396 protein-coding genes, 9 tRNA genes and 4 riboswitches (2 of these 409 only partly in view) are annotated in these 461,373 nt (G+C 54.7%); of the genes, 187 read left to right on the plus strand and 218 right to left on the minus strand.

From position 1 onward, the window contains the following. Positions 1-1,108 carry the 3' portion of a glycoside hydrolase family 88/105 protein gene (locus tag H7846_RS08675; RefSeq protein ID WP_186696050.1) on the plus strand. Its footprint begins 830 nt before the window's first position, so the window shows 1,108 of its 1,938 coding nt (coding positions 831-1,938); its start codon lies off the left edge, out of view; its stop codon occupies positions 1,106-1,108. A 1-nt stretch (position 1,109) separates the two neighbouring features. Here the strand turns inward: H7846_RS08675 and H7846_RS08680 are convergent, their stop codons facing one another. From H7846_RS08680 to H7846_RS08695, 4 genes are all read right to left on the minus strand, one after another. Continuing rightward, positions 1,110-1,439, minus strand: a complete 330-nt coding sequence (locus H7846_RS08680; protein WP_186696051.1) for an Hpt domain-containing protein — start codon at positions 1,437-1,439, stop codon at positions 1,110-1,112. 142 nt (positions 1,440-1,581) lie between these two features. Beyond that, positions 1,582-1,980, minus strand: a complete 399-nt coding sequence (locus H7846_RS08685) for a response regulator (protein ID WP_186696052.1) — start codon at positions 1,978-1,980, stop codon at positions 1,582-1,584. Positions 1,981-2,038: 58 nt separating this feature from the next. After that, a complete protein-coding gene (locus tag H7846_RS08690; protein WP_186696053.1) occupies positions 2,039-3,748 on the minus strand; it encodes a response regulator in 1,710 nt (569 codons plus the stop codon). Positions 3,749-3,988: 240 nt separating this feature from the next. Then, a complete protein-coding gene (locus H7846_RS08695) occupies positions 3,989-5,056 on the minus strand; it encodes a 1,9-bis(guanidino)-5-aza-nonane synthase (protein ID WP_186696054.1) in 1,068 nt (355 codons plus the stop codon). Positions 5,057-5,277: 221 nt separating this feature from the next. Between H7846_RS08695 and pncB the strand changes: the two genes are divergently transcribed. Genes pncB through H7846_RS08710 form a run of 3 tightly spaced genes read left to right on the plus strand, consistent with a single transcriptional unit; the run spans position 5,278 to position 8,353 of the window. Beyond that, positions 5,278-6,582, plus strand: coding sequence for a nicotinate phosphoribosyltransferase (gene pncB, locus H7846_RS08700; protein WP_186696055.1), 1,305 nt, complete (start codon positions 5,278-5,280; stop codon positions 6,580-6,582). 4 nt (positions 6,583-6,586) lie between these two features. Then, positions 6,587-7,396 carry a CPBP family intramembrane glutamic endopeptidase gene (locus H7846_RS08705; RefSeq protein WP_186696056.1) on the plus strand — a complete coding sequence of 270 codons (810 nt, stop codon included), beginning with the start codon at positions 6,587-6,589 and terminating at the stop codon, positions 7,394-7,396. Positions 7,397-7,414: 18 nt separating this feature from the next. Then, complete coding sequence (locus H7846_RS08710) at positions 7,415-8,353, plus strand: S1/P1 nuclease (protein ID WP_186696057.1); 939 nt, start codon at positions 7,415-7,417, stop codon at positions 8,351-8,353. Positions 8,354-8,365: 12 nt separating this feature from the next. On the opposite strand, the gene H7846_RS08715 is transcribed toward H7846_RS08710, so the two are convergent. After that, positions 8,366-8,932: a DUF2062 domain-containing protein gene (locus H7846_RS08715; protein WP_186696058.1), complete on the minus strand. Its 567-nt coding sequence runs from the start codon at positions 8,930-8,932 to the stop codon at positions 8,366-8,368. 51 nt (positions 8,933-8,983) lie between these two features. Here H7846_RS08715 and H7846_RS08720 point away from each other — a divergent pair, with 51 nt between their 5' ends. From H7846_RS08720 to H7846_RS08730, 3 genes are all read left to right on the plus strand, one after another. Then, a complete protein-coding gene (locus H7846_RS08720; RefSeq protein WP_186696059.1) occupies positions 8,984-9,763 on the plus strand; it encodes a lysophospholipid acyltransferase family protein in 780 nt (259 codons plus the stop codon). Between the two features lie 92 nt (positions 9,764-9,855). Continuing rightward, positions 9,856-10,674 (plus strand): GNAT family N-acetyltransferase, encoded by an 819-nt coding sequence (locus tag H7846_RS08725; protein ID WP_186696060.1) that lies wholly within the window; start codon positions 9,856-9,858, stop codon positions 10,672-10,674. Next, on the plus strand, positions 10,668-11,471 hold the full coding sequence (locus H7846_RS08730; RefSeq protein WP_186696061.1) for a lysophospholipid acyltransferase family protein: 804 nt from the start codon (positions 10,668-10,670) through the stop codon (positions 11,469-11,471). The genes H7846_RS08725 and H7846_RS08730 overlap by 7 nt, the downstream gene beginning before the upstream one ends. Here the strand turns inward: H7846_RS08730 and udk are convergent. Further along, positions 11,406-12,086, minus strand: coding sequence for a uridine kinase (udk, locus tag H7846_RS08735; RefSeq protein ID WP_186696062.1), 681 nt, complete (start codon positions 12,084-12,086; stop codon positions 11,406-11,408). The two genes, H7846_RS08730 and udk, sit on opposite strands and share 66 nt — an antisense overlap. Before the next feature lie 131 nt (positions 12,087-12,217). Further along, positions 12,218-13,078 (minus strand): purine-nucleoside phosphorylase, encoded by an 861-nt coding sequence (locus H7846_RS08740; RefSeq protein WP_186696063.1) that lies wholly within the window; start codon positions 13,076-13,078, stop codon positions 12,218-12,220. A gap of 250 nt (positions 13,079-13,328) precedes the next feature. Between H7846_RS08740 and H7846_RS08745 the strand changes: the two genes are divergently transcribed. Continuing rightward, complete coding sequence (locus tag H7846_RS08745; RefSeq protein WP_370561405.1) at positions 13,329-14,471, plus strand: hypothetical protein; 1,143 nt, start codon at positions 13,329-13,331, stop codon at positions 14,469-14,471. A 167-nt stretch (positions 14,472-14,638) separates the two neighbouring features. Here the strand turns inward: H7846_RS08745 and H7846_RS08750 are convergent, their stop codons facing one another. The 8 genes from H7846_RS08750 to cdd all read right to left on the minus strand — a co-directional run bounded on the left by H7846_RS08750 (position 14,639) and on the right by cdd (position 23,094). Next, positions 14,639-15,760, minus strand: a complete 1,122-nt coding sequence (locus H7846_RS08750) for a Gfo/Idh/MocA family protein (RefSeq protein ID WP_186696065.1) — start codon at positions 15,758-15,760, stop codon at positions 14,639-14,641. Between the two features lie 194 nt (positions 15,761-15,954). Further along, positions 15,955-17,310 carry a Gfo/Idh/MocA family protein gene (locus H7846_RS08755; RefSeq protein WP_186696066.1) on the minus strand — a complete coding sequence of 452 codons (1,356 nt, stop codon included), beginning with the start codon at positions 17,308-17,310 and terminating at the stop codon, positions 15,955-15,957. Positions 17,311-17,469: 159 nt separating this feature from the next. Further along, the gene (locus H7846_RS08760; protein WP_186696067.1) at positions 17,470-17,814 is read right to left on the minus strand and encodes a hypothetical protein; all 345 of its coding nucleotides are present in this window, start codon (positions 17,812-17,814) and stop codon (positions 17,470-17,472) included. A 104-nt stretch (positions 17,815-17,918) separates the two neighbouring features. Continuing rightward, the gene (locus H7846_RS08765; RefSeq protein WP_186696068.1) at positions 17,919-19,154 is read right to left on the minus strand and encodes a NupC/NupG family nucleoside CNT transporter; all 1,236 of its coding nucleotides are present in this window, start codon (positions 19,152-19,154) and stop codon (positions 17,919-17,921) included. A gap of 80 nt (positions 19,155-19,234) precedes the next feature. Further along, a complete protein-coding gene (locus H7846_RS08770; RefSeq protein WP_186696069.1) occupies positions 19,235-20,545 on the minus strand; it encodes a GGDEF domain-containing protein in 1,311 nt (436 codons plus the stop codon). 136 nt (positions 20,546-20,681) lie between these two features. Further along, a complete protein-coding gene (locus H7846_RS08775; RefSeq protein ID WP_186696070.1) occupies positions 20,682-21,248 on the minus strand; it encodes a sugar O-acetyltransferase in 567 nt (188 codons plus the stop codon). Further along, the gene (locus tag H7846_RS08780) at positions 21,245-22,633 is read right to left on the minus strand and encodes a thymidine phosphorylase (protein WP_186696071.1); all 1,389 of its coding nucleotides are present in this window, start codon (positions 22,631-22,633) and stop codon (positions 21,245-21,247) included. Before H7846_RS08780 ends, H7846_RS08775 begins: the two co-directional genes overlap by 4 nt. Continuing rightward, the gene (gene cdd, locus H7846_RS08785) at positions 22,630-23,094 is read right to left on the minus strand and encodes a cytidine deaminase (RefSeq protein ID WP_186696072.1); all 465 of its coding nucleotides are present in this window, start codon (positions 23,092-23,094) and stop codon (positions 22,630-22,632) included. The genes H7846_RS08780 and cdd overlap by 4 nt, the downstream gene beginning before the upstream one ends. An 81-nt stretch (positions 23,095-23,175) precedes the next feature. Here cdd and H7846_RS08790 point away from each other — a divergent pair, with 81 nt between their 5' ends. From H7846_RS08790 to H7846_RS08815, 6 genes are all read left to right on the plus strand, one after another. Continuing rightward, positions 23,176-25,314 (plus strand): chemotaxis protein CheA, encoded by a 2,139-nt coding sequence (locus tag H7846_RS08790; RefSeq protein ID WP_186696073.1) that lies wholly within the window; start codon positions 23,176-23,178, stop codon positions 25,312-25,314. Beyond that, positions 25,311-25,799: a chemotaxis protein CheW gene (locus H7846_RS08795; RefSeq protein WP_186696074.1), complete on the plus strand. Its 489-nt coding sequence runs from the start codon at positions 25,311-25,313 to the stop codon at positions 25,797-25,799. Before H7846_RS08790 ends, H7846_RS08795 begins: the two co-directional genes overlap by 4 nt. 17 nt (positions 25,800-25,816) lie before the next feature. Then, complete coding sequence (locus tag H7846_RS08800; protein WP_186696075.1) at positions 25,817-26,185, plus strand: response regulator; 369 nt, start codon at positions 25,817-25,819, stop codon at positions 26,183-26,185. A 48-nt stretch (positions 26,186-26,233) separates the two neighbouring features. Further along, positions 26,234-27,457, plus strand: coding sequence for a chemotaxis-specific protein-glutamate methyltransferase CheB (gene cheB, locus H7846_RS08805; protein WP_186696076.1), 1,224 nt, complete (start codon positions 26,234-26,236; stop codon positions 27,455-27,457). Beyond that, positions 27,444-28,271: a CheR family methyltransferase gene (locus tag H7846_RS08810; RefSeq protein WP_186696077.1), complete on the plus strand. Its 828-nt coding sequence runs from the start codon at positions 27,444-27,446 to the stop codon at positions 28,269-28,271. Before cheB ends, H7846_RS08810 begins: the two co-directional genes overlap by 14 nt. Positions 28,272-28,372: 101 nt before the next feature. Further along, positions 28,373-33,061, plus strand: coding sequence for an Lhr family helicase (locus H7846_RS08815; RefSeq protein ID WP_370561395.1), 4,689 nt, complete (start codon positions 28,373-28,375; stop codon positions 33,059-33,061). A gap of 12 nt (positions 33,062-33,073) precedes the next feature. Here the strand turns inward: H7846_RS08815 and H7846_RS08820 are convergent, their stop codons facing one another. The 3 genes from H7846_RS08820 to H7846_RS08830 all read right to left on the minus strand — a co-directional run bounded on the left by H7846_RS08820 (position 33,074) and on the right by H7846_RS08830 (position 38,634). Further along, positions 33,074-35,605 (minus strand): transglycosylase domain-containing protein, encoded by a 2,532-nt coding sequence (locus H7846_RS08820; RefSeq protein WP_255460957.1) that lies wholly within the window; start codon positions 35,603-35,605, stop codon positions 33,074-33,076. An 84-nt stretch (positions 35,606-35,689) separates the two neighbouring features. Further along, positions 35,690-37,495, minus strand: a complete 1,806-nt coding sequence (locus H7846_RS08825) for a proline--tRNA ligase (RefSeq protein WP_186696080.1) — start codon at positions 37,493-37,495, stop codon at positions 35,690-35,692. 131 nt (positions 37,496-37,626) lie between these two features. Next, entirely contained in the window at positions 37,627-38,634 is a 1,008-nt protein-coding gene (locus H7846_RS08830) for a KpsF/GutQ family sugar-phosphate isomerase (protein WP_255460958.1), read from the minus strand. Positions 38,635-38,750: 116 nt separating this feature from the next. Here H7846_RS08830 and H7846_RS08835 point away from each other — a divergent pair, with 116 nt between their 5' ends. From H7846_RS08835 to H7846_RS08880, 10 genes are all read left to right on the plus strand, one after another. Next, positions 38,751-39,377, plus strand: a complete 627-nt coding sequence (locus H7846_RS08835; protein ID WP_255460959.1) for a TlpA family protein disulfide reductase — start codon at positions 38,751-38,753, stop codon at positions 39,375-39,377. Continuing rightward, positions 39,374-39,859, plus strand: a complete 486-nt coding sequence (locus H7846_RS08840; protein WP_255460960.1) for a protein-disulfide reductase DsbD N-terminal domain-containing protein — start codon at positions 39,374-39,376, stop codon at positions 39,857-39,859. The genes H7846_RS08835 and H7846_RS08840 overlap by 4 nt, the downstream gene beginning before the upstream one ends. Before the next feature lie 83 nt (positions 39,860-39,942). After that, entirely contained in the window at positions 39,943-41,124 is a 1,182-nt protein-coding gene (gene alaC, locus H7846_RS08845) for an alanine transaminase (protein ID WP_186696081.1), read from the plus strand. A 138-nt stretch (positions 41,125-41,262) separates the two neighbouring features. Continuing rightward, positions 41,263-42,237: a glycosyltransferase family 2 protein gene (locus tag H7846_RS08850; protein WP_186696082.1), complete on the plus strand. Its 975-nt coding sequence runs from the start codon at positions 41,263-41,265 to the stop codon at positions 42,235-42,237. 161 nt (positions 42,238-42,398) lie between these two features. Further along, complete coding sequence (locus H7846_RS08855) at positions 42,399-42,731, plus strand: YegP family protein (RefSeq protein WP_186696083.1); 333 nt, start codon at positions 42,399-42,401, stop codon at positions 42,729-42,731. A gap of 122 nt (positions 42,732-42,853) precedes the next feature. Further along, complete coding sequence (locus H7846_RS08860; RefSeq protein ID WP_186696084.1) at positions 42,854-43,825, plus strand: quinone oxidoreductase family protein; 972 nt, start codon at positions 42,854-42,856, stop codon at positions 43,823-43,825. A 158-nt stretch (positions 43,826-43,983) separates the two neighbouring features. Beyond that, positions 43,984-44,343, plus strand: coding sequence for a hypothetical protein (locus H7846_RS08865; protein ID WP_186696085.1), 360 nt, complete (start codon positions 43,984-43,986; stop codon positions 44,341-44,343). Positions 44,344-44,434: 91 nt separating this feature from the next. Continuing rightward, a riboswitch (cobalamin riboswitch) is annotated at positions 44,435-44,631 on the plus strand. A gap of 37 nt (positions 44,632-44,668) precedes the next feature. Further along, positions 44,669-47,140, plus strand: a complete 2,472-nt coding sequence (locus H7846_RS08870) for a TonB-dependent receptor (RefSeq protein ID WP_186696086.1) — start codon at positions 44,669-44,671, stop codon at positions 47,138-47,140. 121 nt (positions 47,141-47,261) lie between these two features. Next, entirely contained in the window at positions 47,262-48,311 is a 1,050-nt protein-coding gene (locus tag H7846_RS08875) for a zinc-dependent alcohol dehydrogenase (protein WP_186696087.1), read from the plus strand. Positions 48,312-48,320: 9 nt separating this feature from the next. After that, positions 48,321-49,151 (plus strand): SDR family NAD(P)-dependent oxidoreductase, encoded by an 831-nt coding sequence (locus H7846_RS08880; RefSeq protein WP_186691529.1) that lies wholly within the window; start codon positions 48,321-48,323, stop codon positions 49,149-49,151. Here the strand turns inward: H7846_RS08880 and H7846_RS08885 are convergent. After that, entirely contained in the window at positions 49,140-50,399 is a 1,260-nt protein-coding gene (locus H7846_RS08885; RefSeq protein ID WP_186691531.1) for an MFS transporter, read from the minus strand. The two genes, H7846_RS08880 and H7846_RS08885, sit on opposite strands and share 12 nt — an antisense overlap. Positions 50,400-50,571: 172 nt before the next feature. On the opposite strand from H7846_RS08885, the gene H7846_RS08890 reads away from it, so the two are divergent. The 3 genes from H7846_RS08890 to H7846_RS08900 are packed head-to-tail and all read left to right on the plus strand — an operon-like array spanning position 50,572 to position 53,823. After that, positions 50,572-50,952, plus strand: a complete 381-nt coding sequence (locus H7846_RS08890) for a BlaI/MecI/CopY family transcriptional regulator (protein WP_186691533.1) — start codon at positions 50,572-50,574, stop codon at positions 50,950-50,952. A gap of 14 nt (positions 50,953-50,966) precedes the next feature. Beyond that, the gene (locus tag H7846_RS08895) at positions 50,967-53,018 is read left to right on the plus strand and encodes a M56 family metallopeptidase (RefSeq protein ID WP_186691534.1); all 2,052 of its coding nucleotides are present in this window, start codon (positions 50,967-50,969) and stop codon (positions 53,016-53,018) included. Between the two features lie 22 nt (positions 53,019-53,040). After that, a complete protein-coding gene (locus tag H7846_RS08900) occupies positions 53,041-53,823 on the plus strand; it encodes a hypothetical protein (RefSeq protein WP_186691535.1) in 783 nt (260 codons plus the stop codon). Positions 53,824-54,178: 355 nt separating this feature from the next. Here the strand turns inward: H7846_RS08900 and cobA are convergent, their stop codons facing one another. The 5 genes from cobA to H7846_RS08925 form a co-directional block, all read right to left on the minus strand. Further along, positions 54,179-54,919 (minus strand): uroporphyrinogen-III C-methyltransferase, encoded by a 741-nt coding sequence (cobA, locus tag H7846_RS08905; RefSeq protein ID WP_255460507.1) that lies wholly within the window; start codon positions 54,917-54,919, stop codon positions 54,179-54,181. Further along, entirely contained in the window at positions 54,916-55,557 is a 642-nt protein-coding gene (locus H7846_RS08910; RefSeq protein WP_186691536.1) for a precorrin-2 dehydrogenase/sirohydrochlorin ferrochelatase family protein, read from the minus strand. The genes cobA and H7846_RS08910 overlap by 4 nt, the downstream gene beginning before the upstream one ends. Before the next feature lie 308 nt (positions 55,558-55,865). Further along, positions 55,866-56,279, minus strand: coding sequence for a hypothetical protein (locus tag H7846_RS08915; RefSeq protein ID WP_186691537.1), 414 nt, complete (start codon positions 56,277-56,279; stop codon positions 55,866-55,868). 230 nt (positions 56,280-56,509) lie between these two features. Beyond that, complete coding sequence (locus H7846_RS08920) at positions 56,510-57,916, minus strand: ATP-binding protein (RefSeq protein ID WP_186691538.1); 1,407 nt, start codon at positions 57,914-57,916, stop codon at positions 56,510-56,512. Beyond that, the gene (locus tag H7846_RS08925) at positions 57,913-58,608 is read right to left on the minus strand and encodes a response regulator transcription factor (RefSeq protein WP_186691539.1); all 696 of its coding nucleotides are present in this window, start codon (positions 58,606-58,608) and stop codon (positions 57,913-57,915) included. The genes H7846_RS08920 and H7846_RS08925 overlap by 4 nt, the downstream gene beginning before the upstream one ends. Before the next feature lie 137 nt (positions 58,609-58,745). On the opposite strand from H7846_RS08925, the gene H7846_RS08930 reads away from it, so the two are divergent. Then, complete coding sequence (locus H7846_RS08930; RefSeq protein ID WP_186691540.1) at positions 58,746-59,210, plus strand: Spy/CpxP family protein refolding chaperone; 465 nt, start codon at positions 58,746-58,748, stop codon at positions 59,208-59,210. An 80-nt stretch (positions 59,211-59,290) separates the two neighbouring features. On the opposite strand, the gene H7846_RS08935 is transcribed toward H7846_RS08930, so the two are convergent. After that, positions 59,291-61,018 carry a nitrite/sulfite reductase gene (locus H7846_RS08935; RefSeq protein ID WP_186691542.1) on the minus strand — a complete coding sequence of 576 codons (1,728 nt, stop codon included), beginning with the start codon at positions 61,016-61,018 and terminating at the stop codon, positions 59,291-59,293. Between the two features lie 321 nt (positions 61,019-61,339). On the opposite strand from H7846_RS08935, the gene H7846_RS08940 reads away from it, so the two are divergent. Continuing rightward, positions 61,340-62,023 carry an SGNH/GDSL hydrolase family protein gene (locus tag H7846_RS08940; RefSeq protein WP_186691543.1) on the plus strand — a complete coding sequence of 228 codons (684 nt, stop codon included), beginning with the start codon at positions 61,340-61,342 and terminating at the stop codon, positions 62,021-62,023. Between the two features lie 2 nt (positions 62,024-62,025). Here H7846_RS08940 and phoU read toward each other — a convergent pair whose 3' ends face one another. From phoU to H7846_RS08960, 4 genes are all read right to left on the minus strand, one after another. Then, a complete protein-coding gene (phoU, locus tag H7846_RS08945) occupies positions 62,026-62,700 on the minus strand; it encodes a phosphate signaling complex protein PhoU (RefSeq protein ID WP_186691545.1) in 675 nt (224 codons plus the stop codon). A 224-nt stretch (positions 62,701-62,924) separates the two neighbouring features. Next, complete coding sequence (locus tag H7846_RS08950; protein ID WP_186691547.1) at positions 62,925-67,097, minus strand: sodium:solute symporter family transporter; 4,173 nt, start codon at positions 67,095-67,097, stop codon at positions 62,925-62,927. Positions 67,098-67,215: 118 nt separating this feature from the next. Then, positions 67,216-68,382, minus strand: coding sequence for an N-acetylglucosamine-6-phosphate deacetylase (nagA, locus tag H7846_RS08955; protein WP_186691549.1), 1,167 nt, complete (start codon positions 68,380-68,382; stop codon positions 67,216-67,218). 88 nt (positions 68,383-68,470) lie between these two features. Next, positions 68,471-70,594, minus strand: a complete 2,124-nt coding sequence (locus H7846_RS08960) for a glycoside hydrolase family 20 zincin-like fold domain-containing protein (protein WP_186691551.1) — start codon at positions 70,592-70,594, stop codon at positions 68,471-68,473. 225 nt (positions 70,595-70,819) lie between these two features. Here H7846_RS08960 and H7846_RS08965 point away from each other — a divergent pair, with 225 nt between their 5' ends. Then, on the plus strand, positions 70,820-72,622 hold the full coding sequence (locus tag H7846_RS08965) for a hypothetical protein (RefSeq protein ID WP_186691553.1): 1,803 nt from the start codon (positions 70,820-70,822) through the stop codon (positions 72,620-72,622). A 329-nt stretch (positions 72,623-72,951) separates the two neighbouring features. Here H7846_RS08965 and secG read toward each other — a convergent pair whose 3' ends face one another. Both secG and H7846_RS08975 read right to left on the minus strand, forming a co-directional pair. Further along, positions 72,952-73,239 (minus strand): preprotein translocase subunit SecG, encoded by a 288-nt coding sequence (gene secG / locus H7846_RS08970; RefSeq protein ID WP_186691555.1) that lies wholly within the window; start codon positions 73,237-73,239, stop codon positions 72,952-72,954. Positions 73,240-73,272: 33 nt separating this feature from the next. Further along, positions 73,273-73,357, minus strand: a tRNA-Leu gene (locus tag H7846_RS08975). Between the two features lie 144 nt (positions 73,358-73,501). Between H7846_RS08975 and H7846_RS08980 the strand changes: the two genes are divergently transcribed. Together H7846_RS08980 and H7846_RS08985 are read left to right on the plus strand one after the other, a co-directional pair. Next, positions 73,502-74,581, plus strand: a complete 1,080-nt coding sequence (locus H7846_RS08980) for an isoaspartyl peptidase/L-asparaginase family protein (protein ID WP_186691557.1) — start codon at positions 73,502-73,504, stop codon at positions 74,579-74,581. A gap of 133 nt (positions 74,582-74,714) precedes the next feature. Then, positions 74,715-76,415 carry a L,D-transpeptidase family protein gene (locus H7846_RS08985; protein ID WP_186691558.1) on the plus strand — a complete coding sequence of 567 codons (1,701 nt, stop codon included), beginning with the start codon at positions 74,715-74,717 and terminating at the stop codon, positions 76,413-76,415. Here the strand turns inward: H7846_RS08985 and H7846_RS08990 are convergent. Then, positions 76,403-76,939: an RNA polymerase sigma factor gene (locus H7846_RS08990; protein ID WP_186691560.1), complete on the minus strand. Its 537-nt coding sequence runs from the start codon at positions 76,937-76,939 to the stop codon at positions 76,403-76,405. The genes H7846_RS08985 and H7846_RS08990 overlap by 13 nt on opposite strands. A gap of 38 nt (positions 76,940-76,977) precedes the next feature. Continuing rightward, entirely contained in the window at positions 76,978-77,700 is a 723-nt protein-coding gene (locus tag H7846_RS08995) for an HAD family hydrolase (RefSeq protein ID WP_255460509.1), read from the minus strand. 86 nt (positions 77,701-77,786) lie between these two features. Here H7846_RS08995 and H7846_RS09000 point away from each other — a divergent pair, with 86 nt between their 5' ends. Together H7846_RS09000 and H7846_RS09005 are read left to right on the plus strand one after the other, a co-directional pair. Next, positions 77,787-80,456, plus strand: a complete 2,670-nt coding sequence (locus H7846_RS09000) for a hypothetical protein (RefSeq protein ID WP_186691562.1) — start codon at positions 77,787-77,789, stop codon at positions 80,454-80,456. A gap of 73 nt (positions 80,457-80,529) precedes the next feature. Continuing rightward, positions 80,530-80,940 carry a hypothetical protein gene (locus H7846_RS09005; RefSeq protein WP_186691564.1) on the plus strand — a complete coding sequence of 137 codons (411 nt, stop codon included), beginning with the start codon at positions 80,530-80,532 and terminating at the stop codon, positions 80,938-80,940. Here the strand turns inward: H7846_RS09005 and H7846_RS09010 are convergent. Next, positions 80,937-81,893 (minus strand): carbohydrate kinase family protein, encoded by a 957-nt coding sequence (locus H7846_RS09010; protein ID WP_186691565.1) that lies wholly within the window; start codon positions 81,891-81,893, stop codon positions 80,937-80,939. The two genes, H7846_RS09005 and H7846_RS09010, sit on opposite strands and share 4 nt — an antisense overlap. A 145-nt stretch (positions 81,894-82,038) precedes the next feature. Between H7846_RS09010 and H7846_RS09015 the strand changes: the two genes are divergently transcribed. Then, positions 82,039-83,109, plus strand: a complete 1,071-nt coding sequence (locus tag H7846_RS09015; protein WP_186691567.1) for an acyltransferase family protein — start codon at positions 82,039-82,041, stop codon at positions 83,107-83,109. Positions 83,110-83,116: 7 nt separating this feature from the next. Here H7846_RS09015 and H7846_RS09020 read toward each other — a convergent pair whose 3' ends face one another. The 3 genes from H7846_RS09020 to uvrB form a co-directional block, all read right to left on the minus strand. Continuing rightward, positions 83,117-83,755, minus strand: coding sequence for a YdcF family protein (locus tag H7846_RS09020; RefSeq protein ID WP_186691569.1), 639 nt, complete (start codon positions 83,753-83,755; stop codon positions 83,117-83,119). After that, on the minus strand, positions 83,752-84,186 hold the full coding sequence (locus H7846_RS09025) for a response regulator (protein ID WP_186691571.1): 435 nt from the start codon (positions 84,184-84,186) through the stop codon (positions 83,752-83,754). Before H7846_RS09025 ends, H7846_RS09020 begins: the two co-directional genes overlap by 4 nt. 147 nt (positions 84,187-84,333) lie before the next feature. Beyond that, positions 84,334-86,322: an excinuclease ABC subunit UvrB gene (uvrB, locus tag H7846_RS09030; protein ID WP_186691573.1), complete on the minus strand. Its 1,989-nt coding sequence runs from the start codon at positions 86,320-86,322 to the stop codon at positions 84,334-84,336. A 40-nt stretch (positions 86,323-86,362) separates the two neighbouring features. Here uvrB and H7846_RS09035 point away from each other — a divergent pair, with 40 nt between their 5' ends. Continuing rightward, complete coding sequence (locus H7846_RS09035) at positions 86,363-86,950, plus strand: histidine phosphatase family protein (RefSeq protein WP_186691575.1); 588 nt, start codon at positions 86,363-86,365, stop codon at positions 86,948-86,950. Here the strand turns inward: H7846_RS09035 and H7846_RS09040 are convergent. Together H7846_RS09040 and H7846_RS09045 are read right to left on the minus strand one after the other, a co-directional pair. Next, entirely contained in the window at positions 86,886-88,217 is a 1,332-nt protein-coding gene (locus tag H7846_RS09040) for a voltage-gated chloride channel family protein (protein WP_186691577.1), read from the minus strand. The genes H7846_RS09035 and H7846_RS09040 overlap by 65 nt on opposite strands. A 12-nt stretch (positions 88,218-88,229) precedes the next feature. Then, a riboswitch (Fluoride riboswitch) is annotated at positions 88,230-88,296 on the minus strand. Positions 88,297-88,326: 30 nt separating this feature from the next. Further along, on the minus strand, positions 88,327-89,559 hold the full coding sequence (locus tag H7846_RS09045; RefSeq protein WP_186691579.1) for an FAD-dependent oxidoreductase: 1,233 nt from the start codon (positions 89,557-89,559) through the stop codon (positions 88,327-88,329). Positions 89,560-89,627: 68 nt separating this feature from the next. On the opposite strand from H7846_RS09045, the gene H7846_RS09050 reads away from it, so the two are divergent. Continuing rightward, positions 89,628-90,338, plus strand: coding sequence for an HAD family hydrolase (locus tag H7846_RS09050; protein ID WP_186691580.1), 711 nt, complete (start codon positions 89,628-89,630; stop codon positions 90,336-90,338). A gap of 447 nt (positions 90,339-90,785) precedes the next feature. Here H7846_RS09050 and H7846_RS09055 read toward each other — a convergent pair whose 3' ends face one another. The 3 genes from H7846_RS09055 to lexA all read right to left on the minus strand — a co-directional run bounded on the left by H7846_RS09055 (position 90,786) and on the right by lexA (position 93,965). Then, positions 90,786-91,637: a DUF4097 family beta strand repeat-containing protein gene (locus H7846_RS09055; RefSeq protein ID WP_186691582.1), complete on the minus strand. Its 852-nt coding sequence runs from the start codon at positions 91,635-91,637 to the stop codon at positions 90,786-90,788. Positions 91,638-91,834: 197 nt separating this feature from the next. Then, positions 91,835-93,043, minus strand: coding sequence for an efflux RND transporter periplasmic adaptor subunit (locus H7846_RS09060; RefSeq protein WP_186691584.1), 1,209 nt, complete (start codon positions 93,041-93,043; stop codon positions 91,835-91,837). A gap of 316 nt (positions 93,044-93,359) precedes the next feature. Continuing rightward, a complete protein-coding gene (gene lexA / locus H7846_RS09065) occupies positions 93,360-93,965 on the minus strand; it encodes a transcriptional repressor LexA (RefSeq protein WP_186691586.1) in 606 nt (201 codons plus the stop codon). Between the two features lie 226 nt (positions 93,966-94,191). Between lexA and H7846_RS09070 the strand changes: the two genes are divergently transcribed. The 26 genes from H7846_RS09070 (at position 94,192) to H7846_RS09195 (ending at position 116,352) form a co-directional block, all read left to right on the plus strand. After that, positions 94,192-94,950 carry a response regulator transcription factor gene (locus H7846_RS09070; protein WP_186691588.1) on the plus strand — a complete coding sequence of 253 codons (759 nt, stop codon included), beginning with the start codon at positions 94,192-94,194 and terminating at the stop codon, positions 94,948-94,950. A gap of 7 nt (positions 94,951-94,957) precedes the next feature. Next, positions 94,958-95,185: a hypothetical protein gene (locus tag H7846_RS09075; protein ID WP_186691590.1), complete on the plus strand. Its 228-nt coding sequence runs from the start codon at positions 94,958-94,960 to the stop codon at positions 95,183-95,185. Continuing rightward, complete coding sequence (locus H7846_RS09080; RefSeq protein ID WP_255460510.1) at positions 95,182-96,423, plus strand: sigma-54 dependent transcriptional regulator; 1,242 nt, start codon at positions 95,182-95,184, stop codon at positions 96,421-96,423. The genes H7846_RS09075 and H7846_RS09080 overlap by 4 nt, the downstream gene beginning before the upstream one ends. Before the next feature lie 175 nt (positions 96,424-96,598). Beyond that, positions 96,599-96,958: a flagellar basal body rod protein FlgB gene (locus H7846_RS09085; protein ID WP_186691592.1), complete on the plus strand. Its 360-nt coding sequence runs from the start codon at positions 96,599-96,601 to the stop codon at positions 96,956-96,958. Positions 96,959-96,961: 3 nt separating this feature from the next. Then, positions 96,962-97,456, plus strand: a complete 495-nt coding sequence (gene flgC / locus H7846_RS09090) for a flagellar basal body rod protein FlgC (RefSeq protein WP_186691594.1) — start codon at positions 96,962-96,964, stop codon at positions 97,454-97,456. Between the two features lie 65 nt (positions 97,457-97,521). After that, positions 97,522-97,839 (plus strand): flagellar hook-basal body complex protein FliE, encoded by a 318-nt coding sequence (gene fliE / locus H7846_RS09095; protein WP_186691596.1) that lies wholly within the window; start codon positions 97,522-97,524, stop codon positions 97,837-97,839. Between the two features lie 82 nt (positions 97,840-97,921). Then, complete coding sequence (gene fliF, locus H7846_RS09100) at positions 97,922-99,700, plus strand: flagellar basal-body MS-ring/collar protein FliF (RefSeq protein ID WP_186691598.1); 1,779 nt, start codon at positions 97,922-97,924, stop codon at positions 99,698-99,700. Further along, a complete protein-coding gene (gene fliG, locus H7846_RS09105) occupies positions 99,700-100,785 on the plus strand; it encodes a flagellar motor switch protein FliG (RefSeq protein ID WP_255460511.1) in 1,086 nt (361 codons plus the stop codon). Before fliF ends, fliG begins: the two co-directional genes overlap by 1 nt. Continuing rightward, positions 100,766-101,461, plus strand: coding sequence for a FliH/SctL family protein (locus tag H7846_RS09110; protein WP_186691600.1), 696 nt, complete (start codon positions 100,766-100,768; stop codon positions 101,459-101,461). Before fliG ends, H7846_RS09110 begins: the two co-directional genes overlap by 20 nt. Beyond that, positions 101,458-102,789, plus strand: a complete 1,332-nt coding sequence (locus H7846_RS09115; RefSeq protein WP_255460512.1) for a FliI/YscN family ATPase — start codon at positions 101,458-101,460, stop codon at positions 102,787-102,789. The genes H7846_RS09110 and H7846_RS09115 overlap by 4 nt, the downstream gene beginning before the upstream one ends. 1 nt (position 102,790) lies before the next feature. Then, positions 102,791-103,246: a hypothetical protein gene (locus H7846_RS09120; protein WP_186691602.1), complete on the plus strand. Its 456-nt coding sequence runs from the start codon at positions 102,791-102,793 to the stop codon at positions 103,244-103,246. A gap of 1,136 nt (positions 103,247-104,382) precedes the next feature. After that, the gene (locus tag H7846_RS09125) at positions 104,383-104,979 is read left to right on the plus strand and encodes a hypothetical protein (protein WP_186691603.1); all 597 of its coding nucleotides are present in this window, start codon (positions 104,383-104,385) and stop codon (positions 104,977-104,979) included. Positions 104,980-105,005: 26 nt separating this feature from the next. Next, positions 105,006-105,329 carry a flagellar hook assembly protein FlgD gene (locus H7846_RS09130; protein ID WP_186691604.1) on the plus strand — a complete coding sequence of 108 codons (324 nt, stop codon included), beginning with the start codon at positions 105,006-105,008 and terminating at the stop codon, positions 105,327-105,329. Positions 105,330-105,413: 84 nt separating this feature from the next. After that, on the plus strand, positions 105,414-106,640 hold the full coding sequence (locus H7846_RS09135; protein ID WP_186691605.1) for a flagellar hook protein FlgE: 1,227 nt from the start codon (positions 105,414-105,416) through the stop codon (positions 106,638-106,640). Between the two features lie 118 nt (positions 106,641-106,758). Next, complete coding sequence (locus H7846_RS09140) at positions 106,759-107,292, plus strand: flagellar basal body-associated FliL family protein (RefSeq protein ID WP_186691606.1); 534 nt, start codon at positions 106,759-106,761, stop codon at positions 107,290-107,292. A gap of 17 nt (positions 107,293-107,309) precedes the next feature. Further along, complete coding sequence (locus H7846_RS09145) at positions 107,310-107,654, plus strand: FliM/FliN family flagellar motor C-terminal domain-containing protein (RefSeq protein WP_186691607.1); 345 nt, start codon at positions 107,310-107,312, stop codon at positions 107,652-107,654. A gap of 13 nt (positions 107,655-107,667) precedes the next feature. Further along, entirely contained in the window at positions 107,668-107,943 is a 276-nt protein-coding gene (locus H7846_RS09150; RefSeq protein WP_186691608.1) for a flagellar biosynthetic protein FliO, read from the plus strand. After that, the gene (fliP, locus tag H7846_RS09155; RefSeq protein WP_255460513.1) at positions 107,940-108,830 is read left to right on the plus strand and encodes a flagellar type III secretion system pore protein FliP; all 891 of its coding nucleotides are present in this window, start codon (positions 107,940-107,942) and stop codon (positions 108,828-108,830) included. Before H7846_RS09150 ends, fliP begins: the two co-directional genes overlap by 4 nt. Before the next feature lie 15 nt (positions 108,831-108,845). Beyond that, positions 108,846-109,115, plus strand: a complete 270-nt coding sequence (locus tag H7846_RS09160; protein WP_186691609.1) for a flagellar biosynthetic protein FliQ — start codon at positions 108,846-108,848, stop codon at positions 109,113-109,115. Between the two features lie 16 nt (positions 109,116-109,131). After that, positions 109,132-109,899: a flagellar biosynthetic protein FliR gene (locus tag H7846_RS09165; RefSeq protein WP_186691610.1), complete on the plus strand. Its 768-nt coding sequence runs from the start codon at positions 109,132-109,134 to the stop codon at positions 109,897-109,899. Then, positions 109,896-111,035, plus strand: coding sequence for an EscU/YscU/HrcU family type III secretion system export apparatus switch protein (locus tag H7846_RS09170; protein ID WP_186691612.1), 1,140 nt, complete (start codon positions 109,896-109,898; stop codon positions 111,033-111,035). The genes H7846_RS09165 and H7846_RS09170 overlap by 4 nt, the downstream gene beginning before the upstream one ends. After that, positions 111,032-113,134, plus strand: a complete 2,103-nt coding sequence (gene flhA, locus H7846_RS09175) for a flagellar biosynthesis protein FlhA (protein WP_186691614.1) — start codon at positions 111,032-111,034, stop codon at positions 113,132-113,134. The genes H7846_RS09170 and flhA overlap by 4 nt, the downstream gene beginning before the upstream one ends. 31 nt (positions 113,135-113,165) lie before the next feature. Next, complete coding sequence (locus H7846_RS09180) at positions 113,166-114,047, plus strand: sigma-70 family RNA polymerase sigma factor (protein ID WP_186691615.1); 882 nt, start codon at positions 113,166-113,168, stop codon at positions 114,045-114,047. A gap of 32 nt (positions 114,048-114,079) precedes the next feature. After that, entirely contained in the window at positions 114,080-115,072 is a 993-nt protein-coding gene (locus tag H7846_RS09185) for a flagellar motor switch protein FliM (protein WP_186691617.1), read from the plus strand. Positions 115,073-115,084: 12 nt separating this feature from the next. Continuing rightward, positions 115,085-115,393, plus strand: a complete 309-nt coding sequence (locus tag H7846_RS09190) for a FliM/FliN family flagellar motor switch protein (protein ID WP_186691619.1) — start codon at positions 115,085-115,087, stop codon at positions 115,391-115,393. Further along, on the plus strand, positions 115,381-116,352 hold the full coding sequence (locus H7846_RS09195; RefSeq protein ID WP_186691621.1) for a hypothetical protein: 972 nt from the start codon (positions 115,381-115,383) through the stop codon (positions 116,350-116,352). Before H7846_RS09190 ends, H7846_RS09195 begins: the two co-directional genes overlap by 13 nt. A gap of 59 nt (positions 116,353-116,411) precedes the next feature. On the opposite strand, the gene H7846_RS09200 is transcribed toward H7846_RS09195, so the two are convergent. From H7846_RS09200 to H7846_RS09220, 5 genes are all read right to left on the minus strand, one after another. Next, positions 116,412-116,843, minus strand: coding sequence for a putative peptidoglycan binding domain-containing protein (locus H7846_RS09200; RefSeq protein WP_370561234.1), 432 nt, complete (start codon positions 116,841-116,843; stop codon positions 116,412-116,414). Between the two features lie 217 nt (positions 116,844-117,060). Next, a complete protein-coding gene (locus H7846_RS09205; protein WP_186691623.1) occupies positions 117,061-118,704 on the minus strand; it encodes a trypsin-like peptidase domain-containing protein in 1,644 nt (547 codons plus the stop codon). Positions 118,705-118,893: 189 nt separating this feature from the next. Next, entirely contained in the window at positions 118,894-119,817 is a 924-nt protein-coding gene (locus H7846_RS09210) for a DMT family transporter (protein WP_186691625.1), read from the minus strand. A gap of 51 nt (positions 119,818-119,868) precedes the next feature. Then, a complete protein-coding gene (locus tag H7846_RS09215) occupies positions 119,869-121,128 on the minus strand; it encodes a M20/M25/M40 family metallo-hydrolase (RefSeq protein WP_186691627.1) in 1,260 nt (419 codons plus the stop codon). A 15-nt stretch (positions 121,129-121,143) separates the two neighbouring features. After that, positions 121,144-121,962: a tRNA pseudouridine synthase A gene (locus H7846_RS09220; protein ID WP_186691629.1), complete on the minus strand. Its 819-nt coding sequence runs from the start codon at positions 121,960-121,962 to the stop codon at positions 121,144-121,146. Positions 121,963-122,354: 392 nt separating this feature from the next. Between H7846_RS09220 and H7846_RS09225 the strand changes: the two genes are divergently transcribed. The 3 genes from H7846_RS09225 to H7846_RS09235 all read left to right on the plus strand — a co-directional run bounded on the left by H7846_RS09225 (position 122,355) and on the right by H7846_RS09235 (position 127,325). After that, positions 122,355-124,487, plus strand: coding sequence for a TolC family protein (locus tag H7846_RS09225; RefSeq protein WP_370561235.1), 2,133 nt, complete (start codon positions 122,355-122,357; stop codon positions 124,485-124,487). Positions 124,488-124,593: 106 nt separating this feature from the next. Continuing rightward, positions 124,594-126,750, plus strand: coding sequence for a thioredoxin domain-containing protein (locus H7846_RS09230; protein WP_186691630.1), 2,157 nt, complete (start codon positions 124,594-124,596; stop codon positions 126,748-126,750). A gap of 2 nt (positions 126,751-126,752) precedes the next feature. After that, positions 126,753-127,325: an AAA family ATPase gene (locus H7846_RS09235; RefSeq protein WP_186691631.1), complete on the plus strand. Its 573-nt coding sequence runs from the start codon at positions 126,753-126,755 to the stop codon at positions 127,323-127,325. Here the strand turns inward: H7846_RS09235 and H7846_RS09240 are convergent. After that, positions 127,305-128,246: a mechanosensitive ion channel family protein gene (locus H7846_RS09240; RefSeq protein ID WP_186691632.1), complete on the minus strand. Its 942-nt coding sequence runs from the start codon at positions 128,244-128,246 to the stop codon at positions 127,305-127,307. The genes H7846_RS09235 and H7846_RS09240 overlap by 21 nt on opposite strands. 98 nt (positions 128,247-128,344) lie before the next feature. On the opposite strand from H7846_RS09240, the gene H7846_RS09245 reads away from it, so the two are divergent. The 4 genes from H7846_RS09245 (at position 128,345) to H7846_RS09260 (ending at position 135,119) form a co-directional block, all read left to right on the plus strand. Further along, entirely contained in the window at positions 128,345-128,737 is a 393-nt protein-coding gene (locus H7846_RS09245) for a hypothetical protein (RefSeq protein ID WP_186691633.1), read from the plus strand. A gap of 257 nt (positions 128,738-128,994) precedes the next feature. Further along, a complete protein-coding gene (locus tag H7846_RS09250) occupies positions 128,995-131,304 on the plus strand; it encodes a sodium-translocating pyrophosphatase (protein ID WP_255460514.1) in 2,310 nt (769 codons plus the stop codon). 286 nt (positions 131,305-131,590) lie between these two features. Further along, on the plus strand, positions 131,591-133,750 hold the full coding sequence (locus H7846_RS09255; protein ID WP_370561406.1) for an alpha-ketoacid dehydrogenase subunit alpha/beta: 2,160 nt from the start codon (positions 131,591-131,593) through the stop codon (positions 133,748-133,750). A 112-nt stretch (positions 133,751-133,862) separates the two neighbouring features. Then, positions 133,863-135,119, plus strand: a complete 1,257-nt coding sequence (locus tag H7846_RS09260; RefSeq protein ID WP_255460515.1) for a DUF1501 domain-containing protein — start codon at positions 133,863-133,865, stop codon at positions 135,117-135,119. 250 nt (positions 135,120-135,369) lie between these two features. On the opposite strand, the gene H7846_RS09265 is transcribed toward H7846_RS09260, so the two are convergent. After that, complete coding sequence (locus H7846_RS09265; protein WP_186691635.1) at positions 135,370-135,786, minus strand: DoxX family protein; 417 nt, start codon at positions 135,784-135,786, stop codon at positions 135,370-135,372. A gap of 35 nt (positions 135,787-135,821) precedes the next feature. Beyond that, entirely contained in the window at positions 135,822-136,724 is a 903-nt protein-coding gene (locus tag H7846_RS09270) for an alpha/beta hydrolase (RefSeq protein WP_186691636.1), read from the minus strand. A 76-nt stretch (positions 136,725-136,800) separates the two neighbouring features. On the opposite strand from H7846_RS09270, the gene H7846_RS09275 reads away from it, so the two are divergent. Next, entirely contained in the window at positions 136,801-137,112 is a 312-nt protein-coding gene (locus H7846_RS09275) for a Rieske (2Fe-2S) protein (RefSeq protein WP_186691637.1), read from the plus strand. 49 nt (positions 137,113-137,161) lie between these two features. After that, positions 137,162-138,772 (plus strand): 2,3-bisphosphoglycerate-independent phosphoglycerate mutase, encoded by a 1,611-nt coding sequence (gene gpmI, locus H7846_RS09280; protein ID WP_186691639.1) that lies wholly within the window; start codon positions 137,162-137,164, stop codon positions 138,770-138,772. A 69-nt stretch (positions 138,773-138,841) separates the two neighbouring features. Here the strand turns inward: gpmI and H7846_RS09285 are convergent, their stop codons facing one another. The 5 genes from H7846_RS09285 to H7846_RS09305 are packed head-to-tail and all read right to left on the minus strand — an operon-like array spanning position 138,842 to position 143,339. Further along, on the minus strand, positions 138,842-139,843 hold the full coding sequence (locus H7846_RS09285) for a metallophosphoesterase (RefSeq protein ID WP_186691641.1): 1,002 nt from the start codon (positions 139,841-139,843) through the stop codon (positions 138,842-138,844). A 42-nt stretch (positions 139,844-139,885) separates the two neighbouring features. After that, on the minus strand, positions 139,886-140,485 hold the full coding sequence (gene recR / locus H7846_RS09290) for a recombination mediator RecR (RefSeq protein ID WP_449240076.1): 600 nt from the start codon (positions 140,483-140,485) through the stop codon (positions 139,886-139,888). Next, positions 140,485-140,808: a YbaB/EbfC family nucleoid-associated protein gene (locus tag H7846_RS09295; RefSeq protein ID WP_186691643.1), complete on the minus strand. Its 324-nt coding sequence runs from the start codon at positions 140,806-140,808 to the stop codon at positions 140,485-140,487. The genes recR and H7846_RS09295 overlap by 1 nt, the downstream gene beginning before the upstream one ends. Before the next feature lie 19 nt (positions 140,809-140,827). Beyond that, on the minus strand, positions 140,828-142,789 hold the full coding sequence (dnaX, locus tag H7846_RS09300) for a DNA polymerase III subunit gamma/tau (RefSeq protein ID WP_186691645.1): 1,962 nt from the start codon (positions 142,787-142,789) through the stop codon (positions 140,828-140,830). A 55-nt stretch (positions 142,790-142,844) separates the two neighbouring features. Further along, positions 142,845-143,339 (minus strand): SET domain-containing protein, encoded by a 495-nt coding sequence (locus H7846_RS09305; protein WP_370561236.1) that lies wholly within the window; start codon positions 143,337-143,339, stop codon positions 142,845-142,847. Between the two features lie 98 nt (positions 143,340-143,437). Between H7846_RS09305 and H7846_RS09310 the strand changes: the two genes are divergently transcribed. Then, entirely contained in the window at positions 143,438-144,220 is a 783-nt protein-coding gene (locus H7846_RS09310; RefSeq protein ID WP_186691646.1) for a tetratricopeptide repeat protein, read from the plus strand. 1 nt (position 144,221) lies between these two features. On the opposite strand, the gene flgL is transcribed toward H7846_RS09310, so the two are convergent. The 4 genes from flgL to flgM all read right to left on the minus strand — a co-directional run bounded on the left by flgL (position 144,222) and on the right by flgM (position 147,157). Next, on the minus strand, positions 144,222-145,121 hold the full coding sequence (gene flgL / locus H7846_RS09315) for a flagellar hook-associated protein FlgL (RefSeq protein WP_186691647.1): 900 nt from the start codon (positions 145,119-145,121) through the stop codon (positions 144,222-144,224). 82 nt (positions 145,122-145,203) lie between these two features. Next, the gene (gene flgK / locus H7846_RS09320) at positions 145,204-146,610 is read right to left on the minus strand and encodes a flagellar hook-associated protein FlgK (protein ID WP_186691648.1); all 1,407 of its coding nucleotides are present in this window, start codon (positions 146,608-146,610) and stop codon (positions 145,204-145,206) included. Beyond that, on the minus strand, positions 146,598-146,855 hold the full coding sequence (locus H7846_RS09325; RefSeq protein WP_186691649.1) for a hypothetical protein: 258 nt from the start codon (positions 146,853-146,855) through the stop codon (positions 146,598-146,600). Before H7846_RS09325 ends, flgK begins: the two co-directional genes overlap by 13 nt. Then, positions 146,855-147,157 (minus strand): flagellar biosynthesis anti-sigma factor FlgM, encoded by a 303-nt coding sequence (flgM, locus tag H7846_RS09330; protein WP_186691650.1) that lies wholly within the window; start codon positions 147,155-147,157, stop codon positions 146,855-146,857. Before flgM ends, H7846_RS09325 begins: the two co-directional genes overlap by 1 nt. A 184-nt stretch (positions 147,158-147,341) precedes the next feature. Between flgM and H7846_RS09335 the strand changes: the two genes are divergently transcribed. After that, positions 147,342-148,124, plus strand: coding sequence for a hypothetical protein (locus tag H7846_RS09335; RefSeq protein ID WP_186691651.1), 783 nt, complete (start codon positions 147,342-147,344; stop codon positions 148,122-148,124). Between the two features lie 396 nt (positions 148,125-148,520). Here the strand turns inward: H7846_RS09335 and yihA are convergent, their stop codons facing one another. From yihA to H7846_RS09350, 3 genes are all read right to left on the minus strand, one after another. Beyond that, the gene (gene yihA, locus H7846_RS09340) at positions 148,521-149,132 is read right to left on the minus strand and encodes a ribosome biogenesis GTP-binding protein YihA/YsxC (protein ID WP_186691652.1); all 612 of its coding nucleotides are present in this window, start codon (positions 149,130-149,132) and stop codon (positions 148,521-148,523) included. 67 nt (positions 149,133-149,199) lie between these two features. Continuing rightward, the gene (locus H7846_RS09345) at positions 149,200-149,982 is read right to left on the minus strand and encodes a hypothetical protein (protein ID WP_186691654.1); all 783 of its coding nucleotides are present in this window, start codon (positions 149,980-149,982) and stop codon (positions 149,200-149,202) included. Between the two features lie 116 nt (positions 149,983-150,098). After that, on the minus strand, positions 150,099-151,907 hold the full coding sequence (locus H7846_RS09350) for an MFS transporter (RefSeq protein WP_186691656.1): 1,809 nt from the start codon (positions 151,905-151,907) through the stop codon (positions 150,099-150,101). Between the two features lie 377 nt (positions 151,908-152,284). On the opposite strand from H7846_RS09350, the gene H7846_RS09355 reads away from it, so the two are divergent. The 4 genes from H7846_RS09355 to H7846_RS09370 all read left to right on the plus strand — a co-directional run bounded on the left by H7846_RS09355 (position 152,285) and on the right by H7846_RS09370 (position 157,808). Further along, on the plus strand, positions 152,285-153,034 hold the full coding sequence (locus tag H7846_RS09355; RefSeq protein ID WP_186691658.1) for an SDR family NAD(P)-dependent oxidoreductase: 750 nt from the start codon (positions 152,285-152,287) through the stop codon (positions 153,032-153,034). Between the two features lie 62 nt (positions 153,035-153,096). Further along, positions 153,097-154,401, plus strand: a complete 1,305-nt coding sequence (locus H7846_RS09360) for an enolase C-terminal domain-like protein (protein WP_186691660.1) — start codon at positions 153,097-153,099, stop codon at positions 154,399-154,401. Next, positions 154,398-155,276, plus strand: a complete 879-nt coding sequence (locus H7846_RS09365; RefSeq protein ID WP_186691661.1) for a fumarylacetoacetate hydrolase family protein — start codon at positions 154,398-154,400, stop codon at positions 155,274-155,276. Before H7846_RS09360 ends, H7846_RS09365 begins: the two co-directional genes overlap by 4 nt. A gap of 99 nt (positions 155,277-155,375) precedes the next feature. Further along, the gene (locus tag H7846_RS09370) at positions 155,376-157,808 is read left to right on the plus strand and encodes an Ig-like domain repeat protein (RefSeq protein WP_186691662.1); all 2,433 of its coding nucleotides are present in this window, start codon (positions 155,376-155,378) and stop codon (positions 157,806-157,808) included. On the opposite strand, the gene H7846_RS09375 is transcribed toward H7846_RS09370, so the two are convergent. The 8 genes from H7846_RS09375 to H7846_RS09410 form a co-directional block, all read right to left on the minus strand. Then, positions 157,805-158,533, minus strand: a complete 729-nt coding sequence (locus H7846_RS09375; protein ID WP_186691663.1) for a ZIP family metal transporter — start codon at positions 158,531-158,533, stop codon at positions 157,805-157,807. The genes H7846_RS09370 and H7846_RS09375 overlap by 4 nt on opposite strands. Positions 158,534-158,613: 80 nt before the next feature. Then, the gene (locus H7846_RS09380) at positions 158,614-159,138 is read right to left on the minus strand and encodes a DUF4149 domain-containing protein (RefSeq protein ID WP_186691664.1); all 525 of its coding nucleotides are present in this window, start codon (positions 159,136-159,138) and stop codon (positions 158,614-158,616) included. Then, the gene (locus H7846_RS09385) at positions 159,138-159,992 is read right to left on the minus strand and encodes a zinc metalloprotease HtpX (RefSeq protein WP_186691665.1); all 855 of its coding nucleotides are present in this window, start codon (positions 159,990-159,992) and stop codon (positions 159,138-159,140) included. The genes H7846_RS09380 and H7846_RS09385 overlap by 1 nt, the downstream gene beginning before the upstream one ends. A 29-nt stretch (positions 159,993-160,021) precedes the next feature. Beyond that, on the minus strand, positions 160,022-161,326 hold the full coding sequence (locus H7846_RS09390) for a carboxypeptidase-like regulatory domain-containing protein (protein ID WP_255460516.1): 1,305 nt from the start codon (positions 161,324-161,326) through the stop codon (positions 160,022-160,024). A gap of 38 nt (positions 161,327-161,364) precedes the next feature. Next, a complete protein-coding gene (locus H7846_RS09395) occupies positions 161,365-161,655 on the minus strand; it encodes a hypothetical protein (RefSeq protein WP_186691666.1) in 291 nt (96 codons plus the stop codon). After that, positions 161,655-162,128, minus strand: coding sequence for a cytochrome c-type biogenesis protein (locus tag H7846_RS09400; protein ID WP_186691667.1), 474 nt, complete (start codon positions 162,126-162,128; stop codon positions 161,655-161,657). Before H7846_RS09400 ends, H7846_RS09395 begins: the two co-directional genes overlap by 1 nt. Beyond that, complete coding sequence (locus H7846_RS09405; protein ID WP_255460517.1) at positions 162,121-164,199, minus strand: heme lyase CcmF/NrfE family subunit; 2,079 nt, start codon at positions 164,197-164,199, stop codon at positions 162,121-162,123. The genes H7846_RS09400 and H7846_RS09405 overlap by 8 nt, the downstream gene beginning before the upstream one ends. A gap of 81 nt (positions 164,200-164,280) precedes the next feature. After that, complete coding sequence (locus H7846_RS09410) at positions 164,281-164,697, minus strand: response regulator (RefSeq protein ID WP_186691668.1); 417 nt, start codon at positions 164,695-164,697, stop codon at positions 164,281-164,283. A 373-nt stretch (positions 164,698-165,070) separates the two neighbouring features. Here H7846_RS09410 and H7846_RS09415 point away from each other — a divergent pair, with 373 nt between their 5' ends. Both H7846_RS09415 and H7846_RS09420 read left to right on the plus strand, forming a co-directional pair. Further along, the gene (locus H7846_RS09415; RefSeq protein ID WP_186691670.1) at positions 165,071-166,897 is read left to right on the plus strand and encodes a sodium:solute symporter family protein; all 1,827 of its coding nucleotides are present in this window, start codon (positions 165,071-165,073) and stop codon (positions 166,895-166,897) included. Between the two features lie 18 nt (positions 166,898-166,915). Next, entirely contained in the window at positions 166,916-167,170 is a 255-nt protein-coding gene (locus tag H7846_RS09420) for a hypothetical protein (RefSeq protein ID WP_186691672.1), read from the plus strand. 86 nt (positions 167,171-167,256) lie between these two features. Here H7846_RS09420 and H7846_RS09425 read toward each other — a convergent pair whose 3' ends face one another. The 3 genes from H7846_RS09425 to H7846_RS09435 all read right to left on the minus strand — a co-directional run bounded on the left by H7846_RS09425 (position 167,257) and on the right by H7846_RS09435 (position 172,818). Then, entirely contained in the window at positions 167,257-169,947 is a 2,691-nt protein-coding gene (locus tag H7846_RS09425) for a hypothetical protein (protein ID WP_186691674.1), read from the minus strand. A gap of 604 nt (positions 169,948-170,551) precedes the next feature. Further along, complete coding sequence (locus H7846_RS09430; RefSeq protein WP_186691676.1) at positions 170,552-171,307, minus strand: ABC transporter ATP-binding protein; 756 nt, start codon at positions 171,305-171,307, stop codon at positions 170,552-170,554. A gap of 110 nt (positions 171,308-171,417) precedes the next feature. Next, positions 171,418-172,818 (minus strand): efflux RND transporter periplasmic adaptor subunit, encoded by a 1,401-nt coding sequence (locus tag H7846_RS09435; RefSeq protein WP_186691678.1) that lies wholly within the window; start codon positions 172,816-172,818, stop codon positions 171,418-171,420. Positions 172,819-173,101: 283 nt separating this feature from the next. Here H7846_RS09435 and H7846_RS09440 point away from each other — a divergent pair, with 283 nt between their 5' ends. Both H7846_RS09440 and H7846_RS09445 read left to right on the plus strand, forming a co-directional pair. Next, positions 173,102-174,829 carry a GWxTD domain-containing protein gene (locus H7846_RS09440; protein WP_186691680.1) on the plus strand — a complete coding sequence of 576 codons (1,728 nt, stop codon included), beginning with the start codon at positions 173,102-173,104 and terminating at the stop codon, positions 174,827-174,829. 183 nt (positions 174,830-175,012) lie between these two features. Next, positions 175,013-176,722 carry a carboxypeptidase-like regulatory domain-containing protein gene (locus H7846_RS09445; RefSeq protein WP_222597485.1) on the plus strand — a complete coding sequence of 570 codons (1,710 nt, stop codon included), beginning with the start codon at positions 175,013-175,015 and terminating at the stop codon, positions 176,720-176,722. Between the two features lie 158 nt (positions 176,723-176,880). On the opposite strand, the gene H7846_RS09450 is transcribed toward H7846_RS09445, so the two are convergent. Beyond that, on the minus strand, positions 176,881-177,612 hold the full coding sequence (locus tag H7846_RS09450) for a carbohydrate-binding family 9-like protein (protein WP_222597486.1): 732 nt from the start codon (positions 177,610-177,612) through the stop codon (positions 176,881-176,883). Positions 177,613-178,312: 700 nt separating this feature from the next. Between H7846_RS09450 and H7846_RS09455 the strand changes: the two genes are divergently transcribed. Together H7846_RS09455 and H7846_RS09460 are read left to right on the plus strand one after the other, a co-directional pair. After that, entirely contained in the window at positions 178,313-178,957 is a 645-nt protein-coding gene (locus H7846_RS09455) for a gluconate 2-dehydrogenase subunit 3 family protein (RefSeq protein ID WP_186691684.1), read from the plus strand. Continuing rightward, on the plus strand, positions 178,954-180,645 hold the full coding sequence (locus H7846_RS09460; protein WP_186691686.1) for a GMC oxidoreductase: 1,692 nt from the start codon (positions 178,954-178,956) through the stop codon (positions 180,643-180,645). The genes H7846_RS09455 and H7846_RS09460 overlap by 4 nt, the downstream gene beginning before the upstream one ends. A gap of 952 nt (positions 180,646-181,597) precedes the next feature. On the opposite strand, the gene H7846_RS09465 is transcribed toward H7846_RS09460, so the two are convergent. The 5 genes from H7846_RS09465 to H7846_RS09485 form a co-directional block, all read right to left on the minus strand. Continuing rightward, complete coding sequence (locus H7846_RS09465; protein ID WP_186691688.1) at positions 181,598-183,049, minus strand: sodium:solute symporter family protein; 1,452 nt, start codon at positions 183,047-183,049, stop codon at positions 181,598-181,600. 4 nt (positions 183,050-183,053) lie between these two features. Beyond that, complete coding sequence (locus H7846_RS09470) at positions 183,054-183,257, minus strand: DUF3311 domain-containing protein (RefSeq protein WP_186691690.1); 204 nt, start codon at positions 183,255-183,257, stop codon at positions 183,054-183,056. Between the two features lie 33 nt (positions 183,258-183,290). Then, positions 183,291-185,483 (minus strand): alpha-amylase family protein, encoded by a 2,193-nt coding sequence (locus tag H7846_RS09475; RefSeq protein WP_186691692.1) that lies wholly within the window; start codon positions 185,481-185,483, stop codon positions 183,291-183,293. Positions 185,484-185,517: 34 nt separating this feature from the next. Next, positions 185,518-188,778 (minus strand): TonB-dependent receptor, encoded by a 3,261-nt coding sequence (locus H7846_RS09480; protein WP_186691694.1) that lies wholly within the window; start codon positions 188,776-188,778, stop codon positions 185,518-185,520. A 102-nt stretch (positions 188,779-188,880) separates the two neighbouring features. Next, positions 188,881-189,789 (minus strand): NAD(P)-dependent oxidoreductase, encoded by a 909-nt coding sequence (locus H7846_RS09485; protein WP_186691696.1) that lies wholly within the window; start codon positions 189,787-189,789, stop codon positions 188,881-188,883. Between the two features lie 154 nt (positions 189,790-189,943). Here H7846_RS09485 and H7846_RS09490 point away from each other — a divergent pair, with 154 nt between their 5' ends. Continuing rightward, on the plus strand, positions 189,944-190,723 hold the full coding sequence (locus H7846_RS09490; RefSeq protein ID WP_186691697.1) for a FadR/GntR family transcriptional regulator: 780 nt from the start codon (positions 189,944-189,946) through the stop codon (positions 190,721-190,723). A gap of 220 nt (positions 190,724-190,943) precedes the next feature. On the opposite strand, the gene H7846_RS09495 is transcribed toward H7846_RS09490, so the two are convergent. From H7846_RS09495 to H7846_RS09505, 3 genes are all read right to left on the minus strand, one after another. After that, a tRNA-Lys gene (locus tag H7846_RS09495) sits at positions 190,944-191,019 on the minus strand. Between the two features lie 119 nt (positions 191,020-191,138). Continuing rightward, positions 191,139-191,993: a menaquinone biosynthesis family protein gene (locus tag H7846_RS09500; protein ID WP_186691699.1), complete on the minus strand. Its 855-nt coding sequence runs from the start codon at positions 191,991-191,993 to the stop codon at positions 191,139-191,141. 79 nt (positions 191,994-192,072) lie between these two features. After that, complete coding sequence (locus H7846_RS09505; protein ID WP_186691701.1) at positions 192,073-192,666, minus strand: biotin transporter BioY; 594 nt, start codon at positions 192,664-192,666, stop codon at positions 192,073-192,075. Between the two features lie 559 nt (positions 192,667-193,225). On the opposite strand from H7846_RS09505, the gene H7846_RS09510 reads away from it, so the two are divergent. After that, positions 193,226-193,621 carry an FtsB family cell division protein gene (locus H7846_RS09510; protein WP_186691703.1) on the plus strand — a complete coding sequence of 132 codons (396 nt, stop codon included), beginning with the start codon at positions 193,226-193,228 and terminating at the stop codon, positions 193,619-193,621. Positions 193,622-193,678: 57 nt separating this feature from the next. Continuing rightward, complete coding sequence (locus tag H7846_RS09515; RefSeq protein WP_186691704.1) at positions 193,679-194,320, plus strand: flavin reductase family protein; 642 nt, start codon at positions 193,679-193,681, stop codon at positions 194,318-194,320. On the opposite strand, the gene H7846_RS09520 is transcribed toward H7846_RS09515, so the two are convergent. Both H7846_RS09520 and H7846_RS09525 read right to left on the minus strand, forming a co-directional pair. Further along, positions 194,317-195,159, minus strand: coding sequence for an ABC transporter ATP-binding protein (locus H7846_RS09520; protein WP_186691705.1), 843 nt, complete (start codon positions 195,157-195,159; stop codon positions 194,317-194,319). The two genes, H7846_RS09515 and H7846_RS09520, sit on opposite strands and share 4 nt — an antisense overlap. Before the next feature lie 3 nt (positions 195,160-195,162). Further along, positions 195,163-195,942 carry an MlaE family ABC transporter permease gene (locus H7846_RS09525; RefSeq protein ID WP_186691706.1) on the minus strand — a complete coding sequence of 260 codons (780 nt, stop codon included), beginning with the start codon at positions 195,940-195,942 and terminating at the stop codon, positions 195,163-195,165. A 117-nt stretch (positions 195,943-196,059) separates the two neighbouring features. Between H7846_RS09525 and H7846_RS09530 the strand changes: the two genes are divergently transcribed. From H7846_RS09530 to hpnE, 4 genes are read left to right on the plus strand one after another with little or no spacing between them, the layout of a single operon-like run. Further along, positions 196,060-197,127: a zinc-dependent alcohol dehydrogenase gene (locus H7846_RS09530; protein ID WP_255460518.1), complete on the plus strand. Its 1,068-nt coding sequence runs from the start codon at positions 196,060-196,062 to the stop codon at positions 197,125-197,127. Then, positions 197,124-198,065, plus strand: coding sequence for a squalene synthase HpnC (hpnC, locus tag H7846_RS09535; RefSeq protein WP_186691707.1), 942 nt, complete (start codon positions 197,124-197,126; stop codon positions 198,063-198,065). The genes H7846_RS09530 and hpnC overlap by 4 nt, the downstream gene beginning before the upstream one ends. Further along, a complete protein-coding gene (locus tag H7846_RS09540) occupies positions 198,062-198,970 on the plus strand; it encodes a phytoene/squalene synthase family protein (protein ID WP_186691708.1) in 909 nt (302 codons plus the stop codon). The genes hpnC and H7846_RS09540 overlap by 4 nt, the downstream gene beginning before the upstream one ends. Beyond that, on the plus strand, positions 198,967-200,343 hold the full coding sequence (gene hpnE / locus H7846_RS09545) for a hydroxysqualene dehydroxylase HpnE (RefSeq protein ID WP_186691709.1): 1,377 nt from the start codon (positions 198,967-198,969) through the stop codon (positions 200,341-200,343). Before H7846_RS09540 ends, hpnE begins: the two co-directional genes overlap by 4 nt. Before the next feature lie 321 nt (positions 200,344-200,664). Here the strand turns inward: hpnE and H7846_RS09550 are convergent, their stop codons facing one another. From H7846_RS09550 to H7846_RS09620, 15 genes are all read right to left on the minus strand, one after another. Then, positions 200,665-201,069, minus strand: coding sequence for an EamA family transporter (locus H7846_RS09550; protein ID WP_370561237.1), 405 nt, complete (start codon positions 201,067-201,069; stop codon positions 200,665-200,667). Beyond that, a complete protein-coding gene (locus H7846_RS09555) occupies positions 201,066-201,506 on the minus strand; it encodes an EamA family transporter (protein WP_186691710.1) in 441 nt (146 codons plus the stop codon). The genes H7846_RS09550 and H7846_RS09555 overlap by 4 nt, the downstream gene beginning before the upstream one ends. A 331-nt stretch (positions 201,507-201,837) precedes the next feature. After that, the gene (locus H7846_RS09560; protein ID WP_186691712.1) at positions 201,838-202,398 is read right to left on the minus strand and encodes a DUF4256 domain-containing protein; all 561 of its coding nucleotides are present in this window, start codon (positions 202,396-202,398) and stop codon (positions 201,838-201,840) included. 25 nt (positions 202,399-202,423) lie between these two features. Next, positions 202,424-202,810, minus strand: a complete 387-nt coding sequence (locus H7846_RS09565; protein WP_186691714.1) for a DoxX family protein — start codon at positions 202,808-202,810, stop codon at positions 202,424-202,426. Continuing rightward, a complete protein-coding gene (locus H7846_RS09570) occupies positions 202,807-203,235 on the minus strand; it encodes an SRPBCC family protein (RefSeq protein ID WP_186691716.1) in 429 nt (142 codons plus the stop codon). Before H7846_RS09570 ends, H7846_RS09565 begins: the two co-directional genes overlap by 4 nt. Positions 203,236-203,237: 2 nt before the next feature. Then, on the minus strand, positions 203,238-203,558 hold the full coding sequence (locus H7846_RS09575) for an ArsR/SmtB family transcription factor (protein ID WP_186691718.1): 321 nt from the start codon (positions 203,556-203,558) through the stop codon (positions 203,238-203,240). Positions 203,559-203,636: 78 nt separating this feature from the next. Continuing rightward, complete coding sequence (locus H7846_RS09580) at positions 203,637-204,347, minus strand: hypothetical protein (RefSeq protein ID WP_186691720.1); 711 nt, start codon at positions 204,345-204,347, stop codon at positions 203,637-203,639. 92 nt (positions 204,348-204,439) lie between these two features. Beyond that, positions 204,440-205,879, minus strand: a complete 1,440-nt coding sequence (locus tag H7846_RS09585) for an outer membrane beta-barrel protein (RefSeq protein ID WP_186691722.1) — start codon at positions 205,877-205,879, stop codon at positions 204,440-204,442. Positions 205,880-206,003: 124 nt separating this feature from the next. Continuing rightward, positions 206,004-207,482, minus strand: a complete 1,479-nt coding sequence (gene hpnJ, locus H7846_RS09590; protein ID WP_186691725.1) for a hopanoid biosynthesis associated radical SAM protein HpnJ — start codon at positions 207,480-207,482, stop codon at positions 206,004-206,006. A 61-nt stretch (positions 207,483-207,543) separates the two neighbouring features. Beyond that, the gene (locus H7846_RS09595) at positions 207,544-207,864 is read right to left on the minus strand and encodes a hypothetical protein (protein ID WP_186691726.1); all 321 of its coding nucleotides are present in this window, start codon (positions 207,862-207,864) and stop codon (positions 207,544-207,546) included. Beyond that, positions 207,861-209,186 (minus strand): TolC family protein, encoded by a 1,326-nt coding sequence (locus tag H7846_RS09600; RefSeq protein ID WP_186691727.1) that lies wholly within the window; start codon positions 209,184-209,186, stop codon positions 207,861-207,863. The genes H7846_RS09595 and H7846_RS09600 overlap by 4 nt, the downstream gene beginning before the upstream one ends. Positions 209,187-209,241: 55 nt before the next feature. Further along, positions 209,242-210,213 carry a tetratricopeptide repeat protein gene (locus tag H7846_RS09605; RefSeq protein ID WP_186691728.1) on the minus strand — a complete coding sequence of 324 codons (972 nt, stop codon included), beginning with the start codon at positions 210,211-210,213 and terminating at the stop codon, positions 209,242-209,244. 2 nt (positions 210,214-210,215) lie between these two features. After that, entirely contained in the window at positions 210,216-211,460 is a 1,245-nt protein-coding gene (locus tag H7846_RS09610; RefSeq protein ID WP_186691729.1) for an efflux RND transporter periplasmic adaptor subunit, read from the minus strand. A 71-nt stretch (positions 211,461-211,531) separates the two neighbouring features. Then, positions 211,532-213,367: a single-stranded-DNA-specific exonuclease RecJ gene (gene recJ, locus H7846_RS09615; protein ID WP_255460520.1), complete on the minus strand. Its 1,836-nt coding sequence runs from the start codon at positions 213,365-213,367 to the stop codon at positions 211,532-211,534. A 20-nt stretch (positions 213,368-213,387) separates the two neighbouring features. Next, positions 213,388-213,852, minus strand: coding sequence for a hypothetical protein (locus H7846_RS09620; protein ID WP_186691730.1), 465 nt, complete (start codon positions 213,850-213,852; stop codon positions 213,388-213,390). A gap of 92 nt (positions 213,853-213,944) precedes the next feature. Here H7846_RS09620 and H7846_RS09625 point away from each other — a divergent pair, with 92 nt between their 5' ends. From H7846_RS09625 to H7846_RS09660, 8 genes are all read left to right on the plus strand, one after another. After that, complete coding sequence (locus H7846_RS09625; protein WP_186691731.1) at positions 213,945-214,307, plus strand: (2Fe-2S) ferredoxin domain-containing protein; 363 nt, start codon at positions 213,945-213,947, stop codon at positions 214,305-214,307. Between the two features lie 51 nt (positions 214,308-214,358). Continuing rightward, complete coding sequence (locus H7846_RS09630; RefSeq protein ID WP_186691732.1) at positions 214,359-214,637, plus strand: DUF507 family protein; 279 nt, start codon at positions 214,359-214,361, stop codon at positions 214,635-214,637. Further along, complete coding sequence (locus H7846_RS09635) at positions 214,634-214,909, plus strand: DUF507 family protein (protein ID WP_186691733.1); 276 nt, start codon at positions 214,634-214,636, stop codon at positions 214,907-214,909. Before H7846_RS09630 ends, H7846_RS09635 begins: the two co-directional genes overlap by 4 nt. A gap of 104 nt (positions 214,910-215,013) precedes the next feature. Continuing rightward, positions 215,014-215,090, plus strand: a tRNA-Glu gene (locus tag H7846_RS09640). 33 nt (positions 215,091-215,123) lie between these two features. Continuing rightward, positions 215,124-215,200 (plus strand) — tRNA-Glu (locus tag H7846_RS09645). A 26-nt stretch (positions 215,201-215,226) separates the two neighbouring features. Further along, entirely contained in the window at positions 215,227-216,600 is a 1,374-nt protein-coding gene (gene miaB / locus H7846_RS09650; protein ID WP_186691734.1) for a tRNA (N6-isopentenyl adenosine(37)-C2)-methylthiotransferase MiaB, read from the plus strand. Position 216,601: 1 nt separating this feature from the next. Further along, positions 216,602-217,129, plus strand: coding sequence for a bifunctional nuclease family protein (locus H7846_RS09655; protein ID WP_186691735.1), 528 nt, complete (start codon positions 216,602-216,604; stop codon positions 217,127-217,129). 36 nt (positions 217,130-217,165) lie between these two features. Continuing rightward, on the plus strand, positions 217,166-218,329 hold the full coding sequence (locus tag H7846_RS09660) for a glycosyltransferase family 9 protein (RefSeq protein WP_186691736.1): 1,164 nt from the start codon (positions 217,166-217,168) through the stop codon (positions 218,327-218,329). An 11-nt stretch (positions 218,330-218,340) separates the two neighbouring features. Here H7846_RS09660 and aroA read toward each other — a convergent pair whose 3' ends face one another. Continuing rightward, on the minus strand, positions 218,341-219,651 hold the full coding sequence (gene aroA / locus H7846_RS09665; protein ID WP_186691737.1) for a 3-phosphoshikimate 1-carboxyvinyltransferase: 1,311 nt from the start codon (positions 219,649-219,651) through the stop codon (positions 218,341-218,343). Positions 219,652-219,749: 98 nt separating this feature from the next. Here aroA and H7846_RS09670 point away from each other — a divergent pair, with 98 nt between their 5' ends. Next, complete coding sequence (locus H7846_RS09670; protein WP_186691738.1) at positions 219,750-220,820, plus strand: hypothetical protein; 1,071 nt, start codon at positions 219,750-219,752, stop codon at positions 220,818-220,820. A gap of 4 nt (positions 220,821-220,824) precedes the next feature. Here the strand turns inward: H7846_RS09670 and H7846_RS09675 are convergent, their stop codons facing one another. Then, positions 220,825-222,699 (minus strand): SpoIIE family protein phosphatase, encoded by a 1,875-nt coding sequence (locus H7846_RS09675; RefSeq protein WP_186691739.1) that lies wholly within the window; start codon positions 222,697-222,699, stop codon positions 220,825-220,827. A gap of 85 nt (positions 222,700-222,784) precedes the next feature. Next, on the minus strand, positions 222,785-223,558 hold the full coding sequence (deoC, locus tag H7846_RS09680) for a deoxyribose-phosphate aldolase (protein WP_186691740.1): 774 nt from the start codon (positions 223,556-223,558) through the stop codon (positions 222,785-222,787). 428 nt (positions 223,559-223,986) lie between these two features. Between deoC and H7846_RS09685 the strand changes: the two genes are divergently transcribed. Then, positions 223,987-225,012, plus strand: coding sequence for an LLM class flavin-dependent oxidoreductase (locus H7846_RS09685; protein ID WP_255460521.1), 1,026 nt, complete (start codon positions 223,987-223,989; stop codon positions 225,010-225,012). Positions 225,013-225,140: 128 nt separating this feature from the next. Here the strand turns inward: H7846_RS09685 and hpt are convergent, their stop codons facing one another. Continuing rightward, positions 225,141-225,716: a hypoxanthine phosphoribosyltransferase gene (hpt, locus tag H7846_RS09690; protein WP_186691741.1), complete on the minus strand. Its 576-nt coding sequence runs from the start codon at positions 225,714-225,716 to the stop codon at positions 225,141-225,143. 91 nt (positions 225,717-225,807) lie between these two features. Between hpt and H7846_RS09695 the strand changes: the two genes are divergently transcribed. After that, positions 225,808-226,656, plus strand: coding sequence for a prolipoprotein diacylglyceryl transferase (locus H7846_RS09695; RefSeq protein ID WP_186691742.1), 849 nt, complete (start codon positions 225,808-225,810; stop codon positions 226,654-226,656). A 131-nt stretch (positions 226,657-226,787) separates the two neighbouring features. Here the strand turns inward: H7846_RS09695 and aqpZ are convergent, their stop codons facing one another. From aqpZ to H7846_RS09725, 6 genes are all read right to left on the minus strand, one after another. Continuing rightward, positions 226,788-227,513 (minus strand): aquaporin Z, encoded by a 726-nt coding sequence (aqpZ, locus tag H7846_RS09700; protein ID WP_186691743.1) that lies wholly within the window; start codon positions 227,511-227,513, stop codon positions 226,788-226,790. Between the two features lie 146 nt (positions 227,514-227,659). Further along, positions 227,660-228,325 carry a M48 family metallopeptidase gene (locus tag H7846_RS09705; protein ID WP_186696293.1) on the minus strand — a complete coding sequence of 222 codons (666 nt, stop codon included), beginning with the start codon at positions 228,323-228,325 and terminating at the stop codon, positions 227,660-227,662. A gap of 241 nt (positions 228,326-228,566) precedes the next feature. Beyond that, entirely contained in the window at positions 228,567-229,658 is a 1,092-nt protein-coding gene (locus H7846_RS09710; protein WP_186691744.1) for an oxidoreductase, read from the minus strand. A gap of 71 nt (positions 229,659-229,729) precedes the next feature. Then, positions 229,730-230,302 carry a hypothetical protein gene (locus H7846_RS09715; protein WP_255460522.1) on the minus strand — a complete coding sequence of 191 codons (573 nt, stop codon included), beginning with the start codon at positions 230,300-230,302 and terminating at the stop codon, positions 229,730-229,732. After that, on the minus strand, positions 230,302-230,760 hold the full coding sequence (locus tag H7846_RS09720; protein WP_186691745.1) for a hypothetical protein: 459 nt from the start codon (positions 230,758-230,760) through the stop codon (positions 230,302-230,304). The genes H7846_RS09715 and H7846_RS09720 overlap by 1 nt, the downstream gene beginning before the upstream one ends. 157 nt (positions 230,761-230,917) lie before the next feature. After that, complete coding sequence (locus tag H7846_RS09725; protein WP_186691746.1) at positions 230,918-232,273, minus strand: tetratricopeptide repeat protein; 1,356 nt, start codon at positions 232,271-232,273, stop codon at positions 230,918-230,920. A 278-nt stretch (positions 232,274-232,551) separates the two neighbouring features. On the opposite strand from H7846_RS09725, the gene H7846_RS09730 reads away from it, so the two are divergent. Both H7846_RS09730 and H7846_RS09735 read left to right on the plus strand, forming a co-directional pair. Further along, positions 232,552-233,709 carry an MFS transporter gene (locus tag H7846_RS09730; RefSeq protein ID WP_186691747.1) on the plus strand — a complete coding sequence of 386 codons (1,158 nt, stop codon included), beginning with the start codon at positions 232,552-232,554 and terminating at the stop codon, positions 233,707-233,709. 48 nt (positions 233,710-233,757) lie between these two features. After that, complete coding sequence (locus H7846_RS09735; RefSeq protein ID WP_186696295.1) at positions 233,758-234,087, plus strand: DMT family transporter; 330 nt, start codon at positions 233,758-233,760, stop codon at positions 234,085-234,087. Between the two features lie 79 nt (positions 234,088-234,166). Here H7846_RS09735 and H7846_RS09740 read toward each other — a convergent pair whose 3' ends face one another. From H7846_RS09740 to ileS, 7 genes are all read right to left on the minus strand, one after another. After that, on the minus strand, positions 234,167-236,728 hold the full coding sequence (locus H7846_RS09740) for a bifunctional YncE family protein/alkaline phosphatase family protein (protein ID WP_186691749.1): 2,562 nt from the start codon (positions 236,726-236,728) through the stop codon (positions 234,167-234,169). Positions 236,729-236,894: 166 nt separating this feature from the next. Next, a complete protein-coding gene (gene uvrA, locus H7846_RS09745) occupies positions 236,895-239,924 on the minus strand; it encodes an excinuclease ABC subunit UvrA (protein ID WP_255460523.1) in 3,030 nt (1,009 codons plus the stop codon). Between the two features lie 63 nt (positions 239,925-239,987). Continuing rightward, positions 239,988-240,197: a hypothetical protein gene (locus tag H7846_RS09750; protein ID WP_186691751.1), complete on the minus strand. Its 210-nt coding sequence runs from the start codon at positions 240,195-240,197 to the stop codon at positions 239,988-239,990. Between the two features lie 111 nt (positions 240,198-240,308). Then, entirely contained in the window at positions 240,309-242,099 is a 1,791-nt protein-coding gene (locus H7846_RS09755) for a mechanosensitive ion channel domain-containing protein (RefSeq protein ID WP_255460524.1), read from the minus strand. A 94-nt stretch (positions 242,100-242,193) separates the two neighbouring features. Continuing rightward, a complete protein-coding gene (locus tag H7846_RS09760; protein ID WP_186691753.1) occupies positions 242,194-243,093 on the minus strand; it encodes a DUF5996 family protein in 900 nt (299 codons plus the stop codon). A 76-nt stretch (positions 243,094-243,169) separates the two neighbouring features. Further along, positions 243,170-243,721, minus strand: coding sequence for a signal peptidase II (gene lspA / locus H7846_RS09765; RefSeq protein ID WP_255460525.1), 552 nt, complete (start codon positions 243,719-243,721; stop codon positions 243,170-243,172). A gap of 93 nt (positions 243,722-243,814) precedes the next feature. Next, positions 243,815-246,757 carry an isoleucine--tRNA ligase gene (gene ileS, locus H7846_RS09770; RefSeq protein ID WP_186691755.1) on the minus strand — a complete coding sequence of 981 codons (2,943 nt, stop codon included), beginning with the start codon at positions 246,755-246,757 and terminating at the stop codon, positions 243,815-243,817. 336 nt (positions 246,758-247,093) lie between these two features. Between ileS and H7846_RS09775 the strand changes: the two genes are divergently transcribed. Beyond that, the gene (locus tag H7846_RS09775) at positions 247,094-248,176 is read left to right on the plus strand and encodes an energy transducer TonB (protein WP_186691756.1); all 1,083 of its coding nucleotides are present in this window, start codon (positions 247,094-247,096) and stop codon (positions 248,174-248,176) included. Between the two features lie 73 nt (positions 248,177-248,249). Here H7846_RS09775 and H7846_RS09780 read toward each other — a convergent pair whose 3' ends face one another. From H7846_RS09780 to H7846_RS09790, 3 genes are read right to left on the minus strand one after another with little or no spacing between them, the layout of a single operon-like run. After that, on the minus strand, positions 248,250-249,962 hold the full coding sequence (locus H7846_RS09780) for a methyl-accepting chemotaxis protein (RefSeq protein WP_186691758.1): 1,713 nt from the start codon (positions 249,960-249,962) through the stop codon (positions 248,250-248,252). Positions 249,963-250,016: 54 nt separating this feature from the next. After that, on the minus strand, positions 250,017-250,340 hold the full coding sequence (locus H7846_RS09785) for an energy transducer TonB (RefSeq protein ID WP_186691760.1): 324 nt from the start codon (positions 250,338-250,340) through the stop codon (positions 250,017-250,019). A gap of 55 nt (positions 250,341-250,395) precedes the next feature. Next, a complete protein-coding gene (locus H7846_RS09790) occupies positions 250,396-250,998 on the minus strand; it encodes a class IV adenylate cyclase (RefSeq protein ID WP_186691762.1) in 603 nt (200 codons plus the stop codon). 54 nt (positions 250,999-251,052) lie between these two features. On the opposite strand from H7846_RS09790, the gene H7846_RS09795 reads away from it, so the two are divergent. After that, a complete protein-coding gene (locus H7846_RS09795; protein ID WP_186691764.1) occupies positions 251,053-252,069 on the plus strand; it encodes an L-threonylcarbamoyladenylate synthase in 1,017 nt (338 codons plus the stop codon). A 264-nt stretch (positions 252,070-252,333) separates the two neighbouring features. On the opposite strand, the gene H7846_RS09800 is transcribed toward H7846_RS09795, so the two are convergent. Beyond that, on the minus strand, positions 252,334-253,488 hold the full coding sequence (locus H7846_RS09800) for a DNA polymerase III subunit (RefSeq protein WP_186691766.1): 1,155 nt from the start codon (positions 253,486-253,488) through the stop codon (positions 252,334-252,336). Between the two features lie 507 nt (positions 253,489-253,995). Here H7846_RS09800 and H7846_RS09805 point away from each other — a divergent pair. Beyond that, on the plus strand, positions 253,996-254,391 hold the full coding sequence (locus H7846_RS09805) for an RNA-binding S4 domain-containing protein (protein WP_186691767.1): 396 nt from the start codon (positions 253,996-253,998) through the stop codon (positions 254,389-254,391). A 210-nt stretch (positions 254,392-254,601) separates the two neighbouring features. On the opposite strand, the gene H7846_RS09810 is transcribed toward H7846_RS09805, so the two are convergent. Further along, positions 254,602-255,114: an SRPBCC family protein gene (locus H7846_RS09810; RefSeq protein ID WP_186691768.1), complete on the minus strand. Its 513-nt coding sequence runs from the start codon at positions 255,112-255,114 to the stop codon at positions 254,602-254,604. Continuing rightward, positions 255,095-255,442, minus strand: a complete 348-nt coding sequence (locus tag H7846_RS09815) for an ArsR/SmtB family transcription factor (RefSeq protein ID WP_255460526.1) — start codon at positions 255,440-255,442, stop codon at positions 255,095-255,097. Before H7846_RS09815 ends, H7846_RS09810 begins: the two co-directional genes overlap by 20 nt. Before the next feature lie 207 nt (positions 255,443-255,649). Here H7846_RS09815 and H7846_RS09820 point away from each other — a divergent pair, with 207 nt between their 5' ends. After that, positions 255,650-256,531, plus strand: a complete 882-nt coding sequence (locus H7846_RS09820; RefSeq protein WP_186691770.1) for a 3-keto-disaccharide hydrolase — start codon at positions 255,650-255,652, stop codon at positions 256,529-256,531. Positions 256,532-256,636: 105 nt separating this feature from the next. Further along, positions 256,637-257,566, plus strand: coding sequence for a catalase family peroxidase (locus H7846_RS09825; RefSeq protein WP_186691771.1), 930 nt, complete (start codon positions 256,637-256,639; stop codon positions 257,564-257,566). A gap of 13 nt (positions 257,567-257,579) precedes the next feature. Here H7846_RS09825 and H7846_RS09830 read toward each other — a convergent pair whose 3' ends face one another. Beyond that, positions 257,580-258,449, minus strand: coding sequence for an aldo/keto reductase (locus H7846_RS09830; protein ID WP_186691772.1), 870 nt, complete (start codon positions 258,447-258,449; stop codon positions 257,580-257,582). Between the two features lie 71 nt (positions 258,450-258,520). Continuing rightward, positions 258,521-260,623 carry a S9 family peptidase gene (locus H7846_RS09835; RefSeq protein WP_186691773.1) on the minus strand — a complete coding sequence of 701 codons (2,103 nt, stop codon included), beginning with the start codon at positions 260,621-260,623 and terminating at the stop codon, positions 258,521-258,523. A gap of 128 nt (positions 260,624-260,751) precedes the next feature. Here H7846_RS09835 and H7846_RS09840 point away from each other — a divergent pair, with 128 nt between their 5' ends. The 3 genes from H7846_RS09840 to H7846_RS09850 all read left to right on the plus strand — a co-directional run bounded on the left by H7846_RS09840 (position 260,752) and on the right by H7846_RS09850 (position 262,969). Continuing rightward, complete coding sequence (locus tag H7846_RS09840; protein ID WP_186691775.1) at positions 260,752-261,432, plus strand: DUF4142 domain-containing protein; 681 nt, start codon at positions 260,752-260,754, stop codon at positions 261,430-261,432. 46 nt (positions 261,433-261,478) lie between these two features. Next, positions 261,479-262,273: a TPM domain-containing protein gene (locus H7846_RS09845; RefSeq protein ID WP_186691777.1), complete on the plus strand. Its 795-nt coding sequence runs from the start codon at positions 261,479-261,481 to the stop codon at positions 262,271-262,273. A 111-nt stretch (positions 262,274-262,384) separates the two neighbouring features. Beyond that, complete coding sequence (locus tag H7846_RS09850) at positions 262,385-262,969, plus strand: LemA family protein (RefSeq protein ID WP_186691779.1); 585 nt, start codon at positions 262,385-262,387, stop codon at positions 262,967-262,969. Positions 262,970-263,043: 74 nt separating this feature from the next. On the opposite strand, the gene H7846_RS09855 is transcribed toward H7846_RS09850, so the two are convergent. Together H7846_RS09855 and H7846_RS09860 are read right to left on the minus strand one after the other, a co-directional pair. Further along, positions 263,044-263,391 (minus strand): STAS domain-containing protein, encoded by a 348-nt coding sequence (locus tag H7846_RS09855; RefSeq protein WP_186691781.1) that lies wholly within the window; start codon positions 263,389-263,391, stop codon positions 263,044-263,046. A 14-nt stretch (positions 263,392-263,405) separates the two neighbouring features. Next, a complete protein-coding gene (locus tag H7846_RS09860) occupies positions 263,406-263,846 on the minus strand; it encodes an ATP-binding protein (protein ID WP_255460527.1) in 441 nt (146 codons plus the stop codon). A gap of 250 nt (positions 263,847-264,096) precedes the next feature. On the opposite strand from H7846_RS09860, the gene H7846_RS09865 reads away from it, so the two are divergent. After that, entirely contained in the window at positions 264,097-265,137 is a 1,041-nt protein-coding gene (locus tag H7846_RS09865) for a CgeB family protein (protein ID WP_186691782.1), read from the plus strand. Here the strand turns inward: H7846_RS09865 and H7846_RS09870 are convergent, their stop codons facing one another. After that, complete coding sequence (locus tag H7846_RS09870; RefSeq protein WP_186691784.1) at positions 265,138-265,668, minus strand: molybdopterin-dependent oxidoreductase; 531 nt, start codon at positions 265,666-265,668, stop codon at positions 265,138-265,140. Between the two features lie 54 nt (positions 265,669-265,722). Here H7846_RS09870 and H7846_RS09875 point away from each other — a divergent pair, with 54 nt between their 5' ends. From H7846_RS09875 to H7846_RS09900, 6 genes are all read left to right on the plus strand, one after another. After that, positions 265,723-266,226, plus strand: coding sequence for a NuoI/complex I 23 kDa subunit family protein (locus tag H7846_RS09875; RefSeq protein WP_186691786.1), 504 nt, complete (start codon positions 265,723-265,725; stop codon positions 266,224-266,226). An 89-nt stretch (positions 266,227-266,315) separates the two neighbouring features. Beyond that, positions 266,316-267,431 (plus strand): homocysteine S-methyltransferase family protein, encoded by a 1,116-nt coding sequence (locus H7846_RS09880; protein ID WP_186691788.1) that lies wholly within the window; start codon positions 266,316-266,318, stop codon positions 267,429-267,431. Positions 267,432-267,433: 2 nt separating this feature from the next. Next, positions 267,434-270,160, plus strand: coding sequence for a methionine synthase (gene metH, locus H7846_RS09885; protein WP_186691789.1), 2,727 nt, complete (start codon positions 267,434-267,436; stop codon positions 270,158-270,160). Between the two features lie 102 nt (positions 270,161-270,262). Further along, a complete protein-coding gene (locus H7846_RS09890) occupies positions 270,263-270,637 on the plus strand; it encodes a response regulator (protein WP_186691791.1) in 375 nt (124 codons plus the stop codon). Between the two features lie 90 nt (positions 270,638-270,727). Continuing rightward, a riboswitch (SAM riboswitch) is annotated at positions 270,728-270,840 on the plus strand. Positions 270,841-270,970: 130 nt separating this feature from the next. Beyond that, entirely contained in the window at positions 270,971-272,257 is a 1,287-nt protein-coding gene (gene thrC, locus H7846_RS09895; protein ID WP_186691792.1) for a threonine synthase, read from the plus strand. 2 nt (positions 272,258-272,259) lie between these two features. Then, positions 272,260-272,538, plus strand: a complete 279-nt coding sequence (locus H7846_RS09900) for a MoaD/ThiS family protein (protein WP_186691793.1) — start codon at positions 272,260-272,262, stop codon at positions 272,536-272,538. Positions 272,539-272,604: 66 nt separating this feature from the next. Here the strand turns inward: H7846_RS09900 and H7846_RS09905 are convergent, their stop codons facing one another. After that, the gene (locus H7846_RS09905) at positions 272,605-272,757 is read right to left on the minus strand and encodes a DUF3309 domain-containing protein (protein WP_186691794.1); all 153 of its coding nucleotides are present in this window, start codon (positions 272,755-272,757) and stop codon (positions 272,605-272,607) included. 178 nt (positions 272,758-272,935) lie between these two features. Between H7846_RS09905 and H7846_RS17900 the strand changes: the two genes are divergently transcribed. Continuing rightward, positions 272,936-273,085 (plus strand): lmo0937 family membrane protein, encoded by a 150-nt coding sequence (locus tag H7846_RS17900; protein ID WP_222597488.1) that lies wholly within the window; start codon positions 272,936-272,938, stop codon positions 273,083-273,085. 60 nt (positions 273,086-273,145) lie between these two features. On the opposite strand, the gene lon is transcribed toward H7846_RS17900, so the two are convergent. The 6 genes from lon to H7846_RS09935 form a co-directional block, all read right to left on the minus strand. Beyond that, positions 273,146-275,569, minus strand: coding sequence for an endopeptidase La (gene lon / locus H7846_RS09910; protein WP_186691795.1), 2,424 nt, complete (start codon positions 275,567-275,569; stop codon positions 273,146-273,148). Between the two features lie 113 nt (positions 275,570-275,682). After that, complete coding sequence (locus tag H7846_RS09915) at positions 275,683-276,576, minus strand: FkbM family methyltransferase (protein WP_186691796.1); 894 nt, start codon at positions 276,574-276,576, stop codon at positions 275,683-275,685. 20 nt (positions 276,577-276,596) lie between these two features. Beyond that, positions 276,597-277,883, minus strand: a complete 1,287-nt coding sequence (clpX, locus tag H7846_RS09920) for an ATP-dependent Clp protease ATP-binding subunit ClpX (protein ID WP_186691798.1) — start codon at positions 277,881-277,883, stop codon at positions 276,597-276,599. Positions 277,884-278,046: 163 nt separating this feature from the next. Further along, positions 278,047-278,637 carry an ATP-dependent Clp endopeptidase proteolytic subunit ClpP gene (gene clpP, locus H7846_RS09925; RefSeq protein ID WP_186691799.1) on the minus strand — a complete coding sequence of 197 codons (591 nt, stop codon included), beginning with the start codon at positions 278,635-278,637 and terminating at the stop codon, positions 278,047-278,049. A 49-nt stretch (positions 278,638-278,686) separates the two neighbouring features. Then, positions 278,687-280,105: a trigger factor gene (gene tig, locus H7846_RS09930; RefSeq protein WP_186691800.1), complete on the minus strand. Its 1,419-nt coding sequence runs from the start codon at positions 280,103-280,105 to the stop codon at positions 278,687-278,689. Between the two features lie 121 nt (positions 280,106-280,226). Then, the gene (locus H7846_RS09935) at positions 280,227-281,486 is read right to left on the minus strand and encodes an aldose epimerase family protein (protein ID WP_186691801.1); all 1,260 of its coding nucleotides are present in this window, start codon (positions 281,484-281,486) and stop codon (positions 280,227-280,229) included. Positions 281,487-281,585: 99 nt separating this feature from the next. On the opposite strand from H7846_RS09935, the gene H7846_RS09940 reads away from it, so the two are divergent. Beyond that, the gene (locus tag H7846_RS09940; RefSeq protein ID WP_255460529.1) at positions 281,586-282,299 is read left to right on the plus strand and encodes a uracil-DNA glycosylase; all 714 of its coding nucleotides are present in this window, start codon (positions 281,586-281,588) and stop codon (positions 282,297-282,299) included. 102 nt (positions 282,300-282,401) lie between these two features. Beyond that, on the plus strand, positions 282,402-282,731 hold the full coding sequence (locus tag H7846_RS09945; RefSeq protein WP_186691803.1) for a YtxH domain-containing protein: 330 nt from the start codon (positions 282,402-282,404) through the stop codon (positions 282,729-282,731). A gap of 69 nt (positions 282,732-282,800) precedes the next feature. On the opposite strand, the gene H7846_RS09950 is transcribed toward H7846_RS09945, so the two are convergent. From H7846_RS09950 to H7846_RS09980, 7 genes are all read right to left on the minus strand, one after another. Then, positions 282,801-285,269 carry an ATP-dependent Clp protease ATP-binding subunit gene (locus H7846_RS09950; protein WP_186691804.1) on the minus strand — a complete coding sequence of 823 codons (2,469 nt, stop codon included), beginning with the start codon at positions 285,267-285,269 and terminating at the stop codon, positions 282,801-282,803. Positions 285,270-285,631: 362 nt separating this feature from the next. Next, a complete protein-coding gene (locus H7846_RS09955; protein ID WP_186691805.1) occupies positions 285,632-286,372 on the minus strand; it encodes an ABC transporter ATP-binding protein in 741 nt (246 codons plus the stop codon). After that, positions 286,365-287,627, minus strand: coding sequence for an FtsX-like permease family protein (locus H7846_RS09960; protein WP_186691806.1), 1,263 nt, complete (start codon positions 287,625-287,627; stop codon positions 286,365-286,367). Before H7846_RS09960 ends, H7846_RS09955 begins: the two co-directional genes overlap by 8 nt. Before the next feature lie 110 nt (positions 287,628-287,737). Next, positions 287,738-288,412: a trimeric intracellular cation channel family protein gene (locus H7846_RS09965; RefSeq protein ID WP_255460530.1), complete on the minus strand. Its 675-nt coding sequence runs from the start codon at positions 288,410-288,412 to the stop codon at positions 287,738-287,740. Then, positions 288,409-290,631, minus strand: a complete 2,223-nt coding sequence (locus H7846_RS09970; protein ID WP_255460531.1) for an NHL repeat-containing protein — start codon at positions 290,629-290,631, stop codon at positions 288,409-288,411. The genes H7846_RS09965 and H7846_RS09970 overlap by 4 nt, the downstream gene beginning before the upstream one ends. 99 nt (positions 290,632-290,730) lie before the next feature. Then, complete coding sequence (locus H7846_RS09975) at positions 290,731-291,738, minus strand: NAD(P)-dependent alcohol dehydrogenase (protein ID WP_186691808.1); 1,008 nt, start codon at positions 291,736-291,738, stop codon at positions 290,731-290,733. A 142-nt stretch (positions 291,739-291,880) separates the two neighbouring features. Beyond that, positions 291,881-293,770 carry a SpoIVB peptidase S55 domain-containing protein gene (locus H7846_RS09980; protein WP_186691810.1) on the minus strand — a complete coding sequence of 630 codons (1,890 nt, stop codon included), beginning with the start codon at positions 293,768-293,770 and terminating at the stop codon, positions 291,881-291,883. Positions 293,771-293,940: 170 nt separating this feature from the next. Between H7846_RS09980 and H7846_RS09985 the strand changes: the two genes are divergently transcribed. After that, on the plus strand, positions 293,941-295,119 hold the full coding sequence (locus tag H7846_RS09985; RefSeq protein ID WP_186691812.1) for a VWA domain-containing protein: 1,179 nt from the start codon (positions 293,941-293,943) through the stop codon (positions 295,117-295,119). A gap of 408 nt (positions 295,120-295,527) precedes the next feature. Here the strand turns inward: H7846_RS09985 and H7846_RS09990 are convergent, their stop codons facing one another. After that, positions 295,528-296,022, minus strand: coding sequence for a DinB family protein (locus H7846_RS09990; protein ID WP_186691814.1), 495 nt, complete (start codon positions 296,020-296,022; stop codon positions 295,528-295,530). Between the two features lie 125 nt (positions 296,023-296,147). Here H7846_RS09990 and H7846_RS09995 point away from each other — a divergent pair. Further along, positions 296,148-296,221 (plus strand) — tRNA-Gln (locus H7846_RS09995). Between the two features lie 171 nt (positions 296,222-296,392). Here the strand turns inward: H7846_RS09995 and H7846_RS10000 are convergent. Genes H7846_RS10000 through mutS form a run of 3 tightly spaced genes read right to left on the minus strand, consistent with a single transcriptional unit; the run spans position 296,393 to position 301,775 of the window. Continuing rightward, positions 296,393-297,931 (minus strand): ABC transporter substrate-binding protein, encoded by a 1,539-nt coding sequence (locus H7846_RS10000; protein WP_255460533.1) that lies wholly within the window; start codon positions 297,929-297,931, stop codon positions 296,393-296,395. After that, complete coding sequence (locus tag H7846_RS10005) at positions 297,928-299,106, minus strand: anhydro-N-acetylmuramic acid kinase (RefSeq protein ID WP_186691815.1); 1,179 nt, start codon at positions 299,104-299,106, stop codon at positions 297,928-297,930. Before H7846_RS10005 ends, H7846_RS10000 begins: the two co-directional genes overlap by 4 nt. Then, positions 299,103-301,775 (minus strand): DNA mismatch repair protein MutS, encoded by a 2,673-nt coding sequence (gene mutS / locus H7846_RS10010; protein WP_186691816.1) that lies wholly within the window; start codon positions 301,773-301,775, stop codon positions 299,103-299,105. The genes H7846_RS10005 and mutS overlap by 4 nt, the downstream gene beginning before the upstream one ends. Positions 301,776-301,855: 80 nt before the next feature. Here mutS and ccsA point away from each other — a divergent pair, with 80 nt between their 5' ends. The 9 genes from ccsA (at position 301,856) to H7846_RS10055 (ending at position 312,849) form a co-directional block, all read left to right on the plus strand. After that, on the plus strand, positions 301,856-302,668 hold the full coding sequence (gene ccsA, locus H7846_RS10015) for a cytochrome c biogenesis protein CcsA (protein WP_186691820.1): 813 nt from the start codon (positions 301,856-301,858) through the stop codon (positions 302,666-302,668). Next, positions 302,665-303,930, plus strand: a complete 1,266-nt coding sequence (gene hemA / locus H7846_RS10020; protein ID WP_186691822.1) for a glutamyl-tRNA reductase — start codon at positions 302,665-302,667, stop codon at positions 303,928-303,930. The genes ccsA and hemA overlap by 4 nt, the downstream gene beginning before the upstream one ends. Positions 303,931-304,048: 118 nt before the next feature. Further along, complete coding sequence (locus tag H7846_RS10025; protein WP_186691823.1) at positions 304,049-305,008, plus strand: FecR domain-containing protein; 960 nt, start codon at positions 304,049-304,051, stop codon at positions 305,006-305,008. A gap of 97 nt (positions 305,009-305,105) precedes the next feature. Beyond that, a complete protein-coding gene (hemC, locus tag H7846_RS10030; protein WP_186691824.1) occupies positions 305,106-306,059 on the plus strand; it encodes a hydroxymethylbilane synthase in 954 nt (317 codons plus the stop codon). Positions 306,060-306,163: 104 nt separating this feature from the next. Continuing rightward, positions 306,164-308,581, plus strand: a complete 2,418-nt coding sequence (locus H7846_RS10035; protein WP_186691825.1) for an Orn/Lys/Arg family decarboxylase — start codon at positions 306,164-306,166, stop codon at positions 308,579-308,581. A gap of 40 nt (positions 308,582-308,621) precedes the next feature. Beyond that, entirely contained in the window at positions 308,622-310,052 is a 1,431-nt protein-coding gene (locus H7846_RS10040) for a sensor histidine kinase (protein ID WP_186691826.1), read from the plus strand. A 5-nt stretch (positions 310,053-310,057) separates the two neighbouring features. Further along, entirely contained in the window at positions 310,058-310,486 is a 429-nt protein-coding gene (locus tag H7846_RS10045; protein WP_186691827.1) for a response regulator, read from the plus strand. Beyond that, positions 310,465-312,042: a hybrid sensor histidine kinase/response regulator gene (locus tag H7846_RS10050; RefSeq protein WP_186691828.1), complete on the plus strand. Its 1,578-nt coding sequence runs from the start codon at positions 310,465-310,467 to the stop codon at positions 312,040-312,042. The genes H7846_RS10045 and H7846_RS10050 overlap by 22 nt, the downstream gene beginning before the upstream one ends. A 75-nt stretch (positions 312,043-312,117) precedes the next feature. Then, on the plus strand, positions 312,118-312,849 hold the full coding sequence (locus tag H7846_RS10055) for a uroporphyrinogen-III synthase (RefSeq protein ID WP_255460534.1): 732 nt from the start codon (positions 312,118-312,120) through the stop codon (positions 312,847-312,849). 262 nt (positions 312,850-313,111) lie between these two features. On the opposite strand, the gene nth is transcribed toward H7846_RS10055, so the two are convergent. Together nth and H7846_RS10065 are read right to left on the minus strand one after the other, a co-directional pair. Further along, positions 313,112-313,807 carry an endonuclease III gene (gene nth, locus H7846_RS10060; protein ID WP_186691832.1) on the minus strand — a complete coding sequence of 232 codons (696 nt, stop codon included), beginning with the start codon at positions 313,805-313,807 and terminating at the stop codon, positions 313,112-313,114. Between the two features lie 3 nt (positions 313,808-313,810). Beyond that, complete coding sequence (locus H7846_RS10065) at positions 313,811-314,614, minus strand: chlorite dismutase family protein (RefSeq protein WP_186691833.1); 804 nt, start codon at positions 314,612-314,614, stop codon at positions 313,811-313,813. A 75-nt stretch (positions 314,615-314,689) separates the two neighbouring features. Between H7846_RS10065 and H7846_RS10070 the strand changes: the two genes are divergently transcribed. Both H7846_RS10070 and H7846_RS10075 read left to right on the plus strand, forming a co-directional pair. Beyond that, positions 314,690-315,328 (plus strand): DedA family protein, encoded by a 639-nt coding sequence (locus H7846_RS10070; RefSeq protein ID WP_186691834.1) that lies wholly within the window; start codon positions 314,690-314,692, stop codon positions 315,326-315,328. Positions 315,329-315,534: 206 nt separating this feature from the next. After that, complete coding sequence (locus H7846_RS10075; RefSeq protein ID WP_186691835.1) at positions 315,535-316,878, plus strand: inositol-3-phosphate synthase; 1,344 nt, start codon at positions 315,535-315,537, stop codon at positions 316,876-316,878. Between the two features lie 76 nt (positions 316,879-316,954). Here H7846_RS10075 and H7846_RS10080 read toward each other — a convergent pair whose 3' ends face one another. From H7846_RS10080 to H7846_RS10105, 6 genes are read right to left on the minus strand one after another with little or no spacing between them, the layout of a single operon-like run. Beyond that, on the minus strand, positions 316,955-317,260 hold the full coding sequence (locus tag H7846_RS10080) for a hypothetical protein (RefSeq protein ID WP_186691836.1): 306 nt from the start codon (positions 317,258-317,260) through the stop codon (positions 316,955-316,957). Continuing rightward, on the minus strand, positions 317,257-318,399 hold the full coding sequence (locus tag H7846_RS10085; protein ID WP_186691837.1) for a flagellar basal body P-ring protein FlgI: 1,143 nt from the start codon (positions 318,397-318,399) through the stop codon (positions 317,257-317,259). Before H7846_RS10085 ends, H7846_RS10080 begins: the two co-directional genes overlap by 4 nt. A gap of 18 nt (positions 318,400-318,417) precedes the next feature. Continuing rightward, the gene (locus tag H7846_RS10090; RefSeq protein WP_255460535.1) at positions 318,418-319,167 is read right to left on the minus strand and encodes a flagellar basal body L-ring protein FlgH; all 750 of its coding nucleotides are present in this window, start codon (positions 319,165-319,167) and stop codon (positions 318,418-318,420) included. Beyond that, the gene (locus H7846_RS10095; protein ID WP_186691838.1) at positions 319,164-319,697 is read right to left on the minus strand and encodes a flagella basal body P-ring formation protein FlgA; all 534 of its coding nucleotides are present in this window, start codon (positions 319,695-319,697) and stop codon (positions 319,164-319,166) included. The genes H7846_RS10090 and H7846_RS10095 overlap by 4 nt, the downstream gene beginning before the upstream one ends. Positions 319,698-319,703: 6 nt before the next feature. Next, positions 319,704-320,492: a flagellar basal-body rod protein FlgG gene (gene flgG, locus H7846_RS10100; RefSeq protein ID WP_186691840.1), complete on the minus strand. Its 789-nt coding sequence runs from the start codon at positions 320,490-320,492 to the stop codon at positions 319,704-319,706. 16 nt (positions 320,493-320,508) lie between these two features. Then, positions 320,509-321,402, minus strand: coding sequence for a flagellar hook-basal body protein (locus tag H7846_RS10105; RefSeq protein ID WP_370561238.1), 894 nt, complete (start codon positions 321,400-321,402; stop codon positions 320,509-320,511). Here H7846_RS10105 and H7846_RS10110 point away from each other — a divergent pair. Then, positions 321,393-321,782, plus strand: a complete 390-nt coding sequence (locus tag H7846_RS10110) for a response regulator (protein ID WP_186691842.1) — start codon at positions 321,393-321,395, stop codon at positions 321,780-321,782. The genes H7846_RS10105 and H7846_RS10110 overlap by 10 nt on opposite strands. Before the next feature lie 72 nt (positions 321,783-321,854). Here the strand turns inward: H7846_RS10110 and H7846_RS10115 are convergent, their stop codons facing one another. From H7846_RS10115 to H7846_RS10145, 7 genes are all read right to left on the minus strand, one after another. After that, positions 321,855-322,802 (minus strand): hypothetical protein, encoded by a 948-nt coding sequence (locus H7846_RS10115; protein WP_370561239.1) that lies wholly within the window; start codon positions 322,800-322,802, stop codon positions 321,855-321,857. A 184-nt stretch (positions 322,803-322,986) separates the two neighbouring features. After that, entirely contained in the window at positions 322,987-323,913 is a 927-nt protein-coding gene (gene ftcD / locus H7846_RS10120; RefSeq protein WP_186691844.1) for a glutamate formimidoyltransferase, read from the minus strand. Positions 323,914-323,949: 36 nt separating this feature from the next. Beyond that, positions 323,950-324,681: an acyloxyacyl hydrolase gene (locus H7846_RS10125; protein WP_255460536.1), complete on the minus strand. Its 732-nt coding sequence runs from the start codon at positions 324,679-324,681 to the stop codon at positions 323,950-323,952. 90 nt (positions 324,682-324,771) lie between these two features. Continuing rightward, positions 324,772-325,512, minus strand: coding sequence for a YebC/PmpR family DNA-binding transcriptional regulator (locus tag H7846_RS10130; RefSeq protein ID WP_186691846.1), 741 nt, complete (start codon positions 325,510-325,512; stop codon positions 324,772-324,774). A gap of 376 nt (positions 325,513-325,888) precedes the next feature. Continuing rightward, a complete protein-coding gene (lysA, locus tag H7846_RS10135; protein ID WP_255460537.1) occupies positions 325,889-327,181 on the minus strand; it encodes a diaminopimelate decarboxylase in 1,293 nt (430 codons plus the stop codon). A 138-nt stretch (positions 327,182-327,319) separates the two neighbouring features. Further along, positions 327,320-327,634 carry a PspC domain-containing protein gene (locus H7846_RS10140; protein WP_186691850.1) on the minus strand — a complete coding sequence of 105 codons (315 nt, stop codon included), beginning with the start codon at positions 327,632-327,634 and terminating at the stop codon, positions 327,320-327,322. Between the two features lie 119 nt (positions 327,635-327,753). After that, the gene (locus tag H7846_RS10145) at positions 327,754-328,992 is read right to left on the minus strand and encodes a tetratricopeptide repeat protein (protein ID WP_255460538.1); all 1,239 of its coding nucleotides are present in this window, start codon (positions 328,990-328,992) and stop codon (positions 327,754-327,756) included. Between the two features lie 198 nt (positions 328,993-329,190). Between H7846_RS10145 and H7846_RS10150 the strand changes: the two genes are divergently transcribed. Next, complete coding sequence (locus tag H7846_RS10150) at positions 329,191-329,532, plus strand: hypothetical protein (RefSeq protein ID WP_255460539.1); 342 nt, start codon at positions 329,191-329,193, stop codon at positions 329,530-329,532. Here H7846_RS10150 and H7846_RS10155 read toward each other — a convergent pair. Then, positions 329,529-330,062, minus strand: a complete 534-nt coding sequence (locus tag H7846_RS10155) for a DUF1569 domain-containing protein (protein WP_186691854.1) — start codon at positions 330,060-330,062, stop codon at positions 329,529-329,531. The genes H7846_RS10150 and H7846_RS10155 overlap by 4 nt on opposite strands. Positions 330,063-330,087: 25 nt before the next feature. Here H7846_RS10155 and H7846_RS10160 point away from each other — a divergent pair, with 25 nt between their 5' ends. The 3 genes from H7846_RS10160 to pnp all read left to right on the plus strand — a co-directional run bounded on the left by H7846_RS10160 (position 330,088) and on the right by pnp (position 333,480). After that, positions 330,088-330,324 (plus strand): hypothetical protein, encoded by a 237-nt coding sequence (locus H7846_RS10160; protein ID WP_186691856.1) that lies wholly within the window; start codon positions 330,088-330,090, stop codon positions 330,322-330,324. 154 nt (positions 330,325-330,478) lie between these two features. Next, positions 330,479-330,745: a 30S ribosomal protein S15 gene (gene rpsO, locus H7846_RS10165; RefSeq protein WP_026393045.1), complete on the plus strand. Its 267-nt coding sequence runs from the start codon at positions 330,479-330,481 to the stop codon at positions 330,743-330,745. Between the two features lie 335 nt (positions 330,746-331,080). After that, complete coding sequence (pnp, locus tag H7846_RS10170) at positions 331,081-333,480, plus strand: polyribonucleotide nucleotidyltransferase (protein WP_186691858.1); 2,400 nt, start codon at positions 331,081-331,083, stop codon at positions 333,478-333,480. Between the two features lie 104 nt (positions 333,481-333,584). Here pnp and H7846_RS10175 read toward each other — a convergent pair whose 3' ends face one another. The 5 genes from H7846_RS10175 to H7846_RS10195 form a co-directional block, all read right to left on the minus strand. Beyond that, a complete protein-coding gene (locus tag H7846_RS10175) occupies positions 333,585-335,027 on the minus strand; it encodes an efflux transporter outer membrane subunit (RefSeq protein ID WP_186691859.1) in 1,443 nt (480 codons plus the stop codon). Further along, on the minus strand, positions 335,024-336,304 hold the full coding sequence (locus H7846_RS10180) for an efflux RND transporter periplasmic adaptor subunit (protein ID WP_186691860.1): 1,281 nt from the start codon (positions 336,302-336,304) through the stop codon (positions 335,024-335,026). The genes H7846_RS10175 and H7846_RS10180 overlap by 4 nt, the downstream gene beginning before the upstream one ends. Before the next feature lie 33 nt (positions 336,305-336,337). Continuing rightward, entirely contained in the window at positions 336,338-339,523 is a 3,186-nt protein-coding gene (locus tag H7846_RS10185; protein WP_186691861.1) for an efflux RND transporter permease subunit, read from the minus strand. 132 nt (positions 339,524-339,655) lie between these two features. Next, positions 339,656-340,321, minus strand: coding sequence for a TetR/AcrR family transcriptional regulator (locus tag H7846_RS10190; RefSeq protein ID WP_186691862.1), 666 nt, complete (start codon positions 340,319-340,321; stop codon positions 339,656-339,658). A gap of 65 nt (positions 340,322-340,386) precedes the next feature. After that, a tRNA-Ser gene (locus tag H7846_RS10195) sits at positions 340,387-340,474 on the minus strand. Positions 340,475-340,534: 60 nt separating this feature from the next. On the opposite strand from H7846_RS10195, the gene H7846_RS10200 reads away from it, so the two are divergent. Further along, positions 340,535-341,392, plus strand: a complete 858-nt coding sequence (locus H7846_RS10200) for a tyrosine-type recombinase/integrase (protein WP_186691863.1) — start codon at positions 340,535-340,537, stop codon at positions 341,390-341,392. Between the two features lie 527 nt (positions 341,393-341,919). Here H7846_RS10200 and H7846_RS10205 read toward each other — a convergent pair. From H7846_RS10205 to H7846_RS10215, 3 genes are all read right to left on the minus strand, one after another. Next, positions 341,920-343,707, minus strand: coding sequence for a phage NrS-1 polymerase family protein (locus H7846_RS10205; protein ID WP_186691864.1), 1,788 nt, complete (start codon positions 343,705-343,707; stop codon positions 341,920-341,922). A 563-nt stretch (positions 343,708-344,270) separates the two neighbouring features. Then, on the minus strand, positions 344,271-346,706 hold the full coding sequence (locus H7846_RS10210) for a coiled-coil domain-containing protein (protein WP_186691865.1): 2,436 nt from the start codon (positions 346,704-346,706) through the stop codon (positions 344,271-344,273). Between the two features lie 103 nt (positions 346,707-346,809). Then, positions 346,810-347,106, minus strand: a complete 297-nt coding sequence (locus H7846_RS10215; RefSeq protein WP_186691866.1) for a hypothetical protein — start codon at positions 347,104-347,106, stop codon at positions 346,810-346,812. A gap of 767 nt (positions 347,107-347,873) precedes the next feature. Between H7846_RS10215 and H7846_RS10220 the strand changes: the two genes are divergently transcribed. Next, positions 347,874-348,737: a hypothetical protein gene (locus H7846_RS10220; RefSeq protein WP_186691868.1), complete on the plus strand. Its 864-nt coding sequence runs from the start codon at positions 347,874-347,876 to the stop codon at positions 348,735-348,737. 758 nt (positions 348,738-349,495) lie between these two features. Here H7846_RS10220 and H7846_RS10225 read toward each other — a convergent pair. From H7846_RS10225 to H7846_RS10270, 10 genes are all read right to left on the minus strand, one after another. Beyond that, entirely contained in the window at positions 349,496-350,032 is a 537-nt protein-coding gene (locus H7846_RS10225; protein WP_186691870.1) for a hypothetical protein, read from the minus strand. Beyond that, the gene (locus H7846_RS10230) at positions 350,026-350,442 is read right to left on the minus strand and encodes a hypothetical protein (protein WP_186691872.1); all 417 of its coding nucleotides are present in this window, start codon (positions 350,440-350,442) and stop codon (positions 350,026-350,028) included. Before H7846_RS10230 ends, H7846_RS10225 begins: the two co-directional genes overlap by 7 nt. Continuing rightward, positions 350,417-350,800, minus strand: a complete 384-nt coding sequence (locus H7846_RS10235; RefSeq protein WP_222597489.1) for a hypothetical protein — start codon at positions 350,798-350,800, stop codon at positions 350,417-350,419. The genes H7846_RS10230 and H7846_RS10235 overlap by 26 nt, the downstream gene beginning before the upstream one ends. Positions 350,801-351,215: 415 nt before the next feature. Continuing rightward, positions 351,216-351,749 carry a hypothetical protein gene (locus H7846_RS10240; RefSeq protein WP_186691876.1) on the minus strand — a complete coding sequence of 178 codons (534 nt, stop codon included), beginning with the start codon at positions 351,747-351,749 and terminating at the stop codon, positions 351,216-351,218. Between the two features lie 608 nt (positions 351,750-352,357). Next, positions 352,358-352,804 (minus strand): hypothetical protein, encoded by a 447-nt coding sequence (locus tag H7846_RS10245; RefSeq protein ID WP_186691877.1) that lies wholly within the window; start codon positions 352,802-352,804, stop codon positions 352,358-352,360. A 222-nt stretch (positions 352,805-353,026) separates the two neighbouring features. Then, positions 353,027-357,877: an RHS repeat-associated core domain-containing protein gene (locus tag H7846_RS10250; protein WP_186691879.1), complete on the minus strand. Its 4,851-nt coding sequence runs from the start codon at positions 357,875-357,877 to the stop codon at positions 353,027-353,029. Positions 357,878-357,901: 24 nt separating this feature from the next. Further along, on the minus strand, positions 357,902-358,690 hold the full coding sequence (locus tag H7846_RS10255; RefSeq protein ID WP_186691881.1) for a hypothetical protein: 789 nt from the start codon (positions 358,688-358,690) through the stop codon (positions 357,902-357,904). A gap of 436 nt (positions 358,691-359,126) precedes the next feature. Beyond that, a tRNA-Ser gene (locus tag H7846_RS10260) sits at positions 359,127-359,214 on the minus strand. A gap of 45 nt (positions 359,215-359,259) precedes the next feature. After that, positions 359,260-360,954, minus strand: a complete 1,695-nt coding sequence (locus tag H7846_RS10265; RefSeq protein ID WP_186691883.1) for a carboxypeptidase-like regulatory domain-containing protein — start codon at positions 360,952-360,954, stop codon at positions 359,260-359,262. Next, entirely contained in the window at positions 360,951-362,561 is a 1,611-nt protein-coding gene (locus tag H7846_RS10270) for a carboxypeptidase-like regulatory domain-containing protein (RefSeq protein ID WP_186691885.1), read from the minus strand. Before H7846_RS10270 ends, H7846_RS10265 begins: the two co-directional genes overlap by 4 nt. 273 nt (positions 362,562-362,834) lie before the next feature. Next, positions 362,835-362,898: riboswitch (guanidine-III (ykkC-III) riboswitch) on the plus strand. Positions 362,899-362,905: 7 nt separating this feature from the next. Between H7846_RS10270 and sugE the strand changes: the two genes are divergently transcribed. Both sugE and H7846_RS10280 read left to right on the plus strand, forming a co-directional pair. Beyond that, positions 362,906-363,229 (plus strand): quaternary ammonium compound efflux SMR transporter SugE, encoded by a 324-nt coding sequence (gene sugE, locus H7846_RS10275; protein WP_186691887.1) that lies wholly within the window; start codon positions 362,906-362,908, stop codon positions 363,227-363,229. A gap of 51 nt (positions 363,230-363,280) precedes the next feature. Beyond that, on the plus strand, positions 363,281-364,438 hold the full coding sequence (locus H7846_RS10280; RefSeq protein WP_186691889.1) for a glycosyltransferase family 4 protein: 1,158 nt from the start codon (positions 363,281-363,283) through the stop codon (positions 364,436-364,438). On the opposite strand, the gene thiS is transcribed toward H7846_RS10280, so the two are convergent. Next, a complete protein-coding gene (thiS, locus tag H7846_RS10285) occupies positions 364,435-364,656 on the minus strand; it encodes a sulfur carrier protein ThiS (RefSeq protein ID WP_186691890.1) in 222 nt (73 codons plus the stop codon). The two genes, H7846_RS10280 and thiS, sit on opposite strands and share 4 nt — an antisense overlap. Positions 364,657-364,687: 31 nt before the next feature. Next, positions 364,688-365,485 carry a bifunctional hydroxymethylpyrimidine kinase/phosphomethylpyrimidine kinase gene (thiD, locus tag H7846_RS10290; protein ID WP_186691891.1) on the minus strand — a complete coding sequence of 266 codons (798 nt, stop codon included), beginning with the start codon at positions 365,483-365,485 and terminating at the stop codon, positions 364,688-364,690. 268 nt (positions 365,486-365,753) lie between these two features. Between thiD and H7846_RS10295 the strand changes: the two genes are divergently transcribed. Together H7846_RS10295 and pyrF are read left to right on the plus strand one after the other, a co-directional pair. After that, complete coding sequence (locus H7846_RS10295) at positions 365,754-366,281, plus strand: septal ring lytic transglycosylase RlpA family protein (protein ID WP_222597490.1); 528 nt, start codon at positions 365,754-365,756, stop codon at positions 366,279-366,281. A 78-nt stretch (positions 366,282-366,359) separates the two neighbouring features. Further along, complete coding sequence (gene pyrF / locus H7846_RS10300) at positions 366,360-367,103, plus strand: orotidine-5'-phosphate decarboxylase (protein WP_186691893.1); 744 nt, start codon at positions 366,360-366,362, stop codon at positions 367,101-367,103. 574 nt (positions 367,104-367,677) lie between these two features. Here the strand turns inward: pyrF and H7846_RS10305 are convergent. The 7 genes from H7846_RS10305 to H7846_RS10335 all read right to left on the minus strand — a co-directional run bounded on the left by H7846_RS10305 (position 367,678) and on the right by H7846_RS10335 (position 377,362). Beyond that, complete coding sequence (locus tag H7846_RS10305; RefSeq protein WP_186691894.1) at positions 367,678-368,580, minus strand: dimethylarginine dimethylaminohydrolase family protein; 903 nt, start codon at positions 368,578-368,580, stop codon at positions 367,678-367,680. Between the two features lie 245 nt (positions 368,581-368,825). After that, the gene (locus tag H7846_RS10310) at positions 368,826-369,005 is read right to left on the minus strand and encodes an Rcat domain-containing protein (RefSeq protein ID WP_158787744.1); all 180 of its coding nucleotides are present in this window, start codon (positions 369,003-369,005) and stop codon (positions 368,826-368,828) included. 180 nt (positions 369,006-369,185) lie between these two features. After that, positions 369,186-370,385: a hypothetical protein gene (locus tag H7846_RS10315; RefSeq protein WP_186691895.1), complete on the minus strand. Its 1,200-nt coding sequence runs from the start codon at positions 370,383-370,385 to the stop codon at positions 369,186-369,188. Positions 370,386-370,460: 75 nt separating this feature from the next. Then, positions 370,461-371,498 (minus strand): type II CAAX endopeptidase family protein, encoded by a 1,038-nt coding sequence (locus H7846_RS10320; RefSeq protein WP_255460545.1) that lies wholly within the window; start codon positions 371,496-371,498, stop codon positions 370,461-370,463. A 16-nt stretch (positions 371,499-371,514) separates the two neighbouring features. Beyond that, positions 371,515-372,402, minus strand: a complete 888-nt coding sequence (locus H7846_RS10325; RefSeq protein ID WP_186691896.1) for an acetyl-CoA carboxylase carboxyltransferase subunit alpha — start codon at positions 372,400-372,402, stop codon at positions 371,515-371,517. Between the two features lie 285 nt (positions 372,403-372,687). Further along, positions 372,688-376,224, minus strand: coding sequence for a DNA polymerase III subunit alpha (gene dnaE, locus H7846_RS10330; RefSeq protein ID WP_186691898.1), 3,537 nt, complete (start codon positions 376,222-376,224; stop codon positions 372,688-372,690). Positions 376,225-376,327: 103 nt separating this feature from the next. Continuing rightward, positions 376,328-377,362: a M20/M25/M40 family metallo-hydrolase gene (locus tag H7846_RS10335; RefSeq protein WP_186691900.1), complete on the minus strand. Its 1,035-nt coding sequence runs from the start codon at positions 377,360-377,362 to the stop codon at positions 376,328-376,330. 58 nt (positions 377,363-377,420) lie between these two features. Between H7846_RS10335 and H7846_RS10340 the strand changes: the two genes are divergently transcribed. Further along, positions 377,421-378,107: an alpha/beta hydrolase gene (locus H7846_RS10340; protein WP_186691902.1), complete on the plus strand. Its 687-nt coding sequence runs from the start codon at positions 377,421-377,423 to the stop codon at positions 378,105-378,107. An 87-nt stretch (positions 378,108-378,194) separates the two neighbouring features. On the opposite strand, the gene H7846_RS10345 is transcribed toward H7846_RS10340, so the two are convergent. After that, a complete protein-coding gene (locus tag H7846_RS10345; protein ID WP_186691904.1) occupies positions 378,195-379,049 on the minus strand; it encodes an alpha/beta hydrolase in 855 nt (284 codons plus the stop codon). A 236-nt stretch (positions 379,050-379,285) separates the two neighbouring features. Here H7846_RS10345 and H7846_RS10350 point away from each other — a divergent pair, with 236 nt between their 5' ends. Further along, positions 379,286-382,249 carry a GAF domain-containing sensor histidine kinase gene (locus tag H7846_RS10350; protein ID WP_186691906.1) on the plus strand — a complete coding sequence of 988 codons (2,964 nt, stop codon included), beginning with the start codon at positions 379,286-379,288 and terminating at the stop codon, positions 382,247-382,249. Beyond that, positions 382,242-383,690 carry a sigma-54-dependent transcriptional regulator gene (locus H7846_RS10355; protein WP_186691908.1) on the plus strand — a complete coding sequence of 483 codons (1,449 nt, stop codon included), beginning with the start codon at positions 382,242-382,244 and terminating at the stop codon, positions 383,688-383,690. Before H7846_RS10350 ends, H7846_RS10355 begins: the two co-directional genes overlap by 8 nt. Positions 383,691-383,843: 153 nt before the next feature. On the opposite strand, the gene H7846_RS10360 is transcribed toward H7846_RS10355, so the two are convergent. From H7846_RS10360 to recN, 8 genes are all read right to left on the minus strand, one after another. Then, positions 383,844-384,890, minus strand: a complete 1,047-nt coding sequence (locus H7846_RS10360) for a zinc-dependent dehydrogenase (protein WP_186696308.1) — start codon at positions 384,888-384,890, stop codon at positions 383,844-383,846. A 50-nt stretch (positions 384,891-384,940) separates the two neighbouring features. Beyond that, positions 384,941-385,630, minus strand: coding sequence for a phosphorylase family protein (locus H7846_RS10365; RefSeq protein WP_186691910.1), 690 nt, complete (start codon positions 385,628-385,630; stop codon positions 384,941-384,943). Further along, positions 385,627-386,637: a hopanoid-associated sugar epimerase gene (hpnA, locus tag H7846_RS10370; RefSeq protein ID WP_186691911.1), complete on the minus strand. Its 1,011-nt coding sequence runs from the start codon at positions 386,635-386,637 to the stop codon at positions 385,627-385,629. The genes H7846_RS10365 and hpnA overlap by 4 nt, the downstream gene beginning before the upstream one ends. Positions 386,638-386,683: 46 nt before the next feature. Then, positions 386,684-387,130, minus strand: coding sequence for a hypothetical protein (locus H7846_RS10375; protein ID WP_186691912.1), 447 nt, complete (start codon positions 387,128-387,130; stop codon positions 386,684-386,686). 5 nt (positions 387,131-387,135) lie between these two features. After that, positions 387,136-388,269, minus strand: coding sequence for an adenosyl-hopene transferase HpnH (gene hpnH / locus H7846_RS10380; RefSeq protein ID WP_186691913.1), 1,134 nt, complete (start codon positions 388,267-388,269; stop codon positions 387,136-387,138). Between the two features lie 29 nt (positions 388,270-388,298). Further along, on the minus strand, positions 388,299-390,323 hold the full coding sequence (gene shc / locus H7846_RS10385; protein WP_186691914.1) for a squalene--hopene cyclase: 2,025 nt from the start codon (positions 390,321-390,323) through the stop codon (positions 388,299-388,301). 43 nt (positions 390,324-390,366) lie between these two features. Next, entirely contained in the window at positions 390,367-391,380 is a 1,014-nt protein-coding gene (locus H7846_RS10390) for a 4-hydroxy-3-methylbut-2-enyl diphosphate reductase (RefSeq protein WP_186691915.1), read from the minus strand. Positions 391,381-391,717: 337 nt separating this feature from the next. After that, positions 391,718-393,409 carry a DNA repair protein RecN gene (gene recN / locus H7846_RS10395; protein WP_186691916.1) on the minus strand — a complete coding sequence of 564 codons (1,692 nt, stop codon included), beginning with the start codon at positions 393,407-393,409 and terminating at the stop codon, positions 391,718-391,720. A gap of 160 nt (positions 393,410-393,569) precedes the next feature. On the opposite strand from recN, the gene H7846_RS10400 reads away from it, so the two are divergent. From H7846_RS10400 to H7846_RS10410, 3 genes are read left to right on the plus strand one after another with little or no spacing between them, the layout of a single operon-like run. Beyond that, complete coding sequence (locus H7846_RS10400; protein WP_186691917.1) at positions 393,570-394,376, plus strand: MotA/TolQ/ExbB proton channel family protein; 807 nt, start codon at positions 393,570-393,572, stop codon at positions 394,374-394,376. 2 nt (positions 394,377-394,378) lie between these two features. Continuing rightward, the gene (locus tag H7846_RS10405; protein ID WP_186691919.1) at positions 394,379-394,792 is read left to right on the plus strand and encodes an ExbD/TolR family protein; all 414 of its coding nucleotides are present in this window, start codon (positions 394,379-394,381) and stop codon (positions 394,790-394,792) included. A 12-nt stretch (positions 394,793-394,804) separates the two neighbouring features. After that, the gene (locus H7846_RS10410; protein ID WP_186691921.1) at positions 394,805-395,599 is read left to right on the plus strand and encodes a TonB family protein; all 795 of its coding nucleotides are present in this window, start codon (positions 394,805-394,807) and stop codon (positions 395,597-395,599) included. 6 nt (positions 395,600-395,605) lie between these two features. Here the strand turns inward: H7846_RS10410 and H7846_RS10415 are convergent, their stop codons facing one another. Continuing rightward, positions 395,606-396,952 (minus strand): enolase C-terminal domain-like protein, encoded by a 1,347-nt coding sequence (locus H7846_RS10415; protein ID WP_255460546.1) that lies wholly within the window; start codon positions 396,950-396,952, stop codon positions 395,606-395,608. 32 nt (positions 396,953-396,984) lie between these two features. Between H7846_RS10415 and H7846_RS10420 the strand changes: the two genes are divergently transcribed. From H7846_RS10420 to H7846_RS10435, 4 genes are all read left to right on the plus strand, one after another. Then, positions 396,985-397,770, plus strand: a complete 786-nt coding sequence (locus H7846_RS10420; protein WP_186691925.1) for a ThuA domain-containing protein — start codon at positions 396,985-396,987, stop codon at positions 397,768-397,770. Positions 397,771-397,854: 84 nt separating this feature from the next. Beyond that, positions 397,855-399,234 (plus strand): Tol-Pal system beta propeller repeat protein TolB, encoded by a 1,380-nt coding sequence (gene tolB, locus H7846_RS10425; RefSeq protein ID WP_186691927.1) that lies wholly within the window; start codon positions 397,855-397,857, stop codon positions 399,232-399,234. Between the two features lie 90 nt (positions 399,235-399,324). Continuing rightward, positions 399,325-400,086, plus strand: a complete 762-nt coding sequence (gene pal, locus H7846_RS10430; RefSeq protein ID WP_186691929.1) for a peptidoglycan-associated lipoprotein Pal — start codon at positions 399,325-399,327, stop codon at positions 400,084-400,086. Positions 400,087-400,196: 110 nt separating this feature from the next. Next, positions 400,197-401,174 (plus strand): tetratricopeptide repeat protein, encoded by a 978-nt coding sequence (locus H7846_RS10435; RefSeq protein ID WP_186691931.1) that lies wholly within the window; start codon positions 400,197-400,199, stop codon positions 401,172-401,174. A 523-nt stretch (positions 401,175-401,697) separates the two neighbouring features. Here H7846_RS10435 and H7846_RS10440 read toward each other — a convergent pair. The 3 genes from H7846_RS10440 to H7846_RS10450 form a co-directional block, all read right to left on the minus strand. Next, positions 401,698-401,774: transfer RNA gene (locus H7846_RS10440), tRNA-Met, on the minus strand. A gap of 53 nt (positions 401,775-401,827) precedes the next feature. Next, on the minus strand, positions 401,828-403,831 hold the full coding sequence (locus H7846_RS10445; protein WP_186691933.1) for an arginine--tRNA ligase: 2,004 nt from the start codon (positions 403,829-403,831) through the stop codon (positions 401,828-401,830). A 90-nt stretch (positions 403,832-403,921) separates the two neighbouring features. Continuing rightward, the gene (locus tag H7846_RS10450) at positions 403,922-404,926 is read right to left on the minus strand and encodes a lysylphosphatidylglycerol synthase transmembrane domain-containing protein (RefSeq protein WP_186691935.1); all 1,005 of its coding nucleotides are present in this window, start codon (positions 404,924-404,926) and stop codon (positions 403,922-403,924) included. A 224-nt stretch (positions 404,927-405,150) separates the two neighbouring features. Between H7846_RS10450 and H7846_RS10455 the strand changes: the two genes are divergently transcribed. Both H7846_RS10455 and H7846_RS10460 read left to right on the plus strand, forming a co-directional pair. Next, positions 405,151-406,815: a hypothetical protein gene (locus tag H7846_RS10455; protein ID WP_186691937.1), complete on the plus strand. Its 1,665-nt coding sequence runs from the start codon at positions 405,151-405,153 to the stop codon at positions 406,813-406,815. A gap of 61 nt (positions 406,816-406,876) precedes the next feature. Then, a tRNA-Lys gene (locus H7846_RS10460) sits at positions 406,877-406,952 on the plus strand. Positions 406,953-407,152: 200 nt separating this feature from the next. On the opposite strand, the gene gdhA is transcribed toward H7846_RS10460, so the two are convergent. From gdhA to H7846_RS10480, 4 genes are all read right to left on the minus strand, one after another. Then, on the minus strand, positions 407,153-408,508 hold the full coding sequence (gene gdhA / locus H7846_RS10465) for an NADP-specific glutamate dehydrogenase (RefSeq protein WP_186691938.1): 1,356 nt from the start codon (positions 408,506-408,508) through the stop codon (positions 407,153-407,155). Between the two features lie 187 nt (positions 408,509-408,695). After that, positions 408,696-409,667, minus strand: coding sequence for an ADP-glyceromanno-heptose 6-epimerase (gene rfaD / locus H7846_RS10470; RefSeq protein WP_186691940.1), 972 nt, complete (start codon positions 409,665-409,667; stop codon positions 408,696-408,698). Then, positions 409,664-411,145, minus strand: coding sequence for a bifunctional D-glycero-beta-D-manno-heptose-7-phosphate kinase/D-glycero-beta-D-manno-heptose 1-phosphate adenylyltransferase HldE (hldE, locus tag H7846_RS10475; RefSeq protein ID WP_186691942.1), 1,482 nt, complete (start codon positions 411,143-411,145; stop codon positions 409,664-409,666). Before hldE ends, rfaD begins: the two co-directional genes overlap by 4 nt. An 81-nt stretch (positions 411,146-411,226) precedes the next feature. Beyond that, positions 411,227-412,321 carry a glycosyltransferase family 9 protein gene (locus tag H7846_RS10480; protein WP_186691944.1) on the minus strand — a complete coding sequence of 365 codons (1,095 nt, stop codon included), beginning with the start codon at positions 412,319-412,321 and terminating at the stop codon, positions 411,227-411,229. A gap of 92 nt (positions 412,322-412,413) precedes the next feature. On the opposite strand from H7846_RS10480, the gene H7846_RS10485 reads away from it, so the two are divergent. The 4 genes from H7846_RS10485 to H7846_RS10500 all read left to right on the plus strand — a co-directional run bounded on the left by H7846_RS10485 (position 412,414) and on the right by H7846_RS10500 (position 415,476). Continuing rightward, complete coding sequence (locus tag H7846_RS10485) at positions 412,414-413,034, plus strand: DUF4254 domain-containing protein (RefSeq protein WP_186691946.1); 621 nt, start codon at positions 412,414-412,416, stop codon at positions 413,032-413,034. A gap of 134 nt (positions 413,035-413,168) precedes the next feature. Beyond that, positions 413,169-413,729 (plus strand): TPR end-of-group domain-containing protein, encoded by a 561-nt coding sequence (locus H7846_RS10490; RefSeq protein WP_186691947.1) that lies wholly within the window; start codon positions 413,169-413,171, stop codon positions 413,727-413,729. Positions 413,730-413,821: 92 nt separating this feature from the next. Continuing rightward, positions 413,822-414,895 (plus strand): gluconeogenesis factor YvcK family protein, encoded by a 1,074-nt coding sequence (locus tag H7846_RS10495; RefSeq protein WP_186691949.1) that lies wholly within the window; start codon positions 413,822-413,824, stop codon positions 414,893-414,895. Between the two features lie 2 nt (positions 414,896-414,897). Continuing rightward, positions 414,898-415,476, plus strand: a complete 579-nt coding sequence (locus H7846_RS10500) for a GNAT family N-acetyltransferase (protein WP_186691951.1) — start codon at positions 414,898-414,900, stop codon at positions 415,474-415,476. Here H7846_RS10500 and rlmN read toward each other — a convergent pair. Continuing rightward, positions 415,403-416,671 (minus strand): 23S rRNA (adenine(2503)-C(2))-methyltransferase RlmN, encoded by a 1,269-nt coding sequence (gene rlmN, locus H7846_RS10505; RefSeq protein WP_255460984.1) that lies wholly within the window; start codon positions 416,669-416,671, stop codon positions 415,403-415,405. The genes H7846_RS10500 and rlmN overlap by 74 nt on opposite strands. A gap of 77 nt (positions 416,672-416,748) precedes the next feature. On the opposite strand from rlmN, the gene H7846_RS10510 reads away from it, so the two are divergent. The 5 genes from H7846_RS10510 to H7846_RS10530 all read left to right on the plus strand — a co-directional run bounded on the left by H7846_RS10510 (position 416,749) and on the right by H7846_RS10530 (position 420,762). Beyond that, positions 416,749-418,071 carry a M16 family metallopeptidase gene (locus H7846_RS10510; protein WP_186691953.1) on the plus strand — a complete coding sequence of 441 codons (1,323 nt, stop codon included), beginning with the start codon at positions 416,749-416,751 and terminating at the stop codon, positions 418,069-418,071. Positions 418,072-418,118: 47 nt separating this feature from the next. Then, on the plus strand, positions 418,119-418,658 hold the full coding sequence (locus tag H7846_RS10515; RefSeq protein WP_255460547.1) for a type IV pilin protein: 540 nt from the start codon (positions 418,119-418,121) through the stop codon (positions 418,656-418,658). Continuing rightward, positions 418,658-419,293, plus strand: coding sequence for an outer membrane lipoprotein chaperone LolA (lolA, locus tag H7846_RS10520; RefSeq protein WP_186691955.1), 636 nt, complete (start codon positions 418,658-418,660; stop codon positions 419,291-419,293). Before H7846_RS10515 ends, lolA begins: the two co-directional genes overlap by 1 nt. Before the next feature lie 250 nt (positions 419,294-419,543). Then, the gene (locus tag H7846_RS10525) at positions 419,544-420,263 is read left to right on the plus strand and encodes an HAD family hydrolase (protein WP_186691957.1); all 720 of its coding nucleotides are present in this window, start codon (positions 419,544-419,546) and stop codon (positions 420,261-420,263) included. A gap of 40 nt (positions 420,264-420,303) precedes the next feature. After that, positions 420,304-420,762 (plus strand): (deoxy)nucleoside triphosphate pyrophosphohydrolase, encoded by a 459-nt coding sequence (locus H7846_RS10530; protein WP_186691959.1) that lies wholly within the window; start codon positions 420,304-420,306, stop codon positions 420,760-420,762. A 287-nt stretch (positions 420,763-421,049) separates the two neighbouring features. On the opposite strand, the gene H7846_RS10535 is transcribed toward H7846_RS10530, so the two are convergent. Together H7846_RS10535 and H7846_RS10540 are read right to left on the minus strand one after the other, a co-directional pair. After that, the gene (locus H7846_RS10535; RefSeq protein ID WP_186691961.1) at positions 421,050-422,642 is read right to left on the minus strand and encodes a UbiD family decarboxylase; all 1,593 of its coding nucleotides are present in this window, start codon (positions 422,640-422,642) and stop codon (positions 421,050-421,052) included. Positions 422,643-422,719: 77 nt separating this feature from the next. Then, positions 422,720-423,967 (minus strand): acyltransferase family protein, encoded by a 1,248-nt coding sequence (locus H7846_RS10540; RefSeq protein ID WP_186691963.1) that lies wholly within the window; start codon positions 423,965-423,967, stop codon positions 422,720-422,722. A 142-nt stretch (positions 423,968-424,109) separates the two neighbouring features. Between H7846_RS10540 and H7846_RS10545 the strand changes: the two genes are divergently transcribed. Further along, positions 424,110-424,835 carry an energy transducer TonB gene (locus tag H7846_RS10545; RefSeq protein WP_186691965.1) on the plus strand — a complete coding sequence of 242 codons (726 nt, stop codon included), beginning with the start codon at positions 424,110-424,112 and terminating at the stop codon, positions 424,833-424,835. On the opposite strand, the gene H7846_RS10550 is transcribed toward H7846_RS10545, so the two are convergent. The 4 genes from H7846_RS10550 to H7846_RS10565 all read right to left on the minus strand — a co-directional run bounded on the left by H7846_RS10550 (position 424,819) and on the right by H7846_RS10565 (position 429,466). Beyond that, complete coding sequence (locus tag H7846_RS10550) at positions 424,819-425,874, minus strand: VTT domain-containing protein (RefSeq protein ID WP_186691967.1); 1,056 nt, start codon at positions 425,872-425,874, stop codon at positions 424,819-424,821. The two genes, H7846_RS10545 and H7846_RS10550, sit on opposite strands and share 17 nt — an antisense overlap. A gap of 116 nt (positions 425,875-425,990) precedes the next feature. Then, complete coding sequence (locus H7846_RS10555) at positions 425,991-426,590, minus strand: Dps family protein (protein WP_255460549.1); 600 nt, start codon at positions 426,588-426,590, stop codon at positions 425,991-425,993. 63 nt (positions 426,591-426,653) lie between these two features. Further along, positions 426,654-427,901: an HlyD family secretion protein gene (locus H7846_RS10560; RefSeq protein ID WP_255460550.1), complete on the minus strand. Its 1,248-nt coding sequence runs from the start codon at positions 427,899-427,901 to the stop codon at positions 426,654-426,656. Between the two features lie 2 nt (positions 427,902-427,903). After that, complete coding sequence (locus H7846_RS10565) at positions 427,904-429,466, minus strand: TolC family protein (RefSeq protein ID WP_186691968.1); 1,563 nt, start codon at positions 429,464-429,466, stop codon at positions 427,904-427,906. Positions 429,467-429,685: 219 nt separating this feature from the next. On the opposite strand from H7846_RS10565, the gene H7846_RS10570 reads away from it, so the two are divergent. Both H7846_RS10570 and argJ read left to right on the plus strand, forming a co-directional pair. Next, entirely contained in the window at positions 429,686-430,759 is a 1,074-nt protein-coding gene (locus H7846_RS10570; RefSeq protein WP_186691969.1) for a Gfo/Idh/MocA family oxidoreductase, read from the plus strand. Between the two features lie 343 nt (positions 430,760-431,102). Beyond that, complete coding sequence (gene argJ / locus H7846_RS10575; RefSeq protein ID WP_186691970.1) at positions 431,103-432,335, plus strand: bifunctional glutamate N-acetyltransferase/amino-acid acetyltransferase ArgJ; 1,233 nt, start codon at positions 431,103-431,105, stop codon at positions 432,333-432,335. A 36-nt stretch (positions 432,336-432,371) separates the two neighbouring features. On the opposite strand, the gene H7846_RS10580 is transcribed toward argJ, so the two are convergent. Then, positions 432,372-433,241: an alpha/beta fold hydrolase gene (locus H7846_RS10580; RefSeq protein ID WP_186691971.1), complete on the minus strand. Its 870-nt coding sequence runs from the start codon at positions 433,239-433,241 to the stop codon at positions 432,372-432,374. Between the two features lie 500 nt (positions 433,242-433,741). Between H7846_RS10580 and H7846_RS10585 the strand changes: the two genes are divergently transcribed. The 4 genes from H7846_RS10585 to H7846_RS10600 all read left to right on the plus strand — a co-directional run bounded on the left by H7846_RS10585 (position 433,742) and on the right by H7846_RS10600 (position 441,242). Further along, the gene (locus H7846_RS10585; RefSeq protein WP_186691972.1) at positions 433,742-435,340 is read left to right on the plus strand and encodes a B12-binding domain-containing radical SAM protein; all 1,599 of its coding nucleotides are present in this window, start codon (positions 433,742-433,744) and stop codon (positions 435,338-435,340) included. Between the two features lie 255 nt (positions 435,341-435,595). Further along, positions 435,596-438,274 carry a pyruvate dehydrogenase (acetyl-transferring), homodimeric type gene (gene aceE / locus H7846_RS10590; protein WP_186691973.1) on the plus strand — a complete coding sequence of 893 codons (2,679 nt, stop codon included), beginning with the start codon at positions 435,596-435,598 and terminating at the stop codon, positions 438,272-438,274. An 80-nt stretch (positions 438,275-438,354) separates the two neighbouring features. Next, a complete protein-coding gene (locus H7846_RS10595) occupies positions 438,355-439,227 on the plus strand; it encodes a thiamine pyrophosphate-dependent enzyme (protein WP_186691974.1) in 873 nt (290 codons plus the stop codon). An 80-nt stretch (positions 439,228-439,307) separates the two neighbouring features. Further along, on the plus strand, positions 439,308-441,242 hold the full coding sequence (locus H7846_RS10600) for a capsule assembly Wzi family protein (protein ID WP_186691976.1): 1,935 nt from the start codon (positions 439,308-439,310) through the stop codon (positions 441,240-441,242). Here the strand turns inward: H7846_RS10600 and H7846_RS10605 are convergent, their stop codons facing one another. Further along, a complete protein-coding gene (locus tag H7846_RS10605) occupies positions 441,243-442,196 on the minus strand; it encodes a UDP-glucuronic acid decarboxylase family protein (protein ID WP_186691977.1) in 954 nt (317 codons plus the stop codon). 138 nt (positions 442,197-442,334) lie between these two features. After that, positions 442,335-443,747, minus strand: a complete 1,413-nt coding sequence (locus H7846_RS10610) for a UDP-glucose dehydrogenase family protein (RefSeq protein ID WP_186691978.1) — start codon at positions 443,745-443,747, stop codon at positions 442,335-442,337. A 150-nt stretch (positions 443,748-443,897) separates the two neighbouring features. Here H7846_RS10610 and H7846_RS10615 point away from each other — a divergent pair, with 150 nt between their 5' ends. The 5 genes from H7846_RS10615 to H7846_RS10635 are packed head-to-tail and all read left to right on the plus strand — an operon-like array spanning position 443,898 to position 450,189. Beyond that, positions 443,898-446,123: a GumC family protein gene (locus tag H7846_RS10615; protein WP_255460551.1), complete on the plus strand. Its 2,226-nt coding sequence runs from the start codon at positions 443,898-443,900 to the stop codon at positions 446,121-446,123. Beyond that, entirely contained in the window at positions 446,120-447,115 is a 996-nt protein-coding gene (locus H7846_RS10620) for a polysaccharide biosynthesis/export family protein (protein WP_186691980.1), read from the plus strand. The genes H7846_RS10615 and H7846_RS10620 overlap by 4 nt, the downstream gene beginning before the upstream one ends. Positions 447,116-447,159: 44 nt before the next feature. Then, a complete protein-coding gene (locus tag H7846_RS10625; RefSeq protein WP_186691981.1) occupies positions 447,160-448,386 on the plus strand; it encodes a glycosyltransferase family 4 protein in 1,227 nt (408 codons plus the stop codon). 17 nt (positions 448,387-448,403) lie between these two features. Continuing rightward, positions 448,404-449,594, plus strand: coding sequence for a glycosyltransferase (locus H7846_RS10630; protein WP_186691982.1), 1,191 nt, complete (start codon positions 448,404-448,406; stop codon positions 449,592-449,594). Between the two features lie 7 nt (positions 449,595-449,601). Then, positions 449,602-450,189 (plus strand): LbetaH domain-containing protein, encoded by a 588-nt coding sequence (locus H7846_RS10635; protein ID WP_186691984.1) that lies wholly within the window; start codon positions 449,602-449,604, stop codon positions 450,187-450,189. A 67-nt stretch (positions 450,190-450,256) separates the two neighbouring features. On the opposite strand, the gene H7846_RS10640 is transcribed toward H7846_RS10635, so the two are convergent. Continuing rightward, the gene (locus tag H7846_RS10640; protein WP_370561240.1) at positions 450,257-450,628 is read right to left on the minus strand and encodes a response regulator; all 372 of its coding nucleotides are present in this window, start codon (positions 450,626-450,628) and stop codon (positions 450,257-450,259) included. Positions 450,629-450,800: 172 nt separating this feature from the next. Here H7846_RS10640 and H7846_RS10645 point away from each other — a divergent pair, with 172 nt between their 5' ends. Both H7846_RS10645 and H7846_RS10650 read left to right on the plus strand, forming a co-directional pair. Continuing rightward, positions 450,801-452,147 carry an ABC transporter ATP-binding protein gene (locus tag H7846_RS10645; protein ID WP_186691987.1) on the plus strand — a complete coding sequence of 449 codons (1,347 nt, stop codon included), beginning with the start codon at positions 450,801-450,803 and terminating at the stop codon, positions 452,145-452,147. Beyond that, entirely contained in the window at positions 452,144-453,934 is a 1,791-nt protein-coding gene (locus H7846_RS10650; protein WP_186691989.1) for an ABC transporter permease, read from the plus strand. Before H7846_RS10645 ends, H7846_RS10650 begins: the two co-directional genes overlap by 4 nt. 1 nt (position 453,935) lies before the next feature. On the opposite strand, the gene H7846_RS10655 is transcribed toward H7846_RS10650, so the two are convergent. Beyond that, on the minus strand, positions 453,936-454,421 hold the full coding sequence (locus H7846_RS10655; protein WP_186691991.1) for an AI-2E family transporter: 486 nt from the start codon (positions 454,419-454,421) through the stop codon (positions 453,936-453,938). Between the two features lie 126 nt (positions 454,422-454,547). Here H7846_RS10655 and purQ point away from each other — a divergent pair, with 126 nt between their 5' ends. The 3 genes from purQ (at position 454,548) to H7846_RS10670 (ending at position 456,960) form a co-directional block, all read left to right on the plus strand. Then, entirely contained in the window at positions 454,548-455,246 is a 699-nt protein-coding gene (purQ, locus tag H7846_RS10660; RefSeq protein WP_186691993.1) for a phosphoribosylformylglycinamidine synthase subunit PurQ, read from the plus strand. Positions 455,247-455,273: 27 nt separating this feature from the next. Next, the gene (locus tag H7846_RS10665) at positions 455,274-456,065 is read left to right on the plus strand and encodes a tyrosine-protein phosphatase (RefSeq protein ID WP_186691995.1); all 792 of its coding nucleotides are present in this window, start codon (positions 455,274-455,276) and stop codon (positions 456,063-456,065) included. Positions 456,066-456,186: 121 nt separating this feature from the next. Beyond that, positions 456,187-456,960 carry a cytochrome c oxidase subunit 3 gene (locus H7846_RS10670; RefSeq protein ID WP_186691997.1) on the plus strand — a complete coding sequence of 258 codons (774 nt, stop codon included), beginning with the start codon at positions 456,187-456,189 and terminating at the stop codon, positions 456,958-456,960. Between the two features lie 84 nt (positions 456,961-457,044). Here H7846_RS10670 and H7846_RS10675 read toward each other — a convergent pair whose 3' ends face one another. Further along, positions 457,045-458,790 (minus strand): CCA tRNA nucleotidyltransferase, encoded by a 1,746-nt coding sequence (locus H7846_RS10675; RefSeq protein ID WP_186691999.1) that lies wholly within the window; start codon positions 458,788-458,790, stop codon positions 457,045-457,047. Positions 458,791-458,992: 202 nt separating this feature from the next. Here H7846_RS10675 and H7846_RS10680 point away from each other — a divergent pair, with 202 nt between their 5' ends. The 3 genes from H7846_RS10680 to H7846_RS10690 all read left to right on the plus strand — a co-directional run. Further along, a complete protein-coding gene (locus H7846_RS10680; protein ID WP_186692001.1) occupies positions 458,993-459,571 on the plus strand; it encodes a DUF6982 domain-containing protein in 579 nt (192 codons plus the stop codon). 73 nt (positions 459,572-459,644) lie between these two features. Continuing rightward, positions 459,645-460,643, plus strand: a complete 999-nt coding sequence (gene lpxD, locus H7846_RS10685; RefSeq protein WP_186692003.1) for a UDP-3-O-(3-hydroxymyristoyl)glucosamine N-acyltransferase — start codon at positions 459,645-459,647, stop codon at positions 460,641-460,643. A gap of 72 nt (positions 460,644-460,715) precedes the next feature. After that, positions 460,716-461,373: the 5' portion of a response regulator gene (locus H7846_RS10690; protein WP_186692005.1), read on the plus strand. 149 nt of this gene lie beyond the right edge of the window; only the first 658 of its 807 coding nucleotides appear in the window; its start codon is at positions 460,716-460,718; its stop codon lies off the right edge, out of view.

A 461,373-nucleotide genomic window follows, 5' to 3' on the forward strand; every position in this document is an offset into this window, starting at 1 on the left:
TCAGGATAAGAAGACGAGTCTCTGGTGGCAGGTACTGGATAAAAGCTCGCAGAAGGGGAACTTTACCGAAGCCTCAGCGAGCTGCATGTTTGTATATTCGCTTGCGAAAGGCGTCCGCATGGGATACCTTCCGCAAGCCGATCTATCTGCCGCTCGTCGTGGCTGGAGTGCGATTCAGGCTGCGTTCGTGACGGCAACTCCCGATGGACTAACAGCCCTGAAAGGAACGGTGAAGGTCGGCGGACTAGGAGGTACACCCTACCGTTCAGGAACTTTCGATTACTACATCGGAGAGAAAACGATCCTCAATGATGCAAAGGGCATCGGAGCATTTTTGCTCGCTGGATCGGAGATGGCGCAGGCTCCGACAGAAGCTTTGGGGCAAGGAAAAACTGTTCTCGTGGATGCGTGGTTCAACTCGCAGACGCGAAAGAATGCTGCAGGTCAGGCGGAGCTTTTCCACTACAAATGGGATGACGATGCCAACTCGGGCTTTGCCTTCTTTGGCCGCGCCTTTCAGCGTTATGGTGTAAGGCTCGATACGTTAAAAACGGCGCCGACCGTAGCCGATTTAAAGAAAGCCCAGATCTATATCATCTCTTCTCCAGACATCCCCGCTAAGAATCCTCACCCGAACTATATGGATAAAGCGAGTGGAGATGCGATTGAAGCCTGGGTCAAGGCGGGCGGGGTTTTGATTCTGATGGAAAATGATAAGAACAACTCAGAGTTTGAGCATTTCAATACTCTGAGCGAGCGTTTTGGCATCCACTTTAATGCGGTTCTGCGAAATACGGTCGACAATAACAACTGGCCACAGGGAACAGTGATGATTCCGAAGGGAACCGGAATCTTCGAATACGCCCACAAGGCATATCTCAAAGAGATTTCTACGATCACTCCGGAGGCTCCTGCCAAGTCGATCCTGACCGATCAAGGAGACGTTCTTATGGCCGTGGCCAAGGTGGGCAAGGGAATCGTGTTTGCTGTAGTTGATCCATGGATTTACAACGAGTACGTGGACCGCAGAAACAACCTGCCATTAGATTTCGATGGGTTTGATGCAGCGATTGATCTGGCGGGATGGGCAGTGCGACAGGCGAAATGATTTACAGGTGCGGCGCGAGGAGCGATCGGAGCTGCTGCATAAAAGAAACCAGATGAGGGAGTTTCTCTGGAGTCGGCTGCTTGAAGATGTGTTCAATCTCGCTGGCTGCCTCTCCGGCCTCGATATACCCGAACATGCCGAGATTGCCAGAGAGCTTATGCGCCGCGGATTGCGCTTCGGCACGCATCGCCTCCGCAAGGTTTCCATTGAGCATTGTGCGAATGGCATCTTCGAGAAGATCGAGGCGGGCACGTGTTGATGGGAGATGGCGTTGCCATATCTCCTGTAGAAAGCTATGAATCGCGGGATCAGGGGTGGAGGCTTGGTCCATGGGATATCCGGCTTCTGGACTCGGCTGCGTCGAGATGCTCTGTTTAGCGGTTCCGATTCCTCAAACGATCTTTGTCAATAGTGTATGGCTTAATCGGGGAAATGGTTCCTGGTGGCGTTACTTTGGTGCGATGTTGTGTGATCTATTTCAGCGCAGAATTTGAGAGTGCAGAACCCCAGTGCAGGGCTTCCGTAATCTGTGCAGCAAGGGTGAGCGGGTCGAATGGTTTGAAGAGAACAGCTGCAACTCCCAGGTCCGCGAAGCGCCGCCGGTCCATGCCCTGTACTTTTGCAGTCAGCAGCAAGACAGGGATGTGAGAGATGGCTGGAATCTCCTGCATTTGGAGGAAGGTATCAGGGCCATCCTGACCCGGCATCATCACGTCCATCAGGATCGCATCCGGCTGATGAATTCTTGCCATCTCAATCCCTTGCTCGCCAGAAGAAGCAGAAAAAACCTGCCATCCTGCTGTCGCCTCCAGAGAGAGAGAGGCCACTTCACGGATATCGTCTTCGTCATCAATAATCAGGATTCGGCGCATGACCCCTTCCATCTTCTCATGTCGCTATAAGAGCTGTGCTGAAGGGGATGCGAGGAGACTAGGCGGCGGGTTCTCGCGAAAGCAGATTCGTGAATCGGTTGCGAACCTGATGGAGCATCGAGAGTACCAGCCCCTCGACTTCCTGCGGTTGTATTTTGGCCTTTGTGAGAAACTCTGTAGGGCCAAGCCGCAGCTTCGTTCTCTCGATGTCCGAGAGTTCGCGGCCGGAGTAGACGACCAAGGGGATGCTCTGAAGCTGAGGTTGCTGCCGAAGCCATTCTACGAGGGAGAATCCATCCCCATCAGGTAGGGTCAGATCGAGAATGAGCAGGTCGGGTCGGCGATTGAGGCAATGGCGGATGGCCATCTGTCGGTTCTGCACGTGTTCCACTTGTACAGACGCATCGCGAAAATTAGCAATCAGTACGCTGGCGAGGTCTTCGTCATCTTCCACAAGAAGGATATGCGCGGATCCTTCTCCATGATGCAGAACCCTGCTCAGCTCTGCGAAGAGATGATTCTCATTAAATGGTTTTTGGACCCATCCCTGAGCCTCTCCTGCAAGCTGAGACCGGAGATCGGAAGAGAGTACGCTGAGTACGACCACCGGAATTGCAGCGGTTACAGGATTGTTACGAAGTCGCTGCAGAGTTTCCCACCCGCTGAGTCCAGGCATATAGAGGTCAAGCAGGATAGCTCCAAAGGATTGTTTCGACGCCAGCCGGAGTACCTCTTCTCCGCTGCTTGCCTCTATCACCGTATATCCCCGGCGCATGAGATTTTCTGCCACGACGGTGCGCACGCCAGGGTCGTCGTCGCAGAGAAGAATCTCTTGCTGTGAACTGGCGCCGAGAGGAGTCGTTTCTGGAAGAGGAAGGTCGCTGGCCCGTGCAGTCCGGGGTAGCATGACGAAAAGCGTTGTACCTTTGATCGGATTTCGTTGGGCCCATATAGAACCGCTGTGCTGCTGAACGATGCTCCGGCAGATGGAGAGCCCTAGCCCTGTTCCTCCACGCTGCTTTGCATCGGCATGTTCCACCTGTTCAAAACGATCGAAGATGGAATCGAGCTTATCGGTGGGTATTCCGCGACCTTCGTCCACAACCTTTACCAGGATGGAATCGGAGGTCGCATCGATATGGACGCGTACCGTCGATGCTGGTGGAGAAAATTTAATGGCGTTCGATAACAGGTTAGTCAGCACCTGAAGGATGCGGTCTGGATCACCATCGAAGAAGAGAGAGTTGGTGGAGCCCGTCTGCCCTGAAACATAGGGGACGAGTTCAAGATGTACTGTGTGATTTTCTGCCATGGGCGTCATGGTCTCAATGGCTTGCTGGCAGAGATCATGGAGTGAGCAGCGCCGAATCTGAAGAGGAGCTCTTCCAGATTCCATCCGCTCCAGGTCGAGGATGTCATTAATCAGCCGGATCAGCCGGTCAGTGTTTGTAGTCGCAATCCGAAGAAGATTAAGTGCTCGTGGATCCATCTCTCCCATCGTTCCGGAAACCAGTAGGCCAAGCGCTCCCCGGATGCTGGTAAGGGGGGTTCTCAACTCATGAGAGACAGTCGAGATGAATTCATCTTTCAGACGATCGAGCTGGGAGCGTTCCGAAAGCTGTTTCTTGTCTTGGTATTGCTGCTCGCGTGCCTCCATTAGTTGGACGGCCAATTCGCGCGTCGAACGGCGAGCGCGAAGAAAGGCAAGTAGTAAAACCACAGTGAAAGCTGTCAGAGAGATGAGCCCTAGAACCAGGAGCATATCCATGCTGAATAACCCTTAAGTAACCTTGGCAGTAAGATCGGGGAGAAATGAGCTAACCAAGCCTAAACCCCAAAAGTGAAGCAGATAGACACTGTTTCCTAACGGTAGGGTATACCCTATCACCTCAAAATGTATAACGAAAGTAACCTAAATGAGAAATAGGCTGAGTTTTCCTACGGCGAAAATATCAGAGACAGAAAAAGCCGCCCGAAGGCGACTTTTTCTCTTGGTCCGCAGGAGGGGCTAAATTCCAACGGTGACCTGATCCAGGATGGTTGCCCATTTCTTCCCCTGGCGGGAACCCTGAGCGTTTTTGTGGAAGGCGTATCCGGCGATCAAGGGGAGCGCCAGGGTGGCTTCCGAGTACACCATCTGCTCATAGGTCGTATCGACCTTGCCCCAGCTAGAAGCTTCCTTTAAAGTCGAGCCGGAGAGCGCACCGTCGCGGGCGTCGGCCACGGTGATCTGGATCGCATACTTGTGCATCGAGGCCTCTACGCCGAGGATGTCAGCGGCAACGACAATATCCTGGGCGAAGTTCTTCGGCACACCACCGCCGATCATCAATAGGCCGGTGGTTGGGTTGGCGATTTTGAGCTGCGTCAACTCATAGAAGTCTTTGCCCGAATCGATCGAGACAGAGGGCTTGCCCTGACGGTCGTGCAGGTGGGCGACTAGGCCGAACCCGGCGGAGCAGTCTGAGAAGGCCGGACAGAAGATCGGCACATTTTTCTCGTAGGCGGCGAGCACGATGGAATCCTTGCCACCGTTCTGCGGGGTCTTGCCGTTCTTGGCGAGGTAGGCTCCCATCTCGCGGATGAATTCACGTGAGCTGTGGGGGCGGGGTTCCAGCGAATTGGTGATCTGGTGGGTCGTCTCGTCGCAGATGCGTAGCTCTTCTTCGTCGATGAAGGTGTCGTAGATGCGATCGATCATCAACTCTCGCAGAACATTGTCGCGCTCGCCGTACTTGTACTCGTCACCGGCAATGTAGTGATAGAAGCCGAGAGCCTCGAAGAAGTCCTGGTCGACGATATTGGCGCCGGTTGAGACGATGGCATCCACCATATTGTTGCGGACGAGGTCGATGATGACCTTCTGCAAACCTGCCGAGATCAGCGATCCGGCGAGGCAAAGGATCACTCCGCATTCGGTGTCGCGGAGCATCATCTCGTAGATCGAAGCGGCGCGGGCGGTGTCGCGCGAGCTGAAGGCCATTGACTGCATGGCATCGACCAGAGCCACGACGTTGTGTTGCTTGATATCGATGTGCTGAATGGGCTGGGCGAGGAGTTCTTTTTTCGTGGACATAACCTATCTAGGATACCAACGTTTGAGACTGGATTGGCGCAGGGTTCACGTGAATTTAATGCGTTCGAACAGGGCCGATTTCAGAAGGGAAACCAGGGCTCCAACGAGCGGACCCATCGTTTTGTAGTCTTGATGTAGTGCTGGCACTTGCAACTCTTCCTGGGAAGTGGGTCCGCAACCAGAAGTTGCGCCGTTCTGTGACAAAGGTGAGACTGTAGGGCATGAACGTCAACCTGGCTGAGAGGGCCCACAACCACAATTGGAAGCTCGATCCGATCGTCCGTTCGCTACTTGATACGGACTTTTACAAGTTGCTGATGCTGCAGTTCATCTGGAAGAACTTCCCACGGGTGCACGTTACCTCGGAGACCACCAATCGAACGACTTCTGTACGCCTGGCTGAACAGATCTCTGCGGAGGTGTTGATCGAACAGATGGAGCATGTGCGCCAACTTCGCTTCCGCAAGAGCGAGCTTATTTGGCTGGCCGGGAACACATTCTATGGCACACGCACTATCTTCGAGCCTGCGTTCCTCGACTGGCTGGAGAAAGATTTTCGCCTCTCGGACTACGAGGTCCTAGAGCACGATGGTCAGCTGGTTCTTCGTTTCTCTGGCCTCTGGACTGAGGTGACCATGTGGGAGATCTACGGTCTTGCTCTTTTGAGCGAGATGAAGACGCGGGCTGCTCTAAGCAAGCTCAGTGAGCTGGAGTTGGACATCCTCTATGCTCGTGCCAAAACACGGCTCTGGGACAAGATCGAAAAGTTGCGAAAAGTGCCTGGGATTAGCATCTCCGAGTTTGGGACCCGGCGTCGCCACTCCTTCCTTTGGCAGGAATATGTTGTCCTGGCGATGCGGGCAGGGATTGGCGAAAGTCTTTCTGGAACCTCCAATACTTACCTTGCGTACAAACACGATATGGAAGCGATGGGAACCAACGCACATGAGCTCCCCATGGCCCTGGCGGCGATCTCGAATTCTGACGAAGAGCTGCATCAGTCGCAGTACCGTGTACTGGAACTCTGGCAACAAAGCTACGGTGGCGAGCTGCTCATTCTGCTCCCCGATACCTTTGGTACCACACAGTTTTTGCAGGGAGCACCCGATTGGGTTGCCGACTGGACGGGGCAGCGCTGCGACTCCAAAGATCCTTTTGTCGCCGGTGATGAGTACATTGCATGGTTGATGAGCCGTGGTCGTGACGCTCGCCGTAAGCGTTTGATTGCCTCCGACGGTCTGGACGTCGACGAGATCATTGCGCTCCAGACGTATTTCAAAGATCGCATCCGTTTCAGTGCAGGGTGGGGGACCCTGCTAACGAACGACTTCCGAGGCTGCCATCCGCGTGGCGAACATGACTTTGAACCAATCAGTTTGGTCTGCAAACTTATATCTGTTGAAGGGAGACCCGCCGTAAAGCTCAGCGACAACGCCCACAAGGCGACCGGCCCTGTCGATGAGGTCGAACGTTATCGCCGTATCTTTGGGACGATGGCTATCGAGGGTGCGGAAGTCGTCGTGTAAGCAAATGAGACAATCCTCTCTTTCGCGCTGGTATGGTTTTGCGCGTGTGCTCCTTTTCTTTGCCGCCTGTGCGGTTCTGCTCATTGTTGCTTCTTCATACATGCCGAAACGGCCGGCCTTTGCGCCACAGATCGCTCTGGGGATCGTTACAAGCATCGCAACGTGGTTCCTTACGTGGATCTTTTGCCGTTGGGATGGCATACGGCTCAAGGATGTTGGCGCGACCTTTCGGATTCAAAGCCTCTCCCGTCTTCTGTTCGGAGCAACACTGGGGATTGCCCTCGTAGCGGTTCAGGCATTCTTTATTGCACTGATAGCTCACGCTCGTTGGACGCGAGTTCCCCATACGAACGCGTGGACCGCAATTGTTCCGTTGTTCGCATATCTGTCGCTTGCCTGTCGAGAAGAGCTGGCCTTTCGTGGATATCCGTTACGACGCATGGAGAGCTTCTTTGGGTCTCTTGCAGCGCAGCTAATTGTAGCTATTGTCTTTGCCTTGGAACATGTGGGCGGTGGTTATACATGGGGGAACGCCTTCCTTGGTGTCTTTGTAGGATCGCTGCTCTTTGGCATGGCAGCGCTTGCAACCCGAGGACTTGCCGTTCCGATTGGGCTTCATGTGATGTGGAACTTCGGGCAATGGGTCCTCGGCGAGAAAGAGTCGTTGGGGTTATGGAAGGTATTGATCGATGACAGGTTTCAGGCCCGTGCCCAGGTGGTGGGAATGGTGACCTATCTCCTGGGAGCCGGTATTGTCATCCTCGCCTTCTGGTGGCAATACCAGAAAAGCCGCGCATCGAAGCCGCTACCATAGGCCAGATATACTCGGGTTATGCCTAAGTTTGCCCGTGTGATTCGTTTTGTGATGGCCTCTGCCCTGGTGCCGTGGATGTCGGTTCAACCTTCGTTCGCCTGGGGTGGCGATGGTCATCGTATGATCAACCGGCTGGCGGCAACCTATCTCCCCAAAGATGTTCCCGCATTTCTGCGGAACGGCAATGCTCTCGACACGATGGAGTATCTTGGGCCCGAGCCCGACCGGTGGCGCAATCGCGCCGAACAAGAGTTAGGAGATGCCCAGGCTCCAGAACATTTTATTGATTTTGAGCAAGCTGACCTGATTGGTACCTTGCCGAAAAAGCGCTATGACTACGTTCGCGCCCTGATGCAGGCACAGGCTGCGCATCCCGAGATTCAGATGACTCCCGAGAAGGTGGGTCTTCAGCCTTACGTGACCGAAGAGGTCTGGCAGCGACTCAAGGTTGGTATGCGTGAGTACCGCAAGCTGCTCGCGGCAGGAGAAGATACCAAGCCCGCGGAGACGTCGATTCTTTATTACGCGGCATGGCTCGGTCACTATGTCGCCGATGGAGCCCAGCCACTGCATGTCACGATCCAGTACAACGGTTGGACAGGACCCAATCCCAATGGCTATACGACGGCACACAAGATTCATTCGCTCTTCGAGTCCATCTATGTGACTGCCAACGTCAGGTCTACCGATGTTGCTCCTTTGGTTGCGGCCTCTCAGCCGAAGCTGCTGAACGACGAGTGGACAGACTACATGAGCTATCTACGCCACTCCGCGACCCTGGTCGAAAAGACCTATCAATTGGAGAAGGCCGGAGGTTTTGTTGGGACTGGAACCCCGGAGGCCAAGACTTTTACGGAAGAGCGGCTTGCGGCAGGTGCGATTGAACTTCGTGACATGATCTATACCGCTTGGGTTCGCAGCGCTGATCCGGTTGAAGAGTTCCATGGCGCGAATTAGGAATATATAGCTTTAGCTCTGTAAAAAGCGATCGTCTTCGATATTGTTTTTTGATCGTTGCAGACGGGTCGAAAGTTTCCTGAGCACTGGCGTAAGGATAAGCGCAATCAGCGGTACGAGAACGGCAGCGATGGTCGCCCAAACCAGGAAGGCGTGCCACTCCCAGCGCCAGATCCTGCGGCCAAATTCGATGGGATCCTTCCGAATGGCCTCCAATAGAGCCTTTGAGGAGAAGGGAAGGGGCTTCGTATGAAAGGCGTAGCTGCCAAGCTCCAGAAAAGGGACCAACAGGAGAAGTTGTAGCGGATAGACCATGTGATTCGCCAGTTGGGAGGCGGCAATATTGAGTCGCAATGCGATGGCTGCCGCAAAGCAAAGGATTGTGGTTGTGCCGAGGAGCGGATTGATCCCAATCAGTAGCCCGACGGCGATGCTCCAGGCTAGGCGCCTGGGCGAAGCTCCCCGGCGAAGCAATGCCAGAATCGGCAATATGATCCGCCGGTACAGCAAGCTGCGATTCTCGGAAGGATCGGCTGAGATGTTTGGGGCGTTACCTTCTTTGAGGCTTGGTGTATCCATAATCGGCTCTTCTCAGGATAGACTTCCTGCGGAGGGGAGGATAAGGACGGAGTGAGTTTCTTTCGGTCGGTCGCCCGGAGCTTTCAGCTTGCTGGCTATTTCGTTCGTTTCGGGACAGAGCTCGTCGTCCGGCGTCCTTCAACTCGCCAGGCCCGGGCGGAATGGCTGCACCGGTTTGCATCCACAGCCTTGTGTGGTCTCGGCATCGAGGTCGAGATCTCAGGAAAGTTTCCGGAGCAGGGGGCCGTAATCTCCAATCACCTTAGTTACCTCGATATCGTTGTCTTTGCCGCATTGCATCCCTGCGTCTTTGTCTCGAAGGCAGAGGTTGCCGATTATCCGGTGCTGGGATGGATGACGAATATGGCGGGCACGGTTTATGTCGCGCGAGGACATGGTGGTTCAGCGCTTAAAGCACGAACCGGACTGGAGTCCGCCTTCAACGCAGGATTGCCGGTTGTCTTCTTCCCGGAGGGAACAACTTCTAATGGCAGCGGTCTCCTAAAGTTCCACAGTGGGCTTTTATCACAGGCTCGGGCAGCAGGAGGAGAGATTACTCCGGCCCATATCTGCTATCACCTTGGTGAAGGGAACGGCAGTGCCACCGTTACAGAGGATGTTTGTTACTGGGGAGACGATGTGATCCTTGTGCCACACATCTTCCGCCTTTTGGGCTTGCGCGGTGTTCGAGCAGAAGTTCGCTTTGCAGAGGAACCGATTGCATTTTCGGTTGATGCAGACCATCGTAAGCGGGCTGCACAAGAGGCATGGGTAGCCGTGGGTGAGCTGGCACGTGCAGTAATGGGTACTGAAGCGGTGCACCATTTTTGATTCAACGAATCTTCACATGGTTTGAACATTCTGTAACACAAATCCAAGCAGACTGACCTCGAAGCACTCATCCTGGGCGTCAAGGAGAGTCGATGGTTAGCGTTAAAGGGTCTTCCGAAGTCATTCTTCTTCCTTTGGTCTCTACAGTTTTCGTTGCAGAGCCCTCTTCTCGAAGAGAGGTTCGGCTCGAAGCAGGGCCTTATGTTGCGCGCCTCGCGGTTACAGAGGAAGACCGGTTAGCTGCTTATCGACTGCGTTTTCTCGTCTTCAACCTCGAGATGAACGAGGGACTTGAGTCAGCCTATGTCGACGGCTACGATAAGGACCGTTACGACGAGGTCTGTGACCATCTTCTCGTGGAAGAGAGGGCGACAGGCACAATCGTTGGAACCTATCGGTTGCAGATGGGAGATGTAGCGGGTCGCAACTTTGGTTACTACAGCGAGCAGGAGTTCTGCTTTGCTCCTTATGAGAGGATGCGGAGCCAGATTGTTGAATTGGGGCGTGCCTGCATTCATCGTGATCATCGCTCGCCAGAGGTGCTCAATCTGCTCTGGCGCGGGATCGCGCGTTATGCTCTGGCCAACGGCGGCCGCTATATGATGGGCTGCTGCTCGCTCAATTCTCTCGAACCGCAAATGGGACATGCTGTCCATGCTTCGCTCCAAGACTTTATGGTTGAGCCTGAGTTGCTGACACGGCCGACGCCGGCCTTCGCTATGCCCGGCCCTGACGGACCGGTGGTGATAGAGCGGGCACCGAAGCTGTTGCGGGCCTATCTCGCGATTGGAGCGAAGATTTGCGGAGAACCCGCGATCGACTATGAGTTCCGGACCATCGACTTTCTTACGCTGCTCGACCTGCAGACTCTGCATCCGCGAGTAGCGGCGCGATTCCTCGAGAGGTGCTGAAGTTGCGCTGGGCTCGTTCTGCTTGGAGAATCCTGCATGTTACGGGACTCCTTCTGGTCTTGGGCATAGATTTCTTTCTGCGACCCGCTCGTTCTGCTGCCGAGGGTGCAGAAAAGATTCATCGTTACTGCCGCAGGCTCGTTCGTGCTCTCGGGGTGGAGTGGAGTGTGAAGGGCAGATTTCCTGAGTATGGAGCGTTGGTTTCGAACCATCTCAGCTATCTGGATATTCTTCTCTATGCTGCGATTCGGCCATTCATCATGGTGGCCAAGGCTGAGGTTCGCGGTTGGCCTGGAATCGGATGGCTGACGAAGCAGGCGGGAACGGTGTTTGTGGTGCGGGGTGGGGGGCCTCCTTCCTATCCTGCCGTGAATCATGCGATGGCTGAAGCGTATCGCAGTGGAGTTCCGGTGCTGTTCTTTCCTGAGGGGACGACGACGAATGGGTCAGAGACTCTACCGTTTCGGCGCGGACTTTTCCATTCAGTGTTGAACGAAGGAGTTGCGCTTCAGACTGCGGCGCTCGCTTACTCAGTTGAGGAAGAAGAATACTCAGTCGCGAATGATGTGTGCTGGTGGGGTGACGCTCTTCTATTTCCTCATATTGTGCGGCTCGCGAGCATGCGAAGAGTGCAGGCGCGGGTGCGTTTTGGCGCGGTGGTGCAGGAGCGTGAAGATCGTTTTGTTCTTTCGGCGCAGGCCAGGGAACAGATTGTAGATATGGTCGCTGAGCTATCGTTCGCTACGGCTGTTGTAGTGGATGGTACGCAGGAGACCAAGCTGGTGGAGGCGCTGTAAAACCTGCTCGATTGACCAGTCGAGGGCGTCCGTTCCTTCAACAGTGATGGAAGCATGTGGGGCCGAGGGGAGAACGTAGAGTTCGGCCATGGGACGTGCGGTGGCTTCAAACTGGGCCCGGACGCTCTCTTCGGTGCGGCCGCGTTCGAGCATGTCGCGATAGATGCGACGGTTCAAGCAGACTTCGTTGGGCGCGTTGACGTAGATGCTGAAGTCGTAAAGATTCCTGATATGTGGATAGTGGAGCGCGAGGATGCCTTCCACGATGAGCACCGGAGCGGGCACGACGGTTTCGGTGCGGTCAGGCACGCGAGTGTGCGTGGTGAAGTCATAGATGGGCCGTTCGATGCAGCGACCTTCGGCGAGTTCCTCGATATGCTGGGCGAGTAGTTTGTGTTCGAGTGAGTCTGGGTGATCGAAGTTCTGGAGTGCGCGTTCTTCGGGAGGCACATGGCCAAGACAGCGATAGTAGAAGTCCAGCGGCAACAGCGTTGCAGAGAGCTGCGTGGTCAGTTCACGAGCGAGAGTGGTCTTCCCGGAGCCGGAACAGCCACCCACTCCTAGAATGAGTGGGCGCTGCGGGAGGAGGAGTTGTTCGGGTTGTTCGTTTGACATGGGCACCTCCTTTCTTTACGAGAACAGAATTGAACCGCAGATCCTTCGACCCTGTTTGCCGCTATCGCGCCAAACTTCGCCCAGGATGACACGTTGTATTTATCGGTTCAATTCGATACTTCGGTATAGGGTTATGTCTTATTCGCTAATTTCGGAATCAGGGCGGTGAGCAGGCCGGTGAACTGACCTGCGATGCGACGTCCGATCTCCATGACCTCTTCGTGATTGATGGGCTGATCGAGGACTCCTGCGGCCATATTGGTGACGACCGAGAGGCCGAGGATCTCGATTCCCATGTGACGGGCGATGATGACCTCGTGCACGGTGGACATACCGACGAGGTCTGCGCCGAGAGTGCGGAAGGCACGAATCTCAGCGGGAGTCTCATAGCTGGGGCCGAGGACCGCGATGTAGATACCCTCGTCGAGTTTCCAGCCCTGTTTGGCAGCTTCTTCTTTTGCAAGGAGGCGCAGGGCAGGAGAGTAGGCCTGGGTCATATCGAAGAACCGCGGGCCGAAACGGGTTTCGTTGGGCCCTAGAGCGGCATTGGCACCGGTGAGATTAATGTGGTCCGAGATAGTCACAATCGCTCCCTGACCGTAGCGAGTGTTGATGCCTCCGGCGGCGTTGGTGACGATGAGACGTTTGATGCCGAGGAGTCCAAGGACGCGGGTAGGAAAACTAACCTGGGCCATTGAATATCCTTCATAGGCGTGGACGCGTCCCTGCATGACGGCGACCGGGATTCCGCCGATGGTTCCGATGATCAATCTTCCAGAGTGTCCGGCAACGGTTGAGACGGGGAAGTTGGGGATCTCGGAGTAGGGGATTGCAGTAGCGTTGTCGACACGATCGGCAAAGTCTCCCAGGCCGGAGCCGAGGATGAGTCCAAGCCGAGGCTGGAGCGGGGTAAGAGAACGGATGTATTTTGCAGCCTTTGTGGCCTGCGTGAAGTGATCTCCGGCCTCTGTCGTCTTGTTGTTTGGCGTCAATACCCCTCCCTGCCAAAAGTGTACAAAGTATTCAAAATGGATAATTTAGCCTTGGACTTCCCAGGGACGGAATTTCATCCCGGAGACTTCTTTTTATGTACTTGTTCCTTACTAACAGTTTAGCGAGTAGCGTGGATCAATTCTGCAGATTTTCCCGGTTTATTTCGTGATGCGGAAAGCGGGTTGCGGCGCCGTGTAGACGGAGGGAGCGAGGGGATTTCCACCGGGAGAGAGACTTGACACGGTGAGAATGGGCAGGGATTTGCTGTGGCTCCGGGATGATCATGGGATGTTCGCTGGCCGGGTAAGGAATTGGACACGTTGTAAAAAGGAAGGGGAGAATGAGCCCATGGATCGCATCGTCTTCGCCGGGATTTTGTGGTGTGCGGCTGGAGGGCTTGTGGTAGCGCAAGCGGCAAAGCCTGCTGCGGCGGCGGACAGTGACCATGACGGGTTAAGCAACGTGCTGGAAGGGGAACTGCTCGATCAGTTCCAGCCGAGGTGGATGATCAGTAGAGAGGATTGTTCGGTGAAGCCGGCGCGGTTTGCTCCAGGACTGGCTGTGCCGACCGTGGTTAGCGATGACGGTACGGTGTATGGGCAGGCGTTCCCGCTCCGCAAGGACGAGCTGGAGTTGCACTTCTATCATCTGTGGCGGAAGGACTGCGGACAGATGGGGCACGCGCTCGATGCCGAGCACGTTGCAGTACTGCTGCGGAGGGAATCCGGTAGCGAGGGAAGGTCGAAGTGGAGAGCGATGTATTGGTACGCCGCGGCGCATGAGGATACGGTGTGCGATGCCAGCCAGATCACGCGAGCCTCAACCTTAGAGGCAGAGGACCAAGGTGCGACGGTATGGATTTCCTCGGGAAAGCATGGCTCGTTTTTGAACGAGGAGTTATGCACGCACGGTTGTGGGGGTGACCACTGCGCGGATATGGACAAGATGAAGACGGAAGACGTGGTCAACTTAGGCGAATGGTTGTATCCGGCGGACGGCGCGGTATGGGTGGCGTCGCCGCAGTGGCCGCTGGCAGACAAGATGCGGCGCAGCGATTTTACCGAAGCTCGAGTGAAGCGACTGGAGCGTCTTCCGGAGACGGATGTGGCATGGGCCAATCCCTCCAAGCGGCCCGCGCAGGCGGCGATCTACGGAGGGAATTCCGCTGTTAACGGAGTTGCTATTGGAGGTCGTAGCACCGACACGGCACTGGTGCTTGCCAATGACAAGACCAACCGGGCGCTGGACAAGGCGCAGCGAAATACCGGCAATGCGCTGACCAAGAGTTATCGGAACGTCCGCAAGGCCCTGAAAGGCGCCGCGACGAGTACCACGAGAACTCTCGGGGTGGAAGACGGTAACGCGGATGCAAACCAAGACACGCCAAAGTGACTCGGTGTGGTTTGTGCCGAGATGATGCACAAGAAAAGTGGGTTGCGATAGCCATCCGGTCCCGGTCATGGCGTAGGCTTGGAGATTCGGCGGGGTGTTGGGGTTCCTGTCCAAATGCTACGGTCGCGAAGAAGATGAGACAGGAAGCACGAGCAGATTTAGGACGTCTATTGAGGAAGCGGTTTTAGCTCGACGGTGCGTCCGGTCTGAGCCGAGGTGCGTGCGGCATCGAGAATCTGCATAACGATCATGTTGGTATCGAGCGAAGAAAGATCGCCCTGTGGATTGATCTTTCCATGAAGAACAGCAGCGAGATAAGCAAGCGAGTTGGACTGCTCAGAAGCGAGTGGTGGCGCATTTTTCTGCGACTCTTCCTTTTCGCCGTGATAACGAGAGCGGAGGCCGTTAGGGCCGACAGTGATGAGGTAACCGGTGGCTCCGTAGACCTCCATATCTTTGCGAGCGAAAGGCCAATTCCAGGAGGGCATCAGGACAGCCTGAGCACCGGGATAGCGAATGATGATAGTGGCTTCATCGTCGACGTGCGGATAGATCTGGGGCTTATCGGTCTGGGTGACAGCGGTGACGGAGAGAGGAGCCTTGCCGTGCATCAACACAGTCATCAGGTCTGCGCCGTAGCAACCGAAATCGAAGAGGGCACCAGCGCCGTTCTGCACGGGATCTGTGAGCCAGGGGAGCCATTCGGGACCGACACCGATCTCCTTGGGGCCTTCGTGGCCGTCGTGCACGACGACTCTGCGGATCGTACCGAGGTGGTCGGCCTGCGCTTCGCGGATGGCTTCAGCATTGGAGGTGTACCAGGTGGTCTCGTAGTTGACCAGAACATGAACGTGATGCTCACGGGCAGCACGGCGAATGGCGAGAGCGTCTTCCATCGTAGTGGTAAGAGGTTTTTCGACCATTGAGCTGATGTTGTGACGGGCAGCAGCCTCGATGACGCGGCGATGATCCTGGATTGTGGTGTAGACGAGGACGGCGTCGGGGTGTTGTGTCGTGAGAGTCCGTTCGAGATCGGTGGAGAAGAGGGCAGCGGGGAGGTGATATTGGGTGGCGTACTGATGCGCGAGTGCTGTGTTGGGTTCAACGATACCGACAAGCTGAGCCGCAGGATTTTTCGGCAAGGCGTTGAGGAAGCCTTTTACATGTCCGTGGACCAGGCCGACGATGACGACGCGGATGGGACGGTCGGTGACAGGGGATTGGGCGAGTGCAGGAAGCGAAGTGAGCGTGCAGAGTGCGGCGGCAAAGATGGCGAGTCGTAGTTTCATTGTTCTCCCATATTTGAAGGAAGAGTGGTCGCTTCAAGCGAACCGCAGATCCTTCGACTTCGCCTCTCACGATAAAGCAACGAGAGGGCTTCGCTCAGGATGACACTTTATGTTTGTTCAGGAGGACAATTCCTCAGTTCGTATGGGTGATCCTGGATGAGAAGGGACGTTCGCACCCAGGATTCCTATTTTTTTCAGCCGAGCTTCATGGTGTCTGGGTTCCACTTGGCGACTTCGCCCTTTTCGACGCTAACGTTACTGAGCAGAGCCGCTCCAGCGGCGCGGAAGCCGAAGGTGGGGTCTTCTATCGGTTGCTGGCGCGTGCGGACGAAGCGGAAGAAATTGCGGAAGTGATCCACGCTGTCGGAGTAGCCCTTCGGAGCGGAGTATTTCTCGACAGCCGAGTAGACGGGGCCAGTTGGGGGCGTCGTCGGATATTTCTCGTGGTACTGATCCAGAAACTTCTTCTGTTCGGCGTTGGCGAAGGTCGAAACGGTGTAGCCCGGTTCTTTTTCGCGGGGTACACGAGTGAGGATGACGCTTTGGCCGGCGATCTCCATAGTTCCCTCAGAGCCAGTGAAGAGAAATCCTTCGCTTTCTTCACCTCCCGATACAAAGTTCACGCGAAGGCTGAGGTTGAAGCCCTGGGGATAATCGAGGAGAGCAAGGAGCACATCGTCGGCATTGCGTCCGTCTTTCCAGTAGCGAATACCACCGGTAGCCATGGCCCGGGTTGGACCTGTGGATCCGGTGATGAAGTGAGTTCCGCTGAAGAGATGGACAAAGAGGTCACCAGCGACTCCGGAGCCGTAGGCGCTCCACTTGCGCCACTGGAAGAAGTGTTCTGGGTTCCAGGGGATCTTTGGTGCAGAGCCGAGGAAGCGAGGCCAGTCGCAGGTCTGAGTACTGGCATCAGTGGGGACAGAGTAGTTCCAGGCACCGATTGAGGAGTTACGGTCCCAGCGAGCGGAGACCATATTGAGCTGACCGATCGCTCCGGAGGCGAGGAGCTCCTTGGCTTTGGCATAGGCGATGGAGCTGACACGCTGGCTGCCGACTTGAAGGATGCGATTCGTGGACTTTGCGGTGTTGATGATCTCGGGCCCATCGGAATAGAGATGGATCATCGGCTTTTCGAGATAGACATCTTTACCGGCCTTCATGGCGTCGACAGCGGCGGTCTTATGCCAGTGGTCGGGGGTAGCGATAAGAACGGCATCAACATCGGGGCGGGCGAGGATTTCGCGGTAGTCGCGGGTGGTGAAGAGGTCGACATTATTGGAGGTGCCTGTTCCCCATTGCTCTTTGCAATGTGTGAGGCGGCCATCGTAGCAATCGGCGGCCGCGACCAGTTTTACTCCTGGAACCTGAAGAGCAGCGCGCGTGTCACCTTGTCCTTGAATTCCAGCGCCGATCAGGGCGAGGTGGACGTTGTCATTGGGGGATTTGGAGGCTGACGCCTGACTGGGTTCTGCGGCGAGAACGTGAAGGCTGGTAGCGGCGGCGGCGAGGCTGCCCGTCTTGATGAATGTTCTGCGGTCCAGGGGCATGCGAATTGAACCTCTTTCAAAATGAAGTAAGAAAAGCGATTTAGCTTGCGAGTGAAGGTTATGAGATTCAGAGGCTCATGTAAAGATCGAGGGCTCCCAGCGTGAGACGCAGGAGCCCTCGATCAATGTACAGGCAACGTTTTGTATTAGGAGCTGTGATTATCGACGATAGAACCCTCGATCGTATCCTCGCAGGTATGCATTTCGAAATGCATCGCGATAAGGGCCGTATGGTCCGAGAGCGGGATCGTATCCGGGAGTGTCGTGGAAGGCCCTATCGCGGCGAGGCTGATAGCTGAAGCCGCGATAGGCATCGCGCGTGCCGGCATCGACTCCTATACGGAAGCCTTCATGATTCGCACGATCAATCAATGGAGGGACAGAGTTATAAGGCGGCGGAGGTGGTGGAGGCGGTGCATAGGCATATGGTCGAGGAGAGGAGCACCCCACAAGAAGGATCAGGGGAAGCGCAAGGATGACAACAGCGACTCGGGGAGATTTCATCGTAGCCCTCACTGACGCTTTTGCGTGTGTACTTCCGCGAAGCGTTCTGTGAGGTAAACGCGGGGCCATCGAAAATGTTGTTATTCCGAAAAGGTTGCCTGTGATCAGCGAAGAAGCATGGAAACAATAGAGGCGGACATCAGGTTCGCCATCGTTCCCGCGAGCATGGCACGAAGGCCTAATCGAGCGAGATCGTTGCGGCGATTCGGAACCAGCGCTCCGATGCCTCCGATCTGGATACCAATGGAGCTGAGATTGGCAAATCCACAGAGAGCAAAAGTGGCGATAGTAAAGGTTCGCGGTGAGAGGATGGCTTTCTGCGCACCAAGATCGGTGTAGGCTACCAGTTCATTGAGTACAGTGCGGGTCCCGAGAAGATTGCCCACGAGTTTTGCTTCGTGCCAGGGAACCCCAATCAACCATGCAATTGGCGCAAAGAAGAAACCAAGGATGGCATTGAGGCTTTCGGGAAAAGGAATGTGATGCGGGAGCAGATAATTGTGAATCCCACCGAGGACGGCATTCGCAAGGCTGACGAGCGCAAGAAAACTGATGAGCATGATGGCGACGTTGAAGGCGAGTGAGCCGCCATCGATGGTTCCGCGCGCGATCGCTCCGATGAGGTTTTCATTTGCATGCTCTTCAGTCGGTGGCATCTTGACGATGCCTGCGGTAGCCGGGACTTCGGTTTCGGGCACAAGCATCTTGGAGATGAGGATGGTGCCGGGAGCTGTCATGATGACGGCGGCAAGCAGGTCAGAGGCATGGATTCCATAGGCGATATAGGCTGCCATGATTCCGCCGGAGACGTGCGCCATACCGGAGGTCATGATGGTCATCAGTTCGGAGTAAGTGGCTCCATCGAGAAACGGTCGAATGGTGAGCGGGGCCTCGGTCTGCCCCATGAAGATGCTGGCGGCGACATTCGTGGATTCAGCTCCAGAGATTCCCATGGTCTTCTGCATGACCCAGGCGAAGACTCGAATGACCAACTGCATGAAGCCGATGTAATAGAGCACAGCAAAGAAGGCCGAGATAAAGATGATGGTCGGCAGGACGCGGAAGGCGAAGACGGAGGCGGTGGAGTTGTTACCGCCCAGATAGCCAAAGACCATGGAAGATCCGGCGATGGAATGGGCAAGCAGTTTGTTGATGCCATTGCCAGCCGTTGTGAAAATTTGCTGTCCGATGGTGGACTTGAGAACGATGACCGCAAAGACGATCTGGAGCCCGAGACCCCAGGCGACAGTGCGCCAGCGGATGGCGCGGCGGTTGGTGGAGAAGGCGTAGGCGAGCGCGAGGAAGACGAGAAGTCCGAGCAGTCCGGTGAATCGATACAAAGAGGTGGCTCTCCTACAAGAGTGCAGATGTGCTGGTGGGAAGAGTGTAAAGGCTTCGCGTGCGGAGAACCAGCAGTTTCTTAGAGATGTCCGGAGGCGGTGCGGCTGCGAAATCGCCCACTTGCAGTAAGAGACGGAACACTGTCGAGGCGGACATGACGCAACGGCGTGCGAGCCTGCTTGATGGAGTACATACGAAGGTCCGCGATTCTCAAGAGGCGGGTCGCGTCGTCGGCATCTTCGGGAAAAAGCGCGATTCCGATGGAGGCAGAGACGGTGAGGTTGTTTCCGTCGAAGGAGAATGGTCGTTCGGTGGCGTCGCGGATGGCGTCACGAAGCTGCTCGACGGTTTCACTGAGATGGGGATCGCAGGCCACCAAGGTGAATTCATCGCCTCCAAGGCGGGCGATGGCGCTGTATCCCTTGACGTGCTCCTGTAGGTTGGCGGCGACGTGACGAAGAAGCTGATCGCCAGCGTGATGTCCGTGTGTGTCATTGATCTGCTTAAAACCATCGAGGTCGAGCATGAAGAGAGCCAGAGTTGAATGAGCACGACGGCATCGCTCTAATGCGGTCGAGAGCTGATCTTCAAAGGAACGGCGGTTGGGAAGGCCGGTTAGCTCATCGTGATGAGCGAGCCAGCGGTTACAGGTGACCTGCTCTTCCAGCATGACAAGGATCATGCCGATGGAGATGAGGGACTTCTGTAGATTCCAGAGATGTGAGGCGATATCGGCGTAGGTGCGATAGTGGACGATGAAGGGATGAAGGAAGAAAAAGAAGGACCAGATGGAAAATCCAGTGACGATGGCAAGCCTGCCTGTGCTGCGGCGTGGGAGCTTGTGGTAGAAGTTGGCGGTAGCAAGAGCGTAGACGACGCCTAGGCTCCAGTAGACCGCATCCCGGTATTTGCCATGAGAGACAAGCAGGCCCATCGACAGCCATCCGGCAGCCAGCAGCAGGGCGTGGACCCGATTGCGATGGAGATAAAGAGCGCTGACAATTCCGGCAACCAGTCCGAGGGCTACCCAGGGCAAAAACGCTTTCGCCGAGAACAGGTGCAGGCCATAGGTCGCACAGGTTCCAAGGAGGGGGAAGATGTTAATCAAGAGGAAGAGGAAGCTCCTCCGATCAGAAGGAGGATGATCGCCGGATGCCCAGACGAAGACGGCTCCAGCGAGAAGATAACAGACGATGACGATCGTATGCAAAAACGTGCCGGGAAGTCCGTTTGGGGTATAGAAGATATGCGCGGAAGACTCAATGAGAGTGAAGAAGAGTCCGAGCAGCCAGAGGTTGGCTTGCCGCTGAGGATGGTGGCGGCGAAGCAGCAACAGAATGACGATAAGAATCGCCAAGGCTGAGAGATCGGGAAGAAAAGCGTAGTTCATCAGTTCGTGCTTTCTGGCGCAGGCTTCTTTTTAAAAGACGAAGAGGGCCCAGTGAGCCTGCTGATGGTGATGCTTTTCAGTTCAAGGCAGAAAGCGGACAACGAATCTACGGCAAAGTGAATCGGAAATCTGATTTTTATGGAACTTGTCGCTTGATTCTAGCAGGGTTACCGAAAACTGTCGCTCCAGAAGGTACATCGCGGGTAACAACAGAACCGGCTCCAATGATGGCGTCGTCGCCGATGGTAACTCCGGGAAGTATGATTGCCCCACCCCCGATCCAGACGTTGGCGCCGATACGGACGGGGCGTCCGTTTTCGAGATTGACGCGACGGATTGCTGGATCTCGAGGGTGATCAGCGGCATAGATCTGAACCGCAGGACCGATCTGGGTTCGCTCTCCGATCGTGATGCTGGTGACATCGAGGAGAACGCAGTTGAAGTTCAGGAACGCGCTACTGGCGATATGGATGTTGTAACCGTAGTCGACAAAGAATGGTGGTCTGACCACTGCGCCTTTCCCCACAGAGCCAAGAAGTTGTTGGAGCAGGGGAAAATGCGTATCAGTGTGATGCAAAGTGGAGTTGTACCGGTGCTGAAGCAGGGCTGTGTGGGCACGGTCCGCAACCAGCTCAGGATCTTCGGCGTTGTAAAGTTCGCCGGCGATCATCTTTTCTTTTTCGGAGCGAGACGCGAGAGTCATGGTTGTGCTCCTGAGGCGGAGATGGTTTCACGGATGAGTGGCTCGATGACGGGGGGCTCAGCTGTGAGGACGAGAGTGTTTTGTAACATCTGTTCGGGTTCATCGAGCAGGGAGGCATCTTCGCTGAAGAGGGTGAAGAGAGGCTGGCCTTCTTCGATATGATCGCCAAGTTTCACATGAGATTCGATACCGGCATGGGCACTGACCGGATCCCCGGGTTTGGCACGGCCGGCTCCGAGGCGCTGGACAGCCCAGCCCACTTGTTTGCAATCCATGGAAGCCAGATAGCCAGACTGAGATGCTTTGAGGATGCGTGAGGCGGTTGGCTTGTGGTGCGAGGCGGGATTTTCGAAGACGGACAGATCTCCTCCCTGGGCTGCGATGATCTTGAGCCACGCTTTGTAAGCATCGCCGGAGGTAAGGATTTGATCGGCGAGCCTGGCACCCTCTTCCGGGGTCGAGGCACGACCTGCCAGATGGAGCATCCATCCAGAGAGGATGTTTGAGAGTTCGATGAGATCGCGAGACACCGGGTGACGTCTGCCCTGCATGATGTCGACACACTCCCATACTTCGATCCAGTTGCCCGAGAAGCGGCCAAGCGGTTCGTTCATGCTGGTGAGCAGAGCGACAGTGCGAGTTCCAGAGGTCTCCCCGGTCTGGACCATCAATTCGGCGAGGAACTTTGATTTTTCGTAGCTGGGCATGAAAGCGCCAGAGCCGACTTTTACGTCGAGGACCAAAGCATTGAGAGATTCGGCGAGCTTCTTGCTCATGATGCTGGCCGTGATGAGGAAAGGGGATTCGACTGTGCCGGTGTGGTCACGCAGAGCATAAAGCGTACGGTCGGCGGGAACGATACGTGGCGTCTGCCCGATGAGTGCAGCACCGCATTGTTTGAGTGTTTCCGCCAGTTGCTGCAGATTCAGTTGTGTATTGAATCCGGGGATGGTTTCCAGCTTGTCGAGCGTTCCTCCGGTGTGACCAAGAGAGCGGCCGCTGATCATGGGGACACAGATGCCGGGAATTCCTTCGAGTGTAGGGGCAGCAAGACCAACAGCGGCGAGGATAGGGGCGATGAGCAGTGATGTCTTGTCGCCAACGCCGCCGGTGGAGTGCTTGTCGACGGTGAAGGTTTTGAGAGGTGTGGCGTCGAAGGTGTCTCCAGAGAAACGCATCACCGACGTGAGAGTGGCGAGCTCGCGGGCGTCGAGTCCACGAAGGAAGACGGCCATCAGGAAGGCTGCGATCTGGGCGTCAGTGACGAGCTGTCTTTCCGGAGTGCGTTCAACAATGGCGCGAATGAAGGCATGGATCTCCTCATCACGAAGAGAGTGACCATCGCGTTTACGCAGGACCACATCAATGGGGTGAATGGGGTTCATGGCGTAGATCTATTTCCGGGAGCAGGTGAAGGTTCTTTCAGGATGAAGGCGTAGGGTAAGAGGTCCGCGGGAGTTGCGCGGGTGAGGGAATCATCTGCGTCGGGGAAGAAGACCTCTGTTTGCGGCGAGCTGAACTCGTGAATTGTCTGACGGCAGGCTCCACAGGGCTGGCTGGCAGCATGATTGAGATTGGCGATGACGATCGCCCGGATGCGGATGGAGGGTCCATAAAGCGCGACGGCTGAGGCGATGGCGGACTGCTCAGCGCATGTAGTGAGGCGATAGGATGCATTTTCAACATTGCATCCAGTTACAGTCTTTCCATCTTCGAGCAATATGGCGGCTCCTACTCGGAACTGGCTGTACGGGGCGTAGGCGTTTTCCGCAACCTGACGTGCGAGATGGTGAAGCTGATCGCGTTGTTCTGGGGAGATACCGCGATGTGATTCGTTTTGAGACATGGGGTGAGGCTACCGGTTGCCTGAAAAGATGACAAGTCCACGATTACTAATGCTTCGTTGATCTTTCCCGATAAGAGGGATGTGGACGATCTGACAAAAGAGTTTATCGCGGAGAGTCAGGAGGGATTAGACCGCATGGAGCGGTGCCTGACTGAGCTTGAAGCCCGGCCTGAAGACTATGGGCAGCTGGTGGGAGAGATCTTCCGCTCAGTGCATACGATCAAGGGGACGACCGGATTTCTGGGATTTGACCGACTGGAAAAGCTGGCCCATGCGGGAGAGCATCTCCTGGGTTCGCTTCGGGAAGGCCGATTGTCTGTCACTGAAGAGCTGGTCAGCGGCCTGTTGCGGTTGCTCGACGGTCTGCGCGAAATTCTTATGTTAATTGAGGAGACTGGCGGAGAAGGGACTCGCACTGAGGATGAAGATAGCGATTTAATCGCAGAGCTTGCCCGGTTGAACGGCGAAGCCTACGAAGTCGACAAGGTGGCGCCGGTCGTCACGATGAAGTCTCCTGCGGAGATAAATCCCTCTGGTTCTGAAGGTGCGGGCTCCGGGCAGGGAATTTCGCAGGCTGCTGTTTCGAACAGCGATAAGACTCTACGGATTGACGTGGAAGTTCTCAACCGCATGATGAATCTCGTAGGAGAGCTGGTTCTGACTCGGAACCAGATGTTGCAGAGCGGAGTTGAGTCGACGAGCTTTCCCGAGCTGGCCCGCAGGCTGGACAGCGTGACCGCGGACCTGCGAGAGACGGTGATGCAAGCTCGCATGCAGCCGGTTGGAAACCTCTTCGGCAAATTCCCACGGATGGTTCGTGATCTGGCCAGGACCTGCAAGCGTGAGGTGCGGATCGAGTTTTACGGTCAGGAGACGGGGTTGGATAAAAGTCTCCTTGAGGCGATCAAAGATCCACTGACGCATGCAGTTCGCAATGCTGTGGACCACGGTATTGAGTCTCCTGCGGATCGTGTGTTGGCAGGCAAGCCAGCTGAAGGGTGTTTGCGTCTCAAAGCCTTCCATCAGAGTGGTTCGGTTGTGATCGAAGTTTCAGACGATGGCGGGGGAATCGCAATTGACCGCGTGCTGACCAAGGCGATCGAGCGAGGTCTGGTGACACCGGAACAGGCCGAGGAGATGAGCGAGCGAGAAGCCTTGCAGTTGATCTTCCTACCTGGATTTTCAACGGCATCGGCAGTGACGACTGTATCGGGTCGCGGCGTGGGCATGGACGTTGTACGCGCCAATGTAGAGAAGGTTGGGGGGAGCGTTGAACTGGAGTCCAAGGTCGGCATGGGTACGACGCTGCGTCTGCGAGTTCCCTTGACGCTTGCGATTGTTCCTGCGCTGGTTGTGCGAAGCGGTGGGCAGAGCTTTGCGCTTCCGCAGACTGCATTGGTGGAGCTCGTCTATATCCCGGAGCGAGATGCCTCCCAGGTGATTGAACGTGTGGGGAGCACCGAAGTTTATCGCCTGCGCGAGCGACTGTTGCCGATGGTATGGCTAGATCGCCTGCTGGGCTTAAAGAGAACTCCGGAGGACCATGGTGTTTACATGGCGGTGTTGGAGGCCGAGGGCTGTCGCTATGGACTGGTGGTGGATGATCTGCTGGCTCCGGAGGAGATTGTGGTTAAACCTCTTTCGGCGGTGTTGCGCGAGATTGGACTCTTTTCAGGAGCCACTGTTCTGGGCAATGGGGCCCTGGCCCTGATTTTGGATATTGCTGCCGCGGCGGCTCGCGCAGGCGTGAAACCGATGATGGAAGAGAAGGAAGAAGATCTGGTGACTGAAACGCAGCAGGACGGGTCGTCGTTCCTGGTTTTTGAAGATCGTGCGCGCGAAAGAACAGCGCTTCCACTGGGTGTTGTGGAGCGCATTGAGAGCGTTCCTCTGGATCGGATTGAGTATGCTAATGGTTTGCCCATGTTGCAGTATCGTAGCGAACTTCTGCGACTTCGCGACGATGGCCATGTGCTGGATGAAGCTGGACTTCAAAGAGACGATGTTTCGATTACGGTTCTGATCTGTGGAGATCCGCAGACGAGAAGCTCGCGGATAGGAATTGTGGTTCGCCAGGTGCTTGATGTATCGGATGGAACTCTTCTGGAGCAAGATGCCGCGAATGGAGAGATCGACCTGGCGCTGGTTAAGGAGAGGTTGACGACGATTTTCCGGGGCTTTGGAGCGGAGGCAACGAAGGGCTGGAAGGAGGTCGCATGAAGATCGTTGAACAGGAGATGCACATCCAGGAGGAAGCCGAGAGCGTATCTGTGTGTTCGATGTTTGCCGGTGAAGAGAGCTTTGGGATTGATACGGGCAAGATCCGTGAGGTGCTCGGCCGGCGAGGCCTGGAACGGGTTCCAATGGCTCCAGTATTTATCGCAGGAGTCGTTCCTTATCGCGGTGATGTGCTGACGACGATCAGCTTTCGCGCTTTGCTGGGATTACCTGAGAGTCCAGAGACTGGATGTGTGCTGGTTCTGGAAGATGATGAAGGTCAGGAGAGGTTTGGCCTGATGGTGGATGCAGTGGGTAGTGTGGTTACTGTTGGTCGAAATATGTTAGAGGCGAACCCCTGCACATTGGATGCGAAGTGCAAGTGGCTTTTCGATGGGGCTTACAAGATGGAGGGCAATCTCCTGGTGCAGCTTGATCCCCAGAAATTGCGGCCTTCGAGGTTGGCAGAGACCGGAATGTTCCGGTAACAGAAACAGGAGAGCCAATGAGAGCACTCATTGTGGATGATTCAAGCTTTATCCGGGAATATCTGCGACACCTGCTGGACCGTATGGGCGTGACCTGCGAAGAGGCGGTGGATGGAAGTCACGCTCTTACAGTGCTTGCAGCGGAGGAAAACTTCGACCTGATGTTGCTGGATCTGAATATGCCAGTGATGAATGGACTGGAGTGTATCCAGGCTGTTCGCAGAGCGCAGTTGCATCCGGAGATGAAGGTGATGATGGTAACCACGGAAGCCGACAACTGCTTCATTGCAAGGGCGCTCGACCATGGTGCTGATGAGTTTCTGATGAAACCGTTCACGCCAGAGAGCCTGCGAGAAAAGATGATGTTGCTCGGCTTTGCCGCGTGAGAAGAAAGCAGAGAAGTTCTCGGATTTAGGGAGACTGGATAGACGGTGATGAGTTCCTTTGAGACACAGCCTTTGCGCGTTCTTGCAGCGGATGATTCAGCGGTGATACGTGAGGTGATGCGGACCTTATTCAAGCGTTATTCCGGGAGCAGACGGAGCGATCTGCCACAAATGGAACTCGTGGATGCAGCTCGCGATGGCGTAGAGTGCGTAGAGCAGGTGGCAAGACTGGCGCCAGATGTTCTGATTCTCGATTTGGAGATGCCGAGGATGAATGGCCTGGAGGTGTTGGAACGCCTGCGTCAAAGCAATCCACATCTTCCAGTTATCATGTGCAGTTCTCATACGGAGAGAGGCGCTCGCGCAACTCTGGATGCGTTGGCGCGCGGTGCGGCGGACTATGTGATGAAACCGGCAGGGCAGCGCGATTTTGAGAGCGCCTTGTCCTCTCTGGCGCAGCAGCTATTACCGAGGATTGCGGCTTTTGCCGGGGGACAGGTTCGATCGACTGGACAGCAGAAAGAAGTTGCGAAGATCAGTCAGACTGCGATCTCGAGAACAAACCCTGTCGCGGGTGGCTCTCTGACAACGGCGGTTGAGGTTGTAGTGATTGGGGTTTCCACGGGCGGCCCGACGGCACTGGAACAGCTTCTGCCAGAGTTTGCGTCGGACCTTCCGGTGCCGATACTGATTGTGCAGCATATGCCGAAGGTTTTTACCCATGTGTTGGCGGAGCGTCTGGACCGATGCTGCTCTCTGCACGTTCAAGAGGCTTATCACGGAGCTCCACTGCGACGAGGAACCGTCTGGCTGGCTCCAGGAGATATTCACATGGAGATCGAGATGGCGCCGTCGTTTTCGGAGCGTTATGAGGGCGGTCAAAAGGCAACGCAGGTTAAGTTGCACGACCGAGAGCCGCTGCATTACTGCCGACCTGCTGTGGACTACCTGTTCTACTCAGCCGCGCGGGTGTACGGAGCGGGAACTCTGGCGCTGGTCCTGACCGGAATGGGCTCCGATGGTCTGGAAGGAGCCAGGGCAATTCATCAGCGAGGAGGCGTTGTTCTGGCGCAAGACGAGGCTACCTCGGCAGTCTGGGGGATGCCTGGGAGAATAGTCGAGTCCGGAATTGCCGATGCGACGCTTCCTCTGCGGGTGATGTCACGCGAGGTGAATCAGAGGGTCCGGGCAAATTCCCCCTTGAAGACAGAAGTGTCGTTGCGCAATACAACTACCGGTCCTATGCGCGAGGTGATTCATGGGCTGCACTGATGCAGATTATGCGTACCTGCGTGAGCTGGTGTTGGAGCAATCTGCCAACCTGATTGATCCTTCGCGGAATGCGCTGTTCGATACGAAGTTGACACCGATTGCAAAGTCTGCGGGAGTGGCGAGCCTAAGGGATTTCGTTAACCTGTTAAAGAACGATCAGCCGCCGCACCTGCATCGCGCGGTTGCCGAAGCAATGACCATCAATGAGACCAGTTTTTTCCGGGATGTGAAAACGTTCAACCTGTTGCGAGATATTCTTTTGCCGCAGCTGGTTGAACGCAGAAGAGAAGAACGCAGGCTACGAATATGGAGCGCAGCGAGTTCGACGGGGCAGGAGGCGTATAGTCTTGCGATCCTTCTAGCCGAGCATCTACCGGAGACGACCTCATGGGACGTAAGGATTTTTGGAAGCGATATCTCTCGAAAGGTGATCGAGTATGCTCGGGCTGGACGCTACGGAAGATTGGAGATCAACCGTGGACTGCCGGCGCGAATGTTGTTGAAGTACTTTCACCGCGATAAAGAAGAATGGGAGATCAATCCGCGTCTACGTGCGATGTGTGAGTTTTATCCTGTGAATCTCTGTACGCCGCCACCGAGTCTTCCCACTTTCGATCTTGTCCTGTTGAGAAATGTGCTTCTTTACTTCTCCCAGGAAGACAGAAGTCATGTTTTTCACACGGTCTACCAGCGCATGGCGGACGACGGTTATCTTTTGTTGGGAAATGCAGAGCAGGCCGAAGGATCGACTGACCTTTTTGAAACAGAGTTCTCTTCTGAATCCTTTTTTTACCGGCCTGTGGTGCGCACTTGACGCATACCTTGTAACAGGTTGCCCTCTCAGCGCATCGTATAGTGGTGCTTGCAAGCACCGAAACCATGCCACACGTAGAATCCAAATCAAAGAAAAACAAGGTGACAAGTTCACCTGCACGGAAACGAGAAGCAGAAGCTCTAGGACTTTTTCATCCGCTGACCGCCCGTTGGTTCAGTGAATCATTGGGAGAGCCTACGGCTCCTCAGACTGAGGGGTGGCCTGCCATTGCACGGGGAGAGTCCACTTTGATCCTTGCGCCGACCGGAACCGGTAAGACGCTTTCAGCGTTTCTCTGGTGTCTGGATCGTCTGATGTTTCATCGTACCTCTGACATTGGTTGCGGAACAAAGGCCATCTATGTTTCTCCATTAAAAGCGCTGGCCGTGGATGTTGAACGTAATCTGCAACGGCCGCTAGAAGGAATTGCATCGCTTGCAAAACGCGAAGGCGTTGCGGTGCACATTCCTGAGATCAGCGTTCGAACAGGCGATACACCACAACGAGAGAGAGTAAGATTCCGAAGGTATCCTGGCGAGATCGTTATTACAACCCCGGAGAGCCTGTATCTGATGCTGACTTCAGCCGCATCCGAGGCTTTGAGGGCTGTAGAGACAGTCATTATCGATGAGATCCATGCCCTGGTGCCGACCAAACGGGGTGCGCATCTTGCCGTGTCATTGGAGCGACTGGAAGAGCTGTGTGGAAGGAAGATCCAGCGGATCGGACTATCAGCGACCCAGCGGCCCTTGGAAGAGGTAGCACGATTCCTTGGCGGTACAACGGGGCCCATCGCGATCAAAGATGCATCTGCAACTGATGTGTTGCATGGAAATAACAACGACGATGACCTTGTCGATCAAGAGCAGGGAGAGGCTGTATTTCCGCGGTATCGTCCGGTCACCATCATAAATACAGGCGCCCACAAAATGCTGGAGCTTCGGGTAGAAGTTCCCGTGGAGGACATGGCGCAACTGGATACAGGGCGTGATGGTAGGCTCCCAAAAGAGAAGGACAAACGAGATGTTCTGAAACGAACATCGATCTGGCAGTCGATCTTTCCCCGTGTTCTTGAGATTGTGCGTCGACACCGGTCGACACTGATCTTCGTCAATGCGCGTCGTATTGCTGAACGGATGGCGAGCACATTGAACGATCTCGCAGGCGAGCCTCTGGCCCGGGCGCACCATGGCTCGTTAGCGGCTTCGCAGCGAAGCGAGATCGAAGCACTGCTCAAGGCTGGTGAGATCCGCGCTTTGGTGGCGACTTCGTCGCTGGAGCTTGGGATTGATATGGGAGCCATCGATCAGGTAATTCAGATTGAATCACCTCCATCGGTTGCCAGTGGAATGCAACGGATTGGTCGTGCTGGACACAAAGTCGGCATGCCTTCAAGCGGTGTGATTTTTCCAAAGTATCGATCTGATCTGATTGCTTGCGCTGCGGTAACTCGGGCGATGCATGAAGGGCATGTAGAGGCTATAAGGTTCTTGCGCAATCCGCTGGATGTGTTGGCTCAGCAGATCGTTGCGATCGTCTCTTACCCACCTTTGTCTCTTCAGGAACGCGAACGCATTGCCCGATGGAGCGACGAGGAGGAAGAACCTGGGGTCAGCTATGAAGCTTTGTTTCAGATGATCGGGCGTGCTGCTCCCTTCGCAAGGTTGAGCCGTTCTGCCTTCGATGGAGTGTTGGACATGCTGGCTGGTCGCTATCCTTCTGACGAATTTGCGGAGTTACGCCCTCGCATTACATGGAACCGTGTGAAGAATTGGATTACTCCTCGATCTGGAGTACGACGAATTGCCATCCTGAATGCGGGTACGATTCCTGATCGAGGACTCTACGGGGTTTTTCTTGCGGGTGATCGGGATAAGCCGATTCGTGTCGGAGAGTTGGACGAAGAGATGGTCTTCGAGAGCAGGCCCGGCGAAGTTTTTGTATTGGGAGCTTCGGCCTGGAGGATTGAGGAGATCAAGCAGGACCGTGTTCTTGTTACGCCGGCACCTGGCGAGGCAGGAAAGACTCCGTTCTGGCATGGAGATCGTCCAGGAAGACCGATTGAGTTTGGCAAAAGAATTGGCGCGTTTGTTCGGGAGATTCGCGAGATGCCTCGTCCTGCAGCGATTGCTCGACTTGTTGAAGAACATGACTTGCATCCGATTGCTGCTGAGAATGTATTGCACTACATCGCCGATCAAGAGCGGGCAACGAAAATCGTGCCTGATGATCGCACTGTTTTGATCGAACGTGTGCGTGATGAGCTGGGTTTCTGGCGTGTCTGTTTGCTTACTCCCTTCGGTAGCCGGGTTCATGCTCCGTGGGCGATGGCGGTGGTAGCAAAGGTGCATGCGCTCGGCGGGCCGGATGTAGAGATGATGTGGAGTGAAGACGGTTTTGTCCTGCGATTTCCTGAAGCAGATGAGCCCCCGTCAGTTGAGCCATTTCTGCTTTCTCCAGAAGAGGCATCTGTGTTGGTCACCCAAAATCTTGGCGCGACCGCGATGTTTGCGGCGAAGTTTCGTGAGAGTGCGTCGCGCGCGCTGTTGCTCCCCCGGCATCGAGCGATTGGTCGAACGCCCTTGTGGCAGCAGCGAAAGCGAGCGTATGACCTATTGGGCATAGCGAGCCGATATCCTGAATTTCCCATGATTCTGGAGGCATATCGCGAGTGCTTGCGGGATGTCTTCGATATGCCGGCGCTGAAGGAGGCGCTTCGCGATATCGCCGGTCGCACTCTTCAGATTCACGTGGTGGATTCGCGTACACCCAGCCCGTTTGCTTCGTCTCTGTTGTTCGGCTATGTGGCGAACTATATTTACGATGGCGATGCTCCACTGGCAGAACGAAGAGCCCAAACGCTTTCGATTGATCTCGAACAGCTGCGCGACCTCATGGGTGATGCCGACTTGCGGGAGCTTTTGGATGCAAATGCAATCGAAGAGACTGAGGTGCAGCTACAGTGCATATCCGCGAGTTTCAGAGCGCGAACGATGGACGGCGTGCACGATATGCTCCTGCGTATAGGAGACCTTTCTCGTGACGAATTAGCGCTCCGCTGTTTAGACGAACAGGTGGCCACGAGTGTTGAAAAACTACTGCAAGCAAGGCGCATTATCGAGATTGAGGTTGCGGATCAACGCAGATTGATTGCTGTTGAAGATGCAGCACGATACCGGGATGCATTGGGGAGCAAACTGCCGGTTGGACTGCCGGCGGTTTTTCTCGAACCGCGAAGGGATGCACTGGTTGATCTGGCGCGACGGTACAGCCGGACTCACGGACCCTTTACGGTAGCGGAGGTGGTTGCACGCTTTGAGCTGGAACCGCTGAAAGTAGAGCAAGTGCTTGAAGGGTTGGTGCAGACGGGTCGTCTCATCGAGGGAGGATTTCGTCCTGGAGGATCTCATCAAGAGTGGTGTGACGATGAAGTACTGCGCACCATCCGGCGCAAGAGTCTTGCGCGTTTACGCAAAGAGATCGAGCCGGTAGAGCAAGCGGCCCTAGTTCGTATGCAGAACCGGTGGCAAGGAGTTGCACAGCCGAGGAGGGGCTTGGATGCTCTCCTGGATGCAATCGAAAACCTACAGGGAGCGCCGGTGCCGGCATCGATTCTTGAAACGGAGATTCTTCCCGCACGAATTGCAGGATACAAACCGAGCGATCTGGACGCTCTGATGGCGGCAGGAGAAGTGGTATGGGTCGGTCTGGAGTCTCTCGGTGAGCGTGATGGGAGGATTGTTCTTTATCTTGCCGAGAAGCTCAATGAACTTTGGCCTGTTGGTCGAAATGCGGCGGTGACCGAACGCGAGCAAGCAATCGTCTCTAATCTTCAAATACGTGGCGCGTCTTTTTTCCAGGATCTTCATGAGGCGGTTGGAGGAGGGTATCCGGGAGAATCGATTGACGCATTATGGTCGCTGGTGTGGAAAGGGTTGGTGACGAACGATGGCATGGCAGCGCTTCGGGCCTATTGCGCATCTCAAGCAGAGCAGCGTAAACCTTCTCGTCGAGTGCATCTGCAAGGCCCGCAGGCATCGTCGTTTCGTTCGCGAAGAACGACTCCTCCGACAGCACAAGGGCGATGGGCTTTGCAGCCTGGCGCATGGATGGAGGGACGGTCTGTAACGCAGTGGAGCCATTCTGTTGCACAGCAATTGCTGGTGCGGTATGGTCTTGTCTTTCGTGAGACGGCTCAAGCGGAGAGCCTCCCCGGAGGATTCTCTGCTGTTTATGACGTACTCAAAGCGATGGAAGAAAGCGGAAGAGTGCGCCGTGGCTACTTCGTTGCTGATCTTGGAGCCACGCAGTTCGCAGCACCATCAGCAGTCGAGATGCTGCGCTCGTTTCGTTTTGAGCGAGAAGACAGAGGCCTGAATGTGATTGAATTAGCGGCTACCGATCCAGCGAATCCTTATGGCGCGTTGCTGCGGTGGCCTGCCTCTGAGGCAGGAGCAATGCTCTCTCGAAGTGTTGGAGCGAAGGTTATCCTTGCGGCGGGGGAGCTAACTGCATATCTCCGACGAGGAAACCCGAATATCCAGGTGTTTCTGCCGGAAGAGGAGCCGCGGCGGACGCAGAGGATGCAGGGCCTCGCTAAATTTCTAGTAGAGCGTGTAGAGAAGAAGGTTGAAGAAGGCGATGCTCGCGCGGGGATGCTGATCGAAACGATCAATGGTATTGCTGTCGCCCGGCATCCATTGTCGCAGTTTTTGTTGCAGGCTGGATTCTCCTCTGGGGCAATGGGTTTATATATCAAGAAGAAGCCCGTTGTTCAGAAGACATCATAGACGGTGCAGCTTTTATTGCGGTTCGGATGGCTGCTTCTTGTCTCCGCCGCCGCCGAAGATCTTCTGGAAGATGTTTCTCTTTTTCTTAGGCTGTTCAGGCTGTTGCTCCTGTTGGGGGGGAGCGATTGGAACGGTTACAGGGTTTGCAGGAACAGGATGCTGCGGAGTCGCTGGCGGGTGCGGATTCGTAGCAGCAGGCGCCTGTGGAGAGACCTGCGCGGGATGGCTGCCGAACCCAAAGAGTTTCTGGAAGAAGTTCTGCGGATTCTCATTCATCTGAGAGCAGCTTCCTGTGGGTGCGGTGCCATCGAGGAATGCGACATTCATCGTACGGTCGGGACAGGCAGGATCAGCGAGCAGGCCGGAGTCGCGATCGATCTTGACGATGGTGATGCCATCAGGGGGAGAGAAAGGTTTTACATCCGAGTACTGAGGAAGCTGGATGGCCCGTTTCATAAACTCAGCCCAGATGGGCGCGGCGGCGCGAGCGCCTTCAAGCTGGGTTGGAAGCGTAGTGTAGTCATCGTTGCCGACCCAGACAATGCAGATGAGGTTGGACGTGTATCCCGCAAACCAAGCGTCGTGGCTGGTTCCGGTTTTGCCTGCAGCAGGGGCGCTGAATCCGCGGGCCCGGACGCCAGCCGCGGTTCCATAGTTCATGACACCTTCCATCAGCGATTGCGTAAGGAAGGCCGCACGTGGGTCCATCACCTGCTTGGCTTCGGGGGAGTAGTCGGCGACGATATCGCCATTTGCATTGCGAACCGAGGCCAGCATCCAGGGAGTAAGGTGGACGCCTCCATTTGCGAAGACACTATAGGCTCCCGCCATGTCGATGGGGGTGGCGTTGTAGGTGCCGATCGCAACCGAAGGAGTACCGCGGGCGCTGGTGATGCCTGATGCGCGGGCAAGAGCAGCTACATTGTCGAAACCTACCATCTGCGCAAGCTGGATGGTGGCGGCATTCAGGGAGTGAGCGAGAGCGTAGGCCGCGATAACATCGCCCTTATAGCCGCTGATGAGGTTTCGTGGAGTGTAGGTGCGGCCAGAGGCGTCGGTATAGGTTGTGGCTTCATCGTTCAGATGCGTGGCGGCAGTGAAGACCCCGGACTGTCCCAGCGAAGTGCCGTTCAGACTAGTGTTATAAGCCGCTGCATACACGAAGGGTTTGAAGATCGATCCGGTCGGCCGCTTAGCCATCGCATGATTTAGCTGCGAGGTGCTATAGTTGCGTCCGCCAACGAGGGCCAGAATCTGCCCGGTATGCGGATTTAGCGCAACCAGGGCTACCTGTGGATATGTTATCGGCGTCGTGCTCTTAGCGTGCAGCTTGTGAAGAATCTCATCGACGTTCTTCATGCCGATATCGACGGCTTCGGATGCAGCACGCTGAAGGTCGGGATCGAGCGAGGTGTAGATGCGAAGATTCTGATGTGCGACATCCTGATCGCTGATGCGCTTGACCAGCTGTTCGTGCACCAGGTCAACGAAGTAAGGCGCCTGGCTGGCTTCAACGTTCGGTGGAACAAGATGAAGAGGTTCTGCTTTAGCTCGGGTTGCTTCAGAAGAGGAGATTGCTCCTGTCTCTACCATCGAATCAAGTACAACATTGCGACGCTCGATTGCGCGTTGAGGGTGTCGATAAGGATTTCGATAGCTAGGATTCTGGAGCAGGCCCGCGAGCAACGCGCACTCTGCGGTATCAAGCTGGCTGAGATTCTTACCGAAGAACGCATGAGCTGCTTCGCCAAAGCCGTTGATTTCGTAGCTGCCCAGATGACCCAGGTTCATCTGGTTGGCATACATCTCGAAGATCTGCTGCTTGGAGAAGCGTGACTCAAGCTGAAGCGTGATCATGATCTCGATCATTTTCCGCTTGAGGTGTTTTTCGGGGGAAAGGAAGAAGCCACGCGCGAGCTGCATCGTGAGCGTAGAACCACCACAGCGCTTACGCCCGCTTACGATATCTTCGATGCCACACCGAGCAATGCGTAAAAAATTGATGCCGTTATGTTCGAAGAAGTTGCGATCTTCGATCGAGGTTACGGCCTGGACCATACGAGGAGGGATGTCTTTATAGGTGATCAGAAGACGCTTTGTGCGGCTGTTGTCTTCTGAGAGGGCCGTGATGAGCTGCGGCTCCAGCTCATATGCACTTAGCGGAGCTCCGTTTTCGGCAGTGATCTTCTGGACGACTCCGTTCTGCGTCGTGATGGTTGCGCCGTCTGTGGTGTGATAGCTCTGCGGCCCGGGCTTGATAAAAATGCTGTCGCCGTTGAGCTGAAATGTTCCAAGTTGCGAGTTGCTGTTATATCCCGCTCTCCGAAGATCGGTGGCAATCGTCGATACTGAAAGCTTTTGGCCGTCACGTACTTCGCGGGGCGCAGCGTAAATCTGTGAGACGTTTGCAAACAGCGGTCCTTTGGCCAACCGTTCGTCTACCACGCGTTCATATTTAAAGTAATAGTAGCCAAGCGTCGCCAAGCCGATGGCGATACACCCCAGAACTGCAATTGCCAGGTATCGCACGAATCGGTTGTCCAAGTGGAGTCTTTCCACGAGGTTCTTCGGAGAGTTGGTTTTATTGCTGCCGTATTTGAGTTTGACTGGCAAAGGGCTCTTTCTTCTTTAAGACGCTTTGACGGTATCAGGAAGCAAAGGTTGTAAGGAGGCTGTTACCTGATCGGCTACTGCCGAGGCAACCTGTTCCAGTGCAATTTCTTGCGTATGACGGTTCAGCCGATCAACGAATTCCACTTTTCCTTCTGTAACCCCGCGTCCAACGTTGATCCGGTAGGGAATACCAATCAGATCGGCATCCTTGAACTTCACTCCGGCACGTTCGTCGCGGTCGTCGAGTAGAACATCCAAGCCTGCCTTGGTCAGGTCAGCGGCGATCTTTTCGCCAGCAGCTAGCAGGGAAGCATCGGAGGTGTTGGTGATGGTCACTACCACCTGAAAGGGGGCAATTGCCGGGTGCAAAGCAAATGCCGAACCATCATTGGCTGCTGCTGAACCTTCGATCGCTGCGGTCAGGATACGTTCAATGCCGATGCCGTAACATCCCATAATCGGCGTTGCTTCTTTGCCATCGCGGTTAAGCACCCTGGCTCCCATCGCGTCGGTGTAGCGGCGCCCGAGTTTGAAGATATGGCCGATCTCGACCGCCTTGCCGATCCGAAGAGGAGAGCCGTCGATAGGATCTCCCTCGCCTTCGACCACGCTGCGCACGTCGGCGATCAGGGTCGGTTTGAAGTCACGTGTCGGAGTGACGTTGCGGAGGTGGTATTCCTCTTTGTTTGCTCCGGCGATCAGGTTGGTGCGGCCTTCCAGCGCTTTGTCGAGAATAATGAGCGTTCCCGGCTTCTTCGGATGCGGCGCTGCTTCGACTCCGATCGGCCCCAGATAGCCAGCCGGAGCTTTGAATACCTCAACGATCTCTTCTGCGGTCATCGGACGAATCTCTCCGCCTGCAAGCGCAGCCAGCTTTGTCTCGTTGAGGGAATGATCGCCGCGAAGAAAGACCACTACCGGACGGAATTTGCCCAATTTGGCATGATCCGCCTCTGATAGGGCAGCCATGTAGGCCATGGTCTTTATCTGATGCTGCGGCTGTACCTTTAGGAATCCGCCGACCTCTTCAATAGTCCGTTGTCCCGGCGTGTGTACCAGCTCCGGTTGTCCGTCACCGGTGGGAGCAAGATCTTCGACCGCCTCAAGGCGGCTGGTGGCTTTTTCGATGTTTGCGGCATAGCCTGAAGCCGAGCTGGCGATCAGGTCCTCACCAGCATCGGTGTAGACCATGAACTCCTGCGAGGCCGAACCTCCCATGGCGCCGGAATCCGCCTCCACGGAGACAAATTCCAAGCCGCAACGCGTAAAGATGGCGCGATAGGCGGCATCGTGCTTCCGGTAGCTCTCATCCAGGCCCGCCTCGTCGATATCGAACGAGTAGGAATCCTTCATGATGAACTGTCGCACGCGCAGCAGGCCCGACTTCGGGCGCGGTTCGTCACGGAACTTGGTCTGGATCTGGTACCAGATCTGGGGAAGTTGTTTATAACTGCGTAACTCATTGCGGGCAATCGAGGTCATCACCTCTTCGTGGGTCATTCCCAGGCACAGGTCGGCGCCTTTACGGTCCTTCAGGCGAAACATGTTTTCACCCATGACCTGCCAGCGGCCTGATTCTTCCCATATCTCCCTTGGATTCAGCGCAGGGAGCAGAAATTCCTGTCCGATCTTGTCCATCTCTTCGCGCACAATGGCGACGATCTTGTTGATTGACCGATTGCCGAGTAAGAGATAACTGTAGATGCCGGCGCCGAGCTGGCGAATATATCCGGCGCGGAGCAGCAGCTTGTGGCTGGCCACCTCTGCGTCAGCAGGGGCTTCACGCAGGGTGGGGATGAAGAGTTGCGACCAGCGATGCATACGTTCTGTTGACCTTCCAGCTCTTTCGATGAGCGCATCGAAGTGATCTTTCTATTCTACCGGGAAGAGGGATGGGACCATAGACGTAGTGGTACTTTCGCGAATAGCCCCTGCATGTCTGCGAAATCAGATCAGATCAGTTCCAGCGTCCACAGGTCATGCAGGTGCAGCACGCCTTCCGCGTGGCCGTTCGACGAGATCACGATCAGCGAGGTGATCTTCTTCTCCTCCATCAAGGCCAATGCAGAGGAAGCAAATGCATCGACAGTGATAGTTACTGGCTTTGGATTCATGATTTCGCCAGCTGTATGCTCAAGCGCCTGTCCGCCATCTCTTTCCAGCAGACGGCGCAGGTCGCCGTCCGAGATCATCCCCAGTAGCTGTCTGTCTTCCATTAGAACGGTGGTCATGCCGAGCTTCTTGCGCGACATTTCGTAGATCACCTGAGGCATTGGCGTTGCAGGCCCAACATGTGGCATCGCATCACCCGTATGCATCAGTTCACCCACACGCGCCAGTCGCTTGCCCAGCCTTCCGCCAGGATGCAGTTCGGCGAAGTCCTCTCGTCGCCATCCACGACGGCGACTGACCTCGAGCGCCAGGGCATCGCCGAGAGCGAGCATGACGGTCGTTGAAGCTGTCGGCGCGAGGTTATGCGGACATGCTTCGGTAGAAACGCTTGTATCCAGAACAATGTCGCTAGCCTGCGCCAGAGTGGATGCCGGATTCCCGCAGAGCGTAATTAACTTGTCTGCCAATCGCTTGAGCAGGGGAAGCAGTCGTAGCAACTCTTCGGTTTCGCCGCTTGCCGAAAGAGTGATAACGGTATCGCCGCGCGACAACATCCCCAAATCGCCATGTACTGCGTCTGCGGGGTGCAGATAATGTGCCGGAGTCCCGGTGGAGCGCAGTGTAGCGGCGATCTTTCGGGCGATGATGCCGCTCTTTCCAATTCCCGTAACGATCACGCGATTTTGCCTCGTTACTGCTTCCAGCAACAGGCTAACTGCCTGGTGGAAGGCAGGAAGCATGGCTCCGTCCAGGCGCATTGCCAGTTCCAGCAGAGAGCGCGCCTCGATGCGAACAAACTCCGAAGGTAAAGTGTGATCTCGTGCGGTGAGGGCAGCGTCGGACATCATTCCTGAACCTTTCCGATGCTAGCAGAGTCCTATCGATAGCCCGCCGGAAAGCGAAAGGGCTCGCTTTCCGTCTACACTAAAGAGACAGGCTCTGCGAAAGGAAGTTAGAAACGGTGATGCGTCGAGCGTTGGTTCTTGGGGTAATGGTAGTAGGAGTCGCCCTGCTTCTCTGGGCAGGGTGGCATAACCTGCGCGAGCGCAAGTTGGCCATGCAAAAGGCGCGAGAGAACCAGGTCGTCCTGATTCCGGACAGACAACAGTCCGAAGGGGGCGACGAGATGGCTCCCAAGATGCGCGGGAAGCAGGCCCCACAATTCTCGCTGACCAGTCTCGATGGCAAGAAGGTTTCGCTGGCTGACTATAAAGGACGTCCTGTCCTGGTGAATTTCTGGGCCACATGGTGCGGACCCTGCAAGGTAGAGATGCCCTGGTTCGAGCAATTCCGCAAACAGTATGCAGCCCAGGGATTTGAGATTCTTGGCCTGGCGGATGATGTTGACGCGGGCAAAGATGCCATTGCCAAGGTTGTCCAGAAAGCCGGTGTCACCTATCCAATCCTGCTGACGGATGGGAAGGTTCAGAATGCCTACGGTGGTCTGGATGTTCTGCCGATGTCGTTCTATATCGATCGTAATGGCGTCATTGTGGAGCAAACGGCTGGCCTTGGTTCGAAGGATCAGATTGAGGCCAGTATCAAGAAGACGATCGCTTCTGGACAGACGGCACAGGCAGGTGGAATGTGATTCGTTCTGTCGTGTTGACTGCAATCCTGGTGTGCTCGGGATGGGCTGGCGCTCAGCAGGGAGCGATGTCCATATCTCCGGCTAAAACGAAGCAATACATCACCTATGTGGCAGAAGAGCAGCGGCTGACAGCAGGGAAGAAGGGCGCCCTCGTGCTGCGGTTCCAGGTGAATGAGGGTTTCCATGTGAACTCGCACACTCCGAAGTCTGAGTTGCTGATTCCAACGAACATAGCATTTCAGCCTGCCGCAGGTGTGACCGCATCCCCGGTTGAGTATCCTACGGGCACGGCCTACAGCTTCAGCTTTGAGCCAAACGAAAAGCTTGACGTCTACACAGGCTCGTTCACGGTAAAAGTTCCCGTTGTGGTGGAGGCAGGTTCGCATACCATCAATGGCGTGTTGCGCTACCAGGCCTGCGATAAAGCGGCCTGTTACCCGCCGAAGAGCCTGCCTGTGCAGGTACTCGTTACTGCGAAGTAGCGTGGTTGAATTTCATTGAGGCTGCATGACTTTGCGGCCTTGCTGTGGTGCATTATCAATCAAGAGGGCAAGCGAGAAAGGCAATGGAAGAGTTTAGAAGACTGACCAGGCTCCCGGCGTATGTGTTCAACATCACCAGCGAGCTGAAGGCAGCAGCTCGTAAGCGTGGCGAAGACATCATCGACTTTGGAATGGGTAACCCCGATGGTGCAACCCCGAAGAACATCGTCGATAAGTTGATCGAGGCAGCGCAGAAGACACAGACGCATCGCTATTCGTTATCACGGGGAATTCCACGTCTCCGTCGTGCCATCTCCAACTGGTATAAGACTCGCTATAACGTTGATCTTGATCCTGAGACCGAAGCCATTGTCACGATTGGCTCCAAGGAAGGAATCGCACATCTCTGCCTGGCCGTGCTCGATGACGCTGATACGGTTGCGGTGCCAAACCCCAGCTATCCAATCCACATCTTTGGCCCAGTGATTGCGGGTTCCCGCGTGCAGAGCATTCCTATCGATGGTGCTACGTCCGACGAGTTTCTCGCCCGGCTCGAGCATGAGCTCCCACGTATGGAGCCACGCCCAAAGGTGCTGATTCTCAACTTCCCGGCGAATCCGACGACGCAATGCGTAGAGCTCGGCTTTTTCGAGCGCGTGGTGGCCTTATGTCGCGAACTCGGTATCTATATCGTGCATGATCTTGCTTATGCCGATATCGTCTTCGACGGCTACCGTGCTCCCAGCGTTCTCGAAGTTCCAGGAGCGAAAGAGATCGCTGTCGAGTTCTTTACTCTCTCGAAGAGCTACAACATGCCCGGTTGGCGTGTCGGATTTATGGTCGGAAATAAGAAGCTGGTTGCTGCACTTGGCCGCATTAAGAGTTACTTTGATTACGGAACCTTCACCCCGATTCAGGTTGCTTCCATTGCCGCCCTTGAAGGCTCACAGGAATGCGTAAAGGATATCTGCGAGAACTACAAGTCGCGCCGCGATGTCCTGGTTCCGGGACTGAACAAGCTGGGCTGGCCAGTCGAGCTGCCAAAGGCCACCATGTTTGCATGGGCAAAGATTCCGGAACAGTATCGTTCCCTGGGGTCAATTGAGTTCTCTAAAAAACTCCTTAATGAAGCAAAGGTCGCTGTCAGCCCCGGGGTAGGTTTTGGTGAACATGGTGATGGTTATGTTCGTTTCTCACTGATCGAAAATGAAGAACGGACTCGCCAGGCTCTGCGGGGAATCAAACAGATGTTCCGCAACGCATAAAGTATTTGTAATCAATCTATTTTTCCTCTTTATTGAGAATATTCTTTAGGAAGCCTTCGCCACGAGAAGGTAAGGAATCTGGTTCGATCATCGTTACTATCTCGTCACTAGAGCTTTATTCGGGAGTATCATCAAAGAGTGCCGAAATACTCGATCGTCGTTCCTTTCCATAACGAAGAAGACAATGTGACGACCCTTTATGACCGTCTTAAAGCGGTTATGGAGCATGTCGGCGAGTCGTTTGAGCTCGTCTTTGTCGATGACGGATCCCGCGATCGCACCTACCGCCTGCTTGAGGAGATCGCTGCCGTCGATTCGCGCGTTCTGGTCATTAAGCTGCGTCGGAACTTCGGCCAGACTTCGGCCTTGGCCGCTGGTTTTGATCACGCACAGGGAGACTTCATCCTGGCCATGGATGGTGACCTACAACACTCCCCCGCCGAAATTCCGAACTTTCTTGCCAAACTCGAGGAAGGCTATGACGTTGTTAGCGGTTGGCGCGCTCAGCGTGGCGATAACTTCGTTATGCGCCGCATTCCTTCGCGAATTGCCAATTGGCTTATGGCTACTCTGAGTGGTGTCAATATCCACGATTTTGGGACCACTTTCAAGGCGTATCGCCGTGAGGTCATCCACAACATCCCACTTTACGGAGAGATGCACCGCTTTATTCCGGCCTTGGCTTCTTGGTATGGCGCCAGCATCTGCGAGATTCCCATCTCCAATCCGAGCCGTCAGTTTGGCAAAAGTCACTATGGCATCTCTCGTACTTTCCGTGTCTTTTTCGATCTGCTGACCATCCGATTCCTGTTGAAGTATATGACTAGGCCGCTGCACTTCTTTGGAACGATTGGTGCGTTCAGTGCCTTTGCGGGATCGGCACTTGCTGCCTGGCTTCTCATCCTCAAGCTCATCACCAGCCAGCACGTTATGGATATGCATGGTCCGCTCTTCGTTGTCGCCGGAGTCTTGATTTTGGCTGGTGTTCAGATGATTGGGATTGGTTTGCTCGGAGAACTCCAGGTGCGCCACTTCCACACCTCGTCGCATCGCGCACCTTATGCGGTAGACCGCATCCTGCGGCTTCGGTCGGAAGAGAGTCTGCTGCAGTAGACTTCGGGTTTCTATAGCTGTTTTTCTATCGATCTGCCTCTCCATCATCAGAAAACTCGTGAAGCGGTAGCTGCTTCGTGTAAAGTGTTTGGCATCTGGAAGGTAAGGCCTTGCTCGCTATAGGCTTACCCGACCAGCTATCACGCACGATAGGAGAATACATGTCTGCACATTATGAATTGAAGCCGGCTGCAAACAGCCAGTTTATGTTCAACCTGAAGGCAGCCAATGGCGAGATCATTCTGACCAGCGAGACCTATAAGTCAAAAGAAGCGGCCCTCAACGGCATCGAGTCCGTCAAGAAGAACTCTCCACATGACGAACAGTACGAAAGGAAGAAGTCTCATTCCTCGCAACCGTATTTCGTATTGAAGGCCAGGAATCATGAGGTCATCGGTCGTAGTGAGATGTATTCCTCCGAAGCTGCCATGGAGAAAGGGATCGAGTCTGTAAAGAAGAACGGTCCTGATGCCACTGTTAAAGACATCACCTAGCTAATACCAAGATCTCACACTCTCTAACTTCTCTATGTGGGGAGCAGAAGGAGTTTCTATACCCTCACTCGACTGATGCTATTTTTGCGAGACGAAACAGCTCACTGCGGCATCCAAAAACCATGCAGGCGATACGCATTCTTCATACCGACGGGCCCGAAGCCCTTATTCTCCAGGATCTCCCCACTCCAGCTCCTGGGCCTGGCGAGGCTCTCATCCGCATTGAGGCATCGGGCGTCAACTTTATTGATGTCTACTTCCGTGAAGGCCGTTATCCTGCACAGCTTCCCTACACGCTCGGGCAGGAGGCAGCCGGGATCATTGTTGCGCTTGGAGAAGGTACTCCAGCCGACTTCAAGGTGGGAGATCGGGTTGCGTGGTGTAGCGTGCCAGGCACGTATGCTCAACTCGCTGTCGCTCCTGTCGAGAAGCTCATCCCCATTCCTGAGGGGGTCTCCTCACAGCAGGCCGCCGCTGCCATGCTTCAGGGAATGACCGCGCATTACTTGGCATATTCGACATACTCCATCCGTCCCGGCGACGAGGTTCTGATTCATGCAGGCGCGGGTGGAGTCGGTTTGTTATTGACCCAGATAGCCAAATCTCTCGGCGCGCGTGTCTTCACCACAGTATCGAACGAGGAAAAGGCTGAGCTCTCTCGTGAAGCCGGAGCAGATGAGGTCATCCTCTATACCCAACAAGACTTTGCCAAGGCCGTAAAAAGTCTGATCTCCGGACCGGGGTTGCACGCGGTCTATGATTCTGTCGGCAAGACAACCTTTGAAAAGTCTCTCTCGGTTCTGCGGCCTCGCGGTACACTTGTGCTCTTCGGCGGGTCCAGCGGCCCTGTTCCCCCGTTTGATCTCATCAAACTCTCCCAGATGGGATCGCTCTACATTACTCGCCCTACTCTTAAGGACTACACTGCTACCCGCCAAGAGCTCGAACAGCGTGCCAGCGATGTTCTTAATGCAGTTGCCTTGGGAGAACTCAAGCTTCGCATTGAGCACATCTATCCATTGATCAACGCTGCACACGCACACCGGGACCTCGAGGGCCGCAAAACAACGGGCAAACTTCTTCTGATCCCCTGAGAAATCTGAAAAAAGGTTCTGACTGCTCAGGAAAGCGGTGGCTAACGGGGTGAGTTCACCACCAATTACCATGGGGTGTCATCCTGAGCGAAGGCCGACGGCCGGAGTAGACGGATCTGCGGTTTTGCGATTGTACGAAAGCCGCTCTAGGAGTCTTCATGAACTCTCTTCGCGCCACCAATCTTCTCCTTGCGGCTGTTGCACTTCTGCTTGTAGTTCTCGTTCTGCGTCCGTTTCGTGAGCCTGACCCAGTCTTTGCGCAATCTCCCGATACGGATTACTTTTTCGAGCCTGGAACCTTTCTCGTACGTGCGCCGGATAATAGCCAGCAGGTCTATGCCAAGGTGGTCGTCGATCTGAGAAACGGCCGTGTCTGGGCGTTTCCCACGCTTACACCGCAGCCTTACCCCTCTGATCCTATTTACAATAAGCCACAGACTTCCCATCCCTTCCAGCTTGGTCGGTTTGCCCTTGAAGATACGAAGAAGTTCGTTCCCGAAGCGGGGGCGTCACGTTGAACCAGCAGCTCTTTGACTTCCTCTCTCCAAATGCCGCAAACTTGAAATACGCTGTTAACCTGCGGCTGCAATAAGTATGAGCCGCCATCTTTATCTTGTACCGCAACGAAATGTTCGGGAAGCGCGGTGAAATTCCGCCACTGCCCCGCAACTGTGATTCGCGCGCTCACAACGCAAGAGTGAATGCCGCCTGCTGGTTTCCACTGACGATCGTCGGGAAGGGAACAGCCATGATAGGTAGGCATGGAACGCGAAAGTCAGGAGACCGGTTTCGTTGTTGCACAATAGCCACGTTCCCGAGGGGGGAACGAGGAGTCGATCTTCCATGCATGCATCCGCGCGTTCGTCAGCGGCCCTGTCTATCTCTCGTCTCTTCGCTGTTTTTGCGGTCGGTTTTTTTGCAATCGCGTCTGCACACGCAGTAATTGTTCGCGGTACCGTTACGGATCCGCTCGGTGCTTCCATTCCGGGCGCTCGCGTTCAGCTGATTCAGGGCAAAGGGATTGCTGGTTCTGCTGTCAGCGGTTCCGATGGGTCTTTTGAGATTCGTAGCACAGCCTCCGGTCGATTTATCCTCTTGAGCTCGGCGCCAACGTTTTCTCCGGGGATCGGGCAGGGCTTCTATGGTGGACGCACCGACGTTGTTACGCGGAACGTCACCCTTGAGATCGCATCGGTTACGGCGCAGGTCACGGTCACCGCCACTGGAATCCCCACGCCCATTCAGCAGGCAAGCTCTGCCATTAATCTCATTCCGTTCAGCGCGCTTCAGACCCGCGTTGGTCTTATCGATGACCTCCGTCAGTCACCGGGAGTCAACGTGGTTCAGTCTGGACAGTATGGTGGTGTCAGCTCACTCTTTGTGCGCGGTGGAAATTCTGATGCCAACAAAGTCATGATCGATGGTGTTACTACCGAGGATATCGGAGGTCGTTTTGACTTTGGCACGGTCTCTTCGACGGCGCTTGATGGTCTCGAACTCTATCGCGGACCGAACAGTGTTCTCTATGGTTCTGATGCCGGGGCCTCTGTGGTCAACTTCACCTCACCTCGCGGAGCGACCCTTCGGCCTATTCTGAATTACTCTGGCGATGCGGGCAACTTCCACACCTGGCGGAATGAGGCGACTCTTAGCGGAACCCACAACAGGCTCGACTATTATGGAGCCTTCTCACGCTTCGATACTTCGAATTCGATTCCCATGGATCGCTATCACTCCTCCACAAGTGCGGCCAATCTGGGATACAATATCACCGCGAATACTTCCTTGCGCTTCACAATCCGCAATGGAGTTTCAGCGGTAGGGCTTCCCGGAGCCTATAGTTTTTACGGGATCGCATCGGCTGGGAAACAGTCTGACCAGGACCTTTATTCTGGAGCCACTCTTGAGAACCGCTGGCGTGGCAAATGGCATAACCTCGTTCGCTATGGCATCGCGCGTAAACGTGAACAGGCCGTTACTTTCTATCCTGTCGGCGAGGCCGTCGATTATCCCGGTTACGGTGGGTTTCCTGGATACACGCTTTATTACGGCAATACCGTTACTATTCGGGGTGCGAATGGAACCTCGGGAACAGGTCGCGCGTCCTTTCTCTTTGGAGGTACAGCGCCCACTGATCAGTCTTCGCTCCGCGATGAACTGTACTATCAATCGGACTACACTTTTTCTCCGCACTTTATCGGTCTGTTTGGATTTCGTTACGAGAATGAACGCGGCTCCTACAACAATCCGAATTACTTCGAATCCCAGGTTGTTAAGCGGACCAATTTCCAGTACACGCTTCAGTTCCAGGGAGATATAAAGAACCGCCTCTTCTATTCCTTTGGCGGGGCGATTGAGCGGAATAATCTTTACGGCACTGCTGGAACTCCCCGCTTTGGCCTGGCATGGATTCCGGTTCGTCCCGGCAGTGGCTTTTTCCACGGTACGAAGCTTCGTGCGAATGCCGCTACAGGCGTTCAAGAACCTTCGCTTTCGGTGGAGTTTTCATCGCTTTACAAACAACTGCAAGAGGCGGGCTCAACCGACCTGATCGATGCGTATCACGTTCGTCCGATTCAAGCGCTTCGATCTCGTACCTTTGATGTCGGTGTCGATCAGAATATCCTCGGGCAGATCCTAATTCTCAAAGCAGGCTACTTCCACAATCAATTCAATCGTCAGCTCGATTACGTTGATGCGGGGACTTTGAAGACGGTCTTTGGGATCGATACAGGTACCGCTAAACTCTATGGAGCGCTTCTCAACACATTGGCTTATCGTGCTCAAGGGTTTGAAGGTGAGCTTCAGTTTGCCCCCAGCCACAGTATCCTCTTGCGTGGAGGCTATACCTATCTTGCATCTCTGGTAGAGCAATCCTTCTCGACAGATGCCATTGCCAATGGTACTGCCGCTGTCAATCCTAATTACCCCAATACTCCTATCGGTTCTTCCTATCCGCTCGTCGGTCAACGGCCCTTCCGTCGGCCGCCGCAGACCGGCTTTTTTGCTGCGCAGTACACCACTACAAAGTTCTCAGCTGCACTCAAAGGAGCTTTTGCAAGCCGAGCGGACGATTCCACTTTCCTCTCCTACTTAGATTTCAATGGTGGTAACACTCTGTTGTTGCCTAACCGGAATCTCGATTATGGCTTTGCCAAACTTGATGCCTATGGAACATACGCAGTAACTCATCACGTGACCGCCTTTGCCGAGCTGAACAACCTGTTCTCGCAACAACACATCGGGCCAATCGGCTATCCCTCGCAGCCATTCACATTCCGTACTGGTCTCAAGGTCCGCCTCGGAGGAGACTAGTTTCGTAACCCTGCGGGGATGTTCCATAGTCGATTGTTATCTACTTGGAGCATCCAGCAGGATCTATTGCTACAAAAATCTCGACAAGAGACGAGGTGACGGCTCGTGTAGAGTGGATACCATGCGAGCCCTTTTGCTTTCAGAGTATCGACACCTTGAGCTGGCCGATGTTCCTCTGCCGCAACCTGCGGCGGATGAAGTGTTGCTGCGTATTGAAGCCTGTGGGATCTGCGGCAGCGATGTGCATGGTTATGATGGATCGTCAGGCCGAAGGATTCCCCCAATCATCATGGGCCATGAGGCTGCGGGAGTGATTGCAAAGGTGGGGTCGGGTGTGAAGGGATGGAAAGAAGGCGACCGAGTTACGTTTGATTCGACCCTCTATTGTGGCAAATGCCAATATTGCCAGCGCGGCGAGGTTAATCTCTGTGACAATCGCCAGGTCTTCGGGGTTTCATGCAAGGACTATCGACGTCATGGAGCGTTTGCCGAATATCTTGTAGTTCCTGCGAGGGTCCTCTATTTCCTTCCAGCGGAGCTATCGTTTGTTGAGGCTGCAATGGTAGAGGCAGTATCGGTCGCTCTCCACGCTGTCCAAGTGTCGGGGTTTCAGCCTGGGGAGACGGCGCTTGTCCTTGGTGCAGGGATGATTGGATCGCTGATTGTGCAATCGTTACGTGTGGCAGATGCTGCCCATATTTTTGTTGTGGATCCGGATGAAAGTCGTGTGCAAGCGGCGGCACGTTCGGGAGCACATACCCCCATCCATCTTCTGCAAGAAGGCAACGGATCCGATGTGACGCAGGCTGTGCTCGAGCGTTATCCCGGTGGAGTCGATCACGTTTTTGAGGCAGTTGGATTTGGAATCACGGTAAAGACGGCAATCGATGTTGTTCGTAAAGGAGGAACCGTAACGTTAGTCGGAAACATCGAACCCGAGGTCAAACTACCTCTACAGGACGTGGTTACCCGACAGATCCGGTTGCAGGGTTCGGCTGCTTCTGCTGGAGAGTATCCACGAGCGATTGAACTGCTTGCCTCAAAGAAAATCGATGTATCTCCGTTTATCTCTGCGGTGGAACCGCTCTCCAGGGGAGCAAGTGCTTTCGATCGTTTGTATCGAAGAGAGCCGAATGTCATCAAGATTGTTCTTACGCCCGACGTGGCTTAAACAGGAGTTATGACTTTGGGACCCAGCCCTTCTTCGAGTACACCCCGCCTACCGTTCTTCGATCTAACAGGACGGATCGCGATGGTGACAGGAACGAGCCGAGGGCTCGGCCAGTATTTTGCTCGTGCGCTCGCACGAGCCGGAGCAGATCTGGTTCTGACGAGTCGCGACCGTTCCGCGCTGGCAGACTTCGAGAAGGAGATTACTGCGCTCGGTCGTAGGTACTGCTCTGTTGCACTCGATGTATGTAAAGAAGAGTCCATCCATTCAGCTGTCGCTGAAGCGGAATCGACCTTCGGCAGAATTGACATTCTGGTGAACAATGCTGGCATGAATATCCGCAAGCCGGCATTGGATGTGACATGGGATGATTGGAATCGCATTCTCGATACCAATTTGCGAGGAGCATTCTTTGTGGCGCAGGCTGCAGCTAAGGGGATGATTGATCGCGGATATGGTCGCATCATCAACATCGGTTCAGTGACTTCAGTTGCAGGATATGCGGGACTCGGTCCCTATGGAGCTAGCCGTGGCGGAATCCGCCAACTTACGATGAGCCTCGCGGATGATTGGGGGCCCTATGGCGTGACGGTGAACTGTCTTGCTCCGGGTTGGTTTCGCACGGAGCAGAACAAGATCATGTATGAGAGCAAGGAATGGGTGGAATATCTCTGTGATCGCATCCCTGTAAAACGTCCTGGTCGACCGGAGGACCTCGATGGTTCGGTCGTCTTTCTGGCTTCGGAGGAAAGCCGCTATGTGACGGGGCAGACGTTGCTGGTCGATGGCGGTATCTCGACGGGCGCAACGCGAGCTTTGCCGAAGCCGTCAGGCCGATAGATGCTCCTGAAGCGAAGTGAGAGGAATACGCTCGATTCTCCCAAGAAGAAGAATATAGCTTGAAATACCGAGAAAGAGGATAACCCCTGCTGCTCCGAATGCGGCGGCGAAGGAGTGGGTCCACGTGGCTAGATAACCGGTCGCAATGGGAGCGATGATCGCCGCGACCTGATTCGCCTGATTCATAATGGCCCCCACTCGTCCCGTGCTGCTGGAAGGGACGAGCAATGAAGGGAGCGTCCATAGAACAGGAGAAGCCGCGGAAAGGCCGCTTAGTGACAGCGTGAGGCAGAGCAACACGATTCGCGGTTCATGCAAAAAAGCTGGAGCGAGTACAAACAACCCCATACTGGTACCGATCAGAAGGATAGTCCGTCGTACCCGACCAGGATCGAAACCGTGTGACACCAGGAAATCGGTGAGAAAGCCTCCAAAGGTAAATCCAACGATCGCTGCCACAAGCCAGGGAACGCCGGACCATAGAACGGCATTCCTGCTGGTCATGTGAAGACCTTTCTGTAGGTAAAACGGCATCCAGGTGAGAAGAAGATAGAAGCAATAGTTGTAGGCTCCGGAGCCGAGCGCGGCGCCGAGGATTTTACGTTGTCTTATCAAGTCCCAGATCCGTATCGCGGAGGTTGCGTGAAGATCGGTGATAGTTTCCTGCGTAACACGTTCGTCTCTCCTGGGATCGCGATAGAGCACTGCAAAAAGGACAAGGTAGAGTGCACTGAGAGCGGCCGTAGCAGCAAAGTTTGCGCGCAGCCCAAAGTGCAACAGGACGAGCCCAAGGAGTGGGGTTCCAATGCCAATGGCAAGTTTAGCGGCGGCATCGAAAATGGCAGTGGGTACTCCGCGCTCGCGTGCCGGAAACCAAAGTCCGATTGCTTTAGCACAGGCAGGAAAGGTTGGTGCTTCGCCGATACCAAGCAAACCGCGTGCCGCAAAGAGGATCACAACAGAAGACGCAATGGCTGCGAGCCCCGAGGCGATGGTCCAAAGTACGATCGATGCGAGCATGATGCGACGGACGCCGAAACGATCCAACAGAGATCCACTGGGAAGCTGCATGGCTGCATAGGTCCAGCTGTAGGCGCCGAGCAGGTATCCAAAAACGATGTCGGAGATGCCAAACGTGTGCTGCAGAGCATCGTGTGCAATGGAGAGGTTGACCCGGTCAAAGTAATTGACGAGGATGCCGATGCCGAGAAGGATTGCAATTGCGAAACGTTTGCTGAGGGCAGCCATGAGTAAGCTGGATTTTACTGGTTTTCGGAGGCTAAAAAATTCTCCATTTCGAGGCCATCTCTAAAAGGATGATTCCCAAGTGCCTGGATCAGAAGGGGAAATATGAGAGTCGGATAATTACGAAACTTTTCGTTGACATATACGAATTGATTCGTATATGTTCGTTCCCATTATGAAGAACAGAGAAATACCGAAACCGACCGAAAGCGAACTTGAACTCTTGACCATTTTGTGGGAAAGAGGACAGGCGACAGTGCGTGAACTGTTTGAGGCAGTGAACCAGCAGCGGCCTGTGGTCTATACCGGGGTCTTGAAGTTGCTACAGATCATGACGGAAAAAGGGTTGGTTGAACGAGACGAAAGCGAGCGCGCACACGTGTATCGCGCGGCAATTGAAAAGTCTGATACCGAGCGGAGATTTGTGCGCGAACTGAGCGAGCGTTTCTTCTCCGGGAGCGCAGCTCAGCTTGCTTTGCGGGCGCTCGAGATGGAATCGGCCAGCGAAGAAGATCTGGACGAGATTCGTAAACTTTTGCGCCGTAAAAAGTCCTAAGAAAATGAGGCATTATGGAGCTTCAGATCTGGATACGGAACGGAGAAGTGGTCGCGCTGGGCTGGACGCTGTTGCACTTCTGTTGGCAAGCAGTAGCGATTGCAGTGGTCTATGTCTTGGCGGACCGAGTGGCTGGACGCGCTGCTTCAAAGATGCGTTATGCACTTGCGATGGGTGCTTTGACATTGATGCTCTGCGCAGCAGTGCTCACCTTTCTGGAGCAGGAACATCTTGTTGTGCGCGTACCGCAGGGAGATGGACAGGTGATTACGTCACAGGTTGGCTCATTGCACGACACACTGGTGCATCAGATGCCATCTGCGGCTCCTCTGGTAGAGACGGGCGAGCTTTGGATTGCAGGTAATGCAGACCGGCTGCTTCCGTGGATCGATGGAATCTGGCTTGTGGGAGTTCTTCTGTTAATGCTTCGTGCCTTAGGAGGCTGGATCGAACTCCAACGGTTGCGCCGGTATGCGCATAGCGCGGTTCCGGAAGAACTGGAAAGCAGTTTTCAGAGAGTTGCCTCCCGGGTGTGCGCGAAAAGAAAAGTCGGACTTCGCCTCTCTGAGGAAGTCCTGACGCCTTTTGTCATGGGCGTGTGGCGTGCCACGGTGATCCTTCCGGTTTCGGTGGTCATGCGGTTGGATCCAGCGCAGCTTGAGGCGGTGCTGGCTCATGAGCTGGCGCATGTCCGGCGATGGGATTATCTGTTGAATCTCGTGCAGACCGTTGTGGAGTGTCTCTTCTTCTTCCATCCTGCGGTGTGGTGGATGAGCCGGCGGGCGCGAGAGCTTCGTGAAACCTGTTGCGACGAGATTGCGGCTCGGAGTTGCGGCGACCCATTGGTCTATGCCGAAGCTCTGTTGCAAATGGAGGAGCAACGTGCCCAGCGGCTTCAATTGGCGGCGGCACTGCATGGAGGAGGCGGAAGTTTGCTGGGGCGGGTGAAACAGATACTTGGGGAGGGAAATGCCGTGGAGCGAGGAACAATCAGTGGAATGAGGATTGGAGCAGCGGGAGTGGCCGTGCTGGCCTTCCTACTGGGACCAAAGGTGGCAGATGCTTTAAAGCCGCAGGTGAAAGAGATCAAGGTTGCTTCGGTCGTCCGCGAGGAAGTCAAGATGAGCGCAGGAAACCAGATGGCACAGTCGCTTATCGTGCAAGCGAACGATAAACCGTTCGCGCCTGTGGCAGAAAAGCCAACTGGCGATAAAGTTTCTGTTGCGGCAAATTCGATGGCAAGGCCGCTTCCAGCTGCGGGACCTGCGCCCACGCCATCTCCGGCTCCGCTCGCTACTCCAATATCTGGTGTCGAGCCAATAAACCCTGTGGCAGGAGAAGCGGTAGCGCAAGGCGGTATCGAGTATATCCAGAAGATGCGGGATGCCGGATATCCGCTGGATCTCGATAAAGATCTGAATGCATTGATCTCTCTTCGCTCCGTAGGAGTGACGCCAGAGTATGCAAAGGCAATGGCGCAGGTGGGAATGGGAACTCCAACATTGCACGATCTCGTCAGCTTAAAGAGTATTGGTGTGACTCCAGAGTACGTTGCCGGGCTAAAGGACTCAGGTATTGCGCCAGCGAGCTTTCACGAAGTCATTTCGGAGAAGAGCCTGGGTGTTACACCGGAATATGCAAAGTCCATCGCGTCAGTCGGCCTTGGAAATCCGACGGTACATGATCTGATTGGATTGAAATCACAAGGTGTAACTCCTGAATATGTTGCTGGCCTGAAGTCTTCTGGAATTGTCGCAAAGGATCTCCGTGAACTGATCAGTGTGAAAGCTGTAGGAGTTACCCCGGAGTACGCCAAAGCGATGGGAACGGTAGGCCTCACAAATTTGTCGACGCGCGATCTAGTCTCGCTACGTGCGCAGGGTATTACTCCTGAATATGTTAGCTGGCTGAAGCAAGCCTTTCCATCGGCGGATATGAGCGGCATCCGCAAGGCGGCTGTCTTCCATATCGATGAAGGTTTCGTCGCTAAGGCGAAGTCACACGGTTTCAACAATACCGACCTGGACAAGCTAGTAAAGCTGAAGATGACGGGCCTTCTGGACTAACTCTGGCGTGAGGAGAACTGCGATGAAACGAATTGTTGCTGCCATGCTTTTTGCCGGTTTTGCGATGTCAGGGTATGGAGAGACTCTATCTGGTCTGTGCATGATCTCGGTTGCGCATAATAAGGTTCAGAACACAGATACGGCTGATGTGATTCTTCGCAGAAGCGATTGCGGTGAAGATGGTCACTGCGGCACCTCAGATAATTCCAACATTGCCTGGAGCCGATGGATTGGAGTTTCGTTGGAACAGTTGCAACAGGAAGGTGTGCAACTGCACGCCCGCATGAGTGGAGAGCCGGGAAACCTGAGCTGTTCTGGCATAGTTCACGAGGGAGTTCTTGCCGGGAAATATGAATTTGTCCCAAATCAAGCTTTCCTTCAGAAGATGTCAGCGATGGGTTTCGATGGAATTACTCCGCAGAAGCAGGAAGGGTTTCTGCTGTTGGACATCACAACTGCGTGGGTCAAAGAGATCAAGGATGCAGGTGTCACAGAGATAAGCACAAGCAAGCTGATGGGAATGCGGGCTCTGCATGTCGATCCAGACTATATTCATGCGATGTCCGTAGCGGGGTATCCGGAGTCGCGGGCCAACAAGCTGATTGAGATGAAAGCAGTGGGCGTGACTCCAGAGAAGGCTCGGGAGGCGAAGTCTCTTGGCTTTCATCCAACGGAGCAGGAACTGATTCAGATGTCGATCTTCAAGATCGATCGTCCTTTCGTTGAAAGGATGCGAGCGAAGGGGCTGAATGATCTGAGTCTGGCGAAGTTGATCCAGGTGAAGATATTCAAACTGGACGACTGATTCAGTCTTTCAGGTCGATAGGGAAACAAGAATGGAGGCGAAGCTTTGATTAACTTTGCATGTCTCGCTGCGCCTTTTTCTCGAATATGCACGCTGATGCTTGCCATCGGTGGATCTTTCTTCCCCAGTCAACCGATGGATCGAGAAAGTTCAATGTGTCTTCCACGGAAACAAGATCGTTGGAGCTTTCGCATCGCGTGGGTTGAGCCAAAGGTTACACCACTGCCTGGCTTGGTGATTCGAAAGCATGTGGCCGATCGTGATTTTCTGTTCGCGTGTTCTTCTTCGCAGTGTCTGATGTCGATCTCGAAAGATGATCAGGACGAAACGAAGAAGGGGACGATTTAGTTTTAGATCAACTGGCCCGTTGAGGTACAGGTGGGCCGACGAGCAGAAGGACTGGAGCCGGGCCGACGTTCACGCTTGAAAGTTCTGCGAGTGTGGTGATGTGAATATGCTCTTCTGAAGTTGAAGCGCGGGAGACGGCAGTGCATGGGGTCGTAGGCGCGATTCCAGATTCGATCAAGCTCTGGGCGAGTGCTTCGAAGTCACGCCCGGGCATGTAAATGACCAACGTAGCTTCATCGGGGAAGGCACCGGACCAGCTCGGAGCGAGGGAGATCTTTCCGGCGGCGTGATGGGCCGTGGCCAGGATCAGTTTGGAGGCTCGGGCGCGATCGGTGAGCGGGGTTTCGAGCTCGGCTGCGACTGCGAAGGCTGCGGTGATTCCTGGGATGATCTCGAAGGGAATAGAGTGCTCGCGGAGAAAGCTGATCTCTTCGGCGGCTCGTCCGAAGACGAGTGGATCGCCAGACTTGAGCCTAGTAACGGAGCTTCCCGCAGTTGCGTGCTCGAACATCAGGGCATGGATTCCAGCCTGAGTGATGCGTGGTTGGCCGCAACGTTTCCCGACAGGGATGACGAGAGCTGTCGGGCTGGCGAGGGCGAGAACTTCGTCGGAGACCAGGTCATCGGGAAGGATGACATCGGCGGTTTTGATGAGATGCGCGGCGCGCAGGGTGAGCAGCGCAGGGTCGCCGGGACCTGCCCCGACGAGGTAAACATGGCCGGACTCTGCATCAGGGATGGAGATCACGCCTTCTCCTTGGATTGGGGATTGATGCGAGCGTGTTCGCGAGCGAGCAGGCGCGAGGGGCACTGATCGTAGGAACAGACCTCTCGATGGGCGAGCTGGTGCAGAAAGAGTCTTCGCTCTTCGTTCAAAGGCTCGGCAGTGACGACTTCGCGGCGGAGATTTCCGAGTTCGGTAAGCCATTCCCCCAGATCGAGTGGGAGTTGCTCATTCAACTCCTTGCGGAGTTGCTGGGCGAGGGCCGGTGAGTTGCCAGCGGTCGAGATGGCGACCTGAAGGTCGCCGCGCCGAACGACGGAAGGGAAGTAGAAATCGCAGAAGGGTGGATCGTCGACGGCGTTGCAGAGGACTCCGGCGGCAGTAGCCTCGGCGAAGACAGCTCGATTGACGGCGGGATCGTTGGTTGCGGCGACGACCAGAAAGGCTCCAGAGAGGTCACCGTGCTGATAGGTTCGGCGGTTCAGAGTTAATTCTCCGGAAGCTGCTTGCTCGGAGATCGTGGTACTGACCTCCGGTGCGATTACAGTGATGGCTGCATCGGCAGCTCGGAGGGATGCGATCTTCGACTCTGCGAGATGACCTGCACCGATGACAACACATGAGCGGCCGGTGAGTTTGAGGAAGATCGGAAACAGGGACATCTGGAAAGCTCCATCGGAGGCAGGGGGTATCCCCGCCATTTTCGTGCAAAGTATTCAAATAAGGAAACTTAGCCTCGGACCTCTTTCGGAAGATACATAGAAAGAAATTCAGAGGTTTCTTATTTAAATACTAGCCGATGGAGCAGGCAAAAACTGCAAACGGATGTACTGTATTTTGTGTGAGTTAGAAGAAAGATCGCTTGACAGGCTCTGGCGTGGGAACGAATCAGGCCGATGGTTGAAATTTCAGTCTGTCCTCAAGCTTCTTTCAGAAATTGGTTTTTGCCGATGGTTCTGCCCCTTATCCTTCACTTACGCAGGACACCTCGCAGGATCGTATTCCGGTCGTGAATATCAGACTTTCGGGGCACATTCAGTCGGCTGCTATCGGTCGCTGAGAACTGAACCTCAGACAAATATTGATCTTCTCCTGAGCGACTGAAGATGAGCACCGCAGGTTCTGAGGAAAGGCTGTGACCTTGAGGGTGAACGGTAACAAATTGCTTCTTCCCAGTCTCCAGATTGACCACGGACATTCCAAATTTATCTGGTGACAGATCGAACTCGTAGGATCCTGCTTCGAAGTGCGAACGATTCACCGAAAACGCGAACGGAATATTTGCAGTGATCTCTTGCCCGTTCTGAGCGTGCGCTAAAGGAGTAAAGAGCGAGCCAACGATGACTGCGACGAGAGTGCTTTTGAAAATTATGCGAGATTTCATGAGAGTCTCCACAGAGGTGCACCGATTGGCAAGCTGCATTTTCATGGCTTGCGTGCATCTCTCCTCTCACTTCATCAGCATGGGACTCCTAGTGCGATAAAGATTGGTGAAGCATTGAAAAGATACGTAAAGTTGAGGTGGTGAACTCACTGTTGCTAGTGGTGTCCTCCGAAGGCCGTAACATTGATCAGCGTTCAACCGCAGATCCCTTCGACTCCGCTACGTTGTGCTCAGGATGACACTTCATATTTAGGGAAAGGACACTCGCTGGTTTGATCTGATGATGGCAGGAGGATGTACACCGCGAGACCATGCGGGGTTGCATTTTCAGCATAGACTTTGCCGCCATGCATTCGTATGGCGCGTTCCGTGATTGCCAGTCCGAGACCTGCGCCGCCTGTTTGTCTGTCGCGGTCCGATGCGACCCGGTAAAAAGGCTCAAAGATTTTTTGTAGAGATTCTGATGGTACGCCGGGACCATGGTCACGCACAGTGATTTGCACCAATGATTCCATGCGCTCCAGAACAACCTGTACGGGCTCATCCGAGTTGTTGTAGCGAATTGCGTTACGAATGACATTTTCAATTGCGCTCTGAAGCAGTTCTGCATTGCCACGTACCCAAAAAATTTCTCGAGAGTTCATGGTTATGTTGTCTGGACGCTCGTGCAATTCGAACCCGGCACTGTGAACAAGATTCGCGACAAGATCTGTAAGATTGAAGGTTTCAAATGGAACTGAGGCGGATGCGACATCGAGCCTTGCCAGAGTTAGTAGACGCTCTATCATCTGGTTCATGCGTTCGAGATCCTGCTGCATCTGATCGAATACCTGGTCGTTTCCTTTTCTCTCACGCCCAATATCCAATGCGACGTTTAGACGTGTAAGTGGAGATCTCAGTTCGTGCGAAATGTCGTAGATAAGCTGCCGCTGTCCACTAACCAGGCCTTCAAGACGCCCAGCCATGACATTAAAGTCTCTTACAAGGGAACCAAGTTCGTCGCGGCGCAGACTCATTCGCTCATCGGCGCGAGCATTCAAATTGCCTGTGGCCAGCTGTTGTGAAGCTTCGCGAAGCCGGAGGATCGGTGCGGTTAAATATCGGGTAAGCAGATAGCAAATGAGTCCGGGAACAAGGAGAGCAACAAGACAGCGGACGACAACTCCAGCAACATTCGTGGTTCCGGCAGATCGAGGGCTTGTGGGTGATTCCGTAACGTAGATATATCGTTCGCCGGTGGCTCCTTGCACAGGGACAGCGATTTCGGCTACACCATACTTGAAATTGAACTCAGGTTTTCCTTTCAGAACGGCAGCGTGAACGACATGGGCGAAACGCAAACACCCGTTTCCCAGAATGGTGGTTTCGTCGAAATGCAAGAGACATGCTCGCAGATGAGTCGTACGGGATCGTTCGAGGAGATATTCTGAAGCGCTCTGCGTACCATGCCGTTCATACTCCTGGACTATTGTTGCGCCAGCGTACTTTGTCGTATCAATCAGAGTGTCGTGCCATTGTGAAGACATTCCAGTTGGTTGCAGGATCAGAGTCACAATCATGGAGAATGCGGTCAGAGCAATCGTGCCCCAGAACCACAAAAGTATTTTCAGAAAGAGGCTTCTATTGGGCAGATTCACCTGGACCTCGATCTCGTAACGAAGAGATATCCCATTCCGCGAACAGCCTTGATGTATTCTTCTGCGCTGATGCGAGCCAGTTTTTTACGAAGATTGCTCACATGCACATCGATCACACGATCGAATGGGCCAAGCTTTCGTCCTAGCACTTGTTCGGTGAGGTCTTCACGTGTCATGACCTGACCCGCGCTGCGCATAAATGTTTCAAGCAGGTTGAACTCTAAACTGGTTACGCTTAATTCGGTTTCATTAACCCATACTTTGAGCGAGGAGGGTTCAAGGCGCACGTTGTCTACGATAACGATGGAAGAGTTGTCAGGGTCTCGTGAGACACGTCGGAGAATGGCGCGAATCCTCGCCACGAGTTCTCTTGGATTGAAGGGTTTGGGAAGATAATCATCTGCGCCGATTTCTAATCCGAGAATTCGATCGACGTCGTCTCCTCGCGCTGTCAAGATGAGAACGGGAACGGACGAATGAGATCGAAGGTTGCGGAGAACATCCAGACCACTCATACCAGGCAGCATTAGATCGAGAATAATCAGATCATGCTGCCCTAATGTGGCTCGCTTCAGTCCGGTCTGACCGTCCTGAATGGTCTCAATCGCAAACCCTTCTGGTTGAAGCCGGTCGTTGAGTAATCGGCATAGCTCGACATCGTCGTCGATGATGAGCACGCGATCTTGTTTCATCTCTATCGCTCCGCCCTCCTATGCTAGATCAACTTTCTGCACGGGGAACCGACTTTACAAAACTTTGCACGGCTTGACCTTTCTTTATCGCACTTGTGCTCTCCGATTGTTCGAATGAGAAGCGAGGGATAGATGTTATGAAACGTAAAGTATTTATCGGAGTAGCAGTCGTCCTGGTTCTGTTGACAGGTTTCTTTATCGCTCGTGCAGAGGGACGCGGTTGGCATAGAGGATTTGGGCATCGCGGCTGGCACCATGGCCCTGGAGGCTACGTAGCCAGAGAGCTCCATCTGACAGACACCCAGAGGCAACAGATTCGAACGATATGGGAGGGCGAACGGCCAGCGTTGTCGAAGCTTGCGAAGCAGTTCGCAGATGAGAACAGGGACCTGACCGCGGCGACTGCGAAGGGAACTGGCAATGAGGCCGAGGTGTCAAAGATTACAGGATTGCAGGGGGCGACGTTGGGGCAGTTGATTCTGGAGAAGGAACACCTTAAGGCAAAGATATATGCTGATGTTCTAAGCCAAGAGCAGCGAGATAAAGCAGATGCGCTGCTGTCGCGTTGGCAATCGCATCTGGATGAACTGGGGAAGATGTGAACTTTATTTCGTTTCCAAAAACACATCAGGCCATGACGGTTGTCATGGCCTGATGCTTGATGTAGATAAATATCGTTATGTTACTCAGCGGGCGAGAAGCGTCCAGCCCCTACAGGAGGGGCGTCGCGCTCGACGGGATTTACAACCGTGCCATTGAGGTGAGCTCGGAGGGTCTCGTCATCGGTGCGGCGGAAGTATCCACGGAGGTCTTCGCCAGTTTCGCGTTCTGCGAGGTATGCACGAAGAAGGCGCTCGATGGCCTCAGGGCAGTCTTCAGCAGCAGCACGGAAGCCAATCTGCCGGGCGATGCCCACATACTTGCCTACTGATCCGCCGACGCAGAAGTAGAAGGCATCAACCATCTTGCCGTCTTTCTTGATTTTCTTGCCCTCAAGGCCGATATCCGCGATCCAGCTCTGGCCGCAGGAGTTGGTGCAGCCTGTGACGTGGAGGCGAATCTGCTGATCGAAACCAGGGAGACGATCTTCAAGCTCGGAGACGAGCCACTTGTTGAAGTTCTTGGTCTCGGCGATGGCGAGCTTGCAGAACTCGGTTCCTGTGCAGGCAATGGCTCCACGCCAGAAGGGAGAGACATCGACGTTCAGTCCGATGGTGTTGAGCTCGATGACGAGAGCCGCGACCTTCTCATGGGGGACATTGACGATGAGGATGTTCTGACCGATGGTCGCTCGCAGATTGCCGTCGCCATACTGCTCCGCAAGCTCAGCGAGCTTCTGCAGCTGGTCGCCTGAGAGACGGCCATTGATGACGCTAGCGCCAACAACAGAGAGGCCAGGCTGCCGCTGCGGTGTAATACCGATATGGTCCCGGTAGATATCGCCGGGAACATCTTCCATGGAGACCGGGCTGGGATCGAGCTTGTAACCAAGTTTTTCTTCCAGGGCAGCGAGGAAGGATTCGGCAGTCCAATCAAAGCGCATGAAGAGGTACTTGATGCGGGCGCGGGTACGGTTCTCGCGAAGGATGTCTGCGTCGCGGAAGACCTCAGCGGTAGCGGCTGCAACATCGACGGCCTGATCCTGCCGGATAAAAGCCGGGATGCGGACGGCGATGTGCGGCTCGTTAGAGAGACCACCGCCAACCCGGAGGGTATAACCGATCTCTTCGGCACCATTGACGGTGCGCTTGATGGCGGTGAGGGCAGCATCATTGATCTCGGGGAAGCTGCACCATACAGGGCATCCGGAAACGGTGAATTTGAACTTGCGGGGAAGGTTATAAAAATCGGTGTTCGCATTCAGGCGGTGGGCGATTGCAACGGCCAGCGGGCTGGCATCGATGATTTCGTGGCTATCGAGACCTGCGAGCGGGCAGCCAGTCACATTACGAACAACGTCGCCGCAGGCCCCCTTGGTGCTCAGTCCCACTGAATTGAGAGCATCAACGACCTCGACCAGGGCGGAGATCGTAAGCCAATGCAGCTGGATGTTTTGACGGGTAGTAATGTCGGCCAGATTGTTCGCGTATTTCTTGGTGACTTCGGCGATGACGCGAAGCTGTGCGCTGGTGAGAAGTCCGTTCGGAAGCGCGATACGCATCATGAAGTATTCGGTAGCCTTGCCTTCGCCTCCAACGCCGCCGGTTACCCCTTTGCCGTCTCCTTGGCTGTAGACCCCCCACCAGCGAAAATAGAGCGCCCAATCGGCGGGAATGGAATCCCAGCCAAGGCGAGCATATTCTCGAACCTCATCCCAAGACTCCCAAGGGTTCTTGGCGAGCTTAAGTCGTTCTGTACGTTGGGCTTTGGTCTCTTTGACGGCAGCGGCTGGTGCCGGAGGGGTAGACATGATGGAGAATCCTTTTGAGCTTTAGAATGAAGGAGATAATAAAAATCCCACTCGAGTGGAGTGGGCGATGGCGGCTTTGCTTGAGATGGCCTCTATGAGGCGGGGCAAAGGCGACAGCGCACCCGGTCGCAACAACACATGCGACAGAGAGAGGCGAGATGGGCGCGGTCGGATGCCATTCCTGCCTTTAAGGGTATCTCCGAGACACCGAGGCGTCAAGAGATTTTGGCTATGGGGTGAAAACCGGCCAGATTGCTCAATTTCAGGAAAAGAAATAAACAATTGCACGCTAAAGTGAATGTGTTGAAGAAAGGGGCAGGCTTGAAGAGAGTTCTTTTGTTGGGATGGATGGCGTTAGCACTGGTAAGCGCAGGAGTGGCACAGGCGAGACGCAATGTGACAGAGAAGATTGAGTGGACTTATACCGACCGTCCAGAGATGCCAGATTCGAAGCTGCCGAATGTGCTTCTCGTCGGGGATTCGATTACTCGTGCTTACTACAAAGCCACGGCGGACTCGCTGTCTGGAAAGGCCAATGTGTATTACTTTGCAGCCTCAACCTCCGTGGGAGATGAGAGGTTGGCCCCGCAACTGGCTGAGTACTTCCGAATGATTAAGGTTCGGTTTGATGTGGTGCACTTCAACAATGGGATGCATGGTTGGGGATATACGGAAGACGAGTACCGCAGATACTTTCCAGAGCTGGTCGCGGCGGTGCGTACAGGCGCACCTGGAGCGCGGTTGGTATGGGCCTCGACGACTCCGGTACGGAAGGACCAGCAGGACGGTGCAACGAATGCACGAATCGATGCGCGAAATGCGATTGCGCTGGAACAGATAAAGAAGGATGGGATTCCGGTCGACGATCAACATGCGCTAATGATGCGGCACCAGGATCTGCATTCCGATGATGTGCACTTTACGACTGAGGGCAGCGCGATTCAGGGCACGCAAGTCGCGGAGAGTGTGTTGAAAGTGTTGCCTAAAAAGACTTCGGTTCAGTAAGGCTACTCCGCCTGGGCCAGGGAGTGTTGATGGCGCACATCGGAGCCGCGTACCCAGAAGATGACGTCTTCTGCAATGTTAGTGGCATGATCAGCAGATCGTTCGAGGTTGCGCGAGACGATGATTGCATTGAGGGCCTGCGCGCTAACCTCAGGGCGTCTCTGCATCAGATCAACGAGATCGGCCTGGACGAGACGGTTCATCTCATCCACCTGGTCGTCCATGGTGAGTACCTCTTCTGCGAGACGTGCATCTGCCTCAAGAAGAGATTGCAGGGCGGTGCGGATCATCACGCCTACTTTTTCGCCCATGTCAGGGATATCGATGGGTAGTTCGATATGGGGAACGCCGACGAGGGCCTGGGCGCGCTGCGCAATGTTCGTGGCCTGGTCGCCAATGCGCTCAAGATCGCCGTTAATTTTGATGACCGCAAGAATGAATCGCAGGTCGATGGCCATGGGTTGTTCTTTAGCGAGCAGATCATAGGCCATCTCATCGACATCACGTTCTGCGGCGTTGATGGCAGCTTCGATCTCGGTGACGTGCTCGCAGAGACCGAGATCGCCGGTAAGATAGGCCTCAAGCGCAAGAGATAGGGCCTGCTGGGAGAGCGCAGCCATGGCGAGGAGTTTGTCTTTCAGGGCTATCAGCTGCTGGTGAAAGTGAATTCGCGGCATGAGACACCTTTCCTCTTTTCGACGCAGGATTCTTCTATTGTGAAGCAGGAAGAGATGGAATGCAGTGAATTTGTGTCTGTGAGTAACGAGAAGGGCACCGGGCGAGAAGAATCGCAGGGAAAAGTTACGAGGCACGCTGCAATGCAGAGAAGCAGATTCCTCGACTCCGCTGCGTTTTGCTTGGAATGACACTTCCTAAAGCCAACTAAACCGGCATGTCATTGCTAGTAGAGCAGGTACTTTGTGCGCCTTTGACCGAAGGCATCGAGATCGCGTTGCCAGGAGCTGGCAATTGTGCGTGGGTCATCGTTGTTCTGGATAGAGAGAACCGTGTTGACGCTGACGAGCAGGCGGTTGATGCGGGCGACGTCGAACTGTTTGGGATAAAGGCGCCGGATGGCGGAGATGAGCTCGATACCAAGCTCGGGCGAGTCGAGCTGGTTGCGGTCGGTGAGCGTGAGGTGAACAGCCGGGAGTGTTTGCCCGTGATAGGGATAGCGGTTTGCATCTTCGGCGATGGTGACGGTCGAAGCGGAGAAGCTGACACCGGGGATATTACGGGCGTTGAGCGCTGTGGCCAATGCGTTGGCATCGAAGAATGGCGCGGCGATGTTCTCAAAAGGCACGGCGGTACCGCGCCCTACGGAGACGTTGGTGAACTGAAGGAGTTCGACTCCGGGATAGAGAGTGGCGGCCGTAATGTTGCGCAGATTGGGACTGGGATTGATCCAGGGTAGCCCCGTCTGGTCGTAGTACTGGGAGCGATGCCAGTTTTTAAGCGGAACAACGGTGAGTTGAGCGCTGAGCGGAACCTGAACGTTGGGCGAGGTGGTGCTGGGCAGGTGACGTTCACCGTTGATATACCGTGCGAGCTCACCGAGGGTCATGCCATGGCGTATGGGAAGCGGCATGTAGTTGGTGTAGGAGTCATGTCCCTCATCGGAGACCGGGCCCTGTACTTTTTCGCCACCGATGAGATTGGGACGATCGAGGACAATGATCTCGAGGGGGTGGCCTAGTTTTTTCTCGGCGGCTGCGGCCTCGAGGAAGTATCCGGTGACGGCTTCATAAGTGTAGAAGCGCACTCCGGCGTCCTGGAGATCAACGATAACGGCGTCGAGGTCTTTGAGCTGGTCGTGCGAAGGATGGCGTGAGGCCAGTGTACTTCCGTAGAGCGAAGTGACGGCGAGGTGTGTTGTGGGGTCGACCTCTCCCTTGATCCCGGATTCATCCTTGGTGCCGAAGAGACCGTGTTCGGGGGAGAAGATGGCTTTGAGCTCGAGGCCTGGCACAGACTTAGGGGCTTCGGTTGCGAGTAGATCTATAGTTCGGTGGCCATGAGCATCGAGGCCGTTCTGATTCGTGAGGATGCCGAGGCGGAGGTGATCGCCGTGGCGGTGAGCGGCTTCGGTAAGCGCGGTGTAGTGGGTCGATTCGAGGACGTCGATCCCCGTGAGAGTTTGGGCCACTGGAGATGCGTTATAGAGATGCAGGGCCTGAGCCGCAGCGGTGGCCACTTGTCCGCGCAGGGCGGAGATCGGCGGATTGCCGCGAGGGTGAACAGCATTTGACAGCAGAACGACGTAGGTATCGGAACCTGGATCCATCCAGAGGGTGGTTCCTGTGAAGCCTGTGTGTCCGAAAGACCCGATGGGGAAGATCGAACCACGTGGGCGCGAGAAGGCGGTGTTGATATCCCAACCGAAGCCACGAGTGGCGACACCCTTGGTGGGTTTGCCGTCAGGGGTGAAGACGACAGCTCCGTCCTGCGCGGTTGCAGGTTGCTCGGGTGTGGTCATCAACTTCAGCGTGGATTGCTTTAGTGGAAAAGGGCCTTTGTTGTAGAGGAGCTTTTCGAGTAGAGCGTTGGCGTAGAGAGAAATGTCGTGCGCAGTAGAGAAAACTCCAGCGTGTCCTGCTACTCCACCCATGCGGCGGGTGGTGGGATCGTGGACGGTGCCGCGAAGGAGATGGTCGTAGTCGGGGTTAAGAGAAGGGTTGTCCTTGGATTCGTCGTCGTGAGCGGTGGGAGCGGTCTCCGGGATGATCGTTGTGGGGTTCCAGGTATTGGGTGGACACACCATGTGCATCGCTGTGCGCGGGTTTGGGCCAGGATAGACGGCCGCTCCGGTATGAACGACAGGACCGCAGGTTTTGTCGAAAGGGTGGTAGATGGTAGAGAGCATTCCCAACGGCTTGAAGATATGCTGCTGCGCATAGACGTCGAGCGGTTGTCTGCTGAGCTTTTCGACCAGAGCGCCGAGGGTGATGAAGTTGATGTCGGAGTATACGAACTTTGTGCCTGGAGGGTTGTCGAGCTTTGACTCTATCGCCCGCTTGATGCCCTCGGCCTTGTCAGGAACGGAGAGCCCCCAGGGGTCCTTTAGTGAGACATCAGGTGGGAGGCCGGAGTAATGTGTCAGCAGTTCGCGGATTGTGACATTCTCCTTGCCATTTACGGCGAAGGCGGGCAGGTATTTGGCGACGGGATCGTCGAACTGGTACTTGCCCTGTTCGTAGAGCTGCATCATCGCGGTTGCGGTGGCCAGACACTTGGTAAGCGAAGCCATGTCGAAGATGGTGTCTTCGGTCATGGGCTCAGCGGCGGTTGAGCCGTTGGGACTGAGTTCACCTGCGACCTTACGGTTGCCATAAGCTTCGTGGAAGACGACCTTGCCATCATGGCCGATGACGACGACGGCTCCCGGGAGCTTGTGTGCGGCAACGGCGTCGTTCATGAGATTAGAGACGGCGGCGAAGTCAGGGGTTGGTGAGTTTTGTGTTTGGGCAGTGAGGTAGGGGGGAGCAGATTCTGCTACGCTGCGGAATGACAACAAAGAAAAGCCTGTAATCACCAGAGCGGCAGTGACGGCTGCTTTTGCTGCTACGCGGGGTTTTGGAAGCAGCCTGCTGGCGATGTATCCGATCACGAAGGTCGCACTTGATCCGATCAGCACATACCATGTCCAGGCGACGCGAGGCAGTGTCGTGTCGCCGAGCAGAGGAAGGCTGTTGAGATGGATGGGGCCAGGTTGGAGCCAGAGCATTATGTTGACTGCAAAGCCGACGATCATGCCAACGATGCTTCCCGCTTCAGTGGCTTTGCGGGTCAGCGTGCCAAGCAGGAAGACTCCGAGAAGAGCTCCATAGGCGACGGAGGCGATGGAGAGGCCGATTTCGACCACATGGCCTTTGCCGCCGGCATGGATGCTGTAGACAGCGATCGCGAAGAGGACAAGAGCCCACATGACGGTCGAAGAGCGGGAAATCATCATGCGTTCGCGGTCATCGGCTTCCGGGCGCAGGCGCATATAAAAGTCGACAACCGTGGTGGAGGAGAGTGAGTTGAGCGCCGCCGAGAGGTTGGACATGGCTGCTGCCAGAATAGCTGCGATCAACAGACCAGCGACGCCGATGGGCATCTCCTGCACGATAAAGGAAGGAAAGAGACGATCGGGAGCGATGCTGCTGGTGCCTCCATAGAAGACCCAGAGGCCGGCACCAATCAGAAGGAATAGGGTGAACTGTACGAAGATTACGACTCCCGATGAGAGTAGAGCAAGTCGAGATTCTGCAAGGTTCCTGGCGGCCAGCAGACGCTGCACCATCAGTTGTTCTGTGCCGTGCGATGCCATCGTGAGAAAGGTTCCGCCAAGGACGCCAGCCCAGAAGGTATAGGTTTTGCTGAGACTGAGGGCGAAATCAAAGAGGTGAAATTTACCTGCTGCGGAAGCGACCTCATGGATATGATGCCAGCCTCCAGGGACGTGGGTTCCAAGCGTGCCGATCGCAACAAGCGTTCCGGCAACATAGAGGATCATCTGGACGACATCGGTCCAGATGACCGCCGTCATGCCGCCTTCGAAGGTGTAGAGCAGGGTCAGGGCCGAGATGATGGCGATGGAGAGCACGTCTCCTGTGCCAATTGCGATGGCGACCACGATGGAGACGGCAAAGACCCGAACGCCTTCTGCTGCGGCGCGGGTGACGAGGAAGAGTCCCGCGGTCATCTTGTGGAGCGCTGGGCCGAAGCGACGGTCAATGAGTTGATACGCGGTAAGCATCTCGCCCTGGAAGTAGCGAGGCAGGAAGAGCACGGCAACGACGACGCGGCCGAGCAGATATCCGATGATGATCTGGAGGAAGCCGAAATCTCCGGTGAAGGCCACTCCGGGAACACTGATGATGGTGAGCGTACTGGTCTCTGCCGAGACGATAGAAAGGGCGATGGCCCACCAGGGAGCGCTGCGGTCAGCTAGGAAGTAGCTTTTTAGCGACTTCGCTTGGGCCCCTTTCCCATCCCGAAAACGCAGGCCAAAGAGAGTGATTCCCGCCAGGTAGAGCAGAATTAGGACAAGGTCGAACGCGTGCAGATGAGACGCAGCGGTTAAGGGCATGATTGGGAGTTTATAAGGAAAGAACGCGAAAAGGCAGATCGAATATCTATCCGGGGGGGACTTCCTGTGATTCTGAGCCCTGAGCGAAGTCGCGAGGCCCAGAATCACATAAGGAGTGCTAATTGATGAGTCGCCCGTGCAGCAGCGTCCGCATGCGCTCACCGGCCATGTTAAAGACGTTGAGATTTGCAGGACTACCAATAGTGAGATCACCGAAGCCGGGCTCCAGGTCGAGCATGGCGGCCGGATTTCTCGAGGCGAGGTGGGCCGCAACTTCAAGTGGAGCCCCAGTGAATCGCTGAAGATTCGATACCGCGCGATCAAGGGTAAGGACGCTTCCAGCTAAGGTCTGCTTGCCCTGAGCGAGATCGTCGGCCGAGAGGGCGCGTCCGTCGGCGACCTTCACCGCGAAGTTTCCGAGCATATAGTCGCCTTCGGGCATACCGGCGGCAGCCATACTGTCGGTAACGAGGATGGCGCGTTCCGGCCCCTTCGCTTTGAGCCAGAGGTGGACCAACTCGGGGGCGACATGGACACCATCACAGATCAGTTCTGCATAAAGATCGTCGTCATCTAATACCACACCCAGGACGCCGGGTTCACGGTGGTCGAGTGCACGCATGGCGTTGTAGGTGTGGGTAGCACTGCGTGCTCCCGCCTTGATGCCGGCGCGAGCTTCGGTGGCGAGAGCATTGGTGTGGCCGATACTGACTCGGACGTCCTGTGCGGAACAGTGGCGAATCAGATCAATGCCACCGGGTACCTCGGGAGCGATGGTAATCAATCGAATATATCCGGCGGCGGCCTGCTGGAAGCGGTCGAAGAGCGCAATGTCTGGTGGTTGGATCTTATCCGGCGGATGAACTCCGCGTTTAGCGTGCGAAATAAACGGACCTTCGAGGTGAATTCCAATCGGACGGGCCTGCGTAGGGTTCCAATCTGAGGTCTTCGCACGTTCGATGGTGCGGGCAATACCTTCGAGCGATGCGAGAGTCGCCTCCACAGAGGCAGTAACAGTCGTGGGCAGGAAGTGTCCGACACCATGGCTTCCCATGAAGCGGCTGATTTTGTCCAGAACCGCCGGAGTGGCCTCCATCACATCGTGGCCAGCTCCGCCATGCGTATGAATGTCGAAGAATGTCGAGGTCAGGACTGTATCGGCATTCGCTGGTGCAGAGTTTGGCTCAATGCTGACAATAAGGCCGTCGTTGTCGATTGTGACAGTGGGGCGGTCGATAACCTGGGAGGCGGTGATGAGGCGTTTTGCGGACAGGATTTCGGGCATCGGGGTTAGTTTAGACCGCAATGGGGGCTTGTGAAAATTTTTGTCGCTCCGCATTCCGCCGTGAGCAAGAGTATGAGGAGCGACAAGGCTATTTTGCCAATACCGGAGGTGCAGGAATTCCCAGCTCAGCAGCCGTGGGCAATGTTTGTGAGTTGGTCCATTGGCGCTGCGCTGTGCGCATCCGGTCTATACGTCCGAGCCACATCTGAATGGTGTAGTCGTAGCGCTCCAGATTATTGCGCAGGAAGTAAGGGCGGTAGCTCTTGAGCCATGCCTGCTCGTAGAGGTCGCGCAGCAGGGAATAGTTGTTGCGGAGGTCCTGCAGCTTGCCGTTGACGGCATTAATGGAATTCAGCTCTCGCGACAACTCCAACCGATCGTCCCGGTTCTTCGAGGTTTGCAGTGTAAAGGCATGAGCGTAGCTGTTCGCGATCTCATCGGAGATCTGGAACTTCAGTCCGATCAGGTCCATGCGACGTGCACCGAGATCCAGTACATCCAGAGCATCTGTTTCACGCAGGTTGGGATTGGCATTCCGTGCCTCGGCCACGAGGATGAGGGCGCGCTCGGCGTGTAGACGCAGCTCAGGAAGAATGGAGCGAATCTGTCCGGCGATGCGCTGTCCGTCAGCGTTCCAGGGATCCTGCCAGAAGAGTAGGTCCTGGGCGTCCACTTTATAAGAAGAGTCCTTGAGGAGTTGATGGGCAGCCATCATCTCGCGTTGGGCCTGGTCGATTTTGCCGGTAACATCGCCATGGAAGCTCGCTCCAAAACCAGACTGGAAGACAGGAATGGATGCCTCTCCCTGATGCCATGCAGCCTCGGCACCGAAGAGGATACCGTACCAATCGGCGTTGGCCAGAGCTTCGCCATCGTCGTTCCAAATGGTGTTGAGCTGTCCGGTTGCGCCAAGTCGTTGTCCGTCCGCCGTGAAGCGTTGGATATTTGCCAGGCCGTTATTCCAGTTGGGGTAGACGCGCGACCAGTTGTTAATTCCGGGAGCTACCCAGGTTTCAAAGCCTGCGTCTGTGAAAGGCTTGATGTAACGGTCGAAGCTCGGATGGGGACTATATTCCCAGGGAACGGCGATGGTGGCCTTTTTAAAGGATCCGGGGAGCTGTTTGAGGAGCTCTGGTTCTTTGTACGCAATATCGCCCCAAAACAACAGCTTGCGATTCAGTGGCTGCAGATCGGCGACGATGCGCTGAAGAAAGCCGAGATAAACGGTACCCAGTCCTTTGGAATCGACCTCGGCTTTGGTCTGTCCTTTGCCGAGTTCTACTGTCTCGTCGGCACCAAGATGTAGAAATGGGCCGGGAAAAATCTGCGCCAGTTCGTAGAACATGTCGTGGGTCAGTTTCTGCCCCTCCGGCTGTGCGGGAGCGAGCACCTGGCCGTGTGGTGTCTCGGCGATGGGGGCGTACTTTTCCCAATTGAGCAGGTAGTGAAGATGTCCGAAGGCTTCCTGCTCCGGGATGATGGTGACGTGATACTTTGCCGCGTAGACCACTAGCTCGCGAGCCTGCTCCTGAGTGAGGGTGCCTCCAGGAGGGGCCATCAATGGATGCCCAGTGTACTGCATGGTGTGTTCGAAATAAGGCGAATAGATATTGACCTTGTAAGCCGCGAATATGCGGATCTGCTTTTTCTGAAACTCGAAGGTGGGGAATGGGCCACGGGAGAGATCGTCACTGAGGCCGCGGTACTTCATCGCGGGCCAGTCGCGGATCGTCGCTGTGCGCAGAACGGCATTGGCTCCGTAGCCGGTTACCATCTGCTTGACGGTCTGAAGAGCATAGAAGATGCCGGAGTCGCTAGCCGCGGTGAGAGCAAGCCCTTTGCCATCAGGGATGATGGCATACCCTTCGGCCTTCATCTCGGCAGGGAAGTCTGTTGCCTTTCCACCAGGAGTGGCGTCGGAGAGGATTGAACGCGAGAGGGACGAGCCGTAGCGAGTGACGAGAACCGTGACAGGAGAGGTTGCATTAACCGTGATCCCCTGAGAGGCGAGATAGCTCTTCAGGTCATCTATGGCGAAGCTGTCCTCGGCCGCGCAGGGCGATGAACAGGTGATCTGAATTCCCTGAGCGAGTGACTGGGAAGAGGCTTCGCGGACCTCGCGCGGAATCGGGATCAACTTCAGCGATGACTGAGCAAAAGCAGAAACGGTAAGGCTGGCGAACAGCAAAGGAGCAACCGAAAGAAATCGCATGGGGTAACGGTAAATCAGTTACCGCAGAAACAGATAGTTGCAGCCTTCAGGAGAGGACTTCGAGTGTTAACAGATCGTGAATTATTCCTGTATTCACATAGGTTTGCCATGCTGAACGCAGCATTCAGAAAGAGCAGCGCGGCTATGGATCGCTTCTAATATAAGAATTCAAGCCCCCTATCTCTGCCTGTTTTCTGAGTGGCTTAAAAATATTTGCGAGGATCCATGACCAGAAGCTTAAGAGCTGCCCTTGCAGCAGTGCTTGTCATCGGTGTGACTACGATGCAGGCGCAAACGGGAACTTCAGCCAAAGCAACCAAAAAGGTTGTCCGGAAGAAGGCGGAGAGTTCGCTGGAACGCACCCTGCGCGAGTTGCAGGAGCAGATGCGAACTCAGCAGGAACAAATTAATGAGTTGAAGCATCAATTGGCCGATCGTGATGCCAAACTGACGTCAGCCTCTCAGGATGCTCAGACAGCCAGTGCTTCGGCAGCAACGGCAAACTCCCAGGCGCAGAGCGCGCTTGCGGCGATCCAGTCGAACCACGAGGAGATGCAGACGCTCTCGAGCTCTGTTTCAGATCTGAAGATCTCCAATGTGGGGCTTGCTCAGACCCTGAGCGATACCAGGCGGGAGTTCAACGAGAAGGTTGAATCTCCTCTTGCCATTCACTACAAGGGATTGACCATTACTCCCGTAGCTTTCTTCGCGTTTGAAACAGTATGGCGTTCCCGTTCACTAGCTTCAGACGTCAATACTCCATTCAACTCCACTCCATATATGGGTGCGGGCATGGCGCATGTCAGCGAGTTGAACTTCTCTGGCCGACAGAGCCGCGTGGGCGCTCTCTTTGAGAGTAATCCCGGTCCGTTCAAGCTTTCCGGATATGTTGAGGCAGACTTCCTCTCGGCTGGCGCAACCTCGAATGACAATCAGAGCAATAGCTACACGTTGCGTCAGCGTCAGATCTGGGGACAAGCAGCTACGCAGAGCGGGTTTGCTGTAACCGGCGGTCAGATGTGGTCGCTTGTTACTGAGACCAAGAAGTCGACGGACAACCGCACCGAGAACCTACCAATGGTTATCGATGCTCAGTATCATGTCGGTTTCAGCTGGGCTCGTCAGCCAGCCATCCGCTTCCAGCAGAGATTTGGTAAGTGGACAGCAGCAACCTCACTTGAGCAGGCAGAGTACATCTACTCGGCGTCGAATGCTCCATCGAACTTCTTTATTGGTTCGGCTGGAACGGGCGGCGGTTTGTACAACCTCACCGCCAACTACTCTAATAACGTTGCCCCAGACCTCATTGTCAAAGGCACCTATGATGCGAAGTATGGGCATTTTGAGGCGGGTGGAGTCGCTCGCTGGTTCCGTGATCGTTACTATCCCGCAGGAACTACGAATGCCGGTGCGACCAACGATACCAAAACGGGTGGCGGTTTCTTTGCAAACGTGCGGATGCCGGCATCGAAGTATCTGGACGTTGGCGTTCACTTGATGACGGGAACAGGTGTAGGCCGCTATGGTACGTCCACTCTTCCGGACATCACAGTTCACCCAGACGGCACGCTTGCGACCATCAAGTCACAGCAGGGCCTGATCTCGCTGGAAGGACATCCAACCAAAAAGCTTGACATCTGGGGTTATGCCGGTGGTGAGTATGCGCAGCGTACAACCTACCTCGCGACTTCTGGTCCGCAGGCAGGTAAGCTGGTCGGTTATGCTCCTGTCTCTGCTAACAATGCAGGCTGCAACATTGAGACTCTGCCTACCAGCACCGGTAACGGCCTGGCTGGCGCTTCACCTTATAACCCCGGTACTCCCGCAAACTGCACGGGCGCAACCCGCGCAGTCATCCAGGGGACCCTGGGCTTTACCTATCGTGTCTACTCCAACCCCAAGTTCGGACGCTTGCAGTATCAGGGGCAGTACAGCTACCTGACCCGTGAGGCCTGGACTGGTGTTGGTGGGGCTCCTAAGGCGACCAATAACATGGTCTTTACCGGAATGCGCTATTACATTCCCTGATTCAGGAAAGTCATCGAAGCAGAAAGGGGATAGATCCTCCGTCCGCCCTTCCGGCTTGCCCTCTGCCCTCTCTTTCCTCTTATTTGTAAGGAAAGAGAGGGCAGAGGTTTTTTGCCATTCTGCACCGCAACGAGCGAATCTGTTTTTGGCAAACGGTATGTCAAGTCTTTCGGAACGATGGTTGAGCGGAAGCAGTAAACCGAAAATGTGGGGCTGTAGAGAATCGAGGCTTCACGTAAGGAGAAGGAATGTGGAGGAGTGGTACTTCCGAAGGGACTTTAAAGTAAAAAGCGCAAGCGAAGGCCTGCGCTTTTTTGCAGAAAATACTGTTATTTCTTGGGGGAACTCTGAGTCGTGGGATGGCCGGAGAGGACCGACTTATCTGACGAGCGCGAGAGCAGTATCGTGAGGCCGACTGAGGTCAACATGAAGATGATCGCGCCATAGGTGGTGAGCCGGGTGAGCAGGTTAGCTGCACCACGGGGTCCGAAGGCGGTCTGTGAACCTTGGCCGCCGAAAGCTGCGGCGAGATCGGCCGATTTGCCCTGCTGGACAAGAATGACGCCGACCAGAAAGAGGGCGACCACGACATGAAGGATGACAAGAGCGACGATCATCTGGAGAAAGATGCCTTCCGGAAAGTGTTGGATTGGTGCGGAGGAGGGGACTTGAACCCCTATGCCTTGCGGCGCAAGCACCTCAAGCTTGTGCGTCTGCCAATTTCGCCACCTCCGCGTTTGACTCTGCACTTGCAGGTGCCAGAAAAGAGCGGTGAGCAATCCGAAAGTAGTATAGCATCTCATAACCGGTTTGTATGTATCTGCTGTGGTGTGGATTACGGCGAGTCATAGGGTGATCAGCTTCGCAGGAAGGAAGGGTATGTACCCAGGGCTTCGGACGAGTGTGATGGTGGCCATGTTGGGAGTCGGATGCGCGGCCGTGGCGCAGAATGTGCTGCCGACTTCAGGAGGCAGCCACCGGTGGGCCGTTGTGCTGCATGGCGGTGCAGGAGTGATCGAACGTAGGTCGATGAGCGCAGAGATGGATGCCGAGTACAGGGCGGCGCTGAAGCGATCATTGCAGGCTGCAGCGGACGTACTGGAGAAGGGCGGTTCGTCGATGGATGCGGTAGAGACCGCGATCAAGTTGATGGAAGACGATCCATTATTCAATGCAGGTAGGGGAGCGGTGTTTACAGCGAATGGGAAGAATGAGCTGGACGCCGCAATGATGGACGGAGCGACGATGAAGGCCGGGGCCGTGGCGGGTGTAACGAGGACGCGGCATCCGATCTCGCTGGCACGGGCGGTGATGGAGAAGTCTCCGCACGTGATGTTGATTGGCGAAGGTGCAGACCGGTTTGCCGCCAGCGTAGATCTGGAGCAGGTGCCCCCGAGCTACTTCTTTACGGAGCGTAGGTGGCAAGGGTTGATCCGGCAGTTGAAGAAAGAGGGAGCTCCACTGCCACAGAGGCCGCAGGGTGCGCCACCGGCTCCGAAGGGAGGGATGGCGGAGATCGAGCCTCCTGACACGCACAAGTATGGAACGGTAGGCGTGGTAGCGCTGGATCGTAGCGGCAATATCGCGGCAGGAACTTCGACGGGAGGAACGCAGGCGAAGCGCTGGGGACGTGTGGGGGATTCACCGATTATTGGAGCGGGCACCTATGCCTCGAATGAGTCGTGCGCTGTGTCGGCGACAGGGACGGGCGAGTATTTTATTCGCTTGACTGTGGCGCGGACGATCTGCGCTCTGGTGCAGTACAAAGGGATGAAACTGCAGGATGCTGCCGATGAGGTGGTGCAGACGGAGCTAAAGGCGATCCATGGTGACGGTGGCGTGATAGCGATTGCTGCTGATGGTCAGATGGCATGGAGCTTCAATACTCCGGGGATGTACCGCGGGCGAGTAGAGGAAGGGAAAGCGATCGACGTTCGGATTTACGCGGATGAGAGATGAGGCGCAGAGAATCTTTTCTCTCACGCTTTGATCGTATTTGCTGGATTAACTTGCTGCCGATGGTTTAATGGGTGCGATGCCGGATCATGACGAATCTTTGAGGCGCTTTAACCTTCGGTGTGTACGTACGCTCGTGCCGTTTCTCTTAATGCTTTCGGGGGCGGCAGGGTGTTCTTCACAGAGCCAGAACAATACACCAAGATCAGCACAGACGCAGACATCTACGCCTAGCGCGGCGACGGTTAAGGTTCAACCGCAGGTTGCGGCGGCTCCGGTACAGGTATCCGAGAAGTTTGCGGCAAGGGTGCGTGAGATCGGCGCCGCAGGACGACTGGATGAAATGGAGCGTTCGAACTTCTCCGATTACAAACAACACTTCATCGCGACCTATGAGGCGACAGGTTACGCTCCACTATGGTTGCAGGCTGATGGATTAAGTCCGCAAGGCGAAGGAGTAATTAGGGCGTTGGAGCAGTGCGACCGTAAGGGGTTGGATCCGAAGGACTATGACTCTGCAAAGTGGCCACAGAGAGTAGAAGCGCTGAAAACAAGCGCTGATGCGCAGAAGGCAGATTTCGATGCGGCGCTAACGGTGGCGACGATGCGTTACATTTCAGACCTGCACATCGGGCGTGTGAACCCGAAACATTTCAAGTTTGGAATCGATGCCGCAATCAAGAAGTATGATCTGCCACAGTTTTTAAACCAACAGGTGATTCATGCTGCGGATATTCAGGAAGTACTGGCGGAGGTAGAGCCTGCATACAACGGTTATCGTCGAACAGAGGATGTTCTAGTCCATTACTTGGAACTGGAGAAACTGGGCGACGGCGCCTCTGTTCCGGCCGTGACGAAGGGTGTTGGTGCGGGAGACGCATATGTTGGCGTACCTGCGTTAGTAGCTCGTTTGCGTCTGCTGGGAGATATGCCGGCTGGAGGCGCGGTACAGGATTACGATTCTTCGGTTGCCGATGCAGTAAAGCATTTCCAAGTGCGGCATGGCCTTACTCCGGATGGGAAACTAGGGGCAGCGACGGTGCGGGAGCTGAATGTCCCGATTGCCAGTCGAGTGCGGCAGCTTGGGTTTGCGTTGGAGCGTTGGCGATGGATGCCGCCTGATTTCCCGCATCCGCCAGTGGTTGTGAATATCCCAGAGTTTCGACTGCGCGCCTTTGAGGAGGGCCAGAAGATTGCACTGGCGATGAATGTTGTAGTGGGCAGAGCTGCGCCGACGCAGACGCCAGTGTTCACGGATAACATTCGTTTCATCGTTCTGCGGCCTTACTGGAATGTGCCGATGAGTATTGTGCGGTCGTCGGTGATTCCGGGGATTCAGCGCAGCGGGACAAGCTATCTCACTCGGCAACGTATGGAGGTATCAGGTGGTGGAGGTGATCTGATCGCGGGACTACGCAGCGGGCGCTATACGGTGAGGCAGAAACCGGGTCCGCAGAACTCGCTGGGATTGATCAAGTTTATGTTTCCGAACTCGTACAACGTGTATCTGCACAGCACTCCAGCGACAGAACTGTTCTCGCAGTCGCGGCGCGACTTCAGCCATGGATGTATCCGGCTGGAGAAGCCGGCGGAGTTGGCTGCGTTTCTATTGCGAAATCAGGATGGGGGAAAGTGGACGACTGAGGCGGTTCAAAAGGCGATGGATTCCGGCCCTGACAATCGGACGATCAATCTTCAGGCGCCGGTTCCGGTGCTGATCCTGTATGCGACCGCAGTGGTGGCGGAGGATGGATCGGTACACTTTTTCGACGACATCTACGGGCACGATCGCAGGCTGAATGATGTGCTGAAGAAGGGAACGCCTTATCCGTGGTGACAGGAGCAGTCCTGGCATCCGGCCTGGGCGCAGACGCCACAAGTATGGAGTAGCTGTTTGTGCAGAGCACGACGAGCCCGGTGAGCCCGCACAGCAGCATTGCCGGTGGTGATTCCGGAGCGTTGCGCGAAAGAGTCGAGCGAGGTTTCCGCTAGATCGACCTCGCGGAGGACTTCACTATATGTCGGCTGAATTTTATCGAGAGCACCATGAACACAACCACAGGGGGTTGCAGGAGCTAGGTCAACGGAGTTGGCAGGGGGATCAATTTCCGGGGTCCATGACTCGAAGGTACGCTCTTCGACGGCGTGATGGCGGTAGTGATCGATGACTGCGTTGCGCAGGATGCGGAAGAACCAGGCGTTCGCGGAGTCATTGGACTGAAGAGAAGCTGCCTGTGAGACAGCGCGGATATAAGCTCCTTGCAGAATGTCTTCAGCGGTAGCGTGATCGTGGACACGGCGTTCGACGAAGGCAAGAAAACGGCTTCGCTGCTGCGTCAGGTCGGAGATCACTTCCTGCATGGTTATTAGATGCTTGGGGGCGGCATTTGGTAGCGAATCTAGAAATGCCGGAGGAGTTCGGAAAATCCAGTCAATTCGAGTAGATGCTGCCCGACAGGAGGCTGATTGACGGTTTCGTGTTCCAGTACCCAGGTAAAGCTGTGGGGAATAAAGACAGCGTGAAGTCCTGCACTGAGTGCGGGGTTGATGTCGGAGCGAGGGCTGTTGCCGATCATCCATGTGCGAACGGCGTCACAACGGTGATTTGCAGCTAACGCGAGGTAGGCTTCGTTGTGTTTTTCTGGAAGGACTTCGACGGCGTTGAAGTGAGACGCAAGTCCTGACCGTTGCAGCTTGCCGGTCTGTTCTGTGTGATCGCCTTTGGTGACAAGGATGAGGCGATGACGTGTCGATAGCTCTGCGAGGGTTTCGGAGACATGAGGGAGCAATTCGATCTCGTGCTGATCGATGGCCTTGGTGAACTCGAGGATCCGATGATGCTGTTCATTTGTGACAGGAGAGCCAGAGATTTGCTCGAAGCAGGCGATTAGTGAATGTCGGAAACTGCGTAGGCCATATCCATGTGCAGCGATAGTGGCATGCTCGCAGTGATTGAGGTGTTCGCGGATCTCGACAGGTGTATGGCGCTTGTGATCGAGATAGGAGATGAACGAGGTGATTGCCCGTTCGAAATAAATGTTGTTCTCCCAGAGCGTATCGTCAGCATCAATCAGCAGAGTGTGTCCTGGAGAGCAGCGCGAAAGTTGCAGAGCGGATTTCACTTCTTGATTATAAGTGAGCAAATTCTTGCGATGTTAGAGCAACAAGAAGATGGATTCCGCTGTCTATTCTGAGTATGGGAAACCCTATGTCTTTGAAACTCGTCGTTTGTATCCTTGCATTGAATCTGGGAGTTACTTGTTTAGGGCAAATTACGCCCTCCTCCAAACGAGAGCCTGAGACGGAGAGAAATCCCGCTCCTCAGGCTGTAGCGGAGAGAGCACAGGTGCAGGCCGTGTCTGCTCTTGTCCAGGGACCCGAGGATGAAATTGTTCCATTGAGCTGCGTTGCAGCCATTACCTCTTTGAACATTGGAAAGAATGTCGTGACATTCAAGGGAATGAATCGTCTGGAGCCTTCACAACAGGTTCGCATCTCGAAATTGAATCATGCGACCTATCTGAATGACGTAACGTTGACGGTCACCTCCGCAACGCCATCGAGCTTCAGCGCAGCCTTTACTCATTCTGATGTCGATTGGATGACAGATTTAGGAACAGCACTTCGCACGGATTGCATTATTCCGACGAGTCTACGCAGCGAACAAAAGGTCGACATCGTCCATAACAATTTGAATTATTACCGTCGACATCTCTCCACTGACATGAGCCTGTTCAGTTATGACTCTTTCTTTCCTATGGAGCAGGATGCACGTTACAGCCTGATGACCTTCAATCAACCAAGCTATAGCTGGGGAAACCATGGCGGATGGGGAGTCCAAAAAGGCACCAACGAGGAGATGACCTTCAATAGCCGTGGTATTGCGCAAACCAAAAATCTGTGGTGCTACAAACATGCTACGGGCGACATAGCATGCGGGGATTATGTGTATGGCTATACAGATGGAGGGGCCACTGCACAGTCTGACGAAGGATTCACGATGGACACACGTGAAGGCGGCGAATCGGATCGGTACTTCCACGGGAAGGCTGGTGAAGGCGCAACGGCAGGAACGACAATGCTGCCGGTAGTCTTTACTTCTGGCCAAGAGGCGACGACCGATGGAGCGTTTCTCCTGGATATTTCAAAAGGTACCATCGCAGGAACCATCAGCGGAGCGGATTCCATCGTAGATGGAACCAGCGTTCATATTCTTCCGGTTACTTTGCGCGGAATAGAAAAGCTACCCGCATCCACTGGAATGGGAATTATTCAGACGCCTCTTCCTGTGGTTGCGGTTGCGAATACTCCAGAATCGATCACGCTGGAAGTGACCTTGAAGAGTGGATCGTTCCACACTGGAGTAGCGTGTCTTGCCGGAGGATGGTATCCGGAGCAGGTGACTGTGACGGCGGCGGAGAGTTCACGGGGAGGGGTGCAACGCATCACGGTTGTTCATAAGAATCCGAACCCCACGGCAGTGACCGATCCAAATAATCCTTCATCGTTATGGCAGGGTGGACTTTGTGGAAACTATCTTAGCCTCGACCGTAACCTGGCACGGGATGGATTCAGGACCAGCTATCCAGTCGTGGGGGCCACCGATTCCAGTCATGTTGCGTATGTGTGGAATGTCAATGGTTCAGTCCGCCAGAATGGAATCAGGATTTATGCTTCTGCGACGTCTCTGAAGAATTTGGTCAGGAAAAATGGTGTTGTTACAGCAGATTTTTCTTCACCTAATTCTCCCTACATCTACAACCGGGCCCCATCGGTCGTAATCGCAGGCGCACTAGACACGAGTTTTAATGGAACGATTCTCTCGCCGGTTTACAGCAATGGACAGAACCGATCGCTGAGCTGGAAGCAGCTGGGGCCGGATGCCAGTGTAGCTTCAGCGACGATCGATCTTCCTGCAAGCTCTTATGGATTTCATCTTTATCCAGGTGCAGAGATCCTGGCTCCAAAAACAGCCAACGGAGTTTTGCTGGAACCGAATACGGTGCAGTGGCAGCCGGGAGACGCAATTGAGAATCCTCACAATCCAAGTTTCAATATGCATTTTCGTATGAGTGCGGTTACCCAGCATACGCCTCCGAGCGGAGCAGATCCGCACGCCGAGCTTTGGGGATTTTATGGTGCGGGTATCTCTGAGAACTTCCGCCCTGCAACGTGGGTCAATAACAATCCATGCACCCTCTATGTCGGATGCGGAGGGACGTTGGAGCCGATTACATGGACCATCCATCGGGGGCCGTACTCGATTCTTCACCGAGTGGATAGTGCTCCGATGAATGGAGGCATCCTTTTCCGTATCGGTTGCGATTCGCAGGGATGCGACCATCCTGTGCCTTACGCATTATTTCAAATGCAAAATGGAAGTATTCTTTATGACCCTGCGACGAGTACAGTGAGCACTGCCCGGCTTGCCGTTCAGGAGGCGAAGTTCAACAAGGTTTCACTCCCTTCGATGCCGGATGGTTCGTATTGCTTAGGCGTGGCGAATCATGAACTCGTTCCTGTGAGAGGCCAAGGTTCTGGATGCGTGACTGGGCCAACCGCCAATTCATCTACAGATGATTTGGCTACGATTACAATCGGAGACGCGAATGCAAAAGGAAGTGCGAACTGCATGAGTGGGTACCGCTGCACTGCAAGCCGTGGTCGCGTAAGTGTGATGGTTCAACCAGGAGTATCGATAGGAAAAATTGCAAGGGTGAACGTAAAACTTGCAGTAGGGCAGATCTGCACCGCGACACAGAATGGCGGAAGGGCATTTCTCGGAATTGGTAGTGGTGCGGAAAGTTCGAGCGGCTTCGATATTACGGCAGATGGAATCGTGCCTGGAAAGGTTGTGGTGGATTACTCCTGCCGATAGTCCGAAGCGAGCGTCCTGAAGGTTCTCTGGCAGGTTCTTTTCGCAGTGCAGCGATGGCGATACACTGCAAATCATGGCTGCTTCGATGTACATCGTCGTTGAAGGTGAAGACCCTGGATTCGATATCTTTGTGAATGGGAGGGCGCTTGCGCGCAATGAGGATGCGGTCGAGAAGCTAGCTCTGAGACTGGGTGTCCGGCCTTTGATCGAATTCTTTTCCGCGGACGAGAACTCGATGTCTCTTCTTATTGAAGAGGGGGCTGGAAACAGAGATCTTCTGAATCGGCTGCCACCTCCGCAGTGGTATTCGGCCAGCGATGGTTTGGCGACTGTAGATGCCCTGATCAATGCATTGGAAGGCGAACCTCAACAGCTTGGCACTGAGGGCGAGCAGGTTTTTGGAGAGTTACTGGAGTACCGTCGCGTACTGCGAAAGGCCAAAGACAGGAATGCGCGCTGGCATCTGGCGGTGAGTTGGCGTTAGTCTGCGACGGAAACAACGGATGAGATCGGTTCGGCAGGATACCGCTCCCCAGCTTGGGCCAGAGACGCGATTGCATCCACGGTTTTGATTCCTCCACGGGCTCCCACGGCGGTGCAGTTCAGTGCAGCGGCTGCACAAGCAAAATCGAGCTGCTGTTCCAATGGCCATCCTTGCAACAGACCATAGATAAAGCCAGCGTGGAATACGTCTCCTGCTCCGGTGGTGTCGGCCACCTGAACACGATAGGCCGCCGCATGATAGAAGCGGTTTCCATCGAATGCCAGAACACCATCGTGACCGAGTGTCGCGGCAGCCAAACGACATCCATAACGTGAATGCATTTGCTGTAGAGCCGTTTCGAGTGAGCTTTCTCCAGTCAGACGCGTGGGAAAATCGCGGCTCACGATCGGATAATCAATGTTTTCGAGAAGTTGCTCGATTCCCGGATAAAGTTCATCAAGATCGGCGATGACGGGGATGCCGGCCTCGCGCGCCCATTGTGCCGCCTGGATGGCTGCGGCGGTGTCCCAGCCATCGACATGGAGAGCGCGAGCATTGACGATCCATTCGCGGTTGAGTTCGCTGGGATGGAGAGAAAGAGCGTCATCGTGACGATGAAGGACCGTGCGTTCTCCGTCGGCGTCGACAAGAATGAAAGATTGCTGGCTGGCGCACCCTGGAACAGAGAGAAGGTGAGCCTCTACTCCAAGACGGGAGAATTCGTCACGATGAAGAGCTGCGGCATTATCGTCGCCGATCTTACCGACGTAACGAGTGCTGAGTCCCCATTGCTGGCAGGCCACGACAGTCGAGGCGGTCTGTCCTCCGGGAAGGGTCTTCGTGCTGCCAAATTCGATCTTTGAGCCAGGAGAAGGGAAGCGGGGCAGAGGAATTACAGTATCCGTCGCGTTCAAGCCGACGCCGACCAGGTCAACCTTCGACGTTTTCGTCATCTTTTCACTGTAAATGAAATGACAGTACTCCGGGGGAATCTGAGTCACCGCAGATCTCCCGCTGAAGTGGCATTCGTGAAAACAGGGGTGCACCAGTAAACTTGCATTAGCCACGATTACGGCTGGGCATAATGGAGACTAAACATTGAAACATATTTCCAGCCTTGACGGGCTGCGAGGAGCTGCTGTCCTTCTTGTCGTCTTTTTTCATTATTTTCCCAGAAATCATGCAGGTGCTTTGAGTCAACTAGCCTCAATTGGCTGGGTCGGAGTGGACATATTTTTTGTTCTTTCGGGTTTTTTAATCACCAGCATCCTGTATGAGCAGCGCGGAGCCAAGCACTATTTCCGTAATTTCTATATGCGGCGAGTGCTACGGCTATCGCCTTTGTACTATTTCCTATTTGTCATAGTGCTGCTCAGTACGCCAATATTGCATATCCAATGGCGTCCGCTGCATTGGGCCATGTTGTTTTACGGTGCAAACCTTGTGCTTCCCATAGATAGCTCCCTGGGGCTTATTGGCCCATTCAATCTGTTTCATATCTGGAGCCTTGCAGTCGAAGAACAGTTCTATCTGATCTGGCCATGGCTTGTCGGTTTGCGGGTATCGGAACAAACGCTAAGAAGGGTTTGTATTGCTGGTATATTGCTGGCTCCTCTTTTAAGGTTCGCTTTATTGCACATGCACGTCGAGCCATGGTGGATCTACCAGAGTCTTCCCACACGCATGGACTCTCTATTGATGGGAGCATTACTCGCGCTGATACCGTTACCTTCTTTGCGGCAGGCGCGGACAGCTGGGGGAATTGCCATATTGGTCTTCGGAATATCAGTCTGGCTGGGGCATTCTGCCTTTTTTCTTTCGCGCTCCATTCAAGGCATTGGCTACAGTGCATTTGCGTTGCTATCTGCTTCAACACTGGTGATGGGGTTGCATCCTGCCACACTGGTGAGTCGTATATGTTCGTGGAAAGTGCTGCAATTCTATGGCCGATACAGCTATGGTCTGTATCTTTGGCACTACTTCCTTTCACAGCCGTACGGTCTACTTAAGGGATGGGTCGGAAGTAAAATCCCCTGGGTTGGGCTAGCGGGGATTGTCAGTTTTATTCTTATATTGTTGGTGTCGACAACGATTGCAGTCATTAGCTATCACGCTCTGGAGCTTCCATTCCTGCGCTTGAAGTCAAGATTCTCCTCGGCACAACATTGAAGACCCCTTACGCATGAGCGGGCAAAAAGCGTGATGAAGGAAAGCTCAGAAAGCGGAGCTGGAGGCAGCGCCATGCCTCAACCGTATTGAGAATGATCTTGTGGTAGATAGCGTACTCTGGGGGCCATTTGGACGGATGAGTGCGCCAGTCGATGGAGAGAGCGGGCTGACGTTTGTTGAAAGCTAGCAGGATCAGTTCGGTTCGACCGAGATGATAGGGGGAACTCACGACCTCCGCCGACGACCAACCTTGTTGATGCATGATCTGGGCAGAGTAAAAGATGTTCTGGATAGTGTTTTGCGAGCGATCTTCTTCAACAATCGCTGAAGGAGGAACTCCCTGGGACGCAGCGAACTGGGCCATACTATGGGCCTCGACGAAATGATTGTGCGCAGCTCCTCCGGTCATGATGATGCGGGGTGCGATGCCTGCCTTGTATTCACGGACGCCCTCCAAAACCCGTTCCCGCTGTTCGGGGGATGGCGTTCCGTCTAACTTCGACGGAGTGCCGAGAACGACGATGGCATCAAAGTGAGTTGCCGTGGTGTTGTGCTGCGGCAGGGTAAAAAAGTTACCGTAGAGGACGAGCAGAAAGACCCACACGGCGAGGAAGAGAGTAAAGAGCGCCTGGCGAAAAAGTTTCACGCCATTAAAGTAACAGAGCGGTTAAGGTCGGCGTCAGGTTCAAGAATGTTATGAACCTCTGAAAGAAGCTGGGGGAGTGAGAACGGTTTGGGTAGAAACCTCCATCCATGAACCTGCATCTGATCCATCTGCACGGAAGAGACGAGCACTCCCGAGATGATAAGGATCTGAAGGGATGGCCGCAGGGCCTTCAGTTCGCGGGCTAGGTCCAATCCAGAACGATGAGGCATCGAGAAATCGGTGATGACCAGATCGATGTCCGTGGATCGACGGAAGATCTGTGCCGCGCGGTCAGGATTTCCACACGCGTAGACGGTATAGCCCTCGTGTTCGAGAAAGGTACGCGTCAGGGAGCGGATATCCGGGTCGTCATCTACGATGAGGATTTTTCTGGGGGACCTGCTCGGGGCAAATGAAAGCTCAGGGTACATTGCAACATCTTTTCCTGTTCGTCTTCTCTTCGATTGGATGCGCGAGCAGGCTCTTCGTTGCCTCCATGCTCCTTCGATTCATCTGATCTTTAAGACGTCGGTCTGCTGTGGAAGTAAGCGTAAATTTCCGTTCAATGCGTGGCCAGATTAACTGAACAAGAACTCTTTTGTGCGAAGCTCCTTAACGGTGTCGCGCAATTTGGCGGCCTTCTCAAATTCGAACTTCTTAGCGGCCTCACGCATCTCGGTCTCAAGCCTGGCAATGTAGGTGTCCAGTTCTTCCTGGTTGGCGAACTCGGGCATCTCGTCGGTCTCTTCGGTGAGATCGGCGTAATCGGCCTTCAGGATTCCAGCAAGCGCCATATCGGTGGGCCGGATGATGGACTGCGGAGTAATGCCGTTCTCTTCGTTATAAGCCTCCTGGATTTCGCGTCGACGATTGGTTTCGTCGATGGCGCGCTGCATGGATTCTGTCATCGAATCGGCATAAAGAATGGCACGGCCTTCGAGGTGCCGTGCAGCGCGGCCGATGGTCTGGATGAGTGAGCCTTGAGAGCGCAAGAAACCCTCCTTGTCGGCATCGAGAATGGCGACAAGCGACACCTCGGGAAGGTCGAGTCCTTCACGTAGAAGATTGATGCCAATCAGAACGTCGTACTCGCCTTTGCGCAGATCACGAAGAAGCTTGATGCGCTCGAGAGTTTCGATCTCAGAGTGCATATAACGGCAGCGCACGCCAACCTCGGTGTAGTATCCGGCAAGATCCTCAGCCATACGTTTGGTGAGGGTGGTCACAAGCACGCGTTGGTTTTTGGCCGCCCGTTCGCGAATCTCAGCAAGAAGATCGTCGATCTGTCCTTTGACGGGACGGATCTCGACCTCGGGATCGGTGAGTCCGGTGGGCCGAATGATCTGTTCGATGACCACGCCTGCGGATTTGGTGAGTTCGTAGGGGCCGGGTGTCGCCGAGACGTAAATGATCTGTCCTGTACGGGCTTCGAACTCCTCGAAGCGCAAAGGGCGATTGTCGAGTGCGGAAGGTAGGCGGAAGCCGTAGTCGATGAGGTTCTGCTTGCGAGAGCGATCACCGTGCCACATGCCATGAAGCTGCGGGACCGTGACATGCGACTCGTCGATAAAGATGAGATAGTCGCGCGGGAAGTAGTCCAGCAGAGTCGGCGGTGGCTCGCCGGGCAGGCGGCCGGACATATGACGCGAGTAATTCTCGATGCCGTGGCAGTAGCCGACGGACTTGATCATTTCGAGATCAAAGCGGGTGCGCTGGTGGATGCGCTGCGACTCGACGAGGCGGCCTTCTTTTTCAAGCTGGGCCTCCCAATCGAAGAGCTCGGCGAGAATCGAATCGATGGCTGTGGCCTTACGCTCGGGCTGCACGACGTAGTGCGATTTGGGGTAGATGGGAAGCCTCGCATACTTCTGCTTGACGGTGCCGAAGAGCGGGTCGATCTGCGAGAGCGAGTCGATCTCGTCGCCAAAGAGCTCGATGCGATAAGCGTTCTCGTCGTAAGTTGGATAGACCTCGATGACGTCACCCCGAACGCGGAAGGTTCCACGACGGAAGTCGACATCATTGCGGTCGTAGAGGATCTCCACCAGACGCCGGGTGATGTCTTCGCGGCGGACGCGCTGGCCTTTTTCGAGCATAAGGAGCATGCCGTAGTAGGCTTCCGGCGAGCCGAGGCCATAGATGCAGGAAACGGAGGAGACGATGATGCAGTCGCGGCGCTCGAAGAGGGAGCGCGTGGCGGAGAGGCGGAGCTTGTCGAGCTCCTCGTTGATGGTGGCCTCTTTCTCGATATAGAGATCACCGGAAGGAATGTAGGCCTCGGGCTGGTAGTAGTCGTAATAAGAGACGAAGTACTCGACCGCGTTGTGTGGAAAGAACTGCTTGAACTCGTGATAGAGCTGCGCAGCGAGCGTCTTGTTGTGTGCCAGGATGAGTGCGGGCCGGTTGACCTCGGAGATGACCTTGGCCATGGTGAAGGTCTTGCCTGAGCCGGTGACGCCGAGCAGGACCTGGTCTTTTTCGCCGGCATGAAGTCCAGAGACGAGTTCACCGATGGCGCGGGGCTGGTCGCCCTGCGGCTTGTAATTGGTCGTTAATTGAAAATCCATCACCCCATAAGATAGTGGAAGAGAGGTGGAGGTTGCGAAAATGAGTGAAGGAACTGAGTTGTGGCTGATCCGCCACGGCGAGACGGAGTGGAGTCTGAGTGGGCAGCATACCAGCCGCACCGATATCCCATTGACAGATCATGGCAGGAGGAGAGCGGAGGAGCTCAGGGATTACCTGAAGGGGACGACCTTCAACGCAGTTTTTGTGAGTCCGATGCAGCGCGCCCGGGAGACCTGTGCGATCGCCGGCTTTGGCGATCAAGCTGTGATCGACGATGACCTGAAGGAATGGGACTACGGCCTCTATGAGGGGAAGACTACAGCGCAGATCCGTGCCGAGGTTCCGGGATGGAGTGTGTGGAAAGACCCGATCATCGATGGTGAGAGCGCGGAGCAGGTGGGTGCGCGGGCTGACCATGTTATCGCGCGGGCGTTAGCGACATCTCCCGCCGGGGGAAAGGTTGCGCTCTTTGCCCATGCACATATTCTGCGGATTCTTGCTGCACGCTGGGTTGGGCTTGGGGCGCGGCAGGGTAGTTTGTTTGTCCTGGGGACGGGCAGCGTCAGTGTGTTGGGTTGGGAGCGCGAGACTCGGGTGATTGCGTCCTGGAATCGCGGCTTCGAATAGGGTGTTTGCGTGCGCTGAGTCGCTGCGCACGGTAGATGCCATGATGTCCGCTGAAGAGATAGCTTGCCACGCAGGCGATTGCTGCAAAGGCTCCTGCCTCGGGACCGAAGAGTTCCAGCGCCATCAGGCTACCAGCAATAGGAGTGTTGGCGGCGCCTGCAAAAACGGCGACAAATCCCATTGCAGCTAGAAGAGAAGACGGCAAAGGAAGGATGCTTGAGAGGGCGTTTCCCAGCGTTGAACCGATAAAGAACAGCGGGGTTACCTCGCCGCCTTTGAATCCTGCTCCAAGGGTGAGCGAGGTGAAGGCGAACTTTGCTGCGAAATCGTAGCGCGGCAGGTGTTGCGAGAATGCCGCCACGATCGTCGGGATGCCAAGGCCGATGTACTTTGTTGTACCGATGGCGAAGACAGCGAGTGCGACGAGGATGCCGCCGGTGAACGGGCGTAGTGGTGGGTACGGAATCAGGCGTCGAAAAATACCTGCGATGGCATGTGTGCTCCTGGCGAAGAGCAGAGCGGTCAGGCCGAAGGCGATTCCTGCCGTGATTGCCGACAAAATGCTGGCGGGGTTCAGAGATGTTGTCTCGGTGACGGTGTAGATCGTGTGGTGCACACGCCAGAGATGAGTGGTGTAGTCTCCCGCAAAGGCCGCCAGGAAGCAGGGGAAGATGGCGTCGTAGCCGACGTTGCCTATCGTGAGGACTTCGAGTCCAAAGACAGCACCAGACAGAGGAGTTCCGAAGACTGAGCCGAAGCCGGCACTGATACCGGCCATCAGGAGAGTGCGACGGTCGTGCTCTCCGAAACGGAAGGGGAGACGGCGGAGCAGGCGGGTGAGTTGATCGGCAAGTGCGGCGCCCATTTGCACAGCTGTGCCTTCGCGCCCGGCGGAGCCTCCAAAGATGTGGGTCACGATGGTTCCGATCAGGATCATCGGAGTCATCCGGGCTGGGATGGTTCGACGCGGGGCATTGCGCGTACTGGAGATTTCTGTGTGGATCTCGTCGAGGATCAGGTTATGTCCGCCTTCAACGGAGCGTCCAAAGTAGTGGTAGAAGAGGCCGATCGCAAGACCAGCGACGGGAAGCAGGGCGATGATCCAGGGATGCGATTCCCGGGTTTGCGTCGCCCAATCGAGACTGAGGAGCAGTGCCGCTGAGGCTGAGCCTGCAAGGATACCTACTAGAACGGCAAGGATAAGCCAGCGAAAAATGTGGCGCAGAAGACGGAGTTGTTGAGAGAAGATTCGGGCGATTGCGGGCATAACTCTCCTACAAGATATGTAGGAGTCATCAGCGCTTTTTAGACGCGGTTAGAGGCGGTACCCCATCGCCTTCAGGATGTAATCAGGTTAACAAGGCTGCGGCAGATGGTCAAAGAGTTTGTGCGTGAGTTCGGATATGTTGGGGTTGAAGGCCCATTCCGATAAAACGCGCAGTGAGGTATTTGAAACCGGGGATACGGGTAAGAATTCGCAGCGACAATGGGAGCTTCATCGGACCGGAGTCTCGCAGGGCGTGGTCGAGGATGCCGTGGGCGAAGATCTGGAAGCGCTGAGTGTAATGCACTGCCTTCTGGCGATACAACTGGACCTGCTGAAGATCATGCTGCGTGAGGGAATTGGATTGCAGCGCCTCAGTGAGGATGTTTGCAGTGGCGACGGCATCCTGCAGGGCGATGTTGATGCCGATGCCTCCGACGGGAGACATGGCGTGTGCGGCGTCTCCAATGCAAAGCAGGCCTGGTGATGACCACTGTGCCAGATGATTTACCTGGACGGTCAGGAGTTTGACCTTGTCCCAGGAGTCGATCTCAGCGACGCGGTCGCTAAGGAAAGGAACGACTCGTGCGATGCGTTGCTGGAAGGCATCGAGTCCTTGTTGCTGGATCTCCGCAAAGCCGTTTTTCGGGATCAGGAAAGCCACCTGGAAATAATCCAACCGATTGATGAGCACCATGAATGTCCCGTAGTTCGCATAACCAAGTCCGTTTTCAGGGTCGGAGGAGTGACGGGAGAGGCGGAGCCAGAGGACATCAATAGGGACTCCTTCTTCGACGAGGGGGAGGTGTGCTGCCTGCCGTGAGATGGCATGCCGTCCATCGCAGCCGATGGTGAGGGTCGCGGGAATCTCGGCTGAGCCATTGGGCGTGTTTGCCAGAACACCGGTCGTAACGCCATCGTTCTTCATCAGGCCCGTTGCCTCCCAGCCCATGCGGAGGGTGAAGGTAGGAAACTTTGAGGCCTCGTCAGAGAGGAAGTTGAGGAAGTCCCATTGAGGCATCAGGGCGACGAATTTTGCATGGGTGGGCAGGTGGGCGAGGTCAGCAATGGTAACGATCTCATCTCCGATACTGGCCGAGGCCTGAGTGATCCTGGAGTGGCGGATCTTCAACAGATCTTCCAGAAGACCGAGTTCGTACATCAACTCGAGCGTCGAGGGATGGATGGTGTCACCGCGGAAGTCGCGAAAGAAGTCCTGGTGCTTTTCGAGCACGGTGACTTGAATGCCGGAGCGGGCGAACAGGTAACCGAGCATGATGCCGGCAGGGCCTCCACCGACGATGCAGCAGGTGGTCTTCAGCGGATTGTTAGAGGCAGTTTCCATGGCTCGATGAGGGTAACAACGGGCTTTTCCAGGGTCAAAGCATTTGGGCTCCACGGTAAGCTGGATATATGACAACTGCGGTGCCTCGTTTAATTGTGTTCGACCTGGACGGAACCCTGATCGACTCACGAAAGGATCTTTGTAACTCGGTGAATGCGATGCTGGTCCACCTGGGAAAACGAGCTCTTCCCGAGGAAGTGATTGCCAGCTATATCGGCGATGGCGCCTCGATGCTAGTGAGGCGGGCGCTGGGCGATCCCGAGGGCGATGCGCATGATGAGGAGTATGTCATCGAGGCTGTGAACTACTTCCTCGAGTATTACCGGATCCACAAGCTGGACTTTACTTACGTCTACCCAGGCGCGATGGAGGCCCTGGCGGCGATTCGGGCTGCTCGGCCTGAGGTACTGATGGCAGTGTTGACGAACAAACCGGTTAATCCCTCAAGAGCGATCTGTGATCACTTTGGAATTTCGTCGTATATGTTCCAGAACTACGGGGGCAACAGCTTTCATACCAAAAAGCCTGATCCGCATGGATTGAAGACACTGATCGCTGAAGCTTCAGCGATTGCCGGATCAGCGATCACTGCAACCGAGACCCTGATGATCGGGGACACGGATGTCGATGTTCTAACAGCGAGAGCCGTCGGCGCGGTTTCGGTAGGGTGCAGCTTTGGGCTGGCTCCAGAACGATTGGCAGCGGCTAAACCGGATTTTATGGCGAGCTCTGCGATGGCGTGGCTGGAGGCCGCCGGGGTCCCCCTCCCCCTATCTTAATCGTGCAAAGTATTCGAAATATGTGGTTTAACCTCGTACCTCCTTGTACCTCACCCAAAGTTCTAAAAAGAAAAAGTGCCTCGAAGATCGAGGCACTTTATTTTCAGACTAATTCAATTATAGAGGTTGGAAATGGTCGAATTTGCAGTGTGGATGTGGTTTGGTTTGAGTGAGTTGAGGGGTTTTGGGGCTTGACAGAGTTAACCCCAGCGGCTGAAGCCGCTGGGGTGATGTGCTTTTCGCGGCAGAGATGCCCTTAACAAGGCGGTTCGCGTTATCGGGCGTTGCCTGGTACTCCGTGGATGCGAACAAACGCAGATCCTTCGACTCGCTCTGCTCGCTCAGGATGACACTTTTCCTCTCTATCCAGGAATAAAACCTTACATGGCTGTTCTTAGAATCGACGCGATCCTGTTCCTTCGCGCCGAAGGCGCTATCCGCGAAGGACTAACGGATGGTGATGTCTCCAGAGCCGGTGTTGGCGCGGATGGTAGGCCCGCCGCCGTTGACCGAGCCGCTGATGTGGTGGCGATTGAGGCTACCCTGCATGGTGATAGGCTGTGCAACGCTGACGCTTCCGGAGCCAGTGTCGGCCGAGAGATTAAAATGAGCTCCATTGCCGAGGGCAAGCTGGACGTTTCCAGAGCCGGTTGAAATCTTCCAGTCGGAGGTAGGCTGGCCGTCGATCTCGATATTTCCGGATCCGGTAGAGGATTTGAGCGCACCCGAGAGGCCACGGAGAACGATGTTTCCAGAGCCAGTCTCGGCACGGACATCACCAGGGGAAGTCTGTTGAAAGTCGATATCACCCGAACCGGTGCCAAGTGTGGATTGGCCGGCGATTCCTCGGGCGCGAATGTTTCCGGAGCCTGTCTGAGCTTTGAGAGTAGCACCGACATTCTGGATCTCCATATCGCCAGAGCCAGTGGTGGCGGCGATGTTGGTGGAACGAGGAAGGGAGATGTCGTAATCGATGGAGATGTTGCGGAAGAGGTCGTTGGAGTGCCGCTCGCCAATGGTGATGTCATTTCCGTTCTGAACGATGGGCGGGTTATCGACAATCTGCCGGACACGTGATTCAGCATCCGAGCCAAACCATCCGGAGTTGGAGTGGACGTGGCCGATAATGTGGACCTGCGTGTCGGAGCCGGGCTTGATGTGGATGTTGCCGGAGCCCGTGGCAACCGAGACGTTCGGGGAATTACTGACGTTCAGTGTCCGTTCAAAATTGCCTTCGGCGGCGTAGGCGGCGGTAGCGGCGATGAGGATTGTTGTTGCAAAGAGATGGCGGACGTTCATGGATGGCCTCCGTTACGGGAGAGGTTACGCGGAAGGAGAAGGATTGGTTCCATGATTTTTAATTCCCTCACGCTTTTGTGCTGTACGCGATGTGTGTCCGTGTCGTGAGACACACGGCACCTGGCAAATGGGTATTCCTCGACTTCATGTTTCCGCGCTTCACGAGGAATGGCCCGCCAAATGAGACGTGCCGTTCGCTATTGCTGGAGGATAACGGTGTCGCCGGCGTTGAGTCCGGAGAGAATTTCGGTTCGGGTGCCATTGGAGATACCCGGCTTGATCGCGACTTTGCGACGACCGTTTTTCATCTTTGAGTCCGGCACTTCGACGGATGCGTTGCGGTCCTTGTCATAGACAACAGCCTGTTCGGGGACGGTCAGAACGCCCTTATGTTCGTCGAGGAGGATCTCGGCGTTGGCAGTCATATTGGCCTTGAGCTCGCCACCGGGATTATCGATGGAGACTCGGACCTCGAAGGTCGTGACGTTGTCTTTTTCGACGCCGAGGGGAGCGATCTTGGTGACCTTACCGAGGAAGGTTTTGTCTTTGAAGGACTCGACCTTGATGCGCGCGGGCTGGCCCATGTAGACCTTGCCGATGTCGGACTCGTCGACTTTGCCCTGGACATAGACCTGGTTGGTGTCCCCAACGGTCATGACAAGGGTTGCAGTGGAGCCCATGACAAGGATGGAGCTGACGGCATCGCCAAGTTCGACGTCGCGGGAGAGCACGACTCCATCCATGGGGGAGACGATAGTGGTGTAGCTGAGCTGTTCCTCGAGTTGCTTGAGAGAGGCTTGCGACTGTTTGACCTGAGCTTCGGCCTGGTGAAGTTTAGAAGTGTCGACTGCAATCTGGGCGACAGCTTTATCGCGCATATTGGCTGCAGCAAGATATTTTTGCTGAGCGTCATCGAGGGCCTGCTGAGAAACGACGCCATCTTTGGACATCTCCAGGGCTCGCTCGTAGGTGTGCTTGAAGTTGGGAAGGTCGGGGGCTTCGGCATTGACTTTGTCGTACTCAATGGCTGCCTGGGCGGCGCGAGCGTTGGATTCGGCAGCGATAAGCTGGGCCTTCTGTGCGTTGACCTGAGCCAGGATCTCGACCTCATCGAGTTGGGCGAGATCCTGGCCTTGTTTTACGTGCTGGTTGATGTCGACGTAGAGCTTGGTGACGATACCGGATGCCTTGGATTTGACCGAGACCTTGGTGATGGGTTGGACTTTTCCGGTTGCAACGACGGAGCGGGCGATATCCCCTTTTTCGACCTTGGCGAGCTGTGAGGGTTCGAGCTTAGCGCTATTTCCGCGAGCCGCGACCGCCACGCCGAGAATGACGGCGACTACCAGACCCGCCAAACCGGTCCAGAGCCAGATTTTGCGCTTTTGCTTTCGTTGTGTAGCCAAGGTCAATGCTCCCGGTGTTTCCAGTGATAGTCCTGCTCGGAGGTAAGTTACGCACGGAGTCACGATCCGGTTCCGTGAGTTGAGGAAAAGTTCTGGGTCAGCTTGCCCTTTTAGACGTATGGAGTTACCGGCCGGGAGAGAAAAGATACGGACAGATGGTAAATAAACGAATGCATGGAAGACAAAAAATGGGTCATGAAAATTGGAGGTTTTTACGAAAGTTCGGGGCAGGGGTGAGAAGCAAAAGCAAATGTGGGAATTTCTCCACTTAGCTGCTGCATAGCTCAGAATGACTGGGGGAGGAGATGCGATTTCGTCAGGCGTATTTGCGCAGGACGCCGAGGACCTTGCCCTGAATACTGACGCTGGCGGCGGGAGCAAAGATGGGGGCCATCTCGGTGTTGGAAGGTTGCAGACGGATCATGCTGCCTTCATGGTAGAAGCGCTTTAAGGTGGCGTCAGTGCCATCAACCAAAGCGACAACGATCTCGCCTTCGCGGGCGGTACGGGTTCGCTCGACCAGAACGTAGTCGCCGGAGACGATGTGCTCGTCACGCATGGAGTCGCCGCGGACTTCGAGAGCGAAGACCTCACGGTTGCCGATGATGTCGCCCAGGGAGATGCTCTCCGCAGTTTCAATGGCCTCAACGGGGCGGCCAGCGGCGATGCGTCCGAGGAGCGGAAGGCGATCGGCCGCTCGTCTGCTGCTGCGCGGTGGCAGGACATCGATGGAACGGCTGCGATTATGGGCGCGTTGCAGCAGTCCTTTATTTTGCAGGTTGGTCACGTGTTTATGAACTGTGGCCAAAGAACTAAGGCCGAGGCCGGAGGCGATCTCTTCGTAAGAGGGGGAGTATCCATTCCTTTGCGTGAAGGAGGAGAGAAAGTCGAGAACCTCTTTTTGTCGCCGTGTGATAGCCATGCCGGAATTGTAGCGAATAAAAAGCGAATTGCAAGCTACTTTCTTGATGCGGGCTGGCAGAGAGGTGTTTTAACAATTTTCCCGTTTTGAAAATCAAGATGCAAAAACATGCACATGAGACTTGAAAGCCTCGGGGAGATACACCAAGGTAATAAAACACCGCAGGTGATCAAAGGCGAACGGCGAAGGTTTTCAGCCGGGGACTGGTCTGCGAAGGAGAACAGAGATGCGGGTTTTGATTGTGGATGATGATGCTGCCTTGGGGTTATTTCTGCAGAAAGGACTGAAGCTGGAAGGGCACGAGGTGGAGTGGGTGGGAGATGGTCAGGCTGGACTGGAGCAGATGCGCGAGTGTCGTCCGGACCTGGTGGTGCTGGACCTGAGTCTTCCGAAGCGGGATGGGATGGAGGTGCTGGAGGAAATGCAGGGGAGGCTCGACGGCACAGCTGTGTTAGTGCTGACGGGGCGAAGCATGGTGGAGGAGCGAGTGAAGTGTTTGAACCTTGGAGCGGATGACTGCTTGCTGAAACCCTTCAGCTTTCATGAACTGACGGCTCGGTGTCGAGCGCTGTTGAGGAGAAAGGAACGGTTTGCCGATCCGGTGGTCCGCTGTGGAGAGGTCGAAGTAAACCGTATGGAACGCCGGGTGATACGAAATGGCGTTGCGGTGGAGCTTACCGGGAAGGAGTTCAGTCTTCTTGAGTATCTGGTTCAGCGCCAGGGTCGTTGTTGCAGCCGAGCTGAGCTGTTGGAACGGGTTTGGCAGATGTCTCCGGATGCGGGGACGAATGTGGTGGATGTGTATGTGAATTATCTGCGTAAGAAGCTGAACGCCGCCGCGGGTTTGCGAGAAGGCGGTATCGACTCTGTGATCGAGACGGTTCGCGGAGAGGGATATCGCATATGCGCCAATCCCATGACGGAGAAGAAGCAGATGGCAAGGGCAGAAGTTTTGATGATGGGTGCAGCCTGGGCGGGGGCGTAAGGAAGAGATGCTTGCAGAGAAGATGCTGGAAGAGATGGATGATTTGCTTCATGCGCTGTGTCAGCCGTTGACTGTGTTGCAATGCAGGCTGGCGCTGGGAGAGTTGAGTGGCGAGCCTTCCGCGATGCGGGCTGCGATTGGAGCGGCCCTAGGAGAGTGTGTCCGGTTGAATGAGAGGGTGGGAGCGATGCGAGAGGTGTTGCAGGCCGCAGAAAGGCATGGGGGCCAAGGATGATGGTTGAGGGAGCTGTGATCGTAGATGCTGGGCGTTCGGCATCAGCATGGTTGGGGACGAAAGCCATCCGCAGGATCGTGCTGGCAAGCGCAGATGCAGGGCTTCGAGAGAGATTGAAGAGATCTCTAAGCGGGATGCGATGGGAAGTCTATGAGGCCACGGGCGGAGCAGAAGCGATGGCGAAGATGGATGTCGTACAGCCCGAGGCTCTGTTGGTCGATAGCTGGTTGCCGGATCTGGAGGTGGGTGAATTTGCAGTGCAGGTTTCTGCGCTCTATCCGGAGGTCGACATGGTGCGGATCGATGGAAGCGCAGAGGGGCGGGCGAAGAGTCCTCGGCGGAATGAGCTGCTGCACGCATTGCGTGAGGCGCAGGATGTTTCGGGAGGAGATACGGCGGCGTGGAATGCGGCTCCTATGGTAGTGCCGAGTGGGTTTTGTCTGATGAGCGAACCTGTTCGCCGGGCCGAGCCGACTTTGGCATTGCCGGAGATGGTGGGCGAAAGTGCTGTGATGCGCGAACTGTCGAGATTGATACGGCTGGTGGCGCCGAGGTCGACGACAGTGTTGATTGAGGGAGAAACAGGTTCGGGTAAAGAAGTAGTCGCCAAAGCGATCCATCGTTTGAGTGATCGTGCGAGTAAAGCTTTTGTGGTGTTGAACTGTGCTGCGATTCCAGAAGCTCTGTTGGAGGCAGAACTGTTTGGACATACGCGTGGCGCGTTCACCGGAGCTGTTCAGTCACGCACGGGGCGGATTGAAGCAGCACATGGAGGGACGCTCTTTCTGGACGAGATTGGGGAGATGCCGCCGGCGTTGCAGGCGAAGATGCTGCGCTTTTTGGAGTGCGGGGAATTGCAGCGAGTAGGAGACAATGAGTCGATCCGGGTGGACGTGCGCGTGATTGCGGCGACGCATCAACCGCTGGAGAAGAGATCAGAAGAAGGAGCGTTTCGCCTGGATCTTTATCATCGCCTGGCAGTGTTTCCGATTGAGGTTCCTGCGCTGCGAGACCGCATGGAGGATCTTGAGTTGCTCGCAGAGCATATTCTTACGCAGATGGGACAGAAGATGCCGCGCAAGAAACTTTGCGGGGCGGCCATGTCGCGGCTGGGAGAGCATCGATGGCCAGGAAATGTTCGTGAGCTGATGCATGTTCTGGAGCGGGCGACGATCCTGGCAGGCGATCTGCCGGAGATCAGTGCGGAGGAGATTCGCTTTCACAAGGCAACGAGGTAGTTGTTCGTTGGAGGGCTCTGCTCGCAGAGCCTACATCGACTACCCGTGTCAGTAGATACCTGAAACCGACAAACTGTAACTCCCAACTTTAAAAGTTCATTCACTTAGAGCGCTCTCATTCGAGAGCGCATTTTTTGGCGAGTGAGGTGCATAAGAAAAGTCGGAGGTTTTGCAAATGCAGGTGACGACTCCTTTGAGTGATGCGCTGGCGCGCTATCTGGATCTGACCACGCAGCAGATGAAGTTTACGGCGGAGAATATCGCCAACGTCGATACGCCGGGATATAAGACGAAGGGCTTCGACTTTGAGCAGGAGTTTGCGCGGCAGTTGGATCTGTCCGAAGTATCGAAACAAGTTGGGGTGCAAGGTCAGGAGGTTGACGGACTGGTATCGCGACCGGACGGAAACAATGTGTCGATGGACCGCGAGGGTGTGCAGATGGCGAAGGCGCAATTGCAGTTCAAGTTGGGAGTGCAGCTCCTGAAGAACGAGTATTCGACGGTAATGAGCGCGATTCATGCGGAGGCGAAGTAAGCGATGAACCTGTTTGGCGTGATGGATGTGAGCTCTTCAGCGCTGAAGGCCGAAAGAGTACGAGCCGAAATCGTAGCTTCGAACATGGCGAATGCGGAGACGACGCGAACTTCGGAGGGCGGTCCATATCAACGGCATCATGTGGTCTTTGCAGCAGAGGAAGAAGGTGGATTTCAACATTCGCTGGTGAGCCGCTTAGTTGGAGATGGCTTGCCTTTGCATGGAGTTTCACTGTTTGGAGAAGGGCTTACGGAGGCAAAGAGTACGCCGGGAGGAGTTGCAGTCGCAAGCGTGATTGCTGACAACCGCGCGCCGTTGCGGAGGTATGACCCACAGCATCCGGATGCTGGACCGGATGGATATGTAGCGTACCCGGACATCAATCCGCTGACGGAGATGGTGGACCTGATGGGTGCGACGAGATCGTACGGGATGAACGCTTCGGCGGTGCAGGCAGAGAAGAACATGGTGTCATCCTCGCTGGAGATTTTGAAGTAAAGAAAATAAGCAAAACTTTGTCAGAGATGAAGTCAAACGAGGCTCTTGAAAGGTAGAAGATGAGCATGGTGATGGGGAGTACAGTTGCAGCGGCAACAGAGATGAATTCTAAAGCGCAGGGGTGGAAGTCCAGCGGCGATACCGGCCAGAATGCATCAATGACGACGCCCTTTGCAGGATTGTTGAAGTCGATGGTTGAGCAAACATCCAGGCTGGAACAGCAGGCTTCGGCTGCTGTTACAGGGCTCCTCAATGGTGAGGGAGGTGATATTCATCAGGCGATGATTGCAACCCAGAAGGCGGATATGGCATTCGAGCTTGCATTGCAGGTGAGAAATAAGGCTGTGGGCGCGTATCAGCAAATGATGAATATGCAGTTTTAGACGGTGAGCCTCGGCGCGTCCAGCAAGAACGCTCGTGTCGCGCAAGTGCATTGAGGATTGCCAAAGATTCGAGAGCAGATAGATGTCAGAAACGACACAGGAAGAAAGATCAGGGTTGCAGCGAGCAGCGGAACCAGCCATGAGCATTCCAGGGCACACTGCTGTTGATCGACTTACGTCGATAGCGGGAGAGTTGTGGAGTAAGGTGTCGGGTCTACCCACAGGAAAGCGTACATGGCTGATGGCCTCGATTACCTTCATTGCAGCCGTGGCGATTGCCATGGTGTGGTATGCGGGCCGCAAAGACTGGAGGATGTTGTTTACGGGATTGGATGGCAGGGATGCACAACAGGTCTCGCAGGAATTGGCTTCAGCAGGGATTCCGTATCAGATGACACCGGATGGAGGAGGAATTCAAGTTCCGGCGGAGATGTTGGATAAGGCCCGGATGGAGGTTGCGGCGAGGGGAATGCCCCAGACCGGGAGGATGGGTTTCGAACTCTTCGACAAACCAAACTGGGTGGGCAGTGAGTTTGATGAGAGGGTGAACTATCAGCGTGCGTTGGAAGGGGAGTTGGAGCACACGATCAGTACTTTGGGAGTTGTGCGATCTGCGAGGGTGCACTTGGTTTTGCCGAAGCAGTCGCTGTTCACGAATGAGGAGAGAGCGGCAAAGGCCTCGGTCGTTTTGAAGTTGAAGCGTCCTACGTTGGGGGAGGAACAGGCGGACGCAATTCGAAGTCTGGTGGCGGGCGCTGTGGAGAACCTGAGTCCAGATGATGTGAACCTGGTGGATGCCGATGGTCGAGCCAACCTGAAGCCTAGATCCAAAGGTGTAGTTGCGGCCGAGGTAGAACAGGGGATGGAGAGCAAGCTTGTGGCGATGCTGGAGCCGCTGGCAGGAAGAGACAACGTTCGCGCAACGGTGAATGTGAGCTATGAACAGGGAAGTGAAGAGCGAACGGATGAGATCTATGACCCGACACAGTCAGCTGCGTTGAGTCTGCAGAAGAGCGAACAGGTTTCGCAGCAGGCGCAGAGAGCGATGGGAGTGCCGGGAACGGCGAGCAACTCTCCCGCGGGCGCTCCAGAAGGTGCTGTGCAGGGATCGCAGGCGGCAGCGGCACCGGGAACTCCTCCATTGCTGCAGAAGCAAGCATTACCCGTTTACCCACAACAGGGCGCGGGAGCAGGACAGAGTCTTCGTGAAGAGAACGGGACATATGGGGTGACAAAGCACACGCTCCATAGCGAGGAAGGTCCAGGAAGAGTACGCCGAATCACAGCGGCGATTGTGGTCAACGATCGAAACATGGTGGAGGGCTCTGGCAAGACACAACATGCCGTGTGGAAGCCGCGCAACGCGGAAGAGATGCGACGCCTGCAGGAGCTGGCGCAGGCCGCGGTCGGATTCGACGCGCGAAGAGGGGACCAGGTGGTGGTGGAGAATGTGAGCTTCAGTTCGAATGCACCCGAAATAAAGTCTCCTGTGATCGAGCAGGTGATGGAGCAGGCAAGATCGTTTGCGCGATCTCAGCCGAGCCTGGGCAGGACAGCGATCTTTGGACTGTGCGCGATTCTGCTCGTGCTTTGCGTGTTACGGCCGATGGCGAGACAAGTGGTTGCTACGCTGCGTGAGCCTGCGTTGCTTCCTGCGGGCAGTGAGAGGGGGATGAATGAGATTCATCCAGGGCTTCCAGCGGTGGATGAAGTGAATCCGTTTGCCCTGCCGAGTAAGACAAAAGAGCAGCTTCAGCATCAGGGAGTTTTTGAGAGGGTGGCAGATCACATCCGCCGGGAACCGGTGCAGAGTACGCGACTGTTGGAGGCTTGGATTGGATCAACGGAGGAGATGGATTGATGGCAAATCGAGGAGCGGCAGTCCATACACAGATGGAGCAGCGCGCGCTGATGCTTCCAGAGTCTTCCGGGTTTGAACCACTGGATGCTCCTGGGTTGCGGAAGGCAGCCATCCTGATGGTGGCGTTGGGTGATGAACTGGCCAAGACGCTCTTTCAGAGCCTTTCAGAGAGCGATGTTCATCGTGTTACGGAAGAGATTACGCGGCTTGGAGAAATTCGTGCGCAACACCTTACGCAGGTACTGACGGAGTTCTACGGGTTGCTGGAGACGCAGCAGTACATGGTTCGAGGCGGACCGGAGTACGCGTTGCGAGTATTGACGGAAGCGTTTGGTCCTTCGAAGGCTGAGGCGCTGTTGGCGCAAGTGAAACGCATTCGCGATCGCGCGAATGGAGATATGGCTGCCTTGCAGAAGATGGACCCACAGCAGCTGAGCAAGTTTCTTGAGAATGAGCATCCGCAGACGATCGCTTTGGTGCTTGCCCATGTAGATGCGAAGCGTGGTTCGACGATCCTGATGCAACTGCAACCCATAATGCGTGTGGACGTTGTGAAACGACTGGCGGAGATGAGACAGTTTTCGGCGGAGATGGCGCAAAAGGTGGCTCTGGTATTGCATCAGCGGATGGAAGGGATGGGGAATGGGGGGAGGAAGTCTTACTCCGGCGTGAAGGCCGTTGCCGAACTACTGAATCGCGTAGACCAGACGGCGAGCAAGGTGATTTTGGAAGAGATCGAGCAGGAAGAACCAAAAATGGCGATCGGGATACGAAACCTGATGTTCACTTTTGAGGACCTGCTGACGGTTCCTGCTGAAAGCATTCGCGAGTTTGTTGCGTCAGCCGACAAACGAGTTCTGGCGATGGCTCTTAAAGGCGGCCGGGAAAACCTGAAGGCTCATCTGTTCAAGGCGATGAGTTCGCGCGCTGTTGAGATGCTAAAGGAAGACATGGAGGTGATGGGGCCAGTGCGGATGAAAGAAGTCGCGCTGGCGCAGCAGGAATTGTTGGCGCTGGCCCGTCAGTTGGAGAGCGAGGGAAGGATGATGCTGAAGATGGAGGCAGATGATGATCTTGCCGTCTGAGCTTCTATCGGAACGTTTTGAAGTAGTTTCGCGAGAGATCGCTCCTCTCGAATTTAAAGATCTGCAAGCCGCGGGATTAGAGAGCGATCAGACGACGAGCAAAGATCTGGAATTGGAGTATCCGGGGAAGAGCGCCTGTGAAGAACTTGAAGAAAAGTTGCACTTTGAGCAAGAGAGGAGAGAGCAGCTTGTTGAGCAGGTTAGACAAGAGACTCAGAACCATACTGCATTGATGCAGGAGATGGAAGCCAAGGTAACTTCCATTCACGAAAAGGTAGAAGAGGTGTGCGGCCAGTTCTTTAAAGAGCGTGGGAAGTACTTTGCAGACATAGAAGCCGAGGTTGTGCGACTGGCTTTGGCGGTTGCGTCCCGGATTCTTTATCGAGAGGTGCTGCTGGACCCTCTCTTACTGCGAGGCTCAGTTCGGGTGGCCCTGGAGAAATTAAAAGAGAACAGTGGCGTTTCACTGCGGGTTCCGAACACTCAAGAAGAGGATTGGCGGAGCTTGCTTGAGGGGACAGCGGGAAGAGAGATTACGGTGGTTGCGGATTCCACCATGCAGGCGGGGGAGTGTTTGCTGGAGACGAGCGTAGGCCGGGTGGATCTTGGGATACAGGCACAATTAGAAGAGATAGAGCGCGGTTTTTTTGATCTGTTGCAGCAGAGGCCGGCGTGAAGAGTGAACAGCAAAGAACAGAGAACGCGATTCTGTCGCCTTATTTTGCGAGATTAGAGGCGAAATCTTCGTGGCGGTGGATGGGGCGCATCGTAGAGGCCACTGGACAGACTGTGGAGTCGGAGGGACCTCCGTGTTCTGTGGGTGAGTGTTGCGAGATCTTTGATACAGAAGGCAAGCTTCATCGAGCTGAGGTGATTGGTTTTCGAGAGCAGCATGTGCTGGCGATGCCATTGGAAGCCCCTCAAGGTATTCGGTATGGAGATACGGTAGTTGCGTTGGAAACGACACCACGGATCGGCGTGAGTGAAGGTATGGAGGGAAGAATTCTGGACGCGCTCGGCGCTCCATTGGATTCTCTTCCGCCTGTACGTGCCAGTAGGTTGTGGCCGTTGGACGGCACCATTCCTCATCCGATGAAACGTGTACCGATTCATGAGCCGATGAGCACAGGGATTCGGGCGTTGGATGGGATGTTGACGATTGGGCGGGGTCAGAGGATCGGTATCTTTGGCGGCTCGGGAGTGGGAAAGAGCACGCTGATTGGGATGATGACGCGGAACACGACCGCAGATTTGACCGTTGTAGGACTGGTGGGAGAGCGCGGACGGGAGGTTCGTGAGTTTGTCGATGATTCCCTGGGGCCGGAAGGAATGCGCCGTGCCGTAGTGGTGGTATCAAGCTCGGACCAGAGCCCGTTGTTGCGAATGCGCGCGGCGCTCACAGCAACATCGATTGCAGAGTTTTATGCATCCCAGGGCAAACATGTGCTCTTGGTGCTGGACTCGCTGACGCGATATGCCATGGCTGCTCGCGAGATTGGGTTGGCGGCAGGAGAGCCGCCTGCCACCAAAGGTTATACCCCATCGGTATTTACGCGGGTCGCGAGACTTGTGGAGCGCACCGGGAATTTTGAGCAGGGAAGCATTACTGCTTTTTATACGGTGTTGATGGAAGGCGATGATCAGCAGGACCCAATCGTGGATGCTGTCCGATCCTTTGTGGATGGTCACGTCGTTTTGTCGAGATCCATGGCCTCAGCAGGATGGTATCCGCCCATCCATGTATTGGATTCACTGAGTCGTTTGATGCCTGAGGTCACGAGCCGTGAGCACAGGATGCGGGCAGGAGCGGTGCGGAGGCTATTGGCTGCGCATTCGCGGTCTGAAGACCTGATCCGGATTGGGGCATATAAGGCTGGAGCGGATGCAGAGTTAGACCAGGCCTTGCGGGCGATGCCATTGTTGCGTGAATTCCTGGAACAGGACATCGGGGAACGTTCCAACATGGAAGAAACGGTGCAGCGTCTGTTGGATATGGAGCTTTGAGATGAACCGCCTCGAGATCTTGCAGCGGCTTGGAACTGTCTACAAGTTAATGGAGGAGATTCACTCTGTCGAGGCACGAAGAGCGGCTGCTGAATTGGGACAGGTGGCCGTTACCCTTAGTGCAGAGGAGCGTCTTGTAGGGGCCGCACGAACTGGTGGGAGAGATGCAGTGCGCGATGAAGATCGGCTGAGGCGTATTGCGACGACGGCCCAGAGTCAGATGGCAAATCTCAGAAAGTACCAGCTCGAACCGATCTTCGATAGGCGACACGAAGCGAACGAGCAGGCTGGGCGGAGGTACCAGGAGAGCCGGTTGTGGAACGAGAGAATGAAGAACCTGATTGCGCGGGAGATGGAGAGGAGCGCTAAGAGTGAAGGCAGGAGAGAGCAAGCAGCTTCCGACGATCGGTCCTTAGCTTCGAGCAGAAGAGCGAAGAAAGGCAGCAGGAAGCGATGAGATTTTCCTAAGAATTGGAACCCCACGTTTGGCCAGTGGAGTGCTTGATCGTAGTGGAGAGAACTGTGCAGATGAAGATCGGAGCTATGAGCGCGAAGGATATTCAAGCTGTCTCCCTTGCACATGTTGCGGAGACGGACGTATCCCAGGCTACTTTTGCTGAGAATCTGAGCGAGAGTATTGGGGTTCCGGCATCAATGATTTTCAATTCGCCGGATGATCACAGCGAGGAGAAGCTTTCGAAGCGAAACGAAATAGCGAGTTCTCCGTTCAAGTGGAAAGAGAATCCCCCGACTCAGAAAGCTGTAGGAGAGCAGCTGCCGGTCGATGCATCTCGCGAGCCCGTTCTGACGTGGACGATTCCTTTGCAGGCAAAGCCAATCGTTCTAAAGATTCACAGTGAACTAAAAAACTCAGATGAAATTAAGGGTCCAGATCTTACGAAGGAACCTGTCGGAGACAGAGGGCTCGCCTCAGGTGAGGTGGATTCAAAGAGGGGACCATCCATCCCTGTATTCCATGCGATGGAGAGCGGCAACGGAAACGTCCAGACGCCCGCCCCTCCTGTGGGAGATGCGACGACCTTGGGGAGCAAAGAGAGAGCCCCGGTCAGGGAGCAGCCTACCAAAAAAGATGATCGAGTAAAGGCTCTTGTATTGACAGAGCCTGACCCTGCGTTGAAGGATACAAGGTCCGTTGTGTTAACTGATACGCGGAAGAGTGAGGCGAAAGAGGTTCGTCCTGGAAAAGATGCTAAAGCAAAAGAGCTGAAAGATTCTATAGACTCAGCGGCTCTTGTACCGGTTCCTGCTGAAGGTATTGTGCCGGCCCTGGTTTCAATACTTGTGGTTGCTCCGGGTTCGTTGGAGCACCGAGATACGAAAATTGATCGCCTTCTTCCTGTTCCAGATGGTACTGCTCTCGTTAGCAGAGCAGTGGATTCGCGAAACGCAGGTAGTGTGAAAAATTCGCAGGCAATACCTGCGAAGAAAGATGTTGTGGCAGAAGCCCCTATATCTGCACCTAAGGACATCCAGGTTCAAGGTTCAGATCTTGTTGGAAAAACTACGATCAGGAAGGACGCGGCAGGGAGTCCAACGGCTTCACATTCTCAGGAAAGAGATTCTTTCTCTGCGATGACGACGAGTCCGTATGAGGGAGCGGCGGTTTCGCTGTGGGCGCAGGAAGAGCAGGGAACGGTAACGGGAAAAACGAACATTCTGCCGACTCACCTGCTCACCTCAACAGATGTGCCCGGATCTGAGGTGCAGGCTTCGCCTATGCAGGAAAGGGAAAGGACTCTGGCTGTGACACCGACCTCGATCGAGGTCGGCATTCCTGGTGGGTCGCATGGATGGCTTAAGGTCCGTGCCGAGATGACAACGGACGGCGCAATTCAGGCCTCGATGTCGCCCAGTTCCTCGAACCACGCAGATGAATTACGACGTGAGCTACCTTCGTTGACGATGTATCTGCAACAGGAACAGGTTCCTGTAAGTTCGTTGGCCGTCCATGAGCCGGCCAGGGAGCACGGTTTTTCAGATGCGTCTGGAGGGATGAATCCTAACTCCGGGATGGGAGGCGAGACTTACGACTCACAAAGTGCCGAGAGGAGGGCACAGGAGTTTCCTCGAGATGAATCTGTCGGGTTCCTTACCGAGGTGGAAGAGGAAACAGGTTGGCCCATGTTGTCAGGGGAAAGAGGAACAGGCTGGCTTAGTATTCGGGCGTAATAGCCAGGAGAGAAAGGGAGACAGATATGGATTTATCACAACTTAATTCGTTTACGGACCATGAGGGGGCGGCAAATCGCGTTGCTTCCGCGCTGGTTCCAAGGGCGCAAACAACGACTACGAAGGATACAACCGGCAATGGAATCGGGAGTCCTTCGACGGATAACTCAACCATTACGGCGAATGATTTTCTGACGCTTCTTGTTACCGAGCTGAAGAACCAGGACCCGACACAGCCGACTGATCCGAATGCTTATATCCAGCAGCTTGTTGGAGTGAATAGTCTGCAACAGCTGATTGAGATCAATAAGGGAATTGGATCGCTGAATAGCACTGTAACCGGCGAATAATCTGCCATTTGTTTCGCTTCGCCCCAGATGAAGTGCCTATGCGCCTTGCAAATGGGATAAATTTTGCCTTCAAAAGGAGAGAATATGGGTTCGTTTTCTATTGCACTGAGTGGTTTGCAGGCCGATACAGTTTCGTTGAACACGATCGGAAACAATCTGGCTAACCTCAATACAACGGCATACAAAAATCAGGGCACCACATTTGAGGACTTGTTTTATCAGCAGATTGGAACTTCTGGTTCCAATAATCCTCTCCAGGTCGGTGTGGGGACGAGAGTCTCTGGAACTGCAACAGACTTTACGCAGGGGACCTTACTGCCGACAGGACAGCCCAACGACATGGCGTTGAGTGGGAATGGCTTTTTTGTAGTGCAGCAGAACGGAGTACCGCAACTGACGCGCGCTGGAAACTTTCAATTGAACCAGCAGGGTTCCCTGATCACGGTGAATGGAGCAAATGTAATGGGGTATCCCGCGCAAAATGGCGTGGTGAATGTGAATGCGGGACTTGTTCCGATCGTTCTTCCGGTAGGTGTAACGCAGGCTGCGCAGGCAACACAGAGTGTTTCGATTACGGCGAATCTGAATGCGGGGGCGACGGTAGGAACGGCATTTACAACACCGGTGACGATTTATGACTCTCTGGGAAAGAGTCACGCCCTCACTGTGACCTACACGAAAACTGGGCTGAACACATGGGACTACAGCGTGCAAATGCCTGCAGGCGAAGCGACGGGAGCTCCATTGAATAACATCGGTACGCTGACCTTCGATTCGAATGGGAACCTCACCTCACCAACAGGAACAATCAGCAATATTACGTTTCCTGGGCTCGCGGATGGTGCAAGTGACCTCAGCTTTAATTGGAACCTGGCCAGCGGCGGGAATCCGACAATCACGCAAACTACGGCTCCATCGACGACTGGCGCAGCCCTGCAGGATGGATATGCCAGCGGAAACTATTCTGGCTTTACGGTAGACCAGAATGGTGTGGTTACGGCGAAGTTTGATAACAACCATACCCAGGTTGTCGGCCAGGTGGCTGTGGCTACAGTAACCAACACGCAGGGCCTGGTGATGATGGGACATAACAACTTTGCGACTACGGCAGCATCAGGAGCAGCCGTGGTTGGAGTTGCAGGGACCGGAGGGCGCGGTACGATCGAGGATTCGACGTTGGAGCAATCCAATGTGGATATTTCTACGGAATTTGCAAACCTGATTGTCGCGCAACGGTCATTCGAGGCGAATTCAAAGACGATTACAACCTTTGATGCCGTGACACAGGCGACGCTGGGAATGATCCGATAAGAAGAGATCAAGAAAAGCGGCTGGAGGCACTGAGCCTCCAGCCGTTTCCATTTAAATCTAAAGCTGGGCTAATGGGGACTATCTACAGGATGGTCGTGCAATTGCATTTGGTGAAGGCATGGCGACAACACCTCCTGTTATTCAAGCAAAGATCACCTCCGATCCTGTAAAGATTCCATTTTTCCCATTGCTCATCACCGTTGTGATTGGTGTGGCGGTGGCAACTGCCTCGGTCGGAGGGGTGGTTTATTACTTGCTCCGTTCAGGGAAGCTATCGCTCCAGAGGGAAATTGCAGTTACGCAGGGAGCGGACAAGGCAAAAAGCCACTTGGTCGTTCTCGAACCTTTGCTGGTGAACTTGGCAGACAGCTCAGGAACCGCATATCTGAGGGCGGGAATCACGCTACAGGTGGCCGATAGCGAACCTGGAACGGGATCAAAGAAAGCCGGAATTGCGGGCACGGAGAAAGAAGCGGATGTTGCAATCCGAGATACGGCATTAACGGTTCTAGGAAAGCAGACATCGGACCAACTCCTAGCGGTCGGGGGAAAAGAGCGTTTGAAAAACGATCTCAAGACTGCTCTGGCGGAGCGCAATACGGGCCTCAAGGTTGTGGATCTCTTTTTTACGGAGTTCCTGGTGCAGCGTTAAAGAAAAGTGAGAAGGGCATGCAGACGGAGTTGGTCAAGACAGATGCTGTGGGACTGGAATCGCAACCACTACCCGAAAACGATACGCAGAAGGGGGATGTTTCTCGCATACCCCTCGAGCGGATGGAAGAGCACCCATTATGGGCGTTGTTATCGCGAATGACAGTTGTTGCGATGGCAGGGATTCCATTGAGCGAGTTCAAAATTGGCGATTTGTTGCGCTTGAAGCCAGGAGAGTTGATCGAGAGCGACTGGCAACACACCGAAGATGTCCCGGTTAGGGCTGGTCGTGTTCAGGTGGCCTGGAGCGAGTTTGAAGTTGCGGACCAGCGCTTGATGGTGCGGCTGACGAGATTGACGTAGAGGCGGAGGAACGATGCAGAACGCATTTTGGCGCACGGATTGGAATCGCCAACAGCGCAACGGACTGGCAGGAATGCTGATGGCATTTTGGGCCAATCGCCGGTCCCTCAAAGCCGGCGTGCTAAGCCAGATGGAGTTGATTGAGACGCTCCCGCTTGGAGGGAAGCGTGAACTGATGCTGGTGCAATGCGCAGGTAAACGATTTGTCGTAGGAAGTGGATCGGATTCGATCGATAGCATCGTTCTACTTGATTCTGAGAGTACATCTGCCACACAGGACAATTTATGAGGCCAGGTAAATGCTCCTGGATGCTCGGAGTCACGGTACTTTGCTTTAGCGTCAGCCTCTCTGCGCAGACACTAGAGGCAGCTAATCGACCTGAGTCCTTCCGGGTGAAGAGAGAGCCGGCGGCTTTGCTTACACTTCATCGCGAAGCGAAACGGTCTTCCGGAAGCTCTGCGGTTCGGAAAACAGTCAATGGAGTTGAAAGAAATAAGGTACTGCAGCCTACGGTGATAGCGAAGCAGTCGATCGAAAATGCGCTCGAAGCGAATCACAGTGTGCCCTGGTCGATTGTCTTAGGGCTCACGCTTCTGACATTGATCCCGGCCCTTCTGCTGTCGATTACACCGATGGTGCGGTTGCTTGTGGTGTTTCACTTCCTGCGTCAGGCTTTAGGAACCCAAACAGCACCCTCCAATCAAATCCTGATGGGACTTGCGCTTATGATGACATGGTTTCTGATGCAGCCTGTGCTTCTGGAGGTGGAGCAGCAGGCGATTGTTCCGTATCGTTCCGGTGTCGTTTCGGGCGAAGAAGCGTTGAGGCGGGGAGTAGAGCCAGTCAAAAAATACATGCTGCGATATGCACGGGAAAAAGATCTCGCCGTTTTCGCTTCTGCAGCAATGCCCACCCGACCTCAGAGCAAGGACGATCTTCCCGTTCAGGTTGTTATTCCCGCTTACATGTTGAGTGAGTTGAAAGCCGGCTTTCAGATCGGGGCTGTACTGTTTCTGCCCTTTTTGCTGGTTGATTTGGTCGTCGCAAGCGTCACGACGTCTATCGGCATGATGCAACTACCGCCGGTTGTCATTTCGACGCCATTGAAGATCCTTCTATTCGTCATGGTAGACGGCTGGAGTTTGTTGACGGACCACCTTATTAAAAGTTTCTGATTTAGGAGTGAATGGATGAGCCCAGATCAGACCGTAGAAATGATGAGGCGTCTGCTCATCGAAGCGATGCTTCTTAGCGCGCCCTTGCTGGTCAGTGCCTGCCTTGTGAGCCTGCTGGTTAGCTTGGCTCAGACGCTAACCGGCATACAGGAACAAACACTTACTGCTGTTCCAAGATTGGTGGTGGTCTCTCTGGTGGCGATGTTGACACTGCCATGGACGATTCATCGGCTGGTGAACTTTACCGCTCATTTGTTTCAAGATTTTCACCGGTATTTGGGATAGGGGAGATGTAACCGACATGGAATTGAGTTCATTTGGATGGCCACAACTTCTTGTTACCGGTTTGCTGGTGATGATTCGGGTCAGCGGTCTGCTGATCTTTGCTCCATTCTTTTCGTCAATTGCGATCACTCCAAGGATCAAGGCGGGATTCATATTTGCATTGACAGTTCTTTTGACTCCTGCGGTTGCAGTTATTCCAGACGCAAAGGCTGAGCTGGATGTGATGGCAGTGCTGGGCGAGCTTGGTGTGGGATTTGTCTTTGGGCTAACGCTGATGATGCTGAATGAGGCTCTGATGTTCGCCGGAACTCTTCTGGGGATGCAGTTCAGCTTTTCGCTGGTAAACCTAATGGATCCAAATTCAAAGATCGAAACTCCGGTGCTGGGCCAGATGCTGAGTTGGTTTGGATTGCTGGTCTTGATTGGCGTAGGGCTCGATCGGACGTTATTAGCGGCGATGGTACGCAGCTTCAGAGATGTTCCGGTTGGGCACGCACTGATGAAGATAAAAACGGGGACAGCGCTAGCGGCGATGGCTGGAGAGATCTTTCTTTCTGGATTGCAGCTCGCTGCACCAGTGATTGCAGCCGCCATGATTGTGGAAGTCACGGTTGCGTTGATCGGAAAGATTGCTCCGCAACTACCTGCCATGGTGCTAGGAATTCCATTGAAAACACTGATCTCATTTGGAGTGTTAGTGGGTAGCTTGGCGTTGTGGCCAGGTTGGATTGAGCATTACTTCTCGCGGCTTCTGGATGCAGCGGAACGGTTGATTGCGGTATGAGCGGGCAGGCAACCGAACAGGCAACCCCGCAGAAGAAGAAAAAGGCAAGAGACAAAGGCGACATTGTCCGAAGCCGTGAGCTGCTTTCTGCGATGGCGATGCTGGGCGGCGTCGTGATGCTCGGAACGATTGCCCATGGATTTTCAGGTACGTGGCAAACGATCTATTTTGAGAGCTTACGTTCGGCCGGTATAGGTAGCACGGAGGGAGATCAGGCGTGGAGCGAGACCGTTCGTCATATGATTCAGCCGATGTTGCTGCCTGTAGGGCTTGTGCTGATTGCGAGCTTCGGCTGTTCTCTGTTGGCAGGTGTAGTCCAAAGCGGTGGAGTGCAGGTTCACCCCAATGCGATGGCGTTGAAGCTGGAGCGGTTGAATCCGGTCACTAATCTGAAAAACCTTTTTAGCCTCCGCCAAACAACGCGGCTGATGAAATCGATGATTCCAGCAGGAATCATGGTGATCCTTGGGTGGGGAGCGTTGAAGGGAGTTGTTCTGTCATCTCCGGTGATGAGCATGACGCGTTTGCCTGCGACATTTACAAGTGCTTATCACCTTGCACTCGATGCATCGTGGCTGATGCTTCTGTGGTCAGCGCTCGACTATGCAGTCGAGTGGAAGAGCTGGAATCAGCGATTGAAGATGAGCAAGCAAGAGGTCCGTGAAGAGATGAAAGAGTCGATGGGAAATCCAGAAATCAAGGGGAAGATCCGTCGGATTCAAAATGCAATGAGAAGACGTAAGGTCAAGGCGGATCTCTCGCGCGCAAGCGTAGTGATTACAAATCCTACGCACTATGCAGTTGCGCTGGAGTTCAGTTTTGAGACGATGCAGGCACCGGTTGTTCTGGCGAAGGGGCGTGATCTGCTCGCGGCCGAGATCCGGGAGGAGGCGCAATGGACAGGAATCCCCCTGGTTGAAAATCCTCCTTTGGCCCGCAGTCTTTATCGAATGGTTGAGCCGGGGCAGTCCATTCCGTTTGAACTATATGCGGCTGTAGCCGGGATTCTGGCCTATCTCTATCGGCAAAGAATGGAAGAACGAATGCGAAGACAACAGCAGACCCAGCGAGCCCCGGCGTGGGGTGCGTATCCCGTTATGGGGGCTGGCATGCGCGGTGTTGGAGGTGGAATGTGAAGATCGAAAGGGCGCAGGGATGGTCCCCGGCCAAATTGCAGGCATTGCTTCTGCCAATTACGACGATTGGCGTCGTGTTTGTGATGCTGATCCCAATCCCTGGTTTCGTACTGGATCTATTGCTTGCGACTTCGATTACAGCTTCGGTGATCGTGTTTCTCACAGCGGTTCAAGTTCGACGCGCTGTCGACTTTTCAGTCTTTCCTACGCTGCTTTTATTACTCACCCTATTTCGGCTGTCTCTCAACCTTGCCTCCAGTCGACGGATTCTGCTGCATGGGCATGAGGGAACGGCTGCAGCCGGTTCAGTAATCGAGGCTTTTGGACAGTTTGTCGTCGGTGGAAATTATGTTGTTGGATTCGTGCTCTTCCTCACCCTTATCGCAATTCAATTTTTGGTTGTTAGCCATGGAGCAGTGCGAACGGCTGAGGTGACTGCGCGCTTTACGTTGGATGCTCTGCCTGGCAAGCAGATGGCGATCGATGCGGACATGAATGCTGGTTTGATTGACGAACAGCAAGCGCGGAGACGCCGTCAGGCAATTGCGCGAGAAGCCGAGTTCTATGGAGCCATGGATGGTGCGGCTCGCTTCAACCAGCGGGATTCAATGGCAACCATTCTGATCACCGTGATCAATATCGTTGCCGGCCTGTTGATTGGGGTGATTCAACAGGGTGCGGATCTTGCGACGGCTGTAAAGACCTACACCATTCTTACGGTGGGCGATGGCCTGGTAACAATGATTCCTAGTCTTCTGGTTTCCGTTGCAGGCGGCATTGTGCTGACGAGAGCTTCTTCTGCAGGAGCGCTCGATCAGGAACTGGGGTCACAGCTTCTGAAGGGAAGGACGACGTTATGGATCTCCTGTGGTGTCCTGATTGTGCTGGCGCTAATTCCAGGACTGCCCAAGATGGCTTTCATTTTGTTGGCGGCCGGAGTAGCGCTCATTGCGCGCACTCTTCCTGAGGGACAAGCAGTGATCGCAGTCGCAGAAGTAGAAGCCGCTCCTGCAAAGGCAAAGTCTAACGAGATCGCTGCGGGGGAGAATCTTGCTTCATTGCTGAAGATTGATGAACTGACTCTGGAGATCGGCTTCCAGCTGATCCCTCTTGTTGATGAGAAGCAAGGTGGCCAGATGCTCAACCGGGTACGGGCGCTTCGCAGGCACCTTGCAACAGAGTTGGGGTTCATCGTGCCCCCGATTCATATTACAGACAACCTCCGATTGAAGCCTCGTGAGTATGTCATGAACCTTCGGGGAATTGAGATCGCACGATGGCAGACAGAACAGAACTGTCTGCTGGCGGTGAATGCTGATCCTAAGGCAAGAAGCCTTCCGGGAGTCGAGACCACGGAGCCTGCATTTGGTGTTGCAGCTCGTTGGATTCAACCGGGGCTGGAAGAACAGGCTCTAGCTGCAGGATATTCGGTTGTCGATCAGACGGCTGTCATTGGCACTCACCTGGGAGAGTTAATCCGGCGTCATGCTCATGAGTTGTTGGGACGGCAGGAGGTCAAACGTCTGCTGGACAACATGAACGAGAGCCACCCGAAGTTGGTGGAAGAACTAGTTCCGAAGCTGATGTCGTTGGGCGAGGTGCAGCGCGTTTTGCAACAGCTGTTGCGGGAGCAGGTTTCCATCCGCGATCTAGGAGCCATTCTTGAGGTGCTAGTTGAGGCGGCGCAGCAATCCAAAGCTGTGGTTCACCTGGTAGAAAGCGTGCGGCAAACGCTGGGCCGCGGTCTCATCCATCCACTTTTGGATGAAGATGGAGGGCTCAAGGTGCTGATGCTTGATCAGGGCATCGAAAATGAGCTGATTCGTACATTCGATCCGCAGGGGGCGAGCGCGCTTCTCGCGGATGGATCGCGTTCTGGGAATATCCCCTCAGATTTCCTGCGACGCGTAGTGAATTCTGTTAAGCACCTAACGGAAACAGGGGTAACATCGGCCCTTCCCGTGCTTCTATGTTCGAGTCCGGGGCGCTATTACATGCGTCGCTGGTTGGAGCCGTTTCTTCCAAAGCTAACCGTGCTCTCTCCTGTTGAAATTCCACCGGAGATCAGGGTAAGGAGCATCGGCACGGTCGGTTCTTGATCAGTAGAAGGGTTGCTGAGGAGGCAAAGAAATGAATACGGGAAGATCGGTATCGCTGACAAATAGTGCGACACCTCAGTGGTTGGGAGAGATAAGCGAGGAGGCTGGAGGAATGCTCGCGGGAAGATCACTCAGGAAAGAAGGGAATGAAGCGGGTATCGGAGTTGCAGACACGGGCGAAAGGGACAAGCTGCTGTTGGAGCATCTGCCGATAGTTCGATACATTGCGCGTCGCATCCATGAGCGCCTGCCGCAACATGTCGATCTGGAAGACTTGGTTTCAGCAGGTATCGTGGGTTTGATCGATGCATTTTCGAAGTTTGATCACACGAAGAAAGTTCAATTCAAAAGCTACGCTCAGTTTCGGGTTCGAGGAGCCATCCTCGACTCACTGCGTACGTTGGACTGGAGCCCTCGTGAACTTCGACGGAAGGGGAGAGCTGTTGAAGAGGCCATTCGTGCAGTGACCCAACGGATAAGTCGTGCTCCTTCGGAGCAGGAGATTGCCACTGAGCTGAAGCTGTCACTTGCCGAATATCAACAGCTGCTTGGGGACCTGAAAGGACTCGAGATTGGAAGCCTGCACATGGAGCGCTCAGAGGATTCGGGTGATGAGGAGCTGGCTTACATTCCGGGGTCTCCGGAAGAAGACCCCTTATTTCGCTGCCTGAAAGGAGAGATGAAGCAGAGACTGGCTGATGCGATTGATACCTTACCCGAAAAGGAGCGGATGGTTCTTACTTTGTACTACTACGAGGAGCTGACGATGAAGGAGATCGGACTGACTCTTGGAGTGGTGGAGTCGCGTGTCTCCCAGATTCATTCTTCTGCGGTTCTGCGTCTGCGAAGTGCTCTCGCGACTCCGGGCGCTACAGGCGTCAGTAAAGAGGCGGAAGGGAGACGCAGAACATAATGCACGGTTTCAAAGAGATAGTGGAGTAAGAGATGGAAAAGAAACTTGGGCAGGAAGACATCGACGCACTGTTTGCCGCTGCAAATGCTTCAGCAAAGGCCAAAACGACAGAGGTGGATAAGGGGCCGGAAAAGTATGTTTTTAGCCGGGCCGGACAGATCAGTAATGACCAGATGAGAGCTATTACGACGGTGAACGATCTCTTCGCCAGAAACCTAATGCACTCTTTGGGCGGATGGTTGCGGACGCCGTTTCGCGTCAAGCTGGTTGCGGGTGAACAGCTTCCGTTCAGTGAGTTTCTGGAGAGATTGTCGCCCATGACTTATATCTGCTCGGTGAGGCTGGAGCCCCTGGGTGCAGTTGGTTTGCTGGAACTGGACCTGGGGCTGGTCGCTCCCATTGTGGATGTGCTGCTTGGCGGTATCGGTCGATCGAGTACGGTTCGTGAGCTTACAGATATTGAAGAGACGATCATGCGGTCGGTAGTCGAAATGGTTGGGCAGGAGCTTACGTTGGCCTGGCAGCCGGTTGGTCTCGAGTTCGTGCTGGAAAAGCGAGAGACGGAAGCCCAGGCAGCCCGAATGATGACTCTCGGAGAGAAGACGCTCTGCGTGAGCTTTGAAGTGAGGATGCCTGAGATTCAGGGCGGGCTAAATCTTTGTCTACCTGCGGTCGTTTTGAACGCAATCCTTCGACGGCTGATTTCGGAAGGAGACAGACCGCGACGAAGATCGAAGGAGTCAGCAACGCGCATGCGAGAGTCTGTGAAAGATGCAAGTGTGGAGGTCGTGCTACAACTTCCTGCGATCAAATTGCGCGCCTCAGAGATTGCGGAGTTGGAGCCGGGGTCTATCCTGCGTTTTGCCGTGCCGAAGCATCAAAGATCTGACCTGATCATTGGAGGATTATTCATGGGAAAGGCCCTCCCTGTGCGAAGCGGGGAACACAGGGCAGCAAGGTTGGAGGAGATGGTTCATGTGACCGAGCAGGTTATCCAAAATTCACCAGAGATGACGATCCATTGAAAAGGGGATGAGATGGAACAGGAGATTACAGCTAACGAACAAGCGTCGTTGGACATGAAGATGGACATTCTTTGCGATATCGAACTTGATGCCACTCTGCGGTTTGGGTCACGCGAGATGACGTTACAAGAAGTGCTTGAGCTCGGTCCTGGAAGTGTTCTGGAGTTGGATAGGCATGTGAGCGAGCCGATGGACCTGGTGGTTGGAGACAGGATTGTTGCTCGGGGAGAGGTTGTTGTCTCGAATGGAAATTTTGCGCTTCGGGTGATTGAGGTAGCGACACCGCAACTGCGACTGGAGAGTATTCGATGCTTTTTCTAGGGAAGAAGATGGAGGAGCATGGCATGGACGTTTCGATGGTGGATTCGCCTGAGGTTGCTTCTTCGATATGGAAGGACGATTTCTATTCTTCGTCGGTCATTCCACATGTCCCTGCACTTTCGAATTCGGGCCGAAGGGTTTGCGGAAATATTCAGTGTACAGGCTCATGGTCTGCGCCCTGGCGAAACCGTAAGCGGCCGGTTTTCGAAACACAGTGGGGATGCAGTGGCCGGTGTGTTCTAGAGCTTGTCCGCGCCGCACTCAGACGGGAGTCTGGAGAAAAAGCGGTCGATGAAGATGTTTCTCAACACCAACACCGTATGCCTTTGGGGCTGTTGCTTCTATCGCAGGGGTGGATTACACATTCGCAACTACAGAATGCGCTGAGAATCCAGAGAGGGCAGGGCGGCCGTATAGGGGAGATCCTGATTGCGGAGTGCGGCGTGAATGCTGATTATGTTGCTCGTGGGTTGAGCCTGCAATGGAATCGGCCGGTGCTTGGTGCCCACGGATTTTCCCCACGATCAATGGCTTTGGTCATGCCGAAGGTATTTGTGGAGCAGTTCGGAATGCTACCCCTTCGAGTGGCAGGGTCTCGCATCCTCTATGTTGGTTTTGAAGATCGTCCGGATGCCTCTGTACTTTTCGGCTTAGAGCGGATGTCGGAACTTCGCGTCGAAAGTGGTTTGGTCAAAACGGAAGAGTACCACGCAGCTCTTAGATCTCTTCTGGAAGATAAAGTCGTAGAGACGCGGGAGGAATTCTGTGGTGAAGTCGATGCACTAGCCGTGAGAATCACAGCAGTGCTGGAGCAGAAACAGCCCGTGGCCTCCAGGCTTGTACGAATGCGCCAGTTTTACTGGTTGCGGCTTTGGCTCGAAACCAGGTCTTTGAGAGGATTCGGCAACTTGCCGCAAAGTAGCGAAGACATGATGGACTATGTTTTCCGAATGAGCTGACCTCCAAAGATCAAGGGCAGAGAACTACGTTCTCTGCCCTTGTCGTAAAAGAATAAATTTTAGCGTTGCGAGATATTGAGATCAGATGAAGTCTGAGGGCTGGTTTGAACCGCAGCCATTGTGCTTGCTACCGATCCCGTGTCGTTGCGTGGCCCAAGACCTAGTTTGATAATGGCTCTCGAATCGGGCATGATCTTCGTTTGCCAGCCATTATCGGATTGGTATTTTTGCATAGCTGTTTCTGTTGCAGTATCCCAGTGCCCACTAGGCTCGGTCATATAACCTGAGCGTACTAAAGCTGCTTGAATCTGGCTCGCTCGATCATCATCGATGGAACGCTGTCCTGTGTGTTTTGCAACAGGTTTCGTCGAGGCGCGTTTAGTGGAACGTTTGGGGGAGGTCGGGCCGCGACGAGGGTGAGTCTTCGCGAAGCAGGGGGTGAACATCGTTGCAAGAACTAGAGCGGAACTGAGAAGTCGGCGTGACCGCATGAAGACAAAAAACCTCGAGAATACAGTATTGCGACAGAAGGCCGATCAATTCTGCCAAGTTAAGGGTATCCCGAGAAGTGCCAGGATGCAATCAAAGGATACTCAGGAGGGTAACCTTCTTAAATCAGGATGGTCCAGATTAAATGCAGATAGAGGGGGAGATCTGGAGGAGAGAGCTGCTAACCCTCTCCCCTCCCAGATTTAGAGGAATTGCCGACTATGGCAGAGTGCCTCCAACATAGTTATTGCCACCCCCCTTTTGATTCGGGGAATGGATGACAAAAACTACGTCGTCCTTCGATTTCAGGCTATTTACGATCGCTCTGTAGGAGGCTTCATCGGTCACAGGTTTGCGATTAATCTCTGTGATGATGGCACCCTTGCTCAGACCATTTTCATCTGCAAACGAGCCAGGACGGACAGCCGTAACGATTACGCCGCGGCTGATTCCGGTTTTTTGTGCGACGGGAGACGGAATGGCGGATACCGTAATCCCGAGTTTCGTTTGGCCAGCATCGGATTCCTGCGGAGTGTTGTCGTCGTTGTCATTGTCGCCAGCGATGTCAGCATAGGTCTTAGCGCGATCTCCGATTGTGACATCGGCGGTATTCTGCTTGCCGTCACGAAGATAGCCGAGCTTCACGGTGCTGCCAACTTTTCTTGCAGAGATATCGTTTACAAGATCGTCGCCGTCCTTGATCTGGCGGCCATCGATAGAGACGATCACATCACCAGGCTTGATCCCCGCCTTTGCCGCGCCGCCACTAGGTGTGACAGTAGAGACGATGATGCCATTCTTGAATCCATAGACACGACCGACTGCCGAACTGGTGGCGGATTGGAAGCTGATCCCGATCGAGCCACGAACCACTTTATGCTCGGGGCCGATCAGCATGTTGTATACATTGACAATCGTATTAGCAGGCATGGCGAAACCTACGCCCATCGATCCCATAGAACTGGTGTAGATTGCGGTGTTCATGCCAATGACTTGTCCTGCCATATCGACCAGTGGTCCACCGGAGTTGCCCGGGTTGATGGCGGCATCCGTTTGGATAAAACGCTGGAACTGAGACTGGGATACGCCCGACGGGGAAGGCTCATCAATAGACCGGTTTTTAGCGGAGACGATTCCGGCGGATACAGTCTGGGAGAGACCGAAGGGGCTTCCAATCGCGAGGACCCAGTCTCCTACCTGAGCGCTATCGGAGTTGCCAAGCTTGATGGTCGGCAACGGCTTGTCAGTCTCGATTTTGATAACAGCAATATCGGTCTCTTTGTCGGTCCCAATAACCTTCGCGGCACGACCAGGATCGGTTGGATTATCGGGGTCAGACGAGAGGCGGACATAGATCTTATCGGCCTTATCGACGACGTGATTATTGGTGATGATGTAGCCGCGGGGGTCGACGATGAAGCCTGAACCAAGGGCGCGGCGTTCTCCGCCCATCGGCCCTCCATCGCTATCGTCATCTCCACCGCCAGGATTACCAAAGAAACGGTTGAAGAAGTCCTGCATGTCGCCTTGGCCGTCATAACCCTGGGGTGGCTGGCCAGGGCGACGGTTGCGCTTGGTTTGCGATTGTTTAGGAAGGGATTCCGTGTTGATGTTTACAACGGCAGGCCCTACTTGCTTCACAATCTGTGAAAAGCCATTTGAAAGCGTCGTTGGAGAGGGGATGACCAGTTGTTTGGCATCGGAAGAATCTGGCGCCTGCTCTTTTCCGCTCACACCATGCGTGATGACAGAACCAACCAGAATGCCGGTCGATAACGTCGCCAGCAGGGCAAAGGTTGTGGTGAGCCGATGATTTTTTGCGCGCTCGAACCAACTGGTGAACTTGCTTGTCGATATATCCATTGAATCGATCAAACCTCTTTCATTTGCTTCCTGTTCGCACTGTGAAGACCACAGAAACGAAGGTTTAAGTATAGTCCTGCGACCGGAACCATTGCGTGTTAGAGATATTCCTCGCTCTTTCGGTTTGTTAGACGCGAAAAAAAAACAAAGGTGGCTCACCAGAGGGGCCCTTTGGTTGAATTTCTGAAGTTAAAGGGGATGGTCGGGAAGTGGCGATCGCGAAGGGAGCAGTTCGATCAACAGAATGGCACCAAGAATGAAGAGAGCTCCGATCAGCGAGCGTGGCCCAAGCCGCTCACCGAAAAAGAGAAATGAAGTGAGCCATGCGAAAACAGGTTCCAGGGTGAGCAGAAGAGCGGTATGGGTAGGCGGAAGGTGCTGTTGTGCCCAGCTTTGGATCGTGAACGCGGCGGCCGTGGCTAGCAAACTGGTAATGGCAAGCGCGACAACGAGGCGAGGTGTAAGGGTGAGATAAAGCTTACCTCCGAACGGAAGTGTTATCGCCATGGTCAGGGTGGCAAAGGCGATTTGGAGCGTGGCCAGTTGCGGAATCGGAATACGCAGGGAGGTATGGGCCAGTGCAAGTAGATGGCCTGCAAAAGCTATGGCACAGAACAAGGTCAGGATGTCTCCTGTACCCATGGAACGGAGGATTTCTGTCGGATTTGTTCCAACAGGTGTCGTAAGTAGAACAAGCCCTGTAAAGGCGAGCAAAGCTCCAAAAATGACTGAGAGGCCGGGGGCAGGCGTAGACGCAGGGCGTACTGAGGGGATTATGGTCAAGAGAGGAACAAAGACCACGACCAGGCCGGTAATAAATGCTGATTTTGTAGGAGTAGTGTGGGCAAGTCCCAGGGTTTGCAATTGGTAACCCGTGGCAAGGAAAAAGCCTACGACGGCTCCGGCAACGATGGTTGGGCGTGAGAGCTGACGAAGATGACGTCGATTGATGAGAAATAGCGCCACTGCCGCCAGGGCCATGCGGAACAGGTTGAATAGTAGAGGAGATGCATCCTGAAGAGCATCTTTTACTAGCGTGAAGGTAATTCCCCATAGGGCAACTACAGCGAGAAGAAGCAGGTGGGCAAGCGTCGATGGCGTAAATCTATGCAAAAACGCTCCATAGGAGGAACAAACGGGAAGGTGGCGTACGTTCGGTTTGAATCATGGTCTCGAAGTTGCCGGAGATGTGGGGTCAGGGGCAATCTGGGAGGCAATCTGCGTCATGGACAGCAGTAATAAAACGATACGGCGTAAAGCCATCTCGCGGCCCGCAGGATCGTACCACTCGTCGAGCGTATGGATGCCTCCTCCTGCACCTCCGGTTCCGATCGCAAGAGCCGGAATTCCGAGCGAAAGGGGAAGGTTGGCATCGGTCGATCCCAGCCGTAGCTCTGTCTTCAGACTCAGATGTCGATCTACGGAACGTAAAGAGCTGAGGAGAACAGAGTCAGCAGGAAGCGAAGCCGCAGGGCGATCGCCGATCGTTTCGAGACGCAGTGAAGGAGCCTGATGAGTGGTTTCGAGATCCTGAAACATCTCTCGAAGGAGATGGCGGAGATCCAGAGCGGCCTTTCGCAACGCATAAAACTCACTGGAACGGATCTCCACCAGTGCGGTTGCCGAAGAGGGGATGGAGTTGACGGAGGTTCCACCCGAAATATGTCCTACATTCAGGGTTGTCAATGGAGAGGAGGGCAGAGGGAGTTCGGAGATTGCGGTCAGGGCTCGGCTTAGTAAAAGAATCGGATTCGGCGTACCCGCATCGGACCAGGAATGTCCGCCTTGTCCGCTGATCGTGATGCGAAAGCGAAGACTGCCAAGGGCCCGCGTTACGACAGCTGTTCCGCTACCTTCGAGGGCTATGGCAGTTGCGATGCGATCTCGATACGGGCCACGTTCAAGCAGGTGGCGCATTCCGCGAAGATCTCCCTCCCCTTCTTCCCCTACATTGGCAGCAAAGAGAATGGTTGCGGGTGGATTGATATGAGAGTAGCGAAGCGCTGCAGCGATCGATAACAGCGCAGACAAACCGGCTGCGTTGTCGCAAATCCCAGGGGCATAGATGCGCGAGGTACCCGGCTCCTCTCGAGGTTCACAGGTAATATCAGCAGGAAATACCGTATCCAGGTGAGCGGAGAGAAGGATGACGGGAGAGGGATGTGCTTCCGCGCTCTCTGGGGCAAGTTCCGCCAGGGCATTGCCCTCTTCATCCAGATGGACATTGTGGAGACCTAGCGAGAGAAAGCGGTCGAGAAACCATTGCGCCCGGGCCTGTTCTCCAAAGGGCGGAGCGGGAATGCGTACCATCTCGAGCAACCAATTTCGAATCTGCGGCTGATGCAGATGGAGCCAATGGAAGGCACGATGAACTGCCGTCAGGCTGGCGAGTCGGGTGATGCGTTGATGGGAGGTTGCAGACATGCCGTTCCTGAGAGTTTAGTGCGATTCATCCCGTGACTCGTAATCCACATGCAGTAGAAAAAGGCCATGCGGAGGAGCGGTTGGGCCGGCGGCAGAACGAGCGCGAGCGGCAAGAATCTTGGAAATGGACCCAACTGGGGTGCGTCCGCGCCCTACATCGACAAGTGTGCCGACAAGGTTGCGGACCATGTGATGGAGGAATCCGGAGCCGGTGACACGGTAGACCAGGAGATCGGATTCGCGATACCAGTTGGAGGCAAAGATTGTGCGAATAGCAGTCTTCTCTCTCTGTTTTTCATGATCTGGTTCGCCAGAGCCGTCCTGACTGTTTTCATTGCGGACTGCAAGGTCTGGATCGGTTGCAGCGAAGGAGGTAAAGTCATGGGTTCCGACAACGTATTGAGCGGCTTGGTCCATCGCTTCCAGATTTAGCGGCCAGGTGCAGTTCCAGACGAAGGGGGCAAGCATAGGGAGGCAAACGGGCTGGGGTGCGATGCGGTATTCGTAGGTTTTGCGGCGAGCGCTGTGGCGGGCGTGGAAGTTGTGTGAAGTGGCATCTATAGAGCGGATCCGAATACTGGCAGGAAGAAGATGGTTCAAGGCACGTTGCAGGTTTGGACCCGGAATGGGAGACTGAAGTGATACGGAAGCGACCTGCCCCAGGGCATGAACTCCGGTATCGGTGCGCCCTGAACCCTGGGGTAGGACCTCTTCTCCCGTGATATGGCGCAACACTTCTGCCAGCGTCCCCTGGACCGTGGACAGGCTGGGTTGAATCTGCCAGCCGTGGTACGGTGTGCCATCATAGGCAATGGTTATCTTCCAATAATGCATAGGGATCAATCTGGACAGTAACACGTCAGTGGCGGGGATGAATGGAATGATGCCTACCGAAGAGAATAAGGGGCAGAGGTTGATATACTTAGCCGGTTACGAGTCGCCAGAAATTCTGAGGGGATCCGGAACGAATCGCCGGCTTTCTGCGTATTAGTGCCCAGTTGCAAGCCAGATCTACGGACAGGAATGGCAGTAATCCACTGGATCGTCATCATTTAAAGAGTCCTTAGGGCGGTCTTGTGCGTCATAAAAAAGCACTGGAGAAAATCAGTCCACGATCTGTGGGAATGCAGGACAGGTCCGGCAAAAGGTAGTACCCGGTGAATCTTCCCCGAGCACGGGGAAACTCCCGGCCAGAACGATTACAGAGAAGGTTTGGAGATCGCATCGTGAGATTAAGGGATATGCAGGCGGCAGCAACAGTTGGACTGCTGCTGATGAGCGTGAGTACAGAACCTGTAATGGCACAGCAGGCAAATCCGCAGCCACAGACGCAAACCCAGACCAATCCAACTGCTCCGGCGGCACAGCAGTCGGTGGTAACGGATACGACTGGTACCCCAGGACTTCCACAGGCACCGCAGCCTAAGCCGACGGAACCGCTCTTCCTGCGAGACACCGCGGTGGACTACACCAAACCGAAGAGCCATTTTCGGAATCCGATTGCACCATACACTTCCATCAATGTTCCGCAGGTGCGACTTGGAAATACACCGCAGCTTGATCAGCTACTGCGCGACGGCAAGATTTATCTGAGCCTTGCCGATGCCGTTACTCTCGCCCTAACGAATAACTACGATATCGAAATCGCTCGGATCAATCTGGATATTGCCGATACTGATCTTCTGCGAGCTAAGGCAGGCGGTTCCCTGCGAGGTGTTTCGACTGGTTTGGTGCAGAACACGTTGGGCGGAAGTACGTCCACCATTACGGGAGGTGGCGGTCCTGGCGCAACGTCGAGCGGAATTGGTGGGGTTGGAGCAGGTGCTTCAGGTATCGTCCTTAGCACAAACGGCGGCGGCCCCGCTCCGGCGAGTCTGGATCCGGTTTTTACTGGAAACCTGCAGTATGAGAATTTAAGTCAGCAGCAAACCACAACGTTTATTACCGGTACGGATACCCTGAAGCAGAATACAGGGACCTACAACTTCGGCTACCAGCAGGGATTTATGACTGGTACGCAGTTTAACTTCACCTTCAACAACAACCGCACGACGACCAATAGCATTCGTTCTAACTACAGCCCGCAGTTGAACTCGCAGTTCCAGGCGAAGGTAACGCAGCATTTACTCCAGGGGTTCGGTTTGGGGGTCAATCGGCGGTTTATTCTTCAGGCAAAGAATGATCGTCGCATTACTGACTCGGCTTTCCGGCAGCAACTGCTTTCCACCATTACTCAGATAGAGAACATTTACTGGGGACTGGTAAGCGCCTATGAAGATGAACAAGCCAAGGAGCGCGCTCTTGCGCAGTCTACTCAACTGGCCGCGGATAACCGTCGCCAGCTTGAGATTGGAACGTTGGCCCCACTGGATATCGTGAACTCAGATGCTGCTGTAGCTACTGATAAGCAAGCTCTGGTGGCTTCGCAGACGAACCTTGAGTATCAGCAGCTCCTGATGAAGCAAGCTATTGCTCGCAATCTGAACGATCCTCAGCTATCGAGTGCTCCGGTAATCCCTACGGATCGTGTTGCTTTAGATCGTTTGCCTGAAGAAGATACACCGACGGAAGATCTGGTTCGTCAGGCCTATGCCAATAATCCGCAGATTGAACAAGCTGCGTTGAACATGAAAAACAATGAAATAACCATCAAGGCATTCAAGAACGGGTTGTTGCCTACGGTTGATGCATATGCCTTCTACGGCGGATCGGCATTGGGCGGTGCTCAGAACCCGGTTCTGCAATGCGACTTTACAACGGGAGCCCCATGCCCTCCAGGGACTGTCGCTAATACTGGTTTGAATGATGTGTTTGGCAATACATTCAACGGTAAATATCCAGATAAGGGTGTTGGCGTCAACATTTCGATCCCGCTGCGCAATCGTATTGCACAGGCTGACCAGGCTCGTTCGCAGATGGAATATCGTCAGTCGCAGATGCGCTTGCAGCAGCTGTACACACAGGTTCGCATTCAGGTCATCAACCAGCAGTACGCTCTGACCAATGATCGTGCCCAGGTACAGGCGGCGCAGGCTTCGCACGATTATGCGGCGCAGAGCCTTGATGCAGAACAGAAGAAGTATCGGTTGGGTGCTTCGACCACGGCTCTGGTCCTGCAACAACAGAGAAACCTGGCTGCAGCAGACAACACTCTTATCTCGGCAACTGCAGCCTACGCAAAGGACCGTGTCCTACTGGGGCAGCTGCTCTCTAACCTGCTGGATAAGTACGATATCAATATCGTCGATGCAGCGACGGGTAGCGTCTCCCATCCGCCAACGATTCCCGGTCTTACGGCTCCAAAGGCCCCTGAGCCACCGAAGCCGATCTCGGCCGGCCCAACAACACCGCAACAGTAGTTGAGACTTTACCGAAAACAAAAGGCCCGGGAACTCCCGGGCCTTTTGTTCATTATCGCTAGATGTGCATAACGCCTAGCCAACATAGCTGCACTACACTGAGAGAATGACTGAAGGACAATCAACACAGCATGAAAACGCTCTTCGCAACGCGGCTTCGGCATATTTGCGATCCGCAAAGCATCAGCCAGTGAATTGGAATGAATGGGGTGAAGAGGCGTTTGCACGAGCCCGAGTCGAGGGCAAGCCCGTCCTCTTGGATATCGGCGCCGTGTGGTGCCACTGGTGTCATGTCATGGATCGGGAATCCTATGAAAACGCCGAGACGGCGAAGCTGATCAATGAGCATTTCATTGCCGTGAAGGTCGATCGTGACGAGAGGCCGGATGTAGATGCGCGTTATCAGGCTGCTGTATCGGCCATCAGTGGACAGGGAGGCTGGCCGCTGACCGCGTTTCTCACTCCCGACGGAAAGCCATATTTTGGTGGGACCTATTTCCCACCGGAAGACCGGCATGGACGCCCCGGGCTACCGCGCGTTCTGCTCACGATGGCCGAGGCATTCAACACTCGCCGTGATGAGGTCGATGACTCTGCGAGCAGTGTGATCGCAGCTATTGAACATAACGAATCTTTTCTGGGGCGAGGCGGAAACCCAGGACGAGAGCTCGTGGAAAAGATTATCGGTGCCATTCTGAAACAGTTCGATTCGCGATCTGGCGGCTTCGGGTCACAGCCCAAGTTTCCTCACTCCGGGGCAATCGATCTGCTTTTGGATGCCGCCTCCCGTAGTTCCTCTTTTGCCGATGCAGATCTGCCCGCACAGGCTCGGAATGCGGCGCTCGTCACTCTCGATAAGATGTCCCGCGGCGGAATCTACGATCATCTCGCGGGAGGGTTCCATCGTTACTCGGTCGACGAATACTGGATTGTGCCGCACTTTGAAAAAATGGCATATGACAACAGCGAACTGTTGAAGAACTATGTTCATGCCTTCCAGAGCTTTGTAGAGCCACAGTGCGCTCGTGTCGCAAGAGAGATTATCCAGTGGATGGATACATGGCTGAGTGATCGCGAGCGTGGCGGATTCTATTCCTCGCAGGATGCCGATTTGTCTCTCGACGATGACGGGGATTACTTCACCTGGACTGTAGACGAAGCGCATGCCGTTTTGACGACGCAAGAGTTCGCAGTTGCTAGTGCGTTTTACGACATCGGCGAGATGGGGGATATGCATCACAATCCCGCGAAGAATGTTCTGCATGTTCGCGTTGGTCTTGAGACCATCGCAAAGGCGAATGCTCTTACGCTCGATCAGACGAAGGAATTCCTGGCTTCGGCCAAGGCAAAGCTATACGCTGCACGTCTGAAGCGTCCCACACCTTACGTCGATAAGACGGCCTATACCGGTTGGAATGGCATGTGTATCTCGGCATATCTTGCAGCCGGGCGTGTGCTCGATTTGTCGGAGACCCGCGACTTTGCGCTTAAATCTCTCGACCGGGTTCTTGAGTCTGCCTGGGATGCTGAGCAGGGGCTGTCGCATGTGATTGCCTATGGAGAAGGGGGGTCTGCAAAGCGGATTGCGGGAACTCTAGAAGACTATGCGTTTACAGGGAACGCAGCGCTGGACGCATGGGAGGCCACTGGCGAGCTTCGTTATTTTCAAGCCGCAGATCGCATTGCCGAGCGGCTCGTTGAGCGGTTCTACGATTCTGTGGGAGGAGGTTTCTTCGATACCGAAGCTCCATCGGATGGTGAGCAGCGCCTAGGAGCGCTCGCGGTGCGCCGAAAGCCTTTACAAGACTCTCCCACGCCGGCAGGGAATTCGGTCGCGGCGACATTGCTGCTGCGGCTGGCGTCGCTCAACGACCGCGAGGACTATGCCGCGAAGGCTCTCGAAACCCTCGAAACCTTTGCGGGGATCGTGGAGCACTTCGGCTTGTACGCTTCCAGCTATGGTCTGGCCTTGCAACGTATGGTTCACGGAACGGTCCAGGTCTGCATCGTTGGCGAGGATGCTGCAGCTCACGAACTGGAAGCTGCGGCGCTAGCACGCTATGTCGTCAATAAGAGCGTTGTCCGTTTGAAGAGGGAACAACTTGACACGCTTCCACCAGTCTTGGCTGAGACGTTGCCGCACCTCCCCGGGCTCAAGGACACTCCTGCTGTCAGCGTCGCCGTTATCTGCACAGGCAGAGGATGTCTACCTCCTGTGAAGAACGCGGAAGAATTAGTTGAGACGTTGAATCAGGCTTTATAGGAATGAGCAGCCCAAAACGAATCGTGATCTCCGGTGGCCCCGGAGCAGGGAAGACCACGTTGCTGGAAGAACTTCGCAGACGCGGCTATGCCTGTTCGCCGGAGGTCGCCCGTCAGATCATCCAGGAGCAGGTCCATATAGGTGGAAATGCTCTACCCTGGGGTGATCGCGAAGCGTACAGCCGGCTGATGCTGGCTCGCTCCGTCGCTTCATGGGAGTCAAGTGTTGGGGATTCCCGCATCATCTTCTTTGATCGCGGAATCCCCGATACCCTCTGCTATGTGCGTCTGGTCGGACTCTCTTCTTCCGTGGAAGAAGAGGCACTTCAAATGTGTCAGCAGTATCGTTACTGGTCGCGCGTCTTTCTCGCCCCTCCGTGGCGGGAGATCTATGAGAATGATACCGAACGAAAACAGGACTTCGATGAAGCGATAAGAACGTACGAACTCATGGCACAGACTTATCGGGAGTGCGGTTATGAAGTTGTAATTCTCCCGCAGGTTTCCGCAGCGGAGCGCGCAGAAGTTGTCCTTCGTCAGATAGAAGACGCGAGCTTAGGCGCCGATGCTGGTTGAAGCCGGTGGAGTCGTAGGATCAGCCTTTTGCTGCATGATTAGCATATTTCCAGAGATGCCGAGGGGGATTCCTTCTTTTTCGAAGGTCAGGATAATGCGTCGACGCAGCTCGCGCAGAACACCATCCCGTTGGTTAGCTCGAACCCGGATGTGGACCGGATAGATGATCTCGCGGCCGCGGATTTCATTAACTCCCAAAATATCGGGCGCAGAGATGATGATGTCTTTAAAAGCTGAATCGTTCCGGACGTCATTGGCAAGTTTGCGAAGAACCTCCATCACACGATCAGGGTTGGCGCTGGCATCGACAGAGACCGGAAGCTGCGCGATCGAAAAGTCTCGGGATTGATTTGAAACTGTGGCGATCTGGCTGTTCGGGATGACGTATAGAGCGCCGTCGCCATCGCGAAGCCTTGTGCTGCGAAGAGAAAGGTCTTCGACCGTGCCCTTCAAGCCGGCGATGGTGACGACCTCTCCAACGTTGTACTGATCTTCCAGCAGGATGAAAATTCCGTTGATCATGTCCTTGAAGATCGATTGCGCTCCCAAACCGATTCCCACGCCGAGGATACCGGCTGATGCGAGAAGCGGCTGATAGGGGATATCAAAGATCGTTAGGACCTGAAGAAAAGCGAGAAATCCAATGACTCCATAGGATGTGGCGCGGAGAATGGAGGCCATGGTCCGGAGCTGGGCTGCACGGTGAAAGTTTCCAACCTGTTGTTCAGCCCTCTTCCGCAATCGCTTTACAAAAAACTGCACGATCCGCAGCAATATGAAGGTGATGATAAGAACTCCCAGTAATTTGGGGGCTTTATCTCGAACAAAGATCAGAATGTCCTGGTGCCACCCGTGGGAGAGAACATAGGAGAGGCGCTCTTCTTCTGGGATTCCTTGCAGGGCTATGGCCAAGTGGAGCATGATACTGGCATCTCGCTTTCGCGCTAAAGTTATTTCTCTTCAGGATGCAGGAACTCTGAACGGGGATGCAATCGCGGCGAAGAGGAAAGGAGAGCCTGATGATCGGACATCGTTTTACCGGCATGTGGGTTTTCCTTGTGATGAGCAGTATGGTTGGTTTTGCTCAGGGGCAAAGCGGATCGCTTCCGCCAATCCAGACATCGCCCACACGGTCAAACTATCCTCCTCCTGGAGGGATAAACCCTATGGGCAGCGATCCTTCGGCGGCACCCGATGCTCTAAGTGCCCGGATTGTAGAACAACAGGCACGAACTCGAAATGCGGAAAGACAAAAGCGGCTCGAAGCGGATACCGATAAGCTGGTCGGCCTGGTTACGGACTTTAAGCAGCAGGTACAGAGTGAAAGAAAACTGTCTCCCGACGATGTCGGGAAACGAGCCGAAGAGATCGAAAAGCTTGCCCGGAGCGTCAAGGATCGAATGAAGGGCTGACTGAACCTGTGGGAGGATCTCTGCGCCAGCAAACCGTTTTCACCGTCACTCCCTTGAATGCGCATAGAGGGCGAAGTCTCCAAGGAAAATCAGCCCTGTGCAATTCTCTGGTTTATCAGGCAGGCTCAGGGCAAAAAAAATGCATTGTCCCCCTCATTGACCCTGTTTATCGCTACATGCTCTAATTGGCCGCTCTGCGGAGCCAACCCTGGAAAGACCGCTGAAGTGGAAGTTGCTGATTCAAGGAGACCTTTTGCATGTATGGATTGAGCCTTTTGGCTATGTCGCTTCAAGAGCAGGTTCCTTTAACCCCTGCAACAGGAGACGGAAGTAACGGACAGATTTGGCTATGGATTGCGCTTGCAGTGGGAATACTCGCTCTGGTTGCAGCCGTTCTATTGGCACGCATGGTGATTGCTGCCGACACAGGAACCCCGGATATGCAGGTCATCTCGAATGCGATCCGTGAGGGAGCCGAAGCGTTTCTCCGTAGACAGTATCGTACGATCGGGATCATCGCGGTTGTTCTCGCCGTAATTCTTTTCATCGGATATCACATGTCGGAGCGCACGGCTCCGTATGCCTGGAAGATGGTTGTGAGCTTCCTGGTGGGAGCAATCTGTTCGGCAGTCGCTGGCTATACAGGGATGTACTGTTCGATTCGGGCCAATATCCGGACGGCATCCGCTGCCCGAACCAGCCTCAATCGGGCGCTGCAGATGGCACTTCGAGGAGGCGCTGTCACCGGCTTGGTGGTTGTAGCGCTCTCGTTAGTCGGGATTGGGCTGTTGTTCCTCCTCTTTGGAGGGTTGGAAAATCCCAGGGCTGTACCTTACCAATTGGTGGGTTTTGGGTTCGGAGCTTCTCTGGTCGCTCTCTTTGCCCAGCTTGGTGGCGGTATCTACACCAAGGCCGCCGATGTGGGAGCTGATCTTGTCGGAAAGGTTGAAGCCGGAATCCCTGAAGATGATCCACGCAATCCTGCGGTGATCGCTGATCTGGTTGGGGACAACGTGGGAGACTGTGCTGGTCGTGGCGCGGATATCTTCGAATCGACCGCTGCGGAAAATGTTGGCGCAATGGTCCTTGGAGCGGCGCTCTACCCGGTCTTCGGGATTAAGGGAATTTTGTTTCCCCTCGTCGTCCATGCCATCAACCTGATCGCAAGTATCGTGGGAGTTTTCGTCGTGAAGTCGAGCGAGCAGGAAGATCCCATGCACGCTCTCAACCGCGGCTTTTACCTTACATCGACCTTGGCGCTGCTCGGCTTCGCCGGAGCAGTGTATGGCATGCTCAATGGTCCGGCAGTCGAACCGATCTGGCTGCTCGGATGCGGTGTCATTGGTCTGGCGACTGCGTTTCTGTTTGTCTGGATCACCGAGTACTACACCGAGTCGGTCTACCGCCCGGTCAAGTCCATCGCGGAAGCCTCATTGACTGGACCGGCGACAAACATTATCAGCGGACTGGCCGTTGGCATGGAGACTCCTGCGTTGCCCGTCATCGTCATCTCGGCGGCTCTCCTGTTGAGCTATTACTTCGGCGTTCGTGGCCTGGCTGGCGTGGTGGGCATCAGTGAGTACGAGAAAGGCATTTATGGAACAGCCATTGCCACGATGGGAATGTTGAGCTGCGCAGCGTACATTCTGGCCATGGATACCTTCGGGCCGATCACCGATAACGCTGGCGGCATCATTGAAATGTCGCACCAGCCGCACGAGATCCGCGAACGGACAGACAAGCTGGATTCGGCTGGCAACACGACCAAGGCCCTGACCAAGGGATATGCCATCGGTTCGGCATCTCTCGCGGCATTCCTCCTCTTTTCTGCTTACCTGGAGGAGATTAAGACCATCGTGATCGACAAGGTAACAAACGCTGGCGGTTATATGCCCGCCGGTTGGAGCTTCACCAATATCAATCTTGCTCAGGTTCCCGTCTTTGTAGGAGCTTTGCTCGGAGCGATGTTGACTTACCTGTTCAGCTCGCTTGCAATCAAAGCGGTAGGCCGAACCGCACAGATGGTCGTTCAGGATGTGAGGGCGCAGTTCCGTGAGAACCCAGGCATTATGGAGGGTACATCCAAGCCCGACTATGGTCGCTGCGTCCACATCGTAACCGGGGCTGCTCTACGCGAGATGGTTGTGCCCGGGCTGCTCGCGGTCGGGCTTCCTGTTGTTGTGGGGCTCATCTTCCGTCATTTCAGCTCGAGCTACCACGCCAGCACCGCTGCTTATGCCCCAGGAACCGTTCTTCCGGTTCCTGCGATTGCAGGACACGCCGTAAACCTTGGCGGCGCAGAAGCGGTCGCAGGTTTGCTGATGGTTGGAACTATCTCAGGCATTCTGCTTGCCATGCTGATGAACAATGGTGGCGGTGCGTGGGACAACGCCAAGAAGTTTATTGAGACCGGACAATACGGTGGGAAGAAGAGTGAGGCCCACAAAGCCGCTGTGGTTGGTGATACTGTTGGTGACCCCTTCAAGGACACTGCTGGACCCAGCCTTCACGTCCTCATCAAACTTCTGGCTACCATTACGTTGGTTCTTGCGCCGCTCTTTGTGTAAGAGTTGTTGCGTACACTCAATCTTCTATTCCAGAGCGCGACATTTTGTCGCGCTCTGTCTTTAAAAACAACTTGACTGCATTCGTAGAACCGGATCGATGAATTCGTATACTGAATCCTTTTTCTTGAATGCAGAACGCGGTTGACAATTATGCCCTCGATTCGTTAGTCCCGATATTTGCCTGGCACGTCAAATCGGCTCCGTAACCGGTACAATCTTCTACGGTAGTGCAGAATTTTGCCTGCCAGGGATAAGATCTATGGCTCGTCAATCAGGTGTTGGAGTAATGGAGAAGAAGAAGGCTGCTGAGGCTGTAAGCGGAACCACGCTTACGCGCGAGCAGCTGGTCCGGTTCTATCGACTCATGTATCTGTCGCGACGGACGGATGATCGCGAAATCGTTCTCAAGCGGCAACAAAAAATCTTCTTCCAAATCTCCTGTGCAGGCCATGAAGCCTTGTTGGTTGCAGCCGGAATGGCGATGCGGCCGGGATACGATTGGTTCTTTCCGTACTATCGAGATCGCGCAATCTGCCTTACGCTGGGACAGACCGTAGAGGACCAATTACTTCAGGCAGTGGGCGCAGCGGACGATCCTTCCAGTGGTGGCCGTCAGATGCCGTCTCACTGGTCTAGTCCACAGCTGCATATTGTCAGCCCATCATCTTCCACGGCGACACAATGCTTGCACGCGGTGGGTTGCTCAGAAGCAGGACGATACTTCTCGAAACATCCTGAAGCTGCGGCAAAGCATGATGGGGATTATCGCGCATTTAAGGATGTTGCATTTCATGGCGACGAAGTGGTTTACACCTCTATCGGGGAAGGAGCGACCAGCCAGGGAGAGTTCTGGGAGGCGTTAAATACCGCCAGCAATGAAAAACTACCAGTGCTATTCGTTATCGAAGACAATGGCTATGCCATCTCAACTCCTGTAGAGACCAATACTCCTGGTGGAAACATCTCGCGATTGGTGGCGAATTTTCCCAACTTCCATTTCGCCGAGGTCGATGGCACCGACCCGATTGCCAGCTACAACGCAATGGTCGAAGCGGTGGCTTGGTGCCGCTCCGGGAAAGGACCGGCGTTCGTTCACGGACATGTCATCCGTCCTTACTCCCACTCGCTGAGCGACGATGAACGACTTTATCGTCCAGCGTCAGAGCTTGAAGCCGATGCTTTGCGCGACCCCATCTCGCGGATGCAGATGTGGCTCCTCCGTGAAGGAATCCTCGATGCGGACGCTATCAATCGGTTGGAACGTCAGGTGGACGAAGAGGTGCAGCGCGCTGCTGATAAGGCGGTCATCGCGCCTTTCCCAACCCCAGACACCATCCTGAAGCACGTCTACTCCGAACACCTCACTCCAATGGATTCCTCCTTTGATCGCAAGCCCGAGATCACGGCCGACCGGAGTGAACGGACGATGGCCGACCTGATTAATCTCTGCCTCAAAGACGAGATGCGGCGTGACGATAGGATCGTCGTGTTTGGAGAAGATGTTGCTGATGCCACTCGCGATCAGCCTCTGCGGGAAGGCAAGTTGAAGGGCAAAGGCGGAGTCTTCAAACTGACCTCTGGATTGCAGTTGGAATTTGGAAACGACCGCGTCTGGAACTCACCGCTTGCTGAAGCCAATATCGTTGGCCGAGCGATCGGAATGGCAGTTCGTGGTTTGAAACCTGTCGTCGAAATTCAGTTCTTCGATTACATCTGGCCTGCCATGCACCAAATGCGGAACGAGATGTCTGTACTGCGCTGGCGCTCGAATGATGGCTTTAGCTGCCCTATGGTGATGCGTGTTCCGATCGGTGGCTATCTGACGGGTGGTTCGATCTATCACTCTCAGTCCGGGGAGAGCATCTTTACCCACACCCCTGGTGTGAGAGTTGTCATGCCGTCGAATGCGCTCGATGCTCTGGGGCTTCTCCGTACCGCGATTCGTTGCGATGATCCTGTGCTCTTTCTAGAGCACAAGCGCTTGTATCGCGAGACCTTTGGCAGGGGAATCTATCCTGGTCCGGACTATACGATTCCGTTCGGCAAAGCGAGTATCGTCCGTCCGGGCAAAGATCTCACCTTGGTCACCTATGGTGCTGTGGTTCCCAGAGCGCTGCAGGCAGCGCAGAAGATCCATCGCGAAAAGGGAATCGACGTTGAGTTGATCGACCTTCGCAGTTTGTCTCCCTATGACTGGGAGACGATCGCCGAAAGTGTCCGGAAGACCAATCGCGTCATTGTCGCCCATGAAGACATGATGAGTTGGGGGTATGGAGCGGAGATCGCTGCGCGGATCGCAGACGAACTCTTCCACGATCTTGATGCGCCAGTCCGACGTGTGGCCGCTATGGATACCTTCGTCGCCTATCAACCTCTGCTGGAAGACGTTATCCTTCCTCAATCCCAGGATTTATATGAGGCGATTGAAAAACTCGCTGCCTTTTAGCACCTTAAATTGCAGTTAGAGAGATTTACGGCGAAACTTCTCACCTCGGATGACGTTGGTATTGATCAAAGGAGCCCTTGGAGGCTTCCAGACGGCATCTCAGGAGAGAGGCATGGCTCAGTTCTCCATTACACGGCGAGGCTTCATGAAGGGCGGCGCTTTGGCGCTGGTTGGAACCTCAACGATCCCCAGTTTCCTTACTCGTTCTGTCCTGGCCGAAGCGACCACCGCAGCCGCAAACCATAAAAAGCTGGTCGTACTGTTCCAACGCGGAGCCGCCGATGGCCTGAATATCGTCGTGCCCTATCGTGAAAAAAATTACTACGCCATGCGGCCGTCGATTGCCATTCGCGAGAATGAGGTTCTGGATCTGAATGGCTTCTTTGGCCTGCATCCATCGATGGCCTCTCTTAAGCCACTGTATGACCAGGGACACCTCGCTATTGTGCACGCAGCGGGTTCTCCCGATATGACCCGTTCACATTTCGATGCGCAGGATTACATGGAAAGCGGAACGCCGGGGGTAAAGATTACATCCGATGGTTGGCTCAATCGCGCTCTCCAGGCCGAGAGGTCGACCGAAGCCCTCTCACCCTTCCGTGCCGTCGCTCTTGGCGCTCAAGTGCCTCGGACCCTTGAAGGAAAGGTTCCAGCTATAGCCGTCAACAATCTAAGAGATTTCTCCGTCGCCGGACGCGGTCCACAGGCATCGCCCATCAGCAATGCGTTTCAGGCGATGTACGATTCCAGCTCAGATGTGATGTTGCACAGCACTGGGCAGGAGACCTTTGAAGCCGTAAAGATGCTTCGCGCAGCCAATCCTGCGAAGTACACGCCTGCCTCCGGCGTTATTTACCCCAATACCCAATTTGGTAATAGTCTCAAGCAGATAGCACAGCTTTTGAAAGCAAACCTTGGAGTTGAAGCGGCCTTTGCTGACATTGGTGGATGGGATACGCATCAAAACCAGGGAAATAGTCGCGGACAGCTTGCTAACCGTTTGCAGGAGTTCTCCGACAGTATCTCTGGCTTCTGGAAGGACATGGGTGACGAAGCAGAAAATATCACGTTGGTGACCATGTCCGAATTCGGGCGCACAGCCCGGCAGAACGGAACTGGGGGAACGGATCATGGGCACGCCAATGTGATGTTTGTTCTTGGTGGCCAGGTCAAAGGCGGAAAGATCTACGGTAGATGGCCCGGACTATCAAATGAACAGTTGAATGAAGGGCGAGATCTCACTGTTACCACAGATTTTAGGCGTGTTTTAGGAGAGGCCGCATATCGTTCTCTTGGAGCCGGAAATCTCGATGTTGTCTTCCCAGGGGGGGCCGTCTCTCCGTCAGGCTTTCTAGGAATCCTCGGTTAGAAAAGACTTTCTGAATATTCCTTCATAATTCTGTTTTTGGAAAATTGATGAGACGAACCTTCAGAAAAATGAATAATCCACACAACTTTCCGTCACAGCTGGCGTCTTATTGGATGTAACACATAAATTGCTGGAGTTCGCTGTTCCCACAACTTCGGCTTCCTATATCCGCAATACCAGATCCCTCCCAATAATAGGGCCTCCAAAGCATCGGAGGTCCTTCTCGCCTTTCAGGATCAATGCTTTGTGTTTACGAAAATCCCAGCTTACGATCCAGAGCGCAGGCTCCAGAGCCATAAAAGAAGAGCATCAGGGCAATCGCCAGCAGAGCCAGAGCATACTCCGAGCCTGCGTATCCATGATGGCGATCGACCATGATCAAAGCGACCAGCATGTTGATCGTGATCAGAAAAGCTGTAAAGCGGGTAAAAAGCCCTAAAAGGATCAGTATCCCGCCTATAAACTCCGTCAGAGCTGAAACGATTCCCAGCCATGCAGGGAGTCCCAGAGAGGCTACTAGCCTGCTGTGGTGCTCAAGAGCTGCAAAAGTATCGCCGCCATGAGAGGGAACAACCTTGGCGTAGCCATGGTGCACCATCGCGACACCCAGCACGAGCCGGAGAAAGAACGCACCCCAGGGTTGCAGAGAATTGAGTGAACTGATCATTGCGGTTAATCCAGCCTATCGCAGATCTCCGTTGGCTACGGAGCCTTGATGCCTGAGAGTGCCGGAGTAGATATCACCAGATACTGATCCAGAAAACGGCGAATGGCATCGTCGAAAAGCTCCCCCTTATTGGATGGAAGCGCAATCGTAATCTTTGGAGTTGCTGCCGTTTGAAATGCCTTTGGTTCTTCTCGTTCGCCACTGATCAACAACTTGGGCTTGCTGAGATTGGACAAAGGTTCAGCAAGAGGAAAATCCTCATGGAAGAGCATTCCCACAGGCAACAGCCTCCAGCGTGTATCGTGGCGCACGATCTCGCGAAGGTCTGCATGGGGGGAGTCCAGAATTACTCCCGGAATCTCCGGATGGATCTCCGCCAAACGAACCGCCAGAGAAGCCCCTACGCCTACGCCGTATGGAAGGATGGAACTGGCCGCGATTTTATGAATTCCTGTGAGATAGTCCCAGGCCGCTTCGCTGTCTTCTTCCATCAGTTGTTGGCTCGGATGGGCCTGTTTGCTTTGACCATAGCCGCGGTAATCGAAGATAAAAACATTCAGACCAAGATCATGTAGTGCTTTCTGAGTGCCGAAAAAACTGGCTCGGTTTCCATCTCCGCCAGGCAGAAAAAGGATCGTGATCTGTCCGTAGCGACTCCCCGCCGCCGCAGGCAGCCACTCTCCGACCAGCTGCGGTTGTGCAGAGGAGTCAGGGGCGAAACGAATGAGATGATCCTGATCGGTAGTAAGAGGCTTTTCCTGTACGGGATGAAGCACAATCTGCCATTGACCGTGGTAGAACAGCAGGCAAAGTGTTAGGTAAGTGCAGAAAGCCGCGGCAAGAACGACGACAAGAGTGGCCTTCAGCAGCCAGGCACCCTGGACATTCTCCGTACGGGGTTGCGTCTGTCGAGTAGTCTTTGGAGTGCGGCGGGACATCGAAAGGGTCTACTACGACTCTAGCATCTCTCTCAAGTGGAACTCCGAACGATAGCATAGAGAGGGAGGAGTTGAATTGTCGAAGTGGGTGAAGTTGTGCAGTCTCTCTGAGGCTCCCGCTCTCGGGGTCGTTGCAGAGTTGGAGGTTGAAGGGGTAGGAGTTTGTCTGGCAAATATCGACGGGGAGTTTTCGGCGCTCGATAACTGGTGCCCTCATCGTCGCGGCCCATTGGGGCAGGGATGGATCGAACGCGACTGCGTCGTTTGCCCATGGCACTCCTGGACGTTTCATACAAAGACCGGCGAAGCTGAGTTTCCTCCAAACGAACGGGTCGATGTATTTCCTCTCCGGATAGAAGGCGAAGACATCCTGATCGATATCGAATAGCTGCGTCTTTCGTTTTCTCCTACAAAGTCTTGTTATCCTTGCTTCAGCAATGGCTCATCAACCGATCGTCCTTACTATTCTTGACGGCTGGGGTTATCGGCCGGATACGCATGGAAACGCAATTGCGTTGGCTCGCAAACCCAACTACGACCGTCTTCTGGCCAGTTTCCCCAATACGCTCCTTCATGCCAGCGACCACTTTGTCGGCCTTCCCGACGGGCAGATGGGCAATTCCGAAGTAGGCCATCTGAACCTTGGTGCAGGTCGTGTCGTACGGATGGATATCACACGGATCGATGCTGCAATTGCCGATGGAAGTTTCTTCGTCGACCCCACGCTTGTAGCCGCAGTGACTTTGGCTGCGCAGGAGAATCGTGCGCTACATCTGCTTGGGCTCGTATCGGACGGTGGTGTCCATTCGCATCAGCAGCATCTCTATGCTCTTTTACGTCTCGCAGCTCGGCACAGGCTGACGCGTGTCTTCGTCCATGCCTTTATGGACGGGCGCGATACCATGCCGACCAGCGGTCTGGGGTATCTCGAAGCCCTTGAGCAGCAGATTCGTGAGATCGGTGTTGGCCAGATCGCTTCCGTTTCAGGCCGCTACTATGCTATGGATCGCGATCTGCGTTGGGAGAAGGAGCGCCAGGCCTTCGATGCCATGGTTACCGGGCATCCGCAAGGAGGGACATATACAGATCCTCTGGCTCGTGTTCGAGAACTCTACAACAACGAGATCACCGACGAATTTATTCCGCCTTTTACTGTCATCGATCAGCACGGCTCTCCTCTTGGGCTGATTCGTTCCAACGATGTCTGTATCTGTTTTAACTATCGCGCTGATCGCGTCCGTCAAATCACCCGTGTTTTGGCACGCAATATTTCTGGCGGACTCACCGCGAACAACGCACACGATCTGCCTAAGGCGGCAGAACTGGACCTCGAGATTCCGCGCGCAGAAGCCCCCTCCGATATCCATTATGTTGCGATGACGCGGTACGACAAGAACTTTATGGTTCCCGTCGTTGTTCCGCCAGAGTCGATGGATAATCTTCTTGCCAATGTGATGGCCGATGCCAACCTGCGCAATTTGCGTGTGGCTGAGACAGAGAAGTATGCTCACGTCACCTACTTCTTCAACGGAGGAATCGAAAAGCCATTTCCTGGCGAAGATCGCGTTCTGATTCCATCTCAAAAGGTGGCGACCTACGATCTTGCTCCGGAGATGTCTGCTGCCGGAATCGCGGACGCCGTGATCAAGGCGGTCAGCGATACAGCATTCGACGTGATCATTGTTAACTTTGCCAACGCGGATATGGTCGGCCACTCTGGAAAGCTGGAGCCCACAGTACGTGCGGTGGAGACGGTCGATGCTCAGTTGGGACGAATCTATCAGGCCATCAAACAGCATGGCGGGGCTCTTCTGGTAACAGCCGATCACGGAAACGCTGAGCTTCTCATTGACCCTATAACCGGAGGCCCGCATACGGCCCATACCACCAATCCGGTACCGTTCATTCTCGTGACGGATGAGCGTGATACGAGTCACCACTCGATCCTTCGTCCTGGAGGAAGTCTGCGCGATATCTCGCCGACAGTCCTTAAGCTGCTCGGTGTGCACAAGCCCCAGGAGATGACCGGCGAAGGATTGCAAGGATAAAAACGCCATTCTGAGGATGGAGTCTTCAGATGCAGGATGAAGACTCCTTTATTTCTATCTCTTTTGTGTTTAGCCCAAAATACTGACCGCGCCCTGTGGTGTTTTGGTAAATCCGTGGATCGTTCGTCCTGTCTCATCGAAGTGCAATAACGTCAGTTTGTCAGGCGCGATCTGAAGATGACTGAAGCCATACACCTTGGCGGCATAAGGGCCGCGCTGGGCTTCGTCGATCTTCAAGGTATAAAGGTCAGCTCCGCCGCCGCCAGACAGGACAAACGAGGTTGGATGACCGTCAAACTCCAGATGCTGCATGTCGTGGTCATGTCCTGCTAGATAAAGATGGACTTTGTGTTCGCGGAGCAACGGCTCCCAGTCGGCAATCAGGACAGGATGATCTCCATGCGGTCCATTGGAGTAGACAGGGTGATGCGCCATCACAATGAGGTAAGGAGCGGTGCGCGGCTTTTCCAGCTCTGCCTTAAGCCAGCGAAGCTGTTCGGCCTGTTCTTCGGGAGTCAGCGTAAAATTCTTGCCTTTGACGGAGTGCGGCATATTACTGTCGAGTGCGATCACTTTTACCAGTGGCTTCACGGCAGGGAACTCGAAGCTATACCAGCGAGAAGGCATCGTCCAACGGGTCCCGCCTTTCTTCGCATAGGCAAGCTCGGCATCTACCTTGCTCTCGGGCATGCGCTGATAGTCGTGGTTGCCAAGAACAGCATATGCCGTACAGTCGAACGCCGAGCGCGGATACATCTCCTCAAACTGTGTCTTCCAGCGTGGCGAATCTACTCCCCCGACAAGATCCCCATACCAGTTATCACCGAGCATCAACAAAGCATCGGGCTTCAACCGTTGTTGGTGAACGTAATTCTGCATCGCATCCGCCACCCGCTTCTGAGCAGTGAAGTTCTCGTATCCCCAGTCGCCCACCATGAGCCATTGCAGCCCTTTCGCATTCTTCTCCTGCAGTTTGGCAAGTGCAGGCAGGGAACCAAGGCCAAGACCAGCTACTGCGCTGAAGGCAAAGCTCTGACGAAGAAATCCACGACGGCTAAGATGTTCGCTCATAGAGCGCTTTATAACATGCTCGGATGAACTTTTGTTGAATCTCTAGAGCTCACGCCGGCCTTCAAGTGCGCGCGACATCGTGATCTCGTCGGCGTACTCGATATCGCTCCCTGCGGGAACCCCCGTTGCAATCCGCGTGGTCTTTACATGAGGGGCTACGTGGCGAATCTCATCGGCAAGATAGCGTGCCGTTGCCTCACCTTCGGTTGTCGGTGAAGTTGCAAGAATTACCTCCTCGACCTCCGGTAGTCGCGTCATTAGATTGGCAATCCGTAGCTGCTCCGGCCCGACTCCTCCAATGGGGGAGAGTGTTCCATGCAGCACGTGATAGACACCGGCAAAGCTACGGGTCTTTTCAATCGTGGCAATATTGGTTGGCTCTTCGACCACGCAAATCAGGCGATGGTCACGAACTGCATTACTGCAATAGCTGCACGGATCGATGTCGGTGATGTTGTTACATACCGAGCATAGTCGAAGGCTTGCCTTCACCTCGCGAATCGCGCCGACGAGCTTCTCCGCATCTTCCGCAGAAGAGCGCAGCACATGAAACGCCAACCGTTGTGCGCTTTTTGTCCCGATACCAGGCAGCTTGCGCAGCTCATCGATAAGACGCGTCATCGGCTCTGCGAATCGTGCCACTAGCTCAACCCCGGCAGGTTAAGGCCACCCATCATGCCGGCAACGCTGGTTTTGATTGTCTCGTCAGCGCGTCGGCCTGCCTCGTTGATTGCAGCCACAATCAGGTCTTCCAGCAGCTCCAAATCGCTTCCTTCACTGCCAACCGCAGTGGGTTCGATCTTCAGCCGCAAAACCTCTTTCTTTCCGTTCATCCGAACCGTAACCATGCCGCCTCCAGTAGAGGCTTCCACGATCGTTTCGGTTAGCTTGCGCTCCATCTGCTCCTGCATTTGGCGCGCCTGCCCCATCATCTCTTTCATTTTTGCGAGATCAGAAAAATCCATACTCAAATCCTTCGAAAAGCTAATCGTTGTCGCGCAGGTCGATCACATTACGAATTTCAGCATTGAACAAACGCTGCGCCTGTTGCACCACAGGATGCTCCATTGCCTTGGCCTGGACGCTTCCACTCTTTACAGGTTTTGGCTTTTTAGCGGCTGAGGTATTTGCTGTTCCGGGTAGCAGAACCAGCTTAAGATGGCCCGCGCCCGCGCCTCGCAAGGCTGCCCGGACGATGCGGTCGGCGTCGGTGTTGATCACCATCGGCAGCATCGTCTTCGAAAGCTCAGTCTGTACACGAAGCTCGTCGCCGGCAATCATCCATTCCGCGTCGCCAAGCGCATCCGCCGCGGAACCCTGGCTCTTGGCTCCAGAGAGCGCCTCAATCGAACATCTCTGCAAATCCTCCGCAGAACCGGAAGATTGAGTTTGCGAATTTACCTTTGCCGATGGTGCGCCCTCTGGTTCCAGCGCTGCTGCGGGAGAGGGCTTCTTGGAGAGAAGATCCGCTGCGACTTCAACTGCCGTAATTTCCGCGATGGGATCGGCCTCCATAATGGAAACCGCAGGCGCGGGAGCAGGTGGCAGATGAGGCTGTAGCAGAGTCTCCGTTGGAGCGATCGCCCGAGGAGGCGTGGAGATTGGCTCGCTGGTAGTCTTTTTGCTATTGTCCGCCGCAAATGGCGAAAACGCTGGCTTCGAAGGGGCCGTAGCTACCGGTGTGGAGACTGGCTGCGGCGTCGGTCTTGTAGCAGGTGGAGTTGGTTGACGAAGTCGCTCTGCGCCTCCTCCCGAGCCCGGGCCTCCCGATGTTGGAAATTTGCTTAGCAACTCCTCAACCGGCAGCAAGCGTTGTAGATGGACCAGCTTCATCAGTCCCAGCTCGAAGTGGAATCTTTGCTCCTGCCGGTATCCCAATTCGTCGAACGTGCGCAGCATCACCTGCAAAAAACGTGTCAGTTCCTCTTCTGAGAAGAGCGCTGCCGACCGCGCCGCGCGCCGCTGCTCATCGGAAGAGATCTGCAATAGCTCAGTCGAGCCATTGTCCGGTTCAAGCCCGGCAATTTTTGCAATCAGGCAATTCCGCAGGTAGCGCACAAATTGCCGAGCCAACTGCGCTGGGCTGTTGCCGGCGTCCAGCAGTTCATTGGCGACGGTAATGACCTCGGCGCTGCGATTACCGTTTACCCCCTCCAGAACGCGTTCAAACACCGCGTTCGGCACTGTCCCCATCAGATCGCGAATCTGCAGAACATCCAGCCTCGGCCGTCCATCTTCAAGCGGAGCGCTGGCAATCGCCTGGTCCATGATCGAAAGCGCATCGCGCATGGAACCATCGCCTGCTTCAGCCAGCAGAGCTAAAGCCGCTTCATCGGCTACTACACCTTCTTTTTCTGCAATGCCGCGAAGCTGTGCCAGAATATCGACCAGTTTTACCGCATGAAAGCTGAAGTGCTGACACCTCGAACGAACTGTCTGAGGAATGTCCTCCGGCTGCGTAGTAGCCATCATGAAGACGATGTGATCCGGTGGCTCCTCCAAAGTCTTCAATAGGGCATTGAAGGCGGCATCCGTAATCTGGTGCGCCTCGTCGAGGATGTAGATTTTGTAGCGGTCGCGTGCCGGGCGATACCTTGCCGCGTCCCGCAGTTCGCGAATCTCATCGATACCGCGGTTCGTGGCCGCGTCGATCTCAATTACATCTACCGCATTTCCTGCGCGGATCTCCACGCAGGACTCGCATACCTCACACGGTTCTGCCGTAGGACGTTCCGGGCTGCCGATCGCATTCCGGCAATTCAGGGCCATCGCCAGAATGCGGGCAATAGTGGTCTTTCCGATTCCTCGGTGTCCGCTGAAGATATACCCGTGCGCAATCCGGCCCTGGGTGAGGGCGTTCATCAGTGTCACGGTTACGTGGTCCTGCCCCGCGACATCGGCAAAACGCTGCGGACGGTACTTTCTCGCTAAAACCTGATAGGCCATAATTCAGAGGCGACACAAAGCCGCATCTCGTTATTGTAGCGTTCCATTCTCCGGCTTAGGAGCGAGCCGCTCCAGCCTTCCGCCGAGCCTTTCTGGTGCGCCGTTTCACCTCATCCTCGCTGAACATCGTTCCACGGCACTTTCCTGCCCCACAATAGCAGTCGGCATCATCATCGTCGCTGTCGTGCAGGTTGTACTCGTAGGTCAGCTCTTCGCCGGGTTCGATATTGCGGGTGGCGACAATCCAGATTTCATCGCCAATCTGCTCGGTCTCGCAGTTCGGATCGCACGAATGATTGACAAACATCGCCGTCCCGAAACCATCGATCACATCCCCATTGCCCGTGCTGAACAAATAGGTGATGAATCGGTCTTTATACCTCTCATCGGCTTCGTCTTTCGTAAAACGAGGGCCGTCATATTGAACAACACGGGTTCCTTTGCGGATTCGTCGCGCCGTATAGCAGCCGGCGGCATGGATGGACGAAGAGCGAATCATCAAACCGGGGATCATCGAAAACTCATTGAAAAATGGATAGGATCGGGCCAAAAAGTATTCTCTTTGCCCGCTTGTGCTGACTATAACAAACTCTCGCCCTTCAGCGTCAAAGTCACTAAGGATAAGTCGTATTGGGTAGCATAAAGAGGATGAGCCGTACTTCCAACTCTCTTTCGCTCATGGCCATCCTGATGATGGCTGGGCTGGCGTACGCGCAAACAAGCACCCCTCCACCCTGTCAGCCGGATGCGTCCACAGCAAAGCAGGGAAGCAGTAAGTCATCTGATAAGAGCGGCCATACGAAAGATCAGAGCTCCCCCTGTACTCCTGACTCTGACAAGGAGCCATCTGTTGGAGAGCGCTTCCCGTTCCCTGGCGAATCTACCCCGCAGAAACCTACGACGCAGCCCAACTCACCCGACGCTCCCGCACCAAGCGGCAAACAGCCCTCCGCCGCTGACAAATTCCCTTTTCCCAGTTCGGCTCCGCCTATGCCCGGCTCAGAGCCCAACAGCAGTTCCAGTTCATCGAGCAGTTCATCTTCCAGTGCCGACGATCCCAACGCTCCTTCACCCGATGCAGACAAGCCTCCTTTGGACGACAAAGGAGACAATCCGAAGGCTGCTGTGCGCCGACGTCTGCCGAAGGTGGAAAAACTCCAGAGCGACGAAGAACGCGCCGCAGAGGACCTGAAGGTTTCTAAATTTTACGAAAACGCAGGCAATCTGAACGCCGCTTATCTTCGCGCGCAAGATGCGGTGAAGTATCAACCTGACGATCCTTACACCCATTTTGCATTGGCGCATGTCGCGGAAAAGCTCAACAAACGTGATCAGGCTATCGCGGAGTACAACGAGTATCTAAAACTTGACCCCGACGGTTTGAAGATCAAACAGGCTCGCAAGGCGCTCGAGCAATTACAGCCCAAGTAATCTACTTCAGATAATCAAACAGATTGGTCTGTTGCAGGACGGTCACCACGCTCAGGAGTGCCTGATACTGTGTCTGATTCGCCTTTAGATCCGTCGCGATCTTCGCCGGATCGGATGCAACCAGCGCACTCTGCTGTACCTTGATCTGCGCCTCCTGAGTCTGTGCATAGGTACTCGTCGACTGGACTGTGTTCAGCGAGTTATTCAAAAAGCTCCGTTGGGTCGAAACATTGGCGAGTGCATCCGTCAAAGCAGAACTGTCCGCTGAAATGTTTGCTGTTGGAGCGCCGCTTGTCAGGTCTGCGATCAGCTGATTCATCACTGCCAGAATCCCTGTGCTCCCCGATCCGAAGACTGTTGTTCCCGGCAGGCTAATTTGAATCTGTTGCCCCCCGGGCGTAACGATCGTCTGTACCTTGCCATCGCCAGAGTAGTTCACTGCCGCGGGAGTCGTTGTCGCGTCCATACTAAAGGGCGTTGTCTTTCCCTGGCTTCCAGCGAAGAGGTAGGTTCCCTGATAGCTGCTGTTCGCCAACGAGAGAACATTATCGCGAATCGAGGTGACCTGCTGTGCGATCGCCTGAAGATTCGAACCGTTCAGTGTCCCATTCGCAGCTCCAATCGCCAGTGTGATCGCCGAAGTTACCTTTGAGACTACCTCGCCCAGTGCTGAATCCATCGCCTGCATTCGTGACGCGACACCCGATGCCGTCTGAACATAGGTATCGATCCGGCTGATGTGACTGCCGAGTTGCAAGCTCTGCGTGACCGCTGTCGGATCATCGGCCAGCGATCCGACGCGCAGTCCGCTGGAAAGTTGTGCCGCAAGATTGTTCGAGTTGCCCATGGCTGTATTCAGTGCCTGCACAACTGTGTTGTAGTACGTCGGATCTGCTCTCATAGCGGTTGCCCCAGTTCCTTCTTTGATCTTGATTCGGGTTTTTGTTTAAGAGCACGGCTGAAGCCGTGCCGCAAAACCCTGCCTATGAGAACGCCGTCGTCACCCCAAGATTCAGCGCGCTGGTCATCAACTGGTCTGTAATTGAAAAGACCTTGGCAGCCGCCTGGTAAGCCCGCTGATACTTCGTCAGGTTGGCCGCTTCCTCATCCAGCGATACTCCCGACAAGGCATTGCGCTGGCTGGTCAGCTGAGAGAGCATCGCCTGTTGCGCCGTGTTACTGGTGGCTGCTGCCGAAGCCGCATTTCCAATCTGTCCTAACAGATCAGCTAGAAATCCCGAAGGACTCTCTCCTGAAAAGCTCGCTCCCGTGGCCAGTCCGGCCAGCAGCAGAGCGTTTCCGCTCCCCGTGACTCCTTCGCTAACAGCGGCTGCGGCGATTGCCTTGGGATCGTTTGTTGCCATCGCCAGAAGGCCTGCGGCTCCGTTCGCTCCGGAGAGAACCTGGAAGATCGCTTGGCCGGGATTGCCATCGGCATCCAGCCCTTGCGTATTGATCTGATTCACCTGTGCGCCGATCTGATAGGCCAGCGTATCGAGAGCACTCTGGTACTGCGGAATCAGTTGGTCTCGGGCCTGTAATACTCCTCCCAGCGCTCCTCCTGTCAGGCTGGTCGTCACATCCGCTGAGGGAACGCCGGCCATCACATGCGTGGTTCCGGATACCAGCGTCGTGCTCATCTTATAGGCTTGGCCGCCACTGACCAGCACCGCGCCATTTGTAGTGGTCAGGGTGATCTGATTGTTCTCGTTCTTGATCTGATTCAGGCCAACGTACTGCGAGAGCTGGGCAATTGCCTGCTGCCGCTGATCTTCAAGAGCCCCGGCATCACCGTTCGGACTCATGGTTGTAATCTTCTGATTCAGAGAGGCGATAGTGGTCAGCAGGCCATTGATACTGTTCACATTCCCCGAGACCTGCTGGTCCAGGCTCGAAGAGACACCCGCCATCTGGCTTGCCGCTGAATTGAAGGCGCTCACCAGGTTCGTAGCCGCCGATAGTACTTTCTGGCGGGTCGGTATGTCCGCGGGGTTCGCCGTCAGCGACGAGACGGCGTTGAAAAACGAGTCCAGCGCCGAACCCAGCTGAGTTGAGCTGGCCGAGGTTGTGGTCGAGCTCAACCCAAAGATGTTCTGCACTTGGTTGAGTGCATTCTGTAAGGCCTGGCTTTGGGCCTGCACCTGGGTCTGTTGTTGTACGCGCTGCTCCAGTATCCGGTCGCGTTGCGAGACTGCCTGTCCTGCGCTGACTCCGCCGCCGACATTACGATTCCCAATCGTAACGCTATCATTTTGTTGCAGGTTGACGACTTGCCGCGTGTAGCCAGGCGTGTTCTGGTTGGCGACGTTGTTTGAGATGACGTTCAGCGCCGCCTGGTTTGCCATCAATGCTTGTTGCGCCAGTCCCATCAACGATGTCAGAGTTCCCATCTCTCTTGTTCCTTTCCTGAACGCAGTCGTTCCAGCGCATCAAGGTTTGTGCGCGTCTCTTCCAGGGTGTATTTCAGCACCGCCCGCTTCTCCAGAAGGGAGAAGGTAGGATGAATCTCAGCTCCTGAGGCCACAAGTTGAAGCGTCCGCTCTTCGAGCAAAATAAGTCGCTCAAGATCGAGGCTGGTAAGTGCTTCGATGGTTTCTTCTAGAACACCTGCGATTGCCTCTTCTGCGGTTGCCATTACGAACCCAGCAGCGATTGAATGATCTTGTCGGCGACATCCCCAGAGGAGACCTTATAGCTTCCATCGGCAATCGCCTTCTGCAGAGCTTCTACTTTTGAGCCCCGTACATCCGATCCCTCCACTCCATTTGCCAGCAGCTCGCTGGCAGGGCTCAGTTGAGCCTTATCCGTGTGGGGCGAAGCTATCTTCTGCGACTCTGCTGCTTTGGCCGGATTGCCCTTCTGGACCTCTGTGGTGGATGCGGGAGCGATCGGATTCTGAATCTGTTTCCAATCGCCAATTCCATTGGTGTAGCTCATCTTGTTCTCCTGACTCATGGGATTCATCGGCGGCTTTGCGCCAAAACTTTAGTACCTATTTCTTCTCAAAAGGAAGAATTCGTGCTCGGATTATCCGCCTTGGAGTGTCATTTCGAGCGAAGCTGCGGAGCGGCGAAGTCGAGAAATCCCCGCATTTTCAGTAGGCATCTGGGATGCCCCATACATGCGAAGCATGTGTGGGGTTGCAGGATGTCACATCGAAAGACACCTCAGCCCCATCCTGCGGTACGATCTTCTTCGAGTGACCGATCCCGTTCAGCCCCGTATCCTCCACATCTACACAGCCCTTGCCCAGATCCGTTCCGACTGGGGAGGCTCTTTCATTCTCTCCCTCGGACTCGACTCCTGGGGGGCTGCACTCTCCATTGCGGCCGATATCGCGGGAGCCGTCTCTCTCTCAGTCGACAACAACCCTAATCATCTTCGGGAGATTGTTCGCAGTGGAGCAGCCGACTTCGTCGTCACCACTCTGGACGAGGCCATCCGTGCCATGAAGAACGAGGTGCGTAAACAAGCTCCGCTCTCTGTCGCCCTCAATGCCGATCCGTTTGCTGTACTCGAGGAAAGCGTCGCCCGCGGCCTTGCTCCTCAGCTTTTTTCTTCGTCGCTTCCTGAAGATCCCAGAATCATGCAAAGCGCACAGCACTTTCAGGCTCTCGGGGCCAAACTGCTCCACTTTCGCGAGGATCAATCTGCGCCTTCAGGATTTCTCCACAGCGAAACCATCCTTGACCCCTTTCTGCGTCAGAATGACTGGCAATCCCACACCTTTCGTTTTGATACTCCGTTGGCCTTGCGAGAGTTCGACACCAGGGCGCTCTCGCTTCTTCCGGAAGAGGATGCACTGCGCTATCGCTGGCTGACCTCCGTTCCGCGCTTCCTTCAGCGACAGCGACCACCGCAACGAACCCTCTGGCTAACGGAACAAGAAGCGAAGGCACTATAAGACCTTTCACAGAAGTGTCATTTCGACCGAAGCTGACGCTATCAAGCATCAGCGGAGTGGAGAGATCTCCGAATTTGGGTTTTGCATCACGGTAGCCCTTCCATCGTTGTCATTCTGAGAATTGAGACATTAGGCGAAGGACGAAGAAGCCCTGTATTTGCTTTCCGAACACTTCCAATCTCTGTCAAGCCCCGAAAGAACATAAGCCTATGAAAAACAAATAGATACCAATTGCAGATATTCCCCTGCCTATCGCTTAAAATAGAAAACAGAGAGAGATTTGTATGAGTTCTACGACAAAGCTCCATATGGGCTTGCGAAGCTCTTTGTAAACGTTGAAGTACGAGACTAAGCCACGTATTTGGAATACTTTGTGCAAATATGGCGGGGGAGGGGTTACTCGAGAACTCCCTGGATCGATTGCCACAGAGCTGGGATTCCATTGCTCGTCTTCGACGAAACCGGAAGGATATCTTCGATCCCATGCTCCCGCTTTAGAGCCGCGATGTTTTTTCCGAGCACATTATTCGAAAGCCTGTCAGCCTTCGTTCCCACCACCAGGAACGGCCTCTGAATCTGTTTCAGGTAGGTGATCAGTTGGTGATCGCTCTCCTGAGGGGGGATATTGGTGTCCACCAGGCAGATGCAGAGCGCCAGGGTCTCCCGCTCCGCCAGATAAGGCTCAATAAACTGCGGCCACTCCGCCGAGATGGATTTTGAGATCTTTGCATAGCCGTAGCCGGGAAGGTCAGCAAAGATCAGGGCCGGTGCGGCCTTCTGGCGTCCTCCGTGGACCTCATGCAGAGCGAAAAAGTTGATCGCCCGCGTTCTGCCGGGGGTCGAAGAGACACGCGCCTCTTTGGATCCGAGCAGCGCATTTATCAAGGACGATTTGCCTACATTCGAGCGTCCCAGGAAGGCGACCTCAGGAGCGCCATACGTCTTCGCCTCGGTAGGGAAGTGAGAGGCATCGGTCGCAGAGAGCAGAAAGACAGGATTCAGGCGCATGAATTCAGTTTACGGGACAAGAAAAGAGGCGTCCGCGACGGGACGCCTCTTTGGAGAAGTAGAGAAGTTACTTCGTTACGGTAATGGGAGTCTGGAGCGTAAAGGAGACGACAGACTCAGCAGGGATTACGATGTCCTTGTTGCCGGTCAGGCCTGCGCCTGCCGTACCCGCGCCACCACCAGCCAACGCTCCGATGGCCGCGCCCTTGCCGCCACCCGCAAGCCCACCAATCAAGGCACCCAGGCCGGCTCCGCCGCCAATCATACCGGCTGTCCGTTTACCCTTGCCTTTTTCTTGGCGAAGGTACGCGCTGGTCGTTACAGAGTGGCCGCCGATTGAGGTGAGCTGAATGGCCAGGTCGCCCTCACCCTTGAAGCGTCCACGCCCCTTCGCGGCAACCACGGTCCCTTCTACCTGGGTTCCACGGGGGAAGACCACCGTGCCGCCGGAGGTGGACAGGGCCGAAGACAATTCTCCACTAAAGGCATCTCCAACATTGGCAGTCTTTGCGCTCAGAGTCTGAGACAAAACAGCGGAGACTCTGGCTCCACTGGGGACTGTCAGCTTGACAGGTTCAGGAACTGGAGCCGGTGCCGGAGCTGCTGCAGGAGCAGGTCTACGCGCCGGAGCTGCTGCAACTGGAGCTGGAGCCGGTGCAGGCGCTGTAGCAGGAGCGGCTGCTGGAGGCGTAGCCGCCGCTGATTGGTCCGCTGGAGGTGGAGCAGCGGGTGCTGCCTGCGAAGTCGCTTCATTCGCTGGGGCTGCCGGGGTGGAACTTTTGCAGCCACCGAGAATCAGGACAGTCGTCAGCGCGAAAGTTGTTGCCAGGTTTCGTTGTACGTTATGCATGAGTCATTCTCCCCTGGTGCAGTTCAGATTTGGTGAGCAACTATACTCCCGATAGAGTATAGATCGTGCGTTGAAGGTTGTATGTACTTGTTTACAAGTAGTTTTCAGCTTCCTGGTTAAGCTCGTTCACCTTCGAAGTAACGTTCAATCTCTTCCAGAGTCTTTCCTTTTGTCTCCGGCAAGAAGAAGGTGACGACCGTAAAGTAAATCACTGTAAAACCGGCGAAGAGGAAAAACATCGACGAATATCCATACTTGCTGACCATTGGAAGAAAGATACCCGCCAGTGTTGTCGAAACCATCTGGTTGATGACAAGCGCGATACTCATTCCATTCGAGCGGATGCGTGTCGGCATCAACTCCGAAAGTGCTAGCCAGACACCAACCCCTGGGCCGATCGCGAAGAAGGACATAAAGACATATAGCCCGATCGCAACCATCCAACCGTGACCTGAACTCGGAACTCCACCTACAAGCGCACGCTCAATTTTGAGTGGGGCCGTGCGTGCCGCATCCAGATTCCCGAAAGGATTTTTAAAGAAAGCTTCAACTTTGTTGGAAGGAACTGCACTTTCCCGGGAGATCTGAATGGGAGCGGCACTCGGATCATCGGATCGAACAAAACTGGTTTCTGCCGTATAGTCACCATAAGAATAGATGACGGCTAAAGAAGCACGTTTGCTATCGATGGCGTTATCCGAAGCCTCACTTGTTTCAAGCAGGTGTTTTGCCTCTTGTGGGGTAAAAGAGAGATGGAGAGTTTGATCTGGTGCCACCATCGCTTGTACGACACCGCGGCAATCCCGGTTCAGTTTTTCGGTGCTCCGAAAGAGCAGGCCAATACCGATCAGGGAAACGATAATTCCTGAGGTTCCGACAATAAACAGGAATTTTCGACCTTTGCGGTCGATCAGAGTCATGCCCACGATCGTCATCAAAAAGTTGACGATCGTGAAGATAACATAGCCCCAGTGAGCGTGCAGGTCAGACAATCCGCTCTGCAGCAGGATGGCGGTGTTGTAGCCGATGATGGAGTTCACGCCAGTCGCTGTGTTGCAGAACAGAATGATGCATGCCAGCAGAAAAGGAATAACGTATTTTCTGCGTAGAAGCGAATCCTTGAAAGTTTCCCCTGAACCGGTTGCTTTTGAAGCAGCAGCGATCCGTTCCATTTCCTCTAATTCGATCCCTGCCTGATGAGATTCGCGGGAGCGCTGTAAGGAAGTAAGAGCCTTCTCGCGACGGCCCCGCAGTAAGAGCCAGCGAGGGGATTCGGCGACAAACAGGCTGCCGATGACAAAAAGGATTCCTGGAGGAAGCGAGACCCAGAAGATATGGCGCCATGCCTGATCTTTGAATGCAAAGATCGTAGCAGCGTCTGAAACTTTGCTGATGGCTTCAACCCGATAGCTGTAATAGATCCCGATAAGAGCCGCCGAGACGATGCCAAGCGTCAATAACCATTGAAAGACAGCTGTACCTTTTCCGCGATTCGAAGCAGGTAAACATTCGGCTAGATACAGCGGAACCACCACACCGATGAAGCCTCCACTGATCCCCTGTAATAGCCGGCCAAAAAAGAGCGGGCCATAACCATTGGATAAGGCAATGATCGGGATACTTACGACGAAGGCCAATCCACTGATCATCATGAGAGGCTTTCGCCCCATCCAGTCGGCAAGCAATCCGGCAAATAAGGTCGAAAAGACGCTGCCCAGAAGCACTGCCGCTACGATGACGGAAAGTTGCCCAGCATTGAGATGCGAGGTGGCTTCGAGATAAGGGAGTGCTCCGCCAATAATTCCGATATCTACGCCGTAGAGCAGGCCGCCAAGTCCTGCAACGAGGAGAAGAAAGCGGTTATAGCTGGATTTCGTATCGGCAGAGCCTGCCGCAGAGGTGGAGCTCGGTGCTTGATAGGTCATAGAAGTCTAACTTGGGCTTATAGAAATGTTCGCTATACATCGGTCCACGAAGAAAAATATAGCAATGCAGCAAGAATTCGAGTCCTGCCCAATCTGAGGAGTGTTCTGCATCACAGGTCCCTGTGTTCCCTCTGTGGGGTTATCTCATTTGCAGAACACAATATCAGTCCGCGCTACAATCACCAACTTTAACTTGGTTGAATGTAAGTTTATGGTATTTCATCGGCTTGCGGTTCAGAACGGAAGACTGAGGGAAAACATCTTATCTTCGGGGTGCGAGTCCACCCGCTTGCTTACTAGAGAAGTCGAAAGAAGGTTTTCCCCCTCCAAAATGTGAAAAACGAGGTATGCTTTTGGAGAGGACTTGGTTTCAATATATGAGTGATTCCTTTCACCTGAAAAACAAGATCGCTCTTGTCACTGGAGCCGCCAGCGGCATTGGAGCGGCTACCGCTCGTGAGTTGGCGCACGCAGGAGCGCAGGTTTTCATCGCAGACCTTAACCTGACAGCAGCCGAATCGCTGGCATCCGAGCTGACAGAGGCCCGTGCGATCAGGATGGATGTGACTGATTCTGCCTCCATTGCCGAAGCCTTTGCGAGAATTTCTCACCTGGACATCCTGGTGAATAATGCCGGGATCGGATTGGTTGGCGACATCGCTCGAACTTCGGAAGAAGATTTCGAACGGGTCATGCGGGTGAATGTCAACAGTGTTTTCATGGTGACGAAGGCAGCTTTACCTCTGCTCCTCGCGTCTCGGGGATCGATCATCAATATTGGTTCTGTAGCTGGTTCGGTTGGAGTGAAACAACGTTTCGCATATTGTGCGAGTAAAGGGGCAGTCCAGGCGATGACCAGACAGATCGCGGTGGATTATCCCAAGGAACTTCGGGTGAATTGCATTGCTCCGGGAACCGTCCAGACTCCTTTTGTCGAAGGCTATCTTGAGAAATATCACTCCCATGAAATAGAGAAAGTGAGAGCCGAGTTGGTGGCACGGCAGCCCATTGGGAGATTAGGAACACCAGAAGATATTGCTTCGCTGGTGCGCTATCTCTGCTCACAGGAAGCAGAGTTCATCAACGGAGCTGTGATCCCGATTGATGGGGGATGGACGGCGGCGTGATCATTCCTCTCTGTTTTGTTCCCGCTGAACTCTCTATTTTTAAAGAAGGGAAAGCCTGAGCTTTGAACGAGATTTTAATTACCGGCGTTCGTGTTATCGATCTACGCTTCCCCACATCCCGCGAGCACATCGGTTCTGATGCTGTTAACAAAGACCCCGATTACTCCGCTGCGTATTGCATACTTGAGACGAATACGGGGCTTACGGGACACGGTTTAACCTTTACCCTCGGCCGTGGTACGGATCTTGTCGTGCAGGCGGCGCGCTATCTATCCCGCTATGTCGTCAATCGTTCCCTGGATTCCATTACGGAGAACTTCTGCGCTTTTTCCCGCCAGCTTACGGAGGACACTCAATTCCGCTGGCTCGGCCCTGAAAAAGGTGTCATCCATCTGGCGACCGGAGCGCTAATCAATGCAGTGTGGGATCTTTATGCTCGAGCTGAAAAGAAGCCGCTTTGGCAACTACTTACCGATTTAGAACCGTGCCAGATCCTGAATGCAGTCGATTTTCGTTACATCGACGATGCTTTGAATCCCGCTGAAGCGAGGGAGATTCTTGAGAGGTCGCAAACCGGAAAGTCTGAGCGTCTGGCCCAATTGAAGGAAAAGGGATATCCGGCCTATACAACCTCGGTTGGATGGTTTGGGTACTCTGAAGAGAAGATTCGCCGTCTTTGCCATGAGGCGCTGGCTGAAGGCTGGACCTACTTCAAGTTGAAAGTCGGAGGAGATGACGTCGAAGATCTTCGTCGAGGCCATATCGTTCGAGAAGAGATCGGCTGGACCAATAAACTGATGGTCGATGCCAATCAAAAGTGGGGCGTCCTGGAGGCGATTGACCGCACTCGCCAGCTTGTCGAACTTAAGCCCTGGTGGATGGAGGAGCCTACGAATCCAGACGATATCCTTGGTCATGCGCGGATTCGGCACGAAGTTCCTCAGGTTCGAATTGCGACAGGGGAGCACTGTCACAATCGAGTGATGTTCAAGCAGTTTCTTCAGTCCAAAGCGCTGGATGTTGTTCAACTCGATAGCTGCCGTGTAGGCGGAGTGAACGAAAACCTCGCTATACTTTTGCTGGCGGCAAAGTTCAATACTCCCGTCTGCCCGCATGCCGGTGGCGTTGGCCTATGCGAGTATGTTCAACACCTCTCGATGTTCGACTTTCTCTCTGTATCGGCCACTATGGAAAATCGCGTGATCGAGTTTGTTGACCATCTGCATGAACATTTTCTTACCCCAGTCCATATCCGAAATGGCCACTACATGGTGCCGACTGAGCCGGGATACAGCATCGAGATTCGGGAAGAGTCTCTCAACCGTTTTGCCTACCCACAAGGTGAGGCATGGAGCGCAAAGGCATGAAGTTTGTAACTTTTTCGGGTAAAGCATCTTCCACGAAGAACCCGTCGGCAGTTCTGAGCCGTGGTATCCCAACGCCCGGTGTCCTTGTGGGAGATGAGGTCGTCGATCTTACGGGACTGGCGTACTCCAATGTGCTTTCGATCATTCAGGCAGGAAACCTGGCCCTCACCGATATTGCCGCGAAACTTGAGAAGGCGCCGCGCGTAGCCCTTTCAGAGGTGACATTACATGCGCCTCTACTTCCTCCGCGTATTTTTGGGGTTGGTCTTAATTATGCGAAGCATGCGGCAGAGTCGAAGATGGCGGTCCAGAAGGTTCCGACGGTCTTTATGAAGCTGTCGAGTTCTGTGACCGGACCGGATAGCCCCGTGATTCTTCCAAAGATCAGCACGCAACCAGACTATGAGGCGGAGTTGGGGGTCGTGATTAGCAAGCCGGGATATCAGATTCCGGCGTCGGATTGGCAGCAGTATGTATTTGGTTACACCATCGTAAATGACGTCAGCGCGCGGGATATTCAGCTGGCCACTTCCCAATGGACACTTGGAAAATCGTTCCCTACATTTACGCCGCTTGGTCCAGCAATCGTAACCTCGGATGAGGTCTCGGATCCTCATGCTCTCGACATCTCACTGACGATCGGCGGAGAGATACTGCAATCCTCCAATACTGGCGACCTGATCTTCAAGATCCCAGCGCTAATCGAATATATCTCCAGCTTGACGCCTTTGGAAGCAGGCGATGTCATTAGTACAGGTACTCCAGAGGGAGTGGGACTCGGGCGCACGCCACAACGCTGGCTGAAGCCGAACGAAGAGATGGCGGTCACCATCGAGAAGCTGGGCACACTGCGGAATCGGACTGTAGCTGAGTAACTTTCTTCGCAGCACAGAAATTACAGCATCGACTTCGTATCCCCCACATAGGTGATACGAAGTCGAATTTATTTTTTGTAAGCTCAGCGATAACTCTTCATGGATTCATTGTCAATCTTTCCTCCCCGCCGGCGATGGGGAATCTGGGCCTGTGTCTTCCTTCTGCTGACTCTTGCAGGCAGGGCCCAGAACCCGGCAATCACTCATCCCCTCCTTCTGCCATCCGCCATTGCGTTCGATAACCAGGGCAATCTTTATGTTGCCGAGACCAGCAATCATATGATCCGTAAGATTGATCGTACCGGCAACATCTCGATTGTGGCCGGCGATGGAGTTCAAGGCTATGGCGGGGATGGCGGAGCTGCAACTTCAGCACAGCTGGATTCTCCGCAAGGGCTGGCAGTCGACGCCTCCAATCTTTACATTGCGGACACCCATAACCATCGTATTCGCAGAGTAAATCTCTCCACGGGAGTGATCTCGACGATTGCAGGAAGTTCGATCGCAGGATCAACGGGAGATCATGGTCCTGCCAGATCCGCGACCCTGGATCGCCCGACTGCGCTTACGCTCAACGGCAATGGCGATCTTTTGATTGCCGATTCCGGAAGACATCGCATTCGCCGTATCGAAGCGGCATCGGGGGTGATAACGACTGTTGCTGGAGAAGGAACCCAGGGATATGCCGGGGATAGCGGGTCAGCCGCCTTAGCGGTGCTGGACTCTCCGCAAGGACTGGCGGCGGATGATGGAGGCAATCTGTATCTGGCAGATACCCACAATCAGAGGATTAGAAGGATTGATATTGCTACGGGAACGATATCCACCATGGCAGGAACCGGGGCCTTTGGATATGCAGGAGATTCAGGAGAGGCCACTTCTGCAAAACTGGCATTGCCACATGGGCTCACCCTGGATGCACAGGGAAATATATTTTTTACGGATTCTTCCAATCATCGAGTTCGCCGGATCGATGCTGTTACTGGAACCATTACTACGGTCGCAGGAGACGGTGACCAAGGGTTTTCAGGAGATGGGGGAGTTTCTACTGCAGCTTCCCTGAATGAAGCTCGCGCAGTGGCCATCTCCTCTGGTGCATTCACGATTGCGGATGCTGCGAACCAGAGAATTCGTCAGGTTTCTAACGGCGTTATTCAGACGGTTGTTGGACCCGGTGCTACCATTCCGGTGACTCTCTCGCTGAATGGAGATGCTTCTGTTCCGTATGGATTCGGTCGCATCACGGCTATGCTGGCTTCGGGAACAAGTGCTTCTGGAAGCATCTCTTTTTTCGATGGCTCTGCAATGCTCACGACGGTCCCGCTTGCTTCGAATGTCGCGATTCTCGATACCTCTGCATTCGCTGCGGGGCAGCACATTCTTACTGCTTCTTATACGGGCGATGCTACTCATCCTGCCGCGCAGAGTACTCCCTTTACGCTGACAGTAACTCCGCTCTCTGTAGCGGTGATGATCTTGCCAGCATCGCTCTCCTATGGCGAGGCAATTCCTTCAATCGCCGGCAGCTTGATGGGACTTCTTCCGCGCGATCAGCCTAACGTGTCCGCCACTTTTACCGTGGATGCTCCTGCTCTCCCGGTTGTAGGAAGTTACACAGTAAAGACTGTTCTCCATGGTTCAGCTGCGGGTAACTATACCGTCGCTGCGTTACCTGTTCTGACTATCACGAAGGCCAGAACGGCGATGATACTGACAGCTGCAACTGCAGGACTTAACTTTGCAACAGCAGTTGATGTAGGGCAACCCGTTCTCTTTACGGCACACGTGACCAGCGCAACGACGGGAAGTCCGACAGGAACAATGTCGATCTATGACGGAGGAGATCTTCTCTCTGCCGGCCGGCCGGATTCTTCAGGGAATTTGACCTTTACAACCTCGGCACTGAGCAGCGGGCCGCACACCCTTAGTGCAACCTACTCCGGAGATTCGAATTTCAATTCCAGCACTTCTCCTGCAATGCTCTTTACTGTGAATCCTTCTTCTCCAGTTTTTTCCGGAGATTTTACGATGGCTCCAAACGGATCTACTACCCAGACCATTATTGATGGGAGATCAGCGAGTTTTTCTTTTTCTGTTCAGGTGTTGGGGAATATCGCGAGTCCGATCATGCTTTCCGCTTCGGGACTTCCCGAAACAGTCATTGCTTCCTTTAATCCGAGCGCCATCGTCCCAGGGAGCTCTTCTGCTTCCTTTACGATGACTGTAGCAACGCAGAAGTCAGTGGCGGTTTACCAGAAAACGAGGTCGGCCCTTTTCACATTGCTCATTTTGCCTTTCAGCCTTTTTGAATGGAAAAGAAAGAGACCTATTTCGGTTCGCGTCTTAGTCACGATATTTCTTGCTTTACCAGTGATGCTTACAGGTTGCGGGGATCGTATACGGTCTGGCGGACCTGCTCCACCGACAGCAAAGACCTACGCGATTACGGTTACGGGAACGGCTGTAGATCTTGCTCGAGGTCAGATCAGCCACACTGCCACTGTGACACTTACGGTGCAGCCGCAACCCTAACCTGGGGCGAGCAGCTTGAGTAGGAAGAAAGTGGCGACTCCGGCAAAGAAGACAAGTGCCATCCTTATGCCAGGTTCGCGGTTTACCTCCGGGACTAAGTCGGTCGCCGCAACATAGATCGTTACGCCTGCAGACAGGGGTAATCCGGCTCGAACCCACTCAGGCCGAAGATTGATAACAAGAACTCCTGCCAGTGTGGTCGCCCCCAGGATCATCGCGGAGTTCAATGCAGCTCGGCTCCCTCGGCCACTGGCCAGCATGACGCTTGCGACCGTGAAGCCTTCCGGAAGCTTATGTAGAAATACCGCAATAAAGATGACCCAACCTAACCAGTGAGAGAGGACGAATCCTGATCCGATGGCAATTCCATCAAAAAATGTATGGGTTGCCAGTCCAAGAAGCACGGAGTAGCTGGTCTTTGCTGAGACAAATTCATGATGGTGAGTTTCTTCGCCGAAATGAAAGTGGGGAACCAGCGTGTGTTCCAAAAGATGGACCCCGCAGTAGCCGACAAGGATGAGCAACGGAGCCCAGTGAGGGTTGATCCCTACGCCTTCGGGAATCATCTCTAGCACTGCCGCTGCGAGCATAAAACCAGCGCCCAGCGCAACAAAGTAACGCAGTGCGCGTGCTGAAGGAGATCGCCGAACCAGTAAGACACCGCCGAGATAGTCCGCCAGCCCTGCCACTGCACCTAGTGTGAGACTCAATCCGAGAGATTGCATCCTATCCGTTCCAGGCGAAGCGGAGAGCTCCGACGCCTTTCACGGGATAGCATACGAACCAGCAGGCTCGAAGGATGCATTCAGGGATCATACCTTTTGATTCTACCTGTCTCGGGCCATTGAGATTCCCGTGCCAGCACCAGAAGTACGCCGACGCCGCAGAAAAAAACGAATCCTTCCAGGCGTTCAGACCAGACATGCAGGCGTTCAAAGTCAACTCGGGCCGGCGATTCAATATCCGCCGTTTCGATGTCTCCGCCCGCTGCAATGCGGTCCTGTTCCATGGCTGGAAGGATACGAAACTGAGAATATGCGGTAATCAGCAGCATCAGGGTAGTTAGAGAGATACCCATCGCGAATCCAATCCGAGCAGGAACTTCGGCGCGAAACCACAGGATGACCGTTGCCAGACAGAAGAGGGCACCGCCGATAAGACCGATCCAATGCAGAATTACGAGAGTTCCGCCGACAACAAGACCAGCTTCATGGGCACTTGGCAGCCGGTGAAAGGCCACTGGCGCCAGTACGAATGCAAAGAAAGCCAGACCGCCAACCCAGGCTGCCATCGAAAGCAGCCGTATAGCTCGAAGTACACGTTCGATCACTAGACCAGATCCCTCCCGATCAGGCGTTGTATCCGCTCTTTGATTGGAGGATGCGTTGAAAAGAGATTCGCAAATCCTCCACTCCCTAACAGAGGAGCCACAATAAACAAATGAGCTGTTGCCGGAGATGCCTGCATCGGGATTCGTCGCGAGTAATTGTCCAACTTTTGCAGGGCTCGCGCCAGAGCGTATGGATTGCCAGTCTCCTTGGCTCCGGTTGCATCGGCTTCATATTCGCGGGAACGCGAGATGGCGAGCTGGATGAGCGTCGCTGCAATGGGAGCAACGATCAGCATCAGGAGAGCTGTGAATCCACCGCCTCCCCGATTGCGGTCATCTCGTCCACCGTAGCCTCCGAAGAGAGAAGCCCAGTAGCCCATGCGGGCCACCATGGTGATTGCGCCGGCCAGAGTTGCTGCGATGGAACTGGTGAGGATATCGCGGTTCTTTACGTGACCAAGCTCATGCGCCAGAACTCCCTCGAGCTCTTCATCATCTAACAGATTCAGAATCCCGTGGGTGACGGCCACAGAAGCATGTGTTGGGTTTCTTCCCGTAGCGAAGGCATTCGGGCTTTCGCTAGGAATCACATAGATCTTCGGTATCGGAAGATTCTGTTTTGCCGAGAGACGTTCTACCACGTTGTATACGCGCGGAAGCTGCTCGCGTGTGACTGGCTGAGCCCGGTACATCGAAAGTGCCAACTTATCGGAGAAGAAATAAGTGCCAAAATTGAACACAACCGACAGCAGGAAGGCCACTATCATTCCATTCCGGCCGCCAAAACGGTCTCCCACGAACAGAAGAAACAGCGTCAGGACGATCAGAAGAAATGTCGATTTGAAGGTATTCATCTCACCCTCGCAGAGGTTCTGTCTCCAACTTACGATTTAGACGTTTGGGAGCCCGATTCTCTACGTGACAGCGCTCGCTTTAATACAGACTCAAGCGCCGCCTTCTGTTCAGCATACTCTGCTTCGTTCAGCCGGCCTTCCAGACGGTCGGTTTCGAGGGAAAACAGCTCTTCCTTCAAAGAAACGAGCAAGGCGCCTGGGCCGGAAGGCGTAGCGGCCGCGGCGGTCTGAACGCTGAAGGGAGCCGTGGCACTCTGGGGGCTGTTCTTGAGCATGATTCCGGCACCAGCAGCCATTGCCAGTCCGAGTCCGCCAAGAATCCACCACTTGTACTTTGCCCAAGGATCGTTTGTGCCGTTAGGGTCAAGAGGATTGCCTAAACCGCCACCAGGTCTTGTATCTGCAGCTGCGTTTCCTGCTTGAGAAGCATCGGGTGCTCCCGGCTGACCACCTTGTCCAGCAGTTGCTGCGGCAGTGTCGCGTGGCAACTGGCCGGTTCCGGAAACAGTGAACTCCAGGGACTGAGTGGGAGAGACGTTTCGCGCTACATAGGTTTGCGCTGTCGTTTCTTCTGTAACAGGTGTGTAGTTCGCCGATGCGCCCGACTCGAACTTCATGCTTTTTGGCATCATGATGGCAACAGTATCCGTTGCCATGGTTGGCCTGGGGCCGAGCTTTTGACTGCCGTTGTAAGGAAGGTGATAGGTGATCTGAAAGCGTGTTTCTCCCGGACGAATCGGGAAGATAAATGTGTAATGGTTCGCATCGCCCAAGGGCATTGGTGAAGCTTGTACGGGCATTCCACCTGGCCCGAGAGCCGCTGAGCCTTCGATCACAGCGCCGGCAGGAAGGTAGAACTCAAAAGGGCGATCGCCGAACTGTGTTTTGGGCGGGTGAGAGTCGTTCTTGATCCAAAAGTTTTCTGTGACGCGCAACAGCTTGCCGCTCTCGTCGGTCTGGATGCGCATAACATCAGCCTCGCTGCTGACACCAGATACCTTAGCAGCGGCATCGAATACCTCGATATCGACCGATTGCGTTCCTGGAGGTGCAGGACGGAAATAATTAGCCTTATCGTGCGTAACCCGGATCAGATGTACGCCGGCGTCAGGTACTTCAAGTGTGAACTCGCCTTTGGAATCCGTCTTGGTGCGTGTCGATTCCTGCATGCCTTGCGCGAGACGAATCAACACGACATCGTCACCGGCAGCCGGTTTGTTATTGGTTTTATTGACGACCGTGCCGCTGATGGAGTCGGCGAAAGCAAATCCTGAGAGAGCTACAACCATGGCGGCAGCCGCCAGGCGTCGAAGGCTGAAAATTGAGCAGGTCACAGATTAAGTCTACGTCAAACGGAGCGGTTGTGGCCGTATTAGGCGCGTCCTCTCGCTCGCATCCCACGCTGTTCCAGGGTGTCCATCTCGGCAATGACCTGGGCTGCCTCGTCTTCAAGGGAAGCTCGCTGCTCTGCATAGTCCTGCTCGGGATACTTGCCCGCCAGATATTCGAAGTTCAGATCGCGAAGGTTCTCATAGATCACATCTTTGCGCTCACGCAGATAATCGATGCGCGTCTTGTCTGCTTGGAAAAAGGGGTTCTTCTCTGGCCAGAAGACAAACGCGAACAGCGCAATGGTAAGCACAACTCCGGCTATAGCTCCCATCAGTACTCCGTCTCTCTGCGGATGCGCTCACGCAGATCATCATCGCCAGCTGTAAAGTCGTTGGGAAATCCGGCAGCGACAGGACGAGCAGCGGTCCGCTTTTTCCAAAGTACGACCAACACGCCGGTTCCCACGGTAGCGAGAAGAAATACAGCCATCGGCGCAATCCACGCTGCATTGTCGAAGCCACCGCGAATCGGAGCTGCCAATACGGTGGGGCCATATTTAGCAGAGAACCAGTTGAGGATTGCAGTATTGGAGTTTCCTGAGCTGATTTGCTGGCGAAGCTCGCCGATCATGCGGTCCGAATCAGGGCAGCCGACGTGGTTGCACTCCAACAGGATTTGTCCACAACTGCAAACGCAGACCATCTCATGGCCCAGCCTTCCGAACCGCGAACTGGCATCTGCTGCGCCAAGCATGACAAGAGCCAGCAGGCAGACGGTAGCGCCCTGCCACCAACGTTTAAGCATGATTCACCTCAGCTTCTGCTACAGAAGGGGCGATTACTTTGGCTGGAGCAGCAGCCCGCGTGATGCTGGGAACCAGTGCAAGGAAAGTTCCGAGAACGACGATCACCACACCGATCCAGATCCAGTTCATCAAAGGATTGATGAAAACCTTGATGATTGGTTTATCGGTATCGGGATTCTTACCTTCGTAGATGACATACAGGTCTTCTGCCAGGTTGGAATGCAGCGCCACCATCGTAGAGGTCGTCTGGCTGGCGTTATAGAAGCGACGCTCCGGGGCTAACTGTGTAATCTTCCTCGATCCCTTGAAAACATCCAAGAGAGCATACTCGGTATCGTAGTTCGGATTCGAGTCTTGGGTGAAGCTCTGACAGACCAGCTTGTAGCGGCCCATGGTCATGCTGTCGCCGAAGCCCATCTCCTGCTCGCGCGACTGGTTAAAGGCGCCGCCGGCAATTCCGATGAACATCATGACGATGCCGAAGTGGACGATATAGCCGCCGTAACGGCGGGTATTGCGCCGGACCAGCAGGACGGTCGAAGCCGCAAGATTCTTTCCGGTCTGAGTGCGGACCACACCGGCCCCGCGTAGGAATTCTGCCGCAATAGCTGTGATCACGCCCGCGGCAAGGGTAAAGGTGATCAAAGAGAAAATTTCTGCCTGCATGTCGTCGCCAGCGCTCCACGGACGAACGCCGCAGGCGATAACAACGACAAAGGTTACTGCCATTGCGATGGAAGGAAGGATAAAGTTTCTTCGGATTGAGCGCAGTGAGGTCGAGCGCCAGGCCAGCAAGGGGCCGATGCCGGTCAAAAAGAGTAGGAAGATTCCAATCGGCAGGTTTACGCGGTTATAGAAAGGAGCGCCTACTGTGACCTTCGAACCTTGCACATACTCGCTCAGAACAGGGAAGAGAGTTCCCCAAAGTACGGTAAAGCAGGCTGTCAGCAGGATCAGATTATTGAACAGGAAGCTTGATTCGCGGCTGACCAGTGACTCCAAGCGGTTTTCGCTTTTGAGATGATCTTTCTGCTTGAAGAAAGTGAACAGGCAAACGGCGAAGACGACGAGCATGAAGCCATAGAACCATCCTCCGATAGAGGATTGCGCGAAGGCATGTACACTGCTTACGATTCCCGAACGTGTCAGCAAGGTTCCTAGGATGGTCAACAGGAACGTCGAGAAGATCAGCCAGACATTCCAGGTCTTCATCATCCCGCGCTTCTCCTGCATCATGACCGAGTGCAGAAATGCGGTTCCTGTGAGCCAGGGCATCAGGCTGGCATTCTCTACTGGATCCCATCCCCAGTAGCCACCCCAGCCGAGTACGCTATAGGCCCAGTGTGCGCCGAGAAAAATTCCGCAGGTAAGGAATAACCAGGCCACCATCGTCCAGCGGCGCGTAATGTGGATCCACTTCTCGCCTGGATATCGCATCATCAGTGCGCCCAGTGCAAAGGCAAAGGGAACTGAGAGACCGACGTACCCGAGATAGAGCATCGGGGGATGAATGATCATCTCCGGGTATTGCAACAGAGGGTTCAGGCCAAAGCCGTCTGTAGCCGCCGGACCCGGTTGAATTGCAAACGGAGGAGCAGCGAAGTTCAAGAGCAGCAGAAAGAAGGTTTGAATTCCAGCGAGGATGGTGGAGGCGAATGCTGAAAGCCGGACATCCACCTTGTGACGCAAGCGGAGAACAAATCCATATGCGCTCAACAGCCAAGCCCACAGTAGAAGAGATCCTTCCTGCCCGCTCCATAAAGCGGCAAATTTGTATGCCGCATTCAAGTCGCGATTTGTGTGATGCAGAATGTACGAAACGGAATAGTCGTTTGTGAAGGCCGCCCACACCAATGCAAAAGCAGCACAATTTAGCGCAACAAAACTGGCCAATCCGGCGCGGCGCGCAGTTTCTCCAAGACGTCCGGCACCGGTACCACCGGCGGTAATGCCAGCCTCTGATCGGGACTGCCAGAGCGCGACGGCACCCATGACCAGTGTGTATGCACTCAGGGCCAGGGCAAGGAGCAGAGCAAAGCTCCCGAACTCAGGCATGGGATGGGTTGGCATGAATTCCTCCCTCCCATTCTCTCAAGCAGATTGGTTATCGGGCAACGAAAGGGGAGGGCCAGTGACGTTTATCGCGCAGTTTTAAGCCACAGCCGGGGCTGGGTGGCTCAAAATAGGCTCGGAAGCAGGATCTGAAGGCCCTGCCAGATTCCGTACACATTCCAGGAGTTGTTCTGGTGGAAGTGGTTTCACCCTGAACTCAATATTCAGGTCTTTGTACTCGGCAACGGCTTCTTCCAATCCGCTGATAACCAGAATTGGAATCTGGGGATGCAGATCTCGAACTGCCCGAACGAAGGTACTTCCGGTCATGCCTGGCATGATGTGATCGGTGATAACCAGATGGATTTCGGTCAGGAAATCTCCATAGCGCAGTTGCTCCAGAGCCCTGGACGGGTTGAGCGCTGTAATCACCGTGTACTCATGACGTTTTAGGATTGCCTGCCGAACTGTGGCTTGAATTGCGTTATCGTCAACAAGAAGAATCGTCTTTTGCATCTACAGACTCCAGGGAGAATCTCAGCAGTCGTACATCCGGATCAAAATCTTTCTCCCGAATACTGATAATTTGTGTCGGAGAAAAATGATCCGCAAAAAAGCATTCGATAAAACGTATCGTCTCGCCGTCTTCGGGGCGGTTCGATTTCAAAAAAGGCAAAGAAAATGCGACCTACTGCTTATAATTCTTCGTGCGTTGGTCAGTACAGAAAATCGGATGCAGGAGCATGGCTGGCAGGTTGCTCCTAAAGGGCAGATCCGCTGAACCAGGCTTTGTCTGTACAGAACTGAATCTCCTTACTCTCTAGACGCGCCGGGGAGAACGGGTTACAGTTTCCCCAGGAATAAAGCCTGCGAAATCAAAGGGAAAAACGTGACTCTTTCCATCATCGACTGGCTCATCATGCTGGTCTATTTCACCTTCGTTCTGGGGATTGGCTTCGCTCTGAAGCGATATATGCGAACTTCGAACGATTTTTTCCTGGCGGGACGTTCGATCCCGGCCTGGGTCTGCGGTTTGGCTTTTATCTCCGCGAACCTTGGGGCTCAGGAAGTCATTGGGATGGGAGCTTCCGGAGCGAAGTATGGCATCAATACCAGCCACTTTTACTGGATCGGCGCCATCCCAGCCATGATCTTTGTCGGCATCTTTATGATGCCTTTTTATTATGGCTCGAAGGCTCGCTCTGTTCCTGAATACCTTCGTCTCCGGTTCGACGAAAAAACACGTGCGGTGAACGCCTTCTCTTTCGCCATCATGACGGTGCTCTCTTCCGGCATCTCGATGTATGCGATGGCCTTGCTGATCCAGACCCTGGGACTCTTTCACGGGATTATTCCAGATCAGTATATTTTCCATGTCTCAATCTTCCTTTCAGCAATCATCGTTCTCGTCTACATCTTTCTCGGCGGTCTTACGAGTGCCATCTACAACGAGGTCCTCCAGTTCTTTTTAATTGTTGCCGGGTTCGCCCCTCTGGTCTGGATTGGCTTGCGAAACGTAGGGGGCTGGCAGGGGATCAAGCACACATTGCCAGCGGCGATGACCCACTCCTGGCGAGGGATGGCCCACGCGAATACGAATACCCTTGGGGTCGAATGGGTTGGCCTTGCGATGGGATTGGGATTTGTCCTCTCTTTTGGGTACTGGTGCACGGACTTCCTGGTTATTCAGCGTGCAATGGCAGCTGATTCCGAAGTTTCGGCGCGTCGTGTTCCCTTGATCGCTGCAATCCCAAAGATGTTTTTCCCGTTCCTTGTGATTTTGCCTGGACTGATCGCAGTTAGTGTCACCTCAAAGGTTGTTACTCCGGAGCAGGCAACTCTTTCCGGAACTCATACTGCTGGCATCCATGCTTCGGCAACCACAATTCCCAATGTTGAGACAGAGCACTCGCAACCTCATGGCATCGTCCCTCAAAAGACGAATCCCATCAATGGTCAGCCGGTGATGGATAGCAATGGGCAGCCTGTTTACAACTACGATCTAGCCATTCCTGTTTTGTTGCTGCATTACTTTCCAACAGGAATTCTGGGGCTTGGTCTTACAGCTCTTCTTGCGAGTTTCATGTCTGGAATGGCTGGCAACGTGACGGCGTTTAACACAGTGTGGACCTATGACATCTATCAGGCCTACATCAACAAGAAAGCTACCGATGCGCACTATCTCTGGATGGGGCGTATGGCAACCATTGGGGGGATCCTTCTTTCCATTGTTGCCGCCTACGCCGCAACCAACTTCAACAACATCATGGATGCACTGCAGCTAGTCTTTTCGTTCGTGAATGCACCTCTATTCGCTACATTTCTGCTCGGGATGTTCTGGAAGCGTACAACCGGTCACGGCGCTTTTACGGGCTTGATTTCGGGGACGGCTGCTGCTCTTCTGCATCATGGACTTACAATTCCGTCCGATGCGACTCCGGGAATCCACGGTGGCTGGATCTCCGTTCTTCACCACTATCCAAGCGATATGGCCCAGAATTTCTGGACTGCGATCTTCGCATTTTCGGTCAATCTTGTTGTTACCGTCGTAGTGAGTCTGATGACGCGGCCTCGAGAAGAGCAAGAATTGGTTGGTCTGGTCTACTCATTGACACCTAAGCCAGTTGAACATCACCTGGAGTGGTATCAGAAGCCGTCAACCCTGGCCTATTTGGTTTTGGGGATGCTCATTATTCTCAACCTGGTCTTTGCCTAATCGCATAGGAGCACACTTATGGGACTTGATATTCGTATTCCTCTTGGCCTCATCTTTCTTGTTCTCGGCGGCATCATGACCGTTTTCGGAATCGTGACGCGTCACTCCGCTATCTATGCGCGTTCTCTTGATGTGAATCTCAATCTGGGGTGGGGACTCATCATGTTCATCTTTGGTCTGACGATGTATCTCATCGGGCGACGCCAGAAATGGCAGGATGATCCAGTTTCCCCCCGCCCCTGGGAACGCAAAGGGAAGACGAGATCCCACTAAGGAACAACGCTGATCTTCATCGCTTTCTTGTGGGGAAGAAGGCGTTTCTGTACAAGCGTTTGATAAGCGTGCTAACGAACCTGATGTTAGAGCTTTGGCTCAACCGGAGAAGTCGTAGTCGACGTTGCCGGTTGGGGCGAAGGAGTGGGCGTTGGTTCATCGATCGCAGGAGGGTTGGCCGTAGGTGGCGCTACAGGTGGAGCGACAGCCACCGGAGCGGCTTGCGGCGGCGGAGCAGGTGCTCGTGGAATCTGCACCGGCATATTCACAAGATTGGCGGATTCAGATTCGTCTCTCAGTTTGAGGTAAAAGCCCGATCGTGGAGGACGCGGAATTGAAAGCGTGTCTCCAACGAATCCCTCCGGAACATCGACGGGATTGGTAAATGCAGCGTCCGATGCTAGTGAATCGACTAGGTAAAGGCCAGATCCAGTAAGAGTGCAAGCTGCGGCAGGATCGCTGGGGCAATGTATATCGTGGAATGTCGGAAGTCGTACCAAGGTGGCGAGAGGAATCCAGTCTCCGGCAGTCCCATCGGGGCTGATGGCCCGAAGGCGCACCGGGCCAAAAGCTGAGGTCCCGAAGGCCTTGAGAGGGTCGAAAGTTCCGAGCACGGTGTGGGAGTTCTGAAGAATCAGTCCGGAAGCTATCGTCAGAGATGTCCGGAGTGTCTCATCGGCATTTGCGATTTCAATCTTGCCGTTACGCGGAAAGGGCAGGGCGGAACGAAGCGAGAAGGTCAGCTTCTGGGTGATCGGGAGATCGTCGGGATTCGAAAGGTGAATCGGTGATGAAGCCGGAGTGGTGCTCCGACGCAGCATCGTTATCGACGGTCGAGGAGCATTGACGGTAAGGGGCAGGCTGAGCGTGCGACCGTCACGAAGGGCGACATGAGCCATGAGACGATCGCCGGCATGGACGTCGGGCGGTTGTGTCGCAAAGGGCAGGGCGAGTGTCAGGGTTTCGGTTTGTTGGTCTGCTCCTGCCGCTGGAGGAGGAGCAGAGGCAGGCTCCCCGGAAGGAGTGAAGGCCATGCCGCCCAAAGTGAGCTTGTGAACCTGGTCCAGGTTCGTTCCCCTCAATGTTGCAGAGGCGTCTCCTGCATGAAAGGTTAGGGCCTCAAGTTGTGCTGGTTCAGAGAAGGTCTGAGCCGTAACCGCGGCAGTTGCAACTTCCCCATACTGATGGACATTCACATGGATGTCGCCAGGGTCGACAGATTTCAACGAAAGGCTGACATCCACGATATTTGGCCGGTCGGACTGCTTCCATTGGGCCTCGGTTTGACGTCCTGAGAAACGCTCGAAGGTGATGGACTGGACACATGCTGTCCCGCTAGAGCTCAGGGCAAGATGGTTCTCCCGGCCTATGATGAGAATGGAATCGTTAGCCAGCTTCCAGCTCGTGCCTGCGACATCCTGGAGAGGGAGCGTGGGACCGACAAAAGGATCAAACCCCCAGTACCCCGTGATCGTTCCGGTTACAGGAGTATTCGGCGCGCCAGGGTCGGTCGGCATTCGTGGTGCTGAAGGCTGTGAGGGCTTCGTGCTAGAGGCAGGAATGGAGTCTCCGTCAAGAGGGAGCGATTTGCGCTCGGAAGCGGAGGAGAGGACGAGCCCCCCTTTGAATGGATCAGGCGTTAGTGGGACGTCGGCGCGTGGAACGTTACTGCCATTGATGTGCAGAACAAGGTCATGTGCGAAGCCCGTGGAGAAGACCAGCGGAGCGCCTTCGACGGGAAGGACGACATCCGGGCGTAATAAGCATGTAACGTACCTGGGGTTGGATGCCCGGAGCGGCGGAGGGGTCGCGTTCTGGATGGCAGGAAGCCCAATGACGATGACCGATTTGGGGTTGTGGAACGATGGAGCGGTGTTAAGACGGAGATTCAGCTGTTCGTCCTGCGGAAATGCGATGGCAGGAATGTACTGGTACTGGGCGGTGTGAAGATTGCCCATGAGGCGGACGAGATCAACCACTGCTCCGACATAAGCGCTATAGATCCCTCCGCCGGCGATCTGTGTGCTCGCAGCGGCTCCGATCAAAGCGGAGGTATCCGTTCTGGAGATCATGGATACGACTGTTTGCCCATGTCCATCATCAAGCAACGTTTGGGTTCCGCTCTGGGTAAGGCAGTTGTATTGTTGGTCGACAGGACGTGTGAAGCACTCCTGGTTTGGCCGTAGGCTCAGGGTACGAGCTAGCAGGGTGGAGTGTTCCTGAAGCGCTTTGGGGTCACTGGGGGGGACGAGTTTGATAGAAGCAAGGTATTTTTCGATACGGGCCTGCTCGAAGCCCGCTTCGGTGAGATCCTGGGAGGCGCGAACGAAGATTCCTGGACGCCCCTGGACCGCCGAGCGAAGGGTGCTGAAGTCGCCTCCTGTCTCGGGAGCGAGGAACAGCAACGCCTGCTGAGCCCCTTCAGGCACGGTGATCGTGGCGCCCTCTTCACGGACTTTTTTATTCCAGGTTTCAATTTTGAAGAACCAGTTGCTGGGCGGAGGATTCGTGGTTCCGCGCAGAAACGCAGCCACCAGAAGGTAGTGAACGGACTGGGTCCGAGGGAGGTCGGCAAAGAGCCAGAGCTTGTCACCCTCTTTGAGATTTGGAACAGCCGCGATGGGGAGCGTCTTTCCATCGCGGGTAACGCGAACATCAATGCGCGGTCCGCTCAGGTCAAAGCGGGCCTCTGCTCTCGCTAAAGAGGGGAGCGCGGCAGAAAACAAAACAATCAAGCCCGCAGATACAGCACGCAGGCGACCAAAAGATATTGCCATAACTCTATTTTAGACGGCTATAACAGCGGAACCGGATCACTCGTTTAGACACCCGATATAGGGGGAATCGATTTGGTTCATTCCGCAGTGGTTACGGAATCAGGGATGAATGTCCTACGTCCGTAAAATACGGGTATAACGGCATCCAAGCTGTATCGACATAATTCCGTGCTTTCATCACGGATGGAGAACCAAGCCCCCAAAGAACTTTGGAGTGGGCCCCCTCCCCCCTATTTTTGCGCAAAGTATTCGAATCATTGCAGTTAGTGTTATACCGGTATTCCAAGGGTGCAAGAAAAGTCCCCGGCTTGAAGCCGGGGACTTTATATATGTCTATTTTAGAAGAGGAGAAGGGGTAGATTTGCAAAATCGATGAAGCCTATTTTAGGTGTGTTTTGTTGTAGATACGGGTGATTCGCAGTTATGTGGGGCTTGACAGGTATTGTTCCGGTTCTTGGAATTGGCGCAATGTGGAGATTGCATCAACGTCGATGTTCCAGATCGCGAACAGCAGATTCCTCTTCCTTCGACTTCGTTCAGAGGACGGAAATGACGGCCACAGACGATACGACGAAGGAGATCCGATGCAATTTGTGGATACAGACTAACTGTTACGAAGGCGCCCTGAAGCCTGGTCGCTGGCAATGACGCCGTCGCGGATAGTAACGACGCGATGCGCGAATTCGGCGATGTCGGGTTCGTGGGTGACGAGGACGATGGTGTTGCCCTTGGAGTGCAGCTCATCGAACAGAGCCATAATCTCATCGCCGGTTTTGGAGTCCAGGTTTCCGGTGGGCTCGTCGGCGAGGATGATGGAGGGATTGTTGACGAGGGCGCGCGCGATGGCGACACGCTGACGCTGACCACCGGAGAGTTCGTTTGGCTTGTGCAACATACGAGTGCCGAGGCCGACATTCTCAAGTGCGGTCTTGGCGCGGGTTTCTCGTTCGGCGGCCGGAGTCCCGTTGTAGATGAGGGGAAGCTCGACGTTATGGAGTGCAGTCGCACGGGCGAGCAGATTGAAGGTCTGAAAGACGAAGCCGATCTCCTTATTTCGGATACGGGCAAGCTCGTCATCGTTGAGCTCGGAGACATCGTGTCCGTTGAGCCAATACTTCCCTTGCGAGGGTGAATCGAGGCAGCCGATGAGGTTCATCAGCGTTGATTTTCCAGAGCCGGACGGTCCCATGATCGCGACATATTCGTTGTGGCGGATGCGGAGATTTACGCCGCGGAGGGCGTGGACCTCCTGATCGCCCATCTCATAGGTCTTCCAGAGATTGTCAGTGACGATGACATCGCCGGGACGTGGCCCGTCGGCGTTGCTGACAGCGGTTTCGACTGCGGTTTCGATGGCCATCCGATTCTCCGGTACTTGCTTCTGGCACTAGAATAGTACGTTTCTTATAGATACGTCGCCGCGGACGCCTAGGTTCCGTAACGGCGGTTCCTGTGGCGGCCGGTTGAGGACTAATTCGCTGTTGTGGCCGTCTCAGGAGTGTTGTCCCGTTTGATGAGCGTTCCGCTCTTCAGCGAGCGAAGAGTCTTATAGCGACCGGTTACGATTTCGTCTCCCTGTTTCAAGCCGTTAAGGACCTCGATATCCGTTGCCCCGGTAATCCCTGTAGTAACGGGAACGAAGATCGCTCGGAGCTTTTTGCGTTCATTCCGCAATACATAAACTCCCTGAACCGTCTGGCCCTTTCCAGCAGCCGGAGTGGTGCTGGCCGCAACGCCGCTGGCCCCCGGAGTCTTTCCATTGTTCTGTTCCAAGGCCTTTTCCGTCGCCGGATTGCGTTGGACGAGCGCCTGGATCGGAATGGTTAAGGCGTCGGACTTATGTGCGGTGGTGATCTTCGCTGTTGCGGAGAGACCGGGCTTGAGGTCTCCGGATGCTTCATCCAAGGTCACTACGACCTTGAAGTCCTTGGCCTCTTCGGTGCCGGTGGTGGATTGCGAGGTCGCCAGACCCGTTGTGCGAAGGAGAGCCTGATCGCCGACCTCGGTCACGTGTCCCTTGAAGATTCGGCCGGGCAGGGCATCAACTGTTACGTCAACGGGTTGGTCGAGCCTGACGTTGACGATATCGGTTTCGTCCACTTTGACCTCGGCGGTGATCACCGACATGTCGGCGAGTGTCATCAAGGTGGACCCCTCAGCGTTCTGGATACCAACGACGACCGTCTCGCCCTCTCGAACAGGAACGTTGGTGACTAGTGCATCGAAAGGGGCGCGGCTCTGGGTGAGCCCGAGAGAGTACGTATTGCCACGAAGGGTAGCAACGGCTTGGGCGACATGTCCATGGGCCGAGGCTGTTTGAGCTTTGGCCTGAGCGACAGCGGCTTCGCGCTGTTGCAAGGTGGCGGAAGAGACGTCGTAGGCGGCTTTCTTGGCGTCATAGTCCTGTTTTGCGATCAGCTGATCGTCGTAGAGGGCTTTGGCTCGTTCGTAATCGAAACGCTTCTGAACAAGGTCGGCCTTGGCCTGAACGACATTGGCTTCGGCGGTGCGCTCAGCAGCGATATAGGATTGGACGTCGGTTCTGGAAGCAGCGATGGTAGCGTTCTGCGCCTGAACTGCGGAGGCGGGCTGCTCGCTTTCAACCGTGGCAACGAGTTGGCCTTTTCTTACACGATCCCCTTCTTTAACGTAAAGGTGCGTGATTCGACCGAAGGCGGTGGCTCCCACGTTGACGTAGGTTTTGGGTTTGATCTGACCCGTACCGTTGACGACGGAGACGAGGTCCTGACGAACGGCATGCCCGGTAGCAACCTTCGTGACAGAACTCTGGCTATGAAGAATGCTGCCAATGATAACGCCTGCGAAGACCAGGACGGCGACTGCAATCAGAACAATCTTTTTGAGGCTCATCGTTGCTTTCTCTGCGTCTCTTTCGCGGTTGCCGGGAGGCGCTTTTATGGGAAATGTTTAACCGAAGATACGGAGCTCGGACTTCTCCTGTTCCCGGTTTTTTCGTGGTCCAAATGTAAATACTTCAGAGGTTACGGGTGCCACGGCCACATTAACAACGTCTAAAAGGAAATGTTTAGGTGCGCCTGATGATATCAGGGTTCCAAAGTATGGTTCCACAGCTTGTAACGGGGGTGTAACCCGCTCTACAATACAGGTTGGTATCAGGAGTATTTCCAGCACTATGACCAGCTCGCGGCATGTAGTTTGTGGTACGGCTTTCCTTTCCTTGGTGTTGTGTGGGGCGTGGATACTGCCGGCCCAGGCGCAAAGTTCGCAGGGTGATGTGAAACAGGGAGCTCCAGTAGAGGAGAAGCCCGATCCGCTGAAGCGGCAGCCAAGCGATAAGGAGCGTTTCGCTCAGCAGAAGGCGCTGCGTCAGGAGTTGAAAGGCGTCTATAAGAAGTGGCTGGATGAGGACGTTCGGTGGATCATCACCGATCAGGAGATGCAGGCGTTCAAACATCTCTCGAATGATGAGGAACGCGACCAGTTTATTGAGCAGTTCTGGCTACGCCGCAATCCAAATCCTGACTCCCCGGACAATGAATACCGCGACGAGCATTACCGACGCATTGCGTATGCTAACGAGCACTTTGCGGCTGGCAAGCCGGGATGGAAGACGGACCGCGGTCATATTTACATTGCTTACGGCAAGCCGGATTCAATTGATTCGCACCCAAGCGGCGGCAATTACGAGCGCCCCATGGATGAGGGGGGTGGTAATACCTCAACCTATCCATTCGAGGTCTGGCACTATCGGTATCTTCAAGGCATTGGTGACAACATCGACATTGAGTTTGTCGACACCTGCATGTGCGGCGACTACCACATGACCATCGACCGTTCTGAGAAGGACGCGTTGAAGTACGTTCCCGGAGCCGGTGCAACGCTCTACGAGCAGATGGGAATGGCGGAAAAGAAGGACCGATTTACCGGCGGCGGCCTGGAGCAGTTGGGAACTGGGCCGATGTCGACGATGAACCAGTCGAAGCAGTTCGATCGTCTGAACCAGTATGCCAAGCTGATGGCGGCTCCGGAGATCAAGTTCAAGGACCTGGAAGCCTATATGGTGAGCTCGAAGATTCTCACCGGGCCTCCTTTCCTGTTTGATGTCCGCACCGACTACGTCAAGGTGACCAACGATACGGTTCTGGTCCCGATTACACTGCAGATTCGTAACAAAGACATCACCTTCCAAAATAAGGACGGAGTCGCGACGGGAACGGTCAATATTCTGGGACGCGTTTCTAACTTGAATCATCGTGTAATTCAACCCTTTGAAGATACGGTGCAGGTACAGGTTCCCAGCGAGCTTTTGGGACGGACCCAGAACAACGCTTCGGTGTATTGGAAGTCGATTCCGCTGCGTCCAGGCTTGTACAAGATCGATATAGTGATCAAGGACGTCAATAACCCTGATCACATCGGACGGTGGCAGCGCAGCATTAATGTTCCGAAGTACGATGACGACCGCTTAGCCGCATCCTCGTTGATCTTGGCTGATCAGATGGAACGGGTACCTTCGAAGGACATTGGTGCCGGTAACTTCGTCATTGGGAACACTCGGATTCGCCCGCGCGTTTCGTCGGGAGGGACGCAGCCTGTGACGTTCCACCGCGATCAGAGCTTGAACTTCTGGATGCAGGTGTATAACCTCGGAATCGACGAAAAGAGCAAGAAGAACGACGCGACGATTGAGTACCAGGTGACGAATCTGGGTAACAACCAGACAATCCTTGAAACTCAGGAGTCGACGACCAAGACGAATCCGAATGCAGATCAGGTCACTCTGGAGCGGTCGATGCCATTGACCAGCTTGGAGCCTGGAAAGTATCAGATCACCATCAAAGTCAATGATGGGATCTCCAAACAGCAGATCGCAGAGTCTGCGCCGTTTGTAGTAGATTGATTCGCTGTAAAGCGAATCCTGTTTTCGGGAGGCGACACGGTTTACGCAGATATCAGCAGGTGTAAACCGGTCCTTGGTGCTATCTTTTGATGCTGCTCTCGGTTTAGAGAGGGTGTATTTTGAGGACCAGCCTCCGACGCCCAGGTGCTTAATACGGTGCAACGAATTCGATTGAAGATCCCGATGCTGGCAGGAATGGTTCTGGCGATCTCGCTGCGTGGATGGGCAGCGGTTCCTGCTGCTGTGTCTGGAGTGGTCCGCGATGCGCAAGGAGTGGTTCAGATGGGCGCCTTGGTTCAGGTTGTGGGCGCCGATTCGAGCATTCTGGGAACAGCGTTTACGGATCTTCATGGGCGATATTTGATCGCTAATCTTCTTCCTGGAAGATACGATGTGCGTGCTTCTGCCGCGATGTTTGTTCCAGCCATGCGCGGCAATCTGCAACTGAGACCGGGAGCTAGAGCGGTCGTAAATTTAACGATGAACGCGATCTTCGACGCGGCGTCATGGATTCCTGCAGAACGTCGCAAGGCCGATGAGCCGAAAGACGATTGGACTTGGACGCTGCGATCCGTAGCCAATAAGCCGATTTTGCGCGTCTTCGATGAGAACGGCGATGTCGTGATGGCTTCATCCAGCGCGGCCGAACAGTCTCGCACCTCCGACAAGGCCAGAGCGTCGGTTTCTTCAGGAGACGGAGCTTTCGGGGCTGGTGGAATCCATAATGTGTTTCAGATCGATCGCTCGATGCCGGATGGTTCCGATGTACAAATCCGAGCCGATATTGGAGCACGGACGGGGCCGTACTTGCAGGCACCCTCTACTTCTCTGCAGGCCGGGTATCAAAGAAAATTAGGTTTTTCTGGTGCAGGAAGGCTGGTTACGAGTTATCAGTCGCATCCGGAGATGGTCGGAACCGGAGGCGCTGCGGGATTGGAGGCAATTCAGCTTGCTTCGGCTGAGAAGACTGAGCTTGGCGATGCTGTAGACCTTGAAGTTGGTGGCACGGTTTATGTAGTCCGCGGTCCCGCATATGCCATGGCTTCGCGCCCCTTTCTGAAGGTGACGGCGCACCCTGTAAAAGGGTGGGATGCAGGATACAAGATGGCCACGTCGCGCGACCTCCAATCCTTTCAAGGACTGGATACTGTTGAATTGGAGCTTCCTGTTGCCGTAATGGAACAAGGGCGAATGCGGATGGAGAGTGGCCTGCATCAAGAGCTCTCATTGGGCCATAAGACGGGCCGTGGCATGATCCAGGTCTCCTATTACAAGGACAATCTCGAACGGACGATGCTTTCTGGAGGAGGAACGCTAACTCGAAGCGATCTGACTGCTGCGGCATTAGCTGGCTCGACTGCAAACGGCATGGTTGCAGATACTGCGACGGGCTCTTTCCGTATGCTCGGGACGGGATACTCCTCGCAAGGAGTCAACCTTCTCATGACGGAGCCTATCACGCCGGCCTTATGGGTTGCCGTGGAATACAGCACAGGGAATGCACTGGCGGCTCCTGAAGGGAAACGGCCGATGCATCTGGAGAGCGTCTCCACCGAACTGAAGTCGAAGGCAACGCAGTCGGCAACGATTGCGCTGAAAGGTCGCGTGATTCACAGTGGAACCCAGGTTCGTGCATCGTATCGCTGGCAGCCTGAGGGTACGGTAACGGCCGTCAATCCATTTGCCGCCTTTAGCGATCAGGCGTATCTGAGTTTCCTGATTCGTCAGCCCATCCGTTGCAGGGGAGTGTTCCCGAATGGACTTGAAGCAACGGTGGATATTACCAACTTATTGGAACAGGGATACAGGCCCGTACTTTCGAAGGATGGAAGGACGCTTTTCCTGGCTCAGACTCCACGAATGATTCAAGCTGGGCTGGCGTTCAATTTCTAGGCACTGGCTGACAGTGATGGAGCTGACCTCTGTTAGAGCAACAAGAGGCGGGCGATTTCCACAAAATCTAAGCACTGAACCAATCGCAAAGTGGGACCTCAGATTCTGAGGTCCCACTTGCTTTGCAATTTGATTTTCTTCCAATCCGTGTTGGGCGACTATTTTTTGCCCGCAAGTAGAAGCGTTCCGAAATGCTCGGGGACGTGGAAACTCTTGCTCATCGTGGGTTGCCATGAGAGATAGTGACGCGTCTCCATCGGTCCCTGGCAGCGGAAGAGATTAATGCGCAAGGTTTCCCCGGAAGCGGGTGGGTGAGAGGTAAGAGACGAGAAGGGAATCTTCATCGCGCCGTACCACACCTTGTGAGCGCTATCGATGCGCGCGCTTACTTTAAAGCCAGAACTCCACTTCACGGCGTTTCGATTTCCTTGATGGTCAAGATCTATATCGAGATCGACCCATTCGCCTTGCGGTGAAACCTCAAATTCCTTATAGCGTCGAATATTTTCGAAGTCCGAGCCGATAAAAGCCTCGGCAACGTCCCAGTTCCACAGTTGATTGGTTTCTTCGGCTGTGTTGGGAGAGGGTTTGAGATGCAGTTCTTCATAGGGAGCGATAAAGAGCAGATAAAGATTGTTTTTCGTCCAGCGTGAACGGATTTCGGTGCGATGAGAGGGAACGGGATTGCCGAAGGTGTCTCCCGTGATAAAGACAGGCTTTGATTTGCGCCAGAAAGAGGACGATGGATTCGTCGTGAGGTCAGTGTCATGACCTGACTGCACGGCAGTGATGGTAGAGGATGGGGAAGCCTCATGGGCAGATTGCGCGAAGGATATTGGGCTCATGAAGGTCAACGAAGCAAGAAGAAAAGCGCAGGAGAGGTTTGGCATGGAAGATGAAATTCCTCGGCAGATCTGACTGGAATTGAAGGAAGAATCTGCCGGTTCAAAATACATCGGAGCAGATGCGATCCCTTCCCAAACATCATGGCATGAAACAATCTCGATCAGTAAGCGCGGGATAAGACGGATGGCCTACGAAGTAAGGAAAAAAGTCGATACTCTTCAGGGCAAGTTTATCTCTTGAATTGCGTCCACGCGATAAGCGGGGATCCAATAGCGAAAAGCCAGGCCAGTGTATGCGCAAATGGGATTCCGTCTGATCCATTCCAGGTCAAGGTCACTAAAGCTGCGACCCAGATCACAAGCCAAGAGACAGCGGTGATGGCTGCCACAACCCGGGGGTTTGGTGGATGAAATTCACGCATGGCGTAAACGTATCAAAAATATGGGGATAGCTCTACATCTCCAAGGTAGGGGATAAAACCTACTACCTTCGTGCATCGAGATGTCTGACGAAAATCTTCCTAAAGACATTAGCTCTACCTCTCTTGGATGCTTCGAGAGTGTGAGGAAGATGTAAACAAGAAATAGTCGAGGTGAGTTATGGGTGTAGATAAATGAGGTGGCGATTTTTTCTGTACTCTAAAACAAGCCCAGATTAGGGAAGCCTCTCACAGAGGTGATCCGGCGGGGCAGAAGATTCGACCTATTGCAGGTGGAGGGTCAATACTGATGATAAGGAGATTTCATGCAACGACGTGATGTTCTGAAGCTGCTGGGGACGGCCGCAGCTATCTCTGCCTTACCTCAGGAGGCGCTAGCGATTTTGCAGCAGGCAAGCGCGCAGGTGGCGGCCTCAACCGGACTCAGAACCTTTAATCCACATCAAAATGCTACGGTCACGACCCTCGCTGAGCTGATTATTCCTGAGACGGATACGCCTGGCGCAAAGGGAGCCAGGGTGAACGAGTTCATCGACCTGCTGCTTACGGAATGGTTTGAACCCACCGAGACTCGCCAGTTTCTGGCAGGGCTAGCCGATGTAGATCAGCGCAGCCAAAAGATGTTTGCCGCGGATTTCGTCAACTGTAAGTTGGAACAGCAGACAGAGCTACTAAAGCAGCTGGACGATGCCGCGATGGAATTTACGAAGAAGCAGAAGGCCGAGCAGCGAAATCCCCAGAGGAGTTCGCAGATGGCTGCATTACCGGACATGCAGAAGCCAGAGCAGCAGGAGGCGAAGCATCCGCCGGTCAACTTCTTCTATCAATTCAAGAAGTTGACATTGACCGGCTACTACACCTCAGAGATCGGCTTTGAAAAAGAACTCGGTAAGTCAATTATCCCGTCCGGTCACTCCGGCTGCGCTCCTTTGTCGGAGGTGACTCGATGAATGTACTGACCAATAAGACCAACACTTATGACGCGATCGTCATCGGTTCAGGCATCAGCGGTGGATGGGCCGCCAAGGAACTGACTGAAAAAGGCCTCCAGACACTTGTACTCGAAGCCGGTGAATTGATCGTGCCGGAACGCGACTACGTGGAGCACGTGCCTACGTGGGATGTGAAATTCCGGGGCATGCGCGATCGGCAGTACATGAAGGTACACCAGCCGATGCAACAGCACATCGCAGACGAGTGGAATTCCAAGTTCTTCGTCGACGACCTCGAAAATCCCTACACAACGCCGCCTGACCAGCCATACCTGTTTCTGCGCGGACGCCACCTCGGCGGACGTTCTGTTATGTGGGGGCGGCAGAGCTATCGCTGGAGCGACCTCGACTTTGAAGCCAATATCAAAGACGGCCACGGCGTTGATTGGCCCATCCGTTACAAGGATATCGAACCCTGGTACGACTACGTCGAAGACTTCATCGGTGTCAGCGGACAGGCCGAAGGGCTACCGCAGCTTCCCGACGGCAAGTTTCTTCCGCCTATGGAGATGAACTGCGCCGAGATTGCCATGCGTGATGTTGTAGCGCAGAAGTTCCCTGACCGCCGTCTGACCATCGGGCGTACCGCCATTCTCACCGTACCGCATCGCGGGCGCGCTGCCTGCCACTACTGTGGCCCCTGCGCTCGTGGCTGCATCACGCGGTCGTACTTCAGCAGCATCCACTCCACGCTGCCCGCGGCCGAAGCCACTGGTAAGATGACGCTGCGCCCCTACAGCGTCGTACAAAGCCTGGCCTTCGACAGGAAGACGCGGCGTATCACGGGTGTACGCGTGATCGACGCCAAGACAAAAGAGACACTGGAGTTTCATTCCAAGGTAGTCTTCCTGTGCGCTTCAACGTTGGAGTCAGCGAGGATCCTGATGAACTCGGCAACGCCAGAGTTTTCGACCGGCCTGGCCAACTCAAGCGGCCAGCTGGGACGCAATTTGATGGATCACATCTTCCACAGCGGTGCCAGTGGCCTCATGCTAGGGCATGAGGACCGGCAGCAGATCGGCAACCGTCCCAACGGTATTTACATGCCACGCTTCCGCAATGTTAAGGATAAGCACCCGGACTTCGTGCGTGGTTACGGCTTCCAGGGCGGCGGGGGACGCGAAGACTGGGGTCGCGGCAGCGAAATGTCAGGCTTCGGCGTCGACTTCAAGCATAAATTGCGTGAACCTGGACCATGGCGGTTTAGCTTTGGCGGTTTCGGCGAATGCCTGCCGCATCCAGACAACCGCATGGAGTTGAACAAGGACAAGCTCGACGCCTGGGGTATTCCCACGCTGAGAATCAGCCACAAGTGGCGTGAGAATGAGTTGGCGATCTTCAAGGATGCGACCGCTACAGCTGCCGAAATGCTCGAAGCAGCTGGGGCCAAGGACATTACTCTGTCCACAACGCCCTCGCAGCCCGGCGAAAGTATCCACGAAATGGGCAGTGCCCGTATGGGACGCGACCCGAAGACCTCGGTGCTGAACTCTTGGAACCAAGCGCACGATATAAAGAACCTCTTCATTACCGACGGCTCCTTTATGGTGTCATCAGCTTGCCAGAATCCATCGCTGACTTATATGGCGATGACTGCGCGTGCCTCCGATTATGCCGTCCGTCAACTGAAGCAGGGGGATCTCTGATTACCTTGCTGCCATGATTGCGCCCTTTGTAGGCGAGCATTTTGAAATCAGGTTCTCTCTGAAGTCTTTCGCATGATCGATGAGAGGACCTGATTTTTTGACAGTAAAACAAAGAGAGATGAGAGTCGCCCCGCATCGAATAGGCTGAGTCAACAAAAGCTGTCAGAGCTGTCCAATGTCCCCAAACAACTATTAATTTGATTGAGCGAGAGGGTAAACGCTGTCCTCCTTAGGGTTGTGACGAAGTTGGTTGCCCATCTCGGATGGTCTCGTATCAGAGATGCACCTGCTATATCCCGAGATCTACGTGCAGAACGATCTCTTCCGAAGATGCCGTAATGCTTTTACATCGAAAAACTCCTCATATCTGCATTGTGATCTTGGCATTCCTGGCAGGATTCATTGTCTCCAATTCTCTGATTGCAGGTACTGCATTTAGTCAATTTTCTATATGTAAAGAAAATATTACGAAGTTTTTTCAAGGCAGTAATGACGTACATGATCCAAACACTTTCTCTTTGGAGCTTTAAATTGGAACAGGTTGGATCGTAATGCTCTGAACGCTAGATCGGCAAGAAATATCGCTTCAACTATTACAGAAGGATGGATGGGAGTGTGGTTTGCCCGATATGCTTTGTACCAGTTGCAATCGTAGAGACAGGACAAAGGAGTTGGGAAATAGCAAGGAGACGTTATGCGTCCGAGCAGGTAGTGAATCTGCTTCGACAGGTGAAAGTGGCAGTTGAGAATGGAAAGACGACAGGGAAGGCAGCTGAGATTACAGAGCAGACGTACTAATCGCTAGCGTAAGGAGTACGGTGGACAGCAGATCTAATATGCACCAACCGATAGTCTCGATCGACAGCACAGGGGTTCTATTTCGGCCCGAGCGTTATCAATAGATTTGATTGATATCTTTGCGATTTTTGATGTTCTCATCTTCTGCCGTAGTCTATGAGACTTCATTCAGGGGTAACGGATTCGTCTGCGGTGGCGTGAGCAGACTTATCATCCAGGTAAAGAATACATTCAGGAGTAGGGAGAGGAACCCGGCGTTGATTCCGTGGAAGGGATCGTTATGCGAGAGCATGAGTATCGAGACCGAGATGAGGCCAATGATGAGTCCACTGGCAACGCCGATAGTTGTTACACGAGGCCAGAATAACCCAAAGACGACAGCAGGAAAGAACTGCGAAACGCCAGCATAGCCCAATAGCAGAAGTGCGACCAGAGTTGTTGAATTATGCAGAGCGAGGTAAAAGCTGATGGAGGCGAGGACCAGCACCATTAGCTTCGCGAGCCGCGCAACGCTCTGTTCATTCATTTGAGGCGAGAAGAGAGGGCGGTAGACATTCTTCGCAAAGAGGGTCGATGACGTAAGAATGATGATTGCTGCCGGAACCATGGCGGTCAGGGCACCTGCTCCGCCGATTACCCCGAGGAACCAGGCAGGGAAAACTCTGCGGGCAAGCACCAACAGAGACATATCGGGGTTGGTGAGATCCGGAATCAGCAGAACCGCGGAGAAACCTGCGATGAAGATGAAGACCAGACTCGCCGTGTAAAGAGGTGTAATGATCGCGTTGCGGCGCAGAGTCTCGCTGCTTTTAGCTGTAAACGCGGAGCCAAAGGTGTGTGGCCACATATAGAAGCCACATGCGCTGAGCAGGACCGTGGATATGAACCAGGAGTGCCCCATGACCTTTGTTGCGCTAGGCATGGTCAGATGCGTGGGATGCGTGGTAGCGAGTTGATGGAACAGGGGAGTTATCCCACCAAAGTAGTGATAGGGGATGTAGATTCCGATGGCTAGCGCAGCAACAATCATCAGAAAGTCTTTGACGACGGAAACCCACGCAACTGCGCGCATTCCCCCCAGAAAAACGAAGCAGGCCACAATTATGACGGCAATCAGAATGGAAAGATCCCGAGGGATCTGATCGAAGCTGCATACCTGCACGATGATGCCGAGGCCGGCGAGTTGAATCTGCAGGTAGGGAATGATGAACAGTACGCCGGTGAGAGAGGTAAAGATCGATAGCGGCTTACTGTTATATCTCCTTTCAAAAAAATCCGACTGAGTTTGCAGACCATGCTTGCGTCCCAGGTACCATATGTATGGCAGGATGAAGAACGAGATCACGTAGCCCAGGGTGATGTAGGCCATGATGTAGAGCGCCGGCCCCCCGCGCGAATAAGCCCATCCGCTTGCCCCTAGAAACGCAAACGTGGTGTAAAGCTCGCCGGCCATAAGAAGCCATACGAAGACAAATCCCAGGCTGCGGCCCGCAACGGACCATTCTTCCAGGCTCTTTGTCTGGCCGACGCTTGCTCGAAGCCCCACAAGCGTTCCTGCGAAGACAATAAAGAAGATGATGCTCATGGCTACGACGGTATGAGTCATATCGCTAATCTCGATCGCGGTTTTCTTCGACTGAATTGGCTACAGTGATACAGAGACTGCTAATAGCAATCCAGGCAATGAGCCAGAAGAGGTTGAAGGGTAACCCGAAGATCATCGGGGTTACCCGGTCCCACAAGGGCACGGTGAAGCACATACCGATGAAGGGAATCAGGCCGAGTCCTACGGCTTTTAGAGATGGCTTCTGCATATCGACAGGCTTACGTTGCGTGCGAGGCTGATATTAAACAAGATCAATGGCGATGACCTCATAGTCCAGGACAGATGGGACGTGGAATTTCAGAGTGCTTCCATTAACAGTATGTTGTACTGCACCTGTCTTCATCAGTGCGTGAACCTTCTCGACTCGCTTGCCCTTAGGGATCTCCACCTCTACATCCTGCGGTGGCGAGGCGATCAACTCGTGCATCTGAGGGCGCATGGCCATGGGATTTGTGAGATTGACCAGATGCACGGTCATGGAATCCTTCTGCAGCCATACTGTTGCATCGAACATTCCCTGTCCCTGCACGCGAAGAGGATGAGGCTCGTTATTGACCCAGTTGATGGCGTTGAGCAGGAGAAGCGCATGATCGTAGGCCATGACTTCCCAGTACACGCGATCGATATCCCACGGGAAGTAGACGACTCTTCCGGCGCCGATTTGGTTCATGAAGACCTCAGGAGCATCGGTTTTGTCGAGGGTCCAGAAGGTCTTTTCCATTGGAAGATTTGCTACTGCCGGAATACGCAGGAGAGGCTGTTTGCCTGCTTCATCATGCGACTTTACATTGAGCTGCCATGTTCCGCCGATGATCGTGTCCGCATCTTCAAGACCCTTAAGCATCGATCCATACAAAGGACTGGACTTTTCAGGATAGAGATAGGTGTTTTGCAAAGCGGTCTTGCCGTTTGCGCGAGAAACGAACGATGCTCCGAAGAGATCAGCCAGAGCGAAGTCTTTCCTGGGATTACCCTGCTCGTCGTAAAGAGAAGTCTCATAGGTTGCTACGAGACTGCCTCCCTTCTGCACATAGTCGCGCAATTGCTGGCATTGTTGATCGGAGAGCGCGGCGATATTAGGTAGAATGAGGGTCTTGAAGCGGCTCAGGTTGGCAGCATCCAAGTTGAGCTCGTGCACCATTTCGAATGGAATTCGAGCTTCGATAAGAGCCTGATAGAAGCCCAACTGGGGGTCTTCGACGAGGCGGTGCATATCCGCGGCACCTGCATAGAACTCCGCGGTCTGCTGGGAGTAGACGATGCCGATTCTGGCTACAGGAGAGGTGTTGCGGAAGTATTTCTCGTTCTTGTAGTGCCAGACGTAGAGATCTTCGATGACCTTCTGGCCGCGCTTATCGTGCAACTGGCCGGAGACCATGTTGAACCACGGACGCAACCCGTTGGCCATGCCGTCCTGTACCCAGAGGCGAGTTTCGGCAGGGCTCTTGGTTGAGTTGAGCCATCGATAGGGAGAGACGATGCCGACGTTGAAGATGCCGCCAATGGCCTTGTTGCCCAGGGTGGAGCGATACTCCTTGCCATTCTTTCCGTTTGCCCACGGCACCATGACGCGTTCGCGGCACTGTCGATCTGCAAAGAGCGTAGGCGCAAGCTCGCCAACTTTCTTCATGTTCAGACCGCTTGTCGCGCCTCCGCCGGAGTTTGCGATGTAACGGGCGTTCGGCCGAACTTTACGAATGACGCCATCCCACTTCTCCCATATCTCGAAGCGACGTGCCTGTTCCCACTTAAGATAGTTGCGATAGACCGGATTGCGCGGATTGCGCTCTAGCGGAAGATCCTGACTGTAGGCTGCCCGAAAATCCTGACGACAGTGCTCGCAGTAGCACATGCCATTGCCAGTCCAGCGGTTTGCGAAGATGCCATCCACGTCGTACATCTCGACGATCTCCTGCGTAACCTCTGTCATGAAGTCGAGATTGTATGGTCCGAGGGTGCAGGTGAGCCACATGCCGGGATAGTCCGGATGAGGCCGTTTCTTGCCATCGGGCCCAACGGAAATCCAGTCGGGATGAGCCTCTGCGACATCATCATAGGTGGCATGGGGATCGGTACGCGCAAGCACGACCATGTCTTGCTTGCGGCAGCCCTCAAGCATCACTGTCCAGAAATCCTCATGTCCTTCGAGCCACTTGCTGCGGTGCTGATACTTAATCTTCGTGGGATAGAACGCCACCACACCACCTGCAGAAAGACAGAGTGCATCGGCATGAATCCTGCGAAAGAAATCCAGCCAGTACGCCCGGTCCATTTTGGCGACGTCGTCTTCGCTCAGGTTTAGCTGCGCCCAGCGCATAGGGCGATCAAACCACTCGGCACCCAAGGGAGAGAGGGGGGACGCGCCACCCGGCGAAGCCATCGCAAAGGCGGTCATCGCGGCCGAAGTCTGCAGGAACTCTCTACGAGTCATCATTTTGATTTCTTTCTCCATAGAAACGTAGTTGTTATTAGAACTGGTAACGCAATGCAAATTGCATAATACGGGGGTCGCTTGCCGAGCGAATGGAGGCAAAGCTAGTGGAGAAGTTATTGAAGTTGCTGTCGGGCTGGCCGAAGTTAGCGTGGTTCAGCGCATTGAAGAACTCTGAGCGGAACTGTACCTTTCCGTATCTCTCTCCGAGTGGGAAGCTTCTTACAAGGGAGAGGTTTACATTCTGCAGACCAGGGCCGCTGAGCGAGTTGCGTCCGGAGTTGCCATACTGTCCTGGGTTGTTCGCTACATAGGCGCTCTTATTAAAGAATTGCGCCAGCTTGTCCGCATGGTTGCTGTAGCTGGATCTCTGTGGATTGCCGACAACGTTCGGGCGATCATAACCAACGCCCGTTAAGGATGCGTCGCGTCCAGTGACTACATTGAAAGGCAAGCCGCTCGACATCTGAATTAGGCTGTTGACGGACCAGTTGGAAAAGACCTGGCGAAGAACAGGATTGGCGTTCTTGTAGAAGGGAATCTGGTAGACGATGGAGCCGGAGAAGACGCTACGGCGGTCGAAGTCGGAGCGCGCGCGGTCGGCGGCAGGATTAGCAGGATCTTGCGGGAACTGCCCGAGGTTTGTTGCGGAGTATTGATCGAGCAGTTTGCCCCAGGTATAGGCCAGCTTGAAGGTGAGTCCGTTGGAGTAGTTCTTCGAAAGCGAGGTCTGCATAGAGTGATAGGTTGCCGGTGAACACATACAGATAACGCGAACACTCGCGTAGGTTCCTGGCAGCAGCGGGCGCCGCGCATCGGTATTTGCCAAGGTCGCGCCGGGGCCGTAGACGGCGGGGTTGGCCTGAGTCATGCGCACGAGCCCGTGTTCCAGCTTGCCCACATAACCGATGTTGAACTGCATACCGCCGAAGATCTCCTGTTGAATGGAAGCGCTGATGTTGTGTACATAAGGCGAGTTCAGCGTTGGAGCAAGAACCGTGAAGAGGCTCATGGGAAAGGTGAAGCGCGGGTTGGAAGGATTGTAGGTATAAGGGAAGGGGTCGACCGTGCCGCGGTATGGATCCGTGAGGCTAGAAGGCACGTTGAGAGTGTTCGAGATCACAAAGGGCTGATTGACGGCTGCATATGTGAAGATGTCGGAGCGAAGATCTTCAAAGAACAGGCCGTAAGCGGCGCGAATGCTCATACGTCCATTGCCGAGCGGATCGTATGCAACGCCAATACGAGGAGCTATGTTGGTATAGTTAGTCGCCACCAGTCCATTCTGAATATTTCTGTCCCCGGGAAATACCATCCCGAGCGGAGCTGAAGGAACGACGGTCGATTGTTGCCCGGCGCGAAATGTATTCGTACGATTTCCCGTAATGCCGAAGGGCTGGAAGATGGAGTAGCGCAGACCGAGGTTGAGGGTGACACGGTCGGTCAGGCGATAGTCGTCTTGCACAAATGCGTAGCCATCCCAGGTCTTCGCGTTGCGATGGTATGGGCTGGCCTGCAGAAGAGTTGCCGGACGGCCAATGAGGAAATCGGCGAATGCGTTGCCGGTTACTGTAATCGTCGAGCCGGGGTTCGACGGATTGGGAACGGTTCCAGCGGTCCTGGTTCCATTGAAGGTAAACGTCCCGTTGTTGCCTGAAGAGCCGAAGTTGTAGAGCTCGAGCCGTTCGATTTCGCCGCCGACGCTGATGGAATGCTTACCGTGCGTCCACCGGAACGTATCGCCGAGCTGATAGATGTTGTCATGCTCGTTGAACAGGTCGGTTACGTTGAGATTGATAAAACCGCTGATGTTGATGTTGGGCAGCTGCGGTGAGATGACACCAGGAAAGTTCGCGCCGAAATCGGAGAGCTGCCGAGTATCCTTCTGGGTTACGTTGGAATCGATTCTTGCTACCGAGAGGCGAAGCTCGTTCAGCAGGGAAGAGGAAAAGGCGTGCGTTGCGCCTAGAACCCAGCTTTGCAGGCTGAGCGAGGTATCGCTGGTCGCGTAGGGAGCGAAGGTGCCAGCCTGATTCGTCAGCGTGCCTTTGTCGCGGAAGTAACGGACATAGAGAGAGTCCTTTTGCGTCACGTTGTAGTCGGCGCGTCCGACGTACTGATCATCCACTGACGGATTCGGGACCTGGATGGAGACGTTGGAGCCTGTGGGAGAGGAAGCAACAAACTGATTCAGGATGCGGACGGCCGTGGGGTCAAAGTCCGACGTTGGAATCTGACCGACATAGACGCTGTTACGAATAGGGTCACGCATGATCAGAGGATTGCCCGACGCATCGGTGAACATTCCATTGCGCTGCGCCTGCGTGGGAACGAATGACGGTGCAAGGATCTGTGTCTGGTGAATGCGAGTTCCCTGATAGGAGAAGAAGCCGAAGAGTTTATTGCGTATGATCGGTCCACCGAGCGTGCCGCCAAACTGGTTCTGAATCAGGGTTGGCTTCTTGTTGGGCGGGCGGGTAAAGTAGTTTCGCGCATTCAACGCCGTGTTACGTAGGTAGTCATAGGCGGAACCATGAAACTTGTTGGTACCGGCGCGTGTCACAGCAATAAAGATCCCGCCCGAATTGCGGCCATACTCGGCGCTGGGACTGGAGGTCAAGATCTGAAACTCCTGCAGCGCATCAGGATTGGGAAGATTGAGGGCCGTATTCTGCGTAATGTTTTTCCACGAGGCTCCATCGAAACGGAACTCGTTTTGCGTATCGCGGCCTCCGGCTACAGTAATGCTGGGGCCGCTGCGGCTCTGCGTCTGTACCGTTGGTGCTGCGAGAATGTTGGTCACGCCCGGCACTACTGCAGCGAGCTGCATCGCGTTGCGTCCGTTGAGGGGCAACTCCTGAATGCGTTCGCGGTCAACCAACTCGCCCATGACAGCAGAGTGGGTATCGACGGTATTGACCTGCGCATCGACCTGCACTGTCTGTGACGCGGCGCCTAGTGAAAGCGTGATGTCGACACGTGCATTCTGGTTAACCACAAGCGTGATGCCTGTCTGCACGAATGTCTGAAAACCATTCATCGTTGCCCTAAGCTCATAGGCACCGATGGGGAGGTTTGTGAACAGATAACCTCCCTCATTATCGGTGGGTATCGTACGCGTGAAGGACGTGCCGGCATTGGTAACTGTCACCTCTGCGCCGGGTATAACAGCTCCGCTTGAATCATGCACGACACCCAGCATCGAGGCTGTCGTGCTCTGAGCATGAAGCTGGTGAGTTGATAGAAAACCAAAGAAGAAAAATGCAACAAAGGCTGAGAGAGAGAGAGTCCGGAACATATATGTGTGCCTCCGTACGATCAATGACGGTGTAATTTCATGCCCTCGGGTATTGAACTTTCGAGTTCGATACCTACGAAGGCGAGCATCTTTTCGAAAGAGCTAAACCGGGCCTATTAGCTCGGCCTGCCGAACTTTGCAGAATGCGACATCTTCCAGCGCACGAATAGAGCCGCTGATGTCTTCGTCGCCATATCCCATTGCAATGGCCGAACGAAGCTGTTGCTGTGAAGAGGCGGTGACTGGAAGAGGTATGGTCAGCTCGGCCCCCACGGCGATCGCTAATGCAAGATCCTTTTCCAGCCACCGCACGGAGAAGGTCGGCGAAAAATCTCCGCGCAGTACCGTTTCGGCCTTTGCCGCCACGTAGCCTGATCTCGCTCCGGTGTTGTTGATGATATCGATCATCACCTCTGGGGCTACTCCACCCTTTGTGCTGAGAACAAGACCTTCATTGAAGGCCTGAATGATATTTCCTAGGATCAGATTCTGCGTCACCTTGGCGTGCAGACCTTTTCCATGCTTTCCGCAGTAATAAAGCCGCTGCCCCATTGCTTCAAGCAGGGGGCGTGCCTCTTCGAAGACGGCCTTGTCACCGCCGACCATAAACGACAACGTTCCTGTCTCAGCGCCGACCTTTGAACCTGTACACGGCGCATCGAGAAAGCGAATCTGTTTGCTGCCAAGTTCCACGGCGATTTCTTTGCTTACCATCGGAGAGATCGTGCTGCAATCGACGATGAGTGAGCCTGGCCGCGCGGTCCTGATGAGGCCACTTGCGCCAAGGATGACCTCACGTGACATCTCTGTATTGCCCACGCAGAGAAAGATGACGTCGCTGTTCCGGGCGACTTCTGCTGGCGTGTCCGCTAGCTCGCAACCGTTCGCTTTTGCAAAGCGTGTCACCTTCTCGCGGTTATGCGACCACACCGTCAGATGATGACCTGCCTGAATGAGCCGCAGTGTCATCGGAGCCCCCATAATTCCCAGACCTAGAAAACCAATATTCATTGAGGCAGAACTCCCCGGTACAAGATGTGGTGCTTTCGCACAGAAACGAACTGGTCCTTCATGTAAAAATTATCGAGAAGGTTGTCATATTGTCAGACCATTGTCAAGCGATTTTAATCTTGCTTTGCCCAACGACTCATGTACCTTGAAAAAGATGGAACGCACACAGACGTCTCTTAAGAAGACAAGCCAGATAAGACTCAAGCCCATCCACAGGAGCTCGATTAGCGACAACATTGTTCAGCAGATCATCGCTCTGATTTCGAGCGGCGAGCTGAAGGCGGGGCAGCGCCTGCCGTCAGAGAGAGACCTCTGTCTGCGCTTTGGCGCCGGACGCTCGTCGTTGCGGGAGGCATTGCGCTGCCTTTCCATCATGGGTGTACTCACAGCCCGTGTAGGAGATGGGACCTCCGTCGCCATGGATGGAAACAAGTTTCTGGAGACGGTGCTGCAATGGCGGATGAGTGTGCAGCAGCATAAGATCGAAGATTTGATGCAAGTGCGTATCGCACTGGAAGGCATCAGTTCGGAGGCAGCAGCAACTAATGCAGATGAGGCTGATCTCAAAACCCTGGAAGATCTGATCGCGAAGATGGAGAATGTTGTCAGCGATCCCAAACGCTTCGCTGCTTTAGATCTGGAACTTCATCTCGCACTGGCTAGAAGCTCGAAGAATAAACTTCTTCTCGATTTGATTACTCTGATCCAAGGGCAGCTCGAGCGTGGCGTGTCAAGAGTTCTGCAGACACAGAATGCCATCCCCCTTTCTGTAAAAGAACATCGCAATATCATTGCAGCGATCATTGCGCGTCGTCCAGAAAAAGCACATGAAGCGATGGATACCCATCTAAAAGCAGCTATACGGCGTTATCGGAATTCAATAGCAGAGCAGAGTGATCCAAAGCGATGGAAGACTGAGGGAAGGGCTCCCTGAAACCGACGATTCAACCTGTTCGTCGAGCAACAGTTCAGCTAACTCTAAAGCGAAGAATGATTGTAAGAGTTGCGGTTATCCAACGTCAGGAGCTGGAACCATTGCGGAAGGCCGTCAATCAACGCAACCGGCGTAAAAATCGTTTGGCCAGGTTTTGGAAAATGATGAGTATGGGGCAGACGATTTGAATCGGTATCTGCTCGCTGGTTGAGGTTTTAGATGGTGGACGCGGAAGGAATCGAACCTTCAACCTGTCGATTAAGAGTCGAATGCTCTGCCAGTTGAGCTACGCGTCCAGGATTTATGCAATTCCTCAGGGAGAGGAACATCGTATGAGAGCCGTTGGTGGCTGCGATCACTTGACTTGTTAAGGATAACACAGCCTGCAGGTTAAATGTGGCCTGCAGGCTGCGTTTTAGCCCACAAAATCAACTTTTGCGCGATGCGGAATGATTCCACGGTCGTACCCCATCTCCAGCAGCTTGCGGATGGCTTCGCGTCCGTCCTTGCCATAGTTCAAGGTGCGTTCGTTGACATACATTCCGACGAAGCGGTTCGCCAGGTTTGTGTCGAGATCGCGTGCGAATTGCATGGCATACGCAAGGGCTTCTTCGCGATGGTCCAGCGCATGTTGAATGCTGTCACGCAGAGCGTTGGTTGCCATCAACATCGTCTCCTGTCCGAGGGAACGACGGATGGCATTGCCGCCAAGCGGAAGAGGAAGCCCTGTCTGTTCACGCCACCACTGGCCCAGGTCGAGCAACTTGATTAAACCGTCATTCGCATAGGTGAGTTGGCCTTCATGGATAATGAGGCCGGCGTCGAACTCTCCTGAGACTACAGAGGGGATGATTTTATCGAAAGGAACCACGCTATATTCGATATCCGGGGCGAAGAGCCGAAGCGCAAGGAAGGCGGTCGTAAGAGTTCCAGGAACCGCGATACGGGTCTTCTGCGCTTCAGCGAGGGTGAGCTTGGGATTGGCGACAATCATGGGGCCATATCCTTCTCCGACGCTGCCTCCACAGGCCATCAGCGTGTAGTTGTCCTGCAGGTAGGGATAGGCGTGGAAGGAGATCGCTGTGACATCGTAAAAAGCCTCGTTAATTGCCTTGTGGTTGAGGGTTTCAATGTCGGTCAGCACATGCGTAAATTTGTAGCCAGGTACCCGAACCTTGTTGGTGGCTAGGCCATAAAACATAAATGCATCATCGGAGTCGGGACTATGAGCAATGTTGATCTCTTGAACTGAGGCTTGCGGGGCGGTCATGATGCGAGATTCCTCAAAAGTTATAAAGCGACATGGAAAGGAGGCCACTGCTGGTCTCTAGAAATGGTAGATCGAAGTTTCAGGCGCGGCGCCAGCGATGGAGCGAAGTCGCAAGCCCTGCCGCGGCAGCAACCTTGACGATCTCGCCGGGAAGGAAGGGAGCAATCGCCATCGTCCAGATGTGGGATGCGCTGAGGTGAAGTAGCTGGGCCAACCAGAGTGATCCGCAGCTGAAGATGATGAATGTGGCAAGAACTCCAGCGAAGGCAGCACGAACATAGATGGAGCTGAAGCGAATGGAACGAAAGGCCCAACCGGCTACGGCCGCTGCAAAGGGATAGGAGAGAAGGTATCCGCCCGTAGGCCCGAAAATCTGGGCGAGCCCACCTACCCCCTGCGGATTGAATACGGGAAGCCCCATAGCTCCTTCTGCCAAGTACAGAGCAAGCACAGAGAAGCCGGTAACTGGGCCTAGCATCAATCCTATGAGCAGGACGGCAAAATTCTGAAGTGTCAGCGGAACCGGGGTGAAAGGCAACGGGATCGAAATGTGCGCGCATGCGCCGACAAAGAGTGTAGCGGCAAAGGCAATCACGAAACGGCCAGGTATGGACTGAGGAAGAGCGCGAGAAGAAGTTTGAGAAAATTCCGAATTAGAAAGGGTAGATTGCATAAAAATCCTTTCACGCTAAAAGCGTTTGGCTGAAGCTGACCGTAAACCAGAGACTACATGAAGGGTATCGGCATGGACATCGTTTCGGTGCTCAAGGCTCGTGTTCGAGTTTGTTTCGCAAGAGCGATGAACGATGTGGAGTCCGTCTTTCTGGGAGGGAGAAATAGGGTCTTTTTTTGCGGTAATAGAGTGTACTGTCTGATGCGAGCGCACCCTCATTGAGCGCGGAGATCCATATTCGGTTGCCGCTTTAAGATGCTCCTCAAAACTGGGGGGAGGAGGAGGCTCGTGGTGGTTCTTACGTTGGCTGGCACGGATATGGTGAACGATAGCCACCGTTGCTCCGACCAGGGCAAGACCGCAAAGCATCGAGATAGCAAAAAGGATATGCACCATGAGAAGGATACCAAGCACGGGAGCGTCGTGCATCGGATTCCTTCCAGTACATGCGGAAAACTCTTGTTGAGGCCACTTTGAGTACAAACTAGGTACATATCTATGTCCAAAAGCCAAATTCTTGAAGGTTTATAGCTTGGAAATCTGTACTCTTATCTAGACGATGACCATTACAGGCACAAAGGACGCGCAGCACTCCCATCACGGCGTGGTGATGCATGTGGTTCTGTGGGCCGTAGGTGGTTGGCGCCGGTGGGCGACCGTTGCAGCGGCAGCACTCGCAATTGGTCTTGGATACCATGTGGTGTTCGGTCAGAATGGTCTAATCTCCTACGAACGAAAGACTCATGACGCAAAATTGCTGGACCAGCAGTTGAAGACGCTGCAGCACGAAAACGAGTTGCTCAAAGGACATGTCGAGCGGTTGCAGAATGATCCAAGCGCGATTGAGCATCAGGCGCGCGAGGAGCTCCACTACACGCGCCCCGGTGAGGTGATCTATACATTGCCTGCGACCTCGGGGGCGTCGACGCCTTCCTCTAAGACCTCTCGTCCATAGATCTCTTCTCATATCTTCACATCTGCTTGCGATACTCTTCTCAGCAGAAGAGGATTTATGAGATTTGAAGTAGAAAAGGCAAAACCTCGCGAGATTTATAACCTTTTGATCGGCTTGGTCGCACCTCGTCCTATTGCGCTGGTTACAAGTATGGATGAAAACGGTGTTCTGAATGCCGCGCCGTTCAGCGCCTATAACTATTTTTCGACTGACCCTCCAATTGTAGGTATCGGAGTTACGGACCGGCCGGCCGTTGATTTCGTCCCAAAAGATACAGCGCGGAATATTCGCCGGACGGGGGAATTCGTGATCAATGTTGTAACAGAAGACCTCGCTGAACAAATGAATATCTGCGCGACGGACTTTCCAGCGGGCGTGTCGGAACTCGAAATGGCAAAGCTCGAAACTGTTCCTTCGGAACTTGTCAAAGTGCCACGGATTGCCCGAGCGCACGCTGCTCTGGAATGCCGGGAGCATACTACTTTAGAGGTTGGCCGTTCCCGCATCGTCCTGGGGCGTGTCGTTTCTATCTATGTGGAAGACAGGTATGTCGATCCTGCTGGATCGTACATCCGAGCCGAAGAATTGCATGCAATCGGCAGAATGAATGGACTCGGGGCCTACGTACGAACGCGCGACAGCTTTATAAGTATTCCGCGAATCTCCTACGAAGAGTGGAAGAGAAGAGAGCAGGGTTAGGAAAGATAGTCACGAAGCCAGGGATCGTTGGAGTGAACCAATTCGCGGGTTGTTCCATCGAAGATCACTCGGCCTTCATTTAGCACAAGGAATTTCGTGCTTTCGTCGACACCGCCGTTTGGAATTGATTCCATCTGCCCAGTTTCCGGGTTGAAGCGGTTCATCGCCAGAGTGAAGGCATCCTGTAATCGATGGGTGATCAGAAGCGATGTGGTGTGGCTGACATCACGTTGCTTCATCACGAGCTCGATGATTGTGGTCGAGGTGATTGGGTCGAGTCCTCCGGTAGGCGAATCGTAGAGGATGAGATCCGGCCTGGAGATAATTGCGCGGGCAATAGAAACACGGCGACGCATACCTCCTGAAAGTTCGGATGGAAACTTCTGGATCGCCTGCTCGAGTTCCACAAACTTCAGTGCTTCTACAACCCGGGAGTGAGCCTCCTCTACGGGAACATGCTCTTCATGCAGACGATAGGCAACGTTATCTTCGACAGAAAGCGAATCAAAGAGGGCGGATTCCTGGAAGACCATTCCGATCCTTGCACGAAGCTTGAAAAGATCGCGTTCTGGCAAAGAAGTAATCTCTTGGCCAAAGACAAAAATCTTTCCGGAGTCTGGGCGCAAGAGGCCGTTTGCCAGCTTCATCAGGACAGATTTTCCCCCGCCAGCAGGGCCAAGGATGATACGGGTCTCGCCGCGACCAACTGTGAAGGAGATATTCTCAAGAACCGGTTTTAAGTCGAAGGCAATCGATACATCCTTGAAGACAACTATAGGATCGTGCTCATCGAACTGGTCTTGCTGCGGATCGTGATTCGTAAGCAGACCTTCTCCCATACCTTACCTGCCAAAGATGCCGATCATGGCTCGACTGACGATAAAGTCTACGATGATGATGAAGACTGACGACACGACGACTGCCTGGGTCGTCGACCGTCCAACACCCTGTGTCCCTCCCTTGGTGTTCATTCCGAAGTAACAGCCCACAGTTGCAATGATGAATGCGGAAAAGAGGGGTTTGGTCAAACCCTGTACAACGTCGGCATATTGGAGCGAACTATAGGAGGTGTGGAAATAAGAAGAAGCGTTCAGGCCAAGTAGTGTGACGCTGACCAAGGCTCCGCCAGCAATCCCTACGGCATCGGCAACGATCGTAAGAAAGAGGAGCATAAAAACGGTGGCATAGAGGCGCGGAGTAACCAGCTTTCGTATAGGATCTGTGCCGAGCGCGCGCATCGCATCAATCTGTTCGGTCACCTTCATGGAGCCCAGCTCAGAGGCCATGCCCGCAGCATTGCGCCCTGAGACCATGAGGCCAGTCAACACCGGGCCAAGCTCCTTGACCATAGAGAGGGCGACGAGGTTGCCGGTCATGCTGATGGCCCCGAAGGCCTTCAGGGAAGTAGCCGATTGTAGGGCAAGGACGCAGCCGGTGAAGAAGCCGGTCAATACGATGATGGGCATCGAGCCTACGCCGATGGAGTCCATCTGGGTAAAGATATCCGCCCAGTAGCGCGGTCGGGAGAACATAGCCGAGATCGCCTGCCACGAGAGTATGGAATACTCCTGAACGGCAGTGATCTTCTGCTTGGCGAAATCTTCTGGAGAGACGAAGGACATGTCGTATCTGTGGCTCAGAGTATCAGATGCGGGCAGAAGAGAGGAGATTGCATCTTATTGATGGCTCGGGTTCTAAAGAATAGGAATTCCTGCCCATGAAATGAGAAGATAGTAAAGATGGTGCAAGAGATGACGGCAGCGGTTCTGTACGGCAAAGAAGACTTGCGTCTGGAACAGATTCCCATTCCCAGAGCCCAGAATGGCGAAGTTGTCGTGCAGGTCGGAGCAGCGCTTACCTGTGGAACAGACCTGAAGGTCTATCGTCGTGGCTATCACGCGATGATGCTGACCCCTCCCATTCCTTTCGGCCATGAGTTGGCGGGTACCGTAGTTGAGGTCGGGGCGGGAGTAACCAGGTTTCGTGAAGGAGACCGAGTCGTCGCCCTGAACTCCGCTCCATGCGACGAGTGCTTCTTCTGCCGCCGAGGGCAACAGAATCTCTGTGAAAATCTCCTTTTTAATAACGGCGCCTATGCCGAATACATCCGTATCCCGGAGCGTATTGTTGAGAAAAACACGCTGTTGATTCCTGAAGGAGTTCCACTGGAGTATGCCGCGCTCACTGAACCCTTGGCTTGCGTAGTTTATGGACTAGAAGAGACTGGAGCATCTCTCGGGGATACCATGGTGGTGATTGGCGCCGGGCCCATCGGCCTGATGTTTATGCACGTCGCTGAGCTATCCGGCATAGAGGTGATCGCTGTCGTTAAACGGGATGATCAGGTTGTTACCGCCAAGCTATTTGGAGCCTCCCATGTAATCCAGACCTCTGCGGTAGAGGACGTAGTTGCTGCAACCCGGGCACTTACTCCCGATGGCCGGGGAGCAGATGTTGTTGTGGAAGCGGTGGCTACCCCTGCAACCTGGGAGTGGGCTGTAGATATGGTGCGCAAAGGGGGCGTGGTCAACTTCTTCGGTGGACCGCCGAGCGGAACCAAGGTCGCGCTGGATACGAACCGTTTGCACTATGGAGATATCACTCTCAAAGCTAGCTTTCATCACACTCCGGCTACTTGCCGGACTGCCTTCGAGCTAATTGCCAGCGGACGATTTCGTAGCTCGGAGGCCATTACAAACCGAGTAGGGCTTGAAAAGGTCCCTGAGGTCTTTGCCCGGATGCTTACGCGGACTGGCGGTTCGCGCGAGATTAAAACCGCAGTGTTTCCTGGGGGAGTCCCACGGTGAGCGAATTAAGCGCGGCGGAGCACGCGTTGCTAGGGGCGCCACATCAGTACCTCACACCCTTGGAACGTCCCAGCCTGGCCGAGGCTCGGGCTTGGTGTGCCGAGTTAACCCGGACGCACTACGAGAACTTCCACGTGGCAACGATTTTCCTGCCGCGTCGCGTCAGGCCGCACTTCGAGAGCATCTATGCCTATTGCCGTGTTGCCGATGACCTGGGTGATGAGGTGGCAGATACTTCTGTAGCCACCCGCTTGCTCGATGCCTGGGGATCGATGCTGGATGAGTGCTACGATGCACCGGAGCGGTCGATGCATCCGGTTTTTGTGGCCCTTCGGGAGACCGTCGCAGCCTGCGATCTGCCTCGCCAGCTCTTCCACGACCTGCTGATCGCCTTCAAGATGGATCAGGTGAAGACCGACTATGAAACCTGGGAAGAGTTGCTCGAATACTCCCATTATTCGGCAAATCCTGTTGGCAGGCTGGTGCTCTGGGTTTGCGGTTATCGGGAAGAAAAGCTGGCACTACTTTCCGACAAGATATGTACGGCACTGCAGCTTGCCAACTTCTGGCAGGATGTTGTGGAGGATAAGGAGCGTGGTCGCCGGTATCTTCCGGCCGAATCGATGGATCGGTTCGGAGTCGATGAAGGTCAGATTGAAGGTCGCGTCTTTACGCCTGAGTTTGGGGCTATGGTTCGGGACCTGGTTACCCGGACGCGGGCTATGCTTGCCGAAGGTGGCGAGATCAGCCGTTATGTTGACCGCGAGCTTGCAGTGACGCTGAATCTCTTCCGCAAGGGTGGCGACGCCATTTTGGATGGCATCGTTTCTCAGGATTATGACGTGCTACGCGGGCGTCCGGTGGTTACGAAAACCAGGAAGTTGAGCCTGCTGGCCGGAGCCCTGCTCGAAAAGCTGCGGGCGGGGATGAAGCGGTGACAATTCCGGAGGCTTATACTGTCTGCCGCGAGGTCGCGAAGCGGGAGGCGAAGAACTTCTACTACGCCTTCCGTGTGCTGCCACAGCACAAGAGCGATGCGATGTGTGCGATCTACGCTTTTATGCGACGCGCTGACGACATCTCTGATGATGAGTCGATGCCAATCGAGCAGCGCAGGCAGATCATGGCGCAGTGGGTTGAGGATTGGAGGGCAGCGAGAAACGGCGCACCCACGGAAGATGCCATCTTCATTGCAGTCAACGATGCGCAGAAACAATTCAAGATCCCTGATCAATTGCTGGAGGAACTGGTGCAGGGAACCACAATGGACCTTCAACCGAAGGCTGAATCAGGCTCGGATGGGGTCCAGACCTTTGCGACCTTCGAGGATCTCTATCGATACTGCTATCTAGTCGCTTCCGTTGTCGGCTTAGTCTGCATCCGTGTTTTTGGATATTCCGACCCGCAAGCAGAGAAGCTGGCGGAAGAAACCGGGATTGCCTTTCAGCTCACTAACATCCTTCGCGATGTGAAGGAGGATGTGGAGCGAGGACGAGTGTACCTTCCACAGGAGATGCTGGCACAGTTTCATGTATCGGACGAACGTATCCACGCACTGTCGGCGGGAGCACCGATGGAGGCGCGGGAGCGAAGCCTGCTGGGAGAGATAGGCAATCGCGCAGAGCGTTTCTACCAATCTGCCGACAAGCTGCTTCCATTGATCGATGCAGACAGCCGTGCAGCGCTATGGGTGCTGGTGACGATCTACCACGGATTGCTCCGAAAGATTGAGCGCAACGGATTTGAGGTCTTCCAGCAGCGCGTAAGTGTTTCGACTCCGAAGAAGCTTGGAATTCTGACCTTCGGTGCGGTACGCGCGTTGAGGTACAGGGTGTTCCCATGAGCGACGTTATCGTCGTTGGCGCGGGCCTTGCCGGGCTTTCGGCAGCAGTAGCCCTGGCCCAGGGGGGAGCCCGAGTCACTTTGCTGGAGCGGCGGCCCTATATCGGAGGCCGTGCCTACTCTTATGACCATCCTGCTCTCGAAGAGACGATCGATTCGCAGCACGTTGTCGTCGGGTGTTGCACGAACCTGCTCGATCTGGCCAGGCAGGCCTGGATGGCGGAGACGATTCGGTGGTATGACGATTTGGTTTTCCTGGAGTCGAACGGCCGCCGTAGCCTGCTTCGATCCACCTCATTGCCAGCTCCGTTGCATCGCGCCAGCAGCTTTTTGCGAGCGCCGATGCTTGGGCTTGCGGATAAGACGGCGATCGCCTCCGGGCTTCTGCGATTCCTTCGAGGGTTTCCGCAGAATGATTCCGAGAGCTTTGCTTCGTGGCTGAAGCGAACGGGGCAGACGGAGCGGGCGATCCGGCACTTCTGGGAGCCTGTGATTGTGGGTGCGCTCAACGATACCTTTGATCGCTGTTCGGTGAAGTATGCAGGCAAGGTCTTCCATGAATCGTTTTTGCGTTCTCAAGAAGCGGGCCGCCTTGGGATTCCTGCCGCGCCTTTGACGGAGTTCTTTCAGCCGATCGTAGCTCTGGCGGAACGCAGCGGTGTCGAATTGCAACTGAAGTGCGGTGTAGAGGCCATTGCACAGACACCCGACGGCCGGTGGAGCGTGCGTACCAACGGTGGTGAATATCTGGCAGATTCGGTGGTGCTGGCCACAGACTTTCGTCAGACACAGAAGCTGCTCGACATGCTGCCGTCTTCAAACGGAGAACGCAGGCTATGGCAGGAAGGGTTTGAGCGCTTCGTTCCGTCGCCAATCACGACGATTCATCTCTGGTACGACCGGGATGTCACCGGTCTTGATCATGCGGTGTTGCTGGATGCAAGGATCCAGTGGGTATTTACGAAGTCGCGTATCCGCCGTTGGACAGAAGAGCGGGGGAGCTATCAGGAGCTGGTGATCAGCGCTTCGTGGCCGGAGTTGGAGATGAGCAGGGAAGAGATCCTCTCTTCGGCGACACGGGAGTTCGAAATGTTCTTTCCAGCGGCTCGTCAGGCAAAGTTGGTGAAGAGCGGTGTGCTGAAGGAGGCGCGGGCGACCTTTTCGGTGACTCCCGGGCTGGATCGCTTCCGCCCACAGCAGGTAACACACTGGAAGGGGTTGTTCCTTGCAGGCGACTGGACGGCAACGGAGTGGCCCTCCACGATGGAGGGGGCAATCCGCAGCGGCCGTCTGGCCGCAGGAGAGATCGCTGGAGATAGACAAAGATTTATGGTTCCGGAACTGCCAGCAGCTGGTTTGATGAAGTTTCTGTAGCTCCCCCTCCCCCCCTGTCTTAATGTGTCAAAGTATTCAAAAATATTGACTTAGATCCGTACTTCAAAGCTCGCTGAGAGTTTACAGATGGGGGAGGATCTGCTGCTTCTAAGAATCTTTCTTCTATTTCTATTTTAGCGAGCTAAGGCACAGGATTTGCAATTTGGAATATCCTGTAAATGTTTTGTAATGAATAGCTTACAGGGAATAAATCACTTTGTGGGCTTGACAGTGTGGGAAAGGGATATTCGACCGGACTTTGCACGGTCGAAATGGCAAGGGGGGAGAAGAAAAAAAACACTTTATATAGGGCGAAGCTAGCTAGTGAGCGATGAGAATGACACCTACACAGATGAAGAGGACTGCGAGCCAGCGTCGGCGGTCTACGTTTTCTCCCAGGACGAGTTTTGCGCAGATAGCGTTACCGATGTAGGTCAGCGAGGCAATGGCAGGGGCAGCCAGTGATAGGTCGACGATAGACAGTGCCCAGAGCATGGCGAAGAAGTTGAAGGCCATGCAGAAGGCTCCGATGAGGAACTTGGGGCTGGAAAGCACGGCTTTGACAGGGCCGAGAAATCCCTTTAGGCCGGGGCCAGTGCGGTGGTTGTCGAGATCACCGAGGTCGCGCATCGCCGAGGCGATCAGGACTTCACCGGCGATGGCCAGGGCGGCGACTCCACTGATGGCTCCCCATTGGCGGAGAAGATCGGAGCTGTGAGGAATCACCGCCCTACTCCTGAGTCCATGAGACCGAGTTGGTGCGGCTCTTCCGGGTGTTCGGTGCGGGATGGCCCGCCAGCGACGAAGCCGACGGCGCAGACGATGAGGAAGATGCCGGCCCAGCGATAGATGGAAAGATGCTCATGAAGCCAGAAGCGGCTGAGCAGAGCGATGACGACGTACCCGAATGCAGTAGCGGGCATCACGAAGGTGAGATCAGCCCAGGAGAGTGCCGTCATGTAGCTGGCGAAGAAGCCGATAAGGAGGACGATTCCGGAGATGACAAAGGGATTGAAGAGGGCTTTCCAGAGCAGGTCGAGGTGATGGAAGTCGACCTGACCGACCTGGGCCATGCCGCGGGAGAGCAGGGTGTCTCCTACGGATGCAGTGAGCATGATGGTAATGAGGATGGCGTACTGAGAAGGCTTAAGGGAGTGCTTCATAAAGAACATAGCCGCTCGAGAAGAAATGCGCGGCCTGTATCAAGGGTATCAAATTGAGGTTGAGAGGAAAGTCTGTGACGCCAGTAAGAAAAGCAGATTCCTTTCGGTCTCATTGTCGGAGATCGTTCGGTACGGGAGGAGAAACAAAGACAAATGCGAGGATTTTCCACTCCACTGCCGCCTGACGGCGTCAGCGTCGGTCGAAATAACACGGTGGTTGGAGTTGTACCGCAGGTCCTTCGACTTCGTTTGTCGTGCAGTCGCGCAACAAACTTTCGTTCAGGATGACACCTTTTTGGGGCACGGAGAGATCAGGATTTGTCGATACAACTTAGACTCTTAGCGAACCACGGAACCCTCTGGCAGCGTAATAAGATTCCGCGCCATTGTGGTAGGTAAAGACCGTATCGTAACGGCGATCGCAAAAGAGAGCGCCGCCGAGTTTTCTGACTGCTGAGGGCGTCTTGATCCAGCTCGAGGTTTTCGTATCGAAGGTTCCGAGCTTCTGAAACTCTCGATACTGCTCTTCGGTGAGAATCTCTATCCCAAGTGCGGTTGCCATATTGACGGCACTATCTGCGGGCTTATGTTCTTTCCTCGATTCCAAGGCGTCGTGGTCGTAGCAGATGCTTCTGCGACTTTTCGGGCTTTCTGCCGAGCAATCGTAAAAGATGTATTCCCCCGTCTTTTCATCCTGCCCCACAACGTCGGGTTCACCGCCTGTTCTTTCCATCTCGTGGAGTGACCACAGCTTGCCGGTATGGGCTTCGAGCCTGGCTTGTACCTTCGTCCATTCAAGGTTTTTATGCCGATTCGTATTTTTCTCGAAGCGGGCTTTCAATGTCTTGAGGAGCTCTTCACGTTGTTTGCTGGTGAGTGTTGTGTTTGGCATAGTTTTCGTTCCAATCATCTGTTGGTCAGGCGCTCGCTGGAATGAGCTGAAGGCGACGCCAGAAGAAGTACGACAGAGCCCAGAGGATAACGGTTCCTGCTGCCCATCCCCATGCATTGATGCCATCGCCGACAGCAAAATGAGCGATCAGAGCAGAGACAAGCGTGATGGCAAAGCCGGCGTAGGCCCACTCCTTGAGTCGCGCGGGGACCATGGGGATTAGGAGTACGGCGATGCCTGCGAATTTGGCCCATGAGAGTTCGATGCGGAAATAAGAAGGGAAGCCAAGGTGAGAAAATGCCTTGGCCACATCGGTGATTCGCAGTTGGGCATAAGCGGTGAAACCCATCTGGAGCGCAAAGAGAGCGGTGGTGATCCAGAAGCCAAGGGTGATCCATCTGGGAGGCTTCACTGAATCCCTCCGTCCAGCACTTGCTCCAGGTTACCGAAGAATTTTTGCCAGCCATACTTTGCACCACCGTAGGCCTGTTGCTGATCTGGGCGGAAGCCGGAATGCTCCATGCGAACGTGGGTGCCACCTTCCTCCGAAGTCAGAGTAAAAAGCACGACACTTTCCAAGCCCAAAGCGTTCCAGCTATAGGAGAGCCGTTTTAGTGGCTCGACCACGAGCACCTCGCAGTCAATAAGACCGTCCCACTGAAGCATCGGTTCGGAGCGAAACTGAAAGCGCCGTCCGACCATCGGTTCGAAATCATTCTTCAGCAGCCATTGTGCGAGGAGTGAACCTTCTGTGAGTGCACGCCATAGTTTTTCCAGCGGGTGGGAGAAGGTTCTTTCGATGACAAGGGTGCGAGTGTTCTCTGAGGTCTGGTTCATGGTTACATCCTTTCCAAAAGGGATTCAAGGCGATCGAAACGATCGCGCCAGAATGCGCCGTAATGATTGAGCCAATCGATCATAGGAGCCAGAGCTTCGGACTGGGCACGATAGTGGGTTTCGCGTCCTTCGCGACGATGCCGTACCAGCTTTGCCCGCTTCAGTATGGTGAGGTGCTTGGAGACGGCAGGCTGAGAGACGCCAGCGTATCGAGTCAAGGCATGGACGGTCTGCTCTCCTTGCCGGGTCAGCTCCTCGAAGAGGGCGCGACGCGTGGGATCGGCGAGGGCGCGAAATACATGGTTGGGGTCGGCCGACTTCATCGAACTAAACCATAACTATTTGGTTATGGTTTAGTCAAGGAGAAAACGTATGCCGTTTCGAGGGTATTCGGCAAGCCTTTAGGGCTTGGTAATTTTCAGGTTGCTGACGGTGGCGTCGGTGTTGTGGGCGAAGCGGATTCCGTAGACGCCATCGGTAGACTTGAGCTTACCTGCGGTGACGAGATCGGATTTCTCGAAGGTCTTCACCGTGGTTCCGTTGATGATGCAGGAGACCTTATCACCCTTGACCTGCATGGCGATCTCCTGGGTGACTGGCTGTCCGACTGCGGCGGCTTTATGGACAGCATCGTTGGCTTCGCGGCGTCCATTGAGCTGGAAGGCCTCAGGGCCGAAGCCGCGGACGATGAAGTTACCGTTGCCGTAGGCTGCGCAGTAGATGTAGCTCTGGTCTGCCGTGCCCATGCCGTTGCCCGCAATGACTATTCCGTAGGGGTGCGGGTGGGTGTTGAGGTTCATGAATTTCGGCTCGGTGAAGGTGGCCGAGACGGTATAGTCGCCTTTGGCGACGTTCTTCGGGTTCCAGTAGGTGATGGCGGGGCCGGTGGTGACCTGGAGAACTTTGTGCTCTTCGGAGAGCTTGGCATCATTGACAGTTTGTCCGGCCTTTTCGGCGTCGGCATCGATCTTGCCCTGCCATCCTTTGACGGAGATGCCTCCACCAGCGACCTTACGATTCGTGTCCGGGGTTTCCTGCTGCGCAAAGAGAGCGCTGGTGGTCAGGGCACAGGCGAGCGGAGCGATAAGAGCGTACCGGAGGGCAAAGCGCATGAGTGAGATCCTTTCAGAGGGACGGCATTATTTCCCCCGTAGTATACGGCGGGGCATCTCAGGCTGGATACTCTACTCGTTTGATCGAGCTCCTAAAAGTGATAAGTAATATCTCCGGCTACGACGAATTGCGTTTTCTTCGTTCCGAGGTCATAGGCGGCGCGATCGTAAGAGTGTTCCAGGCGGAGCTCTGGGCGGAAGAGGACCGTAGAGCCGATCCAATGGCCATAGCTGATCAGATGCTCAGTGTATTTTGTTGCATAGCCGGTGCGCTGTCCGCGGATGTCGTCCACGAATTCGTTGCGGATGGAGATGTAGTTATGTGAATCGATCTTATCTTCGAGGTAATTTACGACTGCATCGGCCGGAGCGAAGCAGGTCTGTTTTCCAGCGAAACAGAAAGCTCCATTCGCGCCTGTCTCTGTAGGCACAGGATTGGCAACATTTCCTGCGATGTTCGGAACGTCTCGTTCGTACATGTACCAAAACTCGGTATCGGTGTGCCATTTGGCATTGATCTTGTGATACCAGGTCAGATAGTAGGGCTGAACATTGTTATAGGCATACTTCCCTTTATTGAAGGAGTTTGCACACGCATACAGCGCATCGCCTCCCTTACCCCAGGTATAGTTTGCGCAGAACGTTCCGGTAGGTGTCGCATCTTTTGTCCAGGGGGCTACGTCATTTCCCCCCGAGAAGCCTGCCTGGAGCAGCCAATGATCTGAGAGCTTGACACTGGCGACGAGTCCCGTTTGTGTATAGGGATCGATGGTGTAGAGCAGTGAGTGCGAATAAGTGTAGTTGTTCGGAGCGAGCTGGGCTTCGATGTCTGGCAAGGAGATGTATCGGCCTATGCGGACGTTCATCCCCTTTGCGACGTGTGGTACATAGAAGTCCACGTAGAACATGACAGGATCAAAGCCATACTCGTGATTGCGTGCCAGGAGCTGCTGCGAGAAGATTCCTTTGCTGGTGGTGTAGCGGTAGTCCTGACCATAAAGCGTGGCCAAACGAAAACCATAGTCAACGTGATCCGTTTGAACGGTGTTGGGGAGACGTTCAATGTAGAGCACCTGTTGATCGGGCGTAACCCGGTTCGGGTTGTAATAGTAGGCGGCTGGAGAGTTAGCGCCATCGCCCTTGTTGGACGTGCTGATGTTGAATCCTCCATTGAACCAGCCGTAGATCTTTGTGCGGCTCCGATTTTCGTTGATGGCTTGCATGAGGATGTAGGACTGGGTATCTGGAGCGCCGATGACGGGCGTGCCTCCTACTGAATAGTCCGTGCTCGGAAAGGGAGGCGAATCGAGTGGCGCGGAGAATCCGCGGCGTTCTGGTGATGCTGAGGTAGAGGTTGGCGATGGGAACCAATCGTCGCGATAGGCTGCGATCAATCGACTGAAAAATGGTTTGGAAGATGATGCGCTTTGCACGACTCCTGAAGAAGAGGGTGAAGTCGAATCGGTCAAGTCTTGTGCAGAGAGATTGGTAACAAAGAAAAATGCAAATACAGCAAACAGAAGGCGGACCATCCATTTCCTCGCTTCAATCGGGGCGTTATGCCAAGTTGAAGTGCTAAGGGTGTAAAAAGTCCGTTAACTAAAAGAAGACAGTCCGTTAAAACGGACTGTCTTCTTTTAGGTGTTGAGAAAAGTTTTATGCGTTCAGGCTGACGGATTCCTGTGCCTTAAGTGCATTTTCAGCGGCCTTGGCGCGAGCAGCCTTATTACGCTGCGAGCGCAGCTTCATGAACGAGACGGCCTCGACGTAGAGACGGGGAACGTCGCGGTTGACGATGGCCTTCCAGATGACGCGGGCTGCGGCCTTGGGTCGGAAGTAGTACTCGTCGTAGAACTTGTGCACCATCTCCATGACGTACTCGGTAGGGAGGCCGGGGTATTCGATGTGCGCCATCTGATGACCGCCACCGTCTTCCATCTTTTCGTTGGTGATGAAGCCGCCCTTCTTGGCGAAGTCGTAGAACTCGGTGCCAGGATAGGCGTGTGCGACGGAGACCTGGATGGTTTCGCAGTCGAGCGTCTTGGCAAAGTTGATGGTGTTCCGGATGGACTCTTTGGTTTCGCCGGGCAGGCCAAGGATGAAGTCAGCGTGAATGACGAGGCCGAGATCGTGGCAATCCTTGACGAAGTCACGCGCTCGCTCGACAGTGGCGCCCTTCTTGATGTTCTTGAGGATCTGCGGGTCGCCGGACTCGAAGCCGACGATCAGCAGGCGGCAACCGGCGTCCTTCATGGCTTTGAGGGTGTCGCGATCGGTGGTGACGCGTGAGGTGCAGGACCAAGTGATGCCGAGCGGCTTCAGTTTGGAGCAGAGCTCGATGGTACGGGCTTTCTGGATGTTGAAGGTGTCGTCGTCGAAGAAGAACTCCTTCACTTCGGGGAAGTTCTCCTTGGCCCACTTCATCTCGGCAGCGACGTCATCGCTAGAGCGCTTGCGCCAGGCGTGACCGGAGAGCGTCTGCGGCCAGAGGCAGAATGTGCACTGCGCAGGGCAGCCGCGCGTCGAGTAGAGGGCAATGTAGGGATGAAGCAGGAACGGCACGTTGTACTTGGTGACGTCCATGTCGCGCTTGTAGATCTTGGTCGCCCAAGGCATTGCATCGAGGTCCTCGACTTGAGGACGATCGGGGTTATGTTGGATGCTACCGCTGGCATCGCGGTAGCTGATGCCGAGGATTTCATTGAGCGGCTTGCCGTTAGCAAACTCTACGACGGAAAAATCGAATTCGCGACGGCAGACAAAATCGATGACGTTGCATTCATTCAGAGCGCGGTCGGGGTCGGTAGTGACGGGAGGTCCGACGAAGGCGATTTTGATCGACGGATTGACCTTCTTGATGGCCTGAGCAAGACCATGATCGCCAGCCCAGCCTACGGTCGAGGTGAAGAGCACCAAAAAATCGTAGCCCTTTGCGATTTCGATGGTTTCTTCCGCAGAGATGTGGTGCGGAGGAGCGTCGAGCAGGCGAGAGCCCTCCAACATGCCGGCAGGGTAGGCGAGCCAGACGGGGTACCAGTAGGACTCGATCTCGCGGGTTGCGGGCCAGCGGGAGCTGGCGCCGCCATCAAAGTTTTCAAAGGAGGGCGGGTTCAGGAACAGTGTCTTGAGCGGCATGATTTATCTTCAATTTTACCATTCGGTAACCGCATTCCGGGAGAGGATTTCGGAGTTCTCTCTATGGTTCCAGCTCACTGGATGTAGCGGTAACTTGATTGTTTTCATCAAAAAAGACAAGCCAGTACTTCTCTCGCAAGGGATAAAAGATGGATCGATAGAGGAAGACATGGGTGCAGTCCGGAGTGAGCGAAGTGTCATAAGCCTGGCAAGGATGTAGAACTTGCCGTGGCTCACCCATCACATGTCGCACATCGGCTTCGCTGGATTTTGCACGGATTGCAGGGAAGTCCGCATCAAGACGAGAATCGCGAATGTACCCGACGGCTGTTCCTGCGAGGAACAGCGCGAGAAGAATCACGAGGATCGCCTTCCAGTTCATTCTGGTTTTAGTGCAGCCGGTGAAAGAGATTGCGACGAAGACTTCAACCAGTTCTCCAACTGTCCGTTCGATCGCATCAGGTTGATCTGCATCTGGCGAAGCTGGAGGTCAGAGTCCAGAAAGTCGAGATAGCGTGCGCGCTCCTGAATGAGCGCATTTTGCTCTTCTTTTGGTGTCACCGGCTGGCCGCCGGGATTGCCTTGTCGAAGTTGAACACGCACAACGTCGATCTGGTTCAGCGCGAGTTCCCGTTCGAGTGAGGCAATCTCGGTACGAGCCTGCAACTCACGAATGGCATTGTTCGTTTTATGACGCCCTTCAAGGAACTGATCGCGCGCCTGATCGGCCTCGCGAAGGCTGCGCCGAGCTTCGGCAAGGGACTCCCGTGCCTTGGCGCGTTTCGTGAAGTCGAGGAAGGGAAGATTGACCTGAAGTCCCACCTGAAGGTTGTTGTAATTACTAAAACTGCCGGGCCGGTAATAGTCCTGATAGTTGTTGAAGGCGGCAAGGCGGCTGTATTGAATGCCAAGTCCAATCTGAGGCCGGTACATCTTTCGTGAGTCACCGAAGGCGGACTGGAATTTGGATTCTGCTGTCGAGTAGGCCCCCTGTACAGATTCTGGGAGGACGGTATTCTTCACGGGATCGAGCTGCTGGAAGGCGGGGATACTTGCATGGTCAGTGGCCAGTCCATCTGCTGGAAGTCCGGTCAGATGAGCGAGGTGTTCGCGCTGGCTGCTGGCGTCATCTTCCAGTTGAATCTGGCGGAGTCGGAGATTTGCCGCGGTCAGCTTTGCTCGAGTGAGTTCGATCTGCGTATCCTGTCCGGCATCGAGGCGCTGCTGAACAATCTTTGTCAATCCGCCAGCGTATCCTGATTCTTCCTGAGCGGCTTGAATGCGCTCAAGGTCGGCATCGAGAGAGAGGTACGTCGTTGCCGCGTCTTCCATAATCTGCTGCCGAACATCTCTGAGATTGTGATTCGCTGCTTCCAGGCCGGCCCGGGCAGAGCGGGTATAGTTGCGTTGAGATTGGTCGAAGAGAAGCGATTGCGCAGTGATATTAAAGAGAGACGGAGCTCCGAACGGGAAGCCGTATGTGTAACCCAGGCCGGAACCGATGCTGAGGGCCGGAATATAAACGTCTCGGGTCTGATCGAGCGCTGCCCGTGCTTTGTCGACTTCTGCCTGAGCCGCCAAGACCTTAGGGCTATTCTTCAGCGCAAGATCGATTGCTGTAGTAAACGAGATCTGAGCAGCAGCAGGAACAGCTGTCGCGGATACGCATACGGCGACGGTAAGAAGTGAATGAAAAAGTGTCATGCGCCGTGAAAGACTCCTGCCCAGTCGGTCGTAGACCATGGTATCGTGTTTGCCTTTATGCACCCTGAACCGCCTTTCGGGCTGGGCCAAAGTTGGAGGCCAATGCGACTGCGGCAGCGTATTCGCGTCGAGCTCCGGCAGTATCGCCATGCTGTTTCAGAAGATCTCCCAGCTGCAGATGCACTTTAAAGGCGGGGGCAGCATCTGTCTTGGATGGAGAAGCCAGATATTCGCGCAAGAGTTTTTCTGTGAACTCAGGACGGCGATGAAGGTCTGTCAAAATACTGGCGGCATCCACTAAAGCAGCATCTCGCGCAGAATTTGCCTGCACGCTGGATTCTAAAGCTGCGACGGCTTTCTCGGGCTGGGATTGCTCCCGATAAAACAGGCCCAAGTCGACCCATGCCTCCGGAGTCTTGCCTATCGCGATTGCAAATTTATACTCTGCTTCTGCCGTGGATAGATCATTTTTCTTTTTAGCGATCATGGCCAGAAGGCGATGCGCCTTCTGCGGTGACCGAGGCATGATCTTTGGGACCAGAGCCTGCGCTTTATCTACGCCTCCGCCGACAATTCCGGGAGCAGAGACGTAAAACTGTCCCAGATCACTCATGGCCTGTACATTCGCGGGATTCAACTGTACGGCCTGCTCAAAGGCAACGTGGACCTTTTTGGCCACAGCAAAAGCAGTGAGCATATTGGCCTGAGATGCCTTCAATCCGTAGGCGCGACCTAGCCACATCTGATGGTCGCTATTGGAAGGATCGTCTGAGGTTGCCTGTTCGCACTGACGGACTGCGGAATCGGCCATGTCCTGGGAATAATAGACCCGGCAAAGTAGCTGGTGAGCGCGTGCATCGTGCGGCTGAGCGGAGAGAATCTGGTTCAGCATGGCGGCGGCTTCGTCGACGCGACCCTGCTTCAAGAGAGACTCGGCCTGAAGGTCATCGGCGAAAGAGCGAGCTCCGCAGAGAAGAAGCGCAACCCACAGAAATACAAGCCGAAAAGAAGGGGAGAATAAAGCCATAGTTATTCGACGATCTTTACGGCGAGGCCGTTCGAAAGATCGCGGTTACTGCTGGTAGCGTTCAATGCCACTGTATCCTTCTCCGTCAGACCGCTCAGGATCTCTACCCGGGTCAGATTCAGTACACCAACCTGGACCGGAGTTCGCACCAGTTTTCCTTGTACGATGCGGTAAACATAGTCACTGACGCCCTCCGTATGAAGAGCTTCCCGGGGGACGCTAAGCACATTGAAGCGCTGCGAAACCGTGACCGTGACAGTCACATTGGTATTTGGAAGCAGGTCTTCGCGGGCATCATCCACCGTAATGATGCACTCGCCGACGTTGCGGGTTCCATAAGCGATTACCGTGGAAGGGGCGCGGCTGATATGTCCATGCCATGCCTGATCGGGTTTTGCATCCCACACGATTTTGACTGCCTGACCGACAGCCAATTTGCCAATCTCGGGCTCATCAAAATACGCACGGACCTGAAGGCGGTTTAGATCTGCAACATCCATGAGCGTTTCGCCGCCATCGACGTAATCGTAGGTCGTTACGGGAATGGAGTAGACGGTACCAGCGAGAGGAGAGCGGATATTTGCATTGTTATAGCTGCTCCGAGCTGCGGCTACGGTTGCCTGTGCATCCGCCAATTGCGCTTGTACTTTGCTACGGTCACTTGCTCCATAGCGCTGGGTTTCTCGTTGCTGAACGGAGTTCAATGTTATTTGAGCGGCTTGCACCCGTTGTTCAGCAGAAGCTACTTCACTGGCCGAGGCAGCGCCTCTTTGTTGAAGCTGACGAAGCGCAGCCAGGTCTTTGTCTGCCTGCTGCTTTTGGTGCTCCGCGCGGCTGAGGTCCGCAGCCAAAGCGAGTCGCTCTTCCTGGGTTCCACCCTGAGCGAGATCGTGCGCTGTCGACTGAGCGCTGGCTAAACTGGATTTTGCCGTCGCGAGTTTGGAGACTACGTCAGCATCTTCCATGCGAAGCAGGAGTTCGCCCTTTTTGACCTTCTGTCCCACCTTGACGTAGATCTTGCTTACAACCCCTGGTGCCTGGGCGTGTGCCTGAAACTCCTCGATCGGTTCGACGCGCCCGTTGGTTGAGATGGCTTTGAGCAGGTTTTGATGGGTGACCGCTGCAGCGCGTACCTCAACAATGTCGCGGGTGAGCATGCGGATGCCTAAAAAGGCCAGTAAAACGACTGCCAGAATGATCCCTGTCAGCGCATAAGGGTTAAGTCGTCTTGTCTCGGTCGTAGGCATCCAAAGGGCCAGTATATAAGACGATCGAAGTCCCTAAGACGATGCAAACGAATTACTTCTGTGAAAATGCATCACGACGGATACCGCTTTTGGGGGACTGCGGGTCGAAGATCGACCAGTTCCAGCTCGAGCCCGGTAAACCATGGATTACTCTTCGTCCGGAGCCTGTATGCAAGATCCAAGCAGGAGCCAGAGGTAAGTTGCATCCTGTGGCAGACCTCAGTCCAGAGAGTGCTGCCACGACTCCATCCTAGAGCGTTGAAGCGGTGATTGCCGGATGCAACTTCAAGGCAGACGTGACGGTCTTTGATGATGCGAGCCTCGGATACGAGCGTGACGGAGCGGGTGAAGAGGATGGGTTCCGGATTGCCGATTCCGAAGGGGCCACATCGATCCAACCAATCGTAGAAAAGAGGATTGAGATCTTCGAGAGAGACCTCCGCATCGCATTCGAGAGGAGGAGCAAGGAGATCAGGAGAGAGCAGATGCACTGCACTATGCTGCTCCATTCTCTCGCGCAGGAGCAGAACATTTTGTGATGGAAGCGAGAATCCTACGGCGTGGGCATGTCCCCCAAAGCGCGTGAATAACGCACTATCCTCATCATGAACTGCGGTCAGGGCATTCAGCAGGTGATACCCGGCAATGGAACGCCCGGACCCGTGCGCCTGTCCGTCTTCGTGCGTCAGGACCAGGGCCGGCTGGCCGGTGCGATCAACGATACGTGAGGCCAGAATCCCGAGGACGCCGCGATGCCACTCCGGATCGTCCATTACAAAGCAGAGGGCCGGGAAGTGTCCGTCTGCATCGCGCAAGGCAAGCAATCTTTCTTCGATCGCCTCCAGTGCGTTTGCCTCGGTCGCTTTGCGTTCGTCGTTCAGACGATTGAGCTTTGCGGCCAGGTCACGGGCGCGATTGCTGTCGCGTGTCAGGAACAGCTCGACCACGTCGCTGGCAACGTCCATGCGGCCCGCGGCGTTGATGCGTGGCGCAATACGGAAACCGACCTCAGTGGCCGTGGGGGGGCGATCCAGCGGGATCTGAGAGACCTCCATCAAGGCACGCAAGCCCGTCTGGATAGGATTGCGCAGTTCGCGAAGGCCAAGTGAAGCAATGACGCGGTTTTCGCCTTCCAATGGAACGGAGTCGGCAATGGTGGCGATGGCGACCAGCTTTAGAAAAGAGGGAACCAGAGTGCGTTCCAGACGCTCCCGCTCCATGTCATTTGTGCAGGAAGCTCGAAGAATCGCATGAGCCAGCTTAAAAGCGACGGCTGCTCCACACAAGGATTTGAAGGGATATGGACAGCTATCTTGCGCGGGATTGATCACGGCATAAGCATCCGGCACACCCTGCGCTCCGTCGGGGAGATGGTGATCCGTCACGATAAGGTCAAGCCCGAGCGCGCGAGCTTCGGTAGCAGCGGCAAAGGCGCGGATGCCGGTATCGACGCTAATCACCAGACGAATTCCTTCCGCTGTGGCATCGGCTAAAACGCCGGTCCTCATGCCATAACCCTCGCGGATGCGGTGAGGGATGTGATAGCGGACGATCGCTGGAGTTTCTTTGGGGGCGCTGCGTTCGATGGCTGTCTTGAGGAGGACCGTGGCGGTGGTGCCATCGACGTCGTAATCGCCGTAGATCAGGATGGGTTCAGAGTCGTACACGGCGCGCTGGATGCGTTCTACGGCAGCACCCATACCGAGCATTCGCATTGGATCGATCAAGTCGTCGAGAGAGGGAGAGAAAAAACTCCGTATGGAGCCCTCATCCGTAATGCCTCGCGCAGCTAAAAAGTAAGCGATTCCTCGAGGGCAGCCTGTGGCACTTGCAATTTGTTCGACAAGCGTTTCATCGACAGGGGCCGTCTTCCATTCGCGCTGTATCTCAGTTTGAAGAGAGACCACCGTTTTTGCTGCCTCTTTCTTTACTCATCGTTATCGCGGTCGTCTACGATAATGCTGCCCAGATCGGATACGGTTTCGGTCAACTCCAGGAAGGTATCGTACCAATCGGTGGCAGCTTCAAAGAGGAACATGACGCCCTGATGGGCAAATCCCAGCTGCAGGTAGCCGATCTTGCCGATATGCCGCAGAAGTCGTTCTGCGTCTTCAATCTCATGGGCCTCGTCATCGGGATAGACCTGGTCTCGGATGCGCTCGATCAAAACGGCGATATCTGTTTTTTCAAGAACGACTTCGCTCATGGTCATGAAGGGGGCGCCTGAGGCTTTGGCGAGCTCGACAAAGTCCTTCCAGCCATCAGGGTTTTCTTCCTCAAAGAGGACCGTTGGAACATCCTCGGAGACATAGCCGTTCATTCGCTGCATGCCATGGCCTGCAATGAAGGCCACCATGTCGTCTTTGAGCGAGATGAGATTATCGAGATTCATCCGAGACGTATTGTCTCAGAAAGCGGAGTTCGGCGACACTGCTTTTCGGCGGTTACGGTGCATCGTTCGATATGCTAGGGAATCCAACGAAGATGCCATTCTTTGAACATCATCTGTTTATCTGTACCAACGAGCGCGATGAGTCGGCTTCACGCCCAAGCTGTCTCCCGAAGGGGAGCAAGAAGCTCAAGGCAGTCTTCAAGGATGCGATCAAGGACGCAGGGCTGAAGCATCGGGTGAGGGCCAACGAGTCCGGCTGTCTGGATCAGCGTGAACATGGCCCCGTGGTGGTGGTGTACCCGGAGGCGGTCTGGTACGGAAAGGTTCACGTTGATGATGTCGGGGAGATTGTGCAGCAGCACCTGATGAATGGGAAGCCCGTTGAGCGGCTGCGGCTGCCGGAATCCTGCATCAACAATGAACATTGTCCGCATCGCAATGCTAAGTCGAAGTAGAAGAACACGGTCATCTATCTGGATGCGCGTGATATATTCGCTTAAAGTCCAATGATCTTCTCTAAAGATTACGTAGGGTATCTGGCACGCCAGACCGTAAAACAGCTGATTGCGCAGAAGATGATCCAGACCGAAAAGCCGGCTATTCTCGATGAGCGAGTTGCGGCGGCTATGGTCGATGAGCTTTCACTCGAGGATCGCATCAACGACGAGGTTCGGGTGATTCTGGAGGCATTTCAGGATGATATGCGCAAGACCGGGGCAAGTTATCCCGAGATGTTCAAGAAGGTGAAGAACGAGCTCGCGCGCAAATACAAGGCGGTGCTGTGAGAATCTCCCGCGATAAATTGAACAAACTTGCTCACACGGTGGCCGATACGCTGGCTGAGATTCAGGAGTGTGACTTCCTTGAGGATCGCAATACGATCCGCCAGGAAGCCCGGCGGGCGCTGGAAAGGCTGCTGACCGAAGAGACGAAGATTGATGCGGCGGCGCGCCAGAAGATTGCGTCCCAGCGCAAGATCATTCTCGAGGGATCCCAGGAATGGGACATCCTTTACCGGAAGTATTACAACGATGAGGTTAAGAAGCTCGGCCTCTGATTTCAGGCAGAAAATCCTCAACGAAGTTGTTGTTCGGGAAGGCGAGAATCAGCTTTCCTTTGCTATAATGGATTATCGCGACAGAGAAGACCCTTCTCTGTGATGGCGTTATGGTGTAACTGGTTAACACGCCGCCCTCTCAAGGCGGAGAGTCCGGGTTCGAGCCCCGGTAACGCTACCAAATCTGTCCATCCTCGCAAGTCGTCAGAGCCTTGGCGCCATGGTGTAACTGGTTAACACGCGGCCCTTTCAAGGCTGAGAGTACGGGTTCGATCCCCGTTGGCGCTACCAAATTTCCAAACGATATACTTGTGTCTGTGAGCAAAACGTTTTACATCGAGACCTTTGGCTGCCAGATGAATGTCCATGACTCGGAAAAGGTCATTGGTACTCTGGAGCACGAAGGCTACGCTCAGGTCCATGATGAGACCGCTGCCGATCTGATCCTGTACAACACTTGTTCCATTCGCGACAAGGCTGAGCAGAAGGTCTTTCACCGACTGAATGAATACAAGCGCATGCAGGGCGAGGGCAAGAAGTTCGCCGTTATCGGCTGTGTCGCCCAACAGGAAGGCGAACGCATCTTTGAGCGCGCTCCATTCGTTTCCATCGTGGCTGGCTCTGCGTCGTATCGCAATCTGCCCACAATGCTTGAGCGACTTGAAGCGGGGGAGACGCGCATTACCGGTCTTGACGATCGCCAGACCGATGAAACATTTGATACGGAGTTCACAGTCCGCTCCAATCCTCACCGGGGTTACATCACGATTATTGAGGGCTGCGACAAGTTCTGCGCCTACTGCGTGGTTCCGTATACCCGTGGTAAGGAGCGCTCGCGCACCTCGGCTTCTGTGCTCGTTGAAGCTCGCCGGATGGCCGACGAAGGACATACCGATATTCAGCTTCTCGGTCAGAACGTTAACTCGTGGCGCGATCCTTCCGGCCGTATGAGCTTTGCGGAGTTACTTACTGAGGTTGGTAACATCTCCGGCATTCGCCGTGTGCGTTTTACGACTTCGCACCCTCGGGACTTTACGCGCGACATCGTAGAGGCAATCGATGCCACTCCTACGATCTGCGACCATATTCACCTTCCGGTACAGTCGGGTTCTTCTTCGGTACTGCACACCATGTCGCGCGAGTACACGCGAGAGTGGTATCTGGAGCGCATGAGTTGGATCCACTCCGCCAAGCGCGATATCTCGATCACCAGCGACATGATCGTCGGCTTCCCAGGCGAGACAGATGCGGACTTTGAGCAGACCATCACACTGCTGGATGCTGTGCGCTACGATGGCGTCTTTGCCTTCAAGTTTTCGCCACGTCCGAATACTCCGGCGGTCAATATGGCCGATAGCATCTCCGATGAGGTCAAGAATGAGCGTCTGCGCATTCTTAATGATCGCCAGCGAGAGATTCAGCGCGAGCACTATGCGCGGCATCTCGGCCATAACGTCGAAGTTATGGTGGAAAGCTACAATCAGGCCCGTGGCCAGATCGTAGGCCGTTCCAGCCAGAATAAGACAGTCAACTTTACGGTTCCAATCGGCGCTTCTGAACCACCGATCGGGAGTTATCTCCCGATTCACATCACGCGTACACAACCGAATTGTCTGGTCGGTGAAGCTGTTGCTGGAGTAGACCCCCTTCAGGCTACCCATCAACCCCAACCCTTCGTCGTATTAAATTGAGATGACTACCTCGGCCCCACAAACGGTTTCCACGCATAGCGCAGATGAAGTCGAGATGCAGATTCGCGGCCTGATGATGGATCCGGTTACGAATATGCCAATTGTGGTGCTTAAAGATGTCGCCAGCGATACGGTCCTGCCCATTTGGGTGGGGATCTTTGAGGCCAATGCCATTGCGCTGGAACTGGAGAAGACAGCCACGCCTCGCCCGATGACTCATGATTTGATGCGCAATATGGCGCGGAACCTTAACGCCGAGGTTCGTAAGGTGGTTGTTTCGGAGTTGCGCGATGACACCTTCTACGCCGTGATCTGGCTTGATCAGGCAGGCGAGACAATTGCAATGGACGCTCGCCCTTCAGACGCGATCGCTTTGGCGCTGCGTTGGGATTGCCCCATCTATGTGAATCGCGATGTCCTCGAAAACTCGCGCCAGGCTGCGACTGGAATGCAATCCGTCAATTCCGATGAGATGCGCCGCTGGCTTGAGAATCTGAACGACGACGAGATGGGCCGCTATAAGATGTAGTTATCATCTCCACCTCCCCTGAGAGCATAGCTACGAATGTCCCTGAAAAAGACTCCCCTTCGTCTCTCCGCACGCGCACTGCTCTCTGTCGAACGGCTTGTTCGTCCCGCGCCCGCGATTTCTCCTGCCAGCATTCTTGTACTGGAGTATCTGTTGCCTCTGGGGTGTTGTATTCATCTCACCCCGCTTTACCAGGCGATCAAGCGATCGGTTCCGGAGAGCACGATAACGGTAGCCACCCGCGGCCTTGGGCTCTCAGTACTGCGACACAACACCTTCATCGATTACCTGATTGAGACACCAGACCCACTGGTTACTCCTCTGAAAGCTGCACAATCGCTCCGCGCAGAGCTTTCACGGCGTTCTCTGCGGCCTGAGTTGATCCTTACAGGAGCCTCGGATCAACGAACTCGTATTGCGGTGATGGCCATGCTGACGGCTCCTGCAATTCGTGGCGGCTTCACGATTCATAACGAGCTTTATCATCGTCCGCTCATCTACGATTCTCAGAGAAGCCTGATCGACAATAATCTTCGTATGGCGGAGTTTGTCTCTGCTTCTCCAGAGCATCGAGAGCCTCGCGTCTTTTTCTCGGAGGCCAATGCTGCTGCTGCGCAGAAATTGATTCAGGCTGCGAATCCAGAGGCACGCCCTCTTGTTGTCTTCGTAACGCAGAACAGCGGCGGACAACTTACCGGATGGCATACCTCCCGCTTCGTGGAGGTTATCCAGCATACATACAACAAACTTGGCTGCGCTGTCGTTTATGTAGGAACCGATAGAGACCATGATTCCATTGAAGAGATTCGCAAGGCTGCCGGAGGGGTCGGCGTCTCGCTTGCGGGAAAGACTTCAGTGACAGAGTTAGCAGCCCTGCTTGCGTTGGCGGATGCAGCCGTATCGCTCGATACGGGAACCATGCACGTCGGCCGCTGCGTTGGGCTGCCAATGGTCGTGATCGGCCCTTCATGGCAGAAGCCTATCGAGTGGCTTCCGCTGGAATTACCGCAGGTTCGTATCCTTCGTGGGCCCGATCGTGACCGCAAGGACATTCCTGCGAATTACAAACTGGATGAAGTCGAAGCTCCCGCAGTGATCGTAGCCTTAGAAGATCTGCTGACGAAATATCCCGCGAATGCAGCAAGCCGTCAGCAGCGTCTTAACGCCGGAATCTCAACGATCGATCATCTTCAGCCTTGATCGACTTCGCGCTATCTCTTCGCGAGTTCATTAAGGAGTGTAAAGAACTCAGGGAATGAGATTGCTGCAGCTTCAGCACCGTGAATAATATTTTCGCTGCTTGCCCGCAAAGCTGCGACAGAGAAGGCCATCGCGATTCTGTGGTCGCTGCCCGAGTCGATCTCCGCCCCATGAAGCTGCTGGTTGCCGGTGATCGCCAGACCATCTTCGAACTCTGTCAACTCTGCCCCCATGGCCCTTAGATTTTTGACGACAAGTGCGATGCGATCGGATTCCTTTACACGCAGTTCCTTTGCATCGCGGATGACTACGCCATCACGAGTATAGGGAGCGATCGCTGCGATCACAGGAAGTTCGTCGATCAGCTGTGCCGAGAGGGCGCCGGAGATCTTGGCGCCTTTCAACCCCTCAGGCGAGCGATTGACCTGAATGGTTCCAATGGTCTCGCCGTGATGTTCTTCGACCATCAAGACCTTGATCTTTCCACCCAGCGTTGTGATTACATCCAACAACGCAGCGCGGGTTGGATTCATCCCGAGGGAGTCCAGTACAAGATTCGAGTCCGGAAAGAGGAGGGCAGCGCAGAGAAAAAACGCCGCCGAAGAGATGTCTCCCGGAACGGTAGCGTCGATGGACTTGAGCTTCTGGCCTCCAGAGATGCTCAACTTCTCACTGGAGCGCGTCAGGGTTGCGCCAAAGGCCTTTAAGGCGTGCTCGGAGTGGTCGCGTGTCCGTACGGCCTCCGACAGGCTGGTCGTTCCCTCTGCCTGCAAGCCAGCGAAGAGCACGGCCGTCTTGACCTGGGCCGACGGGATCGGCGTCTCAAAGTCGATCGCCTTTAGCGGGCCACCGTGAATCGTCATGGGAGCATGGCCATCGACGAGGTCGATGCGGGCACCCATGGCCGACAAGGGCTTCCGGATGCGCTCCATGGGACGCATCGTCAGCGAGTGATCCCCAATGAGCGTAAATGTATGCGGATGCGGAGCAATCAGACCTGCCAGCATGCGCATGGTGCTGCCCGAGTTGCCGCAGTCGAGTTCGGCCTTCGGTTGTTGGAAGGCTCCGGCCACGCCGGTCACTTCAATCTGTGTTTCGGATTTGACGACCTTCGCCCCCAGGGCCTCCATGCATCCCAGCGTGGAGTGTGGATCAGCCCCCGTCGAAAAGTTAGAAAGGCGCGTGGTTCCTTCCGCGATTCCGGCCAGCATGGCATAGCGATGTGAGATGGACTTATCGCCGGGAACAGTAACAGAACCCTGGAAACTACGGGCAGGACGAACGATCTGGGTCGTAGAAGGCTGAGCAATCGAGGAAGACATTACTTTTATCCTAACCTTTCTGTCACGGGCTTGATACACTGCCGAGGTTTCCACCGAATCCTGGGCCTCAGATCGTATTGCGAATCAGGAGTATTTCTATGAAAAGCAAATGCCTTGCACTCTTCCTGCTGGGGGCGTTGCCCTCTGCACTCTATGCCGATTTCAGTTATACGGAGACGACGCAGATCACCGGCGGCGCAATGCTTAACATGATGAAAACTGTAAGCGTCTTTAGCAAGCAGGCCCGACAGATCGGAGAGCCTATCGTCTCCACGGTGAGCATCCAGGGAAACCGCATGGTCAGGTCGAACTCCATGCGGACAGAGATCGTGGACCTGAATGCTGAGACCATCACGACCATCGACCACGCCAAGAAGCAGTACACCACGATGACCTTCGAGCAGATGCGCCAGCAGATGAACGAAGCGATGAAGAAGGGCAAGGAGCAAAGGGAAACCGGGACACAACCCTCTGATACGGATCTTTCCTTTCAGGTTAAGGTTCGGAATACCGGAGCAACGAAAGATGTTGCAGGCGTGAATACGAGCGAGGCGATCCTGAACATGACGATGGATGCGACTGATAAGAAGTCCGGGCAGACTGGCTCGCTGGCGATCACGAACGATATGTGGCTGGCTCCTGAGGTTCCCGGCTATGACGAGGTTCGAGAGTTTCAGCGACGTTTTGCTTTGAAGCTCGGAACGGTCTTCAGTGAATCCTTCAACCCAACAATGTTTGCTTCGCAACCGGGCGCAGGCAAGGCCCTGGCCGACATGGTCAAGGAGATGTCAAAGCTCAAGGGGATTCCTCTGCTCCAGGTGATGCGTATGGGAACTACGGCCAATGGGGATCCTCTTCCAGCTGCTTCAGAAGCTCCGTTGCCGCAATCGAACTCTCCGGCGATGCCGAGCGCGGGACAGGTCGCAAAGGATTCCGCGACCTCTGCTATCACCAGCAGTCTGGGGCTGGGAGGTTTGGGTGGATTCGGACGCAAGAAGAAAGCTGCGGATCCCGCGCCAGCTGCGGATGCTTCTGCCTCGCAGGGGCCAGCTGTTTTGGTCGAGTCGAACACGCAGATGAGTGATTTTTCGCAGTCTGCCGTGGATGCGTCGAAGTTCGCGATTCCGGCAGGTTACAAACAGATTGAGCCGAAGATCGCGAATCCGTAACCCGTCAGAGCGCGCGGAGCACGACGACGGTTTCATCGTCGAAATGCTCGGTGCCTGACTGGAAGGTTCCGACTGCATCGAGAATTGCATCGGCTGCCGAGGCCGCCGTGGGCTGTCGTAGAGTCTTGAGAACCTTGGTCAGCCGCTCGGTGCCGAACATCTCGCCTTTGGCATTCTCGGCATCGGGAATGCCGTCGGAGAAGAAGACCATCAGATCACCGGGGCGAGTGGAGATGGTGAACTCTTCGTATTCGACGTCCGGAAAGAGGCCGAGTGGAAAACCCTCAGCCTTGATGGTCTTTACGTCGACGGTCGTTCGCGAACTGCTGGAGGACAGCGAGACGAATAACGGCTGAACCGACCCTGCGTTAGCAATCTGAATCGTCTGGTTCGAGTCGTCCCAGATGGCGATCAGCATGGTGACGTACTGCGAATCCATGCGGCGCTCCTGTAACTGCTCGTTGAGCGCAGCCAGCAGCGCTGCGGGAGACAGATGTTGTGTCGCCAGAGAGCGCAAGATTCCGCTGACCAGGGCAGCGTAGAGAGCCGCTGGGGCTGCCTTTCCACTGACATCACCAATCGCCACGGCGACACGACCGGGGCCGTAGTCGAGAAAGTCGTAGACATCGCCGCCGATGGAGCGCGCGGCGAAGAACTGGGCGGCGAACTCCGCATGCTCGAGCTTGGGCGGTTGTGGAGGCATCAGGCGCAGCTGGACCTGACGGGCCATCTCGAGATCGCGCTCCATGCGTTGTTCTTCCTCGTGGATGCGTTGATAGAGCCTCGCGTTCGCAATAGAGATGGCAACCTGCGCAGCGAGCGTGGAGAGCGTCCGCTGATGGTCTTCGTTGTAGTAGTTAATTCGGGTGTGCTCGAGGTCGATCACCCCGATGACCTTGCCCTTGTAGATCAGTGGGACGGCAAGTTCAGAGCGTGTCTCCGGATTTACGGCAACATAACGGGCGTCCTTGCGGGCGTCGGATGCGAGGACAGGCTCGCGGAGCTGCGCGGCTGAACCGATAATGCCCTCACCAAGAGCGACGCTGCGTTCGCGGGTAATGCGTTCTCCATAGCGGGAGCTGAAGCGGTGTTGAAACTGCTGCGTGCGTTCACTCCACAGCAGAATGGTAAACATTTGATAGTCGATGACACGTTTAAGTAGTTGCCCGATGCGTTCGAGCAGGTCATCGACATCGAGAATGCTGGTGATCTCGCGCGAGATATCGTTGAGCACAGTCAGCGTCTGAGCTTGCCGGGAGACTCGGGTGTAGAGTCGCGCGTTTTCGACTGCGACGGCCATGCGAGAAGCGACCATCTCAAGCAGTCGCTGATGCTCGGTGGTAAAGAAACCGACTGCCTCAGACTCGAGATCGAGGACACCAATGACGCGGTTTTTGACGATGAGCGGGACGGCCATCTCCGAGCGAACGTTCGGATTGGCGTTGATGTAATGCTCTTCCTTTGAAACATCATCAACCCGCAAGGTTCTGCGCTGAAGAGCCGCTTGACCGACGATGCCACGGCCCATTTTCAGGCGGGTACGCTCGACATCCGGTGTATGGCCGATCTGAAAGCGCATCCAGAGTTCCTGCGTGCGATCGTTGATGAGCAGGATGGCGAAAATTCGATAGTCGATGACGGCGCGGACGAGGTCGGCGACACGATGCATCAAGGTGTTGAGGTCGAGCGTTGTATTAAGGGCATCGGCGAGGGAGTAGAGGAACTCGACCTGATGCACCGGGTCCACCCGGATATTTGCCGGCTGCGAGGTTTCAACGGCGCTGGGCCGGTAATCACCCTCGAAGCTGTGTTCGGGTGTGACCTCCGGCGATGGCGCGCCGGGGGAGGTTCCGCGCCGTTCTTTGTTGGCCGTAGACATAGGAAGAGCCGATGATACTACTGATGAGGTTGTACAGACTGCTGTTTGCTCACATAGATGCAGGCACTTTAGTCAATGTGTCGAATTAGTAACCGTTGTTGGATACCGGCCCTGATTCGCTTCCTGCAAGCTCATTGACGATTTTGACGCTGGCACTGGCCCCAATTCGAGAGGCACCGGCGTGCAGCATGGCTGAGGTGTCGGCGAGCGAGCGGATGCCGCCCGAAGCCTTGACTCCGGCGCGGGAGCCGGCGACTCCGCGAAGAAGACCGATATCGTCGACGGTAGCTCCTCCGGTGGAGAACCCGGTTGAGGTTTTTAGGAAGTCGGCTCCGGCAGAGAGCGCAAGCTCAGCGGCCCGAAGCTTTTCTTCGAAGGTAAGAAGACAGGTCTCCAGGATGACCTTTACGATGGCCCCGGCGCCGTGGGCGAGCTCTACGACGCCACGGATATCCTGCTTGACGGCTTCATAATCTGCTGCCGCTGCGCTCTTGAACAATCCGATATTGAGGACCATATCGACGTCGTGGGCCCCATGCTTCAGTACGCGGGCAGTCTCATCACGCTTGGAGGCAGAGAGTGTGGCTCCAAGAGGGAAGCCGATGACGACTCCTACAGGGATGCCGGTCCCCTTGAGGGCGTCGGCTGCGAGCTGAACCCAGGTCGGGTTGACCATGGCACAGGCAAAGCGATGTTCAGCGGCTTCATGGCAGAGCTGAAGGACCTGGTTGCGGGTCGCATCCGGTTTGAGCAGAGTGTGGTCTAGAACAGCAGCCAGATTCTGGGGAGAGGAGAGGGCCTGGTTTGCAAATGTTTTGGAATCATAAAGATATGTTTCGTGGTGCGACAGGCTGCTCATGGTTCTCCTTTGGACGCCGTTTGCGATGCGGTCTGTTTCTATCACACGGGGATTATCTCTGGCATCCACAGGGTCGGGTCCCCCTCCCGTCATTTTGGTGCAAAGTATTCAAAAGAGATACTTTAGTTGGGTACTTCAAGAGAATGACTCGGGAAGCGCTAGATTTGTTAGCTAAAGTATTGAAAATAAATTCTCTAGACATACAAAAGCAGAGCCCTGGAGATGGCTCCAGGGCTTCTCCACTTCTGCTTCAATTATACCAAGCCTGTTGCAATTGATCTGCATTGTCAAACTGCTTGTTTTCAAATACTTACGCGATTTATCGCTTGACAGCCCGGAGCCGGCGCATTTGAAGTAACTGAATCGTTTCCAGAACTTTATTGTTAGAGGTTCGTCGAACGGTGTTCCGTCATCTGATGGCTATGGAGATGAAGACAAAAGTACAGCTGTCGGTGTTGGATCAGTCGCCGGTGGCTGAGGGGAGCACTTCGGCGCAGGCCTTGCAAAACTCGATTGAGCTGGCTCGGCAGGTGGATGGGTTAGGTTTTCGACGCTTCTGGATGTCGGAGCACCATGCAATGGACCTGCTGGCATGCACAGCTCCTGAGATCATGTTGGCAAGGATTGGGGCGGAGACGAAGAGGATTCGAATTGGGGCGGGTGGGATTATGTTGCCGCACTATACGGCCCTGAAGGTGGCAGAGGTCTTTCGTACGCTTTATGGGCTGTATCCGGGCAGGGTAGATCTTGGGATCGGACGTGCGCCGGGTGGTGGGCCGATGGAGTCGCTGGCGCTGCGTCGAACCAGAAAGACGGCGATGGAGGATGACTTTCCTGAACAGGTGACGGAGTTGCTGGCGTTTTTGGAGGAGGATTTTCCTACGGCACATCCCTTCAGTAAGGTGAAGGCGATGCCCGCGCCAGTGATGGCTGGACAGTACGCGGGGCCAGCAGTGTGGATGCTGGGCTCGAGCATGTGGAGTTCGGCTGCGGCAGTGGAGTTTGGATTGCCGTACTCGTTTGCCCACTTCTTCAGTCCGGTGAAGACACGGGACGCCATCGAGACCTATCTGCGGAATTTCAGGACAGGGATTCGATTGGAGAAGCCCGAAGCGACGGTGGCAGTCGGCGTGGTGTGCGCCGAGACTCAGGAGGAGGCGGAGTTTCTGGCATCGAGCGTGAAGCTGTTACAGCAGAGGATTCGTCTGGGGGAACGCAAACCAGTGGCAGCGCCGGAGGAGGCGATTCGCGAACTGGAGATGCGGGGAGTGGTCCCGCTGGAAGAGGGAGAGTGGCCAAGGTATTTCGTGGGGACGCCGTCGGTTGTGCGGGGAAAGCTGGAGCAGATGGCCGGTGAGTTGGGGATTCATGAGGTGATCGTGAATACGATCGTCTGGGACCACCAGAAGCGGTTGAAGAGTTATGAGCTGCTGGCAAGGGAGTTTGGGATGTGATGGAGCTCTTGTGATAACCGCAGATCCTTCGACTCCGCGCTAACGCGCTTTGCTCAGGATGACACTCTGGAAGGCTTTCGTAAGCTCGAAGTAAAACTCTGAGTATACGAAGCCTTCCCGGTGAAGAATCAGTGCGCGGCGTCTTCGGGGAAGAGGCGAATGTCTTCGACTCCGCGATAGCGTTCGGCGTAGTCCATTCCATAGCCGATGACGAAGCGGTTGGGAATCTTGAAGGCAACGTAGTCGGCTTCAATGGGGACGAGGCGGCGTTCGGGCTTGTCGAGGCAGGTGGCGATTTTGAGCGAGGCTGGTTTGTGCTGCAGCATCAGGCCGCGAAGGTAGTTGAGGGTGAGTCCGGTATCGAGGATGTCCTCGACGAGGATGACGTGACGGCCTTCGATGGGGTTGTCGATGTCTTTGATGAGCTTGACGGCACCGGAGGAGACACGGGCACGGCCGTAGCTGGAGACGGCGACGAAGTCGAAGGTGTTGTCGACCTTGATGGCGCGGGCGAGGTCGGACAGGAAGATGGCCGCTCCTTTGAGGACGCCGATGAGAACGATGGATTGGCCTTCGTATTCGGCTGAGATCTGGGCACCAATCTCGCGAGTGCGCTGGGCAATCTGCTCTTTGGAGATGAGGATGTCCATGGTTTCAGGGGCCGGGAAGAATGCAGTGGGGGCAGGGGCAGAACTGGTGGGCATAGGGCTAAGTTAACGCGAAGATGGGCTGGAGGCCAAGTTTTTCTCTCAGGAAGCCAGTTCGGAGCAGTCGGACGATACACTGGAGAGGACTATGTTTCCTTACATTGATATCGGCCCGTTGCACCTGGGCACGTTTGGGTTAATGCTTTGGCTGGCTGCTGTTGTCGCAACGGTGGTGTTGCATAAGAACTTCGTCCGAAACGGCGTGAACGCGGACGCTCTGAATGTTGTGGCTTTTGTGGTGATTACAGGGGTCATTGGGGCGAAGCTCTGGCATGAGTTCCAGGATGTGACGACACTGCGGATGTCGTTGGCCCGTATGGGGGCTCCAGGGTGGAAGCATCCGTTGGATGTCGTGATGGAGTTCCTGCACTGGTTTCAGGCAGGATTCGCCTGGTTTGGCGGAATGGTGGCCGGCATTCTGATGCTGATGTGGATGGGGCGCACAGCACAGTTCCGTGCGACTGGAGAAAAGATTGGCGCCCTGCGCATGCTGGACCTTGCGGCTCCGGCGGCGGCGGTGGGTTATGGAGTAGGCAGAATTGGTTGTCTGCTTTCAGGCGACGGCGACTACGGCATCAAGACGACCCTACCGTGGGGCGTTCATATGAGGCCGGATGCGCTGGTTCCAACAGCGGACCTGGTGCAGCCGACTCCAGTGTATGAGCTGCTGTATTCTCTGGTGCTGGCGTGGTGGTTGTGGAAGAGGGCCAAGAGCAAGCCTCCGGTCAGTGTGATTACGGGTGAGTACCTGGTGCTGAGCGGAATTGGTCGGTTCCTGGTGGAGTTTGTACGGATCAACCCGAGGTTGTACTGGGGAATGAGCAACGCGCAGGTGGCGGCGATCGGTTCGATTCTGGCAGGCCTGGTGCTGGTTGCGGTGGCGAAGACGAAGAATGTGCAGTGGGAGCCTGAATTGGCCAGCGATTCGCAGGGGTAGGCCGGTTTGGGTATCAGTCCAACCGCAGATCCTTCGACTCGCACTTCGTGCTCGCTCAGGATGACACTTTCGTGGGGAGAAGTAGAAAGGCCCGGACAGGTTGAGTGTCCGGGCCTTTCTGTGTGAAGCAATTAGCGGGAGAGCTCTTCGCGAACCGGTGGCTGAGGTGCAGAGAAGAACAGATTGGAGATGAGGCCGCCGATGATGGCTCCCAAAATAGGAGCTACCCAGAAGAGCCAAAGTTGTGAGATGGCCCATCCGCCAACGAAGAGCGCGGGACCAGTGGAGCGAGCCGGGTTAACTGAAGTGTTGGTGACAGGAATGCTGATGAGGTGAATCAGCGTAAGACAGAGTCCGATGGCGATGGGAGCGAACCCCTTGGGAGCACGCTCATCGGTTGAACCCAGAATGACGAGCAGGAAGAAGGCGGTCAGGACGACTTCGGCTACGAAACATGCAACGAGCGAGTAGCCACCGGGAGAGTGGGCACCATAGCCGTTGGAGGCGAATCCACCGGCGAGAGAGAACTCAGGACGCCCGCTGGCGATCAGTAAAAGTACGCCCGAGGCGACGATGGCTCCGACGACCTGAGCGATGACGTAGGCCAGAAGCTCAGAGGCTGGAAAGCGTTTGCCGACGACGAGGCCGACAGAGACGGCAGGGTTCAGATGGCAGCCAGAGATATGGCCGATGGCATAGGCCATGGTGAGCACGGTAAGTCCAAAGGCAAGGGCGACACCGGCGAAGCCTATGCCTAGCTGAGGGAATGCAGCGGCGAGAACGGCGCTGCCGCAGCCTCCAAAGACCAGCCAGAAAGTGCCAAAGAACTCGGCGGTTGCACGTTTGAACAATGGCATAGCAGATTGACTCTCTTTCCCTGAATTTTGTGATTCGCACAACAAGGGACCCGTGATGCTGTCTTATCTAAGACGAGAGGATGCTAACACTTCCGGGCTTCAATCCAGAGAAACTTTGTAGAGGAAAAAATAAATAGAGAGAGTATCTAGAGGCGGCGCAGGTAAGCTTTTGCTTCTTCGAGTTGAGGGAAGAGGCGCTCTTCTGCCTGGAACTCGCGCGAATGAACACAGCGACGTCCTGCCTTGACCCGGACGGGATGCTTGAGGTGCAACATCTCGTGATACAGGAGGTACTCAATGGCAAAGCGTGGAGTGTTTGGCCGATCGAAGATACGGCTCACGACGATGGTGTTGTGTGCGGCGTCGTAGTGGCCGAGCATGCGACGAGCGTGATGCGCGCTCCATGTAAGGGTAGGCTTGCCGAGAAGCCCGTGGAAGAAACGAGCGTTGAGCGAGTCGAAGACCTCGTTGAGGTCGAAGTGATGGCCAACAGGAGTAAGGATGCGTTTGCGTCCGCGGGTCTGACGAATGTGTTCAGCCTGTCGCGAGACTGTCTCGGAAGAGACGTGGCGGCGGTAGCGATCTGCATGCAGAGGAGCGATGGGTTTGCGATAGAGCTTCGCGAGGAGAATGTGCGCGATAGAGTGATGAATGGTCGCTGGAGCATGCTCGAGCAGATCGGAGAGACGGACGTAAAGAAGGCCTTCGCGAAGGCGGATCGTCGTGTTCAGCGAGGTGAACCGGCGGAAACGAATGTCGAAGGGGGGAATAGGAGCGCGAGGGCGAAGCTCGCGGTATTCTTCCTGAAAGATGGCGGTAAGGTTTTGTGGAGCAGTTACAGTAGCACGCGATTTCTTTGTCGCAGGTTTTTCTACAGCCGCCTCGGACAATCCATCGAAGAGCGATGGGGCGTCCTGAAAGAGATGCAGAAACTTGCGCAAAGCAGAGCCGGGATGATTCGAAGTGCTCAGAAGAAGGATTTCCTTATCGGGGAGGCCCCCGATAAGGATTTTATTCGAGGATATGTTGTGAAGCGATAAAGTCTGGCCGTTACTACTTGTTTGATTCCTGTTCCTGGTAGGCCTGACGTTCTGCTTCTGTGAGGAGAAGAGGGAGTACTTTCCCTTGTTTCCCCGAGGCGAAGGAGGTTTCGAGGAGAGCCATGACGGCAATTGCCGATTCTGGTGAGACGGGTAGGGGGCCATGGCCGAGGATCGCGTCCCGCATGCGGATGTAATAGCCAATCTGATCGGCATGGGGAACGGGGATTTCGGTGCGCTGACCGGTGGCGCCGTCGAAGAGAATTCCTGGATCGGGATCGTCACCGAAGCCCCTGGTTCCGGGAACAATGCCTTCGACAAGCTGTTTCTCTTGTACGTCTGTCCCATACTTTGCCCAGGTCGCCTGCGTGCCATGGATAAGGGTCCGAACTACACCACCTGAAGAAAGCAGAGTGGCGTTCAGGACGACACGCATGTCGGGATATAGAAGTTGGACGTGTGCCCAATCGTCAGTCTTTCCTCCTGGCCGCAGGGTAGCGAAGCTCGCGAGGACCGAGTCGGGCAGGCCGAAGAGGTGGAGTGTGAGATCGATGAGGTGAGGGCCGAGGTCGAACCAGAGTCCTGCACCGGGGCCAGGATCTTCGCGCCATCGTTGCCGAACGAGCGGTCGGAAACGGTCCATATGAGCTTCAAAGTGGACAACTTTGCCGAGTGCTCCAGAGGCGAGAATGGATTTTGCGGCGAGAATATCACTCTCCCATCGCCGATTCTGAAAGACGGAGAGAAGGCGGTTGTGTTCTTTGGCTAGGGCAACAAGCTGACGGGCTTCGGCGAGATCAAGAGTAAAAGGCTTGTCGACGACGACGTGCTTGCCTGCTTTGATTGCTGCGGCAGCAAGAGGGAGATGACTTTCATTCGGAGTCGCAATGACGATGAGATCCAGTTCGGGATGAGTCGCGGTCTCCATTGCGGAACATACGGTGACACCTGGGATATCGGCGAGGACGCGCTCCGGTTTACTGGATCCCACGACAGTGAGATGGAAACCCGAGACGGCGCGAATGAGCGGCGCATGGAAGGTTTTGCCGGCATATCCATAACCGATGAGGCCGACACGAATGGGAGAAGAAGAAGGAGTCGTCATGAGGTTTATCTGCTTCTCCAGAGTAGAGGATGTAACGCTGGAGTCAAAGCAGATCAACAACGATCATCGGATTAGCGCGGATGCTCGAAATCGCCGCGACTGTTGTCCTCTTTAGGTGGAGGATGGGCGGCGAACCAGGTCTTTTGATCGGCGATCATCTCATTGGCCTGTTCACGCAGGTCGCGAAGAGATTCGAGAGCAATCTTGCGGGAGACGTTGTAGGTCTCGTTGTCGGGCGGAGATTTGATGGCGGTTCCCCATCGTTCAATCGCGTCGATGAGCTTGGGAAGGGCTTTGCGAATGTCTCGATGACGGGAGCTGTAGTCGTCGAGATTATCGCTGAGCTCATCGGAGAGAGAAGTAAATTGTTCGATCAGGTCGTGTGTGTCCTGCTCGCGGCCGGGACGTCGCGGCTTGGCGTAGAGGTCACGAAGTGAATTAATGCGTGTATCGATGAGCTTGATAAAGACGATGACACGGTCGTTTGCGACGTAAGCAGAATCGCGTAGTTGCTCGACCTCTGCGTCGGAGAGAGTGGCTTCGTTTCTTTGCGCTCTGGCAAAAGAAGCCGTCAGCGCAAGAAGCAGGGAAAGAGTCAGGCAAAGATGCGATCGTCGCATGCGGGTGATTGTAGCCTGCCGCATTAGTGGTTAAAGACCTGCGTCAGAATGTCGCTCTGCACCTGGTTCAATTGCTTAAGCGTTGCTTGCAGTGTTGGGCGATCCTCGTAGGAAGCACTGTGCAGGTACTCATTCAACTTATAGGTCGTGCGATGCATTAGTTGCTCGGCATTCTTCAGACGCTTTGTGTCGCGACTGAGTTTGACCTGAATGAGTTGAGCATATTTCGCGATCTTGTTGAGAGTTGCGGTAGCCTGGCTGGGGTTATCGCTTTTCAACTGCTGTCCGGCGATCTCCGTCATCGCAGAGACCAGTTCGGTATAAAGGAAGCATTGATCGCGGGGATTGGCTTGCTCGGCGCGTTGTTCCAGCTGGAGAAGCTGCTGTTCGTCCAGAATTGTAATTTTGTCCGCTGCGCGAGACGGGATACAGGTAGAGACAAGGAAAAGCAGAAGAACAGAAATCCGAAGAGTGAATTGCATAACGCACCTCGTGGTTAGGAGCGTCTGGCTTCAGGAATCCATGGAGTCCGACGTTACGTTCGTGTTTTCGCTACCGCTACTACAAATAAACTTTCTAAAGCCTTTTTTATTCTGATTTTTAGAGCTTTAAAAACTTTTATTTCTATTTATTCTTTCTTTACTTCATATGCTCCAGCGCTGCCAATCGGTGGCGGGCTTCCCATTCTTCGTCGGGGAACTGGCCTTTGGCCGCTGCGAGGAACTGTTTGTATAGATCAGATGCCTCCTTGACCTGATGGAGTTTGTCGTGCGCCGTTGCCGCTAAAAATATAGTGGACGGTGTCGGTGGCAGAACTTTAGCACGGAGATCGAGCGCCCGCAAGACCGTGGCAGGATCGTTATTATTCGTTGCCGCAAAGGCTAAATGGCTGAGGGCAGAGCCATAAGCGGCTGGACTGGGAAACGCCTGCGGATTGGCGATGGCACGTTGGAGCAGCGGCAATGCATCGGCAGAGCGGCGGAGCCGGATGAGAGCGTCGGCCTGGTCATCCAGCAGTGTGGGATCATTGGGCGAAGCCGCGGTAAGGGAGGCGTAGATCGGTAATGCCTTCTCGAAGTTACCGTTACGGACATAGAGATGGGCGAGGAGGCGGGAGATTGCGGCGTCCTGAGGATGGCTGGCGTGGAGTTTTTCGACGAGCGGAATGGCTTGGCCGGGCTTGTTCTGAAACTCGTAAAGGGAGGCAAGCTGGGAGCTTAGCGTTGGATCGTCGGGGTGCTTTTGGAGCGCGGCCGTGAGAAGTGGTTCGGCCTGATCGAAATTCTTCTGGCTGAGGAGCAGGTGGACGAGTGCAGCCGTTGCCTGAGCATTATCGGGATCGGCGGCAAGGAGGCGGCGGTAGGAAGCTTCTGCTGCGGCAGAATCGTTGGTGGCCTCGGCAAGTTCTCCGGTGAGGAGGATGTCGTCGGGAGTTTCGGAAGAGAGCTTAATCGCGTTGAGAAGCTCGTCGCTGGCTGCGGCTGGGTTGGATTGCTGATCGAGGCGAGCGAGAGCACGGTAAGCGCGAGCGCGGAGCGCAGCATCGCCGTTGGGAATGGCCGCCGCAACGGAGAGTTCGCTGCGAGCGTTGGAGGTGCGCCCAGTGCGAGCGAACAGCAGTCCGAGCGCGAGATGAGCATCAAGAAGATTGGGATTCGCATCGATTGCGCGATGATAGGCGGCTTCGGCGTCGGAGGTCTGGTCGAGAGCATCATGAGCAGCGCCGAGGTTATAGAGGACCTGAGCGTCCTTGGGATTCTTTTCCGCAAGGGGGGTCAGAAGTTTGATCGCGGTTGCGAAGTCCTGCTTCGAGAGAGCTTCGGCGGCTTGGGAACGGAGGGGATCCTGCTGCGTCTCGGGTTGAGAGGAAGCATCGCGGGTTCCGGCAGGAAGCTGCGCGTAAAGGGAAATTGGGAAAAATAATGTCAAAGACGCAGTGGCAAGGAGAAGTGACCCTCTGCGGTTACTCTTTCGATTGTGGTTCGCCTGCTGCATCCGGTGGACCTCCCCCTCCCGTACAAAGGTGCGCAAAGTATTCAAAATATTAGAGATAATCCAGGACCTCGATTGATTCGAACTAGATCCAGTTTAAATGGAAAGACCCAGCCTGATGGCCGGGCTTTCGTCCTTTTCCCTGATTTAAGTTTAGCAGTAGGGTCAAGGGGGGCTGCGATGATTCCCACCCCCTGATTTGAATGAGAGAGTGGCGAGGAGGATATCCATGGATTCTTCGCTGTGCTCAGAATGAAACGATCTTGCGATTTAATGGAGGTATGCGGATTCAATGGCCCAAGTGGGCTCTGGCGTATCTTTTCCTGGCAGATGGGACGGGGTTTGGATTATGGGCGGCGCATGTGCCGGTCTTCAAGCAGAATCTGCATCTTAGCAACGGCGCTTTAAGCCGTGTTTTGCTGAGTCTGGTGGGTGGCGCGATTGTGACAATGCCAATTACAGGCCACCTGATTGCACACTTCAACAGTAGAACTGTCGTACGGGTTGCTGCGTTGTGTTACGTGGTTATGCTGGCCTTTCTAGCGCAGGCGAATTCGTTCGGATTACTGGTTTTGTTTGCGGGGCTTTATGGAGGAGCGAAGGGAGCCCTGGACGTTTCGGTGAATGCGCAGGCTGTTGCGGTGGAGCATCACTATGGGCGCTCCAGTACGAGTCTCTTTCAGGGATGTTGGAGTGTGGGCGGTCTGATTGGAGCGGGAGTGACGAGTCTTCTGCTGAAGCATGGGATGACATTGCGCTTCAATCTGTCGGCAGGAGCGATCATTCTGGCAGCTACGGTATTGGCGATGTTGCCGGTGCTGATTGTGGAGCAGCGGAAAGAACATGAGGCGAAGGCGAGGCTGGTGCTTCCTGATGCAGCCCTGCTACGGCTGGCGCTGATTGCGTTTTTCGGGCTATTTGCCGAGGGAGCGATCGGAGACTGGGCAGCGGTCTATCTGCGGTCAAATATGGGGGCCAGTCTGTCGTTGGCTGCGGCAGGATATGCGACCTACGCGATTGCGATGGCGAGCGCGAGGTTCCTGGGAGAGTGGCTGACACGACGCTTCGAAGACCGCACGATTCTGATTGGAAGTGGGTTACTGATTGCGTTGGGTTTCGGCTGTACGCTGTTATCTCCGTCGCTGGCGGCAGCGGTGGTGGGGCTTGCGCTGACCGGCATGGGGGTTGCGAATATCTTTCCTGTGATTGTGACGCTGGCAGGACGCAACAAAAAGATGGGAACGGGGCCAGCGATCTCGGCGCTTTCGACCATTGGATATTTTGGGTTTCTCGCGGGTCCCCCACTGATTGGCTGGCTCGCTGTGGTCGTGGGTTTGCAGTGGGCCCTTGGAATGATCGTGCTGGCCGGAGTGATTGTGGCTGCCGGGCCTGTGATTCTGTCGATGAAGAAAGAAGGGGTTGAGGTGAAGGTATGTTGATGAAGGTGCTTTCGGTGACAGGAAAGGAACTCTACTAGCGTGCGTGGGCTGAATTATTTATGGCTGGCCGCAGCGATCTGCAGCGAGGTATTTGCAACGTCGTCATTGAAAGCATCGAACGGATTTTCACGTCTTAGTCCATCGATCGCTGTGGTCGTCGGTTATGGTGTGGCCTTCTTTTGTCTTTCGCAGACACTGAAGACAATTCCTGTTGGCGTTGCTTATGCGATCTGGTCAGGAGTTGGAACTGCGCTGATTGCGCTGGTAGGGTTCATCGTCTATAAGCAGACGCTGGACCGTGCGGCGGTAATTGGGATGGCATTGATTATTGCAGGCGTGCTGGTGATGAATCTGTTTTCGAAGTCTGCTGCGCACTAATCATGCGAATAAAAATTCAATCCCCTGATGTGATTGATTAGACCAGAACCGGGGATTGGCGTCGTGCAAGAAGTTCGCTCTAATCATCGTCATCTTTTTTATTAGGCGATTCACTGGCATCGGCGAGCGGACGAAAGCGATGGACCGGTAGAGGCATGGCGGAGTCTTTGCCTTTGATGCTCTTCCAGATGATTTCGTTAAGGGCGTACATCGGTGCGCGGTCCAGCTCTTTGAAGTCCATCTTGCTGCTTTGTTTCGCACCGTAAGAGTCTTTCGTGTTCTTAGCGTTGACGTCGATTTGCGGTTTGATGACTTCGAAAGGAGTTGCGATGGCCGTTGTCCCGAAGGAGTTGTACATCGGCATGGCTGCAGCATCATACTGGCTCATCGGCGGCAGTCCGAGAAGAAGTTCCATCGAGCGAACCATGGAGCTTGTGGTGTAAAGCGTGCTATCGACGATGCCGCGCTTGACGTAAGGGCTGATGACGAGGCCAACGGTACGTCGTCCGTCGACGTGATCGGCGCCGTCCTGGGCGTCGTCTTCGATGATGAAGATCGCAGTATTGGGCCAGTAGCGACTGTGGCTGACGGCATCGACAAGCTGACCGATGGCGTAGTCGTTATTCGCAACCATAGCCTGGGGAGTATAGGCTCCGGGTGCAGTGCCCCGGGTGTGGTCTTCTGGCATGCTCATGACGATGTAGTTGGGCAACCGTTTTTCAGGATTGGAACTGTCGTAATTCGCGTCGAACTCTTTGAGATCTTGCAGAAAAACCTCGACTTTTTCGGTGTCGCGAGAGGCAAGGCCATTTCCATACTCTTTGGAGACATGACCGACGAGACCATCGGCCCCGGGCGCTGCTTCCATCGTCGTGCCCGTGCTGGCGCGTGCTGCGTTCTCACCGTAGGAGCGATAGGTGAGGCCTTTGCGACGAGCGAGATCCCAGAGATGTCCGGCGGAGGGAACCATGGCGTGGACAGAATAGGAGGCGGCGCTGTGCCCGCCGTACTCCGGTGGCCACTGTTTCTCGTTGAAGTCGGTAGCGTAGGCAGAATTTGACCAGGAGTGTCCGTCGACGGAGACTTCGCCATCGCAGTAAAGGTTGTCGAGGACGACATATTGTTTCGCGAGTGCGTGCTGATTAGGAGTGACCTTTTCGCCAAAGAGGACGAGCTTCGGATCTCCATTGGCATTGGGAATATCGCCGAATTCCTGATCGTAGGTGCGATTTTCTTTGATGATGTAGATGATGTGTTTGATTTCGCTGGCTTCGCCGACGCGCTGCGGGATGACGCTTGGCTCCTGCGGTGGACGAGCTTCAGAGAGGAGTGAGTCATGGTAAGGCGTATTCTCGGTGACTTCACGAGTCCACTTTGGAAGCTTCTCTTTCAAGTCTATGACGGGCAATACTTCGAGACTGCTCTTCTGCAGTGTCTTGTCGCTCTCGTGACCGAAGTGCGGGCCGTCTGGGTCGGGATGGCCTTCTTCACCTTTGGTGTTGCCAATATAAAGTGTGCGGTCCTGGTTGGTGAGTAACAGCGCTGAAGGATACCAGCCGGTGGGGATAAAGCCAACGACCGTGCTGTGTGCGCGGTTTTCAATGTGTGCTACGGTGATCGAGTTATTGTCGGCATTTGCGATGTAGAGGAGCTTGCGCGCGTTGTCGATAGCGAGCGCGTCGGGCGTGGAGCCTTCGGGAGCTAGCGGTGTCAATGTGGTGGAGAGTCGCTCGAGGACTTGAAGTTTATGTGTATCGATTACGTATACGGTATTGTCATTCGAGCAGGCGACGAAGAGTCGGCCATCGGCAGAGATTTTCATGTCGTTTGGATTCATGCCGACATGAAGTGAGCGAATGACCTTGTTGGTGTCAGTGTCGATGACGCTCACCGATTCGCTGGACCAGTTGGAGACGAAGAGCCGTTTGCCATCGGGCGTGAGCGCGGTCTGATAAGGAGTTGTCTCGACGGGAATGCGCGTGACGATTTGGCGTGTCTTTGCGTCGAAGACGACGATGTTGCTAGGGCCGTTTCCGGTACCACGATTCGCGGCATATAGCAGATGCTTGCTGGGGAGATAAGCGACTCCTGACCACCAGATCTGTTTGGGGTCGATGGTCTCGACGAGTTTGCCGGTGCGTTGTTCACTTAGACGGCCGTTGGAGTACGTGAACTCGTAGATCGGTGCAATGGGCTCAGTTTTATTCTTAGCTCCCGATGCATTGCCGCCGGAGACATACAGAGTGTGTCCATCGGAAGACCAGGCCATACCAAGCCACGTTGATGGCAGGCCGATGTGTTGGAGCTTTTGATGCGTCTTCGCATCGAAGACATCGATGGCGTGAGGAAGAAAACCGGAATTCACAGAGATGATGACCTTGCCATCGGGCGAGGAGACAAGATTCATTACAAGATCTCCCATTTCTCCTACTGCCTTGCCTGCCGGAGTGATACGCCAGCCGTTCGGCAGGTCCGATCCATCGGAAAAATGCTTTGGGAGTCTCCTGGTTTGTTCGCCAAGGGGATGATCTTTTACTGAAGTGGAGGTTGGAGCCTGGCCAGATGCGATAGCCGCAGGAAAAGACAGAAAGGCAAGAAGCGTATAAACAGTAACCGATGAAAATTGCAGCCTGGTAGGCATCGAACTCCCTTTGTTAGAAACGTTACTGCGCACGATCTTCAACAGCGATTCAGTGGTGATACACGGCTGTGCTGATTTTCGGTATCGTGGCGCAATATAGCACGCGGCTGCAAAGAGGGGATAAATTCAGGAGATCTGCCACCAACAAAGCGGACTTGAGGAGTGTTCAGGCAGTTGTTAGAGCTTCCTGTTGGAGTTTGAGCACGGGCGCGAGCCAGTGGCCGGTGTGGGAGGCCGGGTTGGCGGCGATCTCCTCAGGGGTGCCAATGGCTACGACCTGGCCTCCGCGAGAGCCTCCTTCGGGGCCCATATCGATGATCCAGTCGGCGGATTTGATGACATCGAGGTTGTGCTCGATGACCAGCAACGAACCTCCACCTTCGATGAGCTTGCGGAAAGCGGCAAGAAGTTTGGCGACATCGTCGAAGTGAAGACCGGTAGTGGGCTCGTCGAGGATATAGAGCGTGCGTGAGCGAGCTTTGGCCGCGGCTTCGTTGGAACTACGATTCATGTTGGAGCGCGTGGCCGCGAGGTGCGAAGCGAGCTTGACGCGCTGGGCTTCGCCGCCGGAGAGCGTGGTGGCGGACTGGCCGAGGCGAACATAACCAAGACCAACTTCGTCGAGGACGTAGAGTTTGTCGACGATCTTCGGATGTCCGGCGAAGTAGACGAGAGCCTCCTTGACGGTCATGTTGAGGACGTCGTGGATGTTCTTGCCCTTGTAGCGAATCTCGAGGATAGAGGGTTTGTAGCGCGTGCCGTTGCACTCTTCGCAAGGAAGCTCAACATCGGCGAGGAACTGCATTTCAACGGTGACGGTTCCGTCACCTTCGCAAACATCGCAGCGCCCACCGGGGACGTTAAAGGAGAAGTGTCCTGCGGCAAGGCTACGGCGTTTGGCATCGGGTTGCGCAGCGAAGAGGGCGCGGATGTCGTCGAAGGCCTTGATGTAGGTGACAGGGTTCGAGCGGGGTGTGCGCCCGATTGGGGATTGATCGACGAGCACAACATCATTGAGATGCTGAACACCTGAGAGATCACGGTAAAGTTGCGTGGGGTCGACACCGTCGCCTGCGCCCTCCTGTCCGAGTGACTGAACGAGCGCACGATAGAGGACCTGGTGGACGAGTGTGGACTTGCCGGAACCGGAAACTCCAGTCACGCAGACAAGCATGTTCAACGGAATCTCGACATCGACTCCACGCAGGTTGTGGATACGCGCGCCGTTGAGTTTGATGCGCTCGCGGCCAGGTTCACGACGATGTTTCGGGACAGCGATCGAGGCGCGTCCGGAAAGATACTTGCCGGTGATGGAGTTCGGATCGTGTGTGACTTCGGAAACGGTCCCGCTGGAGAGAAGCTGGCCGCCGAGCTCGCCGGCTCCGGGGCCGAGATCGATCAGGTGATCGGCAGAGCGAATGACGTCAGGATCGTGCTCGACAACGAGGATGGTGTTACCGAGGTCTCGCAACTCTTCCATGATGTGGATGAGGCGAGCCGTGTCGCGGGTGTGGAGACCAATCGATGGCTCATCGAGAACATAGAGCGCACCGACGAGACGCGAACCAAGCGAGGTGGCAAGCTGGATGCGCTGCGATTCGCCGCCGGAAAGTGTAGAGGAGAGGCGGTCAAGTGTCAGGTAGTCGAGGCCAACCTGATCGAGAAACTGAATGCGCTGACGGACTTCTTCGAAGATCTTTCCAGCGATTTCGGCCTGCGAAGGCGTGAGCTGGAGCGAATCGAATAAATCGCGCGCGGCAGTAACGGTAAGAGCAGAGACCTCACAGATGTTTTTGTCGTTGATGAGTACAGCGCGCGCTTCGGCGCGCAGACGCTGGCCACGACAGTCAGGACAGGTAGCGTAGCCGCGATACTTCGAGAGGAAGACGCGAACATGTAGCTTGTACTTTTTCTGCTCAAGCGCGTTGAAGAAGCCGCGAATGCCGGAAAAGCCAGGGCCACCATCGTAGATAAAGTTCTGCTGTTCGGACGCCAGATCGTACCAGGGGACGTCGGTGGGTATACCGGCAGCTTTAGCAGCGCGGAGCATCTCGCTGTGATGCGGGCGGTACTTCGTGGTCATCCACGGAGCAATCGCACCTTGCGCAAGCGTCTTCGATTTGTCGGGGATGATGAGATTGGGATCGAAGTCGATGGTATTGCCGAAGCCCTGGCAACGTGGACATGCGCCGTAAGGGTTGTTGAAAGAGAAGAGGCGTGGTTCGGGCTCGCGATAGGCGCGATGGCAGGTGGTGCATTCGAAGGCGGCACTGAAGCGGTACTTCGTACTGTTCTCGCCTTCGGTTGCCTCGCCGGACCGCGGTACAGTTATAAAGCGGATTTCACCGGCCTCGCGGTAACCGGTCTCGATGGCGTCGACGAGGCGCGAACGGATCTCGGGAGAGAGCGCGAGACGATCGACGAGAACGAAGATTGGCTGTGAGAAGTCGAGCTCGAGGAGGGACTCGGGAGTTGAGAACTCGACGATATTTCCGTTTTGAAAGAGCCGGTTGTAGCCGCGGCGACGGAGTTCGGTAAGTCGATCTTTAAGCGCGTCGGTCAAATCGAGCTTTGGCTCGGGCTTAATTGGTTTTGCAGATTTCTTTGTGGCGGATTTCTTTGCCTTTGGAGCTTCCACAGGAGCTGCTTCGGTGGAGGGCGACTGCATCGGCTCGAGCTTGATCTCGGCGCGCTGGATGGGGAAGAGAGCGTAGACGCGAGTGCCTTCGGGCAGGCTGAAGAGCGAGGTTACAATCTCATCGACGGTATCGGTCTTGACGATGCCACCGCAGTGCAGGCAGGTAACGGTGCCGCAACGGGCGTAGAGCAGGCGGAGGTAGTCGTAGATCTCGGTTGAGGTGGCGACGGTGGAGCGTGGATTGCGCGTCTGATTCTTCTGCTTGATCGCAATGGCCGGGGCGAGACCATCGATGTGATCGACGTCGGGCTTTTCGATACGCTCGAGGAACTGACGGGCGTAGGCGGAGAGAGATTCGACGTAGCGACGCTGGCCTTCAGCGTAGACCGTATCGAAGGCGAGCGAGGACTTGCCTGAGCCCGAGACCCCGGAGATAACAGTCAGGGCGTTGTGGGGGATGTCTACATCGATGCCCTTGAGGTTGTGGGTGCGGGCGCCACGGATCGTGATCTGGTTGAGGTTCTGCTCAGGCTTCGGTTCGGGCATCGGATTACTCATGGCCAAACTTCTATTTTCAGGTATTCGGCTGGGAAATGCGAACCTGGCAAAGCAGGAGTCTTTTTAGCCTGAAATCTCAGGTTCGATAAGAGCTATATTTTCAAATCGCGTCCAGAAAGCTTGCGGGTTACCGCCTTCTGGACCGCCATGAAGAAATCCTTCATCATCAACAGAATCAATCTCTACTGACTGGACAATCCCATCGGTGAATGTAATTCGAAGATGCTGGCCAATATTTGCATGAAGAACGTCTAGAATTTCGTTCCTCACCATTCGCCCACCTTCAATCCTTTCGGTTCAAACATAATTCTGTTTAGGTTTAATAGTTGAATATTGATGAACCGCAGATCCTTCGACTCGGCTTTGCCTCGCTCAGGATGACACTCAACCGTCTTGTGCAGTTTCCCGGTTCGAACCTTTCTGCATGAGGTCCAAAATTGTTTCGAAGAGCTGGTTGCGTTTTTCGAGCCTTAGGCCGGCGCGGGTGATATAGCGGACGACGATATCGACTCCTGTACCGGCGGGGCGGAGATTGACTGACGGCATGGCACTGAACTGAGGCGAGCCTTCTTCGTGGGTGACGCGCTTCCATTCGGATTCGGCCATTTTGGCGTCGGTTTGGGTGGCCTCGACGGTTGCCTCATAGATCTTTTCGATGAGGGGATGGATTTCGGCTGTAGACGGGATGTTGACCTTGACCTCGTCCCACATCCACTGACCCACGGTAGAGAAGTTGAAGTACTTACCCCGGATCGCGTAACCGTTGAGGAATGAGACACGGCGGCCGGTGGGATGGCCGTTCGCGGTCCAGTTGCCGGTTTCGAGAAGCCAGGTACGGAAGATGCCGAGCTCGACGACCTCGCCTCCGACGCCGTTAATCTCGACCCAATCGCGGACACGGATGCCGTTGGGACCCATGAGGACGAACCAGCCGCAAAAGGCCAGGATGAAGTCCTGGAAGACAACGGTGAGGCCTGCTGTGGCGAGGCCGAGGATGGTTGGGGTCTGTCGCGGTACGCCAAAGACAACGAGCAGAACGAGCAAGAGGCCGATAAGCTGCGTTCCCAGGTTGAGAACGGTCTGAAGGGTATGTTTCTGGCGGCGGTCGCGAAAGATTCTTTCGAGAGCAAGCTGCAGTGCCCAGCCAGCCAGGAGTGTGAGTACGCAGATAGCGGCAATGATGGCCAGTGACTGGAGGAGAAGATGAATCACAATTCTGCGCTGAATCTCTACCTGTTTGCCCCATCGACCGTAAAGGGTGACGAGCTGTTGTTGCGCGTTGAGTCGATCTCCGAGAATGCTGAGGATGTTCTGTTGAGCAGCCATGCGCTGTAACTGTTCGATCCGCTCCGACCTGGATGGAGGAGCAGAGCTGGCGGAAGACTGCTTGCCATATTCAGATTGCAACCTTGTCTGATCGCCGGTGAGTGCAGCTACATCGGCATTGGCCAGTTGTTCGGCCTGAGTGATGAGTTGGCGGCGTTTGCTGAGCGAACGGAGAGCAGAGAGCTGACCGGCAAGAGTGGTGTATTGCTCCGCTGAGGCGACCGCGTTCTGTCCTTCGTCTCTCGATGCGGTGTCGCTCGCGTACTTTTTCATAGCAGCCTGTCGAGCAGTCAACTCCTGCTGAATCTTGCTGCGCTGGTCGCCGCTTTCTCGCGCTAGATTCTCGAGAGCGTCATCGAGGCTGTTCTGATCGAGTCCAAGCTGAGCCTTAGCGATCTCGATGTCGCTGGCATTCGAAGAGGCATCTTCGGGCTTTGTTCCCGTGGTCAGGGAGGCGATGCGAGCCTGATCGTTCTTGAGGGTCTCTTGAAGTTGGTTTACTTTTTGTTGTAGCTCGAGCGCCCTGCCGGTGAGCTTAGGTTTTTCGAGGCTGGCCTGCCGAAGCGACTGGGAGAAGGCCTGATCGACCTCGTGGTCGGCGAGGCGCTCGGCCTCGCGAGCAAACTCCCTCTCTTCGGCGGACTGGGCGAGAGCGGAGAGGGTTGCTGCGGTTTGCCAGGGACGTTGATCGACGATTCCGCGCGCGACGTACTCTCCAGTCCAGTTGCCCTTTCTGGCCTGAAGGAAAGGAAGGTATTCCATGACACCACGAGTGAGAAAGACTCCGATGGAGGTGGCAGCCAGAATAGCCAGCATTATCAGGAGGGAGAGTTTACGAGCCCGAGCCATGCGTGCCTTTCGTTGGAAGAAGCTTATGCCATTCAATCATCAAATAGAGATGGAACGGTAGCTTTGGTCCGATGCAGATCGGGTTTGAATGAGGCTATGCTGTCTTTCGGTCCAGCGTCTCTCGATCCCATTTCGCTGAGTCTGCTGCGGCCGAATAGGCACTCTGGAAGAAATCCAGAAGAGCATCCTCGGGTGAGGATTGAAGGCGCACATCGTCGTAGCGGAAGAGGAACTCTCCCAGATTGCTATCCCATATCGCGGCGGCGGGTGATATTTTCTTTTCCGCCAGGCCTGCGGGTACAGGAGCGGCATAGCAGTAGAACGCTGCTGCTCCATAACCTCCATTTCCTGGCCAAAAACCAGCGGAGATCACTTCGTGGGAATAGGCCTCCCGTTGGATGGAGTCAGCTCCTTCACGAGGTGGCGCAGGACGACCTGAGAAGCGAGTCATCGCGAAGTCGAAGCTTCCCCAGAAGAAATGTGCAGGGCTGACCTTTCCTAAGAATCCTGGAGTCCATGAGCGAAGTACTTTTTCTGTGTTGACCAAAACCTGCCAGAAACGGTGTGCATACTCCGGATCGTAGGAGTGGTGTTGGGTATCCAGATCAAAGCGGATGGGGTTCTGAATCTCGACTGGCATCGGCCAGATCTTTACGGGGGCGCCAAGGGTATCCAGGCACCGCAGATATTCGTGATAAAAATCCGCTACTGAACGCGGCTTCAGGGCAAGAGTCTCGTTCTTTCCCGAGCTAAGCCGCATTCGCAGCTCATGGCTGAGGAAATCGAACTCGATGTCGAGGACATCGTCGCCGTAATCCATAGCAGATGTGGTCAAACCGCGCGCGGTTACATACAGGGGAACATTCCACCAGTGGTTCTGCAGAGGTGTAAGAGCCAGTCGCGTCTTGCCGACGATCTGGGTCCACATGTGCAGGGTTGCGGCCGTATCGGACCAGGCGTTCCACGGTAGTTCAGGCCACGTCGTGTTGCTCATATCACCCCCTGGTTGCTCGCGAAGAGCATACCACCAGTGACGAGGCATTGCAGTGTAGGAGGGGAACTGGGCAGACTCAATTTTCCGGTTGTGGTCGGATGACCTCAATCATGAGCAGGCAGGCTCCGATGACGATAGCGGAGTCGGCAAAGTTGAAATCGGGCCAGTGGTAAGGGCCGACATGAAAGCCAATGAAGTCGATGACGTAGTGGTAGACGACGCGGTCGTAGAGATTGCCGACGGCCCCTCCGAGGATGAGCGCGAGTGCAATGCACGTGAGGTTGAGGCATTTGCAGGTGCGGAGCAACAGGACTCCCACGATGAGGACGGCCGCGATGGAGAAGAGGATAAGGCCGCGGCGCACTACGTCGGGGGAGGCAGTGTCGGCGAGGAAGCTAAAGGCCGCGCCGGTGTTGAGCACGTGGGTGATGTTCAGGATCCCGGGGATGACGGTGTGGGAGCGTCCTACGGGAAGATGGTGAACGATGAACTTCTTCGAGACGTGGTCGGCGATGGCGACGAAGGCAGAGAGCGCGAGCAGGAGAGGGAAGTAGAACCGTCGTCGATCCATGGACTGGCGCGGTTTGGGGTCGAACTCGGTGGGCGGATACTCGTAGCGCTCTGGCATCTGGTACCTCAGGGGCTAAAGCCCCTTTGATTTATTGCGATTCTTGCGGCACGGCTAAAGCCGTGCCCTTAAGCAAAACAACTTGTTGACGTTTTATGAAGCTGCATAAGGAGGATACCCGATTGCGTCAAGAGCATTGGCACAACGTTCGCAGACAGAAGGATAACGATGATCCTGCCCTACATCTTTGGTATAGCGCCAACAGCGTTCACATTTGGCCCCGTCGGCATTTATTGCTTGCACAGAGAACGTTTCCTTCGTCGCTGTTCCCACAACTGAATTCGTGTGAACAAGGCCAACGTCGGAAGTTCCGAAGAGCTCTGGAAGAATGCGCTCGTACCGGAGCGCAAGCTGATAGAGCGGGTCTTGCTCTGTTGCGGAAGATATCCAGCTAAGGACTACGCGAGCCTCTGCTGACTTTCCGATTAACTTTGCCGCTCTTTGATCTTCTAAGACTTTTAGAACGATATCTCGCAAGCTAAGAAGCTGGTTCCAATCTCCTAGAATTTCATTGGTATTAGTGGGAGCGATCTCGGCAGTATCGGGGAAGAGCGCGAGGTGCACGCTCGGCTCGCGGCCTTCGACGGCGGGTAGTGATTGCCAGACCTCATCGGCAGTGAAACTGAGGATGGGGGCTACGATGCGTGCGAGGGCATCGGTGATCTTGTAGATCGCAGTTTGGGCAGAACGTCGTGCAGGGTGGTTCGGAGCGAAGGTGTAGAGGCGGTCTTTGAGCACGTCGAGGTAGAGAGCGCTCAGCTCAGAGTTCGCGAACTCGTTGAGCAGGTGGTAGACGCGGTGAAACTCGAACTCGGCATATGCTTTGCGAGCCTTGTCGACGAACTCCGCCGTGCGTGCAAGGATGTACTGATCGATAGGCTCCAGCTTCGCGAAATCCTGCACAGCATCGGTGGCCGGGTTGAAGTCGTGCAGGTTGCCGAGCATGAACCGGAAGGTGTTGCGGAGCTTGCGGTAGATCTCCTCGGCAAGGCGCTTGAGCAGAGGCAGGCTGGCGACGACGTCTTCACGGAAGTCGACTGAAGCGACCCAGAGGCGGACGATGTCACCGCCAAGCTGATTCATCACCTCGACGGGATCGATAAAGTTGCCGAGAGACTTGGAGAGGGCGCGGCCCTTTTCGTCCAGCGTCCAACCATAGGTAGCGACGGTCTTGAAGGGCGCACGGTTGTGCAGGCCGATGGAGCAGAGCAGTGAGGACATGAACCAGCCGCGGTGCTGGTCGCCGCCTTCGGCGTAGAGGTCGGCGCGGGGATCGGGGTCTCCGGGCTTCTGCTGGACGTCGGGGTCGACGTCCATGACAGCGTGGCAACTTGCTCCGGATTCGAACCAGACATCGAGGATGTCCATTTCTTTGCGGAACTCGGTGTGGCCGCAGGAACAGGCTGTGCCGGAGGGCAGAAGCTGCTCGGCGGGATGGACGTACCAGGCGTCGGCGGATTCGCACATGAAGAGCTGGACGATGCTCTTATTGACTGCCGGAGTATTGAGAGGCTCGCCGCACTTGCGACAGAGGAAGACCGCGATGGGGACACCCCAGATGCGCTGGCGCGAGATGCACCAGTCGGGCCGGGTGGCGACCATATTGGAGATGCGCTCCTTGCCCCAGCCAGGGTCCCAGGTAACGCGATCGATCTCCTGCAATGCACGCTCGCGGAAGGTGATTTCTTCTCCGGTGGGTGTGGACATCTTCTTGTCCATCTCGATGAACCACTGCTCGGTGGCGCGGACGATGACGGGATTGTGACAGCGCCAGCAGTGTGGGTAGGAGTGCTCAAGCTGCCCGGCGGCAAGTAGTGCGCCTTTCTCCTTTAGCAGCTCGATGACGACCGGATTGGACTTGAAGACGGTAAGTCCTTCGTAGGGTTTGCCATCGGTGTTGGACTGGCGGCCAGCGTCATCGACGAACTGCACGGGGGTGAGGTTGTAGCGCACGCCAGTGGCGAAGTCGTCGACGCCGTGAGCAGGCGAAGTGTGGACGGCGCCGGTGCCTTGCTCTGCGGTGACGTAGGAGGCCAGCGTACCAAGGATGGTTCGATCGAGGAACGGATGCTGGAAGGTGACGCGGTCAAGCATCTCGCCTTTGAAGCGGGCGATCTCAGTCGTTTCCGTGAGGTTGCAGGCGGCTTTGACGGAGGCGGCGAGCGCCTCAGCGACGATGTAGACGTTACCGGCAGAGTTACGCAGAGCGACGTACTCCATCTCCGGATTGAAGGCGACGGCCTGCGATGCAGGAAGCGTCCAGGGCGTAGTGGTCCAGATGATGGTGTAGACCGGTTGTCCTGCCAATGCAGGGTCGATTGCCGCAGGGTCGCTGGTCAGCTTGTAAAGGACGTAAACGGAGGGCGAAGTGTGCTGCTCGTATTCGACCTCGGCTTCGGCAAGTGCGGTGCGGTCGTGGAAGCACCAGTAGACAGGCTTGAGTCCCTTGTAGACGAATCCTTTTTCGAAGAAGTCGTAGAAGGTCTCAAGAATGCGCGCCTCGTAATCGGCATCCATCGTGGCATAAGGCGTAAACCAACGGCCAAAGATACCCATGCGGATAAACTGCGAGCGCTGCAGATCGAGATACTTCTGGGCATACTCGCGGCAGGCACGGCGGACCTGAATAGGGTCCATCTCGAGCTTCTTGCGACCAAGTTGCTCGTCCACCTTGATCTCGATGGGCAGGCCGTGGCAATCCCAGCCCGGGACATAGGGAGCGTCGAAGCCAGCCATGGTCCGGGTCTTGACGACGAAGTCCTTGAGCGTCTTGTTGAGAGCATGGCCTAAGTGGATGGCTCCATTGGCGTAGGGCGGGCCGTCATGCAGAATGTAGCGGGGAGCGCCGGCACGGGCGGCACGAATCTTCGCATAGAGGTCCTGCTGCTTCCAGGTCTCGAGACGGATCGGCTCGTTGATCGGGAGGTTTGCCTTCATAGAGAAGGCGGTCTGGGGCAGGTTCAGGGTCGACTTCAGGGGCTTGGCCTGAGGCTCGGACTGGGAGGCTTCGGGCTTGGTTGCAGTTACATCCGGCATTGCTTCTTTATGCTCGCTTTTCAAGGAGTAAGCCAAAGGTCTATTGTATCCGGGGTTATAGCCGTCGCGCAGGAACTGCACCTCGACGGTTCTGAAGAATATAACGGTATCCAACAGAAAAAGAGAGACAATCCGGGGGAAGGTTACGTCCAATCAGACGAGCATCACGGGGCGAATCTTTGTAGAATGATTCCGGAGCCAGTTGCCCTGCCTTCGCGGTACAAATGAGAATGAGTCGGCGGAGACCGACAGCAATGAATGGGAGACGGATGATTTCCCCAGGAAACCGGCGGCAGGAGGGACCAGCCCTCGCCGTCGTTGAGGCAAAGCAGCTTAATGGCGAATACTTGGTTGAATACACCGGACGATAATTCCAGGGATGAGGCAGTTACGACGCTGCCTCCAGCGGTCGAAGCCCCGAAGCTGAACGAAGAGACGGAAGGGTCGATGTGGGCATCGCTCGTGTCGAATCTTCGCGATGTTTTTACCCCTGTGAAGCAGACTCCCCTGATGTTGGAGTCAAAGCCGGTTGATAGCGATCTGATTATTGAGCAGGAAGGCGTCTTCACCTCCCTGAAGAACAGCATCCGCGATGTCTTTTTTCCGCAGAAGTTACCTCCGCTGGTGCTGGAATCCAAACCGATTGCGGTTCCCGATCTTCTGAAGACGAAGCAGAACCCTGCTGCTACAGGTTCTGCAATCGCTATCTACGCTCTTCTCTTCCTGCTGTTTGCGTGGCTGCTCCACAAGAAGGTTCCGTTCGCGGCCCCGGTGAAGCAGCCTGAGCTGACGAACGTTTCCATCCCTCCGATGGCACCCATGAAAGCCCAGTCGATGGGCGGTGGTGGCGGACAGCGTGGGCCGACTCCAGTGACGAAAGGATCGCCACCGAAGTTTGCCGAACAGCAGATCGTCCCGCCGAAAGCTCCGCCGTTGCAGGAGCCGAAGATCAAGATTGACCCGACGGTGGAGGTCCAGAAGGATGTCCACATGGCCACTAATCTTCCGAACTTTGGCTTACCAAACTCTCCGCTTGCTGGAGTTTCGATGGGCAATGGTTCTGGCACGGGATTGGGCTCAGGCAATGGTTCGGGTATCGGTCCGGGTTCAGGCGGCAACATGGGCGGCGGCCCGAGGCGAATCGGCGGCGGCGTCTCTGCACCCCAGCTGATTTATTCGGTCGAACCGGAGTTTTCCGAAGAGGCCCGCAAGGCCAAAGTCGCCGGTAATGTACTGGTGAACCTGTGGGTCGACACCAATGGCCTGCCCAGCCATGTACGCGTCATTCGCGGTGTGGGCATGGGGCTGGATGAAAAAGCAGTTGAAGCGGTGAAGCAGTATCGCTTCAAGCCAGCGATGGAGAATGGAAAACCGGTTCTGGTAGAGCTGAACGTCGAGGTCAACTTCCAGATCTTCTAGAACAATGTCTAATGCCCAGGCGATAAGGGTAAACAGGAAGGGCTTGTCTAAACAGACAAGCCCTTCAACCTTTCTATGCTGCTCGCGAAGCCGCGGGAACGGAGTGGGGAATGGTCTCGATGGACCGGCCCAATTTCATACTGTGAGATTGCAACTGGAAGCGATCCACCTGTTCCTCGAGCATGACGGTGGTGCTGCGTAGCGATTCGATTCCGGAAGCCGTGGTTGCCATCCCGGCAAGGTTCTCGTTGCTGAGCGAGTGGATCGCGTCGAGGCTGGCCGAGGACTGATCTGCTGCCGCAGCCTGCTGTGAAGCGGCGATCGCAATCTGAGTGATCATCTTATCGACACGCTCGGCCATGCCGATGATGCGTTCCAGAGCCTCACCAGCCTGGTTCGTAGTGACAACGCCTTGCTGCACGGTGCCGGTGCCGCTCTCCATGCTGGAGATGGCAACGCGAGTACGGTCCTGGATCTCCTGGATCATGGTTGCGATCTCGCCTGTCGCCTGAGCGGTCGATTCCGCCAGACGCCGGACCTCACCGGCAACGACGGCGAAGCCGCGACCGTGGTCGCCCGCGCGTGCAGCCTCAATAGCGGCATTAAGCGCGAGCAGGTTGGTCTTGCGAGCGATCTCGTCAATGACCGTAACGATCTGCGAGATGCGCTTGGAGTCCTCGCCCAACAGCCCGACAGTCGCAGAAGTTTCCGTGACAGCCGTAGCGATGGAGTGCATGGAGCCGAGCACCTGCTTAACGATGTCTCCACCTTCACGGGCAGTCTGAGCTGCATTGCGGGCCGTCTCTGCGGCTGATTGCGTGTGCCGCGAAACCTCAGCGATGGAGGCCGACATCTCCTGCATGGCAGTGGCCGCCTGCTGGGTCTGCTGGCTCTGCTGGTCGATACGGCGATGAATTTGATCGGATGCGGTACGCATAGAGGCGGTGCTTCCGGTCAGAGAGCTTGCCGTTTGTACCACGGTGCCGATGATCGAGCTCAGATTCGATTGCATCTTCTGCATGGCCTTGGCCAACGTCCCGATCTGGTCATTTCCGTACAGGTGGTTGAGCTCGTTTCCGGTCAGGTTGCCCTCAGCGATTGCATCGGCGCGTTCGGCGACGAGATCGATAGAGCGAGTGATGCGACGGGAGAGAACGAAGGAGATGACTCCGCCGACGATAGCGCCGATCAGCGTTGCAATCCAGAGCGTCCATAGGGTGGAGCTGTTCGCCCTCTGAAGCTCGGTGATCTCAAGATTGGCCTGCTCCATTTGCGAGTCACCAAGATCGCCACTTAATGCGAAGAGAGATTTCTCCAGAGGAAGAATCTGGTTCTGAAAGACGTCGTATGCCTGGGCAGTTCCTTGAGAGGTCTTGGATTCATTCAGCTGTTCAACCTTCTCCTCCAGGGATTTCAGGGTCGTGAACCCAGTCTCGATCTCGCGAATCCGTGTGGCGTCGTATCCCAGGTTGCCCTGTGCGACGTACTGGCGGAGTTTGGCCATGGATTCTTCCGCCTGAACGAGATATTGCTGACGCCCGCGGCGAAAGGCGGCGGAAGAGGCTGGATCGATGCCGAAGAGCATGTAGGACTCCAACGCATGAACGCTATAGAGCATTCTGACCCTCAGGTCGCGCGTCGTGGCATTGATGGGAATATGTTGTGTGGTCGCGCTGGTGGCCAGCCGATTGGCCTCCCGGATACGCGTGGTTGCCGTAAAGGCGCTAAGGAGCATCGCCAGGATCAGAGCTCCTGTCGCAAGGCCGAGCTTGTGTTCAAGTTTCATAGTCTTCCTGTCGCTGAGTGAGATGTGAGCGGGCGTGTCTTTTTTGGTACAGAACTATTGGGCGGCGGCAAAATTGACATCGACGGTCATGCTGGTTGTTTCTGTAGCAGGCTCAAAGCGCCAGCGCTTGACTGCATCCTGGGCCGCTGTGCCTAGAAGCGCATGACCGGATTCCACTTTGGCGTCGGAGACCGAGCCATCCGGGAGTACGGTTGCCAGGACGACGACGACCCCACTGACGTGCATGCGCTTTGCAAGCTCTGGATAGACGGGAGCCACCTTGCTAACCACAGCGCGACGACCTGCAGCCAGCGCAATGCCGGTGCTGAGCATCAGCAGAAAGAGAAGAAGGGGGAGAGATCGACGAGTGTGTTCCACGCATTACCTCCAAAAATGAATTTCAGAGGTTCTATCGGCAAAAGAGAGGTTTGCTTTAGTGGCAGGTCAGCGCAGGGGTAGCGCACTCGGCAAAGGTCAGATTTTCAGCGCTGCTTCCGGTGCTCTCTTTCCATTTAAGAAAAAGTTTGCCGTAACTGTCTGTGAGACAGATCGCCGGATTGATGGAGAGGTCAATCAGGGTACGATCGATCCACACTGGAGGGCCTTCGAGTTCGGCATAGGTACCGATGGGAGTCTCATCCACAACGACATGCGCGCCGGGAACATCGGGGTGTGACCACTCTGTGCGGTACTTTTCGTAGGTGAAGGCAGGACCGTAGCCGAGCTGTTCGAAGATGCGCCCAAGTGCGGTTCCGTCAGCGACGGTGGTCTCAGTTTCGATCCGCACCTTGTAGCGTGAGGATTCGATAGAATTCTGCGGATTTGTACGTTTATGCGTGAGGGTGCAGATGTCGCCGTACTGGCGGATGCGGAGGATTTCAATGCGTGCGCGGAGATCGCGAGTAGGTGTGTCGTAGAGAGTGTTGTGTTCGAAGGTGCGCGGTGTTTCGATGTGGAAGCCGAGTTCGAGAAGACGCGCCTGAAAGGCTGCGGGATCGGGGACGGGGAGCTTGAGTTCGATCTCAGCGTTCGACATGGGCTGAGTATACGGCGGTTCGCGTTTCGATGGCAGCGATAGGATGGAGAAGATATGTCCACTGGAAAGACAGAACGGCTTCAAGGCCCCGAGGGAATAATGCGTGCGGCTGAAATCTTGAGAAGGGGTGGTACGGTCGCATTCCCAACCGAGACGGTCTATGGACTCGGGGCGAATGCCATTGATGCCACAGCAGTTGCGAAGATCTTTGCAGCGAAGGAGAGGCCGGGATGGGATCCGGTGATCGTGCATGTCTGTGATCGGGAGATGGGGGATCGGGTGGCGGAGGTTTCTAAGTCCGCAGAGCGACTCATGGAGGTGTTCTGGCCAGGGCCACTAACTCTGCTGTTGCCTCGGAAGGCTGTCGTTCCGGATACGGTGACGGCGGGTAGGCCGCTGGTTGGAGTGCGGATGCCGAGGCATGAGCTGGCGCTGGCGCTGATTCGAGAGGCTGGGATTCCGGTGGCGGCTCCGAGCGCGAACCGGTTTGGTAGGACGAGTCCCACGACTGCTGTGCACGTTCTGGGTGATCTGGAAGGGAGGATCGATGCAGTGCTCGATGGCGGCCCAACTGAGGTTGGAGTTGAGTCGACCGTGATTGGCCCTGCGGAGGATGGTCCACACTGGGTCATGTATCGACCGGGCGGTGTTTCCAAAGAGGCTCTAGAGGCGGCCCTGGGAACAGGCGAAGTGGAGATGTTTCGCCCAGCTGACTCATCTCGAACTCCAGAGAGTCTGCCTTCACCAGGGGTTGGGATTCGGCATTATGCTCCGCGGGCGCGACTGGTATTGGTACAGGCAGAGGGGCTTGATGTTGCTGTGGAGCGAGTGGCAGAAGGTGGAGCGAGAGCTGGAGTCATGCTGCCGGACGGTTATGTGGTTTCGTCGGCTTCAGCGATCTATCCGTGGGGAGCGTGGAGCGACGGTGAGACGTTAGCGCGTCGACTGTTTGCCGGATTGCGCGAGCTGGATGAGGCGGGAGTTGAGGTTATCGTTTGTCCGGTGCCCGAGATGAGTGGAATCGGCGAGGCGATTCGGGACCGACTCAGGAAGGCTGCGCGGGAAAAGTAAAGAATTCAGTTACAAACCCCAGCTTCCTCATTTATGCCAGAAGAAAGCATAGAAGCGTTGCCAGCAGTTTCTGCAGCGATAAGGTCGAAGCAGAGCCAACGCGAGGGGATACTCGAACAAGCGGTACCTTGATCGCTTTACGTCATTTTTCTCGCCACAACTATGGCAGTAAAACAAGGGGAGCATGAACGATCCTTTTGTTTAGGAAGGTTCTTTTATTTATAAGGATGCTTCTTGAATAGATAAAAAATGGTTTGCGAGAACTTAGCGAGCTGAAGAGGCAAGCTGTTCGGCGAAGGCATCGAGAGAGAGCCCGCGCAGGAGATTGCGGCGCATCCCGCTCCAGACCTGGTCGAGCCCGCGCGATGCCTGCTCGATCCATTGGAAGGAGACGGTCTGGGCGAGGCGCTCAAGCTCGGCGCGGAGATCGGCGTTGCGGACCAATTCCGGAGTTCCGGACTGAATGAGAAGAATGTCTTCTAACAAAAGAGAAAGAGTGCGGAGAAGATTGGTGGTTTTCTGCTGTCCTTCAGCACCGGCACGGTAGGTCTCGGTCATTTTGAAGAGTGCGGTGTGATCAGGATCATTGATGGCGCCGCGAAGAAGGAGCATGGCATCGGTACGAGCTGCGGTATAGGCGGCGAGATCGAAGCCGAGGGCGCGTCCTGCAGCCCCTTGAGCAAGTCGAGCGATGAGGGTGCGCTGTTTTGCCGGAATGTCGTGGCGGCGATCGCTGAGCAGCATCTCGATTTCGTCGACCGGAAGAGCACCGAGGCGGACGAGGGCGCAACGGGAGCGAATGGTGGGGAGAAGCTCCCCCGGATTTTCGGCAAGAAGAATGATGTGGACGGTTGCGGGAGGCTCCTCAAGAACCTTGAGCAGGGAATTGGCGGCCTCCTTCATGAAAGAAGAGGCAGTAATGATGAAGACCTTTCGTGGAGCTTCGGCGGGCAGGTAGTTTGAACTTTGGATGAGGGTGCGAACCTGGCCGAGCTTGATGAGGAGCTGTGGGGGATCGGGCGGAACGATCAGGACGTCGGGGTGAGGCTGAACCAGGACGCGGGTTTCCTTTTTGTCGGTTTCGCGGAGCTCTTCGCGGGCGGCGACGGCTTTATCGACCTCTTCCTCGAGGTTGAAGGCCGTGGCGATGCGGGTGCAGTTGCGGCAGACTCCGCAGAAGCCGGCGAGAGAGAGGCCGTTGGACCAGAGATCGCGGGGCTGGCGCTCACACTCGATCGCCATGGTGAGCATCAGGGCGAGAGTGTACTTTCCGGCTCCGGCAGGGCCGGAGAGGATGAGAGCGTGCGGGAAGCGACCTGCGGCGATAGCAGTCCGAAGCTGCTCGACCGCGGTCGAGTTTCCGAGAAAGGCGTTGAAGTCAGATGGAGGTGAAGTTGTGATTGTTGTCTCTGCAGTCATTCCCACCCCCCTATCTTAAAGTGCGCAAAGTATTCGATCCAGATAACTTAGGCTCGTACTTCTTCGGGATGCCTTTTGGATTTATATGAGGCGGATGTCCCGAGGAAACGTTTAGTTTCATTTTAGAGGAAGCAGGTGGGGGAATCTGCACCTCGACCGCAATTCTCACGGACGGTGTAAGTCGGAGGAGAGAAAGGGGTTGGCGATGAAGGCGCGAAGATGGTTCCTCTGAGAGGGATTGACAGGGAGTTTGGATGGAAGGCCGGGGTGAGTGAAGTTTATGTCCACATAAACGCAGATCCTTCGACTACGGCGGTTATACCGCTTTCGCTCAGGATGACACATTGGTTTAGAAAGATTTTTGTCGACAGAATGAGGATAAGTGCGGGGATTTCCCCGCTTTGGCGGCGTTGCCGTCTTCGGTCGAAATGACACTTTAGGGGGTGAATTCGGTCGAAGTGGCCCATCGGTGGAATGATGATTGTTGAAGGAGCATTGCGGGGATCCATGGAATCGGTACGGATGGATAAATGGCTTTGGGCAGCGCGGTTCTTCAAGACCCGTGCGCTGGCAGTAAAGGCATGTGAGCTGGGCAGGATCGAAAGCCGAAGAGCGGGTGCGACCTGGCAGCCAATGAAGGCCGCGCGCGAGGTGCACGTGGGCGAGATGTTGAAGGTGCGGAATGCGTCGGGCGAGTTTGAGATTGAAGTGTTGAGCGTAAGTGAGGTTCGTGGGCCAGCTTCAGTAGCCCAGGGTTTGTATCGGGAGACGGAAGAGAGCAAGGAACAGCGACGCTTGCTGACCGAGGCCAAAAAGGTGATGCCGGTCTATGAACGAGTGTGGGAGAGTGGAAGGCCGACGAAGAGGGACCGGCGGACGATGGAACGACTCCGGGGGAGGTAAAGGGATTGGGACGAGCTTCGTTTTCGAGCTGCACCGCGAGCGGTCTGAGTTTGCGGATGAGTGCATTGGTCTGAAGTCAACAGATGAGCCAAGCGTCACTTATTGAAAAGGCGGCTATTCGGCCGCGCGGCGAGAAGCCTGTTCTAACCAAGCCTTCGCCGCCAGCCTCAGCTGTATCTCGCACATGGCGATCGTCAAAACGTCCACTTGCTATTTCGCCGGCACAAGCTCCGCAACAACTGCGGCAACTTTATCGAGTATCTGAATCCAGCCCTCCATTTGACCGCTATTTTTCGCGCTCTCCATGGGTTCGTTTCCGATGAAGGTAAGTTTCGTCTGGCCGTTTCCGAGATCCTCAAAGAGGGTCACGTCGTACGCACCGTCGATAGACTCCTGTTCTATTCCTAATTCCGCAGGATCGATCTTGTTTCCCTTCGAGTCGGAAAAGTACATGGAAGAAACGATCTTCTCGTACGGGACAATTTCGTAATATTCAACCGTGTTCCAGCCGCAGATCTGCCCATCCGGTGCCTTCATGCAGCAGAGAAGTTTTCCTCCAACGCGAAAATCCATCTCACAAACCGGCGCAGTAAAACCCTTCGGTCCCCACCACTGCATGATGTACTTCGGGTCTGTCCACGCCTTCCAAACCAACTCACGTGGGGCATCAAAAATTCTTGTAACGACCATCCGCTCAATTTCGCTAACCGTGTTTTCTGCCATCTGAGGCCTCCTCTTTCTTCATTTGATTTACAACTACATCCAGCTTGTCGAAGCTCTCTTCCCAGAATCGGCGATAGCTAATCGCCCAGTCGCTGACTGTCTTGATCGCCTCGGGTCTGAGCGTGCAGACACTCTCTCGTCCACGCTTCGTCTTGATCACGATCCGCGCCCGCACCAGATAGGCAATATGTTTTGAAATCATCTGCTGTGAGAGTGCAAACGGTTCTGTCAATCCATGCACAGAGGCTGGCCCGTGGGAGAGTCGCTCGATCATTGCCCGGCGGGTTGGATCAGACAAAGCCGCAAATGTTGTACCCAATTTATCCACAACCATATGGTTGTGTATAGTCTAGCCAAATGTCAAGTGTCAAACGCATGTCCCTGTACACTCAGCACCTCCACTTCGTTGCCGCTTAGGAGCGTCAACCTCGGTCGGAATGACATCTTCCAAATAACGACAAACTGTCGCAAGAACCCTCTGTTCCGCTAGACTTTTGTCGGAAAATGAAACGTCTCAATTTTGAGGATGAAATCTATGCGGTGGTTTTCGTGTGCTGATTCTGTTTGTTGCCTGCTTCCGGCGATTGTGATGAGTACGGGGATGCTTATGGCTCAGGTGGTTCCATCAGCGCTGGAGTCGCCACCGGCGCGTCCTCCGCAGGCTGGACCGCATGGGGAGAAGCTGCCGGGAATGCCGAAGTTCCATGATCCTGCGCCGTATGACATCAATGAACATACGGGATACCAACAAATCTTCGACGGCAAGACTCTGAATGGGTGGGATGCCGATCCCAGCATCTGGCATGTAGAAGATGGCGTGATGGTGGGGGAGACGTTTGAAGGCAAGCCGAAAGGGAATAACTACATCGTCTACCGCGGGGAGAAGGCGAAGGACTTCGATCTGAAACTGCAGATGAAGATTGAGAAGGGCGGAGGCGGCGGGATTCAGTATCGGAGCGTAACGGGTGTGCCTTGGACGCGACCTCAACCTGCGGGCCTGCCTCCGTATGACCTGAAGTTCATGATGACCGGGCCGCAGGCAGACTTCTGGTTTCCGGTGAATGAGAGATCGGCATCGTATACGGGGCAGTGGTACTCGGAGAATACGATGCAGGGGATACTTGCCTATCGCGGACAGGTAACGCAGGCATTGCCGGGACAGACGAACCGTCTGGTGGCGAACATCGGCGACAAGCAGGCGCTGGGTGGTTATGTGAAGGTGAATGAGTGGAACGACTATGAGATTATTGCGCGGGGTGGGGTGATGATGCACATCATGAATGGGCAACTGATGGCAGTGTTTATTGATGACAACAAAGATTCGGTGAACAATCAGTCGGGATTGATTGGATTTGAGATTGAAAGCCAACCCAGCAAGATTTCGGTGCGGAACATATGGTTACGGAAGTTTGATTAGTTTCGGGTTGTCCAAATCATTCTTCCTCGATGGTAGCGAAGCGGGTAAGACATCTTCATCCTCAGATGAGGATTGTGATTTAGTCTGCGAGGAAGGAGAGCAACGATGCCACTACCAAATGATGAGACGTTGATTGCCCTAGGTGAGGAGATCCTAACGGAGTTTGAGAAGGTATTTGGCCCACACCCAGGTTTCAGGCCAGCTCACGCCAAGGGCCTGATGCTGACAGGACGATTCACTCCTGCTGATGGAGCAACTTCTCTAACCAGAGCTCAGCACGTGACACAGGCCTCAACGCCGGTGACGGTGAGGTTTTCAAATTCGACTGGACTTCCCCTGATTCCGGATAACGATGCCGGAGCCGATCCACGTGGGATGGCGATTCGTTTTCATCTGGCGGAGCATGTTCATACCGACATTGTGTCGCATTCGGCGAACGGATTTCCTGCGACCAACGGAACGGAGTTTCTGGAATTTTTGCGCGCGGTGACTCAGCCGGACAAAGGCAAGGTACAGGAGTTTATTGGGAGCCATCCAAAGGCGCTGGCGTTTGTGCAGTCGATTACGCCGATGCCGGTAAGTTTTGCCGAGGAGCGCTATTTTGGACTGACTGCGATGAAGTTTACGAACAAAGACGGAGTCAGTCGATTCGGAAGATATCTCATATTGCCCGAGGCCGGAGAGAAACATCTGAGCGCCGAGGAAGCCGCGGGCAAGGGGCCAGACTTCCTGTTCAACGAGTTGAATGACCGAATCAAAAACGAGCCAATCCGGTTCAAGATTACGGTTCAGGTTGCAGAAGACGGTGATCTTGTGGACGATGTAACCGTCCACTGGCCGCCGGAGCGGAAGATGGTCGATCTGGGGACGATTGAGTTAGCAGAGCTGGTTGCCGACAACGAGCGAGAACAGAAGCAGATCATCTTCGATCCAATTCCGCGATTGGATGGAATTGAACCTTCCGACGATCCCTTGCTGGAACTGCGCGCTGCGGTGTACCTGATTAGTGGCAGGCGAAGAAGAGCGGTTTCATAAGAACGACAGCTAGTTATGCTGCGGCGATCTTCTGCGTGAGATCGTCCTGCTCTTTGCGCGATTCGGCTCCGATGGTGAATGCATCGAGGACCCCAGTAGAAAGTGCATAACGAATGGCCTCGGCGGGGCGGTCTCGAAGATCGCCCTGGCCGAGGATCTTCATGCCGACGATTCCTTTGCCATCGGCGCGCATCTTTTTGATCTCTTTGAGAACCGTGTCGGGATCCGCGTCCATGTGAGAGCCGATTGGGTTGAGGCGAACAAGATCAACTTCGACCCAAGGCGATGCTGCCGCTGCGCGGAGGGCCTCAATGGTATGGCAGGAGCAGCCGTGGGCACGAATGATGCCTTTCTGCTTTGCTTCACTGAGTACATCCATTGCGCCACGATAGCGTGTGGTCCAGTCTCCTTCCGTGACGCAGTGAATAAGAAGAATGTCGATGTAATCGGTCCCGAGTTCGCGGCGATAACGATCGAGAGCACTCCGAAGCCTGTCAGGCTCGCGGATATCAGATTTGGTCATGATGACGACTTTGTCTCGCGGAAGCTGCTTTACAGCTTCGCGAACATTCGGGTGTGAGCCGTAGGAGTCGGCTGTATCGAAGAAACGAAGTCCATTCTCGTGGTAGCCGTCGAGAAGAAGACGGGTGAAGGGATTTGAGCCAAGACGGGTTTGGTTGGAAGCACCACCGAATCCAACAGTTCCTGTACCCATTGCCAGACGAGAGGTGCGGATGCCGGTCTTGCCGAGGGTGACCTCGTCATGGGCTGTGATTTTTTTCGCGAGAGGTTCGAGACCGAGTGTAGAGGTAGGGGAGTTGCTGGCGAGCCAAACGGCACCGAGGCCCTTGGCAGTGCGGCGAAGGAAATCTCTCCTCAGCATAGCGGCACCTCACTTGCGGGATACGATACGCCTGCAAGTGAGGTTGTGGCTACGACGGTTGGATTCTGTTGTTACGACTTGCTTTCCTCAACTGCTCCCAACTCAAGGAGAAAAAAGGCGTAGTCGAAGGCGATCTCCTTGAGGTAGTCATAGCGGCCTGAGGCTCCTCCGTGACCTGCGTCCATGTTGATGTGAAGGAGCAGGGGAGTGTCGTTCTTCTTCAGGGTTCGCAGCTTGGCGATGTACTTGGCGGGCTCCCAATACATGACCTGCGAGTCGTTGAGGCTGGTTTTGACCAGCATGGCGGGATAATCGCCGGGTTTGAGATTGTCGTACGGCGAGTACGACCGCATGTAGGCGAAGGCTTCGGGCTCGTTAGGATTTCCCCACTCTTCGTACTCGGCGACAGTGAGGGGCAGAGAGGCGTCGAGCATGGTGTTCATGACGTCGACGAAGGGAACATGCGACAGCACGACGCTGAAGAGATCGGGTCGCAGGTTGACCACAGCACCCATGAGCAGGCCTCCCGCGCTGCCGCCTTCTATGGCGACTCGATTTTTTGCGCCATAGCCCTGAGTGACGAGAGCTTCCACGATGGCGATGAAGTCGGTGAAGGTGTTGCGCTTGACCATCATCTTTCCAGCATCGTGCCAGGTGTCGCCGAGGTCGCCGCCGCCGCGGATGTGGGCGTAGGCCAACACCAGACCACGATCGAGCAAGGACAGACGAGCGGGACTGAAGCTGACAGGAAGAGGATAGCCATAAGAGCCGTATCCGTAGACATAGAGCGGATTCGTTCCGTCCTTATGGAATTGGTCGCGGCGATAGACGAGTGAGACTGGAACGCGAACGCCATCGCTGGCAGTGATCCAGAGACGCTCGGAGGCATAGTGGGAGCGATCGAAGCCCCCGGGGATCTCCTGCTCCTTGAGTAATGTGGAGGCTCCCGTGGCGACGTCGTACTCGTAGACCGAGGCAGGGGAGACGAGGGACTGGTAGCTGTAACGGAACTTCGTGGTGACGAATTCGCGGTTGATGTGAGCCATTGCGGTATAGGCAGGCTCAGGGAAGCTGATCTCGCTAGGAGTTTCGAGGCTTCCATTGGCGGAGAGTTGTGAGACGGCGAGTGTGGGGAGTCCTTGCACCCGTTTGGAGATGACGCAGAATGAGTCGAATACCTCGAAATCTTCAAGTGGAGCTTCCTTGTCCTCCGGAAGCAGCTCCGTCCAGGCTTCTCGACTTCCTCCGTCGACAGGGACAGTGACGACGCGGAAGTTTTTTCCGGTGTCGTTGACACGGATATAGAAGAGTCCGTTGCGATGGTCGACAGAGTACTCCTGCTCGTCCTGGCGAGGGGCAATGACGAGGAAGACGCCGCCGGGAGTATCGGCGGGGAGATAGCTGCACTCGCTGGTGGTGTGGCTCCCGGCCTCCATGAGTAGATATTTGCCGTCGCGGGTCTTACCGACGCCGATATTGAAGCGCTCGTCGCGTTCCTCGTAGATCATGGCATCGTCGATGTTGTTGTCGCCGAGACGATGGCGGAAGAGCTTGTCCTGGCGCTTGGTGACCTCATCTTCAGTTGTGTAAAAGAGCGTGTGCGAATCGGCGGCCCAGGCGATCGAGCCGACGCGTTCTGCGGTATCGGGGTAATCGGAGCCGGTGGTCAGATTGCGGATGTGAAGGGTGTACTGACGGAAGCCGGTATTGTCGGTGGAGTAAGCCAGCTTTTCGCCATCAGGGGTTACGACCATGGCTCCTACAGCCATGAAGGGCTGATCGACTGCGAGCTGGTTGACATCGAGGATGATTTGCTCTGGTTGAGTGGCGTCGTAGATTTCGCCAATGGCCTTTCGACGGCAGTGGATGGCATACTGGCTGCCTTCGACAGTGCGCGTGTAGTAGTACCAGTCGCCGAAGCGGAAGGGAACAGACTCGTCAGTCTCCTTGATGTGGGAGAGCATCTCGGTATAGAGCTTTGCCTGGAGATCCTCGGTAGGCTTCATGAACGCACTGGTGTAGGCGTTCTCGGCTTCGAGGTACTCGATGACTTCGGCGGAATCCTTGTTGCGCATCCAGCGGTAATCGTCTTCGAGAACCTGGCCGTGAATCGTGGTCGGTGAGGGGTCGCGGCGGGCTACCGGTGGAGTGACGGACGAGAGTGTCTTTTCCATGTTCCTGCAAGGATATCGTGTTCTGTGGAGAGATTTTAGGGCAACCTTTAGGCTTCGCGGAGGCACCAACAATCAGGTTGATTATTGCTGCGGAGATAGGGCTACAATGATCGACCAAAGGGGGCTCTATGACTCGTATTCTCTCTATGTTTGTATTTAGTTCTGTGCTTGGCCTGACGCCCACGATTCTGGCGCAATCCGATCCGATGGGAATTCCTGCTTCTCAGACGCAGCCGAATCAGCCGGGGCGGGTGCAGGCCCCGACGACATCGCTACAGGACTCCAGTGGAGCTCCAAATGACACGATTCAACACATGAAGGACAAGATGTTTGTTCGGAAGGCAGCGGAAGGTGGGCTGGGCGATGTTCAGTTAGGGAAGCTGGCTTCGGAGAAGGGGGCGAGCGAAGATGTGAAGTCGTTTGGACAAAAGATGGTCGATGATCACACTCAACTGAACAAGGAGATGGCTGAGCTGGCGGATACCATCGGTACGATGTTGCCGAAGAAGATGGGGAAGGCAGACCAAACTGAGTACGAGAAGCTGAATGGACTTTCGGGAGAGGATTTCGACAAGGAATATATCGCCTATATGGTGAAAGACCACCACGAGGACCTACGTGAGTTTCGGATAGCATCCACCAGCACGACGGATTCAGAGGTGAAGAATGTTGCAGATCGCGGAGCGCGACTGATTCACGATCACATGGTGATGGTGGACAAGATGGCGCATGACCGGGGAATTCCAATGCCAGGACATCGTCCCAAACCCGAAGTAAGCTCTGGGCAGATGCCTCCTTCGGCCCAATAGTGGATATAGTGCTGTGTTTTGATTGCGAGCGTAGAATAACCAGACGATGAACCGAATCACACGATGGTTGGGGATCGTTGTACTGCTGGTGTTGCCACTGGCAGTGTCGGCTGAGTCGGTGAAATCTCTTCCGGCTCCCACCGGCTATATCAACGATTTTGCGGGAGTGCTTTCGCCTGCAACGAAGCAGCAGATGGAGACGCTGTGCAGTCAGGTAGATCGCCAGGCGCATGCGCAGATCGCCGTTGTCACCATCAAGACGCTGGATGACGACCAGACGATCGAAGAGTTTGCCACTGAACTGGAAGACAAATGGGGAGTCGGAAATAAGGACGATCGCGGTGTGTTGATGGTCCTTGTCATGCACCCGAGGCGTGGCCGCATTGAGGTGGGCTATGGGCTTGAGGGCATCCTGAATGACGCCAAGGTCGGTGATATTGGGCGTTCCATGGTTCCTGCGGCCAATCAGGGAGACTACGACACGGCCGTTCCTCTGGGGGTAAGGCAGCTTGCGTCGATCATTGCTGCCGATGCAGGGGTGGCGCTGACGATTCCAGGACAGCAGTATCGCAGGCAGCCAGTCCGAGAAGAACCTACGCCTCTTAGCTTGACCCAGGTTCTGATCGGCGGCGGAGTGATTCTGCTTCTTCTCTTCTTCCTGGCTCGTACAGGCAACCTGGGGCTCATCTTCTTTCTTCTTGGGAATATTATGGGCGGCGGGAGAGGAGGGTATTACCGTGGAGGTGGCGACGACCGCGATGGTTGGGGTGGCGGTGGCGGCGGTGGAGGATTTGGCGGGTTTGGTGGTGGTCGCTCCGGAGGTGGGGGAGCCAGCTTTTAGAAGTACCGTTCAGGGGCCGCGCAGAGATGTCATAACAAGTGAGTACTGGCGGGGTGATACGATAGCACCTCGGCCCGTAAACCAAGCTCAGAGAGGGGAATACTAGAAAACATGAAGCCTTTATGGATTGTTTTGGGTGTTGTTGGCCTCATCATCCTTCTGCTGCTTTTTGCAGGCGGAAGTTACGTGAGCACCAAAAATACTCTGGTGCAAAAGAACGAAGCGATCAACCAAGCCTATTCGCAGGTTAACGTGGTGCAGCAGCGGCGTCTGGACCTGATTCCGAACCTGGTGGCTTCGGTGAAAGGTTATGTGGCGGAAGAGTCCAGCGTTCTTACGAATATCGCCAATGCCCGTGCAGGTGTGTTGGCGGCTGGTTCTGACCATTCGGCTAACATCGATGCCAACCGCAAGCTGGATGTCGCCCTGGGGCCGTTCTTCCGGCTACAGGAGCAGTATCCCAACCTGAAGGGCAACGACCAGTTCATGCGGCTGAATGACGAACTGGCGGGAACGGAAAACAGGATTGCGGTCGAACGGCAGCGATACAACCGGGTGCTGGAGGACTACAATGTCTACGTCCGGCAGTTCCCCAACAGCATCTGGGCCGGCATGGCTGGCTTCCACTACCGTGACGAGTATTTCAGGGGGAACCCGGAGAACAGTGTCGCGCCCAAGGTCGACTTCTCTAAATAAGTAGAAGCCGATTGAACCTTGGCACGAAGAAAGGCCGTTGCCCATCAGCAACGGCCTTTCTTATGGAAGAAAATTTAGCGGGTGAAGGAAGAGATTGCAGAAGCCTCGTCATCGCGCACGTCGAAGACGGTATAGAGCTTGGTGATCTGCAACAGGTCCTGAACCTTCTTGGTGAGATTCAGCAGCTTTAGTTCGCCACCGGCGTTCTTGACCGTGGTGAAGGCGCTGACCAGCTCGCCAATACCCGAGCTGTCGATGTAGTTCACATCGGCCAGGTTGAGCAGAATCTTCTGCTGTCCTTTAGCCAAAAGGTCGCGGACTGCATCGCGAATCGTTACACTGCCTTCGCCGAGGGTAATACGTCCGCTCAAATCCAGAATGGTGACGCCGTCCACTTGGCGAGTAGATACTTTCATGCTCATGTTTACTGTTCTCCTTAGGTCCCCGACTTCGCGGGTGTGCGGTGCTTGATGAGGGTCAACTCGGTGCCAGGATGTAACTGGCGAAAGTTTACCTCATCCATAAAGGCCCGAATCAAAAAGATGCCGCGTCCCGATCCCCGCAAGATGTTCTCTGGCGCCAAGGGGTCCGGAAGGGTGGTCGGATCTAATCCTGGCCCCTGGTCGGTGATGCGGATCACGAGGTCTTCGGCGGTGGTTTCAAACGATGCCGTGATGTGCTTGTTGGTATCGTAGGCGTTTCCGTGCAAGACGGCATTGACTGTCGCTTCGCGCACTGCCATGGCGATATAGGGAATCGTCTCTTCATCAAAGCCAGCGCGCTGGGCGTACTGCTCAGCTGTCTGTTCAACCTTATTGACGCTATCCAGGGTTGAATCCAACGTGTAACTAACGCGGCTTGTCGTTGAGTCGGCCAAGACTATCCTTGAGATTCCTATGTGCCCGTCGTCAATGGCAGACAACAGCGATGATGGCAGTGTGCTTGTGCTTGCCTCGATTGTCAAGATTGAGCCTCCATGCCGCTTTTCTCCTTCCATCGAGGGGAAGGATTGCATGAGTGACACCATACACTTTGGCCCGGCAGATTGGGAAATGGCGAGTTCTACGAAGATTCACATTGCAGTGCAATTCATTTCATAGGCAGGAATCGTAGATAATCGAAGACGAATGAAGATTCTTTACGCTGCGAGCCTTTCTCCGAACGACTCGGCGTTGTACCGGCAATGGGCGCTGGAGCGCCTGGGACACGAGATCGTTCCCCTGAATTTCCTCCCTTACATGCCTCAAAATCCCCTATTGCACCGCATCGTATACCGAGCGGTGCTGGGGCCGCACGTAGACCGGTTTAACCGGGATGTGATTGAGCTTGCTGAGCGGGAGCGCCCCGACGTGCTCTGGGCCGATAAGCTGCTGTGGATGCGCCCCCGTACTCTTGACCGGCTTCGTGGGATGGGGATTACGCTCGTCAGCTATATGATCGACAACCCCTTTGGTCCACGTCAGGATCCGGGTTGGAGGGTGTATATGAAGAGCATCCCCCATTACGATCTCCACGTCGTGCAACGCGATAAAAATATCGCCGATTATCGCTCGCGAGGCGCAAGAGACGTCATCAAGATCCAGACGGCGTATGAGCCTACGATCCATTTCCCCCCGCCAGAGGGGTGGTCGGATCGGGACCGCGACCGGGAGGTATCGTTCGTTGGCACGCCGTATGACGATCGCGCCGATACGCTGGCACGGCTGTCAAATGAGTTTGGGGTGACGATCTCAGGCAATGGACGGCAATGGCGACGCGCACTTGGACCAGAGGCGTTTTCGAAGCTCTATCGCGAAGGAGAGTTATACCGACAGCAGTATCGGGAGGCGATCTGGCGATCGAAGATTAATCTGAGCTTTATCACTCACTCCAACCAGGACGAGTTTGTCCATAAGAGCTTTGAGATTGCGGCCTGCGGAGGGTTTCTGCTCGCCGAGCGCTCCCAGGGGCATATGGACCGGTTTGTGGAAGGAGAAGAGGCGATCTTCTTTACCGGCTTTGACGAACTCGCCGAGAAGATCCGTCGCTACCTGCCGGACGAAGAGGCCAGGGCACGTATCGCCACCGCTGGACAGAGGCGGGCGCAGCAGGATGGTTATCACAATGACCGTCAGGTCGAGTTGATCGTCGAGCGCGTGGAATCGATTATGCACTCGGCGCGCAGCTGATTATTCCGCGACGGTCACCAGACGAATTGCTGCAAGATTTCGGACCCAGCGTTGAGGTTTCTTGTCGGCGCTGGCAACGAGTTTGAGCTGTCCATCTTCGCCAAGCGGCTGACCATTCATCGAAGTAGCGATAATGACGTCGGCAGAGTGTTCCGACGGTTCGATTTCGGTCACGGAGTACAAGACCCAGTACTTGTCTGTTCCCTCGGCAGTGATATAACTGCGCAGCATTGTGCGGTGAGTTGCCTGCCCCACGGCGAAGCCATGTTTTGCAAGCAGATCTCCCAAGGCTGCTCCAGTATAGGTTTCGTCTTTTTGTGTGTGCGGGTTGTGTACGGTAACGCTCTTTTGCGGCAGAACGGCCAATTCGGCCTGAGTTACGGTTGTGGTTTTACCGTCGATCGTGAGTTGCAGCTCCGTGGAGGGAATGGCCTTTTTGTGCTCATGTCCTGCTGGCGTTTGGCTGTAAAGGAAGTTGTTGGTCGGAGACAGAACCAGGGCAAGGATAACGGCAAAACGAGAGATTCTCATGGTTGTCCTAAGACAAGTACTTTTCGGTTCTTTTGTACAGGCTATACTTAACCTATGTCCATCATTCGCAATGCCGCTGCTATCGCCAAAGGAATGAGCGTTACTCTGAAGGAAGCCTTTCAGCCGACTGAGGTTGAGAACTATCCGGACGGCAAAGGACCGATGCGCGGCGCGAAGTTTCAAGAGCGGTTCCGTGGCAAACACCAGCTTCAACGCGATGAGAATGGCCTGGAGAAGTGTGTAGCCTGCTTTCTATGTGCGGCTGCTTGTCCTTCCAATTGTATTTATATCGAAGCTGCTGAGAATACAGCCGAGCATCGCATCTCGAGCGCAGAGCGTTACGCCAAGGTCTACAACATCGACTACAACCGCTGCATCTTTTGTGGTTACTGCGTAGAGGCTTGCCCAACGGACGCAATTACACATGGACACGGTTTTGAGCTGGCATCGCTGAATGCGACGACGCTTGTGATGCGCAAGGAAGACCTGCTGGTTCCTGGTCCACATGTTCCCGATGTTGTGCAGTCGGATAAGGACAAGGCAGAGGTTCTGGCCTAAAGCTACAAGAGACATCAAGATAACGGATCGCGAATGCGCCCGTTGATGTGAGTTTGCATCGTATAGCGCCTGAAGGACGTCAGATTAAGATGACCACGAACCGTCAGCATCCTCTGGAAAAAATTCTCGAGAACCGAATTGCCATTATTGATGGCGCGATGGGTACGACCATCCGTACCTATGACATGAAGGAAGCGGACATCAGGGGAGAGCGTTTTAAGGGTGCGAAGAAGGACCTGCTGAATAATGGTGATCTCTTCTCTCTGACACAGCCGAAGATGATCGGCGATATCCATCGCCGGTTTCTGGAGGCTGGGGCAGACATTATCGAGACAAATACATTTGGAGCGACGAGCATCTCGCAGAGCGAGTTTTTTGTGGATGATCCGCGAGAGCATGGTGGCCGGAAGGACCCTGAGTTTTACCAGAAGATCGTTGATGATCGTTTTCTCGACGATTTGGCCTGGGAGATCAACGAGCAATCCTCTCGTCAGTGCCGCGAGTGGGCGGACCGCGTTGCGAATGAGACTGGGCGCCAGCGCTTTGTGGCAGGAGCCATTGGACCGTTGACCGTGTCGTTGTCGAACTCGCCGGATGCCGACGATCCCGGCTTCCGGGTGGTGACCTTTGATCAGGTGAAGAAGGCTTATGCGCAGCAGGTGCGCGCGCTGATTGCTGGAGGCTCTGACCTGCTTCTGATCGAGACGATCTTCGATTCGCTCAACGCCAAAGCTGCGTTGGTCGCCATTCGAGAGGTTTTCGACGAGGACGGTTTGACGGCGCAGGGAAGAGAGCTGCCGATCATGATCTCGGCTGCCGTGGGACGTGGTGGCGAAACGATGATTTCTGCCCAGACGGTCGAAGCTTTCTGGAATGCAGTGGAACATGCCAAGCCTCTCTCGGTTGGACTGAACTGTTCATTGGGGCCGGATCTGATGTATCCCTTTTTAGAAGAACTGTCTTCGAAGGCTGATGTTGCGGTTTCGGCTTATCCAAATGCGGGATTACCCAATCCTCTTTCGCCGACGGGATTCGATCTCAACCCCGAGGACATGGGGCGTTACCTTGGCGATTTTGCGAGCGGTGGCCTGATTAACTTCGCAGGCGGCTGCTGCGGGAATACTCCTGAGCACATTGCGGCGATTGCGAAGGCGCTTGAGGGGAAGGCTCCGCGACAAATCCACCGGATTGAGGCTGCAGCGTGAGCATGAGCGAAGGAACCTTAGCAAGTCAGAAGTTTCGTCCACTCCGTCTTTCAGGATCGCAGCCGTTCACGCAGCAACAGAACGTCTTCATCATGATCGGCGAGCGGACGAACGTTGCCGGCTCGCCAAAGTTCGCCAAGCTCATCAAAAACGGGAAGTACGAAGAAGCTGTAAGCATCGCGCGGCAGCAGGTGGAGAATGGCGCGAATGTGCTCGACATCTGCATGGATGAGGGCATGATCGATGGTGTGACCGCGATGACTCGCTTTCTGCAACTGCTGGCCAGCGAGCCGGAGGTTGCGAAGGCTCCCTTTATGGTCGATTCCTCCAAGTGGGAAGTCATAGAAGCTGGCCTGAAGTGCCTTCAAGGCAAGGGAATCGTCAACTCAATTTCTTTGAAAGAAGGCGAGGAGAAGTTTCGTCAGAATGCCCGCACGGTTCTGAAGTACGGCGCTGCTGTGGTCGTGATGGCGTTTGACGAGCAAGGGCAGGCCGCCACATATGAGGACAAGATCCGTATCTGTGAACGTGCTTATCGCATTCTGGTTGAGGTAGGACTTTCGCCGGAAGACATTATCTTCGATCCGAACGTCCTGACCGTTGCTACGGGCATGGAGGAGCATAACAACTACGCTGTTGACTTCATCAATGCCACACGCTGGATCAAATCCAATCTTCCGAACGCCAAGGTTTCGGGTGGCATCTCGAATATCTCGTTCAGCTTTCGCGGAAACAACAAGGTTCGCGAGGCGATGCACGCAGCATTTCTGTATCACGCGATTGCTGCAGGGCTGGATATGGGGATCGTCAACGCCGGCCAGTTGGAGATCTATGAGGAGATTGAGCCCGAACTGAAGGAGATGGTTGAGGATGTGTTGCTCAATCGCCGTCCTGATGCTACCGAACGACTCGTCGATTTTGGAGAAGCCCTCAAAGCAGCAGGCACCGACGCGGTAGCAACGGAGAAGAAGGCTGAGGCGTGGCGCAGCGGCACGGTAGAAGAGCGCCTGACCCACGCTCTGGTCAAAGGGATCGACGCCTACATTGAGGCTGACACCGAAGAAGCTCGCGCCAAGCTGGGGCGGCCATTGCTGGTGATCGAAGGACCTCTGATGGATGGCATGGGTGTTGTCGGCGATCTGTTTGGCGCTGGCAAGATGTTTCTGCCGCAGGTGGTCAAATCTGCCCGCGTGATGAAGAAGGCTGTGGCCTACCTGACCCCCTTTATGGAAGAGGAGAAGCGAGAGCTGGCTGCGGCAGGTTATGAGGTCAGGACGCAGGGGAAGATTGTGCTCGCCACAGTGAAGGGTGACGTCCACGACATCGGGAAGAACATCGTTGGTGTGGTGCTGGCGTGCAACAACTATGAGGTCATCGATCTCGGTGTGATGGTTCCGGCGGAAAAGATTCTGGAACGCGCCAAAGAGGTGAGGGCCGACATCGTTGGCTTGAGCGGTCTGATTACTCCGTCTCTGGATGAGATGGTGCACGTCGCTCGCGAGATGGAGCGCCAGGGGTTCAAGCAGCCTCTTCTCATCGGAGGCGCCACCACTAGCCGCGCGCATACTGCGATCAAGATTGCGCCGCATTACAGCGCTCCTGTTGTGCATGTCGTCGATGCCAGCCGCGCGGTTCCTGTATCCACGAGCCTGCTTAGCGAAGAGAACAGAGATGCATTTGTTGAGCAGCACCGCGCTGAATATGAAGCCGTTCGCAAGGCCCATGCTGCGCCTCGCCTGAAGGCGGTTCCTCTGACGGAAGCTCGATCAAGACGAACTCCCATTGAATGGCGGACGGAAGATATTCCCGCGCCATCGTTCACGGGCGTAAGAGTGCTCGATGATTTTCCCCTTGCAACCTTGCGCGAGTTCATTGACTGGTCCCCGTTCTTCCACGCATGGGGATTGAAGGGAGTCTATCCCCGAATCTTTGAGCATGAAGAGTATGGATCCCAGGCGCGCCAGTTGTTCCAGGAGGGGAATGCGCTGCTGGATCGCATTATTGAAGAGAAGCTGATTACCGCGCGTGGAGTCTACGGTCTTTTCCCCGCGAATGCGATGGGCGATGATGTCGTTCTCTATACCGACAGCACACGCTCTGCAGAGTTGACCCGTTTTCACTTTCTGCGGCAGCAGGTCAACCGTGAAGGCAGTGAGCCATGCCGGTCGCTCGTGGACTTTATTGCTCCGAAAGAGACGGGATTCGCTGACCATATCGGTGCTTTTGCCGTGACCAGTGGAATCGGCTTGAAGGACTGGTGCGAACATCTTCGCGCCAGCAATGACGATTACATGGCCATCATGGCAGAGGCTGTCGCCGACAGACTTGCTGAAGCATTTGCAGAGTGTCTGCATAAATGTGTCCGTGAGGAGTGGGGCTATGGCCGCAGCGAGAAGCTCAGCAACGATGACTTGATCCACGAGAAATATCGCGGTATCCGGCCGGCTCCAGGCTATCCGGCTTGTCCCGACCATACGGAGAAGGGAACAATCTGGGAACTGCTGGATGTAGAAAAGAACACCGGGATCCAGATTACGGAGTCTTTTGCGATGTGGCCCGGGTCGAGCATCAGCGGGCTTTACTTCGCTCACCCGGAATCGCGCTATTTCAGCCTGGGTAAGATCGACCGTGACCAGGTAGCGGACTACCATGAACGGAAGGGCATGACCGTTGCCGAGGTCGAGCGCTGGCTCAGTCAGAGCCTGAATTACGACCCTCAGCAAGGGTGAGATAATAGATCTACACAACTGGCCAATATTTTCAGGCAAAGCTGTGCCTACGTTCGTCCTGGCGAAGTTTTGAGCCCTTGAGTCGGTGGGTGGGAGACTGCCATGGAAAACGAGCTTACAAAACCTACAATTTTGCATGTATGCAACCGAGAGATGTTGCTGCCGCTGCGGGACCAAATTCTTCGCATCTCAGGCTTTGACGTGGACTCGACCCTGCATATGAAAGATGCACTACACATGTTCTGGGCAAAACACTATGACCTGGTGCTCATCGACGTTGAGGGGGAATCGGGGATTCATGCCGCTGAGACTCTTTGCTCCGAGATAAAAACGGCGCAATCAGAGCAGAGAGTAGCTTTTGTCTGCAACTGGCGGGTGGCGATCATGACCGACTGTCCGGACGAAATTCTGCGCACCGAATTTGACCCTGCGGCTTTTGTCGATGGAGTTCGCGACATTTTTAACGAACAGAAGTAGATACTCCAGGGACAACTTGCCGAGCGGGTTTACTTATGCTAAAAAAGATATATTCAGTCTGAATCGGAAGAGATTTCGAATCAGGCGCGAATTTCATGAAGAGTGGTTGAGGGACGAGCCCTATGACGCCACGACAACCGGCCTGAAACCATTATTTCGGGCGACCGGTGTCAACTCTCTCCTGGAAACGGGGAACATGAGATTCGAGGGGTGAACCCAATAGGAAGATCCCCACGATCTTAAATCCATCCCTTGGCACGTGCTTTCGGCATGTGTAGATTTCCATGAGAGACGTCAAAAAGCCTTACCTCCTCCACATGGGAGAGAGCGTCAATGAGCTATTCGTGTACGTCGACCGCGTATGAGTTGAAGTGCAATGAGTGCGGCAAGGGATTTGGGAACCAGCCCCTCTCAGCATGCCCAGATTGTCTGGCACCTCTTGAGGTGATGTACGATCTCGACTCTGCACGCGGCGTCTTTACTCGAGAAGCGATAGCGAAAGGACCGGCAAATATCTGGCGCTATGCGACGCTGCTGCCGATTCCGAAGGGATGTGACCCGGACCTTCCAGTTGGCTTCACTCCTCTGGTTCGTGCAAAGCGTTTAGGAAAGCGCATTGGCGCAAACAATCTCTACGTCAAGAATGATGCAGTCTGCTTTCCCACGCTCAGCTTCAAGGATCGAGTCGTCTCAGTTGCCTTGGCCAACGCACAAGGATTTGGTTTTGACACGGTCGGCTGCTCCTCCACAGGCAACCTTGCCAACGCTGTTGCGGCACAGGCCGTGCGGCTTGGATTGAAGGCATGTATTCTGGTTCCCGCAGACCTTGAGCCGGCGAAGATCCTCAACACGCAGGTCTACGGCGCTCGTCTGGTGCGTATCGATGGCAACTACGATCATGTCAACCGCCTTTGCACTCTGATCGCGGACGAATACAACTGGGGCTTCGTAAACGTCAATCTACGCCCGTATTACGCGGAAGGTTCGAAGACCGTTGGGTATGAGATTGCAGAGCAGCTGGGTTGGCGCCTTCCCGACAATGTTGTCGTCCCGATGGCAGGGGGATCGCTGATTCGCAAGATCAGAAAAGCATTCCAGGAACTGATCTACCTCGGTCTGGTCGAGGACAAGCCCGTCCGCTTTTTTGGCGCGCAGGCTACTGGATGCTCTCCGATTTCGCATGCAGTCAAGCAGGGTTGGGATTACATCGAACCGCAGCGTCCGAATACGATTGCCCGCTCGCTCGCGATCGGAAACCCGGCAGATGGTCCAGCTGCCGCCAAGATGATTCGACAGACAGGCGGATGGGCCGAGGATGTCTCCGACATCGAGGTTGTCTCCGGAATCCAGGAACTCGCCGAGTCGGAAGGCATCTTTACAGAGACTGCGGGTGGTGTCACCACAGCCGTGACAGCACGTCTCTACTCCCACGGAAGAATTTCACCCGACGAGATTACCGTCAGCGTGATTACAGGCAATGGACTCAAGACGACCGACGCGCTGGCAGGACATTATCAGCAGGAGCGTGCGATTCGTCCTCGCCTGGCCGATTTCGACGCCTACCTTCGCGAGTTGGATGGCATAGCCGAACCCGCACTTGTTGCAGCAGGAGAAAACTGATCATGGCAGTTAAAGTAACCCTTCCTACCGCTTTTACTCGTCATACGGACGGACGCAAGCAGTTCGATTCGTCGGCGGAAAACCTTCCAGCGCTTCTGTCGGACATCGATCGCACCTTTCCCGCGCTGGGAACGCAGATCAAGGATGATGACGGCAAGCTGCGCCGCTTCATCAATATCTATGTCAACGACGAAGACATTCGCTTTCTCGGCGGAGAGACTTACGCCTTTCAGGATGGGGATGAGATTATGTTGATCCCATCGATAGCAGGCGGCTGCTGATCTTTAGCAGAAGTGAAAAGGGGGCGCCTCAGTGGCGCCCCTCTCTTTTTAGAGGATTTATGTTTGCTAGATTCCATGCTCAAGAAGCAGGACAAGCAGCACGATGAGAATAACCAGTCCCAGGCCCCCACTAGGGTAGTAGCCCCAATTCCGACTGTGCGGCCATGCTGGATATGCACCGAATGCCAATATAAGCAGAATGATCAAAAGAACGAGCATCGAGCCTCCTCGGTGGATGTGATCAATCGACTTTTAGTAGATGCATGATAGGCGAAAACACGTTATCTTGCTCGCTAATAATGAAGAACCAAGAAGATTCCTCCGTCGGACAACATTCTCAGACTCTTTTTGTCTCTTATTTCGTGAGGAGACTTACTGCGAGAAGAAGGGAAACGAAATGTTTCTTATCCTAGCTGTTGTTTTGTTCGTAATCTGGATCACAAGTTTTCTGGTCTTCAAGACTGTAGGAATCCTGGTCCATCTGCTCTTGTTATTTGCAATTCTCTCCGTCATTATGCATTTCATCAGTGGGAAACGTGCAGTTTAAATGCAAATGAAATGGCCGGCTCTTCCAGGAGCCGACCATAGAGAAAAGGAAATCCCGTGGTCACTGTCGGGAGACAGGCTGCGAAATCTCGATCTTATTGGGAAGTACAGAAGAGATCGCTTCCGGTTGCTCATCCGTCAACTCTGGCAGCTTTCCTTCCAAGGCAATCTGTAGCACCTGATCCATATCTTCGACAAAGTGCAACTTCATCGAGGTCTTCAAAAGCTCAGGAAGGTCTGGAAGGTCCCTCTTATTCTCTTCCGGCAAGATGGCTTCGAAGATTCCTACACGATGTGCGGCCAGCAGCTTTTCCTTCAGACCGCCGATGGGAAGCACTTTTCCGCGAAGCGTAATCTCTCCGGTCATTGCAATATCGCGGCGGACCTTGATTCCGGTCAGTGCGCTTGCGAGTCCCGTGGCCAAGGTAATGCCAGCCGATGGACCATCCTTGGGGATTGCGCCCTCCGGAACGTGCACATGGATGTCGACGTTGCGATAAAAGTCTTTGCTGAGACCAAGCTGATGAGAGCGGGAACGGATATAGCTCAGAGCTGCTTGTGCAGACTCCTGCATCACATCGCCAAGCTGGCCTGTTGTGGTGAGCTTGCCCTTGCCATCCAGAACCTGGACTTCAGTCTGAAGGATTGAGCCGCCGACCTCTGTCCAGGCGAGGCCCGTGACGAGGCCAACTTCGCTCTTCTCATGTACCTGGGAGTCGCGAAACTTGGCTACGCCCAGCAAATCAGACAGGTTCTCTGCCGTGACCACCTCTTTGTGAGTGGAGCCATTCTTTACGACGCGGCGAGCGACCTTACGGCATACATTCCCGATCTCGCGTTCGAGATTTCTGACGCCTGCCTCGCGCGTATAAGCGCGGATGATCTGGCGAATCGCTTCGTCTTCGAAGACAATCTGTTTTTCGGTCAGGCCGGTCCCTTCACGCTGCTTCTTGACCAGGTATTGCTTCGCGATTTCCAGCTTCTCAAGCTCGGTGTAGCCGTGCAGCCGCAGAATCTCCATGCGGTCCTGCAGAGGCCCTGGAATCGTGTGCAGCACGTTCGCAGTAGCCACGAAAAGTACCTGCGACAAATCGTATTCAACGTCGAGATAGTGGTCCTGGAACGATGTGTTCTGTTCGGGGTCAAGTACCTCGAGCAGAGCACTGGCCGGATCGCCGCGGAAGTCCGATGCCATCTTGTCGATCTCGTCGAGCATGAAGACAGGGTTTTTTGTGCCAGCCTTCTTCATCGATTGAAGAATCTGCCCGGGAAGAGCACCAATGTATGTCCGGCGATGGCCGCGAATTTCGGCTTCATCACGCACGCCACCCAGCGACATGCGAACAAACTTACGACCGGTTGCCTTGGCAATCGACATCCCGAGAGAGGTTTTTCCAACGCCTGGAGGCCCAACGAAGCACAGAATGGAGCCTTTCGGGTTCTTCACCAACTGACGGACTGCGAGAAATTCAAGAATGCGTTCCTTGATCTTTTCCAGCCCATAGTGGTCTTCGTTCAGAATATTTTCTGCATGCTCAATCGAACGAATTTCTTTGGAGCGCTTCTTCCACGGCACGGCCAGAAGCCAATCCAAATAGTTTCGCGAAACCGTAGACTCGGCCGACATGGGAGGCATCGCTTCCAGCTTCTTCAATTCCTGGAGCGACTTCTCCTGAACATCCTTCGGCATACCGGCGGCTTCGATCTTCTTTCGCAGATCGTCAAACTCCGACTTTTCGCCGCGCCCAAGCTCTTTCTGGATAGCCTTAATCTTCTCGTTGAGGTAGTACTCTTTCTGCGCCTTTTCCATCTGGCGCTTTACGCGCGACTGGATGGTGCGGTCCATGTTCAGCTTTTCGATTGCCAGGTCAAGCACATCGGCCACCCGCGCCAGACGCTGCTCCGGATCAAAGACCTCCAGGAGCTGCTGCTTCTCCTCGATCGGAAGCTGTAGATTGGCAGCGATCGTGTCGGCGAGTTTGGAGGGCTCGTCCAGGCGAACGCTGGCGGCCATCGTCTCATAGTTCAAAGACTGCTGCAGCTTAACGTACTGCTCGAACAAGGAATGAACCCGCTGCATCAGCTGTTCGACCTGTGGCGTCGCCTCGAGTTGTGTTTTGCCCGTACGAACAGTGGCAACAAAGAAACCGTCGGAGTCATTGACCTCTACAGAGCGGGCTCGCTCGACACCCTCGACCAGAACCTTGATATTGCCGTCGGGCATCTTGACGCTCTGTACGATGTTACCGATTGTTCCGGTGGCATAAATATCGTCGGCTGTCGGCTCATCGACCGAGGCGTCATGCTGCGTTGCTAAAAAGATCTTGCGATCCCCGGAGAGCGCTTCTTCCAATGCTCTTACACTGGATTCGCGACCAACGACGAACGGCGTCATCATGTGAGGAAAGATGACCATGTCACGGATCGGCATCATCGGAAGTTTCTGGGTGCTGCCGCTGAGAGTTTCTTTGGTTGCGTTGCTCATTGTCCTCCCGATTAGACGCATAGAGAGATGCAAGGATGCATCCCTACAGTATCCGCCTCAGCTGATTGTAACGCCTGATTTTTGGGAGTGTTCAGATTTATAGTGTCCGAATCTCAGAAGCTCTTATTTACAACACGGAAGTGCGGCGCCGATTTCAGGCGAGCCTCTATTTGTGATACATCCCTCACATAAAGCGTATTGTTTCCTCCCTTATTTTTTGACGGGATTGGAGTGAGGGAGCGGGTCACAGGATTGTAGGTACAAGGACTAAAGCCATTTGCTGATAGACATTCATGGACAGAGCGTTCATTCTCATTCAATCCGGTTTCAGAACCATTCATTTCGACGATGAGGCCGAGTAAAGAGGGATTTTTAAGAGTCAAGGTCGAGCCAGCAATGACCTCTGATTCCCATCCCTCGACGTCTATTTTGATGAGTTGAGGGACTTTGTTTTGGAGAACCATGTCGAGAGAAGACACCCGAACATTGATCGACGGGCCATCATAGTGAACATCGTCGATTACCTTGTTCATTGTGTCTCGGCTGGAAGTGAATCGCAAGATGGCTTCTTTGCTGCCAAGTCCAATATTATGAGCTGCAACTTTATCGGAGACACTGTTTATCCGAATATTAGCGCATAGTTTTTCAAACGTTTGTGGGATCGGTTCCACGGAGATGACCGTTGAGCCAATGGCTCCAGCGGCAAGCACAGTGTAAATTCCAGCATTTGCGCCCACATCGACAAAGAGATCGTCAGCTCGTAGCAAGTGAAGAAGAAAGGCACAATCGAAAAAGTCGCTAAGTCCGGTATAGATGTTTTGCGTAACCCCCGTCATTCCTGGGGAGGCAATAAAAACGGTGTCGTTGACAAAGGGCACAATAACAGGCCCCGGAACGAGACGACTTCCGACCTGCCACTTTGCATAGCGCAGGAGGGATCCTCGACGATCTGAATTGTTCAGCGGATGTTGAATAATGTACTGGAGCGTGCCAAGCAATTGCTTCACTGCTTACTCCATGATCTAGATTACCCAGCCTTCTCCAGCAACATCGGGACTGTCAGATCGCGATTCTTGACCATCGTCTCGGTAATTGCGATCTCTTTAACCTTTTTGTTTCCCGGAACATGATACATCAGGTCGAGCATCAGCTCTTCGATAATCATGCGCAGGCCGCGAGCCCCGACTTTACGCATCAGGGCCTCGCGAGCGATGGCTCGAGCGGCCTCGTCCGTGAAGGTTACCTTGACACCCTCGAAGTCAAACAGCTTTGCGTACTGTTTCAGGATCGCGTTTTTTGGTTTCGTCAGGATCTCGATCAGTGCCGCTTCATCCAGTTCGTCCAGAATTCCCATGACGGGGAGCCGTCCGACGAACTCCGGGATCAAGCCATATTTCAGCAGGTCCTGAGGCTCCGCCTGACGTAGCAGCTCAGCATCACGCTGGGCGCGAATCGGCATCACGTCGCTTTCCTTCGCCTCAGTTTCCTGCACGGCCTTGAAGCCGAGCGCCTTCTTGCCGACTCGTCTGCCGATGACCTTTTCGAGTCCGACAAAGGCCCCACCGCAGATGAAGAGGATATTGGTGGTATCGACCGCCGTGAACTCTTGGTGCGGGTGCTTACGTCCACCCTGCGGCGGAACGTTGGCGACTGTACCTTCCAGAATCTTCAGAAGCGCTTGCTGCACGCCTTCGCCGGAAACGTCGCGGGTAATTGAGGGATTCTCATCCTTGCGGCCGATCTTATCGATCTCGTCGATATAGATGATCCCGCATTGGGCACGCGCCACGTCTCCATCAGCGGCTTGTAGCAACTTCAGAATGATGTTCTCCACGTCTTCACCGACGTAACCGGCCTCGGTTAGCGTGGTGGCGTCGACGATCGCGAAGGGGACGTCCAGCATCTTGGCCAGAGTATGCGCCAGAAGTGTCTTGCCCGAGCCAGTGGGGCCTACCAGCAGGATATTCGACTTCGCCAGCTCTACATCGTTGCCGCGGGTCTTGTTCATCTGGATGCGCTTGTAATGGTTGTAGACCGCGACAGCCAGCTTCTTCTTGGTCGTCTCCTGACCGATCACATACTCATCCAGAAATGCCTTGACCTCCTGCGGTTTGGGCAGGTGGGCAGGAGCCGCTCCGGGGGCGGCCTCGGTGCGGTCATCTTCCAGAATCGAATTGCAGACCGCAACGCACTCGTCGCAGATGTAGGCTCTGGGGTAATCGGATGGAGATGAGATAAGTTTCGCTACGGCATCCTGCGACTTATGGCAAAACGAGCAGCGAAGCGATTCCTCTGAGCCTCGAGAAGTTTTCATAAATGCGACAGCTCCTGTTGGTACAACACGACCAACCTTCTGTTAATGATTTTACACCGGTTTGGATCGGAGAACGGTTCAGCGAAGGTACCACAGAGGGTGCAGAAAAACGAAGGCCCTGAGCCTGAGGGGGCGGGGCCTTCGCGGGGTGGTATGTGGAGATCTAGGTTCGCGGCCGATCGATGATGTCATCGATAATGCCGTATTCCTTGGCTTGAGGAGCCGTCATGATGAAGTCGCGCTCCACATCGCGCTCGATCCTCTCCAGCGTCTGACCGGTATTGGCGCTCATCAGCTTGTTGGTGATTTCGCGAATACGCAGGATTTCGCGCGCGTGAATATCGATATCTGTGGCCTGGCCGCTGAGGCCTCCCATGGAGGGCTGATGAATCAGGATGCGAGAGTTGGGAAGAGCGAACCGCTTACCCTTTTTACCCGCCATCAGCAGGAATGCGCCCATCGATGCGGCTTGACCGATGCAGAACGTCACTACATCGTTCTTGATGTACTGCATCGTATCGTAGATCGCCAGACCTGCTGTGATCGATCCGCCAGGAGAGTTGATGTACAGCTGAATGTCCTTCTCCGGGTCTTCGCCGCTGAGGAACAACATCTGCGCAATGATGACATTGGCAATGTTGTCGTCAATCGGAGTTCCCAGGAAGATGATGTTGTCACGCAGCAGACGGCTGTAGATGTCGTAGGCGCGTTCGCCCCGGCTCGTCTGCTCGATCACCATCGGTACAAGTCCCATAACGCTCTCTTTCTTTTTCAGACCCGCAGTTGAAATCAGAGGTTACGCTCTACGAGGCCAACTTTTCGTAGAGCACGCTTGCAGTCTTCTCGCGTCGCATCTGCTCTCGAATCCGATCGAGGCCACCGTCTTTCGCCAAACGGTCACGGAGTGTCTCCAACGGTTCGCGAGACTGAAGCGAGAGCATCAAGAGCTCGCGGTCCAAATCTTCCTCGTTGATTGTGACTTTTTCCGCTTCGCCGATCTTATCCAGGATCATCGACGCCTTGACTTCATTCAGCGCCTGATCGCGCTGAGCGGCGCGCAGACGTTCGAAGTCGAGACGGCGCATCTCTTCCGCCGACATCCCCTGCTGCGCCAGCGCACGCAGGCCGCGATCCAGACGGGCATCCACTTGCTGCTGCACGAACGATTCGGGAATAGGGAACTGGAACTTCTGCACCAGCTCATCCAGCATCTTGTCGCGAGTCTGGCTCTCGAGTGCACTCTTCTTGCGGTCCGCAGCCATCTCGCGCAGCTTGGCCTCGAAATCGTCCCAAGTCTCATAGTTTCCGAGCTGCTTGGCAAACTCCGCATCCCGCTCCGGATAGGTCTTACGCTTGATGGCCTTAACGGTCACGTCGTAAGCAACTGTCTGACCTGCCAGACGGGGCTCGCCAAACTCAGCCGGATACGCTACTTCAAAGCTCATCTCCTGACCGGGCTTTGTTCCACGCAGGGCATCATTGAATGCGGGCAGGGTGTTCTTACCGCCAATCTCAACCAGCACATCTTCGCCGGTGATGGGTTCGGTCTTCGAAGCGTTCTCGGCGCCTTCTTCTGTCACGGTCTGTGCCAGGTCCTTAACTTCGCCCTTAAACTGAATCTCGGCCCAGTCGCCGTCGACTAAGGGACGATCTTCCTCAACGGTTTCGACGGTGGCGTGGCTGTCGAGAACACGGCTCAACTCGGCCTGGTATTCATCCTCGGTCAAAGTCACATCGGGACGGGCGATCTTCACATTGTCGTAGCCGTCGACAGAAAACTCGGGCGCGACCTCAAAGGCTGCCTTGAAGCGCAGCGGCTCACCGTCATGGAGCTGCAAATCGAGAAGCTGGGGCTGCGAGATCGGGCTCAGCTTCTGCTCGTCGATGGCCTTGCGGAAACGTTCGGAGACCAGTGTCTCCAGCACTTCCTGGCGAACCTCTTTGGCAAACTTCGAGCGCACCAGCGACTCGGGAACCTTGCCTGCGCGAAATCCGGGAATCCGCGCCAGCTTCTGGTAGCGCTTGACGACATTCTTGAATGCTTTGGAAACCTCGTCTGCCTCCACCTCGACCGAAATCTCTTTCGTCAGTTCAGGATTCAGCGTCGGGCCATGCTGATGGGTGTGGTCATGATCATGGTCGTGGGCGTGCGTGTGGGCCGCCTCGGGGTGCTGCTCGGCAGCATTGTTGGTCTCAGTGGTCTCTGTCGGGGTCAAATCCATGCCTTCCAATCGGTCGCGTGAAAATTGTGCGGCAGCCGCTCACTCGCGCTGCGTGGCACGCGCCTCAGTTATTACTGTACGAGGCTTGGTTGCGGAGGGTCAAACTGGCTCAACAAGCTGTTTATGGTTGGTCCTGCTTTGGGGGATTCAATGAGAAAATCTCCAGACGTATGCTCCACGAGGCTGACTGGCCCGGTTGCAGGACCGCCATCCCCGTATCTTCATCCTTTGGCCACTCTCTACCAAACGGATCGTCATAGTTGAATCGTGGCTCGAGCATGACAAAATCCCCATTCATAGGAGATTCCACATGGATGGCCTTAATGGAAGGGCTTAGCATTGTGATCCGCAGCCCATAGTCGTTGATCGGATCACGCATCTCCAGCACAGGGCCGCTATCCAGCGGAGCCTGCTTCAAGTGCACGAAGGTATCGTTTAGAGAGAGGTCTTTCAGCGCTGTCCCGGAGCGCGAGCTGAAGTCGTACTTCGATCCCTCCACCGATAAAAGACGGCCCGTTGGAAGGCCGGACTTCGAGTCCCGGATCTCTTCCCGCATAGTACTGGGTAACCGCAACAAAATGGCTCCACGATCTCCGTTGAGTACGGCAAATCTTGGTCTCCAACCAATGCCAACCGGCTCTGGAGCTTGACCCGTATTGGTTGCGATGATCTTCATCTCGAGGGCACGGCTGCTCATCTGCACGCTGGTACGGATCTGCATATGCGACGGCCACGCACCGTCGAAGTTCCTGGCATCGTAGATTGCCTCAGCTTCTCCACCATCAGGCATGATGTTTGTCTTCGAACTGGTGGACGGCATCGCTAACAGCAGTCCGCCTGAGGCAATCGAAGTTCTATTTCCGGGTAGGTGAAGAGTTGTGTTTTGCCAGCCTACGTTGAGAGAGTCTCCCGAGAGCGTTCCAAAGATGTTGCCAGCCCAGGGAGCTTCGATTGCGCCTCCCATGGCGAGACTCGCCGCTCCGTGAACATCGTCGTCTGTCCCGCTCATGGCTTTCGCGGCATCCGCAAGGGATGGCGAAGCCAGCAAGCTGACCCGACCTTTTTTAGGAAGGATCGCGGTCAGTTGCAGCAGATTCATGCCGCGTCCCGGGAGCAGGGTGGCCGATAGAAACTCCGGAACAGTATTGCCTTCAATCGGCAAACGTTCGAGCACCAAGGCATCCTGTCCTCCAGGCTGCGGAGCCGGTGGTTCGTGAGGCTGGGATGAGTGGCGGAGATTGGATTTGAGCTGAGCAAAACGTCCTCGCGTGTGAGCTCGCCAGCCGATGGCTAGCCCGATGACAAGGAGCACGATCACCACAATCGTCAAAGCGCCTGAACGAAGAATCGCCTCTTGCCACAGCCGTCTTAAGGAACCCATCAACCGCTCTCTCACATGCTCAAAATACATCATTCCAAAGTACCACCTGCTAAAGGGGTGAATATTCAGCTAACGTTTCGCGCAGCTATCATGGAAGAAGTGAAACGTTCCACTCAACCGGTTCTGCCGCCTGCTCTTCTGCGTGTCCAGCAGGCCATTACCTCCTGTGAGAGATGCACACGCCTCCGCAATTACTGCAAAGGAATTGCCGAGACCAAGCGTCGTGCCTACCAGGATCAGACTTATTGGGCGCGTCCAGTGGCAGGTTTTGGAGACCCGCGAGCGCGCGTCCTGATCCTCGGCCTTGCGCCAGGGGCCCACGGAGCTAATCGCACCGGTCGCCCGTTTACAGGAGATGGCTCCGGCTACTTCATGTATCCCGTACTCCATGAAACTGGATTCGCCAACCAGCCCCAGGGCACTTCCCGCGACGATGGACTGAAGTTGCGCCATGCCTGGATCGCCTCGGTTGTTCGCTGCGCTCCCCCTGGAGACAAGCCCACGCCCCAGGAGATTCGGAACTGCGCTCCGCATCTCGCTGCCGAAATCGAAGAATTGAAGCAGCTGCGGGTCGTTGTCTGTCTTGGCAAAATCGGCTTTGATGGCTACCTTGCATACCTGCTATCAAAAGGAATCATCGAACGCAAATCGGCTTACAAGTTTGCTCACGGAGCGCATTATGTATTGCCGAATGGGATGCACCTGCTATGCAGTTACCATCCTTCGTTGCGCAACACGAACACGGGTCGGTTAGATAGCGCGATGTTCACCCGCATTTTCATCCAGGCCAGGGAATTAGCAGGCCTCAAATAATCTACGAAACTCCCGAAAGCCAACCCAGATCCCGATCGTCGAATCCTACCAAGGCAGTGTGAGTTGTAAAGAAAGTAGACATTCCACAAAGAGGAACCCTGCATGAGTGCGAAAAACTATTGGCTGGCTTTTGGAATCGGGGTCTCGGCGGGTGCGGCAATTGCCTTGCTTTATGCTCCCCAGAGTGGCGCCAGGACGCGCAGAAAGCTACGCAAAGGCGTCGAAGAAGCGGGAGATTATTTGCAGGATGCGGGCGACTATCTCAAGGCTCAGGCAGAGCGGTTCGGCGACGAAGCCCAGGATGCGATTAAGCGGGCTCGGAATCAGGCATCACACCTGGTAGACCGGGCAGGCGACAGGGCCAGCGATGTCGTCGGTTCCGTCTCCGAGGTTGTCAACAGCGCAGTGAAATCGGCTAAGGCGCGCGTCTAAAAGATTGGCAGGAAAACAACAACGCCCCGGTTGTCCCGGGGCGTTGTCGTTGGGTGGTCTGAACCTGAATCAGACGGCGGAGAGCGCAAGGCCCGAGATTTTATCCTCGCCGTCGTTCGAGATCGGACGGTAGAACAACTGGTTGTTTTCAAGGTAGACCTCAAGGAATGCCGGCCGCTGCGGAATGCCGCCAGCGATCAGCGCTTCTGAGAGCGGATCTTCGATGTACTTCTGCAACGCCCTGCGCAGAGGGCGCGCTCCGTACGTGCGGTCTGAGGCCGTCTTTTCGATGATCCACTTCTTGGCCTCATCGGTCACCGAGATCGTGATCGACTTGTGCACCAGGTTTACGTTCAACTGTTGCACCAGCAGTTCGAGAATCTGCATCAGGTCCTGATCGTTCAACGAGGTGAAGATGATGATTTCGTCCAGACGGTTCAGGAACTCAGGGTTGAAGGTACGCTTCACCTCGCCCTTGACGAGCTCTTCCATCTTGTCGAGTACCAGTTCTTCTTTCTCACTCTGGAAGCCCAACCCCTGCCGTTTCTGCAGATGTTTGGCTCCGATGTTCGAGGTCATGATGATGATCGTGTTCTTGTAGTCGACCGTGTTACCGAGACCGTCGGTCAACTGGCCATCTTCAAAGACCTGCAATAGCAGGTTGAAGACATCCGGATGAGCCTTCTCGATCTCGTCGAGCAGCACAACGCAGTACGGATTGCGCTTCACACGTTCGGTGAGCTGTCCGCCCTCTTCATAGCCCACATATCCTGGAGGCGAACCGATGAGCTTGCTCACGGAGTGCTTCTCCATGAACTCCGACATATCGAACCGGATCAGCGCCTTTTCTGAGCCGAAGAGGAACTGCGCCAAGGTGCGAGCCATCTCCGTCTTGCCGACGCCGGTTGGTCCGAGGAACAGGAAGCTGCCGATCGGCCGGGCCGGATTCTTCAGACCAGCTCGCGAACGGCGAATCGCACGTGCCAGGGCAGAGATAGCCTTCTCCTGCGAGATCACGCGCTTGTGCAGTTCTTCTTCTACGCGAAGCAGGCGTTGCGTCTCTTCTTCCTTGAGCGAAGTGATGGGGACGCCAGTCCACCGGCTGACCACATCTTCAATGTCCTCGCGCGTCACGATGCCTGCCGAGGAGTCGTCGAGGTGATACTTGTCGCGCAGAGCACGCAGGTTCTCGCGCTCCTTGCGCTCTTCGTCCGAGTAGAACCGTGCTTTCTCGAACTCGTGGTTCGCGATGGCATTCTCCATGCGGTGCACGATGAATTTGATCCGCTTCTGGACCTCGGTGATCTCTTCGGGCAGGGAAGTCTGACGCAGCTTCACACGCGCTCCCGCCTCGTCGATCAGATCGATGGCCTTATCGGGAAGGAAGCGATCAGGGATGTACCGGCTCGAATGCGACACAGAGAACTGGATCGCATCGTCCGTATAACTGACAGCATGAAACTTCTCATACTTGTCTTTGATCCCCATCATGATCTTGACTGCGTCTTCTTCCGATGGAGGCGGAACTTTTACGGCCTGGAAGCGCCGTTCCAGCGAACGGTCCTTCTCGATCGACTTCCGATATTCGGCAGGGGTCGTTGCGCCAATGCATTGAATCTCGCCACGGCTCAGCGCAGGCTTCAGGATGTTTGCCGCATCCAGAGAGCCTTCTGCTGATCCCGCGCCGACCAGCGTGTGCAGTTCGTCGATGAAGACGATAGAGTTCTGGTTTTCCATCAACTCCTTCATGATGGTCTTCAGACGTTCTTCGAACTGACCGCGGTACTTTGTGCCTGCGACGATCAGCGAGAGATCGAGCGCCAATACCCGTTTGTCCGCCAGAAAGCTCGGAACCTCACCGTCGGCGATCTTCTGGGCCAAACCCTCGACGATAGCCGTCTTACCAACGCCCGGCTCACCAATCAGGACTGGATTATTCTTCGTCCGGCGGCAGAGGATCTGGATGACCCGATCAACCTCTGTGTCCCGGCCAACTAGGGGATCGAGTTGCTGGTCCATCGCCGCCTGAGTGAGGTCGCGCGAGAACTCTGCCAACATGCTCTGCTCGTTACGCTGGCTCTTTCCGGACTGAGAAGAAGGGGACTTCTCCTGGGTGGTCCGCTGCAATTCCTCTCGAATAGCAGGCAGCCGCAACCCACGCTCTGTCAGAATCTCAGCCGCAAAGCATTTCTCCTCCCGTAACAAGCCCAACAACAAGTGTTCCGTCCCGATGTGTTTGTGGGAGAGACGCTCTGCTTCCTCGGCCGCATACGCCAGCACTCGTTTGCATTCATTCGAAAGCGGAAGATCAACCGAGGTCGACACCTTCTCCCGAATCGTCGTATGTCCTTCAATCTGCTTGCGAATGGACTCCACCGAGGCATGCGACCGCAGAAAGCGATTCGTCAACGCCTTGTCTTCCCGTAGCAATCCCAGCAGCAGGTGTTCCGTTTCAATATACGGTGACCCGAACTGACTTGCTTCGTAGCGGGCAAAGAAGATTACCCGCCGCGCCTTCTCCGTGTAGCGTTCGAACATGTTCTCCCTTTCGAACCCGGCACCATCTCAGCCTGTAAGAGCCTTCGATGGGCGCTTATTTCCAACTTCCATTCCCCGCGTCCTGTCTTGCCCGCCTGGAGAACACATTGGGTGCTACCGCCTTATGCGGCGCATCCATCCACTGGTACTAGTGTAGTCGCCGCGTCAACTCGTGCCTTATCTCGCAAAAGTTACTGCTTACACTACATCAATACCTATTCGACGCGATATGTGAAAAATGGGTTCATATGCCGGTAAAGCGGTATCCATCAATAAGTTCATGTCTGTCAAGAGGAAGTCCGCATATACAAAGCGGTATCCGTCGATAAGTTCACATCTCAGATGAAATGCCCAAAGTGCAGTTATCGGCACGGAACGTTTTCAAGCCGGCCATTCTTCAATCGAAGCATCCGTCCGCATCTCCCTGCAAAATCAGTATTATGCGTCACCAGAATGCTGGTAAGCCCATGGGCTCGATGCAGTCCCTGAATCATTTCAAAGACTGCTTCACCGGTCCGGGTATCCAGATCTCCGGTCGGCTCATCGGCCAGCAGGAGCTTCGGTTCCGTGATCAGGGCCCGTGCCAGGGAGATTCTCTGCTGTTCACCGCCGCTCAGCTCACCGGAACGATGCTGTCCGCGATCGGCCAGCCCAACCTCTCCGATCCAGAACTCCGCCCGTCGCAGTGCAGCGTCGCGACTCATCCCTCGTGCCAGCAGGGGCATGGCAACGTTCTCCAGTGCGGTGAATTCTGGCAGCAGATAGTGGAACTGCCACACGTATCCCACATCACGGTTGCGAAATTCCGCCGCCTGCCGCGGAGTGAAGGTACTCAGTCGCGACTCCCCGCAGAAGACCTCGCCCGCCGTAGGCTTATCCAGCGCAGCCAGCAGATGCAGTAAAGTGCTTTTACCGGCTCCGCTCTCACCCACAATGGCGACCATCTCTCCGGCGAGAATTGTCAGGTCCAGTCCGCGAAACAGCTCTACTTCGCCACGCGCTGCTCCTGCAACTGCCGGGTAGACCTTCGTGAGCCCTTGGGCCTGTAGAACCACTTGTGGACCGTGCGGCGTTGGAAGGGGTTGAAGGGTCGCCTCATTCATATCGCAACGCCTCCGCCGGCAGGACTTTTGCTGCGCTTCCACTGGGGTACAGCGTAGCGATCAAGCTAACCCCCAACGACACCGCCGCAACCACTACCCCGTGCCACACACGAGGCGCAAAGGGCAGATAGTCGATGGAATATACCGATGAATCCAGAGGAAAGTGATAGTGGCCGCCGAACCAGCTCAGTCCATATCCAAGAAGCAGTCCCAGCGCTGTGCCGATCACACTGATCAGCAACCCTTGCAGCAGAAAAATCCTTCGCACCTGCATCTCTGTCACGCCGAAGCTCATCAGCACAGCAATATCGCGTGTCTTCTCCATCACCATCATGGTCAGGGCGATCAGAATATTTAGTGCAGCAACACACACGATTAGAGCAAGCACAATGAAGGTCACAATCTGCTCGAGCTTCAATGCGCGGAACAACTCACGATTCTGCTCCATCCAACTCGTCGTCTGGAAACCCCCGCCTGCTTCCTGCTCAATCACCTTCGCAATCTGGTCTGCTTTATAAAGATCATCCACTTTGAAGCTGATCACCGAGATCAGGTCCGGCTCCGAAAACAGCCTCTGCGTATCTTTCAATCGCATAAAGGTGTAGGTGTTGTCGTACTGATAAAAACCTGACTTGAAGATTCCCGCCACCTTGCAGCGTTGAACTCGCGGCAGCCAGCCCAGCGGAGTCATCTCACCCAATGGACTTGTAACAACAACGACATCGTCCACCTTGGCGCCAAGCGTCTCGGCCAGATCCTTGCCAATCACAATTGGCGGCATCGCCTGGCTGATTGGTTGATTCCCTAATTCGCTGTCTGGCGAACTGACGGGCTCCAGGGCTTCGGCCGATCCCTCGTATATCTTTTGCAGCAGATCTCCCACGGTCTTCTCTTCAGCGGGAATCACTCCCTTGACCAGTCCTCCACCACTCCTTGCTCCGCGCGAGATCAACACTTGCCCGTAGAGTCCCGGGGCAGCGGCAGTAACATGCGGAGTCTTTCTCAGCCTCTCCAACAACGGTTGCCAGTCTTTGATGCCATCGGCCGCAATTCGCATCAGGTCGATATGTGCAGTAGATCCCAACAGCCGTGCCTGCATATCCCGCCGCATCCCATTCGTGATCGCCAGGGCAATGATCAGTGAGGCGACGCCTGCTGCTACTCCAATCACCGAGATGATCGTGATCATGCCGACTACGGCCTGGCGGCGTTTCGCCCTGAGGTACCGCGCCGCAATAAATAGTTCAAATCGCATTCAGTCTCAGCTTACTAGGTTGTAACGATAGACTCTGGTCTGTTCAGCCTCGAGTCCTCACAAAAGCCATTCTGGGTGAGTCGGAGGGGTCTACGGTTTCTCATTCACCTTCACTGCACCATCACTCTCGGCAGATTCCAATGCTGCCACACCGCTACCATTCGTAGCGCAAAGCACACTACAGCTCCGGAGGTCATCACGACCCATCGCGTCAGGTTTAACCGCAGTCCGAGCACAACCACGAACGCTCCGGCAAGCGCGGCAGCTGCATATACATCAGCTTGCAACACTCCAGGAACGCGATTGAGCAGAATGTCGCGGATCGTTCCGCCTCCTACAGCGGTGACGGCGCCCATCAGTACAGAGAGCAGGGGATTGATCCCGAACTCCATTGCCTTTCCCGCGCCTGCAACCGTGAACAAAGCCAGGCCAGCGGCGTCGAGGGTAATCATCAAACCCTGCGGAACCTGTTGAAAGAGCTGATAGAAGAAGAACACCACACCGCCGCCCAGGAAGGCTGTCGCCGGATACCTCCAGTCGCGCACACTGTTCGGTGGAATGGCCCCGATCATCAGATCGCGGAGGAGGCCTCCGCCTAACGCTGTCGTGAAGGCGATGACCAGCAGGCCCAGAATATCCAGCTCGGCCCTGATTGCATCCAGCGCACCCTCGACCGCGAAGACCGCGACTCCCATCAGATCGACCACAAGCAGCAGAAAGTCCGGATGATAGAGATTGAAGCGGCCTACACCGCGTCGTGTACTCTCTTCGACCCCCTCCGTCACCGCACGACCGCCTTTACTGCTGCCATGTTCTCGTAGCGGTCGTAAACCCGCACGGCGATCACATGCTCCTTCGCATCGGCAACAGGAGTTGTCGTCTGCGGAATCTCTGCTGTAAAGTCATACCGCTCCGTCCGAGAATCCGAGACCTGCCCCACCGGCTCCAGGTATTGCCACGGTCCGGCGTCGATGGAATACTCCGCATGAGCAATCGGAGAAGTCGCATCAGACGCCTCCAAGGTCGCGTGAATCTTCTGCTTTGAGCCAGCACTCCCCGGAACAAGGGTTGCAGTCAGCGCACCCGGAACCGGAGGCGTTGTATCCACCACGAAGACCGGGCTGACGCGTTCGCCTTGCAGAGCCTCAGAGTCGGTATGAACCGGAGCGTCACTGGCGACTACCTTTAGTTCATAACCTCCATCCGGCAGCAGGGAAGAGTCGAAGCTGTAGAAGCGTTCGCTGATCTTGTCCTTCAGCAGTCTCCAGTTCTTCTCTCCGACGCCGCGATACCAGACCGCGAAGATCAACTCATCGCCATTGTCATCATGAGCCAGCCATCGCGCTGTCACCGAGTTTTTATCTTTTTGTGCCGTCAAAGGAGCCACGTTTGCATCTGGTTGAAAGCTCATCACCGGCGTCGCACCAGCGGGTTGTGGAAAAGCCACCTGCACCGTCGTATTCTGCGGGGCGCCGCTCCCTTGTGCAATGCGTGCTCCCGGCTGCACAACAATCTCGTCCACCATTGGGGCGACATTACGCGGAAGATAGTTTAGCCCTACGGCATCGATGCCAGCCGCAGCTCCAGAATGGAACACAGCCTTCCACTGTGCATACCGTCCAGGAGGTGCAGTCACAGCTCCATCGCTCCCGATTCGCGTCCATTCGCTCCAGCCCATCAGTGGACTCGGAACATTTCCGCTTCGCACCCACAACTCATAACTTTGCGGATCGCCTTCGGCTCGCGTTTCGACGCGTCCCCACTTGGAGAAAACCTGTGTATCCAAGACCTCGCTCGTATAGGTCGACTCCTTGGCCGCAGCATCCGACAGCCGGAACAGTTTGCCGCTGTTGCTCGTCGCGACCAGCAGACTGTCTCTCGTTACAGCAAACGCCATTCCCTGTGCTGCATCGAGATGCGACACATCCGTAAACTGTCCCGGAGTTGCTATATCCACGCGATAAATTCGTCCGCGATTTCCCGTTGCCGCCAGCAGAGCTCCATTTCTGAAAATAAGCGCGTAGACCACATCGTCTTTCATGCTGAGCAGACGCAGGGGCGTTCCATCCTTAGCGATTCGGTAGATCTCGCTGCCTTCTGGAATTAGTGTGTTCGACCCAGCAGCACTGGAGGATCCAGGCTGCGCAAAGGTGACTGTGATGCCCACATTTCCCGTTACGGGCAAAGGAGGAAGCGGTACCGAGCCCTTCGCTCCGACTCCTGCGGCATATACGTTTCCGCTCTCATCCATCGCCAGCGAGGTGATCTCTCTGCGAGAAGCCGCATATGCTGCAAAGGGTTTAGCTCCGGCTACCTTCGTGTCGATGCGATAGATCACACCGGCACCATCGGACCCCGCCCACAGCGTTCCATCGGGAGCCATCAGGAGGCATCGGATGTGTTGATCCGTCGTTTTCAATAAGACTTCGGCCTTGCCCCCGTTTGCAGGCACACGATATACCGCCGCAGGTGCGCCTGCCGCGACGTACACATCGCCGTTCTTCCCCGTCGCCAATCCCCACAGATACTTCGGCTTCTCCTCAGTAGTCGCTGGATCGAAGATGACCGTTCCCGAAGCCGCTCCCGCTGGAACGCGATAGACCTTTCCATCAGGCGAAGTCGCCGCCAGTACTGAGCCATCTGGAGCAACAGCGAGCGCCTGCACCGCCAGCTCCTTCGTCTCCAGAATCTTCTCTGCCTTTCCATCCGCAGCAACGCGCATCACGACGCCGGATCCTGCCGTACTTCCTCCCAGGCCAAGATAGGCATTCCCACTCCGATCGCTGGCAAGCGACCACGCATAGCTCTTGCCCGAGTCATAGACCTGCGACTTCGCTGGGCCGGCCTCGAGGCGTCCATCGCTTCGGATCGCTACACCATCCGCCGTGCCGCGTTCCATCGCGTCATATCGATCGACAGACCAGAGCTTCGTACCCTGCGCCTGCATCGCCCCCGCCAGCACCACCGGCACAAGACATCCGAGAACCAAAGACCGTTGCATCATCGTTGACCTGAGTCTAAAGCAGGGAAGCCTCTCAAAAAAATACGAGAGCCTAATGCTCTCGTATTCATTCGTACGTTCCGTGAAAATCAGCGGTCGTTCTCAGTTCGTCAGAACTGCACGATACCGCACCTGGTTCTTCTTGACTCGAGCCACAGCTTCATTGGCTTTTGCCATATCAAAGGACTCTGTAATCGCCCTTACGCCATGACGGGCAGCGACATCCAGCATCTCGTAGAGGTCCTTTGGGCTTCCCGTCGATGAACCCGAAACCGTCCGCTGCCCTCCAATCAGAATCGGCACTTGCAGCTGCATCGCCGACGGCGGAGCGCCTAGCATACACAGCACCCCATTCGGACGTAGTGCTTGAAGATACGCGGACCAATCTTGCTCTGCATTCACGGTCGAAAGTAGCAGGTCAAAGCCCCCGGCGACCTTCTTGAGGGCCCCTGTGTCCCGTGTATTCACAAAGTGATGGGCCCCGAGCTCTCGGGCCTCAACCTCTTTATCTTTCGAGGAGGAGAACGCTGTCACCTCGGCTCCAAACGTTCGTGCAAACTGGATGCCCAGATGGCCCAGGCCGCCGATTCCGATGATGCCTATCCGAGACGAAGGCCGAACCCCATAGTTGCGCAAAGGGGCATAAACCGTAATCCCGGCGCACAGCAGGGGAGCTACATTCTCTCCGTCCAGATTTTTCGGCAGAGGAATGGCAAACCTCCAGTTCACGCGAATCTTGTCGGCAAAGCCTCCATTCCGTCCTACGCAAGTCGGCTGCGCTAGGGGACACATATGCTCGTTGCCGCTTCTGCACCACTCGCAGATCCCGCAGCTGTCCGCCTGCCAGCCTACCCCGGCCCGCTGCCCCACTGAGAGGTTGCGCACTTCCGTGCCAACGGCAATCACCGTACCGACGATCTCGTGTCCTGGAATAAACGGATACTGACTGGTTCCCCAGTCGTTGTTAATCAGGTGAAGATCGCTGTGACATACCCCACAGTGCGAGATCCTGATCTCCACCTCATTGGCTTTCAGCTCGCCCGGATCGAACTTGTATGGCAACAATTGCGCGCCAGCCGCATGCACAGCGAGGCCTTGAATCTCACTCATTCAGAGTCCGTATCCTTTTCGCGCACGGCTTCTGCGCCGCGCAGTGGTTTGATGCTACATCATCGCTGTATGGAAAAGCGTTTTCTCAGCACCTTCTCGATAGATTCGAAGTGAATCTCTATAAGCACTTAGCGAATATATCCTACCGAATCGTAAGATGCAGGATCTGGGCCCCGCTCACTGCGTCTCCTGTAGTTACAGAAGCAGCCTCAACGACGCTCTCTCCATTCAGATTAATCCGCTGCGAATCCTTGAGCGGACCCAGCACATTCGCCATCGACAGAGGAATTCCCGGCAGCGTGGCTCCTTCTAAAGCTGCCTGCGCTTCTTGGCTGAGTAACGTTACATAGATTCGATTGTTCGCGTGAAGCCGATTCATCTGGTCGATCGCATCCGCGAGTCCAACCGAACGATTTGCAGAGCTGCTGGAAGCAAGCAGACGATCCACGGTCGCGCCATCACTCACCAGCACCCGAAGCGTCCCGCGATTCAGGTCGGCAGGCAACTTAACCTTCAGGCGTACCAGCCTCGGCTCAGCCTGGTACGGTCGCAAGGTCACTTCGGTGTCGATGGTATCGCCCGCACGAGCTTCCAGAACTCCCAGCCTCGCAGATTCCAGTACGGCCGTCCTGCGTTCCGAAACCCCTTCCATCTTCAGCTTCACGCCTGTAATCGTTGGTTGATCGAGTGGGTTTCCATAAACCTTGCTGAAGCGGTCGTTCACGAACAGTGCGGCATTGATGGCAGCGGGATTCAGATCGCTCTGCGTAATCATTCCGTCCAGATGAACGGGAACATGTCCTGCAACGCCGATCTCGCCGGTCAGCCGGTAGCTCATTTCCGCTGCAGCGGAGTTTGTTCCCTGAAGACTCTGGTACACCGAAACCAGCATCGCTGAAGGAGTCAGCTGGCGATTATCCAGCACCTCGAAGTGAAAGTTTTTTTGCTTCGTCGTCGAGACCGCTGTTCCAGATGTAGCAGGTTGCTCAATCTCAACCGACACTGGAATCATCCGCGCCTTCTCACCAAACCGGCCCATAATCGCCGATGCGCGGTCCTCCGTAAACGCTCCTACAGTCTCTGTCGTATTCACGATCTTGAAGGCATTCAGCGGAGAGGGAAGTGTTGCCACCACAGTCGCCTTTGTCATCGGCATGTCTACCGGGCCGTACTGCGTAATCGGATGTCCGCAGGCCAACAGCCTCGTCGAATCGACGTACGTCACCGTGCACGTGCCTGCAACCGATAGATCACCCCGCACCAGCACGGCACTTACTGCCGAACCCGGCACCAGAGGCTCAGGCTGCGCCGCCGTTGTGTCCGCGCTCCCCAGCCCCGCCACCGGGGTCATCCCCATCTCGCGGAACCGGTCTCCAAACAGTTGGACCGTCTCCTGGCTGAACCCACTGAAGACCAGCGGCGTTTCCATCGCCTGCATCTGCAAGTCGTTGCTCGCATTGATGGCAGGCTTGTCTGCCATGCTCGCCGATGTGTCGTTCTGCCTTGCACCTCGGGCCGATGCAGGAAGCACTGCGCCATCCCTGACTTCCAGCATCTGCTCAATGGGTGTGATTCCGGCGATCGGCTCTTTACTGAATTGCCCGATCCGGTAGCTCAACGCGCCAACCAGTCTGCCGTCGATGTATACCGGACTTCCGCTCATTCCGGCCACCACCCCGGTAAACTCCGGCTTCGTTCCGTGCAAGCGCGCCAGAATCATGTCGCGTCCTGGCCCGAGTGAGTCCTTCAAGACCCCCAGTATCTCAACCCGCATCGGCTCCGGGTTGACCCCCTCAAAGACGGTATAGGCGACTCCCCACATCCCCTTCTTGAGGTCCGCTAAAGGAAAGATCTTCGTCTCGCCCGATCCTCCCATTGCAGCAGCTGCTGTTGGCGGCAGTGGAGCAGTCTCCGTCGCCGCAATTGCAGCAGTTGAACTTGTGCTCTGGGCAGAAACAGGTAAACCGGCACCGATCGCCCAACCCACCACTCCAAGACCAATCGGCAGCCAACGCGTCTTTCTCTTCTTCATCACGTCTACAAGACTAGAGCTTGCTCTCCGGCAATGCCAGCGGAGATCAGGTTCAAGACTTTACCCTTCAACATGAGGTTCCGTTCGTTCGACGTTTGGCCGTCTTGGAGGTTCTTCTCATCTTCCCTATGGCCTGCGGCATCGTCCAAAAGAACGGAGTACATTTGCAGATGATGAACTCTTTGGCTCGAACTCTTCGTAAAGCTCCTATTCTGCTTGTCTTCCTGGGTTTACTGTTCACATCAGGGGTAACGTTTGCACAAGCCAGCCAGCAGCAGACTCCGCCATCGCAACAGCCCGCCGATGACTCTGCTGGCCCACAGACCGACTCTGGACCTATCGTTATCAAAAAGAAGAAGGAAGGCGAAGAACCTCCCCCTGCTCCAGTCGCCCCTCCTGAGCCCAAGATCAAGAATCCCAATAACGAGACCTACTCGTTACGGGTCGATGTTCCCATCGTCAATCTCGATGTCAATGTCATCCTGGACAAAACCCATCAGTTCGTCCCCGGACTTAAGAGCGGAAACTTCCTGGTTCTGGAAGACGGCGTTCCTCAAACGATTACCAGCGTTCGCATGGCCCAGACTCCAATCACTGCTGTGATGCTGCTTGAGTTTGCCGCGAACAGCTACTATTTCATCCGCGACATGCAGAACGCCTCCGTCAGCTTCTTCAATACGCTGCGTCCGGATGACTACATCGCCGTCATCACTTACGACCTCCGTACCCACATCCTCACTGACTTCACCAATAACAGACAGGTCGTTGGTGATGCGCTCTCCTCGTTGATCATTCCAGGCTTCTCCGATACCAACGTCTTCGACGCGCTGTACGAAACCCTTGACCGTGTCAGCCGTATTGAAGGTCGCAAATACATCATCCTGATTGGGACCGGCCGCGACACCTTCTCCAAGATCACCCTCGACAAGATGCTTGCCAAGATCAAGGCGACTCCCAACGTCACGATCTTCACCATCGGAACCGGTGCCCTGGTCCGCGAACTTGCCGATGCGCGGGGCTACATGGGCCCCATCACCCGCATGGATTATCTCCAGGCGGAAAACCAGATGAAGACCTTCGCCCAGATGACCGGAGGCCTCAGCTTCAACCCAATGTTCCAGGGGGCTCTGCCTGACATCTTCTCTCAGATCAACGACTCCATCCGTAACGAGTACGTCCTGACCTATCGGCCGACCAACACGAAAAACGACGGTTCCTACCGGCACATCCAGGTCAAGCTGGTCGACAACGAAGGCCACCCATTACAGATGCAGGACGAAAAGCATAAATCGCTCAAGTACTCTGTCATCGCCCGCGACGGCTACCAGGCTAAGCGCGAAGTGGAGTAGGCCACTTACAAGCCGCTACGACAGTGGATCGAGCCGTACGACAACAGTGGATCTAGAAAAGTGTCATCCTGAGCGAAGTTTGAGCGCGTTCTTTAGCGCTCCAAACGAAGTCGAAGGATCTGCGGTTCAAAACCACCGAACTTCTTACCCGTGTCATCTCGACCGAAGGCCGGACTAGCACGCCCCGAGCGAGTCGAGTGGGGAGAAATCCTCGTATTTCTTGCGCGCCGTCAAGTCGTTATTCTTATAAGTGCCATCAAGTCAATCACTTCTAAATGCAGATTCTTATCTCTAGCTTGTTAAAATAGAAATAGGGAAGTTCTGAGCGATCTTAAAACCTCCCTTGCAATGAAGTACGAGCCTAAGTCATATCTTTCGAATACTTTGCGCAGTAAACGGGGGAGGGGGCTACCGGGGCCTCGGCATCGTCAGATCCAGATCGGTCCGGCACATTTGTTTGGTCAGCAGAATGATCTGCCCTACATGCTGCTGCACGTGCCCCACTACCTGGTAGATTGCATCGAGCTTCGTTACGTCCCGCCCCTGCGGAGTTGTCCTCTCGACCAGCTTCTCTGGAGGAAGTGAATCGATAATTCCACGAGCCTCCTGCACGGTCTCGTTCCATAAACGAAGTAGCTCGGCACCGGTCGTACCGCCATCGGCGCTGAACTCTTGGTCGCGGGTGCGAACGTCCGCCACTCCGCCGACGCCATGCATGATCCACTGCCGCATATTGCCGCAGAGATGCAGAACCAGATTGCCGACTGCGTTCTCATGCGCCCCGTGCCGCTCCCAGATTTGCTCGTCTGAAAGTCGGTTCATACAGTTTGTAAGATAACCACTCATCTGCTCGAGTTTTGTGCTCGAGTGGCGAAGAAACAAAATACCGATCTCGTTGCTCATGTGTGCATTGTAGATCGCAAACATTGACCGAAACGCGCGCAGCCCTTACACTCAAAAGAGTTGGAAGTCAGCACGGAATTGCAGCCTAAAGGCAGGCGAATCGTGCGACTCCTTCGCTAACCTGTTGCCCCCTCGTTCAATGGTAGGACAGTCGGCTCTGAACCGATCAATCGGGGTTCGAATCCCTGGGGGGCAACCATAAATGATTGGCGCGCGGTATTCGTCAGGGGTTCGAATCCCTGGGCAATCGATCAAATCTTCAGAACCAATGCCGTCATTCTGAGCCGAGCATCGCGAAAGTGAAAAATCCCTGTTTTGTCTTCGGTTGTCATACCGCACCCGAGCGACTCCGAGGGTAAGGGATCTGCTTTTACTGCTTCACCGTAACCTCGCGCAGATAATCAAAGGTGCCTGAACCCTTCGGCTTTACGCCCTCGATCCGCCGCGAATGAACGACTTCGTTGTTTGGATACCACAGCGGAATCCCCGGCAGGTCTTCCGCCAGGATCTGCTGTACCTCGACATACTCCGCTCGACGCTTAGCCTGGTCCGTCTCTGCTGCGGCAGCTTTCAACAAAGCATCGACACGAGGATTGGAATAACGTCCTCGGTTCGCTCCCTTTGGCGGGAATGCGCTCGACCCATAGGTGTAGCGGAAGATATCGGGATCCTCATTAGATCCGATCCAGCGCAGTGCATACATCTGGAACGCGCCGCGCGTCACATCCGAATAGAACGTCCCGAACTCCGCCGAGCGAAGCTCAAGCCGGATTCCGGCCGAACGAAGTTGCTGTTGCAACACCGTGGCCATGAGCCGTGTCGTCTCGTCCGTTGAGGTCTTCAGCGTAATGCGCAGGCGAACACCATCTGCTCCGCGATGAAACCCAGCTTCGTCAAGCAGCTTTTCGGCGCGTGCCACATTATGCGGATACTGTGCGAGCTCGTTTCCCTTGGCTGCGGCCCAATGCTCTGCCGGTAGCAACGTGTCCGCCAGCTTCGCCTGCCCACGCCAGATCGCATCCACGATCGCCTGTCGGTCCATAGCACAGGCAATCGCCTGGCGCACTCTTCGGTCGTGCAGCACCGGATCGGTGACGTTGAAGTTTGTATAGATCACAACCGAGCTTTGTCCCGATTCGATCTTCAAATTTGGAGCTTGTTCCAACGAATGGAGCTGATCGAAGGTTAGTACATTGCTCGCAAGGTCAGCCGACCCCTTTCGCAGTTCAAGCGCGCTGGTAATCGCATCCGGAACCACCGTGAACCGTACTCCCGCGATCTTCGGCGCTCCGGCCCAATAATCAGGGTTGCGAGCAACGATGACTTCCTTGTCCTGCACCGCACTCACAAAGCGAAACGGTCCCGAACCGATGGGACGCAAACCAAAGTCTCGCCCTGCTCCTCGCGGAACAACGCCAAACAGGCCATCGCTCATATTGAAGAGCAGACCCGCATCAGGATGCTTCAGATGAATCGTCAGCGTGAGCCTGTCGCGTACATCGACGCGATCGACCGAGGAGAAAGCACCTGCCTTGGCAGTGATCAGCGTTCCGTCGATCATGCTGCGGATCGTCCAGGCAACGTCCTCTGCCTCCAGCGGACGTCCATCATGGAATCGCACACCATCGCGCAGATGAATCACCAGCGTGACAGGGTCAAGTTGTTCCCAGCTTGTAGCGAGCCAGGGCTGCAAATTGTAGTGATCGTCCTTCTTAACCAGAGCATCGAAGATCAGGCCGCCCACGCGTTCGGACTGTGCATCCGTTCCTTGGCGCAGATCGAGGTTATTCGGGCTGCTCTCGATGATCATCACAACAGTCTGTGGGTCTTCAACACGGCGATGACACCCTGTCAGAAATCCTGCGAGGATCAACACAAGCAGGAAGGGATGGAGGCGTGGTCCGCTCATCCACGCGTTACCTTACCCAGAATGACTGGTCGGGGAGCACCCGTAGCACTCGGCACATTCCCCGACAGGCCATTCCAGGTCAACCACGCCATCAACGCGAACGCCACGCCTTCCTTGGCTTGTGTTGGTATGCCAAGTTCTTCGGTGGTGCGGATGCGGACTCCCAGCGGCTCGAGCCCCGAGCGCAACATCGTCATCAGGGTTTCATTCTTTGCTCCGCCACCTGCAACGACATACTCTACGCCGCGCGCCATTGGAGCCTTCTGGCCAAGATGTGGCCACACAAATCTCCGGTACGCATCGAGGATCGACTCCGCTGACAGCGCCGTTGCAGTGGCGATGATATCGGCATCTTTCGCACCAACCTTACGGCACAACGAAATGAAGTGATTCACGAATTTTTCGCCGTATTCCTCTCGTCCACAGCTCTTTGGCGGCAGGGCAGAGAAGTAAGGTTGCTTAAGAAACGGATGGATCACCTGCTGGATAACTTTGCCACGCTTCGCTATAGCGCCGTTACGGTCGAAGGGCTTGCCGTAAAAACGCTCCATGCAGGCATCGATCACCATATTCGATGGGCCGGAATCGAAGGCAAGCAGGTCGTCGATGGAAGCTCCTGCCGGAATCGCTGTCATATTTGCAATACCGCCGAGATTCTGAAGCACGCGATTGACCTTCTCCGAGCGAAACATCACGTAGTCGAGAATCGGAACCAGCGGTGCGCCTTGTCCTCCCGCAGCAAGATCCGCGGGACGGAAGTCGCTGACAACGGGAACTCGCAGTTTCTCGGCAATCACCGATGCCTCGCCAAGTTGCCATGTACACCGTATTGGTCTGCCGAGGTACTTCAAAGCCGCGCCCTGATGATAGATCGTCTGTCCATGGCAACCGACAAGAGCAACCTTAATCCCGAACTGTTGAGCAGCGCGTTCGACTGCGCCGGCGTACACTTCGCCGAGTCGCCAATTGAGTCGCGATAGATCTGCAACCGAGGCGTCCTTCGCATCCATCACAGCCAGTACTGCATTGCGCAAAGGCTTGGGATAGCGAAATCCGGCAGCTCCGATCAGCTTGATGCGTGGTGTTCCGTTCTTCTTCGCTGAAGGCATAATCCGGCAGAGTGCAACGTCCACACCATCGGCAGAGGTCCCGCTCATGACGCCAGCCACGATCATCCCTTGAGCTCCTTTTGCAGTTCGGCTAACAGGTTCAGCGCTTCGCGCGGAGTCAGGTCATCGACAGCAATCTCAGCGATGCGATCAACGATCCGCTGCGAGAGCGGAGTAAACATCGTCATCTGCAATGCGGGGGAGTGATCAGAAGCCGCTTCACGCACTTGTTGGCTCTCGGCCCTCTCATGGAGCTTCAAAACCTCGCGGGCCCGCGAGATGACTGCCGCAGGAAGGCCGGCAAGTCGCGCCACCTCGATACCATAGCTCTTGTTCGCTGGTCCTGCCTCGACCGAGTGCAGAAAGACGATGCCTCCTGCGGTCTCTTTAACCGTGACTCGCAGGTTCTTCAGCCGCTCGAGCTTGTCAGCGAGCAGTGTCAGTTCGTGATAGTGCGTAGCAAACAGCGTGCGTGCGCCGATACGGTCATGTAGATGCTCGACCGTGGCCCAGGCGAGCGACAGTCCGTCGTAAGTCGCGGTTCCTCGTCCCATCTCGTCCAGCAGAACGAGTGATCGGTTTGTCGCAGAGTTCAAGATGGCCGCTGTCTCGGTCATTTCGACCATAAAGGTTGAACGACCTCGAGCTACATTGTCACTCGCGCCGATGCGCGTGTAGATGCGATCCACCAATCCCAGACGCATCTGTTCGGCCGGAACGAAGCATCCGCACTGCGCCATGATGACGAGCAGCGCCGTCTGCCGCAGATAGGTGCTCTTACCTCCCATGTTCGGACCGGTGATCAGCAGCACGGAAGGACCAGCATCGGCATCTAGATGCACGGAGTTGGGAACAAACCTGCCTACACCGGATTCCTCCAATCGTTGTTCAACTACGGGATGGCGCGCTCCGATGAATTCCAACAAACCACTTGTTTCGACAGCGGGGCGTACCCATCCACGCAGAGAAGCGAGATGCGCAAAACAAGTCAGCAGATCGATCTCCGCCACACGTCGCGCTGTTTCTCTCATTCGAGGAGCAGCATCCAGAAGCTGACGGCGCAGCTCATTGAAGAGTCTTCGCTCGATCTCACCGCTTCGCTCCTGAGCAGTCAGAATCTTCGTCTCGTAGTCCTTCAGTTCCGGTGTCGTAAATCGCTCAGCGTTGACGAGAGTTTGTTTGCGCTCGTAATCCGAGGGCACAGCCTTCGCGTTTGCCTTGGTAACCTCGATGTAATAACCGAAGACATTATTGAACCGTACCTTGAGCGAACTGATGCCTGTGCGTTGTCGCTCTCGCTCCTCGATAGCCGCCAAAGCCTGTCGTCCGCTGCGGCTCAGTTCACGCAGCTCATCCAGATCGGCATTCACTCCGGAGCGAATGACTCCTCCGTCGGCCAGCGAAACCGGTGGTTCATCAGCGATTGTTTTGGCGATCAATGTGTGAAGGTCTTCAAGGGTGTCGAAGCCATTAGCCAGCGCACTCCATTTTGGAGCCTTAAATTGCTTCACCGAAGTAAGCAAGCCTGGAAGGCACTGGAGTGTCGCTCCCAGGGAAACGACTTCGCGCGGCCCCGCCGAGTCCAAAGCAATCCGTCCTAATAATCGCTCCAGGTCGAGCAGACCATTCATAGCCTGTCGCACATCTTCACGCCGCCGAAGGTCGCTTACCGCCTCTGCTACCGCCTCAAGTCGCGCCTCAATCTCAGTCAGATCGCTGGATGGTCGAAGTAGCGTCGCACGTAGCAGCCGTTTGCCCATCGGAGTGCAACAGGCATCCAACGTGTAGAAGAGCGTCGTCTGCTGCGTCTCTCCAGAAAAGAGTGGCTCGACCAGCTCCAGATTACGAACACTTACCGCATCCAGTTCCAGACAAGACGACCGCTCGTAATAGCGCAGGCCGTCAACATGCTCCAAACCGCCCTGTTTCGTCGCACGCATGTAGTGCAACAGAGCGCCTGCCGCGATTCCGGCCATTTCGTGACCCGCGAGTCCTAATCCATCGAGAGAATGAACACGGAAGTGATTACGCAACAAAGGAAGAGCATGATCCGATGTGAAGACCCACGCCTCAAGTGGCGTTTTCGTCCGGATAGCCTCAAGCGTCCCGGAGCTTTCTTCAACAGCCTCCCCTGCAAGATTGACTCCTCCAAACAGCCCCGAGCCATAAAGCAGCTCAACCGGCTTTACGCGGCCAAGCTCATCGGAGGCCTGGAGCCATGCATTTGCGCCGGAAAACTCGGTCGCACGAAACTCACCGGTTGAAAGATCGAGTAGAGCGATGCCGCAAACGGTAGAAGCATTCAATCCTGTTACGGCGATGCTGGCCAGATAGTTACTCTGTTCGGCTCCAAGAGAAGGATCGAGCGCGGTTCCCGGAGTCAAAACGCGGGTCACCTCGCGTTTGACCACTCCTTTGGCCTGCTTAGGGTCCTCCATCTGGTCGCACATGGCCACCCGATAGCCCTTGCGCAGCAGCCGTTGAACATAACCCTCTGCCGCGTGGTAAGGAACTCCACACATGGGGACGCTCTTGGCCTTATCCCGTGCCGTCAGGGCTAGTTGCAGCTCGCGGGCGGCAACCACGGCATCTTCAAAAAAGAGCTCATAGAAGTCGCCCATGCGGAAGAAGAGCAGAGTATCCGGATGTGCTTCCTTTGCTGTGCGATACTGCCGCATTGCCGGCGTAAGGGTCGCCAGGTCTGCACTCAACGCTTGTACTGTCTCCTGTGTCATTCGAGAAGGCTCAGGATATCGCACCCCGGCCCCTCGGGCCTTTCCACAACCCGATATACTGAAGATTCAGGCTTTCCATTATGTCGTTGCTCTGGCTCAGGATCGCAGTTTTGCTCTACGGTGTTGCCGCGCTCGCGGTATTGCCGGCTGCTCTCTATGACCGGCCACGGTGGAACAAGATCGCCATCCCGGCAGCGATAACCGGGTTGTTTTTTCACTTTGTTTCCCTGGTCGAAATGCTGAATGCCGCCCATCATCGGCTGCCAGTCGATACTCACGAGACACAGGGAATGCTCGGGCTGCTGCTGGCAGGAGCATTTTTGCTGGTCTACTGGCGTTACCGAACCGTCTCGCTTGGCGTCTTTGTCCTGCCGATCTCCTTTTTGCTTGGCCTGGTTCCCGCGTTTCGTCCCGGTCAAGAGGCTGCGCCTTTTCCGCAGTTTCATACGATCTGGATCTTTCTACACATCGCACTGCTGCTCGCGGCCTATGCAGCGCTGCTGCTCTCTCTCCTGTCTTCAGTGCTGTATCTCATTCAGGAACGGGCCCTGAAATCCAAGCACACTCCGGGAGCATCCTGGTTGCCGCCGCTCGAAACCACGGATCAGATCGCACTTCGCTCGTTGCTCTTCGGTTTGCCTTGCATGACAGCTGGCTTGTTGATCGGTTCGCTGATCGCACAACAGACAATCGGCCCATCGTACTTCCTCGATCCCAAAGTGCTGCTCTCCTTCGCTATGTGGCTGGCTTATGTCGCCATGATCTATATCCGGCGGCACTCCGGTCTGCGCGGACGTCGGGCGATTTACCTCTCCGGTTTTGTTTTTCTTGTTGTCCTCGCCGTATGGTCGGCGAATCAATTCTCTGTAGTCCACAGGTTCACGACGCCATGAGCCAGAACCAAAATCTCGTGTTGATTGGCGTAAACCACACAACTGCTCCCGTCGAGGTTCGGGAGCGATTAGCGATTCCGGCCGGTCGGTTGGCTGATGCGATACGGAGCCTTGTTCACCACCCGGGAATCCGCGAAGGGATCATCCTCTCAACCTGCAACCGTGTCGAACTGTTGACCGTGCAGGAGAATGGCTCAACAACTCAAGCGAACCTGCTTCAGTTCCTTCAGGACTACTTTGCTGTTCCACCGGCATCCATTACGCCTCATCTTTATGAATACCGCGAGCGAGAGGCCGTGCGGCATCTCTTTCGCGTTGCCAGTTCGTTGGACTCGATGGTCGTTGGCGAACCACAGATCCTTGGCCAAGTGAAAGAGTCTTACACTGTCGCCCGCGAAGTAGGAGCCGTTTCCAACTCGCTTGACCCGTTGATTCAACGTGCCTTTACCGTCGCCAAGAAGATTCGCTCCGAGACGCAGATCGGATCCAGCTCGGTTTCCATTGCCTCAGTCGCGGTCGACCTTGCGCGAAAAATCTTTGGCACACTTCAGGGGAAAACGGTCCTTCTGGTCGGGGCAGGAAAAATGTCGGAGCTTGCCGCCCGCCATCTGATCCAGCAGGGCGCTTCCAACATCCTGGTCACCAACCGGACCTTCGAGAGAGCTGAGAGAATCGCGCAGCTGTTCGACGGACAAGCCATCCCTTTCGAGACACTCTACGAGCAGGCTGCGCGGGCAGACATCGTAATCACCTCTACGGGCGCCCCTCAGAAACTCTTTCTTCGCTCTCACGGACAACAGTTTCTATATACCCGTCGAAATCGGCCCATGTTCTTCATTGATATCGCTGTGCCTCGCGATATTGATCCGAAGATGAATGAGATCGAAGGCTGTTTTGTTTACGATATCGACGATCTTCAACAGGTTGCCGCCGCCAACCTGGCAGACCGCAGCCGTGAAGCCGCAGCAGCGGAGACGATTGTTACTCAGGAAGTGGAGAAGTACGAGCAGCGCGTTCAATCTCGCGGTGCTGTTCCCGCTATCCTCGCTCTGCAACAGAATGCCGAGGTGATACGCGAGGCGGAGATGGCTCGTGCCGCCAAACGCCTCAATGGATTGACCGATGAGCAGCGGGAAGCTGTCGAGGCGCTCACGCGTTCACTGACTGCCAAACTGCTGCATCCTCAGTTGACCGCGTTGCGACAGGCTGCTAAATCCCGCGAAATTCCGGAAGAGAATGGCAACAGTCAAGCCTCGAAGTGACAACACGAAAAATAGAGGATTGTTGCGGTAGTCAAACCCGGATAAGTCTTTTATTACCATTACTTACACATGTATCTTTCAACCATGTTGAGCGTCTAATCCCTAGAGGTTTAAGAATATGCCACGGTTGAAAACATCTCTACTCTCCTTGGCGACCCTGGGTGCACTCTCCTTTGGTCAGATTCTGTATGGACAAAATGTAAATACGGCTGGTCCAGGGACATTGAATTACATCGAGGGGCAGGTCAATATCGATGGCCAGCAACTTGATTCCCAGTCTGTAGGAAAGACACAGCTCACGAATAACCAGTCGATCTCGACCGAAAACGGCAAGGCGGAGATTCTGCTTACACCGGGAGTCTTTCTACGGCTTGGAGCAAACAGCACAGTGGAGATGATCTCTCCATCTCTTACAAAGACTGAAGTCAGGTTGGTGCAGGGGCGGGTCAATGTTGAAGTCGATCAGCTCTATCCGCAGAACCTTCTTTTGATCGACGTGCCCAATGGTCAGGCGCACCTGACGAAGAAGGGCCTCTACGGCTTCGATACGGGGAACTCCACCATCCGTGTCTTCGACGGCGAAGCCCAGGTCTATCCCGGCGCTGATCTCAACACCAATATCAAACCAATCACAGTGAAGGGCGGGCGGGAGCTTGCGTTGGACGGAGAACCCGGCAAAACGCAGAAGTTCGATCGAGATAGTGCCAAAGATGACCTTTACAACTGGAGCAGTCTGCGTTCGCAGTATCTAGGTGAAGCCAACGCAAATTTGGCAGAATCGTATGCCGCTTCCGCCAGCTTTTACCCGGGCTGGTATTGGGCAGGATGGCCTTACGGCTATACATGGCTTCCGGGGAGCGGTCTATACTCGAGCCCATTCGGATATGGCTTCTACTCGCCGTACTACTACCGCGTGTATGGTCCGGGCTTCTACGGTTCTCCTTACGGATGGTACGGAAGACCCTATGGCGGTAGTTACCGTGGAGGTGTAGTGGTCACCCGTCCTTCAGGCGGCTTCAGCGGTGGAGTCGGTGGGTTCCATGGCGGTGGTGGTTTCCACACCGGCGGACGTCGTTAGATTCATTGTGCTCTGTAAGGAAAGAAGGCGAGCTAAGCTCGCCTTCTTTTTTGTGCGGCACAATTCTCACCGCAAAATCTCGTATTCTTAAAGAGCAATGTCTACCCCCATCCGGATCGGTTCCCGCGGCTCCCAGTTAGCGCTCTGGCAGGCCAATCATATTCTCGAAGCACTACGCTCTGCCGGGCATGACGCTGAGATTGAAGTCATTCGAACGACGGGTGACCGCATGCAGCAGGCGAGCTTTGTTCCTCCAGCGAATGTGGACGGGAAAGGCATCTTTATCAAGGAGATTGAAGAGGCCTTGGCTGAGGGACGAATCGATATTGCAGTGCACTCCCTCAAAGACCTTCCAACTAAGATTTCTCCGCGTTTTACCCTCGCAGCGATCCCAAAGCGGGCCGACGCTCGCGACGTTTGGGTCTGCGAGACCTACTGGGCGCTTCACACGCTTCCGCTGGGCGGACGTATCGGGACCACCAGTCCACGCCGCAAGGCGCAGCTGTTGGCGATGCGGCCCGATGTGGAGTTTGTGGATGTGCGAGGCAATATCGATACACGTCTGAAGAAGCTTGCAGCCGGGGAGTGCGACGCTCTCGTGCTTGCGGCCGCAGGATTGGATCGGCTCGATCGCGCGGAGTGGGTTCATCACAGGTTCTCTCCCGATGAGCTCTGTCCGGCTCCCGGACAGGGCGCTCTCGCCATTGAAACCCGCAGCGAATCGCATCCTCTGGATGAAGCCAGGGATCGCATGATCCGGCAAACCATCGCCATGCTGAATCATGTTGAGACTCGCTTCTGCGTCGAAGCCGAACGGATCGCTCTCGATGCTCTCGGCGGCGGATGTTCGCTTCCCATTGGTGTGCATTGTGTCCCGGAGTTCGAGCGTTGGCGTGCCTTCGCTCAGGTCATTGCTCCAGACGGAGAATCCATGGTGCAAATCGACACTGAAATGCCACTCTCCACGGACGCCGAAACGCTCGGGCAGTGGATTGCCGATGATCTCAAATCGCGAGGAGCCATGGAGCTGCTTGCCTCTTCTACTTTCTAATTTTTAGGGCAGCATCCGTTGTTTTCAAAACCTTGGTGGATGTTTGACATTCTTGTGCGTCAAATCGCTATACACTGCTTAATCGTTGGGGTTGTGAGGTCGAGTTGAACGAAGGTCGCTGGGTACTGTTGATTGCAAGTGAAGTGGGTGGAACGGATTCGGTCTCGGACCGCGCAATGGAGCGTCTGGTCGATGCCATCCGCGAAGAAGGCTACGAGGTGATCCGGACCTCCACGCCTGAGGATGGTCTGTCTCTTGTGACCTCCGATCCTTCGTATTCGGCCATTTTGCTCGATTGGGATCTCGAAGGCGAAGGGCAGTTCGACGAGCGCGTCGCCCTGATGGTGTTGCGCGCCGTGCGCCATCGCAACAAGAAGGTCCCGATCTTCCTGATTGCCGACCGTACTCTCGTCAGCGAGCTTCCCCTCGAAGTGGTCAAGCAGGTTCACGAATACATCCACCTCTTCGGTGATACTCCTGCCTTCATCGCCAACCGCGTCGACTTCGCCGTCGAGCGCTATCACGAGCAACTTCTTCCGCCGTACTTCCGTGAGTTGAAGAAGTACACCGACCAGGGAGCTTACTCCTGGGACGCACCCGGTCACATGGGCGGCGTAGCTTACCTGAAGCATCCCGTCGGCATGGAGTTCCAGCGCTTCTTCGGAGAGAACCTTCTTCGCTCGGATCTTGGTATCTCCACAGCCCAGCTTGGCTCATGGCTCGATCACCTCGGGCCTCCAGGAGAGTCCGAACGCAATGCCGCGCGTATCTTTGGAGCAGACTGGACCTTCTACGTTCTCAGCGGTTCTTCGACTTCGAATCAGATCGTCGGCCACGGCGTTATCGCGCAGGATGATATCGTTCTCGCCGATGCCAACTGCCATAAGTCCATCTGCCACTCACTAACCGTTACCGGAGCGCGACCTGTCTATATGAAGCCCACCCGGAACGGCTACGGTATGATCGGCCTCGTTCCCCTGAAGCGCTTCAGCCCAGAGTTCATTCGTGGTCTCATCGATCGCAGCCCGCTGACGAAAGGTGTCGAGAACCAGAATCCGACCTACGCTGTCGTCACCAACTCCACGTACGATGGCCTCTGTTACGACGTCAATCGTGTCGTCGAGGAGCTTTCGAAGTCCGTGCCTCGTGTTCACTTTGACGAAGCCTGGTATGCCTACGCGAAGTTCCACAAGATCTACCGTGGCCGCTTTGCGATGGACGTTCCTGACGACATGCCCGACCGCCCAACGATCTTCTCGGTTCAGTCAACCCACAAGATGCTGGCGGCGTTCTCGATGGGCTCGATGGTTCATATCAAGCTCAGCCCACGGGCTCCATTGGAATTCGACCAGTTCAATGAATCCTTCATGATGCACGGTACGACCTCGCCGTTCTATCCACTCATTGCATCGCTCGATGTCGCCGCAGCCATGATGGACGAACCCGCCGGGCCCACCTTGATGTACGAAACCATTCAGGATGCCATCAGCTTCCGCAAAGCGATGAGCTCAGTGGCCCATCGCCTGCGTTCCGCTGAAAACGGCGACGGATGGTTCTTTCGCCTCTTCCAGCCCGATATGGTTACCGATCCAGCTACCGGAGAGAAGTATGTCTTTGAAGAGACACCAGACGAGCTCCTCGGCTCAAATCCCGGTTACTGGACACTGAAGCCAGGCGAAGACTGGCACGGCTTCCAGGACGACGATATCGCCGACGGATACTGCATGCTTGACCCCACCAAGGTCACGATCCTGATGCCGGGTGTGAACGCACAGGGAACCGTTAGCGAGTGGGGGATCCCCGCCGCCATTCTCACAGAGTTCCTCGACTCCCGCCGCGTCGAGATCGCACGTACCGGTGACTACACCGTCCTTGTGCTCTTCTCTGTCGGCACCTCGAAAGGAAAGTGGGGATCTCTGCTCGAAAACCTCTTCGAGTTCAAGCGCCTCTACGACAGCGAGGCCCCACTCGAAGAAGCTCTGCCGGAACTGGTTGCTAAGTATCCTCAACGCTATCGCAACGCTACCCTCAAAGAGCTCTCTGACGAGATGCACGCTGCGATGATCGAGCTCAACCTGCCTACGCTCGTAGGCGAGGCCTGCGACGAGGACTTCGATCCTGTCCTCACCCCCTCGCAGACCTATCAGAAGCTGCTCCGTAACGAGACAGAGAAGATTCGCTTTACCCAGATGCCCGGTCGAATCGGTGCTGTCATGCTCGTTCCGTATCCTCCGGGAATCCCCATGTGTATGCCAGGCGAACGGCTCGGTGGACCGGAAAGCCCGGTCATCCGTCTCATCCTCGCCACCGAACAGTTCGGCAAGCGCTTTCCCGGATTCGAACGCGAGGTCCACGGTATCGAAGTCGACGAGCAGGGCAACTATTGGATGAGGGCTGTCATCGAAACTCCTGGCCAGGTACGCAATGGGAACAGCAACGGAAATGGAAAGGTGCATCCTCCTAGCGCGGCTCCGCCCGTAAAAAAGTCCCGGCGCTCTCAACCGCGGCAAAACTCAGAGTAGGCCTGCTCCGGCTGCTTGATTGGAACAATAAACGGACCGCATGAAATCAAGGCCCAGTCGGCTCCTCATCCCTGCGCTTCTCGTGCTTGCTGCCATCGTGGTGGCGCTTAATGCGTGGTTCGGCTTTCGTGCCATCCAATCATTGCACGATAGCGAATACTGGGTAGCGCATACCTGGCAGGACATCAACCAGGTCGAAAGCATCATGGGCTCTGTCAAAGATGCGGAGACAGGAAGCCGCGGCTATCTCATCAGCGGCGACGAGGCTTATCTTGAGCCCTATACGATCGCTACTCGCGAGCTGCCCGAAAAACTGAATTACTTCGCTGAACTGACTTCAGACAATCCCTCTCAGGGGCAACGTCTGGTAGAGATGCGTGCTGTTTTAGAGGAACGACTTAACCTGTTGCAGCAAGGAATCGATCTTCGTCATCAGAGTGACCGCGAAACCGTTCGCACGTTGGTGCTTAGCGGAACGGGAAAAGCTGAGATGGATCACCTGCGTCGCATCGCCGATGACATGGAAGGCGAAGAGCGCAGGCTTCTTGCGATTCGTACCGCAACAGTAGACGACGACAACCGGCGCGCGCACTACATCATCGCTCTTGCCAGCGCGCTCGACCTTCTCTTCATCGTCTTCCTCTTCCGCAGCTTCGCCATTGAACGACAGATGCGATATGTTGCCGAACTCGATGCAGAGCGCCTGACGCTTGCGCAAGCCGAAGCCGAACGACATGCCGAAGAATCCAGAATTTTGAACGAGACGCTGGAGCAGCGAGTGAAGGACCGCACCAGGGAACTCGAGTCCATCAATCATGAACTCGAGGCGTTCAGCTACTCTGTCTCGCACGATCTGCGAGCACCTCTTCGTACGATCGACGGTTTTTCATTGGCTCTTGAAGAGGACTATCGGGATGCCGTCGACGCAACGGGAAGGGACTATATCCAGCGCATCCGCAGCGGTGTTCAGCGCATGGGCCAGTTGATCGATGCGTTGCTCCAGCTTTCGCGCATCACCCGCGCCGAGATTACTCGCCAGTCATTCAATATCAGCTATCTTGCAGAATCGGTCGCATCCGCCCTGGTCGAAGAGAACAGTGGCAACAGGATTACATTTCAGATTGAGCCTGATCTTCAGGCCGAAGGTGATCCCAGGCTGGTGCGTATCGCACTCGAAAATCTCCTGGGGAATGCGGTGAAGTTCAGTTCGAAGAAGCCGGAGATTGCAATCCAGTTTGGCCGGGATCGTGAAAAGAACGCGTGGTTCATCCGCGATAACGGAGCCGGGTTCGACATGTCCTATGCCGACAAGCTCTTCAATGCATTCAACCGCCTTCACGGCGACAAGGATTTTCGCGGTTCGGGAATTGGCCTTGCAACTGTCGCTCGTATCATCCATCGCCATCACGGCAGGGTCTGGGCACACAGCGAGGTCGGCAATGGCGCGACCTTCTGGTTTACGCTAGGATGATGGGGATGACAGATGCAACCAAGTTGATTCTTCTTGTGGAAGACGATCCCGATCACGAGTTGCTGGCCATTCGGGCGCTCCGCAAATCGAATATCGCAAATGACATTCGAGTCGCGCGAGACGGAGAAGAGGCGATTGAACTACTTTTTGGCGAAAGTGCCATCTCTCCGCAGGTTATTCTGCTCGACCTCAAGCTTCCCAAGCTCGATGGGCTTGAGGTGCTGCGCCGAATTCGAGAGGGAGAAGCAACCCGTTATCTTCCTGTTGTGATCCTCACCTCTTCCGATGAAGAGCGGGACCTCGTGCGGAGTTATCAGCTCGGTGTCAATAGTTACATTCGCAAGCCGGTCAATTTCAACGACTTTGCTGAAGCTACCCGGCAGCTTGGCATGTACTGGCTGGTACTGAACGAATGTGCGCCGCAAATCACATAGCTTCAAACCGACTTCGCGTTCTCCTCGTCGAAGATAATCCAGATGACGCCTTCCTGCTGGATCGTCATCTCAGACGGAATGGCTATGCCCCAGAGATGATCCGCGTCGAAACCGAGCCTGAGATGCTGCAACAGCTTCAGCAGGTTGAGCTTCCCGATATCGTTCTTGCGGATTACAACCTTCCCAGTTTCAGCGGCCCTGCCGCGCTCAAGCTGCTTCACTCTACCGGATTCGATATTCCTTTCATCATGTTCTCCGGTGCCGTCTCTGAGGAAACGGCCGTTAACTCCATGCGCTCCGGTGCCCATGACTATGTCTCCAAGCAGAATCTTGCTCGCCTGATCCCCGCTATCGAGCGCGAACTGGCTGAGGCGGCAACCCGCAGAAACAGTCGAATCGCGGAACGCGCTCTCAAAGCGAGCGAAAACAGATTTCGCTCCCTGGTCGAAGCGCTCCCCCTGGGACTGCTCATCAGCGATGCCTCCGGTAAGATCGTCTATGCCAACCGTGCGATCGAACGTCTCCTGGGGCAGATCAATGGCAAGCCGCTGCTGCACGAGCTTACTCTCTCCGATATCTCTCCCTTGCTTTCCGAGCACCTCAAAAGCCTCGTCTTCACTCCGGTAAACTCAGAACCTTTTGAGGTCTCTTTTTCTCGTGCTGACGGTGCGTCGGTCGAAGCGCTCATCGGAATGTCGGTACTCGATCCTGAGTCGACCAACGGAGATCGCCAGATCGCGATCTTTGTTGCGGACCTTTCCTTGCAAAAGAGAAGCGAAGAGATCATCCGTCAGACCGAGAAGCTAGCCGTCGCAGGCCGCCTTGCGGCCTCCATCTCGCATGAAATCAACAACCCTCTTGAGGCAGTAACAAATTGCCTCTACCTGCTCGCCCAGTCCGATCTCCCCGGCGATGCCCGCCACTATCTCGACCTCGCCCAGCAGGAGCTCAACCGCGTCAGCCAGATCACTGTTCAAACCCTGCGGTTCTATCGCTCCTCTACCCGGCCTGCCCAGGTCGATCTGCATGAACTGGTTGATACCGTCCTTCTTCTCCTTGATTCGCGCATCCGCCAGATGGAGATTCGAGTGGTCTGCGATCTCCGCGCCAGCTCCACCCTCATGGCGCATGACGGCGAACTCCGACAGGTCATCGCCAATCTCATCAGCAATGCGATGGATGCCATCTCCGATGGAGGACAAATCACAATTCGAAGCCGTTCCACGAGGAACTGGTATCTCAATCGCGAGGGCATCTCACTCACCATCGCCGATAACGGTATCGGAATCGGAGAATCTATCCGCAATCGGATCTTCGAACCATTCTTCTCAACCAAAGGCATCACAGGTACCGGTCTCGGACTGTGGATCTCGAAAGAGATTATTGCCAAGCATCATGGCAGCATTCAGGTTCGCTCCCGATGTATGGCTTCCGGCCGCCCCACAGGCACAGTCTTTCGTATCTTTATTCCCATCCAGCAGGATGCCTCCCCAGACCGTGCCGTCCCGGAAGAGAACCATTGCAAGCTCGAAGGTCTTCGTTCACTCTCCGGTTAATCGCAATAGCCCTCCGTCTGTGCCTACAATAACGGTGTGAGTTCTAAGAACACATTGGCAGGGAAGCGAGTCTTAGTGACTCGTGCCTCAGGACGGGTATCCGAACTGGCTGCTTTGCTTACCGAAGAGGGCGCAACTGTCATCTCCCTTCCGACCATCCAGATCATCCCTCCGGAGTCCTACGCTGCTCTCGATACAGCTCTCGAACAGCTCGACCGCTTCGACTGGATCGTGTTTACCAGCATTCATGCGGTTGAGGTCTTTCTCAGTCGCAGGAATCCAGCCATCGCTCCCGGACAGATCGCTGTGATCGGACCGGCTACTGCAAAGGCTGTGGAGCAGGCAGGTCTTTCTGTATCCCTTCTGCCACCTCGCTACATCGCCGAATCTCTGGCTGAGGCCCTTGTCCCCAGGGTCGCGGGCGGACGTATTCTAATGATCCGTGCAGCCGAGGCTCGCGACATCATCCCCGCCGCCCTGATTCAGGCGGGAGCAGAGGTCACCCTGGCCGAGGCTTACCGAAACCAGATTCCCCCGGATGCTTTGGCAAATCTCAAGCAAATCTTCCAATTTCCTGCGGATCGGCCAGATATCATTACATTTACCAGCGCGTCTACAGCGCGGAACCTAGCTACGCTGCTCGAAACCGCTCAATTGTCCATTCCATCGCACGTCATCCTGGCTTCCATCGGCCCCATCACCTCCCAGACGATGCGCGATCGCGGTATGGAGCCTGATGTAGAGGCAAGCGAAGCGACGATCCCTGCACTCGTCCGGACGATCTCCAACTACTTTGCGACTCGATGACGCTGTCAAGTCTAGAACTGGCCTAAACCGCAGAATCCAAATGAGATTCAGGATGCAGAAGGTCGGTAGGCATTTTGTTAAAATAGAAATAGAGCCACAAAAACGGCTACGACTCTGCCTAAGGCCTGAGTGGAGTCCGGAGGACAAAGCGACCATTGATATGGTCACCCTATCGCATATATTGCTAAGCCTTAGAGGAAAACGAAGTACGAACCTAAATCACAAAGATTGAATACTTTGCGCAATATATGGCGGGGAGGGGTTAGTCGGGGTGGGAGGTCCACGTCTTGTCCGCTGAGTAACAAAGCTTCTCCAGTGTGCAGTCGGCGCAGCGTGGCTTTCTGGCGATACAGACCTGTCTTCCATGGTGGATCAGCTCATGTGAAAAATTGATCCAGCGATTCTGCGGGATGATCTTCATCAGGTCTTTCTCGATCTTCTCCGGCTTCGTCTCCTGGGTCAGCTCCAACCTCCGGGACAGTCGCATGACATGCGTATCCACAACGACGCCCACTGCAATGCCGTACCAGGAGCCGAGCACAACATTGGCAGTTTTGCGGGCCACTCCTGGAAGACGAAGAATCTCTTCCATGGTTTGCGGAACCTTCCCGCCGAATTCATTGACGAGAATCTTAGCGGCTCCTTGAATGGACTTTGCCTTGTTGCGAAAGAATCCGGTCGTGCGGATTAGCTCCTCAATCTCCGACAGGGAAGCAGCAGCCATGGCCTTCGGAGTTGGGAATGCTTTGAACAAAGCTGGTGTGACTAGATTGACCCGCACATCAGTGCACTGCGCCGACAGAATGGTCGCGACAGTAAGCTCCCACGCATTGCAGTGATGCAACGCGCAGACAACTCCCGGATAAGTTTTGGCCAGGATGTTTAGGATCGCTTCAATTCGCTTCGGATCAAGCGGATTCCGAGCCACACGCTTCCTGACTGTTTTTGCGATTGCCATCGATTAGCCCAGGCGATCCAGCATCTCCTCGGCAGAAACACGCACACAGCTGAAGATCGGCGTGTCCTTGAGCGTGTACATGCTGGCTTCCGTCTCGCGAAGCTGCTGCACTAAGTCGAGGAAATCTTCAGGGAAGTTTGTCTCGAACGCGACAACAAACTCCTGATCATCGAGACCGAACGAGTAGGTTGTATTCAGCTTGACCCGAGGATAGGACAGGCCGACGCGGATATGCTCGTCCATCAGCCGCTTGCGCTCATCCATCGGCAGCAGATACCACGGGCGGGTCTTCCAGAAGGGATAGATGAAGATGTACTTCTGTCCGCCGGGACGAATCGCTCCGCGGCCCTCACCCTCGCTCTCATCGGGCCGGTCGATCTGGTATTGCGAGCGTTTCGTCATCGCCAGGAAGTTATGCGGAGCAGTTAGGTATCCCCCTAGAGGAGTAGCCAGCAACTCGCTACGCATCTTATTCATCTCGTCGACGGCATAGCCGATCGACCAGACGCACATATCAACATCTCCACGTGTGCCCACGGTTGAGTAGGTCAGCGAAAGAAACTCGCCGGGCTTGCTCCACTTTGCCAGAACTGCTGCAAAAGCCGCCTTGTGCGCAGAGCGCTCTTCGGCAGGGAGACGCTTCCACTCCGGCATGATTTTGTAAAAGCTGAAGGCCACAATTTGACGCTTGACGGGCTTCGAGGGATCATGCGGCTGTGCGCCATAGCTCGAAGCGGGGCGCCCCGAGCCCTGCGGCGCGGCGGATGAATGTGCACTTTTCTCTGGAACGACAGCGGTCTCTGACATCTTCAAACTCTCCTGAACACTTTTAATGCTAACGCAAGCAGCCGGTTGCCGCTCGACCGCTATACTCAAAGCTGTATGTCCGAGAAGATCCTTGCTACTCTTGCTGGCTTTATCATTGCCGTCATCTCCGCTGGAGGATACGCCGGCGTTGCATTGCTGATGGGCATTGAGTCAGCGTGTATCCCGCTACCTTCTGAAATCATCATGCCCTTTGCGGGGTACCTCGTGTACACCGGCCAACTCAAGCTCTTCTGGGTAGCAACCGCCGGAGCCATCGGCTGTAACCTCGGCTCCATCCCGGCCTACTGGCTCGGCGCCATTGGAGGTCGCCCGGCGATTGAGCGCTTCGGCCGCTATGTTCTGCTCAGCCGACACGATCTTGATCGCACGGAACATTTCTTCCAACGTTTCGGTGGAATCACCGTCCTGATTGCCCGTTTGCTGCCGGTCGTTCGCACCTTCATTGCTCTACCTGCCGGCATTGCGCGTATGCCACAGCTCCGATTCCATATCTACACCTTCGTTGGCTCTTGGCCGTGGTGCTATGCGCTTGCTTATGTGGGAATGAAGCTGGGAGATCATTGGGAGAACGATCCGCGCTTCAAAGAGATCTTCCATCGTTTCCACCTGGCGGTGGAGGTGGTTCTCCTGGCCGGCATTCTCTTCTTCGTCTACACCCATTGGAAGAACCGAATTAAGACTGAAGAAGCATAATTTTTCTATTTTTACTTTCTTACTTTACTCAATCTTGACTGATATTCATTTCGCTCGAGATAGCGGCCAAAACGCGTTACCGCTAAAGCATCTTTAGCGTTTACTCCTGAAGAATTGGACGCTTTATTTGCATCCTCTTCGGTGCTTCTCCATACTGAGCCTGCCGTTATACGGAAAATCGGAATATGGAAGGGTACTCGCGAGGCATGTCTACGACACAAGCTGAGAATAAGGAAGCAACATCCAGCATTAAACCGGCACAAGGAAAATTAGGCGTCATGATTCCCGGCATGGGGGCCGTTGCTACAACCCTGATCGCTGGGGTTGAGGCAGTCCGCCGCGGGATGGCTCTCCCCATTGGTTCTACGTCGCAGATGGGAACCATCCGCCTGGGAAAACGGACAGATTCGCGTAGCCCCCTTATAAAGGATTTTGTCCCTCTCGCTCCTCTCGATGATCTGGTTTTTACTGGCTGGGACATTTTTGGCGGAAATCTTTATGACGCCGCCAAAACAGCGCAGGTTCTCGATAATGACCAGCTTCAGCAGATGCGACCTTTTCTTGAGTCCATTGAACCGATGCCCGCAGCCTTCAACCAGCACTATGTAAAACGTCTCGAAGGCAAGAAGGTTAAGACTGGAAAGAACAAATGTGACCTTGCCAATCAGATTCGCAATGATATCGCTGAGTTCAAGACCAAAACAGATCGACAGGTGATGATCTGGTGTGGATCGACTGAGATCTTTATGGAGCAGGCGCCAGTTCACCAAACCCTTGCTGCTTTTGAGAAAGGGCTTGTTGAAGACGACCCGGCAATCACGCCTTCCATGCTCTACGCGTGGGCCGCGCTGAAGGAGGGAATACCATTCATCAATGGAGCGCCGAACCTCACGGTAGATATCCCCGCACTCAACGAACTCTCGCGCAAGATGAACGCTCCGATTGCAGGCAAGGACTTCAAAACCGGCCAGACCTTCATCAAGACAGTGCTCGCGCCTGCGTTCAAGGTTCGTAATTTAGGGGTCTCCGGATGGTACTCGACCAACATCCTTGGAAATCGTGACGGAGAGGTTCTTGACGATCCTGAGTCGTTCAAGACTAAAGAGGTCTCGAAGCTCGGCGTACTTGAGTACATCTTCCAGCCCGAGCTTCATCCAGAGCTTTATAAGGACCTCTACCACAAGGTGCGGATCAACTACTATCCACCGCGTGGAGACAACAAGGAGGGTTGGGACAACATCGACATCTTTGGTTGGCTGGGCTATCCCATGCAACTCAAGGTCGATTTCCTCTGTCGTGACTCTATTCTGGCGGCTCCGCTCGCACTCGATCTTATCCTCTTTATGGATCTTGCAGCGCGCACGCCATCGCTTCGCGGTCTTGGAATTCAAGAGTGGCTCAGCTTCTACTTCAAAGACCCCGATTCTGCTCCAGGTGTCTATCCAGAGCACGATCTCTTTATCCAGAATATGAAACTGAAGAATACGCTTCGCCACATTATGGGGGAAGACTTAATCACGCACCTGGGGCTGGATTACTACGGCGATTAGATGTTTCCTTAATCATCCAAAAGCGGTTCGCGAGATCTTCGCAGCCGCTTTTGGATTTGCAATCAACCTTTACGAATCATCGGTTGTTTTTCTCATGTTCTGATATGACCTGTTGAATCACTTTCCGAGCAATGCCGAGACCGCCACTTTTTGAGATTGCAGTTGCAACAGCTTCTACGCCAAAACTGTTGATGGTATCTGCTCCGCTATCAGCGTCTGTATTACCGCTCCAATAGTTTTGTTCATCGTTGGAACGCATCGGCTTCAACAGTTCCTGAAGAAGCATTCCTTCAAACTGTTGCGCTGCGTCCACCAGCTTGCGGTCTTCTGCCCCTTGGCTACGAGCAAGGGTTGAATGTGTCGTAATATTTTGAACAATCATTGGACCTCTATCTCAGCTTCCAGTGCTCCTGCGGATTTCATCGCCTGCAAGATCGAAATCACGTCTCTTGCGGACGCTCCAATAGCCTGGAGGCTACGCACAAGATCATCGACTGTGGCGCCTTGTTTTAAGTCAATACGATTGACGGGCTTATCCAAAGCGTCGACACTCGTTTGCTGTATAACTTCTGTCCGTCCTCTCGAAAATGGGCCGGGTTGGGAAACCTGAAATTCATTGACAACATTAACTGCGAGTCCGCCGTGAAGAATGGATACAGGTTGTAGTACTACGGTTCCGCCGATCACGACTGTCCCCGTCCGTTCATTAACGATGACTTTGGCTCGCGGATAGATGGGGACCTCAATCGATTCGACTTGTGCCAGAAATGAGGGGATCTCTTCGCCAGGATTTGCAGTGAGGACGATTCGTCGACTGTCGATCGGATGCGCTACAGCACGGTTCAAGGTGCGGTTGATCGCAGTAGCGACTGCTTCAGCGCTGCGAAAATCCGCATCATTGAGAAGCAGGGAAAACTGAGCCTTATCCGCTATGTCCAGCGGAACTGCTCGCTCCACAATCGCTCCGAAGGGGATTCTGGCGGTGTTGGGATGGTTCATCTGTTTGGTATTTCCATTTGCAGTAATTGCGTATCCACCAACAACGAGAGGCCCCTGGGCCTGGGCGTAGATCTTTCCGTCCGCTCCGTAAAGCGGAGTCATCAGCAGAAGGCCGCCTTCCAAGCTGCGTGCATCTCCAGCAGAAGAGACCGTAACATCGAGCTTCGTTCCAGAGCGCGAGAAGGGAGGCAGCGTGGCGGAGACAAAGACTGCTGCGAGATTCTGCACCCGGATCGAGCCTGCAGGAACGCTTACCCCCATCCGCAAAAGCGTAGACACCAGCGTCTGAATCGGGAAGGTGGTTTGCTGACTATCTCCTGTGCCTTGCAGGCCGACGACGATTCCATAACCGACGAGTTGGTTATCCCGGATGCCTTCAATCGAAGCAATGTCTTTCACTCTTGCCAGTTTCTGTCCTGTCGCAGAGTCAAAGGCAAACAGCGGCCCCGTAAGAACTAATAGGCACGATATGAAGAGCGTTTTGCGCAGAAGCAGCCTCTTCTTTGTCTGTATCACTTCCATTCAGCAATCTCTTTTCAGTTAGAAGATCAATGCCTTTTGCAACAGCCTGACGATAACGTTGGGGCGATGGGTGTAATCGGTAATAATTCCTTTGCCTCGGACCTCTAACTCCAAGCTGGATATCGCGGTAGAACGAATCTGATTCTGCTGAGAGATATCTTCTGGGCGAACAACGCCACGCAGAACGATGGTCTGTGTCTGTTGGCTGAACTCGACCTGGCGAGCAGCTTCGATCACGAGCATTCCGTTGGGAAGAACCTCAACAACGTGTCCACCGAGGATCGTGCTAAGACTGGAGTTCGTTGCGCTGGTGCCTTGTGCATTCAACCCAGAGGAAGAGTTCTGGTTGACGAGATTCTGTAGCGCATTGCCAGCGTGCAGGTTCCCGAAGAGACCGGAAACCTGTGAGTTGGCATTGGACGCTCGTGAGTTCTTTACAGTTCCGTCAGTAGATGCTGCAAGGTTTTCGTCTACGATGACAGAGATCAGATCGTGCGGACGCATCGCTCGGACATCGGCCATCATTCGTGTTAGACGGCCACTTTCAATCCAGATTGACCCCTGCGCTGCCTGTACTGCGGAGTTTTCAGCGCGGACCCGTGCAAGATAGGTTTCGAGCGATGCTTCAGCAACATTAGTCTTCGTGCGAGCCTGGCCCTTCTCGTTGAGCGGTTGTCCGATAAAAGGCAGAGCAGAAAACATGGCGAGCAGAAAGATGGTGGCGTTTTTCCATACGCCAAGTCGCTTCGAATTAATGAATACCTTCATGGAACCAACTCCACGTTTCGTGGACCGCGAACAACTCCTAGCATCGTCTGTTCGCGTCCAGTGTCGAAGCCAGATCGGAGCAGCCTCACACGTATTCTGTTGCCGACCGCGCCGTTCTGTTCGGCTCTGCCGGCAATCTCAACGTGAAGGTTCTGATCCTGTCCCCATAGCTGCACGAGATCTCCGGCATGTACCACAGGAAACGGCAAGAGGCTCGTCGCACGAAACTGCGAAGAGATTGTCTCTCGGTCTGGCTTTGATATCGCGAAGCTGATCGAAGGATGTTCGGGGTGATCGCAGCTTGAAATGACGGCCCAACGTTGATTCAATACAGGATCCCATCGTGTTGCAATCACTCGATAGTTTTCTCCATGCTCCAACATCGTTGATGTGCTCGACGGGAGGGCCATCTGAGCAGCCAAATCAGCCGGACTATTACAGACAGACTCTCCTGCAAATGCAATCGAAGCGCTTCCAACTGTCATTACAACGATCAGGAAACTTGTCGAAACTATCGATGGGAATTTCATGACGATCTACCGAACCAGTCCATTGATCTGCGAGTACATATCGTCGGCGACGTGCACAACCTTTGAATTACTCTCGTAGGCGCGCTGAGCAAGAATCATCTGCACGAACTCGGCAACGACATCGACGTTCGAGCCCTCAAGGTATCCCTGCTGCAAAGTCCCCATACCGGTGTTGCCGCCTGGGGTATCTGCAATGGGAACGCCCGAAGCATCCGTCTGAAGGAAGAGGTTTCCGCCGATTGATTGCAGTCCGCCTGGGTTGGCAAAGGTGGCCAACTGAATGGTCCCTAGTTGCGTCGGAGTCGCCTGTCCAGGAATGGTCGCAGAGACAATGCCGTACTGCGAGATCATGACGTCTTTGGCATTTGAAGGAATCGTGATGGAAGGGATTACCGGATCGCCGTCTGCGGTGACAAGCTGACCCTGATTCGTGGGATGGAAGTTTCCTGCACGCGTATACGCGATGCTCCCATCGGGGCGTGATACCTGGAAGAATCCACTCCCCTGAATCGCAATGTCATAAGTATTTGACGTTTGATTGTAATCTCCCTGCGTCATGATGACCTCAGTTGCAGCCGAACGCGTTCCCAGGCCGACCTGCAGGCCAGCGGAGGTTGTCTGCTGAGTCTGCGGAGATCCAGGAGTGATCATGTTCTGATAGATCATGTCCTCGAACTGGAGTCGCCTGCGACGAAAGCCTGCGGTTGCTGAGTTTGCGAGGTTATTCGCTACGGTATCCAGATTGGCCTGCTGGGCACTCATGCCGCTCGCTGCTGTATAAAGTGCTCGAATCATCGTTTTCTCCTTAGGGTCATACGCGTGACAGCTCTGTCGCGGTTTTGTCGAACTCGTTATTGAAAACGCTGAGCGCTTTCTGCATCATCTCGGCTTGTCGTTGCACAAGCACAAGCTGCATCGAGCCATGAATCGCATCCTGGTTGGCTCCTTCAATGGCACCTTGCTCGATCGTTCCTTTTGCTGCCAGGGGAGTTTCATCGTTCGCGACGAAGCGGTTTGCTCCTTCTGCCGTCAACGCATATCGGTTTTTGAAATCGAAGATCGCGATTCGGTCAACAAGAACGCTTCCTTGCGGAGTCGATACCGAGACGTTTCCATCCGGAGAGATATGGACATCTCCTGATGGAATGGTGATGGGTTGGCTTCTGGCATCGAGCACCGGCTCGCCGAGGCTGGTTTCGAGAACGCCCGTAGAAGAGCGTCGAAAATTTCCATCGCGTGTATAACGAATGCCATTGGCCGTTTTAATAGCGAAGAATCCGTCGCCTTGGATCGCCAGATCGAGCGGGTTTCCCGTTGCGACGATCTCTCCCTGCCCCAGATCGATTGCGTTTCCACCCAGAATGCCGAAGTCGTTTACCGTGCGGCCGACCTGGGAATCCGCAGAGGAGTTTGGCCAGAGGCTATCGACCAAAACGCCGCGAAAAAAATCGCGTTGAGCGCGAAATCCATTCGTCCCTGCATTGGAGAGATTATTGGCTGCAGTATCGAGTGCTTGGGTGCGGGCCATCAGCCCGGTATATGCCGCATAGAGTCCGCTATCCATACCAGCGAGTGAAGCAGCTGGTTTGCCAAAACGAGGATATCCAAGGTTAGAGAGAGTTAAGCATCCTCCGCTCAAGCCTTGCTGCGATTCGGCCGATAGAGGTTCCAGAGCAACAGAGATGTGGAGGGGAAGTGCGAGCACTCATTATTGACGATTCAGCAGTGATGCGAAAAGTGATTGAACGGGCTTTGCGTCAGTCCGGTATAGAGATTCATGAAGTCTTGGAGGCTTCTAATGGGGAAGAAGCCCTGGAGGTTTTGCGCAAGGAATCTGGAAACCCGGCAAAGATTGGGCTGATTATCAGTGATATCAATATGCCCATAATGGATGGGCTCCAATTTCTGGAGGCCCGGCGGGACCAGCAACTGGCCGTTGGAGTCCCGGTTGTGATGATCACGACGGAGGGGAGCGAGCCCTTTGTGCTCCGAGCCATCGCAGCAGGAGCGCAAGGATACATCTGCAAACCTTTTACCGCAGAACAGGTCAAAGCGCGAGTGCTGCCTCTGATCGAAGCAGCTTGATTTGGGTCGGCGATTGGGCAAAATTAAAAAGGGTGCGGTCAGCACCCTTTTTAGCAAGTTGAGAGAATGTCGTTAGCGAACGACCGATTGGAAGAGTGGAGAAGTCAGCAGGCTGGCGAACTGACTATCCGAAGAGGAGTAGGAGACCGTCAAAGTACCAGAGTTTGAATCGATTGTTGTTTGATCGAGTGCGCTCTTCTCGAGCGGATTCCCCTGGGTCTTCTTCAACAATGACACCCCTTTGAGCAGGGTAGCGCAGGTGGCTGCGGTCATTGTGTCGCTCATGACAACAGCCATGTCGAACTTGACCCCATTCTGAAAGTCCATCGTATAGCGCGAGCTCTTCATTCTGTTACGAACCGTGTCGTAATCTGCCAGCTGCGAAGCTTCTCCCAGAACGGAGCGCATCATGGTTTGTGTGCCTTTTTGATCCAGAAGACTCCAGACTGCCTTTTGATCGACGGATCCCATCTCATCGACCATATCGCTGTTCGAAAGGAAGTTTGGCGTCAGACCATCTCGCGCATCCAGAGCTGCCTGAAGCGCACTCTGGTCTCCGAAGACCATCGTTGTCTGATTCAGAAAGACCACGTTCATGCCATTTGCGCCCATCGGGTAGACGCTGTTATTCCGCAGCATCGTGGGCTTTACCTTGTTCTTCGCAAAATGGTTCATAATCTCGCGGGTATGGAACTGTCCCTGGGCGACGCCCAGAATGCGGGAACCTTCGGAGGAGCCGTTGCGGAAGGCTGCAAAGGTCAGGACATCTGCATCCTGGTCGACCTTCAAACCAGACGTCTTCAACGCATTTTCCAGACGCTTCAGCTCCGGAGGAAGGACCCGGTTTTTCAGTTCCATCGCGGCGCTCGAGTTCTGCATCGCGCGGTAGTCGACGGAGATAATCTGCTGAACATCGCGCGGAATGGATGACTTGGCATCACTTGAAAGCTGCGCAGCGAGACAGATGTTTGCCGAAAGCGCAATGGTGGTGAGGGGGAGAACGAACTTCGATATCTGCAACGGAAACTCCTTAGCCCGAACCGGCTGGGCTGGCCGGAAGAACAACCGGCCTTCTTTATTCTTTCCTGATTCAAAGATGCCTTGCAAGCCTTGAATTCTAGGTCTTTGGACGAAATCCAGGTCAAAACGTCTGTTGAATATTACCTGTGATATCAATCAGTTTCTGGAAACCAACGAAATGCAATTACACCCCGGCAACAGGCCAATCGAGAGGATTTTCAAGACGGCGTTCGACCACCTTGAGTTCGGGGGTGAAGTTTGGAATCCGTGTGATCCATTCCGCGCCCTCCTCGTAGGAATTCTCCGGAATCAGACCGATCAGTTCGCTGTCGTCGAGCTCTGCGCTGTGACGGGCAGCCAGTTCTTTCAAACGTACATAGACCTTCGTCATCGGAGTCGTCAGGTGATCCGTAATGTTCATGCTGACCTGTGCGCGGCCATTGGCGAGCACGCCCAGGGCCTTCACGCCATGCAGACCGCCGTTGGAGGCGCGGATGTCGCGGGCGATTGCACGCGCCGCAGTAATGTCCGGATGACGCAGATGAACGTTATATGCAATCAGAAAGCTACGTGATCCAACAACAGATGCGCCGGCAGTTTCGTGCAACTCCGGTCCGCCTATGTCTGGCCTTCGGGAGGCGTCTCGATGAACTGCATCGCGAAGGCCTTCGAACTGTCCTCGTCGAACGTCCTCAAGGTGAACTCGATCCGGACGCGCAGCGGAGGCACCGTAGAAGTAGATCGGCACACCATACCGACGCCAGATGTGCAGTCCAGCCTGGCGGGCCAGCAGGGCGCACTCCGCCAGGGTTGCACCCCTGACCGGAATGAAGGGGACAACGTCGGCAGCACCGATGCGGGGATGTACCCCTTTCTGACGCGTCAGGTCAATAAGCTCGGCGGCTTTACCCGCGCCGCGTACTGCAGACTCCATTACAGCTTCCGGCTGCCCGGCGATGGTAACGACGGAACGATTGTGTGCGGTATCGAGCGACCAGTCCAGAAGGCTGACGCCAGGGACCTGCATTGCCTGCACGATGCGGCTGACCTTCCCGGGGTCCGTTCCCTCAGAAAAATTGGGAACGCACTCGATGATGGATTCGGAGTTCATCTTAATCAGTCCTGAGCTATTGGGAGCCCGATGTTGTTACTTCCACCAGGTATAGCCAACAGAGAATTGTATGCTCGCGTTGACTCCAGGGTTTTTGTCGCCCAATGAGGCGGAGGAGATATGGATTGCATTCGCTCCGAAATCGACAGAACGTTGGGGACTGAGGAAGTAGTGAAGGCCCACGCCAAACTGTGGCGTGAAGTTCCACACGCTGGTGTTGGCAGCTGGACCGTCGTTTACCTCGTTATATGGAGGACCACCGATGCCTGGGTATTTGTGGTTGGTCCAGATCATTCCGCCCCCACCCTGCGCCCAGGGAACCAATTTCCTGTGTCCTGATCCGGTAAAGTTCCAGCGGAGCAGAATTGGAGTGATGGAGATTCCGGTATAGGCGCCTCCGGTTTTATACGGAGCCGAGCAGGCTCCTGGCGCAGTACAGGTGCGACGCTGAATCGTTGGCGTGTAGGACTGCCAGAACGGAAAGACCTGAATGCCATACTCGAAGTTGCCGTGCAGAAGGCCGGGGCCAATATCAGAGGTCAGAACCTTTCCTGCCTGACCACCGAGCATGAGAAAGCTGAAGTCGTTGCGGTCTTCCGTCAGCCCCACTCCGCCCTGGGCAAGCACCCCGAATTCCAGCGGCCGATGTGTCGGCGTGAAAGCCGACGGAGAAGCGGCTGCAGCCTGCGAGAGAGCCGGGGTCGAAGAGAGAAAGGTAGCAAGCGAAAGCGCGCAGAGGGAGAAGAGACTTCTTACAATCCTGGTCACTCGTGAGACTCCGTTCCAAAGATAAAGATGCAGGTACAGAAGAAAAGCCGCCAAAGTCGGCGGCCTTTCCAGAAGAATAGACCGCTTCGGTCAGCTGGCTACGGCAGCCTCGTCCATATCGAAGTTTGAGTAGACGTTTTGCGTGTCGTCGAGGTCTTCAAGCGTCTCGAGGAGGCGGATCATAGCATTGGCTTGGGATCCCTCAAGCTTGGTGTAGGTCGAGGCGATTTTGGTGACCTCGGCGGTCTCAGGAGTAATTCCAGAAGCCTTGATGGCATTGGAGACAGCTTCGAAATCCTTGGGGTCGGTAAGAATCTCCCAGTTCTCGCCCTGATCGGAGAGATCTTCGGCTCCGGCGTCGAGGACGATCTCAGTGAGTTTCTCTTCGTCAGATGCCGATTTGGGGACGGTGATGACCCCCTTGGTGGTGAACATCCAAGAGACGGCACCTTCAGCGCCGAGGTTACCGCCGTTCTTTGAGAAGGCGTGGCGAATTTCGCTGACGGCCCGGTTCTTGTTGTCGGTGAGGACATCGACGATGATGGCGACGCCGCCGGGGCCGTAGCCCTCGTAGGTGATCTCTTCGTAGCTGGCGCCTTCGAGCTCGCCGGTACCGCGCTGGATGGCACGCTTGATGTTGTCATTCGGCATGTTCTCAGCTTTGGCGGCGGCGATAGCGCTACGCAAACGCGGGTTGCCGTCGGGGTCGCCTCCACCGAGCTTGGCTGCGATGGTGATTTCCTTGATCAGGCGGGTAAAGATCTTGCCGCGCTTGGCGTCGAGGGCGCCCTTCTTGTGCTTAATTGTCGCCCATTTTGAGTGGCCGGACATTTACAACCTCTACTTTGATTTCTGATTACTGCGACCTTGCGATTTTAGCATGTTCGACGGGAACCCCCTCCCCCCGGGCTTAATTGCGCAAAGTATTCAAAGAAAGCGCTTTAGGCCCGTACTTCGTTTCCCCGGAAGGATGTGTTTTCTGGTTCAGAAATGTCTATTTCTATTATAGCCAGCGATTGGGGGTGGATCTGCAATGAGGAACGATCCTGTTTTGTTAGAGATGGAGGGGAAAGGGGCTTGACAGGGTTCAGAAGCAGGTTTCCCACCTTGCAGCAGATGTGGCCCGTCTGCTGCTTTACAGTCGGTGACGCGATGCAAGCAAGACTGCGCCACATTGCTCAGGGATGACACAGTATTGGGCAAGGTGTCAGAGGACTTCGGGTGCGAGTTGGTCACGCATCGTTTCGCGGCGGCGGGCGAGAGATACTTTCTTGCCTTCGACCAAAACTTCAGCGGGACGTGGGCGGGAGTTGTAGTTTGAGGAGAGGCTCATGCCGTAGGCTCCGGCGTCGAGGATAGCGACGAGGTCACCGGGTCTAACCTGCGCAATAGCGCGATCACGAGCGAAGAAATCTCCGGACTCGCAAACGGGACCGACAACATCGGCAGTGATGGTCCCTTTGCTCGACGACTGACGGACGGGAATGATCTCGTGGTGAGCATGGTAGAGAGCAGGGCGGATGAGATCGTTCATCGCGGCGTCGGTGATAACAAAGGTCTTCGAACCGTTCTTTTTGATGACGACGACGCGAGTTAGAAGCGCACCTGCCTGAGCGACGAGGAAACGACCGGGTTCAAGAAGAAGATGCGCCGTCTCGTTTGCAAGACCTTTAGCGAGCGCGGCGGTGTAGCGCTCCACCTGATGCGCTGGATCGAAGGGAGCGTCGGAATAGTCGATGCCGAGACCGCCGCCCGCATCGATGGTGCGGATATTGTGGCCATCGCGGCGAAGCTCAGCAACAAGTGAGGTGACGCGCTCAAGGGCGGAGGCAAAGGGATCGACCTTGCGAATCTGAGAACCGATGTGAACGGAGACGCCGTAGGGCTCGAGCCACTTTGACTTCGCTGCGCGGCGATAAATGGCGCGGGCTATCTTAATGTCGATGCCGAACTTATGTTCAGACAGTCCCGTCGAGATATAAGGGTGGGTTTCGGCGAAGACGTCGGGATTGACGCGCAGAGCGAAGCGGGCACGGACCTTGAGTGCCTGGGCACGGGCCGCGACGAGGCCGAGTTCCTGTTCGGATTCGATGTTGAACTGGAGGATGCCGGCTTTGAGAGCGGCGTCGATCTCCCATGCTTGCTTGCCGACTCCGGAGAAGACGACTTTCTTGAGTGCAGGTTTGTGAGCGCGACGGACGCGTTCCAACTCGCCGCCGGAGACGATATCGAAGCCAGCACCTTGGCGTCCGAGGAGCCGAAGGATCGCAAGGGAGGGATTGGCTTTGACTGCGTAGCAGACCGTGTGTGGGCGGTCTTGAAATGCCTGCTGGAAGAGCTGGAAGCGCTCAGAGATCTGGGTGGCAGAGTAGACGTACAGAGGAGTTCCATACTGCTCTGCCAGAGAAGAAAGAGGGACGGAATCACAGAGAAGGGTGCGGTTCTTATAGATAAAAGGGCGGGCGGGCGGAATGCTCTTTGATGTTGCTTTCTTCTTCAAAATTCTGACGCTCACATGGTTGGTTTTGCTGAGGCGGTAAACCACAGATCCTTCGACTACGGGACCCTTTGGGTCCCTTCGCTCAGGATGACACATTTCAAGATAGGACGTGAAGGATGCCTGGACTATGCGGGAACGCTAGACGGGATTCGAAGGGATCGCATAGGGCTCTTCGGGAATGATGATCCAGGCGACGAGATAGGCCAGGGCGCCGGCGCCGCTAAGACAGATGAGGGCCGCAATGATGCGAACGACGGTTACGTCCCATCCATAGCGAAGAGCGAAGGCGGCACACACCCCGGCGATCATTCGGTTATTTCGTGGGCGAACGAGACGATCAACGGCAAAGGGTGGAGGAACTGAAGAGGTGGCGCCTCCATTGATGGGGGCTCCGCAGGAGGAGCAGAAGCGGGAGGAGGGGTCCAACTTTGATCCGCAACGGGTACAGAACATAGGAGATTCTCCGAAGGCCTTCATTTTACATAACTGGTCTAAGCCAGCCGACTGTTTCCTGACGAAGATATACGGTGAGATGGCAGGAACAGTTCCGAGTAAGATCTTGCCGGAGAGAACTACTTTCCTACATATGGCGTTCTGAGGTATTTGCGGGCAGCATCGGCCTGGGACTGATCGCCTCCACCGGCTGAAGCCAGTTTGTATTGCTCAACGGCCTTGTCACGCTGGCGAAGCAGGTCAAACATCTGTCCGGCGTTGAGCTGCGCACGTCGCTTGAGCCAGTCGCTGCATTTCGGCTGGGAGGCGGCGTTAAGGTAGTTCTGCGCCGCGTCGGCAATCATATTTTGTCCGCGCTGAGTATCGGCCAGGCCGAAATACGTCATCTGAAGGCGAGCGTCGATGAAATAGCCAGGCTTGCGGGCATCGTCAAGGACCCGTTTGTAGACTGCGATGGCGGCCAGGCCCTCGCCCTTGTCCTTGGTGAGGTTGGCTTCTTCCAGCTGAAAGAGATAGTCGTGAGGGAATTCCTGGGCAAGTCCACGCTGGACGGTGAGAGCTTCGGCGTAGCGAGCATCATGGCGGAGGAACAGGGAGAGAGCTGTACGGCACTCAACACGGTTAACGACCCCCTGCGCGGCGCATTGGCGCAACAGGTCGAGACCTTTTTCCTTATTGCCGGTGACTCCCGTGATGCCAATCATGATGCGAAGAAAACGAGGCAGGGAAGCGACAGCAAACTGCTGGATGCCGACGGCCATCTTAGCGTCCGCGTAGTTTGGGTCGATGCGAAGAGCTTCCTCGCTGTCGGATCGGGAGGCAAATCCCTGACGAGCAGCCGCAACATAGCTGTGGTCGACGAGAGTGATGAATGCGGAGTGCATGCCGCGTGCATAGCCGCGAGCAAAATAGGCGTCCGCGTTATTAGGATTGGCCTTAATCTGCTGATCGCACATATCGATGACTGAATTGGTCAGTTGCTCGATGCGATCACGCGTTGCTTGGGGAACGGGAACGTCACGTTTTGAGCTCAGAAAGGAATTATGCGCGTAGTAGGTGGTGTCGAGGAGATCCTGATGGTAGAGCTCGCGAAAGACGAGTGTAAAGAGAATGTAGTTCGACGCCATGGGGTTCTGAGGGTTTGCCCGCTGGATGGCTTCGAAGCGAGAGAGTGCTCCATCGTAGTCGAGGTTATAGAACAGCACATGAGCTTCGCGGACCTCGGGGGTGAGGTTCAGGGGATTTGTATGGGCTGTGGCGGGCTGGGCAAAGAGGGATGGAAGAAGAAAGACAAGCAACAGAGGAAGGGCAGCCATGCGTCGCAGTATGGAGGGAGTGGCGGGGTGAGTATGCATCATGCGAGTTCTACAGAATGGTATAAAAGCCACTCCTGATGTTTTAGACGCCTCTGACCGTAGACTATAACCTCACTGACCGAAGATGGGTGGTCTACAAAGATTTTGTTGGGATTGAGGGCAGGTATGACACGGTTGGAATTGTTACGAGTTCTCGTGGGGCAGGCACACTCGAACGGGTTTCCATTTAAGAAATGGTACGTGTCTCGCCTGGGAGTGCCTTGGATCAGCTCGGATGCAGCCCTGGAGCTACTTTCGACCCAGAGGCGCTATTATGCGTTGCTGTTCTCCCATGAGTTTGCGCAGAACTTCTGGAAGGCAGGAGAGCTGATGACCTTCCAGGTGCCGACGCAGACATTTTCGCGCGCGATGCCCGACGGGAGTGTCCGCGTGGTAACGCGGAAGTCCTACACAAGACGCAGCGCAAGAGAAGATGTCTGGCGATATCACCTGGGGGAGATGGCTGTCGCGGAAGATCCTCTGCGGTACATTCGGCGATTCTTACGGGTCGCTGAAGACATGGATGAAGAGGTAGAGAGCTAGATGTGATATTCACGCCGGATGGAGAGGACCTGGCGGAGGTGGTGGCGCCCGTGAATCAGGTGGAAGCGTCGCCATTGCTGAATGGTCAGCGGCCCAAAGGCAAAGTGAGAAAAGCATGGGGTGGAGTGGAACTGTTGCTCGGCTCTGTCCAGAAGCAGGTCCAACGAGCTGAGATCCGCAGAGATTGCTGAACTGAGGGTGGCCCCATCGAATAGCGCGGTTGGGGATTCGGTCTGCGGGAGAGTGATGGAGGGTGCTTCGCGTCCACTAGGGAGATAGCCCAAGGTAATGACGACGAAGCGTGCCAATCGCTGGGATGGGGTTGCAGAGACGCGTGTGGGATACCCCTTGGCCAAGCGGTCTTCAAGAGAAGAAACGGTAGAGGAGTAGCTAAGCAGAAGATGCTCGACGATCTGATGGATATTCCAGCGGGAGGGATTCTCGCACGGATGCAACAAGGTCTGGGGCGCGTGGAGTCCGTGAAGCGCCTGGGAGCATTCGTCTCGCAGGGTATGGAGAAGGGGATTCACCAACAATCAAGGTACACTCAGAGACATGGTGGAAGGTATCCGGTTTCTTTGGCGCGCGACGCAAGGATACAGACTGCGGCCATGGCGAAGCCCCTATCTGAGGTGGCGTCTGGAGACGTACTCAGGAAAGAAGGCCGAGACTGTGCAGGTAAAGGACTTCTGGGCATTGGCCTGGGGCGAGCGTGGCCAGGCGTTGCGCTTTCTTCGCTGGGTGGGGGAGATGCGGAGATACGCAGAAGGAACATCTGAGCGGCAGCTTTGACTGCGGGTGCTTCCATGGGGCGGAGCCTGAACCTGAGAATGCACAGATTTTTATGCTACTTCGCGGGCTATCTCATTGCTCCTTAGAGGGAACATGCTATCCTAATCGAGACACGAAGAGTGGACTAGAGAAGAATCAGGAGTATACGAAAGCTGTGCTAGCACCTGCCAAAAAGACTGACATTATTGCGAAATTTCGCACCCACGATTCCGACACCGGAAGCCCTGAAGTTCAGATTGCGATTCTGAGCGAGCGTATCGGGGAGCTGACGGAGCACTTCAAGACACACAAGAAGGATCACGGATCGCGCCGCGGCCTGCTGATGCTGGTCAGCAAGCGTCGTCGTCTGCTGGATTACCTGAAGAAGTGCGATGCCGACCGCTACCGCGATGTGATCGGTAAGTTGGGGATCCGCAAGTAACCCGCATCTCCGGAGACATCATTTCAACCATGGAAGCATGCTCGGCCTGCTCTATTCCGGCAGCAGATTCCGCTGAGGGCTGCAAATGCCCCTATCGCTGGAGCCTCTGATGAAATCACTCGTGGCAAGCGGAATGATTGCCATGAAGGCTGGACGATACGAGCCGGCGGAAGCCGAATCATCCCATGAAGAAATCTACAGAGTGCAGCCTGCCTACGGTCTGAAGTTAGAACGGACCGCAGGTAGACTGCGCTCTTTTTCGTGTATGCGGAGCAGATATCCGTTATGACGCGAACGAACAAGTTCCAATACGACGAGAGAAGAGAGAAAACACTATGAAGCAAGATGTGACTGTAGAGCTTGCCGGTGGCAAGCAGATTAAATTTGAGACGGGGCGTATGGCCAAGCAGGCTTCCGGCGCCGCGCTGACATCGAGCGGCGATAACGTTATTCTGGCGACGGCAGTTGCTGCACCGGATCCAAAAGAAGGGATCGACTTCTTCCCGTTGACCGTTGAGTATCGCGAGTTCACCTACGCTGGCGGACGCATCCCCGGCGGCTTTATCAAGCGTGAGGGCCGACCGAGCGAGAAGGAGATCCTAACCAGCCGTCAGATCGATCGTCCGATCCGCCCTCTGTTCCCGGAAGCCTTCCGTAACGAGACGCAGGTGGTTGCGTTTGTTTACTCCGCGGACAAGGAGAATGATCCAGATGTTCTCGGTATCAATGGTGCAAGCTGCGCGCTGGCATTGAGTGATATTCCATTCCACGGCCCGGTTGGCGCGGTACGCATCGGTATTGTCGATGACCAGTTCATTGTGAATCCAACTTATGCGGAGCGCGAGAAGAGCAAGCTGAACATTATGGTTGTCGGCACAAAAGACGGCATTGTGATGATCGAGTCCGGCGCACGCGAGATTACGGAAGAGCGCGTGGTCGATGCGATTGAGTTTGCCCATGGTGAGATCAAGAAGATCTGCACCGCAATTGAGGACCTGGTTGCACGTGCAGGCAAGACGAAGCGCCTAGTAACGGCCGTTGAGACGGACAACGAATACATGAGTGCTCTGAAGTCGAAGATCGGCGCGAAGCTAGCTGACGCACTCGACACAAAGAAGCACCCGAAGTTCGAGAGTTATGCGAAGGTCAAAGAGATTAAAGACGAGCTGAAGAGGGAGCTCCCGGAGGGCGATGCCGAAGCGGCCAAGAAGCTGAGCAAGTATTACGAGCTGCTGCGCGAGAACATATTCCGCGAGCAGGTGCTGAACGACCGCATCCGTCCCGACCACCGCGCGTTCGATGAGATTCGTGCGATCGCTATCGAAGTCGGCGTACTTCCACGTGTCCATGGTTCGGCGCTGTTTACCCGCGGCGAGACGCAAGCGCTGGTTTCAGCCACGCTCGGCGTGGCCGATGACGCACAACGTATTGAGACATACGAGGGTGAGCAGAAGCGTCGGTTCATGCTGCACTACAATTTCCCGCCGTTTTCGGTGGGTGAGGTTGGCAGGATGAGCGGCGTAGGACGCCGCGAAATCGGTCACGGCGCGCTGGCATCAAGGGCGATTGAAGCTGTGCTTCCGCCCGAGGACGAGTCGCCATACACGTTACGCGTTGTCTCGGACATTCTGGAGTCGAACGGCTCATCGTCGATGGCGACGGTGTGCGGCGCTTCACTGTCGCTAATGCAAGCAGGAATTGCTCTGAAGGGCGCAGTTGCCGGAGTGGCGATGGGGCTGGTGAAGGAGGGCGACAAGTACGCCATCCTGACCGACATCGCGGGCGCTGAGGACCACTACGGCGATATGGACTTCAAGGTGGCTGGTACGCGCAATGGCATTACCGCGCTACAGATGGACATCAAGATCATGGGGATTACGCCACAGATCATGCGCGAGGCGCTGGAGCAGGCTCGTCGTGGTCGCTTGTTCCTGTTGGACGAAATGGATGCTGTGATCGCAAGTGCGAAAGAGGAGAAGTCCAAGTTCGCTCCGCGTATCCACACAATGCAGATTCCCACGGATAAGATCCGCGATCTAATTGGGCCTGGTGGGAAGGTCATCCGTGGAATTGTCGATGCCACGGGAGTGAAGATCGATGTGGACGACTCCGGCAGAGTCAATGTTGCCTCCAGTGATGCTGATGGTTTGGAGCGCGCAATTCAGATGATTACCGATCTGACAGCAGTTCCAGAGGTCGGCAAGACCTATCTCGGCAAGGTCGTCCGGCTGGCAGAGTTCGGCGCCTTCGTCGAGATTTTCCCCGGAACCGACGGACTGCTTCATGTCTCGGAGATTGCAGAGCATCGCGTCAAGGAAGTGAAGGACGAGTTGCGCGAAGGCGATCAGATTCTGGTGAAGGTCCTGGCCATCGAAGGCAACCGCATCAAACTCTCTCGCAAGGCCGTGCTCCGGGAGCAACGCGCTAAGCTGGGCCTGCCTGATCCTGCTCCGCAGGGTGGTGGCGACCACGAGGGACGTGGCCGCAGCCAGCAGCCAGCAACCACGGAGCCCGAAGGCCTCGATGATGAGGACGATGATTTCGACGGCGCCGAGGAGGAGGGGGAAGGCGAAGGAGAGCCCAACTTCAATCGCGCTGAGGGATCTCCTCAGGGAGCACCTCGTCAGGGAGGTGGACAAGGTCCATCAGGCCAGCGTCGTGGCGGTAACCGCAGGCGTCGTGGACGTCGTGGTGGTTCGGGTGGTGGCAGCTCCAATCAGGGCGGAAACCACTAAACAATCCGTATTAAATCAATCAGGCCACACATCGCTGTGTGGCCTGATTTTTTTGTGCTGTCATGTATCCGAAGACAAGATAGAGAGAACTACGATCTCGCTGATCAGTTCTGTGGGAGCAAGCTGGTATTCCACCCGCCTCCAAGAGCAATCTGAAGCCTGGCACTAGATACGATCCGTTCTGTAACTAATGCAGCGGCTGCACGCTCATTAGTTAGCTCGATCGTCTGGTTGGTCAGGACTTCGAGATAGGGAACAAGACCTCGTTTGTAGCGCAGAGTAGATAGTTCTGTACTCCTTTTTGCGGCCTGGACCGCACGATCCTGAACAGTCGCTTCGTCTTCGAGAACGCGAAGAGCAGAGAGTTGGTCTTCAACGTCACGAAAAGCAGACAGCACCTGATCACGATAGAGAGCAGTCACCTGCTCTCGCTGTGCGATGGCCTGATCCACTTGGGCTTTTCGTCGGCCAGCATCGAATAGGAGCTCGTTGGCGGTGGGGCCAGCATTCCAGCCGGTGCTTCCCGTATTAAAGAGCTGATCGATCTGGCTGCTTTCTACGCTCCCACTTGCTCCCAGAATAATCGTGGGGAAATATGCCGATTTTGCGACACCAATGAGTGCATTCGCAGAAGCGACACGCTTTTCTGCGGCGGCAATGTCCGGTCTCCGTTGAAGAACTTCCGAAGGGATTCCGGTGGGGATACTTGGAGGTTCACCGCTTAGAGGCTTTTCAGCAATATGGAAGCCTGTGGCCGGAACTCCAACAAGAACGGCGATAGCATGCTCCAGTTGAGCACGGCCCACACCCAAGTCAATCAGCTGAGCCCGGGTCTGTTCCAGTTGCGCTGTAGCTTGCTCGACGTCGCTCTCGGTGCTGAGACCACCACGAAAGCGGTCCTGAGTTAGCTTGAGCGCTTGCGAATACGCGTCAAGAGTGTTGCGCAGCAACTGTGCCTGAAGATCGACGCCACGCAGCTGAAGGAAGCTGACGGCGAGCATCCCCTGCAAACTTAGCTTTGTGTTTGCCAGGTCTGCGGCCGATGCCTGCGCTGAAGCAGAGCTGGATTCGATTTGCCTGCGGACCCGTCCCCACAGATCCGGCTCCCATGAGATGTTCAACGGGATAAGAAAGTCCCAATAGCTCTGGGCTGCATTGGACGGACGCAACGGTCGCGTAGCCGAGATGCGATTCCGGTTTGCAGAGGCTCCGATGGAGACCGTGGGATAGAGCGACGACCTATTCTGTCGCACGAGATCATGTGCCTGTTCGTAGGCATGGAGCGCGGCAGCTATGCTTTGATTTGCATTGGCGCATCGCTGCTCCAGATCATTCAACTCAGCGTCACCATAAATTGTCCACCATGCTCCGCGGTCTGTTTCGTCGGCAGGCTTGGCCGAAGCCCAGTTGCCGTTGTGTCCGTCTTCACTATAAGCAGGCGGTGCAGGGACAGCGGGCGCTTTGTAGTTCGGCCCTACCCGGCATCCAGACAGAAGAAACACTGCCCCCGTGAAGGCGGCCGCTTTAAAGATTGCGGCTGACTTCATCGGTGAGCCTCCGTTGGAGGATTCGACTCATGCTGCTCCGGCGTAACCACACGCACTTCTTGGTTTTCAGTGAGGGAATCGGGCGGATTGGATATTACAGCCTGCCCAGGTTCAAGACCACTCAGGATCTCCATTGTCGAACCAAAATCGCGCCCGGAAGTGACACTCAGGATGTGCGCTCGATTGTTGCTATCGACCGTGGCGACATGGAGCCCGTCTGCTTTGAGGATGACAGCGCCTACCGAAACGATGAGGGCTGGCGCGGCTCGCGAGACATTGAGATGCACCTGGGTGTAACTTCCAGGCAGCAGCTCTCCGGAGCGGTTTTCTACATCAATTTCAGCCAGAAGTGTTCTGGTCACGGGGTCGACCGCATTGGCTGTACGCACCAACTTTCCTTTGAAAGTACGGCCAGGATATTGTGGCAACGTGAGGCTGGCCGTTACGCCTTTCTTCGCATCCGGAGCGTATATCTGCGGTACATTGACGAAGACTCTCAAAGTATCGATGGCCGAGATATCGAAGATTTCTCGACTGCTTCGGATTGTTCCTGCGCCTGCTGTCGTTGTACTTCCGTCTGCGCTGATGAGTTGTCCGATATCGAGATTGCGTGCTGTGATGACTCCATCAAAAGGAGCGACAACGCGTTCGAACGAAACCAATTCTTCCAACCTACGAACGTTCGCTGAGGCGGAGGCGACCTCTGAATTCCGTGCCTGCAAAAGGCTGACGGCATTGTCGGTATCCTGCTGACTCACAGCATTGCTTCCTACAAGATCTTTGTAGCGATCTGCAGTCACCTTTGCGAGGTTTGCATTTTGAATTGCCGTGGCCAGATCTGCCTTTGCAGAGGCGAGTTGCTGATCCAATTCTGGCGTCTCAATTACGGCAAGCAACTCTCCCTTGCGTACACGCGAGCCAATGTCGTGGTACCAAGCCTTCACATAGCCCGTCGTTCTTGCATAGATCGGTGCCAGGGTATAGGCCTGCATGTTGCCAGGGAGCACAATCTCTGTGGCGTTCTGTTGCAGCTTGGGTGTCTCCAGGGCTACTGGAGGCGCAGAGCTTGCAGCGGTGTATTTCTCAAGCTCAGTACTGGCATGTTTGCGACGAAGAATGCCAAAGACACCTAACACGACTGCTATCAGTAGAACGATTACAACGACGATCAGAAGAGACCCGCGAGAAACAGGAGGAGGCTCATGCTTCAGCGCATTTGGCTTATGTGCATCTGGAATCGAGTGCGCGTTCGTTCCTTGTTGTGTTTCACCGCTCATCGAGTCTCTCCCTCTATGTTCGTGCCCAAGGTGTCATAAATAAGCTTCATTGGCGTCGTCCTCCTGCCGAGTGAGCGGCGGATCATTGCGATGCATGAAGGCAAAAAATGTTGGTACAAAAGTTAGCGTTCCAAAGGTTGCCAGTAATAAGCCGCCAATCACAGCGCGGCCCAGGGGAGCGTTCTGCTCTCCGCCGTCTCCCAGTCCCAGCGCCATTGGAACCATGCCAATAATCATGGCGAGTGCCGTCATAATGACCGGACGGAATCGGGTGAAGCCTGCGGCCAGAGCCGCCTCGGTAGAGTTCATCCCTTCTTCCATCTGTTCCTTGGCAAAGCTGACCACAAGAATGGAGTTGGCTGTTGCTACGCCGACGCACATGATGGATCCGGTTAGAGCCGGAACGCTGATATGAGTTCCGGTCAAAAAGAGCATCCACACAATGCCTGCAAGCGCTCCGGGCAGAGCAACGATGATGATGAAAGGATCAAGCCAGCTTTGGAAGTTGACCACGATCAGGGCATACACCAGAACGATGGAAAAGAGCAGTCCACCGATGAGACCGACGAACGAAGTGCGCATCGTTTCAATCTGGCCACGAACGTAGACCTCTGTGCCACGGGGAAGCTTTGACTTACTGTCCTCAACGATCTTGTCGAGCTTACGAGCTACGGTTGCCAGATCTGTTCCGTCAACCGCGCCGTAGATGTCGATCACAGGACGGGCGTTATAGTGGCTGACTGTGCCTTGCTCCACGCCCCGTTCAATCGAAGCCAGGTTACCCAGAATCTGCGGAGGGGTACTTCCTGTGGAGGTAATCGGGAAGTTCTGAAGCTCCTGCAGGTTCTTTACGTCGTATTGTGGAGTCTGTACGACGATGTTGTAGCTGACATTATTTTGCGGATTGAGGAAGAAACCTGGCGACGTCTGAAAGCTGCCACTCAGCGCAACCAGAAGATTACCTGCGACATCCCGCTGGCTATAGCCCACCTGCTGGGCTCGTGTGCGATCGACATTGACTTCCCACTTTGGCAGGTTGAATGGTTGTTGAATACGCAGATCCGTAGTTCCCGCGATATGGCTGATCTGTTCCATCATTCCCTCAGCCAGTTCACGGTTCTTCTCCAGCTCTTGCCCCACAAACTGAATGTCGATCTGTGCAGGCAGACCAAAGTTCAGGATCTGGCTGACCATGTCTGTCGGCAGATAGTAGAACTGCGTTCCCGGGAATTGCGTGGTGAGCTTATCTCGTAACAGGCGCATATACTCAGCGGTTGGCCGATGCCCTTCGTTGAGAGATACGAGGATATCCGCGTCTCCCGTACCTACCGGAGCAGAGTTGGAATAGGAAAGATTGATACCGGAGTAGGGAAGACCAACATTGTCGATGATGGTTCCTAGTTCGGCAGCAGGAATCTCTTTACGGATGACCGCTTCAATGCGATCGCAAAGTGCGGCGGTATCTTCGATTCGGGTTCCTGTATGCGCTCGCACATGCAACTTGAATTGGCCACCATCAACAGAAGGGAAGAAGTCCTGCCCCAACCATGGATAAAGAAGTCCGATGGACAAAACCCAGAAAGCCACAATGGCCAACAAGAACACGGTTCTGTGGTGCAAACAGAGATTCAAAACTCCGTAGTACCAATTGCGTAGCTTTTCAAAGTAGTGCTCAAAGAGGAGTTGGAAACGAACAAAAGGGTTCCGGCTCTTCCGGGCTCTTTCTGCGCTGTCGTGCTCATGGCCTTTTAACAGGTACTTCGCCATCGTGGGCACGATGGTTCGAGAGAGAAAGTAAGAGGCCAGCATGGCGAAGACTACGGCTTCCGCCAGAGGAACAAAGAGATACCGCGCGACTCCTCCCAGAAAGAACATGGGAACGAAGACGATACAGATGGAGAGCGTAGAGACAAAGGCTGGGACAGCAATCTGAGCGGCACCATCCAGAATGGCCTGCTCGACTTCTTTGCCCTCTTCAAGGTTGCGGTTAATATTTTCGATCTCAACCGTCGCATCATCCACCAGAATTCCCACGGCAAGCGCAAGGCCACCGAGAGTCATGATGTTGATTGTTTCGCCCAGTGCCGAGAGCATAAGAAGCGAACAAAGGACCGAAAGAGGAATCGAGATTGCGATGATAACGGTCGAGCGCCAACTTCCAAGGAAGACCAGGATCATTGCAGCAGTCAGACAGGCTGCAATCAGAGCTTCTCGAACGACTCCACTGATTGCGGCCCGAACAAAAACAGATTGGTCGGCGATGGGGCGCATCTGCAACGCAGGTGGAAGCTGAGCCGCGATCAAGGGTAGCTGCGCCCGCACCTTGGAGATAATATCGAGCGTCGAAGCATTACCGACCTTCAGCAGCGTCAACAACGAAGCGCGTTGGCCATCTACACGAACGATATTGGTCTGGGGCGGGAAGCCATCGCGGACGTTTCCAATGTCGTGGACATAAATCGTCGCACCGTTGACGGTTTTGATGGGCAGATTATTCAGTGCTTCAATCGTGGTGGGTGCACTGTTGGTTTCGACTTGATACTCATAATCTCCTATTTTCGCAACGCCAGAAGGCAGAATAATATTCTGCGCATTGATGGCATTCACGACATCCGAAGCCGAAAGACCAAACGCTTGTAGTTTCTGGGTGTCGATATCCACCATGACCTGGCGCTGCTTTCCGCCATAAGGCCATGGCATAGCAGCACCTTGTACGGTTGCCAGCTGAGTTCGAATGAAATTCGTACCAAAGTCGTTGAGCTGTTGTTCATTCAGGCCCTTACCAGAGAGTCCCAGTTGCAAAATCGGGACGCTGGATGCGCTGTACTGAATGATCAGTGGAGGAGTGGTTCCCTGCGGATATTGACGGATTGCCGTCTGGGCAACAGCGGTAACCTGTGCGACGGCCTGAGAGATATTGACCCGCGGCTGAAAGTAGATTTTGATGACGGACACGCCATTCAGCGTTTGCGACTCGGTGTGTTCAATGTCGTTGACCGTCGTTGTCAGATTTCGCTCGAACGGAAGTACGATGCGATAACTCAGCTGCTCAGGAGATAGGCCGGCATAACCCCAGACCACAGAGACGACCGGAATATTGATATTCGGAAAGATGTCGACAGGCGTTCGAAGTACCGCGAGAGGACCCACAATAAAAAGAAGCAGCGACATTACAACAAAGGTGTATGGTCTTCTGAGCGCAAGTCGGACAATCCACATTGGAACTCCAGTTGAAAAAACTTCCAGGAGCTGACACGGTGATCAGCATAAGGATGCGCACCTCAGAGAGGCAGAACGTTTAGCAGTGAATACTAGACAAACAGTTTAGTATTTTTGACGTTTCAAATTGCGTCAAAGATTCATGGTTGTGCGCTTACCGCCTACAACATTTCGATTTTCGATCTGCGATAAGTCTATATGTTGGAGTCCTTTGAATACCGCTCTCACCATCGTTGCAGCTTCTTCATTGCTTAAAGAGCCGTGTCCCACAAGCAGCCGGAAGATCATCGGACCATAAATCAGATCGAGAACAATCTCAGAATCGACCTCTCCGCGTACCTCGCCTCGTTGGACCCCCCGCTCCCACATGATTCGTGCGGCGTCTCGCCGGGCATAGAGAAACCGCTCCCGAAATTGCTTCAGAAACTCCGGGTCGCTCTGTCCTTCTGCAATGAATTGACTGAAAATCTTTCCCAGGGGAGAAAGATAAAACGCAATAACCAACTGCATCTGCAGAATAAAATCCTGTTCGGCCGAGCCCGTATCCGGAGGAACTCCTACCCGCTCGGTCATGACTCCGAGAAATGCGTCGAGCGCAACCAGACTCTTATTCGGCCACCATTTGTAGATTGTGGCTTTGCTGACCCCTGCTTTTGCAGCAATTGCATCCGCACTGACCTTGCGGAGCGGTTTACGTTGCAACAGGTACAGAGTCGCCTTCAAAATCGCCGATTCTGCCTCGACGCTACGATGCCGTCCACGTCCTTTGGGTTGAACTGCTGCGCTATGGGGAGACATGCCTTGGCCCCGCTCCTAAAGAAAAGCCTCAACTTCGCTATGCAATTTGTAGGGAAAGAAGAGGATGGCGGAGAGACAGGGATTCGAACCCTGGATACCTTGCGGTATACACGCTTTCCAAGCGTGCGCCTTCAGCCACTCGGCCATCTCTCCACATATCAATAGTTTACATGAGATTGCTCCCAGCGAATACACACGTTAAGGAGAACTCACATGAATCGCACTGAACTATTTATACGAGAACGACGCTATCTTCTCAATGTCTCCGAACATACCGTCCGGTGGTACACCTGCGCTCTAAAATGGCTTCCCTCTGAATCACCCGCACAAGACGAACTAAAAGATGTCGTAATGGCAATGCGGCAAAAGGGTCTGAAAGAGAGCGGATGCAATGCCGCAATCAGAGCCATCAACGCATATCTCCACTGGAGCAGCGGCACAGAGCGGAAGTGTGGGGCCGGATGCTGTCATCCACGAATACAACCACTCAAAGAGCCACAGATTGTTTTACCGACGTTCTCGGAAGAGCAAGTCAAACGACTGATCGCCTGGAAGCCGAAAGCCCGAGACTTCTACGAGCGCCGTTTACATCTTCTGATTTTGACGCTGTTCGACCTTGGCTCGCGCATCAGCGAGGCTCTGGGGTTGCGGGTCTCTGATATCAATCTTGACGACCTTCTCGCCACATTGAACGGGAAGGGAAGAAAGCAGCGAATTGTCCCGTTCTCTTTTGTGCTTCGGCGGGCGCTGCACAGATTTATCCACGACTTCGGGCTCAAAGCGGGCAATTTAATCTTTGGGAACAGGGAAGGTGTGCAGATGAGCCGTGTTGTCGCTCTTCGTCAGGTCAAGGCACTTTGCAAGCGTCTTGGCTTTGAAGCTCCGTGCCGGACTCTTCACAGCTTCCGGCATCTGTTCGCTGTGAATTACCTTCGGCGCGGTGGCAGTCTCTTCCATTTACAGAAGACTCTTGGCCATACCTCGCTGGAGATGTGCAGGAGGTACGCCAACCTCGTGACGACGGATCTCCAGGCTGTACACGAGCGTGTGACCCTTCTAAGGGCTTTCTAAAACCCCAAGTAGGGGTATAGCCAAGGGTGTTTAGCGGTGCCTGTACGGGCCGCTAAACGCGATTAATGGTAGTCTCTCGCAACTATGAACACTCACTATTGCGGAAACTGCGGACGACAATTTGGCTTCGAGGGAATCCCTAGCCCTTGCCATGCCGGGCCATTGCACCCTTTGGATGTCACAGTGGACATTTTGGGGCTTAGGTCACTTAAAGTTAACGACTTATCAATTAGATTCTTGTCAAAGTGTCGACTTTTCAATAATTGCTTGTGTGTGTAAATTTAGCTGCGGCGGAGGGCTATTACGAGATCGTCCCCAAGATTTGACCCGCCCCTCCCCCCACAAGCTCACGAGATCGCATGATGATGACAGTCCTTATATACACACTGTCATCATCAATATATTGAGAGTAGAAGTGTTTGCTTTGTCCTCGTGGAATTAATAACTTAGCTCCCCAAAAATCGGTTCTGTCGTTGACAGTGACGGAGCATAATTTCACCCTGTCCCTGTCAACGACAGACACCGTTTTATGCTGCCGTCAAACCGCTTTGAAGTTCAGACGCCGATAGATAGTAATTACCGTCTGTTCGCACGACACTTCCCCTAGCAACTGCCCAGTCCCGCCAACGGTAGTAGGTTTTCTCCGCCCCTAATGCCCGTGTATACCGAATAGGTGTGCCGTCTCCGAAGATAGACCTAATCTGAGCGTGCATCTTCAGCAGCGCAGGAGACCCAACATCCGAGTTTGTCCCGCTGTCTTCTGGTTCTTCCACCTGCGTGAACCGCCCGTCCACCCAGTCAAAAAACATCTTTTCTGGTGAGCTGTTGCGAGGCATCACCCAGCAAACGCGGGGCGATTTGAGATCCTTCTCATCGTGGTAGCTCAACGCGACGATTGTTTCTGTCTTGCGTGCCAAAGCCGCACTTCCGAATAGAACGTCTCGTCCGTGATAGCGATCCGGCCCTTTCTGTTTCGGTGCACCCACAGAACCAAGTACGGCGACGTTGTATTTCTGTGCCACGGCGATGATGCTGCTTAGAACTGCCTGGACAACCGCCGCCTTGTTCATATCGGGAATCCATAGGTCAAGACCCTCGATGAACCAAGCTTCAGCCCCTGGATGTTCTTCGATGGCCGCCTGTAAGACCTCACCGATGTCCGCCGACTTCTGAGAGAGGCTGAGAGGCACCAGTCGAGTTGCCGATTCCTCGGTCAAGCCAAGCGCCTTGATGGTTCTCCGCGTCGCCTTCTTCGATCTGTCGTGAAGAACGACCCTGTACTCCCGTGGCTTCGTCTTGTGGCCAAAAACCTCCTCGCCGCGTCGGATCTTTTCAAGCATCGGCATGACGAAGCTGGTTTTGCCTACACCTGACGAGCCTCCGATGAGTGAGACTTCACCCTTCGGAAACCAGCCCTCCGCACCGTCATTAGGTTCGACAAGAAACTCCGTCTCGCCATCTTCATCCATCGTGTCCGACTGCTCGAATACGACAACCGATTCTTTGGCAACAGCAAGCACCGCCCGTGTAATCGTGCTGCCTCGGTAGTAGTCGCGCTCCCACTTTTCGCGGTATAGTCCAGATTCCCGAAACGCTTCGTCAATTTTGAACGCATCACACCTGTGTTTCTTTGCCAGAATGACGCACAGAGCGAAGTCCGCTTTACTGTGGTCGTTATCGTAGTCGCTAGTGTCACCGGCCATGAGCTTTTGAAAGCGATCCTCTTCGCTCAATGAAATGGATACGGTCAGGCCGGTCTTCTTGAGCTTTGCTGCCTTTACACGATTGTATAGCTCGTTCAATTCGTCCGCACGGTCTAGCAAGTTCGCAGGAGTCTTTCCGACGTGACGCCCCGTAAATGTGAGATATCGCGCCGAGTCGTATAGCTCGATAGCCTTGCAACCCGGAACCGGTTCTTTCGCGCCGGTACGTCCGCGAAGATCACCCAACACCAGAATGTGTACGCCGTCGCCAGAGGGACTGAACTCTGTATAAGAGTCCAGTCCGATGACATAATCACGAGATTCTGGTGTGAATAGTTTGGCCTCACGGTCGTAACATTTATCTATGTCCACGCCGGAAACGCGGATACCGTCAACCTCACCAAGCACTATGCCGACGCCGTCGAATTTATGCCTGTGAGCGGATACTTCCTCGTGTATCTGCCACGACGCGGGGTTAGTTGAGTCAGCCCGTTTTCCATTCGCCTGATAGGGAACTTTGGTTTCTTTGCCGTCGCGCGTCTCAAGCCGCCATAGAACCCAACGACGCTGCTTCTTGAGGTCTTCAATCGTGAGGCTATTGAGATTACTCATGGCTCGCCGCCGTCCGCTTTGTCCGCCGAGCAGTGCGTTCTAAGCGCTCCAAATCTCTGACAGCTTCTAAATCACGGGCAGCCGTCCGATCCTCACCAGGTGCGAGGAACACCGCACCGACCGACAATCCATAGTTGTTAAACAAGAGAAATTCCGAACAGGTTTCCCCCTGTAATGACCCGCGAATCAGAGGGTTAATGTGAACTACATCCTCCCACGGACCTAGTCCATTTATGGCTTGCTTGCGAATACTCGTTTTATGAGTTACCCAAGCAACGACGGGGCACTCCAAGACTTCTGCTTTGCCCTTACCACCGTCGCCGTTTCTAGTTGCGATCAGAACCCGCCATCCTTGGCCGGGTATCGTTTGGAAAATCTTGTGGTCACCGTTGAGCTGAATCATAGTGTGGAATAATTCCATTTCCTTTCAGGTAGTGTTGGGGTTATGAGAGGCGTCCCTGAGAGGCAGCCCCACGTTAGAGAAAAGGTCTTCTGTATGTGGCAAACAATAGATCGATCCGATTAGCGTTTATTCCCTCAATGCTTCGCTCAGAGGAGCGGGTTCATTTATTCATCCTTCTGACTTGCTGGTTGAAATGCTTCGTCAGTGTCGCCGTGTGAGTCTTTAGTGTTCGTTCAATACCCGCGCTGTCGAGTGCCTGGAGGTTATAAACCGGGCGCACGTGAACTTGAACTGTTTGGCCACCGTTTTCAAAGCCGCCATTCCGGGCAACGTTGCGTAAACCGTCCATGACACCACCGGGGACGATACCCTCACCGGGGGTCAACATGGCGGGGACTATGTCACCACGTCCTACCCCCGGCACCATATCCGTGCCCTGATTGAAAGCCATCACAGCCGCGAAAGCAGAAGCGCCGAGAATTGGAGGCATAACAAGGTTTGCAGGAAAAGGAAACTTGGTCCCGGCAAGAAACATCTGACGAGCAGCGGCTGCTGCCTCATGTGGCTTTGTCATGTCCATCGCCATGATCGACATCAGAGAGTTCTGAATCATCCCGCCTGCAACTTGGCTCGCTATGCTATTCATCACCGAGGCAAACGACTGTTGCCCTAAGAGAACGCTTGCAGTGCTTCGAGCGATGCCTTGTTCGAATTGCCTATAAGAATTCAGGACGCGATTGTTCCGCGCCATCGTCGCTTGGTTTTGGATAGCTGTCTTTTCGTTCTCGTGCTCTTTGATGAGCTGCAATTCTTTGTTTTGTAACGCCTGTAATTTGTTCTGATAGTCCTTGCCTGTCGTGTCCAACGCCTCAATCTGTGATCTCAACGCCTGTTGCTTGAGCTGAAATTCCTTCTCGGCCATCGCCAGCGATTCCGCAACGCGCTGCTGGTCCGTCATTCTCCGGGCAGAATCGAGCACGGCCATTTGTTGCCGCTCCGCCGCGACGGAAAGCTCTCCCATCTTCAGGGCGTTGTCGGCGGCTTCACGGCCTGCATCCGCCTTGAGCTTGGCCTCTTCGGAGGTCTTCTGCCGGACGGTGTCTACCCGCTGCGTCAACAGTTGCCGGTAGTAGTCCGTTTCTTGAAGGTTTTTGGCTTGTGCGGCTTTGATAGCCGCGTCGATAGCTGCCAACCTCTCGGCGGAACCTTGGTCTGTAGCGTTGATCTTCTCCCGCTCGATTTGTTGAGCGCTGGCGAGGTCACGTTGGTTTTGCTCGATGTCCGCCCGTGCCCGGAGAGCTGCGACGGCTGCGGTATGTTGTGCCTCGATGTTGAGCTGTTGGTTTCGGAGTGCCTTGAGCTGATTCGTGTAATCCTTCCCGGATTTATCAAGCGCGGCAATCTCAGCGGCGTTGGCCTGGAGTTTGATGTCCATGTCCCGCTGCGAAAAAGCGAGATCACTGTCGAGGCGTTGGGCGACGCTGGCCTGTTGGATTACGAGCCGAGCATCCGCGAAGCTCTTATCTGCTGCGAGCTGTGCCTGTGCGATAGCGAGCTGACTCTGTGCAGCATTACGGGCCGCTTCAGATGCTCGGGCGCTTGCTTCGTTGCCGGTTTGTTTCTTGGCGTTGTCGGAGTCGAGCTTCTTTATCTCGGCAATCTTGGCCTGTGCGGTTATCTGTCCGTTGAGTGCTTGCACGAGAACTTCTTGCGCCCGCATCTCTTTCTCGGTGTCACCCACCCCGGCAGCCTTCAACGTCGCAAGAGCTTTGTACTGTGAGACGTAATCCACCGATGGCCCCATCAGACCGCCGCCTTGTCTGCTGTTCTTTAGCGCGGTCTGGGCATCGAGGATTTTTTGTGCGCTGTCGCGGGTTCCTGCGAGTAAATCCGATGCTTCTTTGTCTTTACCCTGAGATAACAATGAGTCGTACTTCGTTTTGAATTGCTCGATAGCGTGAACCGCCCCGGCTGAGCCAATCCCAAGCGTGTACCAATGGCCTTCCAACATCTTGAAGACGGGGTCTGCGGCCTTCGCGATGCTCTCGAACTCTTTGACGAGATCCTGCATCGAAGTGTGGTCGATAAGTTCGAGTTGTTTGTGCAACGCGCCGAGATGGCTATTTCGCAGTTCATCGGCACGAATGCCCGATTGCAGAAGCCTTTGGTCCAGAGTGTTGAAAGACTCCTGAACATCCGTCCCGAACTTTGTTGTCGCGTTGCCGAGCTTTTCTTGCTCTTCCCGCCATTCACGGATTTTGTTAGCGACTTCAACGGCAACGGCTGTAACAGCAGCTATGCCCGCGATGGTCACAGCAAAGGGTAAGGCCGCCATCACAATGGCCGTGTGCTGGAACTCACGGACGAGGTCAGCGATAGCCATCGCATGAGCACCCCGGATGGTGTTGTCAACAAGACCGATGGCCGAACGGACATTGAGGCCCGCCGCTGCAACACCTTCGCCGCCCTCGCGGGCTGAATTGCGTATGTCGCTGAACGCACTACGGGCTGACCTTGCGGCCTCTCCCATGCCAGAGACGAAAGTCGCCGTCTTGGTTTGGAGGTCTACAGAAAGAACCCATACCGGAGGAGCCATTATTTACCACCTTTCGGGGTTTGAGGGGTGATGGTGAGAAAGACCCCGCCCTATCCCGAGTCGGTAGGACAAGGGGACAGGGAATAGGGCAGGGGATCGTGTTTTATGTGTTGGCTGGTTGAGCCTCGATGTAGCGGCGATGGGCCATCCCAATAGCGAACGCAACATCTTCAGCGAGTGATTTGGGCATCTCGATTACAGGAGCACCGTCGAGGATTCCGGCTATGGCCAAACACTCAAGGCCACGAGCTGTGACATCGGCCTGGACTTCGGGAGTCATAGGAATTGCCATGACTTCGAGGTCGGAGCCATCCCCGTCCCGCGCCATCACCGCAACGGGATGCCGTCCCCGCTCAATAATGGCCTGGACTTTAGCGAAGTCGAAGATGCCGATTAGCATTGCCCCTCCGCTCCCGTATCGTGTATCGCCCTATGCATGGCCGCGCTCCCGAGCCATGCTGTTGTTCCAGCGCCTATCGGATGCAGCTCGGCGAAGGTCTTCGGGTCTGCAACGTGCTTCGAAGTATTCCGAGAGGGTAGCGACCGATGCTCTTGACGGCGGCGGGATCTTGCAAGATACAAGAAGCTGTCCCTTGGCTGGCTTTGGCGTGGGGAGCAGGTGAAAAGCGTGATAACTGCGTATGGCCTTCAGAGAGAGGTGTGGCTTCTGTCCGCGACGGATGGCGCGGAGTGAAAGTGCAGCGAGGGCTTCTGAGATACAGGCGGGGTGATCTAACATAGGGTCTCCTTTGGGGGTAGGGGACCGCTCGACTCACCTTGATATGATGAAGGGAGCCGAACGAATCCATTCGCGTGGGTTGGTCTTTGGCTTAGGCGTCGTTTGGGCCAGAATCCCTTGCGACGCCATTCTTTTCTGTTGGCTCAATTCAAGCCGTTTCTAAATACCTCCAGCCGAAACTAATTGTCGAGCTGTTTAGTGCTCGCTAACCAAATGCAGTGAACCCTGTGCCGCCAACGGCCCGGACCTCACTCACCGTCATGGGTGGACCACCCTACTTCAAACGAACAATATTGCCGATCTTTAGATGATGCATTTCTTTCCCCTTCATCTACAATTGCGAGGGTATTATTGCCCTATCTTATTGTCAACCGTAAAATTAAAAATAAACGGATATTTTTATTTATTCGTTAGAGCGGATAATAGCAATGGAAGTCACAATTCTCTATCAAGGCGAAGTTAGCGAACTCGGTTATCAGTGGACGACTCGCGAAAAAGATAAGGAGCCGCAGTTGGCGGCCCTTGTTGAAGAAGGGTGCATGCTTAGACGTGCCGATGTTCAACCGGGCAGCTTCTTGACCTTCGCGGACACCGAGCCGACTAGAGATGGAATACTGCGATTTGCCACTGAGTATGGCCACCAGCTCATTGATTTCGACTCTGTTGAAAGTCGTGTTAAGAATGGGCAGCAGGGAGTTTGGGGATACGGTTCGAAGCTTCGGACATGGCAACAGGCTATTGCGGATGTACGCGAGGCGGTCAATCTTTGGCAGAACGTCAGAGCTAGAGATGTCGAAAAGCTGAAAGAGGTTATCAAGTGGCAAGAAAACAAGGACCGAAGCAAATACGTTATCTATGAAGGAAAGAATCGATGGAGCGTTGTGGCGCACTCTGCTTCGCTCATGAGCGGTGTCGAATATTCGGGGTTCCGGGAAGGTGAGATTTTATTACCGGCGCGATATGCACTCCAGCGCCTCATAAATGATCGACTTGAAACTCTGAATATTGCTCCTCACCTGACTATGGTTCGGAATGGTCAAACTGAACTCGGGCAACGTGTCTTATTTCAGCCCTCGAATCTACTGGCCGCAATGTGGCTCCGATTTGCCGAGGTTGTCGCAGGCGATTGGGACATGAGAAAGTGTGCTACTACTGGTTGCGGAAGATACTTCCCTATAACACCGGGAGCGCCAGGAGCGCGCCGGGCGGACTCAATAACATGTAGCGATAGGTGTAGGCAGCGGCTCAAACAGGAAAGCGATCAACGGCGAGCGGGGAAGGCAACAAAATAAAACACAATGAACAAACGCCGCTATCGCAGCATTCGGATACCACGCCACGTCTATGAGCGGGTGAGGCGACGATATCAGGTCCAATAGTCGCCGCAACTCCTGGTGATGGCCACGGACGCTGCAAGGCGCACCTCGAAGAGACAGCCGTGCTGCCATCATCCGAAGTGGAAAACAAAAATCATCACGAAAAAGAAGGCGATCAGATACGCCAGCACCCAGTCGAACCTGCGCCTGCCGCATCGCCAGCGACATCGAGCCCAATTCCAACTCAACCTTGGCTTTACATAAAGTTGACCTGGAATTCCTGCCGTTACTTGAGGCAACACCCTTACCAAATAGAACCGACAATTTTTCGACGCAAGAGGGTGAGTTCAATCGGATCCTCGTCTGACGACTTCTCAGTTACTTTTTCGATACCAGGGCGGGAGTCAAGTAAGAATTTGTAACGACACAGCAAGTTTCTACCCTCGATTCGAACAACGATACCTCCCGCATTTCTCCACAAAGTTACGGAACAGATTGAGTCCCAAGGGACATATTTGATCTCTGTAAGACGGCGATATCTCAAAACCGTCCTTGTCCAAGCTCGCCAAGTATGGATGCTTGTTCTCATCTACGCCCAAAATACCGGCGATGCTGAACTGGTTTGCTATTTGCGAAGCGCATTGAAGGATTTTGATAGCACGACTGGAGTTATTTGGGGCAATACCAAATGCACTAGCGTTGAACCTCGTCATACAAATATTCATGGTTTTCCGCTATTGCTTCATCTTTTCCAAGAACGTGAGCGGCCTAACGAATAGGATTACTTGCCCGGGCCGTGGCGAGGCTGTGACTTTGCCGCATGTGTTTGCCGACGCATATCCGTGGTCAAGAACTTCCTTTGTGCTGAAGTTCTTGAGGGCTAGCCAAGAGCGGTTTCCGCCTGCTCCGCACAACACGTAGGGAGCATTGATTCGGAAGGACGCATCGTATTTCACAACGGGATGCTTCTCGACGATAGTGCCGTGGCCCGTCGAGATGGAGATGTTCTCCTCGTTCGGATTCAGCGTGAGTTGTAGTCGAGCAACGCCGTGGTCGTCCGTGGGTATCGCGATTGCTTCCTTGCGCTCTCCGCCAACCCAGACATTCACGTAGGCGGAAGTTCCAACCATAGGGCGTCCGTTTCTACCGTCCACCAACTTGATTTCGAGCGTTTGAGCCGCAAGTGACATCACAGACATGGCCAGCAAAACTGTTACAAGCAGGTTGAGCCTTCTAAAGCAGAAGGATACTTGACGGTTCCCGATCAGCATTTGGGGTATCCTCCCACCTGCGTCATGTTCAGAAGCCAGTGGGCGAAAGCACCAATCGGATTGTATGGAAAGCCGGAATCGATGTGGAACGTCCCCTGGTTAGGTCCAAATTGTAGCGTCTGTGGGCTGTCTAGCTCGTCGCCGCCCACAACATGAAGGGTCGGCCCAAAGCCGATGGCGTATGTCCACCAGTGAACCGGGTAGTAGCCCGTGGATACGCCAGCCGTTGAGCCGTTGATGTTCAGATTCAACGTACCTTGACCTGGACCCGCTCCCGTCGAGAAATTGAAAGTGTTTGTGACATTCGCATTTGTATAGTTCGTCCCAAACTGATTATTGGTAGCGTTCAGAATTGTCTGCTGACAAGCTGTTAGCTGATTTCCGTTATTTGGGGCTACTGCTGTTTTCAAAGAACTTTTCGGCAATATAAATACACCCATAGGCCATCAGAAATCCCGGTATGACAAAGGCCATCGCGCCGATTCCGGTTAGATATTGATTCGACCATGGCATGAGGAATACAAGTGGCAGTTGTAATGCCGACCCTATACATAGAGCGATCCAGAACCACCACTTTCCTTTGAGTTCCCAGCGAGTCTTGGCGGCAACCATCAGCGCAACAGTGCAGGCACCGATTCCCCAAGCCGCATTACTGCTCGTATGCTGCTTCGCTATCGAAGAAATAATCACGGCGACCAAGAAAATCAGCACCATGAACGAAAAAGGATAGAGGTCTTTCTTCTCTTGATTCTTCTCTTGGCTAGCCACCGATTCCCGCCTTACACGCCTGATATTTGTCGAGAGCGTACACATATCCACTTCGATCAAGCTCTCTCCGCCACCTTCTCGACAAGCTTGAAACATCCGAAATAGATGCCGAAATCCAGCAACCCAAAAGGAACGAAAGCTGGGCCGCCGATTGTGGTGTAAACGTTTGGCCACGGAACGTACAGAACCAGCAGTACATGTAGGACAACCAGAACAGCGGCTGTCATCCAGAACCAGAGAAACCTTCGCTTTTCCCAGAAGATCTGAACAGTGATAACGAGCGCTGTTGCGAAGAACCACGCCGCTAGCGCCCTGCCTGGAGAATTACGTAAGAAAAACCAAATCGGGGCTGTACAGACAGGCGGAAGAAGCGCCGACAGTTTCGATGAGACACTCTCAATTTCACTAGGCATGATCAGTGCCCCGCCAAGCATGCTTGGTACAAACTCGACGCGTTTATCAAGTCAGCACCCAATGCAAAAGCACTGAGACCTCTGCCAAACCGTGTCAGCGTCGTTGCGGTCGCTTTCCATCCCACTTCGGCAGCTCCTGCTGTTATCGCCGAGACTTGAGCGCCAGTAGCGTTTTCCAGAGTGTAGGAGACGCTACCGTTGTAAGCGCTGTAGGCGGCTGATGCTAAGCCGACAGTCACCTGAGCTATGACTATGCCTTCACCAGCACCAGAGGCAAAGCTAAGAGCAGTTCCAGCGACATCAAGGCCGATTCCAACTCCGACCTTGATTTTGCATTGTGTCGCCCTAGGATTTTGCGTTGGGTTATTTGTGCCGTTATTTGGGGCATAGACAGTAGTTGCAGACCCGATGGTTTCAGCGACTCCAGACAGCCATGCTCCTGCCGTCGCGGCAGCCGCTTCACTAAACCCCAAAAGGGTTGCACCCGTTTCACTATAAACGCCTATATAAGGAGCAGTAGCCTTTAGACTGGCCATCAATTTGTTTCCAGTTCCTTTTAGGTTCCCAATTGCTGTCGCAGTCGCATGTACTGCGGCTTGCGTAGCCCTGGCAAATTGATCGCATCCCCTCTTAGGAGATGGTCCGAGCATCCCAATGCCGGGGACAAAGACATATACGTTATTTGCAGCAAGTCCAAATGCACTAACGTCGAACGTCGTCGTACATCTATCCATTTCCGTCGTACCGTCATAGAAGTGCTGTCATCTTTCAGTGGTCTTCGGTTCTCCCATGAACTTTCCGATTATCGAGAGAACCCAAAGCATTATGAATAAATCGGCTATGCCGATTGGGATTATCGCTAAGGCTGGAACCCACTTGGTCGTCCACGGAACGAACAAGATCAACGGGACATGAAGAGCTGCAAAAACGATCATCGTGACCCAAAACCACACATGCCGTTTCAGCCTCCACCTCATTGTGATTGCGATAACCACCATCGCTGCCGAGATCATGGTCGGACGAGCGAGAGCCAACTGTCCGAAATGATCGAATAAGATCAGCACTGCTAGGGCACCCAGAATTACACAGAGTACCCCCCACCACGGCAGGCGCATCTTTCTATCGTCTGCGGTAATTACTTTGTCTAAGGATGACATCCGGCCACCGCCTTATAGGTTCCGTACAAATCTTCAGCTACCGAAATGCCGGAAATAACTTGCCCAACAACCGGCGCAGCCTTTAGAAGACCCGCCCCAATCGCCGTCGCTCCGGTAAGCGTCTGAGCACCACTAAGCGAAAAGGCTCCTTCTGATCCTGAAATATCGGAACCCGCATTCGCAGTAGAGATCAGTGCTGTCCCAAATTGGACTCGCTCAAGAATCTTGTTTCCGTTAGAAACAGCAGCGGCTCCATGCCAAAGACTAAACGCGGAAGCGACAGCGCCACCTTCAGGAAGCAGCCCTACCGCATCAAGAGCAGTACTGGCAGCACCTTTGGCGAGTGCGCTTTGGATGCAGGGATTCTTGTACCAGGGAGTGTTATTTGGGGCGATAAATTCCGCCCGAAATGAGCAGCTTTCTTTCACATACATAACAATCTCAAAGTTTGTGCTCGACCATTGCGGCTGTAAACATCACGACGTAGAGAATGATCAAAATGATCCAAAAATCATACTTCTGCCACAGTGCCAAACGTGGCGTAGATCGTCCCCGCATCATCATTAACGTCCAGCCCCGCGTCATAAGCCAAGTCAATACTGCCAAGCAAGGAGGAGCGAACAGGAGAAGCCAGATAATTGAATGCATGACGTCTCCTAATTGTGGCAATGAACCAGACCGACTCCATAAGAGGCAGCGTCGTAGATGAATTTGGCTATTCCGACTCCCGAAGCAAATTCCGCAGCGTCGATTCCGGTTGAGGCGAGACTGGCCGCGCCATTCAGTCCTTGCAGCGTCTGCCCGGCACCGGTCACGGCAGAGAAAGCACCCCCCGCAATCGCTCCTGTAGTCAGATCGGAGGCAGAAGCACCCCAAACACCGCTACCTCCGGGAATGCCCTGGAGAGGCCCAGCCATGAGGCTCTGCCCCATGTTGTAGAAGACGCTATGACCTCCAGCAGCACCGCTGCCGAAGCTGGAGATTAAATTTGTGGCTCCGCTGAAGGCGTTCCCGCCAAGTGCATTGGTGATGAATCCACCTACGCCGCTGTTGCCGATACCAAGGGCATGTAGGCCGCCCGCGATGCTGTATTTATCTGCAAAATTGGCTGCACAGGTAGCGATGTTCTGGTTACTTGGGGCAATACCACCGCCACCCGGAATCCCATACTGTTCATCTCCTCCCGTCGCCCCAGGCATTCCAGTACCCGGAGCGACGGGATCTGACCAACCGTCTGTGACATTCACCGTACAGTTAGAGGCCGAAGTCATACAGTTATTCGGGTCTTTACTCGTGGGATCTTCCACTACCCAAAAACCACCAGCTCGGGAACAGGAGTTCGCATCTCCAGGCTGTATATTCTGATTCGGCGCTCCGCTCATATCGCAGTAGTCCAAACCCAATGGGTCTACAAAGCCCAACGGATTGTTGCTCGCATAAGCATATCGATTGAAGCTCTGGGGATTCATGAAGTCATAACTTCCGCTGTAGGGATCTGGACTCATCCATCGGCCTTGTGTGGAGGAATACTGCCGGAACTGAGCGTGCTCTGTACCGGATTCTGAGTCCTTGTCCAGTTGGGCGAAGTGGAGATTGTCGAGTCCGTCACCTGCTGGATCGTTTTCATTGGGACTGTAACCATCCCCCCAAGGCAGAGACGAATAGGTCGACGCGACAGTCCCGGTATAGTTCGTGCGCATTCGCTCCGTCCCAATCAGATCCTTATGCTCGAAGTAGGTTTGGCCGTTCTGGGCGCGATAGGCTATCTGTTGTCCGTCCCAATAGATTCGGCCTTCATTGCCGAAGTTGCTCGGCTCCAGCCAGCTTGATAGGCGACGACCGGCATAGTCATACAGATACTCGTAGGTTGCGGTTGCATTCTGTGTGCGCACTCTGCGATCCATTGCGTCATAAACATATTGTCCTGTCGTTCCGCTATCAACCTGGAGTATCTTGCCTTCCGCATCGTAGGTATAGGAATGGAAACCATCATTGGTCATATCGCCTGCCGCATCGTAGCCAAAGCCGTTGATGTGGTTGGTAGTGGCATCGAATGAGTATGACGGGGCAGGCCCTCCCTGAGGCGAGGTTTGCTGCCAACGATTGCCATAACGGTCGTAGGAATAGGTTCCATAGACGGTACCAAAGGAATCGTTTACGACGACGCGATTGACCTCATCGTATTGGTAATCATGGCAGCCCATTATTGATTCACATTGCCAACTCAAGTGATTGCCACTCATTGAACCTGTCGCCAAGAAAACTGTACTAGCGTTCGCGTTCCCACAATCCACTTGCGTCGAACCATTATTGCAAAACCAGTTTCCGACATAACGTCCCATCGCATCGTAGGTACGCAGAACACTCAAACCGTTACCCAACGTGTAGCTAGTAGGGCCGAACGGCCCATTGACCACATTTGAGACAAGATTCGGTGGGTTATAGGTATCGGTATAGTTGAGATTGGTAATCGAAGTGACCTCACCTGCTGGCGATCTTCCGTAAGCGATCTGCCCACTTGCGCCGTCGAATTCACTTGTTAGATTTCCAGCCAGATCATAGCCGAACTGAAGAGCAGGTCGACTCTCTTGTGAGGAAGTCCCACATATCGAGGGAGCGCATTGCCACATTGCGGTTACCCGACCCATCGCATCATAGGCGAATAGACCCCGCGTCAGCGTTGAACCGGAGCCCGAAGCCATATCAACCAGACGCCCCTTGAGATTGGCTGGGCTTTGGGTCCACTGCATCTGCGAATTGACCGCGTCATAGTCAAATTGCTTATTTGGCGTAAGGCCATCATCGTAACTGATCGACACCACGCGACCAACTTTATCGTACTGCGTTGTAGTGTTGGTCTTCGTGTTTGAATCACCCTGATTGGCCTTGGGCTTTGTGCGCGTTACTTGCAACCCCGTGCTGTTATAGACATAGGTGTACGTCGTCTCTCCACGTTCAGGCTCCTTCGTATAAATCGTTCGACCGAGCGAATCCGTTTGAAAGATGCGTTGCTGAACTCCCTGTGTGATTGTTGTCTTGTGGTTGGAGAGATCGTAAGCGTACGTCGTTAAATAACCTGTTCCAGCGATATCTAATCCGCAGTTCTGTGGAGAGTCACCCTGATACGAGACACCGGAACCTTCGCAGACTGCCGTGATTCTGCCCAAAGCATCGTACTGTGTGATCTTCTGAACGCCATTAACGTCGGTTACTTTGACTGCGCGAGAGTTGTACTGATATGTCGTATTGCCATCGGGTGTGTTGATATTGGTAACTCGCCCCAGAGCATCATAGGTGTATGTCGTTCCAGTGCCGGAACATTGCTTTGCCGTGCTCCAAGCGGTGCCTTGGTAAACTATGGGTTGAAAGTGAAGTCTACCCGTAACGTCATAGCAATAGTCGACCTGATACCAGGGACTACTCGTTTGCCCATTCAGTACAACCTTGCGGTCTACACGACCATAGAGATCGTACAAAACGCTCGTATTTGCGCTCGTGCTCGCATTGAGAGCCGTAATCGCATTCGCTCCACTCTGAGGCCCCCAGGCACTGGGATAGTAGTTGTAGATGGTGCTGCCTCCGTCAATCGTATTGATCTGTTTGAGCCGCAGGAGTTTGTCATATTGGGTATATTGCACCATCGGCGTGCCGGTATTATTCGCATCTGATGCCGATAGTTGAATGCCTGAAGCAACATCATAGCTTGCTGTTGTTGGAAGCGAGACTCCGCTGGACGGTGTAGGCGGTGTTACCTGCGTCGTAAAGCCTTGGGTCGAGTCGTATGAGTATTGGGTTGTGCCGTTCGGGTCAGTCGTGCTTACAGGGACCCCCGTATCGTAGTAGTTAGCAGAGGTATTCTGCCAAGTGTTCGTAGTATTGATCCAGGTATAAGACGATGTCTGATTCCCTCGGGCACTTGAAACCGGATTATGTTGTGGAATGCCGGAAGTTGTGGTCAGTGAGCCCTGATCATAGTTATATGTTGTCTTTGAAGTCAGATGGCTGCCCCCATCATTGATGGTGATGCTCGATATTCGGCCCGGGGCAACATAGGAATAGCTCGTTGACTTAAGCAGCGCACCACCATAGTTGTAAACCCATTCACTATTCAAAAATCCATTTGTACTGTAAGCATCAGTCGTTTTCTTTTGAGCACCGCCGTTGTAGCTAATGGTGACGTCTTTTTGCGTAATCGGTGTGGCAATTGCTACACCATTACAGCTGGAGATATTGTTATAGCAAGTCAAGACATCTGCCAGGACTGGGCCTGAAGTATTACCGCTGTGTACCGTGTGCTGCGTCTCGTAGTACAAACCACCTGAATTGGTGAAGATGTAGGATGTCTGATTTCCGGCTTCATCCTGCAATGTCGTCGTAGAGCCATTGGTGCTCGCGCCACGGTCATACGATCTTGTTCCATCCGAGGTCACTCGATGGAGTGAACCTGGTGTTCCATCCGCATTCATCCCGTTACCATTGCAACCACCCGTGTATTGATAGCTAATCGTTCCACCCGTTGGCAGAGTGACGGAGGCAAGACGACCTGTCACGGACCCACTGTATCCAGGAGTACTCTCGTAATTGAATTGATAGAACGTTCCATCCGCGAGCGTGATCCTGTCCACAAGGTCGTTTTGGAGTGGTCCGTATTCTCCGATATTTGGGCAACCGAAATTTGTCTGCACCGTATAGGTGTGGTACGACATCGAGGCGGTCGCAGTTGTGTTTGAGTCAGACTGACGAGCAACATTGTAGGTAAATGTGCGCGGACTGGACGCGTTACCATTGCCTCCAATCGTTAGCGCCGTTGTGCCCAGAGTGTCCGTAAACGTCCCGTTCCCATTGTTGTTGATCGTGTTTCCATTGCTGTCAGTAATACTGCTGGGAACTGCCGATGACGGGTTTTCTGGGGCACCAATTTTGAAACCGTTGCGACCGTAAACATACCCATCCGGCACTCCATCGGCAACATTCAAGTAATAGCCCGACCCATCCTTCGTTGATCCATCACCGGTTGCGACTGGAGGATTAGTGTTGTCAAAACCACAATATGTATCTTTAAAGTTGAATTGATGGTTTCTTCCATAAGGGTCGTGGTAAACCCAATTCCCAAATATGGTGGCGCGAATCGAGTTTCCATTGTCTACGCACTTATTTCCGAACAATGTATCAAAGGTGACATAGCCCGCATATAAGGCCCCACTGACCTGTCCTCTGAACCCAAACCCATCCCCTGGCACCCAACTCTGACTCGTTGAGACCAAGGCGGGCGCCCAATGCAGACCGTCATAAACCATGCGGTAATCAAAGTTCAATCCTCGCCCCGGCTTGCGCACAAGAGGAATCTCGAAGTGAATATTGAGATTACCGATATTGATCGTGTCAAAACCGCGACTATCGAAAGAACCCCAAGTATAGAGACCCGTTCCAGGGTTGCTTTGCGCTTTGGCAGAAAGACTGAAAATGATCAGAAGAACAACGATGGCAAACGCATGTGCTCGCTGCATAACGTCCTCAAGGCAGATAGAAATTTAGGAAATAACCGCAGAATCGATATCGATACTCAACTGAAGAGAGCCATTGATATACCGCTCGATATGCATGGGAATCTCGACACCCGAGACATTCTGGTATTTGCTGTATCTAACTTCGACCTGAATGTTTGCGAATGAGTTTTGATCCGGATGAATCGTGTATTTCAGGCTGGAGGGAAGTGCTGTTGCAGGATCGAGCGTGAGATCGGTCTGGCTCCATTTCTGCATCCGGGAGTAGAGATCCGCAACAACGGGCCGCGAAGATGCTACCTTTGAATTAAACGTCACTTGATGACGCAGATGGGTCTCATCGATAGACTGCACACTGAGCATCGATGGCTGACCGCTACCCTGCAAAGCGAGCTGCGGCAAGAACCATATTGTAGCTGTCCAGCAGTTGGCCACGCTCACATCATGCTCAACGCCATCTTTGCCAGACCACGTGCATGTCCTGTCCTCGGCAATCGCAGACTGACTCTCGATCCGGGTTCCATTGCTGAGGTCGAACTCGGCTTTGTTTTCGCCGTTGACATTGGCAGTGAGCTTTGCCGGGCCGCTGTCCTTGGTAGAACCTGCCGTCCATTCCGCTCTGCCTGTCATCTCGACAGAAGTCACCGGCTTACCAGCCGAGAACGCTTGGTTAGCGCGGGACACAATGGCGTTGGAATCTGGAGCAGGTGACTGCGCAATGGCAGTCTGACTCAGGGCTATACCGACAAGCCCTACAAAAACGGCTTTCCTGACCTCAGAACTGAGGCCTCTTGATCTACCAAAGCAGATAAACATCGTACAGTCCCTCTCGCAGTAAAGGACCTGGGAAGACTTCAAAAATATAGATCGAACTTTGTTTTGTGAGTGCTTCCGTAAAGTAAGCCCAACCAAGATTTGCGTCAACACAATTCTTCGGTTACCCAAAAATCGTCGGTAGAGCGGGAATTGCCCTCAAAAGCGAGAACGCCGAGATTGCCGTTCTCATATATTAGACCTCATTTTCTTTCTCGGTTCGCAATCGGGGAAGGGAATAGAGACGCTTTATCGGAAACCCGTGAGTCGCAAGATTCCCGATCTGCCAACGTTCAAAACCTCATGGCCCTGAAGACTGAGGGCGATGACACTTAACGAGAAAAGTCATCTCAAAATCAACTCTCAGGAGTACACACGCCTTGAATGTTGTAGAATTTCGTCGGGAGCAGTCGCTCAACCTAACCTATTGATTCTTTGATGGCGGAGAGACAGGGATTCGAACCCTGGATACCTTGCGGTATACACGCTTTCCAAGCGTGCGCCTTCAGCCACTCGGCCATCTCTCCACTTCTGTGCAGCTTTTTTGAGACTAACACACCGTGAAGATGGATTCACGGCGATTGAGTCGGAATGTCCTGCTTGAGGTTCATATTCGCGCGCAGATCCAGCGGAATACCCTGTGTGAGGTAACGTTGCAGCGTCATCGGATCTTTCCAGTTGACATCCCACCCATGATCGATTGCCGCAAGAATGTAAGGCCCGGGAATGACGTTGTTCAGGTGAAAGCTTCCGTCAGTATTGGATTGATCGCGAACCAGAACCGCAAAGGAAGCAGGATCGTCGAGGCCCGCAGGAACCAACAACACCATCGCACCCACTACGGGTTTGCCGTCGCCTGTGGTCGCAACCCCGCTCACAGAGGCATACCCATTCGAGGTATGTAATGCCAAAACTATATCTCCTGTACCAACGGTGATTTGCCGTCCTTTCACCTCTGCGCCTTTTGCCGTGATGCCCGTCAAAAAACTATTCCCTCTTCCTGCCACGAAGACCTCATAGCGTCCTGGGGGAACTTGCAGCGTCACGGATTGTGACGACTGCTCCGATGAACCGCGACGCAAGCTGCCCTCAAAGGACGAGAACCGTCTGCCGCTCTCGAGGCTCCTCAAGACGACTCCGAATGAGTGATCCTCATCGGAGTCCAGGTTCACCGTAATGTTTGCGACACCTGTCGCCGCGCTGGCGAGGTCAACAGTTCGCGTCGCACCTGCCGCGATCTCGACGATCTCGCTCTGCGATGTTCTATCTGGTCCCGGAAAGCGCACACGATAGAGACCAGGAGCAAGCCCTCCTATATCCATTTTCCCCTGGGAGATTCTGCCTCCGGGCATCGCCTGTACCATGCCTTGGCCCCCGGCTCCGTTATCGATGCGCTCAAAGACCGGGAAGGTTGGCGCTGGACGCCCGTTGATTGTAGAAGAGGACTGAGGAAGCTCAAGCTGTAGATGAATCGCTGGAATCGGCACAAGATGAAAGTCGGCCGTGCGGCTGTCCGCCGGTTTCAGCGAGAACACCTCTGCCTGCGCAGGATCATCGACTCCAGGGAACCACGTCACCTGGTAGGTGACATCCAGCGATGGATCGGGAGGAGCTTCATTGGACGTGTCATTGTATCTTCGTGATTGGCTTGCCATGCTATACCAGGGGCGCGCATTGACCAGGACGCGATAATCTCCCGGAGCAAGGCCGGCGAACTCATATATCCCTCGATCATCGGTCTGCACACTCATCCTTGCCTGAAATGGTTGCTCCTTCCGGTCTGGTGAAGTGGAAGCACGATGCTGCAAGGTGACCCGCGCATCTCGCACGGGCTCTCCTGCTTCGTCGATGACGGTTCCTGTTATCTCTGCTTCAGGAGGAAGAGAAAACTGAAGACGAGTGGACGGATTTGCGGCAGACAGCACAACGGCAGAAGAGTAGTTATCGTGCTCCTCATACGCTTGGGTTACAAATCCACTGGCGCTTGCGGTCAGACGCCATGCCCCCGCCGAAGGAAGTGTCAGCGCGAATCTTCCCTGATCGTCCGTGTCGGTTGCGATGCCGGTTCGGGGATTGAAAGTGCTGTTCATTCTCCTCTCAGTTATCGCGGGGCTGGCATCGAGGTGAGCATAGGCCACTGGAGCCTTATTCAGGCTGTTGACGACCACTCCTGTGATTCGAAACCCTGAAGGAGCGGCGGACTCGCCAGTCATGGGTAGAGTACAGAGCACGGTAAACAGAGAAACGGCAAGAAGGCTCTTCCTCATGGATGAAGCTCCGTATCAGGAACGCTCTCGAGATCCAGCATGGCTTTATTTCCAGAAGTGATGGTGACCTGTCGCACATAGGTGTTGAATTGCGCCAACGCATTGGGTGCGCGGTAATCAGCAGAATGACGACTCTCAAAAGCGACGACATCATAACTGCCAGGGGGCAGGGAAGAGAGATTAAAACTGCCATCTGTTCCGCTGTGGATCGAGTAGACTGGCACCGCGCTCTGTCCCGAGGGAACCGCATAAACCCATCCCGAAACGGGCGATCCCTTTTGCCGGACCAATCCTTGAAGTCCTCCAGTCTGATTGCTTACCGTCACGATGATTGGGACGCTCCCGGCTCCTCCCGCTGACACTGTTAGATCCTGTTGCAATAGATTGGAAGTTCCACACGTAATCGACTTCACATACCATGAGCCGCTATTCCGGGCATTGAATCGGTAGGTGCCCGGGGTGAGCCGGAATACTGCCCCTTGATTGCCGTTCATGACAGGCATAGAAAACGTCGACCCGGTGGGATAAGCCGCCCGTTGTACGTTTTCCATCCATAAGCCAAGCTGCTGCGGCCCCGGCGGCGTCTTATCGGACGTAGTGTCCCCATCGACGACCACCTGAATAGGGATCGGAGCGACGGGAGCCAGATGCAACGCGACCTCGGAGTTATTGTCCTCTCCGACAGTGACTGTAGCCTCTCCATACTCCACACCGTCTCTGCGATTGAGAGTGGCCAGTAAGGTAAAGGTCCCGCTGGGAAGACCGATCTGCATTCCTTCGGGCCCGCCTCCTCGAGTCACGTTGACCGGAAAGACCGCGCCGTTGCTTGATCGTGCGAGCAGCATCGGGAAACCGCGTTCCGGCGAGGTATCCAGCATCACTTTCACTGTGTGGGACGGGCTGACGGTAGCGTGAAGCTCCAGTCTTTGCTCTGTACCACTGCTCATATGGAGACTGTCTGCTGTCTCAGAGACTCCCGGCGAGGGATATGAGATCGGAAGTGCCATCTGGGAGTTTCCACGAAGACGCGCGAAGGGGGTTGAGGTGATGCGATAGTCTCCGGGAGGGACGGCCAGACGAAACTCTCCATGAGAGTTCGTCATGCTGTTCTTGACTGGGAGCCACTGACTACCCGAATCGTTATAGCTCCTACGAAGCGCGCTGACGAAGATCTGGGGCAGCGGAGTTCCGTCCTGAGTCGTCAACGTCCCCGTAATCAGAGCCTCAGGATAAAGTCGAGCGACGACGGGTTGGGCCATCTGATCGGCACGAAGGGGCATTGAGGAGCCCGTCTCCTGGCCGAAGTAGTACCCAGGCTTCTGGACCTCCAGGACAGCAGAAGAGGGCGGCGTAAATTGCGTGAACTCAAATCTACCCAGATGGTCGGTCAACATGGCGCGGTCGTTGATCCGTACGAGGGCTCGAGAGATCGGAATCCCGTTCGTGGCATTCACGACGACCCCTGAAACTGTAATCGGTCCTGAGGAAGGTGAGGTGAGCGCAGCACCGGATCCCATTTGCATCGCAGCAACGGGACATATGCCAGCAAATGCCACTACCAGCAGAGGGAACGCAGCCCGGAGCTTCAATGTATTTCCGATCAACACAGGAGGAACTCTTGCGAGATAAGACGTTTTCCAACGATCACTTGTGAGACTCCGAGACGCCAAGAAAGGGATCTAAAGCCGGATGTTTCAATAGCGTTTTTATGTCCGATAACACATATTATGTATACTTACGCGTTTGCTCTGCTTGACGGGGCGCTGAGTTGTTATTTTTGTAATTAGAATCCAATAGAATCGACCTTGGTCTCCGGATCATCGTAGAACTCTACGACCTTTATTCTGTCGCAGGTCTGGAGATGCTTCTCTGCTGTCTCAGGTAAACCACAACCAGCAGTCCGGACGAGATGCGCCGTACCCGGTTAGGACAAGACGACGCCAGGATTGCTATGTCCAAAAATTGGGTTTTGCTCATTATCGCGGGTCTGTTCGAAGTCTGCTGGTCAGTTGGATTGAAATACACCGATGGTTTTACCCGGTTGCGCCCGACTATCTTCACGATAACGACTCTTTGCATCAGTATGTTTCTTTTAGCCAAGGCCAGCCAGGGACTTCCTATTGGAACCGCCTACGGAGTCTGGGTCGGAATTGGAGCCACTGGTGCAGCACTTTTGGGGATTCTGCTCTTCGATGAGCCTGCATCGCCTGCGCGCCTCGGTTTTCTGGCCTTACTATTGTTTTCTATTATCGGACTCAAGCTCACCAGCCACTAAACCTCTTTTGGTAGTATCGGTTTTGAGGATCTCTCCCTCCCCATCTTCCTCATGAGAATTGTTCAGGCTGTCTTTGGCGTCTTCCATCATTTTGAACTCGCGCGCGAGCTCGAACGCCGCGGACATCTTTCGGTAATCTATTCCACCTTCCCCTGGAAAAGACTCCAGCGGGAAGGTGTACCTCACTCCAAGGTTGAGACCTTTCCCTGGCTCCACACGACAGAGTTCCTTCTGCAGAAGTACCGCATAGGAAATCGCTGGCTCTCCGATCAATTCGGATACAGCAATGCGCTCGCCTTCGATGATTGGACGTTGCGAAGAATCCCCGCCTGCGACGTCTTTATCGCAATCTCCGGGGCTGGCTTGAAAACCGGCCGCAAGATCCAGCAACAAGGCGGAGTGTTCATCTGCGATCGAGGTTCTTCTCACCAACGCTATCAGGAGCAGATTGTCTCCGACGAATACCGTCGCTGGGGTGTCGATGCTCCGGTCAGCGACGAGCGTGACACCATCCGAGAAGAAAAGATCTACGAGACAGCCGATTTGATTACGGTCCCCTCCGGCTTTGCGGCTCGGTCGTTTGTCGAGATGGGCGTTCCTGCGGGAAAGATCAGGACCATCCCTCTCGGTGTTCGGCTGGAGAAGTTCCAGCCGGCAGGTGAGCACTCTCGTGAGACCTTCGACGTCCTGTTTGCCGGCTCAGTCAGCCTTCGCAAGGGAGTTCCCTATCTGCTGGAGGCTTTTTCAAAACTCAAGCATCCTCACAAGAGGCTCCGGTTCGTAGGCTCCATCAGTAATGAGATTCGTCCGATCCTGGAGCGCATGCCGAAGGAGAATGTAGAGTTTCTTGGAGCTGTTCCGCAACCTCAGCTTGCAGCATGGATGCAAAAGAGCCATGTCCTGGTTCTACCCAGCATTGAAGACGGTTTCGGGATGGTGCTGAGTCAGGCCATGGCCACGGGGTGCCCGGTTATTGCTTCAACTAATACTGGAGGTCCAGACGTCCTTACAGATGATAAAGAAGGGTTTATCGTTCCTATTCGTGATGTCGAAACCCTGACTGACAGGATGCAGCAGCTTGTCGACGATCCCGACCTGCGTCAACGGATGAGCGAAGCCTCGATCCGGCGGGTGAAGTCTCTCGGTGGCTGGACAGACTACGGCGATCAGTGGGAGAGGTTGCTCCGCGAGGTCACAGGCAAAGCCTAGCCAATCCCGCCGCCGACAAAATGTACAACCTCAAGTTTGTCGCCTTCGGCCAGATGTGTAGCAGCCCAGGCTGTTCTGGGAACGATCTCGCCGTTATGCTCGACCGCAACCCGGTCTCCTTTGAGTCCGAGTTCTTTGACCAGGTCTTCAAGACTGGCGGACGGAGCAAGTTCGGAAAATGCACGGGACTGACCATTCAGAACAAGGGTTAGAGGCATACCTCTTTAAGGTAGCAAAGCCGCAGCTCCCTCAGCGAAGAGGCCAAAGATGGTTCAGTGGCCCCTTGCCGTAACCGAGTAGAACGGCACGGCGAATGGCTTCTGCTACATATTCCTTTGCTCCCTTTGTCGCTTCCAATGGCGCTTCGCCCCGAACCAACCTGCTGAGTAAGGCGCTCGAAAATGCGCAGCCCGTCCCGTGAGTAGAGTTGCTGTCGATCCGCTCGCCAACAATCCAATGTTGCTCCCCTTCGGCTGTCAGCAGAAGATCGTCCGGTTGATCCAGATGACCTCCCGTAGCCACGATATTCAACTTCGGACAGTTTTTCGCTAACGCCTGTGCTGCCGAAACCATCTCTTGCTGGTTTGTAACTTTCAGCCCAGAGAGAAGAGCTAGCTCGTCCAGGTTGGGGGTCACCCAGTTTACGAGCGGCAGGAGGCGTTCTCGGAGGAGGGCAAGCCCTCCCGGGGACAGCAGTTCCCTGCCTGAGCTGGAACGCAAAACAGGATCCAGCACGATCGGCGCGACTGGAGAAAGCGACCGCAAACGCTCCAGGTAGTCTGCTACTACAGATACGATCTCCAGGGTCGCCAGCATTCCCAGTTTCACTCCAGCAGGAGGAAGATCGGAATGGAGGCAATCGAGCGTCTCGCGCAGCAGATCGGGAGAAACAGGCTGGCTGTTTCGTACTCCCAACGTCGATTGGACCGTCAAGCTGGTGATTGCAGAGGTCCCAAACAAGCCGTGCGCGGCGAAGACCATCAGGTCTGCGGTGATTCCTGCTCCGGAGGAGGGGTCAAACCCAGCGATGGAAAGAACAGTCTGCATAGGACACAATCCGGGTCTCCCTGCCTGAAATCCGGGGCAAAAAGCCTTTTTTTATAATTTCTCAAATTTTTTGTGTTTCTGTCAGATCCGGTCCAGAGAGAGCGGATTTGACCCAGAAGTGGGAGATTTAAGGCCGAATATCGAATTGGCAACTCCGATCTTCTTTAGCACACTCTAATTATTATCTGCAACTAAATTTTACAGCTAAGTGTATGGTGTTGATTGACTTAGCAACGTTTTCCCCGGGACAATGTTAACAGGAGGTGCCATGAAGATCATTCCTGCGAAGCTGCGAGATGCTGTTGTCTCACCCCGGCGTGGGCTTGTTATCGTGACACTGCTTTCGGCGTTGGGAATCACAGCGTCGGCGAGCGATCCTTCTGTACCTGTGAAGGACACCGTAAAGGGTCCAGAACAGCAGCAAGGAAAAGGACGTCACTGGTTTCAAGTCGGTGTGGCGTCGTGGTACGGACACTACTTCCAGGGCAAGAAGACCGCCAACGGGGAGTCCTACGATATGAATGGACTCACCTGTGCGCACCGGAGTCTTCCCCTCGGGAGCTGGATCCGTGTAACCAACCTGAAGAACCGCAAGTCTGTGTTCGTTCGGGTCAATGACCGGGGGCCTGTTCCCGAGAATCGCATCGTCGATCTCTCGTATGGAGCAGCCAAGGCGGTCGGGATCAGCGGAATTGCCAAGGTGAAGCTGGAAACACTTCGTCCTGGCGATCCGGAGATGGCCCGACAGCTGATTGCCCAGCTCCAGATGCCGGTCGCGGTCGGACAGGGAATCTAATTCCCTTTCTTCGCCCGTTCCACAGCTTCAGTCGAGCGCGCTTCTGCCTCGGAAGAAAACCTCAGCTAGACTGAAGCTGTGAAAACTCCTACAAACAATGCCTTTTTCTCCGCTGATCCGCGGGACCGGTTTGCCGTTGCGCTGGATGTTCCAGATGCGAAAGCTGCGCTCGGCCTGGTCGATCGCCTGGAAGACAGCTGCCGCTGGCTGAAGGTCGGTATGGAGCTGTACTACGCCGCGGGCAACTCTCTTGTCGAGAGCCTGCAGAAACGCGACTTCCGCATCTTTCTCGATCTAAAACTTCACGATATTCCGAACACCGTGGCTGGGGCCGTTCGATCAGTAGCTGGCCTAGGGGCGGAGCTGCTGACCGTGCATGGAGGAGGGGGCGGAGCGATGCTGCGGGCAGCGGCCGAGGCCGCAGAGCAGCTTCCCCAGGCTCCCCGGCTGATCGCTGTGACGGTGCTGACCAGCATGGACCGGGGAGAGCTTACTTCGGTTGGAGTCTCGGCTTCTCCGGCGGAGCAAGCCCTGCGACTGGCACACCTGGCAAAGAACTGTGGCATCGATGGCATGGTCTGTTCGCCTGAGGAGGCTGCGTCTCTTCGAAGCGAGATCGGTCCTGAGGCGATTCTTGTCGTTCCGGGGATTCGCCCTGCAGGGTCCGCAGTGGACGATCAGCGGCGGGTTGCGAGTCCAGGCGAGGCGATCTCGCGGGGTGCTTCCCTGTTGGTGGTGGGGCGCCCGATCACACGAGCAGAAGACCCAGCTAAAGCAGCTCGTGCGATTGTGGATGAGATTGCTGCGGCGAGAACGGTTTGAAGTCCGCATCTTGAAAATGGGTTGGTCCGCATGTTCTCACTGCTGGTGTGGGTGGAGGGGGTACCCGCATCTGTTGTGGTTTGGGCATTGAGGTTTTGCAGGACGAGTGGTTTGGTGTCAGTGGGGAGATCGCAGGCGGGTGGTGTGGTGGTAGTAGCAGAAGTGCTCGCTGCGGAGTGAGGCGGAGCCGCAGCGTCGTTCGATGGCGTGGTCGGTCATGGGTGTCCCTCCCCCTGGGTGTTTTGTTGCAAAGTATTCGAAAGAGATGGCTTAGGTTCGTACTTCGGTGGTGATGCCCTATGTATGGGGTACCCGGTTGGTTGGCGGGCGGCAATCTCCGGCAGAGTTTAAATGCGAAAGCCCGGCCAGGGGCCGGGCTTCTTGTTCCCTGATTTAACAGTAGCAGGGCGTGTCAAGTTTTTGAGAGGGAAAAGTGAACGAAAGGCGCGTGGGCATTGGGGATTTCGCAGTGCAGAGGTTATGGATTGGGGGGAAAGGAAAATATTGATGCCCGCGCAGGATACGCTAAAACAGCGTCCTGTACGGGCATCGAGGTCAGAGTGTGTTGGCTTGATTAAGGGTGGGCCGGAAGTCCGTGAGTTACCCGAGAGTCGCTGAGGCGGAGGGCAAGAGCTTTCGCTGATCCTCCACCACGGATAAATTCGCTCAGGTTCAGCTCCGTGACGTTGTAGCCCAAGTTCATCAGGCGATTGGCGAGATCAGTCCCCATCGTCCCCATAATGATCTCCCGCCCCAGGTTGATGACGTTGCAGGCGAAGCGAGCAGCTTCGGCTTCGGTGACGACAATGCGCATCTCCGGGGCAAAGGCTTCTTCAATACGGGCCAGCGAGGGCTTGTCGAATGCCTTGGGGAAATACAGCAGGTGACCTTCCGAGAGCGGAGCGAAACAGGTGTCGAGATGGTAGAAGCGCGGGTCGACGAGGTGCAGTGAGCTGACGCCGACGTGCCAGGCATCGGCGACATGGCGATGGCTCTGAAGGCAGGTGCGGACGCCGTGCGCGGCCCAAAGATGGTCACCAGCGGCATTAAAGAGCGCGTCCCCTTCTCCTTCAAAGGATGTCTCACGAGGCGTCTGCCAGAGGAGGAAACCTGCGGATTCGAACCAGCGGCGCAGGTGCTTTTCTTCGGCCTGGCGCTGAGGGTGGGCAAAACTGGAGAGAGCCACAACGCCGTGCTGAACGAGGGCGGTGTGTCCGACGAAGACCATGTCGGGCAGGCCCTTCTGCGCAGGAATCAGTCTCACATCGGCCAAACGCTGAAGGTGGCTGTGAAGCTCCTTCCATTGCGCATAGGCAAGGTCGCGGGAGGGACGATGCAGATTGCCGGCCATCCACGGATTGATGACGTAATCGACGTCATACCACTCCGGTGGACACATCAAGTACGTTGGTCTGTCAAAGTGCGGAAGAGAGGCTAGGTTACGAGAAGATGAATCAGGTGCTGAAATGGTGCTCATATCGAGGGTGGTCCCTACTTTCCGGACTTGAGTCTGCCCGGAGGAAGCGACAGTCGTCAAGTAAGGCGACTGTTATTTTTTGTACAACTTTGATTCCCTATGCTTTCCAGGGAACCCCGTCAAACACAGATTGGACGGTTTGGGTCCTGGAAAGTTTGTTCTGAGATAGGGTGTTCGGGTCGGTTCACTGACCGGACAAGAAAAAAGAGCCCCGTGTAGGGCCCTTTTCCTGCCTTTTCAACGAACTAGAGCTTTTCGAAGAACTCACAGGCCGAGCAGGAGATATAGACTCCGCCGGGAACTCCGCGTTCGCGGTCCTTGACGCGCTTTACGATACGGGTGGGTTTGGAGCACTTGGGGCAATCGGTGCTCTTCTGTGTGTCCATGACCTTCTTACGGTCGCCTGTTTTGGCAATCTTCGCCATAATCTTGCTCTCCTGGTACGAATGTTTCGGCTCGCGCGCTGGGATGCGTGATGCTGGATTCGAGCATCGATCAACATCCGGAACTTCTCAGGGATTGTCCGGGCAAGGCCGCGGTAAAAATCGAAGAAGAAGAACTGCGGTTGTGGCTCTTATGATTTTACAACGTTGCCGGTTCTATGACTACGGGGTGGAACCAAGGTGTGGAGCCTGGGGACGGGTGGGGTCCTGAGGCTGGTTGTTGGGCTGCGCTGTCGTGGGTGGATCCATCTGGCTATTCGGGTCGGCTGGAGAGCCGGGAGCGGCTGGAATCGGTTGACGATCCGCGGACCGGCTGGCGTTCTTGTCGGAAGGATATTGGACTTTGCCCTGCGAATGAGCTGGAGAAGAGGATTCTCCTGGAAGACGTAGCGTCGGAGGGGGAGGCGCGGCACTTTCGTCCCCATCCTTTCCGGGGGTACGATCACCCATGGCAATCTGGCGGGTGTTCGCCGGCATCTCGCCATCTTCAAGTTCGTTCTTATCATGAATCTGGAGAGGCTTACCCATCTCCGCGATCTTCACGAGGGTTACGCGATCGCCAACGAAACGGACAAACTTAACTGTCTGCGGGACATGACCGTAGATCCACTCCTCATAACGCGGTCCGTTGGGATCTTCTCCCTGCTGCTCTCGCAATTTATTTTCCGGAGCTCCTAAGGCTGCCAGAACCATGCGATGGTTCATGCCGACGAGGACATCATGTGCAGCGATGGCATTGCGAAGTCGAGGAGGGAGTGTGTCGGCATAGGCTTGTTCGCCGGATTTGACGCCAAAATCAATCACCGGTTCGAGGAGCGCCTTAATCTCAGGTGCAGAGATGTCGGGGATGCCGCCGGGAAAGACAAGATTGATTCTGGATCCCATTGGCCGTTCGCCCGTAGTCGCTGTGACAGGGTTGTCATTGAACGAAACATGGCTAAGGAAGCGGTGTTTCGCGTAGGGACCGCCGTTGAGGTCGAGGATAATCTGATCGCCTTTGACGGTGAGAGCGGTGATGACAATGCGATCTCCGACCCCGGCAGCCTGGCCTTTCTGGTAGATCATCTGGCGATATTTATCGCCCCCTGGTGAGAGGTCTCCGTTTGCCTTCAGGCTGAAGACGCCGATGGGGATCGGACGGTGAGCAAATCCCTGCTCGGCCTCGAGGTTCCGGACGAGCTCTCGACGCCCACGTTCATTGAGCTTCTCGGAGGAGAGAGGAATATTTGTGGGGGTAAATGAAGTGGAGATATCGGCGGTCGCCGTCTTTTCTCCAACAACAAAGACCTGCGACTGAAGGGCCGGGACGGAAAGGAGAATACATCCTGCGAGGAGAATCCATCTGTGCGTGCGGGTGGCCATGGCAGCACCTCAGATACAGATAACTTTGCGCCTTTTGATTCTATTTTGGCAAGAGGTGGGGACAAATCAAACGATTCAGGCGTCGGGAGGATCTCCCGCGGAACGACCCTGCGGAGAAGTCGGGAGAATCTGAACAAGGTCAGGAGGCCGATTCTGCTGAGCCTGCTCCATGGCAACATGAGCCGCCGGGGGTTTGGCTTCCATCGGATAGCCGCCCGGAATAATGGGGGGATGAGTATAGTTCCAGGCATAGTCGCGAGTGATACGGACAAGCACAATAAGCCCCGCGAGGAGTGCAAGCGCGCTAAGCCAAGCGGCTTCGGGGCCGTAGCTTCCGCCAGTGAGCCAGAGCGGCCCTGAGGCGATGGTTTGAATGAGCACAGAAAAATCTTGGCTTCCGCTGACGGGAAGGCCAAAGAGAACTCCCATACTGGCCATCCATGCAAAACGCATTCCCCAAGCAAGCCAAAGGCCATGGGTCCTGAACCAGGCGACTGAGAAAACGATCCCGGCCCACACCGCAATATAGGTCGCAGGTGAGGTGGCTCCATTGGCGATGGCTTGAGCTACGCCATAGAGCACGGAAAGGATGATGGTCGCCATGACTGGACCGACGATTTCCACCATGCATCGAAAGGGATATCCGCGGAAGATGACCTCGATGATGAGCGAAGAAACCAGCAGTGCGAGAAGAGCGAGGGTGCAATAAAGGAGAGTTCCGGGCTGGGTCCAGAACGTGACGTAGAGATGGCCGGTGAGGGCCAGGGGAAGAACGGTGATGAGAACCATTCCCCAGCCAAGAGCTGCTCCTAAGAGCCATTCTCTTTTCCATGTGGATCGGTTTGGAAGACCAAGAATCCCGCGGGCGGAAGAGCGATGTCGCGCAAGCGTCTCGAGCACCGAGAACCCGACAACGAGCAGGAAGAGAAAGATGAGCGACCGCAGAAGCGGGAGTACAGCATCGATATTGAAGCGATTAGTGAGGCCACGGGCAGAGCTGGTAGCGAGCAGCCGCGACGAGGCCACCCACGCAAGTGCGGCGATAAAACGCACCAGCTGGAGGGTTCGTCCGGTGCGCGGTTGCGAGATGTCAGGGGCGGAGACGGACGACAACAGATGGACTCCGGAGTTATGCGCTGGTCGCTACGGTCTGATCGGATTCACTGGTATAGAACTGAGCGATGTTGCGGAATTTTCTATAGCGTTCTTCGAGGAGCTGACCGGCAGACAAGCTGCGCAATGCAGCAAGATGGAACTGCAACCGTTCATCGACGGTCGCGAAGATCGCTGCGGGATCGGTATGTGCTCCCTCTGGAGGTTCTGCGAGCACCTCATCAACACAGCCGAGCGCCTGCACGTCCGCTGCGGTGTACTTCAGCGCAGCCGCGGCCTGCTGTTTTTTGTTCGCGTCCTTCCACATGATGGAGGCGCAGCCTTCGGGAGAGATGACGGAGTAGATCGCGTTCTCCAGCATGAGGACACGGTCGGCAAGTGCAAGCGCAATTGCACCCCCTGAGCCGCCTTCACCAGTAATGGTGGCGATCGTGGGAACCCGGAGGCGGGACATCTCGAGCAGGTTTCTCGCAATGGCTTCGCTCTGTCCGCGCTCTTCTGCGCCGATGCCGGGATACGCGCCAGCCAGATCGATGAAGGTAAAGATGGGGCGAGAGAATTTTTCGGCGATCTTCATCGCGCGAAGAGCTTTGCGATAGCCTTCGGGATCGGGCGAACCGAATTTGCGGGCGACACGCTCCTTGAGGGTACGGCCTTTCAGGTTGCCGATGACCATAACCGGCTCACCATGAAACCAGGCCGTGCCACAGGACATTGCCTGATCGTCACCAAAAGCCCGATCACCGTGAATCTCGCTAAAGCCTGTAAAGATCGCCTGAATAAAGTCCATAGGATAGGGACGTTGCGGATTTCGTGCCAACTCTGTCCTGACCCAAGCTTCTGGAACCGGAGGAGGAGCGGCTGGGATGCCATGCGTTGCTCTGCCTGCTTCTTTTTCGGCCATATCTTCCTCTTGATTGTATGCGATCCATGACAATAGTGCCCGGTTGCCTGTTCAGGGCAAAACAACGGACGTATCCCGGATAGAGTAAGTGCGAAACGCGCGGGGTCCGGTGCTGTCAGAATCTCTGCGCCTGAGGGCTTCAGGGTCTGCAAGATGCAAATGCAGGTCCCTTCAGGACAGGCTCTTCGCTCAGGATGACACCCTAAATAAGGGGAGTTCTCGACTTCGCTGCCGTCTGATGACGCCAACTTGCTCGGAATGACATATCAGGTGAGTCGGGTCAGGTTACTCGATAACGCGGACACTTCCCTGACCCACCAGTTCTTCGACGCGATCGATGAAGAGACGGTCGGCGGCCACTGTGACACCATTGGGTTCGAGTACGGCGCAGAACTCGCCCGGCTCTTCGAGGTCGAGAAGAAGTTTGCCCTTTCCGGGTGCGGCGATCAGGATGTCGTGAAGCTTTTCGAGCAGAGCTGCGTCAGGGTTGTGGAGTGGAACTTTGATGCGAAGAGCCTCGGGAAGCTTGATCTTGACGTCTTCGAGTGCCTGAATATTGGAGATGGCAAGTTTGGGGGCCGAGTCTTCTTCGCCACGCAGGACACCGCGAATCATTACCGGAACTTCAATCTTGAGTTTTTCTGCCAGCTTTTCGTAGGACTGAGGAAACGCAATCAATTCGATTTTTCCAGTCGTGTCTTCGAGCGTGGCTTGCGCGTAGAGTTCGCCGGAGCGCTTAGACTTTGCGACCTTCAAGCCGGTAATCACACCGGCTATTTGAATTTCGTTTTGTGGCTGCTCGTCGCGGCCTCTGCGGAAAACCTGCGGTTCTGGCTTCATCTCACACGCAGTGGCTGCCTCGACGACCTTGAGGTTTCGCAGCTTTTCCCGGTACTTGTCCATCGGGTGACCGGAGACGAAGAAGCCCAGAACTTCTTTTTCGTTCTGCAGGCGGGTGTGTTCATCCCACTCGGGGACGTTGGGCAAAGCCTGGTGGTCATTGGAGGAAGCGGAAGGGTCGGAATCGAAGATTCCAAACAAGCCATGCTGGCCGGCGGCAGCATCTTTTTGGGCCTTCTGTGCCTGTTCAATCGCCCTGTCGAGTGCGGCAGTCGTTTGAGCGCGAGGGCCGAAGCTGTCCATTGCGCCAGCCTTGATGAGCGATTCGAGGACACGCTTGTTGAGCTTACTGAGATCAACCTTTTCGCAGAACTCCCAGAGGCTAGCAAAACCCTGGTTCCCTTCCTGGCGGAGTTCGGCACGCGCCGTGAGGATGGACTCGATGGCGTTATGACCGACGTTCTTGATGGCGGCGAGGCCGAAACCGATGGCTTTGCCGTTCTCCGTGAAGCTGGGAGTGAAGTTAGCATCGGAGAATTGCACGTTGGGCGGAACGACGGGAATGTTCATCTCGCGGCATTCGCCGATGTACTTGACGACGTTTTCGGGCTTGGAGGTTTCACTCGTGAGCAGGGCGGCCATGAACTCGACCGGGTAGTGCGTCTTGAGCCAGGCGGTGTGGTACGCGAGCAGAGCGTAGGCAGCCGAGTGTGATTTGTTGAAGCCATAGCCTGCGAACTGCTCCATCAGGTCGAAGAGCTGACCGGCTTTGGTTTTGTCGAATTTGAGCCCGACGGCACCTGCCATGAAGAGGTCGCGCTGCTTGGCCATCTCTTCGGCAATCTTTTTCCCCATCGCGCGACGGAGGAGATCGGCTCCTCCAAGCGAGTAGCCGCCGATGGCGGAGCTGATCTGCATGACCTGCTCCTGATAGACGATGACACCGAGGGTCTCTTTGAGGATGGGCTCCAGCTCATCGAACATGTATTCGACAGCGCGACGTCCCCATTTGCGCTCGATGAAGTCGTCGATCATGCCGCCCTGAATCGGGCCAGGGCGGTAGAGAGCATTAAGAGCGGTGAGGTCTTCGACAGTGGTGGGCTTGTAACGGCGGAGCACATCGCGCATGCCGCCAGATTCAAACTGGAAGATGCCTGAGGTAAGTGCGCGATGGAAGACCTGTTCGTAGGTCTTCTCGTCGTCGAGCGGAACCTTTGCCATGTCAACGTCTGCACCTGTGGTCTGCTTGATCAACTTGAGGCAGTCGTCGATAACGGTGAGAGTAGTCAGCCCAAGGAAGTCCATCTTGAGCAGGCCCATTTTTTCGACGGCCTTCATGTCATAGGCCGTGACGGTTGCTTCGTCCTTGGTGCGAGTGACGGGGACAAGCTCAGTGAGGGGCTTGGGAGCGATGACCACACCGGCAGCGTGAACACCAGCACCACGTACAAGGCCTTCGAGGCGCATGGCCGTGTCGATGAGCTCTTTGATCTTGGGATCGCTATCGTAAGCGGTGGCGAGAGGCCCGCCATCTTTGAGAGCCGCGCCGATGGTGATACCGATCGTGGCCGGGATCATCTTGGCGATGCGGTCGACTTCACCATACGGCATCTCAAGAGCACGGCCTACGTCCTTGATTGCGGCTTTCGCCGCCATCGTGTTGAAGGTAATGATCTGCGCGACCTGATCGTTGCCGTACTTGCGTTTGACGTACTCGATGACCTCGCCACGACGGTTCATGCAGAAGTCGATATCGATATCGGGCATGGACACGCGTTCAGGATTGAGGAAGCGCTCAAAGAGAAGCTCGTTCTGAAGAGGATCGATATCGGTGATCTCCATGACGTAGGCAACGAGAGAGCCGGCGGCGGAACCACGACCCGGTCCAACGGGAATTCCCTGCTCTTTGGCATACCGGATGAAGTCCCACACAATCATGAAGTAGCCTGGGAACTTCATCTGCTTGATGCAGTCCAGCTCGCGATTGAGGCGTTCTTCGTAGTCGGCGATGGTCTTGCGAAGTTTTCCGGTCTCGCGAAGGTGCGCGACGGCAGTATCAAGACGCTTGCGAAGGCCTTCCCGGCAGACCTGCTCGAAATAGCTATCGAGGGTGTGGCCTTCGGGCACGGGGAACTCAGGGAAGGGATTATCGACCTTGTTCAGCTTGAGGTTGCAGCGGTCTATGAACTGCATGGTGCGAGTACAGACTTCAGGGTTGTCGGCGAAAAGACGATGCATCTCGTCGGCCGACTTAATGTAGAACTCCTGAGTATCGAACTTGAACCGATTGGGATCGTTCATGCTTCCCGCGGTCTGGACGCAGAGAAGGATCTCGTGTGCGCGAGAGTCATCGTTGGCGACGTAGTGGCTGTCGTTGGTCGCGATGAGAGGGATTCCGAGTTCCTTCTCCATACGGTAGAGGGCTTCGCGAACCGGCTTATCGGGTTCGAGGCCGTGGTCCTGTACTTCGAGGAAGAAGTTTCCTTTGCCGAACATGTCTTCGAACATGCCGGCGGTCTTCTTGGCGTCGTCGTACTTCCCTGCCATCAGATGCTGGTTGAGTTCGCCTGCAAGGCAACCGGAGAAGGCGATGAGCCCCTTGGTATGGTGGGAGAGAAATTCCTTAGAGACACGAGGTTTGCGGTAGAAGCCGTGAAGGGCGGCCTCGCTGGTGAGGCGGACAAGATTCCGGTAGCCCTCCTCATTTTCGGCCAGCACCAGAAAATGGTTGTATCCACCGGACATTTCGCGGTGGTCCGCAGTCTCGGATAGATAGAGTTCACATCCGAGGATGGGCTTGATGTCCTTCTTCTTCATGGCATCGAAGAAGTGAACGGCGCCAAAGATATTGCCGTGATCGGTCATGGCGGCGGCCTTCTGACCGATCTTGCTCAGATGACTGGCGAGTTTATCGACGTCGCACGCGCCATCGAGGAGAGAGTAATCCGTGTGCAGATGGAGGTGGGTAAATTCGGCAGCCATGCTTCTATGTTAAGCCCGTTTGAAACGGGCCGCCGATGAGGAAAACGAGGGCGAAATTAGCAGGTATCGTTCTGGGTTCAACACGGGATGACGACACCATCGCTCAGCTAACGAGACTGGTGGCGAGGTTGTAGTACAGATCAACGGATTCGAGGAGTTCTTTCTTGGCGATCCTCTCATCTGGGGTGTGGGCGACGTGGATCGAGCCGGGACCTAAGAGGAAGGGTTCCCCCCAGGCGGTGAGAGATGGAATATCGGTGGTGAATTTTGCCACCATCGTGGGAAGGTCGCCAACTTTGCGCATCTTCACGAAGGGCAGATCGAGGGAGAAGGACACGTCTGCACGATCGCCGACGACGTTCAAGATATTCTGACGAATCTCTTCGGACGGACCAACGAGCCGGATCAGGAGATGGGCCTCGGCTTTATCGGCAATTACGTTCGGAGCGCGTCCCCCCTCAACCAAGCCGATGTTGAGCGTAGAAGGACCGATCTCAGGCTCGGCCGGGAGAGGCATGGCCAGGACATCATGCAGCGCCTCGATGAGTTTGTTGATGGCGGATTCTCCAAGTTCGGGATAGGCGGAGTGGGCCATCCTTCCTTTTGCGCGGAGTTCCACACGCAAGGCACCCTTGGAGGCAAGCGCGAGGCGATTCTCAGTGGGCTCGCCATTGATAAGGAACTTCGACCCTTTGGGATGGAGGTTGGCTTCTTTGGCACCTGCGGAGTCGCGCTCTTCTCCAACAACAAAGAGCAGGCCGACTTTAACCCCGGCTTCGCGAAGGCGTTCGGCCGCGGCAATCTGAGCAGCAATAATGCCTTTTGCATCGCAGGTCCCGCGTCCGTAGAGAAACTCTTCATCTTCGCTGGAAGCGAAATACGGTGGGACAGTGTCCATGTGTGTGGACAACACCACGTCCGGCGTGACGCCGGACAGTGCGGCATAGACATTGAATCGCTCACCATCCCCTGCTCCCGGCGTCAGAACGCGATCGGGTTGCGAAACCGGCATGCGCTCCACCTGATAACGCTCGCGCTCGAGAAAGGCATGGAGGAAGGCTCCTGCACGGCCCTCGTGATAGGTGGTGGATTCGATGTCGACAAGCTGCCGGGTGAGTTGAATGGGATCGACGGGCATAAGTTATTCAAGGATACGACACTGTCCTCGATACACTGGAGAACGAGCGATAAATACGATGATCTCTTCTCAAGCACCTGTAATCCAATCCATTGATGATCTCCGTGGAAGTGCAGGCAAATTGGAGGCCGTGCTGAATAGCGGCAGCGCAGATGCACGTTTTGCTGCGATGGTTTGTCATCCACACCCATTGGGTGGAGGGACGATGCATAACAAGGTCGTCTATCACGCGATGAAGGTCTTCTCCGGACTGGGTCTTCCGGTGCTGAGATTCAACTTTCGCGGTGTAGGTTTGAGCGAAGGGATCCATGATCATGGACGAGGAGAACTGGAGGATGCACGTGCCGCGTTGGACTGGCTGGATGCTACTGTTCATCTTCCTGTCCTGATGACCGGGTTTTCGTTTGGGTCTTTTATTGGGCTGCAAGCAGGATGCGGCGATCCTCGTGTGAGGGGGCTTGTAGGTTTAGGGGTTCCTTATCGCGCGGAGGGTCGGAGTTATACATATGAATTTCTCGAAAAATGCACCCAACCAAAGCTCTTTATCAGTGGGACGGAGGATCAATTTGGTCCTCGTGCACAGGTTGAACCGATGCTGACTCGGGCAGCCGATCCGAAGAGGATTGTATGGATTGAAGGTGCGGAGCACTTCTTTCAAGGAACACCGAACTTTCCCGGAGCCAAATTGAACCAGATGCAGGATGCAATGCGGGAATGGCTGAAAGAAGAGTTCGGACTGGGATAACGAAAACCGCAAATCCGTTGACCTCGTTGTTGCAAAGGCTCTCAGGATGACACTTTTAAGATGTCAAATTTGAGTTTGTCGATAAGCCTAACGTTGCGGCAGAGGTGCCGTGAGCCACTCTTTCATGGCGCTATTGCAGGCTTCGGGCATCTCTTCGAAAGGGATGTGACCGACTCCAGGCAGAACGATCAGGTTTGAGCGCCGCAGCTTTTTTCTGAGTTTTGTGGCGGAGGCCAAACCAACAGCCCGATCGCGATCTCCCCAGACCAACAGGACGGGTTTTTCAGCAAGAAGTGTGAGAGATTCGCGCAGCTCCTTCATGTCAGTTGACCATCCATGAACAATGCTGAGAACGTGATCGATCGTTCCGGGAATGTGAAGACCTTCCGTATAACCATCGAGCGCCTCTTGCGGAACCCGCGCGGGGTTTCCATACATTCGGCTGAGCGCCGTGGCTTTGAGCGTTCGTGGAAGCCAGGGAATCTGACGCGCAAACCACATTCCGAACCGTGTCTGATAGAAGGCGATCAGTTGTTTTCCTAAATCACAATACGGATTCGCCGGAGCGAAGAGCACCAATCGACGGACACGATGCGGATGGCGTGCCGCGAGCATCATGGCAACTGCGCCGCCATGGGAGTGCCCTGCTATATCGGAGGTTTCGAGCCCCAGAGCATCCATACACGCGGCAATTCGGTCTGCGGTTGCTTCAAGGCTCGAATCGAGTCCTCGAATACGTTCGGATTCCCCCATATTGAGGAGGTCCACCGCATACACTTCAGCATGTTGTGCCAGAAAATGAATGTTCTGCTGCCAGTTTTTGGCTGAGCCAACGAGTCCATGTAAGAGAAGGAGAGGGGTGCCTGAGCCAGCTCGATGAAAATGGAGACGGGCCCCATTTACAGAGACATACCCTTCCTGGACCTCGACTTCAGAACGCATGAACCCCATCGACCTCTTCTTTTAATGTTACAGGAAGATTAAATTTCGAAGGTCGGTATTTTCAGCGCAAGTTTTGTGATGAATGGCGGAAGGTGATTTTTTGGCATTAGCTATCTCAAAATTATGAAAGGGGTTATGATTTTTCATATGTCGCGATGGGCAGATTGGCGCAAATCGCTGCTCAATCACAGACGTAATGTTTGGCACGCTATGTGCTCGACGTTGTTTAAGGTTCCATGAAGAACGCTGCCCAAACGCGTATTTTGGCGATCGCTCTTGCGATCGCGACCCTGGCGGCCTGCGCACTTGCATTAATCAATTTACAGCGGGAAAACGGTTTTGAAGTTCCGACGGACGGAGTGACCTGGGTCGAAACTTCTGGGGGACTTCAAGCCCAGTATGTTCCTGCGGGGTCTCCGGGATTTCGCGCGGGTATTCGGAGCGGAGATTATCTTACCGGGGTCAACGATCACCCGGTAAGCCAGATGCCAGCCTTAGTGCGGCAGATGTTTCGCAGCGGAATCTGGGCCCATGCGACGTACTCGATTTTGCGGCCAATTTCTCATAGCTCAGATTTGAAGAATGCGGCCCGGCTCGATATTCAGGTCATTCTGGAGCCGACGGACCGCTCGATCAATCAGGGACTTCGGTTTATCGCTCTTGTTTATCTTTTCATCGGGCTTTACGTTTTATTTCGTCGATGGACTGCACCGAAGTCAACACACTTTTATGTCTTCTGCCTGGTGTCGTTTGTCCTGTACTCATTCAAGTACACCGGAGAACTGGATACCTTCGACTGGATTATCTATTGGGGCAATATTATTGCCGGCGCGTTGCAGCCGGCATTGTTCCTGCATTTTGCTGTCAACTTCTCTGACGACTATCGGCAGCCCGCAAACCAGCTCGGTCGGCGCATCCTTTGTACGGCCCTCTATCTCCCAGGGATCTTCCTTATTGGGTTGCAGTACTGGGCGCTACATTACTGGGCAGCAACGGGCATTCTCCGTCACAGACTGGATCAGATTTCGGTAGCATACCTCGCGTTTTACTATGTGATCGCGGCCATTGTTTTCTGGATTCGTTATCGCACAACGGATTCTCCCCTCGAACGCCAGCAGTTGAAATGGCTGACGCGCGGCACCTTGTTAGCCGTAACGCCGTTCACACTGGTTTCCGTTCCCTATCTCGCAGATGTCCATGTTCCCAGCTTGCTTACGAAGCTGGCCGGACTCTCGCTCGTCTTTCTGCCACTGACATTCAGCTGGGCGATTGTTCGTTACCGCCTGATGGACGTAGACCTTATCTTCAAACGCGGTGTTACATATACGCTTGCGACCGCGTCGCTTGTTGGACTTTACTTTGGTGTCGTAGCTGTAACGGCCGAGATGGTTCATGCGCGGTTGCCAAGCCTGCGGACCTGGGGGCTTTTGCTGGCCATCATCGTCACCGGTCTTATCTTCGATCCGCTTAAGCGAGCAATTCAGGCCCGAGTGGATCGCATGTTCGATCAGCGGCGCTTTGACTATCGCGAGACTCTGATCGAGTTTGGCCGTGATCTCAATTCGCAGACGGACCTTCGGGCGCTGCTGGATTCGATTGTCGAGCGTTTGCCTGAAGCTCTTCTGGTTACTCGCGTGGCGGTCTTTCTTGCACGCGAGGGCGAGAACCTTCGTTCAGGCCAGTCATTTGAGCTCGCGGCATCGCATGGTCTGATGAATCTTTCATCGGGCGAGCTGAATCCATTCGATCTTGGTTTTCTCGATTTTGATCGCCCTACAGCGAACAACCATATCTTTCTTGAGAATCCCCAGCAGGTTCTACGTCTGCCGGAGGTGCAGCGGCTCTCAGCTGCGCGCCTTGATCTGAACTATTACGTTCCTTGTCGGGTCGCGAACCGGGAGGGTTCTGGGACACGAACTGTAGCGGTGATCGGGCTTGGCAGGACGCATGATGGCGACTTTCTGTCGAGCGAAGAAATGGAAGTTCTGGAATCGTTGGCGGGCTATATTGGAATTGGAATTCAGAACGCCCAGCTCTATCGCAGGCTCGAACAGAAGATCACCGATTTTGAGCGACTCAAAGAATTCAATGAGAATATCGTCGAATCCATTAACATCGGCATCTTCGCGGTGGATCTGGAAGATCGGGTGGAGAGTTGGAATGCTCAAATGGAGGTCATGTTCGCAAAGCCACGCGCGGAGGCACTGCGTCAGCCCATTTCAGCGCTGTTCCCTGCTGATTTTGTCAGCCGGTTCAATTCGGTTCGCGAGGAACAAGGAACCCATACTCTCTATAAATTCCGTCTAGTTCTTCCGACAGGAGAGTCCCGCGTCGCCAATATCGCGATTGCCCCATTGGTCACTCGTAACTTCGTTACGATTGGCCGCATCATCCTGGTCGATGACATCACAGATCGCATCCAGATGGAGGCGCAGCTGACTCAGTCCGAGAAGCTTTCTTCCATTGGCCTGCTGGCCGCGGGCGTTGCCCACGAAGTCAATACGCCGCTGGCGGTCATTTCAAGCTATGCCCAGATGCTCACGAAGCATATGCGGGATGATGAACGGCTGGCTCCGGTGCTAGAAAAGATTACGCAGCAAACGTTCAGGGCATCAGAGATCGTCAACGGCTTGTTGAATTTCTCCCGTACCAGCGGGAGCGAATTTACGAATGTCGATCTGAACGAACTTTTGCGGGATACTCTTGTTCTACTTGAACACCAGCTCAAGACAGCGCAGATTCGGGTGGAGACTAACTTTGATCCTCAATTGCCTCCGATTCATGGAAATCGCGGCAAGCTTCAGCAGGTGGTGTTGAACCTGATGCTGAATGCCAAGGATGCCATGTTCGGCCTTCCAAATTCGACGCTACGCATCGCTACTTTCCGCGGTACAGGCCGTGTTTTAGTGCGTATTCAAGATACGGGCAGTGGCATTGAACGAGAGCATCTAAATCGTATCTACGATCCTTTCTTTACAACCAAAACCAAACCACAGGAAGGTGGACACAAAGGAACTGGACTGGGATTGGCTGTGACCTACGGTATCATGCAAGAACATGCAGGCAAGATCCATGTTGAGAGCGAAGTCGGTGTTGGAACGGCTTTTCAATTAGAGTTCCCGGTCTCGGCCGGAAGAGTACTGACGCCTCCGATCGTCGCTGCCATACAGGAATCCGACAGGAAAACCATTCATGCCTGAAATAAGCACAGAGACTATTACAGAAACCACTGATTCTCGTCCTGCAAGTCGCATTGCTGGAAGTCCACGCATTCTGATCATCGATGATGAGGTAGCGATCCGTGAGTCTCTTGAGACGATGTTGGCGCTCGAAGGTTTCACCGTGGTGCTGGCCACGGAAGGCACATCCGGAATGGAGCAGCTTGCCAAGAACCAGTTTGATTTGCTGCTACTCGATCTGGCTCTTCCAGGCGAGAGTGGAATGGACCTGCTGCCGCGCATCGTAGAGATGTATCCAACGCTTCCCGTCATCATGATTACCGCCTTTGGGACAATGGGAAATGTCGTTGAGGCCATTCGTGCGGGCGCAGAAAATTTCGTTCAGAAGCCGTGGGACAATGAGAAGCTTCTGGCAGATATCCGGACAGCAATCGCGCGTCATCGTGCTGAAGAAGAGGTTATCCAGCTCAAGCGCACGTTGAAGCAACGATATAACTTCGAAAATATTGTCGGCAAAAGCGAGCCGATGCTAAAGCTGTTTGATCTGATTGCTCAGGTTGCTCCCAGCCGGTCGACGATCCTCATCCAAGGAGAGAGTGGAACTGGAAAGGAATTAATCGCAAAGGCGATTCATTCCAATTCTCCTCGTCGTGAGCGTCCGTTCGTTCCTGTGAATACTGGCGCAGTTCCATCGGAGCTACTGGAATCTACGCTCTTCGGCCACGTCAAAGGAGCGTTTACCTCTGCGATATCTGCTAAAAAAGGGCTCTTTGAAGTCGCGAATGGCGGCACACTCTTTCTCGATGAGATCGGCACTATGACGATGGACATGCAGGCGAAGATCCTTCGTGTTTTGCAGGATCGCCGGTTTATGCATCTCGGAGGAACACAGGAGATTCAGGTTGATGTACGCATTATTGCTGCAACAAACGTGAACCTGCAGGATGCAGTGCGGGCGGGTCGTTTTCGCGAAGATCTGTTCTATCGCCTGAATGTGATTACGCTCGAACTTCCTTCTCTTCGCTCGCGTCGCGAAGATATTCCGCTGCTCGCAACGCATTTTCTGAAGCTGTATGCCGCGGAAAATGGGATGGAGGAGCGCTCTCTTTCTCCCGAGGCCCTGCGTGTACTGATGGAGTATGAATGGCCTGGAAATGTTCGCGAACTGGAAAACGCGATGGAACGCGGAGTAGTTCTTTCAACGGATAAGACGATCCACCCGGAACTTCTTCCTGCCCAACTGACGGGAAATACTTACACCGCAAATATCCTGGAGCAGCAGCCGAATGCTTCCCTATTCGACCTGATGGAAGAGATCGAGCGCCGCATCATCGCGGATCGGCTTGAACGTTGCCAATGGAACCAGACCGAAGCGGCGGAATATTTCCGTATTCCTCTTTCGACTTTGAATCAGAAGATCAAACGTCTGAACGTCGAGATCAAGAAGCGAAATCGAGAATAAGCCATCCACGAAGAGCCTACCCAGCATTCCTGTGTGCGTGAAAAATGCGGGGATCTCTCCGCTCGTCTAACGCTCGGTCGAAATGACATGGGATGAGGACAATACAGGGATTCTTCACGGAGCGATGCTCCGCTCAGAATGACAAGCACTTTCTCAAGGTTGGATAACGATCTTCATAGAGTCCGGCTGCGGGTTGGAGGCCATCTCTATCGCAGCAACTGCATCTTCAATGGAGAAACGATGTGAGATCAGTTGCGTAAGGTCGAAGTCCTTGGCATAACCATCGAGTACAAGCCGAGTGACCTCATCCTGGATTGCGACAGATGCGCTATATGATCCCATCAAGGTCTTCTCATCCATACAGACAGCAGCTGGATCGAATGGAGCTTCGCCATGTTGGGTTGCAGCGAACAGCATGACACGTCCACCAGAACGGATTGCGTTCATAGCTACCTGAATTAAGGAATTTCCGCCAACGGCAACGAGAGCTACGTCCGCTCCGCGTCCTTCGGTAGCCGCTTTTGCGGCGGCCACGACGTCTCCACGCGCATCTAAGGGGTGATCTAACCCGAATTTGGCGGCGATGGCGTGACGCTCCGGGTAGAGATCGCTCGTTAGCACAGTGGCTCCGGTTCTACGAGCCAGTGCCGCAAGAAGAATCCCAATGGGTCCCTGACCAATTACTAACACCGTTTCATCGGGCTGTAGCTTGAGGAGATCGATTGCTTTGTAGCATGTGTTTACAGGCTCGATGAAGGATGCTTGCTCAAAGGAAACATCATCTGGAATTTTTACCAGTCCGCGACGAACGATCCAATCCATAACGCGGATATATTCCGCAAAGCCACCGCCGGAGGGCTCAAAGCCCGCTGTGCAACCGACTATCTTATATGTCTCGCATTGTGCGAACGTATGTTTACGACAGTAGAAACATTCGCCGCAAGGGATGTGGTGATACGCCATGACACGATCTCCGATTTTGAAGCCGGAGACACCTTCTCCAATCGCGGCTACGATGCCTGCCATTTCGTGTCCGAAGATTCGCGGGGCAGAGTGTGAGCCGGTGTGAATCTTTTTGAGGTCCGTTCCGCAGATTCCGCAAGTGTGAATTTTGACAAGAACCTCGCCAGGACCAATCTCGGGAACAGGGACGGATTCTACACGTACATCGTTCACTCCGCGATAAACGGCGGCTCGCATCGTCTTTGGCAACTGGGTTTGTGTCACGGATCTAAACGGCTCCTCTTCGTTTATTGGACATGTTTTGCAGCAAGAAATTGATTAATCTCTTTAGCCATCGCCTGGGCCGCTAGAGTGCTGTTTCTTCCAAGCTCCCAGAGAGGTCCCCAGAATTTAGGGTGCAGCGCAACATGGGATAGAAACGACGGCATTCGCATCTGTCCACGTGGGTCGATGAACTCATTCAAGTCAGGCAGTTCTGCTTCCGATGCATCCGATACCGCCTTGAAACAAAAGAAGGGCACCTCTCGTATCAGGGCGAGACGAGCGATCGTTGCGGCTTCCATATCGACCAGTGCGGCTCCGTAGCTTTGGCGGAGCCTACCTTTCTCATTGGCATCTGCCACATGAGTCGCAGTCGCCAACGTGATTGGATCGCCCTCTGCGGCGGAGAACCTTTCTCCGGTCCCCACGTCAATGACCCGAGAAGGGCGGTAGCATTGTCTCGTCTTAATGCTCTTATCCAGCGCGCCAGCCCATCCTACAGAGATCAGCAGATCGAGCTTCCCAAAGGATTCTGCTGCTGCCACACTCCGAATGGCCGCCTGCGCGCCCATGCCACCGCATACTGCAACAAGATCGTTCTTGTTGCGAGAGGTCTTCCATAGAGTAAGACCCTTGCCCCCCAATGGCTGCTTCTTCCAACCACGGACTAAGGGCTTCAATTCGCCTGGCAACGCAGCGATAATTCCTATCCTCATAGCTGTGACCTGTCGAAGGCAGGAGCGTAACCATGCTTCACAAACCAGTCGATCGCAGAACGGAGCGCGTGATAGATCGGCAACACGCAGAAGCCAAGCTCGCGTTCGGCCCGCGCGGAGGAGGCGAACATCATCTTCTTCCCCATCCTGACAGCTTCAACGGTCGCTCGCGGCTCCTTTTTCAGGAGGCGTCCCGTAATCGTCTCATCGAAGAAGGCAAACCCCATCGCAACGGCGTGAGGAACTTTCTTCGTGGGCGAGGGCAAACCCGTGATGGCGGACATGCGATCGAGAATCTGTTTCAGGGTGAGGTTCTCTCCTCCAAGGATGTAGCGCCTGCCCGGAGTTCCGTGGTCGAGAGCAGCAAGATGCATACGCGCAACTTCTGAGACATCGACAAGATTTAATCCCGTATCCACATAGGCGGGAAACTTACGATTGAGAAAATCAACGATGATTCTTCCTGTCGGAGTCGGCTTGATGTCGCCGGGGCCGATAGGAGTTGTCGGGTTGAGAATGATCACATGCTGACCAGCAGCTGCTGCCTTGACCGCCTCCTGCTCGGCAAGAAACTTTGATCGTTTGTAGTGGCCAATCATCTCTGCCAGAGAAACAGGAGTCTCTTCATCGACGACCGAACCATCGGATTTGAACCCCATGGTTGCGACGCTGGAGGTGTAGATGATGCGTCCGATTCCGCTCTTCTGAGCGAGTTTCAGAAGTTCTCGCGTTCCATCGACGTTGGCGGCATACATCTCCTGCGGGTCGCGGACCCACAGCCTATAGTCCGCTGCTACATGGACCAGAGCATCGCACCCCTGGAGCGCGGATTGAAATTCTTCCGGCCGCCGCAGATCTCCTGTGACGAGATCGGCATTCAAACCTTCCAGAGAATTGAGATTGCTGGTCTTACGCGTGAGGAGTCGAAGCTGAGCTCCTGCGGCGGCATACTGACGCGCCACATGCGATCCCACAAAGCCAGTCGCTCCAGTAATAAATGCGCGCACGTGCTATCTTTCCCCGGGTCGTCGGGTGCTTAGATTCGGAAAGAATTTAGTCCAGCTTTTCTGGCTCAATCTGAATGTTTTTCTCGCCAGCAGCTTTCTTTTCCCAATATTTTTTTACCCAGGCTTCAAAGGTTTTTCCAGCTGCATTGTCGCGCCCTGTAAAGGCGAGTGCAGCGATATCCGCGTAGCTTATGTTGATCTTGTTACGGTCGTTGATTGGAATAACGCGAACAGACGAGTCTTCGAGCGAAGTTCCGGAACGACGATCAAAGAGATAACCTTCTACCTTCGAACCATCCTTCCGGGTTATCGTGACATCGCCACGATAATCGAAGGCTTTTTCCAATGCCTCACGAATCTCTGCATCGGTCGCGAGGGCAGGAATCCAACCTTCAAGGTTCTCCTTTTCGCGACCTGCGATGGTTTCGAGTTCATCGGCATTGTGTTGCCGCAGCTGCTCAATCTTGAGATGCTCTTGTTGCTCTGTTGCCATCGTGCTTAATCTCCTGAAACCGGCTGAAGTTCGTCGCTGGATGAGCCCTGAATCTGTACCAGCGGATTGGTATGAGCAGTGGGTTTCCATTCATTCAACAGCTTCTGCGCATCTGCATCCGGATAGAGCGGCTTGAGCATAAACTTCTTCGCTGTCTCGATAAATCCACCGAGCGAACTGAAGGCATAATCAACTGCCGAAGCCTCGTGACCGGAATGAACCATGCAGTTGGCACACTGCGGATTGCCGCTCTTGGCGCCGTAGTTTTCCCAGTTGGTCGTCTCCATCAGCTCCTGGAAGGTATCGGCGTAGCCGTCCTGCAGCAGGTAGCATGGCTTCTGCCAACCGAAGATCGAGAAGGTCGGCATGCCCCACGGTGTGCACTCAAAGTTCCGCTTACCCATTAGAAACTCGGAGAAGAGGGGATGCGTATTAAACTCCCACGACTTCTTGCGGTTCGAGAGAATCGCACGGAAGAGTCGTCGTGATTTTGCCTTGCCGAGGAAGTGGTTCTGGTCTGGGGCCTTGTCATAGGTATATCCCGGGGAGACCATCATGCTTTCGACACCGGCAGCCATCAACTGATCGAAGTGGCGACGCACGCTGTTCGGATCAGCACCATCAAAGAGTGTCGTGTTGGTGGTTACACGGAAGCCTGCGGCTACAGCAGCACGGATTCCTTCCATTGCGAGGTCGTATCCGCCTTCGCGGCATACCGAGAAGTCGTGATGTTCGCGTTCTCCATCAACGTGCACTGAGAAGGAGAGATACTTCGATGGCTTGAACAGGTGCAGCTTCTCTTTCAGCAGGAGCGCATTAGTGCACATGTACACATATTTTTTGCGCGCTACCAAGCCGGCTACGATCTCCGGCATCTTCGGATGCAACAGAGGCTCACCACCGGGAATGGAAACCATCGGGGCCCCGCACTCTTCAACTGCCCGGAAGCACTCTTCGGGAGTCAGTTCTGCCTTAAGGATGTGCGCCGGATACTGAATCTTCCCACAGCCTGCGCAGGCGAGGTTGCAGCGAAAGAGCGGCTCCAGCATCAGCACCAAGGGATAACGTTTACGCCCCTTCAGCTTCTGCGTCAGTACATAACTTGCGACCGTCCATGCCTGTGAAACTGGTACTGCCATTCGGGGTTTCCTCCCAAAAAATCTATAGTTCAGCTAGCCTGTTCGGCTGCTTCACGCTCCATAGCGCGTTGGTATGTCGTTAGAGACAGCAAAGGAAAGTACTGCTTATACAGGTGGTATCCCAGATAAAACACTCGAGGGAATCCAGTACCGGTGTAATAGCTCTCCCCATTTCTTCCGGGCACAAGCTCGTCCCAGCTTCCATCTTCGTGCTGGCGCTCTGTCAGCCAGCGAACTCCCTTGGCGACTGAATCAGAACGTGTGTCTCCGGCAGCGAGCAGTCCGAGAAGAGCCCACGCTGTCTGCGAAGGAGTACTGGGGCCGATCCCGCGCTGATTGGGATCATCATAGGTTCCACAAGTCTCTCCCCATCCACCGTCGGCGTTCTGGACCGAACGAACCCACTCAGCAGCTTGCTGGATGGCCGGCTCGTGATTCCAGATTCCCATCGCCTCCAGACCGCGGAGAACGAGGAAAGTACCGTAAAGGTAGTTCACTCCCCAACGGCCAAACCAGCTTCCATCAGGTTCCTGTTCCTTCAGGATGAACTGGATTGCCTTTTCAACTCTGGGATCTTTGCGCGTAAATCCATATTGCGCCAGCATCTCCAGCATTCGCCCCGTGATATCCACTGTTGGCGGGTCAAGCATGGCGTTATGGTCGGCAAATGGGATGTACTGGAAGATCATCTTTGTATTGTCTTTATCAAAGCTGGCCCAGCCGCCGTTTTTGCACTGCATGGCCCAGATCCAGTTCAGGGCACGCTGGCAAACCTCGTATTGATAACGCTCTCGAGGATTATCGACACAATTCAGAGCAAGAAGAACCTGACCGGTATCATCGACATCCGGGTAGAACTCGTTGTTGAACTCGAAGTACCATCCACCGGGCTCAACGTTTCGAACCTTCTCTGCCCAGTCGCCTTTTGTCCGAACCTCTTTGGAGAGAATCCAATCGGCCGCCTTCAGCATTCGGGGATCATTCCTGTCAACGCCAGCCTCTCCTAGGGCATACATCGCCTGTGCTGTATCCCACACCGGCGGGAAGCAGGGCTGCATCCGGAAGGTTGGGGTGGGATAGTCCAGCGTTCCTTCAGGGCAATCGATTCCTAGCTTTTCGAACTCGTCCATTGCGCGAATCAGCTGCGGATCATCAAAGGATCGACCGAGATATCGGAGCGCCACAATCGAGTTCAGCATGGCGGGGTAGATCGCGCCCAGGCCATCCGATTTCTCGAATCGCTCCAGCATCCATTTTTCGGCCTTTCGGATCGCAACTTTGCGCAGAGGGCGGATATGGACCCGTTCAAACCAGTGCGTTAACCGATCGAAGAAGAGAAAGAAGTTTCGCCAACTGATGGGGGTCTTCGTATCCCAACGCAGGTGCAGATTGGCATTCTGACGCCCTCCGACAAAAAGCTCGTCGATTCCCTGTTCCGGTGGGAGCTTTTTAAAAGGCTTTTTGGCGTAGATGATGGAGAGCGGGACGAGAATCCCACGAGACCAGGAAGAGATCTCGTAGATGTTGAAGTAGAACCAGTTTGGAAAGAGTACGATCTCCGGCGGAATCGCGGGAACCGCGTCATAGTCGTACTGGCCTAACGCGCACAGATAAATCTTCGTGAACGTGTTGCATTCAATTACTCCGCCATGCGCGAGGACCCATTCTCGCGCTTTGACCATCAAAGGATGATCTGCCGACCATCCCATTAATTTGAGCGCAAGGTACGACTTGACTCCATAGTTGATATTGGAGGGGCCGCCGGGATAGAGACTCCATCCACCGTCTTCATTCTGGTGACGGAGGATCTCGTTCATGGCCCGCTGCATTTTGCCGGGATCCCCGGTGCCCAGCAACGTGTGCATGAAGATGTAGTCGGCTTCGAGCATGACGTCTGCTTCGAGTTCGCCACACCAATATCCATCGGGATGCTGCTGATCCAACAACCAATCCTTAGAGCGCCGAATACTATCGACGACCTGATCCAACCCAAGATCCAATCGACCAAAACGGGGCTGTGTCGGAGTTTGCGGGTTCCCTGAAGTTTTACTCATCGACGACTCTCAAAAAGCGCGAGAAACGATTGATTGCAATCCCTTACTGCGCTGCCGGTGGAGCGGATGCAATCGCCTGAACGATCTCAGGCGGAAGTCCAAAGCGAACATTTTCGGGCATGACCTCGACCTCTTCGACCGAGCTATATCCCCTCGCCTGGAGATAATTGACGACTTCCTGAACCAGAACTTCTGGAGCCGAAGCTCCGGCCGTGACTGCAACCGTGCTCACTCCTTCCAGCCAGGAGGGCTGAATATCTTCAGCTTTATCGATCAGGTAGGACTTTGTGCCTAGGTTCTGTGAAACCTCTACCAATCGGTTGGAGTTGGAACTGTTTCGCGAGCCAACGACGAGAACAACATCCGCCCCGTGAGCGACGTTCTTCACTGCCGTCTGGCGGTTTTCAGTTGCATAGCAGATGTCCTGAGCATGAGGTCCGACGATATTCGGGAACTTCTTCTTCAGAGCATCGATCATGTATTTGGCTTCATCCAGTGAAAGCGTCGTCTGGGTAAGATAAGCCACTTTGTTTGGGTCGGGAACGACGAGCGCTTCGACCTCTTCGACGGTGGAAACCACCTGTGTAACTTCAGGAGCTTCGCCCTGGGTTCCCTCCACTTCCTCGTGATCCCGGTGGCCAACCAGAACCAGAGAGTAACCCTGCTTTGCGAATTTAATCGCCTCGACGTGCACCTTCGTAACCAGCGGACAGGTGGCGTCGACAACCTTCAGATTACGATCTTTCGCGCGCTGTCGTACGGCTGGAGAGACGCCGTGTGCTGAATAGATCACGCGGGCGCCCTCGGGCACCTCATCCAGCTCGTTAACGAAGATCGCTCCCTTCTTCGCTAGATCATCAACGACGTAGCTGTTATGTACGATCTCCTTCCGAACATAGATCGGAGCGCCAAAGGTCTCTAGGGCGATTCGAACGATATCGATCGCGCGCACAACTCCTGCACAAAAGCCTCGGGGCTTGAGGAGGAGGACACGTTTGGTCGTTGTGGAAGGGCCGCTCTCGGTTACAACAACAGGGTCGAGGGTCGTAGTGGTCACCTGATAAGTATACCGCGTTAAAGGGCAAGGTGCTGAGATGGAACCACATCTGATTCTGAGGTGATCTTTCTGAATCGATTACCCTTCCGTCTGTTGCGTGGATATCAACCAGCGCAATCAGGATGCCCACAATTACATTTCAGAGTCATAAACTTCCGCGAATCTTCACATTGGGAGGAGCAGTACTTGCTTCCCGGCTGAGCCATACAGCTGCAACCCTGCTTTGCACATTTCTGGGGAGTATTTGACATAGCCAGATCCCTCCGAAGGACCTTTATTGGTACCTTCGGATGCCCTTTCGGAGGAGAGGGATGTGCGAATAAAGAACGAGAAGGGTTTATCGGCTGGTTTGGAGCAGATGCTCGGCGTGCTTCAGACTGGTTTCGGTGAGATGTTCCCCGCTGAGCATCCGGGCAATTTCGCGAGCACGTTCGGTTTCTTCCATCTTGCGAATCCCGGTTTGAGTCCTTCCGCGCTTCTCTTCTTTCTCAATAAGGAAATGATGATCGGCAAATGCCGCAATTTGTGGAAGATGCGTAATGCACAACACCTGTTGCCCACGTGCGAGCGCCTTGAGCTTCTTCCCCACCGCTTCCGCAGCTCGGCCGCCGATGCCGATGTCAATCTCGTCGAAGACGAGCGTTCGGGGAAGCAGGCTCTTTCTCTTGCGTGCAGGTCCCTGCTTCCCTTCCTCCACCGTGACCTTCAGGGCCAACAAGACCCGGGACATTTCGCCACCAGAAGCGATTTCGTCCAGCGGCTTGAGCGGCTCACCCGGGTTGGTGGCAATTCTATATTCGATCCGGTCCCAACCATGGGAAGTCCACGAGGGCTGATCCTGTTCAGGATTGACCGCTACCTCAAAGCGCGCGTTCATAGCCAGATCATTGATCTGGACAACGGCCAGCTTCTGTAAACGGCTAGCCGCCTCTTTGCGGAGATCTGTAACCTTCACTGCCGCTTCCTGATAATTCGCGGCGTCTTTTTGCAGCTTCGATCTTAACTTTGTGAGAACGGCATCCCGGTTTTCGACCTCTGACAGCTTTCGCATCGATTCGGCTCCGAAAGAGATGACTTCAGCGAGGGTCTGGCCATATTTGCGTTTGAGTCGATCGAGCGCCGCTAGTCGATCCTCGATCTCTTCCAATCGGCCAGGAGATGCATTCACGTTCTCAGCAAACTCTCGAACCTCTGCATTGATGTCTTCGACGGTAGCTTTCGCCGCAGTCAGTTGTTGCACTGCGCCGACAAAACGAGAATCGAACCTTGCAAGATCTTCCACATGCTTTAGAGCGGCTCCAAGTGTAGTTTCGGCCGAACTTTCACTCTCATACAGCAGTTCATGCACGCTCATGGCTGCGGTATATAGCTTCTCGGAGTTCGCAAGCACTCTTTTTTCGGTTTCGAGTTGGGCATCCTCGTCCTCGGAGGTGAGCTGTGCTTGCTCAATCTCGTTTGCCTGAAATCGCCACAGGTCGGCCATACGCAGGCGATCCTGCTCGTCGGCCTCCAGCTCTGCCAGCTTCGTGGTTGTCTCTCGCCATGCGGCATGGGCCTCAGCAATAGCATCCGTCGATATCTCCGCAAAACGATCGAGCAACATCCGCTGTTGCGCCTGATCGAAGGCACCCATGGTTTCGCCTTGCGTGTGTATTAGCGCCAGTTCCGGAGCGAGTTGGCGAAGCACGCTGACGGTCGCGGGCTGATTGTTGATGAAGACCCTGCCCTTTCCGTTTGCAGCAATTTCGCGGCGAATGAGAATCACATCTGTTTCCGGATCAATGCCATTTGCTTCGAGAACCGACAAGGCCCCTGGGGTCATCTCGAAGACACAGGAAAGGACTGCTTTCTCCTCTCCGTGCCGAACCACATCAGAAGAAGCTTTGCCCCCGAGGAGCATCTGGAGAGCGTCGATCAGAATCGACTTTCCGGCACCCGTCTCTCCTGTCATCAGGTTGAGCCCTGGCCCGAAAGAGGCGACCGTCCGGTCGATGACAGCATAGTTTTCTGCGCGCAATTCGAGCAGCATACCTCTCGGCCTCAAGGAAGGATGTACGCCGAGCATAGCAAAACCCGCAGTCCTGTGCTTACACACTGAGGAATCAAGATGATGCACCACGGAAGATGCTCCCCGCTGCGCCAGTGCTTCGTCCAACGATTTACACTACCTGTTGGTGGACAAAATAACTATGGTCTGGACCTTAGCCCTCGCACTTCACTTCCTCCAGGAAGACGCAGCCGTTCCTCCCACTTCGACCAGTTCTTCCGCTCTTGCGGAGATGATTCACAACAGCGGCCCGGTCGCTTTTACGGTCCTGGTTCTTCTGCTGCTGGCGAGCATCTTTTCCTGGACGATCATGCTCTCGAAATGGTCGAGCTTCGGTAAGGCCGATAAACAGAGCAAGCGGTTTCTCCGCGCCTTTCGCAAATCGAGCCGGCTGAGCGAAGTTGCCACAGTTGCGGAACAGTTCCGCCCCAGCCCTCTGGTCTCGGTCTTCAACGAGATTCATGATGAATATCAACGCCAGAATGGCGGGCGCGGACTTCCGCGGAATGGTGTGGCGCTGGAACGGGCTGCTGCAACAGCCTCCAGCGAAGCCCTGACGATGATGGAGTCGCGCATGACCTGGCTGGCGACGATCGCGGCAATTGCTCCCTTTATCGGGTTATTTGGAACCGTATGGGGAATCATCGATGCTTTTCATGGTCTGGGTACGGCCGGTGCAGCGACACTTCGGGCGGTGGCTCCTGGCATCTCTGAAGCTCTGATTACAACCGCCGCGGGTCTGGTGGTCGCGATTCCGGCTGTTATTGGTTACAACCAGCTGACGGCACGGCTCCGCGAGTTCGGTTCGCGCATGGACGATTTTGGCCGGGAGCTGCTGAATGCGATTGAAAATGCAGCGATGCTTTCACCAGGACAAGCGCCGCAGGCATCTGCTCCGACATACGCGCCAGTTGAGGAGCCGCAACCGCCCCGCCGGAGAGGCTTTTAGTCATGGCCTTCAATACGAAAGGACGTACGCAGACTGCACTTGCGGAGATCAACATCACTCCGCTGGTGGATGTCGTCCTCGTGCTTCTGCTCATCTTTATGCTCACTGCGCCGGTGTTGCAGTCGGGGATTGATGTTGCGATTCCAAAGACCCGCACCGTCAATCAGGTCACCGAAGATCGAATGGTGGTGACGATTGATCGCGACCAGAATGTGTTTCTGCAGGACAAGCCGGTGAACGTCAATGAGCTTCCTACAAGATTGCGCACCACTGGCAATGGCGATCCAGCGAAACGAGTGATCTACCTTCGCGCGGATGAGCGAGTTCCCTTTGGCGCATTTGCGTCTGTAATGGATGCGGTCAAGCAGGCAGGCATCACCAACATCAGCATTGTTACCCGTCCTATCGAGAAATAAGCACGACGAATTATGGCAGACCTGAGCTGGAATCCGGATGAATCGTTCGCAGAGGAAAACCTGCGCGGAAAATTTATCGGCTCGATTATTCTTCATGTCACGGTAGCCGCCATGATTACCGGATTAGCTTGGCTCCACGATCGGGGCCATAACTGGGGCGAAAATGCAGAGACGGCCGGAGCGATTCAGGCCACCATGGTTGCTTCCCTTCCGCTGCCACCAAAGCAACGAGAACTTGATACGGGTGTTTTGACATCGGAAAATCCCAGTCCAGCACCTTTGATTGCTCCGGAGAAGACGGAACCGCCTCCAATGCCTGAGGCTATTCCGATTCCGCAGAAGATAACGAAGCCCCCCAAGGTAGCGGAGAAGCCGACTCCTGCGCCTCCAAAACACCCGCAACCCACTCCTCCGCAGCCGAATAAGGCGGCAACGGGAGAGACAGCGGGCATCCGCATTCCACAGTCGACGCTTGAGCTTAAAAACGGAACGGCCTCAGCAATGGTGCAGGACCGCACGTTTGGCGCCCGTTTCGCCTACTACGTCAACATTGTGAATCGAACCGTCGCGCAGAACTGGTTTGTCAGGGAAGCTGACCCGCGGGCCTCACTCGGCAAGAGTGTCGTCGTCGTCTTCGACATCAACCGAACGGGACAGCCATCGAATCCCCGCATCGAAACGCAGAGCGGCTCACCAACCCTCGATCAGTCCGCTGTTCGCGCTGTACAGCGCGTCGACAGCTTCGGTCCGCTTCCTGCCGGAGATCACATCACCGTCGAGTACACCTTTCATTACACGCAGCCCTGATCGACACTACTGCTTGATCACCGTTCCATCCGCGCGTCTGATCTCGCCCCATCCTCCATTCAATCCATTTCTGCTTTGAGTAAATGGAGCTTTCGCGGCTTCTTTCTCGTCGATCTCGATCCCCCATCCCGGAGTCTCGTTTACCCAGAAGTAGCCATCTCTCATCTCCGGGCATCCGTGGAAGATCTGCTTCGTCCGATCATTGAATGGCGTGTACTCCTGGATGCCGAAATTTGGACTCACAATGTCCAGCGTCACCTGCGCCATGTGTCCCACTGGTGAAACGTCTCCCGGGCCATGCCATGCTGTCTTCACTCCAAAGGTTTCTGCCAGAATTGCGACTTTTCGGGCCGGGGTCAGCCCTCCCATCTGCGACAGATGGCACCGGATATAGTCGATCAGCCTTCCTTCGATCAACGGCTGCCACTCATGTGGCGAGTTGAATAGCTCTCCCATGGCAATCGGAGTCGCGCAGTTATCGCGGATTTGCTTGAAATACGCGATATCTTCAGGTGACAGCGGGTCCTCCACGAAAAACATATGGAACTTTTCTGCCTCTTTGCAGAACTGGACCGCCTGGTTCGGCGAGAGTCGCTCGTGAACATCGTGCAGCAGGTTCACTTCCTCGCCTAGCTCCGTGCGGCATGTCTCCAGCATCTTCAGCGCCCGCCGCATATAGATCGCCGGTTCAAAGAACGGTTTGTCGTGCAAAGGCTTGTACGTTGTCTGGCTTCCACTCCTTGAGCCGTACCCTGCCATCCCCGGCACACCGATCTGTACCCGTACATTACGGAATCCCTGATCCATGTACCCCTTGGCCGAGGCCACCACATCCTTGAAATCCGCGCCATCGGCGTGTGCGTATGTGTCCACCGCCTCGCGTACCTTGCCTCCCAAAAGCTGGTACACCGGCATCCCGGCCTGACGTCCCTTAATGTCCCACAGAGCCTCATCGATCCCGCTGATCGCATTGTTCAGTACCGGTCCATTTTTCCAGTACGAACTGTCGTAGCAGGTCCACCAGATGTCCTCGATTCGGTCGGTTGTCTTTCCCATCAACAACGGTTTCAGATACCGATCGACCGCCGGCTTCACCAGGTCCGCTCTCTGCGTAAATGTCCCGCAACCGTAACCGTAGAGGCCATCCTGATCCGTCGTAATCTTCACGACGGTCAACCGAGATCCCGCCGGCTCGCACTCGATCACACGAATGTCCTTAATCTTCGGAGCCGGCATCCCGCGCGTTGCTTTCTCCACCTGCGCCTCGGCCCTCTGGTCCATCGCGAGAAACGGAGCCGTCACACCACACATGGTCGAGGCCGTGGCCATCTTCAAAAGATTCCGTCGGTTCATCGTCATAACATCAAGAAGATTACACTGCTGCAGTGCCCCTCTTCTCCAGAATCACGCCTCTTCTCATCGCCCTTATTCTGGCCGCTCCTCTTCTCAGCCAACAGCCCAGAATCCTTGTCTATACCCGCAACTACACTCCCGACGGCAAGGGCTACGTCCATGACAACATCGCAACCAGTGTCGAAGCCATTCGCAGGATGGGAGCCGAAAGCCACTTCACTGTCGATACCTCTGATTCTCCTGATGTCTTCACCGACGACAACCTCAAGCAATATGCCGCTCTCGTCTTCAGCAATAGCAACAACGAAGCCTTCACTACCGACGATCAGCGCGCCGCCTTCAGGCGTTACATCCAATCCCATCACGGCTTCGTCGCCCTTCATTCCGGATCAGGCTCCGAGCGCTCCTGGCCCTACTATTGGCAGGTCGTTGGCGGCAAGTTTGTCGAGCACCCCGTCCTTCAGACCTTCACCGTCCATGTGACCGATTCCGACTCTCCGATCACAAAAGGACTGGACGCCGACTTCGCCTGGACCGACGAGTGCTATTTCACCGATCATCAGAGTCCCGACATTCATCCCCTCCTAACCACTGATCGCACCAAACTTCGAGGCCTCGACAAGATGCGCCGCTCGGATCCCAATACCTATCCCAATCCTCTCCCCCTTGCGTGGACTCAGACCTTCGACGGCAGCCGCGAGTTCTATCTCGCCCTTGGGCACCGCAAAGAGGATTACGCCAATCCCATCCTCTACAATCTCATTCGTCGCGGTATCCTCTGGTCTATCAACGCGCAATCGGCTTCCAGTCGCCCATAAAAACACGTTTCGGTACAAATATTGGTTCGCAATCTCACCCCGAAAATAACCTTCTGCACTCTCTTTGCGTCTACGATAAAAGAGATGACAAAACGTCGCGTTCGTTCTCTGCTCAAAATTTTGCGTTTCGTCGGGCCTGTTGTTACTGCCTCCGCATGTCTTTTCTTCGCCACAGCCAGTCCCGCTATGGCGCAGGACTGGTTTAAGACGGAAACTTCCAGTGGCGTCTCCAACATTCGAATTGCAGCCGCGGACTTTAAGGCCGTTTCAGCCGATCCTCAAGCAGGCCCATTAAAGCAGACCTTCGATACCACCCTCTTTAACGATCTCTCGAATGCCGGCATCTTCGACATGGTCTCCAAGAGCATGTTGCCTCAGGCTTCACCGGGTGCCCCGGGAGAGATCAACCTTGCACAATGGGCTGCGCCGCCTACTTCTGCCGCCATGGTCACCTTTGGAGCCTTTGGGACCTCGGGTGGACGCATTACGGTGAATGGGTATCTTTTTGATGCGAAGAACACACAATTCCCCCAGGTGCTCTCGAAGCAGTACAACGAGGAAGCCTCTGAGGATATGGCTCGGCAGATCGCCCATCGGTTTGCCGATGAGATTATCTTCCGCCTCGGCGGCGGTATTCCCGGCATCGCAGAGACCAAAATTTACTACGTGAAGGTTGCAGGCGGAAATAAAGAGATTTGGGCGATGGACTACGATGGAGCCAACCAGCACCAGATCACCCATCTTGGTACGATCTCGATCTCTCCTCGTGTCTCGCCGGACAATAGTCGGATTGCCTTCTCTTCTCTGGGACGGGATGGTTTTCAGATCCGGATGTACTCTCTGCTGTTGAACCGGATGGTTAACTTCTCCTCCCTCGGGGGGACCAATCTTTCACCTGCCTGGTCACCTGACGGTCGTCAACTGGCCTTCTCCTCTTCTCGAACGGGAGATCCGGAGATCTACCTCACAGATTCCAACGGGGGCGGGATGAAGCGAATTACCAGCTTCCGTGGTCCCGACGTCTCCCCTGTCTTCAATCCGAAGACAGGATCGCAAATTGCCTGGATCAGCGGTCGCACAGGATTGCCGCAACTCTATATCATGGATGTCGATGGATCCGCTGTAACGCGTTTAACCGATGGAGGTTATGCAACTTCCGTCTCCTGGTCTCCCAATGGTCAGTTCCTAGCATTCGCATGGAACCGCAAATATGGGCCAGGCGCGCCGGGCGGTCAAGATATCTATGTCATGGAAATTTCCACAAAGCGCTGGATCCAAGTTACGCATGATATCGGCCGTTGCGACTTTCCGTCATGGTCGCCAGATGGTCGCCATATCGTGTTCGCGAACTCCCCGGACGGCCGTGCCTCGAGCACGCGTATCGTTTCCATGCTGGTCGATGGCACAGGGCGGCATAACCTGACTGGTCCTGGTGCTGATATGCCAAATTGGAGCTGGAAGTAATCAGTTCCCTGCGAGATTCACTATAGATCTCACAGATAACCTGAACCTTCGTTGTATTGATTGATAGAAGAAAGAGCAGGAGAAATCTTCATGAACGTATCATTCGCCCATTCTCGAAAAGCCCTGGTTATAGCAGCGGTCGTTGTCGCTTTAGGCGCAGTGACTGGATGCCACAAGAAAGAAAAACCGGTCAACCCAGCTTCACTGGGACCCATGCCGAGCTCTGCACCCGCTCCAACCGCCACCCTGACTGCTGATCCGGAAGCGATCGATGTGGGTCAGTCGGTTGTGCTGAATTGGCGGACACAAAACGCGACCTCCGTAACCATCGATGGCATTGGCGAAGTTCCTGTGAACGGTACCCAGACGGTGACGCCTTCCAGCTCTACCAACTTCCATCTCACGGCAAAGGGCGATGGAGGTACGACCGAGGCGAATGTTCGCGTTACGGTTCGGGTTCCGCAGGCTCCCTCGGCTAATTCAGGAGAAGGCGATATGGGATCTGAAGCTGCCTTTCACCAGAATGTGAAGGACATCTTCTTTGATTACGACAGCTACGATGTTCGTCCGGATGCGCAAGCCTCAATTCCAGCGGCTGCGTCTTATCTGAACGCGCACCCAGCCATCAAGGTCGTGATCGGCGGTTACTGCGACGAGCGTGGTTCGGCTGAGTACAACCTCGCGCTCGGTGAAAATCGCGCAAACTCTGCCAAGACTGCGTTGGTCAATGCTGGCGTCTCCGGATCGCGTATCCGCGTCATCAGCTATGGCAAGGAAAAGCAGTTCTGCACAGAGCAAAATGAGAGCTGCTGGCAGCAGAATCGTCGTGCTCAGTTCTCGCTTGATCGCTAAACATAAAGCTACCCGGCAATTTCAATGGCCCTCGCGCAGCATTCAGGCTACGCGAGGGCTAAACTATAAATATCCCTCACACAATGAGGAGGTATAAGGCAGAAGCCGTCATGAATATCTCTAATTTCATTTCCCGACATTCCACTTCCCTGGCTTGCACGGTCTTTGCGGTATCGCTTCTCGTTCCATCCTCTCCTGCATTTGCCGTAAGCAAGGAGATCGTGCAGCTTCAAACCCAGGTTCAACAGTTGCAGGACGCCGTTGCACGCCTGCAGCAATCGAATGACGAACGCATGGGCGTCATGAAGGACCTGGTCCAACAAAGCGCCGATGCAGTCAATCGCATGTCGCAAAATATCGATACACTTCAGAAACAGCTTCAGGTTCGTCAGGATAACCAAGGAAGTAAGATCGACCAGGTCTCCGGCCAGATCCAATCCCTCAACGACTCCCTGGATGAGGTAAAGGCTCGTCTTGGCCGCCTGGAGAAACTGGCACAGGATATCCAGAGCCAGCAACAATCGATCAATGCAAATATGCCGCCGGCTGGCGCTCCCATGGATAATTCAGTTCCGCCTGCTGCAAATACTCCTCCTCCTGTTGCCGCTCCTACACGGAAGGGCAAACCGTCAGCAGGAACACCAATGTCGGAGGTCACTCCGCCTCCGACTACTCCGGCGGCGCCTGCAGCTCCGCCAGTCGACGATCTCTACAAGACTGCTCTTGGAGATTACATGGGGGCGAAGTATCAGCTCGCCTCCTCTGAATTCTCAGACGTTGTGAAGTTCTACCCTGATCATCCCTTAGCGGGAAATGCTTCATTTTATCGGGGCGAGATCGCCTACCGCGCCAATCACTATCAAGATGCCATCAAAGAGTATGACCGGGTGATCGAACAGTATGCAGATAGCAACAAGGTTCCGGTTGCACATCTTCATAAAGGCCAAGCCCTCTTGGCGCTCAAACAAAATGAAGCTGGCGTCCGCGAGCTTCGCGCTTTGATCCAGCGTTTTCCTAACTCTCCTGAAGCCATGCAGGCTCGTAGCAAGTTGAATGGCATGGGCGTAACGATCTCTCCTCGCCGTTAGTTTCCCTTCCCTCCTTCCTCCCGAAATGATCTAAAAGAAAGGCGCTGATGTTTCCAAGAGAAACATTGTGAAAGGCTGCTTGCCCGTTACAAGACCACTAGAGCTCAGGCACAGCGGTTATATTTCGCAACAGAATCCTTCGATAGATCAGAGCACAAGGGGGATATGCTACAAAGAACTTCACCGGTAGCTCTGGATTGTGTCACTTTTCGAAAAGATCTCCACCCGTTACGCAATCGAAAAGGCATAAAGAAACATCATTGCTACCGTTAGGCACTCTGACGCGTTGCTTCTGAATCTCAAAGCTCGGAAGACTGAACTGCGCGAGTTAAAGAAGAGAGCCGCGAGTTGACACCTGCTGAAATCCGATCCAGGTTTTGGCTGCTATTCAGCGGTCTCCCCAAAGCACCTGCCGTCGAGAACAAAGCAAGCCTGCACGTTAACTCAATCCGCCGGATGCCTCAAACGGATAACTCATATTTTCTTAAGGGAATGGCCTGTCCAGTGATCAGGGGCCTGTGATTGGTTGCGGGGGTAGGATTTGAACCTACGACCTTTGGGTTATGAGCCCAACGAGCTACCGGGCTGCTCCACCCCGCTTAATCAATATAACTCTCGTATCCAATGAGGTCAACCTAAACTGGCTACATACGTTACATGCGCTCAGGAGCTTCAATCCCTAAGAACCCTAACGCGCGGATCATCTCGCGTTGTGCAACTGCCGCGGTCGCCAGATAGAGTGCTCGGCGATCTGGATCTGTTTCATTCAGGATGTGATGGCGGTGGTAAAAGTTATTGAACTGCTGTGCTAGTTGGAAGGCATAGCGAGCCAGATAAGCAGGCTCTGAAGTTGAGAGACACTGCTCAATGACGCTGGATAGTTTCGCAGCCAGCAGCCATGTTTCCCAGATCGAATTCCCTTCTTCCCCTTCCAGAAACGGCTTGGCATTGAATTGCTGAAACCCAGCGATTGTGGCCTCGGGGTTTGTGTTTGCCTTGCGAAAGATATTCGCAGCCCGAACGATGGCGTACTGAATATATGGGCCGGTCTCTCCTTCGAAGCTAAGTGCATCTTTGAAGTCGAATGCGATCACCGTATTTCGGGTATAACGCAACATAAAATAACGCAAAGCGCCAACCGCAATCTGGCGCGCGATCGTCGCCCTCTCGGCATCGGAGAGATCTGGATGACGGGCATCGACCTCTGTCTGTGCTGCACTTATTAATTGGTCGAGGAGATCGTCCGCTTTAACTCCAAACCCCTTCCGCCCGCTGACTTCGATGTACGCTCTCTTCTGGTCCTCTTCACTGACGGCATATCCCAAATCAAGCGCGCATCGTGGAGTAAGCGCAACCATCTCGTAAGAAAAATGGGTATAGCGATCTGCCTCCTTGGTAAAGCCCATGCCGCGCAGGGCCTGAACAACCTGCGTTTGAGGATCATTCTGGCGAGAATCGATTACGTTGTAAATTGCATCTGCATGCCCGAATATGGGGTGACCTGCGTCGCTTGGACCATCGGTCGAGATCCAACAGGTATGTGAGGGATACTCCAAAAATTTTCGATAGCCAAAATCTTTTCCGGGTAGAAGGCCAAACTTCCAGAGATGGTACGCAATGTCCTTGCCAACATAGGTAACTGTGCCATTAGATCGAACGATGACTTTAGCATCCTCATTTGGGCCTTCTTCTCCCTCGACCTCCTCCGTTCCGGCACGGCGCATGACCCAGCACCCCTTGTTCTTCCCTTCCGTCTCGAGATAAAGAACACCTTTTTCAATCATCAATTGCCGAGCAGCATCCCAGAAATGAAGATGCAAAATCTCGCTTTCCCGTGGAAGGAAGTCATATTCGATCGACAACCTTTGCATCGTCTCAAGATGTCGTCGCAAGACTGCTGTGGCGATCAGATCAGCGACAGCGGCTGTCTCATTTCCTCCATGCTCGATGGCATGGAGTGTCTCGAGGCGTATTTGTTTGCGGGCGGCAGCCTGGTCCGGATCAGCCGAGTACCATTGCGAAACGCTGGCATAGAGATCCCAGCAGTAATAATCAATGCGCTCGCCTTTTGCGTCTAAATCTGACAGAAGCCGCTTCGTAGAAGCAAGATCGCGCCCTTCCAGGTGCGTCAGACCGACAACAACATCAGCGACCTGTACTCCCGTATTGTCGATGTAATTTTGTACACCGACGTCGTAGCCACTCTTATAGTCGTCTTTCCGAAGTAAACGCTGGAAAGTATCTCCAAGGATCGCATTGCGAAGGTGACCGATATGAGCGGCCTTATTCGGATTGATACTGGTGTGCTCAATGAGCCTAAAACCTGGGCCTCCAATATCGGAGTGCTGATCGCTGGCAATATCGTGCGCAACCGCTTCCCTGTCGAAACGTACGTTGATATATCCAGCTCCGGCAACTTCGACCGAAGCTACGCCTGTGGGAAGTGAAGAAGACAATTCTGCTGCAAGTTCCGTGGCAATCGCTCGCGGCGCTTTGCGAAGCTGCTTGGCCAGCTCAAAAGCCACCGGAAGTGCTAACTCTCCCATCGAAATGGAGGGTGGCTGCTCAACAGCAAGATGCGAAAAGGTAAGCTGATATCTTTCAGCAAGAATAGCCTGAATACGCGCCAGCAAAGACTGTTGAACTTTACGATACATATTTAATTCACCGAGGGATTTGGCTTTGCTTCAGTTTACGCGACTATGGAAAAACGGCGCGATGTGGTTCTAGCTGAAAGCAAAATGGAATTACGGTAACTCTGTGGGAAGAGTCTCGATCTCGTTGAGTAAGGGCGTATGGTTATGCATACGTATCCTGTGGATGAGGAAAATCAGGCCTCCAGCACCTGTTACCGAGATCAGCATCCAGGCATGTATTGCCAAACCAAAAACTGCAGATACCCCTTGCGGAGCGCCATGGCTGACCAAAGAACTCTTAACAGCCCACTCAAAGGGGCCAATCGCTCCCGGTGAACTGGGCAACATATACGAGAGGTTGGCGAAGGAAACCGCCTCCCATGGCCCGAGCGGGGATATTTTAAGTCCGATAAGGTTTATCGCCGAAACAAAGATCATTCCTTCGCAAAACCATATGATGCCACTCTGAACAAGAAGAACGATATTGCCCGCAATACCCATCTGACGGAGCATGCTGATCGCCAGGAGCAGCCAATGCTCCACCTTGTGGACCAGCTTATTCTCAGGAAATGCGGCAAAGAATTTGCGGACTGGCGCTTCAAGTTTCCCAGCCCCGAACATAAGAATAAGCAGCCCCAATGTCGAAACCAGTAGAGCAACATCTGCACCGCGGCGAATCTTTACGGGCAGATCCCCTCCCATCGTGCCAACAAAAATAAGCCCCACAACAAATACATCTAGCAACTTTTCCAAAATTACAGTGCTAAATATGGCAGAGGGGGCCGCTCCGAGATCCGACGCATAGGTAAATATCCGCATGATATCCCCGATGCGCAACGGCATGATGTTATTGGCAGCAAGCGAAGTCATCAGAACCCGTGCGCAAGTGGAAAAACGAGCTCCTGTAGAGCGCATCATGCGGGTCCAGCGTACGCAGCGCAGCGTGTAACCTGCCAGCGTAAAGCCAATAACGCCCAGAACCCAGAGAGGATGAACAAAGCTCAGAGAGCGGAACTCCGAAGGATGAACGTGGCGAAACGTATACCAAAGGAAAAACGCACTGACAAGAAAGCCCGGAACCGTTTTGATGAATTTGCGAGAATGCGTCTGGGTCATCGGGGCCTACAGAAAAATACGCCTTCTAAAAGGAAGATAGAGCGCAACATACAGTTTATTTATTGTAAACGCCGCCTTTTTCACAATAGATGTAGACAAAATGGGCCAGTAACACGTCTTAGTCTTCAGTGCGTTCTTTGAATATCCTGCAGATTGAACCAATGGACAGTGATTCACTAGAGGATTCAGACTGATTTTCTTATCGATCAGGAGCATTCGAGAATTTGGCCACCACAGTCGTTTCCTTTTTAAAACACGATCTGAACCAAGTTGGCACTCATGCTGAACCATCGCGACAAAGGCTGGAACGCCGTTATGTCATCTGGTTTATAACCGCGCTAACCGCGCTCGCCTTTTTCATTCACGGTTACCACCCTTTTGCAGAAGATGGCGGCTTATATCTAACCGGCGTAAAGAAATCTTTGACGCCGGACATGTATCCTCACGAAACGGGATTTGTGCTCGGCCATCTTCGTTTTTCTGTTTTTGGGCCAACACTTGCCTCGCTGGTTCGGTTTACCGGAATCAAACTTGAAGTCATTGTTCTACTGGCCTATCTCGCGAGTATCTGGACCATGCTTTGGGCCGCCTGGCTCCTGGCCGATCGCTGTTTTCAGGGCTGGCAGCGAGTAGGTGCAGTCACCCTGTTCGCAACATGGTTAACTCTTCCCGTCGCCGGAACTTCCTTGATGGTGATGGATCCTTATGTAACAGCTCGAAGCATATCCACACCCTGCGTACTTCTGGCAATCGTCTTCGCTCTGGATCTGTTTATGCAGCGAAGTGAAGACGGCGAGCACAACATCCGCCCATTGCTCGCAATGGGAGCAACGTTACTGCTCGCTGCAATCATGCATCCTCTCATGGCCATATATGGCTTCGGCTGCATCCTTGCTTTAGGATCATCGTTATCGCGCAGAAAAAGCATCTGGTTTCTTGCCACAGTAACTTTCTGCGTAGCGGCAGTGGCGGCAGCGGCTCTTCTCAGTAGAGTTATGCAGCCGGAAACTGCAAATTACCGACTGGTAGCGATGACCCGCTATTACTGGTTTCTGAACCAGTGGCATTGGTATGAGTGGCTTGGATTAGCAGGGCCTTTAGCAATTCTGGCCTTCGCCGGTTTCAAATCGAAAAAACTCAATGAGACGGCACAAACTCTTGCGCGGATGTGCGTAACTGCTGGCCTGGCAGCAATCCTGGTCGCACTTATTTTCGCTCGACCAGATTCACCATCTTTGTTGATTGCCAGACTGCAACCTCTCCGCATCTTCCAGACCCTTTATATCGTAATGACCTTGTACGTCGGCGCATGGCTATCTACTTATCTTCGGCAAAAAAGAACCCTCTGGATAGCAGCGTTTTCCTTATTCGCATCGATCATGTTTTTTGTCCAACGTCAAACTTTTCCTGCTTCTGCCCACATCGAGCTTTTCCAGGGGCAGCAACAAAATGGATGGGCTCAGGCATTCACATGGATACGCAGCAATACTCCCAAAGACGCCTTATTCGCCTTGGATGCGGACTATATAACCAAACCGGGTGAAGATGCACAATCCTTCCGAGCTATTGCCGAGAGAAGCGCGCTGCCGGACTATTCAAAAGATGGTGGCGAAGCTTCAATCACCCCATCTCTGGCAGACCAATGGACGGTCGGCCAGAAACTTCAGGAACGATTGAGCGAGCAAAATGACGCAGAAAAAATCTCCGAATTGAGTCCAATGGGGGTGCAATGGGTGGTCCTTACCAAAGGTGCATCAACTGGGCTGACGTGTCCTTATATCAATTCAGCAGTAAAAGTATGCCAATTGCAGGCAGAAAAATCTTCGAAGGCTGCAAACATCATCTCGAACAAGCAGGCCCCGCGACTCTCATCAACTCAGTCTCGTTGAGAGCAACAAGGCATCTCACAGTCGGTATTTGCACCGTCAAATGTGCTAACTTTAATAAGGAGAGAGCGTAGCTCAGTTGGTAGAGCATCGCCCTTTTAAGGCGTTGGTCCTGGGTTCGAGCCCCAGCGCTCTCACCAAAATAACCCCACAATAAATTTATAGGTCCTGGCAAAAACGAGGTCCTCGGTGGCAAGAACAAGCACTGCAGCCCAATGCTTGCAGGGCTCGTAGTAAACATCGCAGTGGCGTTCCGCCGATGCCTACTGAGCTATCACGACGCCGGGACCGGCAAAGAAGGCTCTCGCCTACACCGCCGGTCCTTGATCGGAAGCCGTGATTAGATCACACCCAGCATTTGCATCGCCTCGGCCACACGGACGAAACCCGCGATGTTAGCACCCAGGACGTAATTGCCTGGAGCACCATATTCCTCAGCGGTAGCAGCGCAGGTGTCATGGATATTTCGCATAATCGCGGCAAGCCGCTCTTCTGTCTGCTCGAAGGTCCAGCTGTCGCGGCTGGCATTCTGCTGCATCTCCAGGGCTGAAGTGGCCACACCGCCCGCATTGGCAGCTTTGCCAGGAGCAAATAACACTCCCGCGTCTTGGAACACCTGGATGGCTTCTGGGGTCGAGGGCATATTGGCGCCTTCTCCAACAGCAATCACACGGTTCTTCACCAATGTGCCTGCATCCTTGCCTGACAACTCATTCTGCGTGGCCGAAGGCATGGCGACATCGCAAGGCACATCCCAAACCGACCCCTTGTCGGCAGAGATAAAGTGCACTCCCGCGCCCTTTACCGTTGCATATTCTGAGATGCGCTCACGCCGCACATCCTTGATCTCCTTCAACAGCGCGAGGTCGATACCACCCTCATCCACGACATAACCGCTGGAGTCGGAGCAGGCAACGACTTTCCCGCCAAAGGCCTGAACCTTTTCAATCGTATAGATCGCTACATTGCCCGATCCCGAGACAACGACCTTCTTACCCTCAAAATCGGTTCCCTTGGTCTGCAACATGGCCTGTACAAAGTAAGTATTGCCATAGCCTGTCGCTTCAGTGCGCGCGCGTGATCCGCCATAGGCCAGTGCCTTCCCTGTGATAACACCCGCCTCGTAGCGGTTGGTCAGGCGCTTGTATTGCCCAAACATATATCCGATCTCGCGTCCACCCACGCCAATATCACCGGCTGGAACGTCAGTGTATTCTCCGAGGTGGCGGTGCAGTTCAGTCATCAGCGACTGGCAGAAACGCATGATCTCGCCGTCTGACTTACCCTTTGGGTCGAAATCTGATCCTCCCTTGCCACCGCCGATGGGCATTCCGGTCAGTGCGTTTTTGAAGGTCTGTTCGAAACCAAGAAATTTAATAATGCCGACATTCACCGAGGGATGAAAGCGCATCCCACCTTTATAAGGGCCGAGTGCCGAATTGAACTGTACACGAAATCCGCGATTGATCTGCACCTTGCCGGAATCATCCACCCAGGGAACGCGGAAGATGACCTGACGTTCTGGCTCGCAAATCCTCTCGATCAGTGCCTGGTCAAGAAAATGCGGGTGCTTGGCGACGACGCGGCCTAGACTCTCAAGAACTTCGTGCACCGCCTGATGGAATTCTGGCTCGCCGCAATTGCGGCGAGTGACCTCGGAGAAGATGGGTTGAAGCTTTTCGTCAATACAATTCATCAAAAAATACCCCATTGTTCGTTTGTTTAAAACATTACATCTATCTTCAATTTTCGCTACACGAATACCAAGGAAAGCTGCAAAACGCATCTTTCGCAGGACGCAGAATTGGCTAATTTTTCCGTTTTAAAGTGTCAATCCTTGGATTTAATTCTTGCCATCGCATTTCCCTATTACTCTCTGGGCATTACTTGGGAAATGTCTTTTTTACCCCATCTTCCAGAGAGGTAAAGGGCTCAGCATAGCCCGCCTTCCGCAGCCCTTGAACGTCTGCCTGCGTGAAGTGTTGATACCGATTTTTGAGATCTCCAGGAAATGGAATGTATTCGATCTTTCCCGGACCATGAACGCTCATTAAGGCTTCAGCAACGGCCTTGAACGTGCGCGCCTCTCCAGTCCCAGCATTCACAATCGCCCGTACATCCTGAGGGCCCTTCTGATCAGCCAGCAATCCTGCAAAAAACATATTGATCCGGGCCAGATCGCCAACGTAGACAAAATCGCGACGCTGCTCTCCATTTCCATACCCACCCGATCCTTCAAACATCCGAATAACGTCAGTCTCCTTGAGCTGCTTCGTGAAGTGATGCATCACGCTCGCCATGCGGCCCTTGTGCTGCTCTCGTTGGCCATAAACGTTGAAATAGCGCAGACCGACTACAGTGCTCTTAATTTCAGGCATGAGGCGCCGGACGTAATTATCGAAGACCAGCTTCGAATAACCATAGACATTCAAGGGACGCTCGTTCTCTGGGATCTCCGTAAAGTCTGTACTGGCGCCATAGACTGCCGCCGTAGAGGCATAAACAAACGGAATTCCATGCTCCAGAGCAAAGTGAAGAAGCTCCTTGGAGTAGGTAAAGTTGTTGTCCATCATGTAGCGACCATCATCTTCAAGCGTGTTCGAACAGGCTCCTTGATGCAGGATCGCCTGAACCTTCGTACCATCGATCAAGCCATTCTTTACGGCGTCTCGAAACTCCTTCTTATCCATGTAGTCAGAAAACTCTGCGCCGTGAAGGTTAAGAAATTTGGGACCGCTTAGATTTGGCGCAGGGGCAAGATTGTCGACCACCAGAATGTCGCTGTGACCCGCCTGGTTTAGCTCTTGGACAAGGTTGCTTCCAATGAATCCGGCCCCGCCGGTGACAATGATCACTTTTCCTTCTCCTGTAGTGCGACCAGTTTTTGAACGATCTTTGTGGTCGAAAATCCCTCGACTGTAGGCACAATCTCCACTCGTCCTCCAGCCTCAATCACTTCCTTGTGGCCAACAACGGTTTCGATAGTGTAGTCGCCGCCTTTGACCAGCACATTGGGGCGAATATCCCGAATCAGTTCGAGAGGAGTATCTTCATCGAACAAGACCACCGCGTCCACGGCTGCAAGCGCAGCCATAACGCCGGCCCTCTCCTTCTCTCCAACAATCGGACGAGTCGGCCCTTTCAATCGGCATACGGACGCGTCTGTGTTAAGACCGAGAACCAGCTTGCTCCCGAAACGACGGCAATCCTCCAGCAACGTAATATGCCCAATATGAACAAGGTCAAAGCAGCCGTTGGTGAAAACGATCGTCTCCCCCGAGGCTCGCCATTCCGCTATGCGCTTTAGGATTCGTTCACGATCGAGAATCTTATCGCCCGCACTCAGATTCGTACTTGGAGTCAGAGCGGAGATCAGCTCATGCTGGGCGATCGGTACAGTTCCCATCTTTCCAACAACAATTCCCGCGGCAAGATTGGCAAGGTCCGCAGCTGTTGACGCTTTCAGGCCGGCGGCAAGGCAGGCTGTGAGCGTTGCGATGACAGTATCTCCCGCACCAGAGACATCAAAAACCTCTCGTGCTCGCGCAGGCGAGTGATACCGTTTTTGCGGCCATAAAAGGCTGATTCCCTTCTCGCTCATTGTGACGGTCAAAAACTGAAGGCTGTGCTCCTCCACTTGTTTTTGCCCTGCATCGAGCAATGCATCCGTTTGGTATGCAGGAATTCCAGTTGCAAGCGAGAGCTCTCCAAGATTCGGACAAACGGAGGTTGCTCCGGAGTATTTGCTCAGATCCGGCGTCTTTGGATCTGCCAATACCGGAATTCCCTTCTTCTGAGCTGCTCGAATCACAGCTTCGCAAAGCTGACGCGACAAAGCGCCCTTTGCATAGTCCGACAGGATGACAGCATGAACCTTGTCCACTAGCGAAACCGACCGCTCGATCAGCCGATCCATTTCTGCAACGGGCGTTACATCACGACTCTCAATATCGAGTCGCAAAAGCTGTTGCATCCTTCCAACAATGCGCGTCTTGGAAATCGTAGGAAGCGATCCAGTAACAACGCCGACAGTATCCACGCCGGCTCGCTCCAGAATCGTTTGCAACTCATTTTGTTCTGTATCGGCTCCCCAAAACCCTGCAAGAACGGCCTGGCAGCCTAGTCCTGCCAGGTTCATGGCGACATTGGCCGCTCCTCCAGCACGTTCATATCGTTGGGCATGACGAATCACCGGAACAGGCGCTTCCGGAGAGATACGTTCCACTTCACCGTGGATGTAACGATCCAGCATGATGTCCCCAATTACGAGGACCTTGATCTGCGAAAATCCACCTTCGAGGAGGTTCAAAATAGAATGAAGTTCCGGCAACATGCAGTAAGCGTGAGCTCCTTCTCTTTATGATCGCATCTTTACGCCAGAAGATGATGAATACAACAATTGAGAGGACGAGGTTCAGTCACCCAGTACGCCCTGTACTTGTTCCAGGACTTCGTCGACCGTAATTGAAGTCAGACAGCGTTTCTTCTCCACGATACAAGTCTCCAGACCGCACCCCCAGCACTCCGTCTTGTGATAAAGCACACGATGATGAGAGCCATAAGGAAACCAGACACGCGGTTTGTTCCGCGCGGCAAAGATCGCAACACACGGTATTTGCACGGCCGCTGCCAGATGCATGGGACCACTATCGTGACCAATAAAAACCCTGGCCCTCCGAAATGCGGCGGCGCTCTCGCGAGGCTTCAGGCGACCGCACAAATTCACAACAGGCCCACCGCCTGCCTGCTCCCACCCCTCCCCAGCGAAATCGCTGGCCTCTGCTTCTTCGGGTGCTCCGCTCAGTGCCAACCCATAATCTGGATAGAGTGCAGCCAATCGAGCCAGAAGAGCACGCCAGTTCTCCCGCCCCCAATCTTTCGATTGAACCTTGGTTCCCACACTCACAGCAATGATAGGTCTGCCTTCTAATGGGCGGAGCGCATCGTCGGCGCGGGCCATTTCCTCTACCGTAAGGTGCAGGTCCCAGGCCGAAGGGTCTTCGAGATTCGCATCCCCTAATTCGACGATATTTCGCGTCAGACGAGAGGCCTCCGGTTCGAACGACTGAGTAGTCTCATCCCATTGACACTTCTGCATCTCTTCGCGAACAGATACGCCGATCATCCTGCGAATGCCGCAGAATCGGAAAAATCGTTCATCTCGTAACGCAGAATCCACTCCGCGAGCCGAACCCAGATAAACCAGAACATCAGGTCGCCAGCGAAGTATGGTCCACCATAAGCGGAAAAGATCGCCAACGCTACGGGTTCCTACCGCATAGCGGATATATCCATGAACCAGCCCTGTATGCTCCAAAATCGCGTGAGCTGGAGGAGCCTTAACATTCACAGGAACGTTCGTAAGCATCCGTCGTTCGGCTTTAGGGAAGACGCGCGCAATCAGATGAAGCGCTGGAAGGGCCACCACCGTATCTCCCAGACTCCCAAGCCTATAAATCAGCACGCGGCGGGCGGAACTCTGTTTTTCGCTCGTCGAAGAGTTGATCATGTCCTGCTTCTAGTCTGCGGGTAGAACTCTTTCCCTGCAAGCGCATCTCCCGGTCAACTGGTAAAGTTTATTGAAACGTTAGCTTTATCTCCATGCTGGATGCTCCCTCCATTACCCGAATACACGATGCCGCAAACCAGGAATGGCATCGTTCCCCCTCCACTCAGGATGAACCCCTTCAAACTCTGGAGCAGATCATCCGTGCACAGCACCAGGCCAATTTCTCTCTGTGGCATGAAGAAGATAAAGCTCGCGATCCCGAAGCCACAGACCCGCAGATTGCCACCGTTAAACGCTCTATCGACCGTTTGAATCAGCGCCGGAATGATCTGATGGAACGCATCGACACCACTCTTCTCGCTCACTTTCATGCTGCATTGACGGATCACCCGAACTCCCGTTTGCACTCTGAAACCCCGGGCATGATGATTGACCGACTCTCCATCCTGTCGCTGAAAATCTTTCATACAGAAGAGGAAACGCAACGCACTACGGCAACCGAAGAACACCGGCAACGAAACCGCGAACGGTTGCAGCTTCTTCAGGAACAACGGAGTGATCTGGCGCGCGCTTTGGATACGCTATTTGAAGACATCACCCACGGGCGAACGCGCTTTAAGCTCTATCGGCAGATGAAGATGTATAACGATCCGGACCTGAATCCCGCAATCTACGGGAAACAATCTGGCAAACTTGCATCAAAGTCAAAATGATCTTCGTCGCAAGACCTGGCAGCGCCAGTTGACCTTCGGGCCGAGTCTGCGTATAAATCCGAAACTGGGATAATACAAAACTGGCCTGTCATCTACAGTGGCTGGCTAAGGAGTGCACCTTCAGGCAAACAACCATGGCACAGACAGCAAAGACCACCACTGCATCCAAACGTTCCCCCCGCACTCTAGCCGGGGCGGTCTCCCCAGCAGATGATCCAGCACGCATCCAGGTTCTCGCAAATTATGAGTCTGCGGTTCGGCTGATGCAGGAAGGTAAGTTCGAAAAGGCCCGGACGGCATTTGAGAAACTGCTTACCGCTGGCGCCGGAGAACTCTCTGACCGAATCCGTATGTACATCAACGCCTCCACCGCCCAGCTTTCACGTTCCAAGGCCAACTTCGAAAACCACGAAGAGCGTTACGACTATGCGGTGTCGTTGCTCAACGATGGTCACTACGAAGATGCCCGCGAGCAGTTCGAGGAGATTCTCAAGCAGAATGCTGAGGCCGACTACGCCCTTTATGGGTTGGCCATCCTTGCATCGGTTACGGGAGATTCTCATACCTGCTTGGAGCACCTGACAGAGGCTATTCGTCGCAATCCTCGGAATCGAATCCAGGCACGCGCCGATTCAGATTTTCAGAATATGGCCGATGATCCACGTTTTACGGAGCTTCTCTACCCAGAAATCTAGTACCGGCCTCTGATCCGCCAATACCTCCTCTTCGGTAAAACTCCTGACGGATTTACCATGATGAAGTGTGCGCAACAGGGAAAGGGGCCTCTATGACTTCGATCTCAGGTGAAACCCTCGAACGTCCGCTTCGCGTCGTCGCAATCGGTGGAGGTACAGGTCTCTCTACACTGTTGCGTGGACTCAAGGAGTACGTTCCGGTCCAGGACCGTCGCAGACGTGCGCGCCCTGAGGCATCGACTGCCCACACCTCCATCGCGCCGAGCTACCCCATTGGCGAATTATCAGCAGTGGTCACCGTAACGGACGACGGAGGCTCTTCGGGGCGTCTGCGTGAAGATCTCAATATCCTCCCTCCCGGAGACATCCGTAACTGCATGGTTGCCCTCTCCGAGGACGAGCATCTGCTGGCACGTCTCTTCAAATATCGTTTCGACCAGGGAGAGCTCGAAGGTCACAGTTTTGGAAATCTCTTTCTCGCCGCTCTCTGCCATGTCACCGGGGACTTCGCCCAGGCTGTTCAAACTTCCTCGCACATCCTCGCAATCCGGGGGCGCATCTTCCCGGCGACCACTGCAAACGTGAGTTTGGCGGCCCAGATGGACGATGGCTCCATGGTGCGCGGTGAAACCAGCATCACCCGCAGCAAAAAAAATATCGCAGAGCTTCGCCTGGAACCTGCCGAAGTCGATCCTGTCCCTGAGACCCTCGAAGCCATCGCGAATGCCGATCTGATCACCTTAGGACCAGGCTCTCTTTACACATCGCTGATTACCAATCTTCTGGTGCGTGGCATCCCCGAAGCGATCGCAGCCTCTCCTGCTACAAAAGTCTTCATCTGCAACCTGATGACGCAGGCCAATGAGTCGTTGGGTCTTACTGCTTCCCAGCATATTCAAAAGATTCTCGATCACTCCGGCGGGAAAAAGCTCTTCGACTACGCCCTCGTGAATACAGCTCCAATCTCCCCTGTAACTCTTGCGAAGTATGCCCGGGAAGGACAGGAGCTGATTGTGAATGATCTGGAACATATCCGTCAGCTTGGAGTCGAGCCCGTCACCGGAAACTTCCTTCACGAAGGCGAGGTACTGCGTCACGACTACGATTCCGTCGCAAAGGCCTTACTTTCGCTCGCGCGGGTAACTGTTTCCGCACAATTGGCGTAACCATGACTCCGATCACGGAAGCTCCAGTGCTGGAAGGCCGATGGGTTCGCCTCGAACCTCTCTCGCAGAAACATCTTCCTGCGCTGGAAAAGGTCGCCTTCGGCGAAAAGATCTGGCGATATATGCTTACCACCGTCCAGAATCGTCAGCAGCTCGAATCATGGCTAGAATCCGCTCTTCAAGAAAGAGCAAACCGCCAGATTCCCTGGGTCACGGTTCTCAAAGAGGAGAACCGCATTGTGGGATCCACTCGGTTTATCGACCTTGATCCGCATCATCGCACCGTCGAAATCGGCCACACCTGGATCTCTCCTCAAGCGCATGGCAGCAGGGTGAACCCGGAAGCCAAGCTCCTGCAACTTCGCTTCGCCTTCGAAGACCTCGGTCTCAACCGCGTCGCCTTCAAAACACACCACGAGAATCTACAATCCCAGGCTGCAATCCGAAAACTCGGAGCTGTGTATGAAGGGACCGATGGCTCGCTGCGTCACAGCGTTTGGTTTTCCATTACCCGGGAGGATTGGCCGCAGGTGCGATCCCGACTAGAGGAGCGGCTTCAGGCAACTCAACCGTCCGTTTAAGCTGCCCGCAGGCAGCATAGATGTCTCTTCCTCGCGGACGGCGGATATACGCTGGCATACCGCCATCGATAAGCATCTTTTGAAACACCGCGACGTCTTCAGGCTTCGGCTGCGTATACGCAATTCCCGGTCCCGGATTCCACACAATCAGGTTGACCTTTGCCTTCATTCCCTTCAACAGGTCCAACACCTCACGAGCATGCTCCGGCTGATCATTGATCCCACCCAGCAAGACATATTCAAACGTCACCCACTCCCGCTTCCCTAAAGGCAACGTATTCACCGCATCCAGAAGCTGATGGATCTTCCATTTGCGCGTAATCGGCATCACCTGCTCTCGCACTTCATCATTGGAAGCATTCAAGCTAAGCGCCAGCTTCGGCCTGATCGGCTCCTGAGCAAATCTGCGGATAGCAGGTTCAATTCCGCTCGTCGAAACCGTCATACGCGACTCCGGAATCCCAATCTGCTTTACCAGCAACTGAACGCTGCGGATGAACTCTTCGTAGTTCAGGAAGGGTTCCCCCATTCCCATAAAAACCAGGTTGATCCGGTCCTTGCCGATCTTCACCCCATGACGATTGAGTACGGCGGCCACCTGTCCGGCAATTTCTCCACCCGTCAGATTGCGTTTGACTCCCAGCTTTGCCGTCAGACAGAACTGACAGTTCACCGCGCAGCCGACCTGGCTGGAGATGCAGATCGTCGCTCTGCGGTAGCCATTCTGCTCCAAGGCCCCAACATTCCGCAGATCGCGCTTCACAGCCGTCTTGAACTCAGAGACGTTTCCTTCCAGGCCCTCCGACTCTTCCTCCTCCAGGGAGGCCTCGCTGCCGTCTCCGCGCTCTCCACCATCACCATCCGGCATCCAGACCGTCTCGACGGTCTCGCCGTCCGCGAGCCGCATCAGGTAGCGCTCCGTACCATCCACCGAACGTGCTGCCTGGACGATCTCCGGCATTCCCACCGTGTATCCGGCCGTCACAAGCTCCTCTCGCAGCGCCGCGGGCAAGGTGGTCATCTCGTCAAATGACGTAACTCTTTGACGGTAAACAGCTTCAGATATCTGGGTCGCCCTATAGACCTTCTGACCAAAGCCTTCCAGCACGGACTTCAGTTCCTCAGGAAACAACCCGAAAAGTGGCCGAGCCTGACCTTTCGCGCCAGGCTCCAAGCCATTTGTTTTGTTCAATATAGTCGACACAATTTCAACCAATCCCCTTGCCTTTCTGTAGTTTACGCCCTTCGGCCCGGCTATGAAACAATAGAAACATGGCAGCAACCACTCTGATCGAAGAGATTCGGATCACTCCCCGAGTCTCCCGCAATATCCGCAAGACGATCCTTCCCAACGGACTGACTGTACTCACCGAAAGCATGCCTCATCTGCGCAGCGTCGCAATGGGCGTCTGGATCGGCTCCGGCTCGCGTGACGAAACCGCTGAGGTCAACGGAGTCTCCCATTTTGTCGAACACATGGTCTTCAAGGGAACGACCACGCGCTCTTCCCGGCAGATCGCCCGCGAAGTCGACACCATTGGCGGAAATCTCGATGCCTTTACTGGCAAAGAAACCATCTGTTTCAACATCAAGGTTCTCGACGAGCATATCGCTCCCGCACTCGACGTCCTCTCCGACCTCGTTCTGCATCCCACCTTCACGCCGGAAGAATTGGACCGCGAAAAAGGCGTCATCCTCGAAGAGATCAAGATCGACGAAGACAACCCGGACTACCTGATCAACGAGCTCTTCACACAGAATTTCTGGAAAGGAGATGCCCTTGGGCGTCCGATCCTGGGAACGAAAAAGACCGTCTCTAGCTTTGATCAGGCCACGCTCTTCAACTTTTATCGCAACAGCTTCACGCCGCGGAATATGGTCTTTTCGGCCGCAGGAAACCTTGAGCACGAGAGCTTTGTCGCAGCCGTAGAGCATCACTTCGGTTCCCTGGCTCCAAGCCCGAGCTATCCCTTCCCCCATCGGGAAGCTCCTGCCTCCAAACCGCACGTCACTCTCAAGCGGAAGAAGGCACTGGAGCAGGTTCAGTTCTGCCTCGGCGTTCCGGCTCCGCAGGTTAATCATCCCGACCGCTATGCGATCTACCTGCTCAACAGCATCCTGGGAGGCGGCATGAGCTCCCGTCTCTTCCAGACGATCCGTGAAGACCGCGGACTGGCCTATTCCATCTTCTCCGAGATGAGCCCCTTCCGAGATACCGGCTCGCTGAGCATCTACGCTGGAGTCGCCATCGACAAAATCCAGCAGACCATCGAGCTTACCCTTCGTGAGCTAACTCGTCTGAAGCAGGAGACAGTCAGCGCATCCGAACTTACTCGCGCAAAGGATCAGTTGAAGAGCAACATGGTCATGGGACTCGAAAGCGGCTCCAGCCGTATGGCGAACCTTGCCCGCCAGCAGATGTATTTTGGGCGCTTCTTTGGCGTCGAAGAGATCACTCGCGAGATCGAAGCCGTAATTCCTGAAGACCTCCAGCGGCTCGCCTGCGAACTCTTCCGTCCAGAGGCCATGGGACTGGCTCTTCTTGGAAATCTCGGCGATGACTTGAAGATCGAGCGCGAAGACCTCGTCTGCTGATAAAGTCTTTCCTGTCAGATAATGATAGAAAAGCATCGAGGAGCACCATGAACGGACGGGAACCTATGTCCTTTGAGCAGAACCACCAGAGATCCACCCGCGAGCTTGAAGCCGGATTTACGCTGATTGAACTTCTGATCGTCATGTCGGTCATGCTCATCCTCATGACTCTTGCAGTGCCGCAGATGCTGAAGCTGACCAAGACAGCGCATGAGACCTCCGCGATTCAGTCCGTCAGAACGATCGTCCAGGCGCAATTGCAGTACAACTCGCTCTATCCCGCCAATGGATTTTCCTGCTCCTTGGCTCAGCTTGGCGGAGATCCCAAGTCCGGTGCTCCATCAGCCCAATCTGCGCAGCTCATCGCTCCCGATCTGGCTTCTGGAAACAAAGCTGGCTATACCTTCGCCCTCACCAACTGCAACAAGGTAACGGTGAATAATCAGGACATGTATACCTCATACGAGGTAACTGCCGTTCCAAATTCAGTTGGTAAAACCGGTGACCGCGGTTTCTGCTCCGACGAGAATAATCGCATCACCTACGACCCAGCTGGCGGAACCAACTGCACGCAGCCCATTCAGTAATGCTTCGTACTGCTCTATTGCTCTTGACCCTATCCTTCACGGGAATGGCATCTGCCCAGGATGCAGATGCCCTGCTTCGTCGTGTCGACGACCACTACAACCGTCTCTCCTCTCTGCGGGCACGCTACGTCGAACGTTATGCCGGGATGGGGCTGGATCGCTCAGAATCCGGAACCCTATTGCTCAAGAAGCCCGGACGCATGCGCTGGACCTACGACCAGCCCAAGGGCAAGCTCTTCCTGCTCGACGGCAAATATGCCTGGTTCTATACGCCGGGCGATGGGCAGGCCCAACGGATGCCGGCCAAACAACTCGACGATCTCCGTAGCCCACTGCGTTTTCTTCTCGGCCACACTCAACTCAAAAAAGAGTTGACCCACATCACCGTTACCGAGGATAGTCGCGGCATTCACATCGCCGGAGTCCCTCGGGGGCTGGAGCAGCGCGTCGAGCGGCTAACCCTCGATGTCACCCCAAAGGGTGAGATCCAGCACATGAAGATGGAAGAGACCGACGGAGCCCTTACAGAGTTCATCTTTTCCGATGTTGAAGAAAACATTTCGACACGCGCAGAGGATTTCGTCTTCACGCCACCAGCAGGCGTCGTCGTGGTGGATGCACCCTCACCGATCTAGTTGTCTCAATCCCTGCTAAGTGTCATTCCGACCGGAGCGCGTAAGCGCATAGCGGAGGAATCCCCGCATTTTGTTCGTACGAGCAAATACATTTGGAATATGTCGTGGTTCACAGAATCTGAAATTAATCTCTCTGTCACTATGAGAGGACCTACGCACTTATCCTTGATGCGATAGGAAGAGTAAACTTAAGAAGATAAAGATAAATCGCGCGCGAAAATGGCCGACGCGCAGAAATGTAGATTTTCCGATGCAGACACTGAGTGCCCACTCTCTTTCGACTGAAGAATTCATCGCTGCGGTTCATTCGCTCGTACCAAAGATCGCAGTATTCGACTGCGATGGCACCCTCTGGTCCGGCGATGCTGGATCGTCTTTCATGACCTGGTCCATTGAGACGGGTCTGGTTTCGCGCGAGGCCGCCGACTGGATCGATGCCCGTTACCGTGCCTATCACCGCAACGAGGTCTCCGAGATCGATATGTGCGGCGAAATGGTCCAGCTCTACCAGGGCCTGCGCGAAGAAGAGATGCGGCGAGCGGCACGGGAATTTTTCGCAGCTAAGATCGAACGGAACATCTTCCCCGAGATGCTCCAGCTCATTCAGAAGCTCAACGCCAGCGGAACAGAGATTTGGGCAGTAAGCTCGACCAACGATTGGGTGATCGAAGAAGGCGTGAAGCGCTTTGGAATCCCCGCGAAACGGGTTCTGGCGGCGCAGGTCGAGGTAAAGAATGGAATCGTCACCGATTCCCTGCTCGACGTTCCGACCGACGAGGGCAAGGTGGCCTCTTTGAACCGCTCCGGGATCACCGCACCCGATGCGGTCTTTGGAAACTCCGTTCACGACGCTGCCATGCTGGCAATCGCCCGCACAGCATTTCCAGTCAATCCCACTCCTGCTCTGTTGGAGCGCAGCGCTCAGGAGGGGTGGCCTGTTTACTATCCCGCGTCCGTCCGAATCGCCTGATCCTGTCTTTATGCGAGTTGGCATCTAAACTGAAAGATAGGTGAAAGAGCCAATTCGCAAATTGAACGAACACGAAGACACGGCCCCGCGCCCGGTAAGGTTCGTCGTGGCTGCCCTGATTCTGCGCGACACCCCGGTGGGAGTAGAGGTATTGATCTGCCAGCGGAAACCCGACCAGCCCATGAGCCTCAAATGGGAGTTCCCGGGTGGAAAGATTGAACCAGGCGAGACCTCCGAGAACGCGCTCGAGCGCGAATTGAACGAAGAGCTGGGAATTACCGCCATCATCGGCCAGCGTGTTGCACAGGTACGGCATAAATACCGTAACGGTGGAACCATTGACCTTCAGTTCTTCGTCGTCCGTGAGTTTGCAGGAGAACTCCAGAACCGCATCTTCAACGATATGCGCTGGTCTCCCCTAGACCGCCTCCCGGAGTTCGACTTCCTGGCCGCGGACCTCGGCCTCATTCGTGACCTCTCCGAAGGCAAACTCCTCTAACTAACCTTCCTCTCGTCTTCTTGACCTCCCACCGTGTCATTCCGGCCGAAGCGTGTCAGCGCGAAGTGGAGAAATTAAAACCCTGCACTCACAATTAGCCAACAACCACGCACCTCCAAGCCCCTTTTCCACGCCCAAATCCTTGACTCACCCTGCTACTCTTAAATCAGGAACATGAAAAAGCCCAGCCTCACGCTGGGCTTTCTTTCGTTTCCACCTCAAAAACAGAAGTACGAACCTAAATCATTATTTTGGAATACTTTGCCCAAAATAGATGGGGGGGAGGGCTATTCTTCAATCCCCAACCGCCTCCAGATCGCATCCACACGGGCCTTCACCGCTGGGTCCATCTCCAGCATCGGCGGCCACGGACGATGGAAGCCCTCAGCCGGCCATTTGCGAGTTGCGTCGATCCCCATCTTGCTGCCGTAGTTTGGCAGGCGGCTGGCATGGTCGAGCGAATCGACTGGTCCCAGGGTGAACTGGATATCGCGTTCCGGGTCGATGTTGTTGGTAGTACGCAGCACAACTTCAGGAATGTCGTGCACGTCGCAATCCTCGTCCACGACGATGATGCACTTGGTGAACATCGCCTGTCCCATCGCCCATATGCCGTTCATCACCTTGCGAGCATGTCCCGCATAGGATTTGCGGATCGAGACGATCATCAGGTTGTGAAATACACCCTCAGGCGGAAGATTGACGTCGCGGATCTCCGGCAACGTAAGCTGCATCAGCGGCAGAAAGATTCGCTCTACCGCCCTTCCCATCCACGCATCCTCCATCGGAGGCTTGCCGACAATGGTCGCTGCATAAACCGGGTCGCGACGATGTGTAATACAGGTCACGTGAAAGACCGGATAATCGTCCTGCATCGTGTAGAAACCGGTGTGATCCCCAAAGGGACCTTCCGTGCGCAGTTCTCCCAGCTCCACATAGCCTTCCAGAATGTATTCGGCATGAGCGGGAACATCGAGATCAACCGTCTCGGCCTTCACAAGTTCAAGCGGCTTCTGCCGCAGAAATCCCGAGATGATGTACTCCTCGACATCAGGAGGTGCTGGAACAATTGCACTGAACGTCGTCGCCGGATCGGTACCGATAGCCACGGCCACTTCCATGCGTCCGTCGCGAATCTTTCCGAGCGTAGCCTGAGGAATTGTCTCCAGCGACGGAGCTGCTGCCGTTCCTCCCGCTGTAATCGCCATCAGGTCAACCGCAGCAGTTGAGTTCGGAGAAGCCGCCCGCAACCGGTCGCGCATGTGCTCGGCGGCAACCTTCTGACGCTGCCAATGCATCCCGGTCGTCTGACCGTCGTATACCTGCATCCGGTACATGCCCACATTGCGTTTGCCCGTTTTTAGGTCGCGCGTAATTACGCAAGGCAAGGTAATAAACGGGCCGCCATCCTGTGGCCAGGTCTTGAGCACAGGAATCCGCGCGAGATCGACGTCAGCACCCTTTAGGATGACCTGCTTGCAGAGAGCGTCTTTCGCAGAGATCACTTTGGGAAAGAACGAACCCACTTCGGCCAGCTTGGGCAGCATCTTCAGCTTATCGACCAGGCTGGCAGGAGTTTCAGGCTTCAGCAACACCCGGATGCGATCTGCAATCGCATCCAGCGAATCTGTCTCCAATGCGAGTTTCATGCGGCGCTCGCTGCCGAACTGATTCATCAAAACCCGCGCACCGGGATAGCCTTTGACGTTTTCGAACAGCAGAGCCGGCCCACCAGCCTTTACGGTTCCGCGACCAAGCTTGGCTGCGCGGTCTGCAATCTCGGCCATCTCGAGCACCGGATCGACCTCGACGTCGATTCGTTTCAGTTCTCCTGCCTTATGCAGCGTGTTGATCCAGTCGCGCAGGTCGTTGTAGGCCAATTCTATCTCCTGCCGCAGTGTCTGCGGTCCGTTGTCTATGGTAACGGGTCAGGAGAGAGGAAAGAACCACAGACACGTCAGAGCTTCACCATGATCTTCTTCTGCCAGAGAATTATGTTGGGGATAAAACAGACCAGCACAAAGCAGACGGCAAACATCGCCGAAGTCATCTCGGTTGAACCATGTGACGCGAAGACGTGCCAGTAGATCCATCTCCACGCTGTCTCCACCTTGCCATCCGGGCCAATTGCGGAGGTGTGGATCAGGAAGAGCGTCTTCTCGAGGATGGCGGCCACCACATAAGCCACGATCGCATTTGAACCGAAGACCAGCCACGGCCAGGTTGCTATCTTTCCGAACTTCGTCTCGTGGAAGCGTTTGATATCGATCAACCAGTAGCACGCGGCAAGGCCGACCAGAGCGCAGCCTGCGGCAAACAACACATACGAACTGGTCCAGAGCTTCTTGTTAATGGGGAACCAGATGTCCCAAACCATACCAGCGCCGATAGCCAGAAGGCCCGCCAGCAGCAGTCCTATGGCGCATTGTGACTTTGTGATCGAAGGGGCCTTGCCGCCAGCGCGACGCAGCCACAAAGCAGCGACCGAGCCCAGTAACGTTGTCCCGATCGCGGGAATCGTGCTCAACAGGCCTTCGGGATCCCGTGTCACCTCGTACAGCCTTCCTGTATGAAGGTGCTGCTGGAACCATCCCATGATTCCGCGGTCGAGCCATGCCGCAAGGTTGCGGTCCGGATCCAACAGTGGAATATCGTGGGTGGGAACGCCAAGGCCCGGCACCGGAACAAATCGCATCAATACCCAATAGCTGACCAGCATGACTGCTGTAATCGTCAATAAATGGCTCGCCTTCTGAGTCACGAGACAGATCAGCCCGGCAATCAGATAACAGAGCGCAATCCGCGAAAGCACCCCATAGATACGCAGGTGAGAGAACTGGAAGAAAGGCACCAGGTTGATCAGCATGGCCACGACAAAGATCGTCACTGCCCGCCTTACGGTGTGAATCGCCAGATCGCGCCGGCTGGCTCCGCGCTGAAGCCGCGAGTGGATCGACAGGATGATCGAAACGCCGACGATGAACAGGAAGGTCGGAAAGACCAGGTCCGTCAGCGTCCAGCCGTTCCATGCAGAGTGCTCCAACTGCGTGTAAACATGCTTTCCATCTCCTGCATCGTTGACCAGGATCATGAAGGCGATGGTGATGCCACGCAGGACATCCACAGAAAGAACCCTGGAGGACGGGGCCTTGATCGTAGTCGAAGCAGCTTCAGTAGAGACGAGTGTCGCGGAACGTTCAGCCATGGTGATCCATGATCGCTCACCCGACCCACGTTTTACAGCTTTTTTTATTAAGGGAACAAATCCTGACCGCAAGGGGTCTAAACGCGTAGACGCATCCTCCTCGCGGATGCGCCTCTGAAACGAACAGGTTAAGGAGGTGTCTATGTTCGAGGAGAGTCTTATTGCGTCCCAGATTCAGTCTGTATCAACAACCAAACGATGGACGATGGTCGGCTCTATAACGCTGCAAATTGCCTTGGCGGCGGTATTGATTGCTCTTCCTTTGGTTCATCCGGAAAAGCTCTCCTTCCATGTAGAAACTCCGCTGGTCTTTACGCCTCCACCAGTACAGCGGCCAATTCCCGTCGTAGAGACACAAACAACAAGTCAGGAAACTTCCTCCACCCCGTCGATGCCGATTCTCATGCACCCAATAATTCCAACTGGTAGCCCCTACTCTGGGACGGTAACCGATTCACCGATCCAGGTCGGCACGGGCTCGCTCCTGGAAATGGGAGACAACTTTCCAAATGCCCTGACAAACACTGGCAGTCATGAACTGACAGTTACTGTGGCTCCTGCAAATCCTTCTTCGAAGAAGGCACTAAACGTCTCCTCTGGCGTCATGGCAGGAAGGCTACTCGTTCCAATCCAACCGGTGTATCCAGCGATTGCCCGAGCAGCCCATGTATCGGGCACAGTTGTGGTGGAGGCGGTCATCTCCAAGGCTGGCACTATCGAAAGTTTGCATGTAGTGAGTGGGCCGGAGATGCTGAGGGCAGCCGCACTGGACGCAATCCGCATAGCGCGCTATCAGCCCTTCCGGCTCAATGGCGAGCCAACAGAGGTCCAGACGACGATTACAGTGAACTTCACCTTGGGGAGTTGACCTGGAGGACCTGTTCGGCTGCCTTTGGTTCTGTCTGTGAGGCCGAAGCGATCTGCGCAGGCAGAATCACAGCGCCCGTCGGAGTATCCGTGATGTATTCCTCCAGAGGATAGCCGGCGTTCTTCCAGCCATCGAATCCTCCACGCAGAGGTCGCACGCGATAGATACCCAGCTTGTGCAGCTGCAGAGCCAGCTTAGCGCTGGTCTCCTCACTAGGGCAGGTGCAATACAACACGACATCACGGTCTCGGGGAATGATCTCGCTATGCTGACGAATCTCGTTCGGCCCGATGCGAAGCGCTCCCGGGATCACACGGGGATCGGGAAGATAATCCAGCGGATGACGCAGGTCGACGACAAACGGCGGCGTATTTCCCTGTTCCCTGGCCTGGTCCATTATGGCTTTCAACTCCTCGGGATCAAGCCGCATCTCACGTACCTGCTGCAAAAACTTCCGCTGCTTCAGGATGCGGTAAGCCATCAGCCCGATCACCATCAGCACAAAGATCGCAAAGGCAAAGTGCCCGAGCCAGTGGAAGAAGCGTGTACTCTTTTGAGCGATGTCGCCAAAGAACCTTCCTGCCAGCAGGAAGACCTCAGCCCAGATAATCGAGCCAGCAAGGTCCCAGACGAAGAATCGCGAATAGGGCATACCAATCTGCCCAGCAATCGGAGTAGCCACGGTGCTCAATCCCGGGACAAACTTCGAGAACAGAAGGGTGACAGCACCCCTGCGGGAGAAGTAGCCCTCTGTCTTGCTGACGCAGGTCGAGGCTTCCAACGAAAGTCTGCAAAGCAACTTCAGAACGCTATTGCCGTATCTGCGCCCAAGAACAAACCACATGGAATCGGAAACCATGCAGGCGGCAAGCACCGCAAGTAACGCGTAAAAATGATGAACCTGGTGGGTCGCCAACAACGTTCCGGCTGTTAACAGTACAGGGATACTGGGCACAGGAACGCCGAGCTGTTCCACCAGAACCCAGAGAAACAGAATCAGATACGCATAATGAATGAAAAATGCGAGCGCGATCGGCATAACAGTACGGTCCAGACTTTAACAGCTATTTTATGTTGGATGCCCGGACGTACCTTAAAGATACACAGCCCGGATATGGGAAGACATCCGGGCTGCGGATATGGGGTCAAAAGTAATTACTTAGCAAGTACCAGGGGCATCTCGACCAAATGCTCGCTCAGGAACCAGGACTGAAGTTCATTGGGACGCAGAACGTCGCTGACCACCAGATCATTTGTACCCTGATCTCCAGCCTTATCGGCTGCTTCGGAGATCTCAAGACAGCTCTTGATGATCAGCTTGTGAGCTTCCAGCAGGCGTGAAATCTGGACCGGTACCTCTTCCCTGCCACGGGGAGGACGCGCAATTCGGCTCATCTCGGCAACATCACCACCCATTGCGATCGTTACCCCACCCAACAGTTGAATGCGCTCGGCGATGGTATCGACGAGCTCGACCTGTTCGTTGAAGTGTTTATCGAACAGCAGGTGAAGCTGGTAGAACGTCGGGCCCGAAACCTGCCAATGGTGCTTCTTGTACATGTCCCGAAGCGTGATCGAATCGGCCAGCAGCTGATTCAGCTGCGCCACCATCTCTGTCCGCACTTTGGCATCGAGAGCATGGGGCAGGTCTTCGATTACGGTTCCGAATTTCTGAATTTCACGTGCATGCGCGTGCCAGTGCGGAGTAACCGCAGGGTTGGCAGCGCCAGCTTTCTTAATTGCAACAGCCATCATCCACCTCGCTTCTTTCTATCAGATGCCGAAGTGGATGAGACAGTTACTCACTTTTTGTTTCTGTTATTTAACCGAGACGATGGGAACGACTGAATATCCCGGCCGCAGCTTATGATCGCTGTTTTCCTGGTCCAGGTTTGTGAAGTCGATTCGCACCGGAATGCGTTGTACCACCTTCACATAATTTCCTGTCGCATTCTCGGGCGGAAACAAGGAGAGCCGCGAGCCGGTGGCTCCGCCGATCTGCTTGACGACGCCGTGGAACTTCTTTCCGCCCAGAGCATCCACCTTGATCTCGACTTTTTGCCCTTCGTGCATGTGTTCCAGCTGGGTCTCTTTGAAGTTCGCCGTAACCCAGAGATTGCTAAGAGGAATGATCGTCATCAGATCTTGCCCTACAGAGAGGTTTGCACCCACATTGACGTTCTTCTTGTTCACAATTCCGGTTGTGGGAGCCAGGATCCTGGTGTAGCTCAGGTTAAGTTTTGCCTGGTCGACGCGCGCCTGAGCCTCTTTGACGGCGGCATCTGCAGCACGGGCGCGGGCCTCCTGAGCCTTCACCTGGCTGGGACCGTTCTTGACAGCCTCAAGCGCCGTAGAACGCGCCTGCGAGAGCTTCTGCTGGGACTGCCGTACTGCCTCCTGCTGAGCAATCAAAGTGGACTCAGCCTCAAGAACCGAGGCGCGATTGGCAGCAGCGGCTGCAACTGCCGCATCATACTGCTGTTTAGAGATTACGTCCTTCTCGACCAATGGTCCGTACCGCTCGACATCCAAATCGCTTTTCTTGGCATTGGCCTGAGCCTGTGCGACCCTGGCCTGTGCGGCTGCAACCTGCTTTTGCGATTGAGCAATTGCCGCTTGAGCTGACTGCACATCACTACCGGTCGTGCTGATGCTGGTGCTGGATGTAATGCTGGTGATTGGCACGTTGACGCTGGCTTGGATCGCAGCAGCCTCGGCGTTCGCGAGGTTCGCCTGGGCCTGTTCAAGAGCCACCTGGAAGTCCTTGGGATCGATTTCAGCCAGCAGATCTCCGGCCTTGACCTCCTGGTTGTCCTCCACGTAAACCTTGATTACCTGGCCTGCGATGCGGGAGCTCACCTGGTATAGGTCACCATCCACCTGGGCATCATCCGTGTCTTCGGTAAAGGTCGAGTGCCAGTAGAAGAGCGCGGCGCCGATCGCCAGCAGCGCCACAACCGCAATGACAACCAACTTGCGGCGAGACTTCTTCTCCGGAGAATCGTCTTCCGGCTCCGGCATATGATCCCTATTCGTGTCGTACTTCTTCTCTGCTTGCTCTGGCAAGGTTACTTTCCTCCGAGATAATCTTTGTAACTCGTCTGCGCCGCACCCAGAGCACGTGCCAATGAAAGCTTGGCCACATTGTGCTGGTAAAGCGCGCTGATGTACTGATCGTTAGCCTGCTCGGTCTGGGATTGTGCCTGCGAGACCGGCAGGTTATCCGAGACTCCGGCCTTGAATCTCTGTTGCGCCTCGCTGAGGGCTTCGTTGGCCAACTCAACATTCGAGTGCGTAGCTTCTACAAGCTTCGCCGCTGCCTGAATATCCAAGATGGCATCGCGGACATCCTGGTTCACCTGCTGAGCCTGATCTCCAAGCTTCGCCCGTGCCTGTTCGAATTGAGCGGCGGCCACCTCGTTCTGCCCTTTGGTCTTGGCAATCTGAAGCACAGGGACCGTCACCTGACCGGTCGCTGTATAACTCGAGTGCGAATGTCCGGGTGTCTGGCCGAGATCTCCGAAATCGCCGGTGAAGCTGGCTACCGGAAGCTGATAAGCCCAAGCTGACTTCTTCTGCGCCTCGGCTACTTTCACCTGCTCACCTGATGCAGCAAGATCCTTGCGGGTCTTGAGCGCCTGATCGACCGTGGCCTGCGGATCGATATCGTTGAACGCGGCATAAGGAACCCGATCCGTCAGGTTGAACTCCTGGTCAAGCGGCAGACCAATGGCACGGGCCAAAACAAGCTTATCTTTGGAAAGCTGATTCTTTGCGGAGATTAGTGTTTGCTGCTCGTTCTGATAGTCGACCTGTGCGCGCAGAACATCAAGCTTGGGACTGGTTCCGGCGTTGTGTGCTGCAATCGCCTGATCGAGCGTGACCTTTGAGGTAGCCAGCTCGGCGGTGACCGCCTCCACCCTTGCTTTATCCGCGATACAGAGCAGATACGAGTTGCCCACGGTCAAAACCACAAGATCTCGCGCATCCTGAGCGGTAAGCTTCGCTGCCGCGAAGTTATGCTTTGCGGCGAGATAGTTCTGCAACGCAGAGATGTTCAGGAGATTCTGCGTAAGATAGGCGCGGAAGTCGACTACTTGAAAAGGCCCAACGATGGGGTTGACCCCAGGAAACTTTATGCCATACGCCGCAAGGTTAACCTGCTGTACGTTGATGCTTGCCGCGCCGGTGACCGTAGGAAGAAGCGCTTGCAGTTCTTCGAGGCGTTGACCGTTGGCGTTCTTCTGCGCTGCCCCTTGAAGGATGATCCCCAAGTTATTGCGAAGACCACGCTGGATAGCATCATCCAGCGAGAGGTCGATGACTGTCCCGGTCGATTTTCCCTCAACGATACTTCCTTTGAAGGAGTCGGAGTTCACTTGGGCTCCATTCGCTCCAGAGGCGGTATAGAGCTGTTGCTGCGCTCCGGCCACTGCGGAGCTTTGCGGGCCGCTGCTCGGTCCAGTCTCGGTTGGTCGCGGCTGATTGCCGGAGGGGGCTGTCTGTCCCTGAGCTAGCAAATAGGTCCCTGAGGCCGTCAGAATAAGGATGACGGCGACGGCCCGAAGCGAACGCTTAAATCCATTACCGATCGCCTGTCTTTCTACGATCGCTCTTTTGCGTTGAACCATAGTTTCGATGTTACCTGTATCCCCGTCTTTTCTAGTCAGACTCTTTCTTATGGGAGAGAGCATGGAACGAAATAACCTGGAATTTCTGACAACGATTAGGATGCACCGAATAACGACCGAGGCTCAAAAAGTTTCGTAGGCGATTGAGCCAACTAGAGTTCGACCACGATCGAATCAAATGAAATTTCTTTCAGGCACAATGACTGAACAGGAGATTTCATGGCAGAGATTGGAGTTGCAGTCATCGGGTTCGGACTCGCTGGACGGGTCTTTCATGCACCATTTGTCAGCGCCGTGCCAGGGCTGAAGCTGGAGGCGATTGTCCAACGGCGAGGCGATGAAGCAGCCAAAGCCTATCCAAAGGCGCGGATTCTGCGGTCAATCGACGAGGCCCTCAATGACAGCTCGATTTCGCTGATCGTCGTAGGAACACCCAACGAGACGCATTACGACCTGGCAAAGCGCGCTCTCGAGGCCGGGAAGCATGTAGTGATCGACAAACCGTTTGCCGCAAGCAGCGTCGAAGCGAAAGAGCTGATCGAACTAGCGGCCGCAAAGAAGTTGATTCTGGCCCCCTTCCACAACCGCCGCTGGGATGGTGATTTTCTTACAGTTCGCAAGCTGCTGAAGGCCGGAGACCTGGGCCGCCTGGTTACCTACGAGTCTCACTTTGATCGTTATCGTCCTTTGCCCCGGGAGGCGACCTGGAAGGAAGCAGCCAACGATGCCAATGGGATGCTCTTCGACCTGGGACCGCATCTGGTCGATCAGGCGCTGGCGCTATTCGGCGCTCCGCAGGGGATTACGGCGAGCGTTCGCCGGGACCGCGACAACACCGAGATCGAGGACGCCTTCGACATTACGCTGCACTATCCCCGCTTGCAGGCGATCTGCCGGGCGATGATGTTGGCAGCCGAACCGGCTCCGCGATTCCTGTTGCATGGCATCCGCGGGAGCTTCCGCAAATATGGCCTCGATCCGCAAGAGCCCGCGCTAGTTGGAGGTGCAACCGTTCCGCCACTCGGTGATGCCCGTCCCTGGCTTGGCGAGAACGAGGATGCATGGGGAACCTTGACGGTGGCTCCAGATTTAGCTGAGCCGGGCAAACTGATTCGCACCTCGGTGAGGACAGAGCTGGGAGACTATCGCGGTTTCTATGTCAGCGTTCGAGACGCGATCTCCAAAGGGACCCCGCTCGAAGTTACGGCTGAAGACGGTTTCCGCGTCATCCGGTTGCTGGAGATGGCAAGGGAAAGCAGCACGCAGGGCAGGACGATTCCGGTAGAGTTTTAGAATCCCCCCTCCCCCCCCCGCACTTTCCTGCGCAAAGTATTCTATCGAGATACTTTAGTCTAGTACTTCGTGAGTTATTGCTTGTGCAAGAAAACGGTCCCAGGGAATTCCCCTGGGACCGTTTTGCGATTCTCTTTGCTATTCCAGTTTAACAAACGGGTACTACCTTTTTAGCATTTGAAATCTCGCCTGGAATGAATGGCTTACGTCATTTTCATGCTTGACAGAGATTTCTGCTTAGGATTTCTGATAAAAGCAGATTCCTCCGCTCTTCAGAATGACGACCTAGATGATGAAATTGCGTGAATTATAGAGGAAACATTTCATTGATAAAGTAAGGTTTATGGAACGTGAAATAAAGCAAGGTGGGGCGCTACCCCTGGGATTTGAATGGGGTGCAGTGAAGGCAGGGATCAAGGCAAGCGGGAATCCGGATCTGGCGATCGCCCGAGCTTCGAGGGGGGCCCAGGCGGCGGCCATGTTTACCTCGAACCAGGTGGTTGCTGCTCCGGTAACGGTAGGGAGAAAACATCTGGGAACGACCGGGGGCCGGGTAAGCCTGGTTCTGGTGAATGCAGGAAACGCGAACTGCGCGACTGGGCAAGCAGGCATCGATGCCTGCAATCAGACCTGTATTGCGGCAGCCGAAACCTTTGGGTGTGTCTTTGATGAGGTTTTCCCTTCTTCAACCGGCATCATCGGAGTTCCGTTTCCTGCCGATAAAGTCGTCGCTGCGCTTCCAGAGTTAAAAGCCACGATGGGCGGTACGCTTCAGAACGCCGAGAGCTTTGCGCGAGCCATTATGACGACAGATACGCGGATGAAAGTGGCACAGGCAACGATCTCCGTTGGAGGTAAGGAGGCACACCTATTTGGAGCGGCAAAAGGCGCAGGAATGATTCATCCGCAGCTGGGCGCTCCGGTGGCTCCGCACGCGACGATGCTGGTGTACCTATTCACGGACATTGCGGCAGACAGCGCGCAGTTGCGGGAGTTGTTACCACCAGCTGTCGAGCGCAGCTTCAACTCGATCTCGATTGATGGAGATACTTCGACCAACGACACGGTGCTGCTACTGGCGAGCGGAGCCAGTGGGCTTCGTCTGGACGATCGCTCGCGGGGAGCCTTTCAGGGAGCGCTGGCCGAAGTCTGTGAGAAGCTGGCCTACGCGATTGTCGATGACGGAGAGGGCGTGACCCACGTGGTGACGCTGCACATTACTGGAGCCCTCAGCGAGGCCGATGCAAAGCAGGTGGCAAAGGCGATTGCACATTCGCCACTGTGTAAGACTGCGTGGTCGAGCGCAGATCCGAACTGGGGCCGGTTGATGGCCGCTGCCGGGTATTCCGGCGTGAAATTTGATCCGGCGAAGGTGACGATTCGGATTGGCAATCAGCCGGTATATGAGGGCGGGATGCGCTCGCCTGCGTTCAACGAAGCCGCAGCGCACAAGGTGATGCAACAAAGGGACTACACAATCACTCTCGATCTGCGACAAGGTACGGGAGAGTGCCGGTTTGTGACCTGCGACCTGACCACGGAATACGTGAAGATCAACGCCGATTATTCGACATAGGCTGGTTTGGAAGGACCAAACCAGCCTACGCAGGATTCATTTTTGCTGCGCATTGAGAAATGCTTCGACCGCAGTGATTGTGAATTTCTCTTTGCAGTCCAGCACGACGTGGCCACAGCCAGGGATGATGGCGAGTTCTCCCTGGGGAAGGAGATGGAACAACTCCACAACCTTTGCGGTCTGGTTGTAGGGATCGTGATCTCCGGCAACGATCAGGGCAGGGACTTTGATCGACTGAATCTGCGCATCGGTGACGTAGACCGGACCTAGCTCCATTGTGTTCACACGATTGACAAACTCCAACCATCGATCCGGCTGAGGCATCAACTTCTTTCTTGCCGACACAAATTGAGGCGAATCTCTTTCCACATCGGAAGGTTTGGCGTTTTTGAACTCCGCCTGCACGCTGGGAGTCCAATCTGCAAACTTTCGTGGCCCACCGATCGCTACCAATCTCCGAATCAGTTCCGGATGGCCACTAGCGAGAGTGTATGAAGTTATCGCACCATCGCTGAATCCCAGTACATCCACTTTTTTGCTCGTTTCATGGCGGATTACGGCAAAGGCATCGCTGGCAGATAAGGCGTAGGAGAATGGTTTCTCCCCTATCTCTGATTTGCCATGGCCGCGTGTAGCAATCGCAATGACACGACGATCTTTGCTCAGTTCTCCGATGAGCCCGCCGAACTCTTCGATGTACCCATAGAGCCCTCCATGCAAGAGCACGATGGGAGTTCCTCCACTGCCGTACGTTTCGTAGTAAATGTTGACTCCTTCCACACGCAGGTAGTGTCCTGCCGTGGGGTTTGCTCCATACGGGACCGCTGTTTGGCTATGTGTTTGTACGCAGGACGAAGGCAGTATCACCGTGCATAGGCACAGCATCATGGTTGAAGGTTTTCTCACTGGTCGTTCTCCCCCTGGACGCATGTGCGTCCGACGAAATCTCAACGTCGGGAAGATTGAGTAACTTCTCTAGATGGGATCGGGTAGCCGTTGAGCGAAGCCCTCCCCAAAAACGGCTAGGGAAGCTCGCAATCAACCATCGCTCTGGAAACGCACCTGCTATTTCAGGCCCCTGCGTCCAGTGCTACCCGGGTTGACGTGGCCAGATTATAAGTGCGGTATTGTGGTGTCAAGGGATCTGTCGATGATTGACTCGGCGATTGGCGGCCAACTGACCACTACCCTGCCCTGGCCAGATTCTCTTTCCCTTGAAGCAACTCCGAATAAGTACACCCGTGACAAATTACGCAGCATATGGCCTGTATGATGGACGGATATAGTCCGGCAGGAATTTTCCTAGCCGGCACTCAATGTCCAGCCGCAGCTCGGTGTTGATTCGTTCCACTCCTCTCGATCACGCTGCGAGCCTACCGTCTTCGTTCCGAAGTAAGGATGGATTCTTGAGTGTTCACCTTGTAAATCCCAGCGACAACTCTTTTGGGACCGCAGTCATTACTCCACGTTGGCTCTTCGTCCTCGCTGCCGCTACCCCCTCCGGCGTTGGCGACCCCATCCTTATCGACGAATCGCTCGAACAGATCAACCCCGAATCGATCCATGCCGGCGATATCGTCGGCATCAGCGTTCATACAGGAAACGCACTCCGCGGCTATGAAGTCGGCCGTATTGCTCGCGAACGCGGTGCCTGGGTTGTCTACGGTGGTATTCACGCAACGCTCTTTCCCGAAGAGGCTCTCGAACTAGGACATGCGCATGCAGTTGTGAAAGGAGATGGAGACATCGCCTGGGGAAAGGCGGTCGCCGATTGTCTTGCTGGAACCCCCGCAAGGATCTACGACGGCGGACGCATCGGAGGCTCGGAGTTTCTGGCTGCCCGCTGGGACCTTATGCCCCGCGACAAATACATGTGGGCCTCCGTCCAGACCATTCGCGGCTGCCCCAAGCACTGTTCTTTCTGTAGCGTCTGGCGCACCGATGGGCAGAAGCCTCGCCAGCGTGCTTTTCAATCTGTGATCGACGAAATCGTCAATCTTCGCCGTATTGGCTTCCGTTTCATCGCTCTTGCTGATGACAACTTCTATCCCGTCACCCTCACCGATCTCCGTCTTGCGCGCGAACAGAACAACTTCGCCAAACTCGAAGAACTCACCGCGATCCGTGCTGAACGCTTTCTCCTGATGGCAGAGCTCGCTAAACTCCCCAAAGACATGGTCTTCTTCACTCAGATCACCATGGAGGCCGGTGAAGATGGAGAGTATCTCGACGCCATGCGCAAAGCCAACATCAAGGGTGCGCTGGTCGGCGTCGAAGCCGTTACTCCTGAAGGCTTGAAGGCCGTCTTCAAAGACTTCAACTACTCCGGCGAAGCACTCGCCCGACAGCTCCAAACATTCAAGAAGCATGGCGTGCATATCCTTGGCTCTTTCATCTTTGGACTTCCAACGGATAAGCCTGCCACCTTCGACGCGACCGCCAACATGGCGCTCAAGGCCGGCGTTACGTTTGCACAGTTTGTCATGATGACTCCGTTTCCCGGCACAGTGGACTTCATTCGATGGGAAAAAGAGCAGGCTCAAGCCCCCGAGATGGTCGGCGAGATTCCCATTACTCGATACTGGCTCATTCCGACGGCCATCCGCCCCAAGATGTTCACGCCACATCCTTCGATGAGTTCCGGTGAAATCAGTGAGCGTACACAGAGGGTTTGGGACCGTTTCTATGACTGGCCGTCGATTTGGCAACGTTCTGCCTGTACGCCAACTCTTCGAGCGCGTGTTGCGTTCATGTTTCTTTCCAAGCTCTATCGCCAGATGTATGCCGGCACTGGAATCTCAACCGACAGTGCCCGACGAAAGAAATCGAAGACGTGGGCTCGCTGGACGGCAAAGCAGTGCCGCAAACTCTTTCAGGCCAAACCCATGCCGCAGCTCCAGTCACCGGCCTGGGAATTAGCTTTCTCTCCTGCTAGCACGCGTCGTCCTGCTTTCCTGGGCCGTGAACCTGAACCCGCTCCTCTCGTCGTTATCTCGAAGCAATAAGCTTGTAGGCTGCGAGAGACTGTTCGAAGCCAATAGAGGCGGTTTCTGCTGAAGCTCGGGCGAAATTCTTTCCCTTACTTCGTCCGAGGTCGGAATGACGACTCAACGATACCCCGAAACCACTCGATAATCCGGTTTTCGCACGGGAATTTTGCCCATGGATGACGGTTGTGGCCCTTGGCGATTATCTTAGAGGTGAGTAATTTTTGCCGCGCACACTATGAGCGCGGAGAGATGGGGATATAAGGACCGCTTATGACGACAAAGCTGGAGACACCCGCACAGGTTGACTTTACCGCCGAGGTCTCAGAATGGATCGAAGCCTTTGACGAGGTGGTAGCCAACGACTGGGAGCAGAGTGCCGAACTGCTGGAGGCTCTACGAACACGGGCCCGTGAAGCCGGAGTTTCGGTCGCAAGCGAGTTGACGACTCCCTATCAGAATACGATTCCGAAGCACGATGAGGTTCCTTATCCCGGAGACCGCAAACTGGAGCGCAGGATTGAGGCGCTGATCCGCTGGAATGCGATGGCGATGGTCCACGGCCAGAACAAGAAGGACGCAGGCATCGGCGGACACATCTCGACCTATTCGTCGCTGGCAACGCTGCTGGAGGTGGGTTTCAATCACTTCTTCCACGCGAAGTATCCGGGTGCCGCGGGTGAGCAACCGGGGGACTTCGTTTATTTTCAGGGCCATGCCTCACCGGGAGTCTATTCACGAGCCTTTGTGGAAGGGCGCCTGAGTGAGAAGCAACTTAAGAACTTCCGCCATGAACTGCGCGGCGAGCCGGGACTTTCGAGCTACCCTCACCCCTGGCTGATGCCGGACTTCTGGCGCTTCCCGACGGTTTCGATGGGAATTGGGCCGTTGAATGCAATTTATCAAGCACGGTTTATGCGCTATCTCGAGAACCGTGGGCTCATTGAGAAGACGGACCGCAAGGTATGGGCCTTTGTGGGCGACGGCGAGACGGACGAAGTGGATACGCTGGGTGCGATCTCTTTGGGCGCGCGCGAGAAGCTCGACAACCTGATCTTCGTAGTGAACTGCAACCTGCAGCGACTGGATGGGCCTGTGCGCGGTAACAAGCGCATCATCGACGAGTTGGAAGGCATGTTCCGCGGAGCAGGATGGAACGTAATCAAGGTGGTGTGGGGCTCGGACTGGGACGAGTTGTTTGAGCGCGACCACCAGGGTCTATTGCTGAAGCGCATGGAAGAGTGCGTAGACGGTGACTATCAGGCATTCAAGGCCAAGGGCGGGGCTTACCTGCGCGAGCACTTCTTCGGGAAGTATCCGGAGCTGCTGAAACTGGTTGAGGACAAGACAGATGAGGAGTTGTCCCGGCTGCATCGCGGGGGGCACGACCCGGGTAAGATCTATAACGCCTACAAGAGGGCTCTGGAGCACAAGGGCGGCCCGACAGTGATCCTGGCCAAGACGGTTAAGGGCTACGGACTAGGCTCGACCGAGGCACGCAATGCTTCGCACCAGGAAAAGAAGCTGACCGACGAGTCGCTGAAGTACTTCATCCAACGCTTCGATATTCCGGTGACGGAGGAGGCGGCGAAGAATGGTGCCTTCTTCCGCCCGGACGAATGGGCTCCAGAGATTAAGTACCTACACGAGCGTCGCACGGAGCTGGGCGGCTATCTGCCGAAGCGCGAGGTTCCGAAGATCGAGTTCAAGACACCGGCTCTCGATGCCCTGAAGGAGTGGACCGGCGGATCGAACAATCGCGCGGTCTCGACGACCATGGGATTTGTGAGCCTGCTGCGCCACCTGCTGAAAGACCCTGCGTTTGGCAAGCTGGTGGTTCCGATCGTTCCGGATGAAGGAAGAACCTTCGGGCTGGAGTCGGTGATCAAGCAGGTGGGTATCTATGCCCCGGAGGGGCAGAAGTATACGCCGCACGACTCAGACATGTTGTTGAGCTATCGCGAGGAGAAGAACGGCCAGATCCTCGAAGAAGGCATTACGGAAGCGGGCTCGATGGCCTCGTTCACGGCGGCGGGCACGGCATATGCGAACTATAAGCTGCCGATGATTCCCTTCTACATGTACTACTCGATGTTCGGCTTCCAGCGTATCGGTGATATGGCCTGGGCGTTCGCGGACTCGCGCGGCAAAGGCTTCCTGATGGGAGGCACTGCAGGACGCACGACGATGTTGGGCGAGGGATTGCAACATCAGGACGGCCACAGCCATGTCCTCTCGAGCACGGTTCCGACGTGTCTGAGCTATGACCCAGCTTATGTCTATGAGCTTGCGGTGATCGTGCAGGACGGCCTGCGGCGGATGTACGAGAAGGGCGAAGATCACTTCTACTACATCACGATGTACAACGAAGACTACGCTATGCCACCGATGCCGGAAGGCGTGACGGAGGGTATTCTGCGCGGGCTGTACAGGTATCGCGCGGCGAAGAAGGGTGAGGCGGTTGTACAGCTCTTTGGCAGCGGCCCAATCCTGAACGAGGTTCTGCGAGCACAGGAGATTCTGTCGGAGAAGTACAAGGTCGAAGCGGACGTGTGGAGTGTGACGAGCTACACCGAACTGCGTCGGGATGCGCTCGAGGTAGAACGCTGGAACCGGCTTCATCCGGCAGATCCCGAGAAGAAGAGCTATCTCGCGACGGTGCTGGAGAAAACGAATGGCCCGATTATTGCGGCAAGCGACTACATGAAGGTGCTTCCGGATGCGCTTTCGCCCTGGTTGCCTGGACGGTTGGTGACGCTAGGCACGGACGGGTTCGGGCGCAGCGATAATCGTGAACATCTGCGGAGGCACTTCGAGGTAGACGCAGAGGCGATTGCGGGCGCAACACTGTCTCGACTGGCTCGCGATGGCAAGTTCAAACCGAAGGCTGCACAGAAGGCCCTGGCGGAACTTGGATTGGATACGGAAGCGATCGACCCGGCTAAGGCATAATCAAAGCTGCGGAGTGCTCGAAGCGAGAGGGTTCCTTCGGGAGCCCTTTCGCTGTCTATAGAGGAGATTGAAAGGCAATAATGACAGCAAAGAGTGTAAGAGAGGCAGGCGAGAATCCGCTGGTGCCGAATGCAAAGCTGCGACAAATGTACATCCGGATGCTGACAGCACGAATGCTGGACGAAGCCGTTACAAAGCGCGGCAAGACGAGCGGAAGGCGCATTCCAACAATTCACGGACAGGAAGCGGTCCGAGCGAGCACAACGATTGAGCTGGCGAATGATGACCTAGTGAGCGACACCGCTATCACGGCTGGGATGGGACTATTGATGGGCGGGAATGCGGCTTTCCTTTTGCGCGGGCTAACTCGCACGAAGAAAGGCAGCAATAAAGTATGGGCAACATCGGATGTACGCCACGTATTGAATGCAGCGGGCGATACCGAAGAACGGCTACGACTATCTTTGGGAGCTGCTCTGGCGCTGAAGATGCAACGACGCAGCGGACTGGTGACCGCATATGCGTATAAAGACGATATGCGTCCGGCGACATGGCGATCTATCCTGGAAATCGCTGCGCGATTGGAGCTGCCCATCCTGTTTATTGCTCTCCTGCGAAATCCATCGAAAGAGAAGGATGCTGAAACGGCGAAGCTCTGCACAGCGGCGAGGGCCGTCGGAGTTCCTGCAATTCCAGTGGACGCCTGTGATGCCATTGCGCTGTATCGAGTGACACAGGAGTCATTCGGCCGACTGCGAGGCGGGGATGGTCCTGTGCTGGTCGAAATTGTGCATTGGCGAGACAAAGGGCGCCGAAGTGGAATAGGAGACCCGTTAGAACATTTGAAGGAATCCTTATCTGTTCGTGGAATTTGTGACGCCGCATGGTTCAAGGAGATTCACAAGGTGGCTCGCAGGCAGCTTTTTGCCAGGAGCGATTCGTCGAAACGATGAAAAATCGAAAGAGCGACTCGATCCCTTTCGAGCAATTACACTGGAGATACGGTTTCCTCCCCCGGGCCTATTGAGGTGCAATGCAGATCCGAACCTTTTTCCCTGTTTTGATTTTGTCCACGGCTTTTTTATCTGTTGGACGGGCACAGACTCCCGTATCGAATTCTCCTGAGGCGATTCCTTCCGCGCCAGACCCTGCTTCGCAGCAGATCCCGGCTCTTCCACCGTACAATCCTGATCCGCAGAAACAACCGGCACAGCAAGGAGCGCCCGCTGCTCCTACGAGTATTCCGTCGGCACCGATTCCACAGCCAGCTCCCGCCCCACAGCCTCCACCGGATGCTCCTGAACGGGCATATCCGTCCTACAACGCTACAGGAGCCTTATCCAAACCTAAGACGGATGCGCTGGGCTCGGCCTACGTTTCGATGGATAGCTGGGTTTATCCGGCGGTGCTGCGTCTGTACTCGATGGGGTTCCTGGATGCTCCATTTCTCTCGGTACGGCCATGGACGCGCCGAAGTGTGCTTCATATGATTCAGAAGGCCGAACCGGACATTATGGCCAGCAATAACGATGAGGCCGAGGAGATTCTGGCGAAACTGCTACGAGAGTTCGAGGATGAGGTCCCTTCCGGAAACGTTAACCGTGGAGTTGTCTATGGACTGCATTCTACCTATACAAGGTTTATGGGCATCGGCGGACCGGTGCTGCGTGACAGCTATCATCTTGGCCAGACGTTTTACAACGACTATGGGCGACCCTACGGGACGGGCTTCAATAACATCACCGGATTTTCCACGCTGAATGAGGCGGGACGTTTTTCTCTATACGTCCGGGGAGAGTACCAGCATTCTCCCTCAGGCGGTGGCTATTCTTATGACCTGGCGTCACAACTGGCGAAGATTGATCGGACCATTCCCTATGCTCCTCCGCTTCGGCCACAGGACACGATCCCGGAAGGACCGCTGAAGGCGCAGAACCAGTTTCGACTGGTGGAGGCATATGCTTCGTTCCACCTGCTGGGGCATGAAATCTCCGGAGGAAAGAGCGATGCGTGGCTTGGGCCAGGCATGGGGGGAGCTCTTGCATGGACGAACAACGCGGAGAACATCTACTCCTTCCGGATAAATCGGGTGGAGCCCATGTATATCCCTGGAGTTTCAAAAGTCCTGGGACCGGTACGGTATGACTTTTTCTATGGAAGCCTGAAAGGACATACAAGTCCAAACAACCCTTATGCCCACTCAGAAATTTTTGCGTTTCAACCGACCAAAAACTTCGAGTTCAGCTTTCAACGGACCATCATCTTTGGCGGGAAAGGGCACGCTCCCGTTACACTGCATACCTTTTTGAAAGGCTTCTTCGATCTCAATGACACGACATACGAAGAGAAGTTTTCGAGGAACGATCCGGGGGCGAGATACAGTTCGTTTAGCTTTGCCTACCGGCTGCCTTTTGTCCGCAAGTATGCCACGTTTTATACCGATGCCATCTCGCATGACGATGTAACGCCCATCAGCGCACCACGGAGGGCGTCTTATCGAACAGGACTTTATATCTCCCAGTTCCCGGGCCGGTTGAAGAAGATGGATTTCAGAGTAGAAGCGGCGAATACCGACCCTGACGTAGGTCCCAGCCATGGCGGAGAGTTCAATTACTGGGAAGTTATTCAGCTTCAGGGGTACACGAATAAAGGCTACATTATGGGCGACTGGATGGGGCGTGAGGCCAAAGGCGGGCAGGCCTGGCTAACTTATCACCTCTCCGGGGATGAGTGGATTCAAATGGCATATATGCGGAAAAAGATCCCTGGCGATTTCATCCCCCTCGGCACAACGCAAAACCAGTTCAAGGTCAGCTTTGTGAAGCGGTTCGGTCCTGACGTTGAATTGAATTCATGGGTGCAGTACGAAGGATGGAAGGCGCCGATCTACAAGATTGGCTATCAGCAAAATACGACCGCGGCCTTTCAGTTGACCTGGTACCCGAAGTTGCAAAGACTGCCGCGATAGTCAGACGGAGACATGGGACACGATACTGGACCGAAAGTACTCCAAGGATCGTGACAGGCCTTCTCTCAATGACACTTTGGGCTCCCACCCGAGTAACGTCCGCGCACGTGTAATGTCTGGGCGGCGACGTGCCGGATCATCGGGAGGCAGAGGTTTATGCACAATCTCCGAACGTGAGCCTGTGACTGCCAGAATCTCTTTTGCGCATTCGAGGATTGTGTATTCGTCCGGATTTCCGATGTTCACCGGCAGATGTTCGCTGGAACGGGAGAGGCGGAGAATGCCATCGATCAAGTCAGAGACAAAACAGAAACTGCGTGTCTGTGAACCGTCTCCGTAGATGGTCAGGGATTCACCGCGGAGAGCCTGAATCATGAAATTAGAGACAACTCGACCATCGTTGGCCTGCAAGCGAGGGCCATAGGTATTGAAGATGCGGACGAGATGAGTATTAACGCCATAGTAGCGATGGAATGCCATTACCGCTGCTTCGGAGAAGCGTTTAGCCTCGTCATAGACCGAGCGTGGACCGATAGGATTGACATTTCCCCAATAGGTTTCGACCTGAGGATGAACCTCGGGATCACCATAACACTCGGAGGTTGAAGCATGGAGATAGCCGGCGTTGTATTTCCGCGCGATCTCAAGAGTATTGAAGGTCCCGGCCGATCCTACGCGCAAAGTTTCTACACCGAGCCGCGTGTAATCCACGGGGCTGGCAGGAGAGGCAAAGTTGAAGACATAGTCTATCCGGCCGGGATCAAATGAGTGGGTTATATCGTGGCTGAGAAAACGAAACTTCGACTCAGATGAGAGATGTTCAAGGTTTACTGAACTTCCGGTAGAAAAATTGTCGACACCGATAACAGTGTGACCTTCAGCCAGGAGAGCGTCGCAAAGGTGGGAGCCCAAAAAACCAGCTGCTCCGGTGACTAGAATGATCTGGTTGGCCACGTTTCTGTCCTATTAACTACATGCAATTTCAATTCTCTATTTCCTGGGAAAAATACAACAGCTATTCTTTAATATCATCTTAATAAAGGTACCTACCATCCCCTTCTCGATGACCGCACTTATCGGGAAGAAGAATCATTAACCTATAACCGATGATGTAAGGTTTCGAACCGGATGGGCGATCGGCCGTCCCACGCTGACATAAGTAAAACCGTGCTCGCTCATTGTGGCAGGGTCGTAGAGATTTCGGCCATCGACAATGATGGAGTAACGAAGTGCCTTATTGGCCCGTTTTAAGTCCAGTTCGGCAAATTCAATCCAATCGGTAAGGATCAATAGTGCGTCCGCATCGCTCATAGCGTCATAAGAATCTGCCGCGTAGCGCATGTTTTTTCCTGCCGGAAGAATTTGCTGCGTACGTTCCATGGCGGCAGGGTCAAAGGCTGCGATACTGCAACCCTCGTTGATTAGCAAGCGTACGATCTCCACCGCAGGAGATTCTCGAATATCATCCGTATCCCCTTTGAATGCCAGACCGAGTACAGCAAGACGCTTGCCGCGCAGATTCCATAGGGCAGAACGGACCTTTGCGATAAAGAGTCTCTTCTGCTGCTGATTAATCTTCTCGACTTCCGTAAGGAGACTGAAGTCGATGCCAAGTTGCTCGGCAACAGAGCGGAAGGCCGCAACGTCTTTCGGAAAGCAAGAGCCGCCATAGCCAATACCAGGACGCAGAAACTTGGGCCCAATACGAGTATCGAGTCCGATTCCGCGGGCCACCTGCTCCACATTGGCGTTGGTCGCCTCGCAAAGGTTCGACACAGCGTTAATGAAAGAGATCTTCATAGCGAGAAACGCATTGGAAGCGTGCTTGATAATCTCGGCGCTCTTGGTGGAGGTCATCAACAAGGGAGGAGGCTCCGCCACGCTGCAAGAACCGGAAATACAATTCTCACGCTGGTAATACTCTCCACTTGTGAGAGGAGAATAGATTTCCTTCAAAAGAAGACCAGCGCGATCGCTATCTGAACCCACCACAATCCGGTCAGGATGGAGGAAGTCAACGACGGCCGTCCCTTCACGAAGGAACTCAGGATTGGATACAACATCGAACAGGTTCCGATCGACCCCGTTACGCTCCAAAGCCCGGCTGATCCATTCATTGGTATAAACCGGGACAGTGCTTTTTTCGACGATGACTTTATAACTAGTCAGGGAACGGGCGATTTCGCACGCGACCGCTTCCACGTAAGAAAGATCGGCATCTCCAGTTTCGCTTTGCGGGGTACCGACGGCGATAAAAATGGCATCGCACTCTCGCGTAGCCTCAGCAAGATCGGTGATAAAACGGACCTGGTTATTCCGATAGCGCCCCAGCAACTCGGGCAGATGGTACTCGTGGATCGGAGTTTCTCCTCCTTGCAAGGCGGTGACTTTGCGCTCGTCGTTATCAACGCAAACGACAGCGTGGCCCATCTCAGCAAAGCACACAGCTGCCACTAGACCTACATATCCAGAACCCACCACGGCGATGGAAATCGATTTACTCATAAGATCGGGAAGCAACCTCCAACTCTAGAATATCGTCCTCGTGCTCTTCAAGGAACAGAAAGGGTTACATCAATTTCTCTTTAATGCGTCATCTTCTCTTGTAGACTAAACGGAATGGGTCCCCAAAGCGCGCAGACACCCCCCAATACTATGGGCGTATCTGATACTCCCCCCGCATTCAGCACCGCGGTGACCGACACGACACTCTCCGAAGCGCTCATTACGTTGCGCAAACGGAAGAGGATCCTCTTGGTCTTCGTTTTGCTTGGTTTGGCATATGGTATCTACCGTGCCGAGATGCAACCTCGTATCTTTGAAGCATTTGGCCGTATCCAGGTGCGTTCTGGCTCATCGAACGAATACCGGATGAGCAATGTGCCGGGAATGAACACCGACTCCAGTCAGCGGATGTTGACCGAGGTCGCTATCCTCCAGAGCGATTCATTGATGTTGACCGTCGCCCGAGAGATGGATCTAGCCAACAATCCAGACTTTCTGGACGACAAAGCTCCGCAACCACGAGCATCGATTGACGATCCCGCCGTGCGGCAGCAGACGATCCACACACTGAAGGCAGGCCTGCACATCGCCCAAGTGCAGAAGACCGACATTATTCGCATCAGCTATCAGTCGCTAAGCGCAAAACTGGCCACCGATATTGTCAATAAAGTTATCGCCGCCTACATCCAGCGCAGCTACGAGACGAGGTTTTCATCCAGCCAGCGGATTTCCAACTGGCTCTCAGGGCAGCTGGATGATCTCAAGCAGCAGGTGCAGGCTTCCCAGGAAAGAATGCTTGATGTGCAAAAACGTCTGGGAATCCTTGGGATGGATCCGACGCGCAGCCAGATCAATGCTTCCCTGGAACAGCTCTCCACGGCAGCCAATGAAGCGCGCATTGCACGCATCATGGCAGAATCGCGCTACCGCATGCTCAGCGGAATGGATCCCAATTCCATTGAAGGATCCATCGAGATCACTCCAGGCGCGAGCGGACAACTTTCTGCACTCTCTACGCTGCGAACTCAATTGGCAACAGCTCGCGCGTCGTATGCCCAAATGGAGTCCGACCTGGGACTCAATCATCCGCAAGCCAAGGCACAGAAAGCCCAGATTGAAGAGCTGACCAAAGAGATCAATACAGAACAGCAGCGGCTGGTTCTGCAGGCGAAACAGGTCTATCTGGCTGCTCGCACTAACGAAGACGAGACCAGAGCAACACTGGATTCCGAGAAAAACGACGCCTATAAGCTCCGCGATGACATGGTCGAGTACACAATTCGTCAGCGCGAGTTTGAATCGAATCGAAACCTATACGAAGGCCTTCTTCAACGACTTCGAACGGCAGGCGTAGAAGCCGGCCTTGAATCCCTGGAGATTGACGTTGTCGATCCGGCGATGTTGCCAGCGACACCAACATTGAAACCAAAGTCGACGGTTATCCTGACTTACCTGTTCTTCGGCTTTCTCGCCGGAGTGATCCTTGCATTCCTGCTGGAAAGCCTGGATACGGGATTGCGCACAGTTGCAGAGATCGAAAACATCATCGAACTCCCCTCCCTTGCAGTGATTCCGCGCTTCAGTCGTCGCTCTGCGACGGAGATTCCAGGTCAGTCCTTCGCAGCGCGGAATATTATTTCCCTTTCTCAACCGAAATCGCAGTCTGCGGAAGCATTTCGTTCTTTACGAACTGCACTTCTTTTGTCTTCAGCAGGACATCCTCCGAAGTACATCCTGCTGACCAGCGCGACTCCTTCTGAAGGTAAAACGACTGCATCGAGTAACCTGGCAACGATCCTTGCTCAAGGAGATTCGCGCGTTCTGCTGATCGATGCCGACCTTCGCAGGCCGACAGTGCACCATCAGTTTGGCTTGAACTCGAAGGTAGGATTGTCAACGGTCCTGACTGGAACAACAACACTCGAAAAGGCCGTACAAGCGATTCCTGAGATCCCGAATCTTGACGTACTCGTCAGCGGTCCGATGCCTCCGTTCCCAACGGAGATGCTCAGCTCTGAGACGATGAATCGGTTGCTAGAGCACGCTGGAGATCTCTATACGCATATCGTGATCGATTCCCCGCCCGTCCTATCGGTCACAGACGCAGTCATCCTGGCACGCCGTGCCGATGCTGTCGTGATGGTGATCCGGCACGGAAAATCCAGCAAGCATGTCGTACGTCGCGCAAGGGACCTTCTGCTCCGCTCGGGCGCGCCGCTCACAGGAATTCTATTGAATGCCGTCGATGTGAATTCTCCGGATTATTACGGATATTACGGCTATTCGGGATACTCGAATGCCGGCGCGGATGCGGAGACCTGGCAATCGAAGGCCGATACCCGTTCTGCACAAGACTCCGGGGAGGGAAATCGATGATCCAGTATCTTACCGTGAAGAATCTTTTACGCACTGGCGCCGTTTTCTGCTTTCTACTGGGGTTGGCTGGAACAAAGGGGTATGCCCAGTTCAGTGGCCCAGCTCTCACAGTGTCAGCAAACGTGAACCGTCCTCTGGTTCCCACAACGGACCCTGCAATTCTCTTCCCTGCGAATCGCGAGATGCGCCTTTTCCCTGGCGATCAGATTGCCGTTCATCTGTTTGGATCGACAGATTACACCCCCGTCGTACGAGTCAGTATGGATGGTTCGGTTCAGCTTCCGCTGATCGGTAAGGCTCAGGTAAAAGACCTTACCATCTCTGAAGCGGAGAAACTAATCGCTGACGAGCTCATTGCAGCAGGGATGTATCGAAATCCGCAGGTCAACCTCCAGGTGATGGATGCACCGAACCAGGTGGCAACGGTGACTGGCGAAGGTCACGCCGTGGTTCCTGTTGTGGGGCAGCGACACCTTTTTGATGTGCTGGCAGCTGCCGGTGGACTTCCTCCGCTTGCGAGCCATACCCTCATTATTCATCGTCTGGGCCTTGAACAACCAATTGTCCTGGATCTTGGAAACGATCCAATGAAGAGTGATTTGATCGATATTCCGATCTTCCCAGGCGATACCGTCGTCCTTTCACGGGCTGGCGCTGTTTACATGCTGGGGGCCTTCAAGAAAGTAGGAGCCATTCCATTGCAAGACAACGCACCATTGACCCTGATTAAGGCAGCCAGCGTTGCGGAGGGGCCGGGATGGGAAGGCAAATGGAAAGATCTGCGTCTGATTCGCACGGTGGGTGGAGACCGCAAGGTGATTCAGCTTAATCTGAATCGCATTCTCGATGGAAAAGATCCGGATCCCGTACTTCAGAGCGAAGACATTGTCCTGTTACCCTCGAACGCGATCAAGAGCGCCATCAAGTCTGGCGGCCTTGGCACCGTCGTTGGTTTAGCTTCCATTCTCGCAGTATCTCTTCGCAGCAATTGAACCAAACTCCATTCGCTGTCGAGTAAGAAATCGTGAGTCATGAAATGAGAAAAGGAAAGGTGCGGCTGGCCTATCTGGTCAGCCACCCCATTCAGTATCAAGCTCCCCTGCTCCGGCACATTGCGCGTGAACCGGATATCGATCTGACTGTCTTCTTCGGGTCTGATTTTTCCGTGAAGGAGTATAAAGATGAAGGCTTTGGGGGAGTGGGTGTTAGGTGGGACATCCCTCTACTTGAGGGATATCGTCATGAATTTCTTCCCGTCATTCGAGACCATGCCAAAGTGACTCCATTTTTGCCATTGAACCACGGCATCGCTCGCCGTCTGAAAGGATATGCGGGGCAGCCGGGCTTCGATGCCTTATGGGTCCATGGATATGCTAGCCTCAACTCTTTGCATGCGATGATTGCCGCAAAAGCATTAGGGATCCCAGTTCTTGTGCGGTCAGATTCATGGCTGGGAGACCGGGAACGCAGCGGCGTAACTCTTGCAGCGAAACAACTTTTCTTTCGCGTCCTTAAACAGATGGTCGATGGCGTTTTATCTGCGGGTACGCTCAACTCTGAATATTGGCGACACTATTTCGGCGAAGATTTTCCTATCTTCTTCATGCCCTATGCCGTCGATAACGAATACTTCCGTCGACGCACTCTCGAGGCCAGCCAGCATCGGGAATCGCTGCGAAAAGAACTGAATCTTTCTCCGGATCGTCCAGTCATTCTTTTTGCCTCTAAACTGCAGAACCGGAAGAAGGCCGACGACCTTCTCAACGCATATCAGCTTCTCTCCCCGGCTTCCGGTGTTGAACCTCATCCCTATCTCGTGATCGTAGGAGATGGCGAACAGCGGGAACAGCTCGAGCGCATGGCAAAGGAGACCGGGTTCGATAGCATTCGATTTTGCGGCTTCCGCAACCAATCGGAACTTCCAGGGTTCTTCGATCTGGCAACTGTTTTTGTGCTTCCTTCTCGCCACGAACCGTGGGGACTGATTGTTAATGAGGTGATGAATGCAGCCAGGGCTGTCGTTGTATCGGATGAGGTTGGCTGCCAGCGCGATCTAATCACCGATGGCGTCGAAGGCGCGGTCTTTCGTGCCGGAGATGTTAACGGATTGGCGGATGCGCTCCGCAGAACGCTAGCAACCCCAGAGACCGCGATTGAGATGGGGAGACGAGCACAGGAGCGCATTGACTTTTGGAACTTTGACGAAGACATTCGCAGTTTACGAAGAGCGTTGGCTGCACTAACAAAAAAGATCGCGGAATAATCAACGGGGGCTTTAGGATGCAGATCCTACATCTTATTGGAACGCTCAGTCCGGAAGCGGGCGGCCCAAGCCAGGCAGTGCGAACCTTTTTGAGCTATAAGGACATCGGCTATTTTGGCGAAGCTGTCACATTGGATAACCCTGCGGAACCATTCCTGAAAAACATCGATTTTCCAGTCCACGCCGTAGGTTCTGGAAATTCAGGATATGGTTACAGCTATTCGTCAAAGCTTGTCCCCTGGTTGAGAGAAAATCATTCGCGGTTCGATGGTGTGGTAGTCGATGGACTTTGGAATTATTGCGGCTTTGCAACCTGGAGAGCGCTGGCCGGAACCGATACGCCGTATATGGTCTTTCCCCATGGGATGCTTGATCCCTATTTCAAACATATATCTTTGCTGAAGCATCTAAAAAAGTGGCTTTATTGGGCTCCGGTGGAATATCGGGTTCTGCGGGATGCTTATCGCGTCCTGTTTACCTCAACAGCAGAACGGGACCTTGCAGAACAAAGCTTTTCGCTCCATCGATGGACCCCTCATATTGTTCCTTACGGAACGAGCGGAGTTCCTGATCGGAATCCCGCGAATCTCGCTGAAACATTCTTTGAGCGTTGTCCCGATGTCAGAAATCACAGATTCCTTCTCTATCTCAGCCGGATTCATCGCAAAAAAGGATGCGATCTACTGATCCGCGCTTTTGGAAAAGCGGCACATATGGATGCGGGACTCCACCTGGTTATGGCGGGACCGGATCTGCAAGGGTGGGGCGAAGAGCTCCGGCAGATAGCGCGCGACCTTGGAGTGGATCATCGCATCCACTGGCCAGGTATGCTAGCAGGCGATGCTAAATGGGGAGCCTTTTATACGTCTGAGGCTTTTATTCTTCCTTCCCACCAGGAGAACTTTGGGATCGCTGTTGCAGAAGCAATGAGTTGCCGAAAGCCTGTCCTGTTATCCGATAAGGTTAATATTGCTGAGGTGATTGCCAACGATCAGGCAGGATTTATGGAATCCGATACTGAAGAAGGGACGCTGCGGCTGCTCGAGCGATGGATTGCAACACCTTCGGAAGAGCGTCTTGCGATGGGGGAGAGAGCAGTTCAGTGTTTCCGGCAGCGCTATGATATGCGCGAGAGCGCAAGGATGATTCTTCAACTCTTCGAAGCATCGAAAGGACCCAAGGGAAAGACTGTACTCTCCCACTCTTGAGATCTCTATGCCACGACCGGTCCATTACAACGCGGCAGATCATATCTCTTCAGAGACAGCAGCCGATCCCTATCTGCGTCCTGCCTTTTCCCTGTCGCTGCGCATCCGTCGCTTGGTGTGGAATCTCTGCTGGGTGTTTTTTTACCGCACATCTCCTCGGCCGTTTCACAGATGGCGCTCATCTCTGTTGCGCCTATTTGGGGCGAAAATGGGGCCGAATTGCCATTTTTACCCCAAATCCAAAGTATGGGCTCCGTGGAATCTGATCTGTGCAGATCAGGTGACCGCGGCGGATGGAGCGGAGATTTACAATCCAGCTCCCATATCTTTTGGATCTCATGCCATCCTTTCTCAGGACGCGTATGTCTGTGGGGCAACCCATGACTATGACGATCCAGCTTTTCCTTTGCTTGCCTTTGCCATGAATTTCGGGGCCTACAGCTGGGTCTGCGCTCGCGCCTCTGTTGCGCCCGGGGTGCATGTAGAAGAAGGAGCTGTCCTGGGGCTTGGGTCAGTGGCAACCCGAAATCTGGAGGCATGGACGGTTTATGCCGGGATTCCAGCCGTAAAACTGAAGGAACGGAAACATATTTGAAGCGAGGCGACACCAAAGTTCCGCCCCAAGCCTAAGAACATCAAAAGATCATTAAAAAGTGCGCCGATCAGCTCCTTAGCTTGGCGAGCAGATCGGTTGGATGAACGGGTTTGGCCAGAATCTCGAACTCGTGCCCTTGAGCGCGAGCTTTCTCCAGCAAGTCAGCCGTCGCTGCCTGTCCTGAAAACAAGAGAATTTTGCAGGACGGGAGGCGTTGACGGGTGATAATCGCGGCCTCGATTCCGGTCATTCCTGTCATGATGACATCGCTAATGAGCATGTCTGGCTGAAAACTGTCGAGCATCTCGACCGCTTTTTCGCCGCTAAATACAGCGCGCGCCTCAAACCCCGCCTGATTTAAAATAATGGCCAGGGTATTTGCAATGACCTGCTCGTCATCGGCGACGAGAACTCTCCGTTTTGATGTCGTATTCGGCATCTCTGACATTCGTAATCTTCCCCATTGAAGTGGTTAAACTTTAGGCTGGAGCGATCTATCTTTGTCGCTTTCCTTATGTTCACTGCTAACTAATGATACGCTGAGCGCAGAGCCTTGCGGTATCGCTCAATCTTGGTTTCCATCAATTATCTTCGTCCTAGTCCATTAGCTTATGCAGCAAGTAATCATACGTGCCGAGCAGGTCGAAAAATACTACGCGCAACCGAGCGAGAACCGGATTCAGGTTATCTCGCCCACCGATCTTTCCATCAGCGAAGGCGAGATCGTCGCATTGCTGGGCCCGTCTGGCTCGGGCAAATCGACCCTGCTGCGTATGCTCACCGGCTTATCAACTCCTTCTGCCGGCCAGGTGTACTGGCACGAGAAGCCAGTCGCTCAGGCGAATGTTAATGTCGCCATTGTCTTCCAAAGTTTTGCGTTGTTTCCGTGGCTGACCGTTGCAGAAAACGTCGAAGCTCCACTGAAAGCGCAGGGAATGGAACCTGCTGAGCGGCGAAAACGAGCACTGAAGATACTGGATACCGTCGGTCTGGACGGGTTCCAGGCGGCATACCCCAAAGAGCTCTCCGGGGGAATGCGCCAGCGAGTAGGCTTTGCGCGTGCGCTGGTCGTCGAGCCCGAGGTGCTCTTTATGGATGAGCCCTTCTCGGCGCTTGACGTTTTGACTGCGGAAAATCTTCGCAGTGAACTGCTGGAGCTTTGGCAGAACAAAACGATTCCTACACGAGCCATCTTCATCGTTACGCACAATATTGAAGAAGCGGTGCTCCTCGCGGATCGGATTATTGTTCTTGGCCGAAACCCTGGACATGTGAGGACAGATTTTAAGGTTGCCCTGGCCCACCCCAGAGAGCGAAAAGCCGCGGCCTTTACGCAGCTGGTGGATTACATCTACAAAGTGCTCACACAGCCGGAAGCGCAGCCCCCAGCCCTACCCCTGACTCCGACGGGCAAACCGGTGCGGGACCAGCGCCAGATGCATTACCAGATGCTGCCCCATGCCCGTCCGGGAGGTATCGCCGGTCTTCTGGAGATTCTGCTCGACCACAACGGCAAAGACGACATCTATCGACTGGCAGACGATCTGGCCTTTGAGATCGACGACCTGCTTCCGATTGTGGACGCGGCGCAACTTCTTGGCTTCCTTACTGTGACAGAGGGGGATGCTGTCATCACTCCTACGGGAGCCGAGTACGCCAACTCAGAGATTCTTCGTCAGAAAGAACTGTTCCGTAATGCCGCGGTTGAGAACGTGTTGTTGTTGCGCCAGATTGTGCGAGCGATTGAGGCGAAGAGCGACAAGAGCGTTCCAGAGGAGTTCTTTCACGACATGCTCGATGAGCAGTTCAGCGAAGACGAAACTCTTCTACAGCTCGAGACGGCGATTAACTGGGGGCGCTATGCCGAGCTGTTCGATTTCGATGCGTCTCGGCGCCGATTTATTCAGGCTGAGAAGCAAGAGGCTGATTCGGCCACGGTAGCGGAGACCGACGCATGATCCAGCTTCCGGACAGATTCAACCAGGTTCGGAACAGCGAAATGCTGGCCAGGTCGCAGGTACTGCGACGCAGCTGGCCCTTTGTCATTGATCTCTGCGTTGCAGGAATCGGGTTGGCCTGTTTCTATGGGCTCGTGCAGCTTGCACGGTACTGGTTCGGCCATCCGATGCCGAGCATTACCATCTCACTAAGCCCTCATGCACTGCCTCTCTACGCTTTTTACTCCATTGTCCGCATCTGGCTCGCCTATGCGCTCAGCCTCGCGTTTGCCATCGCGTATGGCTATATTGCCGCCTACAACCCTCGCGTAGAAGCATTCATGATTGCTGGATTGGATATCCTCCAATCGATTCCAGTGTTGAGTTTTCTACCGGGTGTCATGCTGGCGATGGTCGCCCTCTTTCCCACGCGCCAAATCGGTGTCGAGATGGGAGCAATTATTCTCATCTTTACCGGTCAGGTATGGAACATGGCCTTCAGCTTTTATTCTTCGCTGAAGAGCATCCCTCGAGAACTGCGCGAAGCGGCAAGCATATACCGTTTTTCTCACTGGCAACGGCTAGTCGAGCTTGAGCTTCCTTACGCTGCGATTGGCCTGGTGTGGAATTCGATGGTTTCGGTGGCGGGCGGCTGGTTCTTTTTGATGGCCTGCGAAATGTTTGTGCTGGGAACACGCGATTTTCGTCTGCCTGGGCTTGGATCGTATCTCCAGACCGCAGCCAGCACGGGAAATGCGTCGGCGATCAGTTGGGGGCTGTTTACGATGGTCGCCATTATCGTTGCGACCGATCAATTGGTCTGGCGACCGATCATCGCATGGAGCGATAAGTTCAAGTTCGAACAGGTCGAAACCAAATCTCGTATCCGATCCCCCTTGCTCCACCTGCTGCAACATTCGCGCGCTCTGCACACCCTACGAAGCCATACGATTCAACCCCTCTCCGAGGCCATCTATCAAAAAATTGCGGAGAAACGCCACCGCGCAGAGGCTTCAGGGGATCCCCATAGCGCTGCAACCCAGAAGAACCGTGAGCGCTGGAATGCGTTGATCCGTACGGTCATTATCGTTCTTGCGGTATGTGGGGTGGTTTATGCAGCATTTCAAGCCCTGGCACTCCTCAAGGACGTACAGCGATCGGAGTTTGTGCAGATCCTGGAAGGAGCGTTGGCGACCTTTCTCCGGGTCAACGTTGCACTATTGCTAGCCTCTGTCTGGACGATCCCTGCCGGTGTCTCGATCGGTTTCCATCCCCGTCTTGCGCGCATTGCACAGCCTCTGGCCCAGATTGCTGCCTCCGTTCCTGCAACTGCACTCTTCCCTGTCGTGCTGATGGCGCTCGTCAGAATTGGAGGCGGCCTCGGCGTGGGTTCCATTATCCTGATGATGCTGGGAACCCAGTGGTACATTCTGTTCAATGTGATTGCCGGCGCAATGGCGATCCCCACCGACCTGCGCGAGGTGGCGACGCTTTTCCGCTTCTCTTCGGCGCAGCGATGGCGCACACTGATCCTGCCGGGAATCTTTCCTTATCTCATTACAGGCTTGGTCACGGCATCTGGCGGGGCATGGAACGCCAGTATCATTGCTGAATACTTTCACCTGAAAAATCAGACGCTACAGACTCTTGGATTGGGTGCTGTGATCAGCGCCGCTACGGACTCCGGAAAGTTTCATCTTTTGCTGCTCGCAACCATCGTGATGGCAGGTATGGTGGTAACGATCAATCGTCTGGTATGGCGGCCGCTATATCGCCTGGCAGAGACACGCTACAAGCTCGGTGCCTGACCTACAAACGCACTTTATTTCGATCACGCAGCGCAAAGATCACAGCCAAAAGCGGTGGAGCCAGCAGCACTCCCCAGAACGGGATGATGATTCCCATCACAATAGGGCCGAGGAATGCCGCCCACCAAGGCACCTTGGTCGTGCGATGCAAAACATAAGGGCCAATCACCAACCCTTCGAGAAACATAATCAGGGCGTAGAGGCCGAAAACCAAACCCAGCCGCCACCAATCATCCGGCCCTTGTACCGCGATGGAGATGACAGGGCCAATCAGAGCAAGCATCGCTCCAAAGGTTGGGATGATCTGCAGGATCGCGCCCAACAAAGCCCAGAACGGGGCCAATGGGACATGAATCAGTTTCAAGCCGATAAGCCAGAGCACGCCTATGATGAGCGCATCGAGCGTGGCGGCACGCCACCAGTTCACCAAAGCGCTACCAGCCGTGCGCAGTGAAGACGGAGTCTGAGATGAGCCTGGCGCTGTCATTCCTGATTTGTCTTTCATTGCTGAGAAATACCGTATCGCAGTCTGGACAGACAGGATAGCTTTTCTGACAAACGCATCTTATGTTCAAACTGATAAGCGCAATCGCTCGGATGCTATCCTTAAGGTATGAAATTCGGCGTTCTGGTTTTTCCAGGCTCCAACTGTGATCACGATACCTATAACGTGATCGATGCGATTGCGAAGCAACCCGTTACATTTCTGTGGCATGCCTCTGAAGATCTTCAGGGCTGCGACGCCATCCTGGTTCCTGGAGGCTTCGCCTATGGCGACTATCTGCGCACGGGAGCGATTGCTAAGTTTTCCCCTATCATGCAGTCGGTCGTCCGGTTTGCCAAAGATGGCGGCCTGGTCTTTGGGATTTGTAACGGCTTCCAGATCCTTTGCGAATCCGGCCTGCTGCCAGGCGCGCTGATGCGCAATGCCAACCAGCGCTACATCTGCAAACAGGTCTACCTGCGCACCGAAACTTCCGATTCCCCGTTTACACATGGCCTGGATCATGGACGTGTTTTGCAGATGCCGATCGGACACATGGAAGGAAACTACTTCTGCGACGCCGCAACCTTGAACAAGCTTAAGGCAGAAGATCGCATTGCGTTCCGCTACTCCACTCCGGCAGGCGAGATCACAGCCGATGCAAATCCCAACGGTTCTCTCGAGAATATCGCCGGAGTTTTGAGTGAAGGCCGAAACGTGCTGGGGATGATGCCGCATCCGGACCGCTCGAGCGAGAATCTTCTCGGCTCTGCTGATGGGCTGCTTCTCTTCCGTTCGATGGTCGAATCACTTGCAGTAGCAAAATAACCGGATCACGGTACAGACAGATAAACGATGATCGATATTCACCATCATCTGCTTTGGGACCAGGACGACGGATCTACCAGCCTGGAAGTCTCCCTTGAGATGGCGCGCATTGCGGCCGCTGATGGCATTACGCACATTGCCTGCACTCCTCACGCCAACGGCAATTATGAATACGATCCAGAACAGATCACAGCGAAGATCGCTGACCTACAACGGCGTCTTGACAGCGAGAATATTTCAATCAAACTCGGCCGAGGATCAGACTTCCATATCACGTACGACAACATCCAGCTGGCACATAAAGAACCTACCCGCTTTTCTCTGAACGGCGGAGGTTATCTTCTGGTCGAGATCCCAGACCGTGCACTTCCTCCCACGCTTCATGAGGTTTTCTATCAGATGCAATTGGATGGGTTGATTCCTATCCTCACACACCCGGAGCGGAATCTGACGCTTCAGGGAGATCTGAAACGTCTGGTCGGCTGGCTACAGAGTGGAGTGCTAATTCAGGTGACGGCCGGATCCGTGCTCGGGCATATGGGGAGAACGGCTCAACGCATCTCTCACGAACTGCTCTCCAAGCGCTGGGTACACTTTCTTGCCACCGATGCTCACAATACGACCTCGCGGCCACCCAGGATGCGGGAAGCGATGGAGCTGGTAGCCAGCAAATATGGGCCGGACTATGCCCATCTGCTATGTGTTTCGAATCCCCTGGCTGCTTTTACTGATAAGCCCTTGGCACCCCAGCTTGAGATGTTCGACCTCTACGATGACATGAAGCCCAAAAGCTGGTGGCAGCGTCTCGTCGGGCGCTAACCCGCTTTACGTGTTGCCCAGCCGGCAATTCCCCTTTCCCCGATTACTCTAGAACGAGAAAGCTTTCCAAAGCATCAAACCGGAGTAAGCTGTATCCAGAGGTCTCTAGAGGCTCGCTGCCATGCCCTCGACTTTTACACCGACCAATACCGAATGGGAAAAGAAACGCCGTCTTGATGATCATGACAGCGGCCATGGCCGTCGTCCGCCTACCGATAAACGGACGGGAGGCGGCGGAGACAACGACAATTGGAATGATCGTCCACAAGGTCGGCGCGGACCTCGCGAAAAGTTAAGTCGTGCGCGCCTGGGCCTCTTCTTTGCGCTCGCGGGTGACACAATGTTCTTTGTCGCCATTGTCAGCGCCTTCTTTGTCGCGCAGAACAGCGGTCACATCGATGTCTATAACCGTTATGTCAACCAGTGGCTGCCGACCACGATTCCTCCCATTCTTTGGCTCAATACAGCAGTACTTTTGCTGAGCTCTGTGACGATGGAAATTGCCCGCCGATCGATGTTCCGGGAAAACGATGTTATGGATGAGTGGCTTGGGCTTGGGAAGCCGATTACACGCCGCGCCCTGCCTTGGTTGGCGGCGACAACGGTTCTGGGTCTGCTGTTTCTTGCCGGACAGGCAGAGGCGTGGAGACAACTAGCCCTTCAGCATGTCTTCTTTGCTTCCAATCCAAGCAGCCACTTCTTCTATCTGATCACCTACACGCACGCCATCCACCTGTTCCTCGGCATCGGTGGATTGGTGGCTTCTTTGATCGCCTTCTATGTTTCCCGCCAGCTGGAAACCAAGCAGATACTCGTTGATTGCTCTGCGTGGTACTGGCACGCCATGGGACTCTTCTGGGTCTTCCTGTTCACGCTACTAGCGTTCTTCCAGTAGTCTGACGGTCCCAGCTCTTCTACAGCAACACAAAGCCGGAGATGCTGGAAAAAGGGATTCCTGCAATCTCCGGACTTCGAGTGGTTACCGTTTTTTCTTTGCAACTTTCTTGGCTGGAGCTTTCTTCGGTGAAGGCTTTGCTGGAGTTTTTTTGACGGCGGTCTTCTTCGCTGGCGCGGCTTTCTTTGAAGGTGTGGGCTTCTTGGCCACCGTCTTCGCTGGCGTCACCTTCTTGGCAGGTTTTTTCGCAGCTACAACAGCCTTCTTGGGCGGATTCTTTTTGACGACCGCCTTCTTGGCCGGAGCCTTTACGGGAACTTTTTTCGCAGGTGGTTTGGCAGCCGGAGCTGGAGCCTTCTTTGCAGCTACCGGAGCTACCTTGCCAGCAACCGCCTTCTTCTGTTTTTCCTGCTTCTCCTGGGCCGGCTGAGCTGCAACTTCAGGAGTCACAACAGCTGTCGCTTCGGATTCAACAGCAGTCTTCTTGCGCCCTTTCGGTGCCTTCGGCTCTTTCTTCGTCGCACGAGCGCGACGGAGATTAACCGGCGGCGGAGGCGCAGGAGGAGAATAGGGTTCGAGAAATGCCTTCTGCTCCTCCACCGTGGACAGGTGGTTATCCATAAATTCGAAGAACAGCTTCTCGACCAGTTCGTCGTACCCAGGCAGGTCTGGCGTAATCCGCATCTCCTGCATGAGCGTAAACGGAATCTTCTGTCTTGCCTGTGGCCAGTCCGTATAGAAGGCCTTCAGCTTGTTTTGAACTCCAGCTGCCTTTACATGGTGGGCAGCCCACAGCACGGCCTCAGGGCGAGTAGCGTGCAGCAGTTTCCATGCCTGCGAGGGGGCAGAAGCCTCTTTGCTCGAAAGCTGCGCGGCAAAGGCCTTGCCCTCAGATTCCAAAGCGTCGATCTGACGAACAAAACCCTGTCGGATAAAGCTCTTCTTAAGAGAGGCTACGTCCTTCGGCGTCAGTTTTGCAGTCAAAAGAGGGAAACTCGCCGCAGCGATTTCTGCATGGATACCATGGATCTGCAATTGCATCTGGATATCGCGTAACCGCTCCAGCTCACTGGCGTTCACTTTACTGGATCCCAGCGTTGGATTGAGCAGCTTTAGCCATCCCTCCGACTCTAGCTTAGAAATCACTCGAAGGGGGTCTTCTTCGTGGAAGATCTCCTCCGTCTCATAGTTCCGCTGCCAGGCAGACATGACTGAGATATAGCCTTCTTCTTTGCCTGTCTCATAGCGGCTGCGGGTACGCTCATCCATCTGCCATCCAAGCCGGGCCATCAGACGGACTGCCCGGATCATCTGGGCCGGATCTTCAATGAACCCATAGTTATTCACGAGACGAAGCTCACGGTTCTCGATATCCGCAACCCCGTTCAGAGGATCCATCAACAGACCATACGATCCCTGGTTCAGGGAGAGCCCCATGGCATTGGCCGTAAAGTCACGTCGCCGAAGGTCTGCCAGAATGGTATCGGCCTTGTAGACCGGCTTTCCGGGCTTCGGATAGGTAGCAGACAACGTCGAACCAATCTCCATCCGGACTTCGCCGGGAAAATCTACAAAAAAAGACTGGGTCGTCTCCGATTCCCCGGAGATGAATCCACCAGACTTCTCTATATCTTTCTTCAGTTTGAGAGCATTTCCCTGAACCACTACATCAAGATCGCGTACTGGCGACCCACTGGTCAGGTCGCGTACCGCTCCGCCTACTAAAAAGCTGGTAAGTCCTTTTATACGTGCAATCTCCCGTACTTTTTCAAGCGCATGTTGTTGTGCCTGAGAAAGCCGGCTCTCTAAAAGATAGATGTAATCGGCCATATCGGTTGCAATCGCTCCAAGCCGGTCTTAAGCGTCGAATCTCGCGTGTAACACATAAGCCACGGAGAATCAATCGCTTAGAATGCTCTCATTACCGAGACGCAAAAGCTGACTGTAACACAGCGTTGGCCAATTGACTACTCCACGCGCAGCTTTTTCAACTGAATCTCACTCTCACGTGCGACAATCCGCCACAGGGTCAATGTCTTCGGCGCATAAAAAAGTTATCGTTCGTCGTCTGCATGGCGACACGCTCGCGGGCTATCTCCCCCTGTCCGGCTTCGTTAGGTTCCGTGCCTCGGGAGAAGACCGCGTCATCGACCTGCTGGACCTCTCGGGGCGAGTGACCCAGGTGGCTTTGCAGGATATCAAACATATTTGTTATGTCCGGGACTTCAATCTGAATGATCCTGTAGCTCCTGAACGGCTTACCCGAAAGACTTTTCTTGCCCGACCTCGAACTGAAGGGCTATGGCTCCGGCTCACCTTTCGGGGACAGCCCTCACCCACTTCCGAACTCGAGCAATTTGAGGGACTTGCGCCTCTCGATCTCTCGTTGATGGATGACATCCTTCATGACGCCGGTCTTTTCCTTCTTCCGCCTGATGTCCGTTCGAATACCCAGCGAATCTATATCCCTCGGTCGGCCATCTCCGAATTGCAGTTGCTGGCGGTAATTACGACACCTTCTCGCAAAAAACCATTGCCGGGCTCATCCTCTATCCCTTCTCTGCAGGAAGATTTGTTCCGCAACCTTCCACCCAACGCCAAACCCAATTAGCGGGATACTTGTCTTCATCTCCCTATTTCACTTCCCTGGTTTGCCAACCTGCACAGCCTACTATCATCACTCTATGAAACTTGCCGACATTGCCCAGCGCCTGGGAGCCACTCTTCAGGGTGATCCCTCGATCAGCATTACCGGAGTTGCCTCCATCGAGACGGCAAAGCCGGGAGAGCTCGCCTTTGTTGCGAATCCGAAATATGCCTCACTGGCGCGAACCACTCAGGCATCGGCAGTTCTTGTAGAGCCAGATTTTGCTGAGATTGCTGCCGCTACGCTGAGGATCAAGAATCCCTATCTAGCCTTCGCCCGTGCGATTGAGCTTTTTTATCAGCCTCCTGCTTATGCGCCTGGCATTCACCCTACAGCCGTGATCTCAGCTACAGCCAAGATCGGTGAAAACGCGCATATCGGGGCTTACGTGGTCATCGGAGAAAACGTTGTTCTGGGTGAGAATGCAATTCTTTTACCGCATTCAGTCCTCTATGACAATGTCCGTGCCGGTAAAGCTCTTTTCCTTCATTCCCATGCTGTCATTCGCGAACATTGTGTCGTTGGCGACAACGTCATTGTTCAGAATGGCGCTGTGATCGGCGCGGACGGCTTCGGATTTGCGAAGCAAGCCGACGGAAGCTGGTACAAGATTCTGCAATCCGGACCAACCATCCTGGAGAACAACGTCGAAGTACAAGCCAATGCCTGCATCGACCGAGCCTCAATTGGAGAGACCCGCATCGGTTCCGGTACGAAGATCGATAATCTCGTCCAGGTCGGTCATGGCTCCGACGTAGGAAAAAATACCCTTCTTTGCGCCCAGGTCGGGCTTGCCGGGTCGTCTACGATCGGCAACGCTGTTATCCTTGCCGGGCAGGTGGGCGTTGCGGGACACTGCACGGTCGGGGATGGAGTTATCGCCACGGCCCAAAGTGGCATTCCCGGAGACGTTGAATCAGGAAAAGTCGTCAGCGGCTATCCTGCGATCGATAATCGGCAATGGCTTCGTGTCGTCGCCCTGATGAACCGTCTTCCTGAACTTCTACGAGGACTGAAAAATCCGTCGAAATCATGATCTCCCTGCTTTCCGGTCAAAAAACTAAAGTTCACATTGACGGATGCAGGATCTATTGCATCTAAATGGCCAATGATCGTGGAACCACCCAACGAAGAGATTCGTGTGCCCGAAAGCACACCCGATGTTCGTGTCCTTCTGCTGGATGACGAACCTGCCAACCTTCACCTTCGCACAGCGATCCTTCGACAGCACGGATATCATTGCATCCCCGCCTCTACGATCGAAGAAGCGACAGAAGCCTTCAACAATATCGACATCGCCGTTCTTGACTATCACCTCGGCTCTGGACGTTTTGGAACCGAGGTCGCGGCACATCTCCGGCAGAAACGTCCCCAAGTTCCCATCATCATCCTCTCCGCCACTCTCGAACGACATTTTGGCGGAGCTGAAGATATGCATCTGCTGAAGGGTTACAGTTCGGTTGAAGACCTTCTATCCGCCTTGAGTTCGCTGAAAGCCAAGCACCTAGGTTCGCCTGTTGTTGTCGACGCACGTGACTTTTTTTACTCGAGGATCTCACTGGCGATTGGTTCCGATGTGTTGGTCCAAATCTTCGATGACCACGGAGTGTGGCTCTATTGCAATGACGCCGCCGCTGAATATCTTGGTCAGTCACGTGACTGGTTCCCCGGCCGCTGCGTCTTTGACGAGATGCCTACCTTGATGCGCGATTGGCGCGATGTGCTACGGACGGTCGCACAAACCCGGGAGACTTACATTGATCGCA

Origin of the sequence: Edaphobacter sp. 4G125 (assembly GCF_014274685.1) — a bacterium.
Lineage (GTDB): Bacteria > Acidobacteriota > Terriglobia > Terriglobales > Acidobacteriaceae > Edaphobacter.

Bases quoted from the DNA above. Each gene is read 5' to 3' on its own strand.
- fliP (WP_255460513.1), top strand. From the start codon at position 107,940: ATGAGGCCAGGTAAATGCTCCTGGATGCTCGGAGTCACGGTACTTTGC.
- H7846_RS08925 (WP_186691539.1), bottom strand. From the start codon at position 58,608: ATGAAACAAGATCGCGTGCTCATCATCGACGACGATGTCGAGCTATGC.
- H7846_RS10545 (WP_186691965.1), top strand. From the start codon at position 424,110: ATGTTCGAGGAGAGTCTTATTGCGTCCCAGATTCAGTCTGTATCAACA.
- H7846_RS09970 (WP_255460531.1), bottom strand. From the start codon at position 290,631: ATGATGCAACGGTCTTTGGTTCTCGGATGTCTTGTGCCGGTGGTGCTG.
- hpnH (WP_186691913.1), bottom strand. From the start codon at position 388,269: ATGGCAGTACCAGTTTCACAGGCATGGACGGTCGCAAGTTATGTACTG.
- aroA (WP_186691737.1), bottom strand. From the start codon at position 219,651: ATGTCTTCCTCGATTGCTCAGCCTTCTACGACCCAGATCGTTCGTCCT.
- lspA (WP_255460525.1), bottom strand. From the start codon at position 243,721: ATGCCAGAGCGCTACGAGTATCCGCCCACCGAGTTCGACCCCAAACCG.
- H7846_RS09040 (WP_186691577.1), bottom strand. From the start codon at position 88,217: ATGCCCGCAATCGCCCGAATCTTCTCTCAACAACTCCGTCTTCTGCGC.
- H7846_RS10375 (WP_186691912.1), bottom strand. From the start codon at position 387,130: ATGGCAACAGAGCAACAAGAGCATCTCAAGATTGAGCAGCTGCGGCAA.
- H7846_RS09125 (WP_186691603.1), top strand. From the start codon at position 104,383: ATGACGACGAGTCCGTATGAGGGAGCGGCGGTTTCGCTGTGGGCGCAG.
- H7846_RS09230 (WP_186691630.1), top strand. From the start codon at position 124,594: ATGACTGAAGGACAATCAACACAGCATGAAAACGCTCTTCGCAACGCG.
- H7846_RS08695 (WP_186696054.1), bottom strand. From the start codon at position 5,056: ATGTCCACGAAAAAAGAACTCCTCGCCCAGCCCATTCAGCACATCGAT.
- cdd (WP_186696072.1), bottom strand. From the start codon at position 23,094: ATGTCTCAAAACGAATCACATCGCGGTATCTCCCCAGAACAACGCGAT.
- H7846_RS08870 (WP_186696086.1), top strand. From the start codon at position 44,669: ATGCATGCATCCGCGCGTTCGTCAGCGGCCCTGTCTATCTCTCGTCTC.
- purQ (WP_186691993.1), top strand. From the start codon at position 454,548: ATGAAATTCGGCGTTCTGGTTTTTCCAGGCTCCAACTGTGATCACGAT.
- H7846_RS09050 (WP_186691580.1), top strand. From the start codon at position 89,628: ATGACAACTGCGGTGCCTCGTTTAATTGTGTTCGACCTGGACGGAACC.
- H7846_RS08715 (WP_186696058.1), bottom strand. From the start codon at position 8,932: ATGGATACACCAAGCCTCAAAGAAGGTAACGCCCCAAACATCTCAGCC.
- H7846_RS09880 (WP_186691788.1), top strand. From the start codon at position 266,316: ATGACCACGAACCGTCAGCATCCTCTGGAAAAAATTCTCGAGAACCGA.
- H7846_RS10675 (WP_186691999.1), bottom strand. From the start codon at position 458,790: ATGGCCGATTACATCTATCTTTTAGAGAGCCGGCTTTCTCAGGCACAA.
- H7846_RS09240 (WP_186691632.1), bottom strand. From the start codon at position 128,246: ATGCTCCACTTGGCCATAGCCCTGCAAGGAATCCCAGAAGAAGAGCGC.
- H7846_RS08705 (WP_186696056.1), top strand. From the start codon at position 6,587: ATGAGACAATCCTCTCTTTCGCGCTGGTATGGTTTTGCGCGTGTGCTC.
- H7846_RS09010 (WP_186691565.1), bottom strand. From the start codon at position 81,893: ATGACGAAAACGTCGAAGGTTGACCTGGTCGGCGTCGGCTTGAACGCG.
- H7846_RS09255 (WP_370561406.1), top strand. From the start codon at position 131,591: ATGGAGAAGAAGAAGGCTGCTGAGGCTGTAAGCGGAACCACGCTTACG.
- uvrA (WP_255460523.1), bottom strand. From the start codon at position 239,924: ATGAGTAATCCGATGCCCGAACCGAAGCCTGAGCAGAACCTCAACCAG.
- H7846_RS10415 (WP_255460546.1), bottom strand. From the start codon at position 396,952: ATGAACCGACGGAATCTTTTGAAGATGGCCACGGCCTCGACCATGTGT.
- H7846_RS09935 (WP_186691801.1), bottom strand. From the start codon at position 281,486: ATGGGTTCCTTAAGACGGCTGTGGCAAGAGGCGATTCTTCGTTCAGGC.
- flgG (WP_186691840.1), bottom strand. From the start codon at position 320,492: ATGATTCGAGCACTTTATACAGCAGCGAGCGGCATGAGTGCCCAGCAG.
- H7846_RS10085 (WP_186691837.1), bottom strand. From the start codon at position 318,399: ATGGAAGTGATACAGACAAAGAAGAGGCTGCTTCTGCGCAAAACGCTC.
- H7846_RS09455 (WP_186691684.1), top strand. From the start codon at position 178,313: ATGCAACGACGTGATGTTCTGAAGCTGCTGGGGACGGCCGCAGCTATC.
- H7846_RS08755 (WP_186696066.1), bottom strand. From the start codon at position 17,310: ATGCCCCTGGACCGCAGAACATTCATCAAGACGGGCAGCCTCGCCGCC.
- deoC (WP_186691740.1), bottom strand. From the start codon at position 223,558: ATGAGCAGCCTGTCGCACCACGAAACATATCTTTATGATTCCAAAACA.
- H7846_RS09080 (WP_255460510.1), top strand. From the start codon at position 95,182: ATGATGGTTGAGGGAGCTGTGATCGTAGATGCTGGGCGTTCGGCATCA.
- yihA (WP_186691652.1), bottom strand. From the start codon at position 149,132: ATGCGCCTGAATCCTGTCTTTCTGCTCTCTGCGACCGATGCCTCTCAC.
- H7846_RS09750 (WP_186691751.1), bottom strand. From the start codon at position 240,197: ATGGTGAGGAACGAAATTCTAGACGTTCTTCATGCAAATATTGGCCAG.
- H7846_RS09450 (WP_222597486.1), bottom strand. From the start codon at position 177,612: ATGCCAAACCTCTCCTGCGCTTTTCTTCTTGCTTCGTTGACCTTCATG.
- H7846_RS10250 (WP_186691879.1), bottom strand. From the start codon at position 357,877: ATGCAGCGAGCACATGCGTTTGCCATCGTTGTTCTTCTGATCATTTTC.
- H7846_RS10670 (WP_186691997.1), top strand. From the start codon at position 456,187: ATGCCCTCGACTTTTACACCGACCAATACCGAATGGGAAAAGAAACGC.
- H7846_RS09145 (WP_186691607.1), top strand. From the start codon at position 107,310: ATGCAGACGGAGTTGGTCAAGACAGATGCTGTGGGACTGGAATCGCAA.
- H7846_RS08680 (WP_186696051.1), bottom strand. From the start codon at position 1,439: ATGGACCAAGCCTCCACCCCTGATCCCGCGATTCATAGCTTTCTACAG.
- H7846_RS09180 (WP_186691615.1), top strand. From the start codon at position 113,166: ATGAATACGGGAAGATCGGTATCGCTGACAAATAGTGCGACACCTCAG.
- H7846_RS10040 (WP_186691826.1), top strand. From the start codon at position 308,622: ATGAAATCAAGGCCCAGTCGGCTCCTCATCCCTGCGCTTCTCGTGCTT.
- H7846_RS10180 (WP_186691860.1), bottom strand. From the start codon at position 336,304: ATGAGCGGTGAAACACAACAAGGAACGAACGCGCACTCGATTCCAGAT.
- H7846_RS09215 (WP_186691627.1), bottom strand. From the start codon at position 121,128: ATGTCTGCAACCTCCCATCAACGCATCACCCGACTCGCCAGCCTGACG.
- H7846_RS10620 (WP_186691980.1), top strand. From the start codon at position 446,120: ATGATCCAGTATCTTACCGTGAAGAATCTTTTACGCACTGGCGCCGTT.
- H7846_RS09585 (WP_186691722.1), bottom strand. From the start codon at position 205,879: ATGGTCCGCCTTCTGTTTGCTGTATTTGCATTTTTCTTTGTTACCAAT.
- H7846_RS10050 (WP_186691828.1), top strand. From the start codon at position 310,465: ATGTGCGCCGCAAATCACATAGCTTCAAACCGACTTCGCGTTCTCCTC.
- H7846_RS09555 (WP_186691710.1), bottom strand. From the start codon at position 201,506: ATGAAGCACTCCCTTAAGCCTTCTCAGTACGCCATCCTCATTACCATC.
- H7846_RS09190 (WP_186691619.1), top strand. From the start codon at position 115,085: ATGGAACAGGAGATTACAGCTAACGAACAAGCGTCGTTGGACATGAAG.
- hldE (WP_186691942.1), bottom strand. From the start codon at position 411,145: ATGTTGCCGGAACTTCATTCTATTTTGAACCTCCTCGAAGGTGGATTT.
- H7846_RS10630 (WP_186691982.1), top strand. From the start codon at position 448,404: ATGCAGATCCTACATCTTATTGGAACGCTCAGTCCGGAAGCGGGCGGC.
- H7846_RS10000 (WP_255460533.1), bottom strand. From the start codon at position 297,931: ATGAGCGGACCACGCCTCCATCCCTTCCTGCTTGTGTTGATCCTCGCA.
- H7846_RS09580 (WP_186691720.1), bottom strand. From the start codon at position 204,347: ATGCGCTTTGCCCTCCGGTACGCTCTTATCGCTCCGCTCGCCTGTGCC.
- tolB (WP_186691927.1), top strand. From the start codon at position 397,855: ATGACAAAACGTCGCGTTCGTTCTCTGCTCAAAATTTTGCGTTTCGTC.
- H7846_RS09310 (WP_186691646.1), top strand. From the start codon at position 143,438: ATGAGCCGTACTTCCAACTCTCTTTCGCTCATGGCCATCCTGATGATG.
- H7846_RS09845 (WP_186691777.1), top strand. From the start codon at position 261,479: ATGAACCGAATCACACGATGGTTGGGGATCGTTGTACTGCTGGTGTTG.
- thiS (WP_186691890.1), bottom strand. From the start codon at position 364,656: ATGCCTCTAACCCTTGTTCTGAATGGTCAGTCCCGTGCATTTTCCGAA.
- H7846_RS10640 (WP_370561240.1), bottom strand. From the start codon at position 450,628: ATGCCGAATACGACATCAAAACGGAGAGTTCTCGTCGCCGATGACGAG.
- hemA (WP_186691822.1), top strand. From the start codon at position 302,665: ATGAGCCAGAACCAAAATCTCGTGTTGATTGGCGTAAACCACACAACT.
- H7846_RS08935 (WP_186691542.1), bottom strand. From the start codon at position 61,018: ATGTCTACCCCTCCGGCACCAGCCGCTGCCGTCAAAGAGACCAAAGCC.
- alaC (WP_186696081.1), top strand. From the start codon at position 39,943: ATGGAAGAGTTTAGAAGACTGACCAGGCTCCCGGCGTATGTGTTCAAC.
- hpt (WP_186691741.1), bottom strand. From the start codon at position 225,716: ATGCCCACCAGTTCTGCCCCTGCCCCCACTGCATTCTTCCCGGCCCCT.
- H7846_RS09810 (WP_186691768.1), bottom strand. From the start codon at position 255,114: ATGGCAGAAAACACGGTTAGCGAAATTGAGCGGATGGTCGTTACAAGA.
- H7846_RS08930 (WP_186691540.1), top strand. From the start codon at position 58,746: ATGAAACGTAAAGTATTTATCGGAGTAGCAGTCGTCCTGGTTCTGTTG.
- H7846_RS10600 (WP_186691976.1), top strand. From the start codon at position 439,308: ATGCAGATCCGAACCTTTTTCCCTGTTTTGATTTTGTCCACGGCTTTT.
- H7846_RS10400 (WP_186691917.1), top strand. From the start codon at position 393,570: ATGGTCTGGACCTTAGCCCTCGCACTTCACTTCCTCCAGGAAGACGCA.
- gpmI (WP_186691639.1), top strand. From the start codon at position 137,162: ATGGCTCATCAACCGATCGTCCTTACTATTCTTGACGGCTGGGGTTAT.
- H7846_RS08865 (WP_186696085.1), top strand. From the start codon at position 43,984: ATGAACTCTCTTCGCGCCACCAATCTTCTCCTTGCGGCTGTTGCACTT.
- H7846_RS09235 (WP_186691631.1), top strand. From the start codon at position 126,753: ATGAGCAGCCCAAAACGAATCGTGATCTCCGGTGGCCCCGGAGCAGGG.
- flgM (WP_186691650.1), bottom strand. From the start codon at position 147,157: ATGAGCTACACCAATGGAATTGGCGATTGGAAACAGATTCAGAATCCG.
- H7846_RS10555 (WP_255460549.1), bottom strand. From the start codon at position 426,590: ATGATGGCTGTTGCAATTAAGAAAGCTGGCGCTGCCAACCCTGCGGTT.
- H7846_RS09730 (WP_186691747.1), top strand. From the start codon at position 232,552: ATGCGGATTCAATGGCCCAAGTGGGCTCTGGCGTATCTTTTCCTGGCA.
- H7846_RS10240 (WP_186691876.1), bottom strand. From the start codon at position 351,749: ATGGCCAGTCTAAAGGCTACTGCTCCTTATATAGGCGTTTATAGTGAA.
- secG (WP_186691555.1), bottom strand. From the start codon at position 73,239: ATGATCGTCGCTCTTGTCATCCTTCATGTCGTGGTCGCCCTCTTTCTG.
- H7846_RS09525 (WP_186691706.1), bottom strand. From the start codon at position 195,942: ATGTCCTTCGTCTCTCCAGAAGATTTCGCCAAGCAGAAGATCACTGCC.
- H7846_RS09085 (WP_186691592.1), top strand. From the start codon at position 96,599: ATGCAGGTGACGACTCCTTTGAGTGATGCGCTGGCGCGCTATCTGGAT.
- H7846_RS09955 (WP_186691805.1), bottom strand. From the start codon at position 286,372: ATGAATGAGGCGACCCTTCAACCCCTTCCAACGCCGCACGGTCCACAA.
- H7846_RS09430 (WP_186691676.1), bottom strand. From the start codon at position 171,307: ATGGCCATCGAAACCGCAGTCGAAACCGCTGTCAGCAACGCCGACGGG.
- H7846_RS10550 (WP_186691967.1), bottom strand. From the start codon at position 425,874: ATGCCGATCGCGCTCGCATTTTTCATTCATTATGCGTATCTGATTCTG.
- H7846_RS09260 (WP_255460515.1), top strand. From the start codon at position 133,863: ATGGCTCAGTTCTCCATTACACGGCGAGGCTTCATGAAGGGCGGCGCT.
- H7846_RS09425 (WP_186691674.1), bottom strand. From the start codon at position 169,947: ATGGCAATATCTTTTGGTCGCCTGCGTGCTGTATCTGCGGGCTTGATT.
- flgL (WP_186691647.1), bottom strand. From the start codon at position 145,121: ATGAGAGCAGATCCGACGTACTACAACACAGTTGTGCAGGCACTGAAT.
- flgK (WP_186691648.1), bottom strand. From the start codon at position 146,610: ATGGGAACTCTGACATCGTTGATGGGACTGGCGCAACAAGCATTGATG.
- H7846_RS09405 (WP_255460517.1), bottom strand. From the start codon at position 164,199: ATGCCAACCCATCCCATGCCTGAGTTCGGGAGCTTTGCTCTGCTCCTT.
- H7846_RS09285 (WP_186691641.1), bottom strand. From the start codon at position 139,843: ATGAGCGAACATCTTAGCCGTCGTGGATTTCTTCGTCAGAGCTTTGCC.
- H7846_RS09395 (WP_186691666.1), bottom strand. From the start codon at position 161,655: ATGGGAGCTATAGCCGGAGTTGTGCTTACCATTGCGCTGTTCGCGTTT.
- H7846_RS08885 (WP_186691531.1), bottom strand. From the start codon at position 50,399: ATGGCTGCCCTCAGCAAACGTTTCGCAATTGCAATCCTTCTCGGCATC.
- fliF (WP_186691598.1), top strand. From the start codon at position 97,922: ATGTCAGAAACGACACAGGAAGAAAGATCAGGGTTGCAGCGAGCAGCG.
- H7846_RS09375 (WP_186691663.1), bottom strand. From the start codon at position 158,533: ATGCAATCTCTCGGATTGAGTCTCACACTAGGTGCAGTGGCAGGGCTG.
- pncB (WP_186696055.1), top strand. From the start codon at position 5,278: ATGAACGTCAACCTGGCTGAGAGGGCCCACAACCACAATTGGAAGCTC.
- H7846_RS09220 (WP_186691629.1), bottom strand. From the start codon at position 121,962: ATGCATTATTGGAAGATAACCATTGCCTATGATGGCACACCGTACCAC.
- H7846_RS10245 (WP_186691877.1), bottom strand. From the start codon at position 352,804: ATGTATGTGAAAGAAAGCTGCTCATTTCGGGCGGAATTTATCGCCCCA.
- H7846_RS10130 (WP_186691846.1), bottom strand. From the start codon at position 325,512: ATGTCCGGCCACTCAAAATGGGCGACAATTAAGCACAAGAAGGGCGCC.
- H7846_RS10490 (WP_186691947.1), top strand. From the start codon at position 413,169: ATGGCACAGACAGCAAAGACCACCACTGCATCCAAACGTTCCCCCCGC.
- H7846_RS09470 (WP_186691690.1), bottom strand. From the start codon at position 183,257: ATGCAGAAGCCATCTCTAAAAGCCGTAGGACTCGGCCTGATTCCCTTC.
- H7846_RS10565 (WP_186691968.1), bottom strand. From the start codon at position 429,466: ATGGTTCAACGCAAAAGAGCGATCGTAGAAAGACAGGCGATCGGTAAT.
- H7846_RS09295 (WP_186691643.1), bottom strand. From the start codon at position 140,808: ATGGATTTTTCTGATCTCGCAAAAATGAAAGAGATGATGGGGCAGGCG.
- H7846_RS09820 (WP_186691770.1), top strand. From the start codon at position 255,650: ATGCGGTGGTTTTCGTGTGCTGATTCTGTTTGTTGCCTGCTTCCGGCG.
- H7846_RS09120 (WP_186691602.1), top strand. From the start codon at position 102,791: ATGAACCGCCTCGAGATCTTGCAGCGGCTTGGAACTGTCTACAAGTTA.
- nagA (WP_186691549.1), bottom strand. From the start codon at position 68,382: ATGCCCGAAATCCTGTCCGCAAAACGCCTCATCACCGCCTCCCAGGTT.
- H7846_RS08915 (WP_186691537.1), bottom strand. From the start codon at position 56,279: ATGAAATCTCGCATAATTTTCAAAAGCACTCTCGTCGCAGTCATCGTT.
- H7846_RS09685 (WP_255460521.1), top strand. From the start codon at position 223,987: ATGAAGACAAAAGTACAGCTGTCGGTGTTGGATCAGTCGCCGGTGGCT.
- H7846_RS10265 (WP_186691883.1), bottom strand. From the start codon at position 360,954: ATGAGGAAGAGCCTTCTTGCCGTTTCTCTGTTTACCGTGCTCTGTACT.
- H7846_RS09875 (WP_186691786.1), top strand. From the start codon at position 265,723: ATGTCCATCATTCGCAATGCCGCTGCTATCGCCAAAGGAATGAGCGTT.
- H7846_RS10610 (WP_186691978.1), bottom strand. From the start codon at position 443,747: ATGAGTAAATCGATTTCCATCGCCGTGGTGGGTTCTGGATATGTAGGT.
- fliG (WP_255460511.1), top strand. From the start codon at position 99,700: ATGGCAAATCGAGGAGCGGCAGTCCATACACAGATGGAGCAGCGCGCG.
- H7846_RS09160 (WP_186691609.1), top strand. From the start codon at position 108,846: ATGAGCCCAGATCAGACCGTAGAAATGATGAGGCGTCTGCTCATCGAA.
- H7846_RS10315 (WP_186691895.1), bottom strand. From the start codon at position 370,385: ATGGCCACCCGCACGCACAGATGGATTCTCCTCGCAGGATGTATTCTC.
- H7846_RS08770 (WP_186696069.1), bottom strand. From the start codon at position 20,545: ATGAACTACGCTTTTCTTCCCGATCTCTCAGCCTTGGCGATTCTTATC.
- H7846_RS09605 (WP_186691728.1), bottom strand. From the start codon at position 210,213: ATGGCTTTATTCTCCCCTTCTTTTCGGCTTGTATTTCTGTGGGTTGCG.
- H7846_RS09850 (WP_186691779.1), top strand. From the start codon at position 262,385: ATGAAGCCTTTATGGATTGTTTTGGGTGTTGTTGGCCTCATCATCCTT.
- H7846_RS10185 (WP_186691861.1), bottom strand. From the start codon at position 339,523: ATGTGGATTGTCCGACTTGCGCTCAGAAGACCATACACCTTTGTTGTA.
- H7846_RS09475 (WP_186691692.1), bottom strand. From the start codon at position 185,483: ATGATGACTCGTAGAGAGTTCCTGCAGACTTCGGCCGCGATGACCGCC.
- H7846_RS09200 (WP_370561234.1), bottom strand. From the start codon at position 116,843: ATGCGGTCACGCCGACTTCTCAGTTCCGCTCTAGTTCTTGCAACGATG.
- H7846_RS10335 (WP_186691900.1), bottom strand. From the start codon at position 377,362: ATGCCCGTCGATCCCATTCAACTCACCCGGCAGCTTGTCGACATCGAA.
- H7846_RS10360 (WP_186696308.1), bottom strand. From the start codon at position 384,890: ATGCGAGCCGCCGTTTATCGCGGAGTGAACGATGTACGTGTAGAATCC.
- H7846_RS09595 (WP_186691726.1), bottom strand. From the start codon at position 207,864: ATGAACTGGAAGGCGATCCTCGTGATTCTTCTCGCGCTGTTCCTCGCA.
- H7846_RS10070 (WP_186691834.1), top strand. From the start codon at position 314,690: ATGTCCGAGAAGATCCTTGCTACTCTTGCTGGCTTTATCATTGCCGTC.
- H7846_RS09385 (WP_186691665.1), bottom strand. From the start codon at position 159,992: ATGAATACCTTCAAATCGACATTTCTTCTGATCGTCCTGACGCTGTTT.
- H7846_RS09795 (WP_186691764.1), top strand. From the start codon at position 251,053: ATGTCCACTGGAAAGACAGAACGGCTTCAAGGCCCCGAGGGAATAATG.
- H7846_RS10005 (WP_186691815.1), bottom strand. From the start codon at position 299,106: ATGATCGTGGCTGGCGTCATGAGCGGGACCTCTGCCGATGGTGTGGAC.
- H7846_RS09695 (WP_186691742.1), top strand. From the start codon at position 225,808: ATGTTTCCTTACATTGATATCGGCCCGTTGCACCTGGGCACGTTTGGG.
- H7846_RS10210 (WP_186691865.1), bottom strand. From the start codon at position 346,706: ATGGCTCCTCCGGTATGGGTTCTTTCTGTAGACCTCCAAACCAAGACG.
- hpnJ (WP_186691725.1), bottom strand. From the start codon at position 207,482: ATGCCGCTCAAGACACTGTTCCTGAACCCGCCCTCCTTTGAAAACTTT.
- H7846_RS08745 (WP_370561405.1), top strand. From the start codon at position 13,329: ATGGGCAGGGATTTGCTGTGGCTCCGGGATGATCATGGGATGTTCGCT.
- H7846_RS09575 (WP_186691718.1), bottom strand. From the start codon at position 203,558: ATGAAGTCGGCCGACCCCAACCATGTATTTCGCGCCCTCGCCGATCCC.
- H7846_RS10480 (WP_186691944.1), bottom strand. From the start codon at position 412,321: ATGATCAACTCTTCGACGAGCGAAAAACAGAGTTCCGCCCGCCGCGTG.
- shc (WP_186691914.1), bottom strand. From the start codon at position 390,323: ATGAGTAAAACTTCAGGGAACCCGCAAACTCCGACACAGCCCCGTTTT.
- H7846_RS09800 (WP_186691766.1), bottom strand. From the start codon at position 253,488: ATGACTGCAGAGACAACAATCACAACTTCACCTCCATCTGACTTCAAC.
- H7846_RS10205 (WP_186691864.1), bottom strand. From the start codon at position 343,707: ATGAGTAATCTCAATAGCCTCACGATTGAAGACCTCAAGAAGCAGCGT.
- H7846_RS09440 (WP_186691680.1), top strand. From the start codon at position 173,102: ATGACCAGCTCGCGGCATGTAGTTTGTGGTACGGCTTTCCTTTCCTTG.
- H7846_RS10495 (WP_186691949.1), top strand. From the start codon at position 413,822: ATGACTTCGATCTCAGGTGAAACCCTCGAACGTCCGCTTCGCGTCGTC.
- H7846_RS10445 (WP_186691933.1), bottom strand. From the start codon at position 403,831: ATGTATCGTAAAGTTCAACAGTCTTTGCTGGCGCGTATTCAGGCTATT.
- H7846_RS09740 (WP_186691749.1), bottom strand. From the start codon at position 236,728: ATGCCTACCAGGCTGCAATTTTCATCGGTTACTGTTTATACGCTTCTT.
- H7846_RS09185 (WP_186691617.1), top strand. From the start codon at position 114,080: ATGGAAAAGAAACTTGGGCAGGAAGACATCGACGCACTGTTTGCCGCT.
- tig (WP_186691800.1), bottom strand. From the start codon at position 280,105: ATGGATTTGACCCCGACAGAGACCACTGAGACCAACAATGCTGCCGAG.
- clpP (WP_186691799.1), bottom strand. From the start codon at position 278,637: ATGGGACTTGTACCGATGGTGATCGAGCAGACGAGCCGGGGCGAACGC.
- H7846_RS09990 (WP_186691814.1), bottom strand. From the start codon at position 296,022: ATGAGCAACGAGATCGGTATTTTGTTTCTTCGCCACTCGAGCACAAAA.
- lolA (WP_186691955.1), top strand. From the start codon at position 418,658: ATGCTTCGTACTGCTCTATTGCTCTTGACCCTATCCTTCACGGGAATG.
- H7846_RS10540 (WP_186691963.1), bottom strand. From the start codon at position 423,967: ATGGCTGAACGTTCCGCGACACTCGTCTCTACTGAAGCTGCTTCGACT.
- H7846_RS09480 (WP_186691694.1), bottom strand. From the start codon at position 188,778: ATGTTCCGGACTCTCTCTCTCTCAGCCTTTGTTGCATTTTTCTTCTTT.
- H7846_RS09265 (WP_186691635.1), bottom strand. From the start codon at position 135,786: ATGATCAGTTCACTCAATTCTCTGCAACCCTGGGGTGCGTTCTTTCTC.
- H7846_RS09725 (WP_186691746.1), bottom strand. From the start codon at position 232,273: ATGCAGCAGGCGAACCACAATCGAAAGAGTAACCGCAGAGGGTCACTT.
- H7846_RS10255 (WP_186691881.1), bottom strand. From the start codon at position 358,690: ATGTTTATCTGCTTTGGTAGATCAAGAGGCCTCAGTTCTGAGGTCAGG.
- H7846_RS10080 (WP_186691836.1), bottom strand. From the start codon at position 317,260: ATGATTGTTCAAAATATTACGACACATTCAACCCTTGCTCGTAGCCAA.
- H7846_RS08690 (WP_186696053.1), bottom strand. From the start codon at position 3,748: ATGGATATGCTCCTGGTTCTAGGGCTCATCTCTCTGACAGCTTTCACT.
- H7846_RS09945 (WP_186691803.1), top strand. From the start codon at position 282,402: ATGAGTGCGAAAAACTATTGGCTGGCTTTTGGAATCGGGGTCTCGGCG.
- mutS (WP_186691816.1), bottom strand. From the start codon at position 301,775: ATGACACAGGAGACAGTACAAGCGTTGAGTGCAGACCTGGCGACCCTT.
- H7846_RS09370 (WP_186691662.1), top strand. From the start codon at position 155,376: ATGGATTCATTGTCAATCTTTCCTCCCCGCCGGCGATGGGGAATCTGG.
- H7846_RS08990 (WP_186691560.1), bottom strand. From the start codon at position 76,939: ATGCAGGAAGTGATCTCCGACCTGACGCAGCAGCGAAGCCGTTTTCTT.
- H7846_RS10680 (WP_186692001.1), top strand. From the start codon at position 458,993: ATGTCTTCGGCGCATAAAAAAGTTATCGTTCGTCGTCTGCATGGCGAC.
- H7846_RS10615 (WP_255460551.1), top strand. From the start codon at position 443,898: ATGGGCGTATCTGATACTCCCCCCGCATTCAGCACCGCGGTGACCGAC.
- H7846_RS10145 (WP_255460538.1), bottom strand. From the start codon at position 328,992: ATGATGCATACTCACCCCGCCACTCCCTCCATACTGCGACGCATGGCT.
- H7846_RS09950 (WP_186691804.1), bottom strand. From the start codon at position 285,269: ATGTTCGAACGCTACACGGAGAAGGCGCGGCGGGTAATCTTCTTTGCC.
- H7846_RS08960 (WP_186691551.1), bottom strand. From the start codon at position 70,594: ATGCGATTTCTTTCGGTTGCTCCTTTGCTGTTCGCCAGCCTTACCGTT.
- H7846_RS09505 (WP_186691701.1), bottom strand. From the start codon at position 192,666: ATGCAATCTACCCTTTCTAATTCGGAATTTTCTCAAACTTCTTCTCGC.
- dnaE (WP_186691898.1), bottom strand. From the start codon at position 376,224: ATGGCTGCCGAATTTACCCACCTCCATCTGCACACGGATTACTCTCTC.
- uvrB (WP_186691573.1), bottom strand. From the start codon at position 86,322: ATGGATTTTCAATTAACGACCAATTACAAGCCGCAGGGCGACCAGCCC.
- H7846_RS09355 (WP_186691658.1), top strand. From the start codon at position 152,285: ATGAGTGATTCCTTTCACCTGAAAAACAAGATCGCTCTTGTCACTGGA.
- H7846_RS09075 (WP_186691590.1), top strand. From the start codon at position 94,958: ATGCTTGCAGAGAAGATGCTGGAAGAGATGGATGATTTGCTTCATGCG.
- H7846_RS09560 (WP_186691712.1), bottom strand. From the start codon at position 202,398: ATGCCAAACACAACACTCACCAGCAAACAACGTGAAGAGCTCCTCAAG.
- H7846_RS09055 (WP_186691582.1), bottom strand. From the start codon at position 91,637: ATGAACGTCCGCCATCTCTTTGCAACAACAATCCTCATCGCCGCTACC.
- H7846_RS09975 (WP_186691808.1), bottom strand. From the start codon at position 291,738: ATGAGTGAGATTCAAGGCCTCGCTGTGCATGCGGCTGGCGCGCAATTG.
- ccsA (WP_186691820.1), top strand. From the start codon at position 301,856: ATGTCGTTGCTCTGGCTCAGGATCGCAGTTTTGCTCTACGGTGTTGCC.
- H7846_RS10500 (WP_186691951.1), top strand. From the start codon at position 414,898: ATGACTCCGATCACGGAAGCTCCAGTGCTGGAAGGCCGATGGGTTCGC.
- H7846_RS08685 (WP_186696052.1), bottom strand. From the start codon at position 1,980: ATGCGCCGAATCCTGATTATTGATGACGAAGACGATATCCGTGAAGTG.
- H7846_RS09500 (WP_186691699.1), bottom strand. From the start codon at position 191,993: ATGACCGCCCCGCAAGCCTCAGTTCAAGAGATCAACATTGCTCATAGT.
- H7846_RS09755 (WP_255460524.1), bottom strand. From the start codon at position 242,099: ATGGCTCGGGCTCGTAAACTCTCCCTCCTGATAATGCTGGCTATTCTG.
- H7846_RS08830 (WP_255460958.1), bottom strand. From the start codon at position 38,634: ATGATGTCCGACGCTGCCCTCACCGCACGAGATCACACTTTACCTTCG.
- H7846_RS09520 (WP_186691705.1), bottom strand. From the start codon at position 195,159: ATGGGAGAAGGTCTGCTTACGAATCACGATCCGCAGCAAGACCAGTTC.
- H7846_RS09135 (WP_186691605.1), top strand. From the start codon at position 105,414: ATGGGTTCGTTTTCTATTGCACTGAGTGGTTTGCAGGCCGATACAGTT.
- H7846_RS09600 (WP_186691727.1), bottom strand. From the start codon at position 209,186: ATGACACTTTTTCATTCACTTCTTACCGTCGCCGTATGCGTATCCGCG.
- H7846_RS09460 (WP_186691686.1), top strand. From the start codon at position 178,954: ATGAATGTACTGACCAATAAGACCAACACTTATGACGCGATCGTCATC.
- H7846_RS10295 (WP_222597490.1), top strand. From the start codon at position 365,754: ATGAAGATCATTCCTGCGAAGCTGCGAGATGCTGTTGTCTCACCCCGG.
- H7846_RS08725 (WP_186696060.1), top strand. From the start codon at position 9,856: ATGGTTAGCGTTAAAGGGTCTTCCGAAGTCATTCTTCTTCCTTTGGTC.
- H7846_RS09830 (WP_186691772.1), bottom strand. From the start codon at position 258,449: ATGCTGAGGAGAGATTTCCTTCGCCGCACTGCCAAGGGCCTCGGTGCC.
- H7846_RS09710 (WP_186691744.1), bottom strand. From the start codon at position 229,658: ATGACGACTCCTTCTTCTTCTCCCATTCGTGTCGGCCTCATCGGTTAT.
- H7846_RS10525 (WP_186691957.1), top strand. From the start codon at position 419,544: ATGCAGACACTGAGTGCCCACTCTCTTTCGACTGAAGAATTCATCGCT.
- H7846_RS09325 (WP_186691649.1), bottom strand. From the start codon at position 146,855: ATGGCAACCGCAGAAGAGGCAATCGCAGGTGTTCTAGAAGAAACCATC.
- H7846_RS09775 (WP_186691756.1), top strand. From the start codon at position 247,094: ATGGCGAATACTTGGTTGAATACACCGGACGATAATTCCAGGGATGAG.
- H7846_RS09655 (WP_186691735.1), top strand. From the start codon at position 216,602: ATGACTACCTCGGCCCCACAAACGGTTTCCACGCATAGCGCAGATGAA.
- H7846_RS09790 (WP_186691762.1), bottom strand. From the start codon at position 250,998: ATGTCGAACGCTGAGATCGAACTCAAGCTCCCCGTCCCCGATCCCGCA.
- H7846_RS09490 (WP_186691697.1), top strand. From the start codon at position 189,944: ATGGAACGCACACAGACGTCTCTTAAGAAGACAAGCCAGATAAGACTC.
- H7846_RS10635 (WP_186691984.1), top strand. From the start codon at position 449,602: ATGCCACGACCGGTCCATTACAACGCGGCAGATCATATCTCTTCAGAG.
- ftcD (WP_186691844.1), bottom strand. From the start codon at position 323,913: ATGAACTCCGAATCCATCATCGAGTGCGTTCCCAATTTTTCTGAGGGA.
- H7846_RS10325 (WP_186691896.1), bottom strand. From the start codon at position 372,402: ATGGCCGAAAAAGAAGCAGGCAGAGCAACGCATGGCATCCCAGCCGCT.
- H7846_RS09245 (WP_186691633.1), top strand. From the start codon at position 128,345: ATGATCGGACATCGTTTTACCGGCATGTGGGTTTTCCTTGTGATGAGC.
- H7846_RS09400 (WP_186691667.1), bottom strand. From the start codon at position 162,128: ATGCTTAAACGTTGGTGGCAGGGCGCTACCGTCTGCCTGCTGGCTCTT.
- ileS (WP_186691755.1), bottom strand. From the start codon at position 246,757: ATGCCGGATGTAACTGCAACCAAGCCCGAAGCCTCCCAGTCCGAGCCT.
- hemC (WP_186691824.1), top strand. From the start codon at position 305,106: ATGTCTACCCCCATCCGGATCGGTTCCCGCGGCTCCCAGTTAGCGCTC.
- H7846_RS10625 (WP_186691981.1), top strand. From the start codon at position 447,160: ATGAGAAAAGGAAAGGTGCGGCTGGCCTATCTGGTCAGCCACCCCATT.
- H7846_RS09005 (WP_186691564.1), top strand. From the start codon at position 80,530: ATGGCTGCTTCGATGTACATCGTCGTTGAAGGTGAAGACCCTGGATTC.
- H7846_RS09570 (WP_186691716.1), bottom strand. From the start codon at position 203,235: ATGAACCAGACCTCAGAGAACACTCGCACCCTTGTCATCGAAAGAACC.
- H7846_RS10645 (WP_186691987.1), top strand. From the start codon at position 450,801: ATGCAGCAAGTAATCATACGTGCCGAGCAGGTCGAAAAATACTACGCG.
- H7846_RS10350 (WP_186691906.1), top strand. From the start codon at position 379,286: ATGAAGAACGCTGCCCAAACGCGTATTTTGGCGATCGCTCTTGCGATC.
- H7846_RS09865 (WP_186691782.1), top strand. From the start codon at position 264,097: ATGAAGATTCTTTACGCTGCGAGCCTTTCTCCGAACGACTCGGCGTTG.
- aqpZ (WP_186691743.1), bottom strand. From the start codon at position 227,513: ATGCCATTGTTCAAACGTGCAACCGCCGAGTTCTTTGGCACTTTCTGG.
- udk (WP_186696062.1), bottom strand. From the start codon at position 12,086: ATGTCAAACGAACAACCCGAACAACTCCTCCTCCCGCAGCGCCCACTC.
- H7846_RS08895 (WP_186691534.1), top strand. From the start codon at position 50,967: ATGGAGCTTCAGATCTGGATACGGAACGGAGAAGTGGTCGCGCTGGGC.
- H7846_RS09000 (WP_186691562.1), top strand. From the start codon at position 77,787: ATGTCTTTGAAACTCGTCGTTTGTATCCTTGCATTGAATCTGGGAGTT.
- lon (WP_186691795.1), bottom strand. From the start codon at position 275,569: ATGAGCAACGCAACCAAAGAAACTCTCAGCGGCAGCACCCAGAAACTT.
- H7846_RS10485 (WP_186691946.1), top strand. From the start codon at position 412,414: ATGCTGGATGCTCCCTCCATTACCCGAATACACGATGCCGCAAACCAG.
- recN (WP_186691916.1), bottom strand. From the start codon at position 393,409: ATGCTGCTCGAATTGCGCGCAGAAAACTATGCTGTCATCGACCGGACG.
- H7846_RS09025 (WP_186691571.1), bottom strand. From the start codon at position 84,186: ATGTACCCTGAGCTTTCATTTGCCCCGAGCAGGTCCCCCAGAAAAATC.
- clpX (WP_186691798.1), bottom strand. From the start codon at position 277,883: ATGAAAACTTCTCGAGGCTCAGAGGAATCGCTTCGCTGCTCGTTTTGC.
- H7846_RS17900 (WP_222597488.1), top strand. From the start codon at position 272,936: ATGTTTCTTATCCTAGCTGTTGTTTTGTTCGTAATCTGGATCACAAGT.
- H7846_RS09515 (WP_186691704.1), top strand. From the start codon at position 193,679: ATGAGATTTGAAGTAGAAAAGGCAAAACCTCGCGAGATTTATAACCTT.
- H7846_RS09985 (WP_186691812.1), top strand. From the start codon at position 293,941: ATGATGAACTCTTTGGCTCGAACTCTTCGTAAAGCTCCTATTCTGCTT.
- H7846_RS10345 (WP_186691904.1), bottom strand. From the start codon at position 379,049: ATGCGTTCTGAAGTCGAGGTCCAGGAAGGGTATGTCTCTGTAAATGGG.
- H7846_RS09335 (WP_186691651.1), top strand. From the start codon at position 147,342: ATGCGAAGCATGTGTGGGGTTGCAGGATGTCACATCGAAAGACACCTC.
- H7846_RS08825 (WP_186696080.1), bottom strand. From the start codon at position 37,495: ATGCATCGCTGGTCGCAACTCTTCATCCCCACCCTGCGTGAAGCCCCT.
- H7846_RS10200 (WP_186691863.1), top strand. From the start codon at position 340,535: ATGAATCGCACTGAACTATTTATACGAGAACGACGCTATCTTCTCAAT.
- H7846_RS09365 (WP_186691661.1), top strand. From the start codon at position 154,398: ATGAAGTTTGTAACTTTTTCGGGTAAAGCATCTTCCACGAAGAACCCG.
- H7846_RS10515 (WP_255460547.1), top strand. From the start codon at position 418,119: ATGAACGGACGGGAACCTATGTCCTTTGAGCAGAACCACCAGAGATCC.
- H7846_RS09420 (WP_186691672.1), top strand. From the start codon at position 166,916: ATGGGACTTGATATTCGTATTCCTCTTGGCCTCATCTTTCTTGTTCTC.
- H7846_RS10650 (WP_186691989.1), top strand. From the start codon at position 452,144: ATGATCCAGCTTCCGGACAGATTCAACCAGGTTCGGAACAGCGAAATG.
- thrC (WP_186691792.1), top strand. From the start codon at position 270,971: ATGAGCTATTCGTGTACGTCGACCGCGTATGAGTTGAAGTGCAATGAG.
- H7846_RS09445 (WP_222597485.1), top strand. From the start codon at position 175,013: ATGCTGGCAGGAATGGTTCTGGCGATCTCGCTGCGTGGATGGGCAGCG.
- gdhA (WP_186691938.1), bottom strand. From the start codon at position 408,508: ATGAATTGTATTGACGAAAAGCTTCAACCCATCTTCTCCGAGGTCACT.
- H7846_RS10225 (WP_186691870.1), bottom strand. From the start codon at position 350,032: ATGCTGATCGGGAACCGTCAAGTATCCTTCTGCTTTAGAAGGCTCAAC.
- H7846_RS10410 (WP_186691921.1), top strand. From the start codon at position 394,805: ATGGCAGACCTGAGCTGGAATCCGGATGAATCGTTCGCAGAGGAAAAC.
- aceE (WP_186691973.1), top strand. From the start codon at position 435,596: ATGACGACAAAGCTGGAGACACCCGCACAGGTTGACTTTACCGCCGAG.
- H7846_RS09780 (WP_186691758.1), bottom strand. From the start codon at position 249,962: ATGAAACTTGAACACAAGCTCGGCCTTGCGACAGGAGCTCTGATCCTG.
- H7846_RS08950 (WP_186691547.1), bottom strand. From the start codon at position 67,097: ATGCCCTTAACCGCTGCGTCTCATCTGCACGCGTTCGACCTTGTCCTA.
- H7846_RS09345 (WP_186691654.1), bottom strand. From the start codon at position 149,982: ATGCATAACGTACAACGAAACCTGGCAACAACTTTCGCGCTGACGACT.
- H7846_RS09150 (WP_186691608.1), top strand. From the start codon at position 107,668: ATGCAGAACGCATTTTGGCGCACGGATTGGAATCGCCAACAGCGCAAC.
- H7846_RS10045 (WP_186691827.1), top strand. From the start codon at position 310,058: ATGACAGATGCAACCAAGTTGATTCTTCTTGTGGAAGACGATCCCGAT.
- H7846_RS09610 (WP_186691729.1), bottom strand. From the start codon at position 211,460: ATGCCTACGACCGAGACAAGACGACTTAACCCTTATGCGCTGACAGGG.
- fliE (WP_186691596.1), top strand. From the start codon at position 97,522: ATGGTGATGGGGAGTACAGTTGCAGCGGCAACAGAGATGAATTCTAAA.
- sugE (WP_186691887.1), top strand. From the start codon at position 362,906: ATGTCCAAAAATTGGGTTTTGCTCATTATCGCGGGTCTGTTCGAAGTC.
- H7846_RS09840 (WP_186691775.1), top strand. From the start codon at position 260,752: ATGACTCGTATTCTCTCTATGTTTGTATTTAGTTCTGTGCTTGGCCTG.
- lpxD (WP_186692003.1), top strand. From the start codon at position 459,645: ATGAAACTTGCCGACATTGCCCAGCGCCTGGGAGCCACTCTTCAGGGT.
- H7846_RS09485 (WP_186691696.1), bottom strand. From the start codon at position 189,789: ATGAATATTGGTTTTCTAGGTCTGGGAATTATGGGGGCTCCGATGACA.
- H7846_RS09435 (WP_186691678.1), bottom strand. From the start codon at position 172,818: ATGAGCCTCAAAAAGATTGTTCTGATTGCAGTCGCCGTCCTGGTCTTC.
- H7846_RS09250 (WP_255460514.1), top strand. From the start codon at position 128,995: ATGTATGGATTGAGCCTTTTGGCTATGTCGCTTCAAGAGCAGGTTCCT.
- H7846_RS09825 (WP_186691771.1), top strand. From the start codon at position 256,637: ATGCCACTACCAAATGATGAGACGTTGATTGCCCTAGGTGAGGAGATC.
- H7846_RS09980 (WP_186691810.1), bottom strand. From the start codon at position 293,770: ATGAAGAAGAGAAAGACGCGTTGGCTGCCGATTGGTCTTGGAGTGGTG.
- H7846_RS10305 (WP_186691894.1), bottom strand. From the start codon at position 368,580: ATGAGCACCATTTCAGCACCTGATTCATCTTCTCGTAACCTAGCCTCT.
- H7846_RS08855 (WP_186696083.1), top strand. From the start codon at position 42,399: ATGTCTGCACATTATGAATTGAAGCCGGCTGCAAACAGCCAGTTTATG.
- H7846_RS10435 (WP_186691931.1), top strand. From the start codon at position 400,197: ATGAATATCTCTAATTTCATTTCCCGACATTCCACTTCCCTGGCTTGC.
- H7846_RS08860 (WP_186696084.1), top strand. From the start codon at position 42,854: ATGCAGGCGATACGCATTCTTCATACCGACGGGCCCGAAGCCCTTATT.
- H7846_RS10450 (WP_186691935.1), bottom strand. From the start codon at position 404,926: ATGACCCAGACGCATTCTCGCAAATTCATCAAAACGGTTCCGGGCTTT.
- H7846_RS09855 (WP_186691781.1), bottom strand. From the start codon at position 263,391: ATGAGCATGAAAGTATCTACTCGCCAAGTGGACGGCGTCACCATTCTG.
- H7846_RS09675 (WP_186691739.1), bottom strand. From the start codon at position 222,699: ATGTCTACGGCCAACAAAGAACGGCGCGGAACCTCCCCCGGCGCGCCA.
- dnaX (WP_186691645.1), bottom strand. From the start codon at position 142,789: ATGGCCTATCAGGTTTTAGCGAGAAAGTACCGTCCGCAGCGTTTTGCC.
- H7846_RS09410 (WP_186691668.1), bottom strand. From the start codon at position 164,697: ATGCAAAAGACGATTCTTCTTGTTGACGATAACGCAATTCAAGCCACA.
- H7846_RS09140 (WP_186691606.1), top strand. From the start codon at position 106,759: ATGGCGACAACACCTCCTGTTATTCAAGCAAAGATCACCTCCGATCCT.
- thiD (WP_186691891.1), bottom strand. From the start codon at position 365,485: ATGCAGACTGTTCTTTCCATCGCTGGGTTTGACCCCTCCTCCGGAGCA.
- H7846_RS10065 (WP_186691833.1), bottom strand. From the start codon at position 314,614: ATGTCAGAGACCGCTGTCGTTCCAGAGAAAAGTGCACATTCATCCGCC.
- H7846_RS10510 (WP_186691953.1), top strand. From the start codon at position 416,749: ATGGCAGCAACCACTCTGATCGAAGAGATTCGGATCACTCCCCGAGTC.
- H7846_RS10160 (WP_186691856.1), top strand. From the start codon at position 330,088: ATGGTGGAAGGTATCCGGTTTCTTTGGCGCGCGACGCAAGGATACAGA.
- H7846_RS08810 (WP_186696077.1), top strand. From the start codon at position 27,444: ATGGGCTGCACTGATGCAGATTATGCGTACCTGCGTGAGCTGGTGTTG.
- H7846_RS09465 (WP_186691688.1), bottom strand. From the start codon at position 183,049: ATGACTCATACCGTCGTAGCCATGAGCATCATCTTCTTTATTGTCTTC.
- H7846_RS09045 (WP_186691579.1), bottom strand. From the start codon at position 89,559: ATGGAAACTGCCTCTAACAATCCGCTGAAGACCACCTGCTGCATCGTC.
- H7846_RS10595 (WP_186691974.1), top strand. From the start codon at position 438,355: ATGACAGCAAAGAGTGTAAGAGAGGCAGGCGAGAATCCGCTGGTGCCG.
- H7846_RS08795 (WP_186696074.1), top strand. From the start codon at position 25,311: ATGAAGATCGTTGAACAGGAGATGCACATCCAGGAGGAAGCCGAGAGC.
- H7846_RS09035 (WP_186691575.1), top strand. From the start codon at position 86,363: ATGAGTGAAGGAACTGAGTTGTGGCTGATCCGCCACGGCGAGACGGAG.
- H7846_RS10405 (WP_186691919.1), top strand. From the start codon at position 394,379: ATGGCCTTCAATACGAAAGGACGTACGCAGACTGCACTTGCGGAGATC.
- H7846_RS10095 (WP_186691838.1), bottom strand. From the start codon at position 319,697: ATGAAATTCCCATCGATAGTTTCGACAAGTTTCCTGATCGTTGTAATG.
- H7846_RS10355 (WP_186691908.1), top strand. From the start codon at position 382,242: ATGCCTGAAATAAGCACAGAGACTATTACAGAAACCACTGATTCTCGT.
- H7846_RS08965 (WP_186691553.1), top strand. From the start codon at position 70,820: ATGACCAGAAGCTTAAGAGCTGCCCTTGCAGCAGTGCTTGTCATCGGT.
- H7846_RS08980 (WP_186691557.1), top strand. From the start codon at position 73,502: ATGTACCCAGGGCTTCGGACGAGTGTGATGGTGGCCATGTTGGGAGTC.
- H7846_RS08780 (WP_186696071.1), bottom strand. From the start codon at position 22,633: ATGAACCCCATTCACCCCATTGATGTGGTCCTGCGTAAACGCGATGGT.
- H7846_RS10655 (WP_186691991.1), bottom strand. From the start codon at position 454,421: ATGACAGCGCCAGGCTCATCTCAGACTCCGTCTTCACTGCGCACGGCT.
- phoU (WP_186691545.1), bottom strand. From the start codon at position 62,700: ATGCCGCGAATTCACTTTCACCAGCAGCTGATAGCCCTGAAAGACAAA.
- H7846_RS10140 (WP_186691850.1), bottom strand. From the start codon at position 327,634: ATGTTCTGTACCCGTTGCGGATCAAAGTTGGACCCCTCCTCCCGCTTC.
- H7846_RS09110 (WP_186691600.1), top strand. From the start codon at position 100,766: ATGATGATCTTGCCGTCTGAGCTTCTATCGGAACGTTTTGAAGTAGTT.
- argJ (WP_186691970.1), top strand. From the start codon at position 431,103: ATGGAACGTGAAATAAAGCAAGGTGGGGCGCTACCCCTGGGATTTGAA.
- H7846_RS09835 (WP_186691773.1), bottom strand. From the start codon at position 260,623: ATGGAAAAGACACTCTCGTCCGTCACTCCACCGGTAGCCCGCCGCGAC.
- hpnE (WP_186691709.1), top strand. From the start codon at position 198,967: ATGAGCGACGTTATCGTCGTTGGCGCGGGCCTTGCCGGGCTTTCGGCA.
- H7846_RS09070 (WP_186691588.1), top strand. From the start codon at position 94,192: ATGCGGGTTTTGATTGTGGATGATGATGCTGCCTTGGGGTTATTTCTG.
- H7846_RS09720 (WP_186691745.1), bottom strand. From the start codon at position 230,760: ATGCAATTCACTCTTCGGATTTCTGTTCTTCTGCTTTTCCTTGTCTCT.
- H7846_RS09530 (WP_255460518.1), top strand. From the start codon at position 196,060: ATGGTGCAAGAGATGACGGCAGCGGTTCTGTACGGCAAAGAAGACTTG.
- H7846_RS09130 (WP_186691604.1), top strand. From the start codon at position 105,006: ATGGATTTATCACAACTTAATTCGTTTACGGACCATGAGGGGGCGGCA.
- H7846_RS10075 (WP_186691835.1), top strand. From the start codon at position 315,535: ATGTCTACGACACAAGCTGAGAATAAGGAAGCAACATCCAGCATTAAA.
- H7846_RS10340 (WP_186691902.1), top strand. From the start codon at position 377,421: ATGATCTCTTCTCAAGCACCTGTAATCCAATCCATTGATGATCTCCGT.
- H7846_RS09805 (WP_186691767.1), top strand. From the start codon at position 253,996: ATGGAATCGGTACGGATGGATAAATGGCTTTGGGCAGCGCGGTTCTTC.
- H7846_RS08880 (WP_186691529.1), top strand. From the start codon at position 48,321: ATGACTTTGGGACCCAGCCCTTCTTCGAGTACACCCCGCCTACCGTTC.
- H7846_RS09510 (WP_186691703.1), top strand. From the start codon at position 193,226: ATGACCATTACAGGCACAAAGGACGCGCAGCACTCCCATCACGGCGTG.
- H7846_RS10665 (WP_186691995.1), top strand. From the start codon at position 455,274: ATGATCGATATTCACCATCATCTGCTTTGGGACCAGGACGACGGATCT.
- H7846_RS08710 (WP_186696057.1), top strand. From the start codon at position 7,415: ATGCCTAAGTTTGCCCGTGTGATTCGTTTTGTGATGGCCTCTGCCCTG.
- H7846_RS09715 (WP_255460522.1), bottom strand. From the start codon at position 230,302: ATGCGGCAGGCTACAATCACCCGCATGCGACGATCGCATCTTTGCCTG.
- H7846_RS08890 (WP_186691533.1), top strand. From the start codon at position 50,572: ATGAAGAACAGAGAAATACCGAAACCGACCGAAAGCGAACTTGAACTC.
- H7846_RS09890 (WP_186691791.1), top strand. From the start codon at position 270,263: ATGGAAAACGAGCTTACAAAACCTACAATTTTGCATGTATGCAACCGA.
- H7846_RS09195 (WP_186691621.1), top strand. From the start codon at position 115,381: ATGCTTTTTCTAGGGAAGAAGATGGAGGAGCATGGCATGGACGTTTCG.
- H7846_RS09205 (WP_186691623.1), bottom strand. From the start codon at position 118,704: ATGGATATATCGACAAGCAAGTTCACCAGTTGGTTCGAGCGCGCAAAA.
- H7846_RS10025 (WP_186691823.1), top strand. From the start codon at position 304,049: ATGCCACGGTTGAAAACATCTCTACTCTCCTTGGCGACCCTGGGTGCA.
- H7846_RS09660 (WP_186691736.1), top strand. From the start codon at position 217,166: ATGTCCCTGAAAAAGACTCCCCTTCGTCTCTCCGCACGCGCACTGCTC.
- H7846_RS09165 (WP_186691610.1), top strand. From the start codon at position 109,132: ATGGAATTGAGTTCATTTGGATGGCCACAACTTCTTGTTACCGGTTTG.
- H7846_RS09270 (WP_186691636.1), bottom strand. From the start codon at position 136,724: ATGTCCCGCCGCACTCCAAAGACTACTCGACAGACGCAACCCCGTACG.
- H7846_RS08835 (WP_255460959.1), top strand. From the start codon at position 38,751: ATGCGTCGAGCGTTGGTTCTTGGGGTAATGGTAGTAGGAGTCGCCCTG.
- pal (WP_186691929.1), top strand. From the start codon at position 399,325: ATGAACGTATCATTCGCCCATTCTCGAAAAGCCCTGGTTATAGCAGCG.
- H7846_RS09670 (WP_186691738.1), top strand. From the start codon at position 219,750: ATGAAAAGCAAATGCCTTGCACTCTTCCTGCTGGGGGCGTTGCCCTCT.
- H7846_RS09960 (WP_186691806.1), bottom strand. From the start codon at position 287,627: ATGCGATTTGAACTATTTATTGCGGCGCGGTACCTCAGGGCGAAACGC.
- cheB (WP_186696076.1), top strand. From the start codon at position 26,234: ATGAGTTCCTTTGAGACACAGCCTTTGCGCGTTCTTGCAGCGGATGAT.
- H7846_RS09905 (WP_186691794.1), bottom strand. From the start codon at position 272,757: ATGCTCGTTCTTTTGATCATTCTGCTTATATTGGCATTCGGTGCATAT.
- H7846_RS09900 (WP_186691793.1), top strand. From the start codon at position 272,260: ATGGCAGTTAAAGTAACCCTTCCTACCGCTTTTACTCGTCATACGGAC.
- H7846_RS10175 (WP_186691859.1), bottom strand. From the start codon at position 335,027: ATGAAGTCAGCCGCAATCTTTAAAGCGGCCGCCTTCACGGGGGCAGTG.
- H7846_RS09870 (WP_186691784.1), bottom strand. From the start codon at position 265,668: ATGAGAATCTCTCGTTTTGCCGTTATCCTTGCCCTGGTTCTGTCTCCG.
- H7846_RS08775 (WP_186696070.1), bottom strand. From the start codon at position 21,248: ATGACTCTCGCGTCTCGCTCCGAAAAAGAAAAGATGATCGCCGGCGAA.
- H7846_RS09620 (WP_186691730.1), bottom strand. From the start codon at position 213,852: ATGAATCTCGATAATCTCATCTCGCTCAAAGACGACATGGTGGCCTTC.
- H7846_RS10365 (WP_186691910.1), bottom strand. From the start codon at position 385,630: ATGAGGATAGGAATTATCGCTGCGTTGCCAGGCGAATTGAAGCCCTTA.
- H7846_RS09630 (WP_186691732.1), top strand. From the start codon at position 214,359: ATGATCTTCTCTAAAGATTACGTAGGGTATCTGGCACGCCAGACCGTA.
- H7846_RS10310 (WP_158787744.1), bottom strand. From the start codon at position 369,005: ATGGCGAAGATTGCCAAAACAGGCGACCGTAAGAAGGTCATGGACACA.
- H7846_RS09170 (WP_186691612.1), top strand. From the start codon at position 109,896: ATGAGCGGGCAGGCAACCGAACAGGCAACCCCGCAGAAGAAGAAAAAG.
- H7846_RS08900 (WP_186691535.1), top strand. From the start codon at position 53,041: ATGAAACGAATTGTTGCTGCCATGCTTTTTGCCGGTTTTGCGATGTCA.
- H7846_RS08750 (WP_186696065.1), bottom strand. From the start codon at position 15,760: ATGAAACTACGACTCGCCATCTTTGCCGCCGCACTCTGCACGCTCACT.
- H7846_RS10215 (WP_186691866.1), bottom strand. From the start codon at position 347,106: ATGCTAATCGGCATCTTCGACTTCGCTAAAGTCCAGGCCATTATTGAG.
- H7846_RS10570 (WP_186691969.1), top strand. From the start codon at position 429,686: ATGGCAGAGATTGGAGTTGCAGTCATCGGGTTCGGACTCGCTGGACGG.
- metH (WP_186691789.1), top strand. From the start codon at position 267,434: ATGAGCGAAGGAACCTTAGCAAGTCAGAAGTTTCGTCCACTCCGTCTT.
- H7846_RS10090 (WP_255460535.1), bottom strand. From the start codon at position 319,167: ATGAAGGTATTCATTAATTCGAAGCGACTTGGCGTATGGAAAAACGCC.
- H7846_RS09350 (WP_186691656.1), bottom strand. From the start codon at position 151,907: ATGACCTATCAAGCACCGAGCTCCACCTCTGCGGCAGGCTCTGCCGAT.
- H7846_RS09625 (WP_186691731.1), top strand. From the start codon at position 213,945: ATGCCATTCTTTGAACATCATCTGTTTATCTGTACCAACGAGCGCGAT.
- pnp (WP_186691858.1), top strand. From the start codon at position 331,081: ATGAAGCAAGATGTGACTGTAGAGCTTGCCGGTGGCAAGCAGATTAAA.
- lexA (WP_186691586.1), bottom strand. From the start codon at position 93,965: ATGGCTATCACACGGCGACAAAAAGAGGTTCTCGACTTTCTCTCCTCC.
- flgC (WP_186691594.1), top strand. From the start codon at position 96,962: ATGAACCTGTTTGGCGTGATGGATGTGAGCTCTTCAGCGCTGAAGGCC.
- H7846_RS08910 (WP_186691536.1), bottom strand. From the start codon at position 55,557: ATGTCCCTGTTTCCGATCTTCCTCAAACTCACCGGCCGCTCATGTGTT.
- H7846_RS08875 (WP_186696087.1), top strand. From the start codon at position 47,262: ATGCGAGCCCTTTTGCTTTCAGAGTATCGACACCTTGAGCTGGCCGAT.
- H7846_RS08760 (WP_186696067.1), bottom strand. From the start codon at position 17,814: ATGAAATCTCCCCGAGTCGCTGTTGTCATCCTTGCGCTTCCCCTGATC.
- H7846_RS10280 (WP_186691889.1), top strand. From the start codon at position 363,281: ATGAGAATTGTTCAGGCTGTCTTTGGCGTCTTCCATCATTTTGAACTC.
- nth (WP_186691832.1), bottom strand. From the start codon at position 313,807: ATGGCAATCGCAAAAACAGTCAGGAAGCGTGTGGCTCGGAATCCGCTT.
- H7846_RS09760 (WP_186691753.1), bottom strand. From the start codon at position 243,093: ATGAGCAACACGACGTGGCCTGAACTACCGTGGAACGCCTGGTCCGAT.
- H7846_RS10220 (WP_186691868.1), top strand. From the start codon at position 347,874: ATGGAAGTCACAATTCTCTATCAAGGCGAAGTTAGCGAACTCGGTTAT.
- H7846_RS08800 (WP_186696075.1), top strand. From the start codon at position 25,817: ATGAGAGCACTCATTGTGGATGATTCAAGCTTTATCCGGGAATATCTG.
- H7846_RS10190 (WP_186691862.1), bottom strand. From the start codon at position 340,321: ATGTCTCCCCATAGCGCAGCAGTTCAACCCAAAGGACGTGGACGGCAT.